At 69.9% G+C, this 461,373-nt stretch carries 378 protein-coding genes and 12 pseudogenes (2 of these 390 cut by a window edge); 187 read left to right on the forward strand and 203 right to left on the reverse strand.

Features of this window, described 5'->3' with window-relative positions; all coding sequences use genetic code 11:
* From OG410_RS04615 to OG410_RS04630, 4 genes are all read right to left on the reverse strand, one after another.
* A protein-coding gene (locus OG410_RS04615; protein WP_329297934.1) for a thiamine pyrophosphate-dependent enzyme crosses the window boundary here: on the reverse strand, positions 1-1,266 show its 5' portion. Its footprint begins 486 nt before the window's first position; the window shows 1,266 of its 1,752 coding nt (coding positions 1-1,266); it begins with the start codon at positions 1,264-1,266; the stop codon falls past the left edge of the window.
* A gap of 13 nt (positions 1,267-1,279) precedes the next feature.
* On the reverse strand, positions 1,280-2,140 hold the full coding sequence (locus tag OG410_RS04620) for an amidohydrolase family protein (RefSeq protein WP_329297935.1): 861 nt from the start codon (positions 2,138-2,140) through the stop codon (positions 1,280-1,282).
* Positions 2,141-2,271: 131 nt separating this feature from the next.
* On the reverse strand, positions 2,272-3,483 hold the full coding sequence (gene lhgO / locus OG410_RS04625) for an L-2-hydroxyglutarate oxidase (RefSeq protein ID WP_329297936.1): 1,212 nt from the start codon (positions 3,481-3,483) through the stop codon (positions 2,272-2,274).
* A gap of 32 nt (positions 3,484-3,515) precedes the next feature.
* Positions 3,516-4,964 carry an aldehyde dehydrogenase family protein gene (locus OG410_RS04630; RefSeq protein ID WP_329297937.1) on the reverse strand — a complete coding sequence of 483 codons (1,449 nt, stop codon included), beginning with the start codon at positions 4,962-4,964 and terminating at the stop codon, positions 3,516-3,518.
* 208 nt (positions 4,965-5,172) lie between these two features.
* Between OG410_RS04630 and OG410_RS04635 the strand changes: the two genes are divergently transcribed.
* Positions 5,173-5,460 carry a putative quinol monooxygenase gene (locus tag OG410_RS04635; RefSeq protein ID WP_326789629.1) on the forward strand — a complete coding sequence of 96 codons (288 nt, stop codon included), beginning with the start codon at positions 5,173-5,175 and terminating at the stop codon, positions 5,458-5,460.
* Positions 5,461-5,511: 51 nt separating this feature from the next.
* Here the strand turns inward: OG410_RS04635 and OG410_RS04640 are convergent, their stop codons facing one another.
* The 12 genes from OG410_RS04640 to OG410_RS04695 form a co-directional block, all read right to left on the reverse strand.
* A complete protein-coding gene (locus tag OG410_RS04640; protein ID WP_329297938.1) occupies positions 5,512-6,534 on the reverse strand; it encodes a methionine synthase II (cobalamin-independent)-like protein in 1,023 nt (340 codons plus the stop codon).
* 3 nt (positions 6,535-6,537) lie between these two features.
* A complete protein-coding gene (locus OG410_RS04645) occupies positions 6,538-7,152 on the reverse strand; it encodes a GlcG/HbpS family heme-binding protein (RefSeq protein WP_329297939.1) in 615 nt (204 codons plus the stop codon).
* Positions 7,149-7,931: an alpha/beta fold hydrolase gene (locus OG410_RS04650; protein ID WP_329297940.1), complete on the reverse strand. Its 783-nt coding sequence runs from the start codon at positions 7,929-7,931 to the stop codon at positions 7,149-7,151. Before OG410_RS04650 ends, OG410_RS04645 begins: the two co-directional genes overlap by 4 nt.
* Positions 7,932-7,980: 49 nt before the next feature.
* Positions 7,981-8,352: a VOC family protein gene (locus OG410_RS04655; protein ID WP_329297941.1), complete on the reverse strand. Its 372-nt coding sequence runs from the start codon at positions 8,350-8,352 to the stop codon at positions 7,981-7,983.
* Positions 8,349-9,146 (reverse strand): fumarylacetoacetate hydrolase family protein, encoded by a 798-nt coding sequence (locus tag OG410_RS04660; RefSeq protein ID WP_329297942.1) that lies wholly within the window; start codon positions 9,144-9,146, stop codon positions 8,349-8,351. Before OG410_RS04660 ends, OG410_RS04655 begins: the two co-directional genes overlap by 4 nt.
* Before the next feature lie 5 nt (positions 9,147-9,151).
* Positions 9,152-10,600: an NAD-dependent succinate-semialdehyde dehydrogenase gene (locus OG410_RS04665; protein WP_329297943.1), complete on the reverse strand. Its 1,449-nt coding sequence runs from the start codon at positions 10,598-10,600 to the stop codon at positions 9,152-9,154.
* Between the two features lie 88 nt (positions 10,601-10,688).
* Entirely contained in the window at positions 10,689-11,612 is a 924-nt protein-coding gene (locus OG410_RS04670; protein WP_329297944.1) for a VOC family protein, read from the reverse strand.
* Between the two features lie 165 nt (positions 11,613-11,777).
* Positions 11,778-12,689, reverse strand: coding sequence for a LysR family transcriptional regulator (locus tag OG410_RS04675; protein WP_329297945.1), 912 nt, complete (start codon positions 12,687-12,689; stop codon positions 11,778-11,780).
* 227 nt (positions 12,690-12,916) lie between these two features.
* Positions 12,917-13,882, reverse strand: a complete 966-nt coding sequence (locus OG410_RS04680) for a sugar ABC transporter substrate-binding protein (protein WP_329297946.1) — start codon at positions 13,880-13,882, stop codon at positions 12,917-12,919.
* A gap of 108 nt (positions 13,883-13,990) precedes the next feature.
* The gene (locus OG410_RS04685; protein WP_329297947.1) at positions 13,991-15,004 is read right to left on the reverse strand and encodes an ABC transporter permease; all 1,014 of its coding nucleotides are present in this window, start codon (positions 15,002-15,004) and stop codon (positions 13,991-13,993) included.
* Positions 15,001-16,539 (reverse strand): sugar ABC transporter ATP-binding protein, encoded by a 1,539-nt coding sequence (locus OG410_RS04690; RefSeq protein ID WP_329297948.1) that lies wholly within the window; start codon positions 16,537-16,539, stop codon positions 15,001-15,003. The genes OG410_RS04685 and OG410_RS04690 overlap by 4 nt, the downstream gene beginning before the upstream one ends.
* Positions 16,540-16,577: 38 nt before the next feature.
* Positions 16,578-17,138, reverse strand: coding sequence for a carboxymuconolactone decarboxylase family protein (locus OG410_RS04695; RefSeq protein WP_329304017.1), 561 nt, complete (start codon positions 17,136-17,138; stop codon positions 16,578-16,580).
* Between the two features lie 233 nt (positions 17,139-17,371).
* On the opposite strand from OG410_RS04695, the gene OG410_RS04700 reads away from it, so the two are divergent.
* On the forward strand, positions 17,372-17,776 hold the full coding sequence (locus OG410_RS04700) for a cupin domain-containing protein (protein WP_329297949.1): 405 nt from the start codon (positions 17,372-17,374) through the stop codon (positions 17,774-17,776).
* A 112-nt stretch (positions 17,777-17,888) separates the two neighbouring features.
* On the opposite strand, the gene fusA is transcribed toward OG410_RS04700, so the two are convergent.
* A complete protein-coding gene (fusA, locus tag OG410_RS04705) occupies positions 17,889-19,991 on the reverse strand; it encodes an elongation factor G (RefSeq protein WP_329297950.1) in 2,103 nt (700 codons plus the stop codon).
* Positions 19,992-20,387: 396 nt separating this feature from the next.
* The gene (locus OG410_RS04710; protein WP_329297951.1) at positions 20,388-22,397 is read right to left on the reverse strand and encodes a lectin; all 2,010 of its coding nucleotides are present in this window, start codon (positions 22,395-22,397) and stop codon (positions 20,388-20,390) included.
* Between the two features lie 246 nt (positions 22,398-22,643).
* On the opposite strand from OG410_RS04710, the gene OG410_RS04715 reads away from it, so the two are divergent.
* A complete protein-coding gene (locus OG410_RS04715) occupies positions 22,644-23,393 on the forward strand; it encodes an MBL fold metallo-hydrolase (protein ID WP_329297952.1) in 750 nt (249 codons plus the stop codon).
* 282 nt (positions 23,394-23,675) lie between these two features.
* Positions 23,676-24,731 carry a UDP-glucose 4-epimerase GalE gene (gene galE, locus OG410_RS04720; protein WP_329297953.1) on the forward strand — a complete coding sequence of 352 codons (1,056 nt, stop codon included), beginning with the start codon at positions 23,676-23,678 and terminating at the stop codon, positions 24,729-24,731.
* A gap of 264 nt (positions 24,732-24,995) precedes the next feature.
* Here galE and OG410_RS04725 read toward each other — a convergent pair whose 3' ends face one another.
* The 4 genes from OG410_RS04725 to OG410_RS04740 all read right to left on the reverse strand — a co-directional run bounded on the left by OG410_RS04725 (position 24,996) and on the right by OG410_RS04740 (position 30,684).
* The gene (locus OG410_RS04725; RefSeq protein WP_329297954.1) at positions 24,996-26,789 is read right to left on the reverse strand and encodes a glycoside hydrolase family 15 protein; all 1,794 of its coding nucleotides are present in this window, start codon (positions 26,787-26,789) and stop codon (positions 24,996-24,998) included.
* Between the two features lie 119 nt (positions 26,790-26,908).
* Positions 26,909-27,886: a UDP-glucuronic acid decarboxylase family protein gene (locus OG410_RS04730; protein ID WP_329297955.1), complete on the reverse strand. Its 978-nt coding sequence runs from the start codon at positions 27,884-27,886 to the stop codon at positions 26,909-26,911.
* 18 nt (positions 27,887-27,904) lie between these two features.
* The gene (locus OG410_RS04735) at positions 27,905-29,290 is read right to left on the reverse strand and encodes a UDP-glucose dehydrogenase family protein (RefSeq protein WP_329297956.1); all 1,386 of its coding nucleotides are present in this window, start codon (positions 29,288-29,290) and stop codon (positions 27,905-27,907) included.
* A 77-nt stretch (positions 29,291-29,367) separates the two neighbouring features.
* Complete coding sequence (locus tag OG410_RS04740) at positions 29,368-30,684, reverse strand: glycosyltransferase (protein ID WP_329297957.1); 1,317 nt, start codon at positions 30,682-30,684, stop codon at positions 29,368-29,370.
* Between the two features lie 346 nt (positions 30,685-31,030).
* Between OG410_RS04740 and OG410_RS04745 the strand changes: the two genes are divergently transcribed.
* The 3 genes from OG410_RS04745 to OG410_RS04755 all read left to right on the forward strand — a co-directional run bounded on the left by OG410_RS04745 (position 31,031) and on the right by OG410_RS04755 (position 37,317).
* Positions 31,031-31,780 carry a TetR/AcrR family transcriptional regulator gene (locus tag OG410_RS04745; RefSeq protein ID WP_329297958.1) on the forward strand — a complete coding sequence of 250 codons (750 nt, stop codon included), beginning with the start codon at positions 31,031-31,033 and terminating at the stop codon, positions 31,778-31,780.
* Between the two features lie 418 nt (positions 31,781-32,198).
* Entirely contained in the window at positions 32,199-36,593 is a 4,395-nt protein-coding gene (locus OG410_RS04750; protein ID WP_329304018.1) for an aminotransferase class I/II-fold pyridoxal phosphate-dependent enzyme, read from the forward strand.
* Positions 36,577-37,317 (forward strand): class I SAM-dependent methyltransferase, encoded by a 741-nt coding sequence (locus OG410_RS04755; RefSeq protein ID WP_329297959.1) that lies wholly within the window; start codon positions 36,577-36,579, stop codon positions 37,315-37,317. The genes OG410_RS04750 and OG410_RS04755 overlap by 17 nt, the downstream gene beginning before the upstream one ends.
* Before the next feature lie 75 nt (positions 37,318-37,392).
* Here OG410_RS04755 and OG410_RS04760 read toward each other — a convergent pair whose 3' ends face one another.
* Together OG410_RS04760 and OG410_RS04765 are read right to left on the reverse strand one after the other, a co-directional pair.
* Entirely contained in the window at positions 37,393-38,250 is an 858-nt protein-coding gene (locus OG410_RS04760) for a GNAT family N-acetyltransferase (protein ID WP_329297960.1), read from the reverse strand.
* 353 nt (positions 38,251-38,603) lie between these two features.
* Positions 38,604-39,359 carry a chaplin gene (locus tag OG410_RS04765; RefSeq protein ID WP_329297961.1) on the reverse strand — a complete coding sequence of 252 codons (756 nt, stop codon included), beginning with the start codon at positions 39,357-39,359 and terminating at the stop codon, positions 38,604-38,606.
* Positions 39,360-39,622: 263 nt separating this feature from the next.
* Between OG410_RS04765 and OG410_RS04770 the strand changes: the two genes are divergently transcribed.
* The 5 genes from OG410_RS04770 (at position 39,623) to OG410_RS04790 (ending at position 46,681) form a co-directional block, all read left to right on the forward strand.
* A complete protein-coding gene (locus OG410_RS04770) occupies positions 39,623-41,200 on the forward strand; it encodes an alpha/beta hydrolase (RefSeq protein WP_329297962.1) in 1,578 nt (525 codons plus the stop codon).
* A gap of 92 nt (positions 41,201-41,292) precedes the next feature.
* Entirely contained in the window at positions 41,293-42,861 is a 1,569-nt protein-coding gene (locus OG410_RS04775; RefSeq protein ID WP_329297963.1) for an FMN-binding glutamate synthase family protein, read from the forward strand.
* Positions 42,862-43,017: 156 nt separating this feature from the next.
* Entirely contained in the window at positions 43,018-44,031 is a 1,014-nt protein-coding gene (locus tag OG410_RS04780; protein ID WP_329297964.1) for a Gfo/Idh/MocA family protein, read from the forward strand.
* A 214-nt stretch (positions 44,032-44,245) separates the two neighbouring features.
* Entirely contained in the window at positions 44,246-44,929 is a 684-nt protein-coding gene (locus OG410_RS04785; protein WP_329297965.1) for a TetR/AcrR family transcriptional regulator, read from the forward strand.
* A gap of 282 nt (positions 44,930-45,211) precedes the next feature.
* Positions 45,212-46,681, forward strand: a complete 1,470-nt coding sequence (locus OG410_RS04790; RefSeq protein ID WP_329297966.1) for a PP2C family protein-serine/threonine phosphatase — start codon at positions 45,212-45,214, stop codon at positions 46,679-46,681.
* 237 nt (positions 46,682-46,918) lie between these two features.
* Here the strand turns inward: OG410_RS04790 and OG410_RS04795 are convergent, their stop codons facing one another.
* Both OG410_RS04795 and OG410_RS04800 read right to left on the reverse strand, forming a co-directional pair.
* Positions 46,919-48,421 (reverse strand): DNA-binding protein NsdB, encoded by a 1,503-nt coding sequence (locus OG410_RS04795; RefSeq protein WP_329297967.1) that lies wholly within the window; start codon positions 48,419-48,421, stop codon positions 46,919-46,921.
* Between the two features lie 59 nt (positions 48,422-48,480).
* On the reverse strand, positions 48,481-48,654 hold the full coding sequence (locus tag OG410_RS04800) for a hypothetical protein (RefSeq protein WP_326789599.1): 174 nt from the start codon (positions 48,652-48,654) through the stop codon (positions 48,481-48,483).
* Here OG410_RS04800 and OG410_RS04805 point away from each other — a divergent pair.
* The 3 genes from OG410_RS04805 to OG410_RS04815 all read left to right on the forward strand — a co-directional run bounded on the left by OG410_RS04805 (position 48,653) and on the right by OG410_RS04815 (position 54,559).
* Positions 48,653-49,795 (forward strand): aminoglycoside phosphotransferase family protein, encoded by a 1,143-nt coding sequence (locus tag OG410_RS04805; protein ID WP_329297968.1) that lies wholly within the window; start codon positions 48,653-48,655, stop codon positions 49,793-49,795. The two genes, OG410_RS04800 and OG410_RS04805, sit on opposite strands and share 2 nt — an antisense overlap.
* Positions 49,796-50,058: 263 nt before the next feature.
* Positions 50,059-52,029: an N-acetylmuramoyl-L-alanine amidase gene (locus OG410_RS04810; RefSeq protein ID WP_329297969.1), complete on the forward strand. Its 1,971-nt coding sequence runs from the start codon at positions 50,059-50,061 to the stop codon at positions 52,027-52,029.
* A gap of 211 nt (positions 52,030-52,240) precedes the next feature.
* Positions 52,241-54,559, forward strand: coding sequence for a SpoIIE family protein phosphatase (locus OG410_RS04815; protein ID WP_329297970.1), 2,319 nt, complete (start codon positions 52,241-52,243; stop codon positions 54,557-54,559).
* A gap of 31 nt (positions 54,560-54,590) precedes the next feature.
* Here OG410_RS04815 and OG410_RS04820 read toward each other — a convergent pair whose 3' ends face one another.
* The 7 genes from OG410_RS04820 to OG410_RS04850 all read right to left on the reverse strand — a co-directional run bounded on the left by OG410_RS04820 (position 54,591) and on the right by OG410_RS04850 (position 62,744).
* Entirely contained in the window at positions 54,591-55,088 is a 498-nt protein-coding gene (locus tag OG410_RS04820; protein ID WP_326789595.1) for a hypothetical protein, read from the reverse strand.
* 149 nt (positions 55,089-55,237) lie between these two features.
* Positions 55,238-58,129 carry an ATP-binding protein gene (locus OG410_RS04825; RefSeq protein WP_329297971.1) on the reverse strand — a complete coding sequence of 964 codons (2,892 nt, stop codon included), beginning with the start codon at positions 58,127-58,129 and terminating at the stop codon, positions 55,238-55,240.
* A gap of 239 nt (positions 58,130-58,368) precedes the next feature.
* The gene (locus tag OG410_RS04830) at positions 58,369-58,611 is read right to left on the reverse strand and encodes a DUF397 domain-containing protein (protein ID WP_329297972.1); all 243 of its coding nucleotides are present in this window, start codon (positions 58,609-58,611) and stop codon (positions 58,369-58,371) included.
* An 82-nt stretch (positions 58,612-58,693) separates the two neighbouring features.
* Complete coding sequence (locus tag OG410_RS04835; RefSeq protein ID WP_329297973.1) at positions 58,694-59,860, reverse strand: thiolase domain-containing protein; 1,167 nt, start codon at positions 59,858-59,860, stop codon at positions 58,694-58,696.
* The gene (locus tag OG410_RS04840) at positions 59,857-60,912 is read right to left on the reverse strand and encodes a thiolase domain-containing protein (protein WP_329297974.1); all 1,056 of its coding nucleotides are present in this window, start codon (positions 60,910-60,912) and stop codon (positions 59,857-59,859) included. Before OG410_RS04840 ends, OG410_RS04835 begins: the two co-directional genes overlap by 4 nt.
* Complete coding sequence (locus OG410_RS04845; protein WP_329297975.1) at positions 60,913-61,866, reverse strand: Zn-ribbon domain-containing OB-fold protein; 954 nt, start codon at positions 61,864-61,866, stop codon at positions 60,913-60,915.
* A 77-nt stretch (positions 61,867-61,943) separates the two neighbouring features.
* Positions 61,944-62,744 carry a crotonase/enoyl-CoA hydratase family protein gene (locus OG410_RS04850; RefSeq protein WP_328664861.1) on the reverse strand — a complete coding sequence of 267 codons (801 nt, stop codon included), beginning with the start codon at positions 62,742-62,744 and terminating at the stop codon, positions 61,944-61,946.
* A gap of 198 nt (positions 62,745-62,942) precedes the next feature.
* On the opposite strand from OG410_RS04850, the gene OG410_RS04855 reads away from it, so the two are divergent.
* The 5 genes from OG410_RS04855 (at position 62,943) to paaK (ending at position 71,087) form a co-directional block, all read left to right on the forward strand.
* On the forward strand, positions 62,943-64,598 hold the full coding sequence (locus OG410_RS04855; RefSeq protein WP_329297976.1) for an acyl-CoA synthetase: 1,656 nt from the start codon (positions 62,943-62,945) through the stop codon (positions 64,596-64,598).
* Positions 64,599-64,744: 146 nt separating this feature from the next.
* Positions 64,745-66,991, forward strand: coding sequence for a sulfatase (locus OG410_RS04860; protein ID WP_443063712.1), 2,247 nt, complete (start codon positions 64,745-64,747; stop codon positions 66,989-66,991).
* A gap of 238 nt (positions 66,992-67,229) precedes the next feature.
* A complete protein-coding gene (locus OG410_RS04865) occupies positions 67,230-68,189 on the forward strand; it encodes a 5-dehydro-4-deoxyglucarate dehydratase (RefSeq protein ID WP_329297977.1) in 960 nt (319 codons plus the stop codon).
* Positions 68,190-68,300: 111 nt separating this feature from the next.
* Positions 68,301-69,635 carry an enolase C-terminal domain-like protein gene (locus OG410_RS04870; protein WP_329297978.1) on the forward strand — a complete coding sequence of 445 codons (1,335 nt, stop codon included), beginning with the start codon at positions 68,301-68,303 and terminating at the stop codon, positions 69,633-69,635.
* A gap of 144 nt (positions 69,636-69,779) precedes the next feature.
* Complete coding sequence (gene paaK / locus OG410_RS04875) at positions 69,780-71,087, forward strand: phenylacetate--CoA ligase PaaK (RefSeq protein WP_329297979.1); 1,308 nt, start codon at positions 69,780-69,782, stop codon at positions 71,085-71,087.
* Positions 71,088-71,138: 51 nt separating this feature from the next.
* On the opposite strand, the gene OG410_RS04880 is transcribed toward paaK, so the two are convergent.
* Positions 71,139-72,638 carry an acyl-CoA synthetase gene (locus OG410_RS04880; RefSeq protein ID WP_329297980.1) on the reverse strand — a complete coding sequence of 500 codons (1,500 nt, stop codon included), beginning with the start codon at positions 72,636-72,638 and terminating at the stop codon, positions 71,139-71,141.
* A 151-nt stretch (positions 72,639-72,789) separates the two neighbouring features.
* On the opposite strand from OG410_RS04880, the pseudogene OG410_RS04885 reads away from it, so the two are divergent.
* From OG410_RS04885 to OG410_RS04900, 4 genes and pseudogenes are all read left to right on the forward strand, one after another.
* Positions 72,790-73,452, forward strand: a pseudogene (locus OG410_RS04885) (penicillin acylase family protein); the annotation flags it as partial.
* Positions 73,453-73,499: 47 nt separating this feature from the next.
* Positions 73,500-73,688: a hypothetical protein gene (locus OG410_RS04890; protein WP_329297981.1), complete on the forward strand. Its 189-nt coding sequence runs from the start codon at positions 73,500-73,502 to the stop codon at positions 73,686-73,688.
* The gene (locus tag OG410_RS04895; RefSeq protein ID WP_329297982.1) at positions 73,685-73,891 is read left to right on the forward strand and encodes a hypothetical protein; all 207 of its coding nucleotides are present in this window, start codon (positions 73,685-73,687) and stop codon (positions 73,889-73,891) included. Before OG410_RS04890 ends, OG410_RS04895 begins: the two co-directional genes overlap by 4 nt.
* A gap of 47 nt (positions 73,892-73,938) precedes the next feature.
* Positions 73,939-74,535, forward strand: a complete 597-nt coding sequence (locus OG410_RS04900) for a hypothetical protein (RefSeq protein WP_329297983.1) — start codon at positions 73,939-73,941, stop codon at positions 74,533-74,535.
* Between the two features lie 50 nt (positions 74,536-74,585).
* Here the strand turns inward: OG410_RS04900 and OG410_RS04905 are convergent, their stop codons facing one another.
* The gene (locus tag OG410_RS04905) at positions 74,586-74,780 is read right to left on the reverse strand and encodes a hypothetical protein (RefSeq protein ID WP_329297984.1); all 195 of its coding nucleotides are present in this window, start codon (positions 74,778-74,780) and stop codon (positions 74,586-74,588) included.
* Between the two features lie 12 nt (positions 74,781-74,792).
* The gene (locus tag OG410_RS04910; RefSeq protein WP_329297985.1) at positions 74,793-75,137 is read right to left on the reverse strand and encodes a hypothetical protein; all 345 of its coding nucleotides are present in this window, start codon (positions 75,135-75,137) and stop codon (positions 74,793-74,795) included.
* A 410-nt stretch (positions 75,138-75,547) separates the two neighbouring features.
* Here OG410_RS04910 and OG410_RS04915 point away from each other — a divergent pair, with 410 nt between their 5' ends.
* A complete protein-coding gene (locus OG410_RS04915) occupies positions 75,548-76,342 on the forward strand; it encodes a hypothetical protein (RefSeq protein WP_329297986.1) in 795 nt (264 codons plus the stop codon).
* A gap of 59 nt (positions 76,343-76,401) precedes the next feature.
* On the opposite strand, the gene OG410_RS04920 is transcribed toward OG410_RS04915, so the two are convergent.
* On the reverse strand, positions 76,402-77,967 hold the full coding sequence (locus OG410_RS04920; RefSeq protein WP_329297987.1) for a recombinase family protein: 1,566 nt from the start codon (positions 77,965-77,967) through the stop codon (positions 76,402-76,404).
* A 31-nt stretch (positions 77,968-77,998) separates the two neighbouring features.
* On the opposite strand from OG410_RS04920, the pseudogene OG410_RS04925 reads away from it, so the two are divergent.
* Positions 77,999-78,895: pseudogene (locus OG410_RS04925) on the forward strand (penicillin acylase family protein); the annotation flags it as partial.
* 65 nt (positions 78,896-78,960) lie between these two features.
* On the opposite strand, the gene OG410_RS04930 reads toward OG410_RS04925, so the two are convergent.
* The gene (locus tag OG410_RS04930; protein ID WP_329297988.1) at positions 78,961-80,511 is read right to left on the reverse strand and encodes an acyl-CoA synthetase; all 1,551 of its coding nucleotides are present in this window, start codon (positions 80,509-80,511) and stop codon (positions 78,961-78,963) included.
* Complete coding sequence (locus OG410_RS04935) at positions 80,508-81,620, reverse strand: NAD(P)H-dependent flavin oxidoreductase (RefSeq protein ID WP_329297989.1); 1,113 nt, start codon at positions 81,618-81,620, stop codon at positions 80,508-80,510. Before OG410_RS04935 ends, OG410_RS04930 begins: the two co-directional genes overlap by 4 nt.
* A 171-nt stretch (positions 81,621-81,791) precedes the next feature.
* Between OG410_RS04935 and OG410_RS04940 the strand changes: the two genes are divergently transcribed.
* On the forward strand, positions 81,792-83,597 hold the full coding sequence (locus OG410_RS04940) for a serine hydrolase (protein WP_329297990.1): 1,806 nt from the start codon (positions 81,792-81,794) through the stop codon (positions 83,595-83,597).
* A 155-nt stretch (positions 83,598-83,752) separates the two neighbouring features.
* Here OG410_RS04940 and OG410_RS04945 read toward each other — a convergent pair whose 3' ends face one another.
* From OG410_RS04945 to OG410_RS04965, 5 genes are all read right to left on the reverse strand, one after another.
* Positions 83,753-85,318 carry a phytoene desaturase family protein gene (locus OG410_RS04945; protein WP_329297991.1) on the reverse strand — a complete coding sequence of 522 codons (1,566 nt, stop codon included), beginning with the start codon at positions 85,316-85,318 and terminating at the stop codon, positions 83,753-83,755.
* Between the two features lie 76 nt (positions 85,319-85,394).
* Positions 85,395-86,540 (reverse strand): RNA polymerase sigma factor, encoded by a 1,146-nt coding sequence (locus OG410_RS04950; RefSeq protein WP_329304020.1) that lies wholly within the window; start codon positions 86,538-86,540, stop codon positions 85,395-85,397.
* Positions 86,541-86,548: 8 nt separating this feature from the next.
* Positions 86,549-86,956, reverse strand: coding sequence for a YciI family protein (locus OG410_RS04955; protein WP_328458672.1), 408 nt, complete (start codon positions 86,954-86,956; stop codon positions 86,549-86,551).
* A 163-nt stretch (positions 86,957-87,119) separates the two neighbouring features.
* Positions 87,120-89,396: a serine/threonine-protein kinase gene (locus OG410_RS04960; RefSeq protein ID WP_329297992.1), complete on the reverse strand. Its 2,277-nt coding sequence runs from the start codon at positions 89,394-89,396 to the stop codon at positions 87,120-87,122.
* A 572-nt stretch (positions 89,397-89,968) separates the two neighbouring features.
* Positions 89,969-90,571 (reverse strand): TetR/AcrR family transcriptional regulator, encoded by a 603-nt coding sequence (locus OG410_RS04965; RefSeq protein WP_329297993.1) that lies wholly within the window; start codon positions 90,569-90,571, stop codon positions 89,969-89,971.
* A 78-nt stretch (positions 90,572-90,649) separates the two neighbouring features.
* On the opposite strand from OG410_RS04965, the gene OG410_RS04970 reads away from it, so the two are divergent.
* The 3 genes and pseudogenes from OG410_RS04970 to OG410_RS04980 form a co-directional block, all read left to right on the forward strand.
* Complete coding sequence (locus tag OG410_RS04970; RefSeq protein ID WP_329297994.1) at positions 90,650-91,282, forward strand: TetR/AcrR family transcriptional regulator; 633 nt, start codon at positions 90,650-90,652, stop codon at positions 91,280-91,282.
* A 229-nt stretch (positions 91,283-91,511) separates the two neighbouring features.
* The gene (locus OG410_RS04975; RefSeq protein ID WP_329297995.1) at positions 91,512-93,170 is read left to right on the forward strand and encodes an isovaleryl-CoA dehydrogenase; all 1,659 of its coding nucleotides are present in this window, start codon (positions 91,512-91,514) and stop codon (positions 93,168-93,170) included.
* 15 nt (positions 93,171-93,185) lie between these two features.
* Positions 93,186-93,847 (forward strand): annotated as a pseudogene (locus OG410_RS04980) (IS110 family transposase); the annotation flags it as partial.
* A gap of 61 nt (positions 93,848-93,908) precedes the next feature.
* Here the strand turns inward: OG410_RS04980 and OG410_RS04985 are convergent.
* Entirely contained in the window at positions 93,909-94,151 is a 243-nt protein-coding gene (locus tag OG410_RS04985; RefSeq protein ID WP_329297996.1) for a hypothetical protein, read from the reverse strand.
* A 588-nt stretch (positions 94,152-94,739) separates the two neighbouring features.
* On the opposite strand from OG410_RS04985, the gene OG410_RS04990 reads away from it, so the two are divergent.
* From OG410_RS04990 to OG410_RS05010, 5 genes are all read left to right on the forward strand, one after another.
* Complete coding sequence (locus OG410_RS04990; protein WP_329297997.1) at positions 94,740-95,972, forward strand: ATP-grasp domain-containing protein; 1,233 nt, start codon at positions 94,740-94,742, stop codon at positions 95,970-95,972.
* 2 nt (positions 95,973-95,974) lie between these two features.
* Complete coding sequence (gene alr / locus OG410_RS04995) at positions 95,975-97,048, forward strand: alanine racemase (protein ID WP_329297998.1); 1,074 nt, start codon at positions 95,975-95,977, stop codon at positions 97,046-97,048.
* Positions 97,049-97,065: 17 nt separating this feature from the next.
* Complete coding sequence (locus OG410_RS05000) at positions 97,066-97,998, forward strand: D-alanine--D-alanine ligase family protein (RefSeq protein WP_329297999.1); 933 nt, start codon at positions 97,066-97,068, stop codon at positions 97,996-97,998.
* Positions 97,999-98,083: 85 nt separating this feature from the next.
* The gene (locus OG410_RS05005; RefSeq protein ID WP_329298000.1) at positions 98,084-98,668 is read left to right on the forward strand and encodes a C39 family peptidase; all 585 of its coding nucleotides are present in this window, start codon (positions 98,084-98,086) and stop codon (positions 98,666-98,668) included.
* 7 nt (positions 98,669-98,675) lie between these two features.
* A complete protein-coding gene (locus tag OG410_RS05010) occupies positions 98,676-99,923 on the forward strand; it encodes an MDR family MFS transporter (RefSeq protein ID WP_329298001.1) in 1,248 nt (415 codons plus the stop codon).
* Between the two features lie 492 nt (positions 99,924-100,415).
* On the opposite strand, the gene OG410_RS05015 is transcribed toward OG410_RS05010, so the two are convergent.
* Positions 100,416-100,742 carry a hypothetical protein gene (locus tag OG410_RS05015; RefSeq protein WP_329298002.1) on the reverse strand — a complete coding sequence of 109 codons (327 nt, stop codon included), beginning with the start codon at positions 100,740-100,742 and terminating at the stop codon, positions 100,416-100,418.
* Positions 100,743-101,575: 833 nt separating this feature from the next.
* Here OG410_RS05015 and OG410_RS05020 point away from each other — a divergent pair.
* Both OG410_RS05020 and OG410_RS05025 read left to right on the forward strand, forming a co-directional pair.
* Entirely contained in the window at positions 101,576-101,953 is a 378-nt protein-coding gene (locus OG410_RS05020) for a hypothetical protein (RefSeq protein ID WP_329298003.1), read from the forward strand.
* 132 nt (positions 101,954-102,085) lie between these two features.
* Positions 102,086-102,751: a DUF4389 domain-containing protein gene (locus tag OG410_RS05025; RefSeq protein ID WP_329298004.1), complete on the forward strand. Its 666-nt coding sequence runs from the start codon at positions 102,086-102,088 to the stop codon at positions 102,749-102,751.
* Between the two features lie 65 nt (positions 102,752-102,816).
* On the opposite strand, the gene OG410_RS05030 is transcribed toward OG410_RS05025, so the two are convergent.
* The 6 genes from OG410_RS05030 to OG410_RS05055 form a co-directional block, all read right to left on the reverse strand.
* The gene (locus tag OG410_RS05030; protein WP_329298005.1) at positions 102,817-105,432 is read right to left on the reverse strand and encodes a glycoside hydrolase family 78 protein; all 2,616 of its coding nucleotides are present in this window, start codon (positions 105,430-105,432) and stop codon (positions 102,817-102,819) included.
* Positions 105,425-106,660, reverse strand: coding sequence for a family 1 glycosylhydrolase (locus tag OG410_RS05035; RefSeq protein WP_329298006.1), 1,236 nt, complete (start codon positions 106,658-106,660; stop codon positions 105,425-105,427). The genes OG410_RS05030 and OG410_RS05035 overlap by 8 nt, the downstream gene beginning before the upstream one ends.
* Before the next feature lie 50 nt (positions 106,661-106,710).
* Positions 106,711-107,700: an ABC transporter ATP-binding protein gene (locus tag OG410_RS05040; RefSeq protein WP_329298007.1), complete on the reverse strand. Its 990-nt coding sequence runs from the start codon at positions 107,698-107,700 to the stop codon at positions 106,711-106,713.
* Positions 107,697-109,658 (reverse strand): dipeptide/oligopeptide/nickel ABC transporter permease/ATP-binding protein, encoded by a 1,962-nt coding sequence (locus tag OG410_RS05045; RefSeq protein WP_329298008.1) that lies wholly within the window; start codon positions 109,656-109,658, stop codon positions 107,697-107,699. Before OG410_RS05045 ends, OG410_RS05040 begins: the two co-directional genes overlap by 4 nt.
* Positions 109,655-110,596, reverse strand: a complete 942-nt coding sequence (locus tag OG410_RS05050) for an ABC transporter permease (RefSeq protein WP_329298009.1) — start codon at positions 110,594-110,596, stop codon at positions 109,655-109,657. The genes OG410_RS05045 and OG410_RS05050 overlap by 4 nt, the downstream gene beginning before the upstream one ends.
* A gap of 95 nt (positions 110,597-110,691) precedes the next feature.
* A complete protein-coding gene (locus OG410_RS05055) occupies positions 110,692-112,233 on the reverse strand; it encodes an ABC transporter substrate-binding protein (RefSeq protein ID WP_329298010.1) in 1,542 nt (513 codons plus the stop codon).
* A gap of 129 nt (positions 112,234-112,362) precedes the next feature.
* Between OG410_RS05055 and OG410_RS05060 the strand changes: the two genes are divergently transcribed.
* Positions 112,363-113,184: an IclR family transcriptional regulator gene (locus OG410_RS05060; protein WP_329298011.1), complete on the forward strand. Its 822-nt coding sequence runs from the start codon at positions 112,363-112,365 to the stop codon at positions 113,182-113,184.
* On the opposite strand, the gene OG410_RS05065 is transcribed toward OG410_RS05060, so the two are convergent.
* From OG410_RS05065 to OG410_RS05095, 7 genes are all read right to left on the reverse strand, one after another.
* On the reverse strand, positions 113,174-115,774 hold the full coding sequence (locus OG410_RS05065) for a family 78 glycoside hydrolase catalytic domain (protein ID WP_329298012.1): 2,601 nt from the start codon (positions 115,772-115,774) through the stop codon (positions 113,174-113,176). The genes OG410_RS05060 and OG410_RS05065 overlap by 11 nt on opposite strands.
* A complete protein-coding gene (locus OG410_RS05070) occupies positions 115,771-116,733 on the reverse strand; it encodes an alpha/beta hydrolase (protein ID WP_329298013.1) in 963 nt (320 codons plus the stop codon). Before OG410_RS05070 ends, OG410_RS05065 begins: the two co-directional genes overlap by 4 nt.
* An 82-nt stretch (positions 116,734-116,815) precedes the next feature.
* Positions 116,816-118,288: a glycoside hydrolase family 43 protein gene (locus OG410_RS05075; RefSeq protein WP_329298014.1), complete on the reverse strand. Its 1,473-nt coding sequence runs from the start codon at positions 118,286-118,288 to the stop codon at positions 116,816-116,818.
* Positions 118,285-119,061 carry an alpha/beta hydrolase gene (locus OG410_RS05080; protein WP_329298015.1) on the reverse strand — a complete coding sequence of 259 codons (777 nt, stop codon included), beginning with the start codon at positions 119,059-119,061 and terminating at the stop codon, positions 118,285-118,287. The genes OG410_RS05075 and OG410_RS05080 overlap by 4 nt, the downstream gene beginning before the upstream one ends.
* A complete protein-coding gene (locus OG410_RS05085) occupies positions 119,058-120,344 on the reverse strand; it encodes an amidohydrolase family protein (RefSeq protein ID WP_329298016.1) in 1,287 nt (428 codons plus the stop codon). Before OG410_RS05085 ends, OG410_RS05080 begins: the two co-directional genes overlap by 4 nt.
* 1 nt (position 120,345) lies before the next feature.
* Positions 120,346-121,125 (reverse strand): SDR family NAD(P)-dependent oxidoreductase, encoded by a 780-nt coding sequence (locus OG410_RS05090; RefSeq protein WP_329298017.1) that lies wholly within the window; start codon positions 121,123-121,125, stop codon positions 120,346-120,348.
* A gap of 11 nt (positions 121,126-121,136) precedes the next feature.
* A complete protein-coding gene (locus OG410_RS05095) occupies positions 121,137-121,895 on the reverse strand; it encodes an SDR family NAD(P)-dependent oxidoreductase (RefSeq protein ID WP_329298018.1) in 759 nt (252 codons plus the stop codon).
* A 138-nt stretch (positions 121,896-122,033) separates the two neighbouring features.
* Here OG410_RS05095 and OG410_RS05100 point away from each other — a divergent pair, with 138 nt between their 5' ends.
* The 3 genes from OG410_RS05100 to OG410_RS05110 are packed head-to-tail and all read left to right on the forward strand — an operon-like array spanning position 122,034 to position 124,331.
* Positions 122,034-122,609 carry a carboxymuconolactone decarboxylase family protein gene (locus tag OG410_RS05100; protein ID WP_329298019.1) on the forward strand — a complete coding sequence of 192 codons (576 nt, stop codon included), beginning with the start codon at positions 122,034-122,036 and terminating at the stop codon, positions 122,607-122,609.
* Complete coding sequence (locus OG410_RS05105) at positions 122,606-123,487, forward strand: fumarylacetoacetate hydrolase family protein (protein ID WP_329298020.1); 882 nt, start codon at positions 122,606-122,608, stop codon at positions 123,485-123,487. Before OG410_RS05100 ends, OG410_RS05105 begins: the two co-directional genes overlap by 4 nt.
* A 10-nt stretch (positions 123,488-123,497) precedes the next feature.
* On the forward strand, positions 123,498-124,331 hold the full coding sequence (locus OG410_RS05110) for a fumarylacetoacetate hydrolase family protein (RefSeq protein WP_329298021.1): 834 nt from the start codon (positions 123,498-123,500) through the stop codon (positions 124,329-124,331).
* Positions 124,332-124,468: 137 nt separating this feature from the next.
* On the opposite strand, the gene OG410_RS05115 is transcribed toward OG410_RS05110, so the two are convergent.
* Positions 124,469-125,407: an alpha/beta hydrolase gene (locus OG410_RS05115; RefSeq protein WP_329298022.1), complete on the reverse strand. Its 939-nt coding sequence runs from the start codon at positions 125,405-125,407 to the stop codon at positions 124,469-124,471.
* Between the two features lie 152 nt (positions 125,408-125,559).
* Here OG410_RS05115 and OG410_RS05120 point away from each other — a divergent pair, with 152 nt between their 5' ends.
* The 3 genes from OG410_RS05120 to OG410_RS05130 all read left to right on the forward strand — a co-directional run bounded on the left by OG410_RS05120 (position 125,560) and on the right by OG410_RS05130 (position 130,610).
* A complete protein-coding gene (locus OG410_RS05120) occupies positions 125,560-127,587 on the forward strand; it encodes an AfsR/SARP family transcriptional regulator (RefSeq protein WP_329298023.1) in 2,028 nt (675 codons plus the stop codon).
* Between the two features lie 447 nt (positions 127,588-128,034).
* Positions 128,035-128,460, forward strand: a complete 426-nt coding sequence (locus tag OG410_RS05125; RefSeq protein ID WP_329298024.1) for a hypothetical protein — start codon at positions 128,035-128,037, stop codon at positions 128,458-128,460.
* Positions 128,460-130,610: an NB-ARC domain-containing protein gene (locus OG410_RS05130; protein WP_329298025.1), complete on the forward strand. Its 2,151-nt coding sequence runs from the start codon at positions 128,460-128,462 to the stop codon at positions 130,608-130,610. The genes OG410_RS05125 and OG410_RS05130 overlap by 1 nt, the downstream gene beginning before the upstream one ends.
* 343 nt (positions 130,611-130,953) lie before the next feature.
* On the opposite strand, the gene OG410_RS05135 is transcribed toward OG410_RS05130, so the two are convergent.
* The 4 genes from OG410_RS05135 to OG410_RS05150 all read right to left on the reverse strand — a co-directional run bounded on the left by OG410_RS05135 (position 130,954) and on the right by OG410_RS05150 (position 138,982).
* Positions 130,954-132,090, reverse strand: coding sequence for an FAD-dependent oxidoreductase (locus OG410_RS05135; protein WP_329298026.1), 1,137 nt, complete (start codon positions 132,088-132,090; stop codon positions 130,954-130,956).
* Positions 132,091-132,314: 224 nt separating this feature from the next.
* Complete coding sequence (locus OG410_RS05140; protein ID WP_329298027.1) at positions 132,315-133,058, reverse strand: hypothetical protein; 744 nt, start codon at positions 133,056-133,058, stop codon at positions 132,315-132,317.
* 13 nt (positions 133,059-133,071) lie between these two features.
* Positions 133,072-137,655 carry a DUF6531 domain-containing protein gene (locus OG410_RS05145; RefSeq protein ID WP_329298028.1) on the reverse strand — a complete coding sequence of 1,528 codons (4,584 nt, stop codon included), beginning with the start codon at positions 137,653-137,655 and terminating at the stop codon, positions 133,072-133,074.
* 598 nt (positions 137,656-138,253) lie between these two features.
* A complete protein-coding gene (locus OG410_RS05150) occupies positions 138,254-138,982 on the reverse strand; it encodes a MerR family transcriptional regulator (RefSeq protein ID WP_329298029.1) in 729 nt (242 codons plus the stop codon).
* A gap of 54 nt (positions 138,983-139,036) precedes the next feature.
* Between OG410_RS05150 and OG410_RS05155 the strand changes: the two genes are divergently transcribed.
* The 4 genes and pseudogenes from OG410_RS05155 to OG410_RS05170 form a co-directional block, all read left to right on the forward strand.
* On the forward strand, positions 139,037-139,324 hold the full coding sequence (locus OG410_RS05155; RefSeq protein ID WP_329298030.1) for a hypothetical protein: 288 nt from the start codon (positions 139,037-139,039) through the stop codon (positions 139,322-139,324).
* A 198-nt stretch (positions 139,325-139,522) separates the two neighbouring features.
* The gene (locus OG410_RS05160) at positions 139,523-140,974 is read left to right on the forward strand and encodes an NF041680 family putative transposase (RefSeq protein WP_443063692.1); all 1,452 of its coding nucleotides are present in this window, start codon (positions 139,523-139,525) and stop codon (positions 140,972-140,974) included.
* Between the two features lie 172 nt (positions 140,975-141,146).
* The gene (locus OG410_RS05165) at positions 141,147-141,818 is read left to right on the forward strand and encodes an SMI1/KNR4 family protein (RefSeq protein ID WP_329298031.1); all 672 of its coding nucleotides are present in this window, start codon (positions 141,147-141,149) and stop codon (positions 141,816-141,818) included.
* A 569-nt stretch (positions 141,819-142,387) separates the two neighbouring features.
* Positions 142,388-142,741: pseudogene (locus OG410_RS05170) on the forward strand (SAV_915 family protein); the annotation flags it as partial.
* On the opposite strand, the pseudogene OG410_RS05175 reads toward OG410_RS05170, so the two are convergent.
* From OG410_RS05175 to kdpF, 5 genes and pseudogenes are all read right to left on the reverse strand, one after another.
* A pseudogene (locus tag OG410_RS05175) lies at positions 142,686-142,823 on the reverse strand (DNA-binding response regulator); the annotation flags it as partial. The pseudogenes OG410_RS05170 and OG410_RS05175 sit on opposite strands and share 56 nt — an antisense overlap.
* Positions 142,824-142,947: 124 nt before the next feature.
* Positions 142,948-143,616: a potassium-transporting ATPase subunit C gene (locus OG410_RS05180; protein ID WP_329298032.1), complete on the reverse strand. Its 669-nt coding sequence runs from the start codon at positions 143,614-143,616 to the stop codon at positions 142,948-142,950.
* 5 nt (positions 143,617-143,621) lie between these two features.
* The gene (gene kdpB / locus OG410_RS05185; protein ID WP_329298033.1) at positions 143,622-145,751 is read right to left on the reverse strand and encodes a potassium-transporting ATPase subunit KdpB; all 2,130 of its coding nucleotides are present in this window, start codon (positions 145,749-145,751) and stop codon (positions 143,622-143,624) included.
* A complete protein-coding gene (gene kdpA / locus OG410_RS05190) occupies positions 145,748-147,412 on the reverse strand; it encodes a potassium-transporting ATPase subunit KdpA (protein WP_329298034.1) in 1,665 nt (554 codons plus the stop codon). The genes kdpB and kdpA overlap by 4 nt, the downstream gene beginning before the upstream one ends.
* Before the next feature lie 8 nt (positions 147,413-147,420).
* Positions 147,421-147,510 (reverse strand): K(+)-transporting ATPase subunit F, encoded by a 90-nt coding sequence (gene kdpF, locus OG410_RS05195; protein ID WP_055544543.1) that lies wholly within the window; start codon positions 147,508-147,510, stop codon positions 147,421-147,423.
* 392 nt (positions 147,511-147,902) lie between these two features.
* Between kdpF and OG410_RS05200 the strand changes: the two genes are divergently transcribed.
* A complete protein-coding gene (locus OG410_RS05200) occupies positions 147,903-148,460 on the forward strand; it encodes a hypothetical protein (protein WP_329298035.1) in 558 nt (185 codons plus the stop codon).
* A gap of 73 nt (positions 148,461-148,533) precedes the next feature.
* On the opposite strand, the gene OG410_RS05205 is transcribed toward OG410_RS05200, so the two are convergent.
* A complete protein-coding gene (locus tag OG410_RS05205; RefSeq protein ID WP_329298036.1) occupies positions 148,534-149,373 on the reverse strand; it encodes a DUF4118 domain-containing protein in 840 nt (279 codons plus the stop codon).
* Positions 149,370-151,873, reverse strand: a pseudogene (locus OG410_RS05210) (ATP-binding protein). Before OG410_RS05210 ends, OG410_RS05205 begins: the two are co-directional and overlap by 4 nt.
* A gap of 319 nt (positions 151,874-152,192) precedes the next feature.
* Here OG410_RS05210 and OG410_RS05215 point away from each other — a divergent pair.
* Complete coding sequence (locus OG410_RS05215; protein WP_329298037.1) at positions 152,193-153,785, forward strand: Na+/H+ antiporter; 1,593 nt, start codon at positions 152,193-152,195, stop codon at positions 153,783-153,785.
* 86 nt (positions 153,786-153,871) lie between these two features.
* Here the strand turns inward: OG410_RS05215 and OG410_RS05220 are convergent, their stop codons facing one another.
* The 14 genes from OG410_RS05220 to OG410_RS05285 all read right to left on the reverse strand — a co-directional run bounded on the left by OG410_RS05220 (position 153,872) and on the right by OG410_RS05285 (position 171,046).
* Positions 153,872-154,837, reverse strand: coding sequence for a bile acid:sodium symporter (locus OG410_RS05220; RefSeq protein ID WP_329304021.1), 966 nt, complete (start codon positions 154,835-154,837; stop codon positions 153,872-153,874).
* A gap of 112 nt (positions 154,838-154,949) precedes the next feature.
* Complete coding sequence (locus OG410_RS05225; RefSeq protein WP_329298038.1) at positions 154,950-155,273, reverse strand: hypothetical protein; 324 nt, start codon at positions 155,271-155,273, stop codon at positions 154,950-154,952.
* Complete coding sequence (locus OG410_RS05230; RefSeq protein WP_329298039.1) at positions 155,270-156,043, reverse strand: heavy metal-responsive transcriptional regulator; 774 nt, start codon at positions 156,041-156,043, stop codon at positions 155,270-155,272. The genes OG410_RS05225 and OG410_RS05230 overlap by 4 nt, the downstream gene beginning before the upstream one ends.
* A 138-nt stretch (positions 156,044-156,181) precedes the next feature.
* Positions 156,182-156,472 (reverse strand): hypothetical protein, encoded by a 291-nt coding sequence (locus OG410_RS05235; RefSeq protein WP_329298040.1) that lies wholly within the window; start codon positions 156,470-156,472, stop codon positions 156,182-156,184.
* Positions 156,473-156,521: 49 nt separating this feature from the next.
* Positions 156,522-157,607, reverse strand: coding sequence for an S-(hydroxymethyl)mycothiol dehydrogenase (locus OG410_RS05240; RefSeq protein ID WP_329298041.1), 1,086 nt, complete (start codon positions 157,605-157,607; stop codon positions 156,522-156,524).
* A 60-nt stretch (positions 157,608-157,667) separates the two neighbouring features.
* The gene (locus OG410_RS05245; RefSeq protein WP_329298042.1) at positions 157,668-158,885 is read right to left on the reverse strand and encodes a cytochrome P450; all 1,218 of its coding nucleotides are present in this window, start codon (positions 158,883-158,885) and stop codon (positions 157,668-157,670) included.
* Between the two features lie 44 nt (positions 158,886-158,929).
* Positions 158,930-159,919 (reverse strand): PDR/VanB family oxidoreductase, encoded by a 990-nt coding sequence (locus OG410_RS05250; protein WP_443063713.1) that lies wholly within the window; start codon positions 159,917-159,919, stop codon positions 158,930-158,932.
* A gap of 130 nt (positions 159,920-160,049) precedes the next feature.
* On the reverse strand, positions 160,050-160,814 hold the full coding sequence (locus OG410_RS05255; RefSeq protein ID WP_329298043.1) for an IclR family transcriptional regulator: 765 nt from the start codon (positions 160,812-160,814) through the stop codon (positions 160,050-160,052).
* Between the two features lie 51 nt (positions 160,815-160,865).
* Positions 160,866-162,077 (reverse strand): ABC transporter substrate-binding protein, encoded by a 1,212-nt coding sequence (locus OG410_RS05260; RefSeq protein ID WP_329298044.1) that lies wholly within the window; start codon positions 162,075-162,077, stop codon positions 160,866-160,868.
* A 167-nt stretch (positions 162,078-162,244) separates the two neighbouring features.
* Entirely contained in the window at positions 162,245-164,680 is a 2,436-nt protein-coding gene (locus tag OG410_RS05265) for a beta-glucosidase (protein WP_329298045.1), read from the reverse strand.
* Positions 164,681-165,181: 501 nt separating this feature from the next.
* Entirely contained in the window at positions 165,182-167,779 is a 2,598-nt protein-coding gene (locus tag OG410_RS05270; RefSeq protein ID WP_329298046.1) for a family 78 glycoside hydrolase catalytic domain, read from the reverse strand.
* 44 nt (positions 167,780-167,823) lie between these two features.
* Positions 167,824-168,738, reverse strand: a complete 915-nt coding sequence (locus OG410_RS05275; RefSeq protein WP_329298047.1) for a carbohydrate ABC transporter permease — start codon at positions 168,736-168,738, stop codon at positions 167,824-167,826.
* Positions 168,739-168,743: 5 nt separating this feature from the next.
* On the reverse strand, positions 168,744-169,628 hold the full coding sequence (locus OG410_RS05280; protein WP_266755484.1) for a carbohydrate ABC transporter permease: 885 nt from the start codon (positions 169,626-169,628) through the stop codon (positions 168,744-168,746).
* A gap of 101 nt (positions 169,629-169,729) precedes the next feature.
* The gene (locus tag OG410_RS05285; RefSeq protein WP_329298048.1) at positions 169,730-171,046 is read right to left on the reverse strand and encodes an ABC transporter substrate-binding protein; all 1,317 of its coding nucleotides are present in this window, start codon (positions 171,044-171,046) and stop codon (positions 169,730-169,732) included.
* 286 nt (positions 171,047-171,332) lie between these two features.
* Here OG410_RS05285 and OG410_RS05290 point away from each other — a divergent pair, with 286 nt between their 5' ends.
* A complete protein-coding gene (locus OG410_RS05290; protein ID WP_326789534.1) occupies positions 171,333-172,346 on the forward strand; it encodes a LacI family DNA-binding transcriptional regulator in 1,014 nt (337 codons plus the stop codon).
* 15 nt (positions 172,347-172,361) lie between these two features.
* Complete coding sequence (locus OG410_RS05295; protein ID WP_328455761.1) at positions 172,362-173,453, forward strand: LacI family DNA-binding transcriptional regulator; 1,092 nt, start codon at positions 172,362-172,364, stop codon at positions 173,451-173,453.
* Between the two features lie 10 nt (positions 173,454-173,463).
* Here OG410_RS05295 and OG410_RS05300 read toward each other — a convergent pair whose 3' ends face one another.
* Together OG410_RS05300 and OG410_RS05305 are read right to left on the reverse strand one after the other, a co-directional pair.
* Entirely contained in the window at positions 173,464-173,652 is a 189-nt protein-coding gene (locus OG410_RS05300) for a hypothetical protein (protein ID WP_329298049.1), read from the reverse strand.
* A 215-nt stretch (positions 173,653-173,867) separates the two neighbouring features.
* Complete coding sequence (locus OG410_RS05305) at positions 173,868-174,830, reverse strand: LysR family transcriptional regulator (protein ID WP_329298050.1); 963 nt, start codon at positions 174,828-174,830, stop codon at positions 173,868-173,870.
* Positions 174,831-174,956: 126 nt separating this feature from the next.
* Between OG410_RS05305 and OG410_RS05310 the strand changes: the two genes are divergently transcribed.
* The 10 genes from OG410_RS05310 (at position 174,957) to OG410_RS05355 (ending at position 184,031) form a co-directional block, all read left to right on the forward strand.
* A complete protein-coding gene (locus OG410_RS05310; protein WP_266755491.1) occupies positions 174,957-175,958 on the forward strand; it encodes a fumarylacetoacetate hydrolase family protein in 1,002 nt (333 codons plus the stop codon).
* Positions 175,955-176,920, forward strand: coding sequence for a cyclase family protein (locus tag OG410_RS05315; RefSeq protein ID WP_329298051.1), 966 nt, complete (start codon positions 175,955-175,957; stop codon positions 176,918-176,920). Before OG410_RS05310 ends, OG410_RS05315 begins: the two co-directional genes overlap by 4 nt.
* A gap of 23 nt (positions 176,921-176,943) precedes the next feature.
* The gene (locus tag OG410_RS05320) at positions 176,944-178,074 is read left to right on the forward strand and encodes an FAD-dependent oxidoreductase (RefSeq protein ID WP_329298052.1); all 1,131 of its coding nucleotides are present in this window, start codon (positions 176,944-176,946) and stop codon (positions 178,072-178,074) included.
* Positions 178,071-179,075, forward strand: coding sequence for an amidohydrolase family protein (locus tag OG410_RS05325; protein ID WP_329298053.1), 1,005 nt, complete (start codon positions 178,071-178,073; stop codon positions 179,073-179,075). The genes OG410_RS05320 and OG410_RS05325 overlap by 4 nt, the downstream gene beginning before the upstream one ends.
* Before the next feature lie 12 nt (positions 179,076-179,087).
* Positions 179,088-180,026, forward strand: coding sequence for a VOC family protein (locus OG410_RS05330; protein ID WP_328455748.1), 939 nt, complete (start codon positions 179,088-179,090; stop codon positions 180,024-180,026).
* A 91-nt stretch (positions 180,027-180,117) separates the two neighbouring features.
* Positions 180,118-181,089 (forward strand): fumarylacetoacetate hydrolase family protein, encoded by a 972-nt coding sequence (locus tag OG410_RS05335; protein ID WP_329298054.1) that lies wholly within the window; start codon positions 180,118-180,120, stop codon positions 181,087-181,089.
* Complete coding sequence (locus OG410_RS05340; RefSeq protein WP_329298055.1) at positions 181,086-181,841, forward strand: SDR family NAD(P)-dependent oxidoreductase; 756 nt, start codon at positions 181,086-181,088, stop codon at positions 181,839-181,841. Before OG410_RS05335 ends, OG410_RS05340 begins: the two co-directional genes overlap by 4 nt.
* Positions 181,838-182,629 (forward strand): SDR family NAD(P)-dependent oxidoreductase, encoded by a 792-nt coding sequence (locus OG410_RS05345; RefSeq protein ID WP_329298056.1) that lies wholly within the window; start codon positions 181,838-181,840, stop codon positions 182,627-182,629. Before OG410_RS05340 ends, OG410_RS05345 begins: the two co-directional genes overlap by 4 nt.
* Complete coding sequence (locus tag OG410_RS05350) at positions 182,626-183,381, forward strand: CoA transferase subunit A (RefSeq protein ID WP_329298057.1); 756 nt, start codon at positions 182,626-182,628, stop codon at positions 183,379-183,381. Before OG410_RS05345 ends, OG410_RS05350 begins: the two co-directional genes overlap by 4 nt.
* Positions 183,381-184,031 (forward strand): CoA transferase subunit B, encoded by a 651-nt coding sequence (locus tag OG410_RS05355; protein WP_329298058.1) that lies wholly within the window; start codon positions 183,381-183,383, stop codon positions 184,029-184,031. The genes OG410_RS05350 and OG410_RS05355 overlap by 1 nt, the downstream gene beginning before the upstream one ends.
* 174 nt (positions 184,032-184,205) lie before the next feature.
* On the opposite strand, the gene OG410_RS05360 is transcribed toward OG410_RS05355, so the two are convergent.
* On the reverse strand, positions 184,206-184,790 hold the full coding sequence (locus tag OG410_RS05360; protein ID WP_266755509.1) for a TetR/AcrR family transcriptional regulator: 585 nt from the start codon (positions 184,788-184,790) through the stop codon (positions 184,206-184,208).
* 78 nt (positions 184,791-184,868) lie between these two features.
* On the opposite strand from OG410_RS05360, the gene OG410_RS05365 reads away from it, so the two are divergent.
* On the forward strand, positions 184,869-185,306 hold the full coding sequence (locus OG410_RS05365) for a tautomerase family protein (protein ID WP_266755510.1): 438 nt from the start codon (positions 184,869-184,871) through the stop codon (positions 185,304-185,306).
* Positions 185,299-186,327: a zinc-dependent alcohol dehydrogenase gene (locus OG410_RS05370; RefSeq protein ID WP_329298059.1), complete on the forward strand. Its 1,029-nt coding sequence runs from the start codon at positions 185,299-185,301 to the stop codon at positions 186,325-186,327. Before OG410_RS05365 ends, OG410_RS05370 begins: the two co-directional genes overlap by 8 nt.
* Before the next feature lie 275 nt (positions 186,328-186,602).
* On the opposite strand, the gene OG410_RS05375 is transcribed toward OG410_RS05370, so the two are convergent.
* Positions 186,603-187,880 (reverse strand): IS256 family transposase, encoded by a 1,278-nt coding sequence (locus OG410_RS05375; RefSeq protein ID WP_443063876.1) that lies wholly within the window; start codon positions 187,878-187,880, stop codon positions 186,603-186,605.
* Between OG410_RS05375 and OG410_RS05380 the strand changes: the two genes are divergently transcribed.
* Positions 187,879-188,865, forward strand: coding sequence for a hypothetical protein (locus OG410_RS05380; RefSeq protein ID WP_329298061.1), 987 nt, complete (start codon positions 187,879-187,881; stop codon positions 188,863-188,865). The two genes, OG410_RS05375 and OG410_RS05380, sit on opposite strands and share 2 nt — an antisense overlap.
* A 304-nt stretch (positions 188,866-189,169) precedes the next feature.
* Here OG410_RS05380 and OG410_RS05385 read toward each other — a convergent pair whose 3' ends face one another.
* Positions 189,170-190,360, reverse strand: coding sequence for an acyl-CoA dehydrogenase family protein (locus tag OG410_RS05385; protein ID WP_329298062.1), 1,191 nt, complete (start codon positions 190,358-190,360; stop codon positions 189,170-189,172).
* A gap of 207 nt (positions 190,361-190,567) precedes the next feature.
* Here OG410_RS05385 and OG410_RS05390 point away from each other — a divergent pair, with 207 nt between their 5' ends.
* Positions 190,568-191,155: a histidine phosphatase family protein gene (locus OG410_RS05390; RefSeq protein ID WP_329298063.1), complete on the forward strand. Its 588-nt coding sequence runs from the start codon at positions 190,568-190,570 to the stop codon at positions 191,153-191,155.
* Between the two features lie 18 nt (positions 191,156-191,173).
* Here the strand turns inward: OG410_RS05390 and OG410_RS05395 are convergent, their stop codons facing one another.
* Positions 191,174-191,545, reverse strand: coding sequence for a ferredoxin (locus OG410_RS05395; RefSeq protein ID WP_329298064.1), 372 nt, complete (start codon positions 191,543-191,545; stop codon positions 191,174-191,176).
* Positions 191,546-191,596: 51 nt separating this feature from the next.
* Complete coding sequence (locus tag OG410_RS05400) at positions 191,597-191,989, reverse strand: nuclear transport factor 2 family protein (RefSeq protein ID WP_151468855.1); 393 nt, start codon at positions 191,987-191,989, stop codon at positions 191,597-191,599.
* An 82-nt stretch (positions 191,990-192,071) separates the two neighbouring features.
* Here OG410_RS05400 and OG410_RS05405 point away from each other — a divergent pair, with 82 nt between their 5' ends.
* Entirely contained in the window at positions 192,072-192,635 is a 564-nt protein-coding gene (locus OG410_RS05405) for a PadR family transcriptional regulator (protein ID WP_329298065.1), read from the forward strand.
* A gap of 294 nt (positions 192,636-192,929) precedes the next feature.
* Positions 192,930-194,087, forward strand: coding sequence for a Gfo/Idh/MocA family protein (locus tag OG410_RS05410; RefSeq protein ID WP_329298066.1), 1,158 nt, complete (start codon positions 192,930-192,932; stop codon positions 194,085-194,087).
* Positions 194,088-194,292: 205 nt separating this feature from the next.
* Here the strand turns inward: OG410_RS05410 and OG410_RS05415 are convergent, their stop codons facing one another.
* On the reverse strand, positions 194,293-194,871 hold the full coding sequence (locus OG410_RS05415; RefSeq protein ID WP_329298067.1) for a hypothetical protein: 579 nt from the start codon (positions 194,869-194,871) through the stop codon (positions 194,293-194,295).
* A gap of 150 nt (positions 194,872-195,021) precedes the next feature.
* Here OG410_RS05415 and OG410_RS05420 point away from each other — a divergent pair, with 150 nt between their 5' ends.
* From OG410_RS05420 to OG410_RS05455, 8 genes are all read left to right on the forward strand, one after another.
* Entirely contained in the window at positions 195,022-195,699 is a 678-nt protein-coding gene (locus tag OG410_RS05420) for a response regulator transcription factor (protein WP_329298068.1), read from the forward strand.
* Positions 195,700-195,739: 40 nt separating this feature from the next.
* Entirely contained in the window at positions 195,740-197,167 is a 1,428-nt protein-coding gene (locus OG410_RS05425) for a sensor histidine kinase (RefSeq protein WP_329298069.1), read from the forward strand.
* Positions 197,168-197,513: 346 nt separating this feature from the next.
* Positions 197,514-198,122 carry a helix-turn-helix transcriptional regulator gene (locus OG410_RS05430; RefSeq protein WP_329298070.1) on the forward strand — a complete coding sequence of 203 codons (609 nt, stop codon included), beginning with the start codon at positions 197,514-197,516 and terminating at the stop codon, positions 198,120-198,122.
* A 46-nt stretch (positions 198,123-198,168) separates the two neighbouring features.
* Positions 198,169-199,188: a sugar ABC transporter substrate-binding protein gene (locus OG410_RS05435; RefSeq protein ID WP_329298071.1), complete on the forward strand. Its 1,020-nt coding sequence runs from the start codon at positions 198,169-198,171 to the stop codon at positions 199,186-199,188.
* Positions 199,188-200,255 carry an ABC transporter permease gene (locus OG410_RS05440; RefSeq protein ID WP_326789505.1) on the forward strand — a complete coding sequence of 356 codons (1,068 nt, stop codon included), beginning with the start codon at positions 199,188-199,190 and terminating at the stop codon, positions 200,253-200,255. Before OG410_RS05435 ends, OG410_RS05440 begins: the two co-directional genes overlap by 1 nt.
* 8 nt (positions 200,256-200,263) lie before the next feature.
* Positions 200,264-201,175, forward strand: a complete 912-nt coding sequence (locus tag OG410_RS05445) for an ATP-binding cassette domain-containing protein (protein WP_329298072.1) — start codon at positions 200,264-200,266, stop codon at positions 201,173-201,175.
* Between the two features lie 240 nt (positions 201,176-201,415).
* On the forward strand, positions 201,416-201,988 hold the full coding sequence (locus OG410_RS05450; RefSeq protein WP_329298073.1) for a TetR/AcrR family transcriptional regulator: 573 nt from the start codon (positions 201,416-201,418) through the stop codon (positions 201,986-201,988).
* A gap of 367 nt (positions 201,989-202,355) precedes the next feature.
* Positions 202,356-203,537: an acyl-CoA dehydrogenase family protein gene (locus tag OG410_RS05455; protein ID WP_329298074.1), complete on the forward strand. Its 1,182-nt coding sequence runs from the start codon at positions 202,356-202,358 to the stop codon at positions 203,535-203,537.
* 55 nt (positions 203,538-203,592) lie between these two features.
* Here OG410_RS05455 and OG410_RS05460 read toward each other — a convergent pair whose 3' ends face one another.
* Entirely contained in the window at positions 203,593-204,378 is a 786-nt protein-coding gene (locus OG410_RS05460) for an ANTAR domain-containing protein (protein ID WP_329298075.1), read from the reverse strand.
* Between the two features lie 99 nt (positions 204,379-204,477).
* On the opposite strand from OG410_RS05460, the gene OG410_RS05465 reads away from it, so the two are divergent.
* Positions 204,478-204,873 (forward strand): helix-turn-helix transcriptional regulator, encoded by a 396-nt coding sequence (locus OG410_RS05465; RefSeq protein WP_329298077.1) that lies wholly within the window; start codon positions 204,478-204,480, stop codon positions 204,871-204,873.
* Positions 204,874-205,168: 295 nt separating this feature from the next.
* Here OG410_RS05465 and OG410_RS05475 read toward each other — a convergent pair.
* From OG410_RS05475 to OG410_RS05490, 3 genes and pseudogenes are all read right to left on the reverse strand, one after another.
* Positions 205,169-205,989, reverse strand: a pseudogene (locus OG410_RS05475) (TIGR03557 family F420-dependent LLM class oxidoreductase); the annotation flags it as partial.
* A 153-nt stretch (positions 205,990-206,142) separates the two neighbouring features.
* The gene (locus tag OG410_RS05480) at positions 206,143-206,487 is read right to left on the reverse strand and encodes a hypothetical protein (RefSeq protein WP_326789499.1); all 345 of its coding nucleotides are present in this window, start codon (positions 206,485-206,487) and stop codon (positions 206,143-206,145) included.
* Between the two features lie 254 nt (positions 206,488-206,741).
* Positions 206,742-207,047: a hypothetical protein gene (locus tag OG410_RS05490; RefSeq protein WP_329298078.1), complete on the reverse strand. Its 306-nt coding sequence runs from the start codon at positions 207,045-207,047 to the stop codon at positions 206,742-206,744.
* Positions 207,048-207,275: 228 nt separating this feature from the next.
* Between OG410_RS05490 and OG410_RS05495 the strand changes: the two genes are divergently transcribed.
* The 8 genes from OG410_RS05495 (at position 207,276) to OG410_RS05540 (ending at position 214,658) form a co-directional block, all read left to right on the forward strand.
* Positions 207,276-207,947 carry a HemK2/MTQ2 family protein methyltransferase gene (locus tag OG410_RS05495; RefSeq protein WP_326789497.1) on the forward strand — a complete coding sequence of 224 codons (672 nt, stop codon included), beginning with the start codon at positions 207,276-207,278 and terminating at the stop codon, positions 207,945-207,947.
* Positions 207,895-208,140 (forward strand): CDGSH iron-sulfur domain-containing protein, encoded by a 246-nt coding sequence (locus tag OG410_RS05500; RefSeq protein WP_425866235.1) that lies wholly within the window; start codon positions 207,895-207,897, stop codon positions 208,138-208,140. The genes OG410_RS05495 and OG410_RS05500 overlap by 53 nt, the downstream gene beginning before the upstream one ends.
* Positions 208,137-209,135 carry an iron-containing redox enzyme family protein gene (locus OG410_RS05505; RefSeq protein ID WP_329298079.1) on the forward strand — a complete coding sequence of 333 codons (999 nt, stop codon included), beginning with the start codon at positions 208,137-208,139 and terminating at the stop codon, positions 209,133-209,135. The genes OG410_RS05500 and OG410_RS05505 overlap by 4 nt, the downstream gene beginning before the upstream one ends.
* A gap of 350 nt (positions 209,136-209,485) precedes the next feature.
* Positions 209,486-210,466 (forward strand): endonuclease/exonuclease/phosphatase family protein, encoded by a 981-nt coding sequence (locus OG410_RS05515; RefSeq protein WP_329298080.1) that lies wholly within the window; start codon positions 209,486-209,488, stop codon positions 210,464-210,466.
* Between the two features lie 333 nt (positions 210,467-210,799).
* Positions 210,800-211,840: a vWA domain-containing protein gene (locus OG410_RS05520; RefSeq protein ID WP_329298081.1), complete on the forward strand. Its 1,041-nt coding sequence runs from the start codon at positions 210,800-210,802 to the stop codon at positions 211,838-211,840.
* 448 nt (positions 211,841-212,288) lie between these two features.
* Positions 212,289-212,540 (forward strand): hypothetical protein, encoded by a 252-nt coding sequence (locus OG410_RS05530; protein WP_329298082.1) that lies wholly within the window; start codon positions 212,289-212,291, stop codon positions 212,538-212,540.
* Positions 212,541-212,773: 233 nt separating this feature from the next.
* Positions 212,774-213,928 carry an MFS transporter gene (locus OG410_RS05535; RefSeq protein WP_329298083.1) on the forward strand — a complete coding sequence of 385 codons (1,155 nt, stop codon included), beginning with the start codon at positions 212,774-212,776 and terminating at the stop codon, positions 213,926-213,928.
* A 34-nt stretch (positions 213,929-213,962) separates the two neighbouring features.
* On the forward strand, positions 213,963-214,658 hold the full coding sequence (locus tag OG410_RS05540) for a TetR/AcrR family transcriptional regulator (protein WP_329298084.1): 696 nt from the start codon (positions 213,963-213,965) through the stop codon (positions 214,656-214,658).
* A gap of 83 nt (positions 214,659-214,741) precedes the next feature.
* On the opposite strand, the gene OG410_RS42535 is transcribed toward OG410_RS05540, so the two are convergent.
* On the reverse strand, positions 214,742-215,047 hold the full coding sequence (locus tag OG410_RS42535; RefSeq protein WP_443063714.1) for a response regulator transcription factor: 306 nt from the start codon (positions 215,045-215,047) through the stop codon (positions 214,742-214,744).
* An 831-nt stretch (positions 215,048-215,878) separates the two neighbouring features.
* Between OG410_RS42535 and OG410_RS05545 the strand changes: the two genes are divergently transcribed.
* Together OG410_RS05545 and OG410_RS05550 are read left to right on the forward strand one after the other, a co-directional pair.
* Positions 215,879-216,106, forward strand: a complete 228-nt coding sequence (locus OG410_RS05545; RefSeq protein ID WP_329298085.1) for a hypothetical protein — start codon at positions 215,879-215,881, stop codon at positions 216,104-216,106.
* 32 nt (positions 216,107-216,138) lie between these two features.
* Positions 216,139-217,113: a LysR family transcriptional regulator gene (locus tag OG410_RS05550; protein WP_329298086.1), complete on the forward strand. Its 975-nt coding sequence runs from the start codon at positions 216,139-216,141 to the stop codon at positions 217,111-217,113.
* Here the strand turns inward: OG410_RS05550 and OG410_RS42540 are convergent.
* Genes OG410_RS42540 through OG410_RS05560 form a run of 3 tightly spaced genes read right to left on the reverse strand, consistent with a single transcriptional unit; the run spans position 217,063 to position 219,705 of the window.
* Complete coding sequence (locus OG410_RS42540) at positions 217,063-217,752, reverse strand: TetR/AcrR family transcriptional regulator (RefSeq protein ID WP_443063715.1); 690 nt, start codon at positions 217,750-217,752, stop codon at positions 217,063-217,065. The genes OG410_RS05550 and OG410_RS42540 overlap by 51 nt on opposite strands.
* A complete protein-coding gene (locus tag OG410_RS05555; RefSeq protein ID WP_329298087.1) occupies positions 217,728-218,942 on the reverse strand; it encodes a chorismate mutase in 1,215 nt (404 codons plus the stop codon). Before OG410_RS05555 ends, OG410_RS42540 begins: the two co-directional genes overlap by 25 nt.
* 1 nt (position 218,943) lies before the next feature.
* Positions 218,944-219,705, reverse strand: coding sequence for an AfsA-related hotdog domain-containing protein (locus OG410_RS05560; RefSeq protein WP_329298088.1), 762 nt, complete (start codon positions 219,703-219,705; stop codon positions 218,944-218,946).
* Positions 219,706-220,165: 460 nt separating this feature from the next.
* Between OG410_RS05560 and pdhA the strand changes: the two genes are divergently transcribed.
* From pdhA to OG410_RS05575, 3 genes are read left to right on the forward strand one after another with little or no spacing between them, the layout of a single operon-like run.
* Entirely contained in the window at positions 220,166-221,296 is a 1,131-nt protein-coding gene (gene pdhA / locus OG410_RS05565) for a pyruvate dehydrogenase (acetyl-transferring) E1 component subunit alpha (RefSeq protein WP_443063716.1), read from the forward strand.
* A gap of 8 nt (positions 221,297-221,304) precedes the next feature.
* Positions 221,305-222,345: an alpha-ketoacid dehydrogenase subunit beta gene (locus tag OG410_RS05570; RefSeq protein ID WP_329304025.1), complete on the forward strand. Its 1,041-nt coding sequence runs from the start codon at positions 221,305-221,307 to the stop codon at positions 222,343-222,345.
* Positions 222,342-223,643 carry a dihydrolipoamide acetyltransferase family protein gene (locus OG410_RS05575; RefSeq protein ID WP_329298089.1) on the forward strand — a complete coding sequence of 434 codons (1,302 nt, stop codon included), beginning with the start codon at positions 222,342-222,344 and terminating at the stop codon, positions 223,641-223,643. The genes OG410_RS05570 and OG410_RS05575 overlap by 4 nt, the downstream gene beginning before the upstream one ends.
* Before the next feature lie 164 nt (positions 223,644-223,807).
* On the opposite strand, the gene OG410_RS05580 is transcribed toward OG410_RS05575, so the two are convergent.
* The 7 genes and pseudogenes from OG410_RS05580 to OG410_RS05610 form a co-directional block, all read right to left on the reverse strand.
* Entirely contained in the window at positions 223,808-224,290 is a 483-nt protein-coding gene (locus tag OG410_RS05580) for a shikimate kinase (protein ID WP_329304026.1), read from the reverse strand.
* 38 nt (positions 224,291-224,328) lie between these two features.
* Positions 224,329-225,513: a chorismate synthase gene (gene aroC, locus OG410_RS05585; RefSeq protein ID WP_329298090.1), complete on the reverse strand. Its 1,185-nt coding sequence runs from the start codon at positions 225,511-225,513 to the stop codon at positions 224,329-224,331.
* A 48-nt stretch (positions 225,514-225,561) separates the two neighbouring features.
* Positions 225,562-225,717: pseudogene (locus OG410_RS05590) on the reverse strand (1,2-phenylacetyl-CoA epoxidase subunit PaaA); the annotation flags it as partial.
* Between the two features lie 36 nt (positions 225,718-225,753).
* On the reverse strand, positions 225,754-226,323 hold the full coding sequence (locus tag OG410_RS05595) for an acyltransferase (protein ID WP_329298091.1): 570 nt from the start codon (positions 226,321-226,323) through the stop codon (positions 225,754-225,756).
* A gap of 64 nt (positions 226,324-226,387) precedes the next feature.
* Positions 226,388-227,596: an FAD-dependent monooxygenase gene (locus OG410_RS05600; RefSeq protein ID WP_329298092.1), complete on the reverse strand. Its 1,209-nt coding sequence runs from the start codon at positions 227,594-227,596 to the stop codon at positions 226,388-226,390.
* A gap of 39 nt (positions 227,597-227,635) precedes the next feature.
* Positions 227,636-228,184, reverse strand: coding sequence for a flavin reductase family protein (locus tag OG410_RS05605; RefSeq protein ID WP_329304027.1), 549 nt, complete (start codon positions 228,182-228,184; stop codon positions 227,636-227,638).
* Between the two features lie 2 nt (positions 228,185-228,186).
* A complete protein-coding gene (locus OG410_RS05610; protein ID WP_329298093.1) occupies positions 228,187-229,773 on the reverse strand; it encodes a 4-hydroxyphenylacetate 3-hydroxylase N-terminal domain-containing protein in 1,587 nt (528 codons plus the stop codon).
* A gap of 270 nt (positions 229,774-230,043) precedes the next feature.
* On the opposite strand from OG410_RS05610, the gene OG410_RS05615 reads away from it, so the two are divergent.
* The 7 genes from OG410_RS05615 to OG410_RS05645 all read left to right on the forward strand — a co-directional run bounded on the left by OG410_RS05615 (position 230,044) and on the right by OG410_RS05645 (position 236,662).
* Positions 230,044-231,468 (forward strand): class II 3-deoxy-7-phosphoheptulonate synthase, encoded by a 1,425-nt coding sequence (locus OG410_RS05615; protein WP_329298094.1) that lies wholly within the window; start codon positions 230,044-230,046, stop codon positions 231,466-231,468.
* A 32-nt stretch (positions 231,469-231,500) separates the two neighbouring features.
* Positions 231,501-231,980 (forward strand): MaoC family dehydratase, encoded by a 480-nt coding sequence (locus tag OG410_RS05620; RefSeq protein ID WP_329298095.1) that lies wholly within the window; start codon positions 231,501-231,503, stop codon positions 231,978-231,980.
* Positions 231,981-232,163: 183 nt separating this feature from the next.
* A complete protein-coding gene (locus tag OG410_RS05625) occupies positions 232,164-232,847 on the forward strand; it encodes a TetR/AcrR family transcriptional regulator (RefSeq protein ID WP_329298096.1) in 684 nt (227 codons plus the stop codon).
* A gap of 15 nt (positions 232,848-232,862) precedes the next feature.
* Entirely contained in the window at positions 232,863-233,594 is a 732-nt protein-coding gene (locus OG410_RS05630; protein WP_329298097.1) for a siderophore-interacting protein, read from the forward strand.
* Positions 233,595-234,566: 972 nt separating this feature from the next.
* A complete protein-coding gene (dhaK, locus tag OG410_RS05635; RefSeq protein WP_329298098.1) occupies positions 234,567-235,559 on the forward strand; it encodes a dihydroxyacetone kinase subunit DhaK in 993 nt (330 codons plus the stop codon).
* A 94-nt stretch (positions 235,560-235,653) separates the two neighbouring features.
* Positions 235,654-236,253 carry a dihydroxyacetone kinase subunit DhaL gene (gene dhaL / locus OG410_RS05640; RefSeq protein ID WP_329298099.1) on the forward strand — a complete coding sequence of 200 codons (600 nt, stop codon included), beginning with the start codon at positions 235,654-235,656 and terminating at the stop codon, positions 236,251-236,253.
* Entirely contained in the window at positions 236,246-236,662 is a 417-nt protein-coding gene (locus tag OG410_RS05645) for a PTS fructose transporter subunit IIA (protein WP_329298100.1), read from the forward strand. Before dhaL ends, OG410_RS05645 begins: the two co-directional genes overlap by 8 nt.
* Positions 236,663-236,811: 149 nt before the next feature.
* Here OG410_RS05645 and OG410_RS05650 read toward each other — a convergent pair whose 3' ends face one another.
* The gene (locus OG410_RS05650) at positions 236,812-237,477 is read right to left on the reverse strand and encodes a TetR/AcrR family transcriptional regulator (RefSeq protein WP_329298101.1); all 666 of its coding nucleotides are present in this window, start codon (positions 237,475-237,477) and stop codon (positions 236,812-236,814) included.
* Positions 237,478-237,643: 166 nt separating this feature from the next.
* On the opposite strand from OG410_RS05650, the gene OG410_RS05655 reads away from it, so the two are divergent.
* A complete protein-coding gene (locus tag OG410_RS05655) occupies positions 237,644-238,408 on the forward strand; it encodes an SDR family NAD(P)-dependent oxidoreductase (protein WP_329298102.1) in 765 nt (254 codons plus the stop codon).
* A gap of 14 nt (positions 238,409-238,422) precedes the next feature.
* On the opposite strand, the gene OG410_RS05660 is transcribed toward OG410_RS05655, so the two are convergent.
* A complete protein-coding gene (locus OG410_RS05660; protein WP_329298103.1) occupies positions 238,423-239,133 on the reverse strand; it encodes a glycoside hydrolase family 75 protein in 711 nt (236 codons plus the stop codon).
* Positions 239,134-239,498: 365 nt separating this feature from the next.
* Here OG410_RS05660 and OG410_RS05665 point away from each other — a divergent pair, with 365 nt between their 5' ends.
* Entirely contained in the window at positions 239,499-240,479 is a 981-nt protein-coding gene (locus OG410_RS05665) for a fibronectin type III domain-containing protein (protein ID WP_329298104.1), read from the forward strand.
* A 186-nt stretch (positions 240,480-240,665) separates the two neighbouring features.
* Positions 240,666-241,229, forward strand: coding sequence for a hypothetical protein (locus OG410_RS05670; protein WP_329298105.1), 564 nt, complete (start codon positions 240,666-240,668; stop codon positions 241,227-241,229).
* Between the two features lie 176 nt (positions 241,230-241,405).
* Here OG410_RS05670 and OG410_RS05675 read toward each other — a convergent pair whose 3' ends face one another.
* From OG410_RS05675 to OG410_RS05695, 5 genes are all read right to left on the reverse strand, one after another.
* A complete protein-coding gene (locus tag OG410_RS05675) occupies positions 241,406-241,960 on the reverse strand; it encodes a PadR family transcriptional regulator (protein ID WP_329298106.1) in 555 nt (184 codons plus the stop codon).
* A gap of 173 nt (positions 241,961-242,133) precedes the next feature.
* On the reverse strand, positions 242,134-242,583 hold the full coding sequence (locus OG410_RS05680) for a spore-associated protein (RefSeq protein ID WP_326789464.1): 450 nt from the start codon (positions 242,581-242,583) through the stop codon (positions 242,134-242,136).
* Positions 242,584-242,793: 210 nt separating this feature from the next.
* Complete coding sequence (locus OG410_RS05685; RefSeq protein WP_329298107.1) at positions 242,794-244,809, reverse strand: NADPH-dependent 2,4-dienoyl-CoA reductase; 2,016 nt, start codon at positions 244,807-244,809, stop codon at positions 242,794-242,796.
* Between the two features lie 239 nt (positions 244,810-245,048).
* A complete protein-coding gene (locus tag OG410_RS05690) occupies positions 245,049-245,852 on the reverse strand; it encodes an alpha/beta fold hydrolase (RefSeq protein ID WP_329298108.1) in 804 nt (267 codons plus the stop codon).
* Between the two features lie 110 nt (positions 245,853-245,962).
* Positions 245,963-246,757, reverse strand: coding sequence for a putative protein N(5)-glutamine methyltransferase (locus OG410_RS05695; RefSeq protein ID WP_329298109.1), 795 nt, complete (start codon positions 246,755-246,757; stop codon positions 245,963-245,965).
* A 409-nt stretch (positions 246,758-247,166) separates the two neighbouring features.
* On the opposite strand from OG410_RS05695, the gene OG410_RS05700 reads away from it, so the two are divergent.
* Complete coding sequence (locus tag OG410_RS05700) at positions 247,167-247,592, forward strand: MarR family winged helix-turn-helix transcriptional regulator (RefSeq protein WP_329304028.1); 426 nt, start codon at positions 247,167-247,169, stop codon at positions 247,590-247,592.
* A gap of 17 nt (positions 247,593-247,609) precedes the next feature.
* Here OG410_RS05700 and OG410_RS05705 read toward each other — a convergent pair whose 3' ends face one another.
* Complete coding sequence (locus tag OG410_RS05705) at positions 247,610-248,380, reverse strand: GNAT family N-acetyltransferase (protein ID WP_329298110.1); 771 nt, start codon at positions 248,378-248,380, stop codon at positions 247,610-247,612.
* Between the two features lie 339 nt (positions 248,381-248,719).
* On the opposite strand from OG410_RS05705, the gene OG410_RS05710 reads away from it, so the two are divergent.
* Together OG410_RS05710 and OG410_RS05715 are read left to right on the forward strand one after the other, a co-directional pair.
* A complete protein-coding gene (locus OG410_RS05710) occupies positions 248,720-249,325 on the forward strand; it encodes a sulfite oxidase-like oxidoreductase (RefSeq protein WP_329298111.1) in 606 nt (201 codons plus the stop codon).
* The gene (locus OG410_RS05715) at positions 249,318-250,115 is read left to right on the forward strand and encodes a ferredoxin reductase (protein WP_329298112.1); all 798 of its coding nucleotides are present in this window, start codon (positions 249,318-249,320) and stop codon (positions 250,113-250,115) included. Before OG410_RS05710 ends, OG410_RS05715 begins: the two co-directional genes overlap by 8 nt.
* A 102-nt stretch (positions 250,116-250,217) precedes the next feature.
* On the opposite strand, the gene OG410_RS05720 is transcribed toward OG410_RS05715, so the two are convergent.
* The gene (locus tag OG410_RS05720) at positions 250,218-250,790 is read right to left on the reverse strand and encodes a dihydrofolate reductase family protein (RefSeq protein WP_326789457.1); all 573 of its coding nucleotides are present in this window, start codon (positions 250,788-250,790) and stop codon (positions 250,218-250,220) included.
* 255 nt (positions 250,791-251,045) lie between these two features.
* Positions 251,046-251,960 carry a universal stress protein gene (locus tag OG410_RS05725; RefSeq protein ID WP_329298113.1) on the reverse strand — a complete coding sequence of 305 codons (915 nt, stop codon included), beginning with the start codon at positions 251,958-251,960 and terminating at the stop codon, positions 251,046-251,048.
* A 555-nt stretch (positions 251,961-252,515) separates the two neighbouring features.
* Between OG410_RS05725 and OG410_RS05730 the strand changes: the two genes are divergently transcribed.
* Positions 252,516-253,481: an acetylxylan esterase gene (locus tag OG410_RS05730; RefSeq protein ID WP_329298114.1), complete on the forward strand. Its 966-nt coding sequence runs from the start codon at positions 252,516-252,518 to the stop codon at positions 253,479-253,481.
* Between the two features lie 8 nt (positions 253,482-253,489).
* Positions 253,490-253,891 (forward strand): nuclear transport factor 2 family protein, encoded by a 402-nt coding sequence (locus OG410_RS05735; protein WP_329298115.1) that lies wholly within the window; start codon positions 253,490-253,492, stop codon positions 253,889-253,891.
* A gap of 175 nt (positions 253,892-254,066) precedes the next feature.
* Here the strand turns inward: OG410_RS05735 and OG410_RS05740 are convergent, their stop codons facing one another.
* Positions 254,067-254,768, reverse strand: a complete 702-nt coding sequence (locus OG410_RS05740; RefSeq protein ID WP_329298116.1) for a hypothetical protein — start codon at positions 254,766-254,768, stop codon at positions 254,067-254,069.
* A 101-nt stretch (positions 254,769-254,869) separates the two neighbouring features.
* Positions 254,870-255,478 (reverse strand): helix-turn-helix domain-containing protein, encoded by a 609-nt coding sequence (locus OG410_RS05745; RefSeq protein WP_329298117.1) that lies wholly within the window; start codon positions 255,476-255,478, stop codon positions 254,870-254,872.
* A gap of 95 nt (positions 255,479-255,573) precedes the next feature.
* Here OG410_RS05745 and OG410_RS05750 point away from each other — a divergent pair, with 95 nt between their 5' ends.
* From OG410_RS05750 to OG410_RS05775, 6 genes are all read left to right on the forward strand, one after another.
* On the forward strand, positions 255,574-256,200 hold the full coding sequence (locus OG410_RS05750) for an SAM-dependent methyltransferase (protein ID WP_329298118.1): 627 nt from the start codon (positions 255,574-255,576) through the stop codon (positions 256,198-256,200).
* A 39-nt stretch (positions 256,201-256,239) separates the two neighbouring features.
* Positions 256,240-256,740: a DinB family protein gene (locus OG410_RS05755; RefSeq protein ID WP_329298119.1), complete on the forward strand. Its 501-nt coding sequence runs from the start codon at positions 256,240-256,242 to the stop codon at positions 256,738-256,740.
* An 867-nt stretch (positions 256,741-257,607) separates the two neighbouring features.
* On the forward strand, positions 257,608-258,333 hold the full coding sequence (locus tag OG410_RS05760; protein WP_329298120.1) for a GntR family transcriptional regulator: 726 nt from the start codon (positions 257,608-257,610) through the stop codon (positions 258,331-258,333).
* 159 nt (positions 258,334-258,492) lie between these two features.
* Complete coding sequence (locus OG410_RS05765; RefSeq protein WP_329298121.1) at positions 258,493-259,368, forward strand: hypothetical protein; 876 nt, start codon at positions 258,493-258,495, stop codon at positions 259,366-259,368.
* Positions 259,369-259,440: 72 nt separating this feature from the next.
* The gene (locus OG410_RS05770) at positions 259,441-259,590 is read left to right on the forward strand and encodes a hypothetical protein (RefSeq protein WP_329298122.1); all 150 of its coding nucleotides are present in this window, start codon (positions 259,441-259,443) and stop codon (positions 259,588-259,590) included.
* Positions 259,587-259,715 carry a hypothetical protein gene (locus tag OG410_RS05775; RefSeq protein WP_329298123.1) on the forward strand — a complete coding sequence of 43 codons (129 nt, stop codon included), beginning with the start codon at positions 259,587-259,589 and terminating at the stop codon, positions 259,713-259,715. The genes OG410_RS05770 and OG410_RS05775 overlap by 4 nt, the downstream gene beginning before the upstream one ends.
* 18 nt (positions 259,716-259,733) lie before the next feature.
* Here the strand turns inward: OG410_RS05775 and OG410_RS05780 are convergent, their stop codons facing one another.
* The 3 genes from OG410_RS05780 to OG410_RS05790 all read right to left on the reverse strand — a co-directional run bounded on the left by OG410_RS05780 (position 259,734) and on the right by OG410_RS05790 (position 262,625).
* A complete protein-coding gene (locus tag OG410_RS05780) occupies positions 259,734-260,327 on the reverse strand; it encodes an HD domain-containing protein (RefSeq protein WP_329298124.1) in 594 nt (197 codons plus the stop codon).
* A 290-nt stretch (positions 260,328-260,617) separates the two neighbouring features.
* Positions 260,618-261,448 carry a class I SAM-dependent methyltransferase gene (locus OG410_RS05785; RefSeq protein ID WP_329298125.1) on the reverse strand — a complete coding sequence of 277 codons (831 nt, stop codon included), beginning with the start codon at positions 261,446-261,448 and terminating at the stop codon, positions 260,618-260,620.
* Between the two features lie 268 nt (positions 261,449-261,716).
* A complete protein-coding gene (locus tag OG410_RS05790; protein ID WP_329298127.1) occupies positions 261,717-262,625 on the reverse strand; it encodes an NAD(P)-dependent oxidoreductase in 909 nt (302 codons plus the stop codon).
* A gap of 84 nt (positions 262,626-262,709) precedes the next feature.
* Between OG410_RS05790 and OG410_RS05795 the strand changes: the two genes are divergently transcribed.
* Both OG410_RS05795 and OG410_RS05800 read left to right on the forward strand, forming a co-directional pair.
* The gene (locus OG410_RS05795; RefSeq protein ID WP_329298128.1) at positions 262,710-263,081 is read left to right on the forward strand and encodes a winged helix-turn-helix transcriptional regulator; all 372 of its coding nucleotides are present in this window, start codon (positions 262,710-262,712) and stop codon (positions 263,079-263,081) included.
* A gap of 263 nt (positions 263,082-263,344) precedes the next feature.
* Complete coding sequence (locus OG410_RS05800) at positions 263,345-264,952, forward strand: alpha-amylase family glycosyl hydrolase (protein ID WP_329298129.1); 1,608 nt, start codon at positions 263,345-263,347, stop codon at positions 264,950-264,952.
* 442 nt (positions 264,953-265,394) lie between these two features.
* Here OG410_RS05800 and OG410_RS05805 read toward each other — a convergent pair whose 3' ends face one another.
* From OG410_RS05805 to OG410_RS05825, 5 genes are all read right to left on the reverse strand, one after another.
* Positions 265,395-266,687: an RNA polymerase sigma factor gene (locus OG410_RS05805; protein ID WP_329304029.1), complete on the reverse strand. Its 1,293-nt coding sequence runs from the start codon at positions 266,685-266,687 to the stop codon at positions 265,395-265,397.
* Positions 266,678-267,019, reverse strand: coding sequence for a YciI family protein (locus OG410_RS05810; RefSeq protein ID WP_329298131.1), 342 nt, complete (start codon positions 267,017-267,019; stop codon positions 266,678-266,680). The genes OG410_RS05805 and OG410_RS05810 overlap by 10 nt, the downstream gene beginning before the upstream one ends.
* Positions 267,016-267,762: a nuclear transport factor 2 family protein gene (locus tag OG410_RS05815; protein ID WP_329298132.1), complete on the reverse strand. Its 747-nt coding sequence runs from the start codon at positions 267,760-267,762 to the stop codon at positions 267,016-267,018. The genes OG410_RS05810 and OG410_RS05815 overlap by 4 nt, the downstream gene beginning before the upstream one ends.
* A 93-nt stretch (positions 267,763-267,855) precedes the next feature.
* Positions 267,856-269,109, reverse strand: coding sequence for a cytochrome P450 family protein (locus OG410_RS05820; protein ID WP_329298134.1), 1,254 nt, complete (start codon positions 269,107-269,109; stop codon positions 267,856-267,858).
* A 77-nt stretch (positions 269,110-269,186) separates the two neighbouring features.
* The gene (locus OG410_RS05825; RefSeq protein WP_329298135.1) at positions 269,187-270,020 is read right to left on the reverse strand and encodes an alpha/beta fold hydrolase; all 834 of its coding nucleotides are present in this window, start codon (positions 270,018-270,020) and stop codon (positions 269,187-269,189) included.
* Between the two features lie 130 nt (positions 270,021-270,150).
* Between OG410_RS05825 and OG410_RS05830 the strand changes: the two genes are divergently transcribed.
* From OG410_RS05830 to OG410_RS05840, 3 genes and pseudogenes are all read left to right on the forward strand, one after another.
* Positions 270,151-270,600: a MarR family transcriptional regulator gene (locus OG410_RS05830; protein WP_329298136.1), complete on the forward strand. Its 450-nt coding sequence runs from the start codon at positions 270,151-270,153 to the stop codon at positions 270,598-270,600.
* A gap of 428 nt (positions 270,601-271,028) precedes the next feature.
* Positions 271,029-272,171, forward strand: coding sequence for a transcription termination factor Rho (gene rho / locus OG410_RS05835; RefSeq protein WP_329298137.1), 1,143 nt, complete (start codon positions 271,029-271,031; stop codon positions 272,169-272,171).
* 89 nt (positions 272,172-272,260) lie between these two features.
* Positions 272,261-273,118 (forward strand): annotated as a pseudogene (locus OG410_RS05840) (D-alanyl-D-alanine carboxypeptidase family protein); the annotation flags it as partial.
* A 59-nt stretch (positions 273,119-273,177) separates the two neighbouring features.
* On the opposite strand, the gene OG410_RS05845 reads toward OG410_RS05840, so the two are convergent.
* The 11 genes from OG410_RS05845 to OG410_RS05895 form a co-directional block, all read right to left on the reverse strand.
* Positions 273,178-274,653 (reverse strand): glycosyltransferase 87 family protein, encoded by a 1,476-nt coding sequence (locus OG410_RS05845; RefSeq protein ID WP_329304030.1) that lies wholly within the window; start codon positions 274,651-274,653, stop codon positions 273,178-273,180.
* Positions 274,654-274,832: 179 nt separating this feature from the next.
* Positions 274,833-276,239, reverse strand: a complete 1,407-nt coding sequence (gene mptB / locus OG410_RS05850) for a polyprenol phosphomannose-dependent alpha 1,6 mannosyltransferase MptB (RefSeq protein WP_329298138.1) — start codon at positions 276,237-276,239, stop codon at positions 274,833-274,835.
* A 147-nt stretch (positions 276,240-276,386) separates the two neighbouring features.
* A complete protein-coding gene (locus tag OG410_RS05855; RefSeq protein WP_443063717.1) occupies positions 276,387-277,328 on the reverse strand; it encodes a glutaminase in 942 nt (313 codons plus the stop codon).
* Positions 277,329-277,515: 187 nt separating this feature from the next.
* The gene (locus OG410_RS05860) at positions 277,516-278,352 is read right to left on the reverse strand and encodes an undecaprenyl-diphosphate phosphatase (RefSeq protein ID WP_329298140.1); all 837 of its coding nucleotides are present in this window, start codon (positions 278,350-278,352) and stop codon (positions 277,516-277,518) included.
* A gap of 82 nt (positions 278,353-278,434) precedes the next feature.
* Complete coding sequence (gene crcB, locus OG410_RS05865) at positions 278,435-278,809, reverse strand: fluoride efflux transporter CrcB (protein ID WP_329298141.1); 375 nt, start codon at positions 278,807-278,809, stop codon at positions 278,435-278,437.
* Positions 278,806-279,210, reverse strand: coding sequence for a DUF190 domain-containing protein (locus OG410_RS05870; protein WP_329298142.1), 405 nt, complete (start codon positions 279,208-279,210; stop codon positions 278,806-278,808). Before OG410_RS05870 ends, crcB (OG410_RS05865) begins: the two co-directional genes overlap by 4 nt.
* The gene (gene crcB, locus OG410_RS05875) at positions 279,207-279,683 is read right to left on the reverse strand and encodes a fluoride efflux transporter CrcB (RefSeq protein ID WP_329298143.1); all 477 of its coding nucleotides are present in this window, start codon (positions 279,681-279,683) and stop codon (positions 279,207-279,209) included. Before crcB (OG410_RS05875) ends, OG410_RS05870 begins: the two co-directional genes overlap by 4 nt.
* Positions 279,684-279,879: 196 nt before the next feature.
* Positions 279,880-280,839 carry an SMP-30/gluconolactonase/LRE family protein gene (locus OG410_RS05880; RefSeq protein ID WP_329304031.1) on the reverse strand — a complete coding sequence of 320 codons (960 nt, stop codon included), beginning with the start codon at positions 280,837-280,839 and terminating at the stop codon, positions 279,880-279,882.
* 25 nt (positions 280,840-280,864) lie between these two features.
* Complete coding sequence (locus OG410_RS05885) at positions 280,865-281,152, reverse strand: ArsR/SmtB family transcription factor (RefSeq protein WP_329298144.1); 288 nt, start codon at positions 281,150-281,152, stop codon at positions 280,865-280,867.
* 146 nt (positions 281,153-281,298) lie between these two features.
* Complete coding sequence (locus OG410_RS05890) at positions 281,299-282,858, reverse strand: glycoside hydrolase family 53 protein (protein WP_329304032.1); 1,560 nt, start codon at positions 282,856-282,858, stop codon at positions 281,299-281,301.
* A gap of 632 nt (positions 282,859-283,490) precedes the next feature.
* Positions 283,491-285,512: a beta-galactosidase gene (locus OG410_RS05895; RefSeq protein ID WP_329298145.1), complete on the reverse strand. Its 2,022-nt coding sequence runs from the start codon at positions 285,510-285,512 to the stop codon at positions 283,491-283,493.
* 310 nt (positions 285,513-285,822) lie between these two features.
* Between OG410_RS05895 and OG410_RS05900 the strand changes: the two genes are divergently transcribed.
* From OG410_RS05900 to OG410_RS05925, 6 genes are all read left to right on the forward strand, one after another.
* On the forward strand, positions 285,823-287,145 hold the full coding sequence (locus OG410_RS05900; protein WP_329298146.1) for an extracellular solute-binding protein: 1,323 nt from the start codon (positions 285,823-285,825) through the stop codon (positions 287,143-287,145).
* Positions 287,142-288,065, forward strand: a complete 924-nt coding sequence (locus tag OG410_RS05905) for a carbohydrate ABC transporter permease (RefSeq protein ID WP_329298147.1) — start codon at positions 287,142-287,144, stop codon at positions 288,063-288,065. Before OG410_RS05900 ends, OG410_RS05905 begins: the two co-directional genes overlap by 4 nt.
* Complete coding sequence (locus tag OG410_RS05910) at positions 288,062-288,967, forward strand: carbohydrate ABC transporter permease (protein ID WP_328455573.1); 906 nt, start codon at positions 288,062-288,064, stop codon at positions 288,965-288,967. Before OG410_RS05905 ends, OG410_RS05910 begins: the two co-directional genes overlap by 4 nt.
* A complete protein-coding gene (locus tag OG410_RS05915; RefSeq protein ID WP_328665059.1) occupies positions 288,964-289,995 on the forward strand; it encodes a LacI family DNA-binding transcriptional regulator in 1,032 nt (343 codons plus the stop codon). Before OG410_RS05910 ends, OG410_RS05915 begins: the two co-directional genes overlap by 4 nt.
* Positions 289,996-290,121: 126 nt before the next feature.
* Entirely contained in the window at positions 290,122-290,472 is a 351-nt protein-coding gene (locus tag OG410_RS05920) for a VOC family protein (protein ID WP_329298148.1), read from the forward strand.
* A 169-nt stretch (positions 290,473-290,641) separates the two neighbouring features.
* The gene (locus OG410_RS05925; RefSeq protein ID WP_329298149.1) at positions 290,642-291,034 is read left to right on the forward strand and encodes a MarR family winged helix-turn-helix transcriptional regulator; all 393 of its coding nucleotides are present in this window, start codon (positions 290,642-290,644) and stop codon (positions 291,032-291,034) included.
* Positions 291,035-291,057: 23 nt separating this feature from the next.
* Here the strand turns inward: OG410_RS05925 and OG410_RS05930 are convergent, their stop codons facing one another.
* Positions 291,058-291,471 carry an SseB family protein gene (locus tag OG410_RS05930; protein WP_329298150.1) on the reverse strand — a complete coding sequence of 138 codons (414 nt, stop codon included), beginning with the start codon at positions 291,469-291,471 and terminating at the stop codon, positions 291,058-291,060.
* A gap of 195 nt (positions 291,472-291,666) precedes the next feature.
* The gene (locus tag OG410_RS05935) at positions 291,667-294,636 is read right to left on the reverse strand and encodes a carbohydrate binding domain-containing protein (RefSeq protein ID WP_443063718.1); all 2,970 of its coding nucleotides are present in this window, start codon (positions 294,634-294,636) and stop codon (positions 291,667-291,669) included.
* Between the two features lie 293 nt (positions 294,637-294,929).
* On the opposite strand from OG410_RS05935, the gene OG410_RS05940 reads away from it, so the two are divergent.
* Entirely contained in the window at positions 294,930-295,946 is a 1,017-nt protein-coding gene (locus OG410_RS05940) for a permease (RefSeq protein ID WP_329298151.1), read from the forward strand.
* A complete protein-coding gene (locus OG410_RS05945; RefSeq protein ID WP_329298152.1) occupies positions 295,943-296,758 on the forward strand; it encodes a TIGR03943 family putative permease subunit in 816 nt (271 codons plus the stop codon). The genes OG410_RS05940 and OG410_RS05945 overlap by 4 nt, the downstream gene beginning before the upstream one ends.
* A 42-nt stretch (positions 296,759-296,800) precedes the next feature.
* Here OG410_RS05945 and OG410_RS05950 read toward each other — a convergent pair whose 3' ends face one another.
* Positions 296,801-297,574 carry a TetR/AcrR family transcriptional regulator gene (locus OG410_RS05950; protein WP_329298153.1) on the reverse strand — a complete coding sequence of 258 codons (774 nt, stop codon included), beginning with the start codon at positions 297,572-297,574 and terminating at the stop codon, positions 296,801-296,803.
* A gap of 290 nt (positions 297,575-297,864) precedes the next feature.
* Here OG410_RS05950 and OG410_RS05955 point away from each other — a divergent pair, with 290 nt between their 5' ends.
* The 5 genes from OG410_RS05955 to OG410_RS05975 all read left to right on the forward strand — a co-directional run bounded on the left by OG410_RS05955 (position 297,865) and on the right by OG410_RS05975 (position 304,488).
* On the forward strand, positions 297,865-299,577 hold the full coding sequence (locus OG410_RS05955) for an MFS transporter (protein ID WP_329298154.1): 1,713 nt from the start codon (positions 297,865-297,867) through the stop codon (positions 299,575-299,577).
* A 386-nt stretch (positions 299,578-299,963) separates the two neighbouring features.
* Positions 299,964-301,076, forward strand: a complete 1,113-nt coding sequence (locus tag OG410_RS05960; protein ID WP_329298155.1) for an aminotransferase class V-fold PLP-dependent enzyme — start codon at positions 299,964-299,966, stop codon at positions 301,074-301,076.
* A gap of 221 nt (positions 301,077-301,297) precedes the next feature.
* The gene (locus OG410_RS05965) at positions 301,298-302,377 is read left to right on the forward strand and encodes a DUF1152 domain-containing protein (RefSeq protein ID WP_329304034.1); all 1,080 of its coding nucleotides are present in this window, start codon (positions 301,298-301,300) and stop codon (positions 302,375-302,377) included.
* Positions 302,374-302,715: a hypothetical protein gene (locus tag OG410_RS05970; RefSeq protein ID WP_329298156.1), complete on the forward strand. Its 342-nt coding sequence runs from the start codon at positions 302,374-302,376 to the stop codon at positions 302,713-302,715. The genes OG410_RS05965 and OG410_RS05970 overlap by 4 nt, the downstream gene beginning before the upstream one ends.
* A gap of 261 nt (positions 302,716-302,976) precedes the next feature.
* On the forward strand, positions 302,977-304,488 hold the full coding sequence (locus OG410_RS05975; protein ID WP_329298157.1) for a DUF4246 domain-containing protein: 1,512 nt from the start codon (positions 302,977-302,979) through the stop codon (positions 304,486-304,488).
* Between the two features lie 189 nt (positions 304,489-304,677).
* Here the strand turns inward: OG410_RS05975 and OG410_RS05980 are convergent, their stop codons facing one another.
* A complete protein-coding gene (locus OG410_RS05980) occupies positions 304,678-305,493 on the reverse strand; it encodes an endo alpha-1,4 polygalactosaminidase (protein WP_329298158.1) in 816 nt (271 codons plus the stop codon).
* A 550-nt stretch (positions 305,494-306,043) separates the two neighbouring features.
* Between OG410_RS05980 and OG410_RS05985 the strand changes: the two genes are divergently transcribed.
* Positions 306,044-307,291, forward strand: coding sequence for an MFS transporter (locus tag OG410_RS05985; RefSeq protein ID WP_329298159.1), 1,248 nt, complete (start codon positions 306,044-306,046; stop codon positions 307,289-307,291).
* A gap of 243 nt (positions 307,292-307,534) precedes the next feature.
* Here OG410_RS05985 and OG410_RS05990 read toward each other — a convergent pair whose 3' ends face one another.
* From OG410_RS05990 to OG410_RS06020, 7 genes are all read right to left on the reverse strand, one after another.
* Positions 307,535-308,302 carry an SDR family NAD(P)-dependent oxidoreductase gene (locus tag OG410_RS05990; RefSeq protein ID WP_329298160.1) on the reverse strand — a complete coding sequence of 256 codons (768 nt, stop codon included), beginning with the start codon at positions 308,300-308,302 and terminating at the stop codon, positions 307,535-307,537.
* Positions 308,299-309,270 carry a fumarylacetoacetate hydrolase family protein gene (locus OG410_RS05995; RefSeq protein ID WP_329298161.1) on the reverse strand — a complete coding sequence of 324 codons (972 nt, stop codon included), beginning with the start codon at positions 309,268-309,270 and terminating at the stop codon, positions 308,299-308,301. Before OG410_RS05995 ends, OG410_RS05990 begins: the two co-directional genes overlap by 4 nt.
* A gap of 109 nt (positions 309,271-309,379) precedes the next feature.
* Positions 309,380-310,315 (reverse strand): VOC family protein, encoded by a 936-nt coding sequence (locus tag OG410_RS06000; protein WP_329298162.1) that lies wholly within the window; start codon positions 310,313-310,315, stop codon positions 309,380-309,382.
* A gap of 4 nt (positions 310,316-310,319) precedes the next feature.
* On the reverse strand, positions 310,320-311,321 hold the full coding sequence (locus OG410_RS06005; RefSeq protein WP_329298163.1) for an amidohydrolase family protein: 1,002 nt from the start codon (positions 311,319-311,321) through the stop codon (positions 310,320-310,322).
* Positions 311,318-312,448 carry an FAD-dependent monooxygenase gene (locus OG410_RS06010; RefSeq protein WP_329298164.1) on the reverse strand — a complete coding sequence of 377 codons (1,131 nt, stop codon included), beginning with the start codon at positions 312,446-312,448 and terminating at the stop codon, positions 311,318-311,320. The genes OG410_RS06005 and OG410_RS06010 overlap by 4 nt, the downstream gene beginning before the upstream one ends.
* Positions 312,449-312,472: 24 nt before the next feature.
* The gene (locus OG410_RS06015) at positions 312,473-313,435 is read right to left on the reverse strand and encodes a cyclase family protein (protein WP_329298165.1); all 963 of its coding nucleotides are present in this window, start codon (positions 313,433-313,435) and stop codon (positions 312,473-312,475) included.
* A complete protein-coding gene (locus OG410_RS06020) occupies positions 313,432-314,427 on the reverse strand; it encodes a fumarylacetoacetate hydrolase family protein (protein WP_329298166.1) in 996 nt (331 codons plus the stop codon). Before OG410_RS06020 ends, OG410_RS06015 begins: the two co-directional genes overlap by 4 nt.
* 146 nt (positions 314,428-314,573) lie before the next feature.
* Between OG410_RS06020 and OG410_RS06025 the strand changes: the two genes are divergently transcribed.
* Complete coding sequence (locus tag OG410_RS06025) at positions 314,574-315,503, forward strand: LysR family transcriptional regulator (protein ID WP_329298167.1); 930 nt, start codon at positions 314,574-314,576, stop codon at positions 315,501-315,503.
* A 482-nt stretch (positions 315,504-315,985) separates the two neighbouring features.
* Here OG410_RS06025 and OG410_RS06030 read toward each other — a convergent pair whose 3' ends face one another.
* Positions 315,986-316,420, reverse strand: a complete 435-nt coding sequence (locus tag OG410_RS06030; RefSeq protein WP_329298168.1) for an ankyrin repeat domain-containing protein — start codon at positions 316,418-316,420, stop codon at positions 315,986-315,988.
* A gap of 303 nt (positions 316,421-316,723) precedes the next feature.
* Here OG410_RS06030 and OG410_RS06035 point away from each other — a divergent pair.
* Both OG410_RS06035 and OG410_RS06040 read left to right on the forward strand, forming a co-directional pair.
* A pseudogene (locus OG410_RS06035) lies at positions 316,724-316,867 on the forward strand (IS701 family transposase); the annotation flags it as partial.
* Positions 316,868-317,034: 167 nt separating this feature from the next.
* Positions 317,035-317,508, forward strand: a complete 474-nt coding sequence (locus OG410_RS06040) for a GNAT family N-acetyltransferase (protein WP_329298169.1) — start codon at positions 317,035-317,037, stop codon at positions 317,506-317,508.
* Positions 317,509-317,535: 27 nt separating this feature from the next.
* Here OG410_RS06040 and OG410_RS06045 read toward each other — a convergent pair.
* Both OG410_RS06045 and OG410_RS06050 read right to left on the reverse strand, forming a co-directional pair.
* Positions 317,536-318,638, reverse strand: a pseudogene (locus OG410_RS06045) (IS630 family transposase).
* A gap of 83 nt (positions 318,639-318,721) precedes the next feature.
* On the reverse strand, positions 318,722-319,555 hold the full coding sequence (locus tag OG410_RS06050) for a hypothetical protein (protein ID WP_329298170.1): 834 nt from the start codon (positions 319,553-319,555) through the stop codon (positions 318,722-318,724).
* A 678-nt stretch (positions 319,556-320,233) separates the two neighbouring features.
* On the opposite strand from OG410_RS06050, the gene OG410_RS06055 reads away from it, so the two are divergent.
* Positions 320,234-321,883 (forward strand): ricin-type beta-trefoil lectin domain protein, encoded by a 1,650-nt coding sequence (locus OG410_RS06055; protein ID WP_329304035.1) that lies wholly within the window; start codon positions 320,234-320,236, stop codon positions 321,881-321,883.
* Positions 321,884-322,127: 244 nt separating this feature from the next.
* Here OG410_RS06055 and OG410_RS06060 read toward each other — a convergent pair whose 3' ends face one another.
* Positions 322,128-323,945, reverse strand: coding sequence for a cellulase family glycosylhydrolase (locus tag OG410_RS06060; RefSeq protein ID WP_329298171.1), 1,818 nt, complete (start codon positions 323,943-323,945; stop codon positions 322,128-322,130).
* Between the two features lie 758 nt (positions 323,946-324,703).
* Between OG410_RS06060 and OG410_RS06065 the strand changes: the two genes are divergently transcribed.
* A complete protein-coding gene (locus tag OG410_RS06065) occupies positions 324,704-326,836 on the forward strand; it encodes a glycoside hydrolase family 6 protein (RefSeq protein WP_329298172.1) in 2,133 nt (710 codons plus the stop codon).
* A gap of 91 nt (positions 326,837-326,927) precedes the next feature.
* Here the strand turns inward: OG410_RS06065 and OG410_RS06070 are convergent, their stop codons facing one another.
* A complete protein-coding gene (locus OG410_RS06070; RefSeq protein ID WP_329298173.1) occupies positions 326,928-328,085 on the reverse strand; it encodes a nuclear transport factor 2 family protein in 1,158 nt (385 codons plus the stop codon).
* A gap of 95 nt (positions 328,086-328,180) precedes the next feature.
* Between OG410_RS06070 and OG410_RS06075 the strand changes: the two genes are divergently transcribed.
* The 9 genes from OG410_RS06075 to OG410_RS06115 all read left to right on the forward strand — a co-directional run bounded on the left by OG410_RS06075 (position 328,181) and on the right by OG410_RS06115 (position 337,785).
* Complete coding sequence (locus tag OG410_RS06075; protein WP_329298174.1) at positions 328,181-329,161, forward strand: LysR family transcriptional regulator; 981 nt, start codon at positions 328,181-328,183, stop codon at positions 329,159-329,161.
* 1,068 nt (positions 329,162-330,229) lie between these two features.
* Positions 330,230-332,092: an ABC transporter ATP-binding protein gene (locus OG410_RS06080; protein WP_329304036.1), complete on the forward strand. Its 1,863-nt coding sequence runs from the start codon at positions 330,230-330,232 to the stop codon at positions 332,090-332,092.
* Positions 332,089-332,406: a hypothetical protein gene (locus OG410_RS06085; RefSeq protein ID WP_329298175.1), complete on the forward strand. Its 318-nt coding sequence runs from the start codon at positions 332,089-332,091 to the stop codon at positions 332,404-332,406. The genes OG410_RS06080 and OG410_RS06085 overlap by 4 nt, the downstream gene beginning before the upstream one ends.
* On the forward strand, positions 332,403-333,437 hold the full coding sequence (locus OG410_RS06090) for a phosphotransferase enzyme family protein (protein ID WP_329298176.1): 1,035 nt from the start codon (positions 332,403-332,405) through the stop codon (positions 333,435-333,437). Before OG410_RS06085 ends, OG410_RS06090 begins: the two co-directional genes overlap by 4 nt.
* The gene (locus OG410_RS06095) at positions 333,421-333,717 is read left to right on the forward strand and encodes a hypothetical protein (protein WP_329298177.1); all 297 of its coding nucleotides are present in this window, start codon (positions 333,421-333,423) and stop codon (positions 333,715-333,717) included. Before OG410_RS06090 ends, OG410_RS06095 begins: the two co-directional genes overlap by 17 nt.
* Complete coding sequence (locus tag OG410_RS06100; RefSeq protein ID WP_329298178.1) at positions 333,714-335,171, forward strand: phosphotransferase; 1,458 nt, start codon at positions 333,714-333,716, stop codon at positions 335,169-335,171. The genes OG410_RS06095 and OG410_RS06100 overlap by 4 nt, the downstream gene beginning before the upstream one ends.
* Positions 335,168-336,211, forward strand: a complete 1,044-nt coding sequence (locus tag OG410_RS06105; protein ID WP_443063719.1) for a GNAT family N-acetyltransferase — start codon at positions 335,168-335,170, stop codon at positions 336,209-336,211. Before OG410_RS06100 ends, OG410_RS06105 begins: the two co-directional genes overlap by 4 nt.
* Complete coding sequence (locus tag OG410_RS06110; protein WP_329298179.1) at positions 336,208-337,491, forward strand: methyltransferase; 1,284 nt, start codon at positions 336,208-336,210, stop codon at positions 337,489-337,491. Before OG410_RS06105 ends, OG410_RS06110 begins: the two co-directional genes overlap by 4 nt.
* Before the next feature lie 45 nt (positions 337,492-337,536).
* A complete protein-coding gene (locus OG410_RS06115) occupies positions 337,537-337,785 on the forward strand; it encodes an NUDIX hydrolase (protein ID WP_329298180.1) in 249 nt (82 codons plus the stop codon).
* On the opposite strand, the gene OG410_RS06120 is transcribed toward OG410_RS06115, so the two are convergent.
* Together OG410_RS06120 and OG410_RS06125 are read right to left on the reverse strand one after the other, a co-directional pair.
* Positions 337,758-338,786 (reverse strand): phosphotransferase, encoded by a 1,029-nt coding sequence (locus OG410_RS06120; protein ID WP_329298181.1) that lies wholly within the window; start codon positions 338,784-338,786, stop codon positions 337,758-337,760. The two genes, OG410_RS06115 and OG410_RS06120, sit on opposite strands and share 28 nt — an antisense overlap.
* 304 nt (positions 338,787-339,090) lie before the next feature.
* Positions 339,091-339,663, reverse strand: a complete 573-nt coding sequence (locus OG410_RS06125; RefSeq protein ID WP_329298182.1) for a TetR/AcrR family transcriptional regulator — start codon at positions 339,661-339,663, stop codon at positions 339,091-339,093.
* Positions 339,664-339,771: 108 nt separating this feature from the next.
* On the opposite strand from OG410_RS06125, the gene OG410_RS06130 reads away from it, so the two are divergent.
* The gene (locus OG410_RS06130) at positions 339,772-340,794 is read left to right on the forward strand and encodes an NAD-dependent epimerase/dehydratase family protein (RefSeq protein WP_329298183.1); all 1,023 of its coding nucleotides are present in this window, start codon (positions 339,772-339,774) and stop codon (positions 340,792-340,794) included.
* Positions 340,795-340,817: 23 nt separating this feature from the next.
* Here the strand turns inward: OG410_RS06130 and OG410_RS06135 are convergent, their stop codons facing one another.
* From OG410_RS06135 to OG410_RS06190, 12 genes are all read right to left on the reverse strand, one after another.
* Positions 340,818-342,101 carry an MFS transporter gene (locus tag OG410_RS06135; RefSeq protein WP_329298184.1) on the reverse strand — a complete coding sequence of 428 codons (1,284 nt, stop codon included), beginning with the start codon at positions 342,099-342,101 and terminating at the stop codon, positions 340,818-340,820.
* Between the two features lie 251 nt (positions 342,102-342,352).
* Complete coding sequence (locus OG410_RS06140) at positions 342,353-343,189, reverse strand: siderophore-interacting protein (RefSeq protein ID WP_329298185.1); 837 nt, start codon at positions 343,187-343,189, stop codon at positions 342,353-342,355.
* A 26-nt stretch (positions 343,190-343,215) separates the two neighbouring features.
* Complete coding sequence (locus tag OG410_RS06145; RefSeq protein ID WP_329298186.1) at positions 343,216-345,771, reverse strand: amino acid adenylation domain-containing protein; 2,556 nt, start codon at positions 345,769-345,771, stop codon at positions 343,216-343,218.
* A 125-nt stretch (positions 345,772-345,896) separates the two neighbouring features.
* A complete protein-coding gene (locus OG410_RS06150) occupies positions 345,897-346,688 on the reverse strand; it encodes a 2-keto-4-pentenoate hydratase (protein ID WP_329298187.1) in 792 nt (263 codons plus the stop codon).
* A gap of 84 nt (positions 346,689-346,772) precedes the next feature.
* Positions 346,773-347,753 (reverse strand): class I SAM-dependent methyltransferase, encoded by a 981-nt coding sequence (locus OG410_RS06155; RefSeq protein ID WP_329298188.1) that lies wholly within the window; start codon positions 347,751-347,753, stop codon positions 346,773-346,775.
* 34 nt (positions 347,754-347,787) lie between these two features.
* A complete protein-coding gene (dmpG, locus tag OG410_RS06160; protein ID WP_329298189.1) occupies positions 347,788-348,825 on the reverse strand; it encodes a 4-hydroxy-2-oxovalerate aldolase in 1,038 nt (345 codons plus the stop codon).
* The gene (locus tag OG410_RS06165; RefSeq protein ID WP_329298190.1) at positions 348,822-349,676 is read right to left on the reverse strand and encodes an acetaldehyde dehydrogenase (acetylating); all 855 of its coding nucleotides are present in this window, start codon (positions 349,674-349,676) and stop codon (positions 348,822-348,824) included. The genes dmpG and OG410_RS06165 overlap by 4 nt, the downstream gene beginning before the upstream one ends.
* A gap of 43 nt (positions 349,677-349,719) precedes the next feature.
* The gene (locus OG410_RS06170) at positions 349,720-350,901 is read right to left on the reverse strand and encodes a prephenate dehydrogenase (RefSeq protein ID WP_329298191.1); all 1,182 of its coding nucleotides are present in this window, start codon (positions 350,899-350,901) and stop codon (positions 349,720-349,722) included.
* 108 nt (positions 350,902-351,009) lie between these two features.
* The gene (locus OG410_RS06175; protein WP_329298192.1) at positions 351,010-352,497 is read right to left on the reverse strand and encodes a tryptophan 7-halogenase; all 1,488 of its coding nucleotides are present in this window, start codon (positions 352,495-352,497) and stop codon (positions 351,010-351,012) included.
* A gap of 48 nt (positions 352,498-352,545) precedes the next feature.
* A complete protein-coding gene (locus tag OG410_RS06180) occupies positions 352,546-353,673 on the reverse strand; it encodes an alpha-hydroxy acid oxidase (protein WP_329298193.1) in 1,128 nt (375 codons plus the stop codon).
* Entirely contained in the window at positions 353,673-354,755 is a 1,083-nt protein-coding gene (hppD, locus tag OG410_RS06185) for a 4-hydroxyphenylpyruvate dioxygenase (RefSeq protein ID WP_329298194.1), read from the reverse strand. Before hppD ends, OG410_RS06180 begins: the two co-directional genes overlap by 1 nt.
* 60 nt (positions 354,756-354,815) lie before the next feature.
* The gene (locus OG410_RS06190) at positions 354,816-355,028 is read right to left on the reverse strand and encodes an MbtH family protein (RefSeq protein ID WP_329298195.1); all 213 of its coding nucleotides are present in this window, start codon (positions 355,026-355,028) and stop codon (positions 354,816-354,818) included.
* Positions 355,029-355,637: 609 nt separating this feature from the next.
* Between OG410_RS06190 and OG410_RS06195 the strand changes: the two genes are divergently transcribed.
* The 7 genes from OG410_RS06195 (at position 355,638) to OG410_RS06225 (ending at position 382,968) form a co-directional block, all read left to right on the forward strand.
* Positions 355,638-364,520, forward strand: a complete 8,883-nt coding sequence (locus tag OG410_RS06195; RefSeq protein WP_329298196.1) for a non-ribosomal peptide synthetase — start codon at positions 355,638-355,640, stop codon at positions 364,518-364,520.
* Between the two features lie 116 nt (positions 364,521-364,636).
* The gene (locus tag OG410_RS06200) at positions 364,637-365,935 is read left to right on the forward strand and encodes an MFS transporter (protein ID WP_329298197.1); all 1,299 of its coding nucleotides are present in this window, start codon (positions 364,637-364,639) and stop codon (positions 365,933-365,935) included.
* Between the two features lie 38 nt (positions 365,936-365,973).
* Positions 365,974-367,314: an aminotransferase-like domain-containing protein gene (locus OG410_RS06205; RefSeq protein ID WP_329298198.1), complete on the forward strand. Its 1,341-nt coding sequence runs from the start codon at positions 365,974-365,976 to the stop codon at positions 367,312-367,314.
* 29 nt (positions 367,315-367,343) lie between these two features.
* On the forward strand, positions 367,344-368,585 hold the full coding sequence (locus OG410_RS06210; protein WP_329298199.1) for a cytochrome P450: 1,242 nt from the start codon (positions 367,344-367,346) through the stop codon (positions 368,583-368,585).
* Between the two features lie 165 nt (positions 368,586-368,750).
* The gene (locus OG410_RS06215; protein ID WP_329298200.1) at positions 368,751-369,737 is read left to right on the forward strand and encodes a hypothetical protein; all 987 of its coding nucleotides are present in this window, start codon (positions 368,751-368,753) and stop codon (positions 369,735-369,737) included.
* Between the two features lie 136 nt (positions 369,738-369,873).
* Entirely contained in the window at positions 369,874-382,032 is a 12,159-nt protein-coding gene (locus OG410_RS06220) for a non-ribosomal peptide synthetase (RefSeq protein ID WP_329298201.1), read from the forward strand.
* Between the two features lie 189 nt (positions 382,033-382,221).
* Positions 382,222-382,968 (forward strand): aspartyl/asparaginyl beta-hydroxylase domain-containing protein, encoded by a 747-nt coding sequence (locus tag OG410_RS06225; protein ID WP_329298202.1) that lies wholly within the window; start codon positions 382,222-382,224, stop codon positions 382,966-382,968.
* Positions 382,969-383,505: 537 nt separating this feature from the next.
* On the opposite strand, the pseudogene OG410_RS06230 reads toward OG410_RS06225, so the two are convergent.
* The 5 genes and pseudogenes from OG410_RS06230 to OG410_RS06250 all read right to left on the reverse strand — a co-directional run.
* Positions 383,506-384,483, reverse strand: a pseudogene (locus OG410_RS06230) (IS701 family transposase); the annotation flags it as partial.
* 39 nt (positions 384,484-384,522) lie between these two features.
* The gene (locus OG410_RS06235) at positions 384,523-385,179 is read right to left on the reverse strand and encodes a hypothetical protein (protein ID WP_329298204.1); all 657 of its coding nucleotides are present in this window, start codon (positions 385,177-385,179) and stop codon (positions 384,523-384,525) included.
* A 238-nt stretch (positions 385,180-385,417) separates the two neighbouring features.
* Positions 385,418-385,654 carry a hypothetical protein gene (locus tag OG410_RS06240; RefSeq protein ID WP_329298205.1) on the reverse strand — a complete coding sequence of 79 codons (237 nt, stop codon included), beginning with the start codon at positions 385,652-385,654 and terminating at the stop codon, positions 385,418-385,420.
* Positions 385,655-385,668: 14 nt separating this feature from the next.
* Positions 385,669-386,115 (reverse strand): hypothetical protein, encoded by a 447-nt coding sequence (locus tag OG410_RS06245; RefSeq protein ID WP_329298206.1) that lies wholly within the window; start codon positions 386,113-386,115, stop codon positions 385,669-385,671.
* A 281-nt stretch (positions 386,116-386,396) separates the two neighbouring features.
* On the reverse strand, positions 386,397-386,933 hold the full coding sequence (locus tag OG410_RS06250; protein WP_329298207.1) for a DinB family protein: 537 nt from the start codon (positions 386,931-386,933) through the stop codon (positions 386,397-386,399).
* A 484-nt stretch (positions 386,934-387,417) separates the two neighbouring features.
* On the opposite strand from OG410_RS06250, the gene OG410_RS06255 reads away from it, so the two are divergent.
* The 6 genes from OG410_RS06255 to OG410_RS06280 all read left to right on the forward strand — a co-directional run bounded on the left by OG410_RS06255 (position 387,418) and on the right by OG410_RS06280 (position 391,929).
* Positions 387,418-387,726, forward strand: a complete 309-nt coding sequence (locus OG410_RS06255) for a hypothetical protein (RefSeq protein WP_329298208.1) — start codon at positions 387,418-387,420, stop codon at positions 387,724-387,726.
* Positions 387,723-387,911: a hypothetical protein gene (locus tag OG410_RS06260; protein WP_329298209.1), complete on the forward strand. Its 189-nt coding sequence runs from the start codon at positions 387,723-387,725 to the stop codon at positions 387,909-387,911. The genes OG410_RS06255 and OG410_RS06260 overlap by 4 nt, the downstream gene beginning before the upstream one ends.
* A gap of 36 nt (positions 387,912-387,947) precedes the next feature.
* Entirely contained in the window at positions 387,948-388,382 is a 435-nt protein-coding gene (locus OG410_RS06265) for a ribosomal maturation YjgA family protein (protein ID WP_329298210.1), read from the forward strand.
* Between the two features lie 210 nt (positions 388,383-388,592).
* Entirely contained in the window at positions 388,593-389,300 is a 708-nt protein-coding gene (locus tag OG410_RS06270; RefSeq protein WP_329298211.1) for an alpha/beta fold hydrolase, read from the forward strand.
* A 249-nt stretch (positions 389,301-389,549) separates the two neighbouring features.
* Positions 389,550-390,023: a hypothetical protein gene (locus tag OG410_RS06275; RefSeq protein ID WP_329298212.1), complete on the forward strand. Its 474-nt coding sequence runs from the start codon at positions 389,550-389,552 to the stop codon at positions 390,021-390,023.
* 520 nt (positions 390,024-390,543) lie between these two features.
* The gene (locus OG410_RS06280; RefSeq protein WP_329298213.1) at positions 390,544-391,929 is read left to right on the forward strand and encodes an MFS transporter; all 1,386 of its coding nucleotides are present in this window, start codon (positions 390,544-390,546) and stop codon (positions 391,927-391,929) included.
* Between the two features lie 49 nt (positions 391,930-391,978).
* Here the strand turns inward: OG410_RS06280 and OG410_RS06285 are convergent, their stop codons facing one another.
* From OG410_RS06285 to lnt, 4 genes are all read right to left on the reverse strand, one after another.
* On the reverse strand, positions 391,979-393,904 hold the full coding sequence (locus tag OG410_RS06285; RefSeq protein ID WP_329298214.1) for a helix-turn-helix domain-containing protein: 1,926 nt from the start codon (positions 393,902-393,904) through the stop codon (positions 391,979-391,981).
* A 133-nt stretch (positions 393,905-394,037) separates the two neighbouring features.
* The gene (locus OG410_RS06290; RefSeq protein ID WP_329298215.1) at positions 394,038-394,838 is read right to left on the reverse strand and encodes a 3-hydroxybutyrate dehydrogenase; all 801 of its coding nucleotides are present in this window, start codon (positions 394,836-394,838) and stop codon (positions 394,038-394,040) included.
* A 60-nt stretch (positions 394,839-394,898) separates the two neighbouring features.
* Positions 394,899-395,372, reverse strand: a complete 474-nt coding sequence (locus OG410_RS06295; RefSeq protein ID WP_329298216.1) for an NUDIX hydrolase — start codon at positions 395,370-395,372, stop codon at positions 394,899-394,901.
* 56 nt (positions 395,373-395,428) lie between these two features.
* Positions 395,429-397,039, reverse strand: a complete 1,611-nt coding sequence (gene lnt, locus OG410_RS06300; RefSeq protein WP_329298217.1) for an apolipoprotein N-acyltransferase — start codon at positions 397,037-397,039, stop codon at positions 395,429-395,431.
* 291 nt (positions 397,040-397,330) lie between these two features.
* On the opposite strand from lnt, the gene OG410_RS06305 reads away from it, so the two are divergent.
* Complete coding sequence (locus OG410_RS06305; RefSeq protein WP_329298218.1) at positions 397,331-398,326, forward strand: O-antigen ligase family protein; 996 nt, start codon at positions 397,331-397,333, stop codon at positions 398,324-398,326.
* 53 nt (positions 398,327-398,379) lie between these two features.
* On the opposite strand, the gene OG410_RS06310 is transcribed toward OG410_RS06305, so the two are convergent.
* Entirely contained in the window at positions 398,380-398,925 is a 546-nt protein-coding gene (locus tag OG410_RS06310) for a hypothetical protein (RefSeq protein ID WP_329298219.1), read from the reverse strand.
* A gap of 135 nt (positions 398,926-399,060) precedes the next feature.
* Positions 399,061-399,846 carry a glutamate racemase gene (locus tag OG410_RS06315; RefSeq protein WP_326789368.1) on the reverse strand — a complete coding sequence of 262 codons (786 nt, stop codon included), beginning with the start codon at positions 399,844-399,846 and terminating at the stop codon, positions 399,061-399,063.
* Between the two features lie 58 nt (positions 399,847-399,904).
* Between OG410_RS06315 and OG410_RS06320 the strand changes: the two genes are divergently transcribed.
* Complete coding sequence (locus tag OG410_RS06320) at positions 399,905-401,080, forward strand: glycosyltransferase (RefSeq protein WP_329298220.1); 1,176 nt, start codon at positions 399,905-399,907, stop codon at positions 401,078-401,080.
* A gap of 104 nt (positions 401,081-401,184) precedes the next feature.
* Here OG410_RS06320 and OG410_RS06325 read toward each other — a convergent pair whose 3' ends face one another.
* Complete coding sequence (locus OG410_RS06325; RefSeq protein ID WP_329304038.1) at positions 401,185-402,513, reverse strand: TerD family protein; 1,329 nt, start codon at positions 402,511-402,513, stop codon at positions 401,185-401,187.
* 291 nt (positions 402,514-402,804) lie between these two features.
* On the opposite strand from OG410_RS06325, the gene OG410_RS06330 reads away from it, so the two are divergent.
* The 4 genes from OG410_RS06330 to OG410_RS06345 all read left to right on the forward strand — a co-directional run bounded on the left by OG410_RS06330 (position 402,805) and on the right by OG410_RS06345 (position 407,492).
* Positions 402,805-403,230: a DUF6643 family protein gene (locus OG410_RS06330; protein ID WP_328665129.1), complete on the forward strand. Its 426-nt coding sequence runs from the start codon at positions 402,805-402,807 to the stop codon at positions 403,228-403,230.
* Positions 403,231-403,275: 45 nt separating this feature from the next.
* Positions 403,276-404,100, forward strand: a complete 825-nt coding sequence (locus tag OG410_RS06335; RefSeq protein WP_329298221.1) for an MOSC domain-containing protein — start codon at positions 403,276-403,278, stop codon at positions 404,098-404,100.
* Positions 404,101-404,284: 184 nt separating this feature from the next.
* A complete protein-coding gene (locus tag OG410_RS06340) occupies positions 404,285-404,890 on the forward strand; it encodes an Rv1733c family protein (RefSeq protein WP_329298222.1) in 606 nt (201 codons plus the stop codon).
* A 172-nt stretch (positions 404,891-405,062) separates the two neighbouring features.
* The gene (locus OG410_RS06345; RefSeq protein WP_329298223.1) at positions 405,063-407,492 is read left to right on the forward strand and encodes a right-handed parallel beta-helix repeat-containing protein; all 2,430 of its coding nucleotides are present in this window, start codon (positions 405,063-405,065) and stop codon (positions 407,490-407,492) included.
* Here OG410_RS06345 and OG410_RS06350 read toward each other — a convergent pair.
* The gene (locus OG410_RS06350; protein ID WP_443063720.1) at positions 407,462-409,861 is read right to left on the reverse strand and encodes a hypothetical protein; all 2,400 of its coding nucleotides are present in this window, start codon (positions 409,859-409,861) and stop codon (positions 407,462-407,464) included. The genes OG410_RS06345 and OG410_RS06350 overlap by 31 nt on opposite strands.
* Before the next feature lie 281 nt (positions 409,862-410,142).
* On the opposite strand from OG410_RS06350, the gene OG410_RS06355 reads away from it, so the two are divergent.
* Together OG410_RS06355 and OG410_RS06360 are read left to right on the forward strand one after the other, a co-directional pair.
* Positions 410,143-410,970, forward strand: a complete 828-nt coding sequence (locus tag OG410_RS06355) for a DeoR/GlpR family DNA-binding transcription regulator (protein ID WP_326789360.1) — start codon at positions 410,143-410,145, stop codon at positions 410,968-410,970.
* A 271-nt stretch (positions 410,971-411,241) separates the two neighbouring features.
* Positions 411,242-411,721 (forward strand): SRPBCC family protein, encoded by a 480-nt coding sequence (locus OG410_RS06360; protein WP_329298224.1) that lies wholly within the window; start codon positions 411,242-411,244, stop codon positions 411,719-411,721.
* 37 nt (positions 411,722-411,758) lie between these two features.
* Here the strand turns inward: OG410_RS06360 and OG410_RS06365 are convergent, their stop codons facing one another.
* The gene (locus tag OG410_RS06365; protein WP_329298225.1) at positions 411,759-413,597 is read right to left on the reverse strand and encodes a glycoside hydrolase family 15 protein; all 1,839 of its coding nucleotides are present in this window, start codon (positions 413,595-413,597) and stop codon (positions 411,759-411,761) included.
* Positions 413,598-413,617: 20 nt separating this feature from the next.
* Positions 413,618-417,280 carry an ATP-binding protein gene (locus OG410_RS06370; RefSeq protein ID WP_329298226.1) on the reverse strand — a complete coding sequence of 1,221 codons (3,663 nt, stop codon included), beginning with the start codon at positions 417,278-417,280 and terminating at the stop codon, positions 413,618-413,620.
* A gap of 979 nt (positions 417,281-418,259) precedes the next feature.
* Between OG410_RS06370 and OG410_RS06375 the strand changes: the two genes are divergently transcribed.
* The 7 genes from OG410_RS06375 to OG410_RS06405 are packed head-to-tail and all read left to right on the forward strand — an operon-like array spanning position 418,260 to position 426,249.
* The gene (locus OG410_RS06375) at positions 418,260-420,188 is read left to right on the forward strand and encodes a GMC family oxidoreductase (RefSeq protein WP_329298227.1); all 1,929 of its coding nucleotides are present in this window, start codon (positions 418,260-418,262) and stop codon (positions 420,186-420,188) included.
* Positions 420,185-421,297 carry a ferritin-like domain-containing protein gene (locus tag OG410_RS06380; RefSeq protein ID WP_329298228.1) on the forward strand — a complete coding sequence of 371 codons (1,113 nt, stop codon included), beginning with the start codon at positions 420,185-420,187 and terminating at the stop codon, positions 421,295-421,297. Before OG410_RS06375 ends, OG410_RS06380 begins: the two co-directional genes overlap by 4 nt.
* On the forward strand, positions 421,294-421,818 hold the full coding sequence (locus OG410_RS06385; protein WP_329298229.1) for a hypothetical protein: 525 nt from the start codon (positions 421,294-421,296) through the stop codon (positions 421,816-421,818). The genes OG410_RS06380 and OG410_RS06385 overlap by 4 nt, the downstream gene beginning before the upstream one ends.
* Positions 421,815-422,729: a myo-inosose-2 dehydratase gene (iolE, locus tag OG410_RS06390; protein ID WP_329298230.1), complete on the forward strand. Its 915-nt coding sequence runs from the start codon at positions 421,815-421,817 to the stop codon at positions 422,727-422,729. The genes OG410_RS06385 and iolE overlap by 4 nt, the downstream gene beginning before the upstream one ends.
* Positions 422,730-422,731: 2 nt before the next feature.
* Positions 422,732-423,727 carry a sugar phosphate isomerase/epimerase family protein gene (locus tag OG410_RS06395; RefSeq protein ID WP_329304040.1) on the forward strand — a complete coding sequence of 332 codons (996 nt, stop codon included), beginning with the start codon at positions 422,732-422,734 and terminating at the stop codon, positions 423,725-423,727.
* 19 nt (positions 423,728-423,746) lie between these two features.
* Positions 423,747-424,574, forward strand: a complete 828-nt coding sequence (locus tag OG410_RS06400; RefSeq protein WP_329298231.1) for an MBL fold metallo-hydrolase — start codon at positions 423,747-423,749, stop codon at positions 424,572-424,574.
* Positions 424,575-424,593: 19 nt separating this feature from the next.
* A complete protein-coding gene (locus tag OG410_RS06405; protein ID WP_329298232.1) occupies positions 424,594-426,249 on the forward strand; it encodes an alpha-keto acid decarboxylase family protein in 1,656 nt (551 codons plus the stop codon).
* Between the two features lie 74 nt (positions 426,250-426,323).
* Here the strand turns inward: OG410_RS06405 and OG410_RS06410 are convergent, their stop codons facing one another.
* Positions 426,324-427,448 (reverse strand): PLP-dependent cysteine synthase family protein, encoded by a 1,125-nt coding sequence (locus tag OG410_RS06410; protein WP_329298233.1) that lies wholly within the window; start codon positions 427,446-427,448, stop codon positions 426,324-426,326.
* A 340-nt stretch (positions 427,449-427,788) separates the two neighbouring features.
* Between OG410_RS06410 and OG410_RS06415 the strand changes: the two genes are divergently transcribed.
* A complete protein-coding gene (locus OG410_RS06415; RefSeq protein WP_326789348.1) occupies positions 427,789-428,112 on the forward strand; it encodes a hypothetical protein in 324 nt (107 codons plus the stop codon).
* Positions 428,113-428,326: 214 nt separating this feature from the next.
* Positions 428,327-428,842 carry an ATP-binding protein gene (locus OG410_RS06420; protein WP_328455322.1) on the forward strand — a complete coding sequence of 172 codons (516 nt, stop codon included), beginning with the start codon at positions 428,327-428,329 and terminating at the stop codon, positions 428,840-428,842.
* A 62-nt stretch (positions 428,843-428,904) separates the two neighbouring features.
* Here OG410_RS06420 and OG410_RS06425 read toward each other — a convergent pair whose 3' ends face one another.
* The 5 genes from OG410_RS06425 to OG410_RS06445 all read right to left on the reverse strand — a co-directional run bounded on the left by OG410_RS06425 (position 428,905) and on the right by OG410_RS06445 (position 434,821).
* On the reverse strand, positions 428,905-431,466 hold the full coding sequence (locus tag OG410_RS06425) for an ABC transporter permease (protein ID WP_329298234.1): 2,562 nt from the start codon (positions 431,464-431,466) through the stop codon (positions 428,905-428,907).
* Entirely contained in the window at positions 431,463-432,221 is a 759-nt protein-coding gene (locus OG410_RS06430; RefSeq protein ID WP_329298235.1) for an ABC transporter ATP-binding protein, read from the reverse strand. Before OG410_RS06430 ends, OG410_RS06425 begins: the two co-directional genes overlap by 4 nt.
* A complete protein-coding gene (locus tag OG410_RS06435) occupies positions 432,218-432,523 on the reverse strand; it encodes an SHOCT domain-containing protein (RefSeq protein WP_329298236.1) in 306 nt (101 codons plus the stop codon). The genes OG410_RS06430 and OG410_RS06435 overlap by 4 nt, the downstream gene beginning before the upstream one ends.
* A gap of 234 nt (positions 432,524-432,757) precedes the next feature.
* A complete protein-coding gene (locus OG410_RS06440) occupies positions 432,758-433,996 on the reverse strand; it encodes an ROK family protein (protein WP_329298237.1) in 1,239 nt (412 codons plus the stop codon).
* Positions 433,997-434,143: 147 nt separating this feature from the next.
* Complete coding sequence (locus OG410_RS06445) at positions 434,144-434,821, reverse strand: alpha-ketoglutarate-dependent dioxygenase AlkB family protein (RefSeq protein ID WP_329304041.1); 678 nt, start codon at positions 434,819-434,821, stop codon at positions 434,144-434,146.
* 59 nt (positions 434,822-434,880) lie between these two features.
* Between OG410_RS06445 and OG410_RS06450 the strand changes: the two genes are divergently transcribed.
* Both OG410_RS06450 and OG410_RS06455 read left to right on the forward strand, forming a co-directional pair.
* On the forward strand, positions 434,881-436,035 hold the full coding sequence (locus OG410_RS06450; protein WP_329298238.1) for a methyltransferase: 1,155 nt from the start codon (positions 434,881-434,883) through the stop codon (positions 436,033-436,035).
* Between the two features lie 145 nt (positions 436,036-436,180).
* Complete coding sequence (locus tag OG410_RS06455; RefSeq protein ID WP_329298239.1) at positions 436,181-437,578, forward strand: FAD-dependent oxidoreductase; 1,398 nt, start codon at positions 436,181-436,183, stop codon at positions 437,576-437,578.
* 135 nt (positions 437,579-437,713) lie between these two features.
* Here OG410_RS06455 and OG410_RS06460 read toward each other — a convergent pair whose 3' ends face one another.
* The 3 genes from OG410_RS06460 to OG410_RS06470 all read right to left on the reverse strand — a co-directional run bounded on the left by OG410_RS06460 (position 437,714) and on the right by OG410_RS06470 (position 441,324).
* Positions 437,714-438,946, reverse strand: a complete 1,233-nt coding sequence (locus OG410_RS06460) for an MAB_1171c family putative transporter (RefSeq protein ID WP_329298240.1) — start codon at positions 438,944-438,946, stop codon at positions 437,714-437,716.
* 479 nt (positions 438,947-439,425) lie between these two features.
* Positions 439,426-440,277 (reverse strand): class II fructose-bisphosphate aldolase, encoded by an 852-nt coding sequence (locus tag OG410_RS06465; protein ID WP_329298241.1) that lies wholly within the window; start codon positions 440,275-440,277, stop codon positions 439,426-439,428.
* 165 nt (positions 440,278-440,442) lie between these two features.
* Positions 440,443-441,324 (reverse strand): SIS domain-containing protein, encoded by an 882-nt coding sequence (locus OG410_RS06470; RefSeq protein ID WP_329298242.1) that lies wholly within the window; start codon positions 441,322-441,324, stop codon positions 440,443-440,445.
* 122 nt (positions 441,325-441,446) lie between these two features.
* On the opposite strand from OG410_RS06470, the gene OG410_RS06475 reads away from it, so the two are divergent.
* Entirely contained in the window at positions 441,447-442,226 is a 780-nt protein-coding gene (locus OG410_RS06475; RefSeq protein ID WP_329298243.1) for a DeoR/GlpR family DNA-binding transcription regulator, read from the forward strand.
* A 198-nt stretch (positions 442,227-442,424) separates the two neighbouring features.
* Positions 442,425-443,870, forward strand: a complete 1,446-nt coding sequence (locus tag OG410_RS06480) for a glyceraldehyde-3-phosphate dehydrogenase (RefSeq protein WP_329298244.1) — start codon at positions 442,425-442,427, stop codon at positions 443,868-443,870.
* Positions 443,871-444,089: 219 nt separating this feature from the next.
* Here OG410_RS06480 and OG410_RS06485 read toward each other — a convergent pair whose 3' ends face one another.
* Together OG410_RS06485 and OG410_RS06490 are read right to left on the reverse strand one after the other, a co-directional pair.
* Entirely contained in the window at positions 444,090-444,542 is a 453-nt protein-coding gene (locus OG410_RS06485) for a hypothetical protein (protein ID WP_329298245.1), read from the reverse strand.
* An 81-nt stretch (positions 444,543-444,623) separates the two neighbouring features.
* Complete coding sequence (locus tag OG410_RS06490; RefSeq protein WP_329298246.1) at positions 444,624-444,992, reverse strand: hypothetical protein; 369 nt, start codon at positions 444,990-444,992, stop codon at positions 444,624-444,626.
* Between the two features lie 409 nt (positions 444,993-445,401).
* Between OG410_RS06490 and OG410_RS06495 the strand changes: the two genes are divergently transcribed.
* Together OG410_RS06495 and OG410_RS06500 are read left to right on the forward strand one after the other, a co-directional pair.
* Positions 445,402-446,589 (forward strand): MFS transporter, encoded by a 1,188-nt coding sequence (locus OG410_RS06495; RefSeq protein WP_329298247.1) that lies wholly within the window; start codon positions 445,402-445,404, stop codon positions 446,587-446,589.
* A gap of 117 nt (positions 446,590-446,706) precedes the next feature.
* Entirely contained in the window at positions 446,707-447,471 is a 765-nt protein-coding gene (locus tag OG410_RS06500; RefSeq protein WP_329298248.1) for a maleylpyruvate isomerase family mycothiol-dependent enzyme, read from the forward strand.
* A gap of 129 nt (positions 447,472-447,600) precedes the next feature.
* Here OG410_RS06500 and OG410_RS06505 read toward each other — a convergent pair whose 3' ends face one another.
* Positions 447,601-448,014 carry a MarR family winged helix-turn-helix transcriptional regulator gene (locus tag OG410_RS06505; RefSeq protein WP_328665157.1) on the reverse strand — a complete coding sequence of 138 codons (414 nt, stop codon included), beginning with the start codon at positions 448,012-448,014 and terminating at the stop codon, positions 447,601-447,603.
* An 85-nt stretch (positions 448,015-448,099) separates the two neighbouring features.
* Between OG410_RS06505 and OG410_RS06510 the strand changes: the two genes are divergently transcribed.
* Together OG410_RS06510 and OG410_RS06515 are read left to right on the forward strand one after the other, a co-directional pair.
* Complete coding sequence (locus tag OG410_RS06510) at positions 448,100-449,659, forward strand: MFS transporter (protein WP_329298249.1); 1,560 nt, start codon at positions 448,100-448,102, stop codon at positions 449,657-449,659.
* A gap of 75 nt (positions 449,660-449,734) precedes the next feature.
* Positions 449,735-450,070 (forward strand): DUF6332 family protein, encoded by a 336-nt coding sequence (locus tag OG410_RS06515; RefSeq protein ID WP_329298250.1) that lies wholly within the window; start codon positions 449,735-449,737, stop codon positions 450,068-450,070.
* Here OG410_RS06515 and OG410_RS06520 read toward each other — a convergent pair.
* The 3 genes from OG410_RS06520 to OG410_RS06530 all read right to left on the reverse strand — a co-directional run bounded on the left by OG410_RS06520 (position 450,031) and on the right by OG410_RS06530 (position 452,881).
* Positions 450,031-450,696: a response regulator transcription factor gene (locus OG410_RS06520; RefSeq protein WP_328455295.1), complete on the reverse strand. Its 666-nt coding sequence runs from the start codon at positions 450,694-450,696 to the stop codon at positions 450,031-450,033. The genes OG410_RS06515 and OG410_RS06520 overlap by 40 nt on opposite strands.
* On the reverse strand, positions 450,693-451,931 hold the full coding sequence (locus OG410_RS06525) for a sensor histidine kinase (protein ID WP_329298251.1): 1,239 nt from the start codon (positions 451,929-451,931) through the stop codon (positions 450,693-450,695). Before OG410_RS06525 ends, OG410_RS06520 begins: the two co-directional genes overlap by 4 nt.
* Before the next feature lie 221 nt (positions 451,932-452,152).
* Positions 452,153-452,881 (reverse strand): TetR/AcrR family transcriptional regulator, encoded by a 729-nt coding sequence (locus OG410_RS06530; protein ID WP_329298252.1) that lies wholly within the window; start codon positions 452,879-452,881, stop codon positions 452,153-452,155.
* Between the two features lie 227 nt (positions 452,882-453,108).
* On the opposite strand from OG410_RS06530, the gene OG410_RS06535 reads away from it, so the two are divergent.
* The gene (locus OG410_RS06535) at positions 453,109-453,558 is read left to right on the forward strand and encodes a nitroreductase family deazaflavin-dependent oxidoreductase (protein ID WP_326789326.1); all 450 of its coding nucleotides are present in this window, start codon (positions 453,109-453,111) and stop codon (positions 453,556-453,558) included.
* 120 nt (positions 453,559-453,678) lie between these two features.
* On the opposite strand, the gene OG410_RS06540 is transcribed toward OG410_RS06535, so the two are convergent.
* Complete coding sequence (locus OG410_RS06540; RefSeq protein ID WP_329298253.1) at positions 453,679-454,935, reverse strand: geranylgeranyl reductase family protein; 1,257 nt, start codon at positions 454,933-454,935, stop codon at positions 453,679-453,681.
* 175 nt (positions 454,936-455,110) lie between these two features.
* On the opposite strand from OG410_RS06540, the gene OG410_RS06545 reads away from it, so the two are divergent.
* Complete coding sequence (locus OG410_RS06545) at positions 455,111-456,466, forward strand: dipeptidase (protein ID WP_329298254.1); 1,356 nt, start codon at positions 455,111-455,113, stop codon at positions 456,464-456,466.
* Between the two features lie 264 nt (positions 456,467-456,730).
* Here the strand turns inward: OG410_RS06545 and OG410_RS06550 are convergent, their stop codons facing one another.
* From OG410_RS06550 to OG410_RS06560, 3 genes are all read right to left on the reverse strand, one after another.
* Positions 456,731-457,771 (reverse strand): NUDIX hydrolase, encoded by a 1,041-nt coding sequence (locus OG410_RS06550; protein ID WP_329304042.1) that lies wholly within the window; start codon positions 457,769-457,771, stop codon positions 456,731-456,733.
* Between the two features lie 131 nt (positions 457,772-457,902).
* Positions 457,903-458,100, reverse strand: coding sequence for a hypothetical protein (locus tag OG410_RS06555; RefSeq protein WP_329298255.1), 198 nt, complete (start codon positions 458,098-458,100; stop codon positions 457,903-457,905).
* Positions 458,101-458,373: 273 nt separating this feature from the next.
* The gene (locus OG410_RS06560; RefSeq protein WP_329304043.1) at positions 458,374-459,327 is read right to left on the reverse strand and encodes an ROK family protein; all 954 of its coding nucleotides are present in this window, start codon (positions 459,325-459,327) and stop codon (positions 458,374-458,376) included.
* 238 nt (positions 459,328-459,565) lie between these two features.
* Here OG410_RS06560 and OG410_RS06565 point away from each other — a divergent pair, with 238 nt between their 5' ends.
* Together OG410_RS06565 and OG410_RS06570 are read left to right on the forward strand one after the other, a co-directional pair.
* A complete protein-coding gene (locus tag OG410_RS06565; RefSeq protein WP_329298256.1) occupies positions 459,566-460,648 on the forward strand; it encodes a LacI family DNA-binding transcriptional regulator in 1,083 nt (360 codons plus the stop codon).
* A gap of 108 nt (positions 460,649-460,756) precedes the next feature.
* A protein-coding gene (locus OG410_RS06570) for a hypothetical protein (RefSeq protein ID WP_329298257.1) crosses the window boundary here: on the forward strand, positions 460,757-461,373 show its beginning. The gene runs 1,198 nt beyond the window's last position; only the first 617 of its 1,815 coding nucleotides appear in the window; the start codon lies at positions 460,757-460,759; its stop codon lies beyond the right edge, outside the window.

Consider the following 461,373-nt stretch of genomic DNA (forward strand, 5'->3'; position numbering starts at 1 on the left):
CGTCTCGTCGACGACGATCGCGTCCTGCCCGTCCAGGAGCCCGCGCAGGGTGGCGGCCACGTGCACGGGGTCGACGCCCTCGGATCGCGCCGCCTTCGCCTCGGCGGCCGCGATGGCGGCCTGTTCGTCCGCGTGCCGCTCCTCGTGCTCCGCTCGGCGCACGGTGACGGCGGCCGTGCCCTCGGGGTCCGGCGGCCGTGTGTGCGCCCGCTTGGCGAGCTGGCGCAGGGTGTTGGCGACGTTTCCTTCCAGATAGCGGTCGGCGAAGAGGACTTGGTAGGCGACGTGCGGGCGTTGCGGAACCTCGTCGATGACCACGATCCGCGCCTTGGAGGGGCGGCGCGACGGCGGATAGAAGGGGGCGCGGCAGTTGACGAGGAGGATGAGATCGGCCTCGTCCATCCAGGGGCCGATGTCCGAGCCCGCGTGCAGCGGGTGGGTGCGCGGGAAGTTGCCGCACACCGCCGAGTCGGGTTCGACGACCGGGAGGTTCCAGGCCTCGGCGAAGGCGACCAGGGCCTCGAAGCCGCCCGCCTCGCGGCCCGCCGTCTCGGTGACGATCACCGGGACGGCCGCTTCGCGGATCAACTCGGCGACGAGGTCGGCCTCTTCGGGGGAACTGTGGGTCGAACCCGGTGGGACGACGGGCTTGGCCTCGCGGCCGTCCCACTCCTCCAGCAGGATCTCCAGCGGGATGTCGAGGTAGACCGGTCCGGCCGGTGCCCGCCAGGCCAGTTCGGCCGCCCGCGTGACCATGGAGGGCAGGGTGTGCACCCCGGCGGCCTCGTTGGACCACTTGGTGAACGGCCTTGCGATGCCGTGCGGTCCGCCGACGATGGACAGGTTGCGGTACCACTGACCGCCGGGGTCCTGTCCGGGTCCGTCGCCGTAGGTGGTCGACTCCGAGGAGGCGACCACCATGGGGACGCCGGCCAGCAGGGCTCCGTGGACGGCCATGGAGCCCTGGAGCAGGCCGGGGGCCGCGTGCAGGAGCACGGCCTGCGGGCGGCGGGCGAGCAGGCCGTAGCCGGTGGCCATCCCGACTGCCACGGTCTCGTGGGTGAGGTCCAGGTATTCCGGTGCGGGCTCGCCGTCGCGGTGGCGCCGGGCCAGGGATTCCCAGACCGGGGCCCATTCCGACCCCGAGGAGCAGAAGACGTAGTCGGCGCCGACGGCGTTGAAGGCCGATACGAGCGCTTCACCGCCGTCCTTGCCGCCGGCCCCCGGTGTGTTGCCGGCACCCGGTGTGTTCTCGGTGTCCGTCATCTCCGGTGTGCCCTCAGCCTTCGATCGGCCAGTCGAGGACCTCGGAGATGCCGCGGCCCAGGATCCACTCCAGTTCCTCGGGCGTGAAGTCCCAGTGCTGGGTGAACTGTTCGATGGTGTCGGTGTAGGTGATGCCGTGGCCCAGCAGGCGGGTGATGTCGGTGCCGTAGAAGCACCGCTGGGGGCCCAGCTTGTCGACCATCTCGCGCACGTACTTCTCGATGTTCTTGTTCGGGAAGGGCTGCGTCGAGTAGCCGGGGAGCGCCGAGACCTTGACGTAGATGTTCGGGTGGACGGCCAGGTCGGCGGTCTCCTGGACCCAGTAGCCGATCGCGTCGTCCACGCAGCGGGCCATGATGCCCATGTGGTCGATGATGATCTTCAGGCCGGGGTGCTTGGCGGCGATCTCGCCGAGCTCGCGCTTCCAGATCGGGGCGTGGACCATGGTGGGGATGCCGAGTTCCTCGGCGATCGGCCAGTACCAGTCGTTGGTGCCGTCGATCATCCAGTTGCGGTCCTGCGGGCGGTGGAAGGTGAGCCGGGTCCCCTTGATGTGCGGGTTGTGGGCGAAGTCCTTCAGCATCGCGGTGCCCTCGACGGCGTCGTCCTGCGGGACGCGGGCCATGATGCCGAAGCGGTCCGGGTGGGCCTCGCAGGCCTCGAGGGCGTAGTCGATGCGGTTGCCCTCCCAGGACGGGGGCAGGATCAGCGCCCGGTTGACGCCCGCCTCGTCCATCAGCTCGAGGGCCTCCTCGTAGGAGAACGGTTCCTCGCGGTGTCCGTTGAGGCGGATGCGCTCCCGTGCGCCGGGGACCCAGGGGCGGTCCGGGGTCTCTTCCTTCCAGATGTGGATCTGGGTGTCGACAACGAACATGTCATCTGCCGTTTCTCTGCGGAGGGGTGCCGGGGTGGTGCGGAGGGAACGCTAGGTCGGCGAAAGGCCTTTGCCGAGCGCTGGGGGTGCAAGCAGTTCTTGCGCGGAAGTGCCCTGCGCACAGGGCATGTTCAGGTTGTGCGGATGTCGCCGAGGACGGTGTCGGCGATGTGTTCCGCGATCGCCATCGAGGAGGTCGCGGCGGGCGAGGGCGCGTTGCGTACGGCGGTGACGCCACCGGCCTGGTGGATGACGAAGTCGTCCACCAGCGAGCCGTCCCTGCCGAGCGCCTGGGCGCGTACGCCGGCCCCGCCGCGCACCACGTCGGCGGCGTGGATGGCGGGGACGTACGCCCTGGCGGCCCTCATGTAGGCGTCCACCGACAGTGAGCCGCGTATCTCCTTGACGCCGGTGCGCCAGTGTTCCCTGGCCAGACGCCACATGCCGGGGAAGCGGGCGATGCGGGCGAGTTCGCGGACGTCGATGTCGGAGCGACGGTATCCCTCGCGGGCGAGGGCGAGGACCGCGTTGGGTCCCACCTCCACGTCGCCGTTCACGCGGCGGGTGAAGTGCACGCCGAGGAAGGGGTAACGCGGGTCGGGCACGGGGTAGATGAGGCCGCGGACCATGTGCGCCCTGCTCGGTGTGACGGTCATGTACTCGCCGCGGAACGGGACGATGCGCGGCTCGTCCCCGTCGTCGGCCAGCCGGGCGACCCGGTCGCTCTGGAGTCCCGCGCAGAGCACCAGGCGGCCGGCGCGCAGGGTTTCCGCACCGGAGGCGACCTCGATGCCCCCGCCGTCGAGGCGGGTGAGGCGGGTCACCGGGAAGCCGAGTCGTACCTCGCCGCCGGAGTCCACGACGTCCCGGGCGAACGACCGGGCGACGGCGGTGTAGTCGGTGATGGCGGTACGCGGGGAGTGCAGGGCCGCCCGGCCCACGGCGTACGGCTCGATCTCATGGATCTCGTCCGCGTGGACCCGGCGCAGGCCCGGCACCCTGTTCTCCAGGGACGTGGCGTACAGGGCCTCCAGACGCGGCACTTCGTCGTCCGTGACGGCGACGACGAGCTTGCCGCACTCGTCGTAGGGCAGCCGCCGTTCCCGGCAGTACGCGCGGAGCATCGTCATCCCCCGGGTGCACAGGCGGGCCTTGAGACTGCCCGGCCGGTAGTAGATGCCGGCGTGCACCACGCCCGAGTTGTGACCGGTCTGGTGGACGGCGACCTCCTGCTCCTTGTCCAGGACCACGACCCGCGTGCCGGGCCGGCGCAGGGCGATCTCCCGTGCCGTGGCCAGACCCACGATCCCGGCGCCGACGACGGCGATCGTCTCGTCAGCCATCCGCTCTCCTCCTCTCGCCGCTCACGGCCCCGTCAGGCACCGAAGTGGATGGCGACGGTCTTGACCCGGGTGTAGAAGCGCAGCCCTTCCTCGCCCTGCTCCTTGAACGGCGAGCCGGAGTCGCGGAAACCCCCGAACGGGTGGTGGACGTCCCAGCCGGAGGTGGTGGTGTTCACCGCGATCTGGCCGCACTCCACCTCGTCCGCGAACCGGTGGGCGGCGCCCAGGTCCTGGGTGAACACGGCGGCGGCGAGGCCGAAGACCGAGTCGTTGACCGCCTCGACCGCCTCGTCGAAGGAGTCCACCGCGCGCAGCGCGACGACCGGTCCGAACACCTCCTCGCGCCAGATGTCGAGGTCGGGGGCCACGTCCGCGAGCACGGTCGGGTTGACGTAACAGCCGTGGCTCAGGGCCTCGTCCGTGGGCCGGTCGCCGCCGGCGAGGACCGTCGCGCCCTGCTTGACGGCGCGCTCGATGCCGGAGAGGACGCCGTCCCGCTGCCGGGCGCTGACCAGCGGCCCCATCGTGGTGCCGGCGGCGAGTCCCGGTCCGACGCGCAGGGTGGCGGCCTCGGCGAGCAGGAGCGCGGTGAACTCCTCGTACACGGGCCGCTCGACGACGACCCTGCTGGTGGCCGTGCAGCGCTGGCCGGCCTGGGCGAAGCCGGCGGCGGCCACGGCCTTGGCGGCGGCCCCCAGGTCGGCGTCGGAGAGGACCACGGTGGCGTTCTTGCCGCCCAGCTCGCCCTGGAAGCGGACGTTCGTGTGGGCGAGCGCGGCCCGCAGGCCCTCGCCGACCTCGTTGCTGCCGGTGAAGGTGACCGCGGCGAGGCGCGGATCGCCGAGCAGTGCCCCGGAGATCTCCGCGCCGCGTCCGGTGACCACGCCCAGGACACCGGCGGGCAGCCCCGCGTCGTGCAGGGCGCGGGCCAGGTGCAGGGCGGCCTGGGGGGTGTCGGTGGCCGGCTTGAGGATCGCCGCGTTGCCCGCGGCGAGGCAGGGGGCCAGCTTGCGGGCCGGGGTGATCAGCGGGTCGTTCCAGGGGGTGATCGCGAGGACGACGCCGACCGGCTCGCGCTGGTGGTGCGTGCGGGTGTCCGGGCGTACGTCGTGCACGAGCGTGCCGTAGCCCTGGCGGGCGAGACCCGCGTAGTACTCCAGGAAGTCGGCGGCCTTGAGGGTCTCCCCGGTCGCCTCGGCGCGGGTCTTGCCCATCTCGGTACTGAGGTCCTCGGCGATCTCCGCGACGCGCTCGCGCAGCAGCCGGGCCGCGTCCGTCATGATCCGGGCGCGCTCGAACGGGCTGGTGCGCTTCCAGACGGCGAAGCCCCGCTCGGCGTGATCGTAGGCGCCGGTGACATCGGCCGCGCCCAGCGCGGGAACGCGGGCCACGGGGGCGCGCAGATCGGCGGGGTCGTGGACATCGATCCACGCTCCGGTCGCCACCCACTTCCCGCCGAGGAGGGTTTCCAGGGTTCGCATCAAGATCACTTCTCTCGTCCGCCGCGGTGCGGGGCCGCGGTCAACCGGGTGGGACGGCCGCAGGGGCCGCAACGACAACACACGAGCGGGGGCCGGGTCGGCCAGTCCCGCGGCGGCAGACATTGCTTGCGCGCCGCGCGGGTCGCTCATCAGGGGATTCGTGCTGGAATCGGCGGGCCCGACGACCCCGCTCCCACGGAGGAACCACATGGCTCTCGCCGTCGTCGCCCACTACCGTTGCGCGCCCGCCGACGCGGACACCGTGCGCGCGGCGCTTCTGAAGATGCGCGAACTCACCCCCGGCGAACCGGCGAACCTCGCCTACGAGGTGCACGCCGAGGTGGACCGGCCGGGGTCGTTCGTGCTCTACGAGCGGTACACGGACCGCGCGGGCTTCGAGGCGCACCGGGCGGCGGACCACTTCACGGAGTTCATCGTGGGTGTCGTCCTGCCGCTGCTCACGGAACGCACGGTGACGTTCGCCGAGGTGCTGTGAACCGCCGGCCGGGAGGCCTCTCGTGTCTCCCGGCCGGCATCGGTCACCGGGTCAGAACTCGTTGCCCCAGCAGTAGCGGGCGAGGGTCTCCACGAGGACCAGTTTGCGGCGCTGGTCCTCGGCGCCGAGGAGCGGTCGCGTCGCGACGTCGGCGAAGCCGCGGGACGGCGAGAGGGCCATGTCCTCGATGTCCTTGATCTCGGCGCCGGCGTCGATGCGGGCCAGTACCGTGTCGATCGCCTCCAGTTCGGGGGTGGTCGGGTCCACGACCCCGAGGCACGCGTCCCGGTCCTCCGGCAGTGCCCTGAGCAGGTCGAGTTCGGCGGCCGTCCCCCGGTCGTACGGGAGGATCCAGCGGTCGGCCGGAATGTCGCCGTACAGCCGCTCGGCCCTGGCCCGGTCCACCGCGTCCGGTGCCCGCAGGCCGGGGCAGACGCCGATCCGTACGCCCTCGGGGCGCTCGTCCAGGCGCACCGCGAGTGCCTCCACGGCGAGCGTGTCCTCGAAGGTCAGCGCGTCGGCGGTGGCCGGCCCGGCCGCGATGTGGCCGAGCAGCAGGGGGTTGTCGAGCTGGATCAGCCGGACGCCGCGGGAGACGAGCAGTCCGATCTCCGCGTGGATGATCTCCGCCAGGGCTTCGCCGAGTTCGCGGGCCGAGGCCGGACCGCCGGAACCCGCGAGAGCGGGGTCGAAGGTGGTGGCGGCGAGGTAGGCCGGGGACGGCAGGGACACCTTGGGCGCGATGACCGTCAGCTCGGCCAGCCGGGCCGCCCGGTCGGCCAGGAGGGGACCGTCGGCCTTGGGCAGGGACTCGGCCACCCAGCGGGACAGTCCGTCGGGTCCGGTGTCGCCGGTACGGCGGAAGCCGGAGACGGCGCCGAGGACGGCACCGCGGAAGTCCTCGCGCGGGAAGTCGCCGTCCGTGACGACGGTGGAACGCACCCTGCGCTGGAGGGACACCGCCTCCTTGACGGCGTCGTCCAGTGCCGCGGGGTCGTCGCCCCGGTCCGTGAGGCCGGCCGGGCGGACCAGGCTGCCGTGGTGGTCGATGCGGTAGTTGTACGTGTCCGCCATGGCTCAGGCACCCTTCTCGGTGTTCTCGGTGTTCCGTGCCTGCTCGGGGCTGTCCGCGTTCCGTGCCCTCTCGGTGTGCTCGGCGTTCCGTTCCCTCTCGGCGCCGTCGGCGTTCCGTGCCGTCTCGGGGCGCTCGGGGCTCCGTGTCTTCGCGTCGTCGCCTGCCGCCGTGCCCGCGACACCCCAGGCCGCGAACTCCATTTCGTAGCCGAGGGATTCGAGGACCTCGTCGGCGACCCGCTGGTCCTCGTCCGCGGTGCCGCCCGCGATGCCGAGTCCGCCGATGATCTCGCCGTCCTTCTTGATGGTGACGCTGCCCTCGGTGGCCATGATGGGCAGGGCGGCGCCCGGGAGCTGGGAGAGCTGCGCGAAGAAGACCGGCTGGCTCTCCTGCCACTTCTTCAGCATCTTTCCGGGACGCTGCATCACGGCCGCGGTGTACGCCTTGGCGCGGGCGATGTCCGGGGTGAGGGGGCGGGCGCCGTCGCAGCGGCGGACACTGACGACGAAGCCGCCCGCGTCCACCACGGCGACGCTGACCGCCTTCCCGAGTGCCCGGGCCCGCTTCAGCGCGGCGGCGACGATCTCATCGGCGGCGTCGAGGGTGAGGCTGCTCATGCGGCTTCCTTCTGTCCGAGGGTGCGGCGCAGGTGCGCGACGGCCCGGTTGTACGGGCCCGGTGTCTCCCAGTACATGGAGTGCGGGGCCTCCGGGACGATCTCCAGGCGGGAGCCCGGGAGCAGTTCGTGGGCGCGGGTCACGGTCTTCACGCTGAGCACCGCGTCCTTCTCGCCGAGCAGGAAGGCGATCTCGACGCCCGACGCCTCGATGTCCCGCAGCGAGGGGCCGTCCGTGTCGAGGTTGCGCAGGTCGGCCATCCGGGCGACGTTGAAGGTGCCCATCTGCTGGAAGAGGAAGGTGCGGTCGGCGTGCTCGCGCTGGAAGCGCCGGGTGAGCAGCCGGTCGATGACGGGCAGCTTGACGGCCTCGGCGCGGTCGGCCGCGGCCAGTTCGCGCAGTTCGGGGTGGCTGATGCCGCCGAGGGAGTGGCCGAGGACGACGGCCCCGACCCGGTCGGGGCGCAGCAGGCCGGCGCGCAGGGCGGCCACCGAGCCGATGGACTGGCCCACCAGCATCACATCGGTGAGGTCCTCGGCGTCCAGGACGGCGAGGACGTCGCCGGGGAAGTCCTGGCCGTCGAACTCCGGCATGGAGGAGTCGGACTTGCCGAAGCCGCGCAGGTCCATGGTGACGACGGTGAACTCGTCCCGCAGCGCGGCCACTTGCTGCCACCAGGCCGCGTGGTTGCCGCCGCTGCCGTGCACGAAGAGGATCACCGGACCGCTGCCGTGGCGCTCGTAGTAGAGGGAGGTGCCGTCGGAGTCGGCGAAAGGCATGGAGGGAACTCCTGGAGGTACGGGGGAGGGGAATCCTGGCCGCGCGCGCTCAGTCGGTGCGCCTGCCGTGGAAGACCAGCTCGATCATGGTGTGGTCGGGGTCGTGGATGTAGCAGAACTTGGACTGGTTCTCGGGGCGTTCGATCGGGCGGGTGTGCCGGATGCCCAGTTCCTTCAGATGGGCGAGGAACTCGTCCCAGTCGTCGACCTCGACGGCGAAGTGGTAGGGCGCCATGCGCTCCATCTCCTCGACCGGGGTGAAGTGGAGGTCGAAGTTGCCGCGGGTCAACAGAACGACCCTGGTGTTGGACTTGGGCATGATCCGCTTCATCCCGAAGACCTTCGTGTACCACTCGGCGGTGCGATCGGGGTCGGTGGTGGGGAAGTTGACGTGGTGGATGTAGCGCGGGGCCTTGCTCATACGGAATTCCCTTCTGGATGTACGGGGTTGGAGAGCACGCCGATACCACTGATCTCGATGTCGACGGTGTCCCCGGGCTCGATCCGGCAGGCCGACTCGGCGCCCATCCACAGCACGTCGCCGGGGCGCATGGTGATGTGCCGGGTGATCTCGACGATGTAGTCGTACGGGTCGAAGACCATGTCGCCGGTCGGGAACACGGCCCGTTCCTCGCCGTTGACCCGGAGTGTGGTCGTCTGCGCGAGGGCGTCGACGTCCGTCTCGATCCAGGGACCCATCGGCTTGAACGTGTCGCTGTTCTTGCTGCGCCAGAACGTGCGGTCCCGGTGCTGCCAGTCACGGGCGCTGACGTCGTTGCCGATCGTCCAGCCGAAGACCGAGGCGCGGGCCTCCTCGTACGTGGCGTGCCGCAGCGTACGGCCGATGACGGCGACGAGTTCGGGTTCGGCCTCGAAGCGGCCGGACACGTCCGCCGGTTTGACGATGGGCGATCCGTGGCCGGTCAGAGCGCTGTTGGCCCGGTAGCCCACTTCGGGGCGTGCGGGGACCTCGGCTCCGCAATGCGCGATGTGGCGTGGGTAGTTCAGGCCCACGGCGTAGAACACGGGCGGGACGACGACCGGAAGCCAGACGGCCTCGGCCCGGGGCACGGTGCCGATGACGGTGAGGCCGGGGTCGTCGTACCCGTGCCGGTCCATGGCCTTCAGGGGGGACCCGGACAGCAGCTCGATGTCCTCCTCCCCCACGCGGCCCCATACCGCCCGTCCGCCGGCCGACACACGGGTGTACCTCATGGTGTTCAGCCCGCCAGGAGGTGGGAGACGCGCTTGGTGACCAGATAGGCCTCCAGCGCCTCGGGCCCGCCCTCCCTGCCGTAGCCGCTCTCCTTGACACCGCCCGAGGGTGCCTCGGGGACCGAGCCGCCGCAGTGGTTGACCGAGAGGATGCCCGCCTCCAGTTCGCGCACCAGGTGTTCGGCGGTGGCCGCCGATTCGGTGAAGGCGTACGCGGCGAGACCGTAGGGCAGTTCGTTGGCGGTGCGCAGCGCCGCGTCGAGGTCGCCGAACGCGGTGATGGGCGCGAGCGGCCCGAACGGTTCCTCGCGCATCAGGTCCGCGTCCGGGGTCACGTCGGTGAGGACGGTCGGCGCGAAGAAGTAGCCCGCGCGGTCGAGCCGTTCGCCGCCGGTGCGCACGGTGGCGCCGTGGCGTACGGCGTCGGCGGTCAGCCGCTCCATCGCCCGCAGCCGGCGTTCGTTGGCGAGGGGCCCCATGGTCGTGCCCTCGGCCAGACCGTCGCCGACGACGACCGCCTCGGCCGCCTTCACGAACTCGGCGGTGAAGTCGTCGACGAGGCTCTCGTGGACGAGGAACCGGCTCGGCGAGGTGCAGACCTGGCCGGCGTTGGCGAACTTGGCCTGGGCGGCGCGGCGGGCGGCGCGTGCGGGGTCGGCGTCCGCGCACACGATCACCGGGGCATGGCCGCCCAGTTCCATCAGGGACGGCTTCATGACCTCGCCCGCGGCGGCGGCCAGCAGTTTGCCGACGGGGACCGAGCCGGTGAAGGCGACGAGACGGATGACGGGCGAGGCGATCAGGTGGGCCGACACCTCGGCCGGTTCGCCGAAGACGAGGTTGAGGACACCTGCCGGCAGGCCCGCGTCCACGAAGCAGCGGACGAGGGCGGCGGCCGTGGCCGGGGTCTCCTCGGACGCCTTGATGACGATGGAGCAGCCCGCGGCGAGGGCCGAGGAGATCTTGCGCATCGGTCCGCCCGCCGGGAAGTTCCACGGGACGAACGCGGCGACGGGGCCGATCGGTTCACGGCGTACGGACAGCAGGGTGCCCGGGGCGGAGGGGATGATGCGGCCGTAGGCGCGGCGGGCGTCGTCGGCGTGCCAGCGCAGGGTGTCCGCGACGCGGCGGGCCTCCCCGGTGGCCTCGGCCAGCGGCTTGCCCTGTTCGAGGGTCATGATCCGGCCGACCTCGGCGGCCCGCTCGGTGAGCAGGTCGGCGGCGGTGTGCAGGATCGCGGTGCGCCGGGCGACGGGGGTGTCGCGCCAGATCCTGAATCCCCGTGCGGCGGCGTCGAGAGCGCGGTCCAGGTCGCCGGTGGTGGCGAGGGGGACTTCTCCGATCACCTCTTCGGTGGCCGGGTTGACGATCGGGGCGGTGCGTCCGGTGCCGCCCGGGCACCATTGCCCCGCTATGTGCAGGCGGACGGCGGGATATCCGTGGTCGGTGGTCATGGGTGGGAGCCCTCTCAGGCCGGCGGACGAGACGGTGGGAGCCCACGGCTCGGAGGCCGGGGCGGCGGGGCGGGAGGCGGAGCGCGGGTCAGGAGGCGGGGGCGGCGTCCTGCTGGTCGCGGTTGGTGCGCAGGGCCCAGATGTGGTGCGGCGGGGTGACCGTGTGGACGCGCGTCTCGTAGGAGTCGTCGACGCGGTCCATGTCGGCGGCGTACTCGACGCGCCCGCCGCAGGGTGCGTGCACGAAGCGGAAGACGTTGGAGCCGACCGTGTGGCGGCCGAGTCTGCGGGCCTCGCGCCAGCCCCGGTCGATCATGTGGTTGCCGCCCTCGACGACGTCGTCGAAGCCGGGGACCTCGTAGGCGATGTGGTTGACGCCTGCCTTGTCGGGGCGGTGGCAGAGCAGCATGGTGTGCTGGTCGTCGTCGCCCGGTGCCCGCATGAAGACGCCCATGGGCTCGACGACGTCGGTCGGCCGGAAGCCGAGGCGGTCCACGTAGAAGGCGACGGCCTCCTCGCGGCCCTCCTTGGGGATGTTGAGCGCGACATGGCACATGCGCAGCGGGTGTACGCGGGTGATCGGCTCCAGCGCGGTGTTCCAGCGGGTGACGCTGCCCAGCGCGTTGGCGGGCCGGGGGGTGACGTCGGCGGGCCGGGGCCGGGCGAGGGTCAGACCGGCCCCGAAGCCGGTCTCGTCCACGGTGTGGAACACGCCTGCGGCGTCCTGCCGGACGGGCCGGTCGCGGCCGGCCGAGGCGACCAGGCGCTCCAGCTCCTGGGGGGTGTCGACGCCCCAGACCACCTCCCGCAGGGTGGGCCCGTCCTCCACCGGGGGCGGGAACGGTGCGCCCGGTGCGGTGTCGAGGTGGAGGGTCTGGCCGGTGCGGGTCTCGAACACGGCGTGTTCGTCGGTCCGTTCCAGGAGGAAGAGCCCGAAGTCGTCGAAGAACCGGACGCATTCGCCGAGGTCGTCGATGCCGTAGGTGACCGATTCGATTCTCTGGATTCCCATGGGTTCCTCGTTTCGCGGGTCGCCTGGTGAGCGTAGGTTTCGGGCGGCGGCGGGTTCAACGGTCACGGCTCGACCGAATACGCAATCGTTTCTTGCGGCCGGAGAACCCCGCGCGGACAGTTCCGTACGGGCGGCTCGGTGCGGACAGTTCCGTGCGGACGCCTTCTAGGAACGGATCACCGGAATGGGATTCTGGGAGAACCAGGTGGTGAGGAAATCCAGGAATACGCTGACCTTGCGCGGAGTGCCCTGTCCGGGGCCGTAGATCGCGTACAAGGGACGGTCGGGGACCGCGAGTTCGGGCAGCAGGACCTGAAGAGCGCCGGAGATGAGGTCGTCGTACGCCGGCCGCTGGGGCAGCAGGGCGATACCGCGCCCGTGTACAGCGGCCTTCTGCAGGGCGATGTAGGAGTTCGACGAGAAGGCGACGTTGCGGATCTTGTGCAGGGTGGAGGCGTGGCCGTGGCCGATGCGCCAGACCGGGTCGTTGACGTGCACGAGGCACTCGTGGGCGGCGATCTCGTTGGGCTCGGTGAGCGGGCCGCCGCGTTCGAGGTACTCCTCGGAGGCGCACAGGACGAACGGCAGTGAGGCGATCTTCTTGAGCCGGACGCTGGAGTCCCTCAGGTCCCGGGTGTGGAAGGCCACGTCGAATCCGCTGTCGAGGAAGTCGTAGGTCCGGTCGGACATGCCTCCCAGTTCGAAGCGGACCTGGATCTTCGGGTGGGAGGCGGAGAACGCCGCGATGGCGTCACCGAGATCCAGGCTCCCGATCCACTTGGGGCAGATGATGCTGAGCGTGCCCTCCGCGCGGTCGTGCAGCTGGGCTATCCCCGCGTCCTCGGCCTCGATCTCCTCCAGGATGCGCGCGGCGAAGTCGGCGTAGCGCTGGCCGGGTTCGGTGAGGCTGACGGAACGGGCCGTGCGGTTGACGAGCCTGACGCCCACCTGCCGTTCCAGTTCGGCGACATGGCGCGACACCAGGGAGCCGGAGGAGCCCAGCTTCTTGGCGGCGCCGTTGAAGCTGCCGACCTGTGCGACGGTGACGAAGCTGTGCATGAGGAGCAAGCGGTCCATGTTTTCCTCCGGAGGCCCACTACGGCCAGGGGTGGGCCCCGGCGGCGGTGCCGGTCGTTCGGGTGTGCGGGCGGTGCTTCCTTCCCCAGGGCAGGCCTCGCTGCGGTACGGGCCTGGGTCGCGCCGGTCCGGAACGCCCTGACGGGCGGCTCCGCGAGGACCTTCCAGGGACGACGGGACGGGCGGCTCGGGACGCACCGAGGAAGGCGCCGCTCACCGTGCGGGCGCTACGAGGTGGGGCAGTACTGCGGGGCCTTGGTCAGGTTGTCCTTGGTGACCAAGAGAAGTGGAATGTTGGCAATCTTGTCAACCTTTTCTTTGCCCAGCAGACCGATGGCGCTCTTCACCGCCGTCCGGCCGATGACCATGGCCGAGTTGGCCACGGTGGCGGAGAAACGGCCGTCCTTCACGGCGGCCAGCCCCTCGTCGGTGCCGTTGACGGTCACGATCCGGACGTCCTCGGCGCCTGCCGCGTCGAACGCCTTGCGGACGGCGAAGCCCATCTCCTCGTTGGCGACGAAGGCGTAGTCCAGGTCGGGGTGCGCCTGGATCATGTTCTCGGCGACCTCCTGGGCCTTGACCGGGTTGAACATGCCGGGCTGGTTCGCGACGACCTTCGCGGTGGACGGCAGCTCGTTGGTGAACCCGCCGACGAGAAGGTCGGAGGCGGCACCGGGCGCACCCGCGATCACACCGACCTTCACGTTCTTGCCGGCGGCGTCCTTGACGACCCAGCCGGCGTCCAGGGCGCCCACCTTCTGGAGGTCGACGACGGCCGCGCCCAGGACGTCGTTCGCGTGGTCGGGGGCGACCGAGGTCAGGTAGATCGGGATGCCGGAAGCCTTGGCCTTGGCTATGTCTCCGTCGAGCGAGTCGACATTGACGGTCTGCACGATCAGCGCGCTGACATTGCGGGAGATCATGTCCTCGATGTTGGACAGTTCGGTTCCCGCGTTCTGGTGGGAATTGGCCGTGTACACTTTGGCCCCTTCCGACTTCGCCGTCTTCTCGACGGCTTTCTGCAGACACGTGTGGAACGCGGTGTCGGCGCCATTGACGAATCCGATGGTGACGGAACCGGAACTCGCCCCGGCCGAACCGGTGTTGTCGTTCTTCGCGCAGCCGCTCAGCACCAGGGTGGTGCCGGCGGCCGCGGCGATCAGTGCGCGGCGGGAACGGACGGAAAGTCTCATGGTCGTACGCCTTTCATGGCGGGCGAGGGCAGGGGGGAGCGCATGCGGAAAACGGGGAGAGGTAAATCGCCCGCGGAACACGGGAGATGGATATGCGGTCGCGGCGCTTCAGTTCCGCGCGGACCGGGACTTGTGGAACTCGTTGGCGACGGCCGCGACGAGCAGCACCCCGCCGACGGAGACCGGCTGGTAGTTGCTGGAGACCTGAAGGAGGTTCAGCGCGTTGGCCACGACGCCGAGGAGCACGACGCCGAGCGCGGTACCGGTCACGGTGCCGTGGCCGCCGGCCAGCGAGGTACCGCCGATGACCACCGCGGCCACGGCGGTGAGCTGGAGGGAGAGACCGCCCGTGCCGGGGCTGCTGGAGCCGAGCCGGGACAGCAGCATCAGGCCGGCCAGACCGGACAGGGCGCCGGTGAGGGCGTACAGCGTGAGCTTGCGCGCGGTGACGTCGATACCGCTGAGCCGGGCCACGTGCTCGTTGCCGCCGATGGCGTAGGCGTCGCGGCCGAACACGGTGAACCGCATGACCAGGGCGGTCGCGACGAGCACCAGAACGGCCAGGATCAGCAGATAGGGGATGCCGAGGATCTTGTCGTTGCCCAGCGAGAACATCCTGGTGCCGATGGAGACGCTGACGCTGTCGAGCACCAGCAGCGCGACGCCGTCGAGCAGGGTGGCCGTGGCCAGGGTGACGACGAACGGGGCGACGTTCGTGAACGTCACCACCAGCCCGTTCACCAGGCCGATCACCGTGGCGAGAACGATCGTGGCGGCCACGGTGAAGACGGTGGAGTGACCGTGCGACAACAGCTGCGCCCCGAGCGCGGTCGTGACGGAGACATTGCTGCCCATGGAGAAGTCCATGCCGCCCGCCGTCATGAGCAGGGTCAGACCGGCGGCGATCACGGCGGTGACACTCACCTGCCGCAGGATGTTGATCACGTTCGTGTCGGTGGCGAACGCGTCGGTCCGCAGCACGGTGGCCACCACCACGACGACCAGAACGGCGGTCAGGCCGGTGTGCGGGGCGCGGCGCAGAGCACCCAGCCGGTCCCCCGGCCGCCTCCGGCCGCGCGGGTCGGCGGTCCCCGGGGCATCGGGAAGTGTCTTGACGCTCACTGGGGTTGACCTCCGAGTGCGGTGGCGACGAGTTCGTCGCGGGTGATGGCGGTGATGTCGTACTCGGCGACCGTGCGACCCGCGCTGACGACGATCACCCGGTCGGCGAGCCGCATGACCTCCTCGGCGGACGAGGACGCGAGCAGCACGGCCGCGCCGCGGGAGGCGAGGTCGTCGATCAGCGCATGGATGTCGGCCATGGCGGCGATGTCCACGCCGTTCGTGGGGTCTTCGAGGAAGCAGGCGACCGGCTCGGTCTGAAGCCACTTGGCGAGCAGCACCTTTTGCTGGTTGCCGCCGGACAGGGCGCTCACGGGCGGGTTGCCGGCGAGTGAGACGACTCCGTAGCTGCGCCGCAACGGGCGGGCGCGGCGGGCGAGTTCGCCACGGCGGTGCAGTCGCCTCCGGGCGAAGCGGTCGCCGGCGAGCATCAGGTTCTCGTCCAGGGACATGCCCGGGACCAGTCCCAGCGCCCTCCGGTCGCCCGTGACGCAGCGCAGACCGCCGGCGAGCGAGGCGCGCACCCGGCCGAACGGCACCGGGACGCCGTCGACGAGGAGTTCCCCGGTGTCGGGGCGGCGCCGGCCGGAGAGCAGGTCGAAGAGGCGGGACTGCGCGTCGCCGGCCGGCCCGAGCACCGCGACGATCTCGCCCCTGCGTACCTCGACGTCCAGGCCCCGGACGGCCCGGCCGTCGCGGAGAGCACGCACCGCGAGGCCGATCTCGTCCTTGGGGGCGGGGCGTTCGCCGCGCCGCGAGACGACGTCCCGGCCCACCATGGCGCGCACCAGCGACTCCGGATCGAGCTCGGCGGCCGGTGCGCTGCGCACGACGGCTCCGTCGCGGAGCACGGTGAGCCGGTCCGCGACGGCCATCACCTCGTCGATGTAGTGCGAGATGTAGACGACGGCGACGCCCTCGTCGCGCAGGGTGTGCACCAACCGCCTGATCTGGCGGGCGGCTTCCGCGCTCAGACAGGCGGTCGGCTCGTCGAGGACCAGGATCCGGCCGCCGCGGCGTACCTCGCGGGCCACCTCGACCATGGTCTGTTCGGCGACGGTCAGCGAACCGGCGGTCCGCTCCACGTCGATGTCGATGCCGAGCCCCGAAAGAGCGTGCGCCGCCTCGGACTTGAGGGCCCTCCAGTGCACGGCGCCGCGCCGGGTGGGCAGATCGCCCAGCATCACGTTCTCCGCGACGGTCAGGCCCATCGCCAGTTCGCGGCGCTGGGGGACCGAGGCGATGCCGAGCCGTCGCGCCCTGCGTACGGTCAGTCCGTGCTGGGCGTGGCCGTCGACCTCGACGGAGCCGGAGTCCGCCTGGTGCACCCCGGAGAGGATCTGCACCAGCGTCGACTTCCCGGCGCCGTTCATGCCCATCAGCGCGTGGACTTCGCCGGGGTACAGGTCGAGGTCCACGTCCGTGAGCGCCGCCGCCCCGCCGAAGCTCTTGGTGACTCCGCGGACGCGGAGCACGGGTCCGCGGGCGGTCCCGGCGTCACCGGCGGGCGTCGTCGTCGGGTTCCTCGGGGTCACGGCGGCGCCTCCTTGCGCGTCCCGGTCCGTGAGGGTGGTCACGGCCGCGGTCCGTCGTCGTGGCCGAGCCGCCCGTAGCCGCGGATGCCGGGGAACGGGGGCTCGCGGTCGGCCTGGAGATCCACCTGGAAGGTGTTCAGGCACATCCCGAGCATGGTGAAGTTACCGAGCGCGCCGATCGTGTCCACCAGGCCCTTGGGGCCGAAGTGGCCGAGCGCCCGGGCGAAGGTCTCGTCGCGCACGAAGTGCTCGACGAGGACCTCCCGGCAGAACTGGTAGAAGGCCTGGTCGGCTTCGTCCTCGAAGACCGCCTCGCGGTTCTCGGCGACGGCCTTGACTGCGGCCTCGGGGACACCGGCCTCGATCGCCTGGTCCACATGCGCGTTCCAGGAGTACTGCGCGTCCCAGTTCCGGGCGGCCATCAACAGCGTGAGTTCGCGCAGGTGCTTGGGCAGACTGCAGTCGAACCGGGCGAAGGCGCCGAGGGATTCGGCGCGCTCGCACATCTCCGGGCTGTGCAGCCAGACCCGGAAGGGACCACGGACGGCGCCGCGCCGGCCGGCGATGCGGGCGGCCAGTTCCCGCTGGCGCGGTTCCATGTCCTCATCGGTCAGAACGGGGAGCCTCATGTGGCTGCTACCTGCCTTTTCTTTCCGGCGTGTTTCCGGCACGTACGGGAATGCCGTGCGATGCCAGCCGACGGTACAGCCGGGTGCGGGAAGCTCACCCTTCCCGGAATGCAAGGTAAAACTGCACGCCGGACGGCACCCGTTCACGGGGACGCGACCTAACGTCGGTCGACGCATCACCCTCGACGGGAGAGGAACTCCGGATGGCCACGATCATCGAAGCCGCGTCCGTGCCCCTGCTGGACCGGGGCGGGGCCGTCGTGACGACGCCGCTCATCACGACGCGCTCCGCGGGCGGGGAGAACCGCATCACCAGCGGGATGAGCGTCTACCCGGTCGGCTCCGGAGCGCCTTTGCACTCGCACAACTGCGACGAGCACGTGACGATCCTGGAGGGCGAGGCGGAGGTGGTCGTCGACGGCGAGGTGACGAGGCTGAGGCGATTCGACACCACCTACGTCCCCTCCCCTGTCCCCCATCTCTTCAGGAACATCGGCGACCGCCCGCTGCGCATCCTGTGGGTCTACTCCTCGGGCCATGTGACACGCACCTTCACCGAGACCGGGAAGACGGTCGAACACCTCTCGGACGAGGACCAGATGGGCTGAGCGGCCGGAGGGGGATGCCGGCGGCCGCGGGGTGCGGCCGCCGGCTGCAAGGGCGGGGACGGCCCCGCCCTTGTCGGGGCGGGGCCGTCGTCAGGAGCGGGACCGCGCCGGGTTACCGGGCGGCCGCGCTCTGGGAGGGGGCCGGGGCGAGACCGGCGGGACGGGTGGTGAACACGCCCCGGCCCTGGGTCCTGCTGCGCAACCGGGTCGCGTAGCCGAAGAGTTCGGCCAGCGGCACGGTGGCGGTGATCACCGACGTACTCCCGCGGCTGAGCGAGCCCGAGACCCGGCCGCGCCGGGCCGCGAGGTCGCCGAGCACCCCGCCCACCGCGTCCTCGGGCACGGTGACGGTGACCTCGGCCACCGGCTCCAGCAGGACCATCGCACTGGCGCGCAGCGCCTCACGCAGCCCGAACCGGCCGGCCGCGCGGAACGCCGTCTCCGAGGAGTCCTTCACGTGGGTCGCCCCGTCGGTGAGGGTGACGCGCAGCCCGGTCACCGGGTGACCGCCGAGGGGACCCTCGGCGAGCGCGTCCCGGCAGCCCGCCTCCACGGCACGGACGTACTCCTGCGGCACCCGGCCGCCGACGACCGCCGACCGGAAGACGAAGTCCGTCGCCGTCCCCTCCGGACCGCCGGGGTCCGTCCCCAGCGGCTCCACGTCGAGGACGACATGGGCGAACTGCCCCGCGCCGCCGTCCTGTTTGACATGCCGGTACACCAGACCCGACACCCCGCGGGCCACCGTCTCCCGGTAGGACACCCTCGGCCGCCCGACGGCGACGTCGAGCCCGTGGGCGCGCCGGATCTTCTCCACCGCCACCTCCAGATGCAGTTCTCCCATGCCCGACAGCACCGTCTGCCCGGTCTCGGGGTCGGTGCGGACGACCAGTGAGGGGTCCTCCTCGGCCAGCCGGACCAGCGCCGACGCCAGACGGTCGGTCTCGGTGCTCCTGCGCGCCTCGACCGCCACGGACACCACCGGATCGGCGACGACCGGCGGTTCGAGGAGCAACGGCGCCGCGGGGGCGCACAGGGTGGCGCCGGACCGGGCGGACTTCGGCCCGATCACGGCGACGATGTCCCCGGCCACCGCGCGCTCCAGCTCGGCGTGACGGTCGGCCCGTACCCGCAGGATGCGGGCGATCCGCTCGGTGCGTCCCGTTCCCGCGTCCAGCACCGTCTGTCCCTTCTCCACCGTGCCCGCGTAGACACGCAGATACGTCATCCGTCCGGTGGCGGTGGCGTTCACCTTGAACACCAGCCCCGCGAACGGCGCTTGCGGGTTCGCCGCCCGTTCCTGCTCCGCGCCGTCGTGCGTGCCGCGGACGGCGGGCACATCGAGCGGCGAGGGCAGGTAGGCCACCATGGCGTCCAGCAGCGGTTCGACACCGCGGTTGCGGTAGGCCGAGCCACACAGCACGACCACGCCCTCGCCGGTCCGGGTCAGGTCGCGGAGCGCGGCCGTGAGGGTCCCCGCCGAGAGGGTGGAACGGGCGCAGAACTCCTCCAGGGCCGCCGGATGAAGTTCCGCCACCGCCTCCTCCAGCAGCCGGCGTCGCCGTCGGGCCTCCTCCAGCAGCTCCGGCGGCACCGGGATCTCCTCGGCCGACTCGGCGCCGTCGGCCCACACCAGCGCGCGCATCCGCAGCAGATCCACCACGCCCGTGAAGGCGTCCTCCGTGCCGATCGGCAACTGGACGACCAGGGGCGTCGGATGCAGCCGCTCACGGATCGAGTCGACGGCGGTGTCCAGGTCGGCGCCCGCGCGGTCCAGCTTGTTCACGAAGGCGATCCGCGGGACGCCGTGCCGGTCGGCCCGCCGCCACACCGACTCGCTCTGCGGCTCGACGCCCGCCACGGCGTCGAACACCGCGACGGCTCCGTCGAGGACGCGGAGCGAGCGCTCCACCTCGTCGGAGAAGTCGACGTGGCCGGGGGTGTCGAGCAGGTTGATCCGGTGGCCGTCCCAGGCGCAGGTGACGGCCGCGGCGAAGATGGTGATGCCGCGGTCGCGCTCCTGGGAGTCGAAGTCGGTGACGGTGGTGCCGTCATGGACCTCACCCCGTTTGTGGATGGTGCCGGTGAGGTAGAGGATCCGTTCGGTCACGGTGGTCTTCCCGGCGTCGACGTGGGCGAGGATGCCCAGGTTGCGGACGGCGGCGAGGGGGCTGGTGACAGAGCCGGTGAGGTGACGGTGCAGGTCGGTACGCACGGCCGAGGCCTTTCGGACGATCCGGAATCGGGTCGGCGCGATTCCCGGACGACACGCCTGGGATCAGGCGGTGGCGGAGCTCCGGCAGGCACGGGGCACGGCGACCGGGCGTGCGGTCGCCGCCGTGCGGGCGGAGGTCAGTGAGTCGTCGCGGGCGTCCGGTTCCGGCCGCGCAGCCGGTACCGGGCCCACAAGGACACGAGGATCACCTCGTACTGTGACGGGGGGACGACGACAGCGGTGCGGTAACGCACGGCCCGGCTCCCCTCGTTCGTCACGGCGCACACGGCACCGGGAGCGGTGGTGTGCGATTCCGTGGCGAGTGTAGGGAACCGGGCCGGGGCTCGGCACCGGGTTTTCCGTGACCGGTCCGGTGGGCGGGTGCGGTGTGCCGGCTCAGTTGCGGCTCCACCGCTGGTTCGATCCGCCGTTGCACGACCACAGGACGATCGGTGTTCCGTTCGCCGTGCCGTTGCCCGACGCGTCGAGGCACAGGCCGGAGACATTGCTGGTGACGGTGCCGCCGGAGGTGAGGGTCCACTTCTGGTTGGTGCCGCCGTTGCAGTCCCACAGGACGACCCGGGTGCCGTTCGCGGTCCCGCTGTTGTAGGCGTCGAGGCATTTGTTGCCGTAGACGACGAGTTCGCCGCGGGAGGTGGCGGTGAACGTCTGGTTCTGGCCTCCGCCGCAGTCCCAGAGTTCGGCCTGGGTGTTGTTCGCGATGGCGCTCTTGAAGAAGTCGAGGCAGCGCCCGGAGCCGGTGCCGACGATCGCGGTGCCGTCGGTCCCGGGCAGGGCGCGGACCGTGACCGCGTCGATGTCGGGCGCCGTGCCCGAAGCCGCCGCGAACTTCAGCGTGTTGGAGCCCTTGGCCGACGAGGCGAGGACGGAGACGGTGCGGTACGTGCCCGTCGACCCGGTGGGCGGGAAGGCGAGGGTCTGCGCGTACTGGCCGTTGACCTGGAGTGTCGCCCGGCGGGCCGTGGAACCGCCGTTGGCGTAGCTGATGTCGACCAGCCGGGTGCCGGCGGCGGACGTGCTGACGCCGGTGAAGGTGGGGGTCGTCGCCGAGGTGGTGTCCTCGTACGTGGTCCCGGAGCCCTCGGTGCCGCCGACGGTGAGCAGGACGGCCTCGCCCGCGGGTACGGCGGCGGTGTAACTCGTCGCGTGGGAACCGGCGTCGGTGGCGGTCCACACATTGCGAACGGTGGCGGCGGCCGTCGTCAGGCCCATGTCCGTCCAGCGGGCGGTGACGTCGGCGGCGGCGGACGTGCGGTTCAGCAGCAGGACCGCGCGCTTCCCGGTGCCGGAGAGGACCTTGCTGTAGACCTGAAGGCCCGTCGTGTCCTCGGCGACCTTGACGCCCTGGAGACCGCGCGGATCCTGGTCGATGGCGATGACCTCGGAGTTGGTGAGGACCGATCTGGTGGACGCGCTCATGGTGGCCAGGTTGTTGCCCGCGAGGAGCGGTGCGCCGGAGATGGCCCACAGTCCCATGTGGGTACGGTTCTGGGCGGCGCTCAGACCCGTCATGCCGACGGTCATCATGTCGGGGTCGTTGTAGAAGCCGGTGTGCTGGGCGGCGGGGTGCAGCGACTTGTCGAAGTTCGCGAGGACGCTCGTCATCGAGGGGTTGTCGGGCCAGTAGACGATGTCGGTGCTGGTGCGCCACAGGTCTCCGGTGCCGGCGGCCCAGTTCCACGGGTTGCCCGTGCCCCATTCGCACAGGGACAGGACGAGCGGGCGGCCTGTGACCGCGGTGGCCGCGGTGTTCGCGTCGCGGATCGCCTTGTACGTCGTCTCCTGGTCGAGGCCCTCGGCGTCGCCGCCGCACCAGTCGACCTTGACGAAGTCGAAGCCCCAGTTCTGGAAGGTCTGGAGGTCCTGCTGGTTGTGGCCCTCCAGACCGGTGCCGGGGGCGGCCGGGGTCGTGGAGGGGGTCGGGTAGTAGTAGCCGCAGCCGTTCTTCCCGGCGTCGGTGTAGATGCCAGCCTTGAGACCCTTGCCGTGGATGTAGTCGGCGATGGCCTTCATGCCGCCCGGCCACTGGGCGGTGTCGACACTGATGTTGCCGCTGCTGTCGCGGGCACCCTGCCACCAGCCCTCGTCGATGTTGACGTACCTGTATCCGGCGGCGGCCATGCCGGAGGAAACGAGGGCGTCGGCCTGGGCCTTGATGGTGGCGTAGTCGATCGCACTGGCGAAGCTGTTCCAGGACGCCCAGCCCATCGGGGCCGGGGTGACCGCTGCCTGGGTGGTGGCGACGGCGGCCGGAGTGGCCCGCAGCGGCGCGGCCGGGCGGCCGAGACCGGTCAGCGCGGCGACGGTGAGCAGCAGGACGACGCCATGGACACCGGCGCGTCTGAGGAGGCGTGCCAGACAGAGCATGTTCGAAAGAGGGGACATGCGGCTCTCCCTTGAGGGGTTTGTTCGCAGAGTCGAACAAAAGCGAACGCGGCTCGCCATATGGCAGCGCCTTGACCGCACCACGTCAAGTCCCGTGCTGCACAAGGCCGTTCACCTCCGCACCACCCTGCGGGGCGCGGGGCGGGCGGGAAGCGACGGCCGTGCGCCGCCGGAAACGCGCTCGCGATACCTTTCGCCCTGTCAGAGCCCCCTGGGCATCAGCAGTTGTCCGACGTCAGGATGGTCATGCGCGCGGAAGCGATCGTCGAAGCAGCACCCGGAGTGCATCTGGTGCACGGCAGCAACACGAACTGGGTGGTGCTGTCCGAGGGCGACTCGGTCACCCTGATCGACACGGGCTATCCGGGCGACCGCGAGAACCTTCTGGCGTCGCTGAAGGCCCTCGGGCACGAGCCCGAGGCGGTGACGGCCGTGCTCATCACTCACGCCCACAGCGACCACCTCGGCTCCGCCGAGTTCCTGAACCGCACCTACGGCACTCCGGTCCAGCTCCACGAGGCCGAAGTGCCCCACGCGCGCCGCGAGTTCCTCCACCAGGTGAGCGTCGGACAGGTATTGCGGCAGGTGTGGCGCCCCGGCGTGCTGCCCTGGATGGTGCACGCCCTGCGCTCCGGCGGCACGACGGACGTGGCCATGACGAAGCCCGAGGCATTCCCGCACGAGGGTCCGCTCGACCTGCCCGGCCGGCCCGTCCCGGTGCACACTCCGGGCCACACGCCCGGCCACTGTGTCTACCACCTGCCGGAGGCCGGAGTACTGATCTCCGGCGACGCCCTGGTGAGCGGTCACCCCACCTCGCGGATTCAGGGGCCCCAGCTGCTGCCCAGGATGTTCGACACCGAGCGCGCCGGGGCGCTCGCCTCGCTCGACCGCGTCGAGGCCCTCGCCGCCGATGTGCTGCTGCCCGGGCACGGGCCCGTGCACCGCGCCCCGGTCCGCGAGGCCGCGCGTCGCGCCCGGGAGCTGGCCGGCTGACGGAGCCCGGCGGCGGGCGCCGCCGCCGCTTGACGCAAGGGACAGGCGGGGGGAAAGTAGTACATATACGTCGTAAACATACGTCGTCGTCCATTGCTTTCACTCAGGAGCGTCGCACCATGGCGCACGGCAAGCCCAGTCGCGCGGAATCTTCCGGGAGCGGGGCCGCCGGAGCCGGGATCCCCGGGCACCGGTCCGCCCCTCCCCCGGGCACCGGGCCTGCCGTGCCGATGCGACGCTCGCCTTCCGATCGCCGCCCGCGCGCACGAAGGAGCCGGGCCCATGAGCGCCCCCTCGACCATTCTCGTCACGGGCGGCGCAGGATTCATCGGTAGTCACGCCTGCGTCGAACTGCTCGACCACGGTTACGAGTTGATCGTGGTCGACGACTATTCCAACAGCAGTCCCCAGGTCTTCGCCCGCGTGGAACGCATCGCGGGCCGTTTCCTCGGCACCGTCTACGAACTGGACATCCGTGATCGACGCGCCCTGTCGGCCGTCTTCGACCGCCACTCAGTGGACGCCGTCGTGCACTTCGCCGCGCACAAGGCCGTCGGCACGTCGACACGGATGCCCATCGACTACTACGACACCAACGTCGGCGGAACGACCGCGCTGCTGAACGCCATGCACGAGCACGACGTGCACCAGCTCGTCTTCTCCTCGTCCTGCTCCGTGTACGGCGACGCCGGCCACGGACCGCTCGACGAGTCGACCCCGGCGCGGCCGACGAATCCCTACGCCGCCTCCAAGTTCATCTGCGAGCAGATCCTCGCCGACGTCTGCCACCGTCACCCCGAGTACACCGTGCTGTGTCTGCGGTACTTCAATCCGGCGGGCGCCCATCCCAGCGGGCTTCTCGGCGAGGACCCCGCCGGCTCTCCGGAGAACCTGCTGCCGAACCTGGCCCAGGTGGCCATCGGGCGACGGGAACGCCTCCGTGTCTTCGGCGACGACTACCCCACGGCGGACGGGACGGCGATCCGCGACTATCTGCACGTCATGGACACCGTCGAGGCGCATCGCGTCGCCCTCGACCGCCTCGCCGACGAACAGGGCATGCGCGTGTACAACCTCGGTATAGGCAGGGGTAGTTCGGTCCTCGACGTGATCGCCGCCTTCTCCGCGGAGTGCGGCAGGCCCGTGCCCTACGAGATGGTCGCGCGCCGCCCCGGCGATGTCGCCGAACTCGTGGCGGACGCCTCGGCCGTGGGGCGCGCCTGGGGCTGGCACCCTTCGCGGGACCTCGCCGACATGTGCCGGGACGCGTGGCGGTTCCAGGAACTGAACCCGCAAGGCTACGCCGGGTCCGCCCGGCGCTCGTCCGGCAAGGGCTGACACCCGCCCGGCCCCGCTCCGACACCGCGGCTGTGACTCTGACTCCACGGCCGTGGGTCTTGCTCCGTGTCCGTGGGTCTTGCTCCGTGTCCGTGGGTCTTGCTCCGTGTCCGTGGGTCTTGCTCCGACCCCGGCTCTCGTCCAGCTCTCGTTTCGTGGCTGTGGCTCCGGCTCTGTGGCTCCGACTCCGACATCGGGAACGGCTCCGGTAGCGGAAATCCGGTCTCCACCGGTCGCTCCGAGAGCGGGAACTCGGTCTCCCCGTCACTCCTCCGACAGCAGGAACGCGGTCTCCACCAGGGCGATGTGGCTGAACGCCTGCGGTGCGTTGCCCAGTTGGCGGCCCGCGTCAGGATCCCACTGCTCCGAGAGCAGACCGAGGTCATTGCGGATCTCCAGCACCCGCTCGAACACCTCCGTCGCCTCTTCCCGGTGTCCGGTCGTGGCGAGCGCGTCGGCGTACCAGAGGGAGCACGCCACGAACGTGCCCTCGCCGCCGTGCATCCCGTCCACGCCGTGCGGGCCGTGCCCGTTCGGGGCGTACCGCCGCACGAACCCGCCGTGGGTCAGCTCCCGCATCGCCCGCACGGTGCCGAGCACCCTCTCGTCCTCGGCGGGCAGGAAACCCAGCCGCGAAATCAGCAGCGCCGAGGCGTCCAGCGCCGACGAACCGTAGGACTGGACGAAGGACCCGCGTCCCGCGTCCCACCCCTCCCGGCACACCTCCCGGTGCACGTCGTCCCGCAGGGCCCTCCAGACGTCCGAGGGCCCGTTCCTGCCGAGCAGCTCTCCCATCCGCAGCGCGCGGTCGGCGGCCACCCAGGCCATCACCTTGGAGTGCACGAACTGCCGCGCCGGGCCGCGCACTTGCCACAGCCCCTGATCCGGCTGGCGCCACTGGCGGCGGAGTTGGCCCATCATGGCCTCCACCAGGCTCCACACATGGCCCGGCATGGGGATGCCGGCCCGCAGCGACAACAGGAGCGCGTCGAGCACCTCGCCGTACACGTCGAGCTGGAACTGGCTCATGGCGGAGTTCCCGAAGCGGACCGGCCGCGAGCCCTCGTAGCCCGGCAGCCACGGCGCCTCCGTCTCCCGGAGCAGCCGCTGTCCGCCGACGCCGTACACGGACTGGAGATCGGCGGGTTGCCCCGCGATGGCCCGCACCAGCCAGCCCAGCCAGGCCGTCGCCTCGTCGCGGTAGCCGCATCGAAGCAGGCAGGACAGCGTCAGCGCGGAGTCGCGCAGCCAGCAGAAGCGGTGGTCCCAGTTGCGTTCGCCGCCGATGCGGCCGGGCAGCGAGGTCGTCGGGGCCGCGACGATGCCCCCGGTGGGCGCGTAGGTGAGCGCCTTGAGCGTGATCAGGGACCGCACCACGGCGTCGCGCCAGGGCCCTTGGTAGTGGCACTGGGCGGTCCAGCTCCGCCAGAAGTCAGTGGTCTCCTTGAGGACCGTCTCCGGCGGAACGGACAGCGGAGTGGGCGGCTCGGGCACGTACGAGGGCGCCCACACGAACGTCAGGGTCGTCCTGCGTCCGGCCACGATGGTGAATTCGTGGACGATGGAGCGCTCGCCGCCGGGTTCCGCCTCCAGGTCCTCGGTGTTCAGCCAGACGGCGTCCGGCCCGGCGACCGCGACCGTGCAGGCCTCACCGACCTGGACCCACGGCACCACCCTGCCCTGGTGGAAACGCAGCCGTAGCTCGCTGCGCATGGTCACGGAGCCCGACAGTCCTTCCACCATGCGCACGACACACGGCAGTTGACTGCGCGGCGGCATGAAGTCGGTGACCCGCACGACACCCGTGGGCGTCTCCCAGCGGGACTCCAGGACGAGTGTGTCCGGCCGGTAGGCGCGGTCGGCGCAGGGAACACGCACCGCTCGTGAGGCCGGCGCGATGCGCCAGAAGCCGTTGTCCTGTGTGCCCAGCATCGCGGCCAGACAGGCCGGGGAGTCGAACCGGGGCAGACACAGCCAGTCGATGGAACCGTCCCTGCCAACCATGGCAGCGGTTTCCAGATCGCTGATGAGGGCGTAGTCCTCGATGGGTGCGTTCATGATCGAAGCCACGCCGCTGTGTTCTTCGCCGCCTGTTCAGGATATGTCCACAGCACCGGAGTTCGCATCCTGACCAGGTGATTCATGAAGCGCGCTCCGCCGCGCGGGGCGGGTCCCTTTCATGAGCTTCGCCCCACGGGGGACTGCTCCGAAGGCCGCAGGGATGCCCGCGACTCCGCCGTGAACCAGTCGACGGTGTGCCGCAGCCCGTCCTCCAGGGACACCCGCGGGTACCACCCGAGCGCCTCTCGCGCACGGGAGATGACAGGGCGCCGGCGGACCGGGTCGTCGACGGGCAGGGGCCGGAAGCGCAGTCCGCTGCGCGATCCAGTGATCATGACAACGAGCTCCGCGAGCTCCCGCACGGTCCGCTCGCCGGGATTCCCGAGGTTGAACGGGCCCGGCCGGTGTGAATCGACCATGGCGATCAGACCCCGGACCAGGTCGTCGACGTAGCAGAAACTCCGGGTCTGGCTGCCGTCCCCGAAGAGGGTCAGGGGCTCGCCGCGGAGCGCCTGCCGGATGAAGCTGGAGACCACCCGGCCGTCGTACGAACGCATGCGGGGGCCGTAGGTGTTGAAGATCCGGACGATTCCCACGTCGACCGCCCGGTTCCGCCGGTACGCCATGGACAGGGCCTCGGCGTATCGCTTGGCCTCGTCGTAGACGCTGCGCGGGCCGATGGGGTTGACGTGTCCCCAGTACGTCTCGTCCTGCGGATGCACCCTGGGATCGCCGTAGACCTCGCTGGTGGACGCCATGACGAACCGGGCGGAGTGACGGTCGGCGAGGCGCAGCATGTTCTCCGTCCCCCTGCTGCCCGCGGCCAGTGTCTCCAGCGGGAAGCGCTGGTAGTCGACGGGCGACGCGGGGCTCGCGAGGTTCACCACGGCGTCCACGTCGCCCGCGACGCTGAACGTCTCGGTGATGTCCCAGGCCTCGAAGGCGAACCGGGGGTTGTGCCGGAGCCCGGCGATGTTGGCCGGTCTGCCCGAGGAGAGGTTGTCCAGACAGCAGACTCTGTCGCCTCTGTTCAGCAGGGCCTCGCACAGATGCGATCCCAGGAAGCCGCTTCCGCCGGACACGACGACACGCATGCTCTCTCCTCCCGCCGGTCAGGTGAGCCCCGGACGGCCCGGCGCGTGCAGCGCCCATCCCGCCGAGCGCCACCGGGCCGGGTCCAGTGTGTTCCGTGCGTCCACGAGGACCGGCGAACGCACCACCGTCGCGAGTGCGGCGGGGTCCACGTCCCGGTACTGGGGCCACTCGGTGAGGTGCAGGACGACATCGGCCCGCTCGCAGGCCTTGGTCACGTCCAGGGCGAACTGGAGCGCGGGGTAGGCCTCTCGGGCGTTGTCGATCGCCTCGGGGTCGTGCACGCGGACCTGCGCTCCGCGGCGGCGGATCTCGTCGGCGACCACGAGGGCGGGCGAGTCCCGGACGTCGTCGCTGCCGGGCTTGAAGGCGGCACCGAGCACCGCGACGCTCCGGCCGCCGAAGGAGCCTCCGAGGAGGCGTGCGGCGAGGCCGACGGTGCGCAGGCGCTGCCGCGTGTTGATCTCGTCGACCTGGCGCAGGAAGGCGACGGAGCCGCCGAGTCCGAGTTCCTCGCCGCGGGTGGCGAAGGCCCGGATGTCCTTGGGCAGACAACTGCCGCCGAAACCGAGTCCGGGGGCGAGGAAGCGGTGCCCGATGCGGGAGTCCCGGCCCATCGCCTCGGCCAGGGTGAGGACATCCGCCCCGGTGGCCTCGCAGATCTCGGCCATGGCGTTGATGAAGGAGATCTTGGTGGCGAGGAAGGAGTTGGAGGCGACCTTGACCAGTTCGGCGGTGGCCGGGTCGGTGGCGATGAACGGGGTGCCCGCTTCCAGGAGCGGTGCGTAGATCTCTCTGAGCCGCGCCACGGCCCAGTCGGTGCCGTTCTCCGCGGCGGCGCCCGTCCCGGTCCCGGTGGGTGTCCTGGTGCCGGTGCCTTTCCTCGTGCCGACCACGATGCGTTCGGGGCGCAGGGTGTCCCGGACGGCGCGGCCCTCGCGCAGGAACTCCGGGTTCCAGGCCACTTCGGCCCCCGGAACGGTGGCGCGCAGCCGGTCGCCCAGGCGGGCCGCGGTGCCGACCGGAACGGTGGACTTGCCGACCACCAGGACCCGTTCGTGACCGCTGTCGCGGAGCCGGGGCGCCAGGGCGTCGACGGCCGCCTCGACATGACGCAGGTCCGCCGCGCCCGTTTCGGGGTGCTGGGGTGTGCCGACGCAGACGAAGTGCGTGTCGGCGAAGCGGGCGGCCTCGGCCGGTGAGGTGGTGAAACGCAGCCGGCCGGAGTCCACGGCTCGCACGAGCGTCTCCGAGAGACCTGGTTCGAAGAACGGGGGCGTACCCGCGGTCAGGGCGGCGATCCTGTCGACGTCGACGTCGACGCCGAGCACTTCGTGCCCGATGTCGGCCATGCAGGCGGCGTGCACCGCGCCGACGTATCCCGTGCCGATGACTGTCAGACGCATGTCGTTCTCCGTGGTCGGCCTGCGGTCGGCTCGTGGCCGGCAGGCTGGTGGGTGTTCGTGGGGTGAGGGGTGAGGGGTCAGGAGCGGGGGACGCCTTTCGGGGCGCGCCCCATAGCGGGCAGGCTCGGCGGGTTCGGCAGGCCGCGGCGCCCGGTGGCGGGCGGGTTCGGCAGGCCGCGGCAGCGGTCGTCGACGGCCCCGCGCGGGGCCTCGGGCGCGAGCGCGGCGCGGATCCGGCGGCTGCCCTGCCGGCCCATCTCCGCGGCCTCGCGCGGATGGTCGAGGAGCCAGCCGACCGCGCGTGCTGCGCCCGCCGGGTCCGCCGGTGTCACGAGCAGGCCCGTGGCCCCGTGCTCCACCAGGTCGGGCACCCCGTTCACGGCCGTGGCGACGACGGGCCGGGCGGCGGCGAGCGCCTCGGTGAGCGCCCGGCCCGGCCCCTGGTACAGGAAGGTGGTCACGAAGACGTCCAGTCCGGCCACGAGACGCTCGGCGCCCGGACGCTGTCCGGTGAGCGTCACCTCGACGTCCAGGTCCGCGGCGAGCCGTCGCACCTCCTCCGCCAGCGGGCCGTCCCCGATCATGACGAACGCGGTGTCCGGGTGTTCCGCGCGGATCGCGGCCGCCATGCGGACGAAGGCGAGGGGGTCGTTCCGGGTGTCGACGCGGCCGACGGTGCCGACGAGTGCCGTCTCCCGGGGGACCCCGAGCAGGGCGCGGGCGGCGGGGTCGAAGGACTCGGGAACGGCGCCCAGCCGTACGGCGGAGGACACCACGTCCTCCCGGCCCGGGGCCGGACGCTCCTCGGCCGCCGCGGTGGCCCCGCACGGGGCTGCCGCGAGGAACCGCGCGGCCAGTCGGCGTGTCACACGCCGCAGGCCGCGGCGCACCGTGCGCCGCGGGCGAGCGGTGTACGGGTGGAAGCTCTGTCCGTGCAGGGTGTGCACGACCACGGGGGTACGGCACAACCGTGCCGCGACCCGGCCGAGGGACCCGCCCTTCGCGGAGTGGGTGTGCACGACCGTGAACCGCTCACGGCGGATGAGCCGCACGAGCCGTCCCAGGACGAGCACGTCCGCGGGGCCCAGGGTGTGCCGGAACCCCGGTGTCTCGAGAGTCCGCACCCCCGCGGCCCGGGCCGGTTCCCACAGGTCGGCACTCGGCACGCCGGCGACCCACACCTCGTAGCGGTCGGGGTCCATGCCCTCGGCCGCCAGCAGCGTGCCGTCCCCGGTTCCCGCCCAGAAGCGGGTGATGACGTGCAGAACCTTGATCCGCGGCAGGACCGGCGCCGGGGGCAGCGCCTCGGCGGGTGCCACCCGCGGCGGCGTGGTCCCGCTTCCGGCCGTCCCGTCCGGCCGCCCCGAGCGGGGGACGAAGGTCGTGTACGGCATCAACGATCACCACCGATGAACATGGGGGAAATACGTATATTTACGATGTATACGTACATCTTTACCCCGCGGATCGCTCCGGTCAATCCGGCCGGTCGATCCCGGCCGCGGATCGCCCCGGCCGAGCCAGGACCGGAACGGCGCGCGGCGACCACCCGGACCGCGTCACGAGGAAGAACGAGAAAGAACGAGGAAGAACAGCGACGCCACTGCCGTTCCGACCGGCCGGAACGGCACCCTTTTCCTCCACATACGTCGTAAACGTACACTTGACTTCGTAGACGACTTCGTCGACGCATGGAGTCGACGAACAGGATGTCGGGCGGCGGGCCGGAAGGAGGCAGTCATGGCCGGGCAACGGACGCGGGACGAGGACGGCGAGACGGCCGAGCCTGCACGGCGGGCCAGCGACCGGGGCCACTACGGCCGGCTGAGCCGGAAACTCGTGCTCGCCGCCGCCCTCGGCCTGGTGGACGAGGAGGGCCTGTCGGCGCTGAGCATGCGCCGCCTCGGCGCCCGCCTCGGAGTCGAGGCCATGGCGCTGTACCGCTACGCGGACGGCAAGGACGCCCTGCTGGACGGACTGGTCGAGGCCCTCTACCTCGAACTGGAGGAGCGCCTCACCGCCGGCTCCGCGCCGGAGGGCTCCACGACGCCCGGCCCGGCCACGTGGCGCGACGAGCTCCACCGGATCGCGCGGGCGAGTTACGAGGTCTGCCTCGCCCATCCCCAGGTCGTGCCGCTGCTCGCCACCCGCATGCTCGCCGTCCCGCTGGCCCGCAGACCGTCGGCCGTGCTCAAGGAACACGAGCGGGTGCTCGCCCTGCTCCACGAGGCGGGGCTCGGCCGTGCCCGCTCGGCGGCCGTCTTCCGCGCCTTCACCGGCTGGGTCCTCGGGTACGTGTCCGTGGAGCTGCGCGCCATGGTGGACAACCCCGACGAGGAGGACACCGCCTTCCGGCTGGGCCTGCACCGGATGCCGCCTCAGGAGCTGCCCCGGCTCCGCGAGATCGCGGCGACCCTCGCCGAGCGGGGCGGCCAGGACGGCTTGCACGCCGGCCTGGACGCCCTGCTGGACCGCTTCGCACAGGACTGAACAGATGCGGCTCGGAAAGCAAAGACGGCATCGCACAGGACCGGACCCTGGCCCGCGCGCGGCGCCGGACGGCTTCGCACAGGACCGAACCCGGGCGCGCGCGGACGCCGAGTCGCTCCGCACAGGAACGGACAGTGGCCCGAGCAAGCGGAGTCCCGCAGCGGCCGTCCGGAAGGGCTCGGACGAGACCCCCGGAAGTGCCGCTCCGTCGCACGGCGCCACCCGGGCTGAAGATGCACCGGTCCACCCCGCGTGCGTACGATCAGCAATGCCCCGTAACCCGGCGAACGGTCCAGTGCCGTCCGACGTAGGGAGGCGGTTCGGCTTGCTGCGGGTACATCGCCTCACCGGCGGCCTCCTGCGGCCACGACGCCTCGGTGCGTACTTCCTCCTGGTGACAGCCACCACCATCGTCTACATGGCCGTTCGCACGACCCGGACCCCTCTGTGGGCGGTCATCGGACTCGGCGGGGTCGCGGCCATGCTCACGGGAATCCTCGTCAACCGCCCGAACCACCGCTGGCCTTGGCTCCTGCTGGCCGCGGGGCTGCTGGCGTTCGCGGCGGGCGACACGTCGTACAACGTGATGGAGTCGTACTTCAACGTCAACAACCCGTTCCCGTCCGCTGCGGACGCCTTCTATCTCGCCACGTATCCGCTGTTCGCCGCCGGTCTCTACGGCCTCGTCCGCTACCGCTGGCCGGGTCACGACCTGCCGAGTCTGCTCGACGCGCTGATCTTCGCGCTGGGGCTCGCCCTGCCGGTCTGGGTCTTCCTCGTGCAGCCGCTCACCCATGTACCAGGCATGACATGGCAGCAGCGCGCCATCAGCATCGCGTACCCGATCGGCGACGTCCTCGTCCTCGCGATGCTGGCCCGTCTGCTGTCCGCGAGCCCCGGCTCCGGCCGTATCCGCTCCGTGCAGCTCCTCGTGCTGGGAACCGCGACGCTGCTCACCTTCGACATCGCGTACGGGATTCTCCAGCTGAACGACCTGTGGCAGACCGGGACCGTGCTCGACGCCGGCTGGATCGTGTTCTACACCGCCTGGGGACTCGCCGGACTGCATCCCTCGATGGTGGAACTGACCCGGCCCGTGGGGCGGCAGGAGTCCCTGCGGCCGACACGCCGTCGCCTGCTCCTGCTCGCCGCGGCCACCCTGGTGGCACCCGGGATCCTGCTGTACGAGGGACGGCGGGGCGACGCGCAGGACGCCGCCGTGATCGCGGTCTTCTCCGCCGCGCTCTTCCTGCTGGTGATCCTCAGACTGTCCGGGATGGTGGTGGCCCACCGCAATGCCGTGGCACGCGAGCAGGCGCTGCGCACGGCGGCCACGTCCCTCGTCGCGGCGGTCCGGCCGGAGGACGTGGCGCGAGCGTGCGACACCACCATCAGTACCCTGTTCGGGCCCAAGGTCGCGCACCGGAGTCTGGTCCTGCCGGCCGAGTACGCGAGCGGGCTGACGACACGCCGCTCGCACCTGGTCCCCACGGCGGAGCTCTGGGCGGACATCGCGGGCCGGCTCCACGGTCTGCCGACCACCCTGGTGTGCCCGATGATCCCGCCCGACGAGCCGGCCGGTGAACTGCCGGGCGTGCTGATGGCGGCGGGCCCCGAGCCGCAACTCCGTGAGATCCAGAGCTCGCTGGAGATCCTGGCCTCGCACGCCGGACTGGCCGTGGAACGGATCGCGCTGCGCCAGGAGATCATCCGCAAGGAGAGCGAGGCGTACTTCCGCACGCTGGTGCGCAACGCCTCGGACGTCATCCTGATCGTCGAGGACGACAACACGGTCCGGTACGCGAGCCCGTCCGCGCAAGCCGTCTTCGGCCAGATGGAACTCACCGGGGCCCCACTGCCCGAACTGGTCGACTCCAGCGACCGGACCCGGGTGGTCAGGGGACTCGCCGCCCTGCGGAACGGCGGGGCCCCCGAGACCCACGACCACTGGTGGGTGCTGCGTCACGGCAGCCGCATCGAGGTCGAGGTGCGGTGCAGCGACCTGCGCAAGGACCCCACGGTGGCCGGACTGGTCATCACCCTGCGGGACGTGACCGAGCAACGGCGCCTGGAGCACGAGCTGACGGAACGGGCGTTCCACGATCCGCTGACCGGTCTGCCCAACCGGACCCTGCTCCTGGAGCGGATCGAGCGCGCTCTCCTGCGCAGCCGCCGCGGGACGACGCTCACCTGTCTGCTCTTCATCGACCTCGACGACTTCAAGATGGTCAACGACACGATGGGGCACTCCACCGGCGACCACCTGCTGACCGCCGTCGCCGAACGGCTCTCGGGAGCCCTGCGCCGCACGGACACCGCGGCCCGGCTCGGGGGCGACGAGTTCGCCGTGCTGATGGAGGACGCGAAGAAGCCGCTGGACGCCGAGCTCCTGGCGGCACAGGTGATCCAGGCGCTCAGCAGGCCGTTCAGCCTCCGCGAGGGCTCGGTCAACGTGTCCGCCAGCGTCGGCGTGGCCACCGCCAGGGACAGCACGGACGCCGAGGAACTCCTCGGCCACGCCGATCTGGCCCTCTACGCGGCCAAGGCGGCGGGCAAGCGGCAGTGGCGCAGGTTCCTGCCCCGGCTCCGGGTGCGGATGGTGGAGCGGCACGATCTCCAGGCACGGCTCGACGGCGCGGTGGCCCGGTCCGAGTTCGCCCTGCGCTACCAGCCGGTCGTCGACATCGGCGCGGGCGAGGTCGTCGGCTTCGAGGCCCTGGCCCGCTGGCCGCATCCGCATCACGAGCCGGTGCCGCCGGACCAGTTCATCGCCCTCGCCGAGGAGACGGGGCACATCACGCCGCTCGGCGCCTGGGTCCTGAGGAACGCCACCACCGACATGGCCGGACTCCAGCGGACGGCCGACGGGGCGGACCCGCCGTACGTCAGCGTGAACGTCTCCCCCCGCCAGTTCCGCGACAGCGGGTTCCTGGCCGAGGTGCGCAAGGCGCTGGAGACCCCGGGGCTCGCCCCGGGTTCGCTCCAGCTGGAGCTCACCGAGACGGTGCTGATGCGCCGGGACGCGCAGATCCAGGCGGTCCTGTACTCGCTGAAGGACCTCGGGGTCCACATAGCCGTCGACGACTTCGGCAGCGGCTACTCGTCGCTGCGGTATCTGCGGGACTTCCCCGTCGACGTACTGAAGATCGACAAGACGTTCATCGACGACATCGCGCTGGACACCCGGCAGGTCGCACTCGTCGAGGGGATCGTCGGTCTGGCCGACACCCTGGGCATCCAGGTGATCGCCGAGGGGATCGAGGACGCGGTGCAGCGGGATCTCCTGGCCGGCATGGGATGCCGGTTCGGACAGGGTTTCCTCTTCGCCCGGCCCATGACCGTGCAGCAGAGCGAGTTCCTGCTGCGGCAGCGCGACGGGGTTCGCGCCCCGGCCCGCTCCGCCACCGCGACGGCGGAGCCCAGATACGGAATGGGACGGATCGGGCCGCCGGCCGCGGACCCGGGCAAGGAGCCGTCCGCGGGCCCGGGCAAGGAGCCACCTGCGGACCCGGGCAAGGAGCCGTCCGCCCCCGAGGCGGCGGAGTCCGACAGCACGCAGACGGCGGGCACGCGCCGCTCCAGGCGCTGGCGCGACCTGGAACACCTGCGGAAGACCAACCCCATGAGCGACGCCGTGCTGGACGAGGTACGCGGCCGGCACATCCGCAGCGGCGACCACTGGATGATCGACTTCGCCTCCTGCAACTACCTCGGCTTCGACTGCGACCCGGAGATCATCCAGGCCATCGAGCCGGCCGTACGGCTCTGGGGCACCCACCCCAGCTGGTCCCGGCTGATCGGCAGTCCCCGCCTGTACCCCGACATCGAGGAACGGCTCGCCGACCTGCTCGGCGCGCCGGACACACTGCTGCTGCCCACGCTGACCCTGATCCACGCCTCGGTGATCCCCGCCCTCGCGGGCCAGGGCCATGTCTTCGTCGAGGCCACGGCGCACCGGACCGTGTTCGACGGCTGTGTGGGGGCCCGTGGACAGGGCGCGACGCTGCGCCGGTTCCACGCCGAACGCCCCGACGAACTGGCCACCATGCTGGACGCGGTACCCGCCGAGCTGCCCCGGCTGGTCTGCCTGGACGGTGTGAACAGCATGAGCGGGAACATCCCCGACCTGGCGAGGCTGATCGAGGTCTGCAGGCCTCGGAACGCCCTGATGTACATCGACGACGCGCACGGCTTCGGCGTGATCGGGGAGCGTGGCCCGCAGGAGTCGTGTCCGTACGGGGACCGCGGCAACAGCATCGTGCGGCACGCGGGAGAGTCGTACGAGGGGATCGTGCTCGTCGGCGGCTTCTCCAAGGCGTACTCGTCGCTGCTGGCCTTCCTCGCGCTGCCCAGCTCCCTCAAGGACCGCCTCAAGACCGCCGCGGCCCCCTACCTCTACTCGGGTCCCTCGCCCACCGCCTCCCTCGCCACGGCGCTGGCCGGTCTCGAAGTCAACGACCGCCGCGGGGACGAGATCAGGGCCGACCTGTACCGCAAGACCGGGCGGGTGCTCGACCACCTGGAGGAACTCGGGGTCGGCACCCTCAACACGGACCGTCTGCCGATCATCGAGATCCCCCTGGCCGACGCCGACGACCTGGACGCGGTCGGCGGGTTCCTGTGGGCCAACGGCATCTACGTGACCCTGGCGGCCTACCCCCTCGTACCCCGCGACCGGGTCGGGTTCCGGCTCCAGCTCACCGCCCTCAACTCCGACGAGGACATCGAGCAGCTCAACGACACGCTCACCCGGCTCACCGAGCGCTATCGGCTGCGGCCGGGAGACGGAGTCCGCGATGGCGGTTCTCAATGACGACGTGGACTGGGACAGCTGGCCCGTCGAGGACTATCTGGCGGAGAACTACCGCGAGCTGCATCCCTCGGACACGGCGGTCATCACCCACCACTGCGCGTTCTACCGCGAGTTCGCACCGGGCAGCGTCGGCCGGTCCGTGGAGATCGGGGCCGGACCCAATCTCTATCCGCTGATCCTCGCGTCCGCCGCGAGCCGCCGCATCGACGCCGTGGAGGCGGGTGCCTCCAACACCGCTTATCTGGAGCGGCAGTTGAACGGGACACCGGAAGAAAGCTGGCTGCCGTTCCACACGTTGTGCCGCAGCCTCAACCCGGACATACCCGAGACCCTGGAAGGGGCGCTGTCCCCGGTGCGTCTGGTGCACGGCGACCTGAGGTCCATCGAACCGGGGAGCTACGACCTCGCCTCCATGCACTTCGTGGCCGAGGGAGCCACCGAGGACTTCGAGGAGTTCAAGGACTTCTGCCGCCGGTTCGTCCGGTGCGTGGTACCGGGCGGACATCTGGTCGCCGCCTTCATGGAGAACATGCCGACCTACCGGATCGGCGCCGCGTCCCGCTGGCCCGGCTGCCCGGTGGACACGGACGTCGTCACCGAGGTGTTCACCCCGCTCACCGACCGGCTCACGGTCGGCCGCATCCCCTCGGACCCGACCCTGCCGGACTACGGGGACTCCGGGATGATCCTGCTCACCGGGGCGGCGGCCTCACCCCCGCCCTGAGCCACCGCCGCCGCTCCCGTGCGTGGCCGCGTGCGGGGCCGAACGCCGTGCCGGGCCGGCCGAGTTCGTACCGGGCTAACCGAGTTCCAGTGAGGTCACCCCGTGGACGCGTTCCCGCGCGAACGCCCTGACCGGCCCGGTGTACATACGGGCCGTCTCGAAGGAGGGGGTCAGGCCGAGCTTCTCCACGAGGGCGACGGCCGCCGTGTTCGCCCGCGGCACGTCGACGGCGAGCGCGCTGCCGTCCGCGTCGGCGGCGAGCGCGGCGAACAGGGCGCGGGCGTCGTCGGCGGTGTCGGCGAACAGGGGGCCGATCCGCAGGGAGTCACGCGCCGGACGGATCACGGCGTACCCGCTCAGCCTGCCGGCGCCGTCGTGCCGGACGAAGGTGCGGTGCCCGGGGGCGGTCAGCCACGACTCCAGGAACACCGGCCGGTCAGCCGGACAGCAGGCGCTGTCGTACGCCGTGATCGCCGTGCGATCCGCCGGACCGGCCGCCCGCACCCCCGACGGCTCCTCCCCCACGGGGGCCACACCGGTGAACCGGGCGGTCCGGTAGGCGAGTTCGAAACCCGACTTGCGGTAGTTGTCCTGCTGCGCGACCACGCCGTCGAGGCCGACCGTCCGGCCGCCCGCGTGGGCGAGGGCCGTCTCCCAGGTGGCCAGGCCGTATCCGTTCCCCCGCAGGTCGGGGCGTACGAGATAGAAGCCCAGGAAGGCGTAGTCGGCGCTGTAGTTGACCACCGAGACGGCCGAGACCGGCTCCCCGTCGACGCGCCCGATGAAGAAGCCCCCGGGATCCTGCGCGAAGAAGCTCGCGCTGTCGGACAGGCCGGGATTCCATCCCTCGTCCGCCGCCCAGCCGCCGACGACCTTCCAGTCGTCGAGGGTGGCCTGGCTGACGACGAGGCCGTCGGGTCCCGGTGAGGTCATGGGGCGCTCCAATGCGTACAGGTCGGATGCGTGCCGGCATGCGGGGCGCGCGGTGCGCCGGGCCGGTCGCTCGCGCAGCATCCTTCCCGATCTCCGTACCGATCGCAGCGACAAGCGCCGCGCACGGGAGCGGATTCGGCCACTTCGGCGCCCAAGGCCGGCACGACGGGGTCACCGTGCCGCACGCACCTGGCGATGCCCCGGGCGACCAGGGCCCGCGACAGCGGGACGACGCCGCTCCCCGAGACCCCAGGAGCCCCAGGACGCCAGGACCCCGGGCAGGAGGACGCGGACGGCGAGGAGGCTCCACCGGTCACCCGTCCGATGGAGCCTCCCGTCGTGCCCGCCGCGGGTCAGCGCACCGCGGCGGGCCGGAACCGGCGGTAAAGGACGGCACCGCCCAGCAGCATCGCCGCGCTCGCCGCGATGGCGGGCATCGCGGCGTCCGCGCCCGTGTGGGCGAGGGTGGCCACGGTCCCGCCGCGCGGCCGGACCCGCTCCGGCGCCGCGGTGACGGGAGTCCCGGCGGACGGGGTGGACGGCCTCGGGGCGGGTTTCACGGCGTGGTGCTCCCGCACGGGCTCGGCACCCGAGGTGTTGACCGATTCGTTGCCGGCGGCCGCGTTGCCGAGGCCGACCGCCGTCACCGAGTTGCCGCTGACATTGACCGGAAGATCCACCGGGAGCTGAAGGCCGTTGCCCGAGAGCACACCCGGCGAATCCTTTCCGCGACCGTGCGCGACCGCGCCCCCGCCGTCACGGCTGTCGGCGCCGTGGCCACCGGCCGTGCCGCCCCGGCCGGCGGCGCCACCGTGCGCTCCGGCTCCCCCGTGCCGCCCGCCGCCGGTCGCGGCGGCCCCGCCCCCGGCACCCTGGTTGGCACAGCGGTTGCCCGCGGCGGGATTGAGCAGCCCGGCCACGTTCACCGTGTTCCCGCACAGGTTCACGGGGACGTGCACGGGGAGCTGGACGGTGTTGCCGGAGATCAGGCCGGGCGAGCCTGCCGCCGCGCTGTCCGCCGCGGAGTCGGCGTGCGCCGGCACGACAGCGGCCAGCGCGCCCGAGGCGGCGGCCGCGGCGATCAAACCATTTCGGGTCACCCGTTTCATACGTTCACTGCCTTCCTGACACCAACGTGGGCACTCGCCCACAGTGCCAAGAACGCCTGCGGACCATCCGAGTTATGGCTTATCGGCCTTTCACCCCATCGAGCGTCACGCATTTCGAACAGTCTCCGCACCCCCGGGGAGGGCCCGGCGCGGGGCGGGCGGCGGCGGCCGGCCCCGCTCGCCCAGAGGCGTGCCACCGGGGCCGCGTCTATCGTGATCCGGGAGGTATCGCCGGTCCACCGCAGGCGACCCTGGAGGCAGGCATGCTGTCCGTGCACCAACGCTTCGCGGTCGTGGGAGCCGCCACCGCGACGCTGGCCCTGCTGGCGGCGGGTCTGCCGACGGTGGCGACCGCCGACGAGGGACCCGGCCTGTCCCGCTTCTACCGCCAGAAGGTCACGTGGGCGGCCTGCGAGGGCGACGGCATGCCCAAGGACCTCCAGTGCGGCAGGATCACCGTCCCCCTCGACTACGCGAGGCCGGGCCGCGGCACGCTGGACCTGGCGCTGGCCCGCTACCGGGCGACAGGCCGTTCACGGGGGTCGGTGGTGCTGAACTTCGGCGGTCCCGGCGGTGCGGGCGTTCCCGGGCTCGCCGCGGCCGGCAAGGACTTCATGGGCCTGACCAACGGCTACGACGTGGTGACCTTCGACCCCCGCGGCGTCGGCCGCTCCTCGCCGGTGAGCTGCGGAGACGGTGCGGACGAGATCTTCGGGGCAACGGCCGCCGGCACCGACGTCCACGCGGCGCTCAAGGCGGTCAAGAAGGCAGCCGACACCTGCGCCCGGCACTCGGGGGCCGTCCTTCCGCACATCGGCACGGTCAACGCCTCCCGGGACCTGGACGTGATGCGTCAGGCGCTCGGCGACAAGAAGCTCAACTACCTCGGATTCTCCTACGGGACGCGGCTCGGCGCGGTGTACGCGGCCCAGTTCCCGAAGAAGACGGGACGGATGGTGCTCGACGGGGTCGACACGCTCACCGAGCCGCTCACCGAGCAGGGCCGCATAGGCGCGGAAGGCCAGCAGACCGCGCTCGACGACTTCATCACCTGGTGCGCGAAGAACATGGCCTGCCCGTTCGGACAGGACCGGCGCAGCGCGAGCGAACAGGTGGTCGAGCTCGTGAAGTCGCTCGACCGGGACCCGGTGCCGTCGGAGTACGGCCAGGCGTTCTCCGGACAGGACCTGGTGGGCGCGATCAGCCAGGCGCTCTACAGCAAGGAGATGTGGCCCGTCCTCGAACAGGCCCTCGGTCTGCTGGTCCAGGACGGCGACACCCACGGACTCACCCAGCTCTCCGGCGGCGCATCCCTGCCGGCCACCTCCACGCCCGTCCGGCAGGGGCCCCGGCAGAACGGCGGGCTCGTCGACGCCGAGGACGTCCCGCTGGACAACCTCCCGGCCGCCCTGATGGCCGTCAACTGCGCCGACGACCCCGACCGGCCCAGTGCCGGCCAGGTCGCCGAGCAGGTCGCCGGACTGCGTGCCGCCTACGAGGAGGCGTCGCCCGTCTTCGGCCGGTACCGGCTCGCCCAGGTGCTCATGTGCTACGGCCGCCCGAAGGGCACCGACTACATACGCGAGAAGGTCCGCGACGTACCCGCCTCGAAGATTCTGCTCGTCGGCACCCGCGGGGACCCGGCGACCCCCTACCGCTGGACCGTGGAGACCGCCAGGCGTCTGGGTTCCTCGGCCGTGGTGCTCGACAACAAGGGCGACGGGCACACCGGGTACGCGTCCTCGAAGTGCGTGCACCGCAAGGTCGACGACTTCCTGCTGTATGGGTCGCTGCCGGCCGGCGGCAGCTCCTGCGGTCCGCAGGACACGGACGGCTACTGACAGGCACCTCACCGGGTGAGCGTGACGGCCCGCGCGGGTGTCCCCGATCAGCGGCTTTCGCCTCCATGGGTTTGACTCCTGGTGTGCGCCGGATGCTCCCACTGCTGCTCGTCGCCCTCGGCGCGGCCGGGGCGCTGCTTCTGGTGGGCGCCGTCTCCGCCTGGTGGTGGTGCGCGGCGGGCCCGCTGCTGGCACTGACCGCGCTCGGCGGCCATGACCTGGTGCAGCGCCGCCACTCCGTGCTGCGCAACTATCCGCTGCTCGGCCGTCTGGGCTTCCCGCCGGAGGCGCAGCGCCCGGAGCGCCGGCGGCGCTTCGTCGGGCGCCGCGTCGACGGGCGGCCCTTCGACCGTGCGGTCCGCACCCTCGTGCACGAGCGGGCGAAGGGCGTCGAGGCCGAGGAGCCGTTCGGCACGGAGCGTGACGTGTACGGGGACGGCCATGAGTTCCTGGAGCCGTCGATGCGCCCGGTCGAGGTTCCGGACGAACCGCCCGTGGTCCGGGTGGGCGGCCCCGACTGCACCCAGCCCTACGACATGGCTCTGCTGAACGTCTCCGCGATGAGCTTCGGAGCCCTGTCCCCGAGCGCCGTCCTGGCGCTCAACAGGGGTGCGGCGCTGGGGGGTTTCGCGCAGGACACCGGCGAGGGCGGTCTGTCGGACCATCACCTGCGCGGGGGCGGTGACCTCGTCTGGGAGATCGGCACAGGGTACTTCGGGTGTCGTACCGCCGAAGGGGACTTCGAGGAGCGGGAGTTCAAGGACAAGGCAGCGCTGCCCGAGGTCAAGTGCGTGTCGTTGAAGCTCTCCCAGGGGGCGAAGCCGGGGGTCGGCGGGGTGCTGCCCGGGGCGAAGGTGAGCGCGGAGATCGCCCGGGCGCGCGGGGTGCCCGAGGGAGTCACCGTGGTGTCGCCTCCGTACCACCGGGTGTTCTCGACCCCGAGGGAGCTGGTGCGGTTCGTCGCCCGGATGCGCGAGCTGGCGGGCGGCAAGCCGACCGGCCTGAAGCTGTGTGTCGGCTCGCGGCGCCAGTTCCTGGCCGTCTGCAAGGCGATGCTCGCCGAGGGGGTGACACCCGACTTCGTCGTCGTGGACGGCTCGGAGGGCGGCACGGGGGCCGCGCCCCCGGAGTTCGCCGGCACCATCGGCACACCGCTGACCGAGGGTCTGATCACGGTGCACAACGCGCTGGTCGGCACCGGGCTGCGCGACCGGGTCCGGATCGGTGCGAGCGGCAGGGTCGCGACCGGCTCGGACATCGTCAGACGCCTTCTCCAGGGCGCCGACTACACCAACGCCGCCCGCGCGATGATGTTCGCCGTCGGCTGCGTCCAGGCCCGGCGGTGCCACACGAACACCTGCCCGGCCGGTGTGGCGACCCAGGATCCGCGCCGGTTCCGCGCGCTGGACGTGGCCGACAAGGCCGAGCGGGTGCGGCGCTACCAGCTGGCCACCGTGCACAGCGCGAGCCGGATCATGGCCGCGATGGGCGTGCGGGATCCCGGCGAGCTCACACCCCACCGGCTGCTGCGGCGCGTCGGACCGGCGACGGTGAGGTCGTACGCGGAGCTGTACGAGTGGCTCGCGCCCGGGGTGCTGCTGGCCGAGCCGCCGTCGGCCTGGGCGGCTGACTGGGCCGCCGCCGATCCGGACTCCTTCTGAGCCGTCGAGCGGCCCGGCCTGCGCGGGCGGTCACAAGTGCCCGGAACGTGCGACTGAAAGACCGGCGTCAGGGTGCTGCGTCATCGATCTTCGCGGCCGACAATCGGATCACCGGGACGGAACGGCCCGGGCAGTCGTCGGAGAGGTGCGCACCGCGTGAGTGAGCTGTTGGGTGTGGCGGTACTGGGTGCCGGCCACATGGGAGCCGACCATGTACGCCGCTTGGATCAGGTGGTGAGCGGTGCAAGAGTCGCCGCGGTGGCGGATCCCGACACCGGTCGCGCCGCGGAGGCGGCGGCTGGCATCGACGGCGTGTCGGTCCACGCCGAGGCGGCGGCCGCGCTCGACGCGCCGGGGGTGGACGCCGTCCTGGTCGCCTCCCCCGGCCCCGCGCACGAGGAGGCCCTGCTCGCGGCGTTCGCCCGGGGTCTTCCGGTGCTGTGCGAGAAGCCGCTGGTGCCGGAGTCGGCCGGGGCGCTGCGGGTGATGGAGGCGGAGGTACGGCTCGGGCGGCGGCTGGCGCAGGTCGGGTTCATGCGCCGGTACGACGCCGAGTACCAGCGCCTGAAGTCCCTGCTGGACAGCGGCCGGCTGGGCCGCCCGCTCATGCTGCACTGCACCCACCGCAATGTGTCCTCGCCGCCCGGCTTCACCTCGGCGATGCTGGTCAACAGTTCCGTCTCGCACGAGATCGACGTGGCGCGCTGGCTGCTGGGACAGGAGCTCACGGCGGTGACCGTGCTGCGCCCCCGGTCGTCCTCGACCGCGCCCGAGGGGCTGATCGACCCTCAGTTCGTCCTGTTCGAGACGGCCGGCGGCGCCCTGGTCGACGTCGAGGTCTTCGTGAACTGCGGGTTCGGCTACCAGGTGGCGTGCGAGGCGGTGTGCGAGTCGGGGAGCGCCCGGATCGGGGACGAGCGCTCCATGGCCGTCACGACGGCGGGCGGCAGACACGAGGAGGTGGCGCAGGACTATCTCGTGCGCTTCGCCGACGCCTACGACCGTGAGGTGCAGGCCTGGGTGGACGCCACCCGGGCCGGCCGGGTCACCGGACCCGGGGTCTGGGACGGGTACGCGGCGTCCGCCGTCGCCGAGGCGGGAGTCCGGGCGCTGGAGAGCGGCGGCCGGGTGGCCGTCGAACTCGTCCCGCGCCCCGACCTCTACACCTGACCGGCTCACCGGCGGGCGGCGGCCGCGCAATTCCTGGCGGGCCGCCCCACGCAGCCGGGCCGCCGGGCCGGCGAACGCGGCGCGGGTCGACTCCGCCGGCCCGGGCCCCGGCCATCGCATATCGGGTGCACGAGACTCTCACGTTACTGACTATCTCGTTCGTGATAGGCTATAACCAACTTGATGTCCGCCCCCGACACGAAGAGGCGACGACGTGGACGCAGACACCCGGAGCGGGACCGGACCGCGCGACCGGTTCCGCGCGCAGGTGCGCCAGGAGGTGAAGACGGCGGCGCTGCGCCAGCTCGCCGAGGGCGGCCCGGAGGCACTGTCGCTCAACGCGATCGCCAAGCAGCTGGGCATGACGGGCCCCGCGCTGTACCGCTACTTCGCCAACCGCGACAGCCTGTTGACCGACCTCGTCGTCGACGCCTACGGAGACCTGGCGTCGGCGCTCGCCCGGGCGGCCGCCGAGGCCGGCCCGGCGGACCCGGCCGCCCGGCTGACCGGACTGGTCCACGCCTACCGGGCCTGGGCGCTGGCCGAGCCGCACCGCTACCGGCTGCTCTTCCGCGCGCCGCTCCAGGGCTACGACGCCCAGGCCGCGAGCCTGGTCGAGGCCTCGCAGCCGGCCATGACCGTACTCCTGGACGCGGTGAGCGCCCTGGCCGAGCCGGAGCCGCACATCCCGGGCGGCACGGCGGCGCAGTTCACCAAGTGGCGGGAGCGGCACGGCTTCGAGGACGTGCCGGAAGCGGTCGCCGCACGCTCCACGCTGCTGTGGGCCCATCTGCACGGCATCGTCGCCCTGGAGATCGAGGGCAACTTCACGTCGATGGGCATCGATCCGTCCCCTCTCTACGAGGCCGAGGTGGCGGAGTTCGTGCGCTCGCCCTGAACGGACCCCGAACGCTCGCACAAACGCCCCTCGAACAGCAGAGTGAAAGCCTCATGCAGGACCGCCTGCGGCCGTCAAGTCGCGTACGGTGTCTACGACTTGACGCCGAACGGCGACTACCTCATCGGGACCGGTCACCCACTCCGGGAGGACTGCGGCATATACCAGAAGCATGGCCGTATCGGGTGTTGCCAAACCACTTACAGTGCGTCGCGGGCTGTGCGACAGTCGTCATGGTCCTTCCGTCGCCTAGGTCGTACCGTCCCCGCATCGGAGTACGTCATGCCACCCCATCTCTCTGCGGACCGCCCCGCCGCCCAGCCGCCCCGGCGCGGCACGGTCGACGCGCTCATCTCGCAGACGCGGCGCCTGCGCGGTGAGGTGGACGCCGTACGGCGTGAGGCACCCGCCGACGAAGAGGACGCGCAGGGACGCTGGCAGCGCGCGCTGTGCAATCTGGCACTGCATCAACTGAACGACCTGGACGCGCACCTGGCTCAGCTGCGGGACGGACCGACGGAGCTGCCCGTCCCGCCCGAGGCCACCTCCGCCGCCCGGACCGCGCCGGCCGTACCCCGGCAGGGCTCCCTGCTGAGCCGGGTCGGCAGCGCCGAGTGGAACCTGCTGACGGACGAGGCGAGCTGGTCCGGCGAGCTCTACCAGATCCTGGGCCGCGACGCCGTCGCTCCCCCGCTCACCCTCGACGAGCTGCCCTCACTGGTCCTGGACGAGGACCGGCCGATGCTGACGACGATGGTCACCGACTGCCTCATCGACGCCAAACCCATCGACGGGGAGTTCCGCATCGTGCGGCCCGACGGTGGAGTGCGGACCGTGCACATGATGGGCGAGCCCGTGCTCGACGCCGACGGCAGCACCGCCTCGATGTGGGCCGTGCTGCGCGATGTCAGCGAACTGCGCCGCAATCAGCGGACGGTGGGCGAGACCCGGGAATCCCTCCAGCGCCAGCGGCACGTCGCACAGACCGAGCACCGGCTCGCGGTCGAACTCCAGGAGGCCGTGCTGCCGCCCTGGCGCGGCTCCCTGCGTTTCCCGCGCCAGGGACCCCGGGCGCTGGACGTGGCGGCCCACTATCTGCCGTCGTCGACCAGCGCGCTGATCGGCGGCAACTGGTACGACGCCCTCGAACTCCCCGACGGGGAAACCCTGTTGAGCGTCGGCGACCTCACCGGCCATGGCGTCGGCGTGACGTCGGGAATGGCGATGCTGCTCGGTGCCCTGCGCGGCATGGCGGTGGCGGGCACCCAGCCCGGTCAACTCCTCTCCTGGCTCAATCAGTTGCTCGACGCCACCGTCCAGCCCGCTCTGGGCAGCGCCGTCTGCTGCCGCTACCTCCCCGCGACCCGCACCCTCAGCTGGGCGCAGGCGGGACACCCCGCCCCGCTGCTGTACCGCGACGGGACGGGGCGCACGCTGGCCGCACCGGACGGCGTCCTGCTCGGAGCCACCTCCGGCGCGGTCTACGGGCAGGCCGAGGAGACCCTCCGCGCGGGCGACCTGCTGCTCCTGCACACCGAGGGACTGGTTCCCCGGCGAGCAGGGGCCGCCCCTCACCCGGACGAAACCGAACGTCAGGGAGCGGTGACGGCCGTCCAGAGGCTGCTCGACCTGGCCCCGCGCTTCGGCGAGGCCCGTACGGCCCAGGACTGTATCCGGATGGTTGTCGAGGAATGCGGCGCAGCCGAGCGCGAGGACGACGCCTGCGTACTCATCGCCCGGATCGGATCCTGAGGCCGAGGATGCCGAGGACGACGGGAACGCCTGGAACACCGGAGCCCGACGGCACCGGAGCACAACGAGACGGAGCCGGACGAGACCGAGCCGGACAGACGGAGAGACGGCCGGGACCGGCATCCTCCCCTGACGGCGGCTGACGCCGTTGTCAGCCGAGCCGCCGCGGCGCGGCCGGCGCCGAACACCCGCTCGCGCGGGAGACGTCAGAGCACTCGGGCTCCCGCAGTCGGCGACCTAGACTCGCGCGCCGTCGCCGCGCCGGGGCTTGAGCGAACCCTTCGGCAGCGCGAGTTTGATCTCCTCACGCAGATCGCTGATCTTCGGATAGCTGGAGTACTGCCCCGTGAGCCGGTACATCTCGCGCAGCCGGTCCCACGTGCGATGGGAGGAGTTGGCGCCCATCGACGTCAGGGCCAGTCGCGCGTAGCGGTCGGCCTGTTCGGGATCGTCGGCGATGAAGCAGGCCGAGGCGAGCGAGATGTGGTCGAAGATCTTCGACCGGTCCCGCCCCGACTCCCGCAGCTTCAGCGCCTCCTTGGCGTGACGCTGAGCGGTCGCCGCGGCGGCCGGCTCGTGCTCGGCGAGCGTGCGGTAGGCGAGTGCCTGCATGCCGTGCATGTCGGCCTCGTCGAACAACTGCATCCAGCTGGGCGGAGGGACGTCACCCCGGTCGGAGACGAACAGGTCCTCCGCCACACCCAGGGTGCGCCGCATGGCCTGCCCCTTGCCCAGGGACGCCTGTGCCCAGGCCTCGATGGTGTGCAGCATCGCCTGGGTGCGGGGCAGGACCTCGTCACCGGATCCGGACTTGGCGAGCTTCATGAGGTCGAGCGCGTCGTCCGGCCGGCCCAGGTGCACCATCTGACGGGCGGCCCGGGAGAGCGCCTCCCCCGCGCGGGGCCGGTCGCCGCCCTCGCGGGCCGCGTGGGCGGCGATGACGAAGTACTTCTGAGCCGTGGGCTCCAGGCCGACGTCGTGCGACATCCAGCCCGCGAGGACGGCGAGGTTGGCGGCGACGCCCCACAGGCGCCGCTGGAGATGGTCGGGGTGCCGGTAGGAGAGCATGCCTCCCACTTCGTTGAGCTGGCCCACCACGGCCTTGCGTTGCAGCCCGCCACCGCGGGCCGCGTCCCAGGCCCGGAACACCTCGACGGAGCGCTCCAGTTCCTCGATCTCCTGCGACCCGATGGGGGCGGCCTCGTAGCGGTCGAACCCGGCGGGGTCGGCGTGCAGGGGGTCTTCGAACTGCGGAGCGTCGGCCGCGAGGGCCGGATCGTTGCGGAGCCAGTCGTGCATGGCAGGGCTGAGTGCGGATCCCGCGGCGAGCGCGGCACCCGCGCCCACCAAGCCGCGTCGGTTGAGCATGAGGTCCATTCCCGTGAATTCGGTGAGGACCACGGCGGTTCGGTCGGGCGCCCACGGCACTCCGTCGGGATGTTCCGCACTCCCGGCGGCGCCTTGCCGTTTCCCCGCGCGCCCGTGCCGGACCAGACCGAGGTCCTCGATGGTCACGACACGGCCGAGACGCTCGGTGAACAGAGCAGCCAGCACCCGCGGCACCGGATCACGCGGGATCTCTCCCATGTCGATCCACCGCCGCACCCGCGAGGTGTCGGTCGCCAGCTGGGGGTGGCCCATGGCCGCCGCCTGCCGGTTGACCAGCCTCGCGAGTTCACCCTTGGACCAGCCGGCCAGGCCGAACAGGTCCGACAGACGAGTGTTGGGTTGTCCGTTCACGTCAAGCCCCCAGGTTCTCGGCTGATTTCGACAGTAACCGCCTGTCAGTTGCTGAGCGACTATTCGCCAGGGTTCGCCAGGGTGCGCCAGATGGTGTGCCAGTGGACGTCGGGTGTCAGGTAGGAACGCGCCACCCCGACCCGGTTGCCAGGGACATTCCCCAGGATGAACCAGGCGGCCGGGGCGGGCAGCGCGGCAACTCGCAGGCACACGAAGGGATCTGTTTCGCCCATGTACACAGCATCGTCCTCCGTGTCCGCTCCGCCCCGGTCGTTGCACCCCCGCCCGGTGGGCAGCGGCCCTTACCTCGACCCCGCACGTCAGGCGGCGGCCCCCGTGCTCGGTGCCGGCCGGACGCGGCGCGTGCCGGGGCTCGGCACCCAACCGCTCAGCGGGAGACTCGACTTGTCCGGCCCTCAGGGCGCCCAGCTGCGCACGGCGATCGCGTCGGTGCACCGGATCTGTCCGGAGTTCGCTCCGGTCCAGGTGCTGCGCCGCAGCGGACGCTCCGTGCTCCTTGTCGGCACGACGGGACGCAGTACGGCCGTCGCCAAGTGCTTACTGGACCACTCCCCCGTCTGGGCCGAGCGGATCAGGCACGAAATAGCTGCATACCGTCTGTTCGTCCGGCACCGCCCGCCTGTTCGGGTGCCCCGGCTGATCGCGGCGGATCCGGACAACTGCACACTGGTGATCGAGCGCATGCCGGGCCGGGTGGCCGCGCTCCAGCGCCACCCGGTCGAGGCCCCGCCCCGCGCGGACATCCGCGCCGCGCTGAGCGCGGTCTGCAGGCTGAACGCCTGGCGGCCGCCGGCCGGGACCTTCAACGCCCCGCTGGACTACGCGGAACGGATCTCCCGCTTCCACGAGCTGGGGCTGCTCACCGACCGGGACATGGGTGACCTCCAGAAACTGGTGCACGGCATCGCGACGTCCTCCGGCCGCCAGGGCATGGGCCAGTTCTGCCACGGTGATGCCCTCCTGTCCAACATGCTTCTCTCACCGGCCGGTCCAGTGCTGGTGGACTGGGAGCACGCGGGCTGGTATCTGCCGGGCTACGACCTGGCGACACTGTGGGCGGTCCTCGGCGACGCTCCCATGGCGCGCCGTCAGATCAGTCAGCTCGCGCAGTCGGCGGGCCCGACGGCTCGGGACGCCTTCCTGGTGAACCTGATGATCGTCCTGACCCGCGAGATCCGTACGTACGAGATGGCCGTGCAGCGTTCCCTGCACGACGCGGCCCCGGCGGCAGCGGGCCCCGCCCACCCGGCTGCTGCGCCGTCCGGCGAGGAACAGCGGCTGCTGCTGAGGCGGCTGCACGACGACTGCCAGATGGCCCGCCGGGCCGTACGCGCGGCTGTCGGCACTCGCTGAAGGGGAAGGGAGGTCCACGGTGACGCCGACACACCGGCGCACCGCGGACCTCCCTCATGCATGACCCGCCGTTCGGAGCATTGGTCCATGCCACTGACGCCCCGCAGGCCGGGAGCCCCCCGCCACGAAACCCCCTTCACCCCACGCTGACATGGGAAATCGCCTCCTCCTGGGCATGATTGACGGATCGTCGGAGAGCGGGTAGCACTGACGCGTTCGGCACTCGCACGCCCCGCCGCGCCCCACCGTCCCAGGAGGCTGCATTGCACCGGTCCGCCACCGAATCCCAGGGCACCACCAGGCACAGACGCGCGCGCAGAACCGCAGGAGCCGTCGCCTCGGCGGCGCTGCTGCTGCCGCTGCTCGGCGCGGCCCCTTCGGACTCGGCCGAGGAAGTGCCCACGACCCGGTTGCAGCAGGCTTTCGCCGCCGCGGCCGACGAGTACCACGTTCCGCAGAGTGTGCTGCTCGCGGTTTCCTATCTCCAGTCCCGCTGGGACACGCACGACGGTGCTCCGAGCGTCACCGGCGGCTACGGCCCCATGCACCTGACCGACGCCCGGACGGCGATCGCCGCGACTCCGCATCACGGCGACGGCGCGGAGGACGCCCGCGGCGACAGTTCGCGCCCCGCGCTCCTGCCGGACACGCAGGTGCCCGCGGATTCCCGGCTCCCGGCCCGGCTCACGACACTGGCCAAGGCCGCCGGCCTGACCGGCCTGCCGGCAAAGCGGCTGCGCACCGACGCGGCGGCGAACGTCGCGGGCGGCGCGGCACTCCTGGCCGCCGCGCAGCGGGACCTCGGCGAGCCCCTGAGCGACGACCCCTCCGACTGGTACGGAGCGGTGGCACGTTTCTCGGGTGCGGACGACAGCGGCACCGCCGCGGCCTACGCCGACGACGCGTACGACGTGATGCGCACCGGTGAGCGGCGCACCACGGACGCCGGCCAGCAGGTGACGCTCGCCGCTCGGCCCGGGCTGAGCCCGGACACCGCGCAGCTGCGCCGTGCGGGACTGCGGACGGCCTCCGCCGACGGCACCGAGTGCCCGAGGACCGTGTCCTGCGAGTGGATCCCGGCCCCGTACGAGGAGTTCGGCGAGGGCGACTACGGCAACCACGACCTGGGCGACCGCCCCGCGTCGCAGAGCATCAAGTACATCGTCATCCATGACACGGAAGGCACCTGGGACGGTGTGCTGAACCTCGTCCAGGACCCGACCTATGTGTCGTGGAACTACACCCTGCGCTCGACCGACGGGCACATCGCCCAGCATGTGAAGGCCAAGGACGTGGCCTGGCACGCGGGCAACTGGTACATCAACGCGAAGTCGATCGGCCTGGAACACGAGGGCTTCCTGACCGCGCCCGACACCTGGTACACCGAGGAGATGTACCGGGCCTCCGCCCGTCTGGTGCGGTATCTCGCCCGGAAGTACGACATCCCGCTGGACCGGCAGCACATTCTCGGGCACGACAACGTACCGGGCCCCACCGCCTCCACCATCCCGGGGATGCACACGGACCCGGGCCCGTACTGGGACTGGCAGCACTACTTCACCCTCCTCGGGCACCCGTTCCACCCCGCGCTCGGCAAGGGCGCCGACCTGGTGACGGTCCTGCCCGACTTCGACGCGAACCAGCCGGTGTACACCGGCTGCGTCACCAAGGGCGAGCCCTGCGCCGCACACGGCTCCAGCGAGGTACGGCTGTACTCCCAGCCGGACGAGAACGCGCCGCTGGTCCAGGACATCGGCCTGTACCCGAAGGGCGACGCCTCGACGACCGGGGTGAACGACGTCGCCTCGCGTGTCTCCACCGGACAGCGGTACGCGCTGGCCGGACGCGAAGGCGACTGGACGGCGATCTGGTACCTGGGCCAGAAGGCCTGGTTCGAGAACCCGCGCAAGCAGCCGACCGCGGTGAGGGCGTCGGGGCCTGCCGTGACACCCAAGGCGGGCCTGGCGGAGATCCCCGTGTACGGCAGGGCGTACCCGGAGAAGGAGGCGTACCCGGCGGGCGTGCCCGTCCAGGCGGTCTCACCCCTGCCGTACAAGATCCTCGCCGGCCAGCGCTACGCGGCCGGCGACAAGGTGCCCGGCGAGTACTTCTACGCACCGACCTTCGACACCGCACCGCACCGGGTCGTGATCGGTACGGACATGTACTACGAGATCCAGTTCGGGCACCGGGTGCAGTTCGTGCGGGCGGCGGACGTGGACCTGGTTCCGTAGGGCGTCCGGCGGTTCGGGGCCGGGCCCGTGCGGGGCGGGCCCGGCGTCCGGATCGCCGAAGACAATGACGGACACCGGCAACCGGCCAGGGAAAGCGCCGTCGAGGACAGGTTCGGCCGCGGTCGGACCAGTTAACGACATGTAACGGTGCGACTGCTCTCCGTACGTTCTGATGGGCCGTTCACAGAACACGGGACACCCTGGGGCAGGCATGGGCAACTTCGTCAAAGAGACTTCAACACGGCCCGCCGGTGCGGCGGTCCCCCAGCGATGCGAGTGCGGTGGCGAACCGCGCAACGACGCGCCGGCGGGGGCCGAGGAAAGGTTTCGGGGTCTGCTGGAGGCGGCACCGGACGCCATGGTCATCGTCGACGACACCGGAACCATCAAACTCGTCAACGCCCAGACCGAAGCCCTCTTCGGCTACACCCGCGAGGAGCTTCTGGGCCACCCGGTGGAACTGCTCGTACCGGGCCGCTTCCGCGGCCACCACCACCATCACCGCGACGGATACGCCGACAACCGGCAGGTCCGCCCGATGGGCGCGGGACTCGAACTCCACGGACTGCGCAAGAACGGCACCGAGTTCCCCGTCGAGATCAGCCTCAGCCCGCTGGAGACCACCGACGGGCTCCTCGTCTCCGCCGCCGTCCGCGACGTCAGCGACCGCAAGGCCGCTGAGGAAAGGTTTCGGGGTCTGCTGGAGGCGGCACCGGACGCCATGGTCATCGTCGACGACACCGGAACCATCAAACTCGTCAACGCCCAGACCGAAGCCCTCTTCGGCTACCGGCGCGAGGAACTGCTCGGACACCCCGTCGAGCTCCTCGTGCCCGGCCGCTTCCGCGGCCACCACCACCATCACCGCGACGGATACGCCGACAACCGGCAGGTCCGCCCGATGGGCGCGGGACTCGAACTCCACGGACTGCGCAAGAACGGCACCGAGTTCCCCGTCGAGATCAGCCTCAGCCCGCTGGAGACCACCGACGGGCTCCTCGTCTCCGCCGCCGTCCGCGACGTCAGCGACCGCAAGCGCGCCGAGGCCCGGATCAACGAACTGGCCGGTCTCGTGGAGTCCTCGCAGGACGCGATCCTCGCCAAGACCCTGGACGGTCACATCACCTACTGGAACGCGGCGGCGCAGCGGCTGTACGGCTACTCGCGTGCCGAGGTGATGGGCAGGCACGTGTCCCTTCTCGCGACCACGCAGCGGCGGAGCGAGATCGACCTGCTCCTCGACCGACTGCGCAGCGGTGAGAAGGTCGAACATTTCGAGACCCTGCGGCTGACCCGCTCGGGCGCCCTGCTGGACGTGGACATCACGCTGTGGCCCACCCGTGACGCGGACGGCACGGTGATCGGCGCGTGCGCGATCGTCCGGGACATCAGCGACCGCAAGAAGGCCGAGGCGGAGCTGACCTTCCTGTACGAGCAGCAGCGGCACATCGCCCTCACCCTCCAGCGCAGCCTCATGGGAACCCCGCCCGCCATTCCCGGTCTGACCACCGCGAGCCGCTACCGGCCCGCCACGCAGGGAGCGGGGGTGGGCGGGGACTGGTTCGACCTGATCCCGCTGGGAGCCGGCCGGGTCGGGGTGCTGATCGGCGATGTGATGGGCCGCGGTCTGGAGGCCGCCGCCGTGATGGGCCAACTGCGGTCGGCCGCGCATGCCCTGGCCAAGACCGGTATGCAGCCTCGCCAGTTGATGCAGGCCCTGGAGGCCGTCGTCGGTGATCTGGACGTGCCCGACCAGCTGGTGACCTGCTGCTATCTGGTCATCTCCGCCGACGCGGGCGAGGTGACGGTCTGCTCGGCCGGGCATCTGCCGACCCTGGTGGCCACGCCCGGCGTCGGCGCCCGGCCGCTTCCCGCGCCGGTGAACGCGCCGCTCGGTGTCGGCGACATCCTCTATGAGCAGGCGACGTCGATGATCCCGCCCGGGGCGACCCTCGTCCTGTACACCGACGGTCTCATCGAGACGCCCGGCAGCGACATCGAGGACCAGCTCACCGAGCTCACGGCCACCCTCACGGACCTGTTCGTCGCCGCGCCCGATCTGGAGGACGCCGCCGACCACGTGCTGTCCGCACTGCTGCCGGACACCGACGGGCACAACGACGACGTCACGCTGCTGCTCACCCGGCTGCCCGAGGGACCCCTGGCCACCGTCAACACGGACCTGCCCGCGGTGCCCGAGTCGGTCCCGGAGGGCCGCGCCTTCCTCAGCAAGGCGCTGACCGCCTGGGACTGCGCTCCCGCGGCGGACGACGCCCGGCTGCTGCTCTCCGAGATCCTCACCAACGCCGTGCAGCACGCGCAGGGGCCCATCGGTCTGCATCTGTGCCGCACCGCGACCGATCTGACCGTGGAGATCAGCGACCGCAGCCCGCATCTGCCGCAGCCCCGGACGGCCGGCGAGGGCGAGGAGTCGGGACGGGGTCTGATCCTGGTCCGCGCGCTCGCCGACAACTGGGGTGTGCGTCCCACCGACGCGGGCAAGACCACCTGGTTCACCCTCAAGCTGTGACGCCGGGTGGGGTGTTGGGCCGCGTCGGGCCTCAGCCCTGCTGGAAGAGTTCCGCCGGGAGCGGCTTCAGGAGCGCGTACAGGTCGTCCGTGATCGGACGGTCCCAGGCGGCGATGGTCACCAGGACGTTGTCGCTGCGGTCGAACTGGACGCAGGAGATACGGGTCTCGGAGAGCTTCAACCGGCGGACGATCAGAAGGTTGTCGCCCTGCATGACCGGCATGTCCTCGGTCCCGGTGACGGTGACCTCTTCGTTGTTCTCCAGCGCGATGAGGAGCTGGGCCACCTCGAAGGGGACCTCGTTCTCGGCGACGTCCCGGGCCTGGGATCCCTCGGGCAGGTTGCCGATGATCATCGCGGGACCGCGGCCGCCGAACAGGTCGTAGCGCAGGAAGACGCCCTGGCAGCTGCCGTCGGGGGCGGGCAGCAGGCCCGCACCGAGATTGCCGGGCCAGTCGCCCGGATCCATGGCCAGAACATCGAACTCGGGCCCGGCGGGCGTGGCACTGCGGCGGCGGAGGAAGGACATGCCGCAATGGTACGTGCACGGCCGTGTACCGGGCCCACGGGAGCTGTGCGTAGGGGGCTCACGGCAGCTGCGCGTACTCGGTCCGCGGGTGCTGTGCGTACCGGGCTCACGGCGGCTGCGCGGGCGGGGCGGAGGACGGCCCGGCCGCGTCAGGACGTGGCCTGGTCCCCCAGGGCCGCCCCGAGTCCTCTGCGGTCGGTGCCGACCTTGCGGTAGACCGCCGACAGCAGCCGGGCCACGGCGTGCTCGTCGATGTGCAGTTCCTCGGCGATCTGGGCCGGGGTCCGGTCCCGTGCGGTGAGCGAGGCGGCGGTGCGCTCGCGGGCGGTGAGGGTGTCCGTCTCGGTGCTGTGCAGACGGCGCGGCCGCAGCCCGGCCGAGGCCAGCTCGTCGCGGGCGTCCTCGATCAGTCCGTCGGCACCGCACTGGACCGCCGCGTCGAGGCCGCGGTAGAGGTGCTCGGCGGCTTCCCTGGGGCGTCCTGCGCGGCGCAGCTCGGTGCCCAGGGCGACCAGGGAGCAGGCCAGTTCGTAGGCGGCCGGGGAACGCTCCAGATGACCGACGGACTCCTCGAGGAGCTGGACGCGGGCCGGGCCGGGGGAGACCTCGGCGGCGACGCGCAGAGCCTGGCCGATCGTGGAGGGGGCGCCGTACTGGCGGGCGCGGTTCACCGCTTCGAGTGCCGTGTCGACGGCGCGCTCCGGGGCGTCGTGGCTCTCGGCGCGGGCGAGGTGGAGCTGCCAGGGGCACCAGGCGGGGTTGCGCATGCCGCGCCGGTCGAGCCGGCGGCCGGCGGACGCGAGCTCGTCGGCGGCGTCCTTGGCGAGACCGCGGGCGAGCAGGAGTTCGCCGTACACGGTCTGGGCGTCGGGGAAGGTCACGGCGGCCGAGAAGGGTGCGTGGAAGGCGTAGGCCTCGCCGGTGCGCGCGGCCTCCTCGACCTGGCCCCGGGCGAGCAGGACCTGGATGAGGGTGCCCACCGCGTACCAGTGGACGGGCGTACCGGGCCCGACGCGTTCGGCGAGCCTGACGCCCGCGCGGACGAAATCCTCGGCCTCGGCGAGACGGCCCCGGCGGAAGCGGACGTATCCGAGGATCGTGTAACCGAAGGAGAGGTGGGCGCCGTGCCAGCCCTGGGATTCGAAGTCGGCGATCCCGGTGGCGAAGAGTTCTTCGGTCCGGCCCGGCCGGTCGGCGTACATGAAGGTCATGGCGACCAGGACCGGGACCTCGAAGCCGCGGTCGGCCTCGGCCCAGCCGAGGCCGCCGGCCAGGGCGCGCTCGGCGTGGTGGAGGGCGACGGGGGCGGGTTCGCCGCGCAGGGTGGCGTCCCAGGCGCGCAGCCCGATGACATAGCGCTCGGTGAGGTCGTGGCCGGTGAGCCGGTCGGCGAGGCGGGCCAGCCGGCGGGAGCGGGCGGGCGAGTCGGGTTCGTCGGCGCGGAAGGCGTCCCACATGAACTGCTCGGACTGCATGCGCAGGCGTACCCGGGCGTCGCCGGTGACGGGGATCTCGCGGGCGAGGGTCTCGGAGGCTTCGGCCAGGCGGTCGCTGTGGGCGAGCACCTGGGAGAGGCGGTAGACGATGTTGTGGCGCAGGTCGGGGTCGGTGATCGGTTCCTCGAGGGCCGCGCGAAGGTGGTTGACCGTGGTGGTCGGCTCGGTGAGCAGGGACGCGCAGCCCAGTTCGTACAGCACGGCGGCGCGGTCCTTGAAGGGCGGCGGTTCGCGCAGGGCGCGCGCCAGATAGCGGCGGGCGGCGTCCGGGGCGCCGGCGCGCTGGGTCTCGCGGGCGGCGGCGCGCAGTTGCTGGACGATCAAGGTGTCGCCGTCCGGGTGGGTCTCCATGAGGTGGCGGGCGGCCGCGGCCGGGCCGAGGCCTTCGTCGATCACGCACCAGGCGGCCTGGCCGTGCAGGGCGACGCGGACGCTTCCGGGGATGTCCCGGTAGACGGCGGTGGCGATCAGCGGGTGGACGAATTCGAGGGGGTCGGCGCCGGTCAGGATACGGGCGGTGCGCAAGGCGTCCGCGGCGTCGGCGGCCTCCTCGGAGCCGAGGCCCGCGACGGCGGCGGCGAGCGTCGGGTGGATCTCGGTGCCGAGCACGGCGCAGGCCCAGGCGAAGCGGACGGTCGCGGTGCCGAGGCGTTCGAGGCGGGCGATCAGGCCGCTGCCCTTGACGGCGGCGGCGAGGTCGCGCAGGAGGTGCGCTCCGTCCTCGGTCGGGGTCAGTCCGCGGTCACGGACCTTGGCGGTCAGCTCGACGGCCTCGAAGGGGTTGCCCGCGGTGACGGTCCAGCACTCGCGGCAGAACGCGTCGTCGGCCTGGGTGCCGAGGTCTTCGCGGACGAGCCGGGCGACGGCCGCCGCACTGAGCGGTTCGAGTCCGATGGGGCGCTGTCCGGCACGACCGGGCAGTCCCCTGAACGCCTCGGCGTGTTCGGGGAGTTCGTCGGGGCGGTAGGCGACGACGAGCAGCAGCGGGAGTTGCTCGGCGCGGGGCGCGAACGCGGCCAGCCAGCTGAGCGATTCGGCGTCGGCCCAGTGCGCGTCGTCCAGGAGGAGCACCATGGGGGCGCGCTGTACGGCGAGGTGGGTGAGTACCCAGTCGAGTCCGGCGCGCAGGCCCTGCTGGTCGGGCGGGGCGCCCTCGGACGGGGCGCAGAGGCCGAGCGCGGGGCCGACGATGGCGTACCAACTCCCCAGCGAGGCGCGGAGTTCGGCCTCGGTGAATCCGGCAAGCTGCGGTTGCAGGAGTTGTCGGGCGACGTGGAAGGCGACGCGCTGTTCCTGTTCTCCGCCGCGCGCGCTCAGCACGGTGCAGCCCTTGGCAGCGGCGCGCCTGCGCACCTCGCCGAGGAGCGTCGTCTTGCCGATCCCGGCACGTCCGGCGAAGGCGAGGAGCGCGCCGCGGGGGCGGCCGGGCGGCTCGCCGGGTTCCCGGCGCAGGCCGACGAGGTCGATCAACGCCTCGTCTGCGGCCGAGAGTTCACTCTCACGCTCCAAGAGCGTCCGACGGCTGCGAAGGCTGCGTTGCCCCATGATCACCCCCTGCCACGATCACGCGTCCGCGCGGGGATGCGGATGCGCACCGTGACCTCCAGGCACCTCAGCGTACGCCCCGATCATCCACGGGGCAGCCCGTTCGGACGCTCCTGGTCAGAACCTCGTGAGCGGCGGCGGAGCCGCGGGAGGACCGGCCGGTGGGCGGCGTTCCCGGGCTCGGGGCCAGGGCCGCCGCCCTCCTCTCGCCGGGGGGCGGGGGTCCGGCGGTCGTCGGTTCAGGTCAGGTCGAACTCCCCTTCGCGGGCCCCCGATACGAACGCCCCCCACTCCGCGGGCGTGAAGATCAGGGAAGGGCCCTGGGGGCGGCCACTGTTGCGCATCGCGATGAAGCCCTCGACGAAGGCGATCTGGACATCTCCACGCCCTCGGCTGCTGGACTGCCACTCGGCGTTGCTGAGGTCCAGCTCCGGCTTGTCCCAGCCCGCGAGCGGGTGCTGCTCGATGGTGCTCTCGGCCACGTCCTGCTCCTCCCGGTTCGTCGTCCGCGGCCAGCCTAGCGATCGGTCCGTGCCGCGCACAGGCCATGTGAGGGGGACGGCGTCAGGAGGTGGGCGGCTCGGCGCCGACCAGCCACATCGAGAAGAACTGGGATCCGCCTCCGTAGGCGTGGCCGAGCACCCTGCGCGCCCCGTCGACCTGGTGCTCTCCGGCCTGGCCGCGTACCTGGAGGGCCGCTTCGGCGAAGCGGATCATGCCGGAGGCGCCGATCGGATTCGTGGAGAGGACGCCGCCCGACATGTTGACGGGCAGGTCGCCCTCCAGTTCGGTCACGCCCGACTCGGTGAGTTTCCATCCCTCGCCCTCGTCGGCGAAGCCGAGGTTCTCCAGCCACATGGGCTCGTACCAGGAGAACGGGACGTACATCTCGACGGCGTCGATGTCGCGGCGGGGGTCCGCGATCCCGGCCTGGCGGTACACGTCCGCCGCGCAGTCCTTGCCGGCCTGCGGGGACACGAAGTCCTTGCCGGCGAAGAGAGTCGGCTCGCTGCGCATGGCACCGCCGTGCATCCAGGCGGGCGGGCGCGATGAACGGGCCGCGCCCGCGCGGTCGGTGAGGATCATCGCGCAGGCCCCGTCGGAGGAGGGGCAGGTCTCCGAGTAGCGGATCGGGTCCCAGAGCATGGGCGAGGCCTGGACCTTCTCCAGGGTGATGTCGTGCTCGTGGAGGTGCGCGTACGGGTTCTTCAGCGCGTTGCGGCGGTCCTTGTAGGCGACGAGCGAGCCGACGGTGTCGGGTGCGCCGGTGCGCCGCATGTAGGCGCGTACGTGCGGCGCGAAGAAGCCGCCCGCGCCGGCGAGCAGTGGCTGCTGGAAGGGGATGGGCAGGGACAGGCCCCACATGGCGTTGGATTCGGACTGCTTTTCGTAGGCGAGGGTCAGGACGGTGCCGTGGACGCGGCCGGCGACGAGGTTGGTGGCGACGAGTGCCGTCGATCCGCCGACGGAGCCCGCCGTGTGCACCCGCAGCATGGGTTTGCCGGTCGCTCCGAGCGCGTCCGCCAGGTACAGCTCGGGCATCATGACGCCCTCGAAGAAGTCGGGCGCCTTGCCGATGACGACGGCGTCGATGTCGGCCCACGTCAACTCGGCGTCGGTGAGAGCGCGTTGGGCGGCCTCGCGGACGAGTCCCGCGATGGACACGTCCCGGCGTGCCGCCACGTGCTTGGTCTGGCCGATGCCTACGACGGCCACGGGCTCCTTGCTCATCGGGCGTCCCCTTCGAGTACGGCGACCAGGTTCTGCTGGAGGCAGGGGCCGGAGGTGGCGTGGGCGAGCGCCCGGTCGGACTCCCCGCGGTGGACGCGTGCGGCGGCCTCGCCGATGCGGATGAGCCCTGCCGCCATGATCGGGTTGGCGGCGAGGGCGCCTCCCGACGGATTGACGCGCACGCTGTCGCCGAGCCGCAGCGCTCTGCGCAGGACGACTTCCTGGGAGGAGAAGGGCGCGTGCAACTCGGCGGTGTCGACGGGTCGTTCGAAGACGCCCGCCCGTTCGGCGGCGAGCCGGGCGGACGGGGAGTCGGTCAGGTCGCGCACGCCGAGGGAGTGTGCCTCGATGCGGTGGTCGATGCCCCGGATCCAGGCGGGCCGTTCGCACAGTTCACGGGCCCGGTCCCCCGCCGCGAGGATCACGGCCGCGGCGCCGTCGCCGATGGGCGGGCAGTCTCCGGTGCGCAGCGGCCGTACGAGGTAGTCGCCCTGCGGCACCGAACCCCTGAGCTGGGCATGGGGGTTGGTCTCCGCCGCGGCGCGGCTGCGGGCGGCGACCGAGGCGAGTTCGGGTTCGTCGGTCTCGCCGGCGTCGATGAGCGCCCGCGCCTGGAGTGCGGCGAGCGCGACCGAGTCGGGCCAGAGCGGGGCCACGTAGTACGGGTCCAGCTGGCGTGTCAGGACATCGCGGACGGAGCCGGGCGAGGACTTGCCGTAGGAGTAGACGAGCGCGGTGTCGGCGTCGCCGGTCAGCAGTTTGGTCCACGCCTCGTACAGCGCCCAGGCCCCGTCCATCTCGACGTGCGACTCGGAGATCGGCGGCCACGCGCCCACGCCGTCGAGCGCCATGGTGAAGGAGAAGGCGCGGCCCGCGAGATAGTCGGTGGAGCCGGAGCAGGTGAAGTCGATGCCACCGGCCCGCAGGCCCGTCCGGTCGAGGACCTCGTGCAGGACCGGGAGGAGCATCTCCACCTCGGAGACCTCGTCGGTGGTGCGCCGGTGGTCGCTCTGCGCGAAGGCGACGACGGCGATGTCCCTGGCGGTCCGCATCTACAGCATCTCCTTGTACGTCTCGTAGTCCGCGTCCGGTTCTCCGGTGGGCCGGTAGTGGTCGGGATGGCGGCCGTCCTCGGACCACACGGGCTCCACGCGCAGGCCCATCCGGACCTCGTCGTAGGGGATGCCGCCGATCCGGCCGTGCAACGCGAGGCCGGCGCCGTCGAGGGCGATGTGCGCGTATACGTAGGGGACTTCGATGTCGAGGTTCTTCGCCTTGATGTTGACGATGCAGTACGTGGTGACGGTGCCGCGCGGGCCGACCTCGACCTGTTCGGAGGTGGCCACCCCGCAGGTGGGGCAGGCCCCCTTGGGAGGGACGTAGACCTTGCGGCAGGAGGGGCAGCGTTCGCCGAGGATCCGCCGTTCGGCGAGGCCCGCGATGTAGGCGGCCTGGGCACGGCCCGGCGAGTAGACGTAGTCGAGCCGTGCGGGGGCGACGATTCCGGTGACCATGTCCGCGAACCGGCCGTCGTGGCCCGCGGGTTCGCCGGCGGGTTCGTCCGGGGCGCCGTCGCAGGGCTCGAAGCAGGCGATGTCGGTGATCGCGCCGGAGCGTTCGCGGGCCCAGCGGACGCGGACGCGCATCCCGGTGTGCACGGCCTCGGGGCCGGGGGCGTCGAGGGCGTGCAGCAGGCCGGTGTCGGCGCCGTCGAGCTGGACCAGGACCCAGGCGAAGGGGGTGCCGAGGGGCTGGCCGCGGCGGGGTTCGTGGTTCCAGGCCCAGGTGGTGACGGTGCCGGTGGGGGCGACCTCGACGAGGTCGTGTATCTCCTCGGCGGTGACGGGGTCGTACTCGACGGGCGGGACGAGGGTGCGTCCGTCGGCGGTCCGCACGCCGAGGACGACCTGTTCGCGCAGGCCCGTGAGGAAGGCGCTCTGCACGGGGCCGAGCGAGCGGGTGAAGGGGAACTCGACGACGAGGGGGGCTTTGAGGACTTCGGGCATCCCGGATCTCTCCTTCCAACGGCCGGCCGTGCCGTGTCCGCGGGGCGGACAGGTCGCGTCCGGGCCGGGCGTGCGGGTCAGGCCCGCCGGTAGACGGGCGGGCGCTTCTCGGCGAAGGCCCGGGAGCCCTCCTTGGCGTCGGCCGTGTCGAACACCGGCCAGCCGCGCCGCAGTTCGGCGGCGAGCCCGTCGGTCTCGGTCAGCTCGGCGGTCTCGTACACGGACGCCTTGACGGCCTCGACGGCGAGCGGGCCGCAGGCGTTGATCTGCTCGGCGACGGCGAGCGCCTTGTCCAGCGCCGTCCCGTCGGGCACCACATGGCCGATCAGCCCGATGCCCGCGGCCTCCTGGGCGGTGTACGGACGTCCCGTGAGGAGCATTTCGAGGGCGTGGGTGCGCGGGATCTGGCGTTGCAGCCGCACCGTCGAGCCGCCGATCGGGAAGAGGCCGCGCCTGACCTCGAAGAGCCCGAAGGTCGCGGAGGCGCCGGCGACGCGGATGTCGGTGCCCTGGAGGATCTCGGTGCCGCCCGCGACGCAGTACCCCTCGACGGCGGCGATCACCGGTTTGCGCGGGCGGTGGTGGCGCAGCATGGCCTTCCAGTGCAGATCGGGGTCGGCCTTGAGCCGGTCCCGGTACTGCTCGCCCTCCATGCCCCGGCCGGCCAGGGCCTTGAGATCCATCCCGGCGCAGAAGGCACCACCGGCGCCGGTGAGCACGATCGAGCGGATGGCGTCGTCCTCGTCGGCCTCGACCCAGCCGTCGTACAGACCGACCAGCATCGGCAGCGAGAGCGCGTTCCTGGCCTCGGGCCTGTTGAGCGTGAGCACCAGTGTGGCGCCTTCGCGTTGCACGGTGAGGTGTTCGGTCCCACCCATGGGCGTCCTCCCGTCTCGGATGCGAGAACAGGTTGCAGGAGCCGTCCATCCAGTACAAGGGTTTTCTGACAGACAGTCAGATTTCTTGTGCCGGAGCCCTTCCCACTTGGGTCGGGCTTTGCTCTGATGACCGTCGGGTCCGGGGCGGGCACCGCCCTGGCGGCACCCGGCCACGGACGTGCACGGTCAGGAGGAACGGTGGAGTACAACCTTGCCGACCTGTTCGAGTCGGTCGTCGACGTGGTCCCGGACCGCGAGGCGCTCGTCTACCTCGACCACCCCGGCACGGGCGCGGAACGCCGCTTGACGTACGCGCAGTTGGACGCGGCCGCGAACCGGATCGCGCACCATCTGATCGACAGCGGGATCCGCCCCGGCGAACACCTCGGTCTCCATCTGTACAACGGCGTCGAGTACCTGCAGACGGTGCTGGCCTGCCTGAAGGCGCGGATCGTGCCGGTCAACGTCAACTACCGCTACGTAGAGGAAGAGTTGGCCTACCTCTACCAGGACGCGGACCTCGTGGCCCTGGTCTTCGACGCGGAGTTCGGCGACCGGGTGGCGGCGGCACGGCCACGGGCACCGCGGCTGCGGCATCTCGTCCGCGTGGGGGCCGTCGCACCCGGCGCGGGCGCGGTGGCCGCGGAGAGCCCGGCAGGCTCCGAAGGCGCGGTGGAGGCCGTGGACTTCGGGGACGCCGAGGCCGCCGGGTCACCACTGCGCCGGTTCTCCCCGCGTTCGGCGGACGACCAGTTCATCATCTACACCGGCGGCACGACGGGGATGCCCAAGGGCGTCATGTGGCGGCAGGAGGACCTCTTCTTCGCGGGCCTCGGCGGGGGCGCGCCGACCGGCGATCCGGTGACGAAGCCGGAGGAGCTCGCCGAGCGCGTCGCGGCCGGCGGTGCCGGGATCACCTTCTTCCCCACTCCCCCGCTGATGCACGGCACTTCGACGCTCACCGCGTTCATCGCCTTCAACTTCGGTCAACGGGTCGTGCTGCACCGCAAGTTCTCACCCGAGGACGTCCTGCGGACGATCGAGAGGGAGAAGGTGACCAGTGTGTCGCTGGTCGGCGACGCGATGCTGCGGCCCCTGATCGACGCACTGAACGGCCCCCTGAAGGGCACGGACTGTTCCGCCCTGTTCAGCGTGTCCTCGTCCGGCGCGATCATGTCGGACACCGTGCGCGAACAGTTCCAGGCACTCGTCCCGAACGTGATGCTGCTCAACAACTTCGGCTCCTCGGAGTCCGGCTTCAACGGCACCGCGACGGCCGACTCCGGCCCCGAACGCGGCTTCCGCATCCGCGTCAACGCCCGTACGCAGGTGGTGGATCCGGTGACGTACGAGCCGGTCGTGGCGGGCGAGCCGGGACGGGTCGCGCAGCGCGGCCATGTGCCTCTCGGCTACTACAACGACCCGAAGAAGACCGCCGAGACGTTCTTCCGCAAGGGCGACGAGCGCTGGGTGCTCCTCGGCGACATGGCCACGGTCGACGAGGAGGGCATCGTCATCGTCCTCGGCCGCGGCTCGCAGTGCATCAACACCGGGGGCGAGAAGGTGTACCCCGAGGAGGTGGAACAGGCCCTGAAATCGCATCCGGACGTGTACGACGCCCTGGTCGCCGGAGTGCCCGACCCGAAGTGGGGCAGCCACGTGGCGGCCGTCGTCCAGGTCCGCGAGGGCGCGCCGCGGCCCTCGCTCGACGACATCCAGACGCACTGCCGCGCCCGGCTGGCCGGGTACAAGGTCCCGCGCCAGTTGGTGATCACGAGCTCCATCCAGCGCTCGCCGAGCGGCAAGGCCGACTACCGGTGGGCGCGGGAGGTGGCCGTGGCCGCGGACCGGTAGCCGGCGGTGTCATCCGCTTGATCCTCGCGACGTACTCTGTGCGCGGCCGGCCCCTTTTTGAACCAGAGGTGGCTAACAGCCGTATGGGGGATGACGGAAATGCCTCCGTCGCACCAGCACCGGGTTACGCACGGAAGGACCTTCGGGTGTCGCACCACACGCCTCCTCGTCAACTGCCGGATGCCGACGTGGGTCCGGACCCCGACGCGACGGCGACGGACGGAACCCGCGAGGAGTCCGGGACGGACGTCGAGACCGGGGCGCACGCGAGTTCCGGGACGGACGAGCGGGCCGAGGAGGCGACCGGCGACGAAGCGCGCGGCGCGACCGGAGCCGAGCGCACCGTCCCCCACCCGGCCGACGGCGAGCCGACCGGACCGCACCCCGCGGCCGACGACGAACCCGCCATCCAGCCCCCCGCCGCGGCCTCGGCCGCCGACGAGCCCACCGTCCGGCGGCCCGCCTCCGACGAACTCACCGGTGAGCAGCCTGGCGACGCGGAACCCGCAGGTCCGCAGCCCGCTGCCGCCGGGGAACCCACCGTCTCGCAGCCCGCCGACGAGCAGCCCACCAGTACGCGGACGCCCGACGCCGAACCCGTCAGCCTGCGGCCGGCAGCCGACGAAGCCACCCCCGAAGGCGCCGACGGGCATCCCGTCGGCCCCGCGTCCGCGGACGAAGCCGCGCCCGCCGCGGACGCCGCCTCCGCCGTCCGCCCCGGATGGTTCGCCTGGCGTCGGCGCTACCCGCGGGCCGCTCGTGCCGTGCGGGTGGGCACGACCGTCCTGGCCGGTGCGCTGGTGGTCACCATCCTCATCGTGCCCAACCGCCTCGACTGGATGAGCGTCCGGGCGTTCCTCCGTATCCCGGTCGAAGCCGTCTTCCTCGCGGCCGTCCTGCTCGTCCTGCCGGCGAAGGCGCGGCGGATCACGGCCGGCGCCCTCGGGGTGCTCCTCGGGCTGTCCGGCATCCTGAAGTGCCTCGACATGGGCTTCCGCCAGACCCTGGCCCGGCCGTTCGACCTGGTCTTCGACTGGGTCCTGCTGAGCGACGGGGCGGACTGGGTGAAGGACTCGTTCGGGCGCTCGGGCGAGGTGCTCGCGGTGGTCGGGGTGATCGTCCTGGTCATCGCCGTGCTCGCCCTGAGCGTGCTCGCGATGACGCGGCTCGCGAACGTCCTGGCCGGGCACCGCACCGGGGCCGTACGCGCCACGCTCGTCCTCGGCGTGGTGTGGGTCGTCTGCTTCACCATGGGCGCACAGAACGGCGGCATCATGATCGCCACCAAGAACTACACCCAGTACCTCTCCAACCGTGTGCAGTACGTCCGCGACGGCCTCGGCGACGCCGATGTCTACGAGAAGCAGATGGCCGTCGACGCCTTCGCCGACACCCCGTCCGACCAGCTGCTGACCGGGCTGCGCGGCAAGGACGTGATGCTCACCTTCATCGAGAGCTACGGCCGCGCGGCCATCGACGATCCGGTGATGGGACCGGAGGTCGACGCGACGCTCAAGGAGGGCGGCGCGACGCTCGAGGCGGCGGGCTTCTCGGCGCGCAGCGGCTGGCTCAAGTCGCCGGTGAAGGGCGCCGGCAGCTGGCTCGCCCACTCGACGTTCCTGTCCGGCACGTGGGTCGAGAACCAGCAGCGGTACCGGTCCCTGACCACCAGCGACCGCGCGACCCTCACCAGCTACTTCCAGAAGACCGGCGCGTGGCGCACGGTCGGCATCGTCCCCGGCGTGCGCAAGGCCTGGCCCGAGGGCAAGTACTTCGGCCTCGACCACATCTACGACTCGACGCACCTCGGCTACCAGGGCCCGTACTTCAGCTGGACGCCGGTGCCGGACCAGTTCAGCCTGGAGTCCTTCCAGAAGCTGGAGCACGGCAAGAAGAACCGCGACCCGATCATGGCCGAGATCATCCTCGCCTCCAGCCACAACCCCTGGTCCCCCATCGCCCACACGATCGACTGGAAGGACCTCGGGGACGGCAAGGTCTTCTACAAGATCAAGAAGGAGGGCACGAACCCCACGGAGGTCTGGAAGAGCTCGAACCGCGTGCGGACCGAGTACCGCAAGGCCATCCAGTACTCCCTGGACAGCCTGATCCAGTGGGTCCAGCGCTACGGCGACGACAACACGGTCCTCGTCTTCCTCGGCGACCACCAGCCCGTCCCGATGCTCACGGGAGGCAGCACCAGCATGGACGTGCCCGTCACCATCGTCGCCCGCGACCCGAAGGTACTGGACCGCGTGTCCGACTGGGGCTGGACGGACGGCCTCAAGCCCGCGGCCGACGCGCCGGAATGGGCGATGAACGAGTTCCGCGACCGCTTCATGACGGCGTACGGCCCGAACCCGGGCGCGGGGGCCGCGACGACGTCGCACTGACGCCCCGAACCCGGCCGGGTCCTTCCCGATCCCGCGGAGATCCCCGGCCCGCTCCGAACGTCCGACCCGAACACAGCGGGCCCGCAGCCTCCCCGGCCGCGGGCCCGCCGCGTTGTGCGGACACCCTCCATACCTGCCCGGCACCGGATCCGCGGCACCTCCCCATTGACCCCGAGGGTTCACGAATCTAACCTGAGTTCTCATACATAGACAGCATCTGCATACAGGGATGAGACTCATGGCAGGGTTCAGCACGGATCCGGGCGGCGTGGTCCAGCGGTTGCGGGACGGCATGGCGAGCGGGGTCCTGTCCTTCCCGCTCACAAGCTTCACGGCGGACGGCGACCTCGACCCGGAGTCCTACCGGGCCTACCTGGCCGGCCGGCTCGCCACGGCTCCGGGCGCGGTGTTCCCCGCCTGCGGAACCGGCGAGTTCAGCGCGCTGGACGAGGACGAGTACCGCGCCGTCGTCACCGCCACGGTCGAGGTCGCCGACGGCCGCATGCCCGTGGTCGCGGGCACCGGCTATGGATGGGCACAGGCGCTGCGGTTCGCCCGGATCGCCGAGGAGGCCGGCGCGGACGCCCTCCTCGTACTGCCGCACTATCTCGTCGAGGCCCCCGAGTCCGGCCTGGTCGAGCAGCTGCGCCGGATCGCCGCCGGGACCCGGCTGCCACTCATCGCCTACCAGCGTGGCCCGGTCGCTTTCACCCCCGAGGGACTGCGGGCCGTCGCGGCGGTCCCGGGCGTCATCGGACTCAAGGACGGGCACAGCGACCTGGACCGGCTCCAGCGCCTCACGCTCGCCGCGCCCGACGGCTTCCTCTTCTTCAACGGGGCCGCCACCGCCGAGATCCAGGCCCGCGCGTACGCCGCCGTCGGCGTCCCCGCCTACTCGTCGGCCGTCCACGCGTTCGCACCCGAGATCGCCGGCGCCTTCTTCACCGCCCTGCGCACCGGCGACGAGGCCACCGCGAACAAGCTGCTGCGCGACTTCTACGTCCCGCTCGTCGAGCTGCGCGACACGGTGCCCGGCTACGCCGTGTCCCTGGTCAAGGCCGCCGCCCGGCTGCGGGGTCTGCCCGTCGGCCCGGTGCGCGCGCCGCTCACCGATCCCGCCCCGGCCGATCTGGCCGCTCTGGAGCGGATCCTCGACACGGGACTGGCCCTCGTCGGAGCGGTGCGGCGGCCCACCTGAGGCACGCGGGGAACGGCCCCGCGGGGCTCGGGGCGGGCCGGACCCTGGCCCGCCCCGTCGCCGTCATCCTGGGATTCCCGGCCCCGGTCACCCACGTACACAAGGAATGTGATGAAGAGTCAGCAACCGACGATCACCGAGTTCTCCGTCTACCCCGTCGCCGGACGGGACTGCATGGAACTGAATTTGTCGGGCGCCCACGGTCCCTGGTTCACCCGCAATGTCGTGGTCCTCAGGGACTCCGAGGGGCGGACCGGGCTCGGCGAGGTGCCGGGCGGGGAGAAGATCACCCGGACGCTGCGGGACGCCGGGCCCCTGGTCCTCGGGGCGAAGGTGGGCGATTTCCAGCGTGTCCTGCGTGACATCGGGGACCGCTTCGGCGACCGGGACGCGGGCGGCCGGGGCGCCCAGACCTTCGACCTGCGCACGACCGTCCACGCCGTCACGGCCGTCGAGGCGGCCCTTCTCGACCTGCTCGGCCGGCACCTCGACGTGCCGGTCGCCGCCCTCCTCGGTGACGGACAGCAACGCGACCGGGTGCGGGTTCTGGGCTACCTCTTCTTCGTCGGCGACCCGGACCGCACGGATCTGCCGTACGTACGCGAGAGCGGCTCGGACGTGGACTGGTACCGCCTGCGGCACGAGGAGTCGCTGACGCCCGCCGCGATCGTCCGGCAGGCCGAGGCCGCCCACGCGCTGTACGGGTTCCGGGACTTCAAACTCAAGGGCGGCGTCCTGGAAGGCACCGAGGAGGTCAGGGCCGTACGCGCGCTCAAGGACCGCTTCCCCGAGGCCCGCGTCACGCTCGACCCCAATGGCGCCTGGTCGCTGCGCGAGGCGATCGAGCTGTGCGGGCCCCTGGTCGGCACGCTCGCCTACGCCGAGGACCCCTGCGGCGCCGAGGGCGGCTACTCGGGGCGGGAGATCCTGGCCGAGTTCCGCCGGGCGACCGGGCTGCCGACGGCGACCAACATGATCGCCACGGACTGGCGGCAGCTCACCCACGCCCTGGCGCTCCAGTCGGTCTCGATCCCGCTCGCCGACCCTCACTTCTGGACCATGCGGGGCTCGGTGCGTGTGGCCCAGCTCTGCAACGCGATGGGCCTGACCTGGGGCTGCCACTCGAACAACCACTTCGACATCTCGCTCGCCATGGTCACCCACTGCGGAGCCGCCGCACCTGGCCCGTACAACGCCCTGGACACCCACTGGATCTGGCAGGAGGGCCTGGAGCGGCTCACGGTCGCCCCGCCGCGCATCGTCGACGGCGAGATCGCGGTGCCGGACGCACCGGGCCTCGGCGTCGAGCTGGACATGGACCGGCTGCTGGCGGCGCACGAGCTGTACCTGAAGGAGGCTCTCGGCGCCCGGGACGACGCCGTCGCCATGCGCCATCTGGTTCCCGGGTGGGAATTCGCCCCCAAGCGGCCGGCCCTGGTGCGCTGACCGCCGCCCGACCCCGGACCCGCTCCCGCAAAAAGCGCCGCCGACCCCTTGCACTGAAGGGCGGACACCTGAATTACTGTCCGGAAGAGAACGACCGAATGATCGGTCGTCCACTATGGCACGGTTGGCGAGGGAGAGGGCGCGATGGCGGGCTCGGCGGACTCGAAGGGCCTGCTCGACGCGGGCGAGCGGCTGGACCTGGAGGAACTGCGGGCGCTCCAGCTGGAGCGGCTGCGCGCGTCGCTGCGGCACGCCTACGAGAACGTCCCCTTCTACCGGGAGTCCTTCGACAAGGCCGGGCTGCGCCCCGACGACTGCCGCTCGCTCGCCGATCTGACCCGGTTCCCGTTCACGGTGAAGGCGGATCTGCGGGAGAACTACCCGTACGGGATGTTCGCCGTGCCGCAGGACCGCATCCGGCGCATCCACGCGTCGAGCGGGACGACCGGGCGGCCCACGGTCGTCGGCTACACGGAGAACGACCTGTCCATGTGGGCCGACATGGTGGCCCGTTCGATCCGCGCGGCGGGCGGCCGACCGGGCGACAAGGTCCATATCGCCTACGGCTACGGCCTGTTCACCGGCGGACTCGGCGCCCACTACGGCGCGGAACGCCTCGGCTGTACGGTGATCCCCGCGTCCGGCGGCATGACGGCACGTCAGGTCCAGCTGATCCAGGACCTGAAGCCCGAGATCATCATGGTGACACCGTCGTACATGCTGACCCTGCTCGACGAGTTCGAGCGCCAGGGCGTGGACCCGCGCGGCACCTCACTGCGGGTCGGCGTGTTCGGGGCCGAGCCGTGGACCGAGGAGATGCGCCGCGAGATCGAGGAGCGGTTCGCGATCGACGCGGTGGACATCTACGGGCTCTCGGAGGTCATCGGCCCCGGCGTCGCCCAGGAGTGCGTGGAGACCAAGGACGGTCTGCACATCTGGGAGGACCACTTCTACCCGGAGGTCGTCGACCCCCTCACCGGTGAGGTGCTGCCGGACGGCGAGGAGGGCGAACTGGTCTTCACCTCGCTCACCAAGGAGGCCATGCCCGTGGTCCGTTACCGGACACGGGACCTGACGCGGCTGCTGCCCGGTACGGCGCGGGTCTTCCGCCGGATGGAGAAGATCACCGGGCGCAGCGACGACATGGTGATCCTGCGCGGGGTCAATCTCTTCCCGACACAGATCGAGGAGATCGTGCTGCGGACTCCCGCGGTCGCCCCGCACTTCCAGCTCCGGCTGACCCGCGAGGGCCGTCTCGACGCCCTCACCGTACGCGCGGAGGCCCGGTACGGCGCCACACCCGAGCAGCGCGAGGCGGCGGCGCGGACGATCACCGCGGGCATCAAGGACGGGATCGGCGTCTCGGTCACCGTGGAGATCGTCGAACCGGAGTCCCTGGAACGGTCGGTGGGCAAGCTGAAGCGGATCGTGGACCTGCGCCCGCGCGCCTGACCGGCTGCGGACAGGGCCGCGGGGCGCCTGACACCCCCGCGGCCCTGTCCGCTACGCCGGGCCGAACCGGTCCCGCAGTTCCCGCTTGAGGATCTTCCCGCTGGCGTTGCGGGGCAGCTCGTCCACGAACAGGACCCGCTTGGGCGCCTTGAAGTGGGCGAGCTTCTCACGTGCGTGGGCGATGAGTTCGTCCTCGGTGACCTCGCCCCGGGGGACGACGACCGCGGTGACGGCCTCGATCCAGCGCTCGTCGGGCAGCCCGACGACGGCGACCTCGGCGACCCCCTCGTGCGTGTACAGGGCGTCCTCGACCTGCCGTGAAGCGACCAGGACACCACCGGAGTTGATGACGTCCTTCACCCGGTCCACCACGGTGAAGTATCCGTGGGCGTCGCGCACGGCGAGGTCTCCCGAGTGGAACCAGCCGTCGCGGAACGCCTCGGCCGTCTCCTCGGGCTTGTCCCAGTAGCCCTCGCACAACTGCGGTGAGCGGTAGACGACTTCGCCCGGTGTCCCGTCCGGCACGTCCTTGCCGTCCTCGTCGACGACCCGCGCGTCCACGAACAGCACCGGAGTGCCGCAGGAGTCCATCCGGCCCTTGTGCTCGTCGGGGCCGAGGACGGTGGCGAGGGGACCGATCTCGCTCTGGCCGAAGCAGTTGTAGAAGGCCAGCTTCGGCAGCCGTTCGCGGAGCCGTTCCAGGACGGGGACCGGCATGATCGACGCGCCGTAGTACGCCTTGCGCAGGCCGCTCAGGTCGCGTTCGGCGAAGTCGGGACGGTTCGACAGCCCGATCCACACGGTGGGCGGGGCGAACAGGCTGTCCGCGCGGCCCGCCTCGATCAGGTCGAAGATCTGTCCGCCGTCCGGCGCGTCGAGGATCGTGTTCGAGGCGCCGACCGCGAGGTAGGGCAGCAGGAACACATGCATCTGCGCCGAGTGGTAGAGCGGCAGCGAGTGCACCGGCAGGTCCCCGGCACTCAGATCGAGGGCGGTGATCGCGCTCAGGTACTCGTGCACCAGGGCGCGGTGCGTCATCATCGCGCCCTTGGGCAGCGCGGTGGTGCCCGAGGTGTAGAGGAGCTGTACGAGCGTGTCGCCGCGGGGCTCGTCACCGTCGTACGGGCGTGCCGCCTCCAGTCGTACGAGGAGTGAGTCGTCGGCGTCGCGCAGCGGCAGGGTCCGTACGCCCTCCGGGAGCCGGCCGGCGAGGTCGGGGTCGGTCAGGACCAGGGCGCATCCCGACTGGCCGACGATGTAGGCGAGGTCGTCGCCGGTCAGGTTCTGGTTCACGGGCACATGGACGAGTCCCGCGCGGGCGCAGGCGAGGAAGCCGATCAGATAGGCGTCCGAGTTGTGGCCGTAGGCGCCCACGCGGTCCCCCGGGGACAACCCCGCGTCGAGCAGGACGGTGGCCGCCCGGGAGACGGCCTCGTCGAGTTCCGCGTAGGTCCAGGAGCGCTCCCGGTAGTCGACGGCGCGCCGCGCCGGTGTGCGCCGGGCACTGCGCCGCAGTACCCCGTCAACCGTACTGCCGTGTCCAGGCGTCATGTCACGTGATCCTCGGTCCACGGGAGGGGGAGGTCAAGTCACCGCACGCGAGCCGGACGGAAGCCGGGCCGGAGCCGGACGGACACTCCGACGGCGCACTACCCGTTGGTAGGCTCAACCGCCCCTTCCCTCAATGATGTTGGGAGGCACGATGCGCACCCGTGGAAGACGATTACTCGTCACGGCCGTCGCTCTGTTGACCGCCGCGACCACGCTGCCCGCGGCCGCGGCCGAGCGGCACGCCGGACAGGAACATCCCTCGCACGGCGGCCTGTCGGCCGTGATCCGCTACACCGAGTACGGCATTCCGCACATCGTCGCCAAGGACTACGCGAACCTCGGCTTCGGCACCGGCTGGGCCCAGGCCGCCGACCAGGTGTGCACCCTGGCCGACGGGTTCGTGACCCTGCGCGGCGAGCGGTCCCGCTGGTTCGGGCCCGCCGCGGCACCGGACGGTTCGCTCTCCTCGGCGTCCACGAACCTCTCCAGCGACCTCTACTACCGCGGTGTGCGCGAGGCCGGCACGGTCGAGAAACTGCTCGCCGAGCCCGCCCCGCGGGGACCCAGCCGCGATGTCAAGGACCTCATGCGGGGCTGGGCGGCCGGCTACAACGCGTGGCTGTCGCAGAACCGCGTCACCGATCCGGCGTGCCGGGGAGCCGCCTGGGTCCGCCCGGTGACCCAGGCGGACGTCGCCGCGCGCGGGTTCGCGCTGGCCGTGCTCGGCGGCCAGGGGCGCGGAGTCGACGGCATCACGGCCGCGCAGCCACCGACGACGGGAACGCCGGCGGGTGCGGCGGCGACGGACACCGGTGAGCCCGGCAGACCGGCATCACGCTGACACCCTCAAGGCCGTCCGTGATGGACGCCCGCTTCCCCGCGCTGGCCCGGATGGAGCGGCAGGCCGCTGCGTACGTCGAGGCGATGCGGATCATCCAGCAGTGGATGCTGCCCAGCGACACGCGGGCCCTCGGGGAGCTGATGCCCGAGCTGCTGGAGGAAGTCCGGGAGCAGATCGCCGACAACCTCGTCAGGGCGGGCATCAATTGAGCCTCCCACCGTCCCGCATCAACCCCGGCCAGCGGCAGCGGCTACGGAAGTTCGTCGCTGTGCACCCCGGCCTGACGCACGCGGAGCTGATGGCCTCAGCCGACCGGGTACCGATGCGTCTGCTCATCACGGACGGCCTGACCGAGGTCGTGCACAGGTCCCTGGTCCGCAAGGACGACGACGGCCGGTTCTGGCCAGCCTGAGCTGGGCGGACTCGCAGCCAGCTGGATTACCTAAATCGGTTCCGATCATGGACCTGCGGGGCTCAGACTCTTCGTTCATGCTCATCGCTGCTGCAACCAAAGCAGTCACCGAATCCCACTGGTACGACGACTGGCCCAAGTTCACGCCCGGCTGGCTCGCGTTCGCCTGGGTCGTCATCAATGCGGCATGGAAGGGCCTCTGGGTCCGCCGCCAGCACCTCGCCCTCGGGCCCGAGGCTGAAGAACTCCGAACCCAGCTCGTCGGAGTGCGGGCGCTCCTTGAGGAAGTGACCTCCGGCAGCACCCGTGCGGACTGGTTCACACACGAAGACCGGCGCGAGACCGCCCGCGCGCTCCGCGACGCCGCCGAGCGGCGGAAGGACCCCGCACTCAAACTGGCTCTCGGCCGGGTTGCCGATGCCTGGGACTCGATCTTCGCGTCCGCGCCTCCGGTCCGGACCCGTGTCCGGTTCGTCGGCGGGTCGGAGGAAGTACGCAGGAGTCGCCAGGAGACCATCCTGGATAACTGCGATCTTGAACGGCTCCAGAACATGACCGACAGGGCACATGAAGCACTGCTGGACGTTCAGACGGCCCTGAGCCGACTGAACGAGTTGGAGCGCAAGACCCACGGCCGCTCATGACGACGGAGCCCCGCCGGGCGTACCCGGCGGGGCTCCTGTGTGAGGTCGGGCTACGGCCGCGAGATGGATGCGCCGCGGGGGTCCTGCGCCTGCTTCACGTCGTCCGCGTGCCAGACGGCCCGGGTCTCGGCCCGAGGGCAGAAGAACTCGGCGGCGCCGGGGGCGTTCATGCCGAGTCCCCAGCTTATGACCCAGGCCATGATGCCGATCAGCACCAGCGTGATCGGGCTCTTCACCTTGCTCATGACTGGACCTCCTCAGATTCCCGGGACGGTGGCGAGGGCCGCCTGTACGAACTCGGACGGGCCGCCCATCAGCAGCACCACGGCGGCGACCGCGATCAGGACGGGAACGCGGTGCTGCTTGGCGACGAGGAGGATCACTCCGAGGGCGACGAGGGCGCCGAACTCGATCACGCGTGGCCCCCCTCGGTGGCGGACCGTGCGCAGGTGCCGCCGGACGGTCTCGGGGTTGGCGTCCGGCAGAGCCTGTACGACGTCGGCCGGGTCGGTGGTGCCGGACTCGAACAGGGCCCGGACGGCGTCCTTGACGGATCCGGATCCACCGGGCTGTCCTGTCCGGATCCGCTCCGCCTCGGCCACCAGCTCGGGGCGCAGCGGTCGGCAGTCAGGCCGTCGGCGGCCGGGGTGGCCCCCTCCAGACCGTGACAGATCCGGCCGACCCGAGGGCGGCGGACTCATCCCGGATCCGGGCCCGGGTGCGGGCGAGCTACCGGGAACGACCCGGCCGCGTACCGCAGGCTGCTGGAACACGGGCAGTCGTGTGCCGGGTGCAGGCACGGCATGTGCCCCGAGGCCCGGCGTCTGTGGCGGGTGGTCCGGGGACGGACAGCGTAAGGCTGACCAGCACGAAGCCCGGCCGGAATGCTGCCCGGCCGGGCCCCGTCGTGTGTGGCGAGGACCTCAACCCCACTGCCAGCTCACCCTGTTGAGGAATCAGCCGGTGCGCGAGGGCCCTCCCTTTGTCGGTGGCGGCTGCCACAATTCGGTCCATGAGTGATGAGCTGCCGTCGCCCGACATGTCCCTGGCCCTCGACGCCCCGGCGAACGCCCCCCTGGTGAGTGAGTGGCTGCTCGGGACAAGCGCTGTACTCGCGTTTCACCTCGGGAAGACCGACATGGCGCGGATGATCGCCGACGTGTCGTCGGCTGAGGTCAGGCTCTGGAACACCGAGTACGACCACGAGGGCTACCGGATCGTGCTTGTGGTGGAGCCGGGCCTGTACCCGACGTACGACGAAAAGGCGCTGGAGGGCATCGCTGTGGTGATGCGCGACGTCATGTGGGGGTCGAGCAAGTCCGTCGATGAGCTTGTGGCCCGGCCGTCGATCCCCCGCCTCGGCCCGGACTGGCGCAGGCAGATCAAGACCGCCGACGGCCCCAAGCCCAGCAACCAGGGGCGCAAGGTGCAGCTCGAACCCAGTCACCCGGTCGAGGACCAGCTCCGGTTCACCAACGAATGGGAGCTGGACGTGTACCGGGTACTCCGGGAACGGCAGGAATCCCTCCCGGACGACGAGACGATCGGGATCGTGCCTCTGGGTGGCATGCGGGTGAGGGGCTGGACCTTCGAGCCCGACCTGCTGATCACGTATCGCGGGTACTCCGGGGTGATCGAGATCGACGGCCCGCACCACAAAGGCCACGCCGGGCGCGACCGCAGCCGCGACAGGCTGTTCCTGAACGCAGGAGTGAAGTACGTCGACCGCCTGAACGTCGAGGAGGTCAGCAGCCGGGCCGAGGTTGAGAAGTTCGTGGACGGCTTCCTGACTCGCCTCACGCGGTAGACAGCACGGAGCCCGGCCGGTGAACCGCACTGGCCGGGCTCCGTCGTGTGCGTGGTGGGTCAGTTCACCCAGTCGATGCGCACCGACTCGGGGTCGAAGTAGCCGCTGCCGGAGCCGGGCACGAACCCGGCCGGGCGGCCCTGCCGTGCACGGACCAGGGTGACCGTGGCGAGGCTGGCGAGGATCTTCCTCCGGCGCTCCAGGGGGTACCTCTCGCGCCACCAGTCCAGCGCGTCGGCCGGGTCGGCCGTGTGGCGCCGGACCAGCTCCGGCAGGTCGACGTCATCGAGCGGGCCGGACTGCGCTGCGGAGGCTGCGGCGGCAGCAGCGTCGGTGAGCTGCTGCTCGACAGCGGCGAGCCGCTCCTTGAGCTTCCGGGATGCGGTGCGGTACTCCACGGGGTCGGCCTCGTCGTCGTCGGCGAACGTCTCGGCCAGGGCCTCCAGGCGGGCCGAGAGAGCCGCGTGACGGACCTTCAGGTCGTCCATGGACGGCCCGGTCGGGACCTCCACCGCAGGGGCCGAGAACGCAGTCCTGGCGTCCTCGCGGCACAGCCGGGCGACGACTACCCGCTCCACGAAGTCATCAATGGGGACAGCGGTCCGGCTGACGTGGCTACCGGCGGTGCAGCGGTAGAGCTGCGGCTGCCCGCGCTTGGCTCCGCCGGGGCGGATGACGGCGCCGCAGTGGCAGTCGTACAGACCCGAGCCCAGGTACTTGACCGTCTTGCCGTCGTGGTCGCCGGAGCCAGTGCGACGGGCCGGGTCGGTCAGCACGTTACGCAGAGCGAGCCAGACGTCCATGTCCAGGATCGCGTCCCACTGCGCCAGGCCCACGTCCTCGCCCTGGTGCGCGACGCGTCCAGCGATCCGGGGCGACAGCAGCGTCTTGCGCAGGCTGGGGACGCTCCAGGCGTTACCGCGTGGGGTCTTGACCCCGCTGGCCGTCCACTGGCGACAGATGCCCGCCAGCGTCAGGCCGGTGTCCGGGTCGGCGGCATGGGCGAGGACTGCCGTCGCCGCGTTGCGGATCAGCTCGGCTTCCCGCTGGTCGATCTTCGGGACCTCGGGGTCCTCCCCCTTGGCCTTCCGCTTGACGGGCCGGTAGCCGAACGCGCGCGGGCCGCCGTGGTTCACTCCGGCTGCCCGGTTCTTCTGCTTCTTGTCGATCATGCGTTCAACGGAGTGCTCGACCTCATGCGTGGATACGCTGGCGAGGATACGGGCGACCATGCGGCCGGACGCGCTGGCGAGGTCCAGTTCGCCCTGCTTGACCGGCCGGATCACCGTGTACGTGCGGTCCACGATGTCGATCAGAGGCTCAAGGTCGCGCGCCTGCCGGTACAGCCGGTCTGTGTGCCAGACGAGGACCGCTTCCGCCTCGCCTGCGGCCAGCATGTCCAGCAGTTCCGCGTAGGCGGGGCGCCGGGCACGCTGGCCGCTCTTGCCGATGGCCGTGCGGTCGTCGTCGGACTTGACCCCGACGACGACCCAGCCGAGTTCGGCGGCGAGCTTGCGGCAGGCGTCTTCCTGCCTGGTGACCCCTTCGGCCTTGCCGGTCGGGTCGTGGGAGATACGGGTGTAGATGACCGCCCTGAGCGGCTGTTCTGTCCGTGTTGTGACCATGCGTCAAAAGTACGCCCTGATCATGAACTTAGAGAAGTCCAACAACAGTGCCTGGCTGGCCAATGCGGACCGGCCGCTGACCGGGTACGAGCGGGTGTTCGGCACGATCGGCACCCAGCGGTCGATGCGCACGCGCGGAGCCGTCGAGGACGTGGCCCGGATGGCCGCGCGGGGGCGGCTGACCGTACGCGATCTCCAGGCGCAGCAGTTCGCGAACCGGGTGCCCGCGGGTGATCTCGTCGCGGCCGACGCGGCGCGCGCCTGTGCCACGCTGCCGGGCGGCACGGCGACGGGATCCGACGGCAGGGCCGTCGACGTGAGTGAGGCGTGCGGTGTGCTGCGGGCCTGGGACCGTTCGATGGACACCGGGAGCCGGGGCGCGCTGTTCTTCGACCGTTTCTGGCGGAAGCTGACGGCCACGGTGCCGGGGGCGCAGCTCTGGAAGGTCCCGTTCTCGGCGGCCGATCCGGTCCTCACCCCGAACACGCTCGACACCTCCGCGCCGGGCTTCGCGACGGCGCTGGCCGACACGGTGACGGAGCTGCGGGCGGCGGGAATCGCGCTCGACGCGCGGCTGGGATCGGGCCAGTTCGTCGTGCGGAGTGGCCGGCGCATCCCCGTACCGGGCGGCACGGAGTCTCTCGGGGTGTGGAACAAGGTGGAGATGCCGTGGAATCCGGCGGCCGGCGGTTATACGGAGGTCACCACGGGGTCCTCGTACGTCCAGGCCGTCGGCTGGGGCGGCGGCCGCTGCCCGGTCGCCCGCACCCTGCTGACGTACTCCCAGTCCTCGAACCCGAACTCGCCGCACTACAGCGATCAGACGCGGCTGTTCTCGGACGAGAGGTGGGTGACGTCCCGGTTCTGTGAGAAGGACATCCTGTCGTCGCCGGGGCTGCGGGTGGTCCGGGTGAGCGACCGGCGCTGACCGCGGGCGGTGGACGACGGTGTGCGCGGTGCCCGGATCCGCTCCGGGCACCGCGCACCGCCGCGTCACATCGTCCGGGTGCGCCCCTCCCAGTAGGGATCGCGGAGCCGTCGCTTGTACAGCTTTCCGTTGGGGTCGCGGGGCATGGCGGCGATGAAGTCGACGCTCTTGGGCCGCTTGTACCCGGCGAGTTGCCGCTCGCAGTGGCCGAGGATGTCGGCGGCGAGCGCCGGTCCTGGTGCGTGGCCCGGCGCGGCCTCCACCACGGCCTTGACCTCCTCGCCCCAGTCGTCGTGCGGGATGCCGAAGGCGGCCGCGTCGGCGACGGCGGGGTGGGAGAGCAGCGCCGCCTCGATCTCGGCCGGGTAGATGTTGACCCCGCCGGAGATGATCATGTCGATCTTGCGGTCGCGGAGGAAGAGATAGCCGTCCTCGTCGAGCAGGCCGAGGTCCCCGACGGTGAAGAAGTCGCCGATGCGGTTCTTCCGGGTCTTGGTCTCGTCCTTGTGGTACGAGAATCCGCCGGTGCTCATCTTCATGTAGACGGTGCCGAGTTCACCGGGCGGCAGCCGGTTGCCGTCGTCGTCGAAGACGGCCAGTTCGCTGATGGGCCAGGCCTTGCCGACGGTGCCGGGCTTCTTCAGCCAGTCCTCGGCGGTCGCGAAGGCGCCGCCGCCCTCGCTGGCCGCGTAGTACTCCTCGACGCTCTCCCCCCACCACGCGATCATGGCCCGTTTCACATGGTCGGGGCACGGGGCGGCGCCGTGGATGGCGTGCCGCATGGAGGTGACGTCGTAGCGGGCCCTGACCTCGTCGGGGAGGGCCAGCAGCCGGTGGAACTGGGTCGGCACCATATGGGTGTGGGTGCACCGGTGTACGTCGATGACCCGCAGCATCTCCTCGGGTGTCCACTTGTCCATCAGCACCAGTCGGTGGCCGATGTGCAGGGACGCGCCCGCGAACTGGAGGACCGCGGTGTGGTAGAGCGGCGAGCAGACGAGGTGCACGTTGCCGTCGAACGGCCGGATGCCGAAGATGGCGAGGAAGCCGCCGAGATACGACTCCTCGGGGAGCTTGCCGGGCAGCGGGCGCCTGATGCCGCGGGGGCGGCCGGTGGTGCCCGAGGTGTAGTTCATGACCCAGCCGAGGGTGCGGTCGGCGGGCGCGGATCCGGGCTGTCCGTCGAGGAGTTCGGCGTACGGGCGGAAACCCTCGATGGTGCCGACCGCGTAGCGCCGCGCCGGGGCGAGCTTCGCCTCGTCGGCGGCGTGCCGGGCGGCGTCGGCGAAGCGTTCGTGGGCGATGAGGACCTTGGCCCCGGAGTCGGAGACGATCCAGGCGATCTCGGGTCCGACGAGGTGGTGGTTGACGGGGACGAGGTAGAGGCCCGCCTGCGAGGCGGCGAGGTAGGCGACGAGGAACTCGACGCCGTTGGGCAGGACGACGGCGAAGGAGTCGCCGCGTTCGAGGCCGGCGGCGCGCAGTCCGTGGACGAGGCCGTTGGCCGCCTCGTGCAGCCGCCCGGCGGTCCACTCCTCGCCGGTGGGGGTGACGAGGACGACGCGCTCGGGGTCGGCGGCGGCCTGGGCCCAGAAGCCGTTGGGTGATGTGGTCATGCTTCTTCTCCCCTGCCCGCGATGCGGTTGATGCGGTCCACGGCGTGCTCGAAGCCCCGGGTCAGGTCGTCGAAGACCTCCTGGACGGAGCGTTCGCTGTTCATCCGGCCGACGATCTGCCCGACGGGGGTGCCGAGCAGCGGCTCCACCTCGTACTTCTGGATGCGGGAGACGGCGTCGGCGACGAGGAGGCCCTGGAGCGGCATGGGGAGTGTGCCGGGCCCGTCCGGGTCGTCCCAGGCGTCGGTCCACTCGGTGCGCAGCTGGCGGGCGGGCTTGCCGGTCAGGGCGCGCGAGCGGACGGTGTCGCCGGAACCGGCCGCGAGCAGTTTGCGGGTGACGGCCGGGGAGTGCATGTCGGCCTCCGTCACGGTCAGCCACACCGATCCGAGCCACACTCCCTGGGCGCCGAGGCTCAGCGCGGCGGCCACCTGCTGTCCGCTGCCGATACCGCCCGCCGCCAGGACCGGCAACGGGCCCACGGCGTCGACGACTTCGGGGGTGAGCACCATCGAGGCGATCTCTCCCGTGTGTCCGCCCGCCTCGTAGCCCTGGGCGACGACGATGTCGATGCCGGCCTCGGCGTGCTTGCGCGCGTGCCGGGCGCTGCCCGCGAGGGCCGCGACGAGGACCCCGCGGTCGTGGGCACGCCGGATCACGTCCGCGGGCGGCGAGCCCAGCGCGTTGGCCAGCAGTCTGATCGGGTAGTCGAAGGCGACGTCGAGCTGGCCGCGGGCGACCTGTTCCATCCAGCCGGTGATGCGCCAGCCGGACGCCTCGCCCTCGGCGAGTTCGGGGACGCCGTACTTGGCGAGGGTGTCCTCGACGAACTGACGGTGGCCCGCTGGGATCATCGCCTCGACGTCGGCCTCGCTGACGCCCTCGACCTTCTTGGCGGGCATGACGACGTCGAGGCCGTAGGGCCTGCCGTCGACGTTCGCCTCGATCCAGTCGAGGTCGCGCTCCAGGTCCGTGGGGTCGGTGTAGCGGACCGCGCCGAGCACACCGAATCCGCCCGCGCGGCTGATGGCCGCGGCGACGGCGGGAAACGGCGTGAAGCCGAAGATGGCGTGCTCGACTCCCAGTTCCTTGCTCAGCTCCGTCTGCATGCGCGCAGGATGCCGCAGACGTCCGGACGAGGGAAGGCCTTTTCTGATACTCCGTCAGATCCTGGAGGGTCGCCCGGGAGGGTTGACACGCCCGCACCTGACGGGAAAGTTTCACTCGGCACAGCAGACCCGGAAAGATACTTTCAGGTGACGCGAGCGAGAGGCTTCCCGATGACCGAAGGCGCGAAGGACCCGGCGAAAGACACACAGGACAGAGCGCGCGACGGGCTGACCCGTCGTCAGTTGGGCCGGGGCGTACTGGCGATGGGCGGGGCGGTGGCCCTCGCCCCCTTCCCCGCGGGCCCGGCGGCGGCCTCGACGGGGAACGGCCACCGGACGCTCCAGCACGGCACACCCCGGCAGGCCGGGCTGCTCGCCGGCCATCTTCGCCAACTCGTGGCGGACGCACAGACGTTCCTCGCGCCCTCTCCCCGACACCCCTGGTACGCCGGTGCCGTACTGCTCGCGGGCCGGGGCGGCATCGTGGCCCTGCACGAACCGATCGGCAAGGCCGTGCGCTACGCGGCGTACGACGAGAAGACGGACACCGGCGTGGAGTTCCCCGCCGACCGCCAGATCCCGGCGTCGAGCGACACGGTCTACGACCTCGCTTCCGTGTCCAAGCTGTTCACCTCGATCCTCGCGGTGCAGCAGCTGGAGCGCGGCGCCCTGGAACTGGAGGCCTCCGTCGCCTCGTACCTCCCGGAGTTCGCGGGCGGCGGCAAGCAGGACGTGACCATCCGTCAACTGCTCACACACACCTCCGGGTTCCGCTCCTGGATCCCGCTGTACAAGGCTCCGACCCGCGAGGGGAAGCTCCAGCTCATCTGGGACGAGAAGCCCGTCTCCCGGCCCGGCAGCGCCTACCTCTACTCCGACCTGAACCTGATCTCGCTCCAGCTCGTCCTGGAGCGGATCACCGGCAGGAGCCTCGACACCCTGCTGCGCGACGAGATCACCGGCCCCCTCGGCATGGGCGCCACCCGCTACAACCCGCCCGCCTCGTGGAAGCCGCGGATCGCCGCCACCGAGGACGCCCGGGCGCCCTGGTCGGGACTGGACCGGGGACTCGTGTGGGGTGAGGTCCACGACGAGAACGCGTACTCCCTGGGCGGGGTCGCCGGTCACGCCGGGGTCTTCTCCTCCGCCTGGGATTTGGCGGTCCTCGGCCGTACGCTGCTGAACGGCGGCGCCTACGGCAGGGCGCGCATCCTGCGGCCGGAGTCGGTGGACCTGATGTTCACCGACTTCAACACCGCTTTCCCGGGCGACGAGCACGGCCTCGGCTTCGAGCTCTACCAGCACTGGTACATGGGCGCGATGGCGACACCGCGCACCGCCGGCCACACCGGCTTCACCGGCACCTCGCTCGTGCTCGACCCGACGACCGACTCCTTCCTGATCGTCCTCGGCAACTCCGTTCATCCCGTGCGCACGTGGCGATCCGGATCCGCTCCCCGGGTCGCCGCCGGAAACCGTCTCGCGCGAGCCGTCGCGGTGCGTCCGGCGCACGGGCGTACCTCGTGGTTCTCCGGAATGGCGAGCTCGTCGACGGCGACCCTGACACTGCCCGCGCTCGACACCACCGCCGGTCCGGCGCGGTTTCGCTGCGCGCTGTGGTGGGACACCGAACCCCGGTCGGACGTCCTGTTCCTGGAGTCCTCCACCGACGGCGGCACGACCTGGCAGCCGGTCCCCTTCACGACCCGGCGGCGGCCCGAGGACCCGGAGGACCATCCGGCGGGCACGGCCACCGGCTGGTCGGGGCGCACATGGCACCGGCTCGGCGCCGGCCTGCCGAGCGCGGCGGCTCTCACACTGCGCTGGCGGTACACCACCGACCGGCTGTACGTCGGCCGCGGCGCGTACGTCGGCGCGCTGCGGGTCGAGACGGGTGACCGCGTCGCCTTCGACGAGTCCCGGCCCGCGGACGCGGCGCGCGTCGCGGCGGCGGGCTGGTCACCGTCCCGGGACTGACGGCAGAGCGGCGGGACGCGCCCGGCCCCGGCAGGGGCGCCCGAGCAGTCGGCCGGAGCGCCCGACCGACCGGCTGGGCGCACCCTGCCCGCGTACCACCGCCCTCAGCCGCTCGCCCCGGCACCGCGCAAGCGCGAGGGCGGCGCGGCTCCGGCCTAGGCTTCCCGGCCCAGTGACTCCAGTACGGCCTTCGCGGCGTTGTGGCCCGGCACCCCGCTCACCCCGCCGCCGCGTACCGCGCCCGCCCCGCACAGCAGCACGTTCGCGTGCCGGGTCTCCACGCCCCAGCGGCCCGTGCCCTCCTGCGTGTAGGGGAAGGCGAGGTCGCGGTGGAAGATGTTGCCGCCCGGCAGGCGCAGGTCCCGTTCCAGGTCGAGCGGGGTCTTCGCCTCGATGCACGGGCGGCCGTCCGCGTCGGTGGCCAGACAGTCGGCGAGCGGCTCGGCGAGGTGCGCGTCGAGCTGGGCCAGCGTCGACTTCAGCAACTCCTCGCGTACGGCGTCGTTGTCCCGCTCGAAGAGCCGGGCCGGCGTGTGGAGACCGAAGAGCGTGAGGGTCTGGTATCCCCGCTCGACCAGGTCCCGGCCGAGGATGCTGGGATCGGTGAGCGAGTGGCAGTAGATCTCGGAGGGCGGCGCGGCGGGCAGCTCACCGGCCGCGGCCTGCGCGTGGGCGGCCGCGAGCTGCTCGTAGCCCTCCGCGATGTGGAAGGTCCCGGAGAATGCCTCGCGCGGGTCGACGGAGGTGTCGCGGAGCCTCGGCAGCCGCTTGAGCAGCATGTTCACCTTGAGCTGGGCGCCCTCGGCGGGAGTGGGCGGCTCGTCTCCGGTGAGGTGCGCGAGCTCCTGCGGCGAGGCGTTCACCAGGACGTGACGGGCCGCTACGACTCCCTCGCCGTCGGCCGTCCGGTAGGTGACCTCGGCGGACTCGCCGTCCGTGTCGATCCGCAGCACCTCGTGGCCGGTGGTGATCACGGCGCCCGCGGCGCGTGCGGCGCCGGTGATCGCGTCGGTGAGGGCGCCCATCCCGCCGACGGGCACGTCCCAGGCTCCCGTGCCGCCGCCGATCACGTGGTAGAGGAAGCAGCGGTTCTGCCGCAGTGACGGGTCGTGGGCGTCGGCGAAGGTGCCGATGAGGGCGTCGGTGAGGACGACTCCGCGCACGAGGTCGTCGGCGAAGTATTCCTCGACGGCCGTGCCGACCGGCTCCTCGAACAGGATCCTCCAGGCCTCCTCGTCGTCGACGCGCGCCCTCAACTCCTCGCGGGTGGGCAGCGGTTCGGTGAGCGTCGGGAACACGTTCTTCGCGACGCGGCCGGTCATCCCGTAGAAGCGCTGCCACGCCTCGTACTCGCGGTCCGAACCCGTCAGCCGGGCGAACGCCTCGCGGGTGCGCCGCTCGCCGCCGCCGACGAGCAGTCCGGTGGGCCGTCCGTCGCGCTCGACGGGGGTGTACGAGGAGACCGTCCGGCCCCGGACCCGGAAGTCGAGACCCAGGTCCCGCACGATCTTCCGGGGCAGCAGGCTGACCAGGTACGAGTAGCGCGACAGCCGCGCGTCGACCCCGGCGAACGGCCGGGTGGACACGGCGGCGCCACCGGTGTTCCCCAGGCGCTCCAGCACCAGCACGGACCGCCCGGCCCGCGCCAGATAGGCGGCGGCGACCAGTCCGTTGTGGCCTCCGCCGACGATCACGGCGTCATATCCCTCGTGTACAGGCATGCCTCTTCGTAGCACGTGATGATCTACGTCGGCCAGGGGTGCGCGGCAAGCGGCGGCACCCGTACGGCGGGGTCCGTCAGCGCGGCCGAAGGGTGTTGAGGCGGGCGGCCTGGCGTGTCAGATGGTCCCGCTCGGCCAGGTCGGGTGCCTTGCGCGCCGCCTCCGCGTACAGCCGTGCCGCCTTCACCAGGTCACCGTCGCGCTCGTGGAGGTACGCGGCCACCGCGGTGTGGCGGGGCAGGGAATCGTCCAGCTCCGCGAGCGCGGCGAGTCCTGCACGCGGTCCGTCGGCCTCGCCTACGGCCACCGCGCGGTTGAGCCGGACGACGGGGCTGTCGGTCAGGCGCGCCAGCTCGTCGTACCACTCGACGATCTGGACCCAGTCGGTCTCCTCGGCGGTGAGGGCGTCGGCGTGGAGTGCCGCGATGGCGGCCTGGGCCTGGAACTCGCCCAGCCGGTCGCGGGCGAGGGCCGCCTGGAGGATCGCGACGCCCTCGGCGATGACCCGGGTGTCCCACCGGCCGCGGTCCTGCTCGGCCAGCGGCACCAGACTGCCGTCGGGCGCGGTCCGGGCGGCGCGCCGGGCGTGGTGGAGCAGCATGAGGGCGAGCAGCCCCGCCACCTCGGGGTGGTCGACCTGGGCCGCGAGCCGGCGGGTGAGCCGGATGGCCTCGGCGACGAGGTCGACATCGCCGGAGTAGCCCTCGTTGAAGACCAGGTAGAGGACGCGCAGCACGGTGGCGACGTCACCGTTCCGGTCGAAGCGCACGCCGGAGACGGTGCGCTTGGCACGGCTGATGCGCTGCGCCATGGTCGCCTCGGGCACCAGATAGGCCTGGGCGATCTGGCGGGTGGTGAGCCCGCCGACGGCGCGCAGGGTGAGCGCGACCGCGGAGGACGGTGTGAGCGAGGGATGGGCGCACAGGAAGTAGAGCTGGAGCGTGTCGTCCACCGCGGACGCGGGTCCCGGCGCCGGCTCCTCGTCGACGAGGTCCTCGCGCCGGCGGCGGGCGGTGTCCGCCCGGGTCGCGTCGAGGAAGCGGCGCCAGGCCACGGTGACCAGCCAGCCCTTGGGGTCGCGCGGCTCGTCGTCCGGCCAGACACGGACGGCCTCGACGAGCGCGTCCTGCACGGCGTCCTCGGCCGCCGCGAAGTCGGCTCCGCGGCGGACGAGGACGGCCAGCACACTCGGTGTGAGGCTCCGGAGCAGGGCCTCGTCCAGGGGTGGGGTCACTCCGTGACCTTGTGGTGGGCGGTCAGGAACGGACGCACCTCGAGCCACTCGTGGATCGGTTCGCCGCCCGCGCCGGGGGCGGCCGACAGTTCCCCGGCCAGCTCGACGGCGCGCTCGGGGCTGTCGACGTCGATCACCATCCAGCCGGCGATGAGGTCCTTGGTCTCGGCGAACGGGCCGTCGGTGACCGGCGGGCGGCCCTCGCCGTCGTACCGGACCCACTGGCCCTCGGGGGCGAGCGCCTGGCCGTCGACGAACTCGCCGGTCTTCTCCAGCCGGGCCGCGAAGTCGTTCATGTACTGCACGTGGGCCGTGATCTCCTCCGGCTTCCACTGGTCCATGGGTACGTCGTTGACCGCGGCCGGGGCGCCCCGGTAGTGCTTGAGCAGCAGGTACTTGGCCATCGTGATCTCCTCCGTACTGGTGCGACCCATTGTGGTCGCCTTCACTGCTGGGACGGAGCGGGCCACGGGTTCTCGACATCGCCGGCCAAGATTTTTCGGCTCTCGTGGAGGAACGGGGGTCAGCGGCCCTTCCGGAGGACGGCCGCCGCACCCGATCGGGCGGTCAGCGCCCCGTGGCCGCCCGCCGCTGCCGCAGTGCGGCCACCCTGCGGTACAGCTCCGCCGCTTCCTGTCCGCGCCCGAGCTGCTCCAGGCAGTGCGCCTCGTCGGTGCGGCTCGCGAGGGTGTCGGGATGGTCGGCCCCGAGCACCCGCTCGCGGGCGGACGCGACACGCCGGTACTCGGTGAGGGCGTCGGCCCAGCGCCCGAGCCAGCCGAGTCCGACGGCGACCTCGCGGCGGCTGACGAGGGTGTCGGGGTGGCCGGCCCCGAGAGCGCGCTCACGGATGGCGCACACGTCACGGGCCTCGGTGAGGGCCTCCTCCCAGCGGCCCAGCCGGCCGAGGTTCACGCCGAGTCCGTGCCGGGCGCGCAGGGTCTCGGGATGGGAGGCGCCCTGGGCGCGGGTGCGGTCGGCGACGAGTGAGCGGTACAGCTCCAGCGCCTGCGCGCTGCGGCCGAGTCTGCCCAGGCTGATGCCCACCTCGTAGCGGGCGGCGAGGGTGTCCTCGTGGTCGGGGCCGAGCGCCCCCGCACGAGCCGCCGCCACCTCCTGATAGGTGTGCAGCGCCTCGGGCCAGCGCCCCAACTGGCCGAGTGCGTAGGCGACTTCGTAGCGGGTGACGAGCGTGTCCGGGTGGGCCGGGCCGAGCACCCGGGCCCGGGCCGCGGCGACCTCGGCCGCCATCCGGTACGAGTCCTCCAGGCGTCCGAGCCTGCTGAGGTTGAAGGCCAGGTTGTGGCGGCAGCGCAGGGTGTCGGGATGATCGGGGCCCATCGCGCGCTCGCGGGCGGCGAGGACCGACGTGTAGGCCTGGTGCGCCTCGACGTGGCGTCCCAACTGGCCCAGCACATAGGCCATTTCCTGTCTCGCGGCCAAGGTGTCGGGGTGGTCGACGCCGAACACCCGCTCTCTGGCCTGGGCGACATGCGCGTACTCGCCGAGCGCTTCGCCGGGGTGCCCGGTGCGGCTGAGGGTGAAGCCGACCTCGTACCGGCTGGCGAGCGTGTCCGGGTGGTCGGGCCCGAGCAGTCGCTCCCGTTCGGCGGCGACCGAGCGGTGCACCTCGCCCGCCTCGGTCCACCGGCCGAGCCGTCCGAGGCTCAGTCCGGTGTTGTGCCGCCCGGCCAGCGCGGTGACCGGCTCCGCCGCGGGAGCGGGTCGTTCGCCGCGACCGGGGAGGGGCGGGACGACGGTGGAGGGGCGGGCGGTCCACTCGCCGGTGAGTCCGGCGGAGGCGTCGGGCGGGGTGCCGCGCCATCCCGCGCCGGTGGCCTTGTGGCCGGTGGTCATGCCCTGGGTCCAGGACGGCAGCCGGGGTGCGCGGGAGGGCCCTCCATCGGGCGGGGACGGGAACCGCGGTGCCGTGGCGTGCCGTTCGGGGGCAGGGTGCGGCGGGGCCGGGGCGACCATGGTCGGCACGTACATCGGCGTGGTGCGCCCGGCGGTGATGCGGCGGGCGAGTTCGCGGGCGTCCTGCGGGCGCTGCTCGGGCTGTTTGGCGAGCAGGTCGAGGATGATCCGCTCCAGGTACTCGGGGATGTCGGCCCGGTGGCTGCGGGGCGGCTCGGGCACGGTGTCGCGGTGGCCGACGAGGATGGCCCAGGCGTCGCCGAGGTCGAACGGCGGGGCTCCGGTGGCGATCTCGTAGAGCACGCACCCGAAGGAGTAGAGGTCGCTGCGCTGGTCGACCTCCGAGCCGCTGATCTGTTCCGGCGACATGTAGTGCGGGGTGCCCATCGCGACGCCGGTGCCGGTGAGCCGCGAGGTGAACCCTATGTCGTGGCCGAGCCGGGCGATGCCGAAGTCGCAGATCTTCACGGTGCCGTCCGTCAGCCGCATGATGTTCGCCGGCTTCAGGTCACGGTGCACGATGCTCTGCTGGTGGGTGTAGGCGAGCGCGGCGGTCACCTGGTCGGCGATGTCGACGACTTCGTCGACCGCGAGCGGCTGCCGGTTCTCCTCCAGCAACTGGCCGAGGTTGTGTCCCTCCAGCAGTTCCATCACCAGGTACAGCACCCCGTCGGACTCGCCGAAGTCGTGGACGACGGTCACTCCGCGGTGCTGCAGAGCCGCCGCGACCCTGGCCTCGCGCCGGAAGCGTTCACGCAGGACGCGGGTGAAGGACGGGTCGTGGTGCGGGCCGAGCGGCTTCAGGCACTTGACGGCCACCTGGCGGCCCAGCGACTCGTCCCGCGCCCGCCACACCTCGCCCATGCCGCCGCGCCCGATCGGATCGAGGAGCCGGTACCGGCCCTGGATCAGCCTGCTCTCCGCCATCTCGTGTGATCGCCCCCGTCACTGCTCGGCCCCGAGCCCGCCCCCGGCCTCGTCCAGTATGACGAGCCGTCTGCCCACTTTGTACGGCGCCGGAGGCGAGCCGGGTCCGAGCCGTGACACGGCCGGGAGAATGTCTCCGGGCGGGAGTCGCCGGCGCGGGCGCGCGGGGACACGGCGTGCCGTGGTGCCCATGACACACGGTTCCGAAACGCGGCGGCGTGCGGTGGTGCGGCCCTGCCGCACAGCGCGTGGGCGCACGACGACAGGGCGGCGCGCACGACCCCGGCCGCGCGCTGCCCGGGTGGCGTGCACGCCGGTGGCCGCGGTGGGTGGACCGGCGGGCGCGCGAGGAGGCCGCCGGGGTCCCGGCACGCGGTGCCGGTCGTGCCGACGCCGTCACGGCACCGCCGACGGACGGCCGGATCAGCCGCGCAGGGCCGAGACGAAGATGCCGGGCAGCGCGGATGTCCTGCGCTGCGCGGCGTACGCGGTGAACCGGCGCGTCGCAGGTACGGGAGCAGGCACGTACGCGCGGAGGCATGTACGCGAGGCGGCCGGTCAGCCGCCGGGCGTCACGGCCGGGTGGCCACCGCCCGGCCGATCATGTCCACCATCGAGTCGACGAGCGCCGCGTCGGGCAGTCGCTGTTCCGCGATCATCCGGAAGACCAGTGGGGCCGCCACGAGGGTCGCGGCGTCCCCCGGATCGATGTCGGGCCGTACCTCGCCACGGGCGACACCGCGTTCCAGCAGGTGCCGCGTCTCGCTCATCACCCGGGCCGTGTAGGCGCGGTAGGCGGCGGGCTCGGCATCCGCCTCGGCGGCGGTGCCGATCATCCCGGCGAGCAGGCGGGCGACGCCGGGCTGCCGGTACGCCTCCATGCGCGCCGTCAGGACGGCCCGCAGCTCGGCGCGGAAGTCACCCATGTCCGGCACGCTCAGCGACCCGATCCGCGACTCGGCGGCGGCGATGACGAGGTCCTGCTTGGTGGGCCAGCGCCGGTACATCGCCGGCTTGCTGACCCCGGCGCGGGCCGCGACGGCGTCCATGGTGAGCGCGCCCATGCCGCTCTCCGTGACCAGTGCCACGACGGCGTCCAGCACCGCCGCGGTGACGTGTTCCTGCCGCGGCCGTCCCGGCCCCCTCCGCTCGCGCTCCACCCGCTGTTCCGCCATGCCGCGACCCTAGTCGACGCGCCTCTCCGGGCCGTACCGGCTCTGGCATGAAGTTCTGAATGGTGGTTCACTTCTTTCATGCCCTACCGCAAGACGCCTTCCGAGGTCCGCCGGCTGGAAGCCGCCCGAGAGCACCTCGTCGCCTGCGCGACGGCGGTCGTCGCCGAGGTGGGCTGGGCGCAGGCCTCGGTGACCGCGGTCGCCGGCTCGGCGGGAATCTCGGCCGGCTCGGTGTACCAGCACTTCCCCTCCAAGGCGGCACTCGCCGTGGAGGTGTTCCGGCGCGCCGCCGGACGGGAGGTGGAGGTGCTCGGCGCGGTACTGGACGGCGAGGGCGACCCTGTCGAGCGACTCGCCCGCGGGATCGAGGTGTTCGCGCGCAGGGCCCTGGAGAACCGTGGTCTGGCCTACGCCCTGCTCGCCGCACCTGCCGAGGCCGCGGTGGGCGCCGAACGCCTTGAATTCCGGCGCCGCTACCGCGCGTTGTTCGCCACGGTGGTGCACCAGGGCATGGCGGCGGGTCTGCTCCCCGCCCAGAACGGCGCGATCACCGCCGCGGCGCTCACCGGCGCGATCGGTGAGGTTCTCGTGGACCCGCTCGGCGCCCCGTCCGAGCACACCGCCGACGAGCTCCTCGCGGAGCTCACCGCCATGGCCCTGCGGTGCGCGGGCGCCCCCGCCGCCGCCCGGAGCCTGTCCGGCGAACCTTAGGGCCGGGCGCCCCGCCGACCGGAGGGCAGTGCCGCGACCGGCACGGTCCGTCAAGCGAGGGCGGAGCCGGGACCGGCGGGTCCGTCAGCCGAAGGCGGAGCCGGGACCGGCGCGGTCCGTCAGCCGAGGGCGGAGCCGGGACCGGGCGCGGTTCCAAAACGGTCCTGCCGGCAGTCCCTCGCACCGCTTCCCCGTCCGTCCCCGCCGACCCGCACACCGGAGGTTCCGTATGTCCGTGACCACCACGGCGCACAGCCGTCCCACCGCCGTGACGCACGAAGTGACCAACCAGCCACCGCCGTTGACAGGTCACGACGCCGCGGCAGACCCCGTGCTGCTCGAAGGCGTGAACCGCGAGGGGGCTTCCTGGCACCTCGAGGACCTCCACCGGTTCGGCCGGTACGTCGGCAGCGCCGAGGCCCAGACCTGGGCCGACCAGGCCAACCGTCACGAGCCGGAACTGCGCACCCACGACCGCTACGGCCACCGCGTGGACGAGGTCGAGTTCCACCCCGCGTACCACTCGCTGATGGACGCCTCCGTGAGCGCGGGCCTCGCCGGCGCCGCCTGGGCCGACAACCGTTCCGGCGCCCATGTCGCCCGGGCAGCGGGCTTCATGCTGGCCACGACGCTGGAGGCCGGCCATCTGTGCCCCGTCTCCATGACGTACGCGGTGGTCCCCGCCCTGCGCCACTCCCCCGAGCTCGCCAAGACCTACGAGCCCCTGCTCACCAGCCGCGTCTACGAACCCGGACTGCGCACCCCGGCCGAGAAGCCCGGCCTGCTCGCCGGGATGGGCATGACCGAGAAGCAGGGCGGCAGCGACGTACGCGCCAACACCACCACCGCGACCGGGCAGAGCGACGGCACCTGGCGGCTGCGCGGGCACAAGTGGTTCACCAGCGCCCCCATGAACGACCTGTTCCTCGTCCTCGCGCAGGCACCCGGCGGGCTCTCCTGCTTCCTGGTCCCGCGGGTGCTGCCCGACGGCAGCCGCAACACCTTCCGCGTCCAGCGGCTCAAGGACAAGCTCGGCAACCGCTCCAACGCCAGCAGCGAGCCCGAGTTCGACGACACCGTGGCCTGGCTCGTCGGCGCCGAGGGCAAGGGCGTGCGCACCATCATCGAGATGGTGACCATGACCCGCCTGGACTGTGTGCTCGGCTCCGCCGCCGGTACCCGCGCGGCCCTCGCCCAGGCCGCCCATCACGCCCGTCACCGCTCCGTGTTCGGCGCCAAGCTGATCGACCAGCCGCTCATGCGCAACGTCCTCGCCGATCTGGCACTGGAGTCGGAGGCCGCGACCACCCTCGCCCTGCGGCTGGCCGGCGCCGCGGACCGGGCCCAGCGCGGCGACGGCCGGGAGCGCGCCTTCCTGCGCCTGGCCACGGCCGTCGGAAAGTACTGGGTGTGCAAGCGCCAGCCCGCCGCCGTCGCCGAGGCCCTCGAATGCCTCGGCGGCAACGGCTACGACGAGGCGTCCGGCATGCCCCGGCTGTACCGCGAGGCCCCGCTCAACAGCATCTGGGAGGGCTCCGGCAACGTCAGCGCCCTCGACATGCTGCGCGCCCTCACGCGGGAGCCCGACTCGCTGGAGGCGTTCCGCGCGGAGATCGAGGCGGCGACCGGCGCCGACGCACGATTCGACGCCGCCTGGCGGGAGCTGCGGGGCGAGCTCGTCCTCACGGAGGACGCGCCCCTGCGCGCGCGCCGGGTCGCCGAACGGGCCGCCCTCGTCCTCCAGGCATCCCTGCTCGTCCGCCACGCACCGCCCGCGGTGGCCGACGCCTTCTGCGCGTCACGGCTGGCCGGAGACCGGGGGCTGGCGTTCGGAACGCTGCCGCCGGGGGCGGATTTCGCGGGGGTGCTGAACCGGCTTCCGGCCTGACGGCCGCCGGGGCCGGACGACGAACCCGAAATCCTCGAACTACTCACCGATGTCCTGGCCCTGGGCGACGAGGTGACCTGGGGCATCGACCTGGCCGACGGCGGCGCCGCCCTGGCCATCACGATCCTGTCCGACCACGACCAGCCGGTGCACTACATCTCCGGCCGGGCCATCCACCGCGCCTCCGAGAGCTACCGCGGCGAAGGCAAGACCGACGCCAAAGACGCCGCCGTCATCGCCGACCAGACCCGCATCCGCCGCGACCTGCACCTCTTACGCATCGGCGACGAGACCGCATGCCGGGCCTGGGCGTGATCCTCGGCGCCGAGTTCCTGGCCGCGACCGGCGGAGACATGAGTCTCTTCGGCACTCCTGACCGCCTGGCCGGCTTCGGCGGCGTTGCTCCCGCGCCCCGCGACTCCGGCAAGATCAGCGGTAGCCTCCGCCGCCCGCGCCGCTACAACCGCCGACTCCAACGAGTCTTCTGCATCTCGGCGTTGTTCAGCATCCGCCACCGCGAGGAGTCCCGCCGGTTCTACGACCGCAAACGCTCCGATGGCAAGCGTCACATCCAGGCCGTCCTCGCCCTGGCCCGCCGCCGCGTCAACGTCCTTGGGGCACTTCTACGCGACGGACGGACCTACGAGGCCGCGCCTCCCACCGCTTACGCGGCTTGACAACCAGCATTAGGAATCACTGGGTGCCGCTGCGCCTTGGCCTCTTCGAGAACGTTCCAGATCAGGTCTTCCTCGGCCAGCCGCGCCGGCCGTATTCATCGAGGTGGCCGAGCACTCTCAGGGTGCCGATCACCAGGTGCTTGTGCGGCAGTCCGCCTATGCCCACGGCGCCAAGGCCGGCACGGGTGAGGACCCGCAGGTCGTACTCGTGCGTGAGCAGATTGCCGTCCGCCCTGATCTGACGTTGCAGGACCCTTGTGGCGAACTCCAGTTCCCTGCCACCTCGCCGCCAGGTGCAAAACAAGAGTGTCCCGGGCTTGAGATGGGCCGGCCAGGAGATACCGGCGATCCGGCGGTCTATGCCTGCCCCGACCGGTCCATCACCGTCACCCTGGCCCGCTGAAACAGTCGTACGGCCGTCACCACGGCAGAAGTGGGTGACGGGCCGGACGCGAAGAGTCGGGGAAGTTACAGCCATATGCGAACTCGGTAGTCACGGAGGGCGATGGAGTGTATTGGGAACGTATATTTTCGGACGACACGCCGAAGGGATCACCCATTTGATTCTAAGGCAAATTTGCCAGTATGCCTACTTTTCCATAGACAACTTGCATCCTCACCTTTGGCTCCATGATTCCTCTTGGCGAGATACATGGCGCACCTCATACATCTAACTGGCCGAGTGAGACCAGGAGGTCACCGCTCGTATACGGAGCCGGAGTAACGTCCCGGCTTGCCAATGATCAAGGCATGCCCAAGATGCATATGCGTAACGGACTCGCGACCTATGTCCGCTACGGCCCGAGCCTGAGGAGACAACGTGACAATGCGCCCTCGACGCAGCAGACTGCTGGTCGTTGACGGCCCCGGAGGGCCTTTCCTGGAGTGGTACGTGCCACGCCTGGCCGCGTCCTACGACCTGCACGTCTTATGGATCCCCAGTGGAGACGACGTCCAGGACGATGCCAGGAGGGAGGTGTTCTCCGCCCACTGCACACACTCCACGCTGCCGACGTACGACAACGCACATGCCGGCATCGTGAGTTTTGCCCGGGATTGGCGACCGGACGGCATAGTCGGCTTCAGCGAGTTGGTGGTGACCGCCGTCCACACCGCCGCACTGGAACTGGGACTGCCGTCCAACTCGGAGCAGTCGCTGACCGCCCTGCAGGACAAACATGCCCAGCGGCAGGCCATGGCGAAGGCCGGCGTGCCGGTGCCCCGCTTCGCCCGTGTCAGCTCTGCCTCCGATCTTCATCAGGCGGTCGCCGAAGTGCGCACCCCATCGATCTTGAAGCCTGCCGCGGGTGTCGGCAGCATGGCAACGTATCGAGTGACAGAAGGCACCGATCTCAGCGCACTGTGGGATGCGGCTTCCGCCGACTACCTAGGTGACCCACGCGGAAGCGGATCACCAGACTTCGTTCTGGAAGAGCTGCTGATAGGTGAAGCGTGGCACGACGACGATCGCTACGGACCCTATGCCAGTGTGGAATCTGTCGTGGCTGACGGGATTGTCCACAATCTGTCCGTTACTGATAAATTCACCTTGACGGAGCCGTTCCGGGAGAACGGCGGCATCATGCCGTCAATGCTGCCGGACGATGTGAGTGCGCTCGTCCTGGGAACTGCGTCGCAGGCAATTCGCGCTATGGGCATAACTAATTCTGCCGTGCACACAGAAATCATGTTCACGGCAGATGGTCCGCGTGTCATCGAGGTCAACAGCCGCATCGGCGGCGGCGTCACGGAAATGCTGCACCATTGCTACGGATACGACGTCGTCGATGCGATGGCGGCGGTTGCCACTGGTGCCCCCGTGCCCGAACTGGGTCCGCTGCGGCGTTACTCGGCATTCCACTGCCCTCAAGCGCCGGCTGCGGATGTTGTGCTGGCGTCGGTTCCTTCTCTCGAGGACCTGAGAGCCTGGGAATCTGTTGAGGATGTTCAGATGACATACCGGGTCGGTGACCGTCCTCAGTGGGAACGCGGTACGAAGGGCGGCACCCTCGTGCGTATCGTGGCCAGCGCAAGCACTGCGGAAGAACTGCTGGATCTGGCTGAATACCTGGCTTCAGACAAGGCATTCACTTTCGCGCCCGGTAATACGAACGCGGAGGCGTAACCATGCACCGCGCGGAGTTAACACTTGATCTCGCTGCGGTGGAACACAATGTGGAGACACTGACCAAAGTCCTGGACGGGACAGCTCTCTGGGCCGTAGTCAAAGCCAACGCCTACGGGCACGGTGCTCTTCCTGTAGCAGAGGCCGCCCTGCGAGCCGGAGCAGAAGCCTTGTGCGTAGCGACGATCCAGGAGGGTCTTGCGCTGCGTCAGTGTTTCTCCTCTGCACGCATCATTGTGATGGGTCCGGTCTCTGTTGAGGATGTTTCCGTCGCCAGCCATGCCGGCCTGGAGTGCGTGGCGCACAGTCGGGAATCAATTCCCATGCTGCAAGGCCGTGTCAAAATTCATCTGAAGTTGAACACCGGAATGAACCGGTGGGGAGAAGAAAGACTTCCGCAACCGCTTCCCGCAGGAACGGTCGGGGTGATGAGTCATTTCGCTCACGCATATGCTGATGCGGACTACACAGCCGAGCAGACGGCACGCTTCCTCGACCGGTTTGCCTACCTGCCTGGCGTGACCAAGCACATCGCCAACAGCGCGGCGACTCTTCTCTTTCCCCACACCCGTCTGGACGCGGCTCGCTGCGGCACCGCCCTCCTCGGAATGTCTCCCCTCGAAGGAGTACGGCCCGAGGAATTGGATCTGCGTCCGACGCTGCGCTGGACCAGTTACATCGCGCAGTCCCGTCGGCTGCTGCCAGGCGAGAGCGTCGGATACGGCTGCGGTTTCACCGCAACGCGACGCCTCTACATGGGGGTGATCCCGGTGGGCTACGGAGACGGTTTCAGTAAACGGCTCAGTCGGTCCCACGTACTCGTCGGCGACAAGCCGGCCCCAGTCACCGGGGTGGTTGCGATGGACGCCATCGCCGTCACGCTGGACCGCCATGTACCGGCAGGCACTCCGGTCACTCTCATCGGAGACGGTCTTTCCTTCGAAGATCATGCCCGAGCGGCTGGAGTGACCAATCTGGAACTGGCCACCGGCATCTCGGCAGACCCCAGAAGGGTGAGACGCCGGACGATCCATCAAGCAGGCAGAACCCTTACAAGCGCTCAAGCCCTCTCATGAACAAAATAGGAGCATTCATGCGTATCGCTGTCCTGGTCGGCGGACCGAGTCCTGAACGAGACGGTTCCTACCTCTCAGGAGAAGCCGCCCAAAAGGCACTGATAGTCCTCGGGCATACCGCAGATCTGATCGACATGTCCGACGACGGTTTCTGGAAGACACTCAACGAGTACGACGCGGCCTTCATCGCCGGCCACGGATGGTTCGCCGAGGACGGCAAGCTGCAGGGACTGCTGGAGCTGCAGGGCGTTCCCTATACCGGACCCGGCGTACTCTCCAGTGCCATCGGCATGCACAAGCCGACGTTCAAGAAGTTAATGAAGGCCGAAGGCATACCCACGGCACCCTGGGCCGTTCTGCGCTCGGACGCGAGCGGCCACGAGATCAACGATGTGATCGAGCGCCTTGGCGCTGCGCTGTTCGGCAAACCCGCGTCAAGCGGCGAGAGCCTGGCCGCAGGTATCGTCCGCAGTGCCGATGACCTGCGCGCGCTCATCCAGGCGGAAGGGGAGTTCACGCCTGATGAGTATCTCGTGGAGCCGCTGCTCGAAGGAAACACGCTGACTGTGGGCGTTTTGGAGGTCGACGGGGAACTTCAGACACTTCCGGTTCTTGAGGCCATCCCCCACAAGGAGTTCTACGACAGCCAGGCCAAGTCCGACCCGCAGATGCGCACCTACCGCTGCCCGGCTCTCCTCCCGCAGGAAGTCACCTCCGCCCTCCACGAGCTGGCCCGCCGGGTCTTCACCGCATGCGCTTGCCGGGGCGTCGCCCGGGTGGACTTCATGATGGGCTTCGACGGACCCGTTGTGCTGGAGATCAACACCGTTCCCGGCCTGACGCACCAGGGCAACCTCGCCGCCATGTGCGAAGCCCATGGGCTCTCCTACGAAAGAATGATCGAGATCATTCTGGACAGTGCAGCGGGACGTCCCGCCTACTGCCCCTGACGGGCCCGCTGCCGCAAGCCTCACAATCGGAAGAAATACGATGCCGGAGTCAGCCGCACGACGAGTCCCTTTCCACTCCCAGTGGATGTCGAAGGAACTGGTCCACGCCATTATCACTGGCACCCTCAGCGCGCGAGAAGATCCACGATGGCAGGAATCAGGCGCAGAGTCCCTCGACGAATACGACTTCTGGAGCTGGCGCTGTTGTGGCATGGCATGCCTCAACATGGCTCTGGACCACTGGATGGGCCTGACCCAACCGACCGTGACACTCGCCAAAGAGTGCATGGCATCCGGGGGATATATTCACAAGGACGGCAGGCTCATCGGGCTGATATACCGGCCCTTCGCGAACTGGGTCGAAGAACGATATGCGCTGCCCGCAGCCGTCCATACGGAACTGACCGTCGGACAGATCCAGCACGCCGTGGCCGAAGGAAAGCTGGTTATGGCATCGGTCCATCCGGACATCCGCTGGCCTGACCGGTCGGCACCCGGTCAGGGCGGACACCTCGTTCTCGTCGCGAAGGCCGACGACAACCACCTATACCTCAACAATCCGTCCGGCATCGCTGGTGTTTCACAAGAATACGCACCCGTGACCACTCACGACTTCACGCGCTTTTTCGCGGGGAGAGGAGTCATCCTCTCCCCGCCCAGGGGGAGTTAACACAGCCATGACGGCACAACCCAATGACGCGGCGATCAAACCTGAGCGCCGCACAAGATCATTCCTGAAAGACCGACTCCGTTCATGGAACGGAGGACTCGATCGTACTTTCTGGACAGTCTGGGCTGGCACGCTGACCAACCAGCTAGGGTCCATGGTGATCCCGTACCTGGGAACCTACATGGCCCAGGAACGGCATATCTCGCTCCACATGGTCGGAGTCGTCCTTTCCGTATCCGGCTTCGGCAGCATCCTTTCCCAGTTCTGCGCCGGCTGGTGCGTGGACCGCTTCGGATACCGCATCACCATGACAGCGGGGATGGCCGGAACAGGGATGTTCTTGTTCCTTCTCGGCGTGGCCGATAACATGACCATGATCGTCATATGCACCCTGCTGGTGGGGCTCACAGGCGATATGCACCGGCCCGCGTCCGCAGCGCTGGTGGCCGACATGTGCTCCCCCGCAGAACGCCCACGCGCCTACGGTTTGCTGTACTGGGCTGTGAACCTCGGATACGCGGTGTCCATGGTCACCGGAGGCACACTGGTCCGGTACGGCTTCACCCTTTTATTCTGGTTCAATGCAACTACCTGCCTGACCGCCGCGGCACTCGTGTGGAGAGCAGTAAAGAAAACCTCCCTCCAATCGACCACCGAACCAGATGTATCCAGCCGCTACCTGGACGCTGCACGAGACCGACTCCTGCTTGCCTACCTCGGCTCCTGGTTCGCCTACGGCATCGTCTTCTGTCAGGCCGTCACGACACTGCCGCTTGCAATGAGAATGGACGGCTTGTCGGCATCCACATACGGATATGCCATGGCTATCAACGCCATAATCATCGTCTGCATCCAGCCCCTGGCAAGTCCGATCCTCACACGGCTGGATCCAAGTCATGTCCTCATCGGCGGCGTCCTCATCCTGGGAGCCGGATTCGGCTGCACCACCTTCGTCTCCTCGGCTACCGGATACGGCCTGACGATCGCGCTCTGGACACTCGGAGAAATCGCCGTCAGTTCGGTCAACCAGGCTGTTATCGCATCCTTCGCTCCAGCCAGCCTCCGAGGCCGCTACTACGGCCTCTATGGAGTGGCCTGGTCAACAGCCCTTCTAGTAGCGCCTATCCTCGGCACCACGCTACTCGCCAAGGGCACCTCCTATCTCTGGGCCACCTGCGCGGCCCTCTGCGTGCTGTCGGCCGCAAGCCAAAGAATGCTCATGCCCAGGATCAGGGCCAGGGCCCAAGCCGCATGACATCTGCCATACCCCAACCGACCAACACCACCGCCCCAGCACGGGAGCTGCCCGCCGCCCGCAAACGACTGCAACACCGGGATCGCGAGGAACACTGTCCGCGGAGCGATCGCGGACGACGCGCCGCCGAAGTATCAGCACCAGCGGTCCGTGAAACGCGAGGTCATCGCCCCCTGGGGACGCTGGACTTCGTCGTCGGAAAGGAGAATGTGCTCTTCCGAAGCCTTCCCGGATGTGACGAGAGCCATTCGGTTCAACTCGGCTGCGTCGACGAGTGATTGTGTCCCTCACCGGTTCGGGAATGCGCTGGGAACCCCCGTCGGGAATGCGCCATGGAGGGGCATGCTTCCACGTGTCGTTCGGCGGCATCAGCCGCTTCTCGCCGTGGAAGCCCCTCTCGTCCGCCGGACGTGCCGGACACGTAGCCTTCACAATCGATCTGTGAAAACGTACCCCCCTTCCAGCCGCCCTCGTCTCCGGTGGTGAACTTCTTCATCGGCGAGTGCAGTCCAGCGGGTCCTGCTTCGGGTGGTAGTGCGGGTCGCCGTTGTCCAGCCACGGGTAGCCGATCACCCGGGTCCTGGGGTGGCCGAAGCCGGTGTCATAGCCGATGAGAATCGCGCCGACGACGTCTTGGAGCTTCTGGCCGTCCGACCGGGGCTCGGTCTTGAAGATGGCGAAGTCCAGGCCGGTGTTGTCGTGGTCACCGCCGCGGCGCATATAGCGCGGGTCGGCATGGATCTGCCCGACCTTGATGGGGAACAGCCCGTACGGGGCCGGGTGGTCCTTGCTGTGCTTCGGCACGAAGACCTGCTTCATGTGCTGGTCCTGAATTGTCGAAGCAGTGCGCCGCGGTCAGGACCAGGTCCTTGCCGGGCGACGGCACCACGGTGCCCGCGCAGTAGCGGTGGTACAGCTCGCCGTCCCGGCGCTCGTCCCAGTAGAACGTACCGACTTCCTTGATGCCCTCGAATGTGTGCGACGGCGACCGCAGCAGCTTCTTGCGCCGCGCGGCGGACAGGCCGGCGTCGCGGACCTGGTCCTCGTATACGGGCAGAGCCTCGGCCATGCGCTCGGGCGTCCAGTACTTCTCCAGCGGTGAGTCCGGACAAGGTGATTGCGGCGGTCACCGCGGTCACGGTGACAAGGCCGCGTCTCAGCCTCATTTCCCCTCCATATGGGCATTCCGGACCGTGGTCAGCGATCCCGATCTTGTGCGAGCCGCCGACCCTAGCCAATAAAAAACTCCTCTTGTCGAATCTTTGTACGAAATAACGCCATCCTGCACAGCCGAGCAACCGGTGATCCAGAAAAGACATCTGGCCCGGTATGGCGACAACACCTCACCCCTCCACCGGCTCGATCGGGCGGGCTCGCGCGCTCGGTCTCGTCGTGGGAGCGTGCCTGGCCGCGACCGCGTGCGGTTTCACGGGCGACTCCGCCCGACCGTCGGCGGCGCCGTCCGGCGGACCCGGCCGGCCGTCCGCGTCCGCGCCCGGACACCGGCAGGCGTACGACGCCGGATTCGCCGTGGGCAAGCGGCTGTTCGAGGACGGCGGCAAGGGCTCCGCGGTGCGGGAGGTGAACGGTGGGCGCGTCCGCCGCTCCCTCACCGCGAAGCCCACGACGGTGGTGGACCTCGACCGAGGAGCATGGGTCGTGGGCTGCAAGCAGGGCAGCGGAAACAGCGCCCCCACCCGCCGAGCGGCCCCGTCACCCGGCGTGAGCCGGACGCGGACCTGCTCCACCGCTTCGGGAGCTGGGCGCGGAACAACGAGGCCGAGGACTCCGCCCGCCACCTCACCGGGGTCACGCTGGTCCACCTCGACGCCGGCGAATACGACGTCGAGCTCACCACCACGTACACCGCTGGAGCCGAGGGGCCCGGCGTACGCGGCCTGGCCCGCGACTTCGCGCGCTGGTGGGACGGCGACGACGGTGACGGAACGGCCTGGAATCTCGTCGTCGCCGACACCGACGGGCAGCGCCTCGCCGCCCGCGACCTCCACTCCCAGGGGGAATCATCGTGACCGATGCGGCTGCGTAGTGCGGCAGGCGCCCGTACGGGTCTCCCCCCTGCCCTCGCGACATCGGGCGGAAGCGGCCAGGCTGGTCATGAGCCCACTCGGCGACTCCATGCCGAGGTGAAGGAGCTGATCACCATGACGAACCTGGCGGGATTCCCCGAGCGCCCGGTCCGGGTGAACGCGCGTATCGACTCGCCACTGTCCCGATGGCTGTGGCTCGTGAAGTGGATCCTCGCCATTCCGCACTACGTGGTGCTGTTCTTCCTCTGGATCGCCTTCACCGTCGTGACCGTGATCGCGTTTTTCGCCATCCTGTTCACCGAGCGCTACCCCCGGGGCTTGTTCGACTTCAACCTGGGTGTGCTGCGCTGGAGTTGGCGGGTCTCGTACTACTCGTACGACGCCCTGGGCACCGACCGGTACCCGCCGTTCAGCCTGGGCGAGGAGCCGGATTACCCGGCACGGCTGGACATCGCCTACCCCGAGCGGCTCTCCCGCGGCCTGGTACTGGTCAAGTGGTGGCTCCTGGCCATCCCGCAGTACCTGGTCACCGGCTTCTTCCTCGGCGGCGCCCAGTTCGGATGGTGGTCCGGCGGGCTGATCGGCGTGCTGACGGTCATCGCGGCCGTGATCCTGGCCTTCACCGAGAAGTATCCGAAGGACCTGTTCGACCTGATCATCGGCCTCAACCGGTGGGTCCTGCGCGTCACCGCCTACGTCGTTCTGATGACGGACGCCTACCCACCGTTCCGCCTGGACCAGGGCGGCTCCGAGAGCACTGCTCCGCAGCAGCGGCTGTGATCACCGCGCTGGTGGCCGCATTTCCCGAGCGGCCGTGGCAGCACGTCGACCAGGAATCTTGTCCGTCAGCGATCTCCCTCGGCGAGCATGTCGTCGAGCGGAAAGGGCGGGGTCGGGTGCCATTCGCGGTCCGCCTGCGGGCCCGGGTGCGGCACCACGAAGCGATGCGTGCCGCATTCGATCTCCCTGGGTTCGAGGCCAGGCAGGACGACCGTCGCGACCGACCCGGTCGGCACGGTGACGTCGACGCGGAGTTCACCCTCGGCCCGCTCCCACGCGACCTCGACCAGGCCGTAGGGAGTGCGGTGCGCCGTGCGTGCCCACGAGATCCGTCCCCCGGGTCGCGGCTCGATCCGCAGCGACCGGTACCCCGGTGAGCCCGGCCCGAGCCCGGCGACCACGCGATGCATCCAGTCGGCCACCGCGCCCAGGGCGTAGTGGTTGAACGACGTCATCTCCCCGGGGTTGACCGAACCGTCGGGGAGCATGGAGTCCCAGCGCTCCCAGACCGTGGTGGCCCCCATCGTCACCGGATACAGCCAGGACGGGCACTCGGTCTGGAGCAGCATCTGATAGGCGTCGTCGATGGCGCCCGCGGACGTGAGGGCGTCGCAGATCACCGGCGTACCGAGGAAGCCGGTGGCGACCTTGTGGCCCTTCTCCCGCACCAGCCGGACCAGTTGCCGTGCCGCCCGCGCGCGCTGTTCGGTGTCGGGCAGCAGGGCGAACTCGAGCGCCAGGGCATAACCGGTCTGCCCGGAGTCGGCGATCCGGCCTCCCTGGGTCACGTACTCGTCGTGGAACGCCTGCCGGACCGCGTTGGCGAGGTCGCCGTACTTGGCCGCGTCCGCTTCCTCGCCGATCACCGCGGCGATCCGGGACAGCAGGCCGGCGACGTGCGCGCGGTAGGCGGTGGCCACCAGGTGCGCGTCGGTCTCGGCCTGCCAGGGCGCGTCCGGAGGTGCCGCCGGGTCGAGCCAGTCGCCGAGCTGCAACGCGGGCTTGTCGAAGAGGCTGGCCGGCCCCAGCGACGCGGTCACGCCGTCGACCCAGGCCCGCATGCCCGGGTACTGGCGGCGGAGCAGCCCCGCATCGCCGAACCGCTGGTAGAGGACCCAGGGGACGATGACAGCGGCGTCGCTCCAGCCGGCCGTCGGAGCCGGCTCCGCGAACGGGCCCGGGAAGTCGATCCGCGGCACGAACAGCGGGACGACGCCCTCCGCGGTCTGGTCCGCGGCGAGATCGGCCAGCCAGGAGGTGAGCAGGCCGGCGCAGTCGAAGAGGTAGGCGGCCGTGGGCGCGAAGACCTGGATGTCACCGGTCCAGCCCAGGCGCTCGTCGCGTTGCGGACAGTCGGTGGGGACGTCGACGAAGTTGCCGCGCATCCCCCATACGACGTTGTCGTGCAGACGGTTGAGCAAGGGGTCGGAGCACTCGAACCAGCCGGTCCGGCGCATGTCCGAGTGGTAGACGACCGCCGTCACCTCGAGTTCGTCGTAGTCACCGCTCACCTCGGCGTAGCGAAAGCCGTGCAGGGTGAAGGAAGGCTCCCAGCGCTCGCCGTCGGCGTCCCCGGCGAGCACGTACCGGTCACTGGCCGTGGCCGTGCGCAGCGGCCGTACTCCGAGCTCGCCGCTCTCCAGTACCTCGGCATGGCGCAGGGTGACGGTCGCGCCGCGGCGGCCCCGCACCCGGATGCGGAGTCGTCCCACCAGGTTCTGGCCGAAGTCGAGGACGGTTCGGCCGGAGGGAGTGGTGATCGTGTCGACCGGCACGCGCTCCTCGACCGCCCGGACGGGCGGCCCCGACGGAGCCACGAGGGTGGCGGGGTCGCGCTCGCCGCGCTGCACACCGCCCCACTCCTGGTCGTCGAATCCGGGAGACGACCAGCCGGGGAGCGCCATCGTCGCGTCGTAGCTCTCGCCCTCGTAGAGATCCGCGGACCGGATCGGCCCGGTCGAGGAGCGCCAGCCCTCGTCGCTGGGGATCACCTGACGCCGGCCGTCGGCGTAGTCGATCTCGAGCTGTGCGAGCAGACCCAGCGAGCTGCCGTAGGTGTCGCGCCACCCGGGCACGAACCCGACCCGGCCTCGCCACCAGCCGTCGGCGACCTGTACCCCGATCGCGTTCTCACCGGCGCACACCTGCCCGGTGACGTCGTACGTCTGGTAGCGCAGCCGATGGTGGTAGCTGGTCCACCCCGGGGCGAGGGCATCGTCGCCGACCCGCTCGCCGTTGAGTTCGGCCGTATAGATCCCGTGTGCCGTGATGTAGAGGCGGGCGCGGGCGATCTCGCCGTCGGCGACGAAGGCGCGGCGCAGGAGTGCCGCCGGCCCCCGCTCGTCCCCGGCCGGCTCGATCAGCGTGGCCTTCCAGTCGTCGGCGATGAGACCGCGTTCCACACCGACCGGGTCGCTCCAGTCGGAGACCTCGCCGTCGGTGCCGATGACGCGGACCCGGACCTCGCGCGCTTCGCGGGACGCCAGCGGCCTCGCGGGCCACGGCACCAGCACGGAGTCGGCCGAGTCGACATGGAAGAACTCGTCGCCGACGGTCAGCTCGTAGGCGGCCTGTCGCCATCCCTGCTGACACGCGACCTGCCAGGAGAGCCGCGGGCGGTCCTCCCCGATGCCGAGCGGATCGTCACGATGTTCGAAGCGGACGGTGGAGACCTCATCCACGGCGCAGCTCCGCGACCAGGCCGCCGTAGACGCCCGCGCTCGGCTTCGGCGTGCGCTCGAAGGTGACGGGGTCGAAGCTGTGCAGCCCGAGCTTGGGCCCGAAGCCGAAGATCCACTCGAAGTTGTCCACAAGAGTCCAGTGGAAGTAGCCGAGCACCGGGACGCCGGCGTCCATCGCCTGCTGCAGACCTGCCAGCGACGGCTCGATGAAACCGGCGCGCTTCGTGTCGTCGTCCGCCTGCATGCCGTGCTCGGTGACCAGGACCGGCACGCCGCTCACCGCGTGGGCGTATTCCGCGCAGCTGCCGAGCGACGCCGGGTCGGTGCGGTTCATCACCCCGCCCTCGGCGGGTGTGCCGTCGGGGTTCACGGCACGGGTCGCGTCGTAGTGGTGCCGCTCGTAGTTCTGTACGCCGATGAAGTCGTCCTCGCGCGCGAGCTCCAGCCAGGGCTGGTAGACCTCGGCGCGCTTGCGGTCCCGCAGGGTGGGATCCGGGCCGTGGACGAGGTCGTCCACGATCGCGATCGACAGGCCGACGGGAAGATCCGCGCGACGCGCCTTGATCGCCGCGCGAGCCGCGCGGTGCCCCGCGGCCTGGCCCGCGAGCAGGGCGCCGGCCTCCTCGGCGAGCGTGATGTTGGTGAGGCGGTAGCGCTCGACGCCGGTCGCCCGGGTGCAGGCCTCCAGCGTCTCCCGCTCCAGGTCCCGGACGAAGTCGGGCAGCCCGGCCCAGGCCAGCATCGGCGGCAGGTTGGGTTCGTTCATCGTTACCGCCACCGCGATCCGGTCGCCGAAGGCCGCCATGATCCGGTCGCAGAAGCGCGCGAACCGTTCCGGGGCTTCGGCGTCCAGCCATCCGCCGCGCGCGGCGAACCAGTGCGGGGCGACGAAGTGGTGGAACGTGACGACCGGGGCGAGACCTCGCTCGACGCAGTGGTCGACGATCGCCTCGTAGTGGGCCAGCGCGGCGGCGGAGAACTCGCCTTCGACGGGCTCGACGCGTGCCCACTCGACGGAGAAGCGGTAGGCGTCGAGGTTCATGGCGGCGGCCAGGTCGACATCCTCGCGCCAGCGTTCCCAACCGTTGCACGCCTTGCCCGAGCGCTCTTTGAAGACGGTCGGTGTCACGTTCTCGGCGAACCAGCAGTCGCTGGTCACGTTGTCGCCCTCGGTCTGATGGCCGGCACTGGCCACTCCCCAGAGGAAGCCGTCGGGGAACTGGTGCATGGGATCTCCCTAGGTGGTGCGCGGTCAGTGGGTCGCAAGTGGTGCGGGGGTCAGTGGGCCGTACGAAGCGCGGCGACCTCGTCGAGGCGATGGCAGGCCGCGGAGGTGCCACCGGTGCCGGTGCCGATGAGAGGCGGCCGCTCGGTGCGGCAGAGGTCCCCCGCGTGCGGGCACCGGTTCACGAACGGACAGCCCGTCGGTGCCGCCGCGGCTGTCCCGGCCGCGCCGATGCCCAAGGATTCGCGCGCGGCGCGGCGGAGAGCCTGCTCGGCCGGATGGGGCACAGGTGCGGCCGCGGTGAGCGCCACGGTGTAGGGGTGACGCGGTTCCTGGGTCACCGATTCGACATCGCCCTGCTCCATCACCTGGCCGCGGTAGAGGACCACGACCCGCTGGGAGAGGAACCGGACGACGCCCAGGTCGTGCGCGATGAAGAGCAGCGCGAGTTGTCGCCGGTCACGCAGATCGGCCAGCAGGTTCAGCACCTGCGCCTGGGTGGAGAGATCGAGAGCGCTGACCGGCTCGTCGAGCACGATCACCCTCGGGTCGCAGACCAGGGCGCGGGCGATCGCCACGCGCTGACGCTGGCCGCCGGAGAGCTGCGCGGGAGAGCGGTCGATCGCATCGCTCGGCAGACCGACCGCCTCGAGCGCCTCCCGGGCCCGCTGCCACTGCTCCGGCTTCGGGACGCGCAGCACTCGTAGCGGCTCCACCAGGGTCTGGCCGATGCTCTGGACCGGGTTGAGCGAGGAGTAGGGGTCCTGGAAGACAGCGCGCAGGTCGATCGCGCTGACCCGGCGCTGTCGCAGCGAGGCCGTGGTGATGTCCGTTCCGTTCAGCGTGATCGACCCGGAACTCGCCGCCTGAAGTCCCAGGATCGCCTTGCCGATGGTCGACTTGCCGGAGCCGGACTCACCGACCAGCCCGAGGGTCTCGCCCGGCGCGATGTCGAAGCTGACCCCGTCGACGGCGGGAGGCGTCCTGTGACGGCGTCCGTAGTGAACGACGAGATCCCGCACGCTGAGGGCTGGCTGGTTCATCGGACGACTCCGGATTCGTTCGGCATGACCGTGCTCGGCGCCAGGGCCGACGGGTGGATGCAGCGCACGGCTCCCGCTCCGTGCGCCGGCGCCGCCGCGATCGGCTCGTGGCATTCGGGGGTGACCAGGGGGCACCGGCTCGCGAACCGGCAGCCGGTGGGCCAGTCCTTCGGCGCCGGCACCGTGCCCGGGATCGAGGGCAGCCGGTCCGGGACCGTCTCCCCCTGCGGGATGTGGGGGTTCGCGCTCAGCAGCGCGCTCGTGTAGGGATGCGCGGCGTGGTCCAGGACCTCGGCGACGGTCCCGGACTCGACCACTTGACCGGCGTACATGACGGCGACGTCGTCGCACAGGTCCGCCACCACACCGAGGTCGTGACTGACCAGGACGACCGACAGGCCGGTGCCGCGCACCAGCGAGCGCAGCAGGCTGAGGATCTCCGCCTGCACGGTCACGTCCAGAGCGGTGGTCGGCTCGTCGGCGATCAGGAGCTTCGGCGAGCCGGTGAGCGCGAGAGCGATGCAGACGCGCTGGGCCATGCCGCCGGACAGTGCGTGAGGGTGGCTGCGCAGGATGCGCTCGGGGTCGACGATGCCGACCTGGGCGAGCAGGTCGAGCGCGATGCGGCGGGCCTCGTCGCGGCCGACCCCGCGGAAGCGGCGGATGGGCCGGGTGAGCTGATGGCCGATGGAGAACATCGGGTCGAGCGCCACCATCGGCTCCTGCGAGATCATCGCGATGTCCCGGCCGCGGACGTCCTGGTACTGCTTGTCGGAGAGCCCGACCAGTTCCCGGCCCTCGAAGAGGATGGAGCCGCCGCTGACCTCGACGCCGTCGGGCAGCAGTCCCATCAGCGACCGTGCGGTCATCGTCTTGCCGCACCCGGACTCGCCGACCAGGCCGAGGACGGTGCCGGGCCGGACCGACACCGAGACACCGGTGACCAGTTCCGTGCCCTCCACGACGCCGACGTGCAGATCGCGCACCTCGAGCAGGGCTCCGTCGGTCCGAGGGGATGCCTCGCCCCCGGCCGGAGCCGCTGCCGGAGGCCGAACCGCTCGTCGCGCGGGGCGGCGGGCGGAGGCGGTCCGCTCCCGCTCACCGGCCAGGGCGTCGGCGATCTGGTTGGCGGCGATCACGGTCAACGCGAGCACGACACCGGTGGGAACCATCATCCAGGCGTCGTCGTAGATGTGCTGCTGGGCGTCGCCGATGAGGCCGCCCCAGCTCGGCGCCGGTATGGCGGGCCCATAACCCATGAACGCCAGGCCGGCCTCGATCAGGATGCCGAGCGCGAAGAGCTGCGCCGCCTGGACCGCGATCGTGGTCGCCATGCCGGGCAGCACGTGACGCACGTTCACCAGGAAGGAGCCGACGCCGTTCACCTTCGCCGCGTCGACATAGAGGCGGGTGCGCAGCGCCTGGGCCAGCGCGAGCAGGATCCGGTACACCGGCGCCGCGAGCAGAAGCCCGAGAACGGCCATGATGGCCCAGACGTGGACCCCCACCGCGCCGACGAAGGCGAGCAGGATCACGGTGGTCGGCAGTGCCAGGAGCAGCTCGGCGACGCGGCTGAGGGGCCCTTCGACCCTGCGGCCGTGCTCGGCCGCGAGCAGCGCCATCGGCACGCCGACGCAGAAGGCCACGGCCACGGACAGCAGTGCCGGGCCGATCGAGATCCAGCCACCGGTGACGATCCGGGAGAAGATGTCGCGGCCCAGCTCGTCGGTGCCGAGCCAGTGCCCGCCCGAGGGGCCTGCCAGGGCGTGAGCGAGGTCCTGCTGGTCGACCTGGAACGGCACCCACCAGTGCGCGGTCGCCGAGGCGATCGCGATCGCGGCCAGCCATACGAGCGCGAGCACGGTGGCGGGGCGGCGCAGCGCGGCCGGCGGTCGGTGCCGGCCGGACGTCGGCTCGGACGCCACGGGCACCTGGACGGTTTCGGTGAAGGCGTTCACGCGGCACGAACCTTCGGGTCGAGGGCGGCGAGGACGAGGTCGAGGAGCAGATTGGTGACGACCACGACCACGGTGGCGATGACGACGACGCCCTGGACGGCGGGGAAGTCGTGGGTGTTGATCGCGCCCTGTGCGGCCTGGCCGAGACCGGGGAGCGCGAAGAGCTGCTCGATGATGACCGAGCCGCCGAAGAGGGCGATGAACTGGATGCCGATCACCGACACCACCGGCGCACCGGCGAAGCGCAGCGCGTGCAGGTAGCGGATCCGCCAGACCGGCGTACCGAGGGCCCGCAGAGTGCGGATGTGCTCCTGCCGCAGCGCGTCGGCCATGCCGGCCCTGGTCGTGCGGGCGATGATCGCGGCTCCGGTCAGCCCCAGCGCGAGCACCGGGAGAACCAGACTCTGGACGTACTGCGCCGGCGAGGTCATGAACCCGACGTAGCCGGTGGCGGGCAGCAGACGCGCCTTCACCGAGAGGACGTACACCAGCAGGATGCCGAGCCAGAACTGCGGCAGGGAGAGCATGATCCCGCTGCTCACCGTGATCAGGCGATCGAGTCTGCCGCGTCGCACCGCCGCCACGACTCCGGCCAGGATCCCCAGGATCGCGCTGAACAGGGTCGCGAAGACGGCCATCGAAGCGGTGACCGGTACGCGCTGCATCAGGTCCGGCCAGATGCCGTGACCGTCGATCAACGAGACCCCGAGGTCGCTGCGGACCGCGTGTCCCAGCCAGCTCGCGTACTGGGCGACGAGCGGACGGTCCCAGCCGAGCCGGACGTTCTCCGCCGCGATCTGGGCCCTGGTAGCCCCTTCCCCGGCGGTGATGGCTCCCGGGCTGCCGCCGGAGGCGTGCACCAGGAGGAAGCTCAGGACGGAGGCCACCAGGACGGTGACGACACCGAGCCCGACACGACGGGCGACGTAGGTGAACATGACATGAGTTCCTTTCCGAGATCACGGCACCGAGCGCGCTGTCCCGTCGGTCGGCCGACGATCCCGAGGACCGCCGGCCGACCGCGGGGGAACGGTCAGGCGACCGGCTTGAAAGAGCTCAGCAGCGGGTAGCCGTCGGTGCCGGGATAGGTCGGCGTCTTGAGCACCTTGGCGTTGTAGCCGGCGTACGCGTACTGCTCGGCGACCGGGATCAGCCAGCCCTCGTCGATCAGCGCGCCGTTCAGCTTCTTCAGCGCGGCGGGGTGGTCCGGGCCGGAGGCGTTCGACGCCGCCCCGAGCGCGGCCCCGATCACCGGGTTCTGCGTCTTGTGCGGGTTGGCGAAGCCGCCCACGAGAACCCCCGCGGTGACGCCGATCTCGTTGCTCATCGTCAGCGGGATGAAGCCGAGCGGCTGGGTGTTGACCGCGGCGAAGAGCTGGCCGGTCGAGGTGGTGACGTCGATCTTCATGGTGACGCCGATCGCCTTGAACTGGTTCTGCAGGAACTCCAGCGCGGCCTGAATGGTCGGGCTGGCGGTGATGGTGAACGAGAACCCGTTCGGGTAGCCGGCCTGGCTCAGTGTCTGCTTCGCCTTGGCGACGTCGTAGGCGTATTGGGTGTTCAGCGCGGGGTCGTAGCCGGGCGAGGACTTGGGGAAGGCGTTGGCTGTCGGCTCGGCGCCCTTGGCCACGGTCTTGACGAAGGCGTCCCGGTCGATCGCGTAGCTCAGTGCCCGGCGGACGTCCTTGTCGGCGAACGGCTTCGAGGTGACCCCGGTCTTGTCGAAGACCAGCAGGTCCAGCATCGTGCCGCCGTTCTTGGCCAGCGAGACGCCGTTGGACGCCGCCGTCTGCTCGGTGGACGTGTCGATGAGCGACACGTCCGTCTGCCCGGAGATCTGCGCGTTCAGACGAGCGTTCTTGTCCAGGTACGGCTTGTAGGCGATCGTCCGGAACGGGTAGGTGCCCGCGTTCGTGCCGGGCCGGCGGCTCATCGTGTAGCTGCTGCCCTTGACTGCGGCGTTCATCTTGTACGGGCCCGAGCCGTCCGGGCCCTGGTTGAGCAGGCTCGGGTCACTGATCGCCTTCGCTCCGACGATCGCCCCGGGGACGCCCATGAGGTTCGTCTGGAACGACCCCTGCGCAGCGGGGAAGGTGAGCACGACGGTGTCCGCGCTCGGGGCCTCGACGTCCTTGATCTCGGTCGAGCCGCCCTTGGCGAAGCCGGAGTAGGCCTGCAGCTTGGAGTTGCTGCGACGGTCGAGGTTCGCCTTGACGAGCTGAGCGGTGAGCTTGGAGCCGTCGGTGAAGGTGACACCGGACTTCAGCTTCAGCGTCATCCGGGTCTTGGCCTTGTTGTAGCTGAAGGTCGAGACGAGCTCGGGGACGGGCTGACCGTCGGCGCCCTCCGCGAAGAGCGACTGGTAGACCGACTCGTAGAAGAGTCGCTGGCCACCGCCGTAGAGCAGCGGGTCGTAACCCTGCGGTGCCGGGTCGGAGTCGTAGCCGATGGTGAGTGTGGTGCTCGAGGCACCACCAGCGCTGTTCGTCGAGGAGCCGCACGCCGCCAGAGAGACGGTGGCTGTCGCCAGAGCCAGCGTGCTGACTCCCAGACGCTTGAAGGTGAAGCCGGTCATCGAAGCCTCTCGGGTTGTCCAGGTCGGGGTCTTGGCCCGACTTGGGGAGAACAATGAGTGGCGCCAGTCACACAAGTCAGCAATGATTGCCATTGATTGAAACGCGCGCTTAATCGGAAGGTGCTATTCGTGAGCGAGACGGCTGCCGCCCCGGCCCCACGCCGGGGCAAGCGCCCACCGCAGGGAGAACCCGTCATCGACCGGGCGCTGTCGCTGCTCGAGGCGTTCGACGCGACACGGCGGCATCTGACGTTGCGCGAGCTGAGCGGGCTCAGCAACATTCCGGTCAGCACGACGCTGCGGCTGGCCAACCGGCTGCTCGCCTGGGGTGCTCTCGAGCGGGACGAAGCCGGCCGGTACTCGATCGGCCTGCGGCTGCTGGAGGTCGCCTCACTCGCCCCGCGCGGTCACGGTCTGCGCCAGACGGCTCTGCCCTTCATGAGCGACCTGGGAGCGGTCACGCACCAGCACGTGCAACTCGCGGTCCGCGACGGTCTTGAGGCGACGCTGGTCGAGCGTCTCTCGGCGCACCGGGCGGTCCACGTGCGGTACCGGGTCGGCGGCAAGATGCCGCTGCACGCGACCGGCATGGGGCTGGCGCTCCTCGCCTTCGCACCGGCCGAGGTGCAGGACGAACTGCTCGCGCGGCCGCTGCACAGCGAGCCGGACAAGGCGCTGATTCCGGCCTCGGTGATACGGCGCACGCTCGCCGAGGTGCGCAGGGAGCGGGTGGCCATCTTCCGTCGTACCGAGCTGGAGACGCTGGTGGCGGTGGCGGCGCCGATCTTCGACGAGCGCGACGAGGCGGTCGCCGCGATCGGCGTGCTGCTCCCCGAACGCGAGGCGCAGCCACGCCGGCTCACCTACGCGGTGCGGATCGCCGCGCAGAGCATCTCGCGCGCCCTCGGCGCCCCCAGCGCGGCCTTGCCGACGGCGGCGCTCAGGACGTGAAGGTGTGCCGGCCGGGGCCGACCACATCTGCTTCACCGTTCGGCAGGACGATCTCGGCGGTCGTGCCCGGGGGCACGACGACCTCGAGAAGCAGCCGGCCGCCTGTGAGCTGCCAGGCCGACTCGATGCGTCCATGGGGCGACTCGAGTGCCGCGGAGGCCGCGGTGAGACCGCCGCCGGGAAGCGGGGCCACCCGGAAGCGGCGGTAGGCCGGATCGAGGGGCCGCAGCCCCGCGGTGTGACGGTGGAGGAAGCTGATCACCGCCCCCTTCGAGTAGTGGTTGAGCGACTCGTGGGGCGTGCCGTCGTCCGCGATCCCGTTCCAGCGCTCCCAGACCGTGGTCGCACCGCGATCGATCATGTGCAGCCAGGACGGCGGACCGTCCTGGAACAGGAGCTCGTAGGCAAGATCCGACTCGCCGTGTTCGGCCAGCACCGGCAGGAGGAAGGGCGTCGCCAGGAAGCCGGTGCCGACATGGGTGCCCGCGGCCCGGACGAGGCCGACGAGCTGCGCCACGGCGTTCGGCACGGCCTCCCCCGGAATGAGCCCGAAGGTCAGCGCCCGCGCGAGGTTGGCCTGTGTGGCCGGGCGCACCGTGCCGTCGGCGGCGAGGAACTCGGTGCGCCAGGCGGCGGTGACGCGGGCGGCGAGCTCGGCGTACCGCGCCGACTCCGCCGGCTTGTCGAGCACCTCGGCGATACGGGCCATCAGCCCCGCCGAATGCGCGAAGTACGCCGTGGCGACATCGCTCTTGTCGGCGGCCACGAAGGCGCCGAAGTCGTCGACCTCGTTGCCCGGCTCCAGCCACTCGCCCCAGTGGAAGCCCGTGTCCCACAGGTGGCGCTCGTGCGCCGCCTCGGGGCCGGTGCGACCGGGGTGCCGGCCGGTGGCGGCCATCCGCTCGGCGCGGCCGACCCAGCGCACCATGTTCGGCCACAGATCGGCCAGGATCCGCTCGTCGCCGTACGCGCGGTAGAGCTCCCAGGGCACGATGACGACGGCGTCACCCCAGCCCGCCGAACCCTGCAACGGCGCGGTGGGACCGTGCGGGCCCTCTGCCGGGCCGTGCGGCGAGATGTTGGCGATCGTGCCGTCGGGCCATTGCTCGATCGCGACGTCGCCCAGCCATTTGGCCGAGAATCCGGCGACGTCGTACAGGAACGCGGCCGTCGGCGCGTAGAGCTGCCAGTCGCCGGTCCACCCCGCCCGCTCCCGGTGGGGACAGTCGGTGGGGATCTCGCAGGCGTTGTCGCGGAAGCTCCACACAGCGGCCTCGTGAAGCCGGTTGATCCGCTCGTCGCTGCACGAGAACCATCCGGTACGGCGCATATCGCTGTGCACCACGACGCCCGTGACGTCCTCCGGTGTCAGATCGTCGGGATGACCCTCGACGGTGACGTACCGGAAGCCGTGGGTCGTGTGCCGCGGCTCGAACACGTCACCGGGCCGGCCGGCGGAGATGACGCGGTCGACCTGCCCGGCGGGAAGGGGCGCGGGCAGGAACGGCACCGCGGGTCTGAGGTGGTCGGTCGTGAGATCGCCATCCTTGTCGAGCGCCTCACCGTGTACGAGCGTCACCTCGCCGCCCGCCGGGCCGAGGTTGCTCAGACGGATCCAGCCGTTGATGTTCTGGCCCAGGTCGACGAGTTGCCGGTCGTCGCCGCGTCGTACCACCGACCTCGGGCGTAGTTCTTCGATGCGACGTGTCGGTGGCGCGGGCGACCAGAACAGCGTCTCGTAGCCGAGGCCGGCCGGCTCCACGGGGCGCCATCCGGCCGCGTCGGTGGCACGCCGGTCGTCGGTCACACCGTCGATCAGGTCGGCGCGGACGAGGCTCGACGGCCGTGACTCCCAGCCCGCGTCGGTGCCGAACACTTCGGTGGTGCCGTCGGCGTACTCCACGTGCAACTGCGCGAGGAACGCGGTGCGTTCGCCCCACTGATCGACCGCACGGAAGATCCCGACCTGGCCGCGGAACCAGCCGTCGCTGAGCAGCGCCGTCCAGGTGACCGGCCCCGGCCGGAGCAGCGGAGTGGCATCGTAGGCCTGTACCGGCACCCGGGCCGAGTAGTGCGTGTACCCGGGGGTCAACTCGAGATCGCCGACCCGGACCCCGTCGAGGAAGGTCTCGTAGAGACCGTGCGCGGTCGCGTAGAGCCGGGCGCGGCGAACCGGCTGACGGATGGTCAGGCGACCGCGCAACTCATAGGCGGGGCGCGGGGCTTGTGGGAGCGGGTCCGGTTCGCCGGGCCGGATCCACGAAGCGGTCCAGTCGCCGGCGGCGAGCAGGCCCGTCTCGAAGCTCGCCGCGGCAGACCAGCCGGACTCCCCTCGATCGGTCCGCACCCGCACCCGCCAGCTCACCGGCTGCGCCGACCCGACCGGATCGAAAGGCCATGCCTCAAGGACGGTCCCGGCGGACTCGACCCAGTCCGAGTCGTGCACGGCACCACCGAACTCCGCCCGGATCCGGTACGCCGTCTGCGTGCGCGTGCCCTCCGGGAGCCGCCAGGACAGCCGGGGCGCGGGTTCACCGAGCCCGAGCGGAGAACCGAGGTGCTCGACTGCCGGCGTGGTCGGCGCGCTCATGCGTCGAGGGGCACGGGCCGGCCGACCGTGGCTGCGATCAGGTCCAGCGCTGCGGCGGTCGGCCCCAACGTGGCCGGGAGATTGAGGTAGCCGTGCATCATCGAGCGCACCATCACCTGGCGCACGTCCACGCCCGCGGCCGCGAGCGCCGCCGCGAAGGCCTCGCCGGAGACCCTCAGGTCGTCGTACTCGGCGTTGAGCACCAGCGTCGGGCACATCCCTCGCAGGTCGGCCAGGATCGGGAAGGCGTATCCGTCGGCCTTGCTGAGTGGGCCACCGAGATAGTTGTGATTGAAGAAGCCGTGCATCTCCGGCGGGAAGTGGAGCACCTTGGGCACGTGGCTCATCAGCCCGGCCAGCTCGGGACCGAGCGGCGGGAGCACCGCGTGCGCGACGCCGTAGGCGAAGATCAGGTGGGCGGGGGGCCGGCGGTCCTCGTCGCGCAGCTTCAGGGCGGCTCCCGCGGCGAGGTTGGCGCCGGCACTGGCCCCGCCGACCGAGATCCACGCGGGGTCGACACCCAGTTCGGCCGCGTTCTCGCGGACCCAGCGCACCGCGGCCACGACGTCGTCGTGGGGCACCGGGTAGTGCACGCCGTTCTGACACAGTCTGTAGTCGACCGAGACCACGACCGCGTCGGCGCGCCGCGCCACCTCCCGCGAGGTCCAGTCCGCCTCGGGCATGTCCAGGTCGCCCATCATGAAGGCGCCGCCGTGCATCCACACGAGTGCGGGCCGCCCGGTCGCTCCTGGACGCTCGCCGTAGACCCGTACCGGCACCGGACCGTGCGGTCCGGGCGCCTGTGTCGCGCGCACCGGGACGTCGGGGACTTCGTAGTCCGGCCAGGACTCGAAGGCGACCCGCCGCTCGGCGTACTGGGGGTCCTCGAAGAAGGCTTGCATGCTGGGAACACCCTCGATGTGCGCGAAGCGCTGGAGGGTCTCAGGATGAATCGGCATGCGTCGCAGCGTTCCGGTCGCGCTGATCCACGTCACCCGGCCGCGCCATTGAATGGAACGTCAGGACCGGCTGAACGGAACGTCAGGACCGGCCCGAGTACCGGAGCCGGCGGACCCGGACCGCGCCCTCGGTCGCGAACGGCCCGACGACCCGGCCCGTGAACGCCTTGGCGGTCTCGAAGCACCAGTGCCGGCCGTCCAGTTCGGCAAGCGTCACGTCGTCGTCGCCCACCCGGGCCGTCAACCGGATCCGGTCGCCCCCGACCGCACCGGCGGCGAAGTCGGCCGGGGGCGGCGCCATGGCGATGGTGAGCTCGACGTCTCCGCACGGCAGGGTGGCGTGCCAGGTCCGGTCGAACCCCGCCACCACCACCCGCGCCTCGACCTCGACCCCGGTTCCGGTGACGCGGGCTTCCAGCGCCACCAGGTTGTCCTCCGCGTTGCGGAACGCGAGGCCCCCGCGGCCCTCCCGAACGTCGAGGACAGCGCTCACCACGGCGCCCAGGTGCCGCTGCCGACGCCCGACGAAGGCCGGTCGTGGGCCGTCCAGCCCAGTGTGACCGGGACTGCGGCGGATGAGGAGACCGTCGGGCGTGGGAGTGGCGACCGCGGTCGGCAACTGGCGTACGGCGATCCAGACCGGGTCGGTCAGCGCGTCCGGCGCGCCGAGGTCGTAGGTGACCTCCTCGTCCGGCACCGGCGGCAGCTCGGTCAGCCGCGCGCCCGGCCAGTCGTCGGTCCAGTCGACGTCGGCCAGGAAGGTCTCGCGGCCGAGGGGCGAGAACGACTGCGCCAGCCCCACCGGCCGGACCCCGAGGCAGACGAGCGCCGTCCCCGCGTCGGTCTCGACCAGGTCGGCGTGGCCGAGGTTCTGCTCCGGCCGGCCGGTACCGGCGGCGGTGAGGACCGGATTGCCCGGGCAGCTCTCGAACGGTCCGTCGGGCGTGGGAGCGCGGGCCACGGTGACGGCGTGGCCGCGGTCCGTGCCTCCTTCGGCCACCACCAGGTACCACCAGGCGCCACGGCGGTAGAGGTGCGGGCCCTCGGGGGAATAGCCGCCGCTGCCGGCCCAGACCGGACGGGGCGTGTCGATGGCCCGGCCGGTCGTCAGGTCGACGCGGACCTGCTGGATCGGGTCGGGATGGCGGGCGAACGTGACGATCGCGGTGCCGTCGTCGTCCCAGGCGAGATCGGGGTCGATCCCGTCGACGGCGGGGATGCTCACGCCGTCGCTCCACGGGCCGGCCGGATCGGTCGCCGTGAAGACGACGCAGCCCCGGCCGCCGAGGAAGACGGTGACGATGAGGTAGAAGAGGCCGTCGCGGTGGCGCAGTGTCGGGGCCCAGACTCCGCCGGGCGTCGGAATCCGCTCGAGCTCGACCTGCTCAGGTCTGGTCGCCACGTGCCCGATCTGACGCCAGTCCCGTAGATCGGTGCTGTGGTAGACCGGCAGGCCCGGCAGGTATTCGAACGACGAGGTGACGAGGTAGTAGTCGTCGCCGACCCGCACCACGCTGGGGTCCGGGTTGAATCCCGGGATCAGCGGACGGGTCATGGAGTGACGAGCTTCTGCAGGAAGACGAGCGACTCCTGTTGCAGGGCGGGCACGTCCTCGGCGCCGTCCCAGAAGTGGCTCGCGCCGGGCACGAGCACCAATTGCGCGGACCCTCCCGCCGCGGTCTGGGCCGTGGTGAAGTCGACGCTCTGCGCGGTCGGCACCATCGTGTCGCTGTCGCCGTGCATGACCAGCACGGGCGGCGCGTCGGCACGCACGTGGTGGATCGGGCTGGCCTCGCGGGCCAGGTCCGGGACCTCCGCGGCAGGCGCTCCCAGGAAGAGTGCCTCGCGCGTCCCGGGATCGACGGGGTCGGGCATGGCGGTGAGGTCGGTGACCGGGAACCACGCGACCGCTCCGGCCACGGCGGAGCCGGTGAGTGCGGCCAGCAGGGCGAGGTGCGCACCGGCGGAGTCGCCCCAGAGGAACACCTGCCCCGCGCGGACCCCGTGGGGCGCCATGACCTCGGCCACGGCCTCGACCGCGGCGCGGACGTCGTCGGCCGCGGCCGGGTAGGTCGCCTCGCCACTGAGCCGGTAGTCGATCGCCGCCACCGCGAAGCCCGCCCGCACCATCGCGGGGTAGAAGTCCTCACCCAGGCGCGGCAGCGGGTGCCGACGCGAACCGCGTCGCCATCCACCGCCGTGTACGTGGACGATGACCGGCACCTCGACCGTGCCCGCCGCGGACACCGCGTCGGGCAGGTACAGGTCGAGCTCCAGCGGGCGGAAGCCCGGGACCACGGCGTACTCGACGTCGTCGAACCGCCTCATGCCGCCACACCGCGCGTGAGCTGCTCGGCGCCCTTGTGGAACCGGCCGCCCTGCACGATGGCGACGAGGTTGTCGGCGTCCTGCAGCACGGTCACGTCCTTCGTCGGGTCTCCGTCCACGACGAGGATGTCGGCCAGGTATTCCGGCGCCAGGAGGCCGACCGGGAGGTCGAGGACCTGACCTCCGTGGAAGGTGGCCGCCTTGAGTGCCTCGAGCGGGCTGTATCCGAAGAGCTTGACGAAGAGTTCGAGGTCGCGGGCGTTGCGGCCGATCGGGTTGTTGGGGAAGCCGTAGTCTCCGCCCGGCAGCACGCGCAGGCCGCGCCTGCGGAGCTCGGGGTAGAGCTTCGTCATAGCGTCGAGCGCCTTCACCGAGCCCATCTTCCGGGCCGTCGCGGTGTCGATGCCGAACTCCTCGCCTTCGTGGACGTTGGCCCACATGATGCCGACAGCAGGCGAGAGGAAGACCGAGTCCTTCGCCTCTTCGAGGAGCTCGATCGCCTCCTGGTCGGCGTAGGAGCAGTGGTAGATCGAGCGGAAGCCGCCGGCGACCGCCCGCTTGATCGACTCGGGGTTCTGGGCATGGCAGTTGAGCCAGACACCGGACTCGCGCGCCTGCTGACCGGCGGCCTGTGCCTCCTCGGCGCTGTACTGCGTCACCATCGACCCGCCCTCGAAGAAGACGTCGTCGTTGCTCATCAGCAGCTTGACGCTGTCGAAGCCGATCGCGGCCTGCTCACGTATGAACGCGCGCACCGCGTCCGGCCCCGTCTTCTGTTCGCGCGGGCCGTCGGGGCCCATCTGCACCGGGTTGTTGTCGCGCTCGAACGACGCGGCACGCATCCGCGGTCCCACCGCGGCGCCGGCCTTGATCTGATCGCGGAGGATCACCTCGGTCGGCACGGGGGTCAGCGAGCCGGCCGAGTAGGCGCTGGTGAAGCCCTGGTCGAGCAGGATGCGCGCGTTGCGCTTCGCGATCTCGAGGTGCTCGTCCGGCGTCGGCATGTGATGGAAGAAGCTGACGTCCAGCGGCGGGTTGAAGGAGGTGTCTATGTGACCGACGGCCGAGGGGAAGGTCAGATGGCAGTGCGACTCGATCATGCCGGGCATGACCGTCCTGCCGGTGCAGTCGACGACCTGGTCGCCCGGTTGCGCCTGTACGCCACCGCCGACGACCACCGCCTCGATCGTCTCGCCGCGGACGACCACGTCGGCGCGGACGGCCGGGGCGCCCGAGCCGTCGAAGACGTTGCCATTGACGAAGAGGATGCGCTGATCGGACATGTCAGGCTCCGATCATGTTGTAGCCGCCGTCGGCGACGAAGTAGCTGCCGGTGATGTGCTGGGCGTCCGCGGTCGCGAGGAGGAGCGCCGTGCCGGCGATCTCCTCGGGCTTCGGGATGTGGTGCATCGGGGTCATCTCCCGCAGCTTCTCACCGCGTCCGTTCTTGTAGTCCTCACGGTTGAGCATGCGTTCGGTCTCCATGAATCCGGGCGCGAAGGTGTTCACCCGGACCTTGGGCGCGAACGCCTGGGCGTAGGACTTGGTGATGCCGAGGATGCCGTACTTCGCGGCCGCGTACTGCGGAGCCCTCGCGCTGCCACGGACCACGACCGTGGAACCCACGTTGACGATCGAGCCGCCGCCCGGCTGCTCCAGCATCCGGGAACCGAACTCGTGGGTGCACACCAGGGTGCCCTTGAGATCGACGGCGAGTGTGTGGTCGACCGCCTCCTCGGTGATCTCACGCCACGACATCTGGTCGCTGGCCATGTCGCCCACGTTGTTGATCGCCACGTCGACCCGGCCGAAGTGGCCCCACACCTCGTCGGCCATGCGCGTGATCTGCGCCCATTCGACGATGTCGGCCTGGACGAGGAAGGCCTTGCGCCCCTCGGCCTCGACCCGGTCGGCCGTACGGCGCGCGCCCGCCTTCGAGCTGCGGTAGTGGATCGCCACGTCGGCACCCTCCTGGGCCGCCCGGACGGCGATCTCGGCGCCGAGGCCGGTACCGGCACCGGTGACCAGGACGACCTTGTCGGTGAATCGCTGCGGAAGATTCATGGGTCTGCCTTTCAGACGAGGGTGCGACCGCCGTCGACGTACATGACGTGGCCCGTCACGAACGCGGACTGCGGGGAACAGAGGAACAGCAGGGGTGCGACGACGTCGTCGGCGGTGCCGAGCCGGCCTGCCGGAACGAGACCGACCATGCCTTCGCGCATGCCGGGCTTGTCGAGGTAGGCGCGCGTCAGGTCGGTCTCGGTGTAACCGGGCGCGATGGCGTTGACCGTGACGCCGTGCGGCGCCCACTCGCGAGCCATGACGCGGCAGAGCTGGTTGATGCCGCCCTTGGTGGCGGCATACGGAGCGTGGTTGGCGTGCGCCAGCAGTCCGGAGACCGAGGACAGCAGGACGATCCGGCCGTAACCGCCGGACACCATCAGGGCGCCGGCCGCCTGAGCGCTCCACACGGCGCTCTTGAGGTTGACGTCGATGATCCGCTCCCAGACGTCGTCGGGCGTCTCGAGCACCGGGCGCCGGTCGTTGATGCCGACCGCGTGCACGAAGACGTCGAGGCCGCCCATCGTCCCGGCGCTCTCGGCGACCGCGGCACGAGCGCCCTGCGGGTCGGTGAGGTCGGCCGCGCGGGTCGTGATCGAGAGTCCCGCCTCCACGGCCTGCTGCGCGAGGGCGGCAAGTCGCTCCTCGTCGACGTCCGTGACGGTCACGCGGGCACCGTGCCGGGCGAGGCCGAGGGCCGCGGCCGCACCGATGCCTCCGGCACCGGCCACCAGGGCCGAGCGATGTTCGAGTCCGAGCCAGTCATCCATGCGAGGGATGAAAGGCGATGGCGTGTGATCCGTACTACGTTCGTTTCAATCATTGGAACGTGCGGAAGTACGGAATTGCGATGCCATTGCTTGGCACAGCACTGCATGTACTCCGGTGCGCGCACGACACTCGGCGCCATGACACGGCTGCCCCGCCTCACCCCAGGCGAACTCGACCTCGACCAACGCTCCCTCTACGACGCGATCACCGGAGGGCCCCGCGCCGGCGGTCCCCAGCTCTTCGCCCTCACCGACGCACAGGGAAGACTCAACGGCCCCTTCAACGCGATGCTGTTCGCACCCAGGGTCGGGGCGGCCCTCCAGGAGCTGGGCTCGGCGATCCGTTACCGGACCTCGCTCAGCGATCGAATCCGCGAACTCGCCGTCCTGGCGGTCGCGGCCCAGTGGGACTCGGCCTTCGAGCGCTACGCCCACGAGCCGATCGGCAGGGCCGCGGGTCTGACCGACGCGGAGATCGCCGCGGTGAACGCCGGCACGGCACCCGAACTCTCGGACCCCGCCGAAGCCGCCGCCCTCGAACTGGTGCGGGTGCTGGTCGCGCGGGGTGACGCCGACGACGCCGTCTTCGAGCGGGCCGTTTCATTGAACGGCATGGAGGCGGTGGTGGAGCTCACCACCCTGGTGGGCTACTACGTGACGCTCGCGCTGCAGTTGCGCGTCTTCCGCGTCGGACTGCCAGGAGACTCCGCATGAAACTCGTGACCTTCAACGACGGTCAGGTCGGCTACGTCGACGGGGAGGCCGTCGTCGAGCTCGACGTCCCGTCGATGCGCGACTACTTCGAGCAGGAAGGGAGGGTCGAGGAGACCGGGCGCCGGTTCCCGCTCGGGGAGGTCACCCTGCGGGCGCCGATCGTGCCGAAGAAGTTCTTCCACACCGCCGGGAACTTCACCGACCACCACGACGAGCTGACCGCCGTCGACTGGTCGCACCCGGTGCACAAGGGGATCGTCTTCTTCCAGAACGTCGACGCGATCATCGGTCCCGACGAGCCGATCGTGTACCCCGAGGGGCTCACCAAGGAGCTCGACTACGAACTCGAACTGGCCATCGTGATCGGCAAGAGCGGCAAGTTCTTCGGCCCGGAGGAAGCCGAGGACTACATCGCCGGCTACACGGTCTTCAACGACATCACCGCGCGTGACATCCAGCGCCGCGAGATGCAGTCGGGCGTCTTCTCCTTCTCGAAGGGGATCGACACCTTCTGCCCCATCGGCCCCTGGATCGTCACGAAGGACGAGCTTCCCGACCCGCACGCGCTCGCGATGGAGCTCCGGGTCAACGGCGAGCGGCGTCAGACCGGCAACACCGAGAAGATGATCATCTCGATCCCGCACCTGGTCGCCTACCACTCGGCCCAGGGCTACACGGCCGGCGACATCATCACCACCGGCACCATCTCGGGCGTCGCCGCCGTGCAGCCGAATCCGTTCGACTTCTACCTCCAGCCGGGCGACCGTATCGAGGCGGAGATCGAGGGCGTCGGCACGCTGCGGAACCACGTGGTCGGCTGGAAGGACGCGCACGACACCGAGCCGTTCTCCATCGACCTCTACGGCCCGGCGAACTGAGGCGGAGCAGATGCGCATAGCCACCCTCGCCAACCGGGCCGTCCTGCTCACCGAGGACGGCGCGGTCGACATCGCCGACGCCTCTTCGGGACGCTTCGGCCCGGACCCCATGGACGTCCTGACCGACTGGACGGAGTTCCGGGCCTGGGCCGAGAGCGCCGCGCTGCCCGCGGCGAACCCGTACCGGACCGCCGATCTGGACGCGCCGGTCCCGCGGCCGCGCCAGGTCTTCGCGGTGGCGCTGAACTATCGTCCGCACGCCACCGAAGCCGGCCACGTCCCGCCCGAAGTCCCGCTTCTCTTCACCAAGTTCCCCAGCTGCATCGTCGGCCCGGCCGCGGAGGTCGAACTGCCCAAGGGCAACGTCGACTGGGAGCTAGAGATGGTCGCCGTCATCGGCGCATCCTGCCATCGGGTGCCCGCGAGCGAAGGCTGGGAGGCCGTGGCCGGACTCACCGTGGGGCAGGACCTCTCCGAACGAGTCCTCCAACTCACCGGCAAACCGCCGCAGTTCTCGCTGGGCAAGTCGTATCCGGGCTTCGGCCCGACCGGTCCGGCGCTGGTGACCCCCGACGAGCTGCCGGACCGGGACGACATCGCGATCGAGTGCCTGCTGAACGGCGAGAGCGTCCAGGCGGCACGCACCAGCGAGATGATCTTCTCCGTTCCGCAGTTGGTGGAGTTCATCAGTGGGGTCTGCCCGCTCTACCCCGGCGACCTGATCTTCACCGGGACCCCGGCCGGGGTGGGCAACCGTCGCGTTCCGCAGCGGTTCCTCGGCCCCGACGACGTCCTGGTCAGCCGGATCGACGGCTTGGGCGAGATGCGCCAGACGTTCCGGTGAACGCGGCCCGCGCCGGCCGCCGCCCAGGAGGGCGGGCGCGGGTCCGCTCCGTCATGACCCGGCGCGGCACGGCCGCGTGATCGCCCACGGTCCTGCCGTCGGGCGCCTCGACGCCACGCTGGTCACCTGCACTCCCCCTAGCGCGGACCGCACCAGCCCGTCGGCGGAAGGAGAGAGGGACCGACGGGCTTTGCCCAGCGGTCGGTGAGCGCCCGAATCTCCTCGGCGATCAGCTTGGGGTCCTCCTCGGCCATGAAGTGGCCGCAGGAGACCGTCCGGTGCCGGAGGTCGTCGGTCCAGGCGCTCCACAGGCCCTGGGCGTGGTAGCCGAGGGCGGCTCCCCAGTCCTGCTGGAGGACGGTCACCGGCATGGCCAGCTTGTTGCCCGTGTCGCGGTCGGCGGTGTCGTGGTCCACGTCCACGCCGGCCGAGGCACGGTAGTCGGCGACGATGGAGGGGACGGCCGCCGCGGAAGCCGCGAGGTAATGGGCGCGGACGTCGGCGGGGATCGCGTCCGGGTCGTTCGTCCAGGCATCGAGGAAGTAGGCGAAGAAGGTGTCGGCGGCCCCCTGGATCATCTCCTCGGGCAGGCCGGGAGCCTGTGCCATCAGGTACAGGTGGAAACCGATCGCGGCGGAGACCCCGTGCAGGGCGTCCCACATGTCGAGGGTGGGCAGGACGTCGAGGAAGAGGGCGCCGGAGACGGTGTCCGGGTGGTCCATCGCGGCGCGGAAGGCGACCAGGGCACCGCGGTCGTGACCGGCCAGAAGGAACCGGTCGTGCCCCAGCTCGGCGGCGAGGCGCACGACGTCCCGGGCCATGGTCCGCTTGGAGTACACCTCGGGGACGGTCTCGGCGGGCTTGTCGCTGGCGCCGTATCCGCGAAGGTCGGGGCAGATCACCGTGTGGTCGGTGGCGAGATCCGCGGCGACGTGTCGCCACATCACGTGGGTCTGCGGAAAGCCGTGCAGCAGAACGACCGGCGCACCCGCGCCGCCGACGGCGGCGCTCAGCGTGACGCCGTCGTCGACTCGTACGCGGTGCTCGGTGAAACCGGGGATGCTCGGGGTTGTCACGGCGACTCCTGTGGTTCGTGGCAGAGTGGACGTTCCGGAACCGCGGCCCGGTTGTCCGGGGACGTCACCCAGGTTGCGGCCCCCGGATCAGCGATCGATGAGTGAACACACGGCACCTGCCGGAGACGGCGCCGCCCGCGAAAGGACCGGCCGTGGGCGTGGAGTTCGGACTGCTGGGACCCGTCGCGGCCTGGGACGGCGACGGCTCGGTCCTCCCGCTCGGGGCACCCCGCCACCGGGAGGTTCTCGGGCGGCTGCTGATCGCACGGGGCCGGGTGGTGCCGGTCGGCCGCCTCGTGGCGGACCTGTGGGAGGCCGAGCCCGCGGCGGGTACGGTCGGCGCGGTCCGCACCTTCGTGGCGGCGCTGCGCCGCGCCCTGGAACCCGGCCGCCCTCCCCGGCAGCCCTCCCGCCTGCTGGTCACCGACGGCCCCGGCTACGCCCTGCGCACCGGTCGTGAGGCGGTCGACGCCTGGCGGTTCGAGGACACCGCCGCCCGGGCGGCCGAGACACCGCCCCACGCGGCCGTCGCCCTGTGGGACGAGGCCCTCGCCCTGTGGCGAGGGCCGGTGCTGGCCGATTTCCCCGCCGCCGCGTGGGCCGCCGCCGAACAGGCCCGGCTGGAGGCGCTCCGCCTCGACGCGGTCGAGCGGCGTGCCGACGCCCTGTTGGCCACCGGCGCCGCCCGCGATGCCGTCGCCGACCTGCGGGCCCATGTCGCCGCCCATCCGGGGCGGGAGGACGGCTGGGTCCTGCTGGCCACCGCGCTCGACCGTGCCGGAAGGCACGGTGAGTCGCTGAAGACCCTGGGCCTCGCTCGCTCCGCCCTCGCCGGAGCGAGCGGTCGATACGACACCGGGGGTGCCCTGGCCCGCGCCGAGGCCCTCATCCTCGGCGGCACCGCCGGCTCCGCGACCGAACCCGGCGGAATGACCGACAGCGTCTGGAACCGGGCCGCGGCCTCGTGGGACCGCTCGGTGCCCGCCCGGTCCCGGGCCCGGCTGCACGCCACCGCAGGCCTGCTGCGCGACCTCGCGGTGACCGGCGCCGACGGCCTTGAGGAAGCACGCCGGCACCGACGGGATCTGGTCACGGCGGCCGAGACGACCGGCGACACGGAACTGGCCGCCAGGATCATCGGCTCCTACGACGTCCCGGCGGCGTGGACCCGCGCCGACGACCCCGACGGCGCCGGCGAACTGTCCCGGGCCGCCGCTCGGGCCGCCTCCCGGCTCGGCCCCGAAGGCCCCGCCGCGCTGCGTGCCCGGCTCCTGTCCGTCGTGGCGGTCGAGTCACGGGGCGACGCCGCCGCCGACGCCCCTCTTCCCCGGGCGGCCGGCGACCCGGCCGTCGAGCCGTGGCGGCAGCGCGCCGAACGCGCCGCCGAGGAGGCCGTCCGGCTCGCTCGGCGCCTGGGAGACCCCGCTGTCCTGGCGTTCGCCCTCAACGGCGCCTTCATGCAGTCGTTCGCCGGCTGCGGATCGGCCCGCCGCAGGGACGTCCTCGGCGGTGAACTGACCCGGCTGGCCGTCGTCCACCAACTTCCCGGGCACGAAGTCCTGGGCCGCATCGTCCGCCTCCAGGCACTCGCCGGCCTCGGCGACCTCGCGGAGGCGGACACCGAGGCGGAGGAGATCGACCGGCTCGCCCACCGCAACGAACGGCCACTGGCCAAGGTGTTCACGTCCTGGTACCGGGCCCTGCGCACCTGCGAGGCCGAAGGCTGGACGGCGGCCCGTCCCCGGTACACACAGGTCCTGGCACAGACCGCCGACTGCGGCATGCCCGGCCTCACCCGGGGCGCGGGCGCGCTGGTCGCTCTGGTTCCGGTCATGCGGGCCGGTGCCCTTCCGGACCCCGACGACTTCGCCCGTCTCGACGCCGGTCCCTATCAACCGTGGCTGACCCCGCTGCTGTTGGCCGCCTCCGGTGCCGAGGAAGAGGCCCGGCAGGCTCTCACCGTCGTACCCCGGCCTCCGCACGACCTCCTTCAGGAGGCACTGTGGTGCCTCCTCGCCCGCGCGGCGGCGGCCGTCGGGCACGGGCCGGTCCTGCGCCGGGCCCGCGACGAGCTGTCCACCGCCGTCGGAGAGTGGGCCGGTGCCGGGAGCGGCCTGGTCTCGTTCGGGCCGGTCGAACACCACGTCAGGGAAGCCGAAAGAGCCCTGGGAGACGGTTGACCGACCCGTCGCATGGCTCGGCATCCGCGCACCGGACGGCCGACGCCGCCAACTGAAAACCTGGTCACAATGCTGTGACCGGGCTTGATGGCCGATGCCAGGCGGCCTTCTCAACCCGCGCTGATGCCAAGTGGCCTCAGCTCCTGAATGCACGAAATCAGAGAGATAGTTGGCACTTCGGCGCCCGTACCAGCGAGGGCTTCGATGATCCCGTGGTGTCGTGCGACGGTCCGACCGTGAGTTGACTCGGGTAGAGCCGACGGGGTCCAGAGCAGCCGTCCGAGCAGGTCAATGAGGACCTGAATGTTCATGTCGTAGCGTTTACGCTTCCCGAAAGCACTGCGAGGTATCGACGCCTGGGTGCCGACAAGGACGACAAATGCCTTCGCCCGGATCGAATTGCGCAACCCGGCCCCAGACCCCCTTGTCGTCCCCCAGGATGCTGCCATGACACTCAAGCCGTGGGCATGGGCCGGACTCGGTATCAGTGCGGTCGGCTGGGCTGCAGCATTGGTCGCGATGGCCTTCATCGATCTTGGGAAGGCCGATCAGACGGCAAGTGTGACAGGTGGTTCCCTGGGGACGATCGGCTTCGCGCTCGCCCTCATGGCCCAGTTCAGCGGCTCGTCCGATTTGCCCACCACCTCCACCCGACCGCCCACCGTCGACGCCTCGGGCGCGGGTGCCATCGCGGCCGGCGGGAACATCGGCACGGCCTCGACCGGCGGCACGACGCCGCCCACCTCCCCGCCTCAGAGCCCGCCCACCCCACCGACCTCGGGAACGTCCGGCTCCCGCGGGAGTGTCACCGCGTCCGGCCGGGGCTCCATTGCGGCGGGCGGCGATATCCGCTCGGCGAGTACAGGGAATTGATGGACGCGGACAGCGAGCGTCAGGCGGGGGCGGCCGACGAGTCGCCCGGCGACACCCAGCCGAGGTGGGGCGTCTGGGCATCGGGCGAAGGATCGATCGCAGCCGGAGGGTCGATCGGTCTGGCGATCGCAGGCGATTACGCGGCCCCGATGTTCGTCAACCTCACAACCCCTCTGCCGGCTCCCGGAGCGTACGAACTCCCTGCCGACAAGGCCCCCACTGCCAACCTGCCGCACAATCCATACCTGTTCGTCGGACGGCAGCGTGAACTCGCAGCGCTGGATGCGACATTCAAAGACAACGGCTGTTTCGTCGTCCACGGCCTCGGAGGCATCGGTAAGTCAGCACTGGCCGCGCACTGGGCGGCGAGTCGTACCAATACGTTCGACCTTGTCTGGTGGATCACCGGGGACACGCTGGCTGACCTCAACGAGGGCTTGGCCGATCTCGCTGTCGCATTCCAGCCCGCCCTCAGCGACCATCTGTCCCGCAAGGCGTTGTGCGACCTCGCCGTGCAGTGGCTGTGCAGGCATGAGGGCTGGCTGCTGGTCTTGGACAACGTCACGGATCCGGCCGATGTGAAACCACTGCTGGCGCGCGCCACAAACGGGCGGTTCCTGATCACGACTCGGCGGGCGGGCGGGTGGAACGGGATCTCCAAGACGCTATCGCTGAACGTCTTGGACTTGCCGAAAGCCGTCAAACTGTTCGAGGGCGTCCACCAGCAATCGGCGCAGGGGAGATCGCTCCCCGATCCGTCGGCCAACGAGGCAGATGTCCGCGCGCTATGCGGTGAACTGGGCTGTCTTCCGCTTGCGGTGGGCCAGGCGGCGGCGTATTGCCGGGAGTCGGAAATCTCCCCTGGACGGTATCGGGAGCAGTTGACTGCCCACCCCGAGCAACTACTGGCTGTGGCACCGGAAGGCGGACGTACCGTTGCCCTGGTCTGGCGAGTGACGTTGGACCGCCTCGCGGATACCCCGCTCGCTGCGGAGATCTTGCGGGTGATTGCCTGGTGGGCACCGGACCATATCCACCGCTCGTATCTGACTCCCCTTGCCAGCGCGCCTGAGGTCACCGAGGCGATACGGCGACTGGCGGCACACAGCATGATCACCTTGCGCGGAGAGGAGATCTCAGTGCACCGACTGGTTCAGGCGGTCGCACGGACCAGTAGTCCGGAGGACCCACACCGTTCGCCGGAGGAGGTGACGGCGGGACGCGAGACGGCGGCCGCACTGCTGAGCACACAGGTGAAGGACAGCGCCTGGGCCATGCAGACGAGCTGGTTCAGTCACGCGGAGACGTTCCTCGGACATTCCGATCCTGACACGGAACAGAGTGTGCTGCTCTTGTGCCATACCCAGCGATGGCGCCGGATCTTCCTTGAGGACGGCGGTATCGACGAGGTCGAACACGTACTGGCTGTCGCTAAACGAATTTGTGGTCGCCGCCACACGACCACACTGCTCGCGAGATACTACGTGGCTGAGCACCACCTGGAACTGGGAAACTGGCTTGTCGCACGTGACCTGCTGATCAGGAACCTGTTCGTCACCGCCTGGATGTTCGAGCGCAACCACCCCGAGCGGATCATGGCCAGTGCCCGGCTGGCGCGTCCGGCTTTCGAGAGCGGCAAGTTCTGGGCCGCAGTTGAAATGACGGACCGGGCGAATCGCAGGGCCGAGCGGTCTCTCGGCCCTGACCACGAGACGACCGTGAAACTTGGTTTCTGGGCGGCCCAGAACAAGCTGATGCTCGCCCTACGGTTCCCCAATCTATATACCGAGCGAGCGATCGACGAGGTTGAGCAACAGATCGGCCGCCACGATCTCGCCGGCGATGCCGCCGCGGGGTTGATTTTCAGTCTCGTGGAGTTCCATGTGCGGACCGGGGACCCCGCGCGGGCAATCCGTACGGTGGAGATGTTCGCGCCGAAGCTGGCCAGGAGCCATGGTGAGCTGCATGTGTCGACACTGAGCCTCCGCTGCCTCCAGGTGGAATTGCTGATAGCGAGCGGAAGGGACGACAGCGCCAAGACCCTGCTCGCCCCCCTCCGCAACGATTGGGAGCAGCTGCTCCAGGACACCAGGATTCCCGCCTCGCTGCGTACGAGACTGGACGAAATTCTCTGTACCCTCAGCCCGTGAAGTCCTGCTGGTGCTTCTCGCCGCGCACCGCCCAATCCAGCGTTGGAGCTCAATTTTCGGCTTCTGCTGCGCAAACGCGGTTTCGGAAACGTCTGGCGCACTGAACGTGCGCCAAGGCCACCAGAGCCAGAGAGCTGCCGAGTTTGCCCCCGGCGAGCAATTAATGGGGGCTGCACGTCGGAAACCCGGAACAGCTTTCGTTGTGATCTACGCGGCAAGGGCGGTGGATCGGCCGACGCTGAGAGAGACCTCCTAACGGGTACGCGCGGATGCAGTGACGTGGTTCGACCGGGGACTCCGGCATCGATCTTGATGCCAGCTATCCCCCTTCTCCGGGGACTGCTCAGTGACTCGTGGGACGCGGGCGTCCGAGCGCGAACCGGCTCGGTCCGGGCTCTCCGCGTACCAGCGCGGCCGCCAGCTCGCCGATGACCGACGCGAACTTGAAGCCGTGCCCGGAGAACCCTCCCAGCACGGTGACCGAGCCCTGCCGGTCGATGACGAAGTCATGGTCGGGGGTGGTGGTGTACAGGCAGGTCACGGCCTCGGGCGCGGTGTGGTCCACGCCGGGGAGCCAGCGCTCGGCGTACGCCGCCAGCTCTTGCAGGATCGCGGCGTCCGGGGTGCGGTCGCGCCGGTCGGGGTCGACGACCGGGCCGACACCGTGGAAGCCCGCCTTGACGCCGTCGGTGCTGCCGAGTCCGTACACCCCGTCCGCGGTGAGGCCGTCCATGGGCAGCGCGGCGCCCGGGTGGTGAATGTAGCTGGGCCAGGTGAGCGCGTCCGCCGCGGGGAAGTGCGCGGGCTGCTCCTGGGTGACACGCAGCACCGGCACGCCGCCGACCAGCGGAGCGGTACCGCCGCCCAGCATTCCGGGCGCCCAGCCGCCGACCGCGACCACGACCGCATCGGCGCGCAGTTCCTCCTCCGTGTCCGTGACCACCCGGACCTCGGCGTCGCCGTGCACCGACAGCCCGGTCACCCGGACGCCGTGCCGGACCTCCGCGCCGTGCGCCCGCGCCGCCTGCTGGAAGGCGGTGACCGCCTCGTCGGCGTGCAGGCGTCCGGCCTCCGGGTGGAAGACCGCACCGGTGTCGGCGCGCAGCCCCGGCCAGCGCTCGGCGACCTCCTCCGGGGCCAGCCGCTCGGCAGGGTGTCCGGCGACGGTCAGCGCCTCGTACAGTGCCTCGGTCGTGGCGGCCGGGCCGTGGTCGACGGCTCCGGTGAGGGTGAGCACCTGCCGTCCCGTCTCCTGTTCCAGCCGCCGCCACAGCGGCAGCGACCGCACGGCGAGACCGACGTAGAAGGGGTCCGTGTAGGCCAGCCGGAAGATCCGCGAGGTGCCGTGCGAGCTGCCCCGGTCGTGGCCGGGCGGGAAGCGCTCCAGCAGGGTGACGCTGTCACCCTGGGCGGCAAGCCGCCACGCGGCGGACGAGCCCATGACCCCGCCACCGATGACGACGACTCGACGAGAAGACACGATGCTCGATCCTTTGGTGAACGATCCGGACCGGCCGGACGACCGGACGACCCGAGGTTTTCCGGTGTGACCTGCAACTTTTCTATCAGCCGTCAGTCAGGAGCGAACCGGCAGGCTCGCCGCCGCCCGCCCCCTGTGCCCGTCGACACGCTCGACCGTGCGGCAGCGAGAGGCGCATTCCAACTGGGCCGCCGGCGAAGGGAATGCGTTCTTTTCGGCACGGCCTACTCGGTCAACCGGCTCTGCGCGAACAACAGGAGGTCGTCGCCCCCGATCTCGCGGGGCCGGCCGTCCGGTGTCTCCCATTCCGCGATGAACCACGCTCCGTGCCACTCGACCCGCCACACCTTGCCGTGGCGGTTCTCGAACTCGACGAAGCTGCCCTCACCGCCCTCCATCAGCCGGAGCTCCTCCAGCAGGCGCTTCGGTTCGGTAAGGCCGCGTCCGGGGTTGTCGCTCCGGCCCCGGGTGCGCGTATTGGTGTAGCGCATCTTGAGAAAGGGGAGAGGCTCGCGGTCGAAGTTGTTCATCTTGAGCATGCGGTACCGGGAGACGGCCTCTTCGAGGGTCTCGTCTCCGGAGAACTCGCAGGAATGGGCGGGAAACGTCAGGCGGACGTACGGAGTGAGGTCGGGATTCTCGACCCGGTAGAAGCCGTGCACCTGCGGCCCCACCCCCGCGACCACGTCGAACCGCCTTCCCCCGGGCGCCGCGAATCCGCCGGCCGTGCCCAGATGGGGATGGCCCGCGAAGATGTCCTCCTCGTGCTCCCGCGCGAACTCCAGTGTGGCGACGGCCAGTTCCTGGTCGTACGAGTTGCGGGCACTGAGCTGGAGCAGCCGCCGGCCGTCCGTGGAGAGCGCGCCCGCGAAGTCGATCCCCGGAGCGGGTGACCAGTGCCAGGCGTCCGCCGGGCCGGGAAGCGGCTCCACATTGCGGAAGCCGCTCACTACGGCACGGATGTCCATGATTCCTCCACGATCAGGTGCATGAGTAGCCCTCTCCGACTTCCTGGATGTAGGTGTCCGTCATACGGCCACCGCCGCGTGAGTTCTCGCTCCAGTCCATCGGTTCCAGATGATCCGTGTTGTTGTAGAAGCCGTTGCGCGCCGCCCTGTCACTGAAGCGTCCCTCGCGGTTCCAGTGCTGGACCACCGGGTCCAGATGCTCGTAGGTCACCGTCCGGTTGAAGGGCTTCGGGTTCTCGGCGGTCGGGTCCCAGATCAGCTCGTCGTTGCCGTTGCGCCAGGTGAGCTGATCGCGCGGGACTCGCACATCGTTCGCGTCACGCGGTACTCCTCCGAGCGCCCGGCCCTCGTCGGTGTAGTTCTCGACCATGTAGTCGTGGGTGGATGTCCGGTATTCGGAAGGGTACTGATTGTCGCGCGTGTACTCGCGCTCACCCTCCGGGAGGGCCGGGTCCCGCCCGAACCGCATGCCGTTGTTCGGGTCCTGCCAGGACAGGCCCAGCGGGTCGATCCACCGGTAGGGATTGGGCACGTAGGCGCTGTCGTTGGGGCCGGCGGCCAGGCCGAGCGGGTCCGGGCTGGTGTACTGCGCCGTCGCGGGGTCGTAGTGGCGCTCGTAGTTGTAGTGCCACCCGGTCTCCCGGTCGGCGTACTGGCCGGGGAAGCGCAGGAGGCACTCGATCTCCCCGGTGCCGGCGCCCTGGAACCGCTCGGGGAGGCGCTCCCCCCACAGGGTCGTGCGGGGCTGCCAGGCCACCTCACCGTCGGCGGAGACCAGCTCGGACGGCGCGCCCGACAGGTCGGTGACGATGGCGTGGAAGCGCGCATCCCGGCCGGCGCCGGGCCGGTCGAGCTGGGCCACCGGCTGGTGGCCGCCCGGGCGGTAGTCCCACGACGTGGCCCGGCCGGCGCGGGTGACCTGCTCGATGAGCCTCGTACCGTCCCAGGAGAAGCGGATCTCGTCGGCGACGGCTCCCCCGTCGTCAAGTCGCTGCTTCGCCACGCGCCGCCCGACGGAGTCGTACAGGTACGTCCAGCGCTCGCCGTCCCGGGTCGTCGTCCCGGTCAGTCTGTTGCGGCTGTTCCACGTGTACGTCTGCGTCCGCTGCTGCCCGTTGAGGAGGCGCAGCACGGAGCGCACGACGCGGCCCTCGCCGTCCCGCTCGTACCGGGTGCGGCCGCGGTGCGTGATCCGGTCGCCGGCGTGGGTGTGGTCCGCATCCGTGGCGTCCGTCCCCGGGAGCGCGGCGCGGCTGACGTTGCCCGCCTCGTCGTACCGGTAGCGCTCGGTCCAGCCTCGTCCGTCGACCGCCGTGACGCGGCCCCGCGGATCGAGGCCGAACCGCTTCTCTCCCCCGGTGAGTTCCTCGATGCCGGTCGGGATGCCGTCGGGCCGGTAGGTGTACTCACGCCGCTGGAGGAGCGTGTCCGCGGAACCGCGGACCAGGTGCTGGGCGCCGAGCCGGCCCGCGGTGTCCCAGGACTGGTCGAGCGTGACGCCGCCGGGCAGCCCCCGCTCGGTCTCCCGCCCGCAGGCGTCGAACCCGAACGTGATGCGGTGTCCGTCGGTGTCGAGCGCGGTGGGACGACCGGCGCCGTCGTACGTCCAGGTGGACTCGATGCCCGTGGGGGTGCGCCGCAGGACGCGGCGCCCCAGGGAGTCGTACGCGTATCGGGTGGTCCTGCCGTCGATGCTCTCGGACAGCAGCAGGCCGAGCTCGTTGTACTCCCGCTCGACGGTGACCTCCGGGCCGCTCTCCCGCACCACACGCCCGGCCGCGTCGTAGGCGTAGCGGATCGAGAGGCCGTCGTGCCGCATCTCGGTGAGCCGGCCGAGTACGTCACGGCCGAACTCCACCATCTCGCCGACGCCGTTTGTCCGGGACGCGAGCGTGCCCATGGCGTCCAGCCGGTAGGCGAGGGTCCGGCCAGTGAAGTCGCTCTCCTCGATCAGCCGATTCACCGCGTCGTACGTGTACTGCCAGGACCGCTCGTGCGGATCCGTGACGCTCAGCAGGTTCAGCTCGGTGTCGTAGCCGAACGAGAGGGTGGTGCCGTCGCTCGTCGTCCGCGCCGCGACCTGACCGAAGGGTCCGACCGTGAAGGAGGTGACGTGTCCGGCCCGGTCGGTCTGGGCGAGCAGATTCCCCTCCGCGTCCCACTCCCAGGTCTCCCGGTGCCCGTCGGGACCCCGACGCCACACGGTCCGGCCCTCGACCGTCGTTTCCAGGCGTGTGGTGCGGCCGAGCGGGTCGGTGACGCCGGACACCCTGCCGAAGTCGTCGCGTTCGATCGTGGTCACCGCGCCCTGGACGTCGGTGAACTCCACGGGCAGCCCCGCGCCGTCGCAGCGGGCTCGGCTCGTCCGGCCGGCCGGGTCCGTGGCGGCGACCAGGCCGCCGTGCTCGTCGTAGGCGTACCGGGTCTCCAGACCGGTCGGGCCGATCGTGGCGACATGGTCGGCGCCTTCGTAGACGTTCCGCCAGACCGCTCCGCCCGGAGTGACCGCCCGCACCAGCCGGTGCAGCTCGTCGTACGTCGCCTCGGCCGAGGTCCCGTCGGGACGGACGACGGCGGTGACGTTGCCGGCGGCGTCGTGCCGGTAGCGGACGGTCCCGCCGAGCGGGTCGGTCTGGGAGACCAGGCGGTCGAACCGGTCCCATTCGGCGGTCACCGACTCGCCGAGGGCGTTCGTCGTGGAGACGAGCTGGAGCCGCTCGTTGTGGCGGTACGTCGTGCTGCGGCCGAGGGAGTCGGTGTACCGCGTGGTGCGTTCCTCCTCGTCATAGGCGATGACGCAGTTCAGTACGGAGTCCACGCCGGTGCCCCTGACGACCCGGTCGAAGGTGTCGTACTCGTAGCGGTACCAGTCCCCGGTGCGGTCGGTCCAGGAGGTGATCCGGTCGTCGCCGTCGTAGGTCAACCTGTACGGCAGGCCACTGGAGTTGTAGATCTCGGTGAGGTTTCCGTCCTTGTAGCCGTATCGCACCAGGGGGGTCGGCTCACCATCGGAGCGGCGAAGCCCGAGCCCCGTCACGCGCGCGCCGTCCGCCTCGACGATCACGTGGTAGCCGCCGGAGTGCCGCATGGCGGTCGGGGTGCCGGAGGCGTCATAGTCGAAGTCGACACGGTTCCCGTTGCGGTCCGAGACGGCCGTGACGGGAAGCGTGAAGGCGGTGTCGTGCCGCTGGTTCCGGCCGACCGGGGCGAAGTGCCGGGTCAGACCCGTCCTCGGGTCGGTGACGTGCAGGGCGCCCGGCCGCTCGCGGTCCCAGGCCAGGGGCCACCGCGGGCCTTCCGCCGGCATGACGGCGTCCGCGCCGACCGGTACGGGATAGACCAGGATCATCCCGTCCTCTGTCGCGAACAGCACGCCCTCGTCGTCGAGTTCCAGGCGCTGGTCCAGCGTGGATGCCCACGAGGGCCCGAACCAGCGCCCCGAGCGGTAGGTCGAGACATGAGTTCGCGCCACACCCAGACGCAGCACTCCCTGGAGGAGGACATCCGTCTGCGTCATGAGCATCTCGCCGGAGACCATGTCGACGGGGTCGCCGTTCTTGCACCGGCCCTTGGCGGGCTTGCCGGCGGCCACCGCGTCGTCCGCGCCCCTGCGCAGCCCGTTCTTCAGGCCCTTGAGCATGCCTTTGAGGCCCAGCTTGCCCAGCGACCTGAGCCCCTTGGCGAGACCCCCGAGCGTGGTCAGGCCCTTCATGCCGGGTATGCAGTCCAGCGCGGCGAACGCCACATCCCACAGCGACGCCTGCCCCTTGGCGTACTTGCTCAAGGTGTCCGCGAGGACGACCAGTGCGGCGATCAGCACGATCGTCCCGAGAATCGGCCCACCGATGATCATCGCGATGATCCCCAGGACGGCGACAACCACTTTGCAGACGGCGACGATGGTGTCCCAGTTGTCGACGAACCAGTCCCCGACCTCCTCGTACCACTTACGGTTCCGGATCCCCGCGTCGGACGCATCATCGATCTTGCGCTTCGCCTCACCCGCCGCGTCCTCACGCATCTGACGGGCATCCGCGGCCATCTTCTTCGCCGCGTCCAACGCGCTCTGCGCCGACGTCACATCCGACTGCGCCGACGTGTGCGCGGCCTTGGCACTTTGCGCGTCCCGCGTCGCCGCACGCACCTTCGCCTCGTCCGGCTTCGGCACATCCTTGCCCGCGCCCTTGTCCTCCTTGTACTTGTCGGCTTCCTTGTTGGCGCGAGCAACCCACGAATCGGCCGACGAGAGACGGGACTTGGCGGAAGACAGATCGGCCCGGGCCTCCCGCCCGTCGGCCAGGGCCTTGTCCGCGAGGGCCTGCGCACGCTCCAGCTTCGGCCAGTACGCCGCCAGCGCGTCACCCGCCAGGTCGTACGACTTCTTCAGCTTCTTCAAATTCTTCGGCACACCCGAGAACTCGTCCCGGAACACCTCTGCGGTCCTGCCCGCCATCGTCAGGACAGCGTCTTCCTCCGCCATCCCCTTCACCAACCGCAACGCGTCCTGCACGTCATCGGCGAAGTCGTGCAGACTCCTGGCAAGCGACTTCACCCGAACCGGATCCCCCGGCGTCGGGTCCTTCTCCAGGTCCAGCACATGCCAATCCGTCGGCCGATACCCCGCCACCACGCAACCCCCGTCACGCCAACGCCGTCAACCACACATACGCACATGCGAAGTTACTCGGTACTGACGTTCGATGGGAAACTCGCGTGACGACCCCGGCCGAGCTCGCACTCGGGACGGCGGCCGCCTCGGGACGCATGCGCAAGCCGTGAAGCCAGATGTGACCAAGCCTGCTGGTTGGCACTTGGGCACGTTACTGACCTGCGGTGATGCCAACAAGAATCAATCAACTCCGCCTCGAAGCAGGCGATTTAGTTGGCACATTGGTACAAGGCACGGCTCGTGGAGGCCCTGTCGACTGGGCAAGGCAGGAAGTCGGGTTGGACCGCCTCGCCGGCGTGCCGACGCTGTGCTCGGGTTCCGTCGCCGGTGGGGCGTGCCCTCGGTCACCTGGCAACTGTCGGCTGTCCCGTCTCACGGAACACGAACTCGGGAATCTGCACAGCGTCAGTCAAGGACGGGCACGGGCCTCACCAGCGCCGGAGAAGGCAACGTTTGCCCTGTGGTTCGCGGCCCGCGCTGACTGATCTCCGCACGCAGCCGGAGCGGTGCGTGCGTACACGTCGAGTCACGCGTGCAGTTGTGCGCGGATGAGAGTGTCGAGTCGTTGCCACGCCGGCGACGAGGCGTTGACCGCGGCCTGGATGAGGGCGGGGATCTCGGAGGCGTCCAGCTCGGGCGGTTCGTCGGGTCCGTAGCGTTCCCGAGTCGCCTCGGCGATCCGTCGGGCGAGGTCGTCGATGCCGGGATCGTCGGCGTCGAGGTCGTGTGCGTGGTCGTAGTCGAGGAAGAGCTGCCGTAGCTCCGGGTCGGCCAGGGTCTCGGCTTGGTCGTGGAACAGGGTGGTCGCACGGTCCGGGTGGGTGGCGAACACGAGAATCCACAGGTCCCGTTGCAGGTCCACCCAGCGAGGGGTGAATCCCCAGTCGGCCAGGCGCTCCAGGTGGGCACCGACCTCGGTGGGCAGCGGTGCCAGACGCCCGGCGGCGAGCCGGCGCAGGCGCCCCTGTGTTGCCCGCAGGCCACGGATGCGGTCGCTGAGGTCGTCGTCGATCTCGCGCAGCGCCTGCTGGAACTCCTCGTCGTTCACTGATCTCAGGTCCCGGATACGGGCCAGGGGGACACCGGCTTCGGCGAGCGTCCGGATCTTGATCAGGTCGATGGCGTCGTTCGCGCCGTACCGCCGGTAGCCAGACGCATCGCGGTCGGGCTCGGGGAGCAGCCCCTTGTCGTGATAGACGCGGATGGTCTTGACCGACACTCCGACGTACGTGGCCAGCTGCCCGATGGTGATCACCTGGCCATCGTCCCACTTGACCCTTCCCCTGGGGCAGGGTTGCACCATGGGGGCATGGCGAACATGAATGTCGATCGGGACACCCTGCGCGACCTGGCCGATGAAGGCAACGAGATGGCGTTGGACCGGCTGGCCGACCTTGCCGACGCGTCCGGTGACCTCGGGGAACTGAGCGAGTTGCTGGACGAGGGATCCATGCACGCCGGGTTCCTGCTCACTCGACGCGCGGCCGCGACCGGCGACCTGCGCGAGCTGCAACGGATCTCCGACGCCGGGTACGACGAGGCCGGGAACGAGCTGAACCGGCTGCTGAAGGCACCGACCGGCGGGTACCGGGGCTGAGACATCCGACCGGCCGCCGCAAGCGGCCCTTCAAGCACCAGCCCAGCTGTCCTGTGGCCGCAGGCCAGGCGCCTCAGCTTGGCGTTTAACCTCGCCGGGTCACCTGACCTGCTGATCTTGGCCTTTTCGTGAGACAGCAGGACGGCCGTTCTTCACGCTTCGAGGTGTCGAGCAACGTCGCGTGAAGGAACGGCCGCTGTGAAGAGTCTGGCTTGTGCAGGTCCCGCTGACGCCGCGCTGAGCGTGCTGTCCCACTTTCGTGTCGAGTTCTACGACTGCCTTTACCGCCGTGCGGATGCGCTCTTCGAGTTGACCGACGCGGTGCTATGTGCGGATGGTCCGGTGACGTCGCTGGTCGAGCTGACGCTGACGGCCGAGCATCGGCGCGGGCACGGAGCGATGTACGACGCGGTCAACCACGGCTGGCTGGAACCGCGCCGCCTGCGGCGGCTGCTGGCCTCCACCCCGCTGCCGAGGGCGGCCGACGGGCGGATCGTCCTCGCGGTCGATGTGAGCAACTGGCTGCGGTCCGACGCACCGACCAGTCCGGACCGGCTCTTCTGCCACGTCTACGGGCGGGGCCGCAGCGCGGATCAGTTCGTCCCAGGCTGGCCCTACTCCTTCGTCGCCGCCCTGGAAACGGGACGCACCTCGTGGACCGCCGTGCTGGACGCTGTCCGTCTGGGCCCGGCCGACGACGCCACCGCGGTGACCGCCGCCCAGCTCCGCGCCGTCGTCGTCCGGCTCGTGCGGGCCGGGCAGTGGAGGCCCGGCGACGCGGACATCCTCGTCGTGATGGACTCCGGCTACGACGTCACCCGCCTCGCCTACGTCCTGGCGGACCTGCCCGTCGAGCTGGTCGGCCGCCTGCGCTCGGACCGGGTCATGCTCCGTGACGCAGGCCCCCGGCGTTCCACCCCGCGCGGCGGGCAGCCCCGCAAGCACGGCGGTGTCCTCACTTTCTCCAAACCGGACTCCTGGCACACTCCCGACCAGGCCACGACCTGCGACACCACCCGCTACGGCAAGACCGAAGTCCTCGCCTGGGACCGAATGCACCCGCGTCTGACAGCACGCGGGCCCTGGCTGGACCACTGTGGTGAACTTCCTTTGATCCACGGCACGTTGATTCGGCTGAAGGTCGATCACCTGCCCGGAGACCGCAACCCGAAACCGGTCTGGCTATGGTCCTCCAGGACCTCGATGACCGGTGCGAACGTCGACCTGCGCTGGCAGGCGTTCCTGCGCAGATTCGACCTGGAACACACCTTCCGGCTGTTCAAGCAGACCCTGGGCTGGACTGTCCCCAAGGTCCGCGACCCGCACACCGCCGACCTGTGGACCTGGCTGATCATCGCCGCCCACACCCAGCTCCGCCTCGCCCGGCCCCTCGCCGAGGACCTCCGCCGCCCCTGGGAACGGCCCGCCGAGCCCCGACGGCTCACCCCAGCCCGCGTCCGCCGCGGGTTCCGCCACCTCCGCGCGAAGACCGCCATTCCCGCAGGTGTGCCCAAACCCTCCAAGCCCGGCCCCGGCCGCCCACCCGGCTCGAAAAACCGCAGGCCAGCCCCACGACACGAACCCGGGAAGACCGTGAAACGAGCCGACACCCTCACCGAACACATCCGCTTGAAACAGCAGCGAGGATAAAGATCAAGCTCAGTGGCTGTTGCTCTACCGCTCTTGATGGTCGCGAGTTCGAGGCTGGCCACTCGGCCGGGTGCTCTCCCGGTCTTGCTGCGCTCGGCGGCGGCGCCTCCAGTCGCCGGTGTCGCCCACCCAGGCAGGCCGAGCGCCGGGGTCGCCGGTAGGGTCGGGCGCCATGACCGAATGGACCGGGGTGCGTGATCGGGTTCTGGCTCTGGCCACAGTGCCGGGCAGCGACAAGGTGTTCGGAGCGAGGGCGCACGGCTTTGCGCTCGATGCCACTCTGACCGCCGCCGAGGTGGCCGACCTCGAGGCGCGGCTGGACGTTGACCTGCCCGAGGACTATCGCTCGTTCCTACTGCGTGTCGGAGCCGGCGGGGCCGGCCCGGCTTACGGCATTCTCCCGGTGCGGCGCGCGGGTTCCGCAGGCTGGCACTGGGTCGGAGAGCTCCTTGAGGAGGTCGAGCCGGGCATGTTCGCCGAGCTGTTCCCGGGAGGGGCGGATCCGGAGGCAACGGTGGGGATCCTGGCTGAGCGACCGCTGGAGGAGGAGTTCGACGACCCCGCCGATCTCGACGCAGCCCTTGAGGCGTGGGAGGAGCGTTTGGGCGAGGTGCAGTACGATCCGCGCCGCACAGCCGGGGCGCTTTGCCTGTGTGATGAGGGCTGCGGGCTGATGGTCTGGCTGGTCGTCACCGGATCGGAACGCGGCCGAATGTGGCGTGACCCACGCTGCAACGGCACGGATCTTCATCCGATGCGCGACACCGACGGCCTTCCACTGGACTTCGCCAGTTGGTACCTCGGGTGGCTCACAACCGCCGAGGCTGCCTGCGGGTTGGACTGATAGCAAGAAGTCCGCTGCCGATCTTGAAAGCACGCGACTCGAGGCTGTCGCCCGATTGGGGTCTCGGGACGGCACCTCGGACCTCCACCAGAGCGACGACACGACATGTCACCACTGCCACCGGCCCGCCGACCCCATTCATGACCAGCGGAAACGCAGCTATCAAACCTGGAAAGACAACAACTTCTCAGTCCAACAGGCAGCGGTTGGGTACGGCGTCTCCCCGCGTGTACTCGCCGACATACGTCGCCAGAAGGACATCCCCTTCAGCTTGCCCTGCGTGACGTCCGGGTCGCTCACCTCGCACGCCCCTCACCTCCGGCGCTCCGTCCTCCTCGTCATCGGTCGGGCTGACAGGGGACGCGCCCCGCGGTTGCGCCCCGAAGCCTCCGCCACTGCACCGACCAGGCATCTCCGCCTCCGTCAGCATCGCGTTATGGGTGCGGGGCTTGCCGTCAAGCATCCGTCAGCGAGGGGCCCCGACCCCGGTGGGGCGGGCATAGCTTCATCGCAGCGCCCGGCCGATCCGGACCGGGCGGCGCACGTCGCCTTCCGCGAGGAGCAACACCATGTCTCCAGTCGAGTACTCCGAGGACCCCGAGCCCTCTGAACCCTTCCCGGCCGGACTTCTCTTCGTCCCTGTCCGGTCGGGGCCAGCGGGCTGTACGGCCCGGTTCTTCCGCACTCCGCTGGGCGGCCGTACGGCCGTCGGCTTCACCTCGGTCGCGAGGCTGACCGCCACACTCGGCCCGGACCAGACCTCCATCCGGCTCTCCGAACCAGCACTGCGCGCCCTCGCCGCACCTCTGGGCGTCACCGCCCTCACCGTCGACCCGCAGTTCTCCGCCCCCACGACCGACCGCACCGCGGCTTCCGGGATGCGGCGATGCGCAGGGCGGTGGTGCCGTCGGAGGCCGCGTCCACGCCGTACTTGCGGGCCTGCAGGTTGATCACGAGGGCCCGGACGAGCTGAGGGTCGTCCTCCACCACCAGTACCCGGGTCATCGGTGTGTGCCTTCTCTGTGGGACGGAGGGCCGGATCCTGTGGAACCGGTTTCGTGAACGCGGGAGTCGACGAGCCGGGGTGTCTTCCCCGGTCGCCAACTCCCGCGCGGTGTGCGTAAGGCCATCAGCTCTTCGCCACGAGTTCCTTGAGCGCGATGTTGAGGTCGAGGACGTTGACGCGGGGTTCGCCGATGAAGCCGAGGGTCCGGCCGTCGGTGTGCTCGTCGACCAGCTTCCGCACCTGGGCGACGAGCAGGTGGTTCTTCTCGGCGACCCGGTGGACCTGGATGTCCGCGTATTCCGGGGAGATGTCGGGGTCGAGGCCGGAGCCGGAGGAGGTGACCGCCTCGGCGGGCACGTCCGCGGGCTTGACCGTGTAGCCGGGGACCGAGTTGTCCTTGACGACGGCGGCCTTGGCGTCCTTGACCCACTTGATCAGGTCGGCGTTGTCACCGGACCGGTTGGTGGCGCCGGACAGGATCAGCTTGTACTGGGTGTTGACGCTGTTGGTCCCCAGACCGTTCTGCGGACGGCCCTGGAACCACTTCAGGTCCGGCTCCGGGGTCTCCTGACCCTTCTTCAGCGGCAGGTTGTACGCCTGCCCGATGAGCGAGGAGCCGACCACCTTGCCGTCCGCCTTGATCTCCGAGCCGTTCGCTTTGCCGGGGAAGATCCCTTGGGCGATACCGGTGACGGCGAGCGGATACAGCACACCGCACACGACGGTCAGGACGAGCAGGGCGCGCAGGCCGGCCCAGAGCAACCGGGCCGTGTTGCTTACCGAGTTGTTCATGAGGATCAGCCGATTCCGGGGATGAGGGAGATGAGCAGGTCGATGATCTTGATGCCGATGAACGGGGCGACGAGGCCGCCGAGTCCGTAGATCCCGAGGTTGCGCCGCAGCAGCTTGTCGGCGCTGACCGGGCGGTACTGCACGCCCCGCAGGGCGAGCGGCACCAGCGCGATGATGATCAGCGCGTTGAAGATGACGGCCGAGAGGATCGCGGAGTCGGGCGAGGACAGGTGCATGATGTTCAGCTTGTCCAGGCCCGGGTAGACGGCGGCGAACAGCGCCGGGATGATCGCGAAGTACTTGGCGACGTCGTTGGCGATGGAGAATGTCGTCAACGCGCCCCGGGTGATCAGCAGTTGCTTGCCGATCTCGACGATCTCGATGAGTTTGGTGGGGTTGGAGTCCAGGTCCACCATGTTCCCGGCCTCCTTGGCGGCCGAGGTTCCGGTGTTCATGGCCACGCCGACGTCGGCCTGGGCCAGCGCGGGGGCGTCGTTGGTGCCGTCGCCGGTCATCGCGACGAGCTTGCCGCCGGCCTGTTCCCGCTTGATGAGCGCCATCTTGTCCTCAGGAGTTGCCTCCGCGAGGAAGTCGTCGACGCCCGCCTCCTCGGCGATCGCCTTGGCGGTCAGCGGGTTGTCGCCCGTGATCATGATGGTCTTGATGCCCATGCGGCGCAGCTCGTCGAACCGCTCGCGCATGCCGTCCTTGACGACGTCCTTGAGATGGATGACCCCCAGGATCCGGGCTCCCTGCTCGTCCTCGACGGCGACCAGCAGCGGGGTGCCGCCCGCCTCGGAGATCCGGTTGGCCAGGGTGTCGGCGTCCGCGGACACCTCACCGCCCTGTTCCTTGACCCAGGTGATGACCGAACCGGCCGCGCCCTTGCGAATCCTGCGGCCGTCGACGTCCACACCCGACATGCGGGTCTGGGCGGTGAAGGCGATCCACTCGGCGCCTGCGAGTTCACCCTGGTGGCGCTCGCGCAACCCGTACTTCTCCTTCGCCAGGACGACGATCGAGCGACCCTCGGGTGTCTCGTCGGCCAGCGAGGAGAGCTGGGCGGCGTCAGCGACCTCGGCCTCGGTCGTCCCCGCCACCGGCACGAACTCCGACGCCTGTCGGTTGCCCAACGTAATGGTGCCGGTCTTGTCCAGCAGCAGCGTAGAGACGTCACCGGCGGCCTCGACCGCCCGTCCGGACATCGCGAGCACGTTGCGCTGCACCAGCCGGTCCATGCCGGCGATGCCGATCGCGGAGAGCAGGGCGCCGATGGTGGTCGGGATCAGGCAGACCAGCAGGGCCACCAGCACGACCATCGTGAGGTGGGTGCCGGCGTAGTCCGCGAACGGCGGCAGGGTGGCCACCGCGAGCAGGAAGACGATCGTCAGCGAGGCGAGCAGGATGTTCAGCGCGATCTCGTTGGGTGTCTTCTGCCGGGCCGCGCCCTCGACCAGGGCGATCATCCGGTCGATGAAGGTCTCGCCGGGCTTCGTCGTGATCTTGACGACGATCCGGTCGGAGAGGACCTTCGTACCGCCGGTGACCGCGGACCGGTCGCCGCCGGACTCCCGGATCACCGGGGCGGACTCACCGGTGATGGCCGACTCGTCGACGGACGCGACACCCTCGACGACGTCACCGTCGCCGGGGATGATGTCGCCCGCCTCGCAGACGACCAGGTCACCGATCTTCAGCTCGGTGCCGGGCACGTGCTCCTCGCGGTCACCCACCAGACGTCGGGCCACCGTGTCGGTCTTGGCCTTGCGCAGGGTGTCCGCCTGCGCCTTGCCGCGCCCTTCGGCCACCGCCTCCGCCAGGTTGGCGAAGACGACGGTGAGCCACAGCCAGGCACTGATCGCCCAGCCGAACCAGTCACCCGGGTCCTTGAAGGAGAATACCGTCGTCAGCACGGAGCCGACCAGGACGACGAACATCACGGGCGACTTGACCATCACCCGCGGGTCCAGCTTGCGGAACGCGTCCGGCAGCGACCTGATCAGCTGCCTAGGGTCGAACAGACCCGCGCCGACCTTTCCTTCGTCCTTGTGGCCGGTCGGCACATCGCTGTGCGGCGCCCGAGTGGGAGTAGTCGTGGACACAGCGTCCTCTTGGTTGTCTATGCGAGTGGTCATGACGCCAGCCCCTCGGCCAGCGGGCCCAGCGCGAGGGCCGGGAAGTAGGTCAGACCGGTGATGATCAGGACCGCGCCCACCAGCAGACCGGTGAACAGCGGCTTCTCGGTCCGCAGGGTGCCCGCGGTTGCCGGGACCGGCTTCTGCTCGGCGAGCGAACCCGCCAGCGCCAGGACGAACACCATCGGCAGGAATCGGCCGAGCAGCATGACCAGACCGATCGTGCTGTTGAACCACTGCGTGTCCGCGTTCAGGCCCGCGAACGCCGAACCGTTGTTGTTGGCACCCGAGGTGTAGGCGTAGAGGATCTCGGAGAATCCGTGCGCGCCGCTGTTGGTCATCGAGTTGCCCGGGGTCGGCAGGGCCATCGCCGCCGCGGTGAAGATCAGCACCAGTGCCGGGGTGATCAGGATGTAGCAGGCCGCGAACTTGATCTCGCGGGTGCCGATCTTCTTGCCCAGGTACTCCGGTGTACGCCCGACCATCAGACCGGCGATGAACACCGCGATGATCGCCATGATGAGCATGCCGTAGAGGCCGGATCCGGTGCCGCCGGGCGCGATCTCGCCGAGCTGCATGCCCAGCATGGTGATACCGCCGCCGAGACCGGTGAAGGAGGAGTGGAAGGAGTCCACCGCTCCGGTCGAGGTCAGGGTGGTCGCGACCGCGAAGATCGACGAGGCGCCGACGCCGAAGCGCGTCTCCTTGCCCTCCATCGCCCCGCCAGCAATATCGAAGGCCGGACCGTGGTGGTGGAACTCGGTCGCCATCATCAGCGCGGTGAAACCGATCCAGATGGTGACCATCGTGGCGAGGATCGCGTACCCCTGCTTCACCGAGCCGACCATCACGCCGAAAGTGCGGGTCAGCGCGAACGGGATCACCAGGATCAGGAAGATCTCGAAGAGGTTCGAGAACGGGGTGGGGTTCTCGAAGGGGTGGGCGGAGTTGGCGTTGAAGTAGCCGCCGCCGTTGGTACCGATCTCCTTGATCGCCTCCTGCGAGGCGACCGCGCCGCCGTTCCACTGCTGCGAACCGCCGAAGAACTGGCCCACCGAGTGGATGCCGGCAAAGTTCTGGATCGCCCCGCACGCCACCAGGACGACCGCGGCGACCACCGACAGCGGCAGCAGGATACGGACCGTGCCACGCACCAGGTCGGACCAGAAGTTGCCCAGCTCACCGGTCCGCGATCGGGCGAAGCCACGGACGAGAGCCACCGCCACCGCCATGCCGACGGCCGCGGAGACGAAGTTCTGCACGGCCAGACCGGCGGTCTGCACGACGTGGCCCATGGCCTGCTCGCCGTAGTACGACTGCCAGTTGGTGTTCGTCACGAACGACGCGGCGGTGTTGAACGCCTGGTCCGGGTCGATGGCCGTAAAGCCGAGCGAGCCGGGCAGATGGCCCTGCACCCGCTGGAGGAGGTAGAGGAAGAGGACGCTGACGGCGGAGAAGGCGAGGACACCGCGCAGGTACGCGGGCCAGCGCATCTGCGCATTGGGGTTGGCACCGATGCCCTTGTAGATCCACTTCTCGACACGCAGGTGCTTGTCGGAGGAGTAGACCCTGGCCATGTAGTCGCCGAGGGGACGGTAGGCGAGGGCCAGTGCCGCTATCAGAGCCAGCAGCTGGAGCACGCCGGCGAGAACGGGACTCATATCGAGGCTCAGAACCTCTCCGGGAAGACAAGGGCGAGGACGAGATAGCCCAGCAGGGCGACGGCCACGATCAGGCCGACAATGTTCTCGGCGGTCACAGCTTCGTCACCCCCTTGGCGACGAGCGCCACCAGCGCGAACACCGCGATCGTGGTGACGACGAAGGCCAGGTCGGCCATCGTGAGCTCCTAGAAGAGGTTCGGATCGAACGGACGATTAGAGGTAACCGTCTCTCTGGCCGAATTCGAGCGTCGTTGACGGCTCCCATACGGAGGCTCGGACACCTTTGACGGAACTCTTACGACCGGGTCATCCATCTGCCGGAAACGCTCGCCCATCCGCATGAGACGTCGACGGTCGGCGCCGTCGAGGTGCGGGAATCCCTTTCCGGCAGCCCCTGCCACGCCCTGGCGTCAAGAGCGAGCAGGGTGCCCATCAGAGTCGCGTCAAGGCAGGCGGTTCCGGCTTCCCGGGTCTCTACCTTCGGCAGCATGGAACGCCACCACGACGCGCGACACGACGCGGTCCACACTCCTCCAGAGCCGCCCGCGGAAGTGGCGTACGACCGCCGCTGGGCAGGGGATCTTCACAGCTCGATCCGCTGCGCAGCCGTACTCGTCGTCCTTCTCCTGCTGATCGACTGGGGCGCGGGCACTTTCAGCCCCCCGCGCGGCGCTCTGTGGGCCGGGCTCGGCGTGCTCCTGTTCCTGGTGCTGTACCCGCCCAGGGTCAGCGTGGGCAAGGGCTGGCTGGCCTCACGCGGACTGCTGCGGAAGCGGCGGGTACGCACCGACCTGCTGGTGTCGGTGCGCTGTCTGGACGGCGTCTCGCAGCGGCTGGTCCTGCGGGACGCGTCCGGTGCGCGGGTCGAGATCAACCCCCAGGTACTGGTGAACAACCCCGAACTTTGGCACCGCCTGGAGGAGGACGCCCAGAAGTCGGCGGCGTCCGGAACACTCATGTGTGGGGCGACCGCGTTGCGCCGGGTCTCGGAGCGGATCGACCGCGAGACCGCCCTGACCGTCTTCAAGGTCTCCGGCCTGGACTGAGCCCACGCTCCGTCGCACTCGCCTGCCCACCGAATGCGGCTGCACACCGGACATGAGGATGGCCAGCGAGTTGTCAGCCGTCCATCACCGGCCCAGCCGTGTCGAGAGCCGCACCCGTCTGGTCGGCGAGGGTGACCGCGACCAGGCGTGCCTGGAGCGGCGGTACGGGGCCCGGGCCGGGGGTGAGCATGAAGCGGCCCAGGTAGCGGCCGTTGCCGTGGGTACGCAGCTCGATCTCGCCGTCCGGCCAGCCGCTCGCGTCGAGATCCCAGTGCCGCCGCCCGACCGCCACGTTGCCGTCCTGTTCCAGGCGCGGCGGCTGCCCCATCAGGGTGCCGTACTCGAAGCGGCAGCCACGCAGGCCGAGGAGCTCGGTCAGCTCCCGGCGGACGTGGTCGACCACGGTGTCCGAGGACTTCGCGGACTGCGCGAGCTCGGCCGTCTCGTGGATCCGGGCCAGGTATCCCGCGTCCGTCACGGTGATCACTTCGAGGCGGCGGGCGCGGGCCGCGAGCTGGGACACGACCATGCCGACGATCAGCAGCAGGACGGCCGTCTCGATGTCCGAGGACGCGGTGATGTCGAAGGTCTGGTAGGGACGGGTGAGGAAGAAGTCGAACCAGGCCGCCGCCGACAACGCCGCGAGCGCCCCCGCCGTACGGCTGCCGATCGCCGCGACCGCGACGACCACCACGACCAGGATCAGCGCCGCGCTCGTACGCGACAGATCCGTGCGGAAGGGCACGAGGACGAGTGCCACCAGGAACGGGCCCAGGAGACCCACCACCAGGGCGAGCCGGTCCCGTATCGGATATCCGGTCGTCATGCCGTCACCTCCTGCGCTCGTCACGACGGCTCCGAGCCCCTGTGTCCTGGCGCTCACGAGTCCTGGTGTGCCGCTTTCGGTGTTCATACGATGCCTCCTACGCTCTGCGGATCACCGGGGTGCTCCGCCCGCTCGTCGAGCGGCAGGGACAGCACCATGGTCAGGCCGCCGCCGGGAGTGTCCTCCGGGGTGAGAGTGCCGTCCATCGCCTCGGTCAGCCCCCGGGACAGGGCCAGGCCCAGTCCCGGGGGCTGGTGGTGTTGTCGGTGTCGCCCTGTCGCTGGAAGGGTTCGAAGAGCCGGTCGCGGTCGGTGGTCGGGAGGCCGGGTCCGCGGTCGATGACACGCACTTCGACGCGGCCCGCGTGCGCGCTGGCGGTCAGCAGCACCTTGCGGTCCGCCGGGCTGTGCCGGGCGGCGTTGGCGACAAGGTTGGCGATCACTCGTTCCAGCAAGGGTGGATCGGCCAGCACGGCCGGAACGTCGTCCAGGTCCGCCGCCTCGACCTCGGGGGTGTCCGTCAGCGCGGCCGGCAGGACCTCGTCCAGCGTGGTGGCGCGCAGATTGAGGGTGAGGACGCCTGCTTGGAGGCGGCTGAGGTCGAGGAGGTTCTCCACCAGCCGGTTCAGTCTGGCCATGGACTCGTCCGCGGTGGCGAGGAGTTCGTCCCGGTCCTCGTCGGAGAAGTCGACGTCCCGGCTGCGCAGCGAGGAGACCGCGGCCCAGCCCGCCGCGAGAGGTGTGCGCAGGTCGTGACCGACCGCCCGCAGCAGCGCCGTGCGCATCCGGTCGGCGGCCTTGACCGGTTCGACCTCGGCGGCGGCCTCGGCGAGCCTGGCCCGTTCGACGGCCGAGCCCACGTGCGCGGCGAACGCGGCGAGGACGCGCCGCTCCGACGACGGAAGGGTGCGACCGCGCAGGACCAGGAAGGCGCCGGGTCCCGCGGGCACGACCGTGGCGCCGTCGTCTCCGGGCGGCTCGTCCACCAGCTCCACGGAGTCCATGCCGAAGGTCTCGCGCGTCCGTTCCACCAGCGCCGGGATCGTCGCTCCGCCCCGCACGATGCTGCCGGCGAGCGAGGACATCGTCTCCGCCTCCGCCGTGGCCCGCGCCGAGCGCCGTGACAGGCGCAGCGAGCGGTCCACGACGGCGGCCACGACGGCGGCGACCACCGCGAAGACCGCCAGGGCCAGCAACGCGTTCGGGTCGTTCAGCGTGAACCGGCCGACGGGCGGGATGAACCAGTAGTTGAGCAGCAGGGACGCCGTGACCGAGGCGATCACCGCCGACACGACCCCGCCTATGCAGGCAACGCCCACCACGGTGAGCAGGAAGAGCAGGGCCTCGCTGGTGAGGTTGAGCCGGTCCCGGGCCGTGTCCGGATTCAGCAGGAGGGTGAGTGCCACGGGCATCAGGAGTCCGGCGACCGGGCCGGCGATCCTGCGTACGGTGGAGAGGGTGCGGCGGCGGGAGGGCAGCAGGGTGCCGCGCCCGGCACGTTCGTGGGTGACCGTGTGGACGTCGATGTCGCCGGAGAGTGCGACCACGGTCTCGCCGGTGCCGCGTCCGGTGACGAAGCGTTCGATGCGGCCGCGGCGGCTGGTGCCGAGGACGAGCTGGGTGGCGTTCTCGGCGCGGGCGAAGTCCACCAGGGCCGTGGCGACGTCGTCGCCGACGACCGAGTGGTAGCTGCCGCCGAGGTCCTCGATCAGCCGCCGTTGCCGGGCCAGGGAGGCGTGCGAGGCACCCGCGGCGAGACCGTCGCTGCGGGTCACGTGCACGGCGAGCAGGTCACCGCCCGCCGACCTGTCCGCGATCCGTGCGGCCCGCCGGATGAGGGTGTCTCCCTCGGGCCCGCCGGTGAGGGCCACGACGACCCGTTCCCTCGTCTCCCACACCCCGCCGATGTTGTGTTCGGAGCGGTACGACTGGAGCGCCTCGTCCACCCGGTCGGCGACCCACAGCAGGGCGAGCTGGCGCAGGGCGGTCAGGTTGCCGGGGCGGAAGTAGTTGGCGAGAGCGGCGTCGATCTTCTCGGGGGCGTAGATGTTCCCGTGCGCCATCCGGCGGCGCAGTCCCTCCGGCGGGATGTCGACGAACTCGATCTGCTGGGCCCGTCGTACGACCTCGTCGGGCACCGTCTCGCGCTGCGGCACCCGCGTGATCTTCTCGACGACGTCGTTGAGGGACTCCAGGTGCTGGATGTTCAGCGCCGTGATGACGTCGATCCCGGCGGCGAGTAGTTCCTCGATGTCCTGCCACCGCTTGGGATTGCGGCCGCCTCCCGGAACATTGCTGTGGGCGATCTCGTCCACCAGCGCGACCTGCGGGCGGCGTGCGAGGACCGCGGCCAGGTCCATCTCCTCGAAGTCCCCGCCGCGATAGGAGCAGGACGTACGCCGGACGACCTCCAGGCCGTCGAGCATCATCTCCGTGCCGGGGCGCCCGTGGCACTCCACGAACCCGACCACCACGTCCGCGCCGCGCGCCGCCCGGCGTCGCGCCTCGTCGAGCATGCGGTAGGTCTTGCCGACCCCGGGTGCGGCGCCGAGATAGACCTTCAACCGTCCGGGCCGTACCTCGCCCACACCAGGGGGTACGCCCCCCGCGACGGGCCGTACCTCGCCCCCGCCGGTCCGTACGTCGCTCATATCGGTCCGTACGTCACTCATCGCAGCCGACGTGCTCCACTCACTGGCGATCGATTCCCCGGAGGGAAGGGTTGCTTCCCCTACCGAACCGCTTGTGCGCGTCGCTCGGCGCGCTCCCTGACGCATCCTTGGCGCCGGTCACGTGGACGTTGACACTGCTTTGACGGGTGCCGGCCCGATAGGGTGAAAGCGGTGTGCCGGGAAGTCTGGTCGGCGGGGAGCCACAAGGTCTCCTTCTCATGACCAGAGGGATGCCATGCGCGCGGTAGGGACAGTTCTGGCTCTCGTGGTCCTCGCCACCGTGGTGGCCACCTTCGCCCGCCATTGGCGTATCCCCGCGCCCTCCCTGCTCGTGATCGCGGGCCTCGCTGTCGCCCTGCTGCCGGGCACCCCGGAGATCCGGATCAGCCCCGAGATCATCGGCCTCGTCGTCCTGCCGCCCCTTCTGTACGCGAGCGCCGAGGAATTGCCCTGGCGCGACCTGCGCGCCGTGTGGAAACCGGTCGGAGTGCTGTCGACGGGCCTGGTCCTGGCCTCGGCGGCGGCGGTCGGGGCGGTCGCCTCCCTGGTCACGCCGCTGTCGTGGCAGATGGCGTTCGTGCTGGGAGCCGTGCTGGCGAGCACCGACCCGGTGGCGGTGACCGCGCTGGGCAGACGGCTGGCGCTGCCGCCCAAGGTGCAGGTGCTGGTGCAGGCCGAGAGCCTCTTCAACGACGCGACCTCCCTCGTCCTCTTCCGGGTCGCGGTGAGCGTCGCCGTGGCATCGGCGGCGGCCGGCTGGGGTGCGGCAGCGAGTGAGTTCGCGCTGCTGGCGGGGGGCGGCATGGTCATCGGTGCCGCGGTCGCGGGTGTGGTGACGCTGATCCGGCGGCGCACGGAGGACCCGGTCCTGGAGACGGTGATCGCGCTGGTCACGCCCTACGCGGCGTACGTCCTGGCCGAGGCCGCGCACGCCTCGGGTGTCACCTCGGTGGTGGTCGCCGGAGTCGTCCTGGGCGGACGGGGCGACGGCCTCACCAACGCCCGCATCCGCCTCCAGCTCCACGCCGTCTACGGCACGGTGGTCTTCCTGCTGGAGAGCGTCGTCTTCAGCCTCATCGGGCTCGCCCTGCCGGCGCAGGTGCGGGCGCTGTCCGACGCCGACGGCGCCTGGCCCCTGTACGCGCTCGCCGTCGCCGCCACGCTCATCGCCATGCGCCTGTTGTGGCTGGCGCCGCTGTCCGCCGTGGTGCAGCGCAAGGGCGGGATCCAGCGGATGAACTGGCGGGTTCCGGTCGTCCTGACCTGGGCCGGCACCCGCGGCGTGGTCCCCCTGGCCGCCGCCCTGTCCATCCCCGTGACCATGGAGGACGGTTCCACGCTCTCGGAACGCCCCCTCGTCCTCGTCCTGACCACCTCGGTCGTGGTCGTCACGCTCGTCGTCCAGGGCTTCACACTGGCTCCGGTCGTCCGCCGCTCGGGCATCGCCCTCGAACCCGACCACACCGAACGCGAAGAGGCACAGGCCCGCTGCAGCCTGGCGAACGCGGGCCTGAGCCGGCTGGACGAGATATCCGAACTGGAAGCCGTCCCCGACGTCGTCCTCGACCGGCTCCGCCGCGGCCTGACGGCCCGCCTCGACGACGCGAGCGATCGCCTCGGGCAGGCCGACGGCGACGGCACTCCGACGGAATCCGCCGCCCTCACCTACCGCCAGCTACGACGCGACCTGATCACGGTGGAGGAGGCCGAACTCCAGCGCCTCTACGACCGGCACCACATCAGCGACACGACACGCCGCCGCCTGCAACGCTCGCTGGACCTGGAGGAGGCCCGGCTCGCGGACGCGCACGGGCTGTCCCGCGACTGAGGCCGAGCGCGGGCAGTCGATCGCCTGGATCAGACGGGATCGCTCAATGTGCTTGTAGCAGGTCATCCCCGCCATAGAGGCTCGACTCACGCGGGTACCGCACTGCGCTTGTCGTCAACCGGGACGAGTCGGGGAACCAAGCGGACGTAAGTGACCATGCCGAGGACTTCGACCAGGGTCTGCGTGACTACGACGACAGCGGCGACGGCCAGGGAGTCGGGCAGCGCCAGGGCGAGCGGCAGGACGACCAGGGAGTTGCGGGTCGCCCCCGTGAAGACGATCGCCCTCCCCGAGGACGCGTCCAGGCGGAACAGGTGGGCAACGGCCTTCCCTGCGAACGCCATGACGATCAGGAACGCGACATAGAACGGGATCACGGCGACGACGTCGCCCAGACTGTTGCCGAGCTTGGGAACCTGGGAGGCGACCACGACCAGCAGGGTCGCGGCCATCAGCGGCACCATCGCGGTAGTCGCACCATCGGAGACCCTCTGCCCGGCCGGGCTGCGCGCGGCCCACGCCTGCAGGGCCCACGCGAGGGCGAGCGGGATGACGATCAGGACGACGAACGCCTCGAGGAAGGGGCCGACCTCGACGATGTCGGCCGGCTCCGAACCCATGAACAGGTACAGGAACCCCGGGAGCAGCAGCAACTGCGCAACCAGGAGCACCGGAGTGGCGGCCAGCAAGCGGCGGCTGGAGCCGCCGGCCAGCCCGGAGAAGACGATCACGTAGTCCACGCACGGGCACAGCAGCACCAGCAGGACCCCGAGCCGGACCGCCTGGTCCGAGGGGAGCAAGGCGAACATCGCCGCGACCACCAGCGGCACCACCACGAAGTTCACCACCACCGCGGCGGACAGGAACCGGCCGTCACGCAGCGAGCGCACCAGCTCGGCCGCCGGGACCTGGAGGAAGGTGACGAACAGCAGCGCGCCGAGCACCGGGTTGATCGCGTGCTCCAGCCCCGGCCCGAGTCCGGGGGCCACCCAGCCGAGCAGCGCGCCGACGGCCATTGCCGCCAAGTAGGCCGCGACCTGGTGGTGTTCCATCCGCTCGACCAGGCCCTGCGGTCCCTGCTGCGACACCCGAACTGCTCCTTCATGCTGTTCCGGCCGCCCCGTGGTGACCGCCGGATCCATCTTCACAGGCCCCCTGCCCGGTCTATCGGCGAGCGGCCTTGCTGCCCTCCGTGACCGGGTGCGGGCCAACGGTCGGCATGCCGAGGTCGGCCACCGCCGCACCCTTTCGGCAGGCCGCCCTGGTGGTGCGGCGGCGCACCACCAGGACGCCGAGTCCGGCGGCCACGGTCAGCACCGCGAGGGCCGGCATCCACAGTGCTCCGATCGCGGAGGTGACGCCGATGCCACCGAGGACGACCAGGATCGGTCCCGCGCAGCACACCGCACAGGCGGTGATCGTGGCCGCGCCGACGCCGAGAATGCCCCAAGAGCGGGACGGACGGGGTGAGGAGGGTGAAGTGGTCATGCGGTCGCTCCGAAGAGGTCGGCCAGTATTCCGGCGGCGGGCTCGGGTGCCCGCACCTCCAACTGGAAGGCGGTGGGGGTCAGGTGCAGGGTGAAGTCGAAGAACGCGCAGCAGCCCTGCTCCGCCGCGGCAAGGGCAGCGACCTCACCGGCGAGCTCAGCGCCGGTGGGGAAGGACAGCCGTACGCCGTCGGGGATCTCCTCGCGCCCCTCGGCCTTGCCGACCACCTGCCGCCACAACTCGGTGCGCTCGCCCAGCTCGGCGCCGTCCAGGGTGCAGGCCACCGGGACGTCCCGCCACTGCTCGGCGCTGTTACCCAGGCGGGTCGGCGACAGCGTCACCGGCACGGGCCCGGCCGCCTCCTTGCCGGTTGTGGTGCAGCCGCAGTCCGGACCGCAGGCCCCGGCGGGCGCAGGGCCAGACAGTTCGGCGTGGACACCGGTCAGGTGGCCGGAGAACGCCCGCAGCTCGGTGATGCGGTCGTCGGTCTGCGTGATCCGGTCCGCGACCAGCGGCAGCATCCGCGCCCGCACCGAGGCACACACTCCTTCCTCACGGACGTCCAGCAGCTCGCGGATCTCGTCCAGAGCCAGGCCCAGCAGTTTGGCTGACGAGATGAACGCCAGGCGGTCCACCGCGTCCTCTCCGTAGACGCGGTACCCGGACGGGGTCCGCTCGGCGAGCAGCAGCCCGGCGTCTTCGTAGAAACGCAGCGTCGTGGCCGGAACGCCGGATCGTTCGGCCAGCTGGGAGATGCGGTAGGTCGTCACACTGCCGACGGTAAACCTTCGACCCGACTCGAATGTCAAGCGTCGTTCGCCTGCTTGCCTGCGCCGCGTCGGGACCGCCGACTGGGGACGCGCGACTTCTCTCGTATCCGCACGTCAGCGTCGAACGCTCCGAGCGTCTCAGCGGAACTCGGCGAGCCGTGGCCGCAGCCCGAGGGCGGTGAGCGCGGCCACCGAGGCCAGGGCTCCCAGGGCCCCCGGCAGCAGATCCCCCACCGAGGAGCGGCTTGCCTGGACCGAGGCGGTGAAGTGACGGCGGTTGATGTCGGTCACTTTGTCCAGCGCCGTCATCCACGCCCCGAAGTGCGCGTTGGACGTGCCCGCCTCCCAGCCCATGCAGAACGCGACGGCCTCGCGTTCCTTGCCCTGTGCGAGCAGGGCGCGGATCGTGCGGTCGTCTCGCTGGTACACGGCGTACGGGTGCCTGAGGTTGTGAGGCGTTCGATGCGGACCCCGGTCATCAGAAGATCACCACCGAGCGGAGGACATCGCCCTTGTGCATGCGGGCGAAGGCGTCTTCGACCTGGTCCAAGGTGATCGTCTCGGTGACGAAGGAGTCGAGGTCCAGGCGGCCTTGGAGGTAGAGGTCGGTGAGCATGGGGAAGTCGCGGGACGGCAGGCAGTCGCCGTACCAGGAGGACTTGAGCGCGCCGCCTCGTCCGAAGACGTCCTGCAGCGGCAGGTCGAGTTGCATGTCGGGGGTCGGGACGCCCACGAGGACGACGGTGCCGGCCAGGTCACGGGCGTAGAACGCCTGTCGGTAGGTTTCCGGCCGCCCGACGGCTTCGATGACGATGTCGGCGCCGAATCCGCTGGTCAGCTCGCGGATCGCCTCGACCGGGTCGGTGTCGCGCGCGTTCACGGTGTCCGTGGCGCCCATCGTCCGAGCCGTCTCGAGTTTGCGCTCGTCGATGTCCACGGCGATGATCTTCGCGGCGCCGGCCAGCCGGGCGCCGACGACGGCTGCGTTGCCGACGCCTCCGCAGCCGATGACAGCGACGGTGTCGCCTCGGCCTACTCCTCCTGTGTTGATCGCCGCACCGATGCCTGCCATGACCCCGCAGCCGAGCAGGCCGGCGGCGGCTGGTGAGGCGGCCGGATCGACCTTCGTGCACTGGCCGGCGGCGACGAGGGTCTTTTCGGCGAAGGCGCCGATGCCGAGGGCGGGTGACAGTTCGGTGCCGTCGGTGAGGGTCATCTTCTGGCGCGCGTTGTGCGTATCGAAGCAGTACTGCGGGCGTCCACGTCGGCATGCGCGACAACGGCCGCAGACCGCCCGCCAGTTCAGGACGACGAAGTCGCCCGGCACCAAGTCGGTGACTCCGGTGCCGACCGACTCCACGATGCCCGCCGCCTCGTGTCCGAGAAGGAACGGGAAGTCGTCGTTGATGCCGCCTTCCCGGTAGTGCAGGTCGGTGTGGCAGACGCCGCAGGCCTGCACTTTTACCACCGCCTCGCCCGGCCCTGGATCGGGCACGACGATCGTCTCGACGCGCACCGGCTCGCCTTTGGCGCGGGCGACGACGCCGCGTACGTGCTGAGGCATGGATGGATCCTCTCGACTGTCTGTATGGAAAGTGAGGCTCGGGTTTCCGACGGACGGTGGTCAGCTCGCGGGACGCACGCGTACGGGGAGCGCTGCGAAGGAGCGCAGGGTGTTGTTGAGATGCCGGCGCGGTTCGCCTGCGAGCTCGATGCGTTCCACCCGTCGGGCCAGGGCGGTGAGGAGTGCCTCGGCTTCCAGGCGGGCCACGTGCTGGCCTACGCATTGGTGGATGCCCATGCCGAAGCCGACGTGTCCGGATGGATCGCGGGTGAGGTCGTAGCGGTCCGGGTCGTTCCAGCGGGCCGGGTCGCGGTTCGCCGCGCCGAGGAACATGAGGATCTTGGATCCCTCGGGGATGAGGGATCCTGCGATCGCGACGTCGGTCGTGGCGGTGCGGAAGAAGGTCTGGACGGGTGACTGCCAGCGCACTGCCTCATCGAATGCCACGCGGGCCAGGTCAGGGCGTTCGCGGAGCCGCTGCCATTCGCCGGGGTGGCCGGCGAGGGCGTAGAGGGTGGCGGCCAGGCCATGCACTGTGGTGTCGACGCCGGCGGTGAGAAGGGAGCGTACGACCAGCGGTGCCTGCTCGTGGGTGAGGTCGCCGCGGTCGGCAGCGGCCCAGATACGGGCGCCGAATCCGTCATCGGTGAGGGCTTGGCGGGCGCACTGGGCGTTCACCCAGGCGGACAGGTCGGCGGCCCTGGCAGCGTCTGCCTGCACGAGGGCGTTGACGGGGCCGAAGGCATTGAAAGCCATGTTGCCGTAGGGCAGGAGGTTGTCGCGGCCGTCGGGTCGCAGTCCCACAGCGTCTGGGAAGACGCGCAGCGGGAATGCTTTGGCCAGGGCTTCGAACGCGTCGAAGTCGGTTCCCTGGGTGGCCAGGACGGTGTCGACCAGGTCGTCGGCTATCGGCTGCCATGCCGCACGCAGTCGGCGCAGTGCTGGTGGGGCGAGTATCTCGCGCAGGACGCGGCGCGGTGCGTCGTGGTGCGGCGGGTCGGCCTCCAGCAGCAGGCTCGGAGGCCGCCAGGGCTTCGAATGGCGGAAGTTGGCCAGTCCCACGCCGGCGGCGGACTGGAATGTCTGCCAGTCGACGAGGGCCGCGTGCACGTCGCGGTATCGGGCGAGCGCGTAGACGTCGTAGCGGGACAGCCGCACGACGGGACCTGCTTCCCGAAGGGCGTGGTGCAGGGGTTCGGGCGTCGTGAGGTGTTCGGTGGCGAACGGGTCGGCGTCGCTCGTGGGCGGTTCGACGGCAACGGCGGGTGCTTCGGACATGGCGGCTCCAGCGAAGTGCGGCTCGGGAAGGGGCGGGTCTTGGCTCAGAGATCCAGGACCAGGCGGGCCGAACGGGAACGTGAAACGCAGGGCAGCATGCAGTCGTTGGCGGCGCGTTCGTGTTCGGCCAGCACCGAGTCCCGGTGGTCCGGGGTACCTTCCACGACCGGGGTGAGGCAGGTGCCGCAGGTGCCGTGCTCACAGGAGGACAGCACGTCGGCACCTGCCTGCCGAACGGCTTGAAGGACGGTGACGTCGGGGGTGATGGTCACTGTCCGCCCGCTGCGGCACAGTTCCACCTCGAAGGGTCCGCGGTGCACCGGCTCTGTCAGGGCCTTGGCTGTGAATCGCTCGGTCCGCAGGCTGTACGGCGGCCACTGGGAAGATGCTGCCTCGACAGCGGCGAGCAAAGGACCCGGTCCGCAGCAGTACACCTTGGTTCTCGCGTCTGGTTCGCTCAGCCAGGCCTCCAGGTCGAGCAGGCCGACCTCGTCCTGGGGGCTGATGTGTACGCGATCGCCGTAGGAGGCTGTGAGTTCCTCGAGGAAGGCCATGGAGACCCGGCTGCGGCCTCCGTACAGCAGTTGCCAGTCGGCTCCGGTCACGTCGGCTTGATGCATCATCGGCAGCAGCGGGGTGATGCCGATGCCGCCCGCGATGAACAGGTACCGCTCGGCAGGCGCCAGGGGGAAGTGGTTGCGCGGACCTCCGACCTCCACGAGGTTCCCGGGCATGAGCTGATCATGGACGTAGGCGGAGCCACCCCTGCCAGGGGCTTCGCGAAGGACAGCGATGCGGTAGGTGTACGGGTCCCATCGGTCGCCGCACAGGGAGTACTGGCGAGTCACTCCGCTCGGCAGGATGAGGTCGATGTGCGAGCCGGGCGTCCAGTCCGGCAGCCGTGTGCCGTCGGGATGCGCGAGGGTGAGTGACACGACGCCGTCGGCGACAGGGTCCTTGTCCTGCACCTGCAACGTCACGGTGGAGAGGTTCTGCTGCAGCGGAGCGGTGGGCAGCAGGTTGTGTACGACCACGTTGTCGCCTCCCGTCTGTGGAATGCAGGAAGCATGCGCGCGGGCACCGTCGGACCGCGACGGCATTCTCATTCAGCGAGAGACCGACTTCGCGGAGATGTCATGTGGCTGTCGCATCGCCGTCACATGCCTATGGAGTGTCCTGTGTCCCGCGTCCGGCCAGCGCGCGGGAGATGCCCCGGGCGGCGGTCCGTACGACGGGGACCACGGCCTGGGCGCCGGCCTCATTGGGCACGATGACCGACAGCGCCGCGATCACCGTGCCGTCCGCACCGCGGACGGGCGCGGCTACGCCCAGGGCCTCCGCGTGGACGTAGCCGGGGCAGTACGCATAACCCTGCTGCCGGATCTCGGCCAAGGTCGCGCGCAGTTGTGCCGGTGTGGCCGGTGTGGCCGGTGTGTACGCGGTCAGCGGGCTGTCCAGGATCCTTTGCTTGAGGTCACTGGGGCCGTGGGCGAGGAGCACCAGACCGCTGGAGGAGGCGTACAGAGGAAGCCGCCCTGCGATCCGGGTGTAGTTGATCACCGCCTGTGGTGCCGAGAGCCGTTCGAGGAAGAGCACGTCGTCGCCGTCGAGGACGCCGATCTGCACGTGGTGGCCCACGACGTCGTGGACGCCTTCCATGAACGGCATTGCGTGATCACGCAGGGAGAGAGTGGGGGAAGCACGCGTTACCAGCTCCCACAGCCGCACGCCGATACGTACTTTGCGGTCGGAGTCCCGGCTCAGGAAACCGTGCACCACGAGCTCGGCCACGAGGCGAGAGACCGTGGCCACGTGCAGGCCGGTTCGACGGGCGATCTCGGAGACCGTCAGCGCCGGCTCGTCCTGGCTGAACGCTTCGAGAATGCGAGCTGCCCTGGACAGCACCGACTCCTGATGAGGTGTGTGCATGGCGAACCGTTCTGCTGGTCTCCCAGCCGGGGGCGGTGTCCGTCTCTGCGTCTACTCGTACGCACTGTCCATGGCAGCCAGTGCGTGAGCGATGTCCGTGGTGCCTGCGAAGAGGGCACGCACCTGCTCGAAGTGCGTCTGCTGCACCTCTGAGTTGGGCCATCGCTGATCCATGAACGGTACCGTCGTTCCGTCCTTCTGCCGCCGTGCCACCTCCGCGACGGCGGGATCGGCGGAGAAGGAGTTGCTGGGCAGAGCGGGCAGCGTTGCTCCGGACCGGTTGTACAGGTTCTGGCCCCGTTCTGATCCCAGGAAGTCCACGAACGCCAGTGCCGCTTTGCGGTGGGGGGCCTTGGCGTTGAGCCCGTAAGCGGCGGAGACGGCGCCGGGCATCCGGGTTTCGTTCGGCTGATCCGTGGCCGGCAGGGCCGTCATCCGGAAGTGCATTCCTGGGGCCGCGGAACGCAGAGCGGCGAGAGTGCCGGCGACCTGGACCACTCCCACTGCTCGCCCGTCGGCCACTTGGTCGAGGGCGTCCTCGTAACTGGTTTTGAGCGGAGCAGTGCTGAAGCAGCCACGATCGCGCATCTCCAGGTACTTGGTCATGGCTTGGCGCCATCCCGACCGGGCGAAGCTCTCCTTGCCGGACTCCATCTGCGTGTCGAAGCCGGGGTCGTGGGCGTACACCGTGGTGGCGACCAGTGCGTAGTCGACGAGCTGGGTGACCCACGGGGTCTGGTTGCCCAGCGCGAAGAGCACCTTCCCGTGCCGGCGGGCGGTGTCGCACAGGGCGAGGAGGGTGCTGTAGGTGGTGGGCCGGGTTCCGCCGATGGCCTTGAGCGTTTCCGCCGAGTAGATCGCGCCGATAGCGCTGAAGGTGACGGGTACCAGGTACGTACCGACGCCGCCGTCGGTGACCGGCCGCATGCTGTCCGGTATCCGGCCGGCGAAGAAGCGCAGGCTGAGTGCTTCCAGGAAGTCGTCCTCTTTCAAGGCCAGGACGGAGGCAGGGTTGCCGCTGCCGGGCCAGACGGTGAAGACGTCCGGTGCCTTGCCTGCCCGAAGCTGCTGCGGAAGCTCCTTCTGCAGGGTGTTGGTGTCGGCGTAGCTGACGTTGACGTGGATGCCGGGACGGGCTCGGTGGAAGGCCGCGACGACGGCCTGCATCGAAGCCTTGTCGGTGATGTTGGCCCTGACGGACACCTCGGTGTCCGACGTGTCACTGCCGGCTCCGATGACGGAGCAGCTGGTCAGAAGCGTCATGCTCAACGCAAGGGATGCGGCGAAGCGAAGGGGTCTCGGTCTGCGGGACACTGGCGGGCTCCATGCGGTGGTGGAGGCGGAGGTTCGACGAGCCGGACGGGAATGGCTGAGGCGCGTCACGCCGTGGCGAGGAGGCGGACGGCGTGACGTGCCGACTGGGATTGCGGTCAGCTGATGGGAACGGCTCGCTGCGCGGTCAGGTCGCGGGAACTGTGCGCTGTGGCAAAGGTGTACCTGCCGGGGACAAGTGCCCAGGCACCTGCCTTCCAGATGGTGAGGTTGTCCACGGGAATGGCGACCGTGAGCCGCTGGGAGCCCGCGGGGGCCAGGGTGAGTTTGCGGAACGCGACGAGCCGCTGCGGCTCGGCGGCGGCGGCGCTCGGCAGTGCGGCGTAGAACTGCACGAGTTCCGTGCCCTTGCGTGAGCTGGTGTTGGTGACGGTCACGCCCACCGTCACTGTCTTGGCTCTCTTGTCGTATGTGGCTTCGAGGGAGCCGTGGGCGAAGGTGGCGTACGACAGGCCGTGGCCGAAGGGGAAGCGCGGCTGCTGCCCCTTGCTGTCGTAGTAGCGGTAGCCGATGGAGATGCCCTCGTCGTAGGAGACGGCTCCGTTGCTGCCGGGGTAGGTCGCGGGTGTGGTGCCCGGCCCCTGGGTGGCGTCGGCGGGGAAGGTGACGGGCAGGCGGCCGGAAGGGTCGCTGTCTCCGAAGAGGACAGCGGCCAGCGCCGTGCCCATGCCGCGACCCCCGTACCAGGCTTGGAGCACGGCCTCGACGTCGCCGAGCCAGGGCATCGTCACGGGACCGTCGGTGTTGAGGACGACGGTGGTGCGCGGGTTGACCGCTGCCACGGCGGCGATGAGCTGTTCCTGATCACCAGGCAGACCGAGTGCCAGGTGATCCATGTCCTCGCCGGCGACCCGGTTGACGAAGACGATGGCGGCGTCCGCGGCGCGCGCCGCGTCGACAGCGGCGGGGATCAGGGATTCGGGCTGCCATCCGAGGGTGAGCCCGCAGGTGCCGGGGTCGGTGGTCGCGTTGGTGTAGGTCACCTCGATGGTGACGGCCTTTCCGGCGGTCAGCGCGGTGGCGCCCTGGAGGGGGTAGTCGTAGGGGCCGAGGAAGAAGCGGCGGCTGTGCCGGGTGCCGGTGGCGACCGTGGTGCCGTTGACCTTCAAGGTGGCGGTTCCGGCGGCGAGCAGGGAGAACCGGTGCAGGCCCGTGGTCGTCGGCACCAGGGTGCCGGTCCATTTCGCCGACCACACGTCGGGCAGGTTGTCCACGGGAGCAGCGGTGAAGTCGATGGTGGCGTCGGTGCGGGTGGTGAGCGGGGTGCCGGAGGCCTCTGCCCCTGAGTAGTAGGTGGCGGACAGGCCGGGGGTCCCGGCGCCGCTGCGCAGCACGGTGGGGGGAACCGCGGTCAGGGGAAGATCTCCCTTGGTGCCCTGTGCGTGCGTGACCGTGACTCCGCTGCCGGCGCGGACGCGGATGGCGTTCAGGGGCGTCGTCCATGTACCCGGGTCGACGTAGGTGGAGCCGCCCACGCCGGTGAGGACGTCGGTACCGGCCGGGCCGATGACGGCCAGGGATTTCAGGGTGGTCGGCAGAGGGAGTGCTGCGGAGCGGTTGGCCAGAAGCACCAGGGAGGCGACGGCGGTCTCATGGGCGAGGTCCTGGTGGGCCTGGGTGCTGACGTCGGCCGCCGGAGTGGGCACAGGATGGTCGAAGAGACCGTTCGCGTACATCGTGACGAGGATGCGTCGGGCTGCGTCGTCGAGCCGGGTGCTCGGTATCGCACCGCCCGTGAGTGCTCCGGCGGGGATCTTGACTGCGTAGGGTCCGAGCCCGGCGAGGTCCATGCCGGCTCGCGCGGCGGCGACCTGGTCGTCACCCGCCCAGAAGTCCGGCACGGTGTAGCCCTGCAGTCCGATGGCCTTCTTCAAGTCGTCGAAGAGAGCCGAACTCTGTGTCGCGAAGGTTCCGTTGATCTTCGGGTAGGCCATCATGACCGAAGTGGTCGGGGCGGCGGTGACCACGCGGCGGAACGGTGCTTCGTGGAGTTCGTGCAGCGCACGGTCGGAGACCTTGGTGTCTGTGGAGAAGCGGTTGGTCTCCTGCGTGTAGGCGGCGAAGTGCTTGACCGTGGCTGCGACGTTCTGGCTCTGTATGCCGGTGGTGAGAGCCGCGCCCAACTGGCCGGCGAGCAACGGGTCCTCGCCCATGCCTTCGGACTGTCGGCCGGAGTGCCAGGTCCGGGTGAGATCGATGGTGGGGCCGAGGAGGTTGTTGTAACCCTTGGCACGGCCCTCCGCGCCGATCGCGCGGCCGATACGTGCCGCCAGGTTCTCGTCGAACGTCGCCGCCTGCGCGACCGGAACCGGGAATGCGGTCACGCCTTGCTCGCCGCGCAGACCGGCCGAGGCGTCCACCATGGTCAGAGCCGGTATACCCAGGTGAGCGACGGTCGCGAAGTCGCACCGGACGAGCGCTTCCTTCTCGGCCGCTGTCATACGGCCGAGCATCGCGTCCGCCTGATCCTGCGGTGCCTCGGACCGTGCGGCGGCTGCCGCTTCGGTCATCAGGGGAGCCATGCTCAGGCTCATTGCGGTGAGGGTGGCGGCAGACAGAAATGATCTTCTTTTCACGGCGGCTCTCCGAAAGGGGGGCGGATCTACGCTTATGGAAAAAGGGGCCGGCCGAGGGGTCAGGTTCACGGCCGGCCCCAACTCGGGGAGGGAAACGGATCCCTGCGGTGTTCCCGGACTCACCTGCTTGCCTACCGAGTCCCGCGGCAGCAGAAGCAGTGAGGGAATGGAGATTTCCATGCGGCGTACGCTTGTTGAACGGAAAAACTAGAGGACCCGCCCAGCAGGGTCAACCCTTTCGGCAGCCGTGCAACAAAATGCCGTTGACCAGCCAGTTTGATACTCACATTGAAAAGTGTGCGCGAAATTTCAATTGAAACCAGCAGGCAGCGTGACTGACTATAAACCGTATCGATAGGCGTCATCGACAGGCCGAATGGCAAAGCCGCAGAGGATGCCGAAAACAAACAGTCCGGCGCCGTGATCAGCGCCGGACTGTTTGGAATCGGTGAATGTTTCTCAGGCTGATTTCTCCAGGAGTTCCCAGGAGTCGAGCTCATGCTCCCCCGGCTCCACATGGACCGGCGGACACCCTGGGAGCCGCACGACGCCGGAGCAGCCGTCGGGCACGACGACATGGATGCGCATCCGGCCGTCGGCGGTTGTCTCCCACGACGACTCGGCTGCGCCGTAGGGCGTTTCGTGGCGTGTCCGTGCCCAGGTGATGCCGCCGCCGGGCCGGGGCTGGAAGACAAGCTGCCGATAGCCGGGCATGGACTCGGCCATGCCTCCGACGACGCGGTGCAGCCAGTCGGCGACGGCTCCGAGAGCGTAGTGGTTGAAGGAGGTCATACCGCCGGGGTTGAGGGTGCCGTCGGGGCGAAGGCTGTCCCACCGCTCCCAGATGGTGGTTGCCCCTTGCGTGACCGGATAGAGCCAGGAAGGACATTCGGTCTGGGTCAGCAGGCGGTAGGCGACGTCCAGGTGGCCGGTGTCGGTGAGGGCGTCACAGATCACCGGAGTCCCGACGAATCCTGTGGCGATACGGGCTTCGTCGGCGAGGACCAATTCGGCCAGCCGGTCGCCGGCTGCGCGTCGTTGCGGCTCGGTGAGGAGGTCGAAGGCGATACCGAGTGCGTAGGCGGTGGGGCTGTCGCTGGTCATGCGGCCGACGGGCAGTACGTACCGGCGGCGGAAGGCGGCCGCCACCTCTGCGGCCAGTGCGGCGTACTGCGCGGCGTCCTGTTCCATGCCCAGTTCGGCCGCGGCCAGGGACAGGTGACGGGCGGAATACGCAAAGTAGCCCGTGGCCACCAGGTAACGGTCGGTGCGGCCGGCAGCCGGGTCATCCGGCGGGGCGGCGGGGTCGAGCCAGTCACCCAGCTGGAATCCGGTGTCCCAGAGGCGATCGGGGCCTGCGAGCCGTTCGACGAGGTCCACCCACGCCTTGGCCATGGCGTAGTTGCGGCGCAGGATCTGCAGGTCGCCGAAGCGCCGGTACAGGGTCCAGGGGGTGAGCGTGGCGACGTCTCCCCAGGCGGCACCGGGCTGGATCGGCGTCCACATCGGTTTGCCGGGGATGACGGGCACGTACCAGGGGATGGTGCCGTCGGGAAGCTGCTCGAGCCCGACATCGGTGAGCCAGGAGTCCAGCATGCCGGCGCAGTCGTAGAGGAAGCTCGCGGTCGGGGCGAAGACCTGAAGGTCGCCCGTCCAGCCGAGGCGTTCGTCGCGCTGGGGACAGTCGGTGGGGATGTCGACGAAGTTGCCGCGCATGCTCCATACGACATTTTCGTGGAGCCGGTTGATCAGCGGGTCGCTGCACTCGAACCAGCCCGTACGTCGCATGTCTGTGTGATAGACACGGGCCGTCACCGACTCCTGCGTCAACTCCCCTGGCCAGCCGCTGATTTCGGCGTAGCGAAAGCCGTGCAGGGTGAACCGGGGCTCCCACGTGTACGGACCACGTCCGGACAGAATCATGGTGTCGGTGGAGTACGCCTCGCGCAGGGGTTGGGTGGCCAGTTCTCCGTCCTGGAGCACTTCGGCGTGTCGAACGGTGATGGTGGTGCCGACGGGGCCGTCTGCGGTGAGGCGGAGCCGGCCGACGAGGTTTTGGCCGAAGTCGAGGAGGTGACGGCCGTCGGCCGTTCGCATGATGGCGACAGGGGCCATCTCCTGGGTGCAGCGCACGGGCGGGCCTTGGGGGGCGACGAGTGTGCGCGGGTTCCGGTTGCCGAGCCGAACGGGGGTCCATTCTGTGTGCTGCTCAGGCGTGCGGGTCGCCCAATAGGGGTCGTCGAGTCGGGCGTCGAAGTGCTCGCCTTCGTAGAGGCCACTACTGGCGATGGGCCCCGTGGCCGCCGTCCAGGTGGCGTCCGTGGCGATGACCGCGGTGGTGCCGTCGTCGTAGGTCACTTCCAGCTGGGCGATGAGGGCTTGGTCGGTGCCGTAGATGTTGCGGGTGCCGCCGTCGAATCCGTACTTGCCGCGGTACCAGCCGTCGCCGAGCCAGGCACCGATGACGTTGGTGCCTGTGGCGAGGTGGGCGGTGACGTCATGGGTGCGGTAGCGCAGGCGGTGGGGGTAGACCGTCCAGCCCGGGGCGAGGATCTCGCTGCCCACGCGGAGTCCGTTGACCTCCACCTCGTACAGGCCGTGAGCGGTGACGTAGAGGCGGGCTCGGGTGATCGGGCGATCCAGGTCGAAGTCTTTGCGTACCCGGGCCGGTTGGCGTTCGGCGGCCGGATCCTCGGCCCATCCGCCGCCGACCGGTATCGCACTCCAGTCCGCCGGGTCGAGCAGCCCGGCTTCCACCACGCTGGGCTCGCTCCATGCGGAAGGAGCCGCGGTTCCGGCTGTCCAGACCCGGACTCGGACGGTCACGCTCTCGCGTGAGGCCAGCGGTTCACCGGGCCAGGGCACCAGTAGCTGGTCGCTTCCTTCGATCCGGCCGGTGCTGTGCTCACGGCCGGAACGTTCGAGCCGGACCTCGTAGGCCTGTTGACTGCCGGTGCCGGGGGGAAGCTTCCAGGTCAGCCGGGGGGTGGCCGTACCGATACCGAGGCCGTCCGGGAGGTGTTCGAAGGAGACCGGGGCGGGTTGGGGGGTCGACAAGGGGAACCTTTCTTCACGTGCGGGAGCGGTTGGGCTTCGGAGGTTCAGCCCTTGAGCGCTCCGGAAGTGAGGCCCTTCATGACCTTCTGGTTGAGGAAGAGGTAGATCAGGAGGGTGCCGAAGACGTTGAGGCAGATGGCGGCGAACAGGGGGCCGTACTGGGTGGCGCCGAAGTCGCCGGTGAAGTTGAGCAGGCCGACCTGGACGGTGCGCAGGTCCTGGCTGTTGGTGAAGGTGAGGGCGATCAGCAGGTCGTTCCAGATGAAGAAGAACTCGACCAGGCCGACCGTCAGGAGCGCGTTGCGGACCATCGGGACACTGATGGTCCAGAAGGAGCGCAGGATCCCGGCGCCGTCGATCGTGGCAGCCTCGAAGAGTTCACGGGGGACGGACTTGTAGTAGGTGGCCATCATGAAGACGGTCAGCGGCAGGCCTGTGCCGGTGTAGGTGAGGATCAGCGGCCACAGCGTGCCGGACAGACCGGTCTGGAAGTACACCGTGAACAGGGGAAGCAGGATCATCTGCGGCGGCACCATCATGCCGGCCAGAAAGACCAGCAAGGTCAGGTTGCGGCCCTTCCACACCATGACCTGGAGCGCGAAACCGGCTGCCGCTCCCAGCAGCAGGATCAGGGCAAGCGCCGGGACGACGGCGAGCAGGCTGTTGCGGACGTACAGGCCGATGTGGCCGGTGGTCCACGCTTCGGTGTAGTTGCCCCACTCCCACGTGGTGGGCAGGCTCCAGGTCGAGTGGTTGAGGTAGTCGCTGTTGGACTTCAGTGAGGTCAGGAACATCCAGACGAGCGGGTAGATCTCGACGACCAGCAGCAGGGTGACGACGATCTTCACCCACACCTTGCTGACCCGGACGCGCCGCCGGGAACGGGACCGTCCGGAAGCAGCGGACGGTCCGCGGCTCGCCTGATGGGCGGTGGCCTTCACAGGGGTGTCGATGGCCATGGTTGTCAGCCTTCCGTGAGGTCGCGCCGTGAGACGCGGAAGACGACCAGGCTCACCAGCAGGCACACCACGGTGAGCAGCACGGCGATGGTGCTGCCGTAGCCGTAGTCGCCGTAGGTGAACGACGTCTGGAACATGTACAGGGTCAGTGGCGTGGTGTCGTTGCCCGGGCCGCCGTTGGTGAGCGCGACGATGGAGTCGAAGGCCTTCAGCGTGCCGTTGATACTGAAGATCAGAGAGGACATGAGCACGGGCAGGGACAGCGGCAGCACGATGTGGCGCACCAGTCGCAGGCCTGTCGCTCCGTCGAGGCGCGCGGACTCCAGGACTTCCTCAGGGATGTCGACGAGACCGGCGAAGAGCAGGACGGCATAGAAGCCCATGGAGCGCCAGATGTCCATGACGACGAGGACCCAGAAGGCGCTCGAAGAGCTGCCGAAGAAGTCGATGGAGTCGATGCCCACCGCGTTCAGCAGTGAGTTGACGGGGCCGGTCTGCGGGGCGACCTGGAAGAACTTCTGGAAGAGCAGGCCGACGGCGACCGTGGGCAGTACTACGGGGAAGAACACGAGGGTTCGCACGAGCGCGGAGGCGCGCTTGAGGAAGAAGACGTAGAGCAGGGCCAGGAGGTAGCCCGCGACCACCTGGCCGGCGGTGACGACGACGGCGTACTTGAGGGTGAACCACAGGGCGTGGCGGACGGCCGGATCATCGAGAAGGCGGGAGAAGTTGGCGACGCCGTTGCCGGTGAAGCCGTCGATGGAGTTGCCCTTGGTGAAGGAGTAGCCGAGCGACCACACCATCGGGACGAGCATGATCAGGGAATAGACGACGAGTGCGGGACCGAGCAGGATCGCGATGGCCCTGCGGTCACCGAGTACGCGGTGCATGAGTGGTATCCACTTCGATGACGATGAGGAGTTGTGCCGAGCAGGCGCCGGGGCGGCGCGCGGAAGGCGCGTGCGGCGTCAGGCACGCCGCCCCGGTCGGCTCACTGAGCGGACAGCGCGTCCTGGACGGTCTGCATGAACTGCTCGGGGCTCACGCTTCCGCTGACCAGGCCCGCGGCGTTGGTCTGGCTGATCGTGGTGGCCTTGGTGCCGAACAGGGCCTCGAACCACAGGACGTTCTGCTTGGAGGCACTGATGGTGTCGCGCACCTGGGTAGTGACCTCGTTGGCGTCGGTGACCGGGGTGTTGACCTTGAAACCGGAGATCGAGCCGTGGTCCTTGAGCGCCTTGCTGCCGTAGTTCTTGGCGATGCAGGAGACCCAGGCGCCGGTGTTCTTGTCGAAGGACTTGGCGCCCAGGGTGATGCCGAGGCCGACGTTGGACGGGTACTGGTCGATGGAGCCCTTGCCGCCGGAGACGGCCGGGAAGGGCATGAAGCCGACGTTGTCCGCGCCGATCTTGTCCTGCTTGGCGTCCGAGATGTTCGCCAGTGCCCAGCTGCCCATGTAGAGCATGGCGGCCTTGCCGGTGAGGAACTGGTTCATGGCGGTGTCGTAGTCGATGGAGCCGACGCCCTTGCCGAAGTAGCCCTTCTTGCCGAGGGCGGCGATCTCGGTGGCGGCCTTGACGTACTGCGGGTCGGTCAGCTTCGCCTTGCCGTCGGCGACGTCCTTGAGTGCGTCCGGGCCGAGGCTGCGGTAGAGGTAGCCGCTGAGGAGGCGGGTGAGCGGCCAGCCCTGCTGACCGGAGGCGGAGAAGGGCTGGATGTCCTTGGCCTGGAGCTTGGCGGCTGAAGCGACCAGCTGGTCCCAGGTGGCGGGGACCTTCAGGCCGTTGGCCTCGAAGATCTTCTTGTTGTAGAAGACTCCCTCGATGTTGTACTCGTACGGCAGTACCTCCAGCTTGCCGCCGTACAGTGCCTTGATCGTCGACACGGCGGCCGGCTCCAGCTGGTCGTCGACTCCCAGCTCCTTCAGCTTGGCTTCCAGGTCGGCGATCTTCCCCGACTTGGCGAGCTTCTGGGTGAGCGCGGGGGCGTTGCCCGCGGCGAACTGCACCGGCAGGGCGCCCTGCCCGGCGAGCAGTTGCAGCTTCTGGTCGAGGCTCGCCTGGGGAACGGTCTCCACCTTCAGGGGCAGCGCGTCGTTCGCGGACTTGCACGAGCCCTCGGAGAGGCTGGTCAGGGCCGTCTTGACGGTGGTGTTCTCGGTGACGCTGAGGTAGCTGAAGTTCTTCGGCGCCGCCGCGGTACCGCTCCCGCTGCCGCCGCAGGCGGTGGCGAGCAGGGCCATTGAGGCCACGCCGGCCGTGAACAGACCCAGACGTGTGCGCCGAGCGCGGAACGTGCGAAGGGACACGGGTGACTCCCAGGGGTTGGAGAAGAAGCGAGATGTGAGGCGGAAGGACGGCGCCGAGAGCGACAGGCGGCCGCGCCACGCTGGAGTTCGTAAAACGTTCTCCATGTCGAGTGGGCAACACCCTGCACCCGTCGCCCTACTCCGTCAAGACACGGAGCTGTAACACCAGGGATTTCAACCAGAGACTTGACGCTGGGCGTGTGACATCCTGTAAACCGTTACACCAACCACGAGAACCGGAGTGCGGGCGATGGACGGCGCTGCAGAACCCAGGCAGAACAAGCGCGTGACGATCACCGATGTCGCCCGGCACGCAGGCGTGTCCATTGCGGCCGTGTCCAAGGTGCTCAACAACGCCTACGGGGTGAGCCCTGCCATGCACGAGAAGGTGCAGGCCGCGATCACCGCACTCGACTACCGCCCGCACGCCGCCGCCCGTGGCATGCGCGGGCGGACCTACACCATCGGCGTCCTGCTGGACAACGTCCGCAACGCCTTCTTCGCCGACATCCTGGACGGCATCCGGGACGAGCTGCGCAGCTCCGATTACACCGTGCTGATCGGAGCGGCCGGGTTCGACGCGCAGGACCAGGCCCGCACCATCCGTTCCATGGTGGACCGCCAGATGGACGGCCTGGTCCTCATCGCGCCGAGCACGCCCCGCCCGGAGGTCCTCGCCACCGCTGCGTCGACACCCACGGTCGTGATCGGCCACGACGACGCCGCGGACAGCCATGATTCGGTCGTCGACGCCGACGATGTCGGCGCCGGCCTGGTGGTGGACCACCTGGTCTCCCTCGGCCACCGCGACATCGCCCTTGTCTCGGCGCCCGGAGCTAAGACGGGCCGGTGGAAGAGAACACCCGAGATCGTGCTCGCCTCCGGCTACATGGAGGCCATGCAACGGCACGGCCTCGCTGACCACGCCCAGGTGCACCATGGCGCGTACTCCGACGATGGTGGTTTCAAAGCCGGTATGACCTTGTTGACCGCGGAACGCGCACCCACAGCCATCATGACCGGCGCCGACGTCGCGGCCCTGGGCATCTACCGCGCCGCCCACGAACTCGGCCTGCGCATCCCCGACGATCTCTCCCTCGTCGGCTACAACAACACGGCCCTCGCGGCCCTGGCCCCGGTCCAGCTGACCAGCGTCGACCAGGCCGGACACACCATGGGCTCGACAGCCGCGCGCCTTCTCATCGAGAGAGTCGAAGGCCGCCGCGACCGGGCGATCCGCACCACCATGACTCCGCGTCTGGTCGTGCGGAAGAGCACGGCAACGCCAGGAGGCCGGTAGACCGTGGAACGGACGATGCCCACCGTGCCCGTGGTCCGGCGCGAGCCACCGCGCCACCACACAGCAGCCGCCCGGGAAGCCAGAGCCCGGCGCAGAGTGGGCATCAAGGACGTGGCGCGGGAAGCCGGCGTCTCGCTCGGCACGGTGTCCAACGTCCTCAACCGCCCCGACATCGTCGCCGCGCCGACCCGGCAGCGGGTCCTGGACGTCATCGACGCCCTGGGATACGTACGTTCGGACGGCGCGCGCCAGTTGCGCGGCTTCGCTTCCCGGCTCGTGGCCGTCTTGGTCCTCGACCTGGCCAATCCCTTCTTCACCGCGCTGGCCGCCGGCGTGGAACAGGCCGCGCTCGAGGCCGACCTCGGGGTCATGGTGTGCACGGCCGGCCGAGGACCGGCCGACGAGGCCCGCCACCTTTCGCTGATCACCTCGCACCAGGTCCGCGGCGCCGTCCTGGCCTCCGGAGACGGCACGGGGCGCAGGGTGGCGGGCTTCCGCCGCAACGGGGTGCCGTTCGTCATCGCGGACCAGAACGCCCCTCAGCCGGGGGCCTGTTCGGTCGGCATCGACGACGTCGCGGGAGGACAGGCCGCCGTGCGCCACCTGATCCAGCAGGGACACCGGTCGATCGGATACGTCAGCGGACCCGACTGTCTCCAGCAGGTTCGGGACCGGCGCCGGGGAGCGGCCATCGCGGTCAACCTGGCCGGACTTCCGGCGGAGTCGCTTCGGGACCTGCCGTGCCCGGCGCTCACCGTGGGCGCCGGCAGGGACGCCGGGCACAGGATCCTCGGCCTCAGAAAGCGCCCCACCGCCGTCTTCTGCGCCAACGACCTGCTTGCACTCGGCGTGATGCAGGCGCTGTACGAGGCCGGCCTGCGGGTGCCGGAAGACATCGGAGTGGTGGGATACGACGACATCGAATTCGCCGCGTCCGCCGTCGTTCCGCTCACTTCGGTACGACGCCCCGCTCTCACATTGGGCCGCGAGGCAGGCCGACTGCTCCTCGAAGACACGGCCGAAGCCGCCACGCACGAACACACCCACGTGGTGCTGCAGCCGGAACTGGTCGTGCGCCGGTCGACCATGCGGACGCCGGCGCGGTGACCCAAGTGAGTCAGATGCTTTCGGGAACATGCTGGGGCAGCGTCTTCGGTGATCGGCGGGTCAGGGGAAGCAGCGCGGCCGAGACCAGCATCGTGAGCAGGCCGAGCAGCACGACGGCCGAGGCCAGCGTGCCCAGCATGCCCTTGGCGGCCGGGTCCCCCGTATGTTCGTGGGCGGACAGGGCGGCGGAAGCGGGCATGGCGGCACTCCGTGGGACGTGAGGAAGGGAGGAGCGCCGTGTAGCGGACCGGGCCGGACGGGCTGTGCAGGCGGACCCCGCAGTCGGCTCACGGGCGCGGTGGTGTCCCACGACTATGCGTTCCGGGTCTCGGCCTGCCCACCCCTCACGTCATCCAAGTTACCGATGCCCTCGATCCATCGTGTGGATAGTGATGTCATGGGCTGCGTCAGGCTTCAGCGACTTCCCGCCCGGTGGGCCGCTACAGCCGACGTGTCAGAAGCGCCGCTCAGCCCCGGGCCCAGACGGGCTCCGACGCGCGCTGCGGTCTCACGCAGCCAGATGTGTGCCGCGTCATGCGTGTGCACCGGGTGCCACCACAGTGCCTCTCTCAGCGGTACGGCTTCATAGGGCGGCTCCACCACCCGGACAGCGGCGATGGGTTCCATCATCCGGGCCATACGCTCCTGGACCAGCGCGATGCGCCGGGTGCCTGCGACCAGCAGCGGCAGCGACTGGAAGCTGTCGACGGAGACTTCGACCCGCGGTTCGATCCCCAGCATGCCGAGCTGGCGTACCGCTGGGGCGTCGTACGTTCGCTGGTACGTCACCCAGGGAAGCCGGGCAAGGTCCTGGCGGGTGAGCCGGTCGTCGACGCTCGGGTGGTCCCGCGCGACGAGAAAGACCCAGCGGTCGTCATAGAGGTCGGTGGCGGGGAAGTCGCTGATGACGCCGTGCGGCATGAACAGACCGTCGCTGGCGCTCAGCAGGGTGGCGGTGTCGTCCACCACCGTCGTCGGGGTCTGGGAGAAGCGCAGCCGAATCCCGGGAGCCTCCTCATGGATCACGCGAGCCAGCTCGGTGCCGAAGATCGCCACGGCGTAGTCGGACGCCACCAGCTTGAATTCCCGGTTCTCCTTGGCCGGGTCGAAGTAGGCCTGGCTGGCGAAGAGGCGTTCCAGCACGTCATAGGCGGTCGAGGTCCGGTCCAGAAGGACCTGCCCCAGCGCGGTCAGCTCGTAGTGGCCGCCGACGCGGGCGAGCAGGTCGTCGTCGAAGTGCCGGCGCAGCCGGGAGAGGGCAGCGCTCATCGCAGGCTGGCTGAGGCCGACACGCTGCCCGGCACGGGTGACGTTGCGCTCCTCCAGCAGGGCGCGCAGAGCGACGACGAGGTTGAGATCCAAGCGGGCCAGGTTCATGAAAGTCCCTCTGCAGAGCGATGCCGACCCGGAGCAATCCACGAGATGGATGCAAGGCATCCATAGAATCGATTTCCCTGATCGGTGGTGCGGGGTCCAGATTAGTCGCACCGCAATCAGGAGGACATGTCCGTGAAACCTGAATCCGCGTCCGCACTCTTCGCCGGACCTTTCGCCCTCGCGACTCTCTCGGCCCCCGACGGGCCCCGCTTTCCCGCTCTCGTCACGCCGGACGGCAACGCCCTCGACCTTCGGGCCGCACTGGGTGACGAACAGCTGACCGTGCTGAGCCTGCTGGATCGCTGGGACAAGACCCTGCCGCAGCTGCGTACCCTGGCCGCCGACACCGGCGTCAGCCGCACGCCGATCACGGACCTTCACGTGCACGCCCCGGTCGAACCGCGCCAGGTCTTCCAGTCGGGTGCGAACTACCGGCAGCACGTGATCGACCTGCACGTCGCCCACCGTGCCCCCGGCGATGACCGGTCCGAGGCCGAACGGCGAGCGGAAGCGGCCGAGATCATGGACCGGCGGGCTACCGAGGACCTGCCGTATGTGTTCATCGGCCTGCCCAGTGCGATCACGGGTCCCTACGACGACGTCGTGCTGCCCGCCTGGGCCGAGAAGCCGGACTGGGAACTGGAACTGGCGGTCGTGATCGGCCGCCCCGCGTACCAGGTGTCCGTCGCGGAGGCATCCGCGCACATCGCGGGCTACACGATCGCCAACGATCTGACCGACCGGTCGACCGTCTTCCGCAGGGACATGCCGCAGATCGGCACCGACTGGCTGCGCAGCAAGAACGCGCCCGGCTTCACACCGCTCGGCCCGTGGATCGTGCCCGCCGAGTCCATCGCCGACCCTGACGACCTGCGGGTGACGCTGAAGCTCAACGGCGAAACCATGCAGGACGAGTCCACCAAGGACATGATCTTCAAGGTCGCGCGGATGGTGTCGTACGCCTCGCGGACGGCCCATCTCCTCCCGGGTGATCTTGTGCTCACGGGCAGCCCGGCCGGCAACGGCATGCACTGGGGCCGCCTTCTGCGCGACGGCGATGTGATGGAGGGCTCGGTCACCGGGCTCGGCGTCCAGAGCACCCGATGTGTGGCGGAGGCGAAGGCATGACGGCCGTCGATCCCCGCGATCCGGAAGGCGCGATCGCGCTGGCGGCCAAGACGTACTCCAACTGGGGCCGCTGGGGCGAGGACGACCGGCTCGGCACACTGAACTTCCTGGACGAGGGGAAGCGCCGCGAAGGTGCCGGTCTCGTCCGGCGCGGGGCCAGCTTCTCCCTGTCGCAGTCCTTCGACATGAACGGCCCGCAGAAGGGCTGGCGGCGGCGCACCAACCCGGTGCACACGATGCTGGACACCGGCACCGACGCCGCGCTCGGCCACCAGGGCTTCCCGCACGGCATCGGCGGCGCCGACGACGTGATCGCCATGCCGCTCCAGTGCTCCACGCAATGGGACGGGCTCGGGCACATCTTCGACCACGGCAAGGCGTGGAACGGTCGTGCGGCCGAGAAGGTCGTCACCTCCGACGGCGACCTGGTCACCGGCATCGAGCACATGGCTCCCCATGTCGCCGGACGCGGCGTGCTCCTGGACGTGGGACGGGTCGTGGGCACCGCCGGCGAGCTGCCCGACGGATTCGCCATCACCGAGGAGCACCTGTCCGCCACAGCGGAAGCGCACGGCGTGAGCGTGGGACGCGGTGACATCGTGCTGATACGTACCGGTCAGCTGACCCGGGTACGCCGAGACGGGTGGGGCGACTACGCCGGCGGACCCGCGCCGGGGCTTTCCTTCACCACGGCCGGCTGGCTCCACGGCACCGAGATCGCGGCGATCGCCACGGACACCTGGGGCTTCGAGGTCCGTCCCAACGAGTTCGAGAACGCCTTCCAGCCCCTGCACCAGGTCGCGATACCCAATATCGGCCTCCTCATCGGTGAGATGTGGGACCTGGAAACCCTGGCCGAGGACTGCGCGGCGGACGGGGTGTACGAGTTCCTGCTCGCCGCCGCGCCCCTGCGCATCACCGGCGCTGTCGGTTCCCCCGTCAACCCGATCGCGATCAAGTGACGCGCTCAGCAAGGGAGTTCTCCATGAGCACAGCCCGCACGGTCCTGGTGATCGGTGGTGGCGCTGCCGGAAACGCCATGACCATTCTGCTGCGCCGGGCCGGTCTGACCGTCGACCTGATCGAGGCGAAGGACGACTGGAACGCCACCGCCGGTTCAGGCATCACCCTGCAGGGCAACGCCTTGCGTGTGCTGCGCGAACTGGGCGTGTGGGAGGAGGTCAGCGCGTCCGGCTTCGGTTTCGGATCCGTCGGCATCACCGCTCCCGACGGAACGGTCCTGCACGTCGCACGCGACATTCGAACCGGCGGCGACGACCTGCCCGCCACCGTCGGCATGCAGCGCCCCCGGCTGCAGCGCATCCTGATCGACGCCGTCCGTGCCAGCGGCGCATCGGTGCGCCTCGGCACCCGGGTCGAGCAGCTGGAGCAGGACGGCACAGGGGTGAACGCGCGCTTCACCGACGGCAGCGAGGGCCGCTACGACCTGGTGATCGCCGCCGACGGACTGGGTTCCACCACCCGCGCGGCCATCGGCATCACCGCCAAGCCGGAACCCACCGGCATGGCCATCTGGCGCGTCGCCGTCCCCCGGCCGGCCGGCGTCACCCGCACGGATCTCGCCTACGGCGGTCCGGCCTACATCGCCGGTTACTGTCCGACGAGCGACACCACGATCTACGCCTACGTGGTCGAGGCCAATCGCGACCGGGCGTCGATCCCGCCGGAGTCCTACGCCGACGAGATGCGCGGCCTCGCCGCCGCCTACGGAGGATTCTGGCCGGAGATCACCGAGCACATCACCGATCCGGCGAAGGTCAACTACACCTGGTTCGACCGGATGCTGGTCGAGGGCTCCTGGCACCGGGGCCGCGTGGTCCTCGTCGGCGACGCCGCCCACTGCTGTCCGCCCACCCTCGCGCAGGGCGCCGCCCTGTCCCTGGAAGACGCGTGGGTGCTCTCGCGTCTGCTGACCAGCACCGAGGTCTGGGACGACGCGCTCTTCCAGGCGTACTACGACCGGCGTATCACCCGCGTCCGTCCGGTGGTCGAGGCGTCCGTGCAGATCGGGCAGTGGCAGCTCGACGGCGTACGCGACGCAGACGTACCCGGTCTGATGGGCCGCACGATGACGATGCTCAGGGAGCTGCCGTGACCTCACCGACCGTCGACGTCCACGCTCACGTGTTGCTGCCCGAAGTCGAGTCCCTCGTCGACGGCCTGCCCGGACTGGCGATGGCGAGAGCGCTGGATGCCCGGCGCAACGGCCCCACGGCCCTCGCGGTCAGCGGCCCCATGGTGCGCGAGCGCATCCCGCAGCTCACCGACCCGGCCGCACGGCTGGCCGCGATGGACGCACAGGGCGTGGACGTCCAGCTCGTCAGCCCCTCACCCTCGCACTACCACTACTGGACGGACGAGGAGACAGCCGAGAAGCTGTACCGGCTGGCCAACGAGGCAACAGCAAGGCACTGTTCAGCCGCTCCGCACAGGCTGCGCGGCCTCGGGTTGGTACCGCTCCAGCACCCGGACCACACAGTGGGGGCGCTCGATCACGCGCTGGAGCAGGGCCTGGCCGGGGTGGAGATCTCGAGCCACGCTCCGGGCCTGGAACTGTCCGACCCGGCCTACGAGCCGTTCTGGTCGCGAGCGGAGGAGACCGGCGCCGTCATCTTCCTGCACCCCTTCGGATGCACGCTGGATGAGCGCCTGGACCAGTGGTACCTGTCCAACACCGTGGGCCAGCCCACGGAGAACGCCGTGGCACTGTCGCACCTGATCTTCTCGGGAGTGCTCGACCGTCACCCGGGGCTGAAGGTGATCGCCGCCCACGGCGGTGGCTACCTGCCGACTCACATCGGCCGCTCCGACCACGCCTGGTCCGCCCGCACCGACGCGGCTGCCGGCTGCGCTCATCCGCCCAGCAGCTATCTGAAGCGCCTGTACTTCGACTCGCTCGTCCACGACCCGTCCGTCCTGCGGGAGCTGATCCGGGTCGCCGGGCCCGACCGTGTCCTGCTCGGCTCCGACTTCCCTTTCGACATGGGCACGAAGGACCCCGTGGGCGCTCTGCGCGCCGCACGTGTCTCCGAGGCCGACTTCGAGGCCATCCGGGGCGGTACCGCCTCCGCCCTGCTCAACCTGACCCTGTCCTGAGGAGGAACCCTCATGAGCGCACGCCTGCTCACCCATCTGCGGCACGTCGACCTGGCCGTGCCCGACTACGACAAGCAGCTCGACTTCTACGCGGGTGTCTGGGGTCTGACCAAGGTCGCCGAGGACTCCGGGATCTCCTTCCTCGCTGCCGAGGGCTCCCCCGAGCAGTACGTCATCAGGCTGCGCAAGGCCGAGGAGAAGCGCCTCGACCTCGTCTCCTACGGCGCCGCTTCGCCGGCTGACGTGGACACTCTCGCCGAACAACTCCTCTCCGGTGGCGTGCGGTTGATCACGCAACCGGGCAAGGTGGACACACCCGGCGGCGGTTACGGCTTCCGCTTCTTCGACGTGGACGGCCGGACCATCGAGGTCTCTGCCGACGTGGCGGTACGGCAGCACCGCAAGATCGAGGAGAAGGAGTCGATCCCGGTCAAGCTGTCCCACGTCGTACTCAACTCCCCGGATCTGGACCGGACGAAGGAGTGGTACGAGCAGCACCTCGGCTTCCGGCTCTCCGACACCCTGAGCTCGCCGCACATGGGCGAGGTCATGCACTTCATGCGGATCTCCAACCAGCACCACTCGATGGCACTGGCGAAGGGACCGCACGCCTCCCTTCACCACGTGTCGTTCGAAATGCGCGGCATCGACGAGTACATGCGTGGCTCCGGCCGTGTGATCCGGGCCGGCTTCAAGAAGATCTGGGGCCCCGGCCGCCACATGGCCGGCGACAACACCTTCACGTACTTCCTCGACCCGCACGGCAACACCGTCGAGTACACGACCGAGCTGGAATGCCTGGACGAGGACACCTGGCACCCGCACGTCTACGACTTCTCCCAGCCCGAGGTCACCGACCAGTGGGGCACCGCCAACCCGATGAACGAACTGGTCGCCAAGGAGTCCTTCAACGACCCCGACCGCGGCTGCTTCGTCGCCCCGCCGGTCTGATCCCTCTCCGAACTCCCGGGGCGCGGCAGCCTGTCACCTGCCCTGACACATAGTGCCGCGCCTCGGGCCCAGCCCCAGCCAGGAGCTGCTCATGCGCTTCGCCGCCTACGAACACCAGCATCAACCCCGCGTCGCCGTGGTCGACGCCGATGGCGTGCTGTATCCCGTGCCCGGCCTCCGCTCGTTGACCGAGGTCATCAGTGCCGGGGGCGGTCTCCCCGCACTCCTCGATCTCGGTGCCGCCACCCTCGACGTCCCGGCCGGACCGCACGTCTCCCAGGTACGCCTGCTGCCGCCGCTTCGGCCCACCTCCGTGCGGGACTTCGTCACGTTCGAGGAGCATGTCGAAGGCGTACGCCGCTCGGTGGAGGGAACAGGCGGCGTGCCCGAACAGTGGTACACCGCGCCCACCTTCTACTTCACCAACCCGCACGCGATCTACGCGTCCGGCGACGACATTCCGATGCCGCCGGGCTCCGCCGTCCTGGACTTCGAGCTGGAGGTTGCCGCGGTCATCGGCCGCGAAGGCCGCGACCTCACTCCCGACCAGGCACGCGAGCACATCATCGGCTACACGGTCTTCAACGACTGGTCCGCACGGGACCTTCAGTCCGCCGAGATGAAGGTGGGTCTCGGCCCGTGCAAGGGAAAGGACACCGCCACCACCCTCGGCCCGTACCTGGTCACCGCCGACGAGCTCGAGCGGCATCGGGACGACGACGGCTTCCTGAGGCTGGCCCTCACTGCTGAAGTCAACGGCGAGGTCGTCGGCAGGGACCTACTGTCCAACATGAGCTGGACGTTCGAGGAAATGGTCGCGTACGCCTCCCGCGGCACCCGGGTCGTCCCGGGCGACGTACTCGGCTCCGGCACCTGCGGAAACGGCGGCTGCCTCGCCGAACTGTGGGGCGTACGCGGAGAACAGACCCCGCCGCCGCTCAAGCCCGGCGACACCGTCACGCTCACGGTCGAGGGCATCGGCACCGTATCCAACACCGTCGCTCCCGGCACTGAACCCATCGCCCTTCCCTTCGGCCGGCGCCGCTCCCGGGAGAGGCCGTGAGCGACCTGCACCCCAAAAGGCTGCTCGGCAAGGTCGTCGTGGTCACCGGAGCGGCCCGCGGCCAGGGAGCCGCCGAGGCCGAGGCACTGGTGCGGGAGGGAGCCCGCGTCATCGCCACCGACGTCGCATCCGCCGAGGATTGTCGTCGCCTCGACGTCACCAGTGAGAAGGACTGGGCGGAACTGGCGGCCGAGCTCAAGGAGGCGTACGGGCAGGTCCACGGTCTGGTGAACAACGCCGGCATCACCTGGCGGGCCCGCATCGGTGACGTGCGCCCAGACGACCTGGCACGTGTCCACGCGGTCAACGTGGCCGGCCCGCTGCTCGGCATTCAGCACCTCGCCCCGCTCATGCCGCCCGGCTCATCGATCGTGAACGTCGGTTCCTCGGCGGCCCTCACCGCTCACTATCCGGTCGCCTACACGACCAGCAAATGGGCCCTGCGCGGCCTGTCGAAGACCGCGGCCACGGAACTCGGCCCGCGCGGCATCCGCGTCAACACGATCCACCCCGGCTACATCGAGACCGAGATGACCGCCTCCGCCGCGCCGGCCTTCCGTGAAGCCAACATCCGCGAGACCCCGCTCGGGCGCACGGGCACCGCAGCCGAGGTGGCCCCGCTGGTCGTCTTCCTCCTGTCGAACGAATCCTCCTTCATCACCGGCGCGGAGATCGCCGTCGACGGCGGCCTGACCGCGCACGGCGGCGTGAAGTCCGTGTCGGACGCCCTCCTTGGGGAGGCCGGCGCATGAGGCGACTCGACGGCAAGGTGGCCTTGATCTCCGGGACCGCCAGCGGTCAGGGCCGGGCCGCAGCACTGCGTTTCGCGGCCGAGGGCGCGCTCGTCGTGGGAGGCGACCTGCTGCACGAGCAGGCACTCGAGACACAGCAGCTCATCGCCCGCGAAGGCGGGACCGCCCTGACCCCCGGCCCCCTGAACGTCACCGACGAGCAGTCCGTCTCCTCCTGGGTCCACGAAGCCGTGGACGCCTTCGGCGGCATCGACATCATCTACGCCGGAGCCGATCGCTTCGGACCGGTCAACAGTCAGCCCTGCAAAGACTTCGCCTTCACCATGCGGGCCGAGCTGGACCCGGTATGGCTGACCGTCCGATCCGCCTGGCCGCACCTGCAGCGCAGCCGCGGCTGCATTCTCACCATCGGCTCCACCGCAGGACTCACCGGCTCGCTCACCAACCGGACAACCGCGCACTCCGCCTCCCGGGGCGCCGTCATCGCACTGACCCGCCAACTCGCCGCTGAAGGCGCCCCGTACGGTATCCGCGCGAACTGTGTCAGCCCTGGCGCAATCGGCACTGCCGGTTCCCGGACCACTCTCCTCTGCGAAGACCACCCGATGCGCGCCATCGCCCGCCGTATCCCGCTCGGCCGCGCCGGACGCCCCGACGACATCGTCGACGCCGCCGTCTTCCTCGCCTCTGACGAAGCCGCCCACATCACGGGAGCCAACCTCGTCCTCGACGGCGGCTGGTCCGCCGTCCTGCCCGGCGCGAGCCCTGAAAGGACTCCCTCAGCATGAACAAGGTCCGAGCGAGCGCCACTGAAGCGGTCGCCGACATACCCGACGGCGCCTCGCTGGCCGTCGGCGGCTTCGGACTCAGTGGCGTACCCGAAGCCCTCATCCGCGCCCTGCACGCGCACGGCACGAGCGGTCTGAAGGTCATCTCCAACAACTGCGGCGTCGACGACCGCGGCCTCGGCGTTCTCCTCGCCGCGAGCCGCATCAGCCGAGTCACCGGTTCCTACGTGGGTGAGAACAAGGAGTTCGCCCGGCAATACCTGTCCGGAGAACTCGAGGTCGAACTGGTGCCCCAGGGCACTCTGGCCGAGCGCCTGCGGGCCGGCGGCGCCGGTATTCCGGCCTTCTACACCCCAGCAGGTGTCGGTACGCAGGTCGCCCAGGGCGGACTGCCCTGGCGGTATGGGCCCGATGGCTCGGTCGCCGTGGCCTCCCCGCCCAAGGAGACCCGCGACTTCGGGGGCCGCACACACGTCCTGGAGCACGGCATCGTCACCGACTTCGCCCTCGTACGGGCCTGGCGTGGCGACCGCCACGGCAACCTCGTCTTCCGGAAAGCCGCAGCCAACTTCAACCCGCTGGCCACGATGGCCGGCCGCATCACGATCGCCGAGGTCGAGGAACTCGCCGAACCGGGCGAGCTGCGCCCCGACGAAATCCACCTGCCCGGCATCTACGTCCAGCGGATCGTGGCGCTCACTGCCGAGGAAGCCGCCGACAAGAAGATCGAGAAGAGGACGGTACGTTCCTGATGGCCTGGACCCGCGACCAGATGGCCGCCCGCGCCGCCGCCGAACTCACCGACGGCTCCTACGTCAACCTGGGCATCGGCCTGCCGACGCTGATCCCCGGTCACCTGCCGGCCGGCGTGCATGTTGTCCTGCACTCCGAGAACGGCATCCTCGGTACGGGTCCCTACCCCACCGAAGCGGAGGTCGATCCCGACCTCATCAACGCGGGCAAGGAGACCGTCACCGTCCTGCCCGGCGCAAGCTTCTTCGACTCCGCCCTCTCCTTCGGCATGATCCGAGGCGGACACATCGACACAGCCGTACTGGGTGCCATGCAGATCTCGGCGCGGGGCGACCTCGCCAACTGGATGATCCCCGGCAAGATGGTCAAAGGCATGGGCGGAGCCATGGACCTCGTCCACGGCGCCCGCCGGGTCATCGTCCTCATGGAACACACCGCCAAGGACGGCAGCCCCAAGATCCTCAAAGAATGCACCCTCCCGCTCACAGGAGAACAGTGCGTGCACCGCGTCATCACCGACCTCGGTGTCCTCGACATCACCCCAGACGGCCTCGCCCTCGTCGAAACCGCCCCCGGCGTCACGATCGAGGACATCACTGCCCGCACGAATGCTCCCCTCCGCGTGGACAGCACCACCGCTGTCTGCTGACCCGCGCCGCGTCGTCTCCATCATCTCCTGGCTCCTGGCTCCTGGCTCCTGGACGACGTCACGCCGTGAAATCACGGCGTTGCCAAAGTCCCCCACTCCTTCGTTCCTCCCGCCCGCCTTCCTGGTAGCGAGGGCCGACCCGGCGAAAGACCGGTCGGCCGGGCCCGGCTCGGCTCAGTCCCTGGTTGCGGTGGCGATGAGGGCCTGAAGCTGTTCGGCGGCCTGATCGAGGGGCTGAGTGCTGCGCTTGGCGCGGCACATCGCCACCGTCCCCTCGACGGCGGCGACGATGAGCGTGGCGAGCTGCGCAGCCTGCTCGGCCCCGGCGCCGTGCTCCCGCAGCGATGCGGCCAGCAAGCTCTCCCACTGCTCGAACACCTCAGCGGCGGCCACCAGGGCGGGCGGCACCTCGTCGGCCGGGGGCTCCTCGATGGCTACGGCCAGAACGGGGCAGCCGGCATGGAAGTCGCTCTCGACGACAATCCTCCGCCACAGGTCCAGAAACGCCCGCAGCCCCGCCGCCGGCCCGGGTTCCAGCTCCTTGCGCAGCCTCCGCGCGACCCACTCGCCCGTGAAGCGGACCGCCTCGGCGGCCAGTTGCTGCTTGCCCTCGGGGAAGTAGTGGTACGTCGAGCCGAGCGGCGCCTCGGCGTGCTTGGCCATCTCCCGGATGCTGGTCGCACTCAGGCCGCGCCGACTGATCATGTCCGCGGCACCGGCCACGATCCGCTCACGGGACGGCGTACCGCCTTTGGCCATCTCGCACTCCCCTCTCGCTATAACGACCGTCATAGCCTACCGTGACCCAGGTCTATAACGATCGTCATAGGAGCTGCCATGCCCATGATCCGGTTGACCGTGCCTGCCGGAGCCCTCACCAAAGAGGGCCGCACCACCGTTCAGCGCGACCTTGCGGCCGTGCTGCTGCGCTGGGAGGGCGCGCCCGACACCGCCTTCTTCCGCGCCCAGGCGTGGAGCTACCTCGTCGAGCTGCCCGAACGCGCCCAAGGGACCGCCGAGGACGACGCTCCCCGCTTCCTGGTGGAGGTGACGGTGCCGCGGGGGGCGTTGTCCGAGCGGCGCAAGGCCGGCCTGGTCCAGGACGCGACGAAGACCGTTCTGTCAGCCGCCGGCCTCTCCCCCGACGACGCGCTGCGAGTGTGGGTGCTCGTGCATGAGCAGCAGGACGGAACCTGGGGCGCGGGCGGCTCCGTCATCCGCTATGCCGACTTGGTCGCTCTGGCGCGGCAGAACAAGGAGCAGGCGGATGCGTGAGCTGACATACGTCGCCCGCCGCACGGTCGAATGGCGCGAGGCCCCGGACCCCGAGCTCCAGTCCGACCAGGAGGCGATCGTCGCGCCGATCGCCGCGACCTCCTGCGACGTGGACTCGGCAATCTTGGCCGGGCACGGCTTCATCGATCCGCCGTTCGCCCTCGGCCACGAGTGCATCGCCCGCGTCACCGACATCGGCGACGCGGTGACCACCGTGGCCCCCGGCGACCTCGTCGTCGTACCCTGGTCCATCAGCTGCGGCACCTGCGACCACTGCCGCAACGGACTCACCGCCCACTGCACCTCGGTCCCGCACATGGCCATGTACGGCGCGCCGATCGGCGGCAGCTGGGGCGGCCTCTTCTCCGACCTGGTCCGCGTCCCGTACGCGGACGCCATGCTGGTGCCCCTGCCCGCCGGTCTCGACCCGGTCGCGATGGCCTCGGCGAGCGACAACTGGTCGCTGTCCTGGCGCCTGGTCGCGCCCCACCTCAAGGCCCGCCCCGGCGCCCGGGTCCTGGTCGTCGCCCGTGGGAGCATCGGCCTGTACGTCTGCGACATCGCCCGCGCCCTCGGCGCCTCCGACGTTCTCTACGTCGACCCCGACGCGGAGCACCGCAAGCTCGCCGAGGGCTTCGGCGCCCGCACCGCCGAATCGATCGAAGCGATCCGCCACGGCTTCGACCTCGCCGTCGAGGCAACCGGGCGCGTCGACCAGCTCACCCTCGCCGTCAAGTCACTCGCGCCCGAAGGCATCTGCGAATCGGCCGGCAACCACTTCCGCCCCGGCGAACTGCCACTCCTCGACATGTACCTCACCGGCGTCACCCTGCGCATCGCCCGCGACAACGTTCGCGCCCACATCCCCGACGCCCTCGACCTCGCCGCCTCCGGCACCGTCGACCCCGCCCGAGTCGTCTCCCACGTCCTCGACTGGGAACAACTCCCCGACGCCCTGCCCGAGAAGCACCTCAAGCCCGTCTTCGTCCGCCACTCCACCCCGCCCCAGGCTGCACCCTGACCACGGCACGGCGGCCCGCAACCACACATACAGAGACACCTAATGAACTCGTCCCTCACCGTCACAAGCGGCACCCCGCGAGGGGAGTTCAAAGCCAGGCCAGCTTCCGCCGTGGCACGCGGACGCCGGCCTGGCAGGCGGCTCTGACTCAACCGGCTGTGCATGAGCGAGACGCTCTACGTACTCGATGACGCCGGACCAACCGCTGATTCCCGGCCACGTTTGTCGTGGGGTACGGGACTGTCAAACGAGTGGTGTAACTGGGGTAGTTGGGGTTACTGACAGGCCGCTGAGAGGCGGCCGTCGAAGGTGATGTCGAAGGCGTTCAGCGCGGTCTTCCAGCGCATGGTCCAGCGGGCCTGGCCCTTGCCGGTGGGGTCGAGCGACATGATCGCCATGTAGACGCATTTCAGGGCGGCCTGCTCGTTGGGGAAGTGTCCGCGGGCCTTGACCGCCCGGCGGATGCGGGCGTTGACCGACTCGATCGCGTTCGTCGTGCAGACGATGCGCCGGATCTCGGGGTCGAACCGCAGGAACGGGGTGAACTCCTCCCAGGCGTTCTCCCAGAGTTTCACGATCGCCGGATACTTCCGGCCCCAGGCATCGGCGAACTCGGCGAACCGGTCCAGGGCGGCCTCTTCGGTGGGGGCGGTGTAGACGGGCTTGAGCAGACGCGCGATCTTGTCCCAGTCCTGGCGGGCGGCATAGCGGAAGGAGTTCCGCAGCAGGTGGACCACGCAGGTCTGCACGATCGTCCTGGGCCAGACCGTTTCCACCGCCTCGGGCAGGCCTTTCAGCCCGTCGCGGACGAGCATGAGGACGTCGCCGACCCCGCGGTTCTTGATCTCGGTGAGGACGTGCATCCAGTGCTTGGCGCCCTCGCCGCCGTCGCCGGCCCACAGCCCCAGGATCTCCCGCCGGCCCTCGGCGGTGACGGCCAGAGCCACGTAGATGGGCCGGTTGGCGACCGCGCCGTCGCGGATCTTCACGTGGATGGCGTCGATGAAGATCACCGGATAGACGGCGTCGAGCGGGCGGCTCTGCCATTCGGCCATGCCCTCGAGGACCTGGTCGGTGATGGTGGAGATGGTCTGGCGGGAGACCTCGGCGCCGTAGACCTCAGCGAGGTGGGCCTGGACCTCGCCGGTGGTCAGGCCCTTCGCGGCCAGGGAGATGACCATCTCGTCGACGCCGGTCAGGCGTTTCTGCCGCTTCTTGATGATCTTCGGCTCGAATGAGCCGCCCCGGTCGCGGGGCACGGTTATCTCCACCGGGCCGACGTCGGTCAGCACCGTCTTGGAGCGTTTGCCGTTGCGGGAGTTGCCACCGTTCTTACCGACCGGGTCGTGCTTGTCATAGCCGAGATGGTCCGTGATCTCGCCTTCAAGAGCGGACTCCAGCAGCCGCTTGGTCAGCTGCTGCAGCAGCCCGCCCTCACCGGTCAGCCGCAGCCCTTCCGCCTGGGCCCGGTGCACCAGCTCGTCGATCAACTGGTCGTCCACGGCCCTCGCCGACACAGCCTTCGAGGACTCGACGGCTCCGGACTCGGACATGTTCTCACTGGTCATCGATGCATCTTCCATGATCGGGAGTTACACCGAACGTCTTACAGTCCCGCTCCTGGCGGCCGACACTTTGCTCAGTGAGCACGACCAGACATCTCTCCGCGAACAGGTCCGGCCGTTGGTCCAAACCGTCCGGTCCCGTGTCCCGATGTTCTACGGCCAAATCGCCCGGTCACTCAACATCTCCCCTCGTTTCGCCCAGGCCCTGGCCACCAGGAGCTACGGCGCTCACGGGCACCGCAGCCTGCGGACACCAGCCCGCAAGCACCGATTCTCGGTTGAGGAGGTCCCGGCCTACCTGCCGAAACCTTGGTTCGACACTTACTTCGACGGCTTCCTCGATCACATGCCAGAAGACCAACGTCCCAGGGTGCGCGCGCTGCGCCGCGCCGCCTCTATCCGGCTCGTGAGACTCATCATCGGCGCCTCCTGGCCCCGATGCGCCGAGGTCCTCGACCTGACTCCTAAGATGGCCGCCAAGCTCCTATCCGGCCTCGCCAAGCGCTTCGACCCTATTAACCTGTGGCCTGAGTTCGACCGACGAGTCGACCAGATCGCAGACCACCTTGATGTCACCGAGGACCGGATCAATTATGCGAACCGCCGCCAGCGCCTGGCCGAGTGGCGCATGGCGAGTGAAGAGTGGCGCCTCCTGACTGCTGGCATCCCGCGCCTTCGCAGACTTCACGAGCGGGGCGACTCTGGGATTGGATCCGCCCTCGCATGGAGCAGAGCCACTCAGGGCGAACCTGTCCACAGCCCCGTCATCTGCGAATCCGAGCGCAACGGCGATGACGTCACCTCGCTCACCAGGGAACTCTCCGTTCTCCAGAGAGACGACTTGCGCGGTGCCCGGCTCCATCTCCGTAGACGTCTCGACGTCTACGCGGCGCATCTGGCGAGCACCTGCGACCGTGAGGCCAGCCTCCAAGTCCGCATCGACGACATCCTGTCCAGGTCGACCTCAGCATGAGGATCACAGGCCTCACGCTGGGGGACGAAGCAGCGCGCAGCTCTGCCGGCGCGGACGCCTGAGACTCAACACGACTCGGGACAACCTGCGACCAGAATCTGCACCTCCGCGTCTCCATACGTACGGTCATCGAGTAGGAGACATGGACGCACAGCACGCCCGACCCTCACCAGCCGTGAGAAAGCGGCAGGTCAGCCGCCTGAAATAGTCTGCAAGCCAGGCCCGCCACCCTCCGGTCCGCGCCCTCGGTCCGGTGCCAACTATCCCTCTTTTGTGCCAACTATAAATCTTTGTCACATCCGCGCTAGCGCCGCACCCGGGGCATCCCCAGGCCGATCCACGAGATGATCTCCCGCTGGATCTCGTTGTTGCCGCCGCCGAAGGTGAAGATCACGGCCGATCGGTAGCCGCGTTCGAGTTCGCCGTGCAGGACGGCGCCGGCGGAGCCCTCCTTGAGGACACCGGGGGCTGCGACGATCTCCATCAGCCAGGCATACGCGTCCCGGCGCGCCTCGGAGCCGTACACCTTGACCGCGGAGGCGTCCTGCGGGGTGAGCGTGCCCTCCTGGACGGCGTTCACCATCCGCCAGTTGAGGAGTTTCATGGCGTCGAGTTTGGTGTGCGTACGGGCGAGGAGGCGGCGCACCCAGGGCAGGTCGACGACGCGGCGGCCGTCGGCGAGTTTGGTCTCCATCGCCCAGCGCTGGACGTCGTGCAGGGCGCGGATGGCCATGGTGCCGTGCGCGGCGAGGGTGACGCGCTCGTGGTTGAGCTGGTTGGTGATCAGCCGCCAGCCCTTGTTCTCCTCGCCGACCCGGCGCGCGGCGGGGACGCGGATGTTCTCGTAGTAGCTCGCGGTGGTGTCGTGCGAGGCGAGCGTGTTGATGATGGTGCAGGAGTAGCCGGGGTCGGAGGTCGGCACGAGGAGCATGGTGATGCCCTTGTGCGGCGGGGCGTCCGGGTCGGTGCGGACGGCGAGCCACACCCAGTCGGCCGTGTCGCCGTTGGTCGTCCAGATCTTCTGGCCGTCGACCGTGTAGTGACCGGTTTCCTCGTCGCCCTCCCGTACGGCCCTGGTCCGGAGCGCGGCGAGGTCCGTCCCGGCTCCGGGCTCGCTGTAGCCGATCGCGAAGTCGAGTTCGCCGGAGAGGATCTTCGGCAGGAAGTACGACTTCTGCTCCTCCGTACCGAACCGCATGATCGTCGGTCCGACGGTGTTGAGGGCCATCAGCGGCAGCGGCACCCCGGCCTGGGCCGCCTCGTCGAAGAAGATGAACTGCTCCATCGGGCTCAGACCCCGCCCGCCGTACTCCTTGGGCCAGCCGACCCCGAGCCAGCCGTCCGCGCCGAGCCGTCGGATCGTCTCGCGGTAGAAGCGCTTCTGCGCCGCCGGATCCGCGTAGCGCGCGTACGCGTTGTCCGGCACCAACTCGGCGAAGTAGAGACGAAGTTCGGTCCGCAACCGCTGCTGTTCCGGCGTGTATTCGAGATGCACGGCGCCTCCTGCCTCCCCGGGCCCGACCTGACGGCGCACACCGTAGAACGTGTTTCAGAAATTGGGAATGCCGATGACGTCGGCGAGACGGACGCCGCCCCCTCGTGCGGGCCGGATTCCCCGGCCCTCGCGGAATATCGTGGCTCGTACAGCACGAACTCGACCCGTACAGCACGAGCCGGGTCCACGACACATGAGAGTGATGGCATGACCAGCCGAGTGTTCTTGATCTCCGCGGCGATCGGCGAGGCGCTGCGTGAGGCCCGCTTCGACGACGGCAGCAGTCCGGTGGACGCGTCGGGCCTGCGGGCCGCCCGGTCGGCGGCCGACGCGGGTGCCGTTCCGGCGGGTGCGCGGCTGTGGGTCTCCCCCACCGTGCGGTGCCGGCAGACCGCTGAGGCACTCGGGCTCGAAGACGGCGTCGAGACAGCGGAGTTGGCCCCTCTCTACGTGGGCCGCTGGCGCGGGGCGACGCTGGCCGAGGTGAGCGCGAAGGAGCCGGAGGCGGTGGCGCGCTGGCTCGCCGATCCCGTGTCGGCGCCGCACGACGGCGAGTCGGTGCGGGCGTTCTGCGACCGGGTGGCGGAACGCCTCGACGCGGCGGCGGCTCTCGACGGCCGAACCGTCGCCGTGGTGGAGCCCGAGGTCGTACGGGCCCTGGTGGTACGGGCGTTGGGGGCACCTGAGCCGGCGTTCTGGCGCGTGGACGTACCGCCGCTCACCGTCACGGAGTTGAGCGGGCGCGCGGGGCGCTGGAACGTCCGCGCCGGACGCCCGCTCGCCGGACGGGCCTGACCCGGGCGGCGTACGGACTCAGCGCAGCGTGGCGATGAAGTCCGTGCACGACCGGGCGCATTCACGGCATTTCCGCGCGGCGGCCTCCGCCCCGGGGCATGCGTCGAAGGCCTCCGCGCACTCCAGGCATACGTCCCTGCACCACTCCAGCTGAGCGAGGACGTCCCGCTCGTTCCGAGCGGAGTGAAGGGACAGCACATGGCAGGTCGCCTCGCACACCTCCGCGCACAGAATGCCCGAACGCCGCGCGGCCTCCTGTTTCTTCGGCCCGTCGGGATCCATGAGGCTCGCGCGCAGCGCGGAGGTCCTGGCGCAGTCGGCACAGGCCCGGGCGCACTCGAAGCGGTCCTCCAGGAACCGGAAGAGCTCCTGCTGTGAAGTCGTCGTCACAACAGCCGGGTAGCCGGAGGGAGTCGGTTCAAACAGCGCAAGTCCGGACCCTCACGCGCCGGCCGCCTCCCGGGAGATCTGCTCGAACTGCGCCCCCATGGCCTCGGAGAGCGCCTGCGCCGCCGACAACGGGCGGACCATCACCATGAGTTCGTCGATGCGTCCGTCCTCGTCGAAGTGCAGGAAGTCGCAGCCGTTGATCTCCTTGTCGCCGACCTTGGCCGTGAAGACCAGCGCGTGGTCGCGGCCGTCGGCGCCGGCGATCTCACGGACGTAGCGGAAGTCGCTGAAGACGCGCCAGACGCCGCGCAGGATGGCGGCGGTGATCGGCTTGCCCGGGTACGGCTTGAAGGCGACGGGGCTGGTGAACACGACGTCGTCGGCCAGCAGCTCCTCGACCGCGTCGAGGTCTCCGGCCTCCACGGCCTTGCGGAAGGAGTTCATTGCGACCGCCTCTCTTACTCAATTAATTGATTAGGTGCGGATAAGATTAGTCCTGTGGACGGAGGCCGTCTAGCCTTGCGGGATGGCATTGCGCAACGCGGTACTGGCCTCGCTCCTGGAGGGCGAGTCGTCGGGCTACGACCTGGCCAAGGGGTTCGACGCCTCGGTGGCCAACTTCTGGATGGCGACCCCGCAGCAGCTGTACCGGGAACTCGACCGGATGGAGTCCGAGGGGCTCATCGAGGCCCGGCTCGTGCAGCAGGAACGGCGGCCCAACAAGCGGGTCTTCTCGCTGACCGGGGCGGGCCTCGAAGCGCTGGCCTCCTTCACCGCCGGGCCCGCGAAACCCACCGCGATCCGCGACGAGCTGATGGTGAAGGTGTACGCACTCGACATGGGGGACGCCGACGCCGTCCGGGTGGCGATCGCCGAGCGGCTGGAGTGGTCGCGCGCCAAGCTGGCGCACTACGAGCGGATCGGCGCCCGCCTGCTCGACGGGCGCACCGAGGACGAGTACCTCGCCGGGGCGGAGCGCGTCGGCCCGTATCTCACTCTCCTGGGGGGACGCGCCTTCGAGCAGGCGATCATCGAGTGGGCGGAGCGGGCCCTGCGGGTCCTGGAACAGCGGGCGTCGGTCGCAGGCTGAGCGGGGCCTCATCGCACCAGCCTGATCGCGGGCCGGACAGGACCGGACCAGACCGGACCAGACTGGTTTGATCTGGTTCCGGTCGTTCTGGTTCGGTCCAGTTCGTTCCGGTTCGCTGTGGGTGGGTCCGAATCGGCGCGGGTAGGTCTGGATCGGTACGGATGGGCCCGGTTCGGTGCGCGATGGTTCCGGTGCGCGATGGTTCCGCTGCGGAAGGGTTCCGGCTCGGGATGCTGCCGGTGCGGGACGGTTCCGGTTCGGTTCCGGTTCGGGACGGTTCGAAGGAGGGCGATCGTGGTGCGTGCGCTCGGTATCGCTGTCGTGGGGTTCGGCTGGATGGGACGGGTGCACACGCAGGCGTACGCCCGCGTACTCCACCACTTCCCGAGGCTCGCCCTGCGTCCCGAACCGATCGCCGTCGCCGACGACGTACCCGGCCGTGCCGAGGAGGCCGCCGAGCGGTACGGCTTCGCCGGCGCCGTACGTGACTGGCGGGAGATCGCCGCCGATCCGCGCGTGGAGGCCGTGAGCATCACCGCGCCGAACTTCCTGCACCGTGAGATCGGTGTGGCCATGGCCGAGGCCGGCAAGCACATCTGGATCGAGAAGCCGGTGGGACTGACCGCCGACGACGCCCGGGCGGTGTCGGGCGCGGTGACCGCAGCCGGGGTCCGGGGCACGGTCGGCTTCAACTACCGGGGCGCCCCCGCGGTCGTGGCGGCCCGCGAGCTGATCGCCTCCGGCGACATCGGGGACGTGACCCATGTGCGCATCCGTCTCCTCAGCGACTACGCGGCCCATCCGGAGGGTGCGCTGACCTGGCGCTACGAGCGGGAGCGCGGCGGCAGTGGTGTCCTCGGCGACCTGGCCTCGCACGGCGTCGACCTGGCCCGTTTCCTGCTGGGCGAGATCGAGGCTCTGGCGGCGGACACGGCGGTCTTCGTACCGGTGCGGGCCCGGCCGGCCGGGGCGACCGCGGGGCACGCGCGCGCCGCGGGCGGCGAGCGGGCGCCCGTGGAGAACGAGGACTACGTCAACTGCCTGCTGCGCTTCGCCTCCGGCGCGCGTGGCGTCCTGGAGGCGTGCCGGGTCTCGGTGGGCGAGCAGAACAGCTACGGGTTCGAGATCCACGGCACGAAGGGCGCGGTGTTCTGGGACTTCCGCCGGATGGGCGAGCTCGGCGTCAGCCGGGGCACGTCGTACCAGGACCAGCCCGTCAGCACCGTGTACGTCGGTCCGGGAGCCGGTGACTACGCCGCCTTCCAGCCGGGGGCGGCGAACAGCATGGGCTACGACGACCTCAAGGTCGTCGAGGCGCACAACTTCCTGCGCTCCATCGCCGACAACAGACCGTACGGCGCCACGCTGGTCGACGCGGTCCGCAGTGCGACGGCGCTGGACGCGATGGCGCGCTCGGCGGCGTCGGGGGCGTGGGTGACGCTGGAGTCGTAACCCGCCGGGCCGTCCCGGGCGGGTCGGGGCCGCGTGGGCGCACCCGCCCGTCGCCTGGGCGTCCGGCCTCTCCGCGCGGTCCATCGACGCAGCCCAGCGATGCGGTCCACCGACGCGGCCCACGGCAGGCCGTGGCTCCCTCGGACCGAGGTCCTCGTCGTTCCTGTGCGGCGCGGCCGAGGCCGCGCCGCTCGGGTCATCCGGTTCAGCCGCCCAGGACGGTGTTGCCGGTCACCGTGCCGCCGGTGCCGTCGACGGTCACCACATGCCGTACCCCATCGGGGCCGACGACCACGATCCGCCAGGCCCGGCCGCCGCCCTGCTCCGTGACCGGCGCCAGCGACTCGACCTTGCCGTCCTTGACCGCGGAGGCGGCCTTGTCCACGGCGTCCGCCGCGGAGAGCGAGGGCAGCGGGGCCGGAGCCTCGCCGGCCGACAGCTCAGGACCGTCCTCGCCGGCCCGGATCCGGCCCTCGCGCTGCCTCAAGCCGTCGTGCCCGTCACGGCCTTCGGGCTCGGCCCGGAACCCGTCACGCCACTCGTGCGCGCCGGCAGGCACCACCTTGCGCTCCCCGCGGCCGTCCTCCTCGTGGTGGTGGATCGCCGCCGCGGCAACGCCGCCGCCGACCACCACCACGGCCGCCGCGCCGGCCACGGCCCAGCGCGCCCCGCGGCCGCCCAGCCGACGCCTGCCGGCCGGCTTCGTCCCCGTCGTACCCGGACCGTCCTCGTCCGGCCGTTCCTGCGGCTCCTGCGGCTCCTGCGCACCTATGGATTCACTCACTGTGCCCACCCCGATCTCCCGGAAAGGTCCGGGCCCTGTGCCCGGTCGTCCGGGCACAGCATCGCTGGCGGCTGCTGAAGACTTCCTGAAGACCTGAAGGCGCCTTCAGCTTGGTGCCTTCCCCGCCCGGCGACCTGCCACCCTGGGGGCATGCGTGTACTGGTGGTGGAGGACGAACGCCGGCTGGCCCTGGCGCTTCAGCACGGCCTGACGGCCGAGGGCTTCAGCGTGGACGTCGCCCACGACGGCCTGACCGGGCTCACCAAAGCCACCGAGCGCGCCTACGACGTGGTCGTGCTCGACATCATGCTGCCCGGCCTCAACGGCTACCGGGTGTGCCAGCGGCTGCGGGCCACCGGCAGCAACGTCGGCATCCTCATGCTCACCGCCAAGGACGGCGAGTGGGACGAGGCCGAGGCGCTGGACACCGGCGCCGACGACTACCTGTCCAAACCCTTCTCCTTCGTGGTGCTCGTCGCCCGCCTGCGGGCGCTGGCCCGCCGGATCGGCACCCGGGCCCCGAGACGCACCGTGCTGGGCGACCTGGTGGTCGACTCCGCCGCCCGCACCTGCACCCGCGGGGGCGTGGCCGTCCCGCTCACCCCGCGCGAGTTCGCCGTGCTTGACCACCTCGCCCGGCGGGCCGGGGAGGCCGTCTCCAAGCGGGAGATACTGGACGAGGTCTGGGACAGCGGCGCCGACAGCGACCCCAACACCGTCGAGGTCCATGTCAGCGCCCTGCGACGCAAGATCGACACACCGTTCGGACGGGCGGCGGTACAGACCGTCCGAGGCTCCGGATACCGACTGGCGGCCGACGGTGGCTGAGCCGGATCCGACCCCGCAGAGACCGAAGCGTCCCCGGATCGTGCCCGCGGCGCGCCACCGGGTCCGTGCCGCGCTGCGCCACCTCACCGGACAACCCCGTGCGGCCACGCTGATCCGTCGGCTGGCGCCGCGCTCGGTCCGTACCCGCACCACCCTCGCCGCGTGCGCGAGCGTGGCCGTCGTCCTGCTCGCCACGTCGGCCGTCGTCCTGCTGCTGCTGCGGGGCAACCTCGAACGCACCGTGGAGACCGGGGGCCGCGCGCAGGCCCGGGACGTCGCCCGCCTCGCCGCGGCCGGACGCCTGCCCCAACCGGTGGCGCTCGACCCCGGAGCCGACTTCATCCAGGTCGTCGACGCTGACGGAAAGGTCGTAGCGCAGAGCCAGAACCTCACCGGCCGCCCCGCGCTCACACCCACCGGCACCCACAACGGCCACCGGACCTACAACCTCGACGCCCTCGGCGAGGAACACCACCAGCGCGTCACCACGGTCACCACCACCAGCCCCAGCGGCCCGGTCACCATCCATGTCGGGGCCTCACTGCGCACCGCGGACGCCGCCGAGGACGTCACCGCCGCGGCCCTCGCCGCCCTCAGCGCCCTGCTGATCTCCACCGTCGGTGTCCTGACCTGGCGTACGACCGGCCGCGCGCTGCGGCCGGTCGAGGCCATCCGCGCCGAGGTCGCCGCCATCGGCGACCGCGCCCTGGACCGCCGGGTCCCCGCCCCGCGCAGCGACGACGAGATCGCCCGCCTCGCCGACACCATGAACGCCATGCTCGAACGGCTGGAGGCCGCGGGCACGCGGCAGCGCCGGTTCATCGCCGACGCCTCCCACGAGCTGCGCAGCCCCCTCGCGGTGCTGCGCACCCAGTTGGAGGTCGCCCTGACCCACCCGGATCCGGAAGTGCGCGACACCCTGGTGGCGGGCGCCCTCCAGGACACCGAGCGGCTCCAGGCGCTCTCCGCCGACCTGCTGCTGCTCGCCCGCCTCGACGCCACCGGACAGAGCCGGCCCACCGAACCCGTCGACCTCGTCGAACTCGCCCGCAGCACCGTGGCGGTTCGCTCCACCGACTCCCACCCGGTCACACTCCACACCCCGGACGACGTCACCGTTCCCGGCAACGCCCTGTGGATCGGCCGACTGCTGACCAACCTCCTCGACAACGCCCAGCGCCACGCCCGGCACACCGTCGCGGTGCGGCTGTCAGCGGACCCGGAGACCGGCGACGCCGTCCTGGACGTCACCAACGACGGCCCTCCGATCGCCCCCGCCGACCAGGAGAAGATCTTCGAACGGTTCGCCCGCCTCGACGACGCCCGCAGCCGTGACGACGGCGGCACCGGTCTAGGCCTGCCCATCGCTCTGGACATCGCCGCCCTCCACGGCGGCACGATCACCGTCCTCGACACCCCGGACGGCACCACGTTCCGCACCCAACTCCCTGCCGGCACCCGGGTATGACAGCGGGTGGCACTCGAATCGGCTGCGCAGCTCGTCGGGTACGCGGCTGCCCGCGCACCGGGCCGGGCGTGACAGCGCCCGACTGATCGGAACGTCAGGGGACGGTGAGGGATGTGACCTCGGCGGGCACCGGCTCGTCCTGGACCGGTTCGCGCAAGAAGGCGGAGAGCAGCAACACGGCTCCTGGATCGCCTCCGACGACCGCGCCCTGTGGATTCCGGCGAACACCTGGCACGAACACCGCTTCTACGGCCGGAGCCGCTTCCACACCATCGGCTTCCCCGCCCACGGCAGGACGCCCCCGCTCGACGCCGAACGCCCGCCGGTCATCGCCGTCGACACCCTGGTGCGCGAACTGCTCATCGCGCTCATCGCGCTCACCGGCACCACCCTCACGCAGACCGAGATCCGGCACATCGAAGAAGTGCTGCGCGACCGGCTGCGCCGCGTGACAGCCCAGCCCGTCGCCCTGCCCGCCGCCCGCGACCGACGACTGGCCGACGCCTGCCGCCTCGCCGAAGAAGACCTGCACCAGCCGTGCACCCTGGCCCGGCTCGCCGCCCGCGTGCACACCAGCGAGCGCACCCTCTCCCGCCTCTACCGCGACGAGTTCGGCTTGACCTTCCCCCAGTGGCGCACCCGCGCCCGGATCTTCACCGCGATGGTCATGCTCGCCGAGGGCGCCACCGTCACCGACACCGCCCACTCCTGCGGATGGGCGACAACCAGCGCCTTCGTCCAGACGTTCGCCCAGACGGTGGGCATCACCCCCGGTAACTACCGCGCAGGTATGGGCAAATCGCACGAGGTACGACGGCCGAAGCGGCGAGGGCGGTCGCGCCGACGCCCCGGAGAGCCGCTGCCCGACGGATCTCAAGTCGGTTCCCTTTCAAGGGTGTTGCCCGTCGATCCGGTTCCGTTCACATGCGTGATGCGCCTGATGCTGGGGATGTAGGGGAGGAGACACACAGGCCCCGGTCGCACAGTGAGGTGCTGCAGAGATGGATCGCACGTTCCACCCCCGTTCACGGAGAATCGCCCCGCTCGTCGCCCTGACCGCGGCGTCCTTACTGCTCGCGGCGGGTTGCTCCAGCGACTCCGGCGGCAAGAAGGCCGAGGAGAGCGGGGACGGCGGCACCGCGGGCAAGGCGAACACACCGCGGATGACGGTCGCCCTGGTCACCCACCAGGCGCCCGGCGACACGTTCTGGGACATCGTCCGCAAGGGCGCCGAGGCCGCGGCCGCCAAGGACAACATCGATCTCGTCTACGCGCACGACCCGAACGCGGGCGCCCAGGCCGGCCTGGTGCAGAACGCGATCGACCAGAAGGTCGACGGCATCGCCATCACCCTGGCCAAGCCCGACGCCATGAAGGACGCGGTGAGCAAGGCGACTTCGGCCGGCATACCCGTCGTGGGCCTCAACTCGGGCCTGAGCGACTGGAAGAAGCTGGGCCTGACGGAGTTCTTCGGCCAGGACGAGACCGTCGCGGGCGAGGCACTCGGCAAGAAACTGAACGCGGAGGGCGCCAAGAAGGCCGTCTGTGTGATCCAGGAACAGGGCAACATCGGCCTCACCCAGCGGTGCGACGGCGTGAAGAAGACCTTCAGCGGCGCGACCGAGAACCTGTACGTCAACGGCACCGACATGCCGTCCGTGAAGTCGACGATCACCGCGAAGCTCAAGCAGAGCCCGGCGATCGACTACGTCGTCGCGCTGGGCGCCCCGTACGCCCTGACCGCGGTGCAGTCGGTGAGCGAGGCCGGCAGCAAGGCGAAGATCGCCACCTTCGACCTCAACAAAGAACTCACGGGCGCCATCAGCAAGGGCACCATCCAGTTCGCCGTAGACCAGCAGCCCTACCTCCAGGGCTACTTGGCGATCGACTCGCTGTGGCTCTACAAGAACAACGGCAACTACAGCGGCGGCGGCGAGCAACCCGTGCTCACCGGTCCGGCGTTCGTGGACAAGAGCAACGTCGACGCCGTCGCCAAGTACGCCACGAAGGGCACTCGGTGATGAGCACGGCCGGGCCGACGGCGACCGCGCCGCCGGCTCCCGGCCCTCGCACGGCCGGCGGGCGGACCGCGCGGCGCCCCCTGGCGCTGCGGCTGCTCGCCCGGCCCGAGGTCGGGGTGTTCCTCGGCGCCGCCGCCGTGTTCGTCTTCTTCCTGATCGCGGCGCCGTCGGTGCGCTCCGGCGGTTCCATGGCGACCGTGCTCTACCAGTCGTCGACGATCGGCCTCATGGCCCTGCCCGTGGCCCTGCTGATGATCGGCGGCGAGTTCGACCTGTCCGCCGGCGTCGCGGTGATCACCTCGGCGCTGACGGCGAGCATGCTCAGCTACCAGCTCACCATGAACGTGTGGGCGGGTGTCGTGGTGGCACTCGTCCTCTCGCTCGCGATCGGGGCGTTCAACGGCTGGATGATGGTCCGCACCGGGCTGCCCAGCTTTCTGGTGACGCTCGGGACCTTCCTGATCCTGCAAGGCGTCAACCTCGCCGTCACCAAACTGGTCACCGACAACGTCGCCACCGACGACATCAGCGACATGGACGGCTTCGGCCAGGCGAAGAAGATCTTCGCCTCGTCGTTCGGCGTCGGCGGCGTCCAGGTGAAGATCACGGTCGTGTGGTGGCTCGTCTTCGCGGCGCTCGCCACCTGGGTGCTGCTGCGCACCAAGTACGGCAACTGGGTCTTCGCGGTCGGCGGCGACCAGGACAGCGCCCGCGCGGTCGGCGTACCGGTGACCTTCACCAAGATCACGCTGTTCATGGCGGTCGGCTTCGGCGCCTGGTTCGTCGGCATGCACGAACTGTTCTCGTTCAACACGGTGCAGTCGGGTGAGGGCGTCGGCCAGGAACTCATCTACATCGCCGCGTCGGTGATCGGCGGCTGTCTGCTCACCGGCGGCTACGGCTCCGCGATCGGCCCGGTCTTCGGCGCCTTCATGTTCGGCATGGTGAACCAGGGCATCGTCTACGCCGGCTGGAACCCCGACTGGTTCAAGGCCTTCCTCGGCGTGATGCTGCTCGGCGCCACGCTCGTCAATCTGTGGGTCCGCCGCACGGCGACCCGGAGGTGAACCGACCCATGGCAGACAACGGATCCGCAGCCGCGGGCGCCCGCCCGGGCACCCCGTCCGGGGACGGCGGTGCCGCGATCGTCGAACTGCGCGGCGCGGGAAAGTCGTACGGCAACATCCGCGCTCTCCACGGCGTGTCCCTCACCGTCCGTCCCGGCCGGGTGACCTGCGTCCTCGGCGACAACGGCGCCGGGAAATCCACCCTCATCAAGATCATCTCGGGGCTGCACCAGCACAGCGAGGGCGAGTTCCTCGTGGACGGCACGGCTGTACGCTTCACCACCCCGCGCGAGGCCCTCGTCAAGGGCATCGCCACCGTCTACCAGGACCTCGCGACGGTGCCGCTGATGCCGGTGTGGCGGAACTTCTTCCTCGGCTCCGAGCTGACCAAGGGCCCCTGGCCCGTACGCCGGCTCGACATCGTCCGGATGAAGCGAACCGCCGACGAGGAACTGCGCAACATGGGCATCGTCCTCGACGACCTCGACCGGCCGATCGGCACGCTGTCCGGCGGGCAGCGCCAGTCCGTGGCCATCGCCCGCGCGGTGTACTTCGGCGCCCGCGTCCTCATCCTCGACGAACCGACCGCCGCGCTCGGCGTCAAACAGTCCGGTGTCGTGCTCAAGTACATCGCCGCCGCCCGCGACCGCGGCCTCGGCGTCATCTTCATCACCCACAACCCGCACCACGCGTACATGGTCGGCGACCACTTCAGCGTGCTGCGGCTGGGCACGCTCGAACTCAGCGCCGACCGCGGGGAGGTCGGCCTGGAGGAGCTCACCGACCATATGGCGGGCGGCGCCGAACTGGCCGCGCTCAAGCACGAGTTGGCTCAGGTTCGGGGGGTCGACGTACAGCGGCTCCCGGAGGCGGAGGACCTCGGGGCGCCCGCACCGGCCATCCCCGAGGAGGCGCCCTGACACTCCCCCGTCCGGCCCGCGTCCGACGCGTCAACGGACCACCGGCCGAGGACGGACGACCGGAACACGGCCCGGCCGCTCGTGCCGGCTCGTCGGCTCGGCCGGGCCGGCCAGTCGGCGGGCGTGCGGCGCCGGACCTCGCTGGAGGCCGTCGGCCCAGGGCAGCGGGACTTCGGCCCTGTGATCACTCCGCTGGAGGGGTGCCGGTCACAGGGATGGAGGAACGGTTACGCTGAGATCATGCCGTCCACACGTCGTACCGCGCGCCAGACCGACCTGCTCGAGCGGCTGGTCGCGTTGCTGGTGGCGGAGGGCTTCGCGGCGTTCACGCTCGACGAGCTGACCGACCGGCTGCACTGCTCGAAGACGACGCTGTACCAACTCGCGGGAAGCAAGCAGGAGTTGGTAAGGGAAGCGGTGAAACACTACTTCCGGGAGGCCGCCCAGGCCGTCGAGAAGCAGGTGGCCGACACCTCCGCGCCCTCCGAACGCGTGGTGGCCTACCTGAACGCGGTCGCCGAGCAGCTGCGGCCGCTCTCCCGGCAGTTCCTCGACGACATGGCCCAGTTCGAGCCGGCCCGCGAGGTGTACGAGGCCAATACGCGCCTCGCCGCGGGAAGGGTCCGGCAGTTGATCGCGGACGGCGTGGCCGCCGGGGCGTTCCGTGACGTCCATGCCGCGTTCGTGGGCGAGGTCGTGGCCGCGACCATGCAGGAGATCCAGCGCGGCGAGGTCGCCGCGCGCACCGGACTGAACGACGCCGAGGCCTACGCCGAACTGGCCTCGCTCATCGTGCACGCCGTCTCACCCTGACGCCGCCCGTCCCTGACGCCGTCCACCTCTGACGCCGTCCACCCCGACATCCCCGTCGAGCGGCATGGACCGGCGCCGCGAGAGCCACCCACACCCCGAGGCGACGGCCCGCGCGTCCGCGCCCCCACAGCCGCCGGCACCGCGGCACCCCGTCTCCGAGCCCACGCCCGCCCCTGCCTCACGGAGCCGGCCGGCCACGGCCCGACCCACCGCGTACAGGACATCACGCCCACAGGGTCCACCGTCCAGTCACCGCAGGAGTGAATCCATCGACGGTCCACATGGCCCGGCGGTACCAAAAACGATACTGTTGTATCGCCTGGCGTATCAATATCGTCCGGCGAACCGCCACCACCGAGGACATGCCATGCCCGCGACCCGCACCCTCCCCACGCCGGAAGCCGTCGACCTGATCGCTCTGACCCGCGAGCTCGCCGAGAAGGAGCTCGCCCCGCGCGTCGCCGAGGCCGAGGCCGAGGGACGCTTCCCCCGCGAGGTCTTCCGCACGCTCGGACGGGCCGGGCTGCTCAGCCTGCCCTACCCCGAGGCGTTCGGCGGGGGCGAGCAGCCCTACGAGGTCTACCTCCAGGCGCTGGAGGAGATCGCCGCCGTGTGGGCGAGCGTGGGGGTGGGCGTCTCGGTACACGCGCTGTCCTGCTTCGCCCTCGCCGAGTTCGGCACCGAGGACCAGAAGAAGGAGTGGCTCCCGGACATGCTCGGCGGCGAGCTGCTCGGCGCCTACTGTCTGTCCGAGGCCCATGCCGGTTCCGACCCGGGCGCGATGCGCACGCGGGCGGTACGGGACGGCGACGACTACGTACTCAACGGCGCGAAGGCCTGGACCACCCACGGTGGGTACGCGGACTTCTACACGGTCATGGCCCGTACGTCCGACGAGGGCTCGCACGCCATCTCCTGCTTCCTCGTCCCGGCCGACACACCCGGCGTGGTGGCCGACCCCCCGGAGCAGAAGATGGGCCTGACCGGGTCCGCCACCGCCACCGTGCGCCTGGAGAACGTGCGCGTCCCCGCGAGCCGCCGGATCGGCGAGGAGGGCGCGGGGCTCAGGATCGCGTTCGCCGGACTGAACTGCGGACGGCTCGGTATCGCATCCGTCGCCACGGGCCTCGCCCAGGGGGCGCTGGACCACGCGCTGCGCTACTCCCGGGAGCGGGAGACGTTCGGCCGACCCATCATCGAGCACCAGGGACTGGCCTTCGTCCTCGCCGACATGGCAGCGGCGGTGCAGGTCTCCCGCGCCACCACGCTCGCCGCCGCCCGACTCAAGGACGAGGGACTTCCGTTCCAGTCCGAGGCGTCGATCGCCAAGCTGATCTCCACCGACAACGCCATGAAGGTCACCACCGACGCGGTCCAGGTGCTGGGCGGCGCCGGCTACACCCGTGACTTCCCGGTCGAGCGTTACATGCGCGAGGCCAAGGTCATGCAGATCTTCGAGGGCACCAACCAGATCCAGCGCCTGATCATCGGCCGCGGCCTGAAGGAGAGCGACCGCGGCAGCCTCCGGGTGCGCGGCGCGGGGAAGTAGGGTCCTGCCTCCCCGGTGACCGGGTAGCCGCCGGCACTCGGTGACCGGGGAGCGGTCATGCCGATGGTCTGCGGCCTTCCAGGGACGCGGCTCTGGCGGCGGGCGGAACCCAGTCGCGGCGCCGGTGCCGACAACGTGACTGCGGGTCGTCGGAGATCTCGGCGACCACTGCGGAGATCCGCTGCCGCAGATGGTCGGGCAGCGGATCGCCGGTGACTGCCGCGACCAACTCCTCGGCGATGAGGCGAAGTTTGGTGTTGCCTCGCTGGGACACCTCGACGAGGACACCCCAGGCCTCTTCGTCGCTCAGGCCGAACGAGGCCATCAGGACTCCGCGGGCGAGGTCGATGACCGGCCTGCTCCGCATCGCCCGTCTCAGGTCGATGACCTCGGCGCGCAGGTCCTTCTCGTACTTCCCGTCCAGGTGCGGACCGGCACCGTTCGAGGGCGCGAACAGAGATGCCGTGCCGGTGAGCATGAGCAGCCGTTCGACCGCGTGTCCAGCCGCGCCGATATGGACCGTCTTGCCCTGGGCGAGAGCAAGGCTCCGGAGGCGCAACAGGACCCGGAGGCCGGAACAGTCGCAGAAGTCGACCCGCGCGAGGTCGAGATCCAGTCCCTGGCGCGCCTGGGCCAGGGCGGCGCACAGGCTGTGTTGCAGCGGTTGCGCGGTATCGATGTCGATCTCACCGGCGACGACGACGAGCGTCCGTGAGCCGGCGGGATACGCGGCGGTCTCGAGGAAGGGCGACGCGCCTCCCACCCTGGCGCCGCAGGCCAGTGCACCGTGGGCGGCTTCGTCCCCGCTTCCCTCAGGGGGAGAGAGCGGATGTTCTCGCATGGCATACAGGTTCACCCCCGACCCGGTTACACGCCAAGAGATACATGAACTCTCTTTCACCCTTTTGAATGCGTGAATGAAGAGGCATACTCTGGGGGAATGACTGAGGTACCCGAGGGACACAGCGGCTGGACGTTTCTGACCAACCACGCACGAGTCCTCGCCGCGATCGCCTCCGGGGCGCAAGGCACGCGTATCCGCGACATCGCCGCACGGTGTCGGCTCACGGAGCGGGCAGTCCAGAAGATCATTGCCGATCTGGAACAGGACGGCTATCTGGACCACACCCGGCAAGGGCGCACGAACCTTTACCACATCCAGCCCGGAACCAGCCTTCGGCACCCGGCCGACTCGGGCCTGACGGTGGCCGACCTCCTGGCGGCTCTCGACCAGCACGAGAGCCGCCCCGAAGCCCCGCTCGGGCAACGTACGGAGCCGTCCGCGTCCGATCACTCCGATGTGTTCACTCGCGACGACAGCACAGCGGCCTCGTAAGGTTCCGTGCGGCCCCGGTCAGCGCCTCGCCCGCCGGAGCACGGTCGCTCCCGGCAGGGCGCCGACCGGTGCGGTGGCGAGGGAGCGAGTACCCCGAACCTGGCTGTCCCGGGCCGCTTCCGTCACTAGCCCTGTCAGCGAAGACGCCGGCCTCCAGGTGGTCGAGGAGGTCGGCGGGGTCTCGGTACACCGCGTGGGCTCCGGCCGACTCCAGGTCCACCCGCGGGATGCCGCCGGGCAGGACCGCCAGGGGTGTGACCTAGTCCCGCACCGCGGCCTTCATGTCCCAGACCGTGTCGCCTCCGCAGGGAATGGACCCGGCCACGTCCTCGGGCCGTACGAACTGGGTCGCGCCGGCGAATCCTTCGGGGCCGGGCAGTTCGGCGTTGACCGGCCATCCGCCGCCGAACCAGCGGAACTGGTCATGGGCGCGGGCGACGGCCGCGTCCCGGTCCGTGTCGTAACAGATGGGCAGCCGGCCCACCTTGGGCTTGCCGGCACCGCCGTGGCGGTCGAACGCGGAGATCAGGTCGGCCTTGGGTTCGGTGGCGATCAGCAAGTCGGCGAGGTGTCCGACGACTTCGCACGAGCGCTCACCGGAGACGGCGACTCCGATCGGCGGGGGCGTGTCGGGCAGATCCCACAGACGGGCGTTCTCGACGTCGAAGTGGGCACCGTGGTGGTTGACGCTCCCGCCCGCGAAGAGCGAGCGGATGATCTCCACGGCCTCTTCGAGCATCTCCAGCCGGACATGTGCGGCCGGCCATCCGCCGCCCACCACATGCTCGTTGAGGTTCTCGCCGGAGCCGAGACCCAGGCGGAAGCGTCCTGGGAAAGCAGTTGCACAGTGGCGGCCTTCTGGGCGACGACCGCGGGATGGTAACGGGTCGTCGGGCACGTCACGTACGTCATCAGGGGAATGCGCTCGGTGGCCTGCGCGGCGGCACCGAGGACACTCCACGCGTACGGGGCGTGTCCCTGGGCGGCCAGCCAGGGGAAGTAGTGGTCGAAGGTGACGGAGAAGCCGAAGCCGGCGCGCTCGGCTCCGGCCGCATGACCGACGAGCTCACGCGGACCGGCCTGTTCCGTCATCATCGTGCACCCGATCTGCACCATGCCGCTCTCCTCCTCGTGGCGGGCGCCGCCGGGGTGGGCCGGAAATCCCCCTGCCCGGTCGGCGGCGGAACCCACCTGGCCGCACCGCGCGCTCCTGGGCCTCGCCGACGCTGCCGCTTTGTCGCTCTATCGCTTCGTCCGGAGTCGCAGGTCCTATCGCTTCGTCCGGAGCCGAAGGTCGACCTCCTTCTCCTGGTCTCCCGGCGCCGTGCCCTGTTCCTCGACGGCGAACGAACCGCTCAGTGCTTCACGCAGCCGGTCCACGGCGACGTAGCCGCCCTGCAAGGTGGCGCTGACCGACCCCTCCAGAGGGGTGGGACCTGTCGGGATGCGCTCCTCGGTCGGATCGAAGTCCGCGCTCCACACGGGAGGACGGTCGCCCGGCTGCTCGTGAGGAACGTCGGCGGCGGGCCGGTCGGTCGGGAACGCCGTCCGCAGGACGCCGAACACGGTCGCGACGTCCTCCTTGGACACTCCGGTGAGGGACACGGTGACCATCGGGTCACTCTCCTTTCCGCTGCGGTACGACGGTGTACTTCGGGTCCTCCGCGGAGGCGATGCCCGCCGCGAAGACCCCGAAGCGGGTGCAGGCCGACCCCGCGAGCAGCGCGAGCCGGGCCTGCGCGGCGACCGGTCGGCTGCGTCCGCCGGCCAGTGCCGGGCTCGCGGCGCCCTTCCGGACGGCCGGCTCTTGCTACGGTCAGGGGCCGTCCCAGCCTCACCCGGCCGGGCTCCCACGGCACGCCGGCGCGTCAGGCGGACGGTTCGTCGGGCACGGGATGTTCCGGGCGGGCGCTGTCGGAGTGCGGGGCACCTCTGCGCCCGGTGCCGGCCTCGTCCGTGTCGGGGATCTCCGGGTCCGGGATCTCGCCCCCGGAGCCCCGTGCGCCGGAATCCTCCGCCTCGGGCCCCTCGCCCTCGGTCCACTGCTTCGGTACGCCGACGGCGTCCCACGGGTCTTCGTCGGGTGTGGCCTGCTGGTCGGGCAGATCCCTCGGTATGGGCTTCGGTATCGGCCCACCACAGGCTCCAGGGCCATCCGGGTGGCGCTCGTTCACGGCGTCCTCACTTCCTCGCGCGGGGCGTGGCGTCAGGCGCAAGTACCCCTCTCCCCCACGTTGATGCCGATGACCGCCGGACCGCCCCGGTGCCGGTCAGCCACGAGCCCGATCCGCCCGCGAAGACCGCCATGAAGATCGCGTGTAGGTCTCCATTCGAGGGGAACTCGGAGCACAGAATCCCACATATAGGCATTAATCGGACACGCCGAGATGTGGAGGTGCCCCATGGGGATGTCCGGCGAGGTCCCGCTCATCACGCCGCCCGGCGTGTACGCGCCTCAACAGGACACCGAGCTCCTGATGCACGCCTTGTCGCGGGAGCGCGTGGGCCCCTCCACCGACGTGCTCGACCTGGGAACCGGCAGCGGGGCCCTTGCCCTGAGGGCCGCGAGACTGGGGGCGCGGGTGACGGCCGTCGACATCGACTGGCGCGCCGTTCTCACCACGCGCCTCAACGCGCTCCTCGCACGGCGTCGCGTCATCGTTCGCCACGGCGATCTCACAGCGGCCGTGCACGGACGGACGTACGACCTGGTGGTGAGCAATCCGCCCTACGTTCCGTCCCCCGCGCTCCGGCTGCCGTCCCGGCCCCCGGAACGCGCCTGGGACGCCGGTCCGGACGGGCGTGTCATCGTGAACCGCGTCTGTGACGAGGCGCCCGCCGCTCTGCGCCCGGGTGGCGTACTGCTGCTCGTCCACTCCGCCCTCTGCGGGACGCGGCCGACGCTGCGGCGGCTCGCCCGCGCGGGGTTCGAGGCGGCGGTCACCGACCGCGCCTTCGTCCCCTTCGGCCCCGTGCTGAACTCACGCCGGACTTGGCTGCGGCACCAAAGCCTGGTCACCGATGAGAACGACAACCGGGAAGAGCTGGTGGTCATCCGTGCCTGGCAAGCCTGAGCGACCGCGCCGCGTCACCGTGGACCGCGAGGGCCCTCTTCTCGTAGAGGGTCCGGTCGAAGTGGTGCTGGAGGACGGCACGGTCGTGGCTTCCCGCCGTTTCCGGGCGGCGATCTGCACCTGCCGACGCAGCCGGACCTACCCCTGGTGCGACACCAGTCACCGACGCCGGGCGAGGCGGGAAACGACGTGAGAGGACCCCTCCTTCCGACCCCGCGGGGCGAGATATCGCGCTCTCTCGCCTCGACACTGCGCTACGGCACCCCACTGCCCGCGCTCCCGCACGGCCTGGAGGATGCCGAACCGTACGGTGACGACGTACAGCTCGCTCTCTACACGCTGTACGAACTCCACTACCGCGGCTTCGCCGAGGTGAGCGACGAACGAGAGTGGGACCCCGGACTGCTGGCCCTGCGCCGGTCTCTGGAACTGCGCTTCCTGAAGGCCCTGCGCGACGATGTGACCGCCGATGCGCATGCCGACGACGCCCTCGAAGCCCTGCTGCTCGAACCGGTCGGCCACGACGAAGCCGACGTCAGTCACTTCCTCGAACGCGACGGCGAACTGTGGCAACTGCGGGAGTACGCCGCCCTGCGCTCGCTGTACCACCTCAAGGAGGCAGATCCGCACGCCTGGGTCGTCCCACGCCTGTACGGCCGCGCCAAGGCGGCCATGGTGGCGGTCGAGTTCGACGAGTTCGGTGCCGGCCGCGAGGAGGACGCCCATGCCCGGCTCTTCGCGGACCTCATGGCCGACCTCGGCCTGCGCGCGGACTACGGCCACTACGTCGACGCGGCCCCCACGGAGGCGGTCACCACGGTCAATCTCATGTCTCTGCTGGGCCTGCACCGAGCCCTTCGGGGCGCTCTGGTCGGACACTTCGCCGCGGTGGAAGTCACCTCCTCACCGGGGTCCAGACGTCTGGCCGCCGCCCTGCGCAGGGTCGGGGCGGGCAAGGCGGCACAGCGCTTCTACGACGAGCACGTCGAGGCCGACGCCGTCCACGAGCAAGTGGTACGCCGGGACGTCGTCGGCGGTCTGCTGGCGAGCGAACCCGAACTCGAACCCGACGTCGCCTTCGGCGTCCGGGTCACCGGCTTCCTCGAAGACCGGCTGGCGACCCACCTGTTGGCCGCGTGGCGGCAGCGACGCAGTGCGCTGCGGATTCCGCTCGGCCCGGACGGCTGAGCGACTCGGCCCGGACGGCTGGCCCACGCGGGAGGCCGGGCGCGTCGTCCGGTCAGCACAGCCGGTCGAGCCGACGCCGTGCGGGGCCGAGCGAACGGCCCCTCCGGACCGCGTCCTGCACGCCCTCTGCATGAACGACACACCGCCGATGCCGTCGGGATGCCGCTCCGGCATCAGCGGCCGGCCGCGCAACTGCGGCAGCATCCGGTGGGCGACGGTGCGGTCACGGGCGACGAGTACCCCGTCCCATGAGTTGAATACGGATCTCGCTGCGAAGAGCAGAACCGGATGTACCAGGCGCTCGTCCTGGAGGGCAAGAGCAGGAGCAAGAGGCGTGCAGATGGGAAGCCATGAGTGAGCGGGACCCCGGTGCGGCGGCGAAGACGGCGACACCCCGCGATCGGTCGTCCTGGGCACGGGGGCGGGTGCTCGCCGCGTCGGCGGTATTCACCGCAGTGCTGGTGACGTTCCATCGGCTGGTCCCGAACGCCCCCGGGCACCTGGGCAGTCTGCTGGAATCGTTCCTGCCCTGGTCCGGCCTGGTGATCATGGTGCTGCTCGGCCTGGCGCTGCTGCGCCGCTCCGCGCTCGCGCTCGTGACCCTCCTGCTGCCGACGGCGGCCTGGACGTACCTGTTCGGCGGGTTGCTGCTGCCCGGGGCACAGCCCGGCGCTCACGACCTGGTCGTCGTGCAGCACAACGCCGGCGACGAGAACACGGACCCCGCGGGAACAGCCCGCTCCCTGGCCGATGCGGAGCCCGACCTCATCGCCCTGGAGGAGCTGTTGCCCGCGGCGCTGCCGGTCTACGAAAGAACGCTCGCCCCGCGCTATCCGTACCACGCGGTGGCGGGGACCGTCGGACTGTGGTCACAACACCCGCTCACCGACGTTCAGAAGGTGCACATCAAACCCTCTGGGATCACGGAGCCCTGGAGCCGCGGGCTACGGGGCGTGGTCCACACCCGACACCGCGCCATTGCGGTCTATGTCGCGCACCTGCCCTCAGTCCGTATCCGCGCAACCGGCCTCGCCTCCGCCTGGCGCGACGAAAGCGCCGGCCTGCTGGGCAAGGCGGTCACCGCCGAGAAACTGCACACGGTGATACTCCTCGGCGACCTCAACAGCACGGTTGACGACCGCGGGCTGACCCCTCTGTCCTCACAGATGAACGTGCCGGCACGGGGATTCGCCTTCAGTTTCCCCGCCGCCTTCCCCCTGGCCCGGATCGACCAGATCATGGCGCGCTCGGCGACCGTGAGCCACCTTCGCACCCTGCCCGCTACTGGCAGCGACCATCTCCCGGTCATCGCCCGGATCACCTTGGGCTGAGGGCATCACCGGGCCGACAAGCACTGCCCAGCATTCCGTGCGGCCTTGGTGAGATCGCCGCCGGCCACCAAGAAAGCGCGGTCGGCGAGCGCTCCTCCACCGGCTCTCGCAACCCCCACAGCGTCGAGCTGCCCCTGCTTCACCTGACCACCACAGCCACGCTCACGCCGGCCCCGCGATCTGCAACTCCAGTTTGAAGACATCTCATTGGGGAGAACAGAAGGCCCGCGGACGAGCCCGGACGCCATGACCGTTCCGCTCCGGGAGCCAAGATCGATTGTCAGTGGTGGGTGAGACAGTAGAGGCATCGAGTCGGAACGAGGGGGAGCTGCCATGGCCGGAAGTCAGAACTACATCAATCACGTTGCCCTTGTGCTGGATGCCAGTTCATCCATGTCGCACCTGAGCCGCAAGGTTGTCGAAGTCGCCGACCAGCAGATCGCGTATCTTGCTCGCCGGTCGAGGGAGCTGGACCAGGAAACCCGTGTCACGGTGTACGTCTTCGCGGACAAGGTGGAGTGCGTCATCTACGACAAGGACGTGCTGCGGATGCCGTCGCTGAAGCAGTTGTACCGGGTCGGTGGAATGACGGCTCTGCTCGCAGCCGCGCTGAAGTCACAGCAAGAGCTGGCACAGACGGCCCAACTGTACGGCGACCACAGCTTCCTGACGTTCGTCCTTACGGACGGGCAGGAGAACGCGAGTCATCGCTGTCCGGATGCCCCTGCCAGGAATCCGCGTGAACTGGTCAAGGCCGTGGCCGAGATGATCGCGACGCAGGAGGACAACTGGACGCTGGCCGTCCTCGTGCCGGACCAGATGGGCAAGCGCGAGGCCATGCAGTGCGGTTTCCCGAGGGACAACATCGCCGTATGGGACGCCACGAGCACACAGGGTCTGGAGGAGGCCGGACAGGTCATCCGGGAGGCCACCGAGAAATTCATGGTGGGCCGCACCCAGGGCATCCGGGGGTCGCGGGCAGTGTTCTCCGTGGGTGCGGAGGCAGTCAACAAGGACACCATCAAGGCGGCCGGCCTCGCCGCGGTGGATCCGTCGGGGTACCGGCTGATCCCGGTGACCCGTGACGCGACGATACGGGACTGGGTCGTCGAATGCGGCCACACCTACCGTACCGGTGGCGCGTTCTACCAACTGAGCAAGCCCGAGAAGATCCAGGCACGGAAGCAGATCGCGGTGCTGGAGAAGAAGACGGACCGGGTGTACTCGGGACCCGAGGCCCGAGCCCTGCTCGGCCTGCCGGACGTGGAAGTGCGCGTCAAGCCCGACCACAACGACGACTTCACGATCTTCGTGCAGAGCACCAGCGTGAACCGGAAGCTCGTACCGAACACGCGACTGCTGCTGATGCTCTGACACCTTGAGCGTGATGTCTGCAAGCGATTCGTGGCCTTCTGGGTGAAGCGAGCGAGGAGGATCCCGCCGCGGTGGCGGAGTTCATCCGTACCCAGAGGGCCGAGTACGGCATCCCGCAGCGCGTCTCCTGCCAGGCGCCGAGGGTGAGCGAGTCGCGGTTCCACAAGTAGGTCACGCCGGCGGTCATGTCCGCGCTGCTCGGTTACACGTCCGAGCGGCGCCGAGGTACTCACCGTTCAGCGAGGGCACGGTCAGCAAGCACTCCGGCCCCGTCCTGACCGAACTCGACCTGCCCCTGCCGGACTCGACGAGCCGCCGGGTCCTCGCGGTGCCGGCCCGCCTGCGGGGACAGAGCACGCGACAAGGCCGACAGGCCGCCCACCGCGCACGAAGCTCATCGGACGAGCCACCCGCACCGGGTGGCCGGCGCCCCCAGCCGGAAGCGACCGTGCGCCCCGAGCCTGTTCATCAGCTCTGCGGTGATCCACCGCCCAGCACCTCCGGCGACGAGGGCGACGCGACGGCCTTCCTCCAGCAGGTGCATGAGCTGGGCATGCAGGCCTTCGGCTTCGATGCCGCGCAGCCGCGGGACGTGGTGGCGCCCAACGGCGCGGTCCGCGGACGGCAGAAGCGGGAGACGGTCCGCGACACGGTGTGCGAGAGCGCCTTGTCGGTCACGTTCCGCTCGGCGACCAAGTGATCTTCAGGGACTTGAGGCGGCCCAGCCGGGCGACCGCGCGCAGCGACAGGCATTGAATAGACGCGACGACTAGTCTAGTCTCACTGATTAGACGCAACGGTAAGTCTCGCCTTGTTCTCCCGTTGCTCCATCTGCATCCACACTCACGAGAGGCCACTTCAGTGGGGAACTCGACCGTCCGCGCCGTCGACCAGACAGGGCCAAGCGCGAAGGTCCGCGGTAGCAGCCTCGCCGTGTTCAGCGTGGCCTTCGCCTTCTGGATCACCATGGCGGGCACCACGGCGCCCACACCGCTCTACCCGCTCTACGGCGACGCGTTCGGTTTCACGCCGTTCACCGTCACCGTGATCTTCGCCGTCTACGCCCTCGGAGTCGTGGCCGGCCTGCTCGCGTTCGGGCGGCTGTCCGACCAGGTGGGACGCCGACCCGTCCTGATCGCCGCGACCTTGCTGTCCGTATGCGCTGCGGTGATCTTCATCGTGGCCCAGAACCTCGCGGCGCTGCTCGTCGCGCGGGTCGTCTCCGGCTTCTCCGCAGCGCTCGTCACCGGCGCGGCCACCGCCTCGCTCGCCGAACGACTCGGCCAGAACAGCCGGGTCAAGCCCGCCACCCTCGCGCTGTTCGCGAACATGGGCGGCCTCGCGTGCGGCACCTTGCTGGCGGGCATCCTGGCGGATCTCGCGCCGTCCCCGCTCCGTGCGCCCTGGGTCGTCATGCTCGTCCTCGCCGCCATCGGCCTGCTCGGCATCGTGGTGAGCGGTGAGAGCTCGGATCACCGGTCCAGCTTTTCCCTCCGGTTCCAGCCCCTGCACATTCCCGGGGAGATCCGGTCGGACTTCCTGCGCTCGGCCATGGCGGGGGGCGCCGGATTCGCCGTGCTCGGAGTTCTGACCGCCGTGACGGGTCTGTTCCTGGGGACCGTGCTGAACGAGTCCAGCCACACACTGACCGGGCTCGTGGTCTTCTTGGCCTTCGCCTGCACCGCCCTCGGCCAGCTCCTGGTCCGCACACTCAAACCCGGCACCGCACTGCCTGTGGCATGCATCGGTCTGATCGCCGCCGCCGCCCTGATCGCGGTGGCCATGGCCACCAGCACCCTGCCGCCCTTGCTCATCGGAGCCGCCGTGAACGGCCTTGCGACAGGAATCGCCGTGGGTCACGGCATCGGCAGCATCACCACGCGCAGTGCTCCGCAGCACCGGGGCGCGTCCGTCTCCACGTTCTTCGCCATCCTGTACTCGATGCTCGCCGTGCCCGCCATCGGTGTCGGCGTCCTGATCCGCCAGACCAGCCTGCGCCCCGCGGGCGAGACGTTCAGCGCAGCGGTGGCCGCGCTCGCCCTCGGCGTGCTGCTGAGCCTGGTCCGCCCCGCCAAGAAGGCCGCTTGAGCCGGTCCGCACACCACATCCCGGCGAACCGGCTGTGCCAGAATCATGGAAACGTACTACTCGAAAGGCTGAGGGAACCATCAGCACCACGCGGAAGCCACAACCGGCCTGCGACCAGCACCCCGTCGTCAGCCGAACCGGTCCTCGACGCAGCGAGAGCGTCCGGGTCGCAGTACTCCATGCCGCGGACGACCTCCTGGTCGAGCGGGGGTTCGCCGCCCTGACCATCGAGGGCATCGCCCAGCGCGCGGGTGTGGCCAAGCAGACGATCTACCGCTGGTGGAAGTCGAAGGTCGACATCCTCCTCGACACACTCACCGACGACGCCCGCGAGGCACTCGAGTGGCGTACAGGAGAAGGCAGCCCCGAGGACGACCTCAAGGACCATCTGCAGCGTGTGGCCGACTTCTTCCAGGAACCGGCCGGCCAGGTGATGCAGGCTCTCCTCGGACATGCCCAACTGGACAAGGAAACCGCCGCCTCGCTACGCGGCGGTTTCCTGCTGGAACAGCGCGAGCGCGATATCGCCGGTCTGCGCGTACTCCTCGCGCGTGCCCAGGACCACACAGTCGACGACCGGACCGTCGACCATCTCGTGGATCTGCTGCTCGGCCCCCTGTACTACCGGGTCCTCGTGTTCGGCAAGCCGATCGACAAGGAACTCGTGGACACCACGGCCCGGCTCGTACTCACTCTGGCCAAAGAGTCCGCTTCTCCCGAAGCCGGCTGAATCACAGTCCCGCCGGCAAGCGGGCGACGGTCGCATGAGAGTGGCCCCCGACAGTCATGTCGGGGGCCACTCTCATGCGACCGTCAGTGCAGGCTTATGCAGCCGCTCCGAATTCCCGCAACAACAGCCTCGGTACGCGAGGTGGCGCCCAGCTTGATGAAAATCGAATGCAGGTGGACCTTTACGGTACATTCAGAAATACCGAGAACCCGGCCGACCATCCGGTTGGAATATCCTTCTTTGATCCCGTTTAAAACTTGCCGCTCCCTGGGTGTAAGCATGGAGACGAACTGCTCGCCACCCTGTCCAGATCCCCCGTTTTCAAGATCCAGATCAGAAGAAACTCCATCGGAAGTCGTACGGGATATGCGAGGTCCCCCAAGAGACATATGCTCCCCCTGTCACGCAACGACAATCGTCCACCAAGGCCACGCACGCGAGCCCCGTTGCCCGCAGTGTCACTTCGTCAACCATTACACTTTACGGAATCATTGTATAGGAAAAATTCAAGTAGACAGGTTAAACGTGGGTTACGTCACGCGCAGTGGTTGCACATTTAATCAATTCCTAAATCTGACTGTTCAGCCCATCCGCCAGGGACGCGCCGGCGAACCGGCGGTTACCTTGATGGAAATATATTTCACACAGAAGGTACTGGAATAACCTGCACCGGCCACGTAGGATGGGGAACGGAATCCATCCGGAAATGCCACTTATTTTCCCCCACGGGCAGGTGAGCCGATCGAGAACGGCGAAAGAAGTACTAAATTCACCTGGCCGGACGCCTGCATTCCTCATGCGGCGCCTACCTTTTCAGTCGCTCGGGCAGCTCCTCTCGCGGCTGCTCACCTTCTCCACCTGCGGTAATGTCATCGACCTGCCGCGACTCGGCCCTGTACGCGACCTGCGGCTCACGAACAGTCCCATCAGAATGAGCACAACAGGCTTTCCCGTGGAAGTAGACGTCGTTTTCCGCATTCCCGTGAAGATGAGTTCCGGGACGCTCCGGATATGACACATTCCGGTAGGTGCCGCATAGCCCACGAAAGCATCGACAGAATGCCGTACACGTTCTTTCGCGCAATGCGTGCGCAATGCGGTATTCGAATTCTGGACAGATCTGCGACACAGGGATATCTGGAGGCGACTGGGGTCGGCGAAAATAAGCGAGTCATCGACGGTGAATCCGAATTCCGCCAAGCGCATTCTTCGTCCCCGCAATGCGTGCCGAGACTCTCGGCATCGCCGTGTCCTTCATCTCGATGTACTCGGTCTTCTTCCTCGACGGCCAGCACTTGATGAATGTGAAGGACTGTCCAGCGATGGCGGCACACATCTCCGCCCATGTGCGCGAAGCATTCAGTGCGGGAATGGCCGAATCCTCGCGTGCGATAGGGATCATTCTGTTCTTTGCCTTCCTCCTGGCCATAAAATGCCTGCGCCCGTAGACCGGAAGGCCCAATACTTCTCAGGAGAGGCATTGACTGAATCCGACGCCGGCAGTCCAGGACACGACGACTGGACCGAGGAGATGTCCACTCTGCCGACACCTCATGTGGATATACGGCTGCTGCCGGCCCTGGACGCCTTGCTGCTGGAGGGCAGCGTGACCGGTGCGGCCGCACGTCTTTCGCTCTCTCCACCCGCCATGAGTCGTGCCCTGTCCAGGATCCGACATGCTCTCGGCGATCCTGTCCTGGTCCGGGCCGGCCGCGGGCTGGTCCCCACCCCCAGAGCACTGGAACTTCAGCCCAAGGTCCGCGCTCTCATGCGCGAGGCCGAAGAGATCCTCACTCCGTCCTATCAGGAGGACCTCACCCAGGTCAGCCGGACGCTCACCATCATCGCTGACGAGGCTTACGCCGCAGTGCTCTCGCCGGCCCTGCTGCGTCAAGCGATCCTGGAAGTGCCCCTCGCCCGTTTCATGTTCACCGTCGAGAGCACCCACGGCAACGCACCGCTACGGGAAGGTGCCGTGGACATCGAAGTCGGCATCATCGACGAGCCCTCGCCGGAACTGCGCATTGAGCCGCTTTTCAAGGACAGCTTCGTGGGCGTGGTCCGAACCGGTCATCCTCTCCTCACCGACGCCGTGACCGCCAAGGCGTTCGCTGCAGCACGACATGTCAGCGTTTCACGCAAGGGTCGCTTGACCGGACCGATCGACGTCGCCTTGCACGAATTCGGGCTGCGCAGGGAAGTCATCGCCTCTGTGCCCAACTACGGGGAGGCGCTTTTGATGCTCCCCTTGACCGACTTCGTCACGGCGATGCCCCGCTCCCTCGCCATCAGCGCACAGAAGTCCGTGGGTATCGAGGTGTTCGACCTTCCGGTCGAGACGGACCCCATCAGCATCTGCCAGGCGTGGCATCCACGGCACGAGACCGAACCGGTGCATGTCTGGCTACGGCAAGCCGTACGGTCCGCGCTCACGCGGACCCCGTCCGCAGCCTGACACCGTTCCAGCGGTGTGTCCCGGCGTTCGCCCCGGCCTCAGCCCACCGAGCAGAGCGTCGACTGCCGGATATGAGGGTAAAACCGGTTCGCCCGGAAGGCAGTTGGGTCCCACTATGGCTCCGAGGAGCAGTCTTCCGACGAGCCGGGGATCGATGTCGTCCCGTACGTGGCCTTCCGCGATCGCCTGCTCCAGCAGTTCCGTCAACCGGCAGAACACCGATTCACGGCATACGGAATCCCGGTGGTCCTCGTCCGGGTGGCCGCCCGTTCTCCAAAGAAGGGCGTGTCCGGCCGGGTCGGCGGCCGCCACGTCTGCCAGACCACGCAACAGCCTGGCGAGCCTGTCCACACTCCGGCCACCCACCGCCGCGCTGGTGCCCAGCAACGAGAACAGGGCCCCCCGCATGGGTCCTGTGGCGGCGCACAGCAACTCCGCCTTGCTCTGCACGTGGCGATACACGGCAGCCTTGGTCACACCGACGTGATCGGCTATGTCACTCATGCTCGTGGCGTCGTAGCCCCGTGCGTGGAACAAGGCCGTCGCGGCCGCGAGAACCCTCTCGCGACCGCGACGGAGGCCGGACGGCGACGGTGCCGTCTTCGATGGCGGACTCACTGTGGGACCCGCCCCCGGCACATCTCGAGTACGGCGTCCGCGACCTCGCTTCCGCCCTTGCCGAGGGTCTCGGTGTACCGGCCCCGTACCGTGTGCTCGCGCCCGGAGTCCACACGTGAGCCGCCACCGCCTGTGCGGAGACGCTGGATCTCCCTGGAGGCCTCCAACCGCTGTTGCAGCGTGCCGATGAGCGAATGATCCAGGGCGTCGATCTGTTCCCTCAACTGGGCGATATCCCCCGACGCGGGTTCTACCGATGCATCAGCTCCTGTGATGCCCTTGGAATTCACTGTCCTGCTCCGTTCAGACGGGGAAATCACGGGAAGTGCCGAGGCGTACGACCCCATCGATCTCAGCCCCGGCAGTCTCAGTTGCAGGAGACCAACGGCGCGCGCGGTCTCCCTCTGATCCATACGGCCCGGGCAGTCGACGAAGAGAACGCTGCTGTCCGAGCCATGGCGGACAACGCTCAGGGAAACCCCGTGCAGAAATCGGTGACTCTTCAACTCACCCAGAAATTCCTCTACCCGGCTCGGCCGACCCGCGATGCGACCGATCAGCGACGTCCGGTTGGCCGCATCCGGATCCTGAGCCCTCAGCGTGCCGCGGCGCGCGCAGAGCAGGAATCGCGTGGTGGCACCGGCGGCGTCCTGTATCCCCGTGGCGGTGGGCTCCAGGCCGTAGCGCGCGGCAGCGAACTCTCCGGCCACCGCGGCGTCGCACTCGCCGTCCCTGACACTGCGCGCCCCCTCGGCGTTGGACGGCGCGGGAATCCAACGAGCTTGTGGCACATGGTTGTTCAGCCATCGACGCACCTGCGTCCTCGCATGAGGATGACCGCTCACCGTCCGGACCTCCGACAGCGGCGTCCCCGGGCGCGCCAGAAGGGCGAACTCGACGCCGAGCACCACTTCCCTCACCACGATCAGTGACGGTGATTCGACCAGCGCGCACAGCGTGTCCGGGACCATGCCGGCCACCGTGTTGTGTACCGGCAGCATGGTGGCGTCGGCGATTCCACGACACACATACGCCAGGGCCTCCGAAGCCGTGGCGGCCGACAGCAGCCGAGAACCCCTGGCCTCCCGGATCGAGTGCAGGGCCTGCTCAGTGAAGGTTCCCGCCGGTCCCAGGTAGGCGAATCTCCGGTCACTGTCAGAGAGTTCCACATCGCCGGGAGGTGCCTCTGTGCCCTGTATCGGCAGTTTCATGTCAGCCGGTCGCGAGCGCCGCGTCCACCACACTCGCCACGGCGCTCTTGGCTCGCCGCAGCTCCTTGTCCTCCAGCAGACCGGGGGCGAAGGCCGCTGCGTCGATGGTCACCCCGGCGGCAACACGCCCCGCCTGCTCCACTTCCACCGTCGTACGAACGGTGAGCCGGCTGGGCTCCGACAGGTCGGACTCGTCCAGCGTCAACCGCAGGATGGCGCCCACGGGGAAAAGGAAGTTCGAGAACGTGGTGTTCATGGAGTTGAGCACGATGTAGTAGCGCTGCTGTGGCCAGCGTGCCGTGAAGTAGCGCTCGATCACCGCGAGGAACATCTGCCGAGCCGCCTCGACCGCCACCATGCCCTGCACGTGCACCCGGTCCTGGACATCGACCAAGAGCTCGTTGTGATCATGCAACCGCAGTTGAGCCTCGTACGTACTGTCGTCGATCTGCGTGAGGCCGGCGACCAGAACGTTGTCCTCGCGTGCCTTGTGCAGTTCCTGTCGGCGTGCGGGCTCTCCGGTGGAGTGCACCAGAACGATGTGCTCGTCCAACTGGCGGCGGGTGATCGCGTCGCGGAGGTAGGAGATCTCGAACTCCCCGATGCCCTGTCCGGTGACCACACGTACCGGGCCCTGGAGCGCGTCCAGGTCACCCGCGTCGAGTGAGCGGGTCAGGCCGGAGAAGGTCTCGGCGCCGACGGCCTCGGCGAAGTCGCGGAACCGGTCGCCGACGACGAGTCGGGAGGTGGCTGCACTGCTCATGAATCTCCTCCAGGCTGGGTGAAGCCGCGACCACGCACCGTCGCGGCCGGGTTCGTTCAGCGTGAAGTCCTCAAATCGCCGTCGGTAGTCGCCAGTTGGGAGTAGGGCCGGCTGTCTAGTCCCGGAGTTCTAGTCGACCGGACCGTCCAGCCGCTCGGCGAGGAAGCACCGCCACCACTTGCGGACCGTGTCCGCATTCACCCGCAGATCCCTGGCGACCGCGACGGTCGCCGGCACCTCCCCCGAAGCCCTGCTTCTTGAGGTCAGGTTCGGTGAACCCTCGAGGGCGAGAGGGCCGGAGGGTAGAACCGAGGCACTAGCCGTATCGGCCGACTGCCGCCGCTTCCTCCCACCACGAATGCTGGTGCGGGGACGTCGGCCCCCGGCAACCGGCATGCGCTCGCAGACGTGCGCTCGGGAACCGGCGATCCCTCTTACCCGGCCGAAGGAGCTCATCCACATGACAGTTCTTGATCCGCCAGGTGTCCGCGAGACGGGTGTGACGGCGATGCTGCCTTCCTTGGAACCTCTGAGCCTCATCGCCGACCTGTCCGGCACGGAGTCCCTCGACGCCTCTGTCCTGCTCGAGTTGTACCGGCAACTGGTCCGGGGCCGCCGCTACAACCTCCAGGCGACCGCACTGACCAAGCAGGGCCGCCTGGCGGTCTACCCGTCGACCACGGGTCAGGAAGCCTGCCAGGCGGGCGCCGTCCTCGCCCTGGAACGCCAGGACTGGATCTTCCCCACCTACCGGGACACCATGGCCCTGCTGGTACGGGGTGTAGACCCTGTGGATGTGCTGACGCTCCTGCGAGGCGACTGGCACAACGGCTACGACCCGCGCGCCCATCGCATAGCCCCCTTGAGCACCCCACTGGCAACGCAGACGCCGCACGCGGTGGGGCTGGCGCACGCCGCCGCTCTGTGCGGGGATGACCTGGTCGTTCTCGCGATGATCGGTGACGGAGGCACCAGCGAGGGCGACTTCCACGAGGCGATGAACTTCGCCGCCGTCTACAGGGCCCCCGTCGTCTTCCTCGTACAGAACAACGGCTACGCGATCTCCGTCCCTCTCAGCAAACAGTCCGCTGCTCCCAGCCTCGCCCACAAGGCGATCGGCTACGGCATGCCGGGCGTCCTGGTCGACGGAAACGACGCGGCGGCCGTTTACCACCACGTGCGCCAGGCCGCGGAGCACGCCCGCGCAGGCGGCGGGCCGACCCTCATCGAGGCGGTGACGTACCGCATCGACGCACACACGAACGCCGATGACGCCACCCGTTACCGTGACCCGGCCGAAGTCGAGTTCTGGCGTCGGCGAGACCCGGTCACCCGCATGGAACAGCATCTTCGGGAGCGAGGCCTCCTGGACGACGCGTCGGCGGAGCGGATCCGGAAAGAAGCGGAAGACATGGCGGAGGACCTGCGCGATCGGCTCGGCGCGGATCCGTCCCCCGCCGCTCTGGACCTGTTCGACCATGTATACGCCCGGCCGACCCCTCAGCTGGACGAGCAACGCTCCATGCTGATGCAGGAGTTGGATGCCTTGCGAAGGACGAACAGCGGCGGCGTCGAGGAGGCCGGCCAGTGACTGCCACCATGGATCCGACCACCGACCGAGCGAGCGGCACCGCCTCGGCCATCGAGCAGGCGACGATGTCCAAGGCGCTCAACCGGGCACTCCACGACGCCTTGGCCGGCGATGACCGAGTCCATCTGATGGGTGAGGACATCGGCACGCTGGGCGGCGTGTTCCGTGTCACCGACGGATTGGCCGCGAAATTCGGCGACAGCAGGGTCACCGATACACCGCTCGCCGAGGCAGGCATCCTGGGGACCGCCGTCGGCATGGCCATGTACGGGCTGCGTCCCGTGGTGGAGATGCAGTTCGACGCCTTCGCCTATCCCGCCTTCGAGCAACTCGTGAGCCACGTCGCGAAGATGCGCAACCGTACCCGTGGAGCCCTGCCCATGCCTGTGACCATCCGCATCCCCTACGGCGGTGGCATCGGCGGCGTGGAGCATCACAGTGATGCCTCGGAGGCGTACTACACGCACACACCGGGCCTCCACGTCGTCGCGCCGGCGACCGTCGCCGACGCGTACGGCCTGCTGCGCACGGCCATCGCCTCGGACGACCCCGTCATCTTCCTGGAGCCCAAGCGTCTGTACTGGACCAAGGGCGAGGTGGACCGTTCGGCGGCGTTGCCCGCGCTGGGTGAGGCAGCCGTACGACGAACCGGATCGTCGGCCACCCTCATCACCTACGGCCCTTCTCTGCCGGTGTGCCTGGACGCCGCCGAGGCGGCGCAGGCCGAGGGCTGGGACCTCGAAGTCCTGGACCTTCGCAGTCTGGTGCCCTTCGACGACGCGGCCGTGTGCGCAAATGTCAGGCGCACGGGCCGAGCCGTCGTCGTCCACGAAGCCCAGGGATTCGCCGGATTCGGCGCCGAGGTCGCCGCTCGTGTCTCCGAGCGCTGCTTCCACTACCTGGAGGCGCCCGTGCTGCGGGTCACCGGATTCGACATTCCCTATCCGCCTCCCATGCTGGAGCACCACCACCTGCCCGACGTCGACCGCATCCTGGACGCCGTTGCGCGTCTGCAGTGGGAGGGCAACGCTCGGGGAGAGGACATATGACCGGCGACGTCAGGGAATTCGTCCTCCCCGACCTCGGCGAGGGTCTCACCGAGGCGGAAATCGTCCGGTGGTTGGTCCGTGTCGGGGACCGCGTCTCCGTCGACCAGCCTGTGGTGGAGGTGGAGACGGCGAAGGCCGTGGTCGAAGTGCCATGCCCGTACGCCGGAGTCGTCACCCGTCTGTGGGGGCGGGAAGGCGAAAGCCTGGACGTCGGCCGGCCGCTTGTGTCGATCGGCGGGAAGCAGGATCCGTCGCCCGAGGTTGCGACTACGGATTCGGAGGGCTCGGGAAACGTACTGGTCGGCTACGGCACTTCCGCATCCGCAGCTCGTCGGCGGCGGGTCCTCCTTCCGTCTCCCCGTGCGGCGGTTGCCGCGCCTGTCGAGGCGAAGGAGCCCCCGACCGGGCCTGTTCGCGTGATCTCACCGCTGGTGAGGCGACTCGCCAGACAGCACAGCATCGACCTGCGCACGGTGCGCGGCAGTGGCCCCGGTGGACTGATACTCCGCAAGGACGTCGAGCGGACCAACGGGGTTTCGTACAGGGATGCTTCGCAGCCGCGGACCTCTCCCGCTCCCTCCGGGGAACCGGCGGTGTGTCCTACGGGGCAGGCCGTACGCATCCCCTTGAGGGGAGCCCGGCGCGCCATCGCGGACAAACTGACACGGAGCCATCTGGAGATCCCGGACGCGACGACATGGGTCGATGTGGACGCCACACGGCTCCTGGACATCAGACAGCAGTTGTCGGAGTCGGGCAATGCCAAGATCTCCCTCTTCGCCCTCCTCGCGCGCATCTGCGTGGCCGGGCTCGCCGAGTACCCGGAACTCAACGCGACGATGGACAACAGCAGCCAGGAGATCGTTCGACTCCCGGCGATCCACCTCGGATTCGCCGCACAAACGGAGCGTGGCCTGTTCGTACCCGTAATCAGGAACGCACAGGCGATGAAACTTCCGGGGCTGTCCGCCGAAATCGCCCGCCTCACCACCAGCGCACGCGAGGGAACGCTGGCCCCCGCAGACCTGTCCGGGGGGACCTTCACGCTGAACAACTACGGGGTCTTCGGTGTCGACGGATCCACCCCGATCATCAATCATCCGGAAGCAGCGATGCTCGGCGTGGGGCGTATCCTGCCCCGTCCATGGGTCGTCGACGGTGAGCTCGCGGTCCGCCAGATGTGTCAGTTGTCCTTCACCTTCGACCATCGCGTGTGCGACGGCGGGGCAGCAGGCGGATTCCTCCGTCTCGTCGCGGATCTGATCGAGCAGCCGCTCTCCCTGCTTCGAATGCTGTGAGATACGGAAGTTCCGGCCTTCCTGCCCTGCTCGTGGTGTTCACCACGAGCAGGGCAGGAGGTGTCCCCTCACTGCCCTGGCGCGGCTCTCATGGCCCCGACACGAACGCCCTCAAGCCTCGGTGACCGCCGTGCCTCCGACCTGGACACGAGTGACCTGCTTCGTCACGTCTGCTTCAACTCCAGTGCGTCGAGGACCATCTGGGCGACCTCGTCGGGTGTGCGGCCGTCGGTGGCCACGACCACCCGGGCCACCTCGGTGTACAGATGGCGGCGCGCGTTCATCAGCTCCCGCCACTGCTCACGCGGGTTGACAGCGAGCAGTGGGCGCGCCACGTTCAGACCGGTGCGCTTGACCGCCTCCTCGACGTCCATCGACAGAAGGACGACCGGGCGCGCGGTCAACAGCTCACGGGTGCCGGCGTCCAGGATCGCGCCGCCGCCCAGGGCCAGGATCCCGTCGTGCTCGGCCAGCGCGGCGGCGACGGCGGCCTTCTCCAGGTCCCTGAAGTGTGCCTCGCCCTCGTCGCCGAAGATGTCCGCGATCGCCCGGCCCCGCGCGGTGACGATGTCATCGTCGGTATCCCGGTACGCGCAGCCGAGCCGCTCGGCGAGCAGTCCGCCCACCGTGGACTTGCCCACCCCCATAGGGCCGATCAGGACGACCCGCGGCCCGCCGGAACCGCTCACCGGATCCGTAGGTTGTCGAGGTACGAGGTCACGTTTCGCCGGGTCTCCGGCACGCTGTCACCGCCGAACTTCTCCGCGACGGCGTCCGCCAGTACCAGAGCGACCATGGCCTCGGCGACGATCCCGGCAGCCGGCACCGCGCACACGTCCGAGCGCTGGTGGTGCGCCTTGGCCGCCTCACCGGTGGCCACATCGATCGTGGCCAGCGCGCGCGGCACGGTGGCGATCGGCTTCATCGCCGCCCGCACCCGCAGCAGCTCACCCGTGGTCAGCCCGCCCTCCGTGCCACCCGAGCGTCCCGAAGCCCGCTTCACGCCGTCCTCGGTGGCCAGGATCTCGTCGTGCGCCTTCGAACCCGGCACCCGCGCCAGCTCGAATCCGTCGCCGACCTCGACACCCTTGATGGCCTGGATCCCCATCAGCGCACCGGCCAGCCGGGCATCCAGTCTGCGGTCCCAGTGCACATGTGAACCAAGACCGACCGGCACCCCGTAGGCAAGGACTTCCACGACACCCCCGAGGGTGTCACCGTCTTCGTGGGCCTTGTCGATCTCGGTGACCATCGCTCTGCCGGCGTCCGCGTCCAGGCAGCGCGCCGGGTCCGCGTCCAGGTCATGCACATCGGAGGGTTTGGGATACACCCCGTACGGCGCCTTCGCGGCAGCCAGCTCCACCACATGGGAGACGATCTCGATCCCCACGGCCTCCTTCAGGTACGACCGCGCGATCGCACCCAGCGCGACCCGGGCCGCGGTCTCCCTCGCGGAGGCCCGCTCCAGAATCGGCCGCGCCTCGTCGAAGCCGTACTTCTGCATGCCCGCCAGGTCCGCGTGACCGGGCCGGGGCCGGGTCAGCGGCGCATTGCGGGCGAGGTCCCTGAGCACGGCCGGGTCGACCGGGTCGGCCGCCATGACCTGCTCCCACTTCGGCCACTCGGTGTTGCCCACCATGACCGCCACCGGGGAGCCCAAGGTCAGCCCGTGCCGGACGCCACCGAGGAAGGTGACCTCGTCCCGCTCGAACCTCATCCGCGCCCCGCGCCCGTATCCGAGACGCCGCCGTGCCAGATGGTCCGCCACCATCTCCGTGGTGATCGGCACGCCGGCGGGAAGTCCCTCCAGCGTCGCGACAAGCGCGGGTCCGTGCGACTCCCCCGCGGTCAGCCAGCGCAACCTACCCATGATCGCCGGGATCCCTTCGTCGACTTGCAGATGCTCAGCGGGAGTTCACACTTCGGAGTGGGCGTGCTGGGCGACCTGCCGGATCCGAGTCGCGCGACAGGGCTCGGGCATCCAGTCCCTGGGCTCGATGCGCCCGTCGTCGGCGATGATCCGGTCGAGGTGCCGCTGAAGCCGATCGGCTTCAGCGGCCACGGACGTGGTCATCGCTCTCTTCACGCCTGCCTCTCTCGCTGCCCCGGCTCAGCGGGCCCGGAATTCGTGCAGAGTGACGTGCTCGGGTTCAGCGGGGGCAGTGTCGTCAGCAGCGACGCGCTCGGTCGCGGCCTCCGTCGGATGAAGCCCGCTGAGGCAGCGTTGCGCCAGCTTCTGGTACTGGCCGGTGCCGTTGCCCTTCCAGGCGACCTCGTCCGCGGTGAGCTCCCGGATCACCCTGGCCGGACTTCCCGTCACGAGGTGCCGTTCCGGTACGTGGAAACCGCTCTTGACGAAGCTGCCCGCGCCGACGAACGCCTGGTTCCCCACTACTACGCCGTCCATCAGCACGGCCTTGATGCCGATGAGGCTGTCCCGGCCCACCCTGCTCCCGTGCAACACGCTGCCGTGCCCCACATGGCCGTCCTCCTCGACGACCGTGTCGGCCCCGGGGAAGCAGTGCAGGACACAGCTGTCCTGCACGTTGGAACCCGCTCGCATCTCGATGTGCCCGAAGTCACCTCGCAGACTCGCGAGGGGACCGACGTAGCACCCTGGTCCGACGACGACCGAACCGATCAGGACGGCGTCCGGATGGACGAAGGCCGTGGGGTGCACGACAGGTATGTTTCCTTCGAAGGAATAAATCCGTGCCATGGTTTTCCTCACCGTTCGTCGACCGTCAGACCGGAGCCGGAGCCGAGGGAGACCGCAACTGGCCGAGGGCGTCGTGCCCGTGGATCCAGGCGACGTCGTCGGGCAGCGAGGCCAGCCGGATATTGCGCGCCTGTGCTTCGGGCCCGTCGGGCAGCTGGAAGCAGTCGGCGTTCTTACGGGAGCCGGCCTGCAGCAGACGAGTGCGCGGCCGCCGCAGCTGCTCGTACGTACGCAGGGCTGCTGCGACCCCGTCGGCATCCGCACCGCCGAGGACGTGGGCGAGGACCACCGCATCCTCCAGCGACTGGTTCGCGCCCTGGCCGTGGTGCGGCAGCATCGCGTGGGCGGCGTCACCGAGCAGCGTCACCGGCCCCGAACTCCACGTCCGCTGCGGTTCCCGGTCGTACAGGGCCCAGCGTCCGGGCCGCTCGCAGGCCGCCAGAATGTCGGTGACGAACGGATGCCACCCTGCGAAGGCCGCCAGCAGCTCGGCCGTGTCTCCCTCCGTGGACCAGGACTCGACCGTCCAGTCGTGATCGGGAACGACAGCCAGGAAGTTCAGGGCGCTCCCGCCCGCCACGGGATAGGCGATGAAGTGTCTGCCGGGGCCGAGCCACAGCCACAGGACGGGCTCGGCAAGCTGAGGAACGTGACGCAGACGTTCCATGGGAATCAAGGCTCGGTACCCACTGGTGCCCGAGAACACGGCGGCCTCGGGGCCGAAGACGCTGTGACGCACCACCGAATGGATACCGTCCGCCCCGATCACCGCGTCGGCTTCCGACTCGGTACCGTCAGCGAAACGGATCACGGCCCCGTGATCCGTTCTCTCGACCTCGGTGCAGCGCGCCCCCAGGCGCACGTGCCCCATGCCCAGTCGGGCCAGGAGCGCCTGTTGAACGGCTGCCCGCTCCACGGTCCAGAAGGGGGCCTCGAACCGTTCCTCGTACGCTCCGGCCAGGGGGTGCGACACCATGCACCGCCCCGTATTCCAATGCCGGAAGTCGGCGCGTAGGGGTTCGACCGCCGATCCCTTCAGGGTCTCGGCCACTCCCAGCTCCCGGAACACCCTGTGGCCGTTCGCGCCGACTGCGATACCGGCCCCTTGGTGTGCCACTTCCGTCGACTGCTCGTGGACAACCACCTCGATGCCCCGCTGCCGTAGTCCGATGGCTGCGGCCAGACCGCCGATGCCGCCACCCACGACCGCCACGTACGGACGCCTCCCGGCCATGTTGCCTCCTCTCCGTGTTCGCTGCTGGGGATCTGCTGGTCACTTCGGCGGCGCGACGCCGGTGAAGTTGCCGCGGTGGAAGACCAACGGGTCGTCGTCGCGGGACGCCGCGCCAAGAACACGTCCGACGACGAGCACGTGGTCACCCAGCCTCTGGGTCAGGTGCAGCTCGCATTCGAGGGTTCCGGGGCCGTCGGGCAGGACCAGGCACCCGGTCCGCGGGCCGACGACCCATTCCGCGGCCTCCTCCACCGGAGGACGCTCCGCGGCAGGTGTCGTGAGGACGCCGACCAGCGAACGCGACCGGTTCCCCATGAACGAGACGGCCCACTGACCTGTCGTCCGCACGCGTTCCAGAAAGGTGGAATCGCCACGCAGACACATCGACACGAGCGGTGGGTCGAGCGACACCGACGTGAACGAGTTCACGGCGATGGCGTCGTGGCAGGGGCCGGACGGGCCGTCGAAGCGCGTCGAGACCGCGCACACGCCGGTCACGAACTGCCCCAAAATGTGCCTCAGACGGCTCTTGTCGAGGACATCGGTGGCTCCAGGCGGCGCGGTGGAGCCGGCCGGAGCCACGGGCATCGTCACCGTGTGGCCTCGGCCACCGACGCCGGGCTCAACGCACCGGTACCGACGACGGTGGTGTCCTCGGGGTTGATGAGGTCCGGGACCTTCCAACCGTTCTCGTCGTACTCGGACAGGCACTGGTCGACGAGCTGCTTGTACTGGTCGAACTTGCCCGAGGCCTGCTGGGCATGGAGTGCTTCGAAGCGGATCTGCTCGTGGTTGCCCGCGTAGTTCATTTCGTACAGCTCCCACCGGGCGCCGAACTCTGTCCCGACGGCGTCCCAGGCCAGCTTCATGAGCTTGACCCGGTCGATCGCCTCGACGCCCAGACCGCGGACGTACTTGTCCAGGTAGGGCCGGACTTCGGGGTCCGACCAGTCACGCGCGTGAGAGTTGTTGTAGATCAGGGCACTGCCCAGATCCCGCAGGAAGATCTCGCGGACCTTGGGGAAGATGGAGGAGGAGAGGACGCGGAAGGCCAGCGCCGTCTCACCGTTCGGAGTGACGGTTCCGTCGGACCACTTGGTCGGGTTCTCAGCCATGGAGTCCACCAGGGCCCAGAACATGTTGCGATAGGCGAGTACCTCACCGAGGCGGCTCTGCACACCGCGGAATTCCGAAGTCCCCGTTGTTTCCAGTCCCTTGGCGAGCAGACCGGTCATGAAGTCCATCTTCACCGCGAAGCGGACGCAGGCGTGGAACATGGCCCGGTAGAAGAACCCCGAGCCGTAGAAGAAGTTGTTCGCCTTGTCCACGTCGTAGCAGAAGACGTTCTCCCACGGAATGAGTACCTGGTCGAATACCAGGATCCCGTCGTTCTCGTCGAAGCGGCTGCTCAACGGCTGGTCGAAGGGGCTGCTGACCGTGGCCGCGGAGAATTCGTACGACGGCCGGGAGATCACCTTCAGGCCCGGGCTGTTGGTCGGCACGATGAAGTACGCGGAGAAGTCCTTGGCCCCGTCGGGAATGCGCCCGTAGCTCCCGATGAAGATGTGCTGGGCCACCGCCGCACCCGTGCCCACCACCTTGGCCCCGGAGACAACGAGGCCGGCGTCCGTCTCCCGGTCCACCGTCAGCATCACGTCCCTGAGTTCGGTGAGCCCCCGGTTGCGGTCTATCGGCGGGTTGACGATGCCGTGGCCGATGAACAGGACGTTCTCCTGCGCCTTGCGGTACCAGGTGGACGCGTTGTCCTCGAACGGCGCGTAGTGCTCCTTGTTGGATCCCAGGGTGGACAGGAAGGCGGCCTTGAAATCCGGGGTGCGGCCGAGCCAGCCGTACGTCATCCGCGCCCACTCCTCCATGGCGCGCGCGGAAGCCTTCAAGTCCCCCGAGGTGTAGGGCGCCTTGAAGTAGGGGTGGGTGAACCCTCCGTTGCCGGTGTCCGTGGGAACGACAAGCTTGCTGTTGCGCTCGGGGTCGTGCAGCGCGTCGTACAGCCGGGCCACCATGCGGGCGTTGTTCCGGAAGGCGGGGTGGGTGGTCACATCCTCCACCCGCTCGCCGTAGATCCTCACTTCCCGGCCGTCACGGAGACTCTGCAGATACTCGTCCCCGGTCTGCGGACGGGTTACGGTCCCGGGCGGGTTGGTGGTGCTGCTCATGGAGGGATCACCTTTCGAGGCCGGTCGTCTGGCAGACACAGGGCGCCGAGCTGCTTCATCTGCCGTGTTCTGCGCCTGGGCGAAATCCTTCAACAGGCGGACCCGTCCCGACAGTCGGCCGCTGAGGCTAGTGCCTGGGTATTAGATCCGCTCTTCTAGCCTCAACGACCCACTGCACACGCCTTGTCCGCCCGTGCCAGGCTGCGCCGCACGGCCAACCGCGGCCCCGGTGCCCGCCCGCCCTGGACAGAAGGCGTTGAGGTTCTCTCCGTGGAAAATTCGAATCTCGAATCGTGGCGGGCCCTGCCCGCAGCACAGCAGCCCGACTGGCCCGACCCTGCCGCGCTGCACTCGACCCTGTCGGCCCTGGCATCCGCGCCGCCCCTGGTGTTCGCGAGGGAGTGCGACACTCTCCTCGACCGCCTCGGCGAGGTGGCTCGCGGCAAGGCCTTTCTGCTTCAGGGCGGTGACTGTGCCGAGACACTGGATTCCGTCAGCGCGGAATCCGTCCGCAACAAGCTGGAGGTCCTGCTCCAGATGGCCGCCGTGCTCACGTACGCGGCGGCTGTCCCCGTGGTCAAGGTCGGCCGCCTCGCCGGCCAGTACGCGAAACCTCGCTCGCAACCCACCGAGACCCGAGACGGCGTCACCTTGCCCTCGTACCGGGGCGATGCCGTCAACGGGCTGGAGTTCACCGCCCGATCCCGCTACCCCGACCCGGCCCGTCTCCAGCGCGTCTACCACGCGTCCGCCGCGACCCTCAATCTGCTGCGGGCCCTCACCGCCTCAGGGCACGCGGATCTCGACCACGTGCACGAGTGGAATCGTGACTTCGTGGCCCTCTCCCCCGCGGGCCGCCGCTACGAACGGCTGGCGGACGAGATCGACGCGGCACTCGGCTTCATCCGCGCCTGCGGCATGAACACTTCGACGCTGCGCACCACAGAGGTGTTCGCCAGCCACGAAGCACTGTTGCTCGACTACGAGTCGGCCCTCGTGCGCACGGACCCCGACACCGGACGCAGGTACGCCCTGTCCGGACACATGCTCTGGATCGGTGAACGGACCCGCCAACTGCACGGTGCCCACGTCGCGTTCGCGGCCCAGGTGAGCAACCCTCTCGGCGTCAAGCTGGGACCCGACGCCGGCGCCGATGACGTACGGGCTCTGATCGACCGGCTGGATCCGCACCGCACGCCCGGCCGTCTGACGTTCGTCGCGCGGATGGGACGCGGCCGGGTACGCGAGCAACTGCCCGGACTGGTCGAGGCCGTGCGCACGACCGGTGCGGAAGTGGTGTGGGCATGCGACCCCATGCACGGAAACACCTTCACCGCGCCGAGTGGGCACAAGACCCGGCACTTCGAGGACATCCTCGACGAGATCACCGGATTCTTCGAGGTGCACAGGGCGCTCGGCAGTCATCCCGGCGGTGTGCACGTGGAGTTGACGGGCGAGGACGTCACCGAGTGCGTGGGCGGAGGCAACGAGGTCCTCTCCGACCAATTGCATCTGCGGTACGAGACGGCCTGCGATCCGCGCCTCAACCGCGGGCAGTCGATGGATCTGGCATTCCGGGTCGCCGAGTGGTACAGCGCCGAGAAGCGCCGCCTCACCCCGCCGCGGCCCGGTCCCGTCGCCACCGACCCACCGGCCGTGCCCGCCCGCGCGGACTACGCGGCATCCCTCACCTGAGCACCGCCTTCCAAGGACGGAGGACAGGCACTGTGCGGCACTTCGAGCACTTTCCCGTCGGCAGCATCTACGAGCTGGGGGCCACCCGGCTCACCAGCGAGGACATCATCGACTACGCGCGCTCCTGGGATCCCATGCCCTTCCACCTGGATCCGGAGGCCGCCCGCGACTCCCCCTTCGGCGGCCTCGTGGCCAGCGGCTGGCACACCGGAGCCGTGATCATGCGCCAGTTCGTGCAGGCGCTGCTCGCCGACTCCGCATGCCGAGGGTCGTACGGAATGGATGAGGTCCGCTTTCTGAATCCCGTACGCCCGGGTGACGAACTACGCGGGCAGGTCACGGTGGAAGACGCCTCACTGCATCCCAAGCGCCCGGGCACGGGCACGGTCCACTTCGTCGTCGAGGCAGTCAATCAGCGGAATGAACCGGTGTACCGGATGCGCACGCGGCTGCTGTTCGGCGTCGCGCGGTCCGCCGACGCGGCTCCCGGAACCCGGGTGGCTCAATCCTGATCCGACCGTACGTCGGCAGTCCCAGGACTCCCGTTTCTCCCCGTCCCCCGTCGGGGAGAAACGGGATCTGACGCATGATTCTTTGACTATACGCACCGTTGCGTCTAATCTTTCTTGTGGTCGACCTGCCGGACAGGCCCCTGCCCAAGGCCGGCCGACCCGCCGCGACGAGGAGGACCGACCGTGGACGAGCAGCACAGCGCACCGCGGTCGGACATCGAACTCCCGGAGCGACACCCCAAGGCCGTGCCACGACGCAGAGAAGCCGCACGAGTCGCTGTCCTGCGCGCCGCCGGCGATCTGCTGACCGATCTCGGATTCCACGCCATGACGGTCAGCGCCATCGCCGAGCGCGCCGGGGTCGCGAAGCAGACCATCTACCGACGGTGGCGATCGAAAGTGAGCATCCTTCTCGACGTCCTGGAGGAAGACCTTCGAGACGGAGCGCCCTGGCCACCCCGGGCCGAAGACGCGCCGGCCGCGCTGGAACACCACACCACCCACCTGATCCACGTCTTCACGCAGTCCTCCACGGGGCACGTCCTGTTCGCCCTCATCGGCCACGCGCTGCAGGACCCGGCGACCGCAGCCACGCTTCGCGGTCAGGTACTGACGCGCCAACTCCAGTACGACCGCGCACGACTGGGTGACGCCCTCACCTCCGGCCCGGTCCCCACCCCCGTCCTGAACAGGCACGACGCCGACCAGCTCCTCGACCTGACGGTGGGCCCCGCCTTCTACCGGGCCTTCATGACGGGACAACCGATGGATCCCGGATTCGTCAAACGCCTGACCGTCGCCGCCCTGGCTCCCCGGCACGACTCTCCGTGCGCCGGACTCCGCCCCTTCCCCGGCCCGTCCCGCTGAAAGGCTGTCCCCCATATGTTCCGCGCACGCCGGACCCGCTACGCCGCCACGGTGAAGTCGGTCTCCCGCATCGCCCCGCGCATGGCACGCGTCAGCCTCGAAGGGCCCGGCATGTCGGCCTTCCGCTGCGACGAACCCACACAGTGGGTGAAGCTGTTCGTGACCGATCCCCTCGACGGACAGACCGTCGGCCGCGCCTACACCGTGCGCCACTACTCCTCCGCGGAGCCGCGTATCGACATTGATGTCGTCCTGCACGGCAAGGGCCCGGCGGCACGATGGGCGGAAGCCGCCGCGCCGGGCCAAGAGGTCTCCTTCGGCGACCCCAGGGGAGCCTTCCGCCCTGACGCAGACGCCACGTTCTACCTGCTGGCAGGAGACGAAAGCGCCCAGCCCGCGGTCCTCACCATCGCCGAGAGCCTGCCACCCGGTATGCGTGGCGCCGTTTACCTGGAAGTGGAAGGGCCTCAGGCCGAGACCGAAGTGAGCGCGCAGGCCGACCTGGACATCATCTGGGTCCACCGAACCACTGGCCGGCCGAAGGGGGAAGCCCTCCGGGACGCCGTCCTCAAAGCCCCCCATCCGCGCGAGCACGTCGCGGCGTGGGCAGCCGGGGAGTCCGGCGCCGTCAAGGACATCCGCCGCCACTTCACGGAAGGCATCGGCCTGGACCGGCGCCGCGCCTACGCGAAGGGCTACTGGAAGCTGGACGAGGCGGACCATCGCGATCCGCTGGCCTCGGACTGACGACACCGGACGCCATCCTTGAGGAGCGGCTCCGCGCCACGACCGAAAAGCTGGACGGGCTGGAGGCGACACCGGGCGGCGAGGCCGCAGCGGTCCGGCCCGGGGCGTCCGGCCTCCTTGAGATCGAATCGGTCCTGGGTTCGTCTGCACGACCCTGTCGAGGAACGCGGCAAGATCGGCGCGGCGTCGCGCCTCTGCGGCCTGGAAAGGGCGGTGCGGGTTCGCCGCAAGGGCGGATACGCTACGCGTCCCGAGATGGCGGAGACAGCAGCGTCCACCGTCGGCGTAGAAGGCTTCGAAGCCCTCCCTCATCAGCACCTGATTGCGCTGGTGAAGCTCGTTCGGACGATCAGGCCCCTCATCGAGGGCATCGGCGGTGCTCACCAGATGGCCGGTCGGCCTGGCGAAAGCCTCCGAGGCCGAGCAGGGCCGTCATGCGGCTCGGCCGGTATTGCTTCAAGAATTTCCGCCACCCAGCGGTGCCGGGCGGAACCGTCGTGAACCCGGTCCGTACCGTTCTCGGCGAATAACTCGGTGCTGTTTATCGTGGAGCGGTAAGGAAAGTGCTTCGACTCCGACAAGCCGCCAGAATCGTCGGAGCCGAGATTTCCGCACACCAGGTCGCCAAGGGATTCGAGCGCCCTCTTTCCGAACTCCATGCCGGAGCCCCCCTCCCCGCCACTGTCACGTCGGCCACGAGCACGTACCCCCTCATGGCGACCCGCCCCCAGACGACGACAGCAGAGCGTTTTCGACCATGCGCGCACCCGCCCGGGCGTCCGCGCGCGTGACCTTCGGTGCCGCAAGGTCAATACTGCGAAGGACAGCACTCCCGCCGACCCGCATACGACCGTCCCCGCGAACGGTCCCCGCAAAAGCGGGGACCGTCGCGAGCAAGAGCTATCCACACCAGGTTCGACCAGGGAAAACGCAGGTCAGAAACTCGTTTGTCGATCTCGCCAGGAGGTTCCCATGAAGATGCTCATCAACGTGGCGGAGACGGTGGTGGCGGACGCGCTGCGGGGCATGGCGGCGGCCCATCCGGAGCTGACGGTGGACGTCGACAACCGCGTGATCGTACGCAGGGACGCACCGGTCGCGGGAAGGGTGGGCCTCGTCTCCGGCGGCGGGTCCGGGCACGAGCCGCTGCACGGCGGATTCGTGGGCCCCGGCATGCTGTCGGCGGCATGCCCCGGTGAGGTGTTCACGTCCCCGGTTCCTGATCAGATGGTGCGGGCCGCGGCGGCCGTGGACAGCGGCGCGGGCGTGCTGTTCATCGTGAAGAACTACACCGGCGACGTCCTCAACTTCGACATGGCGGCGGAGCTGGCCGAGGACGAGGGCATCCGGATCGCCAAGGTCCTGGTCAACGACGACGTGGCCGTCACCGACAGCCTGTACACGGCCGGCCGGCGCGGAACGGGCGCGACGCTGTTCGTGGAGAAGATCGCGGGCGCCGCCGCCGAGGAGGGCGCGCCCCTGGAGGCGGTCGAGGCACTGGCGCGGAAGGTCAACGAGCGCTCCCGCAGTTTCGGCGTCGCGCTCAGCGCCTGTACCACTCCGGCCAAGGGCAGCCCGACGTTCGATCTGCCGGCCGGGGAGCTCGAACTCGGTGTCGGCATCCACGGCGAGCCGGGCCGGGAGCGGCGCGCGATGATGACCTCGCGCGAGATCGCCGACTTCTCGGTGCACGCCATCCTGGACGACCTCGCGCCGCGCAATCCGGTGCTGCTCCTCGTCAACGGCATGGGCGCCACCCCGCTGCTGGAGCTGTACGGCTTCAACGCGGAGGTGCAACGGGTGCTGGCCGAGCGCGGCATCCCCGTGGCACGCACGCTGGTCGGCAACTACGTCACCTCCCTCGACATGGCGGGTGCCTCGGTGACCCTGTGCGAGGTGGACGAGGACCTGCTGCGCCTGTGGGACGCGCCGGTGAAGACACCGGGGCTGCGCTGGGGCGTGTGAACCCCCGCCGGTGGGCCTGGTACGGCAACCGGGCCCGGCTCACCGGCTCTTGACCGGCAATCAGGTCAACTCCCCTACCACGCAAGGAGATTCCGTGCTCGACGCCGAATTCTTCCGCCGCTGGATGACCGTGACCGCCGCATCGGTGGACCGCGAGGCGGAGCGGCTCACCGACCTGGACTCGCCCATCGGCGACGCCGACCACGGCAGCAATCTGCAGCGCGGATTCGCCGCCGTGACCGCCACGCTGGAGAAGGAGGCTCCGGACACCCCCGGGGCCGTACTCACGCTCGCCGGGAGGCAGTTGATCTCGACGGTCGGTGGCGCGTCCGGGCCGCTGTACGGAACGCTGCTGCGCCGGACCGGCAAGGCGCTCGGGGACGCCGCCGAGGTCACCGACGGACAGTTCACGGACGCGCTGCGCACGGGCGTCGACGCGGTCATGGCACTGGGCGGGGCCGCGCCCGGCGACAAGACCATGATCGACGCGCTGGTACCCGCGGTCGACGCGCTCGCCGAGTCGTTCGCCGCGGCGAAGTCCGCCGCCGAGGAGGGTGCCCTGGCGACGACACCCCTACAGGCCCGCAAGGGCCGGGCGAGTTATCTGGGCGAGCGGAGCATCGGGCATCAGGACCCGGGCGCCACGTCCTCGGCCCTGCTGATCGCGGCACTGGTGGAGGCGGCGGGTGAGTGACACCGAGGGACGGCGCGTCGGCATAGTGCTGGTCTCGCACAGCGCCGCCGTCGCCGCGTCCGTGGCCGAGCTGGCGAAGGGCCTGGCCGGCGGCGGGGCGCTCGCTCCGGTCGCGCCGGCGGGGGGCACCCTGGACGGGGGGCTCGGTACCAGCGCGGACGTCATCGCCGCCGCCGCGGCCTCCGTGGACCGCGGTGCCGGGGTCGCCGTGCTCACCGACCTGGGCAGCGCCGTGCTCACCGTCAAGGCGTTGCTCGCCGAGGGCGACGAACTGCCGGACGGCACACGGCTGGTGGACGCCCCCTTCGTCGAGGGGGCGGTGGCCGCCGTCGTCACGGCCTCGGCGGGCGCCGACCTCGCGGCGGTGGAGGCCGCGGCGGCGGAGGCGTACACCTACCGGAAGGTGTGAGGGCCGTCGTCGGGGCGGGCGCCGGGAAGCGCGAGGGCCGCCGTCAGGTACGGGCAGCGGGACGCGTCAGCGCCAGCATCAGGTTAGGGGCACCAGGACGCGTCAGCACCGCCGTCAGGTACGGGCGCCGGGAGGAGTGAGGGCCCGGGTCAGGTGATTCCGTTCGCCGCGGCCACCAGGGCCGAGCGGATGGTCCCGGCCAGTTCCGCCCGGGCCGTCGCGGGATCGGGCTCCACGTCGTCGGTGCGCCAGGCATAGTGCTCGACCGCCGCGCGCAGCGCCGCGTTGAGCATGGCGGCCTGGATCTCCGAACGCAGGTCGACGGCGCCCATCCCGGCCCGGTCGGCGAGCGCGCGGGCGAACACCGGCTCGGCCTCGTCATGGGCCTGAAGCCAGACGGCACGCAGCCCCGGCTCGGTACGCGTGAGCCTCAGCAGCGTACGGACCCCCGGCGGCTCCGGCCTCGCCATCAGCACCTCGCCGTTCGTGGACGCCTGCTCCAGCGCGTCCTCCAGGGGGGTGCCCTCGGGCCAGGCCCGCAGCGCCGCGGCGATCGCGTCGATCCCGGCCGCGAACAGCGGGCTCACGCACGCCTCCTTGCCCGGGAAGTAGCGCCACAGGGTCCGCGTGGACAGGCCGACGGCCTGGGCGATCTGGTCCCCGGTGGTGGCGGTCACCCCTTGGTCCACGAACAGTTCCACCGCGGCGCGGGCGATCTCCAGCCGGATCTCGGCCTTGCGTTCGTCGGTGAGCGGCGGCCGCCCGGTACGGCCGCGGCCCTGGCCGGGGTGTTCGTCGATCGCGCCGTCCGGCACTGATGACTCCTCGGTTCTCGGTTCGTCCGCATATGCCGCCCGGGACTGCGGCTGCGCCGATTCTAGCGATCTCCCTTCGAAGACTTTCTGTCATTCAGCGACAATAAGTCGTACCGTGGCGGCGCGGCACCTCGCCCGCACTCGCACACACCCTTGGGAGAACGTCATGAGCACCACTGGAGCGGACGGCCGCAGCGTCATCGTCACCGGCGCCGGCTCGGGCATCGGCCGTGCCACCGCCCTCGCCTTCGCGGCCCAGGGCGCACGGGTGGTCGTGGCCGATCTCAACGCCGAGGGCGCCGCGTCGGTGGCCGGCGAGATAGAGGCGGCCGACGGCAGCGCCGTGGCCGTGACGGGCGACCTCAGCGAGCAGGAGGTCGTCGACCGGGTGACCGCGACCGCGGTGGAGCGGTTCGGCGGTGTGGACGTACTGGTGAACAACGCCGGGATCATGGACCGCATGTCGGCGGTGGCCGAGGTCAGCGACGCGGAGTGGGAGCGGGTCATCCGGGTCAACCTCACGGCCCCGTTCCTGCTGACCCGGGCGGTGCTGCCGCACATGCTCGCCGCGGGCAAGGGAGTCGTCGTGAACACCGCCTCGGAGGCAGGCCTGCGCGGCAGTGCCGCCGGGGCCGCGTACACCGCCTCGAAGCACGGCATCGTGGGGCTCACGAAGTCCCTCGCCGTGATGTACCGGGGCAAGGGCATCCGCGCCAACGCCATCGCCCCCGGCGGCACCAGCACCGGTATCACCGTGGACATCGAGGCGGGCGCGCACGGCCCGGCCGTCCTCGGCGCCTACATGGGCAACGTCGGCCGGCTCGCCGAGGCCGAGGAGCAGGCCGCGGCGATCGTGTTCCTCGCCTCGGACGCGGCCAGCAACGTCAACGGCGTGATCCTGCCCGTCGACAACGGCTGGGCCGCCGTCTGACGACGGGACAGTCCTCAGCCCCCGCCCAGGAGTTTCCGGGCCAGCCGCTCCCCCGCCTCCACCGCCGCGGCATGATCCTGGATGGGTAACACCCGGGCGTCCTTGAACACGAGGTAGGTGACCCCGGCAGGAGTACCGCCGCCACGGGGATCGGCGCGGATTCCGAGCCCCGCGGCCGTCGCGTACGAGGCCTCGCCGATGATGTCCTGCGGGCCGGTGTCACCGACGACGGCGTACTGGACGCGGTCCCGGTAGATCACGACCGCCACCGAGCCGGGCCCGATGCCGTGGTCCCGGTAGTTCCAGATGTCACTCGGCGCCGGGACGACGACGTAGGGCAGGGTCTCTGCGCTCAGGTATCGGCCGTCGGGCTGCTGGAAGGCCGTGGACCCGGAGAAGAGCGGGTCGGTGTTGCTGTTGCACAGGGGGCCCGGTCTGCCGTCGCAGTCGATGTCCATGTCGGCCGTCCAGAAGACCGCGCCCGGGACACCGCAGACCGGGATGGCGGCCCGGGTGCCGTCGTCGCTGCGGTATCGCCCGTGCGAGACGGGGGTGCAGCCGCCGAGTTTCGCCAGCAGGTCGGCGGCTCGGACGGAGCCCTCCCGTGCGGGTGCGACGGGGCTTCCCGGGCGGCCCGTGGTGGGGGTCGTGGACAGCACCGCCGGGACCGAGGCGAGCAGGGCGGCTGCCGCGGCCGCGGCCAGCGTCAGCGACTGGACACGCACGATGGGAGACCCTCTCCTGGGGGGCATGGACGCTCATCTGCCCAAATCTGGTGGTCCTCCGAGAGCGCGTCCACCGGGAGGGGGCCGGACGGTGCACGGCCGCTTCCGCGGGCGCCGCACGGCCCAGCGGCCCGAGCCGGACCCGACTCCGACCGCTCGGCCGCGCGCGTCGGCGCGGGATCAGCGACGACAGCGTTCCGCGCCGTGGGCAGGAACTCCCCTGACAGTGGGACGAGTTCACACCGCGTCGGGATCAGCATACGTACCCCCGCGACGGTCCGGTCGACGACGTCCGCCCTCTTGATGTGGTCGCGTCACCCGTGTCTTATAGGTACAGACCAATCCCGTCGAGGGAGGGCAGACCCGTGCGACGCGTTCCCCCCACCGTCCCGCGCGCCGTGGTGTGCGGAGCGCTGCTCACGCTCACCTCCTGCGGATGGGGCTCCCCGACGTCCGTCGAGGGCGAACGGCTGCCCGCGGCGACGGGCGTGACCGCCGCCGCGGGCAGCTCGACCAGCGTGCACGTCATGTGGAACCTGACCACCGAGGACCCGAGGATCACCCGCTACGAGGTGTATCGCGGCACCACCAAGGTCAAGGAAGTACCCGGTTCGGAGCACATGGTGGACATCACCCGGCTCGAACCGTCCACCTCGTACGTCTTCAGGGTCCGGGCCCGCAACGCGGACGGGGTCCCGGGGCCGCTCAGCCGACCCGCGCGGGCCACCACCCCGGCGGCGGTCGCGGCCGACCGCACCGCGCCCACCCGCCCCGGCGGCCCGCACGGGAGGACCGTGGGCGGCCGGGCGGTCCAGCTGTCCTGGACCAGGTCCTCCGACGCGCGGGGCGTGGCCTCGTACGACATCTACCAGGGCACGTCGAAGATCCACAGTGTGGGCGGCACACAGACGGCTGCTGTCGTCACCGGGCTGCGGCCGGGCACGGCCTACGTCTTCACCGTGCGGGCCCGCGACGCCGCGGACAACGTCTCGGCGCCGAGTAGCTCCGTCCGGATCACCACCACGCCGGGGCCCGCCGACGACCGGAGCACGGCACCGGCCGATTTCCGGGCGACGACCCACCGGCGCGACGGGGCGTACTACATCGACCTGGCGTGGACGGCGCCCGAGGTCGACGGGGTGATCACGGAGTACCGGATCCAGCTCGACGGGCATGACGTGACCTCGCTCGTCTGGGGCGGCAGCCCGCCCCGCGGCACCTGCAACCACAGCTTCTACGTCGGCCGGGAGGCGGACGTGACGCACCGGGTACGGCTCCGGGCGAAGCTGCCCGACGGCACGTGGGGCGCGCTGTCCGCGGAGCGCTCCGTGACGACGGGCCGCTGACCACCACCGCCCCGGAATCGGCGCCGCCCAGTCCGCCGGACGATGGAATTCGTCACCTGCCCGGTCCCCGTCCGCATGCGCGCCCCGGCCGGGGCGCATTGGCTCGCACCGAGGCAGCACAGGCCTTTCCAATCCTCGGCGGTGCATGGGATGTACCGCCAACCGTGCCGCTGGAGGGCAGTTCCTATGCGTACCACTCAGAGACTTCTCCGCTCCGGCCTGACCGTGGCCGCCACCGCTGCGCTTCCGCTCACCCTGGCCGCGCCGGCGGCCGTCGCATGGGGTTCCGGGATCTCCGTGAGCACCAGTGGCACCTCGGTCTCGGTCACCACCAGCGCCTGCCCCAGCAACGGAAGCAGCTTCGGCAACGCCTCGCTGCTCTCCAGCGGGCAGACGAACTTCGCCCAGGGGCGCCAGATGCCGCTCACCGGGACGAGCAGCAACCAGTCGGCGGCCTGGACGGGCGTGAGCCCCGGAACGTTCACGGTGATCGTCGTCTGCCAGGACGGCACGACGGCGGGCACCCAGGCGATCGTCGTCGCGGCCAGCGCGGCCCCCACGGCCTCCGCGACCCCCACGATCTCGACGACGGTCTCACCGTCACCGTCGCGCGGTGTCATGGGCGGACTCGGCGGGGCCGTGAAGGACTACGGCACGGCCACGGTCGTCGGCGGCGGCGCCCTGGTCGTGACCGGCACGGTCGCGGCGGCCTGGTTCCTGCGCCGCCGCTCCAAGCCCCACCGGCTCTGATCCGGGGCCCGTCGCGACCGGAGCGGGCGGCCGCCTTGTGCCGGGTTCGGCCGCCTCGGGCCTCGGTCCAACCGTCCTGAGCCGGGATTCGGCCGCGCCGTGCCGGGCTCCTCATGGAACGGATCCGCTCTCCGGCCGGACGTACGCCCGGCCGTGGCCGGGCACCCGGGCGACGCTCAGTCGCTCGCCCGCATGCTCTCGAACTCGGCCAGGGCGTGGGTCAGCCACTGGGTCCAGAAGGTCTCCAGGTCGATACCGGCCCTCAGGACGAGATGGCGCAGCCGGTCCTCGGGCGTGCTCTTCTCCGGCGGGAAGTCCCGGTCCTGGATCTGCTCGTACTCGGCCAACTGGCTTCGGTGCAGTGCGAGATGGCGGCGCAGATCGGCCTCGACGCCCTCGACGCCCGCGGCGCCGACGACGGCCGCGGCGCGCAGGCGCAGCAGCATCGTGTCGCGCAGCGGCTTCGGGTCCTGCGAGGCGGCGGTCCAACGGGCGAGTTCGGCGCGGCCCGCGGGCAGGACCTCGTAACTCTTCTTCTGACCCCGGGCGTGCTGCTCGGGGGGAAGCGCCTTGATGTATCCCTCGGCCTCCAGTTTTCCCAGCTCGCGATAGATCTGCTGATGCGTCGCCGACCAGAAGTAGCCGATCGACTTGTCGAACCGCCGGGTCAGTTCGAGGCCGGACGAGGGCTTCTCGAGCAGGGCGGTGAGGATCGCGTGCGGGAGTGACATGAGGTCATCCTAGGGAGCGCCCGGGGCGCCGCCCGGTGTCCGGCCGCGCTCCGCCGGACACCGCGACAGGGCACTCGCCCCGGCGGGACTCGGTGAGTCCCGCCGGGGCGAGTCGGGTCAGGCGTCCCCGCACGGCCACCGGGTGGCGCGCGGTGGCCGTGCGGAGCGGCGGGTCAGCGGGTGAACGTGACGCGCTGCTCCTTGAAGGCGCCGCAGTTGGAGCCGGACACCTGGGTGTACACGTTCTTGATCTGGCCACCCCAGTCGACGCAGTGGCCCTTGCCGTACACGTACGTCGGTCCCGCGTACGACGTGTACAGCCCGTAGTCGTCGTCGCCCAGGCCGGTGTCGGAGACGTAGACCCATGCGGCCATTTCCACGGCGGTACCCGGGCTGTTGCGGATGGTGGTGACGCAGTTCTTGCCGTTCGAGGAGTTGTACGTCAGGTACACGGTGCCCAGAGAGCCGACGGGCGCCGAGTTCACCGTCTTGTAGGCGCTGCCGCAGACCTTCTGCGGCGTGGTGTTGGCCGCGGCCGAGGCGGGCGCCGCCATGGCCGTGGTGGCCCCCACCATCAGGGCGGCGAAGGCACCGGCCATCAGGGCGGAACGGTTGAATCGCATATTTCCCCCTTGCGATCATTGGAGACGTTTGCTCCTGCCTGATGTGACCTGCGACACTCCAAAACGGTTGTGCTTCTCCGCGAAATTTGTGCGGCCGGCACGGCGTGCGGCGGGCGGGCCCGGCCGCGCGGACCGCCCACCACCACCGCCGTCGACCAGGTGAAGGTGCTCCCCCAGCGGGTCTCCCGGCGGGTCTCCCGGCGCGGGACCCTAGAGCGCCGCCGCCAGCTCCGTGCCCTGCTTGATGGCCCGCTTGGCGTCGAGTTCGGCGGCCACGTCGGCGCCGCCGATGAGGTGGACACCGCGGCCCGTGGCGCGCAGCGCCTCGTACAGGTCGCGGCGCGGCTCCTGTCCGGTGCACAGCACGATCGTGTCGACCTCCAGGACCTGGCTGTGCCCGTCGACGGTGACGTGCAGTCCGGCGTCGTCGATCCGGTCGTACTGGACGCCCGGAACCATGGTGACGCCCCGGTGCTTGAGTTCCGTGCGGTGGATCCAGCCGGTCGTCTTGCCGAGTCCGGCGCCGACCTTGGAGGCCTTGCGCTGGAGGAGGTGCACGGTGCGCGGCGGGGCGGGCCGTTCGGGGGCGGCGAGACCGCCGGGGGTCCGGTAGTCCATGTCGACACCCCAGCCGCGGAAGTACGTCGCCGGGTCCTCGCTCGCCTTGTCGCCACTGTCGGTGAGGAACTCGGCGACGTCGAAGCCGATGCCGCCGGCGCCGAGGATGGCCACGCGGTCGCCGACGGGCGCTCCGTCGCGCAGGACGTCGAGGTAGCCGACGACGCTCGGGTGGTCGACGCCCGGGATCTCCGGGGTGCGCGGGCTGACGCCGGCGGCGACGACGACCTCGTCGTACGTCGCCAGGTTCTCCACGGTGGCCGGCGTGTTCAACCGGACCTCCACGCCGTGGAGTTCGAGCTGGGTCCGGAAGTAGCGGATGGTCTCGTCGAACTCCTGCTTGCCGGGCACCTTGCGGGCCACGTTGAGCTGCCCGCCGATGTCGTCCGCGGCGTCGAACAGCGTGACGTCGTGGCCGCGTTCGGCGGCGCTGACGGCGCAGGCGAGGCCGGCGGGCCCGGCGCCCACGACGGCGACGGTCTTGCGCAGCCGGGTCGGCGCGAGGACGAGCTCCGTCTCGTGGCAGGCGCGCGGGTTGACCAGACAGGAGGTGATCTTGCCACTGAAGGTGTGGTCGAGGCAGGCCTGGTTGCACCCGATGCAGGTGTTGATGGCTTCCGGGCGTCCGGCCTCGGCCTTGGCGACGAAGTCGGGGTCGGCGAGCATCGGCCGGGCCAGCGAGACCATGTCGGCGTGGCCGTCGGCGAGCAACTGCTCGGCGATCTCGGGGGTGTTGATGCGGTTGGTGGTCACCAGCGGGATCGAGACGGAGCCCATGACCTTCTTGGTCACCCAGGCGTACGCGCCGCGCGGCACCGAGGTCGCGATGGTGGGGATACGGGCCTCGTGCCAGCCGATACCGGTGTTGATGATCGTCGCTCCGGCGGCCTCGACGGCCCGCGCGAGCGTGATGACCTCGTCGAGCGAGGAGCCGCCGGGCACCAGGTCGAGCATCGACAGACGGTAGATGACGATGAAGTCGTCACCCACGGCCTCGCGTACGCGGCGGACGATCTCGACGGGGAAGCGCATCCGGTTCTCGTACGAGCCGCCCCAGCGGTCGTCGCGCCGGTTGGCCTGGAGGGCGATGAACTCGTTGATCAGGTAGCCCTCGGAGCCCATGATCTCGACGCCGTCGTAGCCGGCCTGCCGGGCGAGCCGGGCGGCGCGGGCGTAGTCGTCGATGGTCTGCTCGATCTCGGCGTCGCTGAGCTCGTGCGGCACGAAGGGGCTGATCGGGGCCTGGAGCGCGCTGGGGGCCACCAGGTCCTGGTGGTAGGCGTACCGGCCGAAGTGCAGGATCTGCATCGCGATCTTCCCGCCCTCGCGGTGCACCGCGGCGGTGATCTCGGCGTGCTGCTCGGCCTCGGCCTCGGTGGTCAGCTTGGCGCCGCCCTCGTAGGGCCGTCCGGCGTCGTTGGGCGCGATGCCACCGGTGACGATCAGGCCCACGCCGCCTCGCGCGCGGGCGGCGTAGAACTCCGCCATGCGCTCGAAGCCGCGCTCGGCCTCCTCCAGGCCCACGTGCATGGAGCCCATGAGCACGCGGTTGGGCAGGGTGGTGAAGCCCAGGTCGAGCGGGTTCAGCAGATGCGGGTAACGGCTCATCGGGCCCTCCGTGCACGGTGTCGTCGTACGTCTGTTGTAGACGACGGGCCGCGCCTTATGCAACTAGTTGCACAATGAGGAGGATCACTCGGCGGGAAGTCGGGGGAAACCCCGGCGCGTGCCGAAGGAACACGCAGCGCGGACCCAGGGAGCACGCGGCGCCGGCCGGACGGCATCGGCACGGGCCGAAGGAACACATGGCGCAGACCGGGGAACACCGGCGCGGGCCGGAGGCGGGGTCAGCCGAGGGCGACCCGGGCCACGAGTTCGGCGACCGTGTCCGGCTGCTCGACCATCACCAGGTGGCCCGCGTCGGGGACCGAGACCAGGGTCACGCCCGGGGCTGCTTCCAGTCCGGCGCGCTCGTCCTCCGCCAGACCGACGTCGTCGCGGTCGCCGCGCACGACCCAGGCGGGCACACCCGACTCGCGGAGCCGCGAGACCAGATCCGGGTACCGGTCCAGATAGTCGAAATAGTGCCGGATCACCTGGCGGCAGAACGCCGGGTCGTTCTTCTCGAACTCGGCGGTCAGCGCCTCACGCCGGGCCCGGGGCAGTTGGCTCACCATGACGCGGGGCGTCAGTTTGACCAGACCGGACCAGGTCAGCGCCCCGATGCCGGGCACCCGCCCGAGGCTGTTGGCGATCGCGAGCGCCTTGTCCTCGTCGGATGCCGAGAACGTGGGCGAGAGCAGGACGACGGGACCGGTGAAGTGCCCGCCGGCCGCCATCTCCAGGGCGACGTTGGCGCCGATGCTGTGGCCGACCACGACGTCGCAGGCCCGCTCCGCGGCCAGGGCGCCCGCCAGCGCCGCGTAGTTCTCCATGGAGAGATCGTGCGGCGGCGTGGTGCCCGCGTGCCCCGGCAGGGTCGCGGCCACCAGCCGCACCGGCGCGGAGGCGAGCGGCGGCGCGGCCATCAGATCGTCGTAGAACGCGGTGCTGCACATCCCGCCGGGCAGCAGCAGCACCCGGGTGCCCGCGTCCGCGGGCCCCGACTCCTTGATGTCCCACGCGTCGAACGTCCGGGGGGTGCTGCTCATGTCCGGGCCTCCCTCTGTCACCTGCCGTCAGCCGGAGTGTGGCGCGCGGGACGGCGCGATCGGCCGACCGAGGGCCGAACGCGGCATGTCGCCACGTCCGGCCCGCCCGGTCAGGGCTTCACGCCGATCACCACGTTGGCGTACCTCTCCTCCGAGACGGCCAGGCGCGCGATCAGCCCGGCGCGGGCGAAGGCCTCGACGGCCGTGGGCGCCTGGCGCTCGCTCGTCTCGACGAGGACGCAGCCGCCGCGGGCCAGCCAGCGCGGCGCCTCGGCGGCGACGCGGCGCGCGAGGTCGAGTCCGTCGGCGCCGCCGTCGAGGGCGACCAGGGGTTCGTGGTCCCGGGCCTCCGAGGGCAGCAGGCCGACCTCGTCGGTCGGGACGTACGGCACGTTGGCGGCCAGGACGTCGACCCGGCCGCGCAGCGTGGCGGGCAGTGCCGCGAAGAGGTCCCCCTCGTGGACCCGGCCCGCGAACGGCGCGACATTGCGGCGGGCGCAGCGCACCGCCGCCGGGTCGATGTCGGCGGCGTGCAGCTCGGGACCGCCGAGGGACGCCGCCAGCGCGGCGCCCACCGCGCCCGAGCCGCAGCACAGGTCCACCACGACGGACGCGCCGTGCGCGAGCGCGACCGCCTGCTCGACGAGGAACTCGGTACGGCGGCGCGGCACGAAGACACCGGGGTCGAGGCCGATGCGCAGACCGTGGAACTCGGCCCAGCCGAGGACGTGTTCGAGGGGCAGTCCCGCGACGCGGCGGTCCACCATCGCGGAGGCCTCGTCCGGGGTGCGGGCGGCGGAGCGGATCAGCTCCGCCTCGTCCTCGGCGAAGACACAGCCGGCGGAGCGGAGCGCGGCAACCATGGGGTCTGCCGCGTCGGGAACGTCAGGAGAGAGAGGAGGCATGAAGCCGAGGGCCTTTCGACGAACCGAAGGGCGCTCCCACGGCCACCGTCAGACGGCGACCGCGTTGCCTGGAGAGGAGAGCACCCGACCTGACACAGCGGTAATGGGTCTCACCTCCTCGGCCACTCGTCGGCCGAGACGGTCCTCGGCCGGGACGGTCACCTTACAGGAGCGATCAGCCGATGGAGGGCGAACGGCGACTCTCTTGCGCCGACCGCTCACCGCCGGATCCACTCGGGCCGACATACGTGACTCTCACCCCTCCTGTCCCAAGTTGTACTATGCAACCAGGGCGGCTCAGGGAGGTCCTGTCATGGCATCCGAAGGGTCCGGTGAGCACGCCGTCACCACCGGAACACCGGCCGACGGCGTGACGGCCGAAGCGGCGGTGGAGATCATCCAGCGGGAGATGACCGTGTTCGCCCGGAGGGCTCGCGCCTCGGCGGGGCGCATGCATCCGGAGCTGTCCCTGGTCTCGTACACCCTCCTCGGCCACTTGGAGGAGGTCGGCGGCTGCCGGGCCACGGACCTCGCCGCGCACTACGCGCTGGACAAGTCGACGGTGAGCCGTCAGGTGGCGGCGCTGGAGCGGGCCGGGCTGATCGGGCGGCGCACGGACCCGGAGGATCACCGCGTCCAGGTGCTGTATCCGACCGCAGCGGGCACGGAGATCCTCGCCCAGGTGACGCGCAGCCGCCGGACGGCGTTCCGCGAGCGGCTCGCGGGCTGGCCCGAAGAGGACCTCGCCCGCTTCGCGTCGTATCTGCTGCGCTACAACGCCGCGGCCCCCGTCCTCGTCACGGGGAAGCCGGAATCAGGGCCGCGGAGCGACTGACCCGGCTTCCTGTGGTGTCACCCCACGCCCTCGGTCCCGCCGTCGCCCAGGTGTTCGGGCACCCGTGCGGCCATGAAGCGGACCCTGCGGCGCAGCCGGAATCCCAGCGACTCGTAGAGGCGGATGGCGCCGGTGTTGCTCGCGGCGGTGTGCAGGAACGGGGTCTCACCGCGCTCCCGGATGCCGTGGGCGACGGCCAGGATCAGACGTGTGGCCAGGCCCTCGCCGCGGTGGCCGGGGTCCGTGCAGACCGCGCTGATCTCGGTCCAGCCCGGCGGGTGGAGCCGCTCGCCCGCCATGGCGACCAGGGCGCCGTCGCGGCGGATTCCGAGATACGTCCCCAGCTCGACCGTGCGCGGCTCGAACGGGCCCGGCTGGGTCCGTTCCACCAGGTCCAGCATGTCCGGCACGTCGGCGGGGCCGAGCCGTACCGCCTCGGCGTCGGGCGCCGCGTCCAGCCCGTCGTCCACGAGCTGGACTCCCTCGAGGCTGAAGACCACCTCCCAGCCGTCCGGGGTCCGCCCGTCGAAACCGGCCAGCGGGGCATCGCCCCCGGGGCCCACCAGGGCCGCCAGGTCCGACCAGTCGGCGGCGCCGGGATCATCGGGCAGCGCCAGCCACGGAGACACGTCCAGCGGGTAGCGCAGCACACGCCCACGCCGTTCGGCGAAGTGCGCGTGGGGCCCTGTGAGGGAGCCGAGCGCCGGGTTGTCGAGAGGGTGACGGCCGGCGGGGGTCTCCTGCGTCTCCGGGCCCTCGAACCGTGTGGAGACGTACGCCTCGGTCATCTGCTCCCTCACTCTCCTTCGCTGTGGTCACCGGTCACCGTGACACCGCTCACCGATGGTGCGTGTACGAGCCACCGGAGTCGGCTTCAGGAGCAAGGAGGATCGGGGCGCGGCTATTCCCGGGCTCCGGAAGAGTTCATACGTACGCAATGATCAGCGCCCGGTACCGGCTCGAAGCACGATCCGTGTACGCGTACCGTTGAATGGTCAAGCAGGGTACCTGCCCGGGACACCGATCCGTGCCCGTACCCGTCACCCTCGATCCGCGGGCCGCAGCCCCGGCGGCCACGCTCGATCCGCGGGCCGTCGTCCCCCTTCGGTCCTGGAGGCACCACCCGTATGAACGTCACGCGAGGCTTCACCGGCCGCCCGCGCGTCCACAACGCCGGACTGCCGCCCGGCCAGTACGACGCCGGCGACGACTGGCCCGTCCTGTCCGCCGAGGTGACCCCGGACCTGGCTCCCGCGGACTGGACCCTGCGGATCGACGGCCTGGTGGCCGAGCCGCGGACCTGGGACTGGGAGCAGGCGCACGCGCTGCCCGCCTCGTCGTACGAGGGCGACATCCACTGCGTGACGAGCTGGTCGAAGTTCGGGGTGCGCTTCGGCGGGGTGTCCCTGGACACCTTGCTGGAGGCCGTACGACCGGACCCGGCCGCCACCCACGCGGTCGCGTACTCGCACACCGGGTACACCGCGAACCTCCCGCTGGCCGACCTCAGCGGTGGTCGCGCCTGGATCGTGTGGGAGTACGACGGCCGGCCGCTTCCGGCCGAACACGGCGGCCCCGCCCGGCTGATCGTGCCCCACCTGTACTTCTGGAAGAGCACCAAGTGGATCGCGGGGATCCGGATCCTCGACCACGACGAGCCGGGATTCTGGGAACAGAACGGCTACCACGCCCGCGGCAACCCTTGGGAAGAGCAGCGTTACTCCGGTGACTGAGACCACGACCTTCGTACCGCCGAAGACCTTCGTCCCGCCGACGGCCTTCGTCCCGCCGACACGGTTCGCCGTGCCCGGACGCATCGCCGTGAACACGAGCACGGCCACCACCTGGCAGACCGCCACGCTCACCGAGATCCGCCGCGAGACCGCGCACGCGGCGACGTTCCGGTTCGCCGTGCCCGCGTGGGAGGGGCATCTGCCCGGCCAGCATCTGATGCTGCGGCTCACCGCCGGGGACGGATATGTGGCGCAGCGCCACTACTCCATCGCGTCCTCACCCGACGACACCGGTCACATCGAGCTGACGCTGGACCATGTCGACGGCGGCGAGGTCTCCGGCTGGTTCCACACCGTGGCCCGGCCCGGCGACTCCGTCGACGTACGCGGTCCGCTCAGCGGCTTCTTCGCCTGGCCCGGGGACCGGCCGGCGCTGCTCGTCGGCGCCGGTTCCGGGGTGGTGCCGCTGATGTCGATGCTGCGGCACCACCGCGCGCGAGGGCTCGACGTACCGCTGCGCCTCCTGGTCTCCGCGCGCAGCCCCGAGGAACTCATCTACGCACCGGAGTACGGCGACGAGACCACAGCCGTGTTCACCCGCGCGGCCCCGGACGGTGTGCCCGTCGGACGTATGACCGCCGCACATATGGCGCCCCTCCTGGCCGAACAGCCGCCCGGTGGGTGGGAGGCCTACATCTGCGGTTCCAACGGATTCGCCGAGCACGCCTCGCGCCTGCTGGTGGAAGCCGGGCAGCCGGTGGACCGGATTCGGATCGAGCGGTTCGGCTAGGCAGTTTCGTCTGGATCAGTCTGGTCCACGCGGTAGCCCGAACCCACCGAGCAGGTCCCTCCGGCGAGTGGCACGTCCGGGGACGCGCATGCGGGAACCTTGTCAGCGGACGACGTCGAAGACGTTCTTCTGCAGACCGTTGGCGTAGACCTCGTGCTCGACGAGCTTCAGCTTCTGGGTGTCCTTGTCCGTGGCGCTGAAGAGCCGCTTGCCCGCCCCGAGCAGGAGCGGAAAGACAAGCAGGTGGTAACGGTCGATCAGACCGGTGTCCGAAAGGGCCTGGTTCAGGGAGGCGCTGCCGTGGACGATGATCGGGCCGCCCTCGGTCTCCTTCAGCGCGGCGACGTCGTCGAGCGAGCGCAGGATCGTCGTCCTGCCCCAGTTCGACACCAGGTTGTCCTCGGTGAGGGTGGTGGAGACGACGTACTTCGGCATCACCTTGTAGCCGGCGAAGTCCTCCATGTCGGGCCACACCGGGCTGAACGCCTCGTAACTGGTCCGGCCCATCAGCATGGCGGTGGCTTCCTGCTGTTCCCGGCCCTTGATCTCGAATGCCTCAGGGAGGAACTCGATGTCCTTGAAGGTCCACCCGGAGTTCCGGTAACCGGGCTCGCCGCCCGGGGCCTCCACGACGCCGTCGAGCGAGATGAAAGCGGTGCTGATCAGGGTACGCATCTAAGGATTCTCCGTGTCTCGTGTCCGGTTCTCAGCAGATTCAGATGGTGCACGCTTCGGCCACGCTCGCGGCTGAGGCGCACCAGCCATGGTCTCTGACTGCGGATCACGGAAGAACTCATCGGCCGTCACCCGTTTCTCACGGCAGCCTCAGCCTCCGGACCATCTCGGGGAGCCACACACGTGCCCGACGCGGGCCCTGGTGGTCCGGGTTCCGGTTCCGCCCTGGGAGCCCGGGAAGCCGTGTGAACGGCGTCAGCCGTGCGGCACCACGACGACCGGGCAGGTCACCTGGCGGATGACGGTCCGTGCCGCGCGGCCCAGGCGCTCGCCCGCGCGGCGGCCTACGATCAGCAGGCCTGAGCCGGTGGACGCCCTCAGCAGCCTGTCCGCGGGACGGCCGTGGACGACCTCTTCCGAGACCGGGGTGTCCGGGAACCTGGCGCGCCAGGGCCGGAGCACGTCGCTCAGAGCGTGTCGTCGGGCGGTCTCCCGGTCGTGCGCGCCGCCGGGCGAGGCCACGGTGGCGGACGGCTCGGCCCGGACGCGACCGTCGTCCGGGGGCGGGGTCCAGGCGTGCACCACGAGGAGCGGTGCCGAGCGGACGGCGGCGGTCTCGAAAGCGTGGCCGACCAGTTGGTCGGCGGACTGCTCCAGATCGAGGCCGAGGACCACGGGACGGTAGGGCACGGTTCCCGGGAGTACGTCTCCGGAGGTGAACGCCCTCTCGTCCTCCGGGAGTTCGCCCTCCCGGACGAGAACGACGGGGCGCTCGGCGGCAGCCGCGACGGCCAGGGCGACGGACCCGGCCAGGAAACCTGCCGGAGCGGGGTGGCCGGTGTGACCGCGGGAGCCGACGACCAGCGTCTGTGACTCTGCTGCCGCCGCGAGCAGCGCGGGCACCGCGGGAGCCTCGGTGTGGCGCGCGAGGATGTCCAACGCCGGGTGCGCGTACGACAGTTGGATCGCCGCCCGGTCGAGCGCCGACCTGGCGCACCCCGCGCGCACGTCGACGTCCGGAACGCGCGCGGCGACACGCTGTGGTGTGCCCGCGTGCACCAGACGCAGTGGCAGGCGCCGACGTTCGGCCTCGCGGGCCGCCCAGTCGGCGGCGTCCAGACTGGCGCGCGAACCGTCGATTCCCGCGGTGATGGTGGTGCCGGTGTTCATGACCGATGCCTTTCGGGGTGTGGACGGCGGGTGCCGGGATGCCTTTCGCGCCCGGCATCACCGGGAATCCGGGCCGGCGGGTGTATCCGGCCGGGGGCGGGGCAGTCGGGTGTGCGCCCGGGTGTCGCGGGCGGCGGCGGTCTGTCTCGCCATCGGGGCTCCTGTTCGCCGACGCGGTGGTGTACGGGTTCCACGGCGGGCGGGGATCAGTCGTTCGCCGCGCAGCACCGCACGGGCCGACGCCGGACCGGTCGGCGCCGGGTGCCTCGCGCCGGGTGCCTCGTGCCGGGTGCCTCGTGCCGGGTGCCTCGTGCCGGGTGCTGTGTCAGGTGCGGAATGTCAGGTGCGGTGAACCGGCCTCGGTCGGCGGGCTGTTCGGCGCCGGGGCCGCGAGACACCGGTCGCCGGCTGGACCCGGCGCACGGCCTGACCGCCTGACCGCCTGACCGCCTGACCGCCGGGAGTCTCCCCCGTTCCCGGCGCGGTCGTAGCGGGCCCCGAAGGGCGGACGTACGGTGTGATCATCCGCGCCCGTGTGCCGAAAGGTGGTCCTTGATGGCCCTGTTCGACCTCCCGCTCGACGAACTCCGCACCTACCGCAGCGCGTCCGCCGAGCCCGCGGACTTCGATTCCTTCTGGGCCAAGACGCTTCAGGAAGCCCGCGAGCACGACCTCGCCGCCCGCTTCGAACCGGTCGGCTCCCCGCTGAAGACCGTCACGGTCCACGACGTCACGTTCGCCGGGTTCGACGGGCATCCGATCAAGGGCTGGCTGACCGTGCCGGCGTGGGCGGACTCCCCGCTGCCCACGGTCGTCGAGTTCATCGGGTACGGCGGCGGACGCGGACTCCCGCACACGCATCTGCTGTGGGCGTCGGCCGGCTTCGCGCACTTCGTGATGGACACCCGCGGCCAGGCGAGCGCGTGGGGCGGGGGCGAGACCCCGGACCCGGTGGGCAGCGCGCCCGCTTTCCCGGGGTTCATGACACGGGGGATCGAGGACCCGGAGACCTACTACTACCGGCGGCTGTTCACTGACGCGGTACGCGCGGTGGAGGCGGCCCGCTCGCACCCGCTGGTCGACGCGGCGCGCGTCGCGGCGCTGGGCGGCAGCCAGGGCGGCGGCATCACCATCGCGGTCGGCGCTCTGGTGCCCGATCTGGCGGCGGTCGCCCCCGACGTACCGTTCCTGTGCGACTTCCCGCGTGCCACGGTCCTCACGGACCGCACCCCGTACCGGGAGATCGGCAACTACCTCAAGACCCATCGCGGCCGCACGGAACAGGTGCGGCGCACCCTCTCCTATTTCGACGGGGTGCACTTCGCCGCGCGCGGCCGGTCACCCGCCCTGTTCTCCGCGGCCCTGGAGGACCAGACCTGCCCGCCGTCGACGGTCTTCGCGGCCTTCAACGCCTGGGCGAACGAGGACAAGGAGATCGAGGTGTACGACTTCAACGACCACGAGGGCGGCGGCCCCTACCAGCAGGCCGCGCAGTTGCGCTGGCTGCCCGCGCGCGTCTGAGGCCCGTGATGGACACGATCACCGCGGCCCGGCGCTTCGTACGGGTGTGGGAGCGGGCCTGGGCGGGCCATGACGTCGAGGCGATCCTGGAGCTGTACTCGGACGCGTGCGTCCACCGGTCCATGCCGTTCCGGGAGCCCCACCGCGGCCGGGACGAGCTCGCCGCGTATCTGCGCTGGTCCTTCGCATCCGAGACCACGACCGACGTTCGCTTCTCCGACCCGATGGTCGGCCAGGACGGCCGTGCGGTCGCGGAGTTCCGCGTCCTCGCGCAGGAGGACGGCCGTCCAACGACACTCGCGGGCTGTGTCCTCGTCCACTTCGACGCCGCGGGACTCGCGGTGGAGACACGGGACTACTGGCACAGCACCCCAGGGTCCGTACCCGCTCTCCCCTGGCGAACGGCGTAGGACCTGACGAGGCGGAGCCGGGCATGCAGGCAGGGAGTCGAGGCGGGGCATGCAGGCAGGGAGTCGGGGCGGGGCATGCAGGCAGGGAGTCGGGGCGGGGGAAGGACGAAGGAGCAGGAACAGGGGGTCGGACGGCCACGGACCCGTGGGGAGCCGGGGCCGTCGGACGGTCGTGTCAGAAGAGGCTGTCCCACCGGGTGTCCACGCTCCACGCGCTCGCTCCCGACGCGTAGTCGGCGAAGAGCGTGGCCACCTGGTCCTTCTCGTCCAGCACACAACGGTAATGGCGTTCCGGGGCGCCGTCCCGGTGTTCGACGGCGAACCGGCCCGTGGCCAGGCCCGCGTTCAGGCCGTGACCGACCTGGAGGAAATGGCCGCTGCTCCTCTCCAGGATCAGGAACCAGTTCTCCTCGGACAGCCGGTGCACGGCCCGTTCGATCACGTCGAGGTCGGCGTCCTCCACCTTCGGCCCGACGCAGGGCCGAAGACTCAGTCCGTCCGTCGCGCGCAGCGCAGGCGGCAGGTGAAGCACTTCCGCCTGCGGGTCGAAGCAGACGAGTCCGTGCCGGCCGGCGAGGACCACCACCTCGGGCGCCGCCGCGTCGGCCCGGTCCCAGGACATGGGCATGATCACGTGTGCGGCGGAGACGTCGAGGCGGGCCGTCCATGGCGACCCCGTCGGCCGCGGACCGTCGGTCTCGGCGTCCGACAACTCGGGGAATCGCCCGGTCAGTTCCCGACAGAACGCGGGCACGGCCTCGTTCGCGACGACTCCCGCCCCCGCGAGGTCGCCGTCGGCCAGCCGCTCGTACGTTTCGGCGGCCCTGGCGACCGAGACCCGCTCGGACTCGAACCACACCGCAAGATCAAAACTCATGCCGCCTCACATCCACCCGAGCCCAGCCTGTCCCCGCGACCGTACGACGCACCACTGACAACGCCGGCACCCCAGCGCCTCCGCGCCTCACGGGGCCGAGTTCACCGTCGGCTCCCGGCCTGGGACGACCGATGAGGGTCGGTGCGTACATGCGCACGCATCCCTTGCAGGCCGAACAGGATGAGAAGCTCAACCACGCCGCCGTCGGCGCTGCCCAGCCAGTGCGGCAAGGACGTGTCGAACTCGGCCGCCTCACCGGGCGGCAACGTCAGGTCGCGCTCGCCGATCACGAGTCGCAGGCGTCCGTTGAGCACGTAGACCCATTCGAAGCCTTCATGGGTCTGCGGGGTCGGTTCGAGTGGTTCCGGCCGGGCGGGGATGATCATCTTGAAGGCGTGCACCCCGCCCGGTCGCCGGGACAGGGGCACAAAGGTCATTCCGAACCGTCTGATCGGCTTGAGGTGGATCCGGGGGTCGCCGGTGCGCGCGGCGCCGACGAGGTCGTCCAGCGGAACGTCGTAGATACGGGCCAGCGGCAGCAGCAGTTCCAGGCTCGGCCGGCGCTGCCCGCTCTCCAGCCGGGACAGGGTGCTCTCCGACACCCCGGTCATCACCGCGAGGCCGGCGAGGGTGATGCCGCGGTCACGACGCAGCGCACGGAGCCGCGGCCCCACCGCCTCCAGCACGTCGTCGTCCATCCTGGGATCCATGAGGCCCACCTTGCCATTACCGCAAGATTTCGTGCCAGGTCGTGGTGCGCCTGACAAAACTGAGTTCCTTACCGTTACCGGCACAAGGAGTCTCGATGGGCACCACCGATGCGGTCACCTTCTGGGACGGCGTCCACGCTGCCGAACCGGCAGCCGTCAACCCGCGGCCGAATGCTCGCCTCACCGAGACGGTGACGGGCCTGCCGCCCGGCGACGCGCTGGACCTCGGATGCGGCAACGGCGGCGACGCGCTGTGGCTCGCCCGCCAGGGCTGGCAGGTCACCGCCGCCGACATCTCGGCCGTGGCGATCGAGCGGCTCGCCGCCCTCGCCCACTCGCACGGCCTGAGCGACCGCGTCCTCACCGTGCGGCACGACTTGCACACGTCTTTCCCGCCCGGCGGATTCGACCTGATCTGCGCCCACTACCTGCAGACCCCCTGTGACCTGGACCGACCAACCGTCCTGCGCTCGGCCGCGCAGGCACTGCGCCCAGGCGGGCGCCTGCTGGTCGTCGACCACGGCTCGGCCGCGCCATGGTCCTGGAACCAGGACCCCGATACCCGGTACCCGAGCCCGCAGGAGGTCGCCGCTGGAATCGATCCGGCCCCGGAGACATGGACGGTCGAGCGGGCCGACGCCCCCCGCCGGATCGCGACCGGACCGGGCGGACACACCGCCGAGGTCACCGATCACGTCCTCCTCATCCGCCGCACCGCCTGAGCGGCCGCCGCCGCCCTCGACGAAGGAAGGCGACCGATCTTGCCCAGCACCACGCGCCGCAGCCGACGCGGCGACACCCCGCCGCCCCGGACCGGAATCAGCGAGACCGAGGTCCTGCGCGGATTCCTCGACCACCTCCGGACCTCGATCGCCGCGAAGGTCGACGACGCACCCGAGCCACAGGTGCGAACAGCCGCGGTGCCGTCGGGCACGAACCTGCTCGGCCTGCTCAACCACCTGACCCACGTCGAGCGTTCGATGTTCCTCGGGGACGACGTCACCGACTGGCAGGCGACGTTCCGAGCCGCACCGACGGACAGCGTGGCCGAGGTCGTGGCCCGCTACCGAGACGCGGTCAAGCGCGCGAACGACGTTCTCGACGGGTGTACCGATCTCGGCGCGCCGGTCCCCCGACCGCGGCCGGACCGCCCCGCTCCCAGCGTCCGCTGGGCACTCACCCACATGATCGAGGAGACCGGCCGGCACGCGGGCCACGCGGACATCCTCCGCGAACTCATCGACGGCACGACCGGCCGCTGATCCACCTTCCCGGACCGGGTCACAGCAACGGCTCACCGGCCGGTCACGAAAAGCCACGCCGACACGGCACGTGGACACGCTGATCGCCGATCAGCTCGGCGTGGGTGACGCCCGTGTCATCGGGCACGATTTCGGAGCCGCAGTGACATTCCAGTACGCCGGCCAATTCCCCGACGGAGGGTGTCTGTGAATACCTGGCACTGTTCTCTCCCCAGATCTCGTTCGGTGGCACGGCGTTCGGTGGCACCTTCGACCGGCGGGGAACGACGTTCCGGACGACCCGGCGACCGGCCGGGAGGACTGCGAGGTCCGGGAGACCGATGGTCCTGCGGTTCTCCTGGACTCCGCCGTGGCCAGAGCCGACTTGGCCGTGAACGACCCGGACCGGGGAGGGCCGCCGGATCAGGCGACCGTTCCGATGCCGACCGGACGCTGGAGCCTGCGTGCGTTCCACAGGACCGAAGGCTCTCCGGGAGTGGGGGGCGTCCAGCTCCTTCCCGCGCCGTCGCTCCCGTGACCCCGGCCGGGAACTTCGCGTGCGGGACGGCGGCCCGCACACCACCGGCCGGGGACTTTCGGACACGGTGGGTTCGGCGGGTCCCGCGATCTCGCGGACCCGGAAACGGGGTACCGCCGAGGTGCCGGACGGACCGTGCGGGCCCGCACGGCTCAGTCGGCCCAAGGCAGTCGGCACTCACCGACGCCGACGGCGGCGCGTTTCCCACGCCGCCCGGGCCGACCGGGGACGCGGGCTGAAATCGGCCGAAGTCCCGGGACACCCTTTCCTGGTGGTTTAGACCAATGCTAGATGTGGTGGCGCACCGAGCTCACACGGCTACATTTTGTCACCACTCAGGAGGCGCGGACATGGCCCGCACCACCCATCCGACCGACCACGAACCGCTGTACGCGCGGATCGCCGCACAACTGCTCGGCGAGCTGCGCGACGGGATCATCCCACCCGGGGAACGACTGCCGGGGGAACGCGAGTTGGCCAACCGGTTCGGCGTCAGCCGGGAAACCGTACGACAGGCGCTGCACAGGTTGCGGCGCGACGGTCAGGTCTCCACCGACCGGCGCGGCAGCCACGCCACGCTGTCCGACACCGGCGCCGAGCACGTCCCGTCCCTCGACTTCCCCGTCGGCGCGCACACCGGCGAACCCGACGGGTGCCGGCGGACCACCGTGACCTGGGAGACTCCCCCACCGGAACACGCGGAGGCTCTCGGACTCGCGCCGCTACGGGCGACGTTGGTCCACCGCTACGAGTCCGCCGCGGCCGACGGCAGCGGACTGCGCTCGGCCGTGACCTCGTTCTCCGCCATCGCGGTGACGGAGGTGGAGGAGCTCGCCCGCTACCGCGACCGCGCGGACGGTCACGCCTCGGCGCAGCTGTCACGCGCCTACGACTGGATGCGCAAGGCAGGTCTGACCCTGCATCACCGGGACGCCATCACCAGGCTCCCACAATCGGTACGGGTCACCCGGCGCGTGCGCGACCAGTACGACCGCCCCCTGGAAATCACCGACCTGACCGTGGCCGCCCAACAGGACGCCCTGGTCTACGAGTTCACGCTGCCTGCGGCCAAGTGAACCTGCGGATCGGCGAACAGTGTCGGCCCAGTACCCCCGAAGCTGTCGCGAGGTGGCGAGCAACTCTCTGAAGCCGATCTCCCCGCAGGACCACTCCACGCGAACGCCGGACGCGGCGACACCTTGATCCTTTCGGTTCCGTGCCTGTTCAATCAGCGGATGACTGAGATCGATGTCGACCTCGGCACCGTCACCGCGCCCTCCGGAATGCTCGTGCTGGGGATGGCGGGCTGGATCGACCACTGGCCACAGACGGGCCGCCCGCTGTCCGAGCGGGCCCGGACCGCAGTAGCCGCCGGCGGCGGCCACCTGCACGGGCCCGAAGGCAGCGAGCCGCCCGCTTGGATGTGCGAGGCCATCGCCGTGGAAGCCGCCGCAGACCGGCCCCTGCGCGTGCGGGCCCGTACATCGGCCTCACCCTTCGACGAGGAACCGACGATCGCCGTCCTGGAGGTCGGCCTCGGCCTGCCCTGGCCCGGCCCCGATGGCGGCGAACCCGTGCAGCTCGGCGACCTGCCTGTCGACCGATGCGGCATGGTCCTCGGCGACGCTCAGGCGCTGGACGGCTTCATCGGCTTGGACGGCCAGTCCACCGACGGCCTGGCGGACATCACCTACTGGGGCAAGTACGAAGACACCGTCCATACGCAGTTCGGCGGTGACCGTATCCCGCAGCACCCCAGCGGACACGGGCCGCGCGGGTGGCTCGACCTCCCCCTGGCCGAGGCCGAAGCGGTCGCCGAACGGCTCCGGACCTGGACCCGCGAAGGACCCGGCAACGGACTGATGGTCGCCGTCGACGCCCACACCGACTTCCACCGATTCAACCGGGCCGGATGGAACCACCCACTACTGGCCGGCCTCATCGACCTCGGCGGCTGCCCAGTACTGGGTATCGGTTGGGACCCTGGGGACCACTCCATGCGCCACCACGGAGAGCGGGCCTACGGACAGGTCTACCCCGCCACCCTCGAAGCCCGCGCCGGCGAAGCGGTACTGCGCTGGACCATCCCGCCGCACGACCCTGGCCTGTGAACCGCACCCCGGCTGGGACCATGCCAGAAGTACCCGGTTGAGCCGAACAACTCAGCCAGGCGCACTCGCCCGATGAGCCTCAGCATGCAGCCGGGCCGCTGGGACGGGCCCTGGTACCGGCTCCGCACGAAGGACTTCGAAGCCGCGTTCCTGCCGAACGGCGGCGAGGATCTGGAGTCTGTGGACAACGTCGACGTCTTCGCATCAGCATCATCATCATGATCCAGGTACGGACCGGTCTGATCGAGTCCGACGAGTTCACGCAGATCCTTCACCGCCTCGACGTCCGATCCGCCGCCATCCGGACCGCCCTGGTCTGCCGGCTGAAAAGACCCGGCAAGCGGTGAGACGGCAGCCTTGAGCCCTCAGTCGTAGATCGGGAAGGACGCCTGGAACGCCAGGCGCTCGTCGGCCCCGTCGCCGATGCGGGCGAGAACCCCATCGAGCGCGATGAACTCCTCCCAAGCCGCTCGGCCAGACGCTTCGGCCAGCCGAGTCACGACGAGATCCTCCAGGTCGGCAACGCGCTTGTTCTTCCAGATCTTGTCGGCGAGGCTCACCAGGAGATCTTCCAAACCGACACGCGGCTCCGCCCACGACGCATGCGTCGCGGCAAAGCGGGCCAGCTCCCGGCTGACCCCATGGCCGAGCAGAAGAGTCTGCCCCGCCTCCTCATGCGCCGCCCCTGGCCCGGAGAGCTCCGAGACGTGCACCGTCTTTCCTACGTCGTGCGTCGCCGCCCCGAAGAGCACCGCCTCGCGGTCGAACGTCACGGTGGGGTAGCGCTGCTCCACCCAGTCGGCCAACTGGTGCGCGACGTCATGGACAGCCCGCAGGTGAGCGGCCAACCGCGGCGGACTTCCCAACTCCGACAGAAGCTCTGCAACACGATCCGGCAGAGGGAGCAGAAGCGAGTCGAGGGTGCCGCTCATGGCCCTCGACAAGACAGTGTCGGCCATCACCGCGTCAGGGTACTGACCACAGCTTCCTGTTGTGTCCGTACGGGGAACCTCCACCGAACAGACGTGGTGCCCGGCGGAAGAGATCGGCCTGCTCTGACGGCGTCTCATTCGAGGCGACTACCTGATCTTGGAAGGATGCAGGCTTCAAGCCTGCACGGTGGAAGCGGCCGGCCCGGCTACGGCGCTGACGCCGCTCAGGGCTCGTCTCAACGGGCGGGATGCGGCAACGACCTTATTACGTAAAGCCACTTATCGCTTCATGGCAGCTTCGGGAGTAGCGGGCCGTGTCACGCGGCACCGGCAGGCCCTCCCGGGGGGTCCTCACGTGTGGCCACGACCATCCGGGCCCGTGGGCTGCCGTCCCGTCGTCGGCCGAACTCGTTCAGCGCGTGAAGCTCCGTCCGGAATCCGGCCCGCGCCAGCTCCCGCTCCACGTCGCCCAGCCGGAACGTGCGGTAGTACATGACGAAGGTCGGACGCCGGACGGCGTTGCGCACCCGCATCACCGTGTCGAAGCCCAGCAGGGCCCAGTACCAGATCGAGCCGGGCCGCGGCGGAGCCATGACCGGGAAGGCGAAACGTCCGCCCGGGCGCAGGACGCCGTGGACGCCGGAGAACAGGCCGGGCAGCTCACGTGGCAGAAAGTGTCCGAAGGCGCCGAAGCTCACGACGAGGTCGAAGGCCGGCCCGAAGGGAAGGGCGCGGGCGTCGGCGCGCACGAGGGCGACCGTCGGCCGCCGACCCTCGCCCGCCCGGGACGGTCGCCCCTCGCCCGCCGGGGACGGTCGATCCCCGGTCGCGGGGGACGGCGAATCACCGGCCCCGAGCCGCGAGCGCCCGACCGCCAGCATGCCGGTGCTGATGTCGACGCCGGTGACGCTCTCCCGGCACAGCTCCCGCAGGACCTCCATGCCCGCGCCGGTGCCGCAGCAGAGGTCGAGTCCCGCGGTGAACGGCCCCATCGGCGCCAGGGCGCTTCCCACGGCTTCGAGGATCGCGTCCGGGGTCCGGAACGGCGTGTGGTCGAACTTGGGCGCGAGCAGGTCGTAACCGCGTTCGATCGACGAGAGTGCCTGCACGGTCAGTTCGCGGAGGGTGGGACCTTGCGGGGAGAACATCTCGCCGAGCTTAAAGGCTACGGGGGCAGCGGGGTGCGCCTGCGTGGACGACCGCGGTCGCGGCGCGGTCGGTTCGGATCGCCGCCGCCCTCACCCACGACGGCATTGCCGGCCGGGTATCGGCCGGGTCGCCGGGCGCGCACGCCGCCCTTCCTGCCCTTCTCTTGGCGTCCCGGGGTGGCGCGGCGCCGGACGTTCCAGCAGGTCCGCAGGCTGTTGCTGTCCGCGACATCGGTCGTGAAAAGCAACAGCAGCGCCTCGCGTTCGGTCAGAGCGGTCCTCGGATGCTGTCGATGATGCGGGTCCAGTTGTCGCTGCCGTTCCCCGCTTCGATCGCGCGCCGATAGTGGGCCTGCACGGCCAGGGGGAGCGCGAGGTCGAGGCCGAGTGACGTGCTGGTCTCGACGATGTGGTCGGACGTCGCGCCCATCATGGTGACCGTGCTGAGGTCGCCGGGATGCTGCCCGGCGTCAAGCGCGGTGCCGGGGTTCTCTTCGCCGGCCCTCAGGATGTCGCCGATCGAGTCGGCGGATGAGAGCAACTCCGGCAGCGCTTCCTTGGCCTTCATTCCCGCGGTGCCCAGCATCGCGGTGGCGTGCATCAGTCCGGACAGGGTGGTGAGGAACACCGCGAGTTGGGCCTGGTACATCATCTGGGCGAGGCCCGGGTCCTCGCCCAGATGTCTTGGTGTGCCGAGCAGCGCCAACGTCGCCCGGTGGTCCTCCATCACCTGGTCGCTGCCGCTGTAGTAGACATGGGCTGCCTCCGTGCCGACCATCGGCGCGGGGACCATGACTCCTCCGGTGAGGAAGGCGGCGTTGTGGCCCGCTGCCCAGGTCGCTGCCTCGCGTGAGCGGTCGGGAGTGTCAGAGCTCAGGTTGACCAGCGTCCGGCCGGCGAGCGATGCGGTGGCGCTGTCGAGGATGTCGTACATCGCCCGGTAGTCGGTGAGGCTGAGGATCACGAGGTCACTAGCTTCGACCGCTTCGCCGGGTGTCGCTGCGCGTGTCGCTCCGTCGGTGACGACGCCGTCGGCCCGACCGGCGGTGCGGTTCCAGACGGTGACCGGGTGGCCGGCGGTGAGGAGGGTGCGGGTCATCGCCTGGCCCATCGGGCCAAGCCCGATCACGGTGACAGCGCTGTCTTGCCTGGTGGTGTGGTTCTGCTGTTCGTTCACCCCTCCATGCTCGGAGAGCGCCACTACTCTCGGAAGTACCTACTATTTTCTGCGGTACTTACCTTTCCGTAAGGGGGATGAGTGATGGCGAAGGCGCCGAGACGCGGGCCTTACATCTGCGGCATCGACGCTGCGCTCGACGTGGTGAGCGGCAAGTGGAAGGGACTGATCCTCTGGGAACTCGACGCCCATCACGTACGCCGCTTCGCTGAGCTCCGTCGCGGTCTGCCGGGAGTGAGCGAGAAGATGCTGACGCAGCACCTGCGTGAGATGGAGGAGGACGGTCTCGTGCACCGGGAGGTCTATGCCGAGGTGCCGCCTCGGGTGGAGTACTCCCTCACCGAGCACGGGCGCACGCTCAATCAAGCGCTCGGACCACTCGGCGCCTGGGGGGTTGAGCGGATACGTCGCGAAAGCTCCGAAGTGGTCGACGTGGCCGAGACCTCACACGGGTAAGCATCCCGGCCACCAGCCCATGCGAGCGCGCCCGTCCTGACGGCCGCGTGCGCGCCCCTCCTTGCGGCTGAATGCCGCGGGGCACCGCGCTGCACAAGGCGTCAGCAGCCTTCCCACCGCAACACGGCCGGGGCACCCCCGGTCCGGGGCGGAGCACCCATGGTCCGGAGCTGAGCACCGCCTCGTCCGGGCCGGGGGAACGGCGGCCGAACGACGGCCCGTGGGGCAGCGGACCCCCGGTGCGCTGATCTATCGTCACCGGCATGACCTCGTTCCGCCCCGCCCCCGCCTGGCTGGCCGACGCCGTCTTCTATCAGATCTATCCGCAGTCGTTCGCCGACTCCGACGGTAACGGCATCGGCGACTTCGCCGGAATCACCGAACGCCTCGACCATCTCGCCTGGCTGGGCGTCAACACCGTCTGGCTCAACCCGTGTTTCGTGTCTCCGTTCGGCGACGCCGGGTACGACGTCGCCGACTACCTGCGCGTCGCACCCCGCTACGGCACGAACGACGACCTCGCCCGACTCGTCGACGAAGCGGGCCGCCGCGGGATCCGCGTCCTGCTCGACCTCGTGGCGGGCCACACCTCCGACCAGCACCCCTGGTTCCGGGCCGCGATGGACGATCCGGACGACGACCGGTACATCTGGGCACCCGAGGGCCGCCTCCCGGACGGATTCGTCCCCTCCCCCGGGACCCGCCCGGGGGCGTACCTGCCGAACTTCTTCGCGTTCCAGCCCGCCCTCAACTTCGGCTACGGGCACGCCCGTCCGGACGAGCCCTGGCGCCTGCCGGTCGACGCACCGGGTCCGCGCGCCAACCGCGCCGCGCTGCGCACGGTGATGGACCACTGGCTGGGCCTCGGACTGGCCGGCTTCCGTGTGGACATGGCCGCCTCGCTCGTGAAGGACGACCCGGACAAGCGGGAGACCGCCGCGGTCTGGACGGAGTTGAGGCACTGGCTGGACGGCGCGCACCCCGAGGCCGTACTGCTCTCGGAATGGGGCGAACCCGAGGTGTCCGTCCCGGCGGGATTCCACGCGGACTTCTTCCTCCAGTTCGGCGGCCCCACCGACGGGCTCGCCCTGCGCTCGCTGTGGAGCAACGGCGAGGGCACGGTCAACGAGGCCTGGGACCCGCTCGACTGCTTCTTCGACGCCGAGGGCCGCGGCTCACCGGGCCCCTTCGTGGAGGCCTGGCGCGATGCGGCCGACGCGCTCGGGGAACAGGGGTTCATCGCGCTGCCGACCGCCAACCACGACTTCTCCCGTCTCAACTGCGGCCCCCGCACGGCCGGTCAGCTGCCCGTCGCCTTCGTCTTCCAGCTCACCTGGCCGACCCTGCCGGCGATCTACTACGGCGACGAGATCGGCATGCGCTACGTTCCGGGACTGCCCGAGAAGGAGGGCAGTGTCCTGGGCCCGCGCTACAACCGCGCGGGTTCCCGTACGCCGATGCAGTGGGACGAGGGCCCCAACGCCGGTTTCTCCACGGCCCCTTCCGACCGCCTGTACCTGCCTCTCGACCCGTCCCCGGACCGCCCGACGGTCGCCGCCCAGCGGGCCGACGACACCTCGCTCCTGCATCTCGTACGCCGCCTGGTCGCGTTGCGCACCGGCACACCGGAACTGGGGCCGGCCGGCTCGGTCGAGGTGGTGCACGCCGGATACCCGTTCGTGTACGTGCGGGGCGGCCGGTACCTCGTCGTGGTCAACCCGCGTCGGGAACAGGCGAGTTGTGCCGTCGAGTGGGCCACCGGCCTCCGCTCGCTGGAATCGGACGGTGTCGGGATCGACGCCGGCACGGTGAGCGCCCGTGGATTCGGCTACGGCGTGTTCGAGCTCGCCGGCACACGGCGCGGATCCTGACCGACCGCCGTTCCCGCCCCGCGCCCGGCAGGCCGAGCCGACGCCCGGCCCGCCCACGTCACGGCGGGCGGGGCCGGGTCAGCCTCCCAGGCGAAGGCAGGCCAGCCAGACGTCCGGGGTGCTGGGGACGGCTTCCTCCGCGGGTGAAACGGTCCGCGTGGGGCCGACCGCCTTCGGCCGTGCGCGACGGGCGAACAGCAGGCGGAAGCCCCTCCCGGGCCGCGCCACGGACCGGGATTCCGACGCCGGGGCGGTCGTGCCGGAGGCCGGGCCGGTCGGGGCGGAGGGAAGGCCTGACGCGGATACCGGGGATGCCGGGGCTGACGGGGTCGTGAGGGCCTGGGCGATCATGGGAGAGTCTCCTGGGGCTTCGGGGTCCGGTGGGTCCGCGCCCGCCCGATACCGGCCAGGAGCGCTGCTTCACCCCACCGACGAAGAGCCCCTACGCCGATCGACACTCCGCGAGCCGCTTCTCCAGAAATCTCCGCTCGGCCGCGTTCTCCACCAGTGCGAGGGCCCTGTCGTACGCTTCGGCGGCCTCCACCGTGCGTCCGGCGCGGCGCAGCAGGTCCGCGCGGGTGGCGGGCAGCAGGTGGTACGCGTCCAGCTCGCCCTCCGCCTCCAGTTCGGCGACCAGGGCGAGCCCGGCGTCGGGGCCTTCGGCCATGCCCACGGCGACCGCCCTGTTGAGCCGGACCACGGCGGAGGGCACGAAGCGCCGCAGCTCGCCGTAGAGGCCGGCGATGTCGGACCAGTCGGTCTCCCCCGCCGTGGTGGCGGTGGTGTGGCAGGCGGCGATAGCGGCCTGGATCTGGTACGGGCCGGGGCGCCCGCGGCGCAGGGCGGTCTCCAGGAGTGCGGCGCCCTCGTCCGCCTCGGACGTGTCCCACGCGGTACGGTCCTGGTCCTCCAGCGTGACCAGGTCACCGGAGGCGTCGACGCGGGTGCCGCTCCGGGCGTCATGGAGCAGCAACAGCGCGAGCAGTCCGAGGACTTCGGGCTCGTCGGGCATCAGGCGGGCCAGGACACGGGCGAGGCGGATCGCCTCGGCGGAGAGGTTCGCGCGCACGAGATCGGCGCCGGCCGTGGCGGCGTACCCCTCGTTGAAGAGCAGATAGAGCACGCCGAGGACACCGGTGGTGCGTTCGGGCAGGAGGTGCGCGGGCGGAACGCGGTAGGGGATACCGGCGTTGCGGATCTTCCGCTTGGCGCGCACCAGCCGCTGTGCCATCGTCGCCTCGGGGACGAGGAAGGCGCGCGCGATCTCGGGCGTGGTCAGCCCGGCCAGGGTGCGCAGGGTGAGCGCCACCCTGGCCTCGATGGCCAGCGCCGGATGGCAGCAGGTGAAGATCAGCCGCAGCCGGTCGTCGCCGACCCCGCTCCCGTCGCCGGAATCCGGTTCGTACGGGTCATAGGCGTCGTACGCGTTGTACGGGTCGTACGGCCCCTCGTCGCGTGCCGACACCGCCACCTCCCGCAGTTTCTGCGCGCCGACCGCCTCGCGGCGCAGCACGTCAAGGGCACGGTTGCGGGCGGTCGTGGTCAGCCAGGCGCCGGGGCGGCGCGGTACTCCGTCGCGCCGCCACCGGTCGAGCGCCTGGGCGAAGGCGTCCTGCGCGCACTCCTCGGCGAGGTCCCAGTCGCCGGTCACCCTGATCAGGGTGGCGACGACCTGGCCCCACTCCTCACGGAACGCGGCCGCGACCGCCTCCTCGACTCCGTCGTTCACTCCCAGAGCGGCCGCACCTCCACCGAACCGCCGCCCAGCGCCGCCGGATGCCGGGACGCGAGCGCGATGGCCTCGTCGAGGTCGGCGACCTCGATGATGTCGATGCCCGCGACGTACTCCTTCGATTCGACGAACGGTCCGTCGCCGAGCAGGACTTCGTCACCCTGGACCCGGACGGTGGTGGCGTCGGAGGCAGGCCGCAGGCGGGCGCCGCCGATCACGGTGCCGCGCTCGCGCACCTCCTGGACGTACGAGGTGAACCGGGGGTCGTCGGCGAGGTCCTCGGGGCCGAGTTCCTCGCCGTCGGCCGGCGTGCAGATGAACAGGGCGTACTTCACGGCCGTGTCTCCCCGGCCGGCGGGCGGCCCGCGGCGGACGGCACGGACGTGTGCTCGTGGACGATCTGCCAGCGGTCGCCGGCCGCGCGGTAGCCCGTGGTGACGCGTGCGGTGGTGTCGAGTGCGGTGCCGTCGACGAGCGGGGCGCGCAGACGCACCAGGGCGTGGCTGAAGGCGACGCTCTCGTCGATCCGCACCCGGAAGTCGAGCACCTCACGGTCGGCGGGGCCGGCGAGCGTCGCGAACCACTGTTCCTGCGCCTTGCGCAGGGCGTCGGCGCCGCTCTGTTCCATGCCGGCGACGGGGTGGAACACCTCGACGTCGGGGGCGTAGCAGGCCATCGCCCGGTCGATGTCACGTTCACGGAGAGCCTCGGTGAGCTGTTCGTCGAGGCGGCGGATCTCTCCTTCGGCGTCCTCGTCGTCCCAGAACGCGCGGATCTCCATGGCGCCGATCGTCGCGACGGGGTGTTTCGCGGCGGCCTCGATCGCTTCCTCCATGTCGGCGCAGTCGAGGATGTCGAAACCGGCGACGTACTCCTTCGTCTCGGCGAACGGCCCGTCGGTGCGCAGCACTTCGCCGTCGCGCACCCGGACGGTGACCGCGTCGGCGGGCAGCCGGAGCCGGTGGCCGTGCAGCCGGACGCCGCGCTCGGCGCCCAGTTCCTCGACCCACGGTTCGACGGGTGCCATCCCGGAGGCGTCGGCGGTGTCGTCGCCGCAGACCAGCAGCATGTACTTCATGGTTCCTCCTGGTACTCGTGAGCTTCCTGCACCCCATCGACGAACGGCGCCCCGGGGAATCGACAGGCGGCGAAATCTTTTTCTCGAACGCCGTCAGACGCGGGAGGTGCCGGGCCGCACGGGAAGGACCTGGACGCTGTTGCCGACGAAGCTGGTCTGCCGGGTGAGCTCCGCCTCGGTCACGGCGAGGTCCAGGTCGGGGAAGCGGGTGAACAGCCGTTCCAGGGCGATGGTGGCCTCCATCCGGGCGAGCGGGGCACCGAGGCAGTAGTGGGCGCCGTGACCGAGGGAGAGGTGGCGGACGGCGTCGGGCCGCCGGGAGCGGGTGATGTCGAAGCGGTCGGCGTCCGCTCCGTGGGCGGCACGGTCGCGTCCCGCGGCCGAGTAGCCGGCGAGGACGGGCGTGCCCCGGGGAATGACCGTCCCGTCGACGGTCAGGTCCCGCACGGGGTAGCGGAACGGGAAGTAGCTGACGGGGGCGTCCCAGCGCAGGGTCTCCTCGACGACGTCCCCCCAGCTCGATTCGCCCTTTTGGACGGACTCGAGCTGGTCCCGGTGCCCGCACAGCGCCCGTACGGCGTTGGTGATCAGGTTCAGGGTGGTCTCGTGCCCGGCAATGATCATGAGCACCAGGGTGCCGATGAGTTCCTGCTGGCCGAGCCGGTCGCCCTCCTCGTCCCGGGCGGCGATCAGCGCACTGGTGAGGTCGTCGCCGGGGTTCTCCGCGCGGGCGGCGGCGACGGCGCTCAGCACGGCCACCAGTTCGCGGTTGGCGGCGACGGCCTGCTCGGGGCCGATGTCGGTCGCGACGACCTGGTTCGTCAGATGGTGGAGCCGGTCGCGGTACTCGGCGTCGACACCGAGGAGTTCTCCGATGACGCTCATCGGCAGCGGGAGCGCGAAGTGCTCGCGCAGGTCGGCCACTCCCCCGCCCTCCTGGGCCGCCGCGTGCAGACCGTCGAGCAGCCCGGCGGTCAACTCCTCTATGCGGGGACGCAGTTGCTCGACCCGTCGGGCGGTGAAGGCCTTGCTGACGAGGGAGCGCAGCCGCCGGTGGTCGTCACCGTCGGCGGTCGTCATCCCCTGCACGGTGGCGAAGGTCATGAGCGGCCAGCCGGCGGTTATCCTCCCCTCGGCCAGGGCCGTGAAGTGCCGGGCCCCCTTGGCGACGTCCGGGTGGGCGAGGAACTCCTTCAGCGCCTCGTGCCCGAGCACCACCGCGCCTTCCACCGCGCCGGGCAGCTCCACCGTCGCGACGGCTCCCCGGGCGAGCAGCCGCTGGTTGTCGGCGTGCGGGCAGCCGCCCGCGGGATCCGGACGGTGCGGTGTGCCGGACGAGGTGTCCACCGTGTTCTCCTTGCTGCTGGGCCGAGTTGACGGTCGTACGACCCGGTCGGCGTCGTACGACGATCGATTGTGCCTGCTCAGAGCAGCGTGCGCAGCAGCTCGGCGAAGCCCTTCGGGTGGGTCAGGTTGCCGTTGTGGCCACCGGGGAAGTGGACCGGTGCGACACCGAGCCCGGCGGCGAGTTCCTCGGCGCAGCGGTAGTCGAACACCTCGCGTGGCGTGGTGCGTCCGGCCGCCGGGACGATGCGGACCGGTCCTCGCCCCAGCGCGGCGATCTCGTCCTGTCCGAGTTCGGCCCGGCTCATGGTCAGGGCGTCGTACTCGATGAAGAAGGTGAAGTTCGCCTCGCGGGAGGCGTCGAAGGGGGGCAGTCCGGCGCCCGGTTCGACCTCCTGACGGGCCGGGTCGATGCCGAGGATCTCGCCGATCCTGCGCACCCCGGCGATCCACCCGTCCCGGCGGAAGACCTGACGCATCTCGTCCAGCTCCCGCCGCGCGCGCAGCTTCTCGGCCGCGGGCAGCATGCCGGGGATGGCGGGCTCGTGGGCGACCAGGACGCTCAGCCGCTCGGGCCGCCGCCGGGCGAGCCGGAGTCCGATGACGGCGCCCATGCTGCACCCGAGCATCAGCGCGGGACCGTCGGCGAGGTGGGCCAGCAGTCGGTCCACGTCGTCCACGTGCTCGTCGAGCGTGGCGCCGCGGGCCGGGTCGTCGAGAACGCTGCGGGACAGTCCGCGCCGGTCGTACGTCACCACGGTGTACGCGTCGACAAGGTGGTCGACCATCGCCTCGCTGCGGTTGGCGTCGCCCTCGCCGCTCTGCGACACGAGCAACAGGGGTCCGTCACCGCGCACTTCGTAGTGGAGGGCAGCGCCGGGGACGGACAGTCGGCCGGTCCGGGTGGCAGGCATGACGGGCTCCTCCGCTGGTCGCTCGCGTACACCGCTCGATGTCGCGTGCCACCGAACGTACTCCATCATTTTTGATACATCAAGAGAGATGCATTATTTCTGATGCATCTTGCTTGATACGATCCGGGCCATGAACGGAGCGGAACTCTTCCTTCTCGGCCGGACCCTGATGAAGATCGGCGAGGAGGCCATCCCCGCCGAGGGGGCCGGACGACGGTCCACGAGCACCCGGTCCATGCTGATCGTGATGCTCGACGTCTACGCCAACCCCGACACGACGGTCGGCGAGGTCGCCGTCCGCACGGGCCTGCCGCAGAGCGCCGTGTCCGCGTGCGTGGCACGCCTCAGGGAGGCCGGCTCGGTCCTCACCGCGACCGACCCCGCCGACCGCCGCCGCTCCCTGATCCGGCGCAACCCCGAGGTCACCGGCCGCCGGGCCGAGGTCGCGGCGACCCCGATCGACGCGGCGCTCGGCGCCGCCCTCGGCACCGAGGACGGCACGGCGATCGCCGAAACGGTCGACCTCCTGGAGCAACTCGCCGAACGGCTGTCGCCGGACGTCCTCGGGCGCCTGCGCTGACGCCGGGGCATCGCCGTCGCCTCCGCGCCGGCGCGGAGGCGATGAATCCGGCAGAGGCGCGAGCAGGCGCGTCACCGGCCCGGACAGCCTTCAGCGGAAAGCGCGAACCCGGGCCGTACACCGGGCCCACGACTCGCTGAGACGCGGGTCACACACCAACCACCCCAACCGGTGGTACTCTGCCATCAGCACTCGTGTACGCCACTCTTCAGGCGCCGGTGCCAGTTCCTTTCCCCCGTTGTCACGCCGTCGATTCCGACGGGCGGACCGGCTTCTCTGCACCACCTCCCGCACACACCCGGGATCCCTCCCGCCATGTCCGAGGTGATGTTCCCGCCGCAGCCACGGGCGCGCCCCGCGCGCTCCCTTCGCGGCCTCCTCCCTTCCTCACGCATGCCCATGCGATCCCGTCCCCGAGAGGACACCCCATGACCACCACCACACTCGAACACCCCCCTGTACAGCAGCGGCCCCAGGTCCGGACCGCCACCGGTGTCCTCGACATCGACGGCAACGGGAAGGGGCACCTGCGCTCCCCGAACCTCCTTCCGTCACCCGACGATCTCCAGGTCTCCCCCGCGCTGATCCGCCGTCACGGCCTGCGCAAGGGCGACACCGTGGAAGGTGTCCGCGGCGGGTCCCGGACCCTCACCGAGGTCGAGCGGATCAACGGCCGCACCCCCGAAGAGCTGCGCCGCCGCCCGCACTTCGGCGACCTCACCCCGCTGCACCCGCGTGACCGGCTCCGGCTGGAACACCCGGCGAGCGGACCGGCCGGACGGCTCATGGACCTGGTCGCGCCCGTCGGCAAGGGCCAGCGCGGCCTGATCGTCGCCCCGCCCAAGACCGGCAAGACGGTGCTGCTCCAGCAGATCGCCGCCGCCGTGGCCGGCAACCACCCCGAATGCCATCTCATGGTGGTGCTGCTCGACGAGCGGCCCGAGGAAGTCACCGACATGCGGCGCTCCGTACGCGGCGAGGTCTACGCCTCCACCTTCGACCAGACGCCCAGGCAGCACATCGCGCTCGCCGAGCTCGTCGTCGAGCGGGCCAAGCGGCTCGTCGAAGCGGGCCAGGACGTCGTGATCCTGCTCGACTCGCTCACCCGGCTGTGCCGGGCGCACAACAACGCGGCCGCCGCCGGCGGCCGCACCCTCAGCGGCGGAGTCGACGCCGCCGCCCTCCAGGGCCCCAAGCGGGTCTTCGGCGCGGCGCGCCTCGCCGAGGAGGGCGGCTCGCTCACCATCCTCGCCACCGCCCTGGTGGAGACCGGTTCCCGCGCGGACGACTTCTTCTTCGAGGAACTCAAGGGCACCGGCAACATGGAGCTCCGGCTGGACCGGACCCTGGCCGCCCGGAGGGTCTTCCCTTCGGTCGACATCACCTCCTCCGGCACCCGCCGCGAGGAACTCCTGCTGTCGGCGGCCGAGTCCACCACCGTACGAGGGCTGCGCCGGGCCCTGCTGACCCGGGACGGGCAGACCGGCCTGGAAACGCTCCTGGAGCGGCTGCGCGCCACACCGGACAACGTGACCTTCCTGCGCCACATCCAGCCCACCCTGCTGTCCTGACCCGCCGCGCCTGCGGCATCCGGGTACTCGACGGCGCCGCTCGGCCCGGCCACCCCGGCGTGTCCCGCGTCCGTTCCTACGTTTGCGGTATGACTATCGGATTCTCATTCCGGACCGTCGCTTCTCGCTCCGCGGTCGCGCGTGCCGCACTGACCTGTTCCGCCGTCTGCGCGGCCGGTCTGCTGGCCGCGGCGCAGAGCCCGGCCACCGCGCTCGCCGACGCGGGCCCCGGGGCGCCTCGGCCCGCCGCGCCGCCGCCTTCGACGCTCTATCAGCAAGGCACACAGGTACGGCCCCGGGCCGGCGCACCCGAGGTCCCCGACGTCTCCGCGCTGTCCTGGGTGGTGGCCGACGCCCGCACCGGCGACGTCCTCGGCGCGCACAACGCCCACCGCAGACTGCCGCCCGCGAGCACCCTCAAGACCCTGTTCGCCCTCACCGTCCTGCCGACCCTGCCCGGCACCACCCTGCACACCGTCAGGGAGCCGGAACTGGAAGGCATCGGCGCGGGCAGCAGCATGGTCGGAGTGGCCGAGGGAATCACGTACCGCGTGGCGGACCTGTGGCGCGGTGTCTTCCTCAACTCCGGCAACGACGCCGTGCACGTGCTCGCCTCGATGAACGGCGGCTGGACAAGCACCGCCGCCCAGATGCAGGCCAAGGCCCGCTCCCTCGGCGCGAACGACACCCACGTCGTCTCGCCCGACGGATACGACACACCCGGGCAGGTCTCGTCGGCGTACGACCTGGCGGTGTTCGGACGGGCCGGACTGCGCAACCCCGACTTCGCCCGGTACTGCTCCACCGCCGAGGCGATGTTCCCCGGCGAGGGCAGCTCCACGTACGGGATCCAGAACACCAACCGGCTGCTCACCGGCGCCAACGGGGTGGAGCGGTACCCGGGCCTGATCGGTGTCAAGAACGGCTACACCACCAACGCGGGCAACACCCTGGTCGCCGCCGCCAAGCACGGCACGCGTACCCTCGTCGTCACGGTGATGAACCCTCAGGCGGGCGGCGGACCGGCCGTGTACGAGGAGGCGCGCTCGCTGCTCGACTGGGGCTTCGCGGCGGCCGGACGTGTCGATCCCGTGGGGACGCTGCTCGACACACGTGCCGTCCCCGCGGCCGGACCCTCCGCCCCCGCCGGACCCGCCGCGCGCCCCGGTCGCGCGGCCCGGCCCGCCACCACCGCCCGGCCCGGCACCGCCCAGCCCGTGAACAGCGCAGGGCCGATGGCCGCCGCGCCCCCCGAGGACCAGGGGCTCGGCTGGTCCGGCGCGGCCGAGATCGCCGGTGCCGCCGTGCTGGGGGCGGCGGGCGTCGCACTGGCCCTGCGGCTCAAGGCGGGCCGGGCGGGGCGCGGCTGACCCACCGGCAGCCACAGCAGCAGCCCGAGTGTGATCCACGTATAGGTGTTGCTGCCGAGGAAGCCGTCGAGGCCCGAAGCGTCGTCGAACCACAGCCACACCACGCTGCTGCACAGCACCGCGTACAGGGCCGCCGCGACTCGCAGCCGGCGCCGCCGCAGCAGCACGGCGAAGGACGGCAGCAGCCAGACGAGGTGGTGCACCCAGGTGATCGGGCTGACGAGACAGGCGGCCAGCCCGGTCAGGGCGAAGGCGGCGATCCAGTCCTCGTCGGCGAGAGCACGCCAGGTCCGCCGCGCCCAGACGCACAGGAGCAGCAGGGCCAGCGTCGCCCACAGCGCCCTGCTCGGCTCCTGCGGTGCCACGAGCCGTGCCAGCACCCCCTGAAGCGACTGGTTGGAGACATAGTCCAGACGCCCGATGCGGGTCGTGTCCCACAGCGCGTCGGTCCAGTAGAAGCGCGAGGCGTCCGGCATCGCCCAGGCCGCCAGGGCGGTCGCCGCCCCGGCGACGGCCGTGGCGACACCGGCGGCCCTCCGGCGGCGGCCGAGCAGCAGCAGCACGATGAACAGCGCCGGGGTGAGCTTGACCGCCGCGGCGAGACCGATACCGACGCCCGCCCAGCGGCCCCGCCCGCGCGACAGCAGCCAGGCGTCGCTCAGGACGAGGGCGAGCAGCACCAGGTTGACCTGGCCGAAGCTGAAGGTGTCGCGGACCGGTTCGAGCAGGGCCAGCAGACAGGCCGCCAGAGCACAGCCGAACCAGCGGTAGCGGCGCAGTTCGGGCCCGACCAGGATGCCCGTGACCAGCGTGAGCGCGGCGAGGTTGAGCAGCAGGGCGGCGGCGATCGCCGTGTGCAGCCCGACCAGGGCCATCGGCAGCATGCCGAGAGCCGCGAACGGCGGGTAGGTGAAGCCGTACGTCGTTCCCGGCACCCGGTAGTCGTAGATGCTGCCGCCGTGGTGGACCCAGGTGTCGACCGCCCCGTAGTACACGCGCAGGTCGAACCAGTCGCGCAGCAGGGGCACGGTGGCTGTGAACACGCCGACGACGACGGCCAGTCCGAGGACGAGGAGGAGTCGCCGGCGGTCGGTGGCGAGCAGCGCCGCCATGCCACCGGAGAGCCGCCCGGCGCCCGGCGTTCTCGCTCCCGTCGTGCCCGTCACCGTGCCACTCGTGCCGCTCGTGCTCTTCGTGCCGCTCGTGCTCATCGCCCTCGTCCCGATCGCCCCGCTCGTCTCCCCCGTACCACTCGTTCCGCCCGGGTCCGTGCCGCGCTCCGTGCCGTCCGTCATGCCGTCGGCTCCAGTCCCGGTGCCTGCGGCTGTGCCGCCTGGCGAGCCTGCAGGAGCACGACGAGGGCGAGCAGGCCTCCGGAGACGGCGAGGATCACCTGTCCGGCGTCCGCGGGCGACCCGCTGGGCAGCACCGCCAGCGCGAGCACCGCGCTGGCCGCCGCGACCCGGCCGCGCACCGAACCCGTCGGCGCCGCCGCCGCGATGAGGAACAGGCCCCACAGCGCGTACCACGGCCGGATCGCCGGACCGAACAGCGCCACCGCGGCCAGGCTCAGGCCCAGCGCGTAGACCGGGTGCGGGCGCAGCCGCAGCCATATGAACAGCAGCAGTCCCACGGTCACCACGAGTCCCGCGGCGTGCCAGACGGGCATCGCGAGCGGCGCGAGTCCGCTGCCGAGCTTCTGGAGCAGGGCGCCGGTGGCGCGCCCGAGGACGCTGGTGGGTGACCAGTTGTGCGGTGAGACAGGGGTCTTCAGGGCGGCTATCCAGCCGTAGCCCGTACCGGCCACCGCCGTCGCGGCGACGGTCGTGGCGGCCGCGACCACGACGGTGGTCGCCGTGGCCCGCGCGATGCCCCGGCGCCCCTGCCCGCGCCCGCGCAGCGCGATCACCGCCACCAGGCCGAGCGCGGCGGGCGCCTTGACGAGGGCCGCAAGGGTGACCAGGACGATGCCCGCGACGGGCCATCGGCCGCGCGCGGCCACCAGGCCGACGCCGAGCAGCCCGAGCATGATGGCGTCGTTGTGCGCGCCGGCCACCAGGTGCAGCAGGACCAGCGGGTTCAGCGCGCCCAGCCACAGCGCGGCGGCCGGATCGGCGCCGCTGTGCCGGGCGAGGCGGGGCAGGGCCGCCGCCATCAGGGCGACACCGAGCAGGGCCACCACACGCATGCCGAGGAGTCCGGCAGGTATCTCCCCGCGGGTCAGCGACGACAGTCCGCGGGCGACGGCGAGGAAGACCGGGCCGTACGGGGTCGTCGTCGTCTGCCACACGGGCGCCACCTCCTCGGCGAGCGGGCCGCCGAGCCGCGCGGGGCCGTAGGCGTAGACGTCGATGTGGGCGTCGACCATGGCGCCCTGCGCGAGATAGCTGTAGACGTCCCGGCTGAAGAGGGGCGGCGCGAGCAGCAGCGGTGCCGCCCAGGTGGCCAGGACGAGCAGCAGGGAACGTGGGGTCGGCGGTTTCGGACCGCGCACGACGGTGCCCAGCAGCGCCCAGGCGGCTATCAGCAGGACGACACCGAAGTACACCCCGACCAGGCCCAGTACGGCCCGCCCGGACCCGGGGGCGAGGAGGTCGCGCGCGGGCAGGGCCCCCGCGGTCTCGCCGCCCAACGCCAGGACGGCGGAACCGGCCAGGCCCAGAGCCTGGCAGCGGCGGAGATCGACGGGGAAAGCCATGGCCAACACTCCGCAAGCGTGTCAACGCCGGGTGGCCGGAAGGCGACGTGGCGCTCTCCGGGCGGGGTCAGGAGCGTGACCTCCGCGTGGTGGGACGCGTGACCTCCGTGCGGTGAGGCGCGTGACCTCCGTGTTCTGAGGCGCGCCTCAGAACACCGACAGGCCGGTGAGGGTCGTGAAGCGGTCCAGGGCCGCCACACCGGCCACCGAGTTGCCGCGTTCGTCGAGACCCGGGCTCCAGACGCACAGGGTGCACCGGCCGGGCACGACGGCGATGATGCCGCCGCCGACCCCGCTCTTGCCGGGGAGCCCGACCCGGTAGGCGAAGTCGCCCGCGGCGTCGTAGGTCCCGCAGGTCAGCATGATCGCGTTGATCTGCTTGGCCTGGCTGCGGGAGAGCAGCCGGCCGCCGTCGGCCCGGATGCCGTGCCGGGCCAGGAATCCGGTGGCGAGGGCGAGATCGGCGCAGGAGGCGGCGATCGAGCACTGGAGGAAGTACTGGTCGAGCAGGTCCGGCACCGGGTTGTCGATGTTGCCGTACGAGGCCATGAAGTGGCCGAGTGCCGCGTTGCGGTCGCCGTTCGCGGTCTCGGAGGCGGCGATGTCCCGGTCGAAGCCGAGCTCCGCGTTGCCGCTCTCGGCCCGCAGGAACTCCAGCAGGACGCCGGCCGCGTCGCCGGTCCGGGTCTGGAGCCGGTCGGTGACGACGAGGGCTCCGGCGTTGATGAACGGGTTGCGCGGGATGCCGTTCTCGTACTCGAGCTGGACCAGGGAGTTGAACGGGTTGCCGGAGGGCTCCCGCCCGACGTGCTCCCACAGGGCGTCGCCCTCGCGGGCCAGGTCGAGGGCGAGCGTGAAGACCTTGGTGATGGACTGCGTGGAGAACGGCTGCCGCCAGTCCCCCACGCCGTACACCGTGCCGTCGAGCTCCGCGACCGCCATGCCGAAGCGGCGTGGATCGCAGGCGGCCAGCGCCGGGATGTAGTCGGCCGGTCTCCCGCGTCCCGGCGTCTGCTCGATCTCGGTGGCGATGCGCTCCAGGATCGGCTGGAAGGTGTGGGAGGACGGGTACGGCGATTTCCCGGGCATGATCGCCATTGTGCCGTCCGCCCCGTCGCGCGGCCCGGCGTCCTGGTCGGACGGGGTGCGGGGAACAGCACAGGAGACGGGGTGTGGGGAACAGCACAGGGGGCGCGGAGCCGGAATCCGGCTTCGCGCCCCCTGTGAGCGGACCGTTCATGCCCGGAGCCGGTTCGCACCGGCGCCGCGGGTGGTGTCAGCTCTCGAGGACTCCCGTGCCCAGCAGTCCGAAGAGCAGCACGCCGATGACGATGCGGTAGATCACGAAGGCGTTGAAGGAGTGCTTGGCGACGAACTTCAGCAGCCAGGCGATCGAGGCGTAGGCGACCACGAACGACACGACGGTGCCGGCGATCAGCGGAGCGGCGCCCACGCCGGTGCCCAGGGCGTCCTTCAGCTCGTAGATGCCCGCGCCCGTGAGCGCCGGGATGCCGAGGAAGAAGGAGAGCCGGGTGGCGGCGACGCGGTCCAGGTCGAGGATGAGGCCCGTCGACATGGTGGCGCCGGAGCGCGAGAAGCCGGGAAAGAGCAGGGCGAGGATCTGGGAGCTGCCGACCAGCATCGCGTCCTTGAACGAGACGTCGTCCTCACCGCGCTTGTGACGGCCCATCTGGTCGGCCGCCCACATCACGCCACTGCCCGCGATCAACGAGCCCGCGACCACCCACAGCGAGGCCAGCGGACCCTCGATGAGCGGCTTGGCCGCGAGGCCCACGGCCACGATCGGGATCGTCGCGTAGATGACCCACCAGGCGAACTTGTAGTCGTGGCTCTGGCGCTCGTTCTTGTCGCGCAGGCCGCGGCCCCAGGCGGAGACGATCCGCACGATGTCCTTGAAGAAGTACACGAGCACGGCGGCGATCGCGCCGACCTGGATGACCGCGGAGAAGCCGACGACGGCGTCGTCGTCGACGGGGATTCCCATCAGGCCCTCGGTGATCTTGAGGTGGCCGGTCGAGGAGACGGGAAGGAATTCGGTCACCCCCTCGACGACTCCGAGGACGACGGCCTGACCGACGTTGATGACGCTCATGGGATCCAGTTCTGAAAGTTGGTCGACAGTGCTGTAGACGGTGCAGGAGACAGTGTTACGTATCCACGAGGGCGCCCGACACCTAGGTCCACAAAGCTTGCGCAAACGAGACCCCGGCGAACGCCGCGCCCAGGCCCGCCGTCACGCTCACGATCACGTTGGCGGCAGCGTAGAACGCCGCCCCTGTCTCGGTCAGCCGCAGGGTCTCGTACGAGAACGTCGAGTACGTGCTGAGCGCCCCGCACAGACCGGTCCCGATCAGCAGTTGCAGGTGTCCGGACACCTGCCCCGCCGAAACGGCACCGGTCAGCAGACCGAGGATCAGGCACCCTGTCACGTTCACGACGAGGGTGCCCCAGGGGAAGACCGTATCGTGCTTCCGCTGTACCGCCCGGTCGGTCAGATACCGCAGGGGTGCGCCGACCGCGGCGCCGATGATCACCAGCAGCCAGTTCACAGCGGCGTCCCGCCTTCCCCCGCCGGGTCGCCGCCGGCCGGGCCGGAGACGTCATCGGGTGCGGCGCCGCGGCCTGTGTAGCGGATCACCTCACAGGGGTCGAGGACCACCAGACCCTCGGTGACCAGTTCGTCGAGCTCCGGCAGGAACGCCCGGACCCGCTCCTCGGTGTCCACGACGATCACGGCCACCGGCAGGTCCTCGCTCAGCGAGAGCAGCCGCGAGGTGTGGACGAGGGAGGAGGCACCGAACCCCTCGATGCCCCGGAAGACGCTGGCACCCGCGAGGCCCGCGGCGTGGGCGCGGTGCACGATCTCGGCGTAGAGCGGCTTGCGGTGCCAGGTGTCGTTCTCGCCGACGAGGACCGTCAGCCTCAGGGCGCCGCCGGTCAGCCTTGTCATCGCCGCCTCCATGCCAGGGCGCGGCGGGCCGTCGTTGTCCCGAGCCACACCGCCGCGAGCGCCGCGCACAGGGTCGCGGCGAGATAGCCGAGCCCGGTGCCCGGGTGGCCGGTGCCGACCAGGTTCCGGATGTCGACGGCGTACGTGGAGAAGGTGGTGAAGCCGCCGAGGACCCCGGTGCCGAAGAAGGGGCGCGCGAGGCGGTGCACCGCCCGCATGTCGGTGATCAGCACCATGAGCACGCCGATGACGGCGCAGCCCACGACGTTGATCGTGAACGTGGTCCAGGGGAAGCCGCCGTCAGGCGTGGGCCACAGCAGTCCCGCGCCGTAGCGGGCCGAGGCGCCGATGGCGCCGCCCAGTGAGACCGCCGCGACGACCGGGCCCTGGCCGTGCCAAGGGGACGCCGGGCGCGCGGGCGCGCGTGCGGGAGCACCGGACTCGCCGACGCGCTCTGGATGCGGGACTGTCATGTTCCGGGCTCCTACTCGCCGGGCCGGTGCGGGCGCACGGCATCGCAAGCAGGGACCGTTGGCGGCATCCGTGCCGCGGTTCGGGTACGGCGGGCCCCACCGCCGCGCCGCGCTGCAAGATCGCGGCCGGTGACCAGGGTAACGCCGGGCACGCGGGCCGCGCACACCTGGCCCTTCCCCCGAAAGGCCCGGACGCTCAGCCGGTGGCGCCCGGAAGGTCACAGACCGCGAGGCCCCGTTCCCAGATGCTCCCGAGAATCAGCCGGCCGTCGCACTCGCAGACGCTGGTCACCATCCGGAACCGTGCCCTGCGGCTCTCCAGGTGGTGCAGGACGGCGCCGTCGTCGCCGACCGCGAGGACACCTGTGGTGCCCGGCGGTCTGAAGGGCGCGCGCACGGCGATCCGGGCCGCGGCGCGCCGGACGGCCGGGCCCCGGCGGTGCAGGTGTTCCAGGGCGCCGACTCGGGGGCCGGCCAGGGCCACCCAGATCGGGCCGTCCGGAGCGCGCCAGAGGTTGTCCGGCTGGCCGGGGAGGTCGTCGGCGAAGGTCTCGGACCGGCCCGCTCGCGGCCCGGTGAGCCAGTAGCGGACAAGCCGGAACGCGCCGGTCTCCGCGACGACGAGGAACGACTCGTCGGCCGAGGCGGCGAGACCATTGGCGAACTGCAGCCCCTCCAGGAGCACTTCGGGTTCCGTCTCCCCCGGGGCCAGACGCAGCAGACAGCCGGATGCGGTGTGTTCGACAAGATCGCCGATCCACTGCTTCAGGGGGTAACTCCGGCTGGAGACGGTGAAGTACACGGTGCCGTCCGAGAGGGCGACGACATTGCTGCAGAAGCGCAGCGGTACTCCGGCGACCTGGTCGGCGAGGACACGGACCACTCCGTCCTCCAGCCCGACCCGCAGCAGTCCCCGTTCGGCATCGCACACCAACAGGGCGTTGTCCGGCAGGAGTTCGAGGCCGAGCGGCCTGCCGCCCGTCTCGGCGACGACCCTGACACCGGTGCGGTCGGGGTCGCCGAGGCCTTCGACGCGTACGATGCGGCCGTCCTCCAGACCGGTCAGCACCCCGCCCCGGGAGTCGGCCACCACGTCCTCGGGGCCACGGCCGCCGAGCGACACCGCGCGCCGGGGCGAAAGGGCGGTGACCGCCATGGTGTTGGACCCGTCTCCCACGCGCCTACCAGCCCTTCTCGAAGTAGTGGCTCACTTCGGCGATACGGTACTCGTCAGGGCGGTAGTAGGTCCTTCGCCCCACCTTCTTGGCCCGCAGCAGACCGACTCCGGTGAGGAGGTCGAGGTGGGTGCGTGCCACGGCCCGGCTCACGCCGAGTTTGACGGCGAGTGCCTCGGGAGTGACTCCGCCCTCGACGAGGTCCGCGCGGCGCCGGTGCGGGAAGTGCGTCACGGGGTCGCGCAACCACTCCAGGATGTCCAGCCTTTGCCGGCTGCCGGGCCCCTTGAGCATGTCGTCCCCCTCCGTCGTGACGGTCTCCCGCCACTGTCCCGCAGCCGGCGGTGGCACGCACTGCCTTCCGGCGACCCTGGCCGGAGCCGGACAGCTCGGAAAACGCACAGGGCCCGGCCGCACCGGCGGCCGGACCCCGTCACCGCTCAGCGGTGGCTGAACAGGGACATGGCCGGAAGCGCCTTGTCGTCGAAGCCGAACAGGGCCTGGTTCTCCCATCCGTTGCCGGAGGTGGAGTCGGCCGGGTCCCAGCCGTTGCCGGTGACCGCCGTCCAGGTGGCCTCCCAGTAGAAGACGCCGAGACCGCGGCCGTTCGGCACGGCCTCCACGACGTTCATGACGTCCCGCAGCCAGTTGGACTGCCCGGTGGTCGTGGCCGCGTAGCCGGAGACCAGTTCGGCGGTCGTGTCGATCTGGTTGGTGAGCGCGTCGTCGCTGTCGAGACGGAAGGGGTAGGCCGTCTCGGCGAGGAAGACCGGCTTGGCGTAGCGGGAGGCCGCGTCGTCCAGGGTGGTCTGGAAGTCGTAGAGCGAGCCGTGCCAGTAGCCGTAGTAGGACAGGCCGATGGCGTCGAACTTCACGCCGTTGGCGAGGGCGGTGTCGAACCACCAGCGGGTACCGGTGAGATCGCCGCCCTTGGCCAGGTGCAGGGCCACGACGGTCGAGGAGCTGACCGCCTTGGCCGCGTCGTAGCCGGAGTTGAGCAGTCCCGCGAGCTGCGCGAAGTTGTCCGTGGAGCCCTCGGACCAGAGCATGCCGCCGTTGATCTCGTTGCCGATCTGCACCATGTCGGCCGTGGTGCCCTGCGCCTTCAGGGCGTTCAGGACGTCGTACGTGTGGTTGTAGACGTCCGTCTTCAGCTGGCTGTACGAGTGCCCGGCCCAGGCGGCGGGCTTGGTCTGGGTGCCGGGGTCGGCCCAGGTGTCCGAGTAGTGGAAGTCGACCAGGAGCTTCATGCCCTGCGCCTTGATGCGCTTGGCCATCGCGAGGACCCGGGCCTTGTTGTTGTAACCGTCGGCCGGGTTCACCCAGACCTTGAGGCGCGCGTAGTTCATCCCGGAGGACTTGAGGATGGCGAGCGCGTCGCCGGCGGTGCCGGAACCGGTCTTGTAGACCCCGCCGTAGGCCTCGCTCTTGGCGAGGGAGGAGATGTCGGAGCCCTTGACGGTCAGTCCGGTGGTGCCGGAGGTGAACGTCAGGTCGTCGACGTTGATCCAGTTTCCGGCGTTGGCGTCGGAGTAGACACTGACCGTGCACTGGTTGCTCGTCACGGAGACGGGCACGACCAGGTGGATCCACCCACTGGCGGAGACCGGCAGATCGGTGCGCTGTTCGGTGCCGCCGCAGTTCTTCAGGGCGAGGTAGGCGGAGTTCTGTCCGCCGCCCGAGCGCACCCACGCGGTGAGCTTGTAGTTCCCGTTGGTCAGCCCGGTGAGGGTCTGGTAGGTCTCCGCCTTGTAGGCCGAGGCGGAGTAGTGGCTGAGGCGGTAACTCCCGCCGTGGCCACCGGCTTCGACGTACGAGGCGGCGGTGGTGCCGGACTCCGACCAGCCGCTGGGAACGGCGGTGCCGGTCCCGTCGGCCTCGAATCCGGCGTTGGTCAGGGTGCTCGCCGCCTGCGCGGTCTGCGCGGGGAGGGCGGTGAGGGCGAGCCCGGCCGCGAGCGGCAGCAGCAGGGCCCTGAGTGTGCGTCTGGGATGGAACATCATCGTCCGTCGTCCCTTCGACGTGGTGGGGAGAGGTGCCCGGCGGATCCGGGGGTGGATCCGGGGGCGAACCCCTCCGCCCGCGGCTTCACGGCTCGCACGGGCGGAGGGGGGTCGGGGAGCCGCCGAGTGCTGTGACACGGGCGGCGGTTGAAGCGACCGGCCGGCCTTGCGGCCCTGCCGGTTGGGGGGATCGCCGGGTGGTGACCCGGAGGACTCGGTGCGGTCGCCGGGAGTGCGGGCCCGGAAGGTGATCGGGCGCGCCCCGCATGGGTCCGGACGACCGGCGCTGTGAGTGCGGCTGGTACGGCTGGTACGGCTGGTACGGCTGGTGCGGCTAGTGCGGTTGGTGCGGTCGAAACGGGCGCCGAGCGGTGTCCGTCGGATCGACGGCGGTCAAAGTCCTTGCAAACGCGCTCGGTTGGACACAGATCCGGGCACAACCCTTGCGATGAAGGCCGGTTGACCTGCCCCACCCCGAGGCAGACCCGTACCTCGGGCGGGCTGTCATCCCAAGGCCGGTGAGGCCCGAACCCGCCTCCGGTCTCGCCGGGACCCGGTCAAGGCGCGTGCAGGACGAGCTGGTCGGGCCCGGCCGCAGGGGAGAACGAACCCTGCGGACCGCGCCCCGGTCAGCCGTCGAGGCGTACGACCCGTACCGCGCCCGCCGGGACCGCGAGCCGGCCGGCGGCGCGTTCGCCCGTGAGGAGCTCGGTGCCGTGCGCGTCCAGCGGCACCTTGGTGTCGGAGGCAGTGTGGTTGACGACGAAGACGTAGGTGCCGGACTCGCCGGTACGGCGCACCACTTCGACATCGCGGGGCAGATCCGCGCGCGGCGCGATGCGCGCGTCGTCGGCCACCCAGCCGATCAGTGCGTCCAGCCCCTCGGCCGCGAGGCGCGTGGACACGTACCAGGCCGAGCCCGCGCCGCTCTGGTGCCGGGTGACCGCCGGATGCCCGGCGGTGAGCCCGTCGGCGTACGTCCACACGGTCTCGGCACCGCGCGGCACCACGAACTCGGTCCATACGTCACCGGTGAGTTCGGAGCCGTCGGGCCCGGTGATCCGGACGAGTTCCCCCTGGAGCAGCGGGGAGAACTCCTCGACGGTCAGGCCGAGTACGTCCCGCAGGGCGCCGGGATGGGGGCCTTCGTGGAGGGCGTCGTGCTCGTCGACGATGCCGGAGAAGTAGGAGACGAGGAGGGTACCGCCGCTGTCGACGTACTCCCTGAGGTTGTCCGCCGCGGCCTCGGTCATCAGATAGAGGGCGGGGACGACGACAAGGGGATAGGCCGACAAGTCGGCTTCCGGGTGGGCGAAGTCGACGGTGAGGTGACGGTCGTACAGGGCCTCGTAGAAGGCGTCGGCGCGTTCGCGGGCGTCGTGGTCCTCGCTCGGGCGCCATTGCAGGCTCTGCGCCCACCAGGACTGCCAGTCCCACAGGACGGCCGCGTCGGCGACCGTGCGGGTGCCCTTGACGGAGGCCAGCGAGTCGACGGACGCGCCGAGTTCGACGACCTCGCGCCACACCCGTGTGTCGGTGCCGGCGTGCGGCAGCATCGAGGAGTGGAACTTCTCGGCGCCGCTGCGGGACTGCCGCCACTGGAAGAACATGGCGCCCTCGGAGCCGCGGGCGACGTGGGACAGTGAGTTGCGGGCCATCTGGCCGGGCGCCTTGGCGGGGTTGCGGGGCTGCCAGTTGACGCCCGAGGTGGAGTGTTCGAGGAGCAGCCAGGGCGCGCCGCCGGCGACCGAGCGGGTGAGGTCGGCGGCCATCGCGAGGTTGACGTGGGTGCGGCGGCCGTCGGTCATCAGATAGTGGTCGTTGGTGACCAGGTCGACCTCGCGGCCCCAGGCCCAGTAGTCGACCGAGTCGCACTGACTGAGGGCCGTCATGAAGTTGGTGGTGACGGGGATGCCCGGCGCGAGGCGGTGGAGGATGTCCCGTTCGGCCACGAAGTTCTCGCGCATGGTGGCGTCGGCGAACCGCTTGTGGTCCAGCGCCTGGGCCGGATTGCCGACGGTCGGGGTCAGGCGCGGCGGGTCGACCTGGTCGAAGTCGGTGTACCGCTGCCCCCAGAAGGCCGTCCCCCAGGCCTCGTTGAGCTCGTCGACGCTCCCGTAGGTGCCGATGAGCCACCGGCGGAAATGCGCGGCACAGGAATCGCAGTAGCAGGCCGAGACGGGGACGCCGTACTCGTTGTGGACGTGCCACATGGCGAGGGCGGGGTGGTCGGCGTACCGGGTCGCGAGTCGGGTCGTGATGGAGGCGGCGGCGTCGCGGTAGTGGGCGTTGCTGTGGCAGATGGCGCCGCGTGAACCGAAGGCGTAGCGCGTGCCGTCGGCGGCCACGGGGAGTGCCTCGGGGTGTTCGCGGTAGAACCAGGCGGGCGGTGCGACGGTCGGGGTGCCCAGGTCCGCGCGTATGCCGTTCTCGTGGAGCAGGTCGAGGACGCGGTCCAGCCAGCCGAACTCGTAGGTGCCCCGGGCCGGTTCGAGCAGGGCCCAGGAGAAGATCCCGACGCTCACCATCGTGACGCCCGCCTCCCGCATCAGCCGGACGTCCTCGGGCCAGACGCTTTCCGGCCACTGCTCGGGGTTGTAGTCCCCACCGAAGGCGAGCCTGGTGAGGCCCTTGGGGTTGGTCTCCGGCATGGATCTCTCCCATGTAATCGATCATTTGGGAACGTGCACACACAACGCCAGCGGCGTGAGTCCAACATAACCGCACAGCAACAACCATTGACAAGTGTCCGGGATGTTTCTCTACTGTGAACGCTCACAGAAGCACCGCGAGTGAGCCGAAGGGACGCTCAGGTGTCGGCAGGCGAGCGCGTGAAGGCCCCAGGGCCCGGCGTGCGCTCGCGGTCACCGGTACCGGCCGGCGCACCCCCGCAAGCGAATCGCGCAAGAACAGGGCAGGCCTCCGCAGCAGGCGGAGGCCCAGGTCAGGGGAGAACGTTCCATGCCCAACACGAAGCACAACCGCCTCGTGGCCAGCACCATCGCCGTCGTCCTCGGCGCCACCTCACTCGTCGCCTGCGGCTCGTCCGACGACGACAAGAGCGAATCCCAGTCCGGACCCGCGACACTGACGTTCTGGACCTGGGCGCCGGGCATGGACAAGGTCGTCGACCTCTGGAACAAGGGGCCGGGGAAGAAGCAGCAGATCACCGTCACGGTGAAGAAGCAGGCGTCCGGCGACACGCTCGTCACCAAGATCCTCACCGCGCACAAGGCGAAGAAGGCACCGGACCTGGTCCAGGCCGAGTACCAGGCGCTGCCGACGCTGGTCAGCAATGACGCGCTCGCCGACATAGCCGCCGAGTCCAAAGAGGCGAAGACCAAGTTCGCCGACGGCGTCTGGCAGCAGACGACGCTGGGGACGGACGCGGTCTACGCGATCCCGCAGGACATCGGCCCGATGATGTTCTACTACCGCGCGGACCTGTTCAAGAAGTACGGCCTGACCGTTCCGACCACCTGGGAACAGTTCGCCGAGACCGCCCGCGCGCTGAAGAATAAGGCGCCGGACAAGGCGCTCACCACCTTCTCCGCCAACGACTCCGGTCTGTTCGCCGGTCTGGCCCAGCAGGCCGGCGCCAAGTGGTGGACCACCTCCGGCGACAAGTGGAAGGTCGGCATCGACGACGCGGCCACCCAGAAGGTCGCCGACTTCTGGGGCGGTCTCGTCAAGGAGGGCGCGATCGACAACCAGCCGATGTACCAGCCGGCCTGGAACAAGGCGCTGAACACCGGCAAGCAGATCGCCTGGGTCAGCGCGGTGTGGGCGCCCGGCACCCTGACCACGGCGGCCCCGCAGACCACGGGCAAGTGGGCGATGGCCCCGCTGCCGCAGTGGTCGGCCGGCGAGAACGTCACCGGCAGCTGGGGCGGCTCCTCGACGGCCGTCACCACCGACTCCCCGCACAAGGCGGCGGCCGCGAAGTTCGCCGCCTGGCTGAACACCGACCCGCAGGCGGTGGCCGCGCTGGCCAAGGAGAGCGGCATCTACCCGGCGTCCACCAGCGCCCAGAGCGGTGACGCGTTCGCGCAGCCCCCGGCCTTCTTCTCCAACCAGCCGGACTTCTACACCAAGGCCTCGGAGATCGCGAAGACGACCGCCCCGTCCGCGTGGGGCCCGAACGTGAACGTCGCCTACACGACCTTCAACGACGCCTTCGGCGCCGCCGCCAAGAACAAGTCGGACTTCGGTGCCGCCCTGAAGACCATGCAGGACGCCACCGTCGCCGACCTCAAGAAGCAGGGCTTCGGAGTCGCTCAGTGACGACCGCACGCCGGAAGCCGTACGGGGTCAAGGGGGCCCCGTACGGTTTCCTCCTCCCCGCGACGATCCTCTTCGTCCTCTTCTTCGCGCTGCCCATCGGCTACGCCATCTGGCTGAGCCTGCACAAGGTCCAGGTCAAGGGCCTCGGCCTGGGCGCCGGTGCCCGCAAAGAAGTCTGGGCCGGCATCGGGAACTACACCGACGCACTGACCGACAGCGAACTCGTCGACGGCGCGCTGCGCGTGGCCGGCTACGGCGCCATCGTGGTGCCGGTGATGCTCGGCCTCGCGCTGCTCTTCGCGCTGATGCTCGACGCGGAGAAGGTACGCCTGGCCCCCTTCACCCGGCTCGCGATCTTCCTGCCGTACGCCATCCCGGGCGTCGTGGCCGCCCTGCTGTGGGGGTTCCTCTACCTCCCGGATGTCAGCCCCTTCTACTTCGTCCTCGACAAGCTGGGACTGCCGCAGCCGAACCTGCTGGACGGCGGCCCGCTGTTCCTCGCGCTGTCGAACATCGCGGTCTGGGGCGGCACCGGCTTCAACATGATCGTCATCTACACCTCGCTCCAGGCCATCCCGGCCGAGGTGCGCGAGGCGGCGAAGCTGGACGGCGCCACCCCGCTGCAGACCGCCCTGCGGATCAAGATCCCGATGGTGGCGCCCTCCCTGGTGCTCACCTTCTTCTTCTCGATCATCGCCACGCTCCAGGTGTTCAGCGAGCCGACCACCCTCAAACCCCTCACCAACTCCGTCTCCACGACCTGGAGTCCGCTGATGAAGGTCTACCGGGACGCGTTCAACACCGGTGACATCTACGCGGCCGCCGCCGAGGCAGTCATCATCGCCGCGGTCACGCTGGTGCTGTCCTTCGGTTTCCTGCGCGCCGCGAACTCCCGTACCAAGCAGGAGGAAGCACGATGAGTTCTCTTGCCGTCCGCAAGGCCGCTCCGGCCGCGGGCACCACCCCCGGCACCGCCCAAGGGCCGCCCCTGCGCGGCCGGATCGCCCTGGTCCCGACCCTCACCCTGCTGCTCGGCGCGCTCTACTGTCTGCTGCCCGTCGCCTGGGTGGTGATCGCGGCCACCAAGTCGGGCCGCGAGCTGTTCTCGACGTTCACGTTCCTGCCGGGCACCGGCTTCACCCAGAACGTCACGGACCTCAACGCCTACCGCGACGGCATCTACTGGAAGTGGATGGGCAACTCCGCCCTCTACGCCGGGCTCGGCGCCCTGCTGTCGACGGCCGTCTCGGCGGTCAGCGGCTACGCGCTGGCGATCTACCGCTTCCGGGGCCGCGAGACCATCTTCAGCGTCCTCCTGGCGGGCGTGCTGATGCCGCCGGTGATCCTCGCGATCCCGCAGTACCTGCTCCTCGCCAAGGCGGACCTGACGGACTCCTACGCGTCCGTGCTCCTGCCCCTCGTCCTCTCCCCGTACGGCGTCTACCTCGCCCGGATCTACGCCGCCGCGGCCGTCCCCGGTGACGTGGTCGAGGCCGGCCGGATGGACGGCGCGGGCGAGTGGCGGATCTTCACCCGGGTCGCGCTGCCGATGATGGTGCCCGGCCTGGTGACGGTGTTCCTGTTCCAGTTCGTCGCCGTGTGGAACAACTTCCTGCTCCCCTACATCATGCTCAGCGACGACGAGAAGTTCCCGATCACCCTCGGCCTGTTCACGCTCCTGGAACAGGGCTCCAACACCCCGGCCCTGTACACCCTGGTCATCACCGGCGCCCTGCTGGCGATCATCCCGCTGGTCGCGCTGTTCCTGGTCATCCAACGCTTCTGGAGCCTCGACCTGCTGTCAGGAGCCGTAAAGTCGTGACCATGAGCAACACGGGGGGCCGGCGCAAGCCGCCGACGATCCACGACGTCGCGCGTGAGGCGGGTGTCTCGCGGGGCACCGTCTCGCGTGTGCTCAACGGCGGGCACTACGTCAGCCCCTCGGCGGCAGAGGCGGTCAACGCCGCCATTCGCAGAACGGGCTACGTCGTGAACCGGCACGCCCGCTCACTGATCACCGGACGGTCCGACTCGGTCGGCTTTCTGCTGACCGAGCCGCAGGAGCGGTTCTTCGAGGACCCGAACTTCAACGTCCTGCTGCGCGGCTGCACCCAGGCACTCGCCGCGCACGACGTGCCGCTCCTGCTGATGCTCGCCGGCACCAAGGACGAGCGGCGGCGCATCACGCGGTACATCACGGCCGGCCATGTCGACGGGGTGCTGCTGGTCTCCAGTCACTCCGGCGATCCGGTCGCCGAGGAGCTGCGCGAGGCGGGCGTGCCGCTCGTCGCCTGCGGCAAGCCCATCGGCCTCGGTTCCAAGGTGAGTTACGTGGCCGCCGACGACCGCGACGGCGCCCGGGACATGGTCACGCACCTGCTCTCCCTCGGACGGCGCCGGATCGGCATGGTCACCGGCCCGCTGGACACCCCCGGCGGTGTCGAGCGTCTGGCGGGCTACCGGGAGGTGCTCGCCGAGGCGGGCGTCGAGGCCGACGACCGTCTCATCGCCTCCGGCGACTACAGCCGCGCCAGCGGCGAGGCGGGCGCCGAACAGCTCCTGGACCGCGCACCGGACATGGACGCCGTGTTCGTCGCGTCGGACCTGATGGCCCAGGGCGTGCTGACCGCGCTCCGCAAGGCGGGCCGCCGGGTCCCGGAGGACGTCGCGGTCGGCGGCTTCGACGACTCCCCCGCCGCGACGGCCGCGACCCCGGCCCTCACCACCATCCGCCAGCCCTGGGACCGCATCAGCTCCGAGATGGTCCGGGTCCTCCTCGCCCAGATCGGCGGCGAGGATCCGGCGGCGGTGATCCTGCCGACGGAGCTGGTGCGCCGCGAGTCCACCTGAGCGCCGCACCGGTCAGGATTCGAGAAGCCGTACCCGCCTGCCCCGGCTTAGCGTGAAAGGGCCGCCGGATCGCCGACGGCACCACAGCCGGCCGCCACGGCCGCCATGCAGCGCACAGGAGTCGAGATGACCGCCGGAGTCAAGACCATCATCTACCCCGTCAAGGACATCGCGAAGGCGAAAGCCCTGTTCACCCTGCTGCTCGGGGTGGAGCCCTATGTGGACGAGCCGTACTACGTCGGTTTCAAGGACGCAGGCCAGGATGTCGGCCTCGACCCGAACGGCCACTCCAAGGGCCTGACCGGCCCGGTCCCCTTCTGGCACGTCGACGACATCAAGACGACCCTGGCGGCCCTGCTCGAAGCGGGCGCCGAGACGCTCCAGGAGGTCCAGGACGTGGGCAACGGCCGGCTGGTCGCGTCGGTGAAGGACGCGGAAGGCAACCAGTACGGGCTCATCGAGGACCCCACCACCTGACAGGGGGCACGGGCGGGGGCGGGCGGCGCGGATGCCGGAGGTGTCGCGGGTGGTACGGGCGGCGCGGATGCCGGAGGCGGTACGGGCGTCAGGGGTCTCGTAGGCGACTGGATGCAGGCACACTAATTGCACACTCAACTAGTGGCCCGATCTCTGTTACCGTTCAGTTATGGCAACGAAAACGCCAGGTTCCCGGCTGGAGGACCAGTGGCGGGACATCCTCTCGGTGCACGCCCGCACGATGTGCGAGATCGACCGCGTGCTGCATCCGCACGGCCTGGGAGCCAGTGATTTCGAGGTCCTGGACATCCTCGTATCGGAGACGGTCACGGAGCCCGGCGAACATTGCCGGGTGCAGAACATCGCGGACCGGGTCCATCTGAGCCAGAGCGCGCTGTCCCGTCTCATCGGCCGGCTGGAGAAGGACGGCCTGGTGGAACGCACCATGTGCCAGGAGGACCGTCGCGGAGTGTGGGTCGCGCTCACCCGAAAGGGCCGCGAGCTGCACGCCGAGGTGCTCCCCCTTCAGCGGTCCGCGCTCGACCGCATGCTGAACGGCTGATCCACCCGCCCCGGGCTTCGCCGCTACCGCGCCAGCAGCGTGCGCACTCCCTCGGAGGTGAGCGTGAGGCCGTGCGGTGAGGCCGCGTCGATGACGAGGTCCAGATCGGCCGAGGGCCACTGGGAGGCGAGCGCGGCCAGGGGCACGAGACGGTAGCGGGAGACGGAGGGCAGGAGCTCGGCCAGCTCCTGCTCCGAGGTGAACACCGGAACCACCTGTCCGCCTTCCGGGTCGTCCAGGACGGGCAGTGCCACGGCGTGGGGGTCGGCGATGTCCTCGTCCGAGGCGTCGTCCGGCACGGGCACCAGGACGTCGCTGCCGGCGAGGGTGTCCAGCGCGGCGGTGTCGTCGGTGTCCACGGCGAGGGTGTCCAGCGCCTCCTGTGCGGGCGTCGCCGCGCGTGCGGTGGGGTGGTTGTTGTTCAAGGGCGTGTCCATGGCAGATCCCCGGTTCGTGGCGGGCGGGCGGCCACCCGGGCCGGTCTGGCTCCCGGGCATGTCGACGGTCACGTACCCAGCGCTCCGCACGCCATTCATCCTGGGCCCCGCCGGCTGCGGTGTCCCGCCCGGGCGTGGGGAGCCCGGGCGGGACCACGGTGACCGCCGCTTCCGTACGGGTCCGACGGTCGCGGGCTACTTGAGGTAGGGCCCGTCCGTTCCGATCTTTCCGGGGCCGTTCAGCACGTAGACCCGCAGGTTTCCCTTCCCCGGCGCGGCCACCGACAGGGTGCCGCCGGTGACGGTTTTCACCGCGCCGGTGACGGCGTCCGTGTAGGTGCCGTTCGGGATGCCGGTGAACGTCGCGTCGCCGGTGACCGTGACGAGGGCGAAGCTGTCGGTGGACCCGCTGGTGTAGCGGCGCTTGAAGGCCATCGAGCCGCTGATGCCGTCCGTCGAGTACTGCCCCGACTGCAGGGCCGGGATCGCCCGGCGGATCTGGTTGAGCCGCTGGAGGTGCTTGACCAGCGGCTGTGCGAGGGTCGTCGCGACCTCACCGCTCGCGGAGTCGGCCTTGCCGAAATCGGAGGCCGTGACGCTCCCCGCGAGATGGTCGCCGTAGTAGGCGCGCCCGGTGGTCGCCAGCGGGCAGGTCGGCCCGCAGTCGATCTGCTTGCCCGCCTGGAACTCGATCTCCGATCCGTAGTACAGCGTGGGGATGCCGCGGAAGGTCCACATCAGGGACATGTTCTCGGCCCAGGCGTCGGTGCCGCCGCTGTAGCGGGTGCTCGACTTGTTCGGGCCGTAGTCGTGACTGTCGACGTAGACGACGTTGTACGTGGCGTCGTTGACGGAGTCGTCGGAGTCCTTGCCGTTGCTGTAGGCGTTCTGCGCGTCACCGAAGTTCATGTGCATGCGCATGTCGATGATGTTCATCCCGGAGAACTGGCTGCGGTCCGGGGTGTGGTAGCTGTTTCCGCTCAGGAAGGCGTTGGCCGAGGTCGGCTGGCTGCCGGTGCCGAGCTGCTCCTCGTAGTTGTACTGCTCGATCGCCGCCGTCACGTCGTCCGCGCTGTACTCCTTGCGTTCCTTCCAGGTGAAGAACTGCGCCGAGTGGTTCACCGAGCCGCGGTTCCACTTGTCGTTGACGAAGGCGCCGACCTCACCGAAGACGAAGAAGTTCTTCGCCGCCTCCGTGCCGAACCGCTGGGTGACCCGGTCGTAGATGGCCGGCAGGAAGCGGCGGTTCCAGGTGACGCGCGGGATGTGGACGGCCGTGTCGACGCGGAATCCGTCGACGCCCATGTCGATGTACTTGTCGTACGCGCCGATCAAGTAGTTCTGGACGGTGGCGTTCTCGGTGTTGAAGTCGGCGAGGTCCTCGTGCAGCCAGCACGAACGGGAGTCCTCGCCCTCCCAGTTGCCGATCCAGCACTGGTGGTAGTACGCCTTCGGGAACATGCCCGAAGTGGGGCTGGGCCACTGGCAGTTGTATACGGTGTAGCCCTCGGCGCTCTTGCCTCCGGTGGGCTTGCCCCAGTTGAGGCAGGTGTTGCCGGAGGGTTCGGCGGTCGACCACAGGTCGCCGTTGTAGTACGACTTCCCGGACTTGGGCTCGACGGTGAGGCCGTCGTACTCGAAGCCCTCGTTCTTCTCGTCGTAGTACCAGCTCCACTGCGTGTCCCGCACGCCGTACACCGTCGGGGTGAACAGGCCTTTGGCGCCCCAGCGGGAGCTGTGGTTGTAGACGACGTCCTGGTAGATCTTCATGCCCTTGGCGTGCGCCGCGTTGATCAGGTCCTGGTAGGAGGCGCCGGCCGACTCCAGGCGCGGGTCGACCTTGTAGAAGTCGTAGCCGTGATAGCCGTGGTAGTCGTAGTCGGAGCGATTGAGGACGACCGGGGTGATCCAGACGGCCGAGAACCCGAGCGCCTTGATGTAGTCGAGTTTGCCGACGAGACCCTTGAAGTCGCCGCGGAACATGGGGTCGTTGTTGGCCGCGTTGCCCGACTTGACGTCCTGGCTGCCGCCGCGGTTGTTGGAGCTGTCGCCGTCGTAGAAGCGGGCGGTGAGGACGAAGTAGATCGGGTCCTTGCGCGGGTCGGTTCCAAGAGGCGTCCCCGAGGCCGGTGCGGGGGCCTTCTCCCCGGTCGTGACGGTGGCCGCGGCGGAGGCGGGCGAGGTGTTCCCGGCCGCGTCGACGGCCTTCACCGTGTAGGTGTACTGGGTCTTCTCCTCAAGTCCCGTGTCGGAGTACACCGTCGAGCCGACGTCGGTGACGACGCTTCCCTTGGTGCCACCCGTGCGCGTGAGTTGATACTTCGTCACGGCGGTGTCGTCGGTCGCCGGGTCCCAGCTCACGACCACCGAGGTGTTGGTGGCGGTCGCCGTGACCTTCGTGGGCGCGGTCGGTGCCTCGGTGTCGGGCTCTTCGGCGGCGCACGGGTCCTTGGCGCCGGCGGTGACGGTCCGGTCCTTCACCGTCGTGGTGCCGGCCGGGATCGCGTAGTCGGTGCCGTTGTTGTTGTCCCAGACGCCGTTGCCGTTGTTGAAGGCCGCCTTGAGCGAGGTCGCCGTACCGATGTCGAGGGTCTTCTTCCACCAGCCGGTGCAGGCGGTCTCCATGCCGACGCCGGGGGCCGTCGTCCAGGTGCCGCCGGTGGGCGCGTAGTGGATGTTGGCCGTGGTCCAGCCGGAGGTGGCGGTCGAGTAGTACACGGTGGCCTGGTTGCCGCTGCCCGTACCGGTGTCGGCGCACGGGTCACTGTGGGCGATGACACCGTCCTTGACGGTGATCGTGCCGGTGCCCAGCGCGTAGTTGCTGCCGCCGTTGTTGTCCCAGGTGCCGCTTCCGTTGTTGAAGGTGGCCTGGAGCCCGGCGGCCGAGCCGAGGTCGACGGTCTTCTTCACCCAGTCCGTGCAGGCCGCCTCCATCTGCACTCCCGGCACCGTGGTCCAGGAACCGCCGTCCGGGGCGTAGTGCAGGTAGGTGGCGGGCCAGTTCTTGGTCTTCGTGTAGTAGAAGACGGTCGCCGTCGTGGAGGTGGCGGCCGTGCTCTCCATGGGGACGGCCCCCGTGTCCGGCGGGGTGAGTCCGAACAGTCCGGTCACCGCCAGGAGCGCCATGAGCACTCTCAGCGGTGGTCGTTGACGTCTGCGGCGCATGGTGCGGCTCCAATGCGGGTGCGGGGAAGGGGAGTTGCCTTGCAAGAAGAACCGGCAAGTTCCTGAAAGGGCTTGCGGCCCGGAAGCTACAGGTCCATGACAGCCACGTAAAGAGATGTGACACGACCTCGACACACGGTGCGCACCGGCGCCCCCGGTCCGGTGAAGGTCAAGAAACCCCCGGGCGCGGGCAATCCCCTCGTCACGCGGTGAGAAGCTGTGGCCTGACCGGCGTATTCAGGGCGGGAGGGCATCCTCGGCCGCGCCCTTCCCCGACCGGAGGTACATCGAGCATGACCGTCACCAAGGAAGCCCCGCCGCCGGTCCGGCGCCAGGACGCGGACGACCAGGGCCGGCAGGGCTGGCACCTCGACTCCCCGCTCGCCCTGACCATGCTCCTGCTGCTGGTCGTCGCGTCGCAGGGGCCGATCCGCGGAGCGCTGTCCGCACCGGTGATGCAGAGCTGGATGACCGTGTTCGTCGCGGTGGTGGTCCAGGCCCTGCCCTTCCTCGTCCTCGGCGTCCTGCTGTCCGCGGTCATCGCGGTGTTCGTCCCGCCGTCGTTCTTCGCCCGAGCGCTGCCGAAGCGGCCGGCGCTCGCGGTGCCGGTCGCAGGGATGGCCGGGGCGGTCCTGCCCGGCTGCGAGTGCGCCTCCGTACCGGTCGCGGGGGCGCTGGTGCGCCGCGGGGTCACCCCGGCCGCGGCCCTGGCGTTCCTGCTGTCCGCCCCGGCGATCAACCCGATCGTGCTGACCGCGACGGCCGTCGCCTTCCCCCGCAACCCCGAGATGGTTCTCGCCCGCTTCGTGGCCAGTCTCCTCGTGGCCTGTTCGATGGGCTGGCTGTGGCAGCGTCTCGGCCGCAGCGACTGGCTGCGCCCACCGGCCCGCCCCGCGCACGACGGCCTCGGCAAGGGGGCCGCGTTCTGGGGCTCGGTGCGGCACGACGTCATGCACGCGGGCGGGTTCCTCGTGCTGGGCGCGATGGCCGCCGCGACGCTCAAGTCCGTCGTACCGGCGAGCTGGCTGCACGCCGCGGCCGGGAATCCGGTGGTGTCCGTCCTGGCCCTGGCGGTCCTGGCCGTGCTCCTGTCGATCTGCTCCGAGGCCGACGCCTTCGTCGTCGCCTCGCTGACCCAGTTCTCGCTCACCGCCCGGCTGGCGTTCCTCGTCGTCGGCCCGATGATCGACCTGAAGCTCTTCGCCATGCAGGTCGGCACGTTCGGCCGCGGCTTCGCGGCACGGTTCGCGCCCACCACCTTCGCCCTGGCGATCCTCATGTCCGTACTGATCGGGGCGGTGCTCCTGTGAACCGGCAGGCCCAGGCGGCCGTACTCTTCCTCCTCGGCGCGGCGGTGCTGCACGCGAGCGTCACGGATCTCTATCTGCGGTACGTCAAGGCCGGGTTGCGGCCCCTGCTGCTCGCGGCCGGTGTGGTGCTCATCGTCACGGCCCTCGCCACGGTCTGGTACGAGGTACGCGAACACCGGAAGGCCTCCGCCGACCGGTCCGGCGACGGACACGACGCCGAGGACATGCACGGGCACGGGCACGAAGACGCCGAGCACGGGCACGGACAGGGGCAGGACACCGAGCACGGGCACGGACACACGCATCGGGAACCGCGGATCTCATGGCTCCTCGTCCTCCCGCTGCTCGCGCTCATCCTGGTCGCCCCGCCCGCCCTCGGCTCCTACAGCGCGATGCGCACCGGTACGGCACTCCAGGCCCCCTTCGGCTACGCCAAGCTGCCCGCCGGTGACCCGGTCCCCCTCGGACTGGTCGACTACGCGAGCAGGGCGGCGTACGGCCACGGCCGCTCCCTCGACGGCCGGCAGGTCAAGATCACCGGTTTCGTCGCGCTCGACAGCGCCGGCGCTCCCTATCTCGTCCGCATGGCCCTCAACTGCTGTGCCGCCGACGCCCAGCCGGTCAAGATCGGCCTGTCCGGACAGATTCCGCCCGTCCTGCGGCCCGACACCTGGCTCGAAGTCACCGGCCGCTACACGCCCAAGCGCACGAAGGACCCGGTCAACGGCGGGCTCATCCCGTACCTCGACGTCAGCTCGGCGAGGCCGGTCCCGACGCCGCGCGATCCGTACGACGAGAGCTGGAACAACTGAGCCGAGAGGGGCGGGACGGATCCACGACGGCCCGCCCCGGGCTCAGTCCTTCCGCTCCGGGAGATAGCTCGCCAGACCACGCAGGATGATCTCCAGACCGATGTCGAACCGCTCGTCGGAGGAGTCCGTCACCATCACCCCGGCCAGGGCACGCAGATGGGGGAAGTCCGCCGCAGGCAGGGACGCGAAGTAGTTCTGCATCTCGTCGGCCATCTCACGCCAGTCGGGGCGGGCCAGGGAGGAACCGTCACCGCCGTGCCGGGCGGCCCGGTCCTGCCACATGCCCTCCTCCAGGACGAACCCGTCGATGTAGGTGGAGATGAGGTCACCGGCCTCCGCCGCGATGCGGTCGGGCAGTCCGGCGGTGCGGAAGACGGCGAGCAACGCCTCGACGTGCGGCAGCAGTTCGGCGGTGAAGGGGACATGGGCCATGGAGATCCTGGCCATGTCGCGATGGGACAACAGACGCTGCCGCCCGACGCGGGCGTAGTCCCGCACCTGCTCCCGCCACCGCTCCGGGTCGGGTTCGGGCATCGTGAAGCCGTCGAAGAGCCGGGTGTACATCAGCTCCAGGAGGTCGTCCTTGGAGCTGACGTAGGCGTAGAGGGCGGAGACCGCGACCTCCAGTTCGGCCGCCACCTGACGCATCGACAGCTTGTCGAGACCGGACCGGTCCAGCACGACGAAGGCGGCCTCGACGATGCGTTCGCGCGAGAGCGGCGCGCGCACCGGGGTGACGCGGGCTCGGACGGGACGCTCGCGCTCCCAGGGGGACGGCGGGGGTGATTCGGGGGTGCCGGCGGCCGCGTCACTCATGACGACAGTCTAGGCGTCGGAGAGCAGCGTTCTCCCCTGGAGAGCGGCGTTCACCACCACCCAACGCGATATATCTTGTCGTCGTCGCGGAGTTGCGCTATATCTTAATGAACGCCGTTCTCTTGCCGAGCAGTGTTCTGTTGATGATCACTGTTCTGTTAGGGTGAACGGTGTTCACCGGCGTCTCGTCCGCTGCTTCTCCCTCGTGACGGCAAGCCGGGCAGCCACATCCATCCGCCCCACCGCGCCCCGGCCGTACCCCGGCGCGGCCTCTTCGCGAGGAGTTCCCGATGTCCACCACCGGTGTCGCGTCCGCCGAGACGCCCATCGACTCACCAGCGCCCTACCGGTGGCGCTGGGCTGCGCTGTTCGTGATCCTCGCGGCCGAGGTGATGGATCTCCTCGACGCCGTCGTCACGAACATCGCCGGTCCCTCCATGCGGGCCGACCTCGGCGGCGGCGCCTCCACACTCCAGTGGCTCGCCGCCGCCTACACCCTCTCGATGGCCGTCGGGCTCGTCACCGGAGGACGGCTCGGGGACATTCACGGTCGCCGCACGATGTTCCTGGTCGGAGCCGCCGGCTTCACCGTGGGTTCGCTGCTGTGCGCGGTGTCCGTGTCCCCCGGGATGCTGATCGGCGCGCGGATCGTCCAGGGACTGTTCGGCGCCGTGATGCTGCCGCAGGGCCTCGGCATGATCAAGGAGATGTTCCCGCCGAAGGAGTCGCAGAAGGCCTTCGGCATGTTCGGCCCGGTCATGGGCCTGTCCGCGGTGTGCGGACCGATCCTGGCGGGCTGGCTGGTCGACGCCGACTACTTCGGTACCGGCTGGCGCATGATCTTCCTCGTCAACCTGCCGCTGGGCGCCGCGGCGATCCTCGGCGCCGTGCGCTACCTGCCGAGGGGCAGGTCCGACAGCAAGCCGCGCCTCGACATCCCCGGCATGATCCTGGTCTCGCTGGCCGCGCTGCTCATCATCTTCCCGCTGGTCCAGGGGCGTGAGTACGACTGGCCCGTGTGGACGTTCCTGATGATGGGCACCTCCGTCGTCGTCTTCGTCGCCTTCGCCGTGTACGAGTCGCGGCGCAGCAGGGCCGGTCTGGACCCGCTGGTCGTCCCGAGCCTCTTCCGCAAGCGCGGCTTCAGCGGCGGCATGATCCTCGGGCTGGTCTTCTTCTCGACCATGCAGGGCTTCATGCTCGTCTTCAACCTCTACACCCAGCTCGGCCTCGGCTACTCGCCGCTCAAGGCGGGCCTGGTGATGGTGCCCTGGTCGGGCGGCATGATCGTCGGCTTCGGTATCGCCCAGGGAGTGGTCCGGTTCGGCCGGACCGTGCTCCAGGCGGGCGCGCTGGTCATGGCGCTCGGTGTCTTCGGCGTCTGGCTGACCCTCGACCAGGTGGGGTCCGGCGTCGGCCCCTGGCAGCTCCTGCCCTCGCTGCTCGTCACGGGCATCGGGATGGGCCTGCTCATGGCCCCGTTCTTCGACATCGTGCTCGCCAGCGTGGAACAGCACGAGACGGGGTCGGCGTCCGGAACGATGACCGCGGTCCAGCAGCTCGGCGGCGCCTTCGGCGTGGCCATCCTCGGCACGGTGTTCTTCGGTCTGCTGGGCGGCGGGATCGCCACCGCCGTCGACCACCGCTCGGACGACCTGCGAGGACAGCTGACCGCCGCGCATGTCGCACCCGCGGCCCAGGAACGCATCGTGTCCGGCCTGCGCACCTGCACCTCGGACCGTGCCACGGCCAAGGACCCCGCCGCGACCCCTGCGTCCTGCGCGCGCCTGGAGAAGGACACCCGGTCCGCCGTCACCTCGCCCGAGGACGGCGCCCGGATACCCGCCGCGCTGCAGGCCACCGCGTCGTCGGCCTTCCGGAGCGGTTTCGGCTCCGTCATGCAGACGCTGCTCTGGATCGTCGACGGCATGCTGGCCCTGACGTTCCTGCTCGCGTTCCTCCTGCCGCGCCACGCGCGCCCCGAGGAATCCGCCGGACACTGAGCCCCGGCGGCGCCGACGCCGGCGATGTCACCTTCGGCTTCGGCTTCGGTGAACCGCAATGGCTTCGGTGAACGGCAACGGCTTCGGTGAACGGAACGGCCGGGCACTCCCCAGGGGGTGCCCGGCCATCCCGGTTTATGTGCGGTCGGCACCCGGGCCGACACCCGGGGCCAACCCCGAGCCGGTGCGCGCGGAGCGCGACGCGTACCGTGCAAGCGGGTGGACACGCGCCCGGGAGGGCGAGAACCGGTGATCCGGGCGCGTCACCCCGCGGCACCGCTCACCCGGCGGCCCCGCCGTCACACCCGACCGACGTGCCCGTCCGCACGTCCGGAACCGTCCCGAACCGTCTCGGACTACCCGCACCGTCCCGGAGGAACGAGCCCGTGCTCACGTCGTACGCAGCCCACTTCGACACACCCGCCGGGTATCTCGACTTCGCACGGTTCGGCCCGCCGTCACGGGACGCCGTGGCCGCCACCGCGCGAGCCATGGAGGAGTCCGCCCGCGCAGATCACACCACCGTGGACGGCCTGATGCGCGCGGAAGCGGTCGCACGGGACACGGCCGCGCGTCTCGCGGGCACCGACAGCCGGCACACCGTACTGCTCCCCAACGCCTCCACCGGACTGTTCCACGCCGCCCTCGGCATCCCGGAGGGTGTGGTCCTCGCGCCGCGCTCCGACTTCCCCGCCAACCACTATCCGTGGCGCCGTACCGCCGACCTGGGCCGGGCCACACCCCGCTGGCTCGACCCGGCGACCGGCGGCGGGGTCACCCCCGAACTGGTCCGTGCCGCCCTGACCGACGACGTCGTCGCCCTGTCCGTCAGCGCCGTCGACTTCCGCACCGGATTCCGCGTCGACCTCGCGGCACTGCGCGAGACGATCGGACCGGACCGGCTGCTGATCGTGGACGCCATCCAGGCGTTCGGCGTGGCCGCGATGGACTGGAACGCGGCCGACGTGGTGGTGGCGGGCGGTCAGAAGTGGCTGCGCGCGGGCTGGGCGACCGGTTTCGCGGCACTGTCCGACCGCGCGCTGGAGTCCCTGGAACCGGTCCTCACCGGCTGGACGGGCGTCGAGGACGTCGGTCTCTTCGACGGCGCGGAACACCCGCCCGCGACGGACGCGCGGCGATGGTCGATCACCAATCTCAGCCCGGTGACGGCCGCCGCGTTCGCCGCCGCGCTGGACCTCGTGGAGCGACACACCGTCACGGCGATCGAGGCCGCCATCGCCACCCGGATCGCCGAACTCACCGAGGCCGTCGCCGCACACGGCGGCCGCGTCCTCTCCCCCGCCGACCCGGCACGCCGCGCGGGCATCCTCTCCTTCACCATGCCGGACCACGATCCGTCCGTCGTCGCGAAGGCTCTGCACGCCGAGGGCGTCACCCCGACAGTGCGCGCCGACTCGCTCCGGCTCTCCCCGCACGCGTCGACCCCGCCGGAGGCTTCCGAACGGGTGGCGGCGGCCCTGTCGTCGCTGGGGAACTGAGTCCGCTTCAGCCCAGAGATACGGCGGGACAGTTCCGCCTCGGCTCCTGGAGCGCCGGCCCGAATCGAAGCGCATCGGGGCGAGGCGGAGGTTCCGACGACCGCACCACCAGCACGCCGGATCGAGCTCCGGCGCCCGGCTCAGCCGCACATGCCCATGCCCGTAGCCGCCATAGGGCGAGTGGCCGGCAGGGAAACCCGTACGCTGCGAGGGTGACCCGCATGATCGTGGCAGCAGGAGGAGGGGGCGACGCAGTCGCCGCCGCAATGCTCGACGCAGCCCTCTACGGGGGTGACGACCGTCCGGCGGTGATCCTCACGTACGCGTGGGACCGCCTCCTGATCGACCCTGTGCCGGGACCCCGAGGACCGGAGAACTTCACGGGTCTGCGTTCCCTCACGCGAAGCGTCTGGACCGTCCCTGCCGACGCGAAGCCCATCGCCCCCGCAGGCTCGACCCTCCCTCGCCTGGCAGCCGAACTCCCCCACACCTTCGCCCTGATCGACCCCCTGCACGGCGCCGAGGGCATCACACGCCAGCTCGAAGAACTCGTCGAGCACCTGGCCCCCGAGTCCATCGACCTCCTGGACGTGGGCGGCGACATCCTCGCCAAGGGCGACGAGCCCACCCTGCGCAGCCCGCTCGGCGACGCCCTCACCCTGGCCGCTTGCTGCCAAGTCAACGCGCCGGTCAGGCTCCTGGTCGCCGGTCCCGGCCTGGACGGAGAACTCCCCGCAGAGCTTCTGGCCGACCGAATGGACCCCGCAACCCTGACGCTCACGGCCGAGCACGTCGAACCGATCAGCTCAGTCCTGGAATGGCACCCGTCCGAGGTGACCGCGATGCTGGCAGCCACAGCCCGCGGAGTACGCGGATTCTGCGAAATCAGGGACGCCGGCCTCCCGGTCCCGCTCACCGACGAAGGCCCCACCGTCCACGAAGCGGACCTGAACGACGCCCTCAACCGCAACGAGCTCGCGCGCGCCATCCTCGCAACCGAAACCCTCGCCGAGGCGGAGCAGCACAGCCGCGAGATCTGCGGCTACTCGGAGATCGACTACGAGCGCAACAAGGCCAATTGGCTCGACAGCCGGCCGGAACAGAAGATCGACCCGGAAGCCACGCTCCGCCGACTCGACCAGTTCGAGGCCCAGGCCCGCGACCGCGGCAACACCCACACGACGTTCCGCAGGATCACCGAAGCCCTCGGCCTCAACGGCAAGCAGCGCCAGGACCTCAGAGCCCTGCTGCTCCGCAGCCGTCCGGAGCAGTACGAAGCCCCGCTGTGGCGCTTCACGTGAGAGACGACCACAGGCTTCCGGCCGACTCCGACCTGACCAGTGCCCACGGGGTACTCACCCGAACCAACTGGGCTGCGCTGCAACACGCTTATGGACGAGCCGCGGATGCACCCGAGATGCTGATCGCACTACTGAATACCGATCAGGGCGTGAGAACCAAGGCGCTGGGCGACCTGCACGACGTCTTGCACCACCAGAACACGATCTATGAGGCGACGGTGCCCACGGCCCGGTACGTGGCCGCGATCCTCTCCGATCCGAGGACGATGCTTCCGGTCGACAAGGTCCGAGGAACCTTTCCCGGATGTATGCGCGCCAAGCTGCTGACCGGGCCATAAAGGTCTCCGGGGACAAGCAAGAGTTGCGACCCGATCCCTTCAGAATCCATGGATGAACTCGTCGGCCCCGTTTGGTAATTGAACGAATTTCGTCCTCCACGGCAGGGTGCAACTACCCTGTGGGCGGCGGCAGCCCGGGAATCACGCGACCGCATCGAGGCCCTGGCCCCCGGACCAGCGGCGGCAGGGTCCACGGCCGCGGTGTCAGTCCGCTGAAGTATCCTTCCCGCCACCGCACACCGACTGGGAGGACCGAGAGAATTGACTGGCCTGGCTGCTTTTCCACTGCCTTTTCATGCTGCCCGTTCCATATCGTTCGCGACACCGCGAACGCTGCGGGAACTTGAGATGATGCAGTGCAGCGCACACATTCGGGCGAAGCCGGCGTGGTTCGACAAGATGAACGACGCCGACATCGTGGCCCGGTGGACGCAAGAGGCGGTCGCGCAGGGCCTCACCGAAGCGCAAGTCTCTTACGTGCTTGCCGAACTCGCGCATTACGCCGCGCTGCGGGACGGACGAACCGGCGTCGAGGTGTCCGCCGTCGACGGGGTGTGGCAGTCGGACACCCTGGTCGACGACAAGCTCGGAGCCCGACTGCGCGAAGCGGTTCAGGTTCTGGAGCAGGTCCCCGAAGCAGAACGGGACTGGCATCCCGGATCCGACGGCCAGGTACTGGATCTGGTACACCCCTCGCTGTTCTGCCTGGTGAGAGGGGTGAGCGGCGGGCCCGAGCGGGCATGGCAGAACCCGACGAGCCGCTACTCGAAGTACGAGTTCTCGGAGAAATTCCAGTGGCTGCCCACGGACGTCGACGTCAGTGACGACGGCGATGTCACCTTCCGTTCGTACGTCAACAACGTCCACCCCGAGACTCATCGCGAACTGGCCTCCGTCCTGACGGACTTGTTCGCACGCATGCGCCCGCTGCTGGAGAACGTGCTCACCGATCTGCGCCATCCGCGGCCCTTGCGGATCGAGGCCAATCCTTACGGGTGGTACGAGTCGCGGGAGCCGGAGTATCCGGACAAGTCCTCCTACAGTGATGGTGAGGCCTACGATGAAGCCCTCCGTGCATGGTCGGAGGCCCATGACCTCTGGTGGGAGACCCGCCGCCCGACCATCCCGGACGCCCCGGCCTTCACCCGGCCCGAGTTGCCTGACGAATCCGCCCGAGTCGACCTGCGCGGTCGCCGTCTCCAGGTCATCGTCAAGCTCGCCACCATTCATCTCACCCCGGACAAGCCCGAGTACGCCGGCGGATCCTGGCATGTCGAGGGGATGTTGAACGAGCGGATCGTCTCGACCGGCATCTACTACTGGGACAGCGAGAACATCACCGAAAGTCGGCTGAGCTTCCGGGCGGCGCTCGACGACCCGAACTACGAACAGAACGACGACAACGGGCTGCGTGAGGTCTATGGCCTGGAGGACGAAGACGCACTGAACCAGATGCTGGGATCGGCATCGACCCCAGAGGGCCGCTGTCTGGCGTTCCCGAACATCCTGCAGCACCGTGTCGGCTCATTCCGCCTCACGGACCACACCCGCCCGGGACATCGCAAGATTCTCGCCTTCTTCCTGGTCGACCCGTCGGAAGAGATCACCTCGACGTCCGACGTGCCACCGCAACAACCATGGTCCGACACCTCGACCATGACGCTTGAACAGGCCAAGGCCTACCGCGAACAGCTCATGCAGGAACGCAAGTTCTTCGTCGACGAACACAACGAGCAGCTCTACGAACGAGAGTTCTCGCTCTGCGAGCACTGAATCCTCCCGGTAACCGGTCACGGTCACTGTGCCGGCTTGCGGGCGGTCACCTCCATGATCTGGCCCGCGGGTTGGGGCATGTTCAGGTCGTGGCCGCCGCGCGGAACGGTGGAAGTCCTGCCGGCCTGCGACGGCGCCCAGCCGCCGCAGGCCGGCAGCCGACTCGACTCGGCCTGCGGTCGAGCAGACCTAGCAGGTCTTGCGCACGTAACCGCTGCTGCCCGCCGGTTTGACGTCCACGTCTCGCTGGACGATGCTCAGCGTGCTGCCCCATCCGTTGCAGGCCTTCGACCTGCCGGAGTTGGTGTACTCGATCACTATCACGTTGTTTCCGAAGGCGCTGGTGTAGTCGCCGCACTCGTCGTACTGGCCGCACTCCTCGGCCACGGCGAAGTCCAGGCCGTTGGCGGTGTGGTTGCCTGCCAGCTCGGGAGTGTTCTTCTGGCCGATGGCCAGGTTGTCCGCGTGGGCGCGGGCGGAGAGCAGCTTGACGAACGCCTGCGCGTTGCCGGCCGTCAGGCGATTCCCGGAACGGGTGTAGCTGTCGTAGTTGTCGGGCTCGATCGCCTGGAAACCCTTGCTCCTGCAGCTGTCGATCAGGCTTCCGATCCTGCCGGCGATCCGCTGCCGCTTGGCGTCGGTGCCGATGTCGAGGAAGGCCTCGCCCCAGTCCTCGTCGTAGACGACCTTGCCGGACGCGTCGCGCAGCAGCAGGTCGGGGTCCCACTCGTTCTCGGCACCCGGCTGTGCCTGGAAGGCGTTGACGTAGCAGATGTTGTACAGGCCTGCCGCCGGGGAGGCGGTGTTGTCCCGGGTGACGACCTTCACCCCGGTCGGCGGGGTGTAGGCGCCGCCGATCTGATAGTCGAAGCCGACGTGTGTGGGCGGCAGGGGCACGGATGCGGCCTGCGCGGTGGCCGCCGGGACGACCAGAGCGCCGACCAGCGCTGCCGCGCCGATGACGGTGCCCATGAGCTTGCGGGAAGGGGGGATGAAACGGCTCATGTGGATGAGCTCCCATGGGGGGAGAGGGCACGTCCCCGCCTCGGACGCGCAAGGCCGTCCTGGCGACTTGGGCCGGGCTCGTGGCGCGAGGCCTGCATACCGGCTGGGCGTGTCTCTGAACCGGAGCACGGCTCCGGTGTTGTCCGGAAGTAAAGCGACCGCCTGTAAAGATGTCAACGCCGGACTCCACGCCGACTGGTTCCCGCGTTTCGCGGCGCGAAGGAGGTGATGCCGCCGGGGTTGAGGGTGGCGTCGGGCCGGAGGCTGTCCCGGCGCTCCCAGATGGTGGTCGCGCCCGTGGAGGGAGCGTCCTGGCGGGCAGGACTGTTCCCCTTCATCCACGGCCTGGATGGTGCCGATCCGGAATTCGGATCGTTCGGAGGCTGGGCAACGCTGTGTGCGCCCCCGCATAGTCGTGCCAGTCCCGCACATGGAGTACCGAGGCCGGTCCGAGGCCTCTCATCGGTGTGCGGGAATCCCCTTCATGGCATGCCGTGCGCCCGGCGCACGTCAGGTGTGCCTGCCACCGTGCGAAGTTCCTGGAGCCTCCATGCCCGCTGACGCCCCACCGCCGACCACCGATGTCTCGGGGCCCGCCCACCGGCTCAGGATTTCCCTGCTCATGGCCGGCTCCTGCCTGCCGGTCCTGGGAGCCGTGCTGCTGGCTCCGGTTCTGCCGAAGATGCAGGACCACTTCGAGGGAACCTCAGGTGCCGAGGCGTTGGTGCCCCTGGTTCTGACCATCCCCGCACTGGCGCTCGCGCTGCTCGCGCCGTTCGCCGGAATGATCGTCGACCGGCTCGGGCGCAGGCGTCTGCTGCTCGTGGCCACCGTGGTGTACGCGCTGTGCGGCACGGCCCCTCTGTGGCTCGACTCGCTGGAGGCGATCCTCGCCAGCCGGGTCCTGGTCGGGCTCTGTGAAGCGGCCATCATGACGTGCTGCACCACGCTGATCGGTGACTACTACCAAGGTCTGCAGCGAGCGCGGTACCTGTCCCTGCAGACCATGTGCACCGCGGCGTCCGCGACGGTGTTCTTCGTGGTCGGCGGGGCTGCCGGTTCGGCCGGCTGGCGTGTGCCGTTCTGGCTCTACGCCGTGAGCCTTCTCATCGCTCCGCTCATGGCCATAGCCCTGCCGAGCGCAACGACGCGGACCTCTTCGGAGCATCGGACGCCGCTGGTCCCCGACCCGGAGCGTCACCCGTTCCCGTGGCGGCAGATGCGTGCCACCTGCGCCCTCACGTTCTTCGGAGCGATGGTCTTCTACACCGTGCCCGTAGAGATGTCGTACCTGCTCGACGATCTGGGGATCACCAGTTCCGGAGTCATCGGCCTGGCCACCGCGGTTGCCAGCGCCGCCACCGTCATCGGAGCGATGGTCTTTGCCCGGATGCGTCGTGCCCCGGAACAGGTACTGCCGCCGGTACTCGCCCTGTGCGCCATCGGCTTCGGACTGATGTACCTCGCGGACAACGCCCCGTTCCTGGTGGCGGGAGCGGTGGTCAACTGTCTCGGCACCGGCATGCTGCTGCCGGCCCTGCTGATCCGCGGTATGTCCCGGCTGGAATTCGCCGACCGGGGGCGGGGCACCGGGCTGTGGACGAGCGCGATGTTCGGCGGAACGTTCGTCCTGCCGCTGGCGCTGCTCGGGGTGGAGAAGGCCGTCGGGAGCCTGGCATCGGCTGTGGGCATGCTGGGGGTGGCCGCCGCGCTGGTGGCCGCCGGGCTGGTGTGGGCGCAGCGGCGGACAGCAGGTGTCGGACCGTACATGGATGTGGCGCAGGAACACGCCAGTTGAGGGCAATCGCTCCTCGGCACTCAGAACGGGACGGGCGGCGGCCCAGGAGCAGGGCCCCGGCAACGCCGGGGCCCTGTCGGAACGGGGTACGCGGCCGATGATCAGGCCGGCCGGCAGCCTGCCTGCCTGGTCATGCGACCGGTTGATGAGCAGACCGCCTCCTCGGCGCTCGCACTCACTTTGTTCACAGGATTCCTTCCAAGCGGGCTGAGGGTGACTGTGTTGCCCTGCTCCCCGGGCGATTCATCCGCCGGCCTCCGTGCGCGGAGCGTCCGAGACGGACTTGACGCCTCCGTGTGCGGTGAGGCCGCCGTCGACGGGGATCTCGGCTCCGCTGATGAAGGAGGAGTCGTCCGACAGCAGGAAGACGACGAGCGGGGTGATCTCGTCCACGGTTCCGGTGCGGCCGAGCGGAGTCTCGCGGATGTTGGCCATGCGGAACGCGGGGTGGGCGGAGGCGGTCATCTCGGTCTCGATGTAGCCGGGGTGGACGCTGTTGACGCGGATACCCCGCGGCCCGAGCTCGGTGGCGGCCGTTCGCGACAGACCGCGCAGCGCCCACTTGCTGGCCGTGTACGCGACCGGGTAGTGCGCGGTGAGGGCGGCGGTGGAACCCACGTTGACGATGGAGGCGCCCGGCGGCATCAACGGGCTCAGGTGCTGGATGCCGAGGAGTGGTCCGGTGACGTTGACGGCGTGGACGCGGGCGAAGTCCTCGGGGCGTACCTCGCCGAGGCGGGCACGCCAGGTGATGCCCGCGTTGTTGACCAGGCCGTGGACCTGTCCGTACGACTCCTCCAGCTCCGCGGCGAGCTGGGACCAGTCGCTCTCACTGGTGACGTCCAGATGGCGGCAGCCGGGGGCGGCGGCGATGTCGGTGGCGATCACCTGGGCGCCGGCGCGGGCCAGTGCTTCCGCCTCGGCGGCGCCCTGTCCTCGGGCCGCGCCGGTGACCACGACGACCTTGCCGAGCAGCGGCGTGGGGTGCGGGGCGGACGCGACGCCGGTCACGGGCGCTCCCGGCCGCGCCGGCGGCCGGCCGGGAGCGGCAGGACGTCAGGACCGGCCACCACGGTGTTGGAGACGGCGCCGATGCCCTCGACGGTGAGCGTGACGGTGTCGCCGGGCCGCAGCGGCGGCGGGTCCTGCCGCCCGCGGACGCCCCACAGTTCGGCGAGGCAGCCGCCGTTGCCGCAGGTACCGGAGCCGAGTACGTCGCCGGGCACCACCCGCGTGCCGCGTGAGGCGTAGGCGACCATCTCCTCGAAGGTCCAGCTCATGTTGGACAGCAGGTCCCTGCCGATGACCTGGCCGTTGACCTCGGCGGTCAGGGCCAGGCGCAGGAAACCGTCGGTGTCGCGGTACGGCTCCAGTTCGTCGGCCGTGACGAGATACGGGCCGAGTGTGGTTGCGGTGTCCTTGCCCTTGCAGGGGCCGAGCCCCACCTTCATCTCGGCGGACTGCAGGTCGCGGGCCGACCAGTCGTTGAAGACGGTGTAGCCGACGATGTGATCGCGGGCCTGTTCCGGGGTGAGGTCGCTGCCCTCACGGCCGATGACGGCCGCGACCTCGAGCTCGTAGTCGAGCGCGGCCGATCCGGGCGCCATCGGGATGTCGTCGGACGGACCAAAAACCGCGTGCGGGTTGGTGAAGTAGAAGGTCGGTGCCGCGTACCACTGCTCGGGCACGCCGCTCGCACCGTTCACGGAGCGCCGGACGCCCTCGACATGTTCCTCGAACGTGACGAAGTCCCGTACGGAGGAGGGCTGGAGCGGTGACAGGAGCCGCACCTGGGACACATGCGGTCCGGGCGGTACGTCCAGGGCGGCGGCGCCGGCATCCAGGAGGCCCGGCAGGCCGTCGCCGGTGCGGATCAGTTCGGTCAGTGAGCGGGCCCCCGGTACGGGGTACAGGGTGCCGTCCTCTTCGACGACGGCGACGCAAGGGCGGTGGTGGTGTTCGTAGGTGGCGAAACGCATGAGGGGTGCCTCTCCTGGCGGGCGGAGTGGCCGGGGGCGTGGGCGGACGGCGTCAGGGCAGGGACAGGGCCGCACACGCCCCCGGGATCAAGGGGCCGGTGACGGACGCTCAGACCGGCGGGGCGATGAAGACGCCGCGGTCGGGGTCGTTGAACGACTCCTTGGCGACGAGTTCGTTCATCGCGTTGGCGGTGCCCCACTGGTCGGTGACCTCGGGCTGGGAGAAGTCGTAGACGTGCGGGTGCCAGGTGTCCTCGTCCAGTTCCTCCAGCTCCGTCGTGTACTCGACGGTGTTCCCGTGCGGGTCGAGGAAGTAGGTGAACGTGTTGTCGCCCGCCATGTGCCGGCCGGGGCCCCAGATCTTGCGGAATCCGGCGCGGGTGACGCGGCCCGATCCGCGCATGTACTCGTCGATCCCGCGCATCTCGAAGGAGATGTGGTGCAGGGCGGTGTGCGGCCCCTGGGCGATGGCCATGGAGTGGTGCTGGTTGCTGATCCGCATGAAGTGCATGACCTCGCCCATGTGCGGCGAGGACAGCGTGTCGGACAGTGCGAAGCCGAGGTGGGTCTCGTACCACTGACGCGTCCGGTTCAGATCCGGGGAGTTGAGGACCACGTGCGAGAGCTTGACGGGGATGGCTTCCCGTTCCTCGATCTTGCGGTGGCGGCGGACCGCGACATCCGCGGAGACCTCGATGGCGCGCCCGTCGACGTCGAAGAAGCGGAAGCCGTATCCGCTGCCGGGGGTGTCGAGCTTGCCGGGCTGCGAGATCAACTGCACGTCACCGGCGGCGAGTTGTTGGGCGAGAGTGTCCACGGCGGCCGGGTTCGCCGCCCCGTAGGAGACCAGGTCGAGGCGCTTCTCGTCGGCCTTGCGCAGTCGCACCACGTAGTTCTCGGGCGATCCCTCGGCGGCCAGGAAGGAGATGCCGGAGTCCTCGGCGACCTTGGTCAGACCCCAGACACCGGAGTAGAAGTCGAGCTGCTTGTCGTAGTCGGGCACAGCAAGGTCGACATGGCGCAGGTGGGTGAGCAGGCGAGGCATGGTGTCAGTCCTTCCGCTGGAGGAGCGCGGCGGCATTGCCGCCGCGCACGGCATCGAAGTCGGCGTCGGTCAAATGCGCGGCGCGCAGGGCGCCCACCGGATCGTCGGTGCCCATGTCGAAGGGGAAGTCGGACCCGAGCAGCACCCGGTCCGCTCCGGCCCGCGCCGTCAGCTCCCGCAGGACTCCCGGGTCGTGGACGAGGGAGTCGAACCAGATCCGTCTGAGATAGCTGCTGGGCAGCTGGGCGCAGGACGCGCCCGCGTCGGAACGCTGCGACCACGCGTGGTCGGAGCGGCCGATGTGGGTCGGCAGGTAGCCGCCCCCGTGCGCGGCGATCAGCCGCAGCTCCGCATGCCGGTCCAGGACACCGGAGAAGATGAGGTGCGAGAGCGCGACGGCGTTCTCCGTGGGCTGGCCGACGGTGTTGGACAGGTACCACCGGTCCAGGCGCTCGTCGAGGGTGCAGCCGAAGGGATGCAGGAACAGGAGGGCACCGGTTGCCTCGGCCCGCGCCCAGAACGGCTCGTAGGCGGGGTCCGACAGTTCACGGCCGGGTGCGTGGCTGGAGATCTCCACACCCAGCAGACCTTGGTCCAGGGCGTGATCCAACGCCGCGACGGCCAGATCCGGGTGCTGCAGGGGAACGAGCCCCAGGCCCTTGAGGCGGTCCGGGGCGGCCGCGCAGTGGCGGGCCGTGGCCTCGTTGGCCAGCCGGTACAGCTTCTCGGCGACCCCCGCGTCGGCCCAGTAGTGGTAATGCGAGGGCGAAGGGCTCACCAGCTGCACGTCCACGCCCTGGGCGTCCATCGCGGCCAGGCGTACGCGGACGTCGGTGAGCCGGGGGACGCGTTCGCGCACCATGGCGCCGCTGACCGCGAGAGCGTCCGCGCCGTTGCGCCGGGCGTCCAGCGCCTTCGCCTCCGCGTGGCCGGGCAGCGTGGCCACGAGCGCCTCGATCTCGGGCAGCAGCAGGTGCGCGTGCACGTCGATGGTGGGCGCGGTCACGGGAGCTCCTTCAGCATGGTCATGGTGCGGCCCATCAGCCCGGCCACATCGGCGTCGCGTACACCGTCGAGCTGCCACTGCCCGATCTGGACCGATGCCTCCACGACGGCTCGTACACGGGGGACGCGGCGCTCGTAGTACGTCTGGAGCAGGGCGTCGTCCCAGGTGTCGGCGCCGGCCAGCAGCTCGGTGAGGACGAGGGCGTCCTCCAGGGACATGGCCGCCCCCTGGGCGAGGGTGGGCGGGCAGCAGTGTGCGGCGTCGCCGGCCAGGACAACGCGCCCGCGGTGCCAGGAGTCCTCCACCAGCATCCGGTCGAACCACGTGTAGTTGACCTGTGCCGGGTCGGTGATGTGGGCGGCGATCTCCGGCCAGCAGCCTCCGTAGTGCTGTGCGAGGGACCGCATCTCGTCCGCGTACGACGCCTGCGGGATCGTGGCGCGGTCGCGGTTGCCCTCGACGACGTACGCGTAGAGCGTGGCTTCACCGGTGGGGCAGTACCCGGCTATGTAGGCGGGGCCTCCGTAGGCGAGATCGGTGCGGACGACGCCCGCGGGGCGCGGGGTCGCGACGCGCCAGATGGCCATGCCGGTGGGTTCCGGCTCGGCGGTGATGCCGATCGCGGCGCGCGTGGTGGAGCCGAGCCCGTCGGCGGCGACGACGAGGTCGTAGCGGCCGGTGGTGCCGTCGCTGAACCGGACCCTCGCGCCGGTGCTGTCCTGGTCGAGGATGTCGGCGCGGGTGCCCAGGCGGACGGTGGCGCCTGACGCGCGGACGGCCGCCATGAGGATCTGCTGGAGTCGGGGGCGCTGCATGCCGACCGTGGCGGGCAGGTCCTCGCCGCCGGTGCGGACGTCGTCGGCGACGTGGAGGACGGTGCCGTCGGGCGCGGTGATGCCGACCGAGCCGAAGCCGTATCCGGACTCCCGCACCTGGTTCCACACACCGAGGTCGCGCAGTACCCGCAGGGCGTTGCCCTGGAGGGTGATGCCGGACCCGGCGGTGGCGTTCCAGTCGTCCTTGGCCTCGATCAGGTCCACCGCGATACCGGCTCGGCGCAGCAGGATCGTGGCTGCGTTGCCTGCCGCTCCCCCGCCGACGACGAGGACCGAACGGGTTGCACTCATATGGGAACTCCCTTGTTCCACTGGCTATTTGACGGCGATCGGGTTGACGGGCGAGCCGACGGCCCCGGTGATGGGCAAAGGTGCGGCGGTGAGGAAGAACTCGTACACGCCGTCGTCCGCGCAGTCCGCGGCGAGAGCGTCGAGGTCCCACATCTCCCCGATGAGCAGCCCGATGTGCGGGATGGCGACCTGGTGCAGCGGCTGGAAGGCGTGCTCGAACTCATTGGGGCGGACCTCGAAGCCCCAGGTGTCGGTGGCGATCGCGGCGATCTCGCTGCCGTGCAGCCAGCGTGCGGTGGTGAAGGACAGGCCGGGGGCCGGTCCGCCCGCGTACTCGCCCCAGCCGTCCCGCCGGGCCCGGGCGAGTCGCCCGGTACGCAGCACGACCAGGTCCCCGCGGCCCACCCGCACCCCGTGGGCCTCGGCGGTGCGTTCCAGATGCTCCTGCGTGATGGCGAATCCGTCGGGCAGCTCGCCCTGTTCGCCGACCGCACGGCCCACGTCGAGCAGTACGCCGCGGCCCGCGACGTGCGGGGCCATGTGCTCGATGCCGGTCACCAGATCACCGTCGGAGGTGACGGTCCGCGCCGCGTCCCGGCCGTTCCACGCCTTGCCGTGGTCGAAGATGTGGCCCAGCCCGTCCCACTGGGTGGAGCACTGCAGCGGCATGGAGATCACGTCGTCGGCGCCGCCGATGCCGTGCGGGAAGCCCTGGTTGCCGAGGGCGGCGTCGGTACCGGTGTCGAGCATCGTGTGCACGGGGTTGGTGCGGCGACGCCAGCCCTTCTGCGGGCCGTCCATGTCGAAACTCTGCGAGAGGGAGAAGGAGACACCGCGGCGGACCAGCGCCGCAGCCTCTATCCGCTTGGCCTCATCGAGGAAGTTGAGCGTGCCCAGCACGTCGCTGTCACCCCAACGCCCCCAGTTGGAGCAGGCTTTGGCCGACTCCGCGATGGCGCCTTCCGGGTCGTGGCGGTCCAGGGTCACGGCGTCACCTGCGCCGTGCAGCGCGTCCGCTGCGCTCCGAGGCCGGTGATCGACCCGTCCATGACGTCCCCGTCGCGCAGCAGCCTGCCCCAGTGCATGCCGTTGCCGGCCGGTGATCCGGTCAGCACCAGGTCTCCGGGCAGAAGCCGGGCGCACTGGGAGGCGTAGGACACCATCCGGGCGACGTCGAAGAGCATGTCCTTGGTGGACTCGTCCTGCATGGTCTCGCCGTTGAGCTTGAGCGTGACGCGCAGGTCGCCGGGCTCGGTGATCGACTCGGCGGGCACGATCCACGGACCGAGCGGGGTGAACCCCGGGGCGTTCTTGCTGCGCAGCCAGTCCGTGCCGATCTGCGGCATGTCCCGCCGGAACACGGTGGCACGGTCGGTGAGGTCGTTGGCGATGGTGTATCCGGCGACGTGGTCCAGGGCCTCCCCGACCTCGACCCCCAGGGCCGGGCGGCCGATGACGGCGACCAGCTCCAGCTCCCAGTCCGGCTGCTCGGCCCAGGCGGGCAGGACGACATCGTCGTACGGGCCCGTGATCGCACTCGGCAGGCCGATGAAGACGTACGGAAGGTCGTCGGCGGCGCGCCGGTCCATGATCTCGGCCGCCTCCTCGCGCCGCTCCTCCACCGGCCGCTCGTCCCCGGGGGCCCGGTGGGCGACGTGCAGGTCGATGACGTGCTGCCGGTAGTTGGCGCCGGACTGGAAGACCTGGCGCGGCTCGACCGGCGCATGCACGTGGAACCCCGCCAGCGGCTGTCGCGGTGCTTCGGCGTCGGTGGCCAGCTCGCGCAACCGGGGCAGGAAGTGTGCCCAGCGTTCCAGCAGCCCGCGTGCGGTGAGCGCCGGCTCCCCGAAGACCGTACGCAGGTCGATCGCCGAGCCGTCGGCTGTGACGAGGGCGGGGAACTCCGGCGCGTCCGGGGCGGAGAGGGTGGCGAGGGCGAAGGGCCCGGCGAAGAGCGGTGCTGCGGGTTCGGGTTTCACGAACGTGTCCTCCTGATTGCGGTGTGACTAATCTGGACCCGCCACCAACAATCAGGGAAATCGATTGCATGGATACTGAGAATTCGTCGTGTCTATAGTCGGACCTACGTCGCCTGTCCTGGACGCCGCACCGCAGAGGGAAATCCGTGAACCTGGCCCGTCTCGACCTCAACCTCGTCGTCGCCCTGCGCGCACTCCTGGAGGAGCGCAATGTGACCCGCGCCGGGCAGCGGGTCGGACTCAGCCAGCCGGCCATGAGCGCGGCCCTGTCCCGGTTGCGGCGGCACTTCGATGACGACCTGCTCGCCCGGACCGGCAGCCACTACGAACTCACCGCACTCGGGCAGGTCCTCCTCGACCGCTCCACCACGGCCTACGACCTGTTGGAACGCCTCTTCAGCAGCCAGGCGAGCTTCGATCCGACGGAGGAGAAGCGGGAATTCAGGCTGATGGCATCGGACTACGCCGTCGCCGTCTTCGGCGCCGAACTCGCCCGTACCGTGCACGAGTCGGCCCCCGGCATTCGCCTGCGCTTCACCCAGACTCCGCCCACCGTGGTCGACGACACGGGCCTGCTGCTCAGCGCCGTCGACGGTCTGCTCATGCCGCACGGCATCATCAACGACTACCCCGTCACGGACCTCTACGAGGACCGCTGGGTGTTCCTCGTCGATCAGGACCATCCCGACGTGGGTGATCGCCTGACCCGCGAGAACCTGGCCCTGCTGCCGTGGGTGACGTATCAGCGGACCTACGACGCCCCCGCCGTACGACAGTTGGGCATGCTCGGCATCGAACCCAATGTCGAAGTCTCTGCGGACAGCTTCCTGGCACTGCTGCTCCTCGTCGCCGGCACCCGGCGGATCGCGCTGGTCCAGGAGCGGTTCGCCCGGCTGCTCGCGCCGGTCACGTCGGTCCGGGTCCTTCAACCGCCTTACGAGGCGGTGCCGTTGAGAGAGGCCTTGTGGTGGCATCCGGTCCACACGCACGACGCGGCCCACATCTGGCTCCGCGAGACGGCGGCGCGGGTGGGCGCACGCATGGCGTCGGCGCCAGGTGGCCCGGCTGATCTGTGAGCATTCGCCTTGCGGCGTCGCCCGATCGGCGAACTGACCGTCGAGGACACGCACTTGTTGATCAGGCAGGACATAGGCCTGCCCCACGCAGGACGCTCCCCGTGAAGAGAAGGCCGGCGTATCCACGGGACGTCTCGCCGGAGCAAGCGCGGGACCGGACGCGTCGATGGTCGGCCACGGGTGAGCCGGCGGACCATGGCACGGTGCTCTGACCTCCCACAGGCAGATGTCTGGCCCGGCAGCATGCTCCACACCCCTTCGGACGGGGCGGATCCGCGAAGCGTTACCGGGTCTGTCGGCCGAGCGGCTGTGGGCGCGCCCGGCCGGGCCGGATCAGACGGCCGAGTTTCGGGCCTGTCCAGGCGTCCGGCGCCGGTCGGCCGTCGGTGCCGGGGGCCGCTCCGGTGTCATCGCCGGAGCAGCCGGTGATGAGCGCGAGGGCGGCCGTTGAGATTCATTCAACGTGATGTCGAGCGCCGCTGCTACGTCGTTCGCCGGTTGGTGGTGGCGCCCGCCGTGATGAGGAGAGCGACAGTTGCGGGGTGGGGGCCGTTGTTCGCCCAGTCCAAGGGGGACCAGCCCGTGCCGTGATCTTCCTGTGCATTCGGATCGGCACCGTGCGCCAACAGCGCGCGCACCGTCTCGGTGTGCCCCCAGCTTGCGGCTGCGCACAACGGCGTGCCCTCTGCGCCGATTCCGCTGCTCTCGGTGTCAGGGGAGGCGCCGGCCGTGAGAAGCAGGCGGGCGATCTCGGCTTCTCCGTTCACGGATGCGGCGTACAGAGGGGTTGTGCCTTCGCTGTCGGCTTGCTCCGGGTTGGCCCCAGTCCGCAGAACCGCCTTCACGACAGCGGTGTCACCCACCGGAATTGCGTTGAAGAGGCGCCGTGAGAGCTTCTTTCGCTGCCGCTGGTTCATGAGAGCCGAGGCTAGTGCCGCGGCAGGCAATGTTTGCCCGTCAAGGAGCGGCGCCCGGTGCGTGCTCTCGGTGTGCCGGCCGGAAGTCCTCGTACTGGATGTACTTGGGCTTTCGGCCGGTGCGGCGAGAGTGCGTGCCGGGAGTCGCGACGGGGCGAACGTTGCCTGTCGCGGCACTAGCGACTGGGCCTGTGGTGGGGCCAGTCATATCCATTCGTTGATGGCCGCGACCAGCACTGTTGCTTCGTAGCAGACCTCAAGTCTGCCGTATCGCGTGGCAACGGCGCGGTGCCTCTTGAGGCGGGACGTTCCTGGGCCGGGTGGCATCACCACGTCACCCTGGTCACCGCCGCCCACGCCTTCCTCACCGAACAACGCCTGGCCCCAAAAGCCGATACAGCCAACTCACCCTCCACCAGATCCTCGACGCCCTCCAGGACCTGCTGAACTGCTGGACCGGCACCTGCACCACCTGCCACCAACCCCTCCCCGCCAGAACACACACCGCACCAAGACCCAGACAGACCCAACGGAGTCCTATTAGTCCTCTGACCGGCAACGTTCACCGGGTTAACTGCTGGATCGAGTGTTTGCTGGGCCTGTAGGTTGCCGACGTGAGTGATGATGGCAAGACTCGGATCCGATTCGCGGAGAATGCAGATGCAGCCCTGATCGCGCGCATCCACATGACCTCTCGGTCGGCGACCATGCCCTACCTGCCCCCGCAGAAGCGCAGTCACGAGCAGGTGACCCGATGGGTCCAGGACGTCCTGCTCAAGCTATGTCGCACTTGGGTCGCAGTGCGTGATGCCGAGATCATCGGCTACGCGGCCCTCGACGGCAACATGCTCGAACACCTCTATTTGCGCCCGGACGTCCGCCGGCAAGGAATCGGCACGCTACTGCTCGATGAGGTCAGGCGGCACAGCCCTGACGGGGTGTCCCTGCACGTCTTTCAGCAGAACACCGATGCCCGCGCGTTCTACGAGAGCCACAGTTTCACCGTCCTCGACACCAACGATGGTGATCGCAACATGGAGAACCTGCCCGACATGACGCTTCGCTGGACGCCGAACAGCGTCCAGTAATCCGTACCGACCGGACGAGCCAAAGGCTCACGCCGCAGCGGCGAGGGGGCGTCCGCCCCAGGGGATGCCTTTCTCGCTGCGGATGCGGGCGCGCTCCTTGCGCTGTGCAGCGAGGACGTCAGGGTGGCGGACGTTGGCGTTGCGCCGGCGCAGATAGCGATGCAAGGCCCGGGTCTGCGCGGGATGGCTGCGGTGGTTGGAATTCGCCACGGTGAACTGCCGCAGCGGGCCGGAATGGGCCTCGATCGGGTTGGCCCAGGAGGCATAGGTCGGGGTGAAGCACAGCTCGACCTTGTTCTTCTTCGCCCGCCTCGGATGTCTGCTCCGGTATGGGCGGAGAGGTTGTCCAAGATGATGTAGATCGGGGCTCCGTCGGACCGGGCCGCGCGGATCGATTTTGGCGGTGCCCTTGCGGCGCCGGTTGACGCCCCACAACCGGTCGTCTCCCACGGAGTAGCAGCCGTGCAAGTACGTGACGCCGTGGGTGCGGCGGTAGGTCGCCGGCAGGCGGTCGGGCTTGCCCTGTTTCGCCCAACAGGAGCCTGCGGTGGGCCTGATCCCCAGGGGCCCGAACTCGTCGAAGGCGAACACCCGGTCGGGGAAGCGGTCCAGCACGTGCTCGATGCGGTCGAGCTTGGCATCGCGTTCGGGATCGGGCGACTCCTTCCAGGTCTTGGTGCGCTGGGAGGTGATGCCACGGCGTAACAGCAGGCACCGTAACGCTTCACGACCGACACGGATGACGCGTCCGTGGACGCGGCGCAGGTAGGCGGCGAGTTTACGGATCGACCAACGGGTGAAGGGCTGGCCGAGCTTGGTGGGGCAGGTGGTGACCGTCTGCACGACGAAGTCCTCGTCGTCACGACTGAGCAGGCGGGGACGGCCTCCCGCCCATCGAGGGTCCAGACAGTTCAGGCCGATCTCGTTGAACCGGTGAATCACGTCCCGGACCATGTCCTCGTGGCCTGGACCAACTGGGCAATCACCGGGACACGGTTCCCGCCGGCGGACGCGAGCAGCATCATCGCCCGCCGATAGCGCACCGAGTTTGTACTGCCCCGGCGCACGATCTGCTGCAGCTTCTGTCCCTCCTGGTCGGTCAGTCTGCGCACCCGCACAGGCTCAGCCACCACACCTCCCGCGGTCGGAACGGACGTCACCGCCCATCCAACCGCTCCCATCGCCAACCCGGCGAACCTTCCTGGTCAGAGCACTATCCGAGCTTTTGCAGCACCTCGGCGACGGTGGTCCGGTACGTCCGCAGCGCCTGCAGTCCGGCGGCGTAGCGGTCGCGGTGGTGTGTGATGTCCACGGCCTGCTTCTGCGCCCGTACGGTGTGCCAGAGCTCGGCCGTATGGTGGCGGCGCTTGCAGGTGACGTCCGCGACGGCGGTGGACCGCTCCCGCTGCGTATGCCGGGTGTTGCCCTTCCCGTCCCGCTGCCAGGCGGTGTCCGTGTACGCCGCGACGGGATCGGGATAGCGCGTGAATCCTTGTTCTGCCACGCAGCGGGACCACACCTCCCAAGCCGAGCGGAGGCGCGGGTCGCGCTTGACCGCCTTGTCGACCTCGATCGCCCGTGTGGTTGCGTAGAGCCAGTCCCGCTTGAGGTCGATGCCGCGCATCAGCCGCCGGTTCGCATCGGCGTTGCAGGCGGGGAGGTCCGCATACTCGGCGTTGGTCATCCGGCGGCCCTTCGGCTGGAGGGCCAGCGGCCTTGCCGGGTCCCAGCCGTAGCCCCAGCGGCGGGCGGTGGTGAGATCCAGGGCACCGTAGTCGGTGCTGACCGCGGTGACGACGACGGGGTCGCTGGGGTAGCGCGGGTCGAGCGGGAAGTCCGGGTGGCCACGCTCCGCCATGCACTGACGGACCAGCAACGCCGATGCCCGCTGCCATCGCTGGTAGTCCTGCGGCGTGTAGTCGTAGCGGTCGGCAGGCAGGGGGCCGAGGTCCGACGCCGTACGGATGACCTTCGGCCCTCCTGGACCGGAGACACAGACCGCCGCCAGCACCGCCGCCGCACCCAGCCGCCACCCCCGCTTCGTCATGCGAAGAGATGCTAGCGAGCGGTGTGGAGCGGTCAGCCGTGACCCCGCCAACTCAGCGACGCACGCCATGACTTAAAGCGACGGAAAGCCCGATCAGGCGACTCCTGTCGCAGTGGGCGCGCACCTGGGCGTGTCACCTGGCCGGGCATGGGCGCGGCTACGCACGCGGCGAGAGCGGGCGCCGCCAGGCCGCGCACCCAACCGCCGAGCCCCACAGCATCAGGCATTCACAGTACGGCCCAAGGACGTATGAACCGCCCTCTGAGGACAGAACCAGGGCGATCGGTTCCTCCAAGTCGAGGTCCGTCGCACAGCCTTGACGGCATTGGTCCGGTCCAATAGCGTCGCCCCGCACAGAACTCCACACGGCTCAACACCCGCCAGCCGTCACCTGCGCTGATGGTGTGTCCGCCGGCCGAGGGACGGGATTCCGGCCGCCCGCTGTGGGCCCGCCCGCCCACGGCAGCCCAGGTGCCGGTCCTCGCCTGCTCGTCGTCATCCAGATCCTCAAGTGCGTGTGCACTGCTCACCGTTGATGGAGATCACCGGGGCGGCATGGCGGACAGACACGATCACGCCTTTTCTTCGAAGGTCGGACATATGCAATTATCCTCTGCAAGATCACCGCGCCGCGGATGGAAGAGAGCGCTGACTCTGATTCCCGTCGTCGTGGTGACGATGGCGGCCACCGTCACCGGGACGCTGAACGCCGAAGCGGCAGTGCCCCCGACGCCGTCGGGCTTCACGCTCACCTGGAGCGACGACTTCAGCGGTGCGTCCGGCACCGGCATCGACCAGAGCCTGTGGAAGTACGACACCGGGCCGGGAAGCAACTTCGGCACCGGCGAGATCGAGACCATGACCAACAGCACCTCGAACGTCTATTACGACGGCCAGGGGCATCTGGTTCTCCAAGCGCTGCATTCCGGTTCCGACCCGCGGGGCGGATGGACCTCCGGGCGCGTGGAGACCCAGTCGGCGGCATTTGGCGCCCCGGCCGGCGGAGTCGTACGTATCGAGTCCGTCCTCCAGCAGCCCAACGTCACCACCGCCAACGGCGCGGGCTACTGGCCGGCGTTCTGGATGCTCGGCGCGCCGCTGCGCGACGGTGTGACCTGGCCGAAGTCCGGCGAGATCGACATCATGGAGGACATCAACGGCCGCAGCTCCGTTTTCAGCACCCTCCACTGCGGCGTGAACCCGGGCGGGCCGTGCAACGAGTCGACCGGCATCGGCTCGGGTGAACGCGCCTGCGCCGGCTGCCAGACCGGCTTCCACGACTACGCGGCGGAGATCGACCGCTCGGTGTCGCCGGAGCAGATCAGGTTCTACCTCGACGGGAACAACTTCTTCACCGTCAGCGCCAACCAGGTGGACGCGACGACCTGGGCCGACGCGGTCGACCACCCCTTCTTCATCATCTACGACCTGGCGATCGGCGGCGGCTTCCCCGACGCCTTCGGTGGGGGCCCGAACGCGTCGACGGTCTCCGGCGGCAAACTGGTCGTCGACTCCGTGGCCGTCTACAACAAGGGGCCTGGCTCCGGGGGCGGCGGCGGTTCGTCGACCGGCCAGACGATCACCGGACCGGGCGGCAAGTGTGTCGATGTGGCGGGTGACGACACCGGCGGCGACGGCACCGCGGTCCAGCTGTGGGACTGCCAGTCGGCGGCCAAGGACCAGCACTGGACCTGGAGCGGCCAGACCCTCCAGACCCTCGGCAAATGCCTGGACATCGCCGGCGGCAACAGCGCCGCGGGTACGAAGTTGCAGCTCGCCACGTGCAACAGCGGCGGCTACCAGGCATGGGTGCGGCAGAGCGACGGCTCGCTGAAGAACCCGGCCAGCGGCCGGTGCATCGACTCGCCGTCGGGTGCCACCGCGAACGGCACACGCCTCCAGCTCTGGGACTGCAACAGCTCCGGCGCCCAGAACTTCGCCATCGGTACCCCGGTCTACGGACCGGGCGGCAAGTGTGTGGACGTGGCGGGTGACGACACCGGCGGCGACGGCACCGCGATCCAGCTGTGGGACTGCCAGCAGGCAACCTCGCTCGACCAGAAGTGGACGTGGAACGGTCAGACCCTGCGCACGCTGGGCAAGTGCCTGGACATCGCGGGCGGTGTCAACACGGCGGGCACGCAACTCCAGTTGGCCACCTGCAACGGCGGTGCCTACCAGAACTGGATCGCCAACGCCGACGGCTCGATGTCCAACCCGGTCACCGGCCGGTGCATCGACTCACCCTCCGGCGCCACCGCGAACGGCACACGCCTCCAGATCTGGGACTGCAACAGCTCCGGCGCCCAGAAGTTCGCCCTGGCATGAGAGGGAGGAGGCTCCCTGCCCCCGGCAGAAGCCTCCTCCCTTCCCCTGCTCCAGACCCTGTGTGAACCGAGGTCGGGTACATCGAAGGGCAGCACCTCAGCCGGTGAAGCTCTTCGATGTATCGCCGGTGAGCACTGGCGCACTGGCGCAGGACACGAGTCGCGAGTCCGTCAGGGGTGACCATGTCGTCGGCCGCACCGTGCGGCGTGCCGCGGTCCGGCCGAGACAGGCCCGGGCGATCTCTCTAACCGGCCCGGCAGTTCAGGACCGGCGTACCGGCGCCACCCGGCGTCGCACCGAACCCGAACCCGGTGGAAGCGCCGGCCGCGATGGCGCCGTTGTGGTCGGCGTTGTTCGCGGTCACCGTCCTGCCCACCTGGCTGTAGGAGGCGTTCCACATCGCGGAGATGGTCTGGCCGCCCGGCCACTCCCACGTGACCTGCCACGACTTGGTCGCCGAGGAGCCCGTGTTGGTGACCGTGACGTCGGCGTTGAATCCGCTGCCCCAGTCGCTGCTCACCTTGTAGGTGGCGCTGCATCCGCTGGAGCCGCCCCCGGTGCCGGCGGTCGTCGCGGTGACCGACGCGGACGCCGCGGAGGTGTTGCCTGCCGCGTCGCGAGCCCGCACGGTGTAGTCGTAACGGGTCCCCGCGGTGAGGCTCGTGTCGGTGAAGGACGTGCCGGTGGCCTCACCGGCCTTGGCGTTGCCACGGTAGACGTCGTAGCCGGTCACCCCGGTGTCGTCGGTGGAGGCTTTCCAGGACAGGGACACACTCGACGCGGTGGTACCGGTCACGGCCAGTCCGGTCGGTGCCGAGGGCGCGTTCGTATCTCCGCCTCCCCCGCCTCCGGTGAAGCCCGGGGCCTTGATGGCCGCCAGGTAGCCGTCCTTCACGGTGTCCACGGTCTGCCAGTCGTCCTTGAGGATGCCTCCCGTGTCGCCGGAGTTCGGATTCCACGACCAGAAGGTCCAGTTGAAGCTGTCGGCCCCGTACGTGTTCGTGGGGCGCAGGTAGTCGACGAGCGCCGCGAGCCACTTCTGGTCGACCGTCGACTGCAGGGTGGTGCCGAACTCGCCGAGCCAGACAGGGGCGATGTTCTGTTTGAAGATGTAGCCCCAGTACTTGTCCCAGACGGCCGGCATGTTCGCCGGGAACGACGGGTCGCTGAACCACGGTTGCTGCGCGACGCTGGTGGCGTAGTCGTGGGCCGAGTAGACCACGCGGTTGGCGACACTCAGCCGCACCGGCGCGGTGGCCACCCCGGCGAGATTGCCGCCCCACCAGGTGCCCTGACCGTTCACCGTCTGAACGCCCTCGACGAAGATCAGCAGGCTGGGGTTGACGGACAGGACAGCGTTCCCGGCCCGCTCCGCCGCGAGCCGCCAGTCGGTGCTCGTGTCGCCGCAGCCCCAACAGGCTGGATCGTGCGGCTCGTTGTGCAGGTCGATGCCGATCACGGCGGTGTTGCCCTGGTAGCGCGCCGCCAGGGCCTTGAGGTCGGCGATCCAGGTCGCCTCGGGGACGGCGGAGGTGTACCAGAGCGCCGACTGGGCCGAGGAGTCGGGCCGATGACGGTCGAGTACGACCTTGAGGCCGATCGAGCCCGCGTAACCGACGATCTTGTCCATCACCTGGAGCGAGTCGAGCCCTTGCAGGTCGGAGTTCAGACCGTTGGCGTACGTGATGCCGTTGGGCTGGGTGCCCTTGAGGATGTCGTCGCTGTAGGGCAGGCGGATGGTGTTGTAGCCCAGGGTCTTCATCTGGTCGGTCATCGACTTGTAGTCGCGCGACCAGAGGCCGTGAGCGACGTAGTTGGACGTCTCGAACCCGAACCAGTTGACGCCTGCCATGCGCACCGGCTGGTTCTGCGCGTCAAGGATCCGGCGGCCCTCGGTGTGCCAGTATCCGGCGCCGGATGCGGCTGCCGCAGGCGACGGGGACGAGGGGGCGACCGCCGCCTGCGCGGGCACCACCACCGTGAACGGAACGAGAGCCGCGAGGGCCGCGGTGAGGAGCGCGACCAGGGTGCGCCTGACGCGGAATGAGGGTGGGTGACGCATGGCGTGGGGGTCCTCTCCGGGTGGGAGCGCTCCCATTCTTGGGCGCACGTCTCCGGCGGGCAGGCGGATGGGCATCCGGCATGGCGGCTCCCGCGGACCGGCAGGAGTGTCCCGCTCCCGACGGCCGGCTCGTCGAAGCCGGACTGCGCACATGGAAGCCACTAAGCGTGTTCGCGTCAATACCTCACGCGATGATCGCTTTCCTTCGCGGAGTTGCCGACCGCGGGCACGCTCCGTTCAGACCACGCCCGCGCACCATTGCGGCCATGCAGGGCGCGCCCCCGCTTTCCGGATTCCCCGCGTGCCGCTTCCCGGGTCCCCCACGCCTTCGCACCCCACCGCAACCCGGCGCGCACCGCGCGGCCCGCGAGCGAGCCAGGCCACGGAGCCGCGATAAGTGACGGATCGTCAGCAGGGCATCTTTCGCACGAGTGTTGACATCCACAGGTCGAACGCCGCACCTTGGGAGCGCTCCCACCTGCACCCCCATGTCCCCGCCGTCACATCAGTGGCCGGCACCGTCCACGCGCGCCGGCCAGATGCCTGGTCCACGTCCGGACGACGCCGCGGCTCACTCGTGTTCGGCGGCCCTCCAGCTCCCAGCTTGCGCGACGCACGCGGTCGCACCTTCGTCATGCCTGAACGCAACGCCCGTCCGGCGGAGTTCCGTCCGGTGTGCCCGAGCCGCGGCACACCGGGGGGCCGCCGGCGATCCCGCACGCCGACCGTACCCGCCTGCTCTCCCCAGGAGATGGCCGATGCCTTCCCGTAGATCCGACTCCACCGTGCGCCGAAGCGGACCGAAGCGGACCGCCGCTCTGGCCGTCGGTGCCCTTCTCGGAGCCCTGTCCGTCGCCGCCCTTCCGACCACCGCGACCGCGGCCGCCAAACTCGACAATCCCTACGTCGGCGCGAAGGCCTACGTGAATCCCGACTGGTCGGCCAAGGCCGCGGCCGAGCCGGGCGGTTCGGCCATCTCCGACCAGCCCACCTTCGTCTGGCTGGACCGGATGGCCGCGATCCAGGGCACCGCCGACGCCCGTGGTCTCAAGGCCCACCTCGACGCGGCCAAGGCGCAGGGCGCCAACCTCGTCCAGTTGGTCATCTACGACCTGCCGGGCCGGGACTGCGCGGCCCTCGCCTCCAACGGCGAACTCGGCCCCGACGACCTGGCCACGTACCAGAGTGATTACATCGACCCGATCGCGGCGATCCTCGCCGATCCGGCCTACGCGAGCCTGCGGATCGTCAACCTCATCGAGCCCGACTCGCTGCCCAACCTCGTCACCAACGCGGGCGGCACCGCCGGCTCCACGACCCAGTGCGCCACGATGAAGGCGAACGGCAACTACGAGAAGGGCGTCGGCTACGCCCTCCACAAGCTCGGCGCTCTGCCCAACGCCTACAACTACATCGACGCCGGCCACCACGGCTGGCTCGGCTGGGACAGCAACCTCGTGCCGTCGGCCCAGGAGTTCAAGAAGGCCGCCACCACCAACGGCGCCACCGTGAACGATGTGACGGGCTTCATCGTCAACACCGCCAACTACTCCGCCACCAAAGAGCCGTACGTGAAGGTGACGGACACGGTCAACGGGCAGACGGTGCGCCAGTCGAAGTGGATCGACTGGAACCAGTACGACGACGAGAGCTCGTACGCGCAGGGCCTGCGCACCGCGCTCGTCGCGCAGGGATTCGACGCCGGGATCGGCATGCTCGTCGACACCTCGCGCAACGGCTGGGGCGGTTCGGCCCGGCCGACCGGTCCCGGCCCGACGACCAGCGTCGACACCTACGTGGACGGCGGTCGCATCGACCGGCGCATCCACGCCGGAAACTGGTGCAACCAGAGCGGGGCGGGTCTCGGCGAGCGCCCGGCGACCGCGCCCGACACCGGAATCGACGCCTACGTGTGGGCCAAGCCGCCGGGTGAGTCCGACGGGGCCAGCCAGGCCGTCGACAACGACGAGGGCAAGGGCTTCGACCGGATGTGCGACCCCACGTACACCGGGAATGGGCGTAACGGGAACAACCTCACCGGAGCGCTGTCCAACTCCCCGCTCGCCGGGCACTGGTTCTCCGCCCAGTTCCGTCAACTGCTCGCCAATGCCAACCCGCCCTTGAGCGGATCGGGTGGCGGCGGCGGTGACACGCAGGCCCCGACCGTTCCCGGTGGTCTCGCGGTCGGCTCCACGACGAGCAACAGCGCCACCCTGAGCTGGAGCGCGTCCACGGACAACACCGCGGTCACCGGATACGACGTCTACCGCGACGGCACCAAGGTCGGCAGCGCCACCACCACGTCCTACACCGACAGCGGGCTCGCCGCCTCCACCACCTACGCGTACACCGTCAAGGCCAAGGACGCGGCCGGCAACGTCTCGTCCTCGTCCACCGCGGTGTCCGCCACCACCAAGGCATCGGGCGGAGGAGGAGGCACCCCGGGCCTCAAGGCGCAGTACAAGAACAACGACTCCTCCACCGGTGACAACGGGATCAGGCCCGGCCTCAAGCTCGTCAACGGCGGATCCGGTGCCGTCGATCTGTCCAAGGTGACCATCCGCTACTGGTTCACCGGAGAATCCTCCTCCGCCGGCTACCAGACGTTCTGTGACTGGGCGCAGCTCGGCTGCTCCACGGTGAAGACTTCGGTGAGCGCCGTCTCCCCGAGCCGCACGGGCGCGGACCACTACCTGGAGGTGGGCTTCACCTCCGGTTCGCTGGCGGCCGGAGCGGACAGCGGTGATCTGCAGCTGCGCATGGCCAAGTCCGACTGGTCGAACTTCGACGAGTCGAACGACTACAGCCGGGGCGCCGGCACCTCCTACGCGGACGCGGCGAAGGTGACCGTGTACGTGTCGGGCACCCTCGCCTGGGGCACCGAGCCGTAGAGCGGGAGCGGACGGAACGGACAGGGGCCGGGGCGGTGACGCTCCGGCCCCTGTGCCGTCCGTGCAGGACGCCGCCGCTCTTCTCGCCCTCTCATGAGTGTCGGTGATAGGCCTTGTTGGCGATGCGCCAACCGTCGTCGACTCGGACCAGCAGGAAGATGTCGGTGAAGGTGTCCGCGCCGTGCCGGAGCGTCATGGTCGCGGTCGCGATGGTGCCGTGAACGTCGACGGTGTCGATCCGGCGGGAGCGGGTCGGTTCGTCCGGAGCCGGGTGGCCGTGGAAGAGAGCGCAGTATTCGTCCAAGGGCCACGAGACGAATGCGCCGCCCCGGATTCCCTCGATATGGGCGGTGGGCAGGAACGCGTCGCGGAAGTGGGCGGGCTCGCCGGTGGCGTGTCCGCGAATGTAGGCGCGGAGCGGTTCGAGAACGGCGTCCGACACGGCGGGGACCATGGCGGCCATGGCGATGTCGGCCTCGGAGGCGGCACGGGTGTCAGCCAGACCGACGGGGCTGCGCAAAGGCGTGTTCGACGCGTCGGCCGGCAGAGTCATGTCCTTGGCCGGCGCACCGATCGTGAAGTCGGCGGTGCCGACGGGCGGCTCACCGTCGAGGAAGGCACGTTTGCGGACCACGAGCCCGCCGAGCGGGCCGAGTTCGAGGACATCCAGCGCCTGGGCGCGCCGCAAGCCGAGGGCGTCGGCTTGCAGCAGTGAGTCGCGCAGTGCGAGGACGGCGCCGGCGAGGCTGTTGTTGGCGATCAGCTTGAGCGCGGCGGCGGTGGAGGCGTCGTCGACGCGCCGCACGGTGCCGAGCGTTTCCAGAATCGGCCGGGCTCGATCGAGCGTGTCCTGGTCGGCGGCGGCGAGAATCTGCAGGGTGCCCGCGACGGCAGCCAGCACGGAGCCGAGAACGGGCGCGTGGACGTAGGACGGGCCGAGTTGCCGGGCCAGATCCGACGCTTCGGCAGGGGCGACAGTGCTCATGTTCAGCACCGTCGTGTCCGGTCGCAGCGAATGACGGACGTCGTCCAGGAGCTGCCGACAGGCCGGGCCGTCGAACAGCGCCAGGAGCACGAGGTCGGCCTTTGCCACTGCCTCGTTCGGGTCGCCGGCCGTCCTGACGGCGCCCGATGTGCGCCCTGAGCGTGTCCAGCCCACGACATCCCAGCCCTGGGCAGTGAGTCGGGTCGCGATCGCGCCACCCATGCGCCCCAGGCCGAGGACGGCGATCGTGTGCGGTGTGGTCATGCCCGCCAGCGTGGCGCGCCGGAAAGACTGCGACAAGCGCATATCGTGCAAGCCTGCCATGCGGGAGACGCATGCCGGCTGGGCATACTGACGCCATGGAACTGACGGTGTGGCGCACCTTCGTGACCGTGTGCCGACTCGGGTCACTGTCGGCGGCGGCCGCCGAGCTCCATCACACGCAGTCGGCCGTCTCACGGCAGATCGCCGGACTGGAGCGGCAACTCGGCGTACGTCTGGTGGAACGCCATGCGCGCGGTGTGCGTCCGACGCCCGCCGGCGAGGTGTTCCGGCACCACGCCGTGGCCACGCTCAACGAGGCGGACCGCGCTGTCCGTGCCGTACGAGACGTTCGTGACGGGACGTTCGATCGGCCACTGGCTGTCGGCGCGACGCCGTCTCTGGCCGCAGGGATCGTTCCCGAAGCCATACGGGGTCTGCTCGAGCGAGCCGGATCCATCCGGTGGAACCTGCTGCCGGACCTGAGCGCGCAACTGCACAGCCGCGTGATCGCCAGCGATCTCGACATCGCTGTCGTCACCGATGCACCGCCAGGGCTGCCCCATGACCCCCGGGTCGAACGCCGGTTCCTCGGGCTGGACGACATGGTCGTCGCACTGCCCGTCGGCCATCCGCAGGCCGGGCGCGGCCCGGTGCGCATGCAGACGCTGGCCGACGAGATCTGGGTCGAGGACAACGACGGCTCGGCGGCGCTTCTGCGCCAACACGCCGCCCGCGCCGGGGTAAGCGCCCGCATCGACCTCACCGCAGCCGATCTGGTCGGCAAGCTGGCCCTGGTCGCGACCGGTCACGCCATCGCGCTGATACCCGGCGTACTGACGGGCGCCCTGCGGACCGACGTCACCACCACGCCCCTCGTCGATCCTCCGACCCGTGGCATCTACGCGATCACACCACGCCGTGATCCCCACCCCTCCGCAGCGCCCCTGCTCGACCAGCTCGCCACAGCCTTCGCCTCGGTCCGTCCTCCCCACGTCCCTCATCGGCCGACCGAGAAGGATGCCCGTCCCGCTGCGCCGGCGCCTCACGACAGCGTCACGGAAACACCCCGCGTATGAGGTTGCGCGCCGGGAGCACCTCGGCGCCGCCCTCATCACCGCGCTCAGTGCGCGGGCGATGTGCCGGAGCGCGCGCCCTCCGCCGAGGGTGCGTCGGTCCATCGCCGGAACGTGGACGGAACCCGGCCCGGCACATGGCCGAGGCGTCCCGGCCTGTCTGATCCCGCGGATGTGCAAACACGATCCGCGCAGGAGCCTGGCCTCGAAGGTGCCGATGCTAGCCGCCGACGGGCCCGTTCACGGGACGCCGCTCCGGTCGACGTCCCGGCCGGAAGGCACTTCAAGCCACATTGTCGGGCGCCCAATTCCGGGCTGAGCCACGGCAGTTCGAGAATCCTTTCTTCCGGCTTCGCCCCAGGTCATCGGCCCGCAGCAGTGCGGACGGGCCTGGAGACACCGCCGGGTCGGATTGTCCGGATCACGGTGCCCTCCCCCGCTGATTGTCGGTGGCGTGGGCGAGGGTGCCGTCGCAGAGCACACCCACACCTCGCCGAAGGAGACCGATGCCGTCGACGCCGTCCTGCAATCCCCCGCTCGGGCTACGACCGCTCCGCTGTCCCCTTGACGAGTGAATCGAACGGGCAGGTGCCTCGCGCCCAGGCCGACAGCACTTGCCCTCCCCGCCCGGCATCGAACTTGCACTCGACCAGTCGCCCGGGTCTGCCCGTATCCACCCCTTGATCAGGGGCGTTGTGCTGGTGCTCAGCTCATTCCCCGCTACCTAGGAGAATTCGTGAATCCCGTCCGCGTGCTTACCGCCCTTCACCCCGTGTTCGAGAATCCCCCCGCTCAGGTCGCCCGGGCCACCGCGTTCCGACGTCCCGTCGACGTGCGTCGCGCCCTGTTCGCCCGCGCATCACGACCGTCATCGGGGTGGGCGGCATGAGCGAGCCCAGCGATGCATCAGCCGACAGCGTCCCGGGGCCGCGCACCACCCCCGTGGCTCCCCCAGCCGCGACGCCGCCTCCCGAACCACCGAACGAGCCGGACGCCCGACCGGAAACCGAACCGCGGAACGAGCCGGACGCCCGCCCCGAAGCCGAGCCGGGCGCCGCCCCGGAGCCGCAGATGCGCTACGTCGACCTGACCGGCAGCCGCGAAGCGGCCGGTCGGTCCATCCGCATGCGCGACATGGCCCGGCGCCTGCCCCAGCTGGTGCGCCGCTCACTGGCTCTCGCCTGGCGGGTCGACCGGAGAGCGACCACCGGTCTGCTGCTGTGCCAAGCTGCCGCGGGCGTGATGCAGGCCGTCGGCCTGGTCGCCATCAGCGGCACCCTCACCGCACTCTTCACCGGCGGAGACGTCTACCACCGGCTCCTCGAAGCCTGGCCGTCCGTAGCCCTTCTGGCCGGAGCCTCCGGAGCACGTGCCCTGCTGGGGATCACCGTCAGCTGGCTGTCCTCCCGGCTCGGCCCGCTGATGTCGCGCGAGGCCGAGCAGATGCTGCTCACCGGCTGCGCCGAGGTCGAGTTGTGCGCCTACGACGAGCCCGACTTCAACCGCGACCGCGAGGCCGCGGACCGCGGAGCTCAGGTCACCGGTGACCTGATCGACGAGGGCCAGGACCTCATCGCCTCGGGCGCCAGTTTCCTCGCCGGGGCGGTGGTACTGGCCAGCGTGCACTGGGTCCTTCTCCCGCTTCTGGTGGCGGCCAGCCTTCCCCAGGCCCTGGCCCAGGTCAGTGCCGCCCGTGTGCGCTACCTGGCGAACCTGCGCAGCAACGGTGACCAGCGCATGTTGAATGTGCTGCGCTGGCACATCTACACGAAGGACGCCGCCGATCAGATCCGCGCCGGCACCATGGCCGGCTTCCTGTCCGGCCGGTACCGGCAGACGGTCGCCCGGATCAACCGTGAGGACCGGGCCGCGGCCGACAAGGGCGCCCGGATGTCCCTGTTCGGCGCGCTGTGCGGAGGGCTGGGATCGGCGGTGGTGTGGGCGGCGGTCGTGTGGCTGCTCGCGACCGGCCGTATCACCGTCGGGCGTGCCGGAACGGCTGTCTTCGCTCTGCAGACGGTGGGCATGTCGGTCCGCGGTCTGGTGTCCGTCGGCGCGCGCACCATGCGCACGGGCCTGTACATGGACGACTGGAGCGGCTTCCTGGACAAGGCCGGCGGCTTCCGCATGCGCCGGGGCCCGCACCGTCCCGCGCCGCCGGAGACCATCGAGGTCACGTCGGTCACCCACCGGTACGCCGGCAAGGACCGCGACGCGCTGTCCGACGTCTCGCTCACCTTGCGCCGCGGCGAGGTCACCGCCCTCGTCGGCTTCAACGGTTCGGGGAAGTCGACGCTGTCGAAGCTGGTCAGCGGCCTGTACCTGCCCACGGACGGTCAGGTGCTGTGGGACGGCGCCCCCACCTGCGACGCCGACCCGCAGGCTCTGTGGCAGCAGGTCGCCCTGGTGCCACAGGACTACGCGCACTGGCCGCTGACCGTGCGCGAGAACGTGACCCAGGGACAGCCCACGGCGCGCGGCGACGCGGCGGTACGTGAGGCCTGCGAGGCGTCCGGTGCCGACGAGGTCGTCGACAGGCTCGGTGCCGGACTGGACACCCTCCTGGCCCGCGAGTGGCTCAACGGGGAGGAACTCAGCGGCGGTCAGTGGCAGCGCATCGCCCTCGCGAGGGCCTTCTTCCGCCAGGCCGGACTGCTGGTCCTGGACGAGCCGACCGCGAACCTCGACCCCCGCGCCGAGTACTCCATCTTCCAGCGGCTGCGGGGTCTCGCCCAGGACCGCGTGGTGCTCCTGGTGACCCACCGCATCACCAACGTCGCCGTCGCCGACCGGATCGTGGTCCTCGACGAGGGCAGGATCGTCCAGGAGGGAACCTACGCGCAGCTCGCTCAACAGCCGGGCCCATTCAGGCAGTTGCTGTCCTATCAGATCACGTCCGAGCCGGACGGCGAGAAGTACGGAACACCCGCATGAGCCGCCGCAGTGCCACCTCGGCGAGCCCCGCCGTGACGGCCGCGCCCACGGCCACGCCCACGGCCACGGACTTCTCCGCCCCTCCCACGCTGTCCCGAGGTGATGACGTGCCACCCACCCGTCCCCACGTCCCTACGACCACCGAGGCGTATCCGGCCCGGCATCCGCATGACCGGGAAGCCGGGGCACCGGGCGGACCGCTGCCCTTCGACCTGCTCGATCTCGGGCGCCGGAACGAAGAGCAACTGCAGGCGGATGCCCGAGCGCTGCGGCGGCTGCTGAACCACCCCGGCCCGCCGGTGGTGCGGGGATGAGCGCCCGGTCGGACGTGATGGCCGTGGCGGAGATCCTGCCGCTGTTCTACCGGATCATCCCCACCGTGGTCGACAGAGGTCCCGTGGGGACCGCGACCCGCAACTACGTGGCCCGGGACAGCGACGGCGGCCGGTGGTTCGTGAAGGCTTACCCGGCGGGCGCCGTGCTGGACGCGGAGCGACAGGCGCTGGAGCTCGGCCGGTTCGCGCGGCTCGGCGGAATCCCGGTGCCGGCTGTGCGGCGGACCCTGGACGGCGATCTCATCGCGACCGCCGACGGGATGGCGGTGTCCGTCGCGGCGTTCGTCGAGAACACGGAGACAGCGGAAGGCAGCCTGTCCGGCGACCGGTGGGCCGCGGTGGGCGAGACGGTCGGCCGCCTGCACCGGACCCTGGCCCGGCACCCGGCCGGACCGCCGCGCCACGTACCCGCCCGGGAGGTCTGCGATGTGAAACAGGCCCGGCAGCGCCTCGAACGTCTGCTCGCCCGCTTCGCCGAGAAGCCACCCGCCTCGGGGTTTCCCTCTTGGGCGCGGGAGACCGCAGCACGGCGGCTCGACGCTCTGCCCGCCGTGGCCGCCCTGCTCGAAGCGCTGCCGACGGCCTTGACGGTGCAGACCGTCCACGGCGACCTGGGCTCGCCCAACCTGCTCTTACGCGGACAGCGTGTGGCGGCACTGATCGACTTCCGGCCGCCGGGGCACCGCAGTCCCGTGTGGGAGCTCGGGCGGATCGTCCTCGACCCGCGCACGGTCCTGGCCCAACCCGACTGGCCCACCGGCCTGGCCGGCGCGATCGCCGCCTACCAGGCGGCCGACCCGGCGCTGCCGGCCGAAGAACTGCTCGCCGTACCCCGGGTCGCAGCGGGGTACCTGGCCTGCTCCGTGTATCCCCTGTCCGAGGCCGTCGACGACCCGGCCGCTGTCACCCCAGACCTTCAGGCGTACGGCCGGAACCGGCAGGCCGCCGTGGTCGAGCTGTGCGAGCGCCTGACAGAAGCCGAGGAGGTGCTTCATGACCTCCTGCACTGACCCCTCCTCACCCGGCACCCGGCCCTCGCTGTGGCGACACCGCGCGTGGAGCGACGTGACCGAGTACCGGGTCCCCTCCACGCGGTCCAGGACGTCGGAGGTGGTGCTCGGCTGTCTGCGCAGCGTGTCCGTCGCCGGGGCCGACCTGTTCGGGGCGCGGCACGCAGCGTTCGAGGATGAGGCCCGGGCGCTGCCCGACGAGCTCGCGGCAGGCGGATCACTGGTGGAGGAGACCGTGTTCACGGTCCTGCTCGCCCGGCGTCCGGGTGGTGCGCAGTGAGCGGGCAGCGGCACACCGAGCCGGTGGACGTCCATCTCATCCTGCGCCGGGAGACCGCCGAGGGGCCGGAGGTTCTGCTGTCGCGGCGGGCCGGGCAGGTGTACGCCGCCGGCCTGTGGCATCTCCCGTCGGGGCATCTGGACGGTCCGCACGAGGACATCGTCACCGCCCTGGTACGCGAGGCGCGGGAGGAGACCGGTGTCGTCATCGAGCCGGCCGACGTACGGGCCGCGGTGACCGTGCATCATCGCAGCCCCGGCGGTTCCTCCCGCTCTGGATACTTCTTCGAGGTCCGACGGTGGCAGGGCGAGCCCCGGATCGCGGAGCCGGACGTCTGCGATGCGATGGACTGGGCGCCCCTTGACGCTCTGCCCGCCGGGACGGTGGCGTACTGCCGTGCCGGCCTGGACGCCTACGCCGCGGGCGTGCACCTTGCCGTGCACTTCCAACTGCCCGGCGACCGCATCGCCTTCGACCCCGACGCCGACCGGCTGCGTCTCGTCCCGGACGTGACCGGCCGGGCGTTCGCCCGCCGTCCCGACGCCCCGGTCGTGGAGTTCGCGGAGCGGGCGGTCGGCCGGATCGCCGAGTGGACGGATACGTCGTGGGCGCGCGAGGACAGCCGCGTGTGGCGGGCCCATGGCGCGCAGGGCGGCACCTGGTACGTGAAGGTCCACCGGAGCGACAGGTTCCACGGCAGGGAAGTACGGGGGCTGCGGACGTGGGCACCGGCACTGGGGGAGGCGGCGCCCCGGCTGGTGGCCGCCGACGAGAAGCTGAGGGCGGTGGTGCTCACCGCGGTGCCGGGCCGTCCGCTGCACGGCGCTGTCCTTACCCCGGAGCGGGAGAGGGCTGTCTTCCAGCGGATCGGCACGCTGGCCCGCCGCATCCACCGGTCCTCACCCCCGCGGCCTGCTCCTGCCGACAGCGGCCCGGCCGTCGCCAAGGCCGAACGGCATCTGGCCGGGGCGCGGTCTCATCTGCGTCCGGGCGATGAGGAGTTCGTCCGCGAGCTCGTCCGGCAGGCCGAGGACCTGCGGCCGCTGGAGCGGGTGGAGACCCACGGGGATTTCCAGCTCCGCAACATCCTCTACGTCGCCGACGCTGCCGGCCCCGACGCGGGACACGGAGCGGACGATCCCGACGTCTTCGTGGCGGTGATCGACCTCGAGCGCAGTGAGCCCGGGCCGGCCGTACGGGATCTGGTCCGCCTGTCCGATGCCTGGGTCGGCCGCCCCGACCTGTTCGAAGCGTTCCTGGCCGGGTACGGCAGGTCCCTGACCGATGCCGAGGAGGCACGGTTGGACATCGACATGGCCCTAGACGCCGTGAGCGGGATCGCGTTCGGCGTCGCCCACGGTGATCCCGAGTTGGTCGAGCGCGGCCGGCGGACACTGGCCCGGCTGCGCGCCGAGCACCACGCACCACTCTCTTCGACAGGAGATGCCCCGTGAACGCCGACACGGCACCCGCCGCCGCGACCGAACCGCAGGATGCCGCCGGGCGACCGCCGGTCCGCGCGGCAACGCCCGCTGACGCCGAGGCCGTCATCCGGATGCGCTCCGAGCACATCCTGTCCGAGCCCTTGAGCGAGGAGTGGATCCGCCGGTGCACGGACGAGCTGGCACCGCGGCTGACCGAACAGGGGGATGCGCGGGCCTTCGTCATCGACGCCCCGGACGGCACGATGGCCGCCTGCGCCCTCGGCCTGATCCATCCCGGGCTCCCGGCACCGGCCTACCCCCGGGGCCTGGCCGCCCGCGTGCACGTGGTCGCCACGCACCCGGACTTCCGGCGCCGCGGCTACGCCCGGGCCGCGGTCTCGACGCTGCTCGACCACCTCTCCGGCGTCGAGCACGTCACGCTGTTCGAGCTCCACGCCAACGTGGAAGCGCAACCGCTCTACCGTGGGCTGGGCTTTACGGGCACCCCGGCGCTCATGCGGATGACGCGTCTCGTGGAACCGGCTCCCGCGAGCACCACGGAGAGGAGCCCCACCTGGCTGCCTCCCGAGCAGTACGCCGAGACAGTCCTCAAGGCCACCGCGTTCGCCTGCCTGTACTTCACCGACGAGGACGACCGGCCGCTCCAGTTGCACTCCGTCTACTCCCCCGCGCATCCCTGGCAGCTGGTCGGCGGAACGATGGACAAGGGCGAGCGGCCCTGGGAGACGGCCGTGCGCGAAGGCCGGGAGGAGACCGGCCTGACCGTGTCCGGCCCGCCCCGGCTGCTGGCCACCGTGTACGGGCTGCCCGGCGCCGAGTGGCCCTACAGCACGATCGGGATGGTCTTCGACGGCGGCCGACTCACCGCGGCACAGATCCGCGGCATCACCCTGGATCCGCAGGAGCACGACGAGGTCCGCGTCCTGCCCCTGGCCGGGTGGAGGGCGCTGATGCCGCCCCGCGACTTCGCGCGCCTGAGCGCGGTGGAGGAGGCCCGCCGTACCGGCGAGGCCGCGTACTTCGGCACCTGGGACTGGGGAAACGAATGAGCAGCGGCATCGTGTTGATGTCCGACCGGAGGGTGGCCGCGATCCCCCTTCAGGACTGCGGCGAGGACCTCGTCGACGTCCGTATGAACGGCCTGAAGGTCGACGACCGCAAACGCGACGAGGTGGGGGCCTGGGCCCACGTCCGGCAAGGGGTCCTCACCCGGCTGCTGCGCGCCCAGTCACTGCTGCCCACCGGCGTGATGCTCCTCTTCGTCGAGGGCTTCCGGCCCCCGGCCCTGCAGCGGCGGTACTTCGAGGAGTACTCCGACGAGCTGGCCCGCGCCCATCCAGGCTGGCAGGCCGCCCAGCTCCGGGAGGCCGCCAGCCGCTTCGTCTCGCCTCCGGAGATAGCACCGCACTCCGCCGGCGCGGCCGTCGACGTGACGCTGATCGACCACCTCGGCCGCGAGCTGGACATGGGCACGCGCGTCAACGCCTCCCCGGAGGAGTCCGAGGGCGCCTGCTACACCGACGCACCCGGGCTCAGCGACCGGGCCCGCACGAACCGGGCCACGTTGGGCGGTGCGCTGTCCGTCGCAGGCTTGATCAACTACGGCACGGAGTGGTGGCACTGGTCGTTCGGCGACCGGTACTGGGCACTGCAGACCCAGCAGCCGGCCGCCCTCTACGGCCCCGTCGAACTGCCGTTGCCGCACCACCGGCCCGCTTTCACCAACGAGGAGCGATCTGTGGGACACACTCGACACACCCCGGCCAAATGGTCCGAGCACTACACCGACGGCCGCGGTTTCCGGCGGCTCGGGGACGAGGAGAAGCGCCTGCTCGTCGAGCACGCGCCGGCGCCCGGGGGCGGCCGCGCTCTCGACGTCGGCTGCGGGACCGGCGAGACGGCCGCGTACCTCGCCTCGCTCGGGTACACCGTCGACGGCGTGGACTTCGCCGAGGGTGCGCTGGTGCGGGCCCGTGCGGAGCAGGCCGAGTCGGAGGGGGTGCGCTGGCTGTGTCGGGACGCGGAGCACGACGACCTGGCCGACCTCGCCGAGGACGGCTACGACCTGGTCGTCCTGCGGCTGTCCGTAGCTTTCGTCCGCGATCGTGCTCGTGTCCTGCGCCGTCTGGCCGCACGGCTGCGCGAGGGCGGGGTGCTCGTCATCATCACGCCGGTCGTGGAGCACACCGCGGAAGAGCGGCGCCACATCGCGCTGGACGAGGACGAACTCGCCGCGCTCACCGACGGGTTCGAGCAGGTCAGGCGGTTTGACGCAGAAGGTCTGGCGGTGCTGGTCCTGCGCGGGCCGGCCGGGTCGTTCAGCGCGTAGGAGAATCCGCGGCCCGAGCCGCAGGCCGTCTTCGGTGCCGCGGCGGTGGTCATCGACACGTTCGGCCGGGTCCTGCCGGGCCGCTCGACCGGGGCTTGGGGGGCTGCCGCGGGCCGCATCGAGACAGGCGAAGCCGCCCCGGCTGCCGCTGTAAGGGAGTTGGCGGAGGAGACAGGGCTGACGGCGGCGCGCGGAGGACGTATACGTCATCAATGTGCTCCACGACCGCCTCGACTCGGCGACGATCCTGGAGTGTCAGCCGACCTCTATGGTCGCTTTGCCGGAACGGGCTGAAGCCCGGGCCAGCGCGCGAGCATTCGTTGACGCATGGCGGTGCTGAGGCTGCTCAGACCGCTGAGCGAGGTGTGGTCGGCCGTCATCCGGCCAACGACCCCGAGACGGTGGACGAGCCGTTGCCGGGCGGTCGCGGTGCCCCACGTCCAGTCCCGGTGCGGAATCCGGGCCAGGTGATCCGTGCTTTCGCGGTGTGCCCGCTCAACCAGCGCGTCGCCGCGGAGCAGCCAGCCGGCGCATGCGTCGGCGAGCCCGTCTTGGGTGTCGGAGCCGGTCAGGGTTCGCCACTCGTCGCGGTATGCGCTCTCCGCTCGTTCCAGCAGTGACTCCGATGCTGAAGTGACACACCAGCAGGTCGGAAACCCGATGTGCAGGTAGGCGAGTTCCATCAAGCCGCTGCCCAGCGACGCTTGCTCGAAGTCGATGAATCTGATCCCCGTGGCGGTGTGGAGATCATTACCGGGACAGGGATCTCCGTGGAGAAGGGCATACCCGGATGCCTGAGCGAGCCGGTTCACGAGGTCGTCGAGTTCGCCGGTCACGCCAGGCGTGACAGGAACCTCCAGAGCCTCGGCCAGCCGCACGAAAGAGTCGATGTCGGCTTGGTTCGGGCCCTGCCACCGGGGAAGTACCCCAACGTCCTCCGGACGGGCGGTGGCATGCAGCCGCGCCAACCCGCCTGCGTAGTCGACGATCCAGTCGCCGGCCGGGCGTCGGTGGTCCAGATACTCCAGGACCAGGATCCGCTCGCCGGGATCCGTGGCCAGCAACGCGGGCACCACAGGAGTCTCAGCTCGGGCGGCGAGACGCAGGGCGGCAACCTCGCGGGCGTATCGCTCGTCGGCATCAGCACCGTCGACGATCTGCTTCACCACCGCCGTCGCCTCTGGCAGCTCGACGCGCCACACACGCGAGCGAGGGCTGCTGCCCAGCCTGTGAGAGCGCCTGGGCGCGCCCAGCTCGGCCCGTAGCCCGTCCCCGAACGGCAGCCGCAACGACACGCGCCCATCCTTCCACTCAGCCGAACGATCCTGCGGTCACGACGCACAACCGGCCGTCCTGCTTCACGCCGCCGAGGGCCGGCGCCCCGCAGCGAGACATCCGGCACTGCCCAGGTGCTGCCAGTTCTCATCAACGTTCCCGGACAGTTCGACCGGCCAACGCCCGTGACCCCACCCTGCCGCCCGTCATCCTCGACCGCTTCACCGCCCTGGCGGAGGCAATCGGCGAAGTCAGGTACCGCGAGGACGGCCCGTACGCGAGGCAGGCACGCGAGGCAGGCATCACTCCGCGATGGCAGATCGGTCAGGACCCACCGGGCCGAGTGCGCAGTCCGTCGAGGATGAGGTCCAGGATGCGGGCCGCGCGGGCCTCCGCGCCCTCGCCTGGGGGGATGCGCCACAGGACGCTGAGCTGCAGGAGTACGTCCTGCGGGTCGGTGCCCGGTTTGAGGTCGCCGGAGGCGGCGCCGGCGTCGAGCAGGACCGCGATGGCCGCGAGGAAGGGCTCGTAGTTCTTGTCGTCCAGGCCCCCGTTGGTCGCCGCGTGGATGACCTCGGAGACGCCGTACTTGAGTTTCCCGTAGCGGGCGACTTCCTCGAACCAGCGGCGCAGGGCATCGAGTGGCGGGAGCTCGGCCGCGAGGGTGTGGGCGAGGTCGATGACCTTCTGGATCTCGTGGTGATAGAGCTCCACGATCAGCGCCTCGCGGGTGGGGAAGTGCCGGTACAGCGTCCCCACACCCACCCCGGCCTGCTTGGCGATGGCCGTCATGGACGTCCCCGATGTGGCGGCGAAGGCTTCGCCGGCGACCGCGAGGATGCGGGCCCGGTTGGTCAGCGCGTCGGTGCGCGTGGCGCGGCCGGGGGGTGGAGTCATGGCTGATCCGATCGGTCCGGTTGCAAAACGGAAGGGCTTCCGTTACGTTCGGAAAGACAATACGGAAGGGCTTCCGTTTAATCTTGTCACACCTTGTGGAGGACAGCCATGCCGGAAACGGTTCTGGTCACCGGAGGCAGCGGCTACGTCGCCGGCTGGTGCATCGTCGAACTGCTGCAGCGTGGCTACCGGGTCCGCACCACCGTGCGCAGCCAGGGCAAGCAGCGGGCGGTGAGTGAAGCCGTCGCCACCCAGGCGGACACGGACGGCCGGCTGGAGTTCGCCATCGCCGACCTCACCGAGGACGAAGGCTGGGGCGCCGCGGTCAAGGGCGTCGACCACGTCCTGCACGTCGCCTCCCCGCTGGGCGGCTCCGTCGGCGACGACTCGGACGCCATGATCGCCCCCGCGCGCGACGGGGCCCTGCGTGTCCTGCGCGCCGCCACCGAAGCCGGGGTGCGGCGCGTCGTGATGACGTCCGCGGCGAACACCGCCAGTCCCTCCTCCTACACCGAGGAGGGCATCACCGACGAGACCCTGTGGACCGACCCCGACGACCCGGCACTGATCCCCTACCGCCGCTCCAAGACACTCGCCGAGCGGGCCGCCTGGGACTACATGGCCGCCTACGACGGCCCCACCGAACTCACCACGATCCTCCCCGGCGCCGTCTTCGGACCGATCCTGGCCACCAGCACCATCGGCTCGGTCGGCATAATCCAGCGGATGCTCTCCGGTGCCATGCCGGGCGTGCCGCGCATCGGCCTGGAGATCGTCGACGTCCGAGACCTGGCCGACATCCACATCCGCGCCATGGCCTCGCCCCAAGCCGCCGGCGAACGCTTCCTCGCCACCGGCGAATTCACCTGGATGCTGGACATGGCCCGCACACTGCGCGAAGAACTGGGCCGGGACGCCGACCGGGTGCCCACGCGCCGGATCCCCGACTTCGCCGTCCGCCTCGCCGCCCGCTTCCGCGACCCGTCACTGCGTGACATCACCCCGGCCCTGGGACGCCGCAACCGCCACAGCACCGCCAAGGCACACCGCATCCTGGGATGGCAGCCGCGCCCGGCCCGCGGCACCGTCATCGACTGCGGCCGCAGCCTGCTGGACCACCACGCCGTGTGACGCCTGGAACAGTGGTCTCGCGACTACTTCGACGCGCCCTGGTTCGATGGGGTGGCGGTGGCTTCTTCTGGCGTTTGCGTGGTGGTGGCTTCTTCTGTGGCTTCTTCTGTGGCTTCTTGGATGGCGCGGTTGCTGAGTGCGGGCAGGCTGAGCAGGGCCACCAGGACCATGAGGAGGCCGCCCATGATGAAGGGCGTCCGCAGGCTGATCGCGCCCGCGAGGTAGCCTCCGAGAACGCCTCCGAAGGGTGCGCCCATGAGGGAGATCAGCCGGCTTGCGGAAAGTACTCGTCCACGGATTTCCGCCGGTGCGAGGCGCTGGCGCAGCGAACCGACGATGACGATCTGGACGCTCATCGAGAATCCGATGGTGGCCATCATCGCGCCGGCGATCCAGGGGTTCGTGGTCAGGCCGAGTCCGACGACGGCCAGTCCTTCGACGGACATGCCGATGCATCGCATGCTGCCCACTTGGATCTTCTTGGAGATCGAAGTGGACATGAAGCTTCCGATGAAGGCACCGACGGCGGTGGAGCTCAGCAGCAGGCCGTAGCCGATGTCACCGAGTCCGAGCTGGCCCTTGGCCAGCAGGACCAGCAGTGACATTTTGGCGGTGAAGACGAGGTTGCCGATGGCGGCGGTGCCGGCCAGTGCTCGGAGCACTCGGTGTTTCAGCAGCCAGCGCAGTCCTTCGGCGACCTCGGCGCGCAGGCTTGTGCGGGTCGGTTCGCCGGTCGGCGCGTTGCCGAAGTCGCCTTTCAGGGACCCGACGCATACGGCGCTGACCAGGAAGGAGAACGCGTTGCCCAGAAACGGCAGGAACTGTGACAGGGAGAAGAGGACTCCGCCGAGCGGGGGGCCGGCGAGCTGTTCGCCGTTGATCTGTGCCGCGGAGATCCGGCTGTTGGCCCGGATGAGCGCCTGGTCCCCGGAGACGACCACCGGCATGACGGCCTGTGCGGAGATGTCGAAGAAGATGTCTCCGCAGCCCAGCGCGAATCCCGCCACTATCAGCAGGAAGATGTTTGCGTGATCGGTCAGTACGGCGACCGTGAGCAGGGCGAGGATGGCGAACCGGACGAGGTCCGCACGCAGCATCACCTTTCTCCGGTCCCACCGGTCCACCAGCGCTCCGGCCGGCAGACCGAGCAGGAACCACGGCAGAGTACCGACGGCGCCGACCGCACCGATGAGGAGCGGATCACTGGTCAGCTGGAATGCCAGCAGGGGCAGTGCGGCCATCTGAACGCCGTCGCCCAAGGACGAGGCGATCGCCGCCACCCACACCTTGTTGAAACTGCTCCCCAAGCGAGGCTGGGTCGCCTTCTCTTCACTGGTGACTTTCAACGATTCTCCCGAGAACGGAATTTTGGGACAGCTACGGTGAGACAGAAAGAGCACCCCGGACAGGGGGAAGGGAGAAGTCAGGCCATTCGCCGATCAACGCCACATTCGTTTTCGGTCGGCCCAGCAGAACGAACGTGCACTGGCTCATCGGTGACCTCGCCGCCGGCGAACAGGGGGCGCGAGGTCACCGATGTCACGGAAAGGGCCGAGAGCTACGCCGGGGGCGCGTCCTCCACGTCACGGTTCCACTCGGACTTCGAGGACTGCCAGCCGTCTTCGTCCGCCCCGCGTCGCCAGTAGCCGGAAATGGACAGCTGATCGCGTGTCAGGCCGCGTTCCATCCGCAAGTGATGCCGAAGCGCTTTCACGAAGTGCGCCTCACCGTGAACAAAGGCATGCACCGTTCCGGTCGGGAAGTCCAAGGTGGAGACGGCCTCTTGGAGCAAGTCGCCGATCTGACGCTCCCCGCGGTGCAGCCAGATGATTTCGGCATCGGCCGGTGTCCGGATCTCCTGTTCCTCTTCCTGACCGGAGACCTCGATGAACGCTTTGGCGACCGTGCCTGACGGCATTGCCTCCAGGGAAGCCCCGATCGCGGGCAAGGCGCTCTCGTCGCCGATGAGCAGATGCCAATCGGCCTCCGCCCTGGGCGAGTAGCCGCCGCCGGGACCGATGAAGTAGATCTCCTCCCCGGGCTTGACCTTCGCGGCCCAGGGAGCGGCCAGACCGCTTTCACCGTGATAGACGAAGTCCACGGACAGTTCGACGGCATCCGGGTCCCACCGACGGACCGTGTACGTCCGGGTCTTGGGCCACTGGTCCTGGGGGAAGTCCCGGCGAATGACCGAGATGTCGAACGGCTCGGGGTACTGCACTTCCTCCAGGGGGAAGATCAACTTGATGTAGTGATCGGTGTACTGCCCGACGGTGAACCCTTGCAGGCCCTCACCGCCCAGCACGACCCTGGCCATGTGCGGGGTCACCCACTCGACGCGCAGCACCCGCCCTCGGTGCAGCCTCGACCTGTTGGGCGTCGGTTTGTCGGACATCAATGGCTCCTTGCCTGCTTCATTCATCAGAACTGCTTCTTCAGCGCGCGAGCCAGAACTGGAGCAATGTCGGCGAGCGCATCCGAACTCATCATCTGCATGTGCTTGAAAGGGGTCACGTGCTTTTCGATGTGGCCGCTCACATACGGTTCCCAGACCTCCGCAAGTCCGGTGGACACACCGTCCCGCCCGGCCGCTTCGAAGAAGAGCATGTCGCCGTCGAACTGCTCGGGGGCTGTTACCCGGCTGATCTTGAGGTTGTTCTCCGTGATGTCGATGAGAGCGGCAACGGTCCGTTCCTCAAGGCTGGCCAGTGTTCCGCCATGGGACTCGAGAATCTCGAGGATTCGTGGCATCTCGATCGGGTCGTCGCCCGGTTCGGCATGGAAGGCCCCGATTCCGTCGAACGCGAGCTCCAGGAGATCCCGCTGGCTGCGCATGCTGTCCGCGCCGGCGTGTCCTCCGGTACCGGCATCGAGCACAGCCAGCAGGGACACCTGCTCGCCCTCCTGCTGGAGGCGGGCCGCCAGGTTGTGGGCGACCTTGCCGCCGAAGGACCAGCCCAGGAGGGAGTACGGGCCGGACGGCTGGATCGCCCGGATCCGGCCGAGGTAGTCCTCGATCAACTCATCCAGATCGGCGGGGAGCGGCTCGTCCGTGGCCAGTCCACGGGCCTGGAGCCCGTACACCGGGTGCTCCCTCGGGACGTAGCGCAGCAGCCCGGCGTAGCACCAGGCCATGCCGCCTCCGGGGTGCACGCAGAACAACGGCGAACGGCTGCCGACCGACCGCAGGCTCAGCACGGGCTCCAGTGCGCTGTCCTGCTCCTCGCTGTCCGCCTGGCCCAGGTTCGACAGAGCGGCCACGGTGGGAGTTTTGAGCAGCTTGTGAATCGAGAGCTTCACGCCCAGGATCGATCGGATGCGGCTGGCCAGGCGGGTCGCCAGCAGGGAGTGGCCGCCCAACTCGAAGAAGCTGTCGTCGATGCCGACCGTGGGTACGCCCAGTACCTCGGCGAACAGTCCGCAGAGGATCTCCTCCCGCGGGGTCCGCGGACCGCGCCCGGCTCCGGCCTTCGTCGGCATGTCCGGGGCGGGCAGGGCCCGCCGGTCCAGCTTGCCGTTGGTGGTCAGCGGGAGCCGGTCGAGCACCATGAACGCGGAGGGGACCATGTACTCCGGCAGCAGACCGGCCGCGTGCGCACGCAGGGCCTCGGCGTCCACCCCGTCGTTCCCGGTCTCGGCGACGACGTAGGCCGCGAGGCGTTTGTCGCCCGGCTGGTCCTCGCGGGCTGTGACCGCGACCTGGGAGAGCCCGGGGTAGCGGCCCAGTACGGCTTCGATCTCGCCGAGTTCGATGCGGAAGCCGCGGATCTTGACCTGGTCGTCGGCCCGGCCGACGAATTCCAGGACGCCTTCGCCGGACCAGCGGGCCAGGTCGCCGGTGCGGTACATGCGGCTGCCGGCCGGGCCGAAGGGATCGGCCACGAACCGCTCCGCCGTCAGGTCCGCACGCCCGAAGTAGCCCCGGGCCAACCCCGCACCCGCCAGATACAGTTCCCCGCTCACTCCTGCCGGGGCCAGTGTCAGATTCTCGTCGAGGATGTAGGCGCGCATGCCGTCCAGCGGGCGTCCGACCGGTATCGGTGCGGGCACCTCGTCGGCCGTGGTCCAGGGGGCCTGGGTGGCGAACAGCGTGGTCTCGGTCGGACCGTAGGCGCAGCGCACGACGGTGTCCGGGCAGTGCTCCAGTACCCGCTGCACCGCGGTCGGGGAGATCACGTCACCGCCGGTGATCACCTCCCGCACACCCGCGAAACAGCCCGGGTCCTCCTCCGCCATCACCCGGAACAGACCCGCCGTCACCTGAAGCCCGGTGATCTCCTCCTCAGCGATCAGCCGGGCCAGCGTCGCCACACTCAGATCATCTCCAGGCGTCACAACCGTCCGCCCGCCGTGCAGCAGCGGCACCCACAGTTCGTAGGTCGAGGGATCGAAGGCGTACGGAGCCACCATCAGCACCCGCTCGTGCGCACCCGCCCCGAACATCCCGTCCACGACCAGGTCGAGGATGTCGCGGTGGGTGACCGCCACCCCCTTGGGACGCCCCGTCGAACCCGACGTGTACATCACGTACGCGAGCTGCTCGGACCGGCACTCCACACCCGTCTCACCGACCGGCAGCCCCGCCAGCTGCACATCCTCGTCCACCACCACCAGGGCAGCACCGCCGGGCAGACCACGCTCACGCATCGCCCGGTCGGCCAGCAGCACCGGCGCGGACGTCTCGTCCACGATCCACTGCATCCGCTCCAGCGGATAACCACTGTGCAACGGCAGATAGAACGCCCCGGCCTTGAGCACCGCGAGCAGCGCGACCACCAGATCAACCGAACGCTCCATCAGCACCGCAACCGGCGCCTCCGGACCCACCCCCAGACCCACCAGCCGGTGCGCCAGCTGATTCGCACGCTCGTCCAACTCCCGGTACGTCAGCTCCCGTCCGGCACACCGCACCGCCACCGCACCCGGGGACCGCAGCGCCTGAGCCGCAAAAGCCGCCGGCACCGATACATCGATCATCGCCACATTCGACTCAGATGACCGATCCTCGACAAAATCAACAGTATCTGCAGCACGCATTGCCAATCACCCTCTTTCGATATTGGGGTCGAACGTGTGTTGCGCGGAGAGAGCTGCGTGAGAGCTCAATTACTGAAGGTGGAAAGGGACACGGATCCCAAGGACCCGAATGACGCGCTGACGGTGGCGCCGGCCTCGAGATCAACCGCTGCGGCCAGCGATCCGGCCAGGACCAGGTCGCCGGCAGCGATCCCCTCGCCGAAAGAGGCCAATATGCGCACAAGGCATGCCACGGACTCCGCCGGATGTCCCATCACGGCCGAACCGTTCGCCGTCTGAACGGAATCACCCGACTCGAACACCATCGTCTCGGCGGCGAGGTCGCGCCCGTCGAAGGGAACGGCCTTGCCCAGGACAGCCATTGCCGACGAGGCGTTGTCCGCGACGGTGTCCACCCACGCGATGTCCCAGTTCTTGATACGGCTGTCGAGTACCTCCAGGGCCGGGAAGACCTCGGTGGTGACGTTCAGGACGTCCGCAGCCGTCGTACGGGGATCGGAGAGGTCGGCGCCGATCCGGAACGCGATCTCCCCCTCGACCTTGGGCGAGATGAACCATCCCGGATCGAGGCGGGCGCCGTCGGCGAGAAGCATGCCTTCGGTCAGAAACCCGAAATCCGGTTGATCGACGCCGAACATCTCCTGGATGGGGATGCTCGTGGCGCCGATCTTGTATCCGGCGTGCACCGCCCCGTTCTTGTGTTCAAGGGTTCGGAATGTGCGCTGGATGGCGTAGGCGTCCAGCGCGGTGAACTCGGGATACCGAGCGGAGATGGACGGTATCGCCCTGCGCTCGTTCTTGGCGTTCCAAAGTTCGATGGCTATTTGCTCATGAACGGCGTGTGGATCCTGAAGCATAGTTCGTGGCCGAATCGGCTGCTGCGCAGGTGGCCGGCGCAGCTGTCCCCGTCTCGGCACTCCTCCATTCAGGCCTCGGGAAAGCTACTTGGTCGCCACGAACAGCCGACCACCCGGCATGATGTGTGACACGCAATCGACATTCGAGAAGCCGGCGCTGCGGAACTTTTCAACCCATTGGTCCGCGGTGGGCAGCTTGATTCCCATGAAGTTCGAGTGCAGGTAGGTGAAGAGGGCGCTGAACTTACGCTCGCGAGCTTCCTGCCCGTACGAGACCGCATCGACCACGGCCAGGACGCCGCCGGGCGCGAGTGCCTTGCGGCAGGTGCTCAGCACGTCTTCGAAGACGGATTCGTTCTGCAGGACGTCGTGCATCACGAAGCACGCCTGAATGACATCCGCCCCTTCGAGCGGACCGGGGTCGGTGATCAGAGACTCGACCGATCGCTCGATGACCTGCAGCCGGTCGTCCACGCCGGCTCGTCCCGCGGCTTCTCGCGCAGCGGCGCAAGCGGCCGGGCTCAGGTCGAGGGCGACACCGGTACGGCGGTCGTCCTGGGCGAGGAGGTCGATGAGCAGACCGGCCGCGCCCGCGCCGAGGTCGACGACGTGCTTCGCGTCGGCGGCCACGACCCGTTCGACAACGGCGGGGTAGAAGGCCCGATCCCCGATCCAGCGCGAACTGACCGCCACCCGGCGCCCGTCACGGTGATGGGCGTCAGCGGCGGACGTGCTGTCGGAGAGGAAGGCTCGGGCGTTCTGCAGGAGCGGACTGTTGGCGGTCAGCGCCCAGGACAGGTACCCGACCTCGTGCCTCCAGTCCGCGTAGTCGTCGGACGCGCGGTACAGGTCGTTCCCGTCCTCGGCGGCGACCAGCCCGGCGGCCGACAGCGCGTGCACATACTCCCTGAGGCTGTCCTGGGAAAGACCTGTCGCCTCGGCCAGATCGGCGATACCGAACGTGCTGCCCGAGTCCAGCACCTGGTCCACGCCGATCTCGGCACCGATCTGGAGCAGCGCGGCGACCGCCGCGTAATCCGCTCCCACCTCGCGTGCGGAATCCAATTTCACCTTTGCTCCTCAGTGTTCTGAACGATCATCAAATTACGTCGTACAGGGAGTTCTTCTGGGCGAGGCCCATCGCCACTTCGATGATGGCGTCCTCCTGGCCGGCTACTACTCCCCTACGGCCCAGCTCCATCAGGATTTCCCGTGGATCCACCTGGAAGCGCTCCGCGGCGCGCCGTGTGGGCGCGGCGAATCCGGAGAAGACACCGGCGATGCCGCTCGCAATGGTGACGCTGTCGTTCGTCGGAATGCGCTTGACGAATGTGGATTCCGCGAGATCGGCCGCGTCAAGTGCCGCGAACAGCTGGAGCCTGGTCTCTATCTGTTCCAAGTGCAGGTTTGCGGCGACCAGTTCGAGCGGGGCGTTACCGGCCCCGGCGCCGAAGCCGCGTGCCGTCACGTCCACGATGGTCGCGCCGGCCTTGACGGCGGCCATGCTGTTCATCACCGAAAGGCCGAGGTTGTTATGACCGTGGAAGCCGATCTCAATGTCGAGTTCCTCGACGAGAGCGCCGACCTTTTCATCAACTGCGGCCGGAGTGTACGCACCTGCCGAGTCCATCAGGATGACCGCGTGTGCTCCGTACTCCTGTATGAGCCGCGCCTGCTCGATGAGCGTCTTGGTCGACGCCATGTGGCTCATCAGCAGCATGCCTTTGACCGTGACACCCATCTCACGGAGCATGGTGATCTGCTGGCGGGTCACATCCGCTTCCGTGCAGTGAGCGCCGACCCTGACCTCGTCGACTCCGCAGTCCAGTGCCGGCTTCAGATCGCGTTCGACCGTCGCGAACCCGGGGATGGACAGGACGCCGAGCCGTGTCTGCTTCAACTGGGCGCGCGCGGCCGTGAGCATCTCCCTGTCGGTCAGCGCGGCACGTCCGACCTGGATGGACGAGGCGCCAAGTCCATTGCCGTGCCCGACCTCGAGGAGGTCGGCCCCCGCAAGCTCAGCGGCCTTGGCGTAGGCGGCGATGTCCGCGTGACCCAGTTGATGCGCTACGGCGTGATTCCCGTCCCGCAGGGTCGTGTCACAGATGTTGAGCCGTCGCTCGGCAGGTGTATTCATCGACGTGCCTCCGCTCGCCCCTCGGCAACAGCCACTGCCGCACAGGTGATGACGTCCAGATTCCCGGCGTAGCGCGGCAACCAGTCACCGAGTCCTTCCACTTCGATGGTCACCATGATGCGATCGCCGGTGGCGACCGGCGGGACGACAACGCGATAGCCCGGGACGTAGGAATTGATCCGCTTCTCCATGTTGTCGACCGAGACGCGCAGCGCTTCCATGTCGACGTTTTCGGAGGCCGGAACGGCGATGGTGTTCCGCATCACCATTCCCGGCTCCGCCGGGTTGATGACGAGAATGGTCTTGGCCGTGTCCACCCGGCAGAACTCATGAGTGGCATGCTGAGTGGTGAAGGCGTATTCATCGATGTTCGCCCTCGTCGCAGGACCGACGCTCGCCGATGAGCTGGCTGTGGCGATCTCCAGGTATCCCAGGCCGTCGGAAGCATCGCTGAAGCAGCGCGCGATGGGGACTGCGGCTTGTCCACCACAGGTCACCATGCTCACGTTCTGCTCGGTGAGGCACTCCTCGAGGTTCAGGGCCGGAACGCAGAATTTACCGAGATGCGACGGCGTGAGGTCGATGACCGGAATGCCCAGACCTTCGAGGATATTCCAGTTGTGCACCGCGTCCTGGGCCGACGTCGCGTCGAAGACCACGTCGATTCGGTCCGCCAACTCGGCAACCGCGTCGATCCCGCCGGCAGTCGTTGGGATCCCGCGAGAATCGGCGAGCTCTATACCCGGAGAGCTGACACGTCGGCCGGCGAACGAGTCGCACCGGAGATGGGGTGAGGCCATGACCTTGAGCAGCAGGTCGCAACCAATATTTCCCGTGCCTATGATAGCCACACGAAGAGGATCAGCAATGGAGCCTTTTTGTGGGTGCATTCACCTAACCTCTATCCGCAGTCTCAATGCTGTGAGCGTCGGGCCGAGTCCGGCCGACGAGATGCGTACGGGGAGCCTGTGCTATTTCCTGCTGCCTCGCGCCGGAGACCGGGTCGATGGATTCAGCGTTCCAACCGGCTCGGCCCAACTCCAGGACGATCCGGCCGGCCCGCGGCGCCGGCACTGCGAACGTGATGGAGAAGGTTCCTTCTTCCGCGGAGTGCCGCGGCACCACGTCCTCCGCCTCCACGTGGAATGTCTTGAGAGTGTCCAGCAAACGCACCAACTGCCCAGGAGTCTCCGCGACCAGAACCTCTACGTGCGTCTCCCTGTCCGCGGCCTGCCGCCCCTGAATCGCCGCCAGGCCGGCAGCCCCCCTGTTCAGCAGGTCCACCATCGGCTCCAGGCTCTGGCTCCTCATGTCCTGCGGTGCACTGGACAAGTCGTCGAGCGTGGCCAGCAGTGTCGTCAGATCGTCGCTGAGTTCCCGGAGCACTCCGGCGACAGCGGATGCGTTGGCTTGCAGGATGTCGCTCCACAGCCCGGTGTCTCTGACAGCTGTCCGCGTCACGTCGCGCAGGCCTTGCCCCGCGAGCCGAAACGCCTCCCGCGAGCTGTGTTGAAGTCGCGCGGCCATGAGACTGGCCACCAGATGAGGAGCATGCGATGTCAACGCCACCGCGTTGTCGTGCGCGCGACTCTCCATGATCACCGGAACTGCCCCGCACAGCGCGATCATTTCGAGCACTCGGTTCACCGCGTCCTGGGAAGTCGTCTCCGAAGGAGTCAGGACCCAGGCCCGGTCCTCGAACAGATCCGCGCGAGCGGCAAGCGGGCCGCATCGCTCACGGCCGGCAAGAGGATGTCCACCTACATAACTGGACGGGGTGTCCACGGACTTCCGGATGTCTCGTGCCAGTTGCGCCTTCACACTGGCCACGTCGGTGTAGCTCCGGGCCAGCCCTCGTGCCTGCATCTCCGCGAGCACATCGCCAACTGCGCTCGGTGGTACCGCGATCACTGCCAAGTCGACCGGTTCGTCCCAAGCGCCCACCACTCCCGCGCCCAACGCGGCGGCCGTGCGAGCGGCCACTTCATCCTTGTCGAGCAGATGCACTGTTATGTCGTGCCGACTGAGAGCCAAGCCGATTGAGGTGCCGATCAGGCCCGTGCCGACCACAGCCATCGTTCGTATCATCGTTACCCCCCTTCAGCCTGTGGGCGGCCGCCGGCCACCGCAGGGCTCACCCAGCCGACGCCACCGGTCTGCCCGCACCCCGAGCGCGGGATCAGGTCAGTAGCCGAAATCCGCCCAGCGCATTCCGTCGGCGGACGGCACAAGACCGCCTTCCCGTATCGGGCCTTCGTCGTCGGCGACGTCTCCCAGCGCGGCATGGACCTGGATCTTGGCCCCCTCTTCGAGGACCGACTGGACAAGCGTCGAGTCGAACAGGTCGCGATCCGTTCCGCTCTCGCCCGCGGGCCGGTCGGCCAGCTCGGAGAACTCCCGGAACTTGGACTCGCGCTGTTCGGTGTAGGAGGCGGCGTTGACCAATCCGCCTTCGCGCGAAGCTCCACCGCCGACCAGTTCGACAAAGGACTCGAGTCCGGGCGCCGAGCTGTTCATGACCTTCTTGGCGGTCCAGAAGTACGAATCCTCGTCCTGGTGCATGTCGTAGAACGCCACCAGGAAATCGTGGAAGAGCGAGTACTCGTTCCGGTACCGCACTTCGTACTCCTCGAAGCACTTCGTCTCTTCGAAGTCTCCGCTCAACGACGAGTTGATGGAGCGAGCAGCCAGAAGACCGCTGTAGGTGGCGAGGTGCACGCCGGAGGAGAAGACCGGATCGATGAAGCATGCGGCATCGCCCACCAGGACCATGCCGGGGCGCCAGAACGTGTCCTGGCAGTACGAGTAGTCCTTGCGGACCCGGACCTCGCCGTAGGGACCGCTCTCCACCCGACGTGCCTCGGACAGATATTCCGCGATGATCGGACATTCATCGATCAGGCCCATCAGGGCCTTCTCCCGATCCCCCTGAACTCGCTCCAGGGCCTCGCGCCGCAGTACCGCGCCGACGCTGGTGAGCTCATCGGTGAGCGGGATGTACCAGAACCAACCGGAGTTGAAGGCGGCGCAAAGAATATTGCCGGAGTTGGGGGCAGGAAGCCGCTTCCCGCCCTCGAAGTAGCCGAAGAGCGCGATGTTCTGGAAGAAGTCCGAGTAATGCCGTGTACCGCCGATCCGGCTCTGAATGCGGCTCTTGTTGCCGGAGGCGTCCACGACGAAGCGGCTGCGCACCTCGTGCCGGACTCCGTCAACGTCGCTGTAGAGCACCCCGCAGACGCGGCCGTCCTCCTCGATGACATCCACCACTGAGCTCTTCTCGCGGACCTCGACTCCCTTGTCACGCGCGTTGTCCAGGAGAATCTGGTCGAACTTCATCCGCTCGACCTGGTAGGCCAGCGAGGTCGGGCCCGAGAAGGTCGAGGAAACGGAGAAGGAGAACGTCCACGGCTCGGGGCTGCTCCCCCATCGGAAGGTGCCTCCACGCTTGGGCATGAACGCGGCCTTCTCCAACTCGTCCGAGACGCCGAGGAGTCTGCAGACACCATGCACCGTCGAAGGCAGCAGGGACTCCCCGATCTGGTACCGGGGGAACTCTTCCTTCTCCAGGAGAAGAACACGGTGACCCTGCATAGCCACCAGGGTGGACACGGTAGAGCCACCCGGCCCACCACCGACGACAACGACATCGAACTCGTGGTCCTCGACTTGCATGACACCTTCTCCTTAATAGTGTGTTCAGGGGGATGAAAGATGTCCGTATCAGCCCCGACTACCGGAAACAAACGAGCGCAAGGTGCGTGCGGCGGCCAGGTCGGCACAGCCGGCCAGGAGGAGGGCCTCCTCAAGTTCCGTCCGCAGGAGCGAAAGCACCTGAGTGACTCCCGGCGCCCCAGCCGTACTCAGCCCCCACAACACCGGACGCCCTACCAGGACCCCATCAGCGCCCAGCGCCAGTGCTCGCAGGATGTCGGTGCCGCTGCGGACACCGCTGTCCATAAGGACCTGGCACTGCCCGCCCACCGCATCGACCACCCACGGCAGAGCGGTGATGCTGGGCAGCGCACCGTCCAACTGCCGGCCACCGTGGTTGGAAACCACCACCGCGTCGGCCCCGAGTCGGACGGCCTGTTCCGCGTCCCTGGGATCAAGGACGCCTTTGATCACCAAGGGAAGTCGGGTCTGCTCCCGGATCCATTCCAAGTCGGACCAGCCGAACGTGGAGTCAAAGGCAATCTTCGTGTGAGCAGCCACGGCCGACTCTCCGGATCGGCGGGAATGCGCCGCGGAAGGGCCGTCGGGCTCGAGGTTGGCACTACGGATCCAGGAGGGAAGCGCGAACTCGTTTCGCAGGTCGCGTAGCCGCCGGCCCATGATCGGGACATCCACGGTCACCATCAATGCCTGGCAACCGACTTGCTCGGCGCGGCGGATCAGCTCGACCACGCGACCGCGATCGTGCAACCAGTACAGCTGAAACCACAAGGTTGCCCCGACCTTGGCAATCTCCTCCAGCGAATGGCTGCTGATCGTGCTGACCACAAAGGGCACTTGCGCCGCCAAAGCGCCCTCTGCGGCTGCGAGATCGCCCTCTGGATGCAGCAGGCGCTGGTACGCCATCGGCGCGACGGCGAGCGGCAGCGCTGCCGAAGTGCCCAGAAGCTGCGCACGGGTGTCGGTCTTCTTGACGCCTGCCAGCACCCTGGGCACGAGTGACACGCTGTCCAGAGCCGCACGGTTGGCGTCCAGGGTGGATTCCGTGCCGCTGCCACCGGCGATGAAATCCCACACCGCCGGCGCCAGCCGCGCGGCGGCCGACTGTTGCAGGTCTTTCACGCACACGGGCTGCGTTCCCGCTGTATCGACCGGTCCCCCGGACTGCTGAGCCATTACTTCTCAGCCTCCCCTTCGGCCCGCTGCCGTTCGACCGCTTCGTAGAGTGCCTTGATGTTCCCGCTCCCGAAGGTGCGAGCCCCCAGACGCTCGATGACCTCCATGAAGAAGGTGCCGAGCGGGTGGACCGAGGCAGTGAAGATCTGGAACAACTGGCCGTCATGGTCCTCGTCGACCAGGACATCCAGTTCTTGCAGTTCGGAAACAGAGTGCTTGGCCAGATCCACGGACAGCAGCCGGTAGTAGGCATCCGGAGTGCTCAGGAAGGACACACCCTTTGACTTGAGCAGGCCCACTGACTCCACAATGCTGTCTGCGGTGAACGCGATGTGCTGGACGCCAGCCCCATCGTGATTCTTCAGAAACTTGTCTATCTGCCCCGGATCGAGCGACGTATCGGGTTCGATCAAGGTGAGCGTGACAGAGCCGGATCGACTCTGGACCACCTTGGAATCCATTGCCTGACTGCCCACCACGATGCGCTCCTCGAAGATCATCTGGAAGTCCAGGACCTTCTCGTAGAACTCCACGGTGGACGTGAGCTGCCCAGCTTCGAGACAGACGGCGAAGTGGTCTATCTCGCCCAGGCCGCTGTCGAACCGGGCACCCTTTTGCGGAACCGACGAGAAACCCGGAAGTATCCGCGCATCGCTACTGGCGGGGCGCTGCACGAAGGTGTGAATCACATCTCCGAAGCCTCTGATCGAGGCCGTTATGAGCCCGTCCCGCTCGGCCGGTTCCGCCACCGCTGCGGCGCCCCTGCGCACCGCCTCGGTGAATGTCTCCGTGGCGTTGGAGGTCGCAAGCGCGATATTGGCCACCCCGTCACCGTGCTGCTCGACGTATGCGGATGCAGGGTGGTCGGCACCCTGCGCCATCGTCAGCACCAGCCGGATCTGATTCTTGCCGAGCGCCACCGAACGGATGACCTCGGCAGACTCTGCCGGTTCGGAAGCTCCGTAGATCTCGAACCCATAGCTGTCTATGAACTGCGCTGCAGCCACCGCCGTGTCTTGTACATAAAACTCGACATGGTCAATGGAGAGTTCATCGAAAATGGACACGTTCGAATTCACCATTTGCTTCACCTGCTCGGTTGACTGTGTGCAGGAACTGAGGTTGGTGAGGACTGGCAGGGTTCACGCCGTTGCATTCATCTGCTGCACGAGGCTATGCGGCCGCATTTCCGTCCAGTTCGAGTTGATGTACTCGATGCACGATGCGCGGTCATTCGCATGCACGGTGGTCCAGCCGGCCGGCACCTCAGCGAACTTCGGCCAGAGCGAATACTGCTTCTCTTCGTTGACCAGTACGAGGTATTCCGCCTCGGGGTTTTCGAAAGGGTTGGTCATGACTTCGCTCCTTCTGTTCCTTGCGGGTGCACGGGCTCGGTGATGTGTGGGACCGGCTGAGCCGCGACATCGCGGTAGACGTACCCACCGTCCGGGGGCTTGTTACGCCACTCTTCGGCGAAACAGGCCGACAGGGCGACGGTTTTCCATTCGTCGCGACGGCATTGTCTTGATCTCTACGGGGCAGCTCCTGGACGAGCCAATGGCGGCACGATATCCCTCCACCCGATAGGCCGCAGGGAACCGGACTGATCCTCAAGCGGATCTGGATCCGAATTCAAGGAAACCGTCCGCACTCGAAGTACGATTCAGGATCGCTTGAGATCCAGGCTTCCCAACCGGATCGAGGGGTGACCGCCCGTGGCCACTCGCCTAATGTGACTGCGGACGTGCCGGAATAACCATTCCACGGCAATCACGCGCTATCCGAAGCCTTCCGTTCCGTAACGATCATGCGCCATCCGGGGCCTTCCATTCCGCAACGATCATCCGCGTCGCTGGTCCCGCTGAACTTCGCGCGGTCTCAACACCGAAAGAGGGTGATTGGCAATGCATGCTGCAGATGCTGTTGATTTTGTCGAGGATCGGTCATCTGAGTCGAATGTGGCGATGATCGATGTATCGGTGCCGGCGGCTTTTGCGGCTCAGGCGCTGCGGTCCCCGGGTGCGGTGGCGGTGCGGTGTGCTGGACGGGAGCTGACGTACCGGGAGTTGGACGAGCGGGCGAATCAGCTGGCGCACCGGCTGGTGGGTCTGGGGGTGGGGCCGGAGGCGCCGGTTGCGGTGCTGATGGAGCGTTCGGTTGATCTGGTGGTCGCGCTGCTCGCGGTGCTCAAGGCCGGGGCGTTCTATCTGCCGTTGCACAGTGGTTATCCGCTGGAGCGGATGCAGTGGATCGTGGACGAGACGTCCGCGCCGGTGCTGCTGGCCGACCGGGTGATGCGTGAGCGTGGTCTGCCCGGCGGTGCTGCCCTGGTGGTGGTGGACGAGGATGTGCAGCTGGCGGGGCTGCCGGTCGGTGAGACGGGTGTGGAGTGCCGGCCCGAGCAGCTCGCGTACGTGATGTACACGTCGGGTTCGACGGGGCGTCCCAAGGGGGTGGCGGTCACCCACCGCGACATCCTCGACCTGGTCGTGGACGGGATGTTCGGGGCGGGTGCGCACGAGCGGGTCCTGATGGTGGCTCCGTACGCCTTCGATCCCTCGACCTACGAACTGTGGGTGCCGCTGCTGCACGGCGGGCGGACGGTTGTGACGCCTGGAGATGATCTGAGTGTGGCGACGCTGGCCCGGCTGATCGCTGAGGAGGCGATCACCGGGCTTCAGGTGACGGCGGGTCTGTTCCGGGTGATGGCGGAGGAGGACCCGGGCTGTTTCGCGGGTGTGCGGGAGGTGATCACCGGCGGTGACGTGATCTCCCCGACCGCGGTGCAGCGGGTACTGGAGCACTGCCCCGACACCGTCGTGCGGTCGACGTACGGTCCGACCGAGACCACGCTGTTCGCCACCCAGGCCCCCTGGACCACGGCCGACGATGTGCCGGCGCCGATACCGGTCGGGCGTCCGCTCGACGGCATGCGCGCCTACATCCTGGATGGCAACCTGCAGACGGTTCCGGCAGGAGCCACCGCCGAACTGTATCTGGCGGGTGCGGGGTTGGCCCGGGGCTACTTCGGGCGTGCGGACCTGACGGCCGAGCGGTTCGTGGCCGATCCCTTCGGCCCGGCCGGCAGCCGCATGTACCGCACCGGCGACCTGGCCCGCTGGTCCGGCCAGGGCCTCCTGGAATTCGTCGGCCGGGCCGACGACCAGGTCAAGATCCGCGGCTTCCGCATCGAACTCGGCGAGATCGAAGCCGTACTGGGCCGTGTCCCGGGGGTGTCCCAGGTCGCGGTCACAGCCCGCGAGGACCAGCCGGGCGACAAACGCCTCGCGGCCTACGTCGTCGCCGAGACCGGCAACGACACCCTGGGCACCGAGGCCCTGCGCGCGCACGCGGCCGGTCTGCTGCCGGAGTACATGGTCCCCTCCGCGTTCGTGATCCTCGACCGGCTCCCGCTGACCACCAACGGCAAGATCGACCACCGCGCCCTGCCCGCCCCGGACATGCCGACGAAGGCCGGAGCCGGGCGCGGTCCGCGGACCCCGCGGGAAGAGATCCTCTGCGGACTGTTCGCCGAGGTACTGGGCGTACCCACGGTCGGCATCGACGACAGCTTCTTCGAGTTGGGCGGCCACTCCCTGCTCGCCACCCGCCTGGCCAGCCGCATCCGATCGACCCTGGGCATCGAACTTGCGGTACGAACCCTCTTCGAGGCCCCCACCGTCGCCGCCCTCACCGACCGGCTCGCGGAAGCGGACTCGGCCAGGCTCGCACTGACCGCGATGGAGCGCCCGGCGCGGATCCCGCTGTCACCCGCGCAGAACCGCCTCTGGTTCCTCAACAAACTGGAAAGGGCGAGCGCCACTTACGTCCTGCCGCTCGCAGTCCGACTTTCAGGGAATCTCGATCGAGCAGCTCTGGAAGCGGCGATTGCCGACGTGATCGGCCGGCACGAGACCTTGCGGACGGTGTTCCCGGAGGTCGACGGGGAGCCTCAGCAACTCATTCTGGAGCCCGACCAGGTCCGCCCCGAGCTGCCTGTGGTGGAGGTCGAGGCAGCGGACCTGGACGAGGCACTTCGAGCCGCCGGCAACACCGCCTTCGATGTCACTGTCGATCTGCCGCTGCGGGCCAGCCTGTTCGCCACCGGCCCGGACCACCACGTCCTGCTCCTGGTCCAGCATCACATCGGAAACGACGGCTGGTCGCTGGCCCCGCTGGCCCGTGACATCAGCCTTGCCTACGCCGCACGGTGCGCGGGTACGGCGCCGAGCTGGTCACCGTTGCCCGTGCAGTACGCCGACTTCACGTTGTGGCAGCGCGAGCTCCTCGGCGCGGAAGACGATCCCAGCTCTCTGGTGAGCAGGCAACTGGGCTTCTGGAAAACCGCCTTGGACGGAATTCCCGACCAGCTCGAGCTGCCCTTCGACCGTCCTCGGCCGAAGGTGGCCGACTACCGTGGTGACACCGTCCCGATCAGGATCGACGTCGAGCTGCACCGTGCGCTGATCGGCCTGGCCCAAGAGACGAACACCACGCTGTTCATGGTGCTCCAGGCCGCTCTCGCCACCCTGCTGAGCCGACTGGGCGCGGGATCCGACATCCCGCTGGGAACCCCGGTCGCGGGACGCACCGACGAAGCACTCGACGACCTCGTCGGCTTCTTCGTCAACACCCTGGTCCTGCGGAACGACACCTCAGGGAACCCGACGTTCCGAGAACTGCTCGCCCGGACCCGCGAGACCGACCTGGCCGCCTACTCCCACCAGGACGTACCGTTCGAACGACTGGTGGAGATCCTCAACCCGGAGCGGTCGCTGGCCCGCAATCCCCTGTTCCAGGTCATGCTGGTGATGCACAGCAACGCGGCCCCCGCGTTCGAACTGCCCGGTCTCTCGGCCGTCGCCGAAGACCTCACCAAAGACGTGACCAGCTTCGATCTCACCTTCAACTTCTACGAGGTCACAGACGGCGCCGGAGAACCCGCGGGGCTCGACGGCTTCCTGGAGTACCGTACCGACCTGTCCGACGTGAGCACCGCGGAGCGGTTCATCGAGGGTCTACGCCTCCTGCTGGCTGCCGTCGCCGAGCGCCCCGACCTGCCGATCAGCACCGCCGAACTGCTCTCCCCGACCGAGCAGAGCGAGCTGCTCGCCGAGGGAACAGGGGGCCCGGCCCCTGAGCACCGGTTCTTCACCGACCTGTTCCAGGAGCAGGCAGCGCTCCGCCCCGACGCACCGGCGCTGGAGCACGAAGGCACCGTACTCACCTATGCCGAGCTGAACACGCGGGCCAACCAAGTGGCCCGCCGGCTGATCCGGCAGGGCGTCGGCCCCGAGCAACTGGTGGCGCTGGCCGTGCCCAGGTCGGTGGAGATGGTGGCGGCACTGCTGGGCATCCTGAAGGCCGGCGCCGCCTTCCTCCCCGTCGATCCGGAGTACCCGGCGGACCGCATCGCGTTCATGCTTGAGGACGCCGCCCCGGTCCGCGTGCTCACCAGCCGAGCGGTGGCCGCGCGGCTCCCGCAGGGCGGCCCGGCCACCCTGGTCCTCGACGACCCTGTGGCCCTGGCCGGACTCGACGGTTCCGACCCCACGGATGCCGAGCGGACCGCTCGGCTCCGGCCCGACGACCTGGCATACACCGTCTACACATCGGGCTCCACCGGTACGCCCAAGGGCGTGGCCGTCACCCATCGCGGCATCTGCGCGCTGGCCGCCACAGTGGCGGAGAAGTACCAGGTCCGGCCGGACGACCGTGTCCTGCAGCTGGCCTCGATCAGCTTCGACATGGCCTTCGAGGACTTCCTCCGGGCGTTCTGCTTCGGCGCGACGCTTGTCGTCCCCCCGCCCGGCCCCCTGGTCGGGGACGCTCTCGGCGACTATCTGGAGCAGCGCCGGATCTCCTGCGCCGACATGCCGCCCAGCGTGCTCGCCACCCTGCCGGCACGGCACTTCCCCGCCCTGCGCGTGCTGAGCGTCGGCGGCGAGGCGTGTCCCCCGGCACTGACCGCGCGCTGGGCGGACGGACGGCGGATGCTGAATCTCTACGGGCCCACCGAGTCGACCATCTCGGCGACGGCCAGCGAGCCGCTGTCCGGCACCGATCCGTCCGCGTCCACCCCCATCGGAGCCCCGGTGAGGGGCACCCGAGCGTACGTCCTGGACGAGCATCTGCGGCTGGCTCCGCGAGGGGTGCCGGGAGAGTTGTACATCGCGGGCGCGGGCGTGGCCCGGGGGTACCTGCGTCGCCCGGGACTGACGGCGGAGCGGTTCGTGGCCGACCCCTTCGGACCGGCCGGAGGCCGGATGTACCGCACCGGTGACCTGGTGCGGTGGCGAGGTGACGGCCAGCTTGAGTTCGTCGGCCGGGTCGATGACCAGGTGAAGATCCGCGGCTTCCGCATCGAGCTGGGCGAGATCGATGCGGTGCTGGGTCGTCACCCGGCGGTGTCACAGGTTGCGGTCGTGGTGCGGGAGGACCGGCCGGGTGACAAGCGTCTGGTGGCCTATGTGGTCGCTGAAGCCGGGAGCGATGGGGCGGACGCGGACGCCTTGCGTGCTCATGTGGGTGGGCTGTTGCCGGAGTTCATGGTTCCTTCGGCGTTCGTGGTGCTGGACCGTTTGCCGTTGACGACGAACGGCAAGCTGGACCGGCGGGCTCTGCCTGCGCCCGTGTTTGAAACGGAGGTGGGCGGTCGGGGTCCGCGGACTCCGCAGGAGGAGATCCTGTGCGGGCTCTTCGCGGAGATCCTGGGCGTGCCGACGGTGGGTATCGACGACAGTTTCTTCGAGTTGGGCGGGCATTCTCTGCTGGCGACCCGGGTGGTCAGCCGGATCAGGTCGGTCCTGGGTGTCGAGTTGCCGGTGCGGACCTTGTTCGAGGCTCCCACGGTTGCGGCGTTGACGAGTCGGGTCGCGGAGGCGGATTCGGCCAGGCCCGCGTTGACGGCGGTGGAGCGTCCGGAGCCGGTTCCGCTGTCGCCGGCGCAGAACCGGCTGTGGTTCCTGAACAAGCTGGAAGGGCCGAGTGCCACGTACAACGTTCCGGTGGCGTTCCGGATCACCGGAGACCTGGACGCGGATGTCCTCGAACAGGCATTGAACGATGTGGTGGTACGGCACGAGAGCCTGCGGACGGTCTTCCGGGAGATCGACGGAACCCCGGCCCAGACAGTGCTGGCAGCGGACGCCGTCGACCTGAAACTGCACCACGTCAGCTGTGGCGAAAAGGAGATCAATGCGACCCTGCGGACGGCCGGGCAGTACGTCTTCGACCTGTCCGCCGAACCGCCCCTGCGAGCAACGCTGTTCACCATCAGCCCGAAGAAGCGGGTACTGCTGCTGCTCATGCACCACATCGCGAGCGACGGCGCTTCGATGGGGCCTCTCGGACGCGATCTGGAGACCGCGTTCCATGCCCGCCTCCAGGGTCAGGCACCGACATGGCCCGCGCTCCCGGTGCAGTACGCGGACTACACCCTGTGGCAGCGACAGCTCCTCGGCGCGGAAGAAGACCCCGACTCCCTGGTGCGCAAGCAACTGGCCTACTGGACAGCCGAGTTGGAGGGCAGCCCGGACCGACTTGAGCTGCCTTTCGACCGCCCCCGGCCGACGGTGGCCAGCTACCGCGGCGACATGGTTCCGGTCCGGATCGGCCCCGAGCTGCACCGCACGCTCATCGACCTGGCCAGGGACACGAACACCACGGTGTTCATGGTGCTCCAGGCCGCTGTCGCCACCCTGCTGAGCCGATTGGGCGCGGGGTCGGACATCCCGATCGGCACCCCGAGCGCAGGACGCACCGACGAGGCCCTCGACGATCTGGTCGGTCTCTTCCTCAATACGCTCGTGTTGCGGACCGACACCTCAGGGAACCCGACGTTCCGAGAACTTCTGGAGCAGGTCCGCAAGACCGCCCTGACCTCCTACATGCACCAGGACGTTCCGTTCGAGCGTGTGGTCGAGGCCGTCAATCCGACTCGCTCACTGTCCTGGCACCCGCTCTTCCAGGTCATGGTCGTCCTGCAGAACACCGGTGGATACGAGTTCTCGCTGCCCGGCGTGGTGACTGAAGCCGAGGAGGTATTCAGTACCCGTACGGCCAAGTTTGATCTCGGCTTCATCCTCAACGAGCACTACGAGGCCGACAACCGTCCGGCCGGGCTCGACGGAATGCTGGAGTACAACACCGACGTCTTCCAGAAGGGCACTGCCGAACGGATGGTGGCCCAGCTGGTACGGGTGCTGACACAGCTCAGCGCCGCTCCCGACCGCCGGATCGGTGAAGCGGAAATTCTGTCGGAGACAGAACGCGTTCGGTTGTTGGGTTTGTCGGCTGGGGCGGAGTCTGGTGAGGGGCTCGGGGCTGGTTCGGTGCCGGCGGCTTTTGCGGCTCAGGCGCTGCGGTCCCCGGGTGCGGTGGCGGTGCGGTGTGCTGGACGGGAGCTGACGTACCGGGAGTTGGACGAGCGGGCGAATCAGCTGGCGCACCGGCTGGTGGGCCTGGGAGTGGGGCCGGAGGCGCCGGTTGCGGTGCTGATGGAGCGTTCGGTTGATCTGGTGGTCGCGCTGCTCGCGGTGCTCAAGGCCGGGGCGTTCTATCTGCCGTTGCACAGCGGGTATCCGCTGGAGCGGATGCAGTGGATCGTGGACGAGACGTCCGCGCCGGTACTGCTGACCGACCGGGCGATGCGTGGCCGTGGCGTGCCTGCTGCTCCTGTGCACGTGGTGGTGGACGAGGATGAGGAGCTGGCGGGGCTGCCGGTCGGTGAGACGGGTGTGGAGTGCCGGCCCGAGCAGCTCGCGTACGTGATGTACACGTCGGGTTCGACGGGGCGTCCCAAGGGGGTGGCGGTCACCCACCGCGACATCCTCGACCTGGTCGTGGACGGGATGTTCGGGGCGGGCGCGCACGAACGGGTGCTGCTGCTGGCCTCGTACGCCTTCGACCCCTCGACCTACGCCTTCTGGGTACCGCTGCTGCACGGCGGGCGCACCGTCATCACCCCGGAAGGCGAACTGGGGGTCGCCGAGCTGGCCCGGCTGATCGTCGAGGAGGAGATCACCGGCCTGGACATCACCGCGGGTCTGTTCCGGGTGATGGCCGAGGAGGACCCGGACTGCTTCGCGGGTGTACGCGAGGTGATCACCGGCGGTGACCTGATCTCCCCGACCGCGGTACGCCGGGTGCTGGAACACTGCCCCGACACCGTCGTGCGCTGCGCCTACGGCCCGACCGAGACCACCCTGTTCGCCACCCAGGCCCCCTGGACCACGGCCGACGAAGTGCCCGCACCGATACCGGTCGGACGCCCGCTGGACGGCATGCGCGCCTACATCCTCGACGAGAACCTGACACTGGCCCCGGCAGGAGTGAGCGGGGAACTGTATCTGGCAGGCGCGGGACTGGCCCGGGGCTACTTCGGGCGTGCGGACCTGACGGCCGAGCGGTTCGTGGCCGATCCCTTCGGCCCGGCCGGCAGCCGCATGTACCGCACCGGCGACCTGGCCCGCTGGTCCGGCCAGGGCCTCCTGGAATTCGTCGGCCGGGCCGACGACCAGGTCAAGATCCGCGGCTTCCGCATCGAACTCGGCGAGATCGAAGCCGTACTGGGCCGCTACCCCGGGCTCTCCCAGGTCGCGGTCACAGCCCGCGAGGACCAGCCGGGCGACAAACGCCTGGTGGGTTATGTGGTCGCCGAGCCGGGCCACCACGGGGTGGACACCGAGGCCCTGCGCGCACACGCGGCCGGCCTGCTGCCGGAATACATGGTCCCCTCCGCGTTCATGGTCCTCGACCGGCTCCCGCTGACCACCAACGGCAAGATCGACCACCGCGCCCTGCCCGCCCCCGACCTGCCCACAGCCGGAACCGGACGCGGACCGCGCACCCCACAAGAGGAAACCCTGTGCGCACTGTTCGCCGACGTCCTGGGCGTACCCACAGTCGGCATCGACGACAACTTCTTCGCACTCGGCGGACACTCCCTCCTCGCCACCCGCCTGGTCAGCCACATACGAACCACCCTGAACGTCGAACTCCCGGTAACCGCCCTCTTCGAAACCCCCACCATCGCCACCCTTGTCCGGCAGTTGGACGGGACTCCGGGGAGCTCTTCCGGGGACTCGTTCGGGGTCCTGCTCCCCTTGCGCGCCGAAGGGGATCTCGACCCGCTGTTCTGTATCCATCCGGCGATCGGGCTCAGTTGGGCGTACTCCGGCCTCTTGCGCCATTTGGACCGTCAGCAGCCTCTTTACGGCCTGCAGGCCCGTAAGTTCAGCGATCCGGACGCCGCGGCACCCGGTTTGGAGGAGATGGTCGAGGACTACCTGAAGGAGATACGGACAGTTCAGCCTTCCGGTCCGTACTCCCTCCTCGGCTGGTCCTTCGGGGGCATTGTGGCTCACGCCGTCGCGGTCCGCCTACAGGAGGAAGGCGAGGAAGTCGCTCTGCTCGCCATGATGGACAGTTACCTGCCCACTGACGGCTGGGAGAGCGAGCGGTTGTCGTACGACAGCCCGGAGGTACTGAGTGCCATCGCCGAGTCCATCGGACATGACCCGACATCGCCTGAAAGCCCTCTCGCTGGGCTTGGCTTGGATCGGTTCTCGGCACTGGTCGAAGTCTTCGTGGATATCGCCAACTTGAGCGATCACATCAGTGTCGGCAAGTTCATGGGCGACATACTGTTCTTTGCCGCGACTGCCGACAAGGCGGGCAGTGAACTCGCTCCCGATGTCTGGTCTCCGCATACGAACGGACGCGTTGAAGTACACGCCATCGACTGCGTGCACGGGGCTATGGCCGAGCCCCGCCCGCTGTCCGAAATAGGACAGATATTGGCTGCAAAGCTGGCCGCTAGCGCGGGAAGACAGGGCAAGGCCTGACTTCTCCCTTCCCCCTGTCCAGGGTGCTCTTTCTGTCTCACCGTAGCTGTCCCAAAATTCCGTTCTCGGGAGAATCGTTGAAAGTCACCAGTGAAGAGAAGGCGACCCAGCCTCGCTTGGGGAGCAGTTTCAACAAGGTGTGGGTGGCGGCGATCGCCTCGTCCTTGGGCGACGGCGTTCAGATGGCCGCACTGCCCCTGCTGGCATTCCAGCTGACCAGTGATCCGCTCCTCATCGGTGCGGTCGGCGCCGTCGGTACTCTGCCGTGGTTCCTGCTCGGTCTGCCGGCCGGAGCGCTGGTGGACCGGTGGGACCGGAGAAAGGTGATGCTGCGTGCGGACCTCGTCCGGTTCGCCATCCTCGCCCTGCTCACGGTCGCCGTACTGACCGATCACGCAAACATCTTCCTGCTGATAGTGGCGGGATTCGCGCTGGGCTGCGGAGACATCTTCTTCGACATCTCCGCACAGGCCGTCATGCCGGTGGTCGTCTCCGGGGACCAGTCGCTCATCCGGGCCAACAGCCGGATCTCCGCGGCACAGATCAACGGCGAACAGCTCGCCGGCCCCCCGCTCGGCGGAGTCCTCTTCTCCCTGTCACAGTTCCTGCCGTTTCTGGGCAACGCGTTCTCCTTCCTGGTCAGCGCCGTATGCGTCGGGTCCCTGAAAGGCGACTTCGGCAACGCGCCGACCGGCGAACCGACCCGCACAAGCCTGCGCGCCGAGGTCGCCGAAGGACTGCGCTGGCTGCTCAAACACCGAGTGCTCCGAGCACTGGCCGGCACCGCCGCCATCGGCAACCTCGTCTTCACCGCCAAAATGTCACTGCTGGTCCTGCTGGCCAAGGGCCAGCTCGGACTCGGTGACATCGGCTACGGCCTGCTGCTGAGCTCCACCGCCGTCGGTGCCTTCATCGGAAGCTTCATGTCCACTTCGATCTCCAAGAAGATCCAAGTGGGCAGCATGCGATGCATCGGCATGTCCGTCGAAGGACTGGCCGTCGTCGGACTCGGCCTGACCACGAACCCCTGGGTCGCCGGCGCGATGATGGCCACCATCGGATTCTCGATGAGCGTCCAGATCGTCATCGTCGGTTCGCTGCGCCAGCGCCTCGCACCGGCGGAAATCCGTGGACGAGTACTTTCCGCAAGCCGGCTGATCTCCCTCATGGGCGCACCCTTCGGAGGCGTTCTCGGAGGCTACCTCGCGGGCGCGATCAGCCTGCGGACGCCCTTCATCATGGGCGGCCTCCTCATGGTCCTGGTGGCCCTGCTCAGCCTGCCCGCACTCAGCAACCGCGCCATCCAAGAAGCCACAGAAGAAGCCACAGAAGAAGCCACCACCACAAAAACCACCACCACGCAAACACCGGAAGAAGCCACCGCCACCCCATCGAACCAGGCCGCGTCGAAGTAGTCGCGAGACCACTGTTCCTCCTAGGAAAGCGAGGTTGCATGAACGACAGCGGAGTGGAACTCCTGACCGCCGACCTGAGCACGGATCGACTGCATGCAGCGCTCCGGGATCCGGCGCTCGCCTCCATGAACTTCTTGAACGAAGTGGCCGGCCGCTTCCCGGAGGCCATTTCGCTCGCTGCCGGCCGGCCCAGTGAAGATTTCTTCGACGTCGACGATCTTCCTCGATATCTGCAGATCTTCTGCGACTATCTGACGGCCGAGATGGGTGCGGGCGCCGAACACATACGCCGCACCCTCTTCCAGTACGGCCGGACCAAGGGCGTCATTCACGAGTTGCTCGCCCGGAATCTCGGCTGTGACGAGGGCATCGACGTCGACCCGGAGTCGATCGTCGTCACGGTCGGCTGCCAGGAGGCGATGTTCCTGGTGCTCCGGGCGCTTCGCATGGACGAGCGTGACGTCGTACTGACGGTTTCGCCGGGCTACGTCGGACTGGCTGGTGCCGCGAGGCTGGTGGACATGCCCCTCTGGCCGGTGCGGGAGAACGAGGACGGCGTTGACCTCGGCCACTTGGTCGAGCAGATCGAGGCGGCTCGCGCCGCGGGGAAGCGGCCACGGGCCTTCTATCTCGTCCCGGACTTCGCCAATCCCTCCGGCGCCAGCCTCGACCTGGAGGCCAGGAAGAAATTGCTCGCCATCGCGGCGGAGCACGATCTGCTGATCCTCGAGGACAACCCATATGGGTTGTTCCAGGCCGAAGACGGTCAGCGCTTGCCCACCCTCAAGGCTCTCGACACTTCGCGGCGGGTCATCTATCTCGGTTCGCTCGCCAAGACCTGCTTTCCCGGAGCCAGGGTTGGCTTTGTGGTCGCGGATCAGCGCGTGGCTGGTGCGGATGGAGGCTCCACACTGTTCGCGGACGAGCTGTCCAAGATCAAAAGCATGCTCACCGTCAACACCTCGCCCCTGGCTCAGGCCATTGCGGGCGGCAAGCTGCTGGAGCACGACTGCAGTCTGGTCAAGGCAAATACCAGAGAAATACAGCTCTACAGCCGAAATCTGCGGCTGCTGCTGGAGGGGATGAGCCGACGGTTCCCCCAGGGCGGGGATCACCAGGTCTCATGGAATACACCCGGTGGTGGATTTTTCGTGGTGGTCACTGTTCCGTTTATTGCCGATGACACCGCACTGGAATATGGGGCCAGTAAGTACGGCGTGCTGTGGACACCCATGAGCCATTTCTACGACGGCCATGGCGGCGAGAATCAGCTACGCCTGTCGGTGAGCGTGGTGTCGCCAGACGAGATGGAAGCGGCACTGGATCGACTGGCGATGCTGATCGCCGATCTTTCCGGCAAGGAAATATCTACGCAGTAGTCACCTACTCTGAAGGCCAGGGGATTTCCATGCCGAACAAAGGCATACTCGCCGACGATCTCAACAGGGTGGACCTCACGGACCCGTCCACCTTCCTGCATACCGACATGGAAGATTTCTGGCGGCGCGTCCGGACCGAGCAGCCCGTATATCTGCACCCGGCCACGGAACGCGGGTCCGAATTTTGGGTGGTCTCCCGCCACGCGGACGTCATGGCCGTTCTGCAGGACCCCGAGCGATTCAGCTCGCAGCCCGGGAACATGATGTCCTCGCTGCACAAGCCCGGAGGGGATCCGGCGGCCGGCAAGATCCTGGCGCTTACCGACGCGCCGCGCCACAACTCCATGCGGACGATCCTGCTGAAGGCGTTCAGTCCCCGGATCCGCAAAGGGGTGACGGACAAACTGCAGCAGCGGGTCGACCAGATCCTCGGCCACGCCGTCGGTACCGGGACCTTCGACTTCGCCAAGGAGGTCGCGGAAGTGGTCCCCATGGGGACGATCTGCGATCTGCTGGGCTTTCCGTCGAAGGATCACAAGTACGTGCTCGACCTGAGCCGGGAGGCGGTCAGCGCGGACGACGAGGGGCAGACCGAAGAGGACGTCTGGCTCTCCCGCAACGAACTCCTCATCTATTCCCAGGAGATCATCGAGGCTCGCCGCGAAGACCCGCAGGACGATCTGATCAGCGCGATGGCCACCTGCCGGATCGACGGTGAGCCGATGACCGACGACGAAGTGGTCGTCAACTGCTACGGGTTCATCCTCGCGGGAGATCACACCAGTCGCCTGGCCATGGTCGGCGCCCTGCTCGCCTTCGCCCAGCACCCCGATCAGTGGCTGGCGTTGAAGGAGGGCCGCGTTTCGATTGCCGGCGCGGTCGAGGAGATCGTGCGCTGGACGACGCCGGCGATGCACATAGGGCGGACCGCGACGGCCGAAGTCACCATAGGCGGCCGGACAATCCGCGAAGGTGACCACGTCATCCTCTGGATCACTTCCGCGAACCGCGACGAAAGCGTCTTCTCGGACCCGCACAGTTTCGACCTGGCAAGGACTCCCAACAAGCACCTGGGCTTCGGTTTCGGACCCCACTTCTGCTTCGGGTCGTACCTCGGGCGAGCCGAAATCGCTGCCGTACTGAAGACCCTCATCAGCAAGGTGGACCGGATCGAGCTCATGGGAGACCCCAAAGCGCTCTACTCGACGTTCCTCCGCGGGTACAGCAGCCTACCGGTCTCCCTCATTCCCAGCCGATCCACTACGGAATAGTGGGCTTCCTTTCCAGGCATGCCGAATCGCGCATACTCAGTTCGACTCGAAGGAGTTCACGAAGTGATTGAGGTTGACATACAGGCCCGATATGCGGATGTCCCACCCCTTCACCTGTTGAAGGCGGAGCAGCTCCCCGCCTCAAGAGGTGCCATCACAGGCACGATGAACCAGCGCACCGCGGACGCCCTGCGGACCGTCATCGGCATAACGTCACAGGACACCGACCGACGCGCATTGGCCGCGGTCGACGCCGCCCTGGCCTGCTTGACCTCACCGGCCGCTGCCACCAAGTACACCGATGCGGAGCGAAAAGCCCTGCCGGAGGACCTCTACGAGGAACATGACCTGTTCTTCGGCGCGATCAGGGTCACCGGGAACTCGGTGGAGACGTTCGCTTACACAATGCTCGAATCCCTCCGCAGCCAGCTGAGCGATGCCCTGTCAGCCGGGATAAGCCTCAGCAGCGGTGAACGAGCCGAACTGCGTGAGGCATTCTGGACCACTTTCCACATGTTGTGGCGTATCGGAGTGGCAGGCACGCCGTTCGAGAACGCAGCTCGCGCTCACACGCAGGGCACGGACACGAGAACCGGCGATGTGCAAGGCGGTCCCCTGATTCGCTGGCGTCTCGGTCATCAAGTGTTCTTCGCGCTCATCCAGGCGCTGATCGTATCGGTCGGCTGTCTTGAGGAATTCCTCAAGGACGATCCGGATGATATCGACAGCGCCTGCCGACTGCTTGAGGACGCCACCGCACTGATGATCGGGTCCGGCGCATCGCTGCGGTATGCCGGCGACTTCACCGCCATGCATTACGCGGATGCGGTACGTCCTGCGATGATGCCACCGCACATCAATGCCAAGTTCAGCGGTCTCCAGTTGCGCGATCACCGGATACTGCTCAAGTTGCTCCATCGGGTCAAGCCGTTGGTCGCGTCGCCCGCTCCAGCCGTCGACAAGTCCTACAGGCTGCTGCTCGAAGCGATGTCGACGGCCTACGACGCACACATCTCGGTCTGCTCGAGGTTCGGCGGCGATCGCGAATCGAGTCTCCGCACGCCCGGCTCCAGGGTTCCTGCGGTGGAGGTTCTCCAGCGATTCCGCGACCGACGACTGGGCGCCGCCACGCCGGACCGACCGGCGGAGTAGTTCGGTAATACCTTGCCGCGTGCCTTCGCGGGCATTTGTAGTGTCCCATTCCGCGCCGATCTGTGCTGCCGGGGTCCCGCACTGCCGAGTAGCTGCGAATTCGTTCGATCTCAACACCGAAAGAGAGTAATTGGCAATGCATGCTGCAGATGTTGTTGATTCTGTTGAGGGTGCGTCGTTCGAGTCGCACGCGGCGTTGGTCGGCGAATCGGTGCCGGCGGCTTTTGCGGTTCAGGCGCTGCGGTCCCCGGGTGCGGTGGCGGTGCGGTGTGCCGGACGGGAGCTGACGTACCGGGAGTTGGACGAGCAGGCGAATCAGCTGGCGCACCGGCTGGTGGGTCTGGGGGTGGGGCCGGAGGCGCCGGTTGCGGTGCTGATGGAACGCTCGGTGGACCTGGTGGTGGCGCTGCTCGCCGTGTTGAAGGCCGGGGCGTTCTATCTGCCGTTGCACAGCGGGTATCCGCTGGAGCGGATGCAGTGGATCGTGGACGAGACGTCCGCGCCGGTACTGCTGACCGACCGGGCGATGCGTGGCCGTGGCGTGCCCGCTGCTCCTGTGCACGTGGTGGTGGACGAGGATGAGGAGCTGGCCGGGCTGCCGGCCGGTGAGACGGGTGTGGAGAGCCGGCCCGAGCAGCTCGCGTACGTGATGTACACGTCGGGCTCGACGGGGCGTCCCAAGGGGGTGGCGGTCACCCACCGCGACATCCTCGACCTGGTCGTGGACAGCATGTTCGAGCCGGGCGCGCACGAGCGGGTCCTGATGGTCATTCCGTACGCCTTCGACCCCTCGATCTATGGCTTGTGGGTGCCGCTGCTGCACGGCGGGCGGACGGTCATCACGCCGGAAGGCGACCTGAGTGTGGCGACGCTGGCCCGGCTGATCGCTGAGGAGGAGATCACCGCCCTGGACGTCTCCGCGGGTCTGTTCCAGGTGATGGCGGAGGAGGATCCGGGCTGCTTCACGGGTGCGCGTGAGGTGATCACGGGTGGTGACGTAGTCTCCCCCACCGCGGTACGGCGGGTGCTGGAGCGCTGCCCGGATATCGTCGTGCGCAGCGCGTACGGTCCCACCGAGACCACGTTGTATGCAACGCAGCATCCGTGGACGCGCGGTAGCGAGTTGCCGGCGCCGCTGCCGATCGGGCGTCCGCTGGACGATATGCGCGCCTACGTTCTCGATGAAACGCTGTCGCAGGTCCCGGCAGGAGCCACCGCCGAACTGTATCTGGCGGGTGCGGGGTTGGCCCGGGGCTACTTCGGGCGTGCGGACCTGACGGCCGAGCGGTTCGTGGCCGATCCCTTCGGCCCGGCCGGCAGCCGCATGTACCGCACCGGCGACCTGGCCCGCTGCTCCGGGGAGGGCGTCCTGGAGTTCGTCGGCCGGGCCGACGACCAGGTGAAGATCCGCGGCTTCCGCATCGAACTCGGCGAGATCGAAGCGGTATTGGGCCGTGTCCCGGGGGTGTCGCAGGTCGCGGTCATAGCTCGTGAGGACCAGCCGGGCGACAAACGTCTGGTGGGCTACGTGGTCGCCGAGCCGGGCCACGGCGACGGGGTGGATGTCGAGACCCTGCGCGCACAGGTGGCAGGTCAGCTGCCGGAATACATGGTGCCCTCGGCGTTCGTGGTCCTCGACCGGCTCCCGCTGACCACCAACGGCAAACTGGACCGGCGGGCTCTGCCAGCCCCGGACATGCCGACGAAGGCCGGAGCCGGGCGCGGTCCGCGGACCCCGCGGGAAGAGATCCTCTGCGGGCTGTTCGCCGAGATTCTGGGCGTGTCCGCGGTCGGCATCGACGACAACTTCTTCGAACTCGGCGGCCACTCCCTCCTCGCCACCCGCCTGGCCAGCCGCATACGTTCGGTCCTGGGAGCCGAGCTGGCGGTGCGGACCCTGTTCGAGGCCCCCACGGTCGCCACCCTCGCCGACCGGGTCGCGGAAGCAGAGGTGGCCAGGCCCGCGTTGACCGCAATGGCCCGCCCGGAACGGATCCCGCTGTCACCGGCACAGAACCGGCTGTGGTTCCTCGACAAGCTCGAAGAGACGAATGCCACCTACAACCTTCCCCTCGTCGTGCGTCTTTCGGGGCAGCTGGACCGGGCCGCGCTGCGGGCTGCACTCGAGGACGTGGTGGACCGGCATGAGAGCCTGCGTACCGTCTTTCCCGAGGATGCTCAGGGCGTGCCGTTCCAGCAGATCCTGCCGGCGATTCGGGCGATGGAAGACTTCGAGGTGGTGGAGACCGACGAGGCTGCCTTGCCCAAGGAGATCTCGGCTCTTGCCGGCGAGCGTTTCCATCTGGCGGTGAACCCGCCGGTCCGGTTCCGTCTGTTCTCCGTGTCGGAGACCGAACATGTCCTGTTCCTGCTGACGCATCACATCGCATCCGACGGATGGTCGCTGGCTCCGATGACCCGCGACATCAGCCTTGCCTATACGGCACGGTGCGCAGGGGCGGCGCCGTCGTGGTCGGCGTTGCCGGTGCAGTACGCGGACTACACGTTGTGGCAGCGTGAGCTCCTCGGCGGGAAAGAGAACCCCGACTCCCTGGTGAGTGAACAGCTGGCCTTCTGGACACAGGCGTTGGAAGGAATCCCGGACCAGCTCGAGCTGCCTTTCGACCGCCCCCGGCCGAAGGTGGCCGACTACCGCGGCGACACCGTCTCCTTCGAGCTGGACGCAGGACTGCACCAACGCCTGATCAGTCTGAGCCGTACCCATCAGGCCAGTTTGTTCATGGTGGTGCAGGCCGCCTTCGCCGCGCTGCTCTCCCGGCTGGGCGCGGGGAACGACATTCCGGTGGGTACCCCCGTTGCCAACCGGACTGATGAGGCAATGGGCGACCTGGTCGGATTCTTCGTGAACACCTTGGTGATCCGGACCGACACCACCGGCGATCCCTCCTTCCAGCAATTGCTGGCTCGGGTACGAGAGGTGTCCCTGGAGGCTTTCGGTCACCAGGATGTCCCCTTCGAGCTCTTGGTCAACGAGCTCAACCCGGTGCGCTCCACTGCCCAGCACCCCCTCTTCCAGGTACTGCTGGCCATGCAGAACAACACGTCCGTCTGCTTGGACCTTCCAGACCTGACCGCGGACGTGAGTCTGGGTGACACCGAGGTCGCCAAGTTCGATCTCACCCTTGAACTCTTCGAGCAGCACGCGGGGGACGGCGTCCCCGACGGGATCAGCGGACGGTTGGGGTATGCCCTCGATCTGTTCACCGCGGACACCGCACAACGGATCTCGGCTTGTTTCAAGAGACTGCTCGCCGCGGTCGCGGCAGACCCGGATCTCTCTCTGAGCCGCATCGACCTCCTCTCCCCGGAGGAACATCGACAGCTCGTCATCGAGTGCAACGACACGGCGGTGCCCTACGCCGACAACACCACCCTGCACCAGATGGTCCGGGAGCAGGCGGCCCGAACGCCGGACGCGCCGGCGGTGCTCTGCGGCGCGGAAGAGCTGACCTACAGCGAGCTCGACGCACGGGCGAACCAGCTCGCCCACCACCTGATCTCCCGGGGGGTGCGCCCGGAGCAATTGGTTCCGATCTGTGTCGAACGGGGCTTCGACGCGGTCGTCGCCGTCCTGGGCGTACTGAAGGCAGGCGCTGTCTATGTGCCGCTCAACCATGAATTCCCGGTGCATCAGCTGGAGTTCATGGTGACGGACGTCAATGCTCCGCTGGTCATCACCCATGCCCGCCTCCAGGATCGGCTGGGGGACACATCCGCCGAGCGACTGCTGATAGACCAGGACTGGCACGAGATCGCCACCCGGCCGGACACGGACCCTGGTGTGCCGGTCGGCCCCGAGGGCCTGGCCCACGTGATCTTCACCTCCGGCTCCACCGGCACCCCCAAGGGCGTCATGATCGAGCACCGCTCGCTCTGCCGGATAGTCGACAGCGACCTGTTCGCCGGCCTCGGGCCCGGCGACGTCGTGGCCCAGCCCTCCAGCTTCTCCTGGGACGCCTTCACTTTCGAATGCTGGCCCGCGCTGACGTCCGGAGCTGCCATGGCAGTGATGGACAAGGAGGTTCTCCTCGACGCTGCCACGCTCAAGGCCGCTCTACGTCGCTGCAAGGTGACCATGATGTGGCTGACGGCCCCTCTCCTGCGCCAGCACCTGCAGGACTGCCCCGACCTCCTCGCCGGAGTCACGTCCGTCTTCTACGGCGGTGAAGCGATCGACCGGCCGGTGGTGGACGCGCTGGTGGACGGGCCATGGGCACCCGAGCGTCTCATCCATGGGTACGGGCCCAGCGAGGCGACGGTCTTCACCACGTGCTACCGGGTGGACCGGAACACCCCCCGGAACGGGCAGATCCCCATCGGCCGGCCGGTGGCAAACACGGAGGTGTTTGTCATGGACGAAAACGGTGTTCTGGTGCCCCCGGGAGTTCCTGGCGAACTGTGGGTCGGCGGCCCTGGACTGGCCCGGGGCTACTGGAATCGCCCGGAGCTCACCGAGGAGCGGTTCATCAAGCACCCGTTCTCGGACGATCCTCAGGCACGGGTGTACCGCAGTGGTGATGTGGTGCGGTGGCGGGGGGATGGCCAGTTGGAGTTTGTGGGCCGGGTCGATGACCAGGTGAAGATCCGCGGGCTGCGGGTTGAGCTGGGTGGGATCGAGTCGGTGCTGGGTCGTTTTCCGGGCCTGGCGGAGGTTGCGGTCGTGGTGCGGGAAGAGCGGCCGGGTGACAAGCGTCTGGTGGCCTATGTGGTCGCTGAAGCCGGGAGCGAGGTGGCGGACGCGGACGCCTTGCGTGCTCATGTGGGTGGGCTGTTGCCGGAGTTCATGGTTCCTTCGGCGTTCGTGGTGCTGGACCGTTTGCCGTTGACGACGAACGGCAAGCTGGACCGGCGGACTCTTCCTGCGCCCGTGTATGAAACGGAGGTGGGCGGTCGGGGTCCGCGGACTCCGCAGGAGGAGATCCTGTGCGGGCTGTTCGCCGAGATCCTGGGCGTGTCCGCGGTCGGCATCGACGACAACTTCTTCGAACTCGGCGGCCACTCCCTCCTCGCCACCCGCCTGGCCAGCCGCATACGTTCGGTCCTGGGAGCCGAGCTGGCGGTGCGGACCCTGTTCGAGGCCCCCACGGTCGCCACCCTCGCCGACCGGGTCGCGGAAGCAGAGGTCGCCAGGCCCGCGTTGACCGCGATGGCCCGCCCGGAACGGATCCCGCTGTCACCGGCACAGAACCGGCTGTGGTTCCTCGACAAGCTCGAAGAGACGAGTACCTCCTACAACGTTCCGGTGGCGTTCCGGGTCGTCGGGGAGCTGAACGCCGATGCGCTCGAGCAGGCTTTGAGCGATGTGGTTGCACGGCACGAGAGCCTGCGGACGGTGTTCCAGGAGGTGGACGGGAGCCCGGTCCAGGTGGTCCTGGACAAGGATGCCGCCGGCGTGAAGCTGCATCGGGTCAACTGTGGTGCGGACGAGTTGGACGCGGTGCTGCGGGAGGCTGGTCAGTATGTGTTTGACCTGTCGGCCGAGTTTCCGCTGCGGGCAACGTTGTTCACCGTCGATCCCGATGAGCAGGTACTGCTGCTGCTCATGCACCACATCGCAAGTGATGGTGCCTCGATGGGGCCGCTGGGGCGTGATCTGGAGATCGCGTTCCGGGCCCGGCTCCAGGGGCTCGAGCCGTCGTGGCCGGCGTTGCCGGTGCAGTACGCGGACTACACGTTGTGGCAGCGTGAGCTCCTCGGCGCGGAAGAAGACCCCGACTCCCTGGTGAGTGAACAGCTGACCTTCTGGACAAAGGCGTTGGAAGGAATCCCGGACCAGCTCGAGCTGCCCTTCGACCGCCCCCGGCCGAAGGCGGCCAGCTACCGCGGCGACTCGGTCTTCTTCGAGCTGGACGCCGAAGTGCACCGCGGGATTGCCGATCTGGCACATTCGACGGGCGCCACCACGTTCATGGTGGCACAGGCAGCACTGGCGGTGGCGCTGACGAAGACGGGTGCGGGGACGGACATCCCGATCGGAACCCCGGTCGCAGGACGCGTCGACGAAGCACTGGACGACCTCGTCGGCTTCTTCCTCAACACCCTGGTCCTGCGGACAGACACATCGGGGAATCCGACGTTTCTGGAATTGCTGGAGCAGGTCCGGGAGACCGACCTGGCCGCGTACTCCCACCAGGACGTGCCGTTCGAGCGGCTGGTCGAGGCGGTCAACCCCCAGCGCTCACTGGCCCGTCACCCACTGTTCCAGGTCTTGCTCAATCTTCAGACGGGCGATGGTAACGCCCTGGATCTGCCCGGCCTGACAGTCCAGGAGATCGTGAGGGAACAGCAGACATCGAAATTCGACATGTCGCTGAACTTCCTCATGAAATACACCGATCAAGGTCTTCCTGGGCCTGTGCGGGCGTATGTCACGTACGCCGCAGATCTATTTGACCGGGAGACCATAGAGCGTCTGTTTACCCGCCTCGTACGCGTCCTGGAATCCGTTGTCGCTGATCCGGCACAGACGATCAGTCAAATCGACGTGATCGAGACGCACGAGCGCGTGCGGTTGTTGGAGTCGTGGGCTGGGGCGGAGTCTGGTGAGGGGCTCGGGGCTGGTTCGGTGCCGGCGGCTTTTGCGGCTCAGGCGCTGCGGTCCCCGGGTGCGGTGGCGGTGCGGTGTGCTGGACGGGAGCTGACGTACCGGGAGTTGGACGAGCGTGCGAATCAGCTGGCGCACCGGCTGGTGGGTCTGGGGGTGGGTCCGGAGGCGCCGGTTGCGGTGCTGATGGAGCGTTCGGTTGATCTGGTGGTGGCGCTGCTCGCGGTGCTCAAGGCCGGGGCGTTCTATCTGCCGTTGCACAGTGGTTATCCGCTGGAGCGGATGCAGTGGATCGTGGACGAGACGTCCGCGCCGGTGCTGCTGGCCGACCGGGCGATGCGTGGCCGTGGCGTGCCTGCTGCTCCTGTGCACGTGGTGGTGGACGAGGATGAGGAGCTGGCGGGGCTGCCGGTCGGTGATCCGGGTGTGGAGTGCCGGCCCGAGCAGCTCGCGTACGTGATGTACACGTCGGGTTCGACGGGGCGTCCCAAGGGGGTGGCGGTCACCCACCGCGACATCCTCGACCTGGTCGTGGACGGCATGTTCGGGACGGGCGCACACGAACGGGTGCTGCTGCTGGCCTCGTACGCCTTCGACCCCTCGACCTACGCCTTCTGGGTACCGCTGCTGCACGGCGGGCGCACCGTCATCACCCCGGAAGGCGAACTGGGAGTCGCCGAACTGGCCCGGCTGATCGTCGAGGAGGAGATCACCGGCCTGGACATCACCGCGGGTCTGTTCCGGGTGATGGCCGAGGAGGACCCGGACTGCTTCGCGGGTGTGCGCGAGGTGATCACCGGCGGTGACCTGATCTCCCCGACCGCAGTACGCCGGGTACTGGAACACTGCCCCGACACCGTCGTGCGCTGCGCCTACGGCCCCACCGAGACCACCCTGTTCGCCACCCAGGCCCCCTGGACCACGGCCGACGAGGTGCCCGCACCGATACCGGTCGGACGCCCGCTGGACGGCATGCGCGCCTACATCCTCGACGAGAATCTGACACTGGCCCCGGCAGGAGTGAGCGGGGAACTGTATCTGGCGGGTGCGGGGTTGGCCCGGGGCTACTTCGGGCGTGCGGACCTGACGGCGGAGCGGTTCGTGGCCGATCCCTTCGGCCCGGCCGGCAGCCGCATGTACCGCACCGGCGACCTGGCCCGCTGGTCCGGCCAAGGCCTCCTGGAGTTCGTCGGCCGGGCCGACGACCAGGTCAAGATCCGCGGCTTCCGCATCGAACTCGGCGAGATCGAAGCCGTACTGGGCCGCTACCCCGGGCTCTCCCAGGTCGCGGTCACAGCCCGCGAGGACCAGCCGGGCGACAAACGCCTGGTGGGTTATGTGGTCGCCGAGCCGGGCCACCACGGGGTGGACGCCGAGACCCTGCGTGCACACGCGGCCGGCCTGCTGCCGGAGTACATGGTCCCCTCCGCGTTCATGGTCCTCGACCGGCTCCCGCTGACCACCAACGGCAAGATCGACCACCGCGCCCTGCCCGCCCCCGACCTGCCCACAGCCGGAACAGGACGCGGACCGCGCACCCCACAAGAGGAAACCCTGTGCGCACTGTTCGCCGACGTCCTGGGCGTGCCCACAGTCGGCATCGACGACAACTTCTTCGCACTCGGCGGACACTCCCTCCTCGCCACCCGCCTGGTCAGCCACATACGAACCACCCTGAACGTCGAACTCCCAGTAACCGCCCTCTTCGAAACCCCCACCATCGCCACCCTCACCGCCCAGATCACGGAAGCGGATTCAGCCAGGACCGCGTTGACCGCGATGGAGCGTCCGGCACGGATTCCGCTGTCGCCGGCGCAGAACCGGCTGTGGTTCCTGAACAAGCTGGAGGGTGCGAATGCCACGTACAACGTTCCGGTGGCGTTCCGGATCACCGGAGACCTGGACGCGGATGTCCTCGAACAGGCATTGAACGATGTGGTGGTACGGCACGAGAGCCTGCGGACGGTCTTCCAGGAGATCGACGAAGGCTCGGCCCAAGTAGTGCTGGGAACGGACGCCGTCGACGTCAAGCTGCACCAAGTCACCTGCTCCGCAGGTGAGTTGCACCCAGCGCTGCTCGACGCGGGACAGTACGTATTCGACTTGGCCGCCGAGCTCCCGCTCCGGACGACGCTGTTCACCGTTGGCCCCGACGAGCACGTCCTGCTGCTCCTCGTGCATCACATCGCGAGCGACGGCACCTCGATGGGGCCACTCGGACGTGACGTGGAGACCGCCTTCCGCGCCCGGCTCCAGGGCCAGGCACCGGCGTGGTCCGCGCTCCCGGTGCAGTACGCCGACTACACCCTGTGGCTGCACGAACTCCTCGGCGCGGAGGAAGACCCCAGCTCCCTGGTGAGCAGGCAACTGGGCTTCTGGAAAACCGCCTTGGACGGAATTCCCGACCAGCTCGAGCTGCCTTTCGATCGTCCTCGGCCGAAGGTGGCCGGCTACCGTGGTGACACCGTCCCGATCAGGATCGACGTCGAGCTGCACCGTGCGCTGATCGGCCTGGCCCAGGAGACGAACACCACGCTGTTCATGGTGCTCCAGGCCGCTCTCGCCACCCTGCTGAGCCGACTGGGCGCGGGATCCGACATCCCGCTGGGAACCCCGGTCGCGGGACGCACCGACGAAGCACTCGACGACCTCGTCGGCTTCTTCGTCAACACCCTGGTCCTGCGGAACGACACCTCAGGGAACCCGACGTTCCGGGAACTGCTCGCCCGGACCCGCGAGACCGACCTGGCCGCCTACTCCCACCAGGACGTACCGTTCGAACGACTGGTCGAGGCGGTCAACCCTCAGCGGTCACTGGCCCGCCACCCCCTGTTCCAGGTCATCTTCGGCGTGGACGCCACCAGCGGCAGTGCGCTGAACCTGCCTGGCCTGACGGTTGCCCAGGAGTTGGTTCCGTTCGAGTTCAGCAGGTTCGACCTCGGCTTCAACTTCACCGAGCGGTACGAGACAGACAGCCGTCCGGCCGGAATCGGCGGCCTGCTGCATTACAGCACGGACCTTTTCGACCAGGAGAACGTCGAAACTCTCGTGGCCCGGATGGTGCGAGTGCTGCAAGCAGTGGTCGCGGATCCTGACCGGCCCGTCGGCCGGATCGAGATTCTTTCCGCGCGGGAGCAACGGCAGGTCCTGGGGGAGTGGAACGGCACCCGGGCCGAGCTGACCGACGCGACGCTTCCCACGCTCTTCCAGTCGCAGGTTGCCCTGACACCCGAGCGCCCGGCGGTCCTTGCCTCGGACACCGATCTGACCTACGGCGAGCTGAATGAGCGGGCCAACCGCCTGGCCCACCATCTGATCGCGCACGGGGTCGGCCCCGAGCAGTTCGTCGCTCTCGCTCTGCCGCGTACCGCGCAGACGCTGGTGGCGCTGCTCGCCGTACTCAAGGCGGGAGCTGCCTATATGCCCGTCGACCCCGCGTACCCGGCGGACCGGATCGCCTACCTGCTGCAGAATGCCGATCCAGCGCTTGTCCTCACTGTCGAGGAGACCGCGCGCATGCTCCCGGACGGCTCCCGGACTCCGCGCCTGATCCTGGACGCTCCCGAGGTTGTCGCCGCCCTGGAAGGCCGGCCTGCCACCGATCCGACCGACCGCGACCGGATCAGCGTCCTGCAACCGCTGCACCCGGCCTACATCATCTACACCTCGGGCTCCACCGGCCGCCCCAAGGGTGTTGTCGTCACCCATGCCAACGTGGCCAACCTGGTCGCGTGGGCTCGCGCCGAGTTCGGTGAACGGTCTCTGGCTCACGTCCTGTTCACGACGTCACTGAACTTCGACGTCTCCGTGTTCGAGATGTTCGGCCCGCTGCTGACCGGCGGTCGCATCGAGGTGCTTCGTGATCTGCTGGCCCTGGGCACTCGGAACGGTGACAACCGTTCGGCGGTCCTGGTAAGTGGAGTTCCGTCCGCGCTTGCCCGGATCGTTTCCCAGAGCGGCGTACGCACCACTGCGGAAACCGTGGTGTTCTGCGGCGAGGCCCTGACCGCCCAAGCCGCCGCCGAGGTCAAGGACGAACTCCAGGCCGGCCGCGTATACAACATCTACGGTCCGACCGAGGCGACGGTGTACGCCACTGTCTGGTCCACGGATGCTCCCATCACGGAGGCGCCTTCGATCGGCCGCCCGCTGCACAACACGCAGACCTACATCCTGGATGGCGATCTGCAGCCGGTTCCGGCAGGAGTGGCCGGGGAGCTGTACATCGCGGGTGCGGGGTTGGCCCGGGGCTATTTCGGGCGTCCGGATCTGACGGCGGAGCGGTTCGTGGCCGATCCCTTCGGCCCGGCCGGGAGCCGGATGTACCGCACCGGTGACCTGACGCGCTGGTCCGGCGAGGGGCTGCTGGAGTTCGTGGGCCGGGTCGACGACCAGGTGAAGATCCGCGGCTTCCGCATCGAACTCGGCGAGATCGAAGCCGTACTGGGCCGCTTCCCGGGGCTGGCGCAGGTCGCGGTCATAGCCCGTGAGGACCAGCCGGGCGACAAGCGCCTGGTGGGTTACGTCGTCGCCGAGACCGGGAACGACGGGGTGGACACCGAGGCCCTGCGTGCGCACGCGGCCGGTCTGCTGCCGGAGTACATGGTCCCCTCCGCGTTCGTGGTCCTCGACCGGCTCCCGCTGACCACCAACGGGAAGCTGGACCGGCGGGCTCTGCCGGCACCCGTGTACGAAGGGAACCTGGCCGGGCGCGGTCCGCGGACCCCGCGGGAGGAGATCCTCTGCGGACTGTTCGCCGAGGTCCTCGGCGTGCCCGCGGTCGGCATCGACGACAACTTCTTCGAGCTGGGCGGCCACTCCCTGCTTGCAGTTCAGCTGATCAGTCGCATCCGGGATGTCCTTGGCGACGAGCTCGCCATTCGAGCTCTCTTTGCCGCGCCCACCGTTGCCACTCTCGCTGAACAGCTGGGCCGATCTTCGGTCGGGGAAGCGTTCGACGTACTCCTGCCCATTAAGGACAACGGAGGCGGCTCGGCAATCTTCTGCGTCCACCCCGTGAGTGGTATCGGCTGGTGCTATTCACCATTGGCTGGAATCGCCTCCCCGGAACACTCTGTCTATGCCCTCCAAGCGCGAGGCCTGGACGGCAAGGACGCGCTCCCGGATTCGATACAGGAGATGGCGGCTGACTACGTCCGGCAGATTCGTGCTGTACAGGAATCGGGTCCGTACCACCTGATGGGCTGGTCCTTCGGTGGTGTCGTCGCCCATGAGATGTCCGTCCAGCTACGGGCACAAGGCGAGCAGGTAGAGATCCTCGCATTGCTGGACTCCTACCCTGCGCACGAGACCGCGACGCCGCTCCCGATCACAGAGGAGGAAGTAGCTGCGGGACTTGCCGAATTCTTTGGAGTGCAGGCCGAGAACGGCGAGGAGCCACTCACCATGACAGGGATCCTGGCGGCACTGCGCCGGGACCGCAGCCTGTTCACCGAACTCGCCGAGCAGCATCTCGCGGAAATTGCTGCGATATACAGAAATAATCACCGGATCATGATGGAGCACATTCCCGGAGAATTCGATGGGGATGTCCGATTCTATGAGGCGGACCATGGAAGGCCCACTGACGTGTGCGCTGCGACGGTATGGAACGCACACATATCAGGCCGACTCGAAGTCGCGCGCATCGCCTGCAGTCATGCGGAAATGGCTCGCCCGGACTCGCTAACCGAAATATGGCAGGGCATCGCCCGGGCGGGCGGACGGTAGGTATTCAAGGGTGGTTGCGGATCCACCTGTCATGGTGACGGACGAGTCGGCGTGGAGCACGGCATCGGTGCTTCCGCCGTCTTCTGGAGCACCCGGCCTCCGCACCGCGATCCGGACTTCGCCGCCCACACACCTTCTCACCCTGCACGAGCACGCCGAGCAGGCATGCGTGGCCAGAAAGAGGGAGACATGACACCCGAAATAGATCAGATCTTCCAGGACGTGAAGGACCGGCACGGAGCCGGCTCCATCACGCGCGTCGAGGAGATGGTGTACGCCAAGCGGCAGGAGCGCCATCCGCTGCAGAAGGACGCCAAGTGGATCATGCCCGGGATATCCCAGACGCCCTGGCACGATCCCTACGAGCACCCCGAGATCGAACCCGTTGTCCGCGCCTTCGAAGCCGGACACGGCGCCATCAAACTGGAGCTCGCGGACGCGTGGTCCGATCGCAAGAGCGCCTTCTCCGACTATGAGCACTATCTGAGCCGCCAGGAGAACTGGCAGGCGCTGTACCTCTTCCGCGACGGCGGGCCGGTCGAGTCCTCGGCCGCTCTGGTGCCCACCGCGTACACCATCCTCACCCGCGAGGTCATCGAGCAGGGCAAGCTCTGCCCCCTCCTGGAGAGCCACTTCTCGACGCTGCTTCCCGGTGCCTCGATCGCCCCTCACTGCGACCTGTGGAACTTCAGCATCAATCTGCACCTTGCGGTCGACATCCCCGAGGGGTGTGGCATCACGGTCGCCGACGAAACTCGGCGCTGGCAGGAGGGCGAGTGTCTGCTGTTCGACTACTCCTTCTTGCACGAGGCGTGGAACAACGGCACCAGGCCGCGCACTTGTCTCCTCGTGGACCTGTGGCACCCGGAAACGACTGTCCCCGAGCGTGAGGCCCTCGTCGGTCTCATCACCGAGATCCGCAAGCTGATGGGCTAGAAGGCTGCCGAAGATATTGTTGAGGGCTGCCCGGTCGCGGATCGGGCGGCCCTTTTCGCTACGCGGTGGCGGGGGGCTGCCGTACCAACCGAACCTCCGAAGCGTGAAAGCGGTCAGCGTAGTCACTCGGTCCACCCGCCACCCATGATCAAGCCATCATCAGACGCGCCTCAGAGCTGAGATCGGAAGAAAAGTACTAGTTTGTTCCGATTGGCATGGTCAGGGCTGGAAGCTGACGGCCTGGTGGGCTTCTCCATCGGTCCTGCACCGGAATACGGCACCGGCGAGACAAGTGCATTCCGCCAGTGCCCCTGCTCTGTCTCGGTAGTTGCCTGGAATGCCACGACGGCACTCCCGCCGATCCCAGCACCTACCTGCACGACGACATCGCTCTGCCATGCCCTGGCGGTCCCTCATCCGCTGGACGAGTACGACCGGCGATGGCGGTACTGAACGTCCTGGGGGGCGTTAGCTTCAGAAGGACGTCCACACACGCGTTACTGGATCTTGATCCAGTAACGTCTCGCGGCTCCGAACCTCGATCCAGGGCCGCAGGCCGTAAAGGCGGACGGTCTCGGCGAGGTCGGCCGGCGGGTGCGGGCTGGTGGCGGCGTGGGGTGCGTCGAGGTGGGGCAGGTTGGTGGCCAGGTACCAGGTGGCCTTCTCTGGCAGGGTGGCCGGATCGGTGGTCGCCACGACCAGCCGGCAGGGTGAGTCGGGGCCGTAGCCGCCCGGGCGGGCATCGGCGGCCCACCAGATCTCGGTGTGCCCGTCGCGGAAGTGACGCTCAACGGATGTCCAATCGCCTGGATGCCTGGCATCGCGCCAGGTCAGGGCGTGTGCGGCGTCGATGGGGGTGTGTGGCCGGCCGGCCGGGGCCCAAGTGCCGCGATACGGTTTGAGGGCTACCACGTAGGCCAGGCCGGCCGCTCGCAGTGCGAGATACCAGTCGTCGCTGACGGAGTAGGCGCAGTCGGCGACCACCGCTCGGCAGCCGAAGCCCGCCTCCTTGCCTCGGGCCGCGAGGGTAGCGGACAGTTGAGGTTTCGTGCGGAAGGCCGGGTCGGACCGGCCGCGGGCGAAGTGGTGGGCGGGAGTGCAGGGAGTCGCGTGCAGCGGGTAGTACACGCGGCCGTCGGTCCACACCGTGGTCACCGTGACGATGCCGTTGTCCGTCTTGCCCAACCGGCCCAGCCACTGCCGACCCACGTGCGCGGTCGCCGTGCCGTCCTTGCGGTCCCCCGAATCATCGATCACGATGACCCCGCCGTCGTGCGGAGCCGTCGCCGGCACCTTGTGCAGCAGCTCAAGGCGCCGGTCGTTGACCAGTTCGGCCTCCCAGGGCGACTCGGGCAGGAAGAACTGCAGCCGCTGCACCCCGGCATCCTCGCACCCGCCACCGGCTCCGCCCCTGCCAGGCAGGTGATCGTCTTGTTCCGCTCCCGCGGCGCCAGCAGCCCGGTCAGGTACTCACGAAACCCCCGGGGCAGGCGGACACGGACGGCGAGCGGTCATCTTCAGCCCCCAGCAAGCCAGTTGACTCCTACCACCGCTCTACGACCAACCCGGCCTGCCGTCAACCCACGCCACCACCGGATTTAACGAACTACCGGTAATCGGGTGTTCAGGGTTCGACGCGGATGCGCAGGTAGAGATCGCCATTAGGTCCGCCTCCGGTACCGGTGCGCCGCGACCAGGAACCCTCAACAGGTCTCCGCTTGTGACACCGACAGGTAGCCGGACCTTGACAGTGAACAATCGTCCGTTGCCATTGCGCTCGGTCAGCCTTACCTCGACCTCACCGCCGGAGGTGGCCTTTCCGGACGGCACTCGCAACTCGCTCCTGAGGTCTTTACCACTGACGGGCGAAGTGCCCGCCAAGGTCCAGTCATGCATTGCGCGAGCGATCGACTGTGCCCGATCTTCGTCGGCCGGAGTGAGTGTTTCATCGTGCACGATGCGGTTGGAGAGCGCGCCAAGCTGCCGAGCACTGCGGCGCCAGTCTTCCTCCGCCCAGCGCACCGTCGCTGGGTCGTGGCCGAAAACGAACAGGCAAAACCTGTGGTCCTCCAAACCTCGCCCGGGTTTGTGGCCTTCCCGTTGACGACGTTCGTTCACCGCGGCCAGCCAGCCCGTTCCGTATACCGCGAGGAGCCGCTGCTGTAACTCTGGCTGGATTGTCGCAGCAGCGGCCCGAGCGACCTGAAGCATTACCTCGCCTCGACCCACGCGCGTGTCCCTCATGTTGCCAAAGCGCCCCAGCGAAAGGTCAGTTAACCAGACTCAGCCGATCACTTTAGCGAGAGGGGTACTCGTTCACACCGCATTCAGCCCAGATTTCAGCCGGGCCGAGCCGACGCCTGGCCTTAACTACGGTCAGGCACTCAATATTCGGTGAGAACGCTCAACCATTGCTGCGAGAGGAAACCGGGACGCGAGCAGGGCGCGGCTACGTATCCTGGGAGTCGCCGCCGGTGGGCAGCTGCTGCTCGATCTCCCGGGCCGTCCACATCAGTTCCAGGGCTTCGCGACGCAGGTCGCTGGCGCGCTCGCGCAGCTGCCGGACGCGCTGACGCTGCTGCTCCGGGCTGTAAGAGTTGACGTACTGCCCGCGCGGCCCCGTCAGCGGCCCTTCGGCAACCAGTTGGCAACCGGGGTGTCCGTTCGACGGACGTCTGGTCGTCATCAACCCCAGCAGGGTCAACCAACGAACCGCACCCGCGGCACCTCCGGCACGTCCACCTCGTACGGGACCGCCCACGGGTCGAAACCCTCTCGACGGCAGGTGAGGACCAAGCGCATCGGCAGGTTGAGCCACTTGTCCCGCCACCGTTCCTCCCGGTCGTTGCCCTCCCACCAGAACGGTGAGCGCGTGCGCTCCAACGCGAACGGCCGCCCCCTGCCCACGGCGAGAGCGAACGGGGCGACCGTATGCCCGTTGCGGTCCGCGCCGTCGGAGCCGGGCACGAACCGCAGTGGCCCCCATACCTGGGCGGCCACCTGCTCCTCGGTCGGTCCCCCAGCGAGTCGGGGCGTGTAGTCCATGTCGTCGCTCTGCGCGACCTCGATGCGGATCTCGTCGAGATGGCAAAGCGGAAGCGGGTCGACGAGCCGGACGCTGAGCGTCGCTCGGTCGCCCTCACCCATCTCGATCCTCACGCTGAACTGTGGCAGCAGGTCGGCGTGCCAACGGTCCCGCTCGATGCGCGCGCGACCGCGTCCGGGGTGGCGTTCGCACGGCGCGCCGCCAGCCACGCGCCCCCGGTAGCGACCGCGCTGAAGACGGCCGTCGACCCGGCGATGATGGAAGCCCAGGGTGTTCCCATGAGGCGGGAGCGTAGCGGGAGTTGCAGAAACCGTATGCCATGACTCCGGCAAGCACATCGTTTGACGAGCCCAGGAATGCCTCGTAGGGCTCAGCGGTCGGGCTACTCGCCGGTAGTGCCGTCGATGGCCTCGCGGAGGAGATCCGCGTGGCCGACGTGGCGGGCGTACTCCTCGATCACGTGCTCAAGGACAAACCGCACGTCGGTGTCACCGAATTCCGGGTTCGGCACGATTCGCGCGAGATCGACGGTCACCCTCGCAAACACCTGCCGCGACTCCTCGCATGCCTTCAGGTAGTCCGCGTAGACGTCCCTGGCCGGCGTGGCGTCCGACTCGTCGTACCACTCGCCGCTGTCAGCAGTGGCATAGGTCCGATACGGGAAGAAGCAAGGCGTCGTGCCGGCCAACGTCCGCTGGAACCAGGCACGCTCGACCCCCTGCAGATGGCGCATGAGCCCCAGCAGGGTCAACGCCGACGACCCCACAGCGCGTAGCCGCAGCTGTGCATCCGAGAGACCCTCGCACTTCCACAGGAAGGTCGCTCGGTGGTAGTCGAGATTCGAGGCGATCACCTCCAACCACGCGCCCGATAGCGCACGCTCGGGCCGGACGATCTTCTGGACGACAAGGTCGCTCACGCTGGGGTCTCCCTGCTGGGCATCAGTCTTGGCCGAGTTGGTACGTACCCACGATCCGAGGACCGAGCAGCGTCTCTACCGGCACCTCGGGGGCACACCTGACCAAGGAGACCTCTCTTCGTATCGGAACTCATCGCTCGACGCCGCACCGAACGTGGCCAGGTGCCGCTGTGAGTCGCAGACTGCCTGGACACAACCCGGTGAACCCATGCGGGCGCACGATCGGCGACCGCGAAATGCACTCGCCTGGAGGCCGATGGACGACATCTCAGAGGTAACCCATAGTGACTTCCACCGGCCGCCAGTCGAGCACGAGCACACGTGGCGCGGATCCCTTCGGGGCACCCTCGCTGGGGAGAATCTGGGGAGTACGGGCGGCACCGGGGAGCACGTGGGGAGAATCGGCTGCATAGCGCGGCATGATCCAGTAGGACGCTGAAAGATCCATCCGCGCAGGCCAGAGGCCACCACGTTCGACGATCTGGTGCTGCTCGTGGAGGTCAAGTCCATGATGCCGACCGAGAACGCCCGGCTCGGCCTGGAAGACGGAGTGGCGGAGACCGACAGCAAACTGGCTCGCGCCTACCGTCAGGTCAACACCACCTCGGCCCAGATCGACGAGCGCAATCCGGCATTCGCCGGCATCCCGACCGACCGTCCGCGTCAGGCGCTGATCGTCACCCTTGAGCCGTTCCCCGTCGCCAACGCCAACCTGCCCCCCCCCACGTGGACCTGCCCACAGCCGACATCCCGACCACGGTCGTCGGAGCCCAGGAGATCGAACGCCTGGTGACCTTGACCGACACCACGCCCAGCTCGCTGCTTCTGGAACGGGCGGCCGACCCCCAGCGCTCCACGTGGGCGCTCAACGAATACCTCAACGGACACGAGTGCGACCGCAACCCGGTCCTCGACCAGGGATGGGCGGCCTACCCCTGGTCAAAAGCCCGGCTGCCATCCGCCCCAGATGGAATGTAGGTCCGTACAGCACCGATCGCCCGGCAGTATGCCTCTGTGCCCTTCATCCCCGGAACCAATACTCACGCCGTCGAACCGGCACGGATCCGTCTGGCGGCAGCCGGGGCCGCGGTGGTGACCGTCGGCGCGGGGCTGGGACTCCGGGCGGTGGCCACGGGAAGCCTGGCCAAGTACGGCGGCGACGCGCTGTACACCGTCCTGCTTCTCGCCCTTGTCGTTCTGGTGGCGCCACGAGTGACGCCCCTGACGGCCGCCGGAGGCGCACTGGCCGTCAGTTGGGGCGTCGAGTTCCTGCAACTCAGCGAGATGACAGCGGAACTCTCCCAACGCAGCCCCGTTGCCCGCCTCGTGCTCGGTTCCACTTTCAATCCACCCGACCTGTTCTGGTACGCAGTCGGTGCGGGAGCGGGATGGCTCGTCCACACCGCTGTGGGCCCCTATCCGGCACGTCGTCGTACAGCGCCCGGTTGAATCCGGCCTCCTGGCGGCGAAGGAGGACGAGTAGCGGTGAACAGCGTCGGACACCAGGTCCGCAGGGATAACAGCGTTGTCGGCAATTCAAAGATCAGGGCCGGAACCGTGTGGCTGAGGACCCGGGGTGCTGATGCTGACCGAGGACGGTGGTTCGGCCGCTGGTGAACGCCGATCCTGCGGCAGGATCCGTCCGCCTATCCTCCGGACATGGTTGATCAACGCTCGGTCGACGTCGGCGGGGTCCGGCTGGCCTGTCGGATATCGGGTCCGCCGGATGCTCCGCCGCTCGTCCTGTTGCACGCGCTGGGTGAGGATGCCACCGACTGGGAGGCGGTTGTGCCGGTCCTCGCCCAAAGCCGACGGGTGTATGCCCTCGATCTTCGCGGTCACGGCCGAAGCGACTGGCCGGGGGACTACTCCCTCGAACTCATGCAGGCCGATGTGCTCCGGTTCCTGGACGCGCTGGGACTTGGCCCTGTGGATCTGATCGGGCACTCCATGGGCGGGATCGTGGCCTACCTGCTCGCGCAGGACCATCCGCAGCGGGTGAGCCGGCTCGTCCTGGAGGACGTTCCCTTCCCGCGTCCCCGGGAGCGGACCACCCCGACCAGGCCGGACGGCGCCCTGACCTTCGACTGGGAGATGGTGCCGGCCATCAGGCGGCAGATCGATGTGCCTGACCCCAGGTGGCTGGAGCGACTCAGCCGGATCAGCGCCAGGACCCTCGTGCTCGCGGGAGGCCCGCACAGCCATGTCCCCCAGGACGGCGTCGCCGAGCTGGCCCGCCGCATCCCCGGCGGGCGAGTGGTCACCATCCCGGTCGGACACCTGATCCACCACGCAGCACCGGAAGCGTTCACCGAGGCGGTTTCGGCGTTCCTGCAGGAGAACTTCCGTCCTGCCCGCCAACCATGAGCACGGTCACCAGCCGTGACGTGGGGACAGCCGCGCGGGTTGTTCGAGCGTGACCGAGAAGTGGGCCCGTACAGCCTTGTCCCATCCTGCCTTCACGGGCGTCTCGCGTGCACATCTCGGCGGTTTGACCGAGGAGTTAGCCGGGCCGCTGCAGGCCGGCGGGAATCGGCACTGCATCAGCGGCGGGAAAGGAAACGTCATCGTGGCATCGGGGCGGGCCGCAAGCACGAACTGGTCTTCACCGACCGGATGCTGGTCGCGCCGGCCCACCTGCGCACTCAGCTCCCACACGCCAGGCCCGCCGCGCTGTACGGGGTCGGCCGCTCCACCGCCACCGAGGCCATCGGCGAGATGCGCCCACCGCTTGCCGACTGCGGCTTCGCTGCCCCCGACAAGCCCGGACTGCGCCTGCGAACGTTGGCCGATGTGTTCGCCTACGACGATACGGAGGGCGTGACCTTCCGAATCGACGGGACCCAGACCCAGATCCGCCGCCCGAAAACCCACCGGCCGAGCCGCTGCACGCTCGTCTCCGGCGAGAAGAAGCAGAACACGATGAAAACCACCACGATCAGCGAGGGAGCACAGATGAATCATGCATCTCCGGCGCGAGCGAAGGCGCTCCGACGCGGGCGCGGTTCCTCGTGCGGTGCACGGTGTCCACTCCGCGCGAGCGGAGGTCTTCCGTCAAGCAAGATCCGGACCATTCCCGGACCAAGCTGACGGCCATCACCGACAGCGCTCTCGTTTCCGCAGATCAACGCAGCCGCCCCGCGTGTACCACCAGCAGACGAAGAATCTGCTGGGCCGAACGCGCACTGCGCCCAGGCGCAGCACCTTGCCCGTGCCCACGGCGGCTGAGCGGCTCGGCCTCTCAGGCTGGTCGCCTACCACGCAACGACTCTGAGCCGATCAGCCCCAGACGCCCGAGTTCAACGGAGCGCAGTCAGCACCAAGTCAGCACGGGAGGGGTGAACACGGGTGATGACATGGGCTTTTGGTCAGCACCGAACCAGCACGGGAGTCAGCACCCCACCGTCAAATCACCCCGAACTGCGCGTCCCGGACAACGCTCGTTTCGATCACCTTCGAGCCCCGACCCCCCTTCCGTGAGCCGGCATGGTGGCCGCACGCATAAGCAAGCCTCGAACTATGTCGCCCCGCCACATGTCCGCCTGACCTGCATGTTTCTACGGTGTGCCGACACGTACCCGTCCCCACCGCACACGAGGAAGTGGCGCACATGGACTCCGGAACCACCGCTCCCCCACCCCCCGCCAGCCTCAAGCGCATCGTCGCCGCCAGTCTCATCGGCACCACCATCGAGTGGTACGACTTCTTCCTCTACGGCTCGGCCGCCGCCCTGGTCTTCAACAAGCTGTTCTTCCCCGACTCCGACCCGCTGGTCGGCACGCTGCTCTCCTTCCTGACATACGCCGTCGGATTCGCGGCCCGGCCGCTGGGCGCGCTCGTCTTCGGACACTACGGCGACCGGCTCGGCCGCAAGCGGCTGCTGGTACTGAGTCTGCTGCTGATGGGCGGGGCGACCTTCGCCATCGGTCTGCTGCCCACGCACGCGACCGTCGGTGCGGCGGCCCCCGTCCTGCTCACCGCACTGCGTCTGGTGCAGGGCTTCGCACTGGGCGGCGAATGGGGCGGTGCGGTCCTGCTGGTGTCCGAGCACGGCGACGCGAAGCGGCGGGGGTTCTGGGCGTCATGGCCGCAGACCGGAGCTCCCGCGGGCCAGCTCCTGGCGACGGGCGTCCTGTCACTGCTCACCGCCACGCAGTCGGACGCCACCTTCCTTTCCTGGGGCTGGCGCGTCCCGTTCCTCCTCTCCGGTGTGCTGGTCGTCGTCGGTTTGTGGATTCGTCTGTCTGTCGACGAATCGCCGGTGTTCAAGGAGGCGCTGGCGCGGTCCGAGGCCCGCAAGGCGGCCGGAGCGGACGAGCCGGAGAAGCTTCCGCTGGTCTCCGTCCTGCGCCACCACTGGCGTGACGTGCTGGTCGCGATGGGCGCCCGCATGGCCGAGAACATCAGCTACTACGTGATCACCGCCTTCATCCTCGTGTACGCCACCACCTCCGCCGGCGTCTCCCGGCAGACCGCGCTCAACGCCGTTCTCATCGCCTCGGCCGTGCACTTCGCCGTCATCCCGGCTTGGGGCGCCCTCTCCGACCGCATCGGCCGCCGCCCCGTCTATCTGCTCGGCGCCGCGGGTGTCGGCCTCTGGATGTTCCCGTTCTTCTCCCTCATCGACACCGGCGGCTTCGCGAACCTGATCCTCGCCGTCACCGTCGGCCTGGTCCTCCACGGCGCCATGTACGCGCCCCAGGCCGCGTTCTTCTCCGAGATGTTCGCGACCCGGATGCGCTACTCCGGTGCCTCCATCGGGGCTCAGTTCGCCTCCGTCGCGGCGGGCGCGCCCGCACCTCTCATCGCGACGGCCCTGCTCTCCTCGTACGACAGTTCCACTCCCGTCTCCCTGTATGTGATCGGGGCGGTTCTGCTGACCCTGATCGCCGTGGGCTTCGCGAAGGAGACCCGCGACCGCGACCTGTCCGCCGTCGAGGACGTGACCGACGATCAGCCGGCCCCGATCGCGCCGGCGGACGCCCGTACGGTCTGACCGCGCGCCCGCGCTCCCCGGTCCCCGCACGCGATGCCGTGTGCGGGGATCAGCGCGGTCCGTACGACGACAACCGGTGCAGTCGCAGAGCGAGCTGTATCTCCAATATGCGGGCCGGGCTCTGCCAGTCCTCTCCGAGCAGGCGCCCCACCCGCTCCAGCCGCTGCGCCACGGTGTTCACATGCACGTGCAGGGCGTCCTTCGTACGCGCCGGGCTCATACCGCTGGCGAAGTACGCGTCGAGGGTGCGCAGCAGGTCGGTGCCACGCCGTTCGTCGTAGGCGACGACTCCGCCGATCGTCCGGCCGACGAACCCGGAGATGTCCCGGTCCCCGGCGAGCAGCAGCCCGAGGAAGCCGAAGTCCTCGGCGGCCGCGCCGTCGCCGGCCCGGCCGAGCAGGCGCAGCGCCTCCAGGCAGCGCTGCCCTTCGGTGTATGCCGCGGCCACCGCTTCCGGGTGCGTCGCGAGCCGGTCCAGGGGTGCGGAGGCGCCCACGGTCACCGCCTCCTGAACGGCGGTGCCCAGCTCCTTGGCGGTGCGGCGGGCCAGAGTCGTCGCCGTGTCGCCGGGCCCGAGCGGGAGCAGCAGGACGGTGCCGCCGTCGCGGGCGGCGGCCAGTCCATGGCGGGTGGCGGCGAGATGGGACGCGGCCGACCACAGCCGTCTGCGCGCACCCGCCTCCTGGCCGGCGTCGGCGGCCACGATGTCGAGCCGGGCCGCCAGCACGACATGGGGTCCGTCCAGATCGGCGTGCAGCCGCGCCGCCCGCTCCCGCAGCAGCCCCGGATCGCGGTCCCGGGTGTCCAGCAGGTCGTCCAGCAGCTCGCCGCGCACCCGCTGTTCGGCCTCGGAGGCCGAGCGTCTGGCGAGCAGGAGCAATGACGTGACCATCGCGGCGCGCTCCAGGGTGCGCTGGTCGACGGGGTCGAGGCCGGGATGCCCGCGCAGCACGAGCGCGCCGAGCAGTTCGCCTCCCGCCGCCACCGCGGCGACCCAGTCGTCGCCGTGCCGTACGGCGTGGCCGTCGGCGCGGGCGGCTTCCACGGCCATGGGCGGTGTGCCGCCCGGCTCGGTGAACTCGACGGTGCCGTCCAGGACTTCGGACACCGTGGCGGCGACGTCGTGGACACCCCCGCCGCGCAGCACGAGTTCGGCCAGCCGGTCATGGACGTCCGAGGCGCGTTCGATCACCGCGCTGCGGTCCCGGATGATCTCGTTGGCCCGGCCGAGGCGGTCCAGGGCGGAGCGTGTCTCCATGAGTGCGTTCGCCGAGTCGATGGCCGCCGCGGCCAGGGCCGCGAAGGAGCCGAGCAGGGCGATCTGTTCCCGGTCGAAGACCCGTGCCCTGCGGTCCGCCGCGAACAGCACGCCGATGACCTGGGGCCCGATCATCAGCGGCACCCCGAGAATCGCGACGAGCCCCTCGTCCTGTACGCCCGCGTCGATGGTCCGGGTGTGCTGGAAGCGCTCGTCCTTGAAGTAGTCGTCGGTGACGTACGGGCGGGCGGTCTGTGCGACGAGTCCACCGAGGCCCTCTCCCATGCCGAGCCGCAGCTGCTGGAAACGCGCGGCGACCGAGCCCTCGGTGACCCGCATGTAGGTGTCACCCCTGGCCGCGTCGTTCAGACTGAGATACGCGATGTCCGTGCCCAGCAGCGACCGGGCCCGCTGCACGATCGCCCGCAGTACGGCGTCGAGGTCACGCAGGCCCGCGAGGTCGTGCGCGGTCTCGAAGAGCGCTGAGAGTTCGGCCTCGCGGCGGCGCCGTCCCTCTATCTCCGTGCGCACGCGCAGAGCGAGCAGCTTGGCCTGTTCGAGCGCGGCGACGCGCCCGTCGGGCAGACCCTCGGCGCGGGCGAGCAGCACCGGCTGCTCGTAGGCGTCGGCGGTCGCTCCTCGGGCCAGGAGTTCCAGGAACGGCGCTTCCGCGCTGTCGGCGGAGCGCTCGGCTGATGGCAGGTGATCGCGAGACATGGCAACAGGATCGCGCAGATGCGGGCCGGCGCCCCGGCCCTGTGGACAACTATCCGCAGGGCAACGCCTCGGCCCTGTGGACAACTCGTCCCCGGCCCGCGTGCGGCACGGTTCGAGCTGGGCCGGCTCGGGCTCAGTGCGCGGTCCAGCCCCCGTCCAGCGCCAGCGACGTTCCGGTCATGAAAGCCGCCTGTGGACCGCAGAGATAGGCCACCGCCTCAGCGACCTCCTCCGGCTCGATGAGCCGCTTGACCGCGCTGTCCCGCAACAGGACCTCGGTCAGGACGCGCTCTCGCGGGATGCCGTGCGTACGCGCCTGATCGGCCAGCTGCTTCTCGACGAGTGCGGTGCGCACATAGGCGGGGTTCACACAGTTCGAGGTGACTCCGTGGGGGGCGCCTTCGAGGGCTGCGGTCTTCGAGAGCCCCTCGAGTCCGTGCTTCGCGGCGACGTACGCCGATTTGAACGCCGAGGCGCGCAGTCCGTGGACCGAGGAGACGTTGACGATGCGACCCCAGCCCTGCCCGTACATATGAGGCAGTGCCCCGCGGATGAGCCGGAACGGCGCCTCCAGCATGACGGTCAGCACCGTGTGGAACACGTCGGGCGGGAATTCCTCGATGGGGCGGACCATTTGCAGACCGGCGTTGTTCACGAGGACATCGGTGCCGGCCGCGGCCTGCTCCGCCGCGTCGAGGTCGGTGAGGTCGAGGACGTGCGGCTCGACCGTGCCGGCCAGGCCGTGGGTCTGCTCGGCCAGGGTTTCCAGGCCTTCGGCGTCCCGGTCGACCGCTCTCACCTTGGCCCCGGCGGCGGCGAGCCGCAGCGCGCAGGCGCGGCCGATGCCGCTCGCGGCGCCGGTGACAAGGGCGGTGCGGCCACCGAGGTCGAGTGCGAAGGCGTGGGGGCCCGGGAGGGCGCTGGGCGCGGTCATGCCTCGACCCTAGGCAGCGCTCAGGCCACCACCGATGTGGTCAGCACACACACTTCGCCCTCAGATCATGGACTCGAACCATGTGGGTTCGTCAAGCAGCGCCTGCTTGATCCGGATGAGGGCGTCGTCCTGCAGCTTCGGCAGGGCGTCCACGTCGAACCAGCCCACCTGGAGCGACTCGTCGTCGTTGACGCGGGCTTCCCCGCCGATGGCTCGGCACCGGAAGGTGGTGTCCATGAACTGGCAGACGTCGCCGTTGGTGTAGGTCACCCGCTCCCCGGCCGCGACCATGACGACGCGCTCGACCTCGGCGCGCACCGCCGTCTCCTCGTACACCTCGCGGACCGCGCAGACCGCGGGCTGCTCCCCCGGCTCCGGAATGCCGGAGATGAGCGCCCACCTGTGGTTGTCGGAACGCTGGCCGAGCAGAACACGGCCTTCGTCGTCGAAGACCACGGTGGTGACCCCGGGGAGCCAGAGGAGCTGGTGGCCCGCGAAGGCCCGGATCTCGCGGATGAAGTCGGGAGTAGGCATGTCCCCGACCCTATCCGCGCGATTCGCCCGCTTCCGCGCGGGCACGGAGACCCGGTCTAAACGGTGTTCCGCCGCGATCGGACCGCCGTCGTGGCGGCCCAGCCGAGGCCGCCCGCCGCGACGAGCACCAGGATCAGTTCCGGGACGATGCCGAGCTTCGTGGCCGGGGTCTCGGAGGAACGCAGCGGAACCTTCTGGACGAGCGAGTCGGCGACGAACATGCCGGTCCTCTGGGTGATCTTCCCGTCGGGCATGATCACGGCGCTGACACCGCTCGTCACGGGCACCGTGACGGTGCGGCTGTGCTCGACGGCGCGGACGCGGGACATGGCGAGCTGCTGGTAGGTCATCTCGCTGCGGTCGAAGGTCGCGTTGTTGCTGGGCACCGAGATGATCTGCGCGCCGTCGGTGACGGTGCTGCGCACGGCCCAGTCGAACGCCGCCTCGTAACAGGTGACGAGTCCGATACCGGTGCCGTTCATCTTGAACACACCCGGCTCGGTGCCGCGGCTGAAGTCCTGGCGGACCATGCTCGTCCAGTCCTTGTTGATGGCGCCGAGCAGCGGACGCAGAGGAAGGTACTCGCCGAACGGCTGGACCTGCCGCTTGTCGTACGTGTCCACCGGACCCTTGTCCGGGTCCCACAGGATCTGCTCGTTGTAGAGCTTGCCGTTCCGCTCGACGACCGCGCCGACGGAGACGGGGGCGCCGATCGCCTTGGCTGCCTGGTCGATCACGTAGCTGGCGTCCGCGTTGGCGAACGGGTCGATGTCGGAGGAGTTCTCCGGCCACAGCACCAGGTCGGGCTTGGGCTTCTTGCCCGCCTTGACCTCGGCGGCCAGGCGCTCGGTCTCCCGCACATGGTGGTCGAGGACGGCGCGCCGCTGGGCGTTGAAGTCGAGTCCCGCGCGCGGGACGTTGCCCTGGATGACCGCGACCGTCGCCGTGCCGTCCTCGGCCTTGTCGCTGACGAGCATCCGCGCGGCGAGCGCTCCGACGACGGGGACGGCGACGCTGAGCAGCGCCACGACGGCCGCGCCGCGGCGCAGGACGCCGGTGTCGCGCCGTTCGACGGCCAGACGGACGATCTCGTACAGCCCGAAGCCGCACAGGACTACGGCGAAGCCGAGCACCGGAGTGCCACCGAGCGCGGCGAGCGGCAGGAACACGCCGTCGGCCTGGCCGAACGCGATCTTCCCCCAGGGGAAGCCGCTGAAGGGCGCACGCGCGCGTGCCGCCTCCCCGGCGATCCACAGGGTCGCCGCCCACAGCGGCCATCCGGGCAGCCGGGAGACGAAGGTGATCCCCGCGCCGACCAGGGCGACGTAGACCGCCTCCATGGCGACGAGGGCGAGCCAGGGACCGGAGCCGACCTCGACGCCGGTCCAGACCAGCAGCGGCAGCAGGAATCCGAGGCCGAACAGATAGCCGAGGCCGAGTCCGGCCTTCCAGGAGCGACCGCGCAGGATCCAGCCGAAGACCGCGAAGGCCGGCAGGGCGAGCCACCACAGGGTCCGTGGCGGGAAGCTGACGTACAGCAGCACTCCGGAGAGCGCCGCGGCGGCGGCCGGGACGAGGCGACGAACCAGGGCTGACCCGCGCGGGGCGGGCACGGCCTGGGGTTCGAGCTGTTCCGGCTCGTCTACGGTGGTTGCGGTGGCGGTCACTCGGGGAGTGTACGGCGCCTGACCAGGGCGCGGACAGCTCGGCCTGCGCGGTCCCACCCCTCGTCGGGTCGCCTCGCACGGACCTGCCGCAACGTTCCTGCACAACGGGTCCCCAAACCGGCGCATCACCCGTTACGGTGTGGCCGAGCCTCTGACGTGCGGCCTGATGCGGTGACGGCGCCCAGGGCCGGGCAGAGTCGGGGGGCGACGGGGGTGGGTTCCGCGGGGACGACGTCCACGGCCGAAACGGTGGCCACGGGCGAAAGACGCAACGCTTCGGACGTCGCCGGCATGATCGTGCTCGCAGCCTGCGCCGCCTGGTCGCTGATCACGGCGGCGGCTCACGAGGGCCGGCCCGAGGGCATGCTCCTCGCGGTGCTCGCCGTGGCGGCCGGCTACGCCGCGGGACGGATCTCCGGAGCGCTCCTGCCGGTGGCGGCCCCCTGTGCCGCGGCGGCGGCCGGACTCGGCCTCGCGATCGCCACGCCCGGCCCGCAGATCAGCCTCCAGCTCGGCCACACCGGTGCCACGGCCGCGCTGCTCACCCTCGCCTGCGGCGCCGCGTGCTGCGCGGCCTGGGCCGCGCGCCCGCCCGCCCTGCGGCTCGCGCTGCGCCTGTCGGGCGCCGGGACCGCGGTGACGGCGGCACTCCTCGGTTCCACCACCGCGGTCGTCCTGTGCACCGGGGTCCTGCTGTGCTCGCTCGCCACCGCCCGGGTACGCCGCCGGGCCCTCGGCCTGACGGGGTTCGCGGCCGCCGCGGCCCTGGTGACCGGGGCGGCCTGGGCGATCGGCGAGGACGCGCTGCCGGGCGGACTGACCGCCTCCCTGGAGGGCCAGCTCACCGAGCACCGCGTCCTGCTGTGGCACGACGCCCTGCGCATGGCCCGCGCCGACCCCGTGCTGGGGGTCGGGCCCGGCCGCTACGGAGAGCTCAGCCCCACGGTGACCCAGTCCCTGCTGCCCGACGGCAAACCCCACTCCGCACCCCTCCAGCAGGCCGCCGAACAGGGTCTGACCGGAGTGCTCCTGCTCGCGGTGGCGTTCTGCTGGGTCCTGTACGCGCTTCTGCGCTCGCCGCGCACCACACCGATCGCGCTGACGGCGGGCGCGGCCCTGACGGCGGTGGCCGCGATCGCGTCGATCGGCAACGCGCTGAGCTTCATGACGGTGACCGCGGGTGCGGGACTGCTGGCCGGGTTCGCGACCGCACGACCGCTCACCTCTGGGGAGCCGGACACCGTCCCGGTCCCGGCCCGGCACCCCGGCGGTCACCTCGGTTCGTGAACGGCATCCTCGCGGTCACCTCGGTACGTGAGCGACGGCCGGGCCGCCGTCCGTCAGCGCGGGACGCTGGTCGTGTCCGGGCGCAGACGGCCGCGGATGATCCGGACCGCCGCCTCGGCGTTGTCCACGGTGATCGTGAACGTATGGCCGTCGCCCAGGCGCAGCACCACGCCCTCGCCCCTCCGGACGACGACGGCGGTTCCCTGCTCGGGCCGCCAGCGATACCCCCAGCCGCCCCACTGGCGCGGGTTGACCTGGGGCGCGAAGTCGGCACCGACGACCGTGGAGAGCGGGATGCGGCGCCGCGGCACTCCTATGTGGCCGCAGCGCACCTCCAGGCAGTCCTCGTACACCTTCACGGCGACGTGTACGAACGCGAGCGTGCCGAAGAGGATGAGCAGTCCGGCGGCGATGCATCCGACGACGGACATGATCAGCGGTGCGGCTCCCGACGTCCAGCCCGACGTCACGGCCAGCTCGATCCCGAGAGCCAGGCAGGCCACGCCGCCCAGGGCGGGGAGCCACTGGACGCGGTTCCTCGCACGCCCGGTCCAGATCGCCGGGTGCGGGGAGGTTTCGCCGTGGGGGTGGTCCCTCATGCCCATGAGACTACTCAGATTCCGCTGCGCGGGCACCGGGTCGCGGAGCGTCACTCCGCCGGGTGGCCGAGACTCCCACCGAGGGTGTCCCCTTGGTCACCTGACGTCCCCGTGGAGCGGATGCGAGCCCGTCGCTCAGCGTGCGGAGCTGACCGCCGACAGAATGCGGCCTTCCTCATAGGTGAGCGCCGTGGCGGGCAGCGCCCCCTCGCGTCCGCCCAGAAGCACCGTGACCGTGGAGTCGGCGGGGGCTCCGGGGTCCGGAAGCTCGCCGATCCGGCGCAGCGCCTGGGCGGCGACCGCTTCGGCGGAACCGTGCAGGACGAGCGGCGGGCGGCCCGGACGCTGCACGGCGGCGCGGATGCGCTCGGCGACGAGCTCGTAGTGGGTGCATCCCAGGACGACGGCCGTGACGTCCTCGGGGGTGTGCGCGGCGGCGGCCTCGATCGCCGCGTCGATGGCCGCCTGATCGGCGTACTCGACGGCGTCCGCGAGTCCGGGACAGGCCACCTCGGTGACCGCCACTCCGTCGGCGAACTCCTTGATCAGGCCCCGCTGGTACGGGCTGCCCGTGGTGGCCGGCGTGGCCCAGATCGCGACGGGTCCGCCGCCCGCGGCGGCCGGCTTGATGGCCGGGACGGTGCCGATGACGGGCACCTCCGGCTCGAGACGGGCGCGCAGGGCCGGCAGGGAACGCACGGAAGCGGTGTTGCAGGCGACGATCAGGGCGTCGGGCCGGTGCAGCGCGGCGGCCTCGGCGACCGCGAGGGCAAGCGCGGTGACGCCTTCCGGCGTGCGGGGTCCCCAGGGCATGCTGCCGGGGTCGGAGGAGAGGACGAGATCCGCGTCGGGCCGCAGTCGACGTACCGCGGCGGCAGCAGCGAGCAGTCCGATTCCGGAGTCCATGAGCGCGATCTTCACCCGGTCACCATAGACGATCCGTCTTTACGGGCGACCCCGGTGGGGCAGACTGCGGCGGGTGAGCGCCCTCGTGTGGATCGCCGTCGGATCACTGGCAGCGTGGCTGTGGCTGCTGCTCTGCCAGGGCTTCTTCTGGCGTACGGACGTACGACTGCCCCCCTGCCGTGAGCCGTCGGACTGGCCTGTCGTCTGCGTCGTGGTGCCGGCCCGGGACGAGGCCGCCGTCCTGCCCGAGAGCCTTCCCTCGCTCCTGGCCCAGGACTATCCGGGGCGGGCCGAGATCTTCCTCGTCGACGACGGCAGTTCGGACGGCACGGGTGAGCTGGCCCGCGAACTGGCGCGCCGGCACGGCGGGCTGCCGCTCACCGTCAGCTCGCCGGGAGAACCCCCGGCGGGCTGGACGGGCAAGCTCTGGGCCGTACGCCACGGCATCGGCCTCGCCCGCGCGCGGGAACCCGAATTCCTCCTGCTGACCGACGCGGACATCGCGCACGCCCCGGACAGCCTGCGGCTCCTGGTGGCGGCGGCCCGCACAGGTGGCTTCGATCTCGTCTCGCAGATGGCACGGCTGCGGGTGGAGAGCCTCTGGGAACGGCTCGTCGTGCCCGCCTTCGTCTACTTCTTCGCGCAGCTCTACCCGTTCCGCCGGATCGCCGTGAAGGGCTCACGGACGGCGGCCGCGGCGGGCGGATGCGTCCTGCTGCGCGCGGACACCGCCGAGCGGGCGCGGATCCCGGACGCGATCCGGGATGCCGTCATCGACGACGTGGCGCTCGCCCGTGCCGTCAAGCGGGGCGGCGGCCACATCTGGCTGGGGCTCGCCGAGCGGGTGGACAGCGTGCGTCCCTATCCGCGGCTGCGTGACCTGTGGCGCATGGTTTCGCGCAGCGCGTACGCGCAGCTGCGGCACAGTCCGCCGCTGCTCGCCGGGACGGTCGCCGGGCTCGCCGTGGTGTACCTGGCGCCGCCGGTCGCCCTCGTGGCGGGCCTGGCCGCGGGGAGCACGTGGGCGGCGTCCGCCGGGGGGCTGGCCTGGCTGGTGATGACGGCGACCTATGTACCGATGCTCCGCTACTACCGGCAGCCCTTGGCCCTCGCTCCCCTGCTGCCGGTCACCGCGTTCCTCTATCTCCTGATGACGGTCGACTCCGCGGTGCAGCACTACAGGGGACGCGGCGCGGCCTGGAAAGGCCGCACCTACGCGCGTCCCGGCGCCGCCCTCGACGAGAGCTGAGAGACGGGGCGTGCGGATGGCCGGTGCTTCCGTTTCGGTCTCCCGCCGGGCGGGAGGGACCTCTCCCGCCCGGCGGACACGTCATTTCCTTCCGGGCGGACGCGTCATTTCCTTCCGGGCGTCCAGTTCATGCCCCAGCCGTAGACCTGGTCGACGGTGCGCTGCGGACTCACGCCGCGCGCGGGGATCAGGTACCGGGCCTCGCGCTGGATGAGCAGGTCGGCGCCGTTGCCGGTGATGAGGGCGAGCGCGCAGACCGTGGAGGGCACTGTGCACTCGTCGAGCGAGAAGTCGATGGGCGCGCCGTTCTGCGGCTGCAGGGTGACCGTGGCATGGAGATCGGCGAAGGAGCGCGCGCCTTCGTAGATGGTCACGAAGATGAGGATGCGCCGGAAACTCTGCTTGTGATCGAGGTTGATGGTGAGGTTCTCTCCACTGGCCAGGGCCCCGGTGCGGTCGTCCCCGTCGAGATGGATGAACGGCGGCTGGTGCAGTGCCCCGAAGGCGTTGCCGAGTGCCTGTACGACTCCCTTGCGGCCGTCGGACAGTTCGTACAGCGCGCACAGGTCGAGGTCGAGGTCCGCGTGCATGGCGACGGCCCGGCCGCGTTTGCTGCCCCACCCCGAGAACTGCTTGCGCACTTCCCAGTTGAGGTTCACGCGCATGGAACCGGTCGTACCCCCCTGTTTGGAGAGCGAGACGGAGGGCGCCTCCTTGGTCAGCGTCACCTTGGAGAGACGGACGGGCGCCGGAGGGGCCGCGGGCGGCTGCGGGGCTATGGGTGGCGGCACGGTGACCGGCGGGGCGACCGGTGGTGGCGCGGTGACCGGCGGGGCCACGGGGGGCGGGGGCCCCTGCACGAGGGTGGCGGGTCCCTGGGGCGCGGCGGCGGGCGCCGCCGCCTGCTGCGGCTCGTCCACGGTGATCCCGTAGTCGGTGGCCAGCCCTTCGAGGCCGCTTCCGTAGCCCTGGCCGACGGCACGGAACTTCCAGGCGCCCTGGCGCCGGTAGAACTCGCCCAGGACGAAGGCGGTCTCCACGGTCGCGTCGGTGCTGTCGAAGCGGGCGATCTCGGTGCCCTGCCGTGCGTCGAGCACCCGGATGGACAGGCCGGGAACGCGCCCGAAGGAGCCGCCGTCCGCGGACGCGGCCAGGACCACGGTCTCGACGACGGGTTCCACGCGCGTGAGGTCGACGAGCAGCGCGTCGGTCACCTGGCCGCCGTCGTTCCGCTTGCCCTCGTGGCGCACGGCGCCGGAGGAGTGCGCCGGCTGGTTGTAGAAGACGAAGTCGCCGTCCGAACGAACCTTTCCGGCCACCAGCAGAAGGGCGGACGCATCGACGTCGGGCACCCCCTGTCCTGACCCCCACCCCAATTCCACCCTGAGTGCGCTCGTCGGGACAGGAACATTAGATCCCTTAGGCATTGACATGTACGCCCCCATCACGTGTCTCCGCGCCGGTGCGAGTCCCGAACGGACCGCCGGCTCCGTTCCCGCCAAACCTAATCCCCAGGTCCACCCACACCCATGACCTGCGCAGGAAGATCCTGGTCAACCGCCGGTAACCCGTCCGAAGCTCGGCCTTTACACGATCTCAACCATCTTTGACGTCCTTTTTTGCCAAGTTCGCTCGCATTGGGGATCCCGCGTCACCCCGCACACGGAAAACAACCCTCTTATCGGTCTCCCCAACCAGCACATCGTGGGCTTAACTTATGTGCCATGACCTCCCCCCGCTCCACCTATGGCGGCGGTTACTACTCCGCCTTCCAGGACACCCCGATCTACGACTCCCTCGTCGCCGAGCGGGGTACCCCTCAGATCGCCCCGATCCGGGTCCCTTCCGCCTACGACCCGGGCATGAGCAACAACCTCCCGGCACTGCCGTCCGCGCTCCCCGCGCTGCCGGCCGGCCCGTCCTCCTACGGCTACCAGCCCGCCCAGCAGCCCTCTCCGCTGCAGCAGGCTCCCGCGCCGTACATCCCGCAGCAGGTCGGCGCGCCTCGGGGCTATCCCAGCCCCCAGCCGCAGCAGCCCCGCCCGATGGCGGCCGGCACGGGCTTCGAGGCGATGCGCCCCGCGGCTCCCCGCCCCGCCCCCGCTCCGTACCAGGACCCGTACAACGGTCAGCAGTACCGCGGGTACTGACACCCTCGAACCGCATTGTCGGTACTCCCTGGCACCATGGCGGTCATGGGGAACGCGGTGCTGCACTCGATTCACGTCCATCCGGTCAAAGCCTTCCGGAGCACAACACTCCAGGAGGCCGAGGTCGAGCCCTGGGGGCTGGCCGGAGATCGACGCTGGATCCTGATCGACGACGGGGGAAAGGTCGTCACGCAACGCGAGCAGCCGCGTCTGGCGCTGGCCGCCGCCGAGATACTCTCCGGCGGCGGCCTCCGTCTGTCCGCCGAGAACCGCGAGCCCGTGACGGTTCCCGTGCCCGAACCCATCGGTACGACCACGGTGGAGATCTTCGGCGACAAGGTGCAAGCCGTCCTCGCCGACAGGGCCGCGCACGACTGGTGCAGCGCGTACCTGGGCACCGACGTGCGCCTCGCCCACATGGACGATCCGGCCGCCCGCCGGCCCGTCGACCCTGAATTCGCGCTGCCGGGCGAGACCGTCAGCTTCGCCGACGGCTATCCGCTGCTGGTCACCACGCTCGGATCGCTGGACGCGCTCAACTCCCTGATCGCGCGGGGCGACCGGGCCGAGGAGGGCCCGTTGCCGATGAGCCGATTCCGGCCGAACGTCGTCGTCTCCGGAACCGAGGCCTGGGCCGAGGACGACTGGTCGAGGATCGCCATCGGCGAGGTCACCTTCCGGGTCACCAAGATGTGCGGCCGTTGCGTCGTCACCACGACCGACCAGGACACCGCCCGACGCGGCAAGGAGCCCCTGCGGACCCTCGCCCGGCACCGGCGCTTCGCCGGAAAGCCGGTGTTCGGGCAGAACCTGGTGCCCGAGACCCGCGGCTCGCTGCGGGTCGGCGACCCGGTCACGGTGCTCGCGTAGCCCGCCCGATGACATTCCGCCAGAGCCGGGCCACCGGGAACCCTACGGCCGGGCGGGATCGTTGAGTCTGCGTGAGATGTACCTGAAGGGCCCTGGGGGAGGGTGAGGTCGGCCTCTCTTCCGGGCATCGTGCGTGAACGGCTCCGCTGCTGGTAATGACGGAGGCGGAAGGGGGTGCTGGACGGTGCGCGCGATCATCGGTCTCTGGCGCTGGCGGCGCAATCCGCTGCGCCGTACGACAGATCTCGTGGAGGCCTGGCTGGCCCTGGCCGCGCTCCTGCTCGTCCTGTTCGCGGCACCCCTGGCCGGAGCGGCCGTCGGGGTCTCGGTGCAGGAGACACTGCAGAAGGCCGTACGGGACCAGCGCAAGGACCGGCACCATGTGGCGGCCGTCGTCGTCAGGAAACTGTCCCGGGGCCCGCTGGCCCCCGACCCCGAGACCCCGTCGGGGCGGGACGCGCGCAGCCGGGTCGTGGCCGACTGGACCGCGCCCGACGGCACCCCACGGCGCGGCACCGTGATCGCCGACCTGAAGTCGCCGCTCCCGGGAGACCGGTTCTCGATCTGGACCGACCGGCACGGCCGAATAATGGGCCGCCCGCTGAACGCCGCCACCGCGACCGCGCACTCGGCTCTGGCCGGCTTCGGTGCGGCGGTGCTGTCGGCCGGACTCCTGGAGGGCGGCAGACGGTTGATCCTGTGGCACATGATCCGCCGGCGTCACGCCCGATGGGACCGGGCCTGGGCCAAGGCGGGTCCTGACTGGGGCAAGGCAGACACCGGCAGCTGACGGCCTTCCCGCTCCGGTCAACCGGGTACCCCCGCGCACGCTACGGTGGACCGGCCGAACCGATCGGCATCGTCGTGAGAGGCTGTCCGGCAGGGGCCGGGATCCCGACCGACGGGGCATCAGCACGACCTCGCAGGACCCGCGTACGACGAGGTGGGGGCACAACAGCGCCATGGCACAGGGCACGGTCCAGGTGACGCACACCGGAACCTCGCGGTGGCGGCGCCGCACGGGTGAGTACGCATCGCTGGCCGCCGCCCTGGAAGCCGCGGCCGACGGTGATGTGCTGACCGTCGCTCCCGGCACCTACCGGGAGAACCTCGTGGTGGAGCGCGCGGTGACACTGCGCGGCCCCGAGGGTTCCCCCGGCTCCGTGCGCATCGCGCCGGTCGACGGCGTGGCCCTGACCGTACGCGCCTCGGCCGTCGTCCAGGACCTGCACGTCGAGGGCCAGGACTCGGCCTCGCCCGCGCTGCTCGTCGAGGACGGCACACCGGAACTGCTGGACATACGGGTCGTCACGCGCTCCGCGGCCGGGATCGAGGTCCGCGGGGGCGCCCGGCCCACCGTGCGCCGTTGCACCGTCGACAACCCGGCGGGCGTCGGCATCGCCGTACTGGACGGCGGCGGCGGGGTGTTCGAGGAGTGCGAGGTCGTGGCGGCCGGTCAGTCGGGGGTCGTGGTCCGCGGGGGCGCGCGTCCACGTCTCGAGCGCTGCCGGGTGCACCACACTTCCGGTCCTGGGCTGTCGGCGACCGGCGAGAACTCCTCGCTGGAGGCGGTGGGTTGCGAGGTGTACGAGGTCAAGGGCTCCGGGGTGCAGATCACCGCCCGGGCCACGGCCCACCTCACCGACTGCGATGTGCACCGGACGACTGCGGACGGCGTCACCCTCGACACCGACGCCGTGCTCACGCTCGCCGACTGCCGCATCCACGACATCCCGGAGAACGCGGTCGATCTCCGCTCGCGCTCGGTACTCACCCTGACCCGTACGAGCGTGCGGCAGTTCGGGCGCAACGGCCTGTCGGTCTGGGACCCGGGCACCCGCGTGGACGCCAACCAGTGCGAGATCTTCGACAGCACGGGCGACTACCCCGCGGTGTGGGTGAGCGACGGCGCGACCGCCATACTGGACTCGTGCCGGGTGCACGACGTGCCGGACGCGCTGTTCGTCCTCGACCGCGGTTCACGCGCGGACGTCGTCGACTGCGACATCTCCCAGGTGCGCAACACCGCGGTGTCGGTGAGCGACGGCGCGACCGCGCAGCTCGACGACTGCCGCATCCGGGACGCCGCCACCGGAGCCTGGTTCCGCGACCACGGCAGCGGCGGCACGCTGTCCAGCTGCATCATCGACAGCACCCAGACCGGCGTGATCGTCACCAAGGGCGCCGATCCGGCCTTCGAGCGCTGCACGGTCACCTCCCCCGCCGAGGCGGGCTTCTATGTCTCGGCGGACGGCCGGGGCAGCTTCACGAACTGCCGGGTGGCGGACAGCGGGGGCTACGGCTTCCACGTGATCGACGGCTGCCGGTCGACCCTGCGCAAGTGCCGTACGGAGCGATGCGCACGCGGGGGCTACGAATTCGCCGACGCGGGCTCGGCTCCCGGCTCGGGTCCCGTCGTCGAGGACTGCACGAGTGATGAGAGCGCGTCGCTGCGCACCCCGGCGCACGAGGCGGCCGTCGAGACCTCGGCCTCGTCCGTGAGTCTGCTGGGGACGATCCCCGGTCAGCGCAGCACCGAACGGGAACCGGTCGTCACCGGCGCGGAGCCCGCCCAGCCGGCTCGCGGACCGAAGATCGTCCTCGGTGAACTCGACACGCTGGTGGGCCTGGACAACGTCAAACGCGAGGTGCGGGCCCTCACCGACATGATCGAGGTGGGCCGCCGCCGGCAGCAGGCGGGCCTCAAGGCTGCGTCCGCACGGCGCCATCTCGTCTTCACCGGCTCCCCCGGCACCGGCAAGACGACCGTCGCCCGGCTGTACGGCGAGATCCTGGCCTCTCTGGGTGTACTGGAGAAGGGGCATCTCGTCGAGGTGTCCCGGGTGGACCTGGTCGGTGAGCACATCGGGTCGACCGCGATCCGCACCCAGGAGGCGTTCGACCGGGCGCGCGGCGGTGTGCTGTTCATCGACGAGGCGTACGCGCTGTCCCCGGAGGACTCGGGCCGCGACTTCGGGCGCGAGGCCATCGACACGCTGGTGAAGCTGATGGAGGACCACCGGGAGGCAGTGGTGGTGATCGTCGCCGGGTACACCGCGGAGATGGAGCGGTTTCTGTCGGTCAACCCCGGGGTGGCGTCCCGCTTCTCACGGACGATCACCTTCAACGACTACATCCCCACCGAATTGCTGCGAATCGTCGAGCAACAGGCCGAGGAGCACGAGTACCGGCTGGGTCCGGGCGCGCCCGAGGCGGTCCTGAAGTACTTCACCGCCGTCCCGAGAGGGCCCGCCTTCGGCAACGGCCGCACGGCGCGGCAGACGTTCGAGGCGATGGTGGAACGGCATGCGGGCCGGGTCGCCAAGCTGACCGAGCCGAGCACGGACGACTTGACCCTGCTCTACGCGGAGGACCTGCCGGAGCTGCCCTGAGCGTCCTCCCGGGGTCGCTGGCCCGGCACCTCGGGCAGCAACCGCTCCAGCAGGAGTTCACGCTCGACGGCGAAGACCGGGTCCGCCTGGTAGTCGGAGTGGCCGAGAACCGGCGCGGGCAGCGGCTGCCGGTCGGTGCGCCCGTAGGCGAGCGGGTCCTTCAAGGGCTCGTGGTCGACTTCGGGACCGCAGCCGCCGGGCAGCCTGACGGGTCCGCCGATCGGGTCGCTGCGACGGTACAGATTGCGCCAGCAGGCGACCTCGCGGTGCAGCGACGCCAGCGCGGAGGGGCCGAAGTGAGCCGGGAACCAGCGTCCGTACAGGCGCTCCAGCGGTGAGCCGTAGGTAAGGAGCGCGATCTTCCCGCGCACCGAGGGCTTGAGCTGCCAGGCCGCGGCGGCCGCCAGCACACTGCCCTGGGAGTGTCCGGAGAGCACGAGCCGCCCGCCGGTCGCCCGGGTCCAGGTGGCCATCCGCCAGGTGAGGTCCGGCACCGCGCGCTCGGCGTAGCAGGGCGGCGCGAAGGGGTGGGCCGCGCGCGGCCAGAAGGTGCCGACGTCCCAGAGAATGCCGATGGTGCGCCGCGCGGCGGGGTCCTTGTAGGCGCGGCGGCCCCAGGTGACGAACAGGATGAAGCCGAGGCCGATCAGCCAGGAGCCCAGCGCCTGCGCGGTCTCGGCCGCGCCGTGGACGAACCCGTTCGCCCCGCGCGCCGCCTCGCTGGGTGCGTCACCGGTGGCGAGGGCCCCGGCGAGGGCACAGGCTCCGAGCAGCAGGGTCACGGACGAGAGGGCGCCGACGATGAGCGGCGCGCGGTCGGTGAGCGCGGCCATCGCGCGGGTGCTCGCGATACGACGGGTGCGGGCGGAGTCCTTGGGCTCGCCCGCGTACTCGCGCTCGACGGCGGTCATCTCACGGCGGCGAAGCTGCCAGGTGCGGCGGGCGAGCCAGCCGGTGAGGGCGAGCAGGACGAGGAGCAGCGGCGGGATCACGGAGGCCTGCCAGGTCAGCAGGACGGGCGGGCCGGGGATCGAGTGACGGGTGCCGTCGAGCCAGTCGGCGACCCGCTGAGCCACTCCCCCGGACATCACGCCGCCGAGCGCGCAGCCGAGCATGGCGACGGCGGGTCCCGCGAAGCCGCGCATCGCGGTCCGCGGGCCGGGGGTACCGTTCGCCGTCCCGGGCGCGTCGAGGACCTGAGGGGTGGTGCCGTACAGAATGCGGGCGACCACGCACAGTGCGATCACGAGCAGGCCCTGTACGAGGGCGAGGCCGCCGAACGTGGCGTCGCCCGGCAGACGCCCCGCCGAGTGCCAGTGGGGCCGCGACCAGCCGGCGTACACCAGCGTGAGGGCGAGGAGGGCGACCGCTCCGAGCGGCAGCCGGCGCACGAGCGCCAGGTCGCGTCCGTGGTCGATCCGGTTCTCGCTGCGGCCGCGACGGCAGACCACCCACAGCACAACAACCCCGCCCGCAACGAGCGTTGCGTTCACGAGCACGCCCAGCGTTTCCAGCACGGCGGACCCGCCCGGCGCGCGGTCGTGACGGGCGGCCGGAGAGCCCACGGCGGCGGCGACGGTCAGGAATCCCGCGGCGGTGTGCGCGGCGCGCAGCCGGGCCACCAGCCGGCGCCCGTACCAGAAGCCGGGGCGGCCGAGTCCGGTGCCGTCGGTCTCCTCGTCGGTCTCGGCCGCGCGGGCCATCGGCTGCTGCGACTCGTACGCGCTCCAGGTGCGGTGGGACAGGTACCACAGGAGTGTGGTGAGCGCCGCGGGCACCAGTCCGGCCAGGGCGAGGCGGCGGCCCGGCAGGCTCCACCAGCCGGCGTCGGTCCCGTCCGGGGAGAGGAAGCCGAGCCAGGAGTGGTTGCGCACGCACGCACGGGTGCCCGCGCACTGCCAGGCGGCCAGGTCGAGGGCGACCTCGCAGGCGGCGGCGACCAGCAGGACCGTGAGCGTGAGACCGGCGAGACGGACGAGCAGCCCGTACAGGCGCACCGTCCGCCCGTGACCGTGCGAGGCCGGGCGCATCCAGTGCGCGAGGTTGACCACCATGAAGGGCAGGAGGAGGAGCCACAGGGCGCGGGCCCCGTTGCCGGACGTGAGGTTGCACCATACGTACGCCTCGCGCACCGGCCCGCCGCGGTGGTCACCGGGGCGCTCCTCGGCGTCGGTGTCGTCGGCACGCCGGAAGACGGCCGCCGTCGCGTCGCCGGTGATCCGGACCGTCCGCGGATCGTTCAGCATCTCCTCCGGCGTGGTGCCGCCGACTCCGTGGACCAGGAGTTCCAGGGCGCTGCCTGCTGCTTCGAGCCGTTGTACGGGGCTGCCGGGCTCCCCGTCGACGGCATGTTCCCGTGCACGTTCCACTGTTCCGCACTTCCCCGTGCCACGCGTGTCTCAGGTGTCATGTGCAGGCACAAGGGTCTCGTGCTCCGGGCCTCCTGCGCACCCGAAGGCACGGAATCTCCCCGATACGTGTGAATACGGCGGCACAGGAGGGGCACAGCGGGCGCACGGGCAGTGGCGCGACCGAGGGTGTCCCGTGCGAGGATGGGTCGTCCTCCAGACCTCGGGCAAGGAGAATGTCCACGTGGGAGCGGGTTCGGGCGGAGTGTCGGGCAGGCAGCGACGAAAGGACCGGAGCGGTCGTGAGTGAGAATCAGAACCTCCTCGCGGAGCAGCGTCGCGCTCTGATCCTCGACGAGGTGCGCCGCCGCGGTGGCGTCCGCGTGAACGAGCTGACGCGAAGACTCGGTGTCTCCGACATGACGGTCCGCCGTGACCTCGACGCGCTGGCCCGTCAGGGTGTCGTCGAGAAGGTGCACGGCGGCGCGGTGCCGGTGGTCGAGGCGAGCACGCACGAACCGGGTTTCGAGGCCAAGTCGGGTCTGGAACTGACCGCCAAGGAGGACATCGCGCGCACCGCGGCCGAGTTGGTCGCACCGGGCTCGGCGATCGCCCTCTCCGGCGGTACGACGACGTACGCCCTGGCTCATCACCTGGTGGACGTCCCGGACCTGACCGTGGTCACCAACTCGGTACGTGTGGCTGACGTGTTCCACTCGGCGCAGCGCACCTCGGGTCAGCGTCAGGGCGCCGCGACCGTCGTTCTCACCGGTGGGGTGCGCACGCCGTCCGACTCGCTCGTCGGACCGGTGGCCGATCAGGCCATCGCGGCCCTGCACTTCGACGTCCTCTTCCTCGGTGTGCACGGCATATCGGCCGAGGCCGGGCTGTCGACGCCGAACCTCGCGGAGGCGGAGACCAACCGGCGGCTCGTGCAGTCCGCGCGACGCGTCGTCGTGGTGGCGGACCACACCAAGTGGGGCACGGTGGGCCTCAGTTCGTTCGCCACGCTCGACCAGGTCGACACGCTGGTGACCGACGCCGGGATGCCCGCCGCGGCCCGCGCGGAGATCTCGGACCATCTGCGCCTGGTGGTGGCCGGTGAACCCGAGGACGATACAGACATCTGACGGTCCGCCAGCTATGGTGACGCTGCCCGCGCCGCCGGTCACGCCGTCGGCGCCGTCCTGGAGCGGGTGCGCCCGGCCGACGCTCGCGGCCGGTCGGCCGGTTCCGACTGACGGCCTGTCGAGTCCGGTTCAATGAGACCGCCGCCGAGTCCGGTGCCGTGAGCGAGTCGGACCGGATTCGCGGGGGGGGCGGCCGAGCGGGCTGTGACAGGTGTTTTCCGCGCACATGGAGACCGAGACCGGAACCTTGTTCCGGTGAGGGGGTTCGTTCATGGCACGTCGACTGCGTCCGGTGGGACCCGACTTCGTCGAGACCGCTCCGCTGCGTCTGGTGTTCGCGCGGGAAATCGCCGCCCCTCCCGAGGCCGTCTTCTCCGCGCTCGCCGACGATGTGTCCGGATGGAGCGAGTGGTTCTCGGCGGTGACCCTCGTCCGGCCCACCGCCGACGGCACCGGGCGCGAGGTACGACTCCGCGGCGGAACGCGCTTCGAGGAGACCGTCCTGGTCAGCCAGGGTCCCGAGGTGTACACGTACCGGGCGGACGTCACGAACGCGCCGGGGCTCCGCGCTCTGGCCGAGGAGTGGCGGCTGACGCCCGCGGGCACGGGGACGCGCGTGCAATGGACCTTCGCCGCCGACGGAACGGCCTTGTTCCGGGCGGCACTCACCGTGGGGCGCAGCGGCCTGGGGCGTGCCTTCCGCGGCGCGGTGACGGCGCTGGACCGGCGACTGGCGTCGGCACCGGCCTGAACCGCCGGGGTCCGAGACGTCGGGCTCGAGGCCCGGACTACCGCCCGTCGAGCGCCTTGTCGAGGGTGAGGGTCGCGTCGATGAGGGCGAGGTGGGTGAACGCCTGCGGGAAATTGCCGAGTTGGCGGCCCGTCAGGTCGACCTCCTCCGAGTACAGGCCCAGATGGTTGGCGTACCCCGTCATCTTCTCGTACACCAGTCGTGCCTGGTCCGTCCGCCCCGCCCGGACGAGGGCGTCGACGTACATGAACGTGCACAGCGAGAAGGTGCCCTCCGAGCCGCGCAGGCCGTCGGGCGACGCCTCCGGGTCGTAGCGGTAGACGAGGCTGTCGCTGACCAGTTTCCGCTCGATGGCATCCAGGCTCGAGGCCCAGATCGGGTCCTCGGGGCTGACGAACCCGACCGTGGACATGCGCAGCAGCGAGGAGTCCAGTACGTCGCTGCCGTAGTGCTGGACGAAGGCCTGCTGTTCCTCGCTCCATCCCTTGGCCATGACCTGGTCGTAGGCGGCGTCCCGCTCGGTCTGCCACCGTCCGTACGCGGACGGCCAGCCCTTCGCCTCGGCGAGGCGCAGGGCGCGGTCGAACGCCACCCATGACATGACCCGGCCGTAGGTGAAGTCCTGGCGGCCTCCGCGGGTCTCCCAGATCCCCTCCTCCGGCTGGTCCCAGTGGTCGGCCAGCCAGTCCAGGTTCTCCCGCATGGAGGTCCATCCCGCGTGCCCGATCTGGAATCCGCGCTGGTGCGCGAAGTACATGCTGTCCAGCGCCTCGCCGTAGATGTCCAGTTGGAGCTGCGTCGCGGCGCCGTTGCCGATCCGTACCGGTGCGGAGCCCGCATAGCCCTCCCAGTGACCGAGGATCTGCTCCTCCAGGTCGGACGAGCCGTCGACCTTGTACATGACGTTGAGCGGGCCCGTGGTCCCGCTCTCGCCGGCCCGCTCCTTGACCCGGTCGCTCAGCCAGGCGATGAACGCCCGGGCCTCTTCGGTGAAGCCCAGCCCCAGCAGGGCGTACACGGAGAAGGAGGCGTCGCGGATCCAGGTGAAGCGGTAGTCCCAGTTGCGTTCGCCGCCCAGTTGCTCCGGGAGAGCCGTGGTCGGGGCGGCCACCAGGGCGCCGCTCGGTGCGAAGGTCATGAGCTTGAGCGTGATCGCGGAACGCTCCACCGTCTCGCGCCAGCGCCCGGTGTAGCGGGACTGCGCCAGCCAAGAGCGCCAGAACGCCACGGTCTGGTCGAAGAGCCGTTGGTACGCGTCCAGGCGGATCTCGGTCGGCGGCCCCTCGGCGCCCATCTCCAGCACCAGCCCGCGCTGTTGACCGGCCTGCAGCGTCACCGACAGGCGCAGGGCGCCGTCCTGGTCCGTGAGAACGTCGAGGAGCCGCTCGTCCTCCGGTTCACGGATGGGGTGCATGGTGAGTTCGGTGCCGTCCTCCGCGGCGAAGACCGCTCCGTGCCCGGTGATGTGCGCCTCGTGCTTCGCGCGTCCGTAGTCGAACCGCGGGGCGATCTCCACCTCGAACGTCATGCTGCCGCGCACACAGCGGATCAGACGCACCAGACGGTGGCGGGAGGTGACCGTCGTACCGGTCACGGGCATGAAGTCGACCACCTCGCCGGCGCCCGCCTCGGTCATGAACCGTGTCACCAGGATCGCCGTGCCGGGCAGGTACAACTGCTTGGTCGCATGGGTCGGCTGCACCGGCCGGACCGTGCAGTGACCACCCTTCTCCTGGTCCAGCAGCGCCCCGAAGACACTGGGCGAGTCGAACCGCGGGGAGCAGAACCAGTCGACCGTGCCCTCGGTGGTCACCAGCGCCGCGGTCTGCAGATCGCCGATGAGACCGTGGTTCTCGATCAGTGGATAGCCGTCCATCACAGCGCCCCTTTCGGTTGTCAAAGAAGGTGTTCGTCGTCGTCGGTGGCCTTGCGGTTCCGGTTGGCCATTTCCTCCCAGAAGGCGTGCAACTCCCTGACGGGGACGCTGACCCATGGCGCGGTGTGCCGGCTGACGGCCGGCAGATGCCAGCGGAAGCGGCTGTGCAGAAGTGCCTGTTGCTGCCGGCAGAACAGCTCCGCCACCTCCGCCTGCGCGTTTCCCGCTTGAGGGGGATAGGGGCACAGACGGAACTCGCACGGGGACGTGCAGGTAGTGCGGGATTCGCCCTTCTCGGCCCGGCCGATACTGCGTTCGGGGTGGAGCAGACTGCGGTCGTGGGTGAGACAGTGCGGGAGGCCGGCCTTGTTCGAGAGCTTCAGACGTTCCTCGACGTCGTCCGGGCTCCCGTTGCCCTCGGTGAGGTGGAGCAGGACCATGACGTCGGCGAGAAGGCGCTGCGCCCGAGGGTGCAGGCTGCTCCAGCCGACGGACGGGGAGATCCACAGGTTGTGCTTGCGGTAGCGGTCCGGATCGGCCGGGGTGGAACCGACGCTGTCGCTGACTTCGTTCTCGTCGATCCAGATGAACCGCTCGGGGTGTCCCGTCTCCAGGGCCAGGGTCACCAGATCGCCGGCTTCGGCGATGAACGGGTGGAGGACCCTTTCGCCGTGGTGCTGGTACGCGGCGCCGATGTGGGCCGGGGTCTTCTCGTGTGCGCTGCCGGCCATGGCGAGCCACCGGGTGACCGCCTTGATGGGCTCCACGGGGCCACCGGATGCCACGTCGTCGTCCTTCGTGAGGCTGCCGGCCGGTGGCGCGGAACGGCTCCGCCGGTTCGTCGCGCCGGACCCGGGGGTGCGTCCGATCGCGTCGGGAAGCTCCCACAGGCACAGCGACTGAAGCAGACTCAGTTGCGCGTACCAGTAGCGACTACAGGTGAGCATCTTCTCCGCCTGCTCCACCAGGTAGGCCCGGGTCTCCTCGTAGGCCTCCGGGTGCCGTCTCCTGCGGTTCGCCGCGTTCTTGAAGCCCTGGGCCAGAGCGTTCTCCAGAGAGAGCGGCATGAGCGGACTCTGCTGTCCGGTCTGGGCGGTCAGGTTGCGCAACCAGAGACTCAGCCGCTCCTTGGTCTCGTCACGGTACTTCTCGGAGACGGACCCGACGGCCATGGGAACGAGCCAGGCCCGGAGGGTGAAGTGGCGCCACCATGTGGTCCGGCACTGCTCGTACTCCCTCACGATCCAGTCGTGCTCCCGCTGCCTCTTTTCCGCCGCCTCCGGGCCGGCGGCAGGGTCCGGATCTTCTTCGTTGAGCCAGGCGGTGTAGTCGCGGTCGCGCTTCTTCTTGGCGTCTCGGATCTTTCCCAGGTATTGGGATATGGGATCGGATCCGAGGGGGAATTCCGTGCGCAGTTCCTGGAAGGCCGCGTCTCCACCGGCGGCGATCTGATGGGCGATCGCGATCCGGACCGTATGAGAGGGCTCGTGCGTGCCGATCTGGAAGAGGTGCTTGTAGGGAAGAGTCGGGCGCGCGGGATCCTGTCCCGGACATCCCGAGAGGGGACGACTCGCCTTGCTGCGACGGTCCCGTTCCCGCAGTGCGGATCCGAAGTTCCGCACCAGCCTCAGTTTCGCACTCTCGATGGTCCGCTGATCGCCTCTGATATCCAGGCCCGCCCATTGTTCATCGAGTTCATGGGCCAGCTTGTCCTGTATCGGCACCGGATCCACACAGTCTATTTCCAGGGCTGCGGCATACAGGTCGAAGTACTTCGCGTCGTGCCGGGCCGCAGCGGCATTGCTGAGCAGCTCGGCCAGTTTCGGCGACGTTCCATGACGGTTCCGGACAAGAGAAGTGGTGCGCTGCACGGCGCCCGACCGGGAAGCGAGAGGGGCTGCCCGGTGACGTGAGAGCAGCACCAGAGCGATGAGGAGTTCCCGCGACGGACCCGGGCTGTGAAGCGCCGGTTCGACGACTGCGGCGATCTTGTCGTCCGGCATTTCCCTCAGCACGCGATAACCCATATACGCCTGGAGGATGCTGTGCGGGAACCGAACCTTGTTCTTGCGGCCGTACACCAGTCCGAGGAGTTGTCCATTGGCAGTGTGTCTCGCCAACTCGGTCCGGCATTCGTTGGGGTAGTCCAAGGTGTTGAGCCAGTGCGCCGACCCGCCGATCTTTCGGCACATCACACCCCAGATCGCGTCACGTTGCGCCGGGGAAATGGCGAGGCGGGTTCCATACTGATGGGCTTCCGGCGATTCCTGCTGATCTCCCTGAGATTGCGACGCGCGGTTGCGAAGATCGTTCGCGTGCGCGCTGACGAAATCGTCGAACGTGACCTCGATACTGTCCTGCAGAAGTCCCAGGCAGGCCATGGCCGACACGACCCACATGGTCTCCCGGCGTTCCTCGTGGCCCATCACCAGATCGTCGAATATGCGACCGTCTTCAATGGCCTGACGATAGGTGTTGAGGAATCCGAGCCGGAGAGTGGAGCAGTCGTTGCTCCGGGTGTCCAGGCGATCCTTTTCGTCGCGGAGGGTGAGGTGATCCAGCAGCCCGCACTGCTGCAGCAGGCGGGCGATCCGCAGATAGATCGGTGATTCCACGACCTTGGCGGTCTCCACCACCCAGTCGAGGCGGCGCTCGTCCAGCTCGCCCGGTTCCCGTACCAGATATTCCAGGGCCGCTTCCTCGCTCAGCGGCTCCATGTCGGCGATGGCCGCCCGGGTGCCCTCCAGGGGCGTGTGCGGGCGCGAGGCGATGACCAGGGGCAGCTTCTGACGGTCCGCTCGCTCTATCGCCCGTCGGATGATGTTGTCGCGGTCCTCCTGGTACTTCTCGTCGAGAAGGGCCTCTTCCAGGCCGTCGGCGATGACGACGACCTTGCCGTCGAGTCTCAGCTGCCGCCATGTCTTGTCGATGTTGCTGCCGGCGAGCACTCCCTGGTCCGCTTCTTCCTGGAAGCGGCGCCGTGCCATTTCCTCGAAGTCGAGCTCACCGTCGCCCTTCATGTCGCGCAGACTTATGGGCACGGGAACGGCGGACTGCTGTGCCAGCATCCGGGTGAGTTCCACCAGTACGGCCGTTTTGCCGACGCCCACACCACCGACGAGCAGATAGGGCTTTCGGGTTTTCCGGTTGCGGAGTGTCTGCGCTATCACCTGGGACAGTTCGTGGCGCCCGACGATCCGGTTGCCGAACGTCCCGGCCGTGGAGACCAGCTCGTGCGGACGCGTACGCGCCTTGTCGATGAGTGGCTTCTTGGTCTTGTGATACCAGTAGAGAAGGAAGAATGTCAGTATCAGGGAGCCGGTAAGGACCGGGCCCGCGATATGGTTCACGGCGTCGAACCAATCGGATCCCAGCACCTTATGGAACGGCGATTTTTCGTCCTTCACAAAATCATAAACAGCCGCTGTCACCCAAAGGAAAAGCAGCATCGTCCCGACGAGAGCGTACGCGCGCAGCAGGGGTCCGAGGGAGAACATCCCGGGCCGCCAACTGCGTGCCGCGGCAATGCTCTTGTGAGCCTCCCTCTTCGTCCTGAACGTGCGCCATTCCTTGCGCGTCGCCCCTGAGAGCCGCGACCACCACCGTCTCGGGTACAACGTGTACCAGGGTGCGTTGTGCGGCCGTTCCTTGCCTTCCGGACGGCGGATCACCTTGGTGGACATGAGGACGTTCCCTCCGTGCTGCACTTCATTGACGGGACGTCATACGAGCGCGAAGTGTGGACACACAGGGAAACCGGCGAGCTGTACTCGTGGCACCACGCATCACCAGCGTGTTCTCCGCCCACACCGCCACAGCGCGATATCGCCGCCCCGCGTCGAGGTCGTCTGCCCCGCGAACGCCGAGGTCGTCTGCCCCGCGAATATTCCGCTGGCACGCAGGCCTTCATTTCCATGAAAGCACTGGTGGGGAAGATCGCAACACGACCGCCGGTCGGCCGCGGGCGCAACCGGGGAAACAGTCGGGGACCATCCCCGGACCGGAGTGCGACCGACCAGTGGACCGGCAGCGCCCGGCTCTCGCCGTGATGCTGCGCGAGGAGGCCCTTTTCCAGGGCAGGACGCGCAGTTGGGTCGCGAGAGCCGGCCGATCGCCCTTGATCGTCTGCCGGGTGGCGAATGCGGCGGACATCCACCAGGCGGGCAGAACAGGCGTGTTGGGCGTGCCGACCGTGCGGCCGCCTATGGTGACCCATCGCGGCGTTCAGGAAATTGTGCGCGGAAAAGGTTTCCTGAGGCTCCTTCAGGTTTTTCTCGCCCGGGGCGCGGCGTGAGGCAGGGGCCCGCGGCACATGCAGCGATCTTGTGGGTTCGCGCGTATCGTTGCTGACGCGACAGTGGCTTGTGCGCCCCGTCAGCAGCAGCGACACCAACGCGCAGCTTGACCATCGAAGTTGCCATGAACACTCTGCGCTCTCTTGCGCCGTTCATCGGCTCGCTCGCGCAGAGTCCCCACACCTACCCGCGGCGGCAGCCCATGGACGCACTCGGCGTCCACAGCGATCCTCGGTCGTCGGCGACGTTCCCCATGTGTCCCGCCACGCACGTTCGGGCCGAGGCCGTGTGACCGCGGCCGACCGACTCGAACCCAGGCCGCCACGCCGGTCCCGGCTGCACCTGGCAGTGGAGGAGTGACTGTCCCATGTACGCGAAGTTTCCCAAAGGGGCGGCGAACCGCACCGACCCCGGGGCGGCTGCCGAGGTTCTCTACGACGCCGTCGTCGTCGGTGGCGGGATCTCCGGCGCTCTTGTCGCCCTGCGGCTGAGCGAAGCCGGCAGGAGAGTGCTGCTGCTCGAAGCGGGCCCGGCCGAAGACCTCACCCTGAGGGGCTACGAGAGCTACCTCGACCGGTTCTACTCAGCCGTCGGCAAGGACAACCAGGCCCCCTATCCGGCCGTCGCCAATGCCCCGATGCCACGCGGCACCGACGTACGGCGCATCACCCCGGGCGCGCCCGACGCCTCGGCCTACCTGGTCCAGAGCGGGCCCTTCGCCACCGACACCACCTATACGCGGGTCCTCGGCGGCACCACCATGCACTGGGAGGGCAAGGCGCTGCGGATGCTGCCCGAGGACTTCCGGATGCGGACGCTCTACGGCGAGGGGGCGGACTGGCCGCTCACCTACGAGGACCTCGCCCCCTTCTACAACGAGGCCGAACGCGAGATCGGCGTCTCCGCCGACGTGGAGGACCAGGCCTACCTCGGGATCGCCTTCGACAAGGACTACGTCTTCCCCATGAAAGGACTGCCCCTGTCCTACCTGGACCGGACGGTCGCCAGGGACCTGGACGGGATGCCGGTCGAACTCGACGGGGAGCGGAGAGAGTTGCGGGTCCGTCCGTTCCCGCAGGGCCGCAACGGGATACCGAACCCGGCCTACGACGGCGGGCAGGGGTATGTACCGCGAGGGGCGGTGAGCGCGTACCAGGTCGAGGTCGGCGAGCGGTGCCAGGGCAACAACAACTGCGTGCCCATCTGCCCGGTGCAGGCCAAGTACAACGCCGGCAAGACCCTGGCTCTGGCTCTCCAGAGCGGCCGGGTCGACCTGGTGGCCCAGGCGGTGGCCCACAAGGTGCACGTCGACGAGCAGACGCACCGGGTGACCGAGATCGAGTACCGCCGCTACGACCGGCCCGACAGTCCCGGCTTCACGACGATGAGAGCCCGCGGCAGGCTGTTCGTCCTGGCCGCCAACGCGGTGGAGAACCCCCGGCTGATGCTGGCCTCCGGTCTGCGTGGTTCGAGCGGCCTGATGGGGCGGAATTTCATGGACCACGCCTACCTGCTCGCGTGGAGCCTGCTGCCGGAGGTGGCGGGCACCTTCCGCGGCACGATCTGCACGGGCGGCATCGCCGACCTGCGCGGGGGCCGCTTCCGCAGCCGTCAGGCGGCGTTCACCGTCGACATCCACAACGACGGCTGGGGCTGGGCCCGGGGCGCGCCGATGACCGACCTGATCGGTCTGGTGGACTCCGGTGGCCGCTACGGCGAATCCCTCCGCCAGGGCCTGGTGGACCGGGTGTCCCGTCAGCTGCAGCTCGCGTTCATGGTCGAAGTCCCCGCCGACCCGAGCAACCGGGTCACCGTGAGCCCGGACTACACGGACAAGCTGGGCAACATGCGTCCCGTTCTCACCTACAACATCCCCGAGTACACGATGCGGGGGGTGGCGTACGCCCGGCAGCTGTCGAGGCGGATCTTCGCCCGGCTGGGGGCCGAGGACCATACCGCGTACGACCCGAACTTCTGGGGCTACGCGGTCCACGACGGCGAGGGGTACGAGATCCGCGGCGGCAACCACCTCGCCGGCACCCACGTGATGGGCCGCGAGCCGTCGACCTCGGTGGTCGACGCGGATCAGCGGTGCTGGGATCACGAGAACCTCTACATGGTCGGCGGGGGAAGCATGCCCACCGTGGGCACCTCGAACGTGACGCTCACCCTCGCCGCCCTGTGCCTGCGCAGCGTCCGGGCCATGCTGGCCCAGCTCGACGCCGAGACCGCACCGATCAACCTGACCTTCGACCGGCGCCAGGCGGCGCCGACCTCCGGGGAGGCGGCCTCATGATCGCGTCCACCATCGAGAACCGTGACGACCTGCTCAGCTATCTGAACGCGGCGATGTCGCTCGAGCACGCGACCATCCCGCCCTACCTGACCGCTTACTACTCCATACACTCCAGCACCAACTCCGACGCCGCCCACATCATCCGGGTGACCGCGGTGGAGGAGATGCTGCACCTGACCCTCGCCGCCAACGTCCTGAACGCCATCGGCGGGAAGCCCGACCTGACCCGCCCCGGCTTCGTGCCGTCCTATCCGGCCTACCTGCCGGACGGGGAGGACGACTTCACCGTCGACCTGCGGCCCTTCTCCCCCGAGGCGGTGGAGACGTTCTGCAAGATCGAACGGCCGGGCAAGGCCCCCAGCGCCGACTCGCGGCTGGTGAGGTCACCGGAGCGCAAGATCCATTTCCTGGTCTCCAGCCCCACGGCGGAGCAGATGCGCTTCTACAGCATCGGCGAGTTCTACGAGGAGATCGCCGAAGGGCTCGAGAAGGTGGCGGCCAACGATCCCACGCTCTTCCGCGGGGACCCGGCCCGTCAGGTGGGGCCCGAGTCCTTCTACTCCGGCGGCGGAGAGGTGACCGTCGTCTCCGACCTGGAATCGGCGCAGCAGGCGCTCCGCTTCATCGCCGGCCAGGGCGAGGGCCTCGACTCCGGCATCTACGACGCGGAAGGGGAGCTGGCCCACTACTACCGGTTCCGGCAACTGCAGCTCGGGCGCTACTACCAGGTGGGCGACCACCCCGACACGCCCACGGGGCCGTCGCTGAGCATCTCCTGGGACGACGTGTACAAGGTGAAGGTGAGCGTCCGGCTGGCCGACTACCCGCCGGGATCGGAACTCGCCCGTGTCGCCCGGGACTTCAACGCCGACTACGGGGCCTTTCTCGCCCTGCTCACGGAGGCGTTCAACGGGCGGCCTGACCTCTTGCAGGAGGGCGTCTGCGAGATGTTCCGCCTGCGCGACGGGTTCAACCGGCTGGTGTGCAACCCCCTGCCGGGCAGCGGCGGGCTGCACGCCGGTCCCACCTTCGAGATTCCGGCCGCGGTCGGACCCGGCCCGCAGGCCCTGCCCGGTGCCGGCGGGACAACCCGGACGGTGACGCGATGACTGCCCCGTCGTTCGAGAAGTTCCTCTTCCTGTCGGTCGACCTCACCGCCTTCGATGAGACCGATCTGCTCGGCACCGGCATGGCCCACAGGTACCTGGCGAAAGTGCGGGCCGCTTGCGGCGACGAGGTCGTCACCGCCCTTCTGGAGGCCCACAGGGCGGCCCGGGACGACGCGGCCGGCGACGCCGGAAGCCATGCCCGGAGCCCGCTCGACCGGGATCTGTTCGACCGGGCCCTGCGCCACCGGATCTTCGGCGACGAACGGCTCGGCCCGGTGGCCCGCAACGTGATCAAGCTCTGGTACGCCGGGACGTGGTACGCGCTGCCCGCCGAGTGGACCGACCGCTACGGGGCCCAGCCGGCGGCGGAGACCTCCACGGTCACCGCCGCGGCGTACCAGGAGGGGCTGCTGTGGCGGGCCATCGGGGCCAATCCCCCAGGTGCCAAGGCCCCCGGATACGGCTCCTGGGCTCAGCCGCCCCGCATCGCGGACCGCTACCTGAAAGGGGCGACGAGATGACGGACACACTTCACCGTCTCAGCCCGGACAAGGTGAAGCTCGGCGTCTGCTGCACCCTGTGGTGGAACGACGACTTTCCCGCCATCGACGCCGGCATCTCCTTCGGCCAGGCCGTGAGCGACATGGCGCTCGCCGGCTTCCAGGGCTGCAGCATCGGGCACAAGTACCCCTCGGACGCCGACGAGCTCAAGGCCGCCCTCGATCTCCGCGGTCTGAGTGTGTCCGAGCCCTGGACGAGCACGTACTTCACGATCGGCAGGATGCGGGAGAAGACGGTCGCCGCCTTCGAGGAGACACTGGCCCATATCAAGGCTCTGGACGGGACCGAGCTGGTCGTGGCCGAGTTCGGCGCCTCGTCGCACCTGCTTCCCGTGGACGTGTTCGCCAACCGCCCCGTCTTCACCGACTCCCAGTGGGACGCCTTGACTTCGGGCCTGGACGAGCTCGGCAGGATCGCCGCCTCGGCCGGGCTGAAGCTCAGCTATCACCATCACATGGGCACCGGCGTCATGACCCGGGCCGACGTCGACCGGCTGATGGCCTCGACCGATCCGGAGCTGGTCCATCTGCTGCTCGACACCGGCCACATGGCCTTCGCCGGCGATGATCCGCTGGACCTGGCCCGGACCTACGCCGACCGCATCGGCCACGTCCACCTGAAGAGCGTCCGGCCCGAGGTCGTGAGCCTGGTGCGGGAGGAAGGCCTGTCGTTCCAGGAGGCCATCCAGCGCGGCGTCTTCACCGTGCCCGGAGACGGCGGGATCGACTTCCGGCCCATCCTCGAAGCGCTGGCCGCCGCCCACTACCAGGGGTGGCTGGTCGTGGAGGCGGAGCAGGATCCGAACAAGGCCGTGCCGCTGGAGTACGCCAAGAAGGCCCGTGCCTACCTCGCCGACATCCTGGGCTGGTGACCATGAACGCGAAACTCGGACGAGACGTCTTCTTCAGCTTCTTCATGTTCACGGCTGATCTGCGGCCACAGGACACGGGGTACAGCCGGGTACTGATCGATCACCTGAAGGTCCTGACCGACATGGGCTACGACGGCTTCGACGTGCATATCGCTGCTCAGCCCACGAGTGTCGATCACAAGCTCGAGGTCGACCGTTACGCCGGCCTCAAGAAGGCGTTCGAGCGGGCAGGGCTGGGGGAGGTGAAGTTCACCACCAACGTCGGGACCACGCGCACCTTCGACCCGACCTCTCCCTACGAGGAACAGCGCGGGCAGGCCCTGTCCTACCTCAAGTCACGCGTCGACATCACACGCATCCTGGGCGGCGACTCGATCATGTCCGGGCCGTTCATCTACCCCTACGGGGTCTTTCCGGTCACGGACACCGATGAGCCGATCTGGAGCGACGCCCTGCAGGACTGGATGAAGCCGCGTTATGACGCGGCGCGTTCCGTCTTCGAAGAGCTGCTGGAGTACGCCGCGGCGCGCGAGGTGAGGCTCGCCGTCGAGCCCGTCAAGAGCTGGGAGACGCCACCGCCCAACATGGTCTCGGAGGTGCTGGACTTCCTCGAGGGCCTCGACCACCCGGGGGGTGGCGTGACGATCGACACGGCGCAGGTCGTGATGGAGAGCCAGGGGCCGTCGGTCCTCAAGGAGAACGTCGCGAGAGCGACACGGCAGGACCGGCTCTACTACGTCCACATCTCCGCACCCGACCGGGGAGCGGTGAAGGACAGCTGGGTCCCGTGGGACGTCCTCTCGCGCGAGATCGAGCCGGTGTACCGCGGGCCGTACCTGATCGAGGTGTTCAACGCGATTCCGCCCTTCGACAGCTCCATGCGCATGGCACGCCGGCGTTTCTGGCGGCCCGGCGAGGACGACCCGGTGCCCGGCAGGGACAGCGCCTACGACGTCGCGCGGGCCGCGTTGGAGGAGCTGCGAGAGAAGACCGCCTAATCAAGGAAAGGGGACTCCCGTGCCGGCTCAGGTGTCGGATCCCATCACCATGGTCGTGAAGCAGACGGGCGACGTCCGTATTCACACCTTCGTCGCGTCCTTCACGGGCAGCAACATCGCGAACGCCACGCATGTCGTCGAGACCAGGAACCAGCTCGTCCTCGTCGACTCGCAGTTCCTCTCCCCCTACGCGAGAGCCTTCAGGGACTACGCGGACAGCCTGGGCAAGCCGATCGAAAGGCTGTACATCTCCCACCGGCACCCCGACCACTGGTTCGGCCTCGGGACCGCGTTCACCGACGTCACGGTCCACGCGCTGTCCGAGACCATGACGTTCATCCGCGATCATGGTGAGGACTCGCGAAGCGACCACTGGAAACTCGGTGACCTCGCCCCGGAGCGCATAGTCGTTCCCGAACAGGTCGCCGGTGCCGGCGAAGACAAGATCGACGGGGTCAGGTACGTCTTCGACCGGGTGACGGACACCGAGATCGACTACCACCTCACCATCAGGCTTCCTGATCTGGGCGTGTATTTCACTCAGGATCTGCTCTACAGCGGCACCCATCTGTACCTGACGAAACACATGGACCACTGGATCCGGGTGCTGCGCGACATGCTGCTGTCGGACTACGAGTTGTTCCTGCCGGGCCACGGTCTCCCGGCCGACAAGAACGAAGTCGCCCGCAACATCGAGTACCTTTCCGCCGCTCGGCAGGCAATCGGTGACGGGCTGACAGGCGACGCCTTCAAGAGCTTCATGCTGCAGCGGTATCCGGAGCGCAAGTGCCCCGGGATCTTCGACATTTACCTGCCCCGACTGTTCGGCGGCGCGAGCGACTACTGACCACGGAGGTGCCTCGACCATGACCGAGAGCTGCACTGTAGGACAGTACTTGGTGGACCGGCTCCGCCAACTGGGGCTGGAGCACCTGTTCGCCATCGCGGGAGACTACTCGATCGAATGGCTGAACCGGTACGTCGCGCCGAGCGGTACGAAAATCATCGAGGAAGTCAATGAGGTGAACGCCGGTTACGCGGCGGACGGATATGCGAGGCTGAGGGGAATCGGCGCACTCTGTGTCACCTACTCCGCAGGCGCGCTGTGCGCCGTGAACGCGGTCGCCGGCGCCTACGTCGAGAGGGTGCCACTCGTACTGATCAACGGCACACCGAGCGTCAAGAAGACCATCACCTTCGAACAGACCGGCTTCAGCGCGCATCACTTCATCAGCGGACGGGAAACGGATCTCCAGTCGTTCGAGCACCTGACGGTGGCGGCCATACGGATCGACAATCCGGACCTCGCGCCGACGCTGATCGACTACGCACTGACCCGGTGCATCAGCGAACGGCGCCCGATCTACATCGAACTGCTCCAGGACATGGTCGACTTGGAGTGCGCGCCGCCGGAGGGCGTTCTGAAGCCGGTCAGGGTTCTGTCCGACGAGACCAGCCTGGAACAGTCGGTCGCCCAGATCTGCGCACAGCTCGAGAACGCCGAGAATCCTCTCGTCTGGCTCGGCGTGGAGATCGACCGTCTCGGCCTTCAGGACAAGGCCATGCGTCTGATCCAGCAGCTGAACGTCCCGTTCGTCACGGAACTTCTCAGCAAGGCCGTCCTCTCCGAAGACGACGCGCTGTTCGTCGGCGTGCTCGACGGCCAGGCGTCATCGAAGGTCGTGACGGATCTGGCCGACACCTCCGACTTCGTCCTGGCGCTCGGGGTGTGGCTGACGGACATCAACTCGTTGGGATGGGACCCGGACTACGACAAGACCGCGTTCGCGTCGTTCGACGCGGTCAAGTTCGGAACCTATTTCGGCGGGCAGGTCGCGCTGGAGCACCTGATCGACGGCATCCTGGCGGAGAAGATCGCGCCCAAAGAACGGAAACTGCCGGAAATCCCGGCTCGCAGCGCGCCGACCATGGAAAAGGCCGAGGTCATCACGTACCAGGGGTTCTACGACTACATCCAGCAGTACGTCGACAGGAACACCATCGTCGGTGCCGACGCGAGCATGAACTACTTCGGGAGCCTGCTGCTCGATGTGCCCAGCCCGGGAGGGTTCATCGTCCAGTCGTCCTACTCCTCGATCGGCTACAGCGCGCCGGCCGCGACGGGTATCTGCCTGGCGAAGGGTCCCGAGCAGAGGGTCATGGTCTTCTCGGGTGACGGCGGCTTCCAGATGACGGCCCAGTGCCTCTCGACCCAGACCCGGTTGGGGCTCGATCCGATCATCTTCGTCATCGACAACGGCGTCTACGCCGTGGAGCAGTGGCTCGCCGACGCGGCGGTGTTCCACTCCGACGAACCGTTCTACAAGCCCTGCGAGCTGCACCGGTGGAACTACAGCAGGCTGGCAGAGGTCTTCGGTTGCCGGGGCTGGGAGGTCGGCACGTACGGCGAGCTGGAGGATGCCGTGACGGATGCGCTGGGGAACTCGACCGGTCCGTCCATCGTCCAGGTACGCGTGCCGGAGAAGACGATCCCCGACAATGCGAACTGGAAGGCCCGGTAGCGGGACGGGTGCTCCTTGCTCCGGAGCGCGACGCGGGCACATGAGACCAGGGCACATGAGGGACCCGTCCGGGGTCAGGCCGGCCAGACGCCCGTCTCCAGCAGGGAGTTGATCGCCGTCATGTACGGCGCGATGTCCAGGCCCTGTTCGGCCAGCCACGCGTCCGAGTAGTACTTGTCGAGATAGCGGTCGCCGTGGTCGCACAGCAGCGTGACGACGCTTCCGTTGCGCCCCTCGGCCACCATCTCGGCGACGATCTTCAGGGCGCTCCACAGGCCGGTGCCGGTCGAGCCGCCCGCCTTGCGGCCGATGACCTGCTCCAGGGCGCGGACGGCGGCGACGCTCGCCGCGTCCGGCACCTTCATCATGCGGTCGATCGCCCCGGGCACGAAGCTCGGCTCGACGCGCGGTCTGCCGATGCCCTCGATGCGCGAGCCGCGGTCGCAGGTGACGTCCGGATCGCCGGTGGTCCAGCCCTCGAAGAAACAGGAGTTGTCCGGGTCGGCGACACAGATGCGGGTGTCCGCCTGCATGTAGTGGACGTAGCGGGCGAGGGTCGCCGAGGTGCCGCCGGTGCCGGCCGTGGCGACGATCCAGGCGGGTTCCGGGAATCGCTCGAGGGCCAGTTGGCGGAAAATGGATTCGGCGATGTTGTTGTTCCCGCGCCAGTCTGTGGCCCTTTCCGCATAGGTGAACTGGTCCATGTAGTGGCCGCCGGTCTCGGCCGCGAGGGCGACGGACTCCGCGTAGATCTTGCGCGAGTCGTCCACGAAGTGGCACTGCCCGCCGTGGAATTCGATCAGCCGGCACTTCTCGGCACTCGTCGTGCGCGGCATGACCGCGATGAAGGGCACACCGACGAGGCCCGCGAAATAGGCCTCGGACACGGCTGTCGAGCCGCTGGACGCCTCGATCACCGGGCGGCCGGGCCGGATCCAGCCGTTGCACAGGCCGTACAGGAAGAGCGAGCGGGCCAGCCGGTGCTTGAGGCTGCCCGTGGGGTGGGTCGACTCGTCCTTCAGATACAGGTCGACACCCCACTCCTCGGGGAGCGGGAAGCGCAGCAGATGAGTGTCCGCCGAGCGATTCGCATCCGCCTGGACTTTGCGCACGGCCTCTTTGAGCCAGCTCCGGTACTCCGGGTCGCTGCGGTCGACATCGAGGGTCTCACCGGTCCGGATCGGCTGGGGAGTGCTCACGGGAAGGCTCCTAACGCGTGGCGCCGACACCGCTTCGACTGGTCGGACACCTCGATCATAAGCACCTTCCGTACGCCCCTCACCTGCATAAACACACCTTTGAGCGGCCCAAAGCCGTCCCTGGGGGGACGCCGGGAATCCGCATCCGGGGATCAGGGAATCCCGCTCCAGGGGGGCGCATCCCGGCCTTTGCTCCCGTCACCGCCACCACCTCGCCATACGCACTGGTGCTCGGCGCGACCTGCGGGCAGACTGCACCGCGCGGGGCGGTCGCCCCCGACGTGGATGCACACTGGGTCACGACAGGGCACAGCCGGAGCGCACAAGGGGGCGGAGCATCATGGCGGAGCCGGAGTTCACAGCCACGGGCGTGCGGATCGGGAAGAGGCTGCGTTCGCTCACCCGGGCCGGACAGGTCCGGATCAGCGACGGCAGGCTGGAACTGCTCACCAGCTACGGCAGCGAGATCGACAGCGCGCCGGTGCAGGCGGTGCGCGCCTCGAAACCCTGGTTCGCTCACGAGGACCGGGCGTTGGCGGATGTCAACGGCACGCGTTACTCGCTCACGCTCGGCGAGCACGATCCGGCACCCGGACGGCCGGGACCCCCGTCGGCGCGCCGCTTCATCGAGGCGGTCCGCAAGGCGGCGGGACGCAGCCGCTGAGGTGCGCCGACCACGCCGGCCCCACGTCCTGAAGCACCGCGAGTTGCGGGACCGTGGCCCCTGAGTCACTCTGATGTCACATCACTCTGGGTTCACCGGCGATAACGCTGCGAACCAGCCCGCCGGTCGTCACAGCAGGCGGCCGCTCAACTCAGCCACTCTGCTGGATCCGATCTCCGCCTTCTTCCGGACCTCAATTCGGGGAGTCGCAGCCGTGATCAGCCAGCCAAGCAGGCATTGCACGGTGGAGCTCCAAGCCCTGCCGTCGCGGATCGGCCAGGTCCGCAGAATCGTCTCTGCACAGTTGCGTTACTGGCATCTGGACCCCTTGATAGACCGGGCCGCGCTCGGGGTGACCGAGCTGTTGTCGAATGTCCACCGGCACGCCCAGCCGGACAAACTCTGCACCGTGGAGATCGAGCTGCTGCTCGACCGGCTCACGGTCTCGGTGCACGACCACGACCCCCGGCTTCCCGTGATACGCGAAGCCGACCCCGGCTCCACCTGCGGACGCGGCCTCGCCATGGTCGCGGCGGTCAGCGAGAGCTGGGGTGTGCGCCCCGACGGCGAGTCGGGCAAGGTCGTATGGTTCACGCTTCCGGCGTCCACCCCCGTGGTGGCGGCTTCGCTGCGTCCGCCGTACGAGACCGCGAGCGAGGTCACGCTCCGGCACACCGTCGACGTACTCAGGCCGGAACACGCTCCCGCCCGGTCGGCCGTTGCCGGCTGACCGGGCGGTGACCCCCCTCTCGTACGCCGCTCGCTCACGGGCGCCGTACGGCATCGGGTGGCTCACTCCGTGGCGATGGCCCGCAACACGTCGAGGCGGGCCGCCCGCCGTGCCGGACGCAGTCCCGCGAGGGCCCCGGCCGCGAGACCCACCAGCGCCACCACCGCGAGACGCAGCGGCGGGACCGCGAAGGCGAAGGCGCTGTCCGACGCTCCGTCGGAGGCCTCGACCAGCACCCAGCCGAGGAAGGCACCGAGGGCGAGTCCGCCCGCCGTGCCGAACGCGGCGACGAGGACCGACTCCCAGCGGACCATGGCGCGCAGTTGCGCCCGGGTCTGTCCGACGGCCCGCAGCAGACCGAGTTCCCGAGTGCGCTCGTGGACCGCGAGCGTGAGGGTGTTGGCGATGCCGAGCAGCGCGATGAGCACCGCGAGGGCCAGCAGCGCGTAGACCAGGGTCAGCATCATGTCGATGCCGGCCGCCGAGGACTGCGCGTACTCGTCCCGGGTCTGCACCTCGGGGTTGCCGTACCGCTCGGCGACCTTCTCCACCGCGGACTTGCCCTCCGCCGTGCTCACACCGTCCTTGAAGGAGACGGCGACGACCGTGTCGGCGTCCTGGGTGCGGTGCGGGGCCCAGGCGGCGCGGGTGATGACGTAGTCGCCCGCGAGTTCCGACCGGCCGTAGACGGCACGGACGGTGAAGTCGGCCTTCCGCCCGTCGGTGAAGGCGAGCCGGGCCGTGTCGCCGGTCACCAGGTGCTGCTTGTCGGCCTCCGTACGGGTGATGGCGATGCCGTCGGTGCCGAGGCCGCTCAGGGAGCCCTGTACGTGGCCGAGGTCGAAGACCTTGCCGAGTGTGACCGGGTCGGTGACCGTCAGCGCACGGCCCTGACCGTTGACCTCGGCGACCCCCTTGCCCAGTCCCACGGCGTACTCGACCGAGGGCTGACGCGCGAGGGCCGGGGCCAGTTTCGGGCTGAGACCGCTGCCGCCCGCTCCGAACGACGGTGTGCTGACGGCGACGTCACCGGCGAAGGAGCGCGAGACCGTCTGGTCCATGGTGGCCTTGAGCGAGGCGCCGAAGACCGTGAACAGCGAGACGACGGCGACGCCGATCATCAGGGCGCCCGCGGTGGCGGCGGTCCGCCTGGGGCTGCGCAGCGCGTTGCGCCGGGCGAGTCCGCCGGTGACACCGCGCAGCCTGTCGAGGGGCGCGCCGAGGACCCGTACGGCGGCCGAGGACGCGACCGGACCGAGGACGACGAAGGCGGCGAGGGCCAGTACGGCGCCGAGTCCGGCGAGCCACAGCGACGGGGTCAGCAGGACTCCGGTCAGGGTGACGCCCACCGCCAGGGCGGCCAGTCCCCCGCCCGCCGTCGCCCGTACCCGCGAGGCACCGGACTCGTCGACCGCGGTCTCCCGCAGGGCGGCGAGCGGAGCGGTGCGTCCCGCGCGGGCGGCGGGCAGCAGGGCGGAGCCGAGACAGACGACGACGCCGACACCCAAGGGCAGCAGCATGGACAGGCCGCTGATCACCAGGCCCCCTTCGGGGAAGGGGAATCCGATGGCCGGGAAGAGGGCCTGGAGTCCGGCCGCGATCCCGATGCCACCGGCGATCCCCACCGCCGAGGCGGCCACGGCGACGACGATCGCCTCGGCCAGGGTCGACGCGGTGACCTGCCTGCGCGAGGCGCCGAGGGCGCGCAGCAGTGCGTTCTCACGGGTGCGCTGGGCGACGACGATCGCGAAGGTGTTGTGGATGGAGAAGGTCGCCACCAGGAGCGCGATGCCGGAGAAGACGAGCAGGAGCGTGGTGAAGAGGGTGAGGAACTGGCTGGAGATCATGTCGGTGTTCTCCCGCGCGGACTGCTGTCCCGTGATGGCCTCGACGCCCTTCGGGAGTACGGGAGTCAGCGCGGAGACGAGCTCGTCCTGACCGACCCCGGGACCGGCCCGGACCCGGATGCCGGCGGCCTCGCCGGGCCTCGCGGTCAGGTACTTCTCCGCGTCGGCCTGGGTCATCCCGGTAAAGGTCACCTGGGCCATGCCGTCCTCGCCGCCGAAGGTCGCGAGGCCCACGATCGTCACCCGGACGGGGTCGGGCGTGCGCAGGACCGTCGTGTCGCCGATCTTCAGGTGGCCCTTCTCGGCGGCCCCCCGGTTGACGACGACCTCGCCGGACCTGGAGGGGGCGCGGCCTTCGGCGAGCCGGTACGCGTTGAGCTTCGGGTCGTCGATCCAGTTGCCCGCGAGGGTGGGCGGGCCCTGTCCGCCGACGGGTTTGCGGTCGGAGCCGACGAGCTGGCCCGCGCCCTGGATGTCGGGCGCCGCGGCCGCGACTCCTGGGACGCGCTCGATCGTCCCGACCAGATCGGTGCCGACGGGCGCGCGGACGCCCTGGCTCTCCCCCGGGGTGGTGATGACGCCGGCGCTGCGGACGACGGCGTCGGTGCCCTGGGTCGCGTTGCCGAACATCGTGTCGAACCCGGCGCGCAGGGTGTCGCCCATGACGAGGGTGCCGGCCAGGAAGGCGACGCCGAGGAACACGGCGAAGAACGTCCCGGCGAAGCGGCGTCCGTGGCCGCGCAGCGACGAGAGGCTGAGGCGCAGTGCGGCGTTCATACCGGTGCCCCCTTGCTGTCGAAGGCCTTCATGCGGTCGAGGACCTTGTCGGCCGTCGGGTTCTCCATCCGGTCCACGAGGCGTCCGTCGGCGAGGAAGACCACCTCGTCGGCGTGCGCGGCGGCGACCGGGTCGTGGGTGACCATGACGACCGTACGGTCCATCCGGCGCACCGCCCGGCCGAGGAGGCCGAGGACTTCCTGGCCGGAGCGGGAGTCGAGGTTGCCGGTGGGTTCGTCGGCGAAGACGACGTCGGGTTCTCCGGCGAACGCCCGTGCCACGGCGACGCGTTGCTGCTGTCCGCCGGACAGTTCGCTCGGCCGGTGGTGGAGCCGGTCGCGCAGACCGACGACGTCGACGAGGGCGTCGGTCCAGGCGCGGGAGCCCTTGGTCCCGGCGAGGTCCATGGGCAGGGCGATGTTCTCGGCGACCGTGAGCGTCGGAATCAGGTTGAACGCCTGGAAGACGAAGCCGATGCGGTCCCGGCGCAGCAGGGTCAGACGGCGGTCGTCGAGGGTGCCGAGGTCGGTGTCGCCGATGTACGCGGCTCCCGAGGTGAGGGTGTCGAGACCGGCGGCGCAGTGCATGAGGGTGGACTTGCCCGAGCCCGAGGGTCCCATGATCGCGGTGAAACGGCCGGCCGGAAAGCCCACACTCACCCCGTCGAGGGCCCGGACGGCGGTGTCGCCGCTGCCGTAGATCTTCACGGCGTCGACGACACGTGCCGCGTCCGGGCGGGCGGTCGCGGTGGTCATGCCGCACCGCCCTTGCCCGTACGTCCGAACTGCTCGTCCAGGACGGACAGCCGGCGCCAGTACTCGTCCTCGTCGATCTCTCCGGAGGCGAAGCGGCGGCCGAGCACGGCGATCGGCGAGTCACCCACCGGCAGGGACCCGCCGGGGCCGAAGCCGCCCGTCGCCCGCCAGGGGCCACGGCGTCCGCGCCAGGCGGTGCGCCGCAGCACGGTGACGACGCCGATCACGACGGCCGCCCAGATCAGCGGGAAGAACAGGATCCACGGGCCGGGGCCGCCGTCCCAGTGCGCCAGGGTCTGCATCTCGAGTCATCTCCTCGGTGGAACCACGCGTCTGCGCGGGATCTCTTGGTGATGTCTCGAGACTCGCCCCGGCAGGGGGGTCAAGTCGTCGTACGGCCAGCGGCCGTACGCCTACCTCCGCGGGAGTACGCCGGGCGCCCCGGGCTGCTTCCCGCGGCGGCTCGCTCGTTCGACGGCGGCACGGGGATGCCGTGTCGCGGCCGCGGCTTCGCCGTCCCCTGGTGCTCCCGAGGGTCAGACGGGCAGCGCCTTCAGCGGATCGTCCAGGACCGGCTGCCAGGCCAACTCCGCCGCTCCGACCAGGCTGTTGTGGTCCAGGGTGCAGGCGAGGATCGGTACCCCGCCACTGCGCCCCCACAGGCTGCGGTCGGCGACGACGGCACGCAGCCGGTCCGGGTCGGCGTCCAGCAGGGCGCGGTGCAGTCCGCCGAGGATGATGCGGTCCGGGTTGAGAATGCTGATGAGACCGGCCAGGCCGAGGCCGAGGCGGTCGATCAGCTCCTCGATGGCCGTGCGGACGGACGGATCGTGGCTCTCGTCGCGGATCAGCTCGTTGGACTGCTGGAGCAGCGACACCTCGGGCCCGGGGGCCCGGCCGGCCGCGGTGAGGAAGGCCAGCGGGTCGGCCTCGACGTCGAGACAGCCGCGGCTTCCGCAGTGGCAGGGGCGGCCCTCGGGATTGACGGTGAGGTGGCCGACTTCGAGGGCGAGCCCCGAACTGCCGGTGTGCAGACGCCCGTCGAGCACCAGGGCACCGCCGACGCCGCGGTGTCCGGTGGCCACGCACAGCAGGTCGCGGGCGCCTCGCCCCGCTCCGTGCCGGTGCTCGGCGAGGGCGGCGAGGTTGACGTCGTTGGCGGCGAACGCCGGTCCCTCGATCCCGGCCGCGCGCACCCGCTCCGCGAAGATCTCCCGGACGGGGGCCCCGGCGGGCCAGGCGAGGTGCAGTGGATTGAGCGCGAGCCCTTCGGGTTCGGTGACGGCCGACGGTACGGCGAGCCCGGCGCCCACACAGCGGCGCCCGGTCTCGCGGAGCAGTTCGGCGCCCGCGTCGACGACCGAGCCGAGCACCTTCGCCGGATCGGCGTCGACGGTCTCGCAACCGGGCGCGGTCGCGACGATCCGGCCGCCGAGGCCGACCAGGGCGGCCCGGAACCCGTCGGCGTGCACCTGCGCGGCCAGCGCGACGGGCCCGTCGTCGGCGACCTCCAGCCGGTGCGAGGGCCGCCCCTGCGAACCTGCGGCGGCACCGGGCCGCGCGTCGACGCGGATCAGCCCCAGCGCCTCCAGCTCCGCGGCCACCGCGCCCGCGGTCGCCCGGGTGACTCCCAGTTCGGCGGTGAGCACGGCACGCGTCGGCGCGCGCCCGGTGTGCACAAGTTCCAGCGCCGGTCCGAGCGCTCCGCGCCCCCGGTCGAGCCGTGTCCGCGTGCTGCCATCCCCCGCCGTCCGGGGGCCCGCCTTGCCGTTCATGAGGGCGAGTCTCCCATGATCCGCTCCCGCGGGGCCCGTCCGGTCGCGGCCGCCGCCGCGCGACCGTGACGGCGTCCGCCGCCCGGGGCCGTCCGACGATTCGCGTCGTCGCCCGCCGCACGGCGGACGGGAATCGCCGGACAGGCCCTATGGCGCGGGCTCCGGCGGGAAGCCGCCGGCGCGGAGCGTGAGGTTCAGCCGCCCGGTCAGTCCCAACTCGGTGGGCGCCGTGCCCGCGTACACCTTCGGGACTCCGTGGTACGCGAGCCGTGACGGGCCGCCGAACACGAAGAGGTCGCCGCTGCGCAGCTCGATGTCGGTGTACGGCCGTGTCCGGGACTCCGTGTTGCCGAACCGGAAGACACAGGTGTCGCCCAGGCTCAGCGACACGACCGGGGCGTCGCACGATTCGTCGCTGTCGCGGTGCATGCCCATACGGGCCTCGGCGTCGTAGAAATTGATCAGCGCGATGTCGTACACGGCGGACGGATCCGAGCCGAGGGCGTCGGCGCCCAGGGTGTCCGTGACCGCCTCGCGGGCCAGGTCGCCGAGCCGGTCGGGAAAGGGCTTCACCGGCGAACCGTCACCGTCGACCACCGTCCGCGCGTAGCCGTACGGGTACCAGTGCCGGCCCAGACAGACCTGGCGTGCGGTCATCGTGCCTCCGCCGGGCGTACGGACCGTGCGCAGGCCCGCAGGGGGCCGGGCCCAGCCGCGGCAGGCTTCCACCATCAGGCGCTGGCCTCGGGCGTCCAGCCAGTCCGGAAGGTGCACGGCGCCCGGCGCGATCTCCGTCCTGCCGCGCGGGAACAGCTCCGCGTCCATCGACATGCCCCCATCCTCGCGCACCTCGGGCACCCCGGGTCGCATAGCCTTGCCCCACGATGAACGACCGGATGACGACACCCTGGGGCGAGTACGAACTCGCCCGCTTCCCCGAGGACCCGCGCGACCGGCTGCGTGCCTGGGACGCCGCCGACACCTATCTGCTGCGGCACCTCGCTGAGAGCGGCACCCCGCTGACGGGTTCGGTCGTGATCGTCGGCGACCGCTGGGGCGCCCTCACCACGGCGTTGTCCGAGCGGCGGCCGACGCTGGTCACCGACTCCCACCTGGCGCGGGAGGCGGCCCGCTCCAATCTGGCGCGGGCCGGTGCCGAGGAGTCCGCGGTCCGGCTCCTCACGACGCAGGACCCGCCTCCCGGGCGGATCGACGTGCTGCTCGTACGGGTGCCGAAGAGCCTCGCCCTGCTGGAGGACCAGCTGCACCGGCTGGCACCCGGCGTGCACGAGGGAACGGTCGTCATCGGCACCGGGATGGTCAAGGAGATCCACACCTCGACGCTGCACCTCTTCGAGCGGATCCTCGGCCCGACCCGCACGTCGCTGGCCGAGAAGAAGGCCCGCCTGATCTTCTGCACCCCGCTCCAGGGGATCGCCCGGAGGGCCAACCCCTGGCCGTACAGCTATCTGCTGCCCGACGACGTCGGCCCGGTCTCCGGCCGCACGGTCGTCAACCACGCGGGGGTCTTCTGCGCCGACCGGCTCGACATCGGCACCCGCTTCTTCCTCGGGCATCTGCCGGGCAGCCGGGGCGCCGAGCGGATCGTGGACCTGGGCTGCGGCAACGGCGTGGTCGGTACGGCCATGGCGCTCGCCAATCCCGAGGCCGAGGTGCTGTTCACCGACGAGTCGTTCCAGGCGGTGGCCTCGGCGGAGGCGACGTACCGGGCGAACGCCGACGGAAAGGCCGAATTCCTCGTCGCCGACGGGCTGGAGGGAGTGCCTTCCGGGAGCGTCGACCTCGTCCTGAACAATCCCCCGTTCCACTCCCATCAGGCGATGACGGACACGACCGCCTGGCGGATGTTCTCGGACGCCCGGCGCGCGCTGCGGCCGGGTGGCGAGCTGTGGGTGATCGGCAATCGCCATCTCGGCTACCACCTGAAGCTGCGCCGCCTCTTCGGCAACAGTGAACTGGTCGCGGGTGACGCCAAGTTCGTGATTCTCCGGGCCGTGAGGAAGGACGCCGGGCGGTAGGGCCCGTCCGACCGGGGCGGGGCTGCCCCGGGGGACGCCCGCGCTCGACCCCGCGGACAGAATCCGCTCACTTTTTGATCACCCCTGGACACGTGCGCCCACAACCGTAAAGTGATGCCGATCACCAATGACAACTGGGGGAATCATGTCGCGCCGCGCTGTCGTCATCGGCGGGAGCGTGGCCGGCATGCTCGCCGCCGCGGCCCTCTTCCGGTCCATGGACGAAGTGATCGTCCTGGAGCGCGACGAGCTGCCCGACAGACCGTCCCCGCGCAAGCGGATCCCGCAGGCACGGCACGCCCACGTCCTGCTGCCCAGCGGACGCGACGCCATCCAGGAACTGCTTCCGGTGGCGAACGTGCACCGGCGCCTGCTCGCCGCGGGTGCGCGCGAACAGTCCATGACCGACATGCTGGGTTTCGGCCCGCAGGGCTGGCAGCGACGCTGGCCGACCGTGACCGACGACCTCCTGCTCACCTGCTGCAGCCGTGACCTGCTCGACTGGACCCTGCGTGACGCGGTCCTGAGCACCACTCCCGTCGTCGTCCGCCGTGCCGAGGCACTGTCCCTGGTGGGAACGGCGGAACGCGTCACCGGTGTACGGGTCCTCTCCGAAGGCCTCGAGGAGGAACTGCGCGCCGATCTCGTCGTCGACGCGAGCGGACGGGGTTCCCGTGTCGAGCACTGGCTCGAGGGGCTCGGCGTGACGGACATACCCACCGACGAGGTCGACTCGGGGCTCGTCTGCGCCAGCCGGGTCTTCCGCGTCCCGTGGGGCGCGGAGGACTTCCCGCTGACCCAGGTCGAGGCGGACCCGACGGATTCCCGGCCGGGGCGCTCGGGGACTCTGGTGCCGATCGAGGACGGCCGCTGGCTGGTCACGCTCGCGGGCACCCGCGGCGGTGAACCCACCGCCGACCCCGAGTACTTCACCGACTTCGCCCTCCGCCTGCGCCACCCGCTGATCGGCCGGCTCGTCTCCGTCGCCGAGCCGCTCGGTGAGGTGTTCCTCAGCCGCAGCACCCGCAACAGGCGCCGTGACTTCGAGAAGGCCGTGATGCCCGAGGGCCTGGTGGTGCTCGGTGACGCCGTCGCCACCTTCAACCCCGTGTACGCGCAGGGCATGTCCGTCGCGGCCCTGGGTGCCCAGGCGCTGAGCCGGCAGCTGCGGCAGACCGATGTCACCGCCCCGGGCTTCGCCCGCGACGTCCAGCGGGCGGCCGCCAAGTCCGTCTCGGCCGCCTACACGACGAGCACGTCCCAGGATCAGTGGTTCCCGGAGGTCGTCGGCAGGGCTCCGAGCCTCGCGGACCGGCTTCTCAGCCAGTACATGGGCCGGATGGCACGTGTGGCGACCACCTCGTACTCCGTGTCCGCGGCCAAGTGCAAGGTCGCGACGCTCCAGGCCGACACGAGCAGTCTGCTGCACACCGAGCTGCTGGTGGCCACGTTGAAGGGCCCCGTCATGGAGCCGTTGACCGGGCCTCCGCTGACCGCCGAGGAGAGCGCCTTCCTCGACTCCGTGGGCCCGCTCGCCGTGTGACGGCGCGTGCCGTACGGGCGTGCGTCCGACCGGACGCACGCTCCCGGCCCGACCGGACGCACGCTCCCGGCCTCCGCCCTGCCTTCGTACGAGCGCCCGCAGTGCCCGCTGCGGGCGCCGCCGCGTCGGCCGCGGTCAGGACAGCTGTCGCACCGCGGTCCTCCGGGACTGGATCGCGGCGTCGACGATCGGCGTGCGCACCGCCTTGGACAGGCTCAGCAAGGACGGCTGCCCCGTGTCCAGCGACCGCGAACCGCCCGCCGGGCGTCGTACGCGCGCGCTGACCGAGACCACCACATCGACGTCGCCGACCGAGATGCCGATGGTGCCGGTCTCCGCCATGGGTGTCGGCGTCTCGGCCAGAGCGGCCACGGCGACCATCGCGGCCATCCCGATCACCTCGGCCTCCGCCGCCGAGAACCCGGCGGCCAGCGCGTCCCGGCAGGCACGGCTGCGTACCTGGTCGTCGAGCTGCCCGTCGAGCCGTTTGAGGCCGTCCCGGATGGCGGTTTCCCGTGTGGTGAGCCGCAGTTCGACGTCGCCGATCATCCGCCACGACAGCGCGGTGACGCAGCGCCGGCGGCCGGTCGGTCCCGCCAGCAGACGGAACAGCGGACGCAGCCGCACGAACGCGACGGCCGAGTCGATGCGCGGACCGACAAGGGGAAGGATGTAGCCGGCCGAGGCCAGACAGGAACCGACGGCCACCAGCGGTGCGACGCTGGTGCTGAGGCTGTCCCAGCGGTGTCCGAGCCAATGAGCGCTCAGCGCCACGGACTTGACGATGCCGTAGGCGCTGGTGAACAGCCAGCCCAGCACGAGCAGGGCCAGCGAGCCCCGGGTCCAGCGTTTCACCTTCCGTATCCAGCTCCAGCACAGCAGGGTCGTCGTCACCGCGGCCACCATGTGCGCCACCAGATACAGCACGATCATCTCCCGGATGAACGGCGTCGAGGCGTAGTAGGTGTCGAAGTCGGCCCGGCGTTCGACCGGCGCGTCGCCCAGCGAGAACAGCACGCCCTCGGCGGCGATCACTCCCAGATAGCTGAACAGCCAGGCCCGGGCGGTGCGCCGTACCTGGGCGGGGTCGTTGCCCCGCCAGTGCACGATGAGGATGAGGGAGGCCGCGCCGAAGGCGGTCACCGCGCCGTAGGTCAGCGGCGCCGCGATGTTCGGAATGCCCGTGAGGCTGTTGACGAGAATGACGGTGGGCGGCGCACCGAGCACGAAACAGAGTCCCGACAGCAGGATGACGGCGCAGAACGACCGCTTGAGCGGGTCTCTGCGGTGGCGGCGCAGGTCGGGCAACTGGGCGGCGAGGCCCATCCAGAGGACGGCCGCGGCCAGGTAGTAGATCAGTCCGTTCACATCGGGCCCAGAGGTACGCGTGGGCCGAGTTCCCGGTGCGCGCCGGGGGACGGGCACAGTCCCCGACGCACGCTGGAGTGCCGGCCGGTTCCGGGCAGCGCCTCGTTCACGTGGGCGTACACCCCGTCGTCGCGCGCCGACACACGGATACCAGCCAGAAGTTGACCGCTCAAGGCCTTCTCCGTCCTGCGCCCGGCCCGGTGCCGGCCCTGCCCCGAAAACACCGCAAACCCCTGCTCCCCGCGTCCATGGGGCATAGGGACGCGTACCCGAGTGACCTCCGGGGCGAAGCTTCACCCGCGAGCGTACCGTGCCCTTTCGGCCTCCTCATGGTGGTTCACCCTAGCCACCTTGTCACCCGCTCGAACTGCCGTCGATGCAAAAGCACATACGTGGAAACCGGCTTCCACGCGACCCGGTATCCGCCGAGCGGCCGCTTTGGGGGCGCATATCCGGCTGTAGCGGCACCTGGACGGCGCTCACCCCCGCAGCACACCGATGAGCCCCGCCACCGTCCGCGCCATCGCCTCCCGTCCCACGCCCAGGTACGTGCGGGAGTCCACGGCGTCGGGGCTGGCCGTGAGGAACCCCCGGATGGCGCCCGTCATCGCGATGTTCAGCGCGGTGCCGATGTTGACCTTGGCGATACCGCCTTGGACGGCCGCGCGGAGCTCCGCGTCGGGTACCCCGGAGGAACCGTGCAGGACGAGAGGGACGCCGAGCGCGGCCGCCAGGCGCTTGAGCAGGTCGTGGTCGAGTGCCGCGGTCCGGGTGGTCATCGCGTGCGAGCTGCCGATCGCCACGGCCAGCGCGTCCACACCGGAGTCGGCCACGAAGGCGCGGGCCTCCCCCGGGTCGGTACGGGCACCGGGCGCGTGCGCGTCCCGCGGGGGCTCACCGTTCTTGCCGCCGATCTCCCCCAACTCCGCCTCGATCCACAGGCCTTGGGCGTGTGCCCAGTCTGCGGCGGCCCGGGTCGCGGCGAGGTTCTCCTCGTAGGGCAGGTGCGAGGCGTCGTACATGACGGAGCTGAACCCGGCTTCGGGCGCCTGGCGCAGCAGCTCGTCGCTCTGCACGTGGTCGAGGTGCAACGCGACGGGCACGGAAGCCCGTTCCGCGGCGGCGGTCGCGGCACGGGCCAGCGGGAGCAGTCGTCCCTGGCGGAACTTGACCGCGTTCTCGCTGACTTGGAGGACGACGGGCGCGCCGGCCGATTCCGCCCCCGCTATGACGGCCTCTATGTGTTCCAGCGTGATGACGTTGAACGCGGCGACGGCGGTCCGGGCCTCGGCGGTCCGGACGACCAGCTCACCGGTTGCGGCGAGGGGCACAACTCCTCCTGCTCCATGGGGGATCGAGCCGGTTCGGCGGCTTCGGCGGCTTCGGCGGTGTCAACGGGTTCAGGGGTGTAGCGGGTTCAGGGGTGTAGCGGGTTCAGGGGTGCAGTGGCTTCAGTGGCCTCAGTGGCCTCAGTGGCCTCAGTGGCCTCAGTGGCCTCAGTGGCCGAGAATCACCGAGCGGGTGAGGTGGCGGGGCCGGTCGGGGTCGAGGCCGCGCGCCGCGGCGACGGCGACGGCGAGGCGCTGGGCGCGGACGAGTTCGGCGAGCGGGTCGAGGCCGCCGTCCACCCAGAGCCCGCCGGTCTCCCGGACCTGTTCGGCCAACCCCTCGGGTGCTTCGCCGAGCATCCAGGTGGCGGTGCCGTGGGTCGTGATGCTGATGGGGCCGTGCCGGTACTCCATCGCGGGGTAGGCCTCGGTCCAGGCGAGGGAGGCCTCCCGCATCTTGAGCCCGGCCTCGTTGGCGAGCCCGACGGTCCAGCCACGGCCGAGGAAGGTGAACTGCGAGCAGTCGACGAGCCCTTCGGGCAGCGGGGTACCGAGCGCGGTGCGCGCGTCCGCGACGGCGTTCTCGCCATGCAGGCCGAGGTGGGCGCGGAGCAGGGTGAGCGCGGTCGTCGCGAATCGCGTCTGCACGACGGAGCGCTCGTCGGCGAAGTCGAGCACGACGACGTCGTCCGCGCACTTCATCACGGGCGTGTGCGGATCGGCGGTGACCGCGGTCGTACGCGTGTGTCCGCGCAGCCGTCCGAGAAGGTCGAGCACTTCGGTGGTCGTCCCGGAGCGTGTCAGGGCGACGACGCGATCGTACGAGCGGCCCGCGGGGAATTCCGAAGCGGCGAAGGCGTCCGTCTCCCCCTGCCCGGACTCTTCGCGGAGCACTGCCGCCGCCTGTGCCATGAAGAACGAGGTGCCGCACCCCACGATCGCGACGCGTTCCCCCACCGTCGGCAGCGCGGCTTCGTGCGTTGCCGCCTCGTCGGCGGCGCGGATCCAGCACTCGGGCTGGCTGCTCAGCTCTTCCTCGACATGCGTCATGCCGTACCCCTCCCACTGATGCTCGTTTCTGCAAGATATAGCGAGGTTTCGAGCACAATCAAGCATTTGAACGCACTGGGGGTGCGTTAAGGTCGCGAAGGACCGAGGAATGGAGGGCGCTGATGTCGCGGGACGCCCGGTGGAAGGCACTGCTGGAACTGCTCGTGGAGCGGGGCCGCCTGGACGTCGAGGAGGCCGCGGCACGACTGGAGGTCTCGGCGGCGACGATCCGGCGCGACTTCGACCAGCTCGCCGAGCAGCAGATGCTCGTGCGCACCCGGGGCGGAGCGGTCGTGCACGGCGTCTCCTACGAACTCCCCCTGCGCTACAAGACCGCCCGGCGCGCCTCGGAGAAGCAGCGCATCGCGAAGGCGGTGGCGGACCTCATCGCCCCCGGCGAAGCGGTGGGCCTCACCGGCGGCACCACGACGACCGAAGTGGCCCGCGCTCTCGCCGTACGCCCGGACCTGGCGTCGGGCTCCCCCGCGCTGACCGTGGTCACGAACGCGCTGAACATCGCGAACGAGCTCACCGTGCGTCCCCAGTTCAAGATCGTGGTGACCGGCGGGGTCGCCCGACCGCAGTCGTACGAGCTGATCGGGCCGCTGGCGGACGGCGTCCTCAAGCAGATCACCCTGGACGTCGCCGTGCTCGGCGTGGTCGCGTTCGACGCCACGCACGGCGCCGCCGCCCACGACGAGGCGGAGGCGGCGATCAACCGCCTCCTGTGCGAGCGGGCCGAACGCGTGATCGTCGCCGCCGACTCCAGCAAACTGGGGCAGCGCGCGTTCGCCCGTATCTGCGCGGCCGAGTTGGTGGACACACTCGTCACGGACGCGGCGGCGGGACCCGAGATGATCGGACGGTTCGAGGACGCCGGGCTCGAGGTCCGGGCCGTATGACCCTCCGGCACCCCTTCCGGCCGGTCACCCGCGCCTGAACCGACGGCGCACGCGTCTCCCGAAGAGCCGGAAGGGCCGGAACCCCCCTGCCCTGGAAGCCTGGCGGGCGCCTACCTCCCCACAAGTGGACACCGCATGAACATCAAAAAGAGGGTCCGGTTACCATATGAGCGCCACCTAGCTCGAAAGATGATTCCTGTGACTGTCAACGACGACGCGTTCACCAACTGGAAGACCCGCGAAGAGATCGCGGAGTCGATGATCCCCATCATCGGGAGGCTGCACCGGGAGCAGGACGTCACCGTCCTCCTGCACAGCCGCTCCCTGGTGAACAAGTCGGTGGTGAGCATCCTCAAGACCCACCGCTTCGCCCGGCAGATCGCCGGCGAGGAGCTCTCGGTCACCGACACGCTGCCGTTCCTCCAGACGCTCACCACGCTCGACCTCGGCCCGTCCCAGATCGACATCGGCATGCTGGCCGCGACGTACCGGGCCGACGACCGCGGCCTGTCCGTCGAGGAGTTCACCGCCGAGGCGGTCTCCGGCGCCACCGGCGAGAACAAGATCGAGCGCCGCGAGGGACGCGATGTCGTCCTCTACGGCTTCGGCCGCATCGGCCGCCTCATCGCCCGCCTGCTGATCGAGAAGACCGGCTCCGGCAACGGCCTTCGCCTGCGCGCCATCGTCGTGCGCCAGGGCGGCGACCAGGACATCGTCAAGCGTGCCTCGCTGCTGCGCCGCGACTCCATCCACGGCCAGTTCCAGGGCACGATCACCGTCGACGAGGCGAACAGCACGATCATCGCCAACGGCAACGAGATCAAGGTCATCTACGCCGGCAACCCGTCCGAGATCGACTACACGACGTACGGCATCAAGGACGCCATCCTCGTCGACAACACCGGCAAGTGGCGTGACCGCGAGGGCCTCTCGAACCACCTGCGCCCCGGGATCGACAAGGTCGTCCTCACGGCTCCGGGCAAGGGCGACGTCCCCAACATCGTGCACGGCGTCAACCACGACACGATCAAGCCGGACGAGCAGATCCTGTCCTGCGCCTCCTGCACCACCAACGCGATCGTGCCGCCGCTGAAGGCGATGGCCGAGGAGTACGGCGTTCTGCGCGGCCACGTGGAGACCGTCCACTCGTTCACCAACGACCAGAACCTGCTGGACAATTACCACAGCTCAGACCGCCGGGGCCGCTCCGCGCCGCTGAACATGGTCATCACCGAGACGGGTGCCGCCTCCGCGGTCGCCAAGGCGCTGCCCGACCTCAAGGCGCCCATCACCGGAAGCTCGATCCGTGTTCCGGTGCCGGACGTCTCGATCGCGATCCTCAGCCTGCGCCTGGGCCGCGCGACCACCCGCGAGGAAGTCCTCGACTACCTCCGCAACGTCTCGCTGACCTCCCCGCTCAAGCGACAGATCGACTTCATCAGCGCCCCCGACGCGGTGTCCAGCGACTTCATCGGCTCGCGCCACGCCTCGATCGTCGACGCCGGCGCCACCAAGGTCGAGGACGACAACGCGATCCTCTACCTCTGGTACGACAACGAGTTCGGCTACTCCTGCCAGGTCATCCGTGTCGTCCAGCACGTCTCCGGCGTGGAGTACCCGACGTTCCCGGCCCCGGCGGTCTGAACCGCCGGTCTGCCCAACGGTTCCCCTCGGGTCGGCGAGGGAGTACCCGGGCTTTCACGGCTCGCGCCTGACCAGCGCAATCCATAGGGCCGCGACACACTGAGGGCCGCCATCCGTGTTCCGGGTGGCGGCCCTCAGTGATCACTCGAACGGCGAGGGAGTCCTCGGGGCTCAGGTGACCTGGGTTTCACTCACGGGCCTGTCGGCGCGGCGACGGGATCAGGGACAGATCCAGCAGTAGAGGCGGGCATCCCGCGAGACCGCTCGGCCGGCGAGTTCGGACAGCCGTTCCAGGAAGCCGACGAGATCCTCTGGATCAGCCGGGTGGTAGAAGGTCCCCTCGGTGCTCGACCAGTCGGAGGCGACGTCGCGCAAAGAGGTGGCTTCGCAGGTCGCGAGCGCGTCCCGGAAGGTGTCCGTCAGCGACACCACGACCAGTTCGCCGTCCCCCAGCATCCCGATGAGGCTCCCATGTCGGGGGTCGCACCGGACATCGGCGGCGGACCGTCCTGTCATGAGCGCCTCGGCGGGCGCCAGCTCCACCACTGGATCGATGCCCTTGATCACCAGTTGGTCATAGCCGGTCCCGCTGGGCTCACCGTCGTCCCGGACGACGGCTCGAACAGCGTCGTCGTCATCAGCGGCGGCGAAGTAGCCGTAGAGAACACCCATGGGCAGATCGTCGCATCCGCCACTGACAGCGCCGAAGGCCGATGGAGCCTTCTACGAACCCCAGCCCGTCCCCCAACAGACCTAGACCATGGTCAAGAGGTGATCCGTGGGGCTGTAGTCGATCTTCCAGTCTGCGTAGACCCCGCAGAATCCGTCTTCGGTGCACCGCAAGCCCACAGTCACCCAGCGGACCGATCCGTCGCCGCCGAGTGAGAACGCGACCGCGGCCTCGAACTCCTCGCTCCCGCAGGGGCAGCCGGCGGCACCAGGCTCGTCGTCCTCCCAGGACTCCTCGTTCCAGTACTCCTCGCTGTCCGCGATGAACGCACGGCCGCCGCAGCCCCGGCAGACGGACGGAGCGATCTTCACCGGGCGGCCGTCAACCGCCTCCCGCAAGAACGTCGCGAGCTCGGCGGGGACACCCTCGCCAACCTGATCATCAGCATGCACGGACGCATCGTTCCAGACGCCCCGAACTCACACCCGACCAGCCGACCAGCCGACCAAAGAGCGACGGGGAATCCCGTCCCACCGGGATCCCGGTCGCCCCTCGTTCTCGTGACATCCAACCTGCGCGACGCCGGCCACTGAGCTCCGGCCGCCGCGGGGGCGCCCCACCCGCCCCTCGCCCGACCCGCGCCCGCCGCCCCGGTCCACGCCTGCCCGACCAGGGCCCGACCAAGGCTCGACCGGGCCTCGACCGGGGCCGGAGCAGGGCTCGACGGAGGCCCGAGCAGGGCTCCACCCCGCTCCCACCAGCGCGTTCGTACGGCGGCGCCTCTCGCGTCCCGCCCCCCGACGCCCCCTTGCCCCGAGCGTGGCAGCCGTCTAACGTGAGTTTGTGCCGCAAATAAACAAAATGGTTCCGCACAGCGTCGTGCCGGATCGCTCCCTCACCCGACTCCGCGTGATCATCACCGCCTTCTTCGCCCTCGACGGTTTCGTCTTCGCCGGCTGGGTCGTCCGGATCCCCGCCATCAAGCACCAGACCGGCGCCTCCGCCGGCGCTCTCGGCCTCGCGCTTCTCGGCGTCTCCGCCGGTGCCGTGATCACCATGATGCTCACGGGGCGGCTGTGCCGACGGTTCGGCAGTCACCAGGTGACCGTGGTCTGCGGGGTGCTGCTGTCCCTGAGCATCGTCCTGCCCCCGCTCGCCGGCTCGGTACCGGTTCTCGGACTGTTCCTGCTGGTCTTCGGCGTCGGCTACGGCGGTATCAACGTCGCCATGAACAGCGCGGCCGTCGATCTCGTGGCAGCGCTGCGACGCCCCGTGATGCCCAGTTTCCACGCGGCCTACAGCCTGGGCGGCATGCTCGGAGCGGGTCTCGGCGGGCTGGTCGCCGGGTATCTGTCACCGACACGCCACCTGCTCGGCATCGCCGTCATCGGCCTGCTCGTGACCGTCATCGCGGGACGCGCGCTGCTTCGCGAGGACGCCCCGGTGTCACCGGATCGCCCACGGGGTGACGCCCCCGAGGGTCGACGCCCCCTTGTCGGATCCCGCACCCGTGGCCTGGTGGTGGTCTTCGGGCTGATCGCCCTGTGCACCTCGTACGGCGAGGGCGCGCTCGCGGACTGGGGCGCGCTCCATCTCCAGCAGGACCTGGACACACACCCGGGGACAGCCGCCGCCGGATACTCGTGCTTCGCCCTCGCCATGACGATCGGCCGGCTGAGCGGGACGGCACTGCTCGAACGGCTGGGCCGGACCCGCACCTTGGTCATGGGCGGCACGATGGCCGCGCTCGGCATGCTGCTCGGTTCCCTCGCGCCCTCCGTCTGGCTGGCTCTCGTCGGCTTCGCCGTCACCGGGCTCGGCCTCGCCAACAACTTCCCCGTGGCGGTCGACAGGGCCGGCGCGCTCGCCGGAGCGAGCGGGGTCGCGGTCGCGTCCACCCTCGGGTACGGGGGCCTGCTCATCGGGCCGCCCGCGATCGGGTTCATGGCCGACTGGTACTCCCTGCCGACGGCACTCACGAGCGTGGCGGCGCTGGCGGCCGTGGCCGCCCTGATCGGATTCGCGACGCGCCGGGCCGCGGTGGGCTGACGGGGGACAACGGCGGGGGCTAGGAGCGAGGAGCGGCAAGCCCGAACTCGGCCCGCCTCCCCCGCACTTCGGCCTCCTACTCCGCGTGCCCGGCCCGCGTCGGGCACAATTCCCGGCATGGAGATTCGGGAGTTCGTGGAAACCCTGGACCGGGAGGGCCGGTCGCTGGCCGCTGCAGCGGAGAAGGCGGGCGTCGACGCCGAGGTCGCGACCTGCGCGGGCTGGCAGGTAAGGGATCTGGTGCGGCACACGGGCATGGTCCACCGCTGGGCCACAGCGTTCGTCGCCGAGGGGCACACCTCGTACCACCCCGACGGCGGTCTGCCGGATCTGGACCACGACGAGCTGCTCGCCTGGTTCCGCGACGGGCACGCCCGGCTCGTGGACACCCTGGCCGGCGCCTCGCCGGACGTGCGGTGCTGGAGCTTCCTGCCGGCACCCTCACCGCTGGCCTTCTGGGCGCGCCGGCAGGCGCACGAGACCACCGTGCACCGGGTCGACGCCGAGTCGGCGCTCGGCGTCGAACCCACCGCCGTCCCGCCGGACTTCGCGGTCGACGGGATCGACGAATTGCTGCTCGGATTCCACGCGCGGGACAGGAGCAAGGTCCGGACCGAGGAACCCCGTGTACTGCGCGTACGCGCCACGGACCGCCCGGACGCCGTGTGGACCGTACGCCTGTCGTCCGGAGCTCCGCTCGGTGAACGCGGCGGTGACGCAGGTCCGGGCACCGACGAGAACGTGGACGTGGACTGCGAGTTGGCGGGACCGGCCGCGGGCCTCTACCTGGCCCTGTGGAACCGCGCGCCTTTCCCGGGCGTGACGGGCGACGCCTCGCTCGCCACGCTGTGGCGGGAGAAGTCCGCCATCACCTGGAGCTGAGGAAGAAACCGGCCGGCCACCCCAAGGGGCGTCCGGCTCCAGGCACATGGACCCCGTGAACGCGGCAGCGGGCAAGGCGACCGGGCAGTCCGGTCGACCCGGTCGACCCGGTCGACCCGGTCGACCCGGTCAACCGCAGGACGGCGCCGGGCCGCCCGCCAGCATCCGGGACAGGACCGCGCGCTGCAACGGCAGTACCTCGCCGTGCAGTTCGCGCCCCTTCGGCGTGAGGCACACGCGTACACCCCGCCGGTCCTCGGCGCACATCCCGCGCGTCACGAGGCCGTCCTTCTCCAGGCGTCCGATCAGCCGGGACAGGGCGCTCTGGCTGAGATGGACGCGCTCGGAGATCTCCTGGACCCGGAAGCTGGGGCCGCCGTCCGCCGCGGTACCCGCCACCAGCAGGTCCAGGACCTCGAAGTCACTGGCTCCCAGGCCGTGGGGATGCAGCTCACGGTCGAGCTCACACAGGGTACGGGCGTGCACCGTCAGGATGTCGCGCCACTGGTCCACGAGCCCTTGCTCGGCATTCTCGGCCGCCATGCACGCACCGTAGCAAAGAATCAACTTTGTTGCATCGGAATTAAATGCGCCCGCAATCAATGTATGTGCATGTACTGTCGGCGGCATGACCTCTCCGCTCACCCACCCCGTGCCGGGACGCTGGACCCCCCGGCTGTGGGGCACCTTGCTCGTGCTCTGCGCCGCGATGTTCCTGGACGCGCTGGACGTGTCGATGGTCGGCGTGGCACTGCCGTCCATCGGCTCCGAACTCGACCTCTCCACCTCGACCCTCCAATGGGTCGTCAGCGGCTACATCCTGGGTTACGGCGGGCTGCTGCTCCTCGGCGGACGCGCCGCCGACCTGCTGGGCCGCCGCCAGGTCTTCCTGGTGGCCCTCGCGGTGTTCGCGCTCGCCTCGGTGCTCGGCGGACTCGTCGACTCGGGTCCGCTGCTGATCGCCAGCCGTTTCGTCAAGGGGCTGAGCGCCGCGTTCACCGCACCCGCCGGCCTGTCGATCATCACCACGACGTTCGCCGAGGGTCCGCTGCGCAATCGCGCGCTCTCGATCTACACCACCTGCGCGGCCACCGGGTTCTCCATGGGCCTGGTCCTGTCCGGTCTGCTCACCGAGGCGAGCTGGCGGCTGACCATGCTGCTGCCCGCGCCCATCGCCGTCGTCGCCCTGTTCGCGGGCCTGAAGCTCATCCCGCGCAGCGAGCGCGAGAAGAACCACGGTGGTTACGACATCCCCGGCGCCGTCGTCGGTACCACCTCGATGCTCCTGCTCGTCTTCACCGTCGTCCAGGCACCCCAAGCCGGCTGGGGATCGGCCCGGACCCTGCTGTCCTTCCTCGCCGTCGCCGTGCTGCTCAGCGTCTTCACCGCCATCGAGCGACGGAGCCCGAGCCCGCTGATCCGGCTCGGTGTGCTGCGCTCCGGCAGCCAGATCCGGGCCCAGCTCGGCGCGATGGCGTTCTTCGGCTCGTACGTCGGCTTCCAGTTCCTGGTCACGCTGTACATGCAGTCGCTGCTCGGCTGGTCGGCCCTGCACACCGCGCTCGCCTTCCTGCCGGCCGGCGCGCTGGTGGCGCTGTCCTCGACCAAGGTCGGGGCCGTCGTCGACCGGTTCGGCACACCGCGGCTCATCGCGGCGGGCTTCGCCCTGATGGTCACCGGGTACGCGCTCTTCCTGCGCGTCGACCTCGACCCGGTCTACGCGACGCTCATCCTGCCGACCATGCTGCTGATCGGCGCCGCGTGCGCCCTCGTCTTCCCGTCCCTCAACATCCAGGCGACCAACGGCGTCGACGACCACGAGCAGGGCATGGTCTCGGGCCTGCTCAACACCTCCGTACAGGTCGGCGGCGCGATCTTCCTCGCGGTCGTGACGGCCGTCGTCACCGCGAACTCCTCCGAGGGGTCCTCGCCCCAGGACGTCCTCGACAGCTACCGGACCGGCCTGATGGTGGTGACCGGCATCGCCCTGGCGGGACTGCTGATCACACTGCCCGGCCTGCGCGCCAGGCGGCCGCGGGAGTCCGTCGTCGTCGCCCGGTCCGAACAGATCGACCAGGTCGGCCCGTCCGACCCGACGAGCCTGTCCAGCCAGTCCGTTCGCTCCGGCCGGTCCGGCCGGACGGTTGGCGAGCCGGGGGCGGAGAGGATCGGCGTCCACGATCGATGATCGGTGAACACCTCCGACGCCCGCCCGCCCGGCGGGGTCCTTGCCCCGCCGGGCACACGGCTGTTGACTTGGCCCATGAGCAACAACGGTGGACGCCAAGGCAGTTACGGCGGCAGTACGGAAGAAACGCACGCGCGGCGCACCCAGGCGCAGCGCGACGCCGTCACCGTCGAGATCGGATACGCCCTGGCCAGCGCGGCGTTCGTCGCGGCGGTCGCCTTCGGGGTGGTGACCGGGCCCGCCCTCTTCCTGGACCTGTCGGCCGGCGCGGTGCACGCGCTCGTGACCACGGGCGGCGCCCTGGCCACCGCCCTCTTCGCGCTACGGGTCGCCACCGTGCTGTTCCGGTTCCGCCAGGAGTCTGCCGCGCCTCAGCCCAGCCAGCCGGGCCGCACCAGCCCCGACTCGTAGGCGAGCACCACCAGTTGGGCGCGGTCGCGGGCCCCGAGTTTCACCATCGTCCGGCTGACATGGGTCTTGGCCGTGAGCGGGCTGACGACCAGGCGGCGGGCGATCTCGTCGTTCGAGAGCCCGATGCCGACCAGCGCCATCACCTCCCTCTCCCGCTCGGTGAGTTCGGCCAGGGTCGCGGCCGACTCCGGCTCCTTCGAGCGCGCCGCGAACTCGGAGATCAGCCGGCGCGTCACCCCGGGCGAGAGCAGGGCGTCGCCCTCGACCACCGCCCTTACCGCGCGCAGCAGTTCATCGGGCTCGGTGTCCTTGACCAGAAAGCCGGAAGCACCGGAGCGGATGGCCTCGAAGACGTACTCGTCCAGCTCGAAGGTGGTGAGCATGACCACCTTCACGTCCCCGAGAGCCGCGTCGCCGGTGATCCGGCGCGTGGCGGCGAGGCCGTCCAGCACGGGCATCCGGATGTCCATCAGGACGACGTCCGGGCGCAGTTCACGCACCGCGCGCACCGCCGCCTCGCCGTCGGCGGCCTCCCCGGCCACCTCGATGTCCGGCTGCGCGTCGAGCAGCGCCTTGAAACCGGCTCTGACCAACGACTGATCGTCGGCGAGCAGTACGCGGATCACCGGTTCTCCTCCTTGGCCTTCCACGGCAGTACGGCCAGCACCCGGAACCCTCCGTCGTCACGCGGACCGGCCTCGATCGTGCCACCCAGCGCGGCCGCCCGCTCGCGCATGCCCGCGAGCCCGTTTCCGCTTCCGCCCGCGTCCGCGCCGGTGGCCGGACCCTCGTCGTCGATCCGCAGCCGCAGCACACCCCGCTCGTGATCGAACCGCACCCGTGCCCGGCGCGACCCCGAATGCCGTACGACATTGGTGAGCGCTTCCTGGACGATGCGGAACGCGGCGAGGTCCGTTCCGGGCGCCGGTGCCGGGACCTCACCCTCGATCTCGACCGTGAGACCGGCGCTCGCCGCCTGCTCGACCAGTTCGGGAAGCCGGTCGAGCCCGGGAGCGGGCGCGCGCGGTGCCTCCCCCGGGGTCCTCAGGGTGTCGAGCACTTGCCGGACCTCGCCGAGCGCCTCCTTGCTGGCCGCCTTGATGGTGGTGAGCGCCGTGCGCGCCTGTTCCGGGTCGGAGTCGAGGAGCGCCAGGCCGACGCCCGCCTGGACGTTGATCACCGAGATGCTGTGCGCCAGCACGTCGTGCAGTTCGCGGGCGATCCGCAGCCGTTCCTCGTCGGCGCGCCGCCGGGCGGCCTGCGCGCGCTCGGCCCGCTCACGGCTCCACTGCTCACGGCGCACGCGCACCAGTTCCGACAATGCCACCACCGCCACGACCCAGGTGGCGATGCCGGCCTCCTGCATCCAGGACGGAGGGTGGTCGCCCGTCGGGGGCAGCCGGCGGTACAGCCAGTGGGCGACCAGGAGGTGCCCCGCCCACAGCAGGCCGAGCGCCGTCCAGGCCGCTCTGCGGTGCCCTGCGACCACGGCGCTGAAGCAGCCCACCGCGACGGGCAGGAAGACCGGCCCGTAGGGATAGCCCGCGGCCACATAGACCAGGGCCACCGCGGCCGTGCCGAACACGACGAACACGGGGTGGCGCTGTCGCCAGAGCAGCAGGCCGGAGCCCACCAGAAGAAGCGCCCGGGAGAAGACGTCCAGCGCGAGCCGGTCGCCGTGCTGGGCGTGAGCAGCGAAGTTGGAGCCGATGAGCACGAAGGCGGTCAGCAGCAGCGTGGAACGCCACGGCCATCGCGCGCGGCGTCCCTCGTCGTCCCAGCGGTCCCGCCCGTGCGGCCCGTGCCACCATCGCGACGGACCGCCCCACGCCGGTGCCGCGGGTGTGCGCTGCTCTTCCATGGCCGTCACGCTAGACGGCCGACCCCGGCGGCGGCGTCCGCCGGGCGAGGTGATCACCCGTACTCCCCACGGAGTACGACACCGTCGCGGCCCGGGCCACACCGAGGACGGCTTGCTACGCCGAAGGCGACGGCCCGGGCCACACCGAGGGCGACCGGGTCTCCGTCGCGGGCGGCCCGGTCAGCGCCTATGACGGCCCTGGCAACGCCGAAGAGGCCCCTCTACGCCGAAGGCGACCCGGCAGCGGTCCCGCCCGGCTCCGGGTACACCAGCCCCACCTCGTGAGCGAGCCGGCCCGCGGCGTGCCGGAAGAACGGCTCGCGGTCCTCCACGACCCGGTTGAACTGGCCGAACAGTTCGAACCCGATCAGCCCGTAGAGCTGCGCCCACGAGGCCACCAGCGCCACCACCACCTCGGCCGGCAGATCGGGCGCGAGATCGGCGGCCATCCGCTGCGCCTCGGCCTTCAGTCCGACGGGCAGCGGCGTACGGGCCACACCCTTGCCCCGGTATGCGTCCCGGACGACTCCGATCAGGAGCAGGCCGACCCGGGAGGCGGACGGAACGGTCTCCTGCGGCGCGACGTAGCCGGGGACGGGCGAACCGTAGATGAGCGCGTACTCGTGCGGATGCTCCAGCGCCCAGCGTCGCGCCGCCGTGCACACGGCGATCCAGCGCTCCCGGGGGCCGGCGGCGGCCACCTCGGCGTGCGCCGACTCGGCCGCCTCGCCCAGGGAGTCGTAGGCGTCGATGATGAGCGCGGTCAACAGGTCGTCCCGGCTGGGGAAGTAGCGGTAGAGCGCGGAGGAGACCATCCCCAGCTCGCGGGCGACGGCCCGCAGGGAGAGTTTGGCGGCGCCCTCCGCGGCGAGCTGTCTGCGCGCCTCGTCCTTGATGGCCGCCGTGACCTCGATCCTGGCTCGGGCACGTGCCCCTCGCGCGGTACTCATACGGTGCAGTGTCCCACGTTTTCAGAGCAGTGCACACAAACGAGAGCAGCGATCTGAAAGTGGATCGATGCTCCACTTCATGATCGGCGGCAACAAACGAGAGCGGCGAACAAAAACGAGAGCACTGCTCTTGCATTGGATCACCCATCCGGTGCAGACTCTTCTCAAGCGAGAGCGGTGCTCACAAAACAGATCGGCGCTCTCAACACACGCCCCGAGAGGTAACCGTGTCCACACACGTCCAGAAGCCCGGCTGGTTCACCGTCAACGTCTTCAACCGTGCCGTGGCCTGGATCACCAGGCGCGGACTCAGTGTCTGGGGCTCACGCGTCCTGGCCGTCCGGGGCCGCAAGAGCGGCGAGTGGCGGACGACCCCGGTCAATCTGCTCATCGTGGACGGTGAGCAGTACCTCGTCGCACCCCGCGGTCATGTCCAGTGGACGCACAACATGCGGGCGGCCGGCGGAGGCGAGCTGCGCCTGGGCAAGAAGGTCGACACCTTCACCGCCGTGGAGGTGACCGACGACGACAAGGTGTCGCTGCTGCGCGCCTATCTCAAGCGCTGGAAGGCCGAGGTCGGCGTGTTCTTCGGCGGCGTCGGCCCCGACTCGTCGGACGAGGAGCTGCGGCGCATCGCCCCCGACCACCCGGTCTTCCGGATCACGGTCACGAGCTGACACCGGCCACGCCCCCAGTGCCTGTCCGACGATCCCCGTCCGTTTCGCAACGCCGTTCGGGTTCGCGACGCCCTTCGGGCGACGACGGGAATCGTCGGACAGGCCCCTGGGCCAGTCCTCCTAGTCCTTGGCTCCTTCGGCCACCTGGGGCCGGCGGTCGAGGGCGGTCAGGGCCCGCCCGACCGTCGGGTGGTTCCGGATGATCTCCCCGAGCGTGGTGGAGCCGCGGGTGATCCCGGTGAAGGCCTTCCACACCGGGCGCAGGCCGGTGAGCCCGGCGTGGAACATGCCGGGGCGGCGCTCGAAGGCGCCGAGCAGGCGCTTGCCGACGCTCATCTCGACACCGAGCCCCGCCTTGATCGCGAAGGCGTAGTTCAGTGCCTGCCGCCGTGCGTCCACGGCGTCGTGCGACTCGGCGATCCGTACCGCCCACTCGCCCGCGAGCCGCCCGGAGCGCAGCGCGAACGAGATGCCCTCACGGGTCCAGGGTTCGAGCAGCCCCGCCGCGTCACCGCAGACGAGCACCCGTCCCCGCGACAGCGGCGAGTCGTCGGCGCGGCACCGGGTCAAGTGGCCCGAGGAGATGGACGGTTCGAAGCCGGCCAGGCCGAGACGGGCGATGAAGTCCTCCAAGTACCTCTTGGTGGCGGCGCCTTCACCGCGCGCGGAGATCACGCCGACGGTGAGCGTGTCTCCCTTGGGGAAGACCCATCCGTAACTCCCGGGCATGGGGCCCCAGTCGATCAGGACGCGCCCCCGCCAGTCCTCGGCGACCGTCTCCGGCACCGGGATCTCGGCCTCCAGGCCGAGATCGACCTGGTCGAGCTTCACGCCGACGTGCGCTCCTATCCGGCTGGCACTGCCGTCGGCACCGACCACCGCCCGCGCCAGGACGGTCTCGCCGCCCTGAAGGACCACGGCCACGGTGCGCCGGTCCGGCACCGCCGAACCGTGCTGCTCGACGCGCGAGACCGTGGCACCCGTCCGCAGCTCGGCGCCCGCCTTCTGCGCGAACTCGACGAGTTGCTGGTCGAACTCCGGACGGTTGATCAGCCCGAACAGCATGTGCCGGGACCGCCTGGTGCGGACGAACTTGCCGTCCATCGAGAAGGTGACCGCGTGCACCCGGTCCCTGAACGGTAGCTCGAAGCCGGGAGGCAGCGCGTCGCGCGAGGGGCCGATGATGCCGCCGCCGCATGTTTTGTAGCGGGGCAGTTCGGCTTTCTCCAGCAGCAGGACGCTGCGTCCCGCGACCGCTGCCGCGTATGCGGCCGAGGCACCCGCCGGCCCTCCACCGACGACCACGACGTCCCACACCCGCTGTTCGTCGTCCGCCGTACGCCGCTCGTCGTCCGCCGAAGAGTTCTCGCTGCTCACGTTGGTCTACTGCTCCCAGTCCAGCCGTTGCCGCACCTGTCCCCCGCATCCTACGGCGGGCGTCACCGCAGGCCGCTGTGGGAGGATCTGCAACGGATGCGTCCCGTACACCAGTCCGCATCACTCGATCATCTGTACACAGAAGTACAACGTCGCACCTACAAGGAGCGTGCCCATGTCGTCGAATCCGGTCGCCGAGACCGTCGCCTCGCTCATGCCCCGGGCGAAGGCGGAACTCACCGAGCTGGTGGCTTTCAAGTCGGTGGCGGACTTCGACCAGTATCCGAGGAGCGAGAGCGAGGGCGCCGCGAACTGGATCGTCGACGCACTGCGCTCCGAGGGCTTCCAGGACGTGGCACTGCTCGACACCCCGGACGGCACGCAGTCGGTGTACGGCTACCTGCCGGGCCCCGAGGGCGCGAAGACGGTCCTGCTGTACGCGCACTACGACGTGCAGCCGCCGCTGGACGAAGCGGCCTGGACGACGCCTCCGTTCGAGCTGGTGGAGCGCGACGGCCGCTGGTACGGACGCGGCAGCGCCGACTGCAAGGGCGGTGTCGTCATGCATCTGCTGGCGCTGCGTGCCCTGAAGGCGAACGGCGGCGTTCCGGTGCACGTCAAGGTCATCGTCGAGGGTTCGGAGGAGCAGGGCACCGGCGGTCTGGAGCGGTACGCCGAGGAGCACCCGGAGCTGCTGACCGCCGACACCATCGTCATCGGCGACGCCGGCAACTTCCGGGCGGGCCTGCCGACGGTCACCGCGACCCTGCGCGGCATGACCCTCGTGCGGGTGCAGGTGGACACCCTCGAAGGGAACCTGCACTCGGGTCAGTTCGGGGGTGCGGCGCCCGACGCGCTGGCGGCGCTGATCCGCCTCCTGGACTCGCTGCGGGCGAAGGACGGTTCGACGACCGTGGACGGCCTGGCGGGCGAGGCCGCGTGGGACGGGCTGCAGTACGAGGAGCAGGCGTTCCGTGAGGACGCCAAGGTCCTCGACGGGGTGGAGCTCATCGGCTCCGGCACGGTCGCCGACCGGGTCTGGGCGCGTCCGGCCGTCACGGTGCTCGGGATCGACTGCCCGCCGGTCGTCGGCGCGACGCCGTCGGTGCAGGCGGGTGCCCGTGCGCTGATCAGCCTGCGGGTGCCGCCGGGCGTGGACGCGGTCGAGGCGACGAAGCTGCTGGAGGCGCACATCGAGGCCCACACGCCGTGGGGCGCGCGGGTGAGCACCGAGCGGATCGGACAGGGCCAGGCGTTCCGCGCCGACACGTCCAGCCCCGCGTACGCGTCGATGGCCGAGGCCATGGCGGTCGCCTACCCGGGCCAGGAGATGCAGTCGTCGGGCATGGGCGGATCGATCCCGCTGTGCAACACGCTGGCCTCGCTGTACCCGGAGACGGAGATCCTGCTCATCGGCCTGAGCGAGCCGGAGGCGCAGATCCACGCGGTGAACGAGAGCGTCTCGCCGGACGAGCTGGAGCGTCTGTCCGTCGCCGAGGCGCTGTTCCTGCGCAACTACGCGGCGAGCTGATCGTCCCGGGACGCGGCAAGGGCCCTCGTCGGCGCGCGAGGGCCCTTGCCCTGTCCGGTCGTTCACCGCGAGGGATCCCGCGAAGGACTCATGGGTCACCTCGGCGGAAGTCGACCCCCGGTGGAGGTCGGCTCGGCGGAAGTCGGCTCGGCGCCCGCGGATGGGGCGATGTGCCCGATGAGGCCGATGAGGTCACGCCGATGAGAGCCGCGGTACGGAAGCGACGGGTGCGGGAAGCCCTCGCACCGGCGGTACGGGCCGGTGTCAGCCGAGCGGCACTCCGGCCTCCAGGTACAGCGCCGCGCCGCGCTCACGGGCCCGCAGAGCCCAGCGGAGCCGTTCGTAGCGCACGGGCGGCAGCAGGTCGGCCGCCTCCTGCTCGGTGACGAAGCGCCAGCCACGGAGTTCCGGTCCCGGTAGCAGGAGCCCCCGGACGGCCTGTTCGTCGAGGTGTCCGCCGTCGAAGAGGAGCCGCAGACCGCCGTAGCCGGGCGGTGCGGGCGATTCCCAGTCGACGACGAGCAGCGTGGGCACCTCGTCGAGGGTGATGCCGGTCTCCTCGGTGACCTCGCGCATGCCCGCGCGGGCGGGGGCCTCCCCGGCCTCGACGACCCCGCCGGGGAACTCCCATCCCGCCTTGTAGGTGGGGTCGACGAGCAGGACCCGGTCGTTCTCGTCGAAGAGGAGCACTCCGGCGGCGACCGTCTCGGCGGCGGGTTCGGGAGTCTGCACGATGTCGCACACGGGTGCCTGCCCGGTGCGTACGGCCTCGGCGACGCGCAGGGCGGTGTCGTACGGGGTGAGCGTGCTGGTGTCGACGGGGTGGGCGTCGGCCGTCAGCCAGGGGAGCGCGGCCCGGTAGGACTCGATGTGGTCGTAGGACCACTGGCGCACGCGCATCTCGCCGTCGGGCAGGTCCGGGGGCACCTCCCGCCCGGCTATTCGCTCCCGCAGGATCGTTTCCGCCGGGGCGAGAAGCACATGGCGTACGGGAATCCGGCGCGCGGCGAGCCCGCCGAAGATCTCGTCGCGGTACTCCTGGCGCAGCAGGGTCATGGGGACGACGAGGACGCCGCCGAGCTCGGCGAGCAGGGCGGCCGCGGTGTCGACCACGAGCCGGCGCCACATCGGCAGGTCCTGGTGGTCGCCGACCTCGGCGAGGTGCTTGGCCGGGAGCAACTGCGTGAGCGTGCCCCCAATGACCTCGGGATCGAAGAGCGTGCTGTTCGGGATCAGCTCGATCAGTTCCCGTGCGGTGGCGGTCTTCCCCGCACCGAACGCACCGTTGATCCAGACGATCACGATTCCCCCTCTTCTGCTGGACCCCTGAGGCTTGCCCGCTCCACCCTGCCACGGAAACCAGCCGCTGATGAGGGCGCCTGCAAGACGACGCCGGTGCCCCCGTGGCGGGGACACCGGCGTGACGTGGCGGTCCTTCAGCCGTTCTGGTCGCCGAGGGCGCCCTCGGCGACCGCCAGGCCGTCGGTACCGGCGGTGTGATCGACCGAGCTGAGCGTGTCGTTGGCGTTCAGATCGCTCAGGGCATCCCCGCTCAGGGCGTGGGACGGGGTGATCGCCGCGACGACGAACCCGGTGGCGAGGGAGGCGATGGCGAGCATGCTGCGCTTCTTCATGCCCGGTTCAACTACGAAGGCCGGACGGAGTCACGGTGCACGAGTCACGTTTCATCCGGACACCCCGCCGCGGGCCGTGCCCGGACACCACCAGGTCGGACCCGGGCCCAACCCGACACCTCCCGCTCACGCCCGAGCCCAACCCGACACCACCAGGTCACGCCCCACCCCACCGATCAGACGCGTGCCCAGCCCGAGACCACCGCACCACACCCACGCGTGACGAGCTCAAGGCCACCGAATCAGACGCGTGACAGGCTCGACGTCACCGGATCAGACGCGGGCCGCAGCCGAGCGCGACCTGCGGGTGAGTGCCGCCGCGGCCGCGCCGACCAGCCCGGCGTCGGTGCCCATCAGGGCGGGCGTCACGGTCAGCCGCTGGACGAAGGACAGCGTCGCGTAGTCGGCCAGGGCCCGGCGCAGCGGTGCGAGGAGCACGTCGCCCGCCTTGCCCACTCCCCCGCCGATCACGGCGATGTCGATCTCGACCAGGGTCGCGGTCGCCGCGATGCCCGCCGCGAGAGCCTGGGCGGCCCGCTCGAAGGAGGCCACGGCGACCGGGTCACCGGCGCGGGCCGCTTCGGCGACCGCCGCGGCCGAGGTGTCGCCGTCGAGGCCGGGCTGCCAGCCTGCCTCCAGCGCACGGCGGGCGATGTTCGGGCCGCTGGCGATGCGCTCGACGCAGCCCCGGGAGCCGCAGGGGCACGGATCACCGTCCAGGTCGACGCTGATGTGCCCGATGTGGCCCGCGTTTCCTGTGGGACCCGCGTGCAGCTGCCCGTTCAGGACGAGCCCGCCGCCCACGCCGGTGGACACCACCATGCACAGCGCGTTGTCGTGGCCCCGGGCGGCGCCCTGCCAGTGTTCGGCCGCGGTGATCGCCACACCGTCGCCGATCAGCTCGACGGGCAGCCCGCCCGCGGCCTCGGAGGCCCGCTCGACCAGCGGGTAGCCCCGCCAGCCGGGGACGTTCACCGGGCTCACCGTGCCCGCGGAGGCGTCCACCGGCCCGGCACTGCCGATGCCCAGGGCCCCGGCCCTGCTCCACAGCGGGGAGACCGCGAGCTCACCGATGACGTCCTCGACGGCGCGCATCACGGTGTCGCCGTCCTCCTTGGCCGGCGTCGGGCGCTGCGCGCGCAGGAGAATCCGGCCGTGGCCGTCCACCAGCGCTCCGGCGATCTTGGTGCCGCCGATGTCGAGCGCGGCCACGAGGTCGGTGTGCATCAGTTTCAGGTCTCCCATGGGGTGTCGTGACGGGCCCGCCGCGCCGCGGGTCCGGGGTCTCCGGCCGGGAAAGGTTCAGGATCGGGCCCCGTCGTACGCCGCGCGGGGTGCGCCGACGGACCACGGGGACCGTGCGCCCTGGGGAAGACGCAGGCCGGAGATTGCGGTGGACAGTGTCTCCCGCATCTGACAACGTTGTCCAGGCTCTATGCTCGACGCCACATCCTCATACAACCCCATGGACCTACGCATCCCCGTGGACGACAGGACAGGACAGCACATCGTGGCCGAGACCACCCGCCGATCCGAGAACCGCTACGGAAACCGTCCGACCATGAAGGACGTGGCGGCGCGTGCCGGAGTCGGTCTCAAGACGGTCTCCCGCGTGGTCAACAGCGAGCCCGGGGTCACCCCGGACACGGAGCGGCGCGTCCAGGAGGCCATCGAGGCGCTGGGCTTCCGCCGCAACGACAGCGCCCGGGTGCTGCGCAAGGGCCGTACCGCGAGCATCGGGCTGGTCCTGGAGGACCTCGCGGACCCGTTCTACGGGCCGCTGAGCCGCGCGGTCGAGGAGGTGGCCCGAGCGCACGGAGCCCTGCTGATCAACGGTTCCAGCGCGGAGGACCCGGACCGGGAGCAGGAACTGGTCCTCGCGCTGTGCGCGCGCCGTGTGGACGGGCTGGTCGTGATCCCGGCCGGCGACGACCACCGCTATCTGGAGCCGGAGATAAAGGCGGGCGTGGCCACGGTCTTCGTGGACCGCCCGGCCGGGCGGATCGACGCCGACGTCGTCCTGTCGGACAGCTTCGGCGGCGCCCGGGACGGTGTCGCCCACCTGATCGCCCACGGCCACCGCCGGATCGGCTTCATCGGTGACATGCCCCGCATCCACACCGCCGCCGAGCGGCTGCGCGGTTACCGGGCCGCGATGGAGGACGCCGGGATACCGGTCGAGGACGACTGGATGTCTCTCGGCGTCACCGATCCGCAGCGGGTACGCAAGGCGGCCGAGGACATGCTGTCCGGCCCCTCCCCCGTCACCGCGGTCTTCGCGGGCAACAACCGGGTCACCGTGACCGTCGTCCGGGTCATCGCCGAGCGCGGCCGCCCCGTCGCCCTCGTCGGATTCGACGACATCGAGCTCGCCGACCTCCTGGAGCCCGGGGTCACCGTCGTCGCCCAGGACGCCGCCGCCCTGGGCCGCACCGCCGCCGAACGCCTGTTCCGCCAGCTCGACGGCAGCCTCGTCGCCCCGGAACGCATCGAACTCCCGACCCGCCTGATCACCCGCGGCTCGGGGGAACTGCCGCCGGCGCGTTGAGCACGCAGCTCAGCGGGCCCTCTATGAGGACAGCTTTCGGTTCCTTACGATGACCGCGCACGCGTCATCCCCGGGCAGCCATCCGACGGCGAAAGGCCTGACGGCACAGTGGACGATCGTACGCTCGAAGCACTGGGACTCTCCGAGGCCCCACGCGAACATCCCCTCAGCTACCCGGGCGCCTGGCCCGCGGAATCCGGGCTGCTGCACCAGAACCGGCTGCTGCGGCTGACGGCCAGGCCGCACCGGCGGTTGGCCAAGTGGCTGGTGGAACAGCCGCCCGACGGATTCCGCCGGGGTGCCACAGGCAGCGCGCCCGTCCCTGTCAACTACGCCCTGATGAGCGCGAATCAGACCCTTGTGGGTGACCGCTATCCCGTCATCTCCATCGGCTCGAACGCCTGCCCGGCTCAGCTGCGCCACAAGATGGAAGGGGCCGGCGTCTCCTCCACCATTCCGATCGTGAGGGCACGGGTCACGGGCATCGGCATCGGCGTCTCGGCGTACGTGAGTCCGCTGGGATACGTCTCGTCGTCGCCCTTCCACGCACCGGGCGTCTCGCGGGATCTGTACATCACGTGGCTCGACGCCGCGCAGTTGGACATCGTGGACGCGAGCGAGGGTATCTCCGATCCACGCGGCGAGTACGACCGGGTGCTGCTGCCGTCCCCCGACTTCCGGATGGAGCTGGAGTCGGGGGAACTCCTCGGCGCCGCGTACCTGTA

This window comes from Streptomyces sp. NBC_00659 (assembly GCF_036226925.1).
In the GTDB taxonomy this organism is placed as follows: Bacteria; Actinomycetota; Actinomycetes; order Streptomycetales; family Streptomycetaceae; genus Streptomyces.

What these genes read in the sequence shown, in the direction of transcription:
- OG410_RS05435 (WP_329298071.1), top strand. Translation starts at nt 198,169, where the DNA reads ATGGATCGCACGTTCCACCCCCGTTCACGGAGAATCGCCCCGCTCGTC.
- OG410_RS05870 (WP_329298142.1), bottom strand. Translation starts at nt 279,210, where the DNA reads ATGACAAGGCTGACCGGCGGCGCCCTGAGGCTGACGGTCCTCGTCGGC.
- OG410_RS06220 (WP_329298201.1), top strand. Translation starts at nt 369,874, where the DNA reads ATGCATGCTGCAGATGTTGTTGATTCTGTTGAGGGTGCGTCGTTCGAG.
- paaK (WP_329297979.1), top strand. Translation starts at nt 69,780, where the DNA reads ATGGCGGGCTCGGCGGACTCGAAGGGCCTGCTCGACGCGGGCGAGCGG.
- OG410_RS05445 (WP_329298072.1), top strand. Translation starts at nt 200,264, where the DNA reads ATGGCAGACAACGGATCCGCAGCCGCGGGCGCCCGCCCGGGCACCCCG.
- OG410_RS05125 (WP_329298024.1), top strand. Translation starts at nt 128,035, where the DNA reads ATGACACTCAAGCCGTGGGCATGGGCCGGACTCGGTATCAGTGCGGTC.
- OG410_RS05050 (WP_329298009.1), bottom strand. Translation starts at nt 110,596, where the DNA reads ATGTTCACCTACGTCGCCCGTCGTGTCGGGCTCGGTGTCGTCACCGTC.
- rho (WP_329298137.1), top strand. Translation starts at nt 271,029, where the DNA reads ATGACCACCACCACACTCGAACACCCCCCTGTACAGCAGCGGCCCCAG.
- OG410_RS04635 (WP_326789629.1), top strand. Translation starts at nt 5,173, where the DNA reads ATGGCTCTCGCCGTCGTCGCCCACTACCGTTGCGCGCCCGCCGACGCG.
- OG410_RS04715 (WP_329297952.1), top strand. Translation starts at nt 22,644, where the DNA reads ATGCGCGCGGAAGCGATCGTCGAAGCAGCACCCGGAGTGCATCTGGTG.
- OG410_RS05070 (WP_329298013.1), bottom strand. Translation starts at nt 116,733, where the DNA reads ATGCCGATTCATCCTGAGACCCTCCAGCGCTTCGCGCACATCGAGGGT.
- OG410_RS06110 (WP_329298179.1), top strand. Translation starts at nt 336,208, where the DNA reads ATGAGCAGCGGCATCGTGTTGATGTCCGACCGGAGGGTGGCCGCGATC.
- OG410_RS04665 (WP_329297943.1), bottom strand. Translation starts at nt 10,600, where the DNA reads ATGACCACCGACCACGGATATCCCGCCGTCCGCCTGCACATAGCGGGG.
- OG410_RS04965 (WP_329297993.1), bottom strand. Translation starts at nt 90,571, where the DNA reads ATGGCGGAACAGCGGGTGGAGCGCGAGCGGAGGGGGCCGGGACGGCCG.
- OG410_RS05985 (WP_329298159.1), top strand. Translation starts at nt 306,044, where the DNA reads ATGCCCGCTGACGCCCCACCGCCGACCACCGATGTCTCGGGGCCCGCC.
- OG410_RS04770 (WP_329297962.1), top strand. Translation starts at nt 39,623, where the DNA reads ATGCTGTCCGTGCACCAACGCTTCGCGGTCGTGGGAGCCGCCACCGCG.
- OG410_RS05035 (WP_329298006.1), bottom strand. Translation starts at nt 106,660, where the DNA reads ATGCACCAGTTCCCCGACGGCTTCCTCTGGGGAGTGGCCAGTGCCGGC.
- OG410_RS06485 (WP_329298245.1), bottom strand. Translation starts at nt 444,542, where the DNA reads ATGGGTGTTCTCTACGGCTACTTCGCCGCCGCTGATGACGACGACGCT.
- OG410_RS05265 (WP_329298045.1), bottom strand. Translation starts at nt 164,680, where the DNA reads ATGAGCCTGAGCATGGCTCCCCTGATGACCGAAGCGGCAGCCGCCGCA.
- OG410_RS06215 (WP_329298200.1), top strand. Translation starts at nt 368,751, where the DNA reads ATGAACCAGCGCACCGCGGACGCCCTGCGGACCGTCATCGGCATAACG.
- OG410_RS06345 (WP_329298223.1), top strand. Translation starts at nt 405,063, where the DNA reads ATGGCACAGGGCACGGTCCAGGTGACGCACACCGGAACCTCGCGGTGG.
- OG410_RS05065 (WP_329298012.1), bottom strand. Translation starts at nt 115,774, where the DNA reads ATGAGCGCGCCGACCACGCCGGCAGTCGAGCACCTCGGTTCTCCGCTC.
- aroC (WP_329298090.1), bottom strand. Translation starts at nt 225,513, where the DNA reads ATGGGTAGGTTGCGCTGGCTGACCGCGGGGGAGTCGCACGGACCCGCG.
- OG410_RS05925 (WP_329298149.1), top strand. Translation starts at nt 290,642, where the DNA reads ATGGCAACGAAAACGCCAGGTTCCCGGCTGGAGGACCAGTGGCGGGAC.
- OG410_RS05245 (WP_329298042.1), bottom strand. Translation starts at nt 158,885, where the DNA reads ATGTCCGAAGCACCCGCCGTTGCCGTCGAACCGCCCACGAGCGACGCC.
- OG410_RS06475 (WP_329298243.1), top strand. Translation starts at nt 441,447, where the DNA reads ATGTCGCGGGACGCCCGGTGGAAGGCACTGCTGGAACTGCTCGTGGAG.
- OG410_RS05090 (WP_329298017.1), bottom strand. Translation starts at nt 121,125, where the DNA reads ATGAATCTTCCGCAGCGATTCACCGACAAGGTCGTCCTGGTCACCGGT.
- OG410_RS04870 (WP_329297978.1), top strand. Translation starts at nt 68,301, where the DNA reads ATGAAGAGTCAGCAACCGACGATCACCGAGTTCTCCGTCTACCCCGTC.
- OG410_RS05025 (WP_329298004.1), top strand. Translation starts at nt 102,086, where the DNA reads ATGACGAACCTGGCGGGATTCCCCGAGCGCCCGGTCCGGGTGAACGCG.
- OG410_RS04630 (WP_329297937.1), bottom strand. Translation starts at nt 4,964, where the DNA reads ATGCGAACCCTGGAAACCCTCCTCGGCGGGAAGTGGGTGGCGACCGGA.
- OG410_RS05010 (WP_329298001.1), top strand. Translation starts at nt 98,676, where the DNA reads ATGACGGCACAACCCAATGACGCGGCGATCAAACCTGAGCGCCGCACA.
- OG410_RS05560 (WP_329298088.1), bottom strand. Translation starts at nt 219,705, where the DNA reads ATGAGCAGTGCAGCCACCTCCCGACTCGTCGTCGGCGACCGGTTCCGC.
- OG410_RS05740 (WP_329298116.1), bottom strand. Translation starts at nt 254,768, where the DNA reads ATGAGTTTTGATCTTGCGGTGTGGTTCGAGTCCGAGCGGGTCTCGGTC.
- OG410_RS05300 (WP_329298049.1), bottom strand. Translation starts at nt 173,652, where the DNA reads ATGCCCGCTTCCGCCGCCCTGTCCGCCCACGAACATACGGGGGACCCG.
- OG410_RS06235 (WP_329298204.1), bottom strand. Translation starts at nt 385,179, where the DNA reads ATGCTTCAGGTCGCTCGGGCCGCTGCTGCGACAATCCAGCCAGAGTTA.
- OG410_RS05815 (WP_329298132.1), bottom strand. Translation starts at nt 267,762, where the DNA reads ATGAAGTACATGCTGCTGGTCTGCGGCGACGACACCGCCGACGCCTCC.
- dhaK (WP_329298098.1), top strand. Translation starts at nt 234,567, where the DNA reads ATGAAGATGCTCATCAACGTGGCGGAGACGGTGGTGGCGGACGCGCTG.
- OG410_RS06145 (WP_329298186.1), bottom strand. Translation starts at nt 345,771, where the DNA reads ATGATCGATGTATCGGTGCCGGCGGCTTTTGCGGCTCAGGCGCTGCGG.
- OG410_RS06470 (WP_329298242.1), bottom strand. Translation starts at nt 441,324, where the DNA reads ATGACGCATGTCGAGGAAGAGCTGAGCAGCCAGCCCGAGTGCTGGATC.
- OG410_RS05545 (WP_329298085.1), top strand. Translation starts at nt 215,879, where the DNA reads ATGCGTGCCGAGACTCTCGGCATCGCCGTGTCCTTCATCTCGATGTAC.
- OG410_RS05360 (WP_266755509.1), bottom strand. Translation starts at nt 184,790, where the DNA reads ATGGCCAAAGGCGGTACGCCGTCCCGTGAGCGGATCGTGGCCGGTGCC.
- iolE (WP_329298230.1), top strand. Translation starts at nt 421,815, where the DNA reads ATGACGGACACACTTCACCGTCTCAGCCCGGACAAGGTGAAGCTCGGC.
- OG410_RS05375 (WP_443063876.1), bottom strand. Translation starts at nt 187,880, where the DNA reads ATGTCCGAGTCCGGAGCCGTCGAGTCCTCGAAGGCTGTGTCGGCGAGG.
- OG410_RS06425 (WP_329298234.1), bottom strand. Translation starts at nt 431,466, where the DNA reads ATGAACGCCGCACTGCGCCTCAGCCTCTCGTCGCTGCGCGGCCACGGA.
- OG410_RS05965 (WP_329304034.1), top strand. Translation starts at nt 301,298, where the DNA reads ATGATCGTGGCAGCAGGAGGAGGGGGCGACGCAGTCGCCGCCGCAATG.
- OG410_RS05745 (WP_329298117.1), bottom strand. Translation starts at nt 255,478, where the DNA reads ATGGATCCCAGGATGGACGACGACGTGCTGGAGGCGGTGGGGCCGCGG.
- OG410_RS05845 (WP_329304030.1), bottom strand. Translation starts at nt 274,653, where the DNA reads ATGGCGGCGCTGCTCGCCACCGACCGCCGGCGACTCCTCCTCGTCCTC.
- OG410_RS05520 (WP_329298081.1), top strand. Translation starts at nt 210,800, where the DNA reads ATGGCCGGAAGTCAGAACTACATCAATCACGTTGCCCTTGTGCTGGAT.
- lhgO (WP_329297936.1), bottom strand. Translation starts at nt 3,483, where the DNA reads ATGGCTGACGAGACGATCGCCGTCGTCGGCGCCGGGATCGTGGGTCTG.
- OG410_RS05855 (WP_443063717.1), bottom strand. Translation starts at nt 277,328, where the DNA reads ATGCCCGGGAAATCGCCGTACCCGTCCTCCCACACCTTCCAGCCGATC.
- OG410_RS05295 (WP_328455761.1), top strand. Translation starts at nt 172,362, where the DNA reads ATGCCCACCGTGCCCGTGGTCCGGCGCGAGCCACCGCGCCACCACACA.
- OG410_RS05695 (WP_329298109.1), bottom strand. Translation starts at nt 246,757, where the DNA reads ATGCCTCCTCTCTCTCCTGACGTTCCCGACGCGGCAGACCCCATGGTT.
- OG410_RS05500 (WP_425866235.1), top strand. Translation starts at nt 207,895, where the DNA reads ATGAGAACGACAACCGGGAAGAGCTGGTGGTCATCCGTGCCTGGCAAG.
- OG410_RS05220 (WP_329304021.1), bottom strand. Translation starts at nt 154,837, where the DNA reads ATGGAACACCACCAGGTCGCGGCCTACTTGGCGGCAATGGCCGTCGGC.
- OG410_RS06205 (WP_329298198.1), top strand. Translation starts at nt 365,974, where the DNA reads ATGAACGACAGCGGAGTGGAACTCCTGACCGCCGACCTGAGCACGGAT.
- pdhA (WP_443063716.1), top strand. Translation starts at nt 220,166, where the DNA reads ATGACAGTTCTTGATCCGCCAGGTGTCCGCGAGACGGGTGTGACGGCG.
- OG410_RS05495 (WP_326789497.1), top strand. Translation starts at nt 207,276, where the DNA reads ATGGGGATGTCCGGCGAGGTCCCGCTCATCACGCCGCCCGGCGTGTAC.
- OG410_RS05605 (WP_329304027.1), bottom strand. Translation starts at nt 228,184, where the DNA reads ATGCCCGTGGCTCCGGCCGGCTCCACCGCGCCGCCTGGAGCCACCGAT.
- OG410_RS05670 (WP_329298105.1), top strand. Translation starts at nt 240,666, where the DNA reads ATGCGTACCACTCAGAGACTTCTCCGCTCCGGCCTGACCGTGGCCGCC.
- OG410_RS05705 (WP_329298110.1), bottom strand. Translation starts at nt 248,380, where the DNA reads ATGACCGAGGCGTACGTCTCCACACGGTTCGAGGGCCCGGAGACGCAG.
- OG410_RS05555 (WP_329298087.1), bottom strand. Translation starts at nt 218,942, where the DNA reads ATGAAACTGCCGATACAGGGCACAGAGGCACCTCCCGGCGATGTGGAA.
- OG410_RS04905 (WP_329297984.1), bottom strand. Translation starts at nt 74,780, where the DNA reads ATGAGCAAGGTGAAGAGCCCGATCACGCTGGTGCTGATCGGCATCATG.
- OG410_RS05365 (WP_266755510.1), top strand. Translation starts at nt 184,869, where the DNA reads ATGCCCATGATCCGGTTGACCGTGCCTGCCGGAGCCCTCACCAAAGAG.
- OG410_RS05105 (WP_329298020.1), top strand. Translation starts at nt 122,606, where the DNA reads ATGAAACTCGTGACCTTCAACGACGGTCAGGTCGGCTACGTCGACGGG.
- OG410_RS05335 (WP_329298054.1), top strand. Translation starts at nt 180,118, where the DNA reads ATGCGCTTCGCCGCCTACGAACACCAGCATCAACCCCGCGTCGCCGTG.
- OG410_RS05005 (WP_329298000.1), top strand. Translation starts at nt 98,084, where the DNA reads ATGTCGAAGGAACTGGTCCACGCCATTATCACTGGCACCCTCAGCGCG.
- OG410_RS06310 (WP_329298219.1), bottom strand. Translation starts at nt 398,925, where the DNA reads ATGAGGGACCACCCCCACGGCGAAACCTCCCCGCACCCGGCGATCTGG.
- kdpB (WP_329298033.1), bottom strand. Translation starts at nt 145,751, where the DNA reads ATGACCACTCGCATAGACAACCAAGAGGACGCTGTGTCCACGACTACT.
- OG410_RS06385 (WP_329298229.1), top strand. Translation starts at nt 421,294, where the DNA reads ATGACTGCCCCGTCGTTCGAGAAGTTCCTCTTCCTGTCGGTCGACCTC.
- OG410_RS04700 (WP_329297949.1), top strand. Translation starts at nt 17,372, where the DNA reads ATGGCCACGATCATCGAAGCCGCGTCCGTGCCCCTGCTGGACCGGGGC.
- OG410_RS04730 (WP_329297955.1), bottom strand. Translation starts at nt 27,886, where the DNA reads ATGCGTGTCGTCGTGTCCGGCGGAAGCGGCTTCCTGGGATCGCATCTG.
- OG410_RS05685 (WP_329298107.1), bottom strand. Translation starts at nt 244,809, where the DNA reads ATGAGCCGTTACCCGCATCTGCTGAACCCGCTCGACCTGGGCTTCACC.
- OG410_RS05700 (WP_329304028.1), top strand. Translation starts at nt 247,167, where the DNA reads ATGACCGTGTTCGCCCGGAGGGCTCGCGCCTCGGCGGGGCGCATGCAT.
- OG410_RS06085 (WP_329298175.1), top strand. Translation starts at nt 332,089, where the DNA reads ATGAGCCGCCGCAGTGCCACCTCGGCGAGCCCCGCCGTGACGGCCGCG.
- OG410_RS05950 (WP_329298153.1), bottom strand. Translation starts at nt 297,574, where the DNA reads ATGAGTGACGCGGCCGCCGGCACCCCCGAATCACCCCCGCCGTCCCCC.
- OG410_RS05260 (WP_329298044.1), bottom strand. Translation starts at nt 162,077, where the DNA reads ATGACGCTTCTGACCAGCTGCTCCGTCATCGGAGCCGGCAGTGACACG.
- OG410_RS06440 (WP_329298237.1), bottom strand. Translation starts at nt 433,996, where the DNA reads ATGAACGGCAAGGCGGGCCCCCGGACGGCGGGGGATGGCAGCACGCGG.
- OG410_RS05730 (WP_329298114.1), top strand. Translation starts at nt 252,516, where the DNA reads ATGGCCCTGTTCGACCTCCCGCTCGACGAACTCCGCACCTACCGCAGC.
- OG410_RS06070 (WP_329298173.1), bottom strand. Translation starts at nt 328,085, where the DNA reads ATGACCACACCGCACACGATCGCCGTCCTCGGCCTGGGGCGCATGGGT.
- OG410_RS05580 (WP_329304026.1), bottom strand. Translation starts at nt 224,290, where the DNA reads ATGGGGGTGGGCAAGTCCACGGTGGGCGGACTGCTCGCCGAGCGGCTC.
- OG410_RS05240 (WP_329298041.1), bottom strand. Translation starts at nt 157,607, where the DNA reads ATGCCTCAGCACGTACGCGGCGTCGTCGCCCGCGCCAAAGGCGAGCCG.
- OG410_RS04640 (WP_329297938.1), bottom strand. Translation starts at nt 6,534, where the DNA reads ATGGCGGACACGTACAACTACCGCATCGACCACCACGGCAGCCTGGTC.
- OG410_RS04725 (WP_329297954.1), bottom strand. Translation starts at nt 26,789, where the DNA reads ATGAACGCACCCATCGAGGACTACGCCCTCATCAGCGATCTGGAAACC.
- OG410_RS05020 (WP_329298003.1), top strand. Translation starts at nt 101,576, where the DNA reads ATGGGTCGTGGGCTGCAAGCAGGGCAGCGGAAACAGCGCCCCCACCCG.
- OG410_RS04680 (WP_329297946.1), bottom strand. Translation starts at nt 13,882, where the DNA reads ATGAGACTTTCCGTCCGTTCCCGCCGCGCACTGATCGCCGCGGCCGCC.
- OG410_RS05320 (WP_329298052.1), top strand. Translation starts at nt 176,944, where the DNA reads ATGAGCACAGCCCGCACGGTCCTGGTGATCGGTGGTGGCGCTGCCGGA.
- OG410_RS06245 (WP_329298206.1), bottom strand. Translation starts at nt 386,115, where the DNA reads ATGGGTGAGGGCGACCGAGCGACGCTCAGCGTCCGGCTCGTCGACCCG.
- OG410_RS06225 (WP_329298202.1), top strand. Translation starts at nt 382,222, where the DNA reads ATGACACCCGAAATAGATCAGATCTTCCAGGACGTGAAGGACCGGCAC.
- OG410_RS04945 (WP_329297991.1), bottom strand. Translation starts at nt 85,318, where the DNA reads ATGCCTGTACACGAGGGATATGACGCCGTGATCGTCGGCGGAGGCCAC.
- OG410_RS04735 (WP_329297956.1), bottom strand. Translation starts at nt 29,290, where the DNA reads ATGCGTCTGACAGTCATCGGCACGGGATACGTCGGCGCGGTGCACGCC.
- OG410_RS04805 (WP_329297968.1), top strand. Translation starts at nt 48,653, where the DNA reads ATGTACACAGCATCGTCCTCCGTGTCCGCTCCGCCCCGGTCGTTGCAC.
- OG410_RS06455 (WP_329298239.1), top strand. Translation starts at nt 436,181, where the DNA reads ATGTCGCGCCGCGCTGTCGTCATCGGCGGGAGCGTGGCCGGCATGCTC.
- OG410_RS05630 (WP_329298097.1), top strand. Translation starts at nt 232,863, where the DNA reads ATGTTCCGCGCACGCCGGACCCGCTACGCCGCCACGGTGAAGTCGGTC.
- OG410_RS06555 (WP_329298255.1), bottom strand. Translation starts at nt 458,100, where the DNA reads ATGAAGAAGCGCAGCATGCTCGCCATCGCCTCCCTCGCCACCGGGTTC.
- OG410_RS04710 (WP_329297951.1), bottom strand. Translation starts at nt 22,397, where the DNA reads ATGTCCCCTCTTTCGAACATGCTCTGTCTGGCACGCCTCCTCAGACGC.
- OG410_RS04920 (WP_329297987.1), bottom strand. Translation starts at nt 77,967, where the DNA reads ATGGTCACAACACGGACAGAACAGCCGCTCAGGGCGGTCATCTACACC.
- OG410_RS05955 (WP_329298154.1), top strand. Translation starts at nt 297,865, where the DNA reads ATGTCCACCACCGGTGTCGCGTCCGCCGAGACGCCCATCGACTCACCA.
- OG410_RS04865 (WP_329297977.1), top strand. Translation starts at nt 67,230, where the DNA reads ATGGCAGGGTTCAGCACGGATCCGGGCGGCGTGGTCCAGCGGTTGCGG.
- OG410_RS05370 (WP_329298059.1), top strand. Translation starts at nt 185,299, where the DNA reads ATGCGTGAGCTGACATACGTCGCCCGCCGCACGGTCGAATGGCGCGAG.
- OG410_RS06000 (WP_329298162.1), bottom strand. Translation starts at nt 310,315, where the DNA reads ATGCCTCGCCTGCTCACCCACCTGCGCCATGTCGACCTTGCTGTGCCC.
- OG410_RS06010 (WP_329298164.1), bottom strand. Translation starts at nt 312,448, where the DNA reads ATGAGTGCAACCCGTTCGGTCCTCGTCGTCGGCGGGGGAGCGGCAGGC.
- OG410_RS06090 (WP_329298176.1), top strand. Translation starts at nt 332,403, where the DNA reads ATGAGCGCCCGGTCGGACGTGATGGCCGTGGCGGAGATCCTGCCGCTG.
- OG410_RS05080 (WP_329298015.1), bottom strand. Translation starts at nt 119,061, where the DNA reads ATGAGGCGGTTCGACGACGTCGAGTACGCCGTGGTCCCGGGCTTCCGC.
- OG410_RS05830 (WP_329298136.1), top strand. Translation starts at nt 270,151, where the DNA reads ATGAACGGAGCGGAACTCTTCCTTCTCGGCCGGACCCTGATGAAGATC.
- OG410_RS05400 (WP_151468855.1), bottom strand. Translation starts at nt 191,989, where the DNA reads ATGAACTCCTTCCGCAAGGCCGTGGAGGCCGGAGACCTCGACGCGGTC.
- OG410_RS06065 (WP_329298172.1), top strand. Translation starts at nt 324,704, where the DNA reads ATGCCTTCCCGTAGATCCGACTCCACCGTGCGCCGAAGCGGACCGAAG.
- OG410_RS06395 (WP_329304040.1), top strand. Translation starts at nt 422,732, where the DNA reads ATGAACGCGAAACTCGGACGAGACGTCTTCTTCAGCTTCTTCATGTTC.
- OG410_RS05600 (WP_329298092.1), bottom strand. Translation starts at nt 227,596, where the DNA reads ATGGCCGGGAGGCGTCCGTACGTGGCGGTCGTGGGTGGCGGCATCGGC.
- OG410_RS05690 (WP_329298108.1), bottom strand. Translation starts at nt 245,852, where the DNA reads ATGAGCAGCACCCCCCGGACGTTCGACGCGTGGGACATCAAGGAGTCG.
- OG410_RS05750 (WP_329298118.1), top strand. Translation starts at nt 255,574, where the DNA reads ATGGGCACCACCGATGCGGTCACCTTCTGGGACGGCGTCCACGCTGCC.
- OG410_RS04970 (WP_329297994.1), top strand. Translation starts at nt 90,650, where the DNA reads ATGCCCTACCGCAAGACGCCTTCCGAGGTCCGCCGGCTGGAAGCCGCC.
- OG410_RS04840 (WP_329297974.1), bottom strand. Translation starts at nt 60,912, where the DNA reads ATGCGGACCGCCAGGGACATCGCCGTCGTCGCCTTCGCGCAGAGCGAC.
- OG410_RS04620 (WP_329297935.1), bottom strand. Translation starts at nt 2,140, where the DNA reads ATGTTCGTTGTCGACACCCAGATCCACATCTGGAAGGAAGAGACCCCG.
- OG410_RS05110 (WP_329298021.1), top strand. Translation starts at nt 123,498, where the DNA reads ATGCGCATAGCCACCCTCGCCAACCGGGCCGTCCTGCTCACCGAGGAC.
- OG410_RS06170 (WP_329298191.1), bottom strand. Translation starts at nt 350,901, where the DNA reads ATGGCTGTGGTCGGCACGGGCCTGATCGGCACCTCAATCGGCTTGGCT.
- OG410_RS05085 (WP_329298016.1), bottom strand. Translation starts at nt 120,344, where the DNA reads ATGTCCGATCAGCGCATCCTCTTCGTCAATGGCAACGTCTTCGACGGC.
- OG410_RS06360 (WP_329298224.1), top strand. Translation starts at nt 411,242, where the DNA reads ATGGCACGTCGACTGCGTCCGGTGGGACCCGACTTCGTCGAGACCGCT.
- OG410_RS05205 (WP_329298036.1), bottom strand. Translation starts at nt 149,373, where the DNA reads ATGAACACCGAAAGCGGCACACCAGGACTCGTGAGCGCCAGGACACAG.
- OG410_RS06500 (WP_329298248.1), top strand. Translation starts at nt 446,707, where the DNA reads ATGGAGATTCGGGAGTTCGTGGAAACCCTGGACCGGGAGGGCCGGTCG.
- OG410_RS06240 (WP_329298205.1), bottom strand. Translation starts at nt 385,654, where the DNA reads ATGACGACCAGACGTCCGTCGAACGGACACCCCGGTTGCCAACTGGTT.
- OG410_RS05895 (WP_329298145.1), bottom strand. Translation starts at nt 285,512, where the DNA reads ATGCCGGAGACCAACCCCAAGGGCCTCACCAGGCTCGCCTTCGGTGGG.
- OG410_RS06055 (WP_329304035.1), top strand. Translation starts at nt 320,234, where the DNA reads ATGGCGGCCACCGTCACCGGGACGCTGAACGCCGAAGCGGCAGTGCCC.
- OG410_RS05575 (WP_329298089.1), top strand. Translation starts at nt 222,342, where the DNA reads ATGACCGGCGACGTCAGGGAATTCGTCCTCCCCGACCTCGGCGAGGGT.
- OG410_RS05315 (WP_329298051.1), top strand. Translation starts at nt 175,955, where the DNA reads ATGACGGCCGTCGATCCCCGCGATCCGGAAGGCGCGATCGCGCTGGCG.
- OG410_RS05055 (WP_329298010.1), bottom strand. Translation starts at nt 112,233, where the DNA reads ATGACCGGCTTCACCTTCAAGCGTCTGGGAGTCAGCACGCTGGCTCTG.
- OG410_RS05165 (WP_329298031.1), top strand. Translation starts at nt 141,147, where the DNA reads ATGACCGAATGGACCGGGGTGCGTGATCGGGTTCTGGCTCTGGCCACA.
- OG410_RS04940 (WP_329297990.1), top strand. Translation starts at nt 81,792, where the DNA reads ATGACCGAAGGCGCGAAGGACCCGGCGAAAGACACACAGGACAGAGCG.
- mptB (WP_329298138.1), bottom strand. Translation starts at nt 276,239, where the DNA reads ATGGCTTTCCCCGTCGATCTCCGCCGCTGCCAGGCTCTGGGCCTGGCC.
- OG410_RS42535 (WP_443063714.1), bottom strand. Translation starts at nt 215,047, where the DNA reads ATGTCTCTTGGGGGACCTCGCATATCCCGTACGACTTCCGATGGAGTT.
- OG410_RS06365 (WP_329298225.1), bottom strand. Translation starts at nt 413,597, where the DNA reads ATGGACGGCTATCCACTGATCGAGAACCACGGTCTCATCGGCGATCTG.
- OG410_RS05480 (WP_326789499.1), bottom strand. Translation starts at nt 206,487, where the DNA reads ATGGTCACCGTGTCCCTCACCGGAGTGTCCAAGGAGGACGTCGCGACC.
- OG410_RS05355 (WP_329298058.1), top strand. Translation starts at nt 183,381, where the DNA reads ATGGCCTGGACCCGCGACCAGATGGCCGCCCGCGCCGCCGCCGAACTC.
- OG410_RS04775 (WP_329297963.1), top strand. Translation starts at nt 41,293, where the DNA reads ATGCTCCCACTGCTGCTCGTCGCCCTCGGCGCGGCCGGGGCGCTGCTT.
- OG410_RS06380 (WP_329298228.1), top strand. Translation starts at nt 420,185, where the DNA reads ATGATCGCGTCCACCATCGAGAACCGTGACGACCTGCTCAGCTATCTG.
- OG410_RS05610 (WP_329298093.1), bottom strand. Translation starts at nt 229,773, where the DNA reads ATGAGCAGCACCACCAACCCGCCCGGGACCGTAACCCGTCCGCAGACC.
- OG410_RS06325 (WP_329304038.1), bottom strand. Translation starts at nt 402,513, where the DNA reads ATGTCAATGCCTAAGGGATCTAATGTTCCTGTCCCGACGAGCGCACTC.
- OG410_RS04695 (WP_329304017.1), bottom strand. Translation starts at nt 17,138, where the DNA reads ATGGAACCGCGCCAGCGGGAACTGGCCGCCCGCATCGCCGGCCGGCGC.
- OG410_RS06510 (WP_329298249.1), top strand. Translation starts at nt 448,100, where the DNA reads ATGACCTCTCCGCTCACCCACCCCGTGCCGGGACGCTGGACCCCCCGG.
- OG410_RS05280 (WP_266755484.1), bottom strand. Translation starts at nt 169,628, where the DNA reads ATGCACCGCGTACTCGGTGACCGCAGGGCCATCGCGATCCTGCTCGGT.
- dmpG (WP_329298189.1), bottom strand. Translation starts at nt 348,825, where the DNA reads ATGAATACACCTGCCGAGCGACGGCTCAACATCTGTGACACGACCCTG.
- OG410_RS04975 (WP_329297995.1), top strand. Translation starts at nt 91,512, where the DNA reads ATGTCCGTGACCACCACGGCGCACAGCCGTCCCACCGCCGTGACGCAC.
- OG410_RS04815 (WP_329297970.1), top strand. Translation starts at nt 52,241, where the DNA reads ATGGGCAACTTCGTCAAAGAGACTTCAACACGGCCCGCCGGTGCGGCG.
- OG410_RS06525 (WP_329298251.1), bottom strand. Translation starts at nt 451,931, where the DNA reads ATGGAAGAGCAGCGCACACCCGCGGCACCGGCGTGGGGCGGTCCGTCG.
- OG410_RS04660 (WP_329297942.1), bottom strand. Translation starts at nt 9,146, where the DNA reads ATGAGGTACACCCGTGTGTCGGCCGGCGGACGGGCGGTATGGGGCCGC.
- OG410_RS04820 (WP_326789595.1), bottom strand. Translation starts at nt 55,088, where the DNA reads ATGTCCTTCCTCCGCCGCCGCAGTGCCACGCCCGCCGGGCCCGAGTTC.
- OG410_RS05390 (WP_329298063.1), top strand. Translation starts at nt 190,568, where the DNA reads ATGACCAGCCGAGTGTTCTTGATCTCCGCGGCGATCGGCGAGGCGCTG.
- OG410_RS05225 (WP_329298038.1), bottom strand. Translation starts at nt 155,273, where the DNA reads ATGACCACTTCACCCTCCTCACCCCGTCCGTCCCGCTCTTGGGGCATT.
- OG410_RS04835 (WP_329297973.1), bottom strand. Translation starts at nt 59,860, where the DNA reads ATGAGCAAGGAGCCCGTGGCCGTCGTAGGCATCGGCCAGACCAAGCAC.
- OG410_RS06210 (WP_329298199.1), top strand. Translation starts at nt 367,344, where the DNA reads ATGCCGAACAAAGGCATACTCGCCGACGATCTCAACAGGGTGGACCTC.
- OG410_RS06030 (WP_329298168.1), bottom strand. Translation starts at nt 316,420, where the DNA reads ATGAACCAGCGGCAGCGAAAGAAGCTCTCACGGCGCCTCTTCAACGCA.
- OG410_RS06060 (WP_329298171.1), bottom strand. Translation starts at nt 323,945, where the DNA reads ATGCGTCACCCACCCTCATTCCGCGTCAGGCGCACCCTGGTCGCGCTC.
- OG410_RS06285 (WP_329298214.1), bottom strand. Translation starts at nt 393,904, where the DNA reads ATGTCTCGCGATCACCTGCCATCAGCCGAGCGCTCCGCCGACAGCGCG.
- OG410_RS05900 (WP_329298146.1), top strand. Translation starts at nt 285,823, where the DNA reads ATGCCCAACACGAAGCACAACCGCCTCGTGGCCAGCACCATCGCCGTC.
- OG410_RS05760 (WP_329298120.1), top strand. Translation starts at nt 257,608, where the DNA reads ATGGCCCGCACCACCCATCCGACCGACCACGAACCGCTGTACGCGCGG.
- OG410_RS05100 (WP_329298019.1), top strand. Translation starts at nt 122,034, where the DNA reads ATGACACGGCTGCCCCGCCTCACCCCAGGCGAACTCGACCTCGACCAA.
- OG410_RS05825 (WP_329298135.1), bottom strand. Translation starts at nt 270,020, where the DNA reads ATGCCTGCCACCCGGACCGGCCGACTGTCCGTCCCCGGCGCTGCCCTC.
- OG410_RS05770 (WP_329298122.1), top strand. Translation starts at nt 259,441, where the DNA reads ATGAGCCTCAGCATGCAGCCGGGCCGCTGGGACGGGCCCTGGTACCGG.
- OG410_RS05775 (WP_329298123.1), top strand. Translation starts at nt 259,587, where the DNA reads ATGATCCAGGTACGGACCGGTCTGATCGAGTCCGACGAGTTCACGCAG.
- OG410_RS06505 (WP_328665157.1), bottom strand. Translation starts at nt 448,014, where the DNA reads ATGGCGGCCGAGAATGCCGAGCAAGGGCTCGTGGACCAGTGGCGCGAC.
- OG410_RS05440 (WP_326789505.1), top strand. Translation starts at nt 199,188, where the DNA reads ATGAGCACGGCCGGGCCGACGGCGACCGCGCCGCCGGCTCCCGGCCCT.
- OG410_RS06140 (WP_329298185.1), bottom strand. Translation starts at nt 343,189, where the DNA reads ATGTCCGACAAACCGACGCCCAACAGGTCGAGGCTGCACCGAGGGCGG.
- OG410_RS05155 (WP_329298030.1), top strand. Translation starts at nt 139,037, where the DNA reads ATGGCGAACATGAATGTCGATCGGGACACCCTGCGCGACCTGGCCGAT.
- crcB (WP_329298143.1), bottom strand. Translation starts at nt 279,683, where the DNA reads ATGACAGTCCCGCATCCAGAGCGCGTCGGCGAGTCCGGTGCTCCCGCA.
- OG410_RS05940 (WP_329298151.1), top strand. Translation starts at nt 294,930, where the DNA reads ATGACCGTCACCAAGGAAGCCCCGCCGCCGGTCCGGCGCCAGGACGCG.
- OG410_RS05935 (WP_443063718.1), bottom strand. Translation starts at nt 294,636, where the DNA reads ATGCGCCGCAGACGTCAACGACCACCGCTGAGAGTGCTCATGGCGCTC.
- OG410_RS05860 (WP_329298140.1), bottom strand. Translation starts at nt 278,352, where the DNA reads ATGAGCGTCATCAACGTCGGTCAGGCCGTCGTCCTCGGAGTCGTCGAG.
- OG410_RS04900 (WP_329297983.1), top strand. Translation starts at nt 73,939, where the DNA reads ATGGACCTGCGGGGCTCAGACTCTTCGTTCATGCTCATCGCTGCTGCA.
- OG410_RS05735 (WP_329298115.1), top strand. Translation starts at nt 253,490, where the DNA reads ATGGACACGATCACCGCGGCCCGGCGCTTCGTACGGGTGTGGGAGCGG.
- OG410_RS06545 (WP_329298254.1), top strand. Translation starts at nt 455,111, where the DNA reads ATGTCGTCGAATCCGGTCGCCGAGACCGTCGCCTCGCTCATGCCCCGG.
- OG410_RS05800 (WP_329298129.1), top strand. Translation starts at nt 263,345, where the DNA reads ATGACCTCGTTCCGCCCCGCCCCCGCCTGGCTGGCCGACGCCGTCTTC.
- OG410_RS06130 (WP_329298183.1), top strand. Translation starts at nt 339,772, where the DNA reads ATGCCGGAAACGGTTCTGGTCACCGGAGGCAGCGGCTACGTCGCCGGC.
- OG410_RS05275 (WP_329298047.1), bottom strand. Translation starts at nt 168,738, where the DNA reads ATGGCCATCGACACCCCTGTGAAGGCCACCGCCCATCAGGCGAGCCGC.
- OG410_RS06290 (WP_329298215.1), bottom strand. Translation starts at nt 394,838, where the DNA reads ATGACCGCGCCCAGCGCCCTCCCGGGCCCCCACGCCTTCGCACTCGAC.
- OG410_RS06450 (WP_329298238.1), top strand. Translation starts at nt 434,881, where the DNA reads ATGAACGACCGGATGACGACACCCTGGGGCGAGTACGAACTCGCCCGC.
- OG410_RS06375 (WP_329298227.1), top strand. Translation starts at nt 418,260, where the DNA reads ATGTACGCGAAGTTTCCCAAAGGGGCGGCGAACCGCACCGACCCCGGG.
- OG410_RS06445 (WP_329304041.1), bottom strand. Translation starts at nt 434,821, where the DNA reads ATGGACGCGGAGCTGTTCCCGCGCGGCAGGACGGAGATCGCGCCGGGC.
- OG410_RS06195 (WP_329298196.1), top strand. Translation starts at nt 355,638, where the DNA reads ATGATCGATGTATCGGTGCCGGCGGCTTTTGCGGCTCAGGCGCTGCGG.
- OG410_RS05720 (WP_326789457.1), bottom strand. Translation starts at nt 250,790, where the DNA reads ATGCGTACCCTGATCAGCACCGCTTTCATCTCGCTCGACGGCGTCGTG.
- OG410_RS06430 (WP_329298235.1), bottom strand. Translation starts at nt 432,221, where the DNA reads ATGACCACCGCGACCGCCCGCCCGGACGCGGCACGTGTCGTCGACGCC.
- OG410_RS06515 (WP_329298250.1), top strand. Translation starts at nt 449,735, where the DNA reads ATGAGCAACAACGGTGGACGCCAAGGCAGTTACGGCGGCAGTACGGAA.
- OG410_RS06280 (WP_329298213.1), top strand. Translation starts at nt 390,544, where the DNA reads ATGGACTCCGGAACCACCGCTCCCCCACCCCCCGCCAGCCTCAAGCGC.
- OG410_RS05305 (WP_329298050.1), bottom strand. Translation starts at nt 174,830, where the DNA reads ATGAACCTGGCCCGCTTGGATCTCAACCTCGTCGTCGCTCTGCGCGCC.
- OG410_RS05450 (WP_329298073.1), top strand. Translation starts at nt 201,416, where the DNA reads ATGCCGTCCACACGTCGTACCGCGCGCCAGACCGACCTGCTCGAGCGG.
- OG410_RS05000 (WP_329297999.1), top strand. Translation starts at nt 97,066, where the DNA reads ATGCGTATCGCTGTCCTGGTCGGCGGACCGAGTCCTGAACGAGACGGT.
- OG410_RS04745 (WP_329297958.1), top strand. Translation starts at nt 31,031, where the DNA reads ATGGCCGGGCAACGGACGCGGGACGAGGACGGCGAGACGGCCGAGCCT.
- OG410_RS05725 (WP_329298113.1), bottom strand. Translation starts at nt 251,960, where the DNA reads ATGAACACCGGCACCACCATCACCGCGGGAATCGACGGTTCGCGCGCC.
- OG410_RS05310 (WP_266755491.1), top strand. Translation starts at nt 174,957, where the DNA reads ATGTCCGTGAAACCTGAATCCGCGTCCGCACTCTTCGCCGGACCTTTC.
- OG410_RS04740 (WP_329297957.1), bottom strand. Translation starts at nt 30,684, where the DNA reads ATGCCGTACACGACCTTCGTCCCCCGCTCGGGGCGGCCGGACGGGACG.
- OG410_RS06095 (WP_329298177.1), top strand. Translation starts at nt 333,421, where the DNA reads ATGACCTCCTGCACTGACCCCTCCTCACCCGGCACCCGGCCCTCGCTG.
- OG410_RS05140 (WP_329298027.1), bottom strand. Translation starts at nt 133,058, where the DNA reads ATGGACATCCGTGCCGTAGTGAGCGGCTTCCGCAATGTGGAGCCGCTT.
- OG410_RS05345 (WP_329298056.1), top strand. Translation starts at nt 181,838, where the DNA reads ATGAGGCGACTCGACGGCAAGGTGGCCTTGATCTCCGGGACCGCCAGC.
- OG410_RS05710 (WP_329298111.1), top strand. Translation starts at nt 248,720, where the DNA reads ATGAACGTCACGCGAGGCTTCACCGGCCGCCCGCGCGTCCACAACGCC.
- OG410_RS05795 (WP_329298128.1), top strand. Translation starts at nt 262,710, where the DNA reads ATGGCGAAGGCGCCGAGACGCGGGCCTTACATCTGCGGCATCGACGCT.
- OG410_RS05015 (WP_329298002.1), bottom strand. Translation starts at nt 100,742, where the DNA reads ATGAAGCAGGTCTTCGTGCCGAAGCACAGCAAGGACCACCCGGCCCCG.
- OG410_RS04850 (WP_328664861.1), bottom strand. Translation starts at nt 62,744, where the DNA reads ATGGGTGGGACCGAACACCTCACCGTGCAACGCGAAGGCGCCACACTG.
- OG410_RS04765 (WP_329297961.1), bottom strand. Translation starts at nt 39,359, where the DNA reads ATGAAACGGGTGACCCGAAATGGTTTGATCGCCGCGGCCGCCGCCTCG.
- OG410_RS05330 (WP_328455748.1), top strand. Translation starts at nt 179,088, where the DNA reads ATGAGCGCACGCCTGCTCACCCATCTGCGGCACGTCGACCTGGCCGTG.
- OG410_RS05785 (WP_329298125.1), bottom strand. Translation starts at nt 261,448, where the DNA reads ATGTTCTCCCCGCAAGGTCCCACCCTCCGCGAACTGACCGTGCAGGCA.
- OG410_RS05765 (WP_329298121.1), top strand. Translation starts at nt 258,493, where the DNA reads ATGACTGAGATCGATGTCGACCTCGGCACCGTCACCGCGCCCTCCGGA.
- OG410_RS06175 (WP_329298192.1), bottom strand. Translation starts at nt 352,497, where the DNA reads ATGCAAGTCGAGGACCACGAGTTCGATGTCGTTGTCGTCGGTGGTGGG.
- kdpA (WP_329298034.1), bottom strand. Translation starts at nt 147,412, where the DNA reads ATGAGTCCCGTTCTCGCCGGCGTGCTCCAGCTGCTGGCTCTGATAGCG.
- OG410_RS05675 (WP_329298106.1), bottom strand. Translation starts at nt 241,960, where the DNA reads ATGTCACTCCCGCACGCGATCCTCACCGCCCTGCTCGAGAAGCCCTCG.
- OG410_RS04755 (WP_329297959.1), top strand. Translation starts at nt 36,577, where the DNA reads ATGGCGGTTCTCAATGACGACGTGGACTGGGACAGCTGGCCCGTCGAG.
- OG410_RS04650 (WP_329297940.1), bottom strand. Translation starts at nt 7,931, where the DNA reads ATGCCTTTCGCCGACTCCGACGGCACCTCCCTCTACTACGAGCGCCAC.
- OG410_RS06435 (WP_329298236.1), bottom strand. Translation starts at nt 432,523, where the DNA reads ATGCAGACCCTGGCGCACTGGGACGGCGGCCCCGGCCCGTGGATCCTG.
- OG410_RS04825 (WP_329297971.1), bottom strand. Translation starts at nt 58,129, where the DNA reads ATGGGGCAACGCAGCCTTCGCAGCCGTCGGACGCTCTTGGAGCGTGAG.
- OG410_RS05780 (WP_329298124.1), bottom strand. Translation starts at nt 260,327, where the DNA reads ATGGCCGACACTGTCTTGTCGAGGGCCATGAGCGGCACCCTCGACTCG.
- OG410_RS05130 (WP_329298025.1), top strand. Translation starts at nt 128,460, where the DNA reads ATGGACGCGGACAGCGAGCGTCAGGCGGGGGCGGCCGACGAGTCGCCC.
- OG410_RS06335 (WP_329298221.1), top strand. Translation starts at nt 403,276, where the DNA reads ATGGGGAACGCGGTGCTGCACTCGATTCACGTCCATCCGGTCAAAGCC.
- OG410_RS04790 (WP_329297966.1), top strand. Translation starts at nt 45,212, where the DNA reads ATGCCACCCCATCTCTCTGCGGACCGCCCCGCCGCCCAGCCGCCCCGG.
- OG410_RS06370 (WP_329298226.1), bottom strand. Translation starts at nt 417,280, where the DNA reads ATGTCCACCAAGGTGATCCGCCGTCCGGAAGGCAAGGAACGGCCGCAC.
- OG410_RS05200 (WP_329298035.1), top strand. Translation starts at nt 147,903, where the DNA reads ATGGAACGCCACCACGACGCGCGACACGACGCGGTCCACACTCCTCCA.
- OG410_RS04930 (WP_329297988.1), bottom strand. Translation starts at nt 80,511, where the DNA reads ATGACCACATCACCCAACGGCTTCTGGGCCCAGGCCGCCGCCGACCCC.
- OG410_RS05380 (WP_329298061.1), top strand. Translation starts at nt 187,879, where the DNA reads ATGTTCTCACTGGTCATCGATGCATCTTCCATGATCGGGAGTTACACC.
- OG410_RS04655 (WP_329297941.1), bottom strand. Translation starts at nt 8,352, where the DNA reads ATGAGCAAGGCCCCGCGCTACATCCACCACGTCAACTTCCCCACCACC.
- OG410_RS06305 (WP_329298218.1), top strand. Translation starts at nt 397,331, where the DNA reads ATGATCGTGCTCGCAGCCTGCGCCGCCTGGTCGCTGATCACGGCGGCG.
- OG410_RS05215 (WP_329298037.1), top strand. Translation starts at nt 152,193, where the DNA reads ATGCGCGCGGTAGGGACAGTTCTGGCTCTCGTGGTCCTCGCCACCGTG.
- OG410_RS06080 (WP_329304036.1), top strand. Translation starts at nt 330,230, where the DNA reads ATGCGCTACGTCGACCTGACCGGCAGCCGCGAAGCGGCCGGTCGGTCC.
- OG410_RS05420 (WP_329298068.1), top strand. Translation starts at nt 195,022, where the DNA reads ATGCGTGTACTGGTGGTGGAGGACGAACGCCGGCTGGCCCTGGCGCTT.
- OG410_RS05930 (WP_329298150.1), bottom strand. Translation starts at nt 291,471, where the DNA reads ATGGACACGCCCTTGAACAACAACCACCCCACCGCACGCGCGGCGACG.
- OG410_RS05980 (WP_329298158.1), bottom strand. Translation starts at nt 305,493, where the DNA reads ATGAGCCGTTTCATCCCCCCTTCCCGCAAGCTCATGGGCACCGTCATC.
- OG410_RS05095 (WP_329298018.1), bottom strand. Translation starts at nt 121,895, where the DNA reads ATGGATGACTGGCTCGGACTCGAACATCGCTCGGCCCTGGTGGCCGGT.
- OG410_RS05910 (WP_328455573.1), top strand. Translation starts at nt 288,062, where the DNA reads ATGAGTTCTCTTGCCGTCCGCAAGGCCGCTCCGGCCGCGGGCACCACC.
- OG410_RS06565 (WP_329298256.1), top strand. Translation starts at nt 459,566, where the DNA reads ATGGACCTACGCATCCCCGTGGACGACAGGACAGGACAGCACATCGTG.
- alr (WP_329297998.1), top strand. Translation starts at nt 95,975, where the DNA reads ATGCACCGCGCGGAGTTAACACTTGATCTCGCTGCGGTGGAACACAAT.
- OG410_RS06190 (WP_329298195.1), bottom strand. Translation starts at nt 355,028, where the DNA reads ATGACCAACCCTTTCGAAAACCCCGAGGCGGAATACCTCGTACTGGTC.
- OG410_RS06180 (WP_329298193.1), bottom strand. Translation starts at nt 353,673, where the DNA reads ATGGCTCAGCAGTCCGGGGGACCGGTCGATACAGCGGGAACGCAGCCC.
- OG410_RS05920 (WP_329298148.1), top strand. Translation starts at nt 290,122, where the DNA reads ATGACCGCCGGAGTCAAGACCATCATCTACCCCGTCAAGGACATCGCG.
- OG410_RS06270 (WP_329298211.1), top strand. Translation starts at nt 388,593, where the DNA reads ATGGTTGATCAACGCTCGGTCGACGTCGGCGGGGTCCGGCTGGCCTGT.
- OG410_RS04670 (WP_329297944.1), bottom strand. Translation starts at nt 11,612, where the DNA reads ATGGGAATCCAGAGAATCGAATCGGTCACCTACGGCATCGACGACCTC.
- OG410_RS04955 (WP_328458672.1), bottom strand. Translation starts at nt 86,956, where the DNA reads ATGGCCAAGTACCTGCTGCTCAAGCACTACCGGGGCGCCCCGGCCGCG.
- OG410_RS05460 (WP_329298075.1), bottom strand. Translation starts at nt 204,378, where the DNA reads ATGCGAGAACATCCGCTCTCTCCCCCTGAGGGAAGCGGGGACGAAGCC.
- OG410_RS06405 (WP_329298232.1), top strand. Translation starts at nt 424,594, where the DNA reads ATGACCGAGAGCTGCACTGTAGGACAGTACTTGGTGGACCGGCTCCGC.
- OG410_RS06495 (WP_329298247.1), top strand. Translation starts at nt 445,402, where the DNA reads ATGGTTCCGCACAGCGTCGTGCCGGATCGCTCCCTCACCCGACTCCGC.
- OG410_RS04960 (WP_329297992.1), bottom strand. Translation starts at nt 89,396, where the DNA reads ATGGCGGAGAGCAGGCTGATCCAGGGCCGGTACCGGCTCCTCGATCCG.
- OG410_RS05655 (WP_329298102.1), top strand. Translation starts at nt 237,644, where the DNA reads ATGAGCACCACTGGAGCGGACGGCCGCAGCGTCATCGTCACCGGCGCC.
- OG410_RS05255 (WP_329298043.1), bottom strand. Translation starts at nt 160,814, where the DNA reads ATGCACACACCTCATCAGGAGTCGGTGCTGTCCAGGGCAGCTCGCATT.
- OG410_RS04880 (WP_329297980.1), bottom strand. Translation starts at nt 72,638, where the DNA reads ATGACGCCTGGACACGGCAGTACGGTTGACGGGGTACTGCGGCGCAGT.
- OG410_RS04760 (WP_329297960.1), bottom strand. Translation starts at nt 38,250, where the DNA reads ATGACCTCACCGGGACCCGACGGCCTCGTCGTCAGCCAGGCCACCCTC.
- OG410_RS06150 (WP_329298187.1), bottom strand. Translation starts at nt 346,688, where the DNA reads ATGCTTCAGGATCCACACGCCGTTCATGAGCAAATAGCCATCGAACTT.
- OG410_RS05680 (WP_326789464.1), bottom strand. Translation starts at nt 242,583, where the DNA reads ATGCGATTCAACCGTTCCGCCCTGATGGCCGGTGCCTTCGCCGCCCTG.
- OG410_RS06415 (WP_326789348.1), top strand. Translation starts at nt 427,789, where the DNA reads ATGGCGGAGCCGGAGTTCACAGCCACGGGCGTGCGGATCGGGAAGAGG.
- OG410_RS05075 (WP_329298014.1), bottom strand. Translation starts at nt 118,288, where the DNA reads ATGACCCGTCCGCTGATCCCGGGATTCAACCCGGACCCCAGCGTGGTG.
- OG410_RS04935 (WP_329297989.1), bottom strand. Translation starts at nt 81,620, where the DNA reads ATGCAGACGGAGCTGAGCAAGGAACTGGGAGTCGAGCACGCCATCTTC.
- OG410_RS06530 (WP_329298252.1), bottom strand. Translation starts at nt 452,881, where the DNA reads ATGAGTACCGCGCGAGGGGCACGTGCCCGAGCCAGGATCGAGGTCACG.
- OG410_RS05885 (WP_329298144.1), bottom strand. Translation starts at nt 281,152, where the DNA reads ATGCTCAAGGGGCCCGGCAGCCGGCAAAGGCTGGACATCCTGGAGTGG.
- OG410_RS05465 (WP_329298077.1), top strand. Translation starts at nt 204,478, where the DNA reads ATGACTGAGGTACCCGAGGGACACAGCGGCTGGACGTTTCTGACCAAC.
- OG410_RS04645 (WP_329297939.1), bottom strand. Translation starts at nt 7,152, where the DNA reads ATGAGCAGCCTCACCCTCGACGCCGCCGATGAGATCGTCGCCGCCGCG.
- OG410_RS05040 (WP_329298007.1), bottom strand. Translation starts at nt 107,700, where the DNA reads ATGAACCAGCCAGCCCTCAGCGTGCGGGATCTCGTCGTTCACTACGGA.
- OG410_RS06560 (WP_329304043.1), bottom strand. Translation starts at nt 459,327, where the DNA reads ATGCACACCGACCTCGTGGCCGCGCTCGACATCGGCGGCACCAAGATC.
- OG410_RS04845 (WP_329297975.1), bottom strand. Translation starts at nt 61,866, where the DNA reads ATGCCCGAAGTCCTCAAAGCCCCCCTCGTCGTCGAGTTCCCCTTCACC.
- galE (WP_329297953.1), top strand. Translation starts at nt 23,676, where the DNA reads ATGAGCGCCCCCTCGACCATTCTCGTCACGGGCGGCGCAGGATTCATC.
- OG410_RS06275 (WP_329298212.1), top strand. Translation starts at nt 389,550, where the DNA reads ATGCTGGTCGCGCCGGCCCACCTGCGCACTCAGCTCCCACACGCCAGG.
- OG410_RS04750 (WP_329304018.1), top strand. Translation starts at nt 32,199, where the DNA reads ATGGCCGTTCGCACGACCCGGACCCCTCTGTGGGCGGTCATCGGACTC.
- OG410_RS04675 (WP_329297945.1), bottom strand. Translation starts at nt 12,689, where the DNA reads ATGGACCGCTTGCTCCTCATGCACAGCTTCGTCACCGTCGCACAGGTC.
- OG410_RS06125 (WP_329298182.1), bottom strand. Translation starts at nt 339,663, where the DNA reads ATGACTCCACCCCCCGGCCGCGCCACGCGCACCGACGCGCTGACCAAC.
- OG410_RS05350 (WP_329298057.1), top strand. Translation starts at nt 182,626, where the DNA reads ATGAACAAGGTCCGAGCGAGCGCCACTGAAGCGGTCGCCGACATACCC.
- OG410_RS04800 (WP_326789599.1), bottom strand. Translation starts at nt 48,654, where the DNA reads ATGGGCGAAACAGATCCCTTCGTGTGCCTGCGAGTTGCCGCGCTGCCC.
- OG410_RS05570 (WP_329304025.1), top strand. Translation starts at nt 221,305, where the DNA reads ATGGATCCGACCACCGACCGAGCGAGCGGCACCGCCTCGGCCATCGAG.
- OG410_RS06330 (WP_328665129.1), top strand. Translation starts at nt 402,805, where the DNA reads ATGACCTCCCCCCGCTCCACCTATGGCGGCGGTTACTACTCCGCCTTC.
- OG410_RS06050 (WP_329298170.1), bottom strand. Translation starts at nt 319,555, where the DNA reads ATGACGAAGCGGGGGTGGCGGCTGGGTGCGGCGGCGGTGCTGGCGGCG.
- hppD (WP_329298194.1), bottom strand. Translation starts at nt 354,755, where the DNA reads ATGGTGAATTCGAACGTGTCCATTTTCGATGAACTCTCCATTGACCAT.
- OG410_RS04915 (WP_329297986.1), top strand. Translation starts at nt 75,548, where the DNA reads ATGAGTGATGAGCTGCCGTCGCCCGACATGTCCCTGGCCCTCGACGCC.
- OG410_RS05995 (WP_329298161.1), bottom strand. Translation starts at nt 309,270, where the DNA reads ATGCGTTTCGCCACCTACGAACACCACCACCGCCCTTGCGTCGCCGTC.
- OG410_RS05455 (WP_329298074.1), top strand. Translation starts at nt 202,356, where the DNA reads ATGCCCGCGACCCGCACCCTCCCCACGCCGGAAGCCGTCGACCTGATC.
- OG410_RS06295 (WP_329298216.1), bottom strand. Translation starts at nt 395,372, where the DNA reads ATGCCTACTCCCGACTTCATCCGCGAGATCCGGGCCTTCGCGGGCCAC.
- OG410_RS05515 (WP_329298080.1), top strand. Translation starts at nt 209,486, where the DNA reads ATGAGTGAGCGGGACCCCGGTGCGGCGGCGAAGACGGCGACACCCCGC.
- OG410_RS05405 (WP_329298065.1), top strand. Translation starts at nt 192,072, where the DNA reads ATGGCATTGCGCAACGCGGTACTGGCCTCGCTCCTGGAGGGCGAGTCG.
- OG410_RS05180 (WP_329298032.1), bottom strand. Translation starts at nt 143,616, where the DNA reads ATGAACAACTCGGTAAGCAACACGGCCCGGTTGCTCTGGGCCGGCCTG.
- OG410_RS05880 (WP_329304031.1), bottom strand. Translation starts at nt 280,839, where the DNA reads ATGGCGGTCACCGCCCTTTCGCCCCGGCGCGCGGTGTCGCTCGGCGGC.
- OG410_RS05890 (WP_329304032.1), bottom strand. Translation starts at nt 282,858, where the DNA reads ATGTTCCATCCCAGACGCACACTCAGGGCCCTGCTGCTGCCGCTCGCG.
- OG410_RS04890 (WP_329297981.1), top strand. Translation starts at nt 73,500, where the DNA reads ATGGACGCCCGCTTCCCCGCGCTGGCCCGGATGGAGCGGCAGGCCGCT.
- OG410_RS06075 (WP_329298174.1), top strand. Translation starts at nt 328,181, where the DNA reads ATGGAACTGACGGTGTGGCGCACCTTCGTGACCGTGTGCCGACTCGGG.